Here is a 453,270-nt window from a genome sequence, read left to right on the forward strand (position 1 = left end):
AGCACCCCGCAGATCTTGACGCCGTTCATGCACGACATCAGCCGTGCCTTGCGGAACGTGTCCGCCAGCGGCCCGACGAACGGCGCCAGCAGCACGTAGGCGGCGATGAAGGCCACCTTCAGCAACGGTGCGAGCCAGCCGGGCATCGCCCGCCGCTGCAGGAGATCGATCGTGACGATCAGCAGCGCGTTGTCCGCGAGGGCCGAGGCGAACTGGGCGGCCAGCAACAACAGGAAGGAAGCGGGCATCGCGGGCGGGCACTCGGGCTGGAGACAGCTGGCGAGCATGCGCGATGCGCGTGATGGGGTCGTGACGTCGACATGACAGGCTCGCGACAGGCCTGCGAACGGTCCTTGCCTCGACGCTGTCACGAAGCCCGCCGATAGTCGCGCGTGACTCCACCACGGTCCGTCTTCAACGAATGATCGCCAATCCGTCACATGCCGTCGCGCCGCGCATCAGCTGCATCATCTGCGCCTTCAACGAAGGCCCGCGCATCGGCGCCGTGCTGGAGGTGGCCGCGGGTCACCCGCTGGTCGCGGAAGTGATCGTCGTCGATGACGGTTCGAGCGACGACACCGCCCAGGTCGTGGCGCGCTTCGCCGACGTGCGGCTCATCTCGCACGAGAAGAACCAGGGCAAGAGCAAGGCGGTTGCCACCGGCGTCGCGGCCGCGCGCCACGGCCTGCTGATGCTGCTCGACGCCGACCTGAAGGGCCTGCGTGCCGAGGACCTCGTGTCGCTCGCCACGCCCGTGCTCGAAGGCCGCGCCGCGGTCAGCATGAGCCTGCGCCGCAACAGCCTGGCCATCTTCCGCTGGGCGGGCATCGACTTCGTGTCGGGCGAACGCGTGGTCGACAAGGCCCTGCTCGCCGACGTGCTGGAGGACATCCACGCGCTGCCGCGCTTCGGCATCGAGGTGTTCATGAACAAGCGCATCATCGCCGCGCGGCTGCCGGTGGCGATCGCGAACTGGCGCACGGTGACGCAGGCGCGCAAGGCGGAGAAGCTCGGCTGGTGGCGCGGCGTGCGCGCCGAGTGGCGCATGGTCTTCGACCTGATCGACGCCGTCTATCCGCTCGAGCTGCTGACCCAGACGCTGCACCTGGCGCTGCTGCGCACGCCGGCCGAGCCGCGCCCCGCGCTGCAGGAACCCTGACGCGCGCTACTGCCGGCCGCGGATGATCTTGTCGCCGGCGCGCTGCAGCGCCGAGTTCGCATCGGCGGCACGCAGCAGGCCCTGCGCGACCATCTTCTCCAGCGCCTTGCGCGTGAAGCTGCGCGAGGCCTCGCCGCTTCCGGCGAACAGCAGGAAGTAGCCGTTGTCGCTCGTCCAGAGCAGCTGCAGGTCGGTCCATTCGCCGTGCAGCTGCAGCGAGATCGTGTCGCCGACCTGCAGGTTGGCCAGCGGCGACGATGCATCGGGCGCCGGCTCCGGCGCGGGCGGCGGCGGCGCGGGCGGCAGCTCGTCGTCGAGCTCGAGGTCGACCGTCACCGGGCCGCCGGCGGCTTCCGCGCCTTCCGGCCGACGCATCGCGTGCAGGTGGATCGCGGCGATCTGGTCGAGCCAGGCCTTCCTCATCGCGTCGGACAGCTTGACCGTGGCCATGCCGGCAGTCACGCGCTCGACGAGCTCCGGGATCATCGCGACGAGCGTCGACGCGTCCGCGCGCGAGCGGGCCGCGTCGGTGGACCAGATGATGTCGACGGCGGTGTCCATCGCGGGCGAGTTGCGTCGCGCCTCCACGGGCAGCGTCGTCCACTCCTGCGCGACCACCAGCGACCACAGCGTGAGGATGAAGCGGCGGGTCTTGGACGGCGGCTGCGCCGAGTCGAGCTTGCGTTGAAGACGGGCCCGCGCCTGGCCGACCAGTTCCTCGAGCGACGCATTGCGGCGCAGCAGGTCCAGCGCACCCTCGACCGAGGTCAGCCGCTTCTGCGCCTGCTTGCGCTGCCATTGCGCGAGGCGGTCGACGGCGGCCTGGAAGTGGGCAGTCGACGGCTCGGCCGACACCTGCGCCACCGAATCCGCCAGCCACTGCGTGAACTCCGGCGCCGGCGCGTCCTTGTCGGCGCGCATGTGCGTGACGATGCGGTTGACCAGCGTCCACGCCGGATGCCGGTGCGACTGCAGCAGCGTCGCGTCCTGCGTGGCCAGCCGCACGACGACGGGCTGCAGGCGGGCGATCCACTCGCGCGCGTCGTTGGACAGCGCGGGATCGGCAACGATCTGCACGAACAGGTGGCCGATCAGCGCGACGCCCAGGCGCGCGCTGGTGGCGTCCTGCAGCGCGGCGAGTTCCTCGCGGTGGCTGTGGATCAGGCCGGGCAGGCGCGTGTCGTCGCCGTCGAGCGGCATCGGCAGCGTGTCGGCGACGTGCGCGAACGGCAGCGGCGCGGTCGACGCCTCGAAGACCGGGCGCTGCTCGTCCAGGTCCATCAGCTCGAACAGCGCGCCGGGCCGCGTGACGTCGAAGCCGGTGGGCCGGGCCGCGCTGACGGCCTCGTCGGCGACATCCGCGGCGCGATCGGCAGCTTCCAGGTGCGACGCGTCGGCGAAGCCGGCCTGGCGCACCGCGGCGTAGATCTCGTTCAGGCGCGGCGCCAGCCAGCGCGCCATGCTGCGCACCAGCTCGGCCCGCACCGGCGCGCCCACGCCCAGGCCTTCGGACGCCGTCCACAGCGCGCGCGCCAGGCACGGCGGCCCGATCGGCGAGGCCGCGACGCGCACCCCCTCGTGGCGCCGCAGCGCCGCCTCGAACTTGATCAGCCGGCGCAGTTCGACCGCGCAGTCCTCGTCCAGGATGCGCACGACCTGCGCGACCTCGATCTCGTCCTGGATGCGCGACTCGTCCATGATCTCGAACGAGCCGAGATCCAGCCACTGCCCCGGCGCCTTCGCGGCCGGCGGCTGCGTGAACTCGGTGAACGCCTGCAGCAAGGCATCGGCGAACGCGGCGGAGAACTGCGCGTGCTGCCGCGCGATCGCGGCCGCGACCTCGCCGCGCAACGCGCGGAGCGCCGCGTTGGCGACCGGCGCGCTGGTGATCTCCGCGCCCAGCCCCGACGCGCCGCTGCGCACGCGGCGCGACATCAGCGAATGCGCGCGTTCCAGGTGTCGTTCGTAGGCGGTCTTGGTCACGCGAGAGATCTTAGAACAAGCGCGTTCAGAGCCTGTCCAATTGCGCGACGACCGGGGCGAGCGGACGATCGACGTCCTGCAGCAGCGCCTCGATGCGCGCGTCGTCGTCGCCTCCGATGCAGGCGCGTTCGAGCGCGTCGGCGGCCCGGTGCACGTCCGGGACGGCGAGCGATCCGCTCACGCTCTTCAGGTCGTGCGCCATGCGCATCGCGGTCGCGGCGTCGCCGCGCGAGCGCGCGGCTCGGAAGCGCTCCGCGAAGTTCCGCTCGCGGTCGCGGAACATCCGCAGCAAGTGGACGTACAACGCGCTGTCGCCCATCATGGCGGCAACGCCGGCACGGCTGTCGATGCCAGCCAATTCCGCCAGCGCATGGCCGCGCGAGTCGTCGCCGGCCGGGTCGGGCGCCGGGCGTGCAGCCGCGGCGGGCGGCCGGATCCAGCGCGCCAGCGTGGCGAACATCTCCTCGACGTTGATCGGCTTGGCGATGTGGTCGTTCATCCCGGCGGCCAAGGCCTTGTCCCGATCGCCGACCATCGCGTTCGCCGTCATCGCGATGACCGGCAGGTCGCGCCAGCGCGCCTGCGCACGCAGGGCGCGTGTCGCCGCGTAGCCATCCATGACCGGCATCTGGCAGTCCATCAGGACGCCGTCGAAGCGCTGGCTATCCAGCATCCCCAGCGCCTCCCGGCCGTCGCAGGCCACGTCGACGACGATCCCCGCGCGGCTCAGCACCGTCAGCGAGATCTCGCGGTTGATGGCGTTGTCCTCCACCAGCAGCACGTGCGCGCCGCGAAGGCGCTCCTGGTGATCGAGCATGGCCTCTTCCCGCTTCGCCGAGCGCCGCTGTCGAAGCACCGTCACGCCCAGCGCGGCGGCGCAGGCATCGAACAGCGTCGACGGCGTGACCGGCTTGATGAGCAGCGCGCCGACGCTCAGCTTGCGCTCGGCGAGTTGCCTCTGCACATCGTCGCGATTGAACGCCGTCAGCATCAGCACCGTGGGCGTCGGGTGGCGCGCGCCATCGCGCCGTTGCAGCAGGTACGCACACTCGACGCCGTCGATGCCGGGCATTCTCCAGTCGAGCAGCATCGCCCGGTACGGTTCGTCGCCGGCGTCGGCGATCGCGACCTTGCGCAACGCGTCCTCGCCATCGACGGCGGTGTCGGGTCGCAGGCCGAGCGCGCGGCTCATCGCGGCGAGCACCTCGCGGGCGCCGGCGTTGTCGTCGACGATCAGCAAGCGGCTGCCCTGCAAGTCCGGATGGCCGCACAGCTGCGCCTCGTCGTGCCCGGCCTGCAGGTCGAAGCGCAGGCAGAAGTGGAAGCGGCTGCCCGCGCCGTGCGTGCTCTCCACCGCGATCTCGCCGCCCATCAGGCGCACCAGGTGGCGGCTGATCGCCAGTCCGAGGCCCGTGCCGCCGTAGCGGCGGCTGGTGGAGGCATCGGCCTGCGAGAACGGCTGGAACAGGCGGCCCTGCTGCGCGGGCGTCATGCCGATGCCCGTGTCGCGAACCTCGAAGCGCAGCCAGGCCGACACGTCCGTTCGCTCGACGACCTCGACGCCGACGGTCACCTCGCCACGCTCGGTGAACTTGACGGCGTTGTAGCCGAGGTTGAGCAGCACCTGGCGCAGGCGCGACGGATCGCCCACGAGCGCCATGGGCAGTTGCGGCGGCTGCATGAACAGCAACTCGATGCCCTTCTCCTCCGCGCTCATGCCCACCAGGTTCGCCAGTCCGTCCAGCACGTCGCCGAGATCGAACGGGATGGCCTCGATGTCCAGCTTGCCGGCCTCGATCTTCGAGAAGTCCAGGATGTCGTTGATGATGCCCAGCAGCGACTCGGCCGCGCCGTGCACGCGCTGGACGTAGTGCAGCTGCTGCGAGTCGAGCCCGCTCTGCAGGGCCAGATACGACATCCCCAGGATCGCATTCATCGGCGTGCGGATCTCATGGCTCATGTTGGCCAGGAAGTCGCTCTTGGCCCGGTTGGCGGCGTCGGCCTGCTCCTTGGCCACGACGAGCTCGGCCGTCCGCTCGTGGATCATGTCCTCCAGGTGCTCGCGATGGCGCTGCAGCTCCTCGTCGGCGCGCTTCTGCTCCGTGATGTCGCGCGAGATGCCCAGCAGGAATTGCGGCTCGCCGCGCACGTCGAGGATGGGGATCTTCATCGTGTGCACGACGCGCGTGCCGTGACGCGTGTGGACGGGTTCCTCGGGGATGTCGACCATCTGGCGCGACGCCAGCACCGCGCGATCCTTCAGCGCGAAGAAGTCGGCCTCGTCCTTGGGGAACATGTCGTGCACGTCCTTGCCGATGAACTCCTCGCGGGGATAACCCAGGAGCTGCTCGCCCGCCTTGTTGAAGCGGACGAAGCGCAGCGTGGCCGCGTCCTTGACGAAGACCATGTCGGGCATGTTCTCGACGATGTTGTTGAGGAAATGCTCGCTGGCGCGCGCAGCCTCCTCCGCTTGCTGGCGATCGGCGATCTCGGCGCGTTGGCCGGCGAGCGCCGCGCTGAGTTCGGCCGTGCGTTGCGCGACGCGGGCCTCGAGCTCGAGGTTGAGCTCGTGCAACGCGTCCTCGGCCAGGCCGCGCCGCCGGCGGTCCTCGAGGAACTGCTGGACGGCGCGCGCCATGTCGGCAATCTCGTCGCCGCCCTGGACCGGCAAGCCGGGCTGCACCGGGTCGCCGACGCCGTAGCGCAGCACATGGCTGACCCGGCGGAGCCGCCGCACGACATGCCGGCCGAGGAACACGCGAGCGATCAGCCAGGCCAGCAGCAGGCTGACGGTGACCTCGCCGACGACCCAGCGACGCGTCCGGTCCGATTCCGCGGCCAGTTGCTGCACTGCATCCCGATAGTCCCGCGTCAGCGAATTCGACAGCTGGTAGGCCGCCGTCGCCAACGCCTCGGCCTCGCGCGGCAGGCTGGCGTCCGGGGCGGCCGACCCGGGCGGCAGCGGCGTCGCGGCCGCGGCGCGAAGCGCGTTCTCGCGCGCCTGGGCCTCGATGTTGACGGTATTGCGAAAGCGCTGGCTCGACCGATGCAGGGCGAGCATGTCGGCATCGTCGCTGCCGGCGGCGCCGGCCAGGCGCGCGACCAGCTGGTCGAAGGTCTCGAGGTGCCCGATCACCTGCGCATGCATGTCGCGCACGCCGTCGACGCTCGCGATGGCAGGCAGTTGCAACGCGAGGCGCTCGATCTTCAGCGTGTGCTGCTGCAGGTCCTGCGCATCCTGCAGGCGCGCCAGCCGCTGGTCGGCCAACTGGCGGATCGCAACGGCCGATCCGGACAGCGAATAGATGGTGGTCGCGCCGACGACGGCCACCAGGGCGGCCAGGCACGACACCACCAACGTGAACTGGGCAGCGAGGGATTGGGGGATGGGCAGCTTCACGGACGTTGCCAGATGCGCCGATAGATGTCGCGGTAGCCGTTGGCCGGGTCGTAGACCAGGCGATCGCCGCCGTCCGCATCGATGTTTTCCGCCGTCACGAGGTGCACCGGAAACACGGTGCCCGTCACGTGCTCGCCGGCGAACAGGCGGTTCATCTCGTCCACCAGCTGCCAGCCGTGCAGGTTGAGCGGCTCCGCCACGGTGCCGGTCTGGAACGTGCCCTTGCGGATGCGCAGGAAGGCGGACTCGCTGCCGTCGCCCGCGGAAAGCATGCTCAGGGCGTTGCTGGGCAGCGCCGCCTGCGTGAGTACCGGCGCGGCGTAGTCGAAATAGATGTCGTTGATGGCGAGCGCGTGCGTCCAGCGCTTGCCGTGGCGCGCCAGCAATTCCCGTGTCGTGCCGGGCATCAGCTCGGCGTTGCGCGAGATCGGCACGTCGCGCACTTCGAGCAGGGTGCAGCCGGTGCAGCCGCGCACCACGGCGGCCATCGCGTTCGCCTTGGCCATGGGCAGCTCGTAGTTGGTGTCGGTGAAGACCACCACCCCCGCGTGTCCGCCGGACTGCACGATCGCGGCCAGCGCCGTGACGCGCGCCACCTCGAGCGGATCCGTCGACACGTTCATCGCCACCGGCGTGCCGGGCACCGGGCCGGCCTGGGCCGTCACGTGCCAGCCGACGATGGGGATGCCGCCGTCGGCGAACGGCTTCAACCAGGGCGCGAGCGCGTGCGCGTCGCCGCCGAAGATGATCAGGCCGTCAGGCCGGCTGGCCAGCGCGTCGGCCAGCATCTTCTTGCGCCCTTCGAGCGTCCCGCCGGAGTCGAAGACCTTCACGCTCCAGCCGATGACCTTGGCCGCCTCGAGCACGCCTTCGTCGACCGCAAGGATGCCGCCGTTGCGCAGGTCCTCGTTGACCAGCGCGATGCGCTTGCCGGGCTGGGCGCGCGGGCCGCTGCGCGGGCCCGTCCAGGCGGCGCCGGCCCGTGCGGCGGTGTCCACGACGCGCCTGGCATCCGCCAGGTAGGCCTTGACGGCATCGGACGAGTCGGCCGCGGATACGCCGGAGACCGGGGTCACCGCGACAACCTGCGCCACGGCGACCGATTGCACGCAAGCCAAGGCCCAATGGACGAGCAAGCCCTTCACATTGTTCTCCAACGACCCGGTTCCGGAGTCGAATGCCGGCGTTCATGCCGCCACTGAGTGGCCAGGCAGGGTGGATCCCTCCGTCGAAATGGTAGCCCAATGGCGGTGCGCGTTGGGGATATTGTCGAGCAGCCTCCCCCCTACAACGACAGGGCGGGCGCCCGGCTCGCACCGGGCACCCGCGGGCCAGGCGTCAGAACTTGTACGTCGCGGTCGCGGCGAACACGCGGCCCAGCGCGTTCGTGTAGCGGCTGTCGTAGCCGCGCGCGTTGCCGACCTCGAGCTGGTCGATCAGCGAGAACGGCGGGTTGCGGTTGAACACGTTCTTGATGCCCGCGGTCACCGACAACGCCTTGCTCACGTCGTACTTCTCCTGGAAGTCGAAGGTCGCGTACGAGCTCACGCGCCGATTGCCGCTGTCGGCCGAGCAGGTGCTGCTGTCGCCGTCGAAGCCGGTGGCCGAGTTGAAGCAGTAGTCGGTGTAGTCGTCCTTGTAGCCAGGCTTGAAGTTGAAGGTCACCGTGTGGGTGAACTTGCCCTGCTGCAGCGACGTCGACGCGTTGAGCTGGTAGCGGAACGTCACCTGGCCGTCGGGGCCGACCTTGTTCATGTCGTTGACGTAGCCGGCGTTGCCCGGCTGCTGGTAGTCGGCGCGCAGCATCCACGTCACGTGGCCGCGCGTCGTCAGCTTGCCGACCGGGGTGTCGATGTGGCTTTCGCCGTCGAAGTCGATGCCCTGATAGAACGCGTTGCCGGTGTTGATCGGCTGCGACAGGAAGGTCAGCGTGGGCGCGCCGGTGGCCGGATCGTTGACGACCGAGAACAGGTACGCATAGGCGGCCATGTCCTTGAACGCCGTCGTCTCGGTGATCGTGTTGATCTGGTCGTGGATGCGCACATTCCAGAGGTCGGCGCCGAACGAGAAGGCCGACGACGGTTCGAAGCGCGCGCCCAGCGTCCACTGCTGCGAGCGCTCGGGCTTGAGCGCGCCCGCCCCGGTCGACGGATTGCCGCCGGACTGCTCGTTGTACTCGAACGGCCCGCTGTGGCAATACTGCGCAAGCCCGGCCGGCGCGTTGGCGGAGCAGGTCTCGTCGCCCGTGACGCCGAAGAACTCCAGCGGGTTGCTGACGTTGCCGATGGTCGGCACCTTGAAGCCGGTGCCGAACGAGCCGCGCAGCAGCAGCTGGTCGACGGGGCGATAGGCGCTGCTCAGCTTGAACGTCGTCGCCGAGCTCTTCTTGCCCTGGATCTCCGCGCCGATCGGGTTGCCCGCGGCGTCGAAGCCGTCCTTGTTGTGGACGGCGCTGTACGAGTCGAAGCGGGCCGATGCGTCGAGCTCCAGCTTCTTGGTGATCGGCGCGTCCAGTTCGCCGAACACGCCCCAGGCGTTGCGCGCCGAGTCGAACGGCAGCGTGCCGGAGCTGCCGCCGAACAAGGTGTCGGTGTAGTCGGGCTGCAGCGCGTTCGGGCCCATCAGGATGTCGCTCGGACGGTCGGTGTACTTCTGGCGCGTCAGGTCGAGGCCGGTCGCGAAGGCCAGGTCGCCGCCGCCCAGCTTGGCCAGCGTCGTCGACGTGTGGGCCGAGGCCACGTCCAGCGTCGAGCGGTCCTGGTCGAGGGTCTGGTGCAGCACGGCGGGCGCCAGCACGCTGGCCTGCGCGTCGCCCGAGAACGGATCGTAGGCGCCGCTGTCGATCAGCCCGTTGATCGCGTTCGCCGACGCATAGCCGCCCTCGGCGATGTCGTAGATGTGGCTCTGCGAGTGCGTGAACGAGAACGTCGAATCCCACTTGCCCAGCGTCACGTCGGCGCCGACCACGAAGTGCTGCGTCTTCGTCTCGTAGCCGTCCTTGCGGCCGCCGGTGCCGACCATGCGGACGTAGCCCACCTCGTTCTCGGAGGTCGTGCCCGCGGGCAGCTGCGGCGTGACGTAGGTCGCGATCTGGCTGGCGTTCAGGGCGAACGCCTGCGCCGGCGCGGCGTAGAGGGCGTCGGTGCGGGTCTCGCCGACCAGCGCCTCGGCGAACAGGCTGACCTTGTCGTTGAGGTTGAAGCGCCCGGTGGTCAGGAAGTTCGCGCGGCGCGTCGCCGGGATGTCCTCCGCAGTGGCGGCGTAGTTGAACTTGCAGACGGTGTCGGACTTGACGGTGCCGGCGGCCGTGCACGAGCCGTTGGCGGCCAGCGACGGGTTGTAGTACAGGAAGCCGTCGGGCGACGTGGCGCCGGCACTGGTCGTGTCGGCATACACGTTGGCCGCGGGCGCGTAGGCGCTGGTCAGGTTGACGCTCTCCGCGCCGTGGCTGTCCTTGAAGTTCAGGATGCCGCCGCCGCGCGAGAACGAGCGCTGCGACGCCTGCAGCGCCGACTCGTGGTCGAAGGTGGCGGAGAAGAAGACGTTGTAGCGGTCCTTGTCCAGGTCGCCGAAGCCTTTCGAGATCGATGCCGTGGCGCTCTGCCCGCCGGCCTTGAACGGATGGTCGACGCTCAGGTCGATCGAGCCGTCGGTGGTGTCCTTCTTCGTGATGATGTTGACGACGCCGGCGATGGCGTCGGCGCCGTAGAGCGCGGACGCGCCGTCGGTCAGCACGTCGACGTGGTCGACCGCGCCCAGCGGGATCTGGTTGAGGTTGACCTCCGAGCCGGTGGTGTACGACGCCATCCGGTGGCCGTTCAGCAGCACCAGCGTGTAGGCCTCGCCGATCGCGTGGATCGACGCGGTGGTGTTGCCGCCGCCGCCGCCGTTGACCGACTGCGTCGCGGTCGTGAAGCCCTGCATCGCGGGCAGGTTCTGGACCAGGTCGGTGACCGACGTGACGCCCGACTTCTTGATGTCGGCGTTCGTGATCGTCTGGATCGGCAGCGCGCCTTCCATCGCGATGCGCTTGATGGCGGAACCGGTGATCTCGACGCGCTGGACGGTGGTCGGGGCGTCGGGCGCGGCGGGTGCGGCGTCCTGTGCGATGGCGGCGTTCGTCAGGAACGGGCCGAATGCCAGCGCGAGCGCGCCGCAGATCTTGGTACGGTGAAACATGGAATCAGCTCCGGGGAGAAAGTGAGATTTCGCCGCGCGAACTCGTGATTCGCGTCGACACCCTTTCGGTATTTCATTTTTTCCAGGAAGCCGGCACCGCACTCAACGACAAACCCTGATGTCGCGACCCGCAGACAACCGAAAATGACATTTCGGTCAGCAAGCCGGGAAATTCGGTCGCAAGGTCGACACCAGAATCCGCACCGCGGCGACGCCGATATTCACGACGCTGGTGCGCGCGGCGTTCGCCACGCGGAGGCCGGAGGCAGAATTCCCCTGCGACAGCACCCTGCCCGGCGCGCGCGGCGCGATCTCGAAGCCGCACCGCGCCGGTGCGGGCGCGCGGTTTTCGCAAGCGCCGTCCCAGCAATATGCAGCAAATTCGTTTCGCCGGACTGTGTCAGAAATGACATCAACCCGGATATTCTTAACATCGACGCTCTTGATGAGCGATTCCGATACAGAGGAAATATAATCCGTTGACGCGCGGATGGTCTGGCGAGCAGTCGCCGCGGGGAGTATTCGACCGCCCGGTCGCCGCTCCGCTTCAGCCGCCGGTGATCACCGTGAGCGCGGCTCGGATCGGCGCGAGGTGCGCCTTGAAGAACGCGACGACCTCGGCGTTGAAGCGCGCGTGGAAGGCCACGCGATCGAAGCCCGGCTTGTCGCGACAGAGCCCGGGCAACGCGTCGGCCAGCGACGGCGGGCACGGCGTGAGGAAGGCGAAGTGCGCCGCATCGGTCGCCACGTGCCAGTCCGGCGCGACGGGCAGGTCGCGCCGCAGCGCCGTGACGCTCGCGGGCGTCACGCCGTCGCCGCCGAATTCGGACGCCCACAGCTGCAGCGGCAGCGTCACGCTCCTCAGGCCCTTCGCGTCGAAGGCGCTCAACGGATCGACGATGACCGCGGCCTTCACGCGCGCGTCGCGCACGGGCGCGGGCGGGAGGTCGCCGCGGCGGAATTCCTCGCACATCGGGAACGTCGAGGACGGCGGGCACAGGTCCTTGCGCAGCGCGAACTCCGGCACCGCGCCGGCCGCCACGAGTCCCGTGTAGCCGCCGCGCGAGAAGCCGAAGACACCGACGCGGTCGGCATCGATGCTCGCGTGGCCGGCCCAGCCCGCCAGCATGTAGTCGACCAGCCGCCGCAGGTCGACCGGACGCGTCGCGAAGGCCGACAGGTGCTGCTGGCGGCTCAGGTCCTGGTAGTTGTCGCCCGGGTGGCTGATGGCCGCGACGACGAAGCCGGCGTCCGCGAGGGCCTCGGCGGTGTCGTGGTGGCCGAGGAACGAGCCGCCGGTGCCGTGCGACACCACGACCAGCGGCAGGCGCGCGCCGGCGACGGCGCAGTCGCGGACGCCGGACACCACCATGCCGCCGACGTCGATGGGCTCGGGCGCCGCGGCGCACGGCGTCCAGACGGCGCCGTGCAGCGCGGGGCCGTCGCGGTCGGCGGGCACGTCGATGAGGGCGAAGCCGGCGGCGTGCGCCAGCGACGTGGCCAGGCACAGGGCGGCGAGCGAGAGGAGTCGGGCGACGGTCATGGTCGGGCGGCGGGTCGGATGGGAACGAGGAGCTCGGTGCGCAGATCGGCCGGCGCGGCGTCGCGCGGCGAGTTCAGGTAGCGCTCGAGCGCGAGGCGCTGGTCGGGCTCGTAGCCGCTGCCGGGCATCCAGTGCGAATGGATGGCGTCGAAGGCGGTGTTGATGCGCGTGTAGGGGCCGGCCAGCTCGTACAGGGCCCAGGTGCCGCCCGGCACCTGCAGCATCTCGAGCGTCGCATCCTGGACATCGCCCTCGCGCGGAGCCAGGCCGACGTAGTACGCGAAACCATCGGCCTCGTCCGGCTCGCCGACGGACAAGCCCAGCCAGTCCGCCATCGGCCGCTCGCCGAATCGCTGCTCCATACGTCGCCAGGTATGCGGGATCGTCGCGACGGGGCCGGCATGCCGCATTGCCAGCACCTGCCGCGCAGGCAGCTCGACGACGCGCACGCGCGGCGCGCCCGCGTCGTCCTCGCGGCCCGGCGCCGGCTCGACGCCTTCCTGCAGGCGCTGCTGGAACGCGCGCGGCGACTGGCCGGCGAAGTGGCCGAACGCGCGGCTGAAGGCCTGCGGGCTGTCGTAGCCGACGGCCTGGCCGATCTGCGTGATGCTCTCGCCGCCCTGCGCCAGCAGGCTCGCGGCGCGGGCGAGCCGCACGCGGCGGATCGTCGCGCTGACGCTCTCGCCCACGACACTCGTGTAGACGCGATGGAAGTGGAACGGCGAGAAGTGCGCGAGCGCGGCCAGGTCCTCGAGCCGATGCTCGGCCAACGGGTCGGCGACGATGGCCGCGACGACGCGGGCGACGCGGGCGCGGTAGTCCTGGTCGGTGGAGCGGGAGGGCATGGACGCGAGTGTGCCGCGCGCCGCGCGGAAAGACTTAGCCGACTTTGCGCACCCGCATGCTCACGGCAACGCGTACTCGAAGCGATACGAATGCGCCCCGCCCGGCGCGATGTCGACCACCATGCGGCCGGTCAGCCCGGCCAGCGCGCCGGTGCCCGAGTCCGGCACGACCGTGATCGACTGCGCCGGCTCGCCGCGGGTCATCGTCGAGCTGTGCTGCAGCAGGAAGCTGCCGGCGCGGCCGTCCAGCGTGCCGCGCACCCGTTCCATCGCGACGTAGCCGCCGGAACCCGACGCGTCGCGCCAGCCCAGCATCTCGCCGGCGCTCGAGGCCTCGAGCGTGCCGTGGAACTGCTTGGCGATCGACATGCGGCCGAGGCCGCTGTGCTCGGCGACGTCGCTGAGCGGCTGGGGCGCGAGCTTGACGTCGAACGGGCCGGTGGCGGTGTGGGAAGTCACGGGATGCTCCTCGGCAACGGATGCCGCGTCGGCGCCGAAGGCGCTCGCGACGGCAAACAGGGCAGTGGCGGCGAGTATCTTGAAACGCATCATGGCATCATGAAATTCGGGCCGGCCGGACATCGGCCGTGCAGTCATTGAAGCAGCGAACCCATGGCGCAGATTGGAAAAACGCGACGCCCGTTGAGCCCCGAGCCGCGCGGCGTGCTGCACCGGCTCGCGGTCGGCGAGTTCGCGCATGGACGCTTCGAGGCGCCGGACGATCTCGCCGACCGCATCGAGCATTTCTGGAGCGTGCGCTGGAACCTCGAGGGCCAGCCGCCGCAAGTGCAGGAGACGCTGCCGCATCCGAACGTGCACCTCGTCGTCGAGCCCGGCACGATCGCCGCCTGGGGCGTGCACACGGGACGCTGGACGCGCGTGCTCGAAGGCCGGTCGTCGGCCTTCGGCATCAAGTTCCGGCCCGGCGCGTTCCGCGCGCTGCTGGGCCGCGCGGTCTCGACGATCGCCGACGGCACGATCCGCGCGACCGAACTGTTCGGCGCCGATGCGGCTGCGCTGGACGCCGTCCTGGCCTGCGACGGCGACGCCGCCGCGGCCGCCCTCGCCTCGGACTTCCTGCGCGCGCGCCTGCCGCCCGCCGACGCGACCGCGCTGCTCGCCGGCCGCATCGTCGACAGCGTGGCCGACGACCTCGAGCTGCACTCGGCCGACGCGCTCGCGCGCCGCTTCGACATGAGCCTGCGCGCGCTGCAGCGGCTGTTCAACGAGCATGTGGGCGTCGGCCCGAAGTGGGTCATCAACCGCTACCGCATGCACGAGGCCGTCGCGCGCGTGCAGGCGGGGCAGCCGGTGTCGTGGGCCGCGCTGGCGCAGGATCTGGGCTACTTCGACCAGGCACATTTCATCGCGGACTTCCGCAAGCTCGTCGGCCGCACGCCCGGCGAGTACGCGCAGGCGATGCGGCGCGGCTAGTTCTTCTTCACGCAGCGTTCGAGCAATCCCGCCCGCACGACCGCGATGTGGCTGCGCAGTCCGTACAGCAGGTCGCCATACGCCGGCGGGATCTGCAGCCGGCTCACGGTCGCCTCGACGTGCGCGAGCCGGTGCAGCAGTTCGCCGCAGCGCGCGTCGTCGAGCGGGCCCGTGCCCGAGTCGTGCTCGATGTGCTGCAGCACCGCGTACCAGCGATAGATGCGCGACACCACGCGCCAGCGGAAGATGGCCGGCGCGATCTTGAAGCCGGGCACAAGGATGATGGTGATGGGCACGACGACCGCGATGACGCGTTCGATCAGGCTCGCGATCCAGAACGGGAACGTGCGGTACAGGAAGCTGCGGCCCGAGGCGTAGTAGCGCGTGGCGTCGGCGCTGATGGCGAACTCGTGCTCGAGCGGTGCCGGGAATTGCCCCGCCTTCTTGAACAGCCCGGCCCGGCCGTGCACCTCGCGCGCGGCCTCGAGCAGCAGGTCCGACAACGCGGGATGCAGGCTGTCGCGCGCGACGAGTTCGACCGTCGGCGCGATCAGCGAGACGTCCTCGGCCGGGATGTCCTCGCCGAAGTCGATCGCGCCGCGCGGCAGCGTCAGCCGGCTCAGGTAGGTGATGCGGTGCGTGTAGCCCTCGGCCTGCACGAAGCCGAACAGGTGGATGTTCTCGTCGTGCAGCAGCTCGCGCAGCAGCGCGGTGGGCGTCGCGTCGCTCATCGCGAACACCGCGTCGATCTTGCCGGCCAGGAGCGCCTTGATCGACGCCTGCGGATCGCGGTGGCCGACCTGCGTGCCGTCGCCGGCCTTGATGCCGTTGGCGTCGAGCAGCGTCTGCGCGAGCGCCGAGGCGCCGCTGCCCTCGAGGCCGATGTCGAGACGCTCGCCCTTGAACTCCGACAGCAGCGCCTTGGGCTTGCCGCGATAGAAGATCATCAGCGGCTGGTACGACAGGCTGCCCAGCGACACGAGATGCGACACGCCGCTGGCCGCGCTCTCGCCGCCGACCACGAAGCCGACGTCGACCTTGGACTTCGGATCGGACAAGCGCGCGAGGTTGTCGCGCGAGCCCTGCGACGGCAGCACCTTCAGCGTGACGCCCTCGCGCGCCAGGATCTTGCGGTACTGCTCCGCGCTCAGGCGGAACGCGCTGCCGTCGGGGCCGCTGGCCATCGTCAGCGTGGTCGGCGGCGCCGAATTCAGGAACGCGAAGGCCACCACGCCCACGACCAGGCTGATCGCCAGCAGCAGGCCGATGCTGATCGGCAGGCCCTTGCCCATCACCGCGACGCGGGTGCGCATCGCGTCCTTGAACGAGTCGCGGGCGCCGCTCACGGCGCGGCACCGGGCAGGAGGAGGATCGAACTCGGCGCGGTCATGCGCCGATCTTAAGTCAGCGACTTCGGATCACCGTCGTCGTCTCGCCCTGCCAGCCCCAGTTGTCGGTGTCGATCTCGTCGATGACGATGTGGGTCAGGATCGGATCCTTGCCGAGGATGCGCTGCAGCGTCTCGGTGATCTCGGCGATGACCTGCGCCTTCTGTTCGCGGGTGGTGCCGTCGCGGGTGATCTGGACGTGGACGAATGGCATGGTGGACTTTCAGTGAGGAGGAAGTTGAACGGGTCAGGCCGGCTGGCGGATCAGCCGCGGCGCGACGAGGTCGATGGCCAGCGCGAGCACGACCGCCGCGCCGCCCACCGCGAACAGCGGCGCGTGATGGCCGCCGCTGCGCACCAGCAGATACGACATGCCGTATGCGGCAGCCGCCTGCAGGATCGCGAAGCCGGTCGTCGCGCGGCTCCACGCGAGCTTGTGCGACGCCGGGTGATGCACCAGCAGCTCGTGCAGTCGCCCCAGCACCAGGCCGACGATGCCCGGCGTGAAGGCGCCCATCACGACGCTCGAGATCGCGAGCCAGGCGCCGGTCATGCCGAAGGCCGGCAGCCACGCCGCGATGGCCTGCAGCACGAAGGCCAGCCGCAGCGCGGTGCGGAACCCGGTGCGGTCGGCGACGAGCCCGCCGGCGATCGGGCCCACGACGGCCCCGAGGCCGAACAGCACCCACATGTGCGCGCCGGCCGCGAGGCCCTGCCCGAGCCCCCGCGCGACGAAGTCGACCAGGTAGATCATGTGCGGCACCAGGCCCACCGCGTTCAACGCGTATTCGACGTAGACCGCGCGCAGGGCCGCCGCCGGCAGGCGATGGTCGGCGTGCCCGCGTTTTGCGGGCGCGGGCGCGTCGGGTTCGGGCCAGCCGGACCACGCGAGCACCGTCAACGCCAGCGACATCGCGCCGAGTCCCAGCCACGTGGCGGTCAGTCCGTGGCGCAGCAGCAGCGGCACTAGCGAGCCCGACGCGGCGATGCCCAGCCCGATGCCCATGAAGATCGCGCCGCTGGCGAGGCCACGCCGCGCGGGCGCGACGTGCGGCAGGATCGTCGGCGCGGCCAGCACCATCAGCGTGCCGCCGCCGACACCGGCGAGGAAACGCCATGCGAAGAACCACGCGAAGTCGATCGGCCAGGCGCAGGCGAGCAGCGTCAGCGTCGACAGCAGCATCATGCCGCGCAGCACCGATCGCGCCGAGGCGCGCGCGGACAGCGGCGCGGCGAGCAGCGCGCCGGCCAGGTAGCCGGCGAGATTGGCGGCCGCCAGCCAGGACGCGTCCGCCGCGCCGAACCAGCGCGCCTCGACGATCGCCGGCAGCAGCGGCGTGTAGGCAAAGCGCGCCAGGCCCAGGCCGACCAGGCTCGCGCAGAGCCCGGCGAGCATCGCGCGCCACGGCTCCAGCGCGCGCGCCGGGGCCTTGGAGACGAGTGGCAGGGCATCGGACGACATCGCGCTTCCTTCGAATGACCGCACCAATTCGCGGTCGTTCGATCCTATGGTTTGCCGCCGTGCGAGTGAATGCCTATGCTCCGAAACTCAGTGTTGCGCAGCAAGGAAGAGTGATGGATCGGATCGATGCCATGAAGGTGTTCGTGGCCGCGTTGAACGAGGGCAGCCTGGCCGGCGCGGGCCGCAAGCTGGGCAAGTCGCCCGCGGCGGTCAGCCGCGCGATCGCTTTCCTCGAGGAGCACGTCGGCGCCGCGCTGCTGCATCGCACGACGCGTTCGATCAAGCTCAGCGAGGCCGGCGAGCGCTATGCGATGGCCTGCCGCCGCATCCTGGTCGATCTGGAGGAGGCCGACATGGTCGCGGCCGGCGAGCGCTCGGCGCCGCGCGGCACGCTGACCGTCACCGCGCCGGTGGCCGCGGGCGAGGATCTCGTGCGGCCGATCATCGAGGCGTTCATGGACAAGCATCCCGAGGTCAACGTCCGCCTGCACCTGCTCGATCGCCCCGCCAACCTGATCGACGAGGGCATCGACGTCGCGCTGCGCCTGGCGCACCTGGCCGACTCGACGCTGGTCGCGATCCGCGTCGGCGAGGTGCGGCGCGTGGTCGCGGCCGCGCCGCGATACCTGGCGAAGCATCCGAGGATCGCCACGCCCGCCGATCTCGCCGAACACCGCATCATCGCGATGACGCACTTCGGCCTCGACTCCTGGACCTTCCCGCCGCTCGCAGGCTCGTCGGTGCCGCGCGCCATCGCGCTGACGCCGCGGCTGGTGGTCAACAGCATCCGCGCGGCCGTCGCGTCGGCCGTGGAAGGCCGCGGCGTCACGCGCATGTTCTCGTACCACGTCGCGCGCGAGGTGGCCGCGGGCCAGCTGGAGATCCTGCTCGCCGACGACGAATACCCGGCGCTGCCGGTGCACCTTGTCTCGCCGCACGGGCGCCTGTCGGTGCCCAAGGTGCGCGCCTTCGTCGACTTCGCCGTGCCGCGGCTGCGGCCCGCCTTCGCGCCCGCTTCGGCCTGAATCGTTCGCGAATCGGAAGAGTGTCTGCCGCCGCGCGGCTATTCGCTTATCGCGCGGAACGCCATAGATTGACCTGCATCGGCCACACGTCGCGGCCGACGACTCCGAAAAGCGGAGTCCTCCACACACCTGCAAGGACAATCATCATGGCTGCAAACCAGAAAGTCGTCGTCATCACCGGCGCATCGCAAGGCATCGGCGCGGCGCTCGTCAAGGCGTATCGCGAGCGCGGGTTCTTCGTCGTCGCCAACTCGCGAAACATCGCGCCGTCGACCGACGAAGGCGTGCTCGCCGTCGCGGGCGACATCGGCGAGCGCGAGGTCGCCGAGCGCGTGATCGCGCAAGGCATCGCCCGCTTCGGGCGCATCGACTCGCTCGTCAACAACGCCGGCATCTTCATCGCCAAGCCCTTCACGCAATACACCGCGGAGGACTACCGCGCGGTGCTGAGCACCAACCTGGCCGGCTTCTTCCACGTCACGCAGCTGGCCATCGCCGAGATGGAGAAGCGCAACGCTGGCCACGTCGTCAGCATCACGACGAGCCTGGTCGACAACGCCAACTCCAACGTGCCGTCGGTGCTGGCATCGCTCACCAAGGGCGGCGTCGACTCCGCGACGCGCTCGCTTGCCATCGAGTACGCGAAGCGCGGCATCCGCGTCAACGCCGTCGCGCCCGGCATCATCAAGACGCCGATGCACCCCGAGGCGACGCACGCCACGCTGGCCGGCCTGCATCCGGTGGGCCGCATGGGCGAGATGTCGGACATCGTCGAGGCGGTGCTGTACCTCGAGTCCGCCGGCTTCGTGACGGGCGAGACGCTGCACGTCGACGGCGGCCAGGCGGCCGGTCACTGAGTCAGAGCTTCATCGACACCTCGACATCCTCGGCGAACGGCGTCGACAGCCAGCCGCCGCCCGGCGTGCGCACGCGCGCCAGGTACTCAGGGCTGTCGTCGGCGTTGTCGGCGACGACCAGCGCGCCGGGGCGCAGGCCGCTCTCCAGCAGGTCCAGCACCTGCGGGTAGAGCGCCTTCGCGCCATCGAGCAGCACGAGGTCGATGGCGTCGGGCAGGCCGCTGCGAAGCGTCTGCAGCGCGTCGCCGACGCGGATCTCGACGAGGTCGACGAGCTCGCCGGCGGCGAGGTTCTCGCGCGCGCGTTCGACCTTCGAGGGTTCGAACTCGCAGGTGATGAGGTGGCCGCCGCCGTTGTCGCGCAGCGCCGCGGCCAGGTGCAGCGTCGACAGGCCGAACGACGTGCCGAACTCGACGATCGCGTGCGCGCCGGCGTGGCGCGCGAGCATGTACAGCAGCGTGCCCGTCGCGCGCGAGACCGGCAGCGGCTGGTCCTTCAGGCGCGAATAGAACTCGATGTAGTCGGTCTTGCTGCGCATCAGGCGCGCGAGCTCGCCGGGCGGCAGTTCGGCGGCCATCGCGCGCAGCGCGGGCGAGGCCGCGTCGGCCTCGGCAAACAGGCGCGCCAGCAAGGGAGCGACGGGGGCGGACATCAGGGTGTTGGTCAAGGGACTTTCCTTTCGAAGTGGATGCCGGAATAATATGAAGAATCCTTCAGGTTTCCCATTCGCATTCCGGGACACGACCATGACCGACCGCCAGCACGCGCAGCTCTCCTCGCGCAAGAAGCCGAAGCAGGCCCGCTCGAACGACCTCGTCGCGGCGATCCTCGAGGCCGCCCTTCAGGTTCTGGCCAAGGAAGGCGCGCAGCGCTTCACGACGACGCGCGTCGCCGAGAAGGCCGGCGTCAGCGTCGGCTCGATCTACCAGTACTTCCCGAACAAGGCGTCGATCCTGTTCCGGCTGCAGGCCGACGAGTGGCAGCAGACCACCCGCATGCTGCACGACACGCTGCGGGACGTCGCCCGCCCGCCGCTGGAACGGCTGCGCCGGCTGGTGCACCAGTTCGTCAAGTCCGAGTGCGACGAGGCCGGCATGCGCGTCGCGCTCAACGACGCCGCGCCGCTGTATCGCGACGCGCCCGAGGCACGCGAGGTGCGCGCGGCGAGCGACGGCGTCCTCAAGGCCTTCATGCGCGAAGCCCTGCCCGACGCGACCCCCGCCATGCGCGCGCTCGCCGGCGAGCTGATCAAGACGACCCTCAGCGCGGTCGGCAAGGAATTCTCGGAGGCGCCGCGCACCGCGCGCGAGATCGCCCGGTATTCGGACGCGATGGCCGACATGTTCTGTGCGTATCTCACGAATCTCGGGCAGTCCGCGCGGGCGCCGGCCCGGCCACGCGCGGGGCCGCGCAGATAATCGGCCGATGCCCGAGCCCACGTTCGACCCCGCGCTGCCCGATCCCTCGCCCGCCGGCAACGAGAGCCCGCTGCGGCCACCGCGCTCCGCGTGGGACAGCGGCGGCGATCGCTCCCACGTCAAGACCTTCGTGCTCGCGTCGGTCCTGATGGCCGCGATCGGGCTGGGCGCACTGGCCGTGCATGCGGACGTGCGATCGCTGTGGCGTCAGAAATTCGGGCCGCCGCTGACCACCGACGAATTGCGCGCGCGCGTGGCCACCTGCGAGCGCGACGGCGATCTGGCCTGTGCGCAGGACACGCTGACGACGCTGCTCAAGCGCCATCCCGACGACGGCGTCGCGCGTGCCCAACTGGGCCTGGTGATGCACCACCGCGACGACGACGCCCACGCGGTGATCGAGTTCAAGCGTGCCATCGACGGCGGCGAGGGCACCTACGACCTCTTCGCGTGGTACGCCGACAGCCTCGCGCGCATGGGCCGCGACGCCGAGGCGGTCGACTGGTCGTACAAGTCGCTGGCCATCGTGCCCAAGCTGGTCGACGTGCGCGGCAAGCTCGCCAAGCTGCTCGTCGCCCAGGGCAAGCCGTACGAGGCGCTTTCGCTGCTCGAAAGCTTCGACGCCGACGCCGCCGCCGGCGGGCACCCGGGCTACTTCGAGGGACAGCGCATCGCGATCGAGTCGGTGTTGACGACCGGCGCGGCGGGCGCGTCCGCCGGCTCGGAGGCGAAGTCGCTGCGCCTGCCCGCCTTCGGCAGCCATTTCTACGCGCCGGTCGCGCTCGGCAGCGGGCGCTCGCAGGCGTTCCTGGTCGACACCGGCGCCACGGTGACCACCGTCACGCCCGAACTGCTGGACGAGTCCAAGGCCGAGTACCGCGTGCTGCAGCCGGTGGTGACGATGACGACCGCCGATGGCCGCAAGGTGACGGCGCAAGGGATCCGGATCGCATCGATGACCGTCGGGCCCTACGTGCTGCACGACGTCCCCGCCGTGCGCTGCGTGCACTGCATCGCGCTGCTGGGCCAGTCGTCGCTGTCGCACTTCGACCTGCGCTCGTCGCGCGCGCAGGGCGTGGAGTTCCTCACGATGACGCCGCGCGGCGGCGCCTGAGGCCGGCGCGCGCGGCGCCGGCGGCCGCTCACTGGTCCATCAGCTGCCGCGCGAAGTAGGTGTACTCGATGGCGCTGGTGTGCGCGCGTTCCTTCAGGTTCGCGCCCGCGCCGTGGCCGCCCTCGATGACCTCGTAGTAGTAATACGGGATGCCGTATTCCGACAGCCGCGCCGCGAACTTGCGCGCGTGCTGCGGACCGACGCGGTCGTCCTTGGTCGTCGTCCACACAAGCGCCTTCGGATACTTCACGTCGCGGTGCAGGTTGGCGTACGGCGAGATCTTCGCGAGGAAGGCGCGCTCGTCCGGATTGGCCACCGAGCCGTACTCGCCCACCCACGACGCGCCGGCGGCGATCTGCTCGAAGCGCAGCATGTCCAGCAGCGGCACCTGGATGTCGACCGCGTTCCACAGGTCCGGATGCTCGGTCATCTCGACGCCCATCAGCAGGCCGCCGTTGGAGCCGCCCATGATGCCCAGGTGGCGCGTGCTGGTGATCCTGCGGTCGACCAGGTCGTGCGCCACCGCGGCGAAGTCGTCGTAGATGATCTGGCGCTTCGTCTTGAGGCCCGCCTCGTGCCAGGCCGGCCCGAATTCGCCGCCGCCGCGGATGTTGGCCAGCACGTAGACGCCGCCGTTCTCGAGCCACAGCTTGCCCATCGTGCCGAGGTATTGCGGCGTGCGCGAGACCAGGAAGCCGCCGTATGCGTAGAGGATGGTCGGATGCGAACCGTCGAGCGCCATGCCCTTGGGATGCACGACGAAGTACGGGATCTTCGTGCCGTCCGTCGACGTCGCCTCGAACTGCTCGACCTCGTCGCGCGACGCATCGAACTGCGCCGGCAGCGAGCGCAGCTGCCCCGCCTGCGCCGACGCGTCGACGCGCCACTGGCTCTGCGGCTGCAGGAAGCCGGCCAGCGTGAGGTAGGCCGTGCCCGTGTGCATCGACGTGTCGCTGATGTCGACGGCGGTGTTGTCCGGCAGCGCGATCGGGGTCGGCGTCCAGGCGCCGTCCTTCGAGCGCGTGAAGACGGTGGCGCGGCCGCGCACGTTGTCCAGCGTCGTCACGACCAGCCCCGTCTTCGTGCCCGAGACCTGCTCGACGGCCTGGCGCGCGGTGGGCGCGAACACGACGGTCGCGCGCAGCGCGTCCGGCCTGGCGATGGCCTGCGCCAGGTCGACGGCCACCAGCATGCCCTGGCTGAACTGCGCGCCGCCCGTGGCCCAGTCCTCGTCGAGCTTGACGATCAGCTGGCCGTCGAACAGCTCGACGACGGTGGCCTTGCGAGGCAGCGCGAGCTTCCTGATGCCGGCCGGCGTGACCAGGGACGTCTCCGATTCGAAGAAGGTCACGCCGCGCTGGATCAGCAACGCGTGGTGGCCCTTCGCGTCGTCCAGCGTCGACACGGCGACCTGCACGTCCGACGGCTGGCCGCGGAAGATCTCGGTGGCCGCCGACAGCGGCTGGCCGCGGCGCAGGCGCTTGACGACGTAGGCGTAGCCCGAGGCCGTCAGCTCGCCCGGCTTCCACTCGCGTGCGACCACCAGCGAGTTCGGGTTCTCCCACACCGCGCTCTGCTTGCTCTTGGGCAGCACGAAGCCGCCGCTGGCGAAGCGGCCCTTGCGCAGGTCGAACTCGCGCACGGTGGCCGCGTCCTCGCCGCCGTCCGACAGCGAGACCAGGCACATGTTCTCGTGCTGCGCCTCGCACTGCGCGCCCTGCCAGACCCAGTTGGCGTGCTCCGTCGCGGCCACCTTGTCGAGGTCCAGCACCGTCTTCCAGGCGGGCGCGCCGCCGGCGTCGTAGTCCGCGGGCGGCGTCGCGCGCCAGATGCCGCGCACGTGCTGCGCGTCCTGCCAGAAGTTCCAGAGCTTGCCGTCGATCTGGTGCGCGAACGGGATGCGCTCGTTCGACTGCGCGATGGCCAGGGCCTGCTCGTTGAACTTCGGGAAGCGCGGATCGGCCTCCAGCACCGCCAGCGACTTCTGGTTCTCGGCACGCACCCAGGACATCGCCTCGGGGCTGTCGACCTTCTCGAGCCAGACGTAGGGATCGGCGTCCGCCGCGATGGGCGACGACGCGCCGGCGGACGCCGGGGCGGTCTGCGCCAGCGCGGCGCCGGCGGTGAGCAGGACGACGAAGGCGGCGCGGGCGGGCAAGGTCAGGCGGGGCATGGGCAGTGGCGGCCGGTTGATCGAGGTCGCCGATCATCGCATCGCGACCGGGGGCGAACGCCGTCGTCCGGACCCCGGAATCGGCCGTCCGTCGGATCGCGCCGCCTACGCGATGGACCGCACCACGCCGCCGTCCACGCGCAGCGCCGCGCCGGTCGTGGCCGAGGCCCGCGCGCTGCAGACGTAGGCGATCAACGAGCCGATCTCGTCGGTGGTCGCGAAGCGCTGCAGCACCGAGGACGCGCGGGCGGTCGCGAAGAACTCGCGCTCGACGGTGGCCACGTCGACGCCGCGGTCCTTGGCCAGCTGCGCCACGAAGCCACCCACGCCCTCGGACGCGGTGGGCCCGGGCAGCACGCTGTTGACGGTCACGCCGGTGCCCGCGAGCGTCTCGGCCAGGCCGCGCGCGACGGCCAGCTGCGCCGTCTTGGTGACGCCGTAGTGGATCATCTCGGTCGGGATCTGCAGGCCCGACTCGCTCGACACGAACACGATCCGGCCCCAGTTGCGCGCCCGCATGCCGCCGACGTAGTGCCGCGACAGCCGCACGCCGCTCATGACGTTGGTCTCGAAGAAGCGCATCCAGTCCTCGTCCGGGATGTCCTCGAAGGGCTTGGGCTCGAAGATGCCCATGTTGTTGACCAGCACGTCGACGTCCGGCAGCTGCGCGACGAGCGCCTGGCAGCCGGCGGCGCCGCTCAGGTCGGCGACCAGTCCGTCGACCCGCGCCCCCGCGACCTCGCGGCGCAGCGCGGCGACGGCGCTGTCGACGCGATCCCGGCTGCGGCCGTTGAGGGTGACGACGGCCCCTTCGGCCGCCAGCGCGCGCGCGGCGGCGAGCCCGATGCCGGCGGTCGATCCCGTCACGAGCGCCCGCTTGCCTTTGAGTCCGAGATCCATGCTGTCCTCCGGTGAAGATCGAGTCGTCGAATCTATCGTTCTCCGACGCCCGCGACGGCGCGCAGGCCCATAGTCCACGCGGCCCGCGGGGGCGGCCCGTCGACCCCGTCTCGCGCCCTGCCGTTGCATCCGCGCCAATGTAACGACTCTGTCACGCGGCGCCGGAACAATGCGCCGGCTTTCCGGGTCGCCGCACGCTCGGCCGCCATCGACCAAACCCACCTCGCTTCGAACGCGAACGCCCTGGCGGCGCCCGCGCGAGACTCCCTTTGCCTCGTGAAGGCGGGTTGGCTTCGTGGCACGAATCGTGCAATCCGGATCCCCTTCCACGATCTCCGAGAACTCCAATGCGACTCTTTCCCCTGAACCCGATGGCCCTTGCCGTGGTTGCGATCTGCACCACCGCGCATGCGCAGGACACCACCAGCACGGCCACTCCCGCACCGCAAAACGGTGATGCGCAGCAAGCCAGGACCACGCAGCGCGCCAACACGTCGAGCACGTCCAACACCACCACCGCCAACACGACGCAGCGCGCGCTGGAGCAGGCGAACCAGCAGGTCACCGTGACGGGGCAGAAGTCGATCGCCGGCGGCCTCATGACGGTGCAGGAGGCCCCCAAGGCGGTGTCCACGGTCACCCGCGAGGCGATCCAGAAGGCGGCGCCGGGCGCGAACTATGCGCAGATGATCGGCTCGATCCCGGGCGTCGTCGCGATCACCGACGACCCGTCGGGCCTGTTCGACGCCAACTACTCGATCCGCGGCTTCACCAACGACGAGATCGGCGTCACGGTCAACGGCGCGCCGGTCAACGACAGCGGCAGCTACACGGTGTACGCGACGGAGTACGGCGACACCGAGAACATGAACGACATCACGGTGCTGCAGGGCTATCCCGACGTCGACCAGGCGGTCGCCGGCGCCGCGGGCGGAACGATCGCGTGGTCGACCATCGACCCGTCGCACAAGTCGGGCCTCGACACCGGCCTGTCCTTCGGCAGCCACCAGTACAAGCGCCAGTTCTTCCGCTGGCAGACCGGCGACACCGGCGCGCTGCGCTCGTGGTTCTCGTACTCGAACAACACCACCGACCTGTGGCGCGGCAAGGGCAACGCCAAGGTCGACAAGATGGACGGCAAGTCGGTCTGGACCATCGACGCCCAGAACTCGATCTCGGCCTCGATCCAGTGGAACCGGGAAGTGCGCGTCGGCGGCTACGCGAAGCTGAGCAAGGCACAGATCGCGGCCACCGGCTACGACACGAACTACGACGCCACGCCGACGTCGCTGACCGACACCAACTACTACCGCCTGCACCAGAACCCGTTCCGCGACTACCTGCTCAGCTTCGACGGCGAGTTCACGATCAGCAAGACGATGCACCTGTCGGTGGTGCCCTACTACCAGTACGGCATGGGCGGCGCGAGCACCGGCTTCACCTTCAGCGAGAACACGGCGGCCGGCAACGTCAACCGCTTCGGCTACGTCAACTACGACCTGGACGGCGACGGCGCTGTCACGAACAACAAGAAGGTGATGACCTACGCGTACAACGCGTCCACCACGTGGCGTCCGGGCGTGATCGCCAAGCTGACGCAGGACTTCGGCGAGAACGACACGCTGACCTACGGCTTCTGGGTCGACTCCGCGCGCGAGAAGCAATCGCAGGACTACTCGCGCGTCGACGCGACCCTCAATCCGCTGAGCGTCTGGGGCAACAACGACCTGGTGACCTACACGGCCAACGGCGCGCCGCAGTACAACTACGTCGACTCCACCAGCACGATGCTGACGCGCGGCTTCCTCAGCAACGACTGGACGCCGACCGACCAGCTGACGGTGACCGTCGCCGGCGCCTACACCAACGTCGAACGCAACGGCTACGGCTTCCAGCACTTTGGCGCCACCGGCGGCCCGGCCTACACGCAGCAGTTCGGCGGCTACTCCGCCGACAACTGGCACAAGTTCACCCCGTCGGCGGGCCTGAAGTTCCAGGTCAACAAGGAAAACCAGCTCTATCTCGGCTACGGCAAGAGCTTCCGTGCGCCGGTCAACGGCGTCATCACGCAGAGCAACGCGGTGCTCGAGTTCTACAAGCAGAACCCCAACGAGCTGCCCTTCAGCGGCATCACGGCGGCGCAGCTCGCGGCGATTGCCAACAACAAGCCCGAGACCGCCGACACGCTGGACCTCGGCTGGCGCTACTACGGCAGCGACCTGTCGGCCAGCGCCGACGCCTACGCCTCCAACCTGAAGAACAAGCAGGTCTCCGGCTACGACTCGGCCAGCGCCCAGACGGTGTTCGTGTCGGTGGACAAGCTGCAGCAGCGCGGCTTCAACGCCGAGGCGAGCTACAAGCTCTACAAGGACCTGAGCGTGTACACGTCGTACGCGTACACCAAGTCCACGATCATGGACAACACCGCCACCATCGGCGACGGCACGTACGCGACCGCCGGCAAGTCCTTCGTCGACGTCCCGAAGCACACGCTCTACCTCGGCGGCAGCTTCACCCACGGCCCGTTCTGGGCCAACCTGAACGGCAGCTACCGCAGCAGCTTCTGGGGCGACTGGGTCAACACCGAGAAGGCGGCTGGCTACAAGACGTTCAACTTCGACGCCGGCTGGAACTTCGACGACTTCGCGACCTGGCTGCGCAGCCCGAAGCTGAAGCTCAACGTGACCAACCTGACCGACAAGAAGGCGCTGACCTACGCGAACGCCACCACGTTCCAGGGCAACCATGGGGTGGCCGATCCGACCACCGGCAAGGACCCGAGCTACGTCACCCCGGCGACCTACAACCTGCTGGCACCGCGTTCCTTCATGGTCAGCCTGAGCGCGTCGTTCTTCTGATCGGCCGCGACCAAGCGACACAATGAACAGGCCCGGGGAGACGCGGGCCTTCAACATTCCGGGAACCGAATTGACCCTCCGTCTCATCCGAGCCGCGGCCGCATTCGCGATCGCGCTCCTCACTTCCGCAGCCCACGCCTGGGGCCCCGATGGCCACCACACCGTCGGCGCAATCGCCGACCGCCTCATCGCCGGCACCGATGCCGAAGCCCACGTCCGCCAGCTGCTGGGCGGCCTGACCCTCGAACAGGCCGCCGTCTGGGCCGACTGCGCCAAGGGCGTCGATCCGCGCAAGGACTACGCCTATACGTCCGCGGGCAAGTATCCGGAGTGCGCGATCTTCGAGACCCCCGAAGGCGAGGCCGGGATGATCGACTTCGTGCGCCGCAACGACACCAACTGCCCGCGCGAGCCCGGCGACGAGTCCTGCCACAAGGAATATCACTACACCGACGAGGCGATCCAGCGCGAGCACTACCGCCTCGGCGACGTGGGCACGCGCGAGTTCGACGTCGTCGCGGCGATCACGGCCACGATCCGCGTGCTGAGGGGCCAACCCGCGCCGGCGCCGTTCGACATCAAGGACAAGCGCGAGGCGCTGCTGCTGCTCGATCACTACGTCGGCGACATCCACCAGCCGCTGCACGTCGGTGCGGTGTACCTGGACGCGCAGGGCCACGTCGTCGACCCCTCGCCGGACCGCTTCGACCGCGCGACGTCCACCCAGGGCGGCAACACCATCACGACCAACCATGTCGCGGCCAGCGGGCGCGCCGAGAATCTTCATTCGCGATGGGACGCCGTCCCGGAATCGCTGCGCTCCTCGCACGTCGACGACGCCTGGGTCGCGCAAGCCCGCGCCGTGCCGCCGTCGCGCGGGCCGATCGACGGTTGGTCGACGAGCTGGGCCGACGAGACGCTCGCGCGGGCGCGCGGGGCGCTCCGGGATCTCGCGTTCGGCCCGCAGGCCAACGGCGTCCGCAGCGTCAGCCTGGATGGGCACTACGACGACTGGATGACGGCGGTCAAGAAGCAGCAGCTGACCGAGGCCGGCGCGCGCCTGGCGCAGGCATTGAAGACCGTCTGGCCGTAGGGCGCCGGGCGGGCGCGGCTGCCAAATCCGTCACAATCGGCGGCACGCCACGCGGACGCTCCCTGTCGAGCACGGCCACGCGCCGCCGCGCCCCACTCCCAGGCCCCGGACCGACCGGGGCTGCGACCCGGCTTCTTCACGAAGCACAGCTCAATGACCACCCGTTCCCGCACTGCCCGACTGCTTCCCTCCCTCATCGCCGCGGCGGCCCTCGCCGCCCTGGCCGGCACCGCCTCCGGCGCGCCGCATCCCAAGCCCAAGCCCCACGCCGCCGCCCGCAAGCCGGCCGCGGCCGCCGAGCTCTCGACGACGACCGACGCCAACGGCAACGCCGTGCCCGTGCTCGCCAACAAGGCCTGGGTGCTGATGGACTTCAACACGGGCCAGATCCTCGGCGGCTCCAACGCGGACGAACCGCTGCCGCCGGCGTCGCTGACCAAGATGATGACCAGCTACCTCGTCGAGCAAGGCCTCAAGAGCGGCAAGCTCAAGCCGACGGAGCCGGTCACGATGTCGCAGAGCGCGTGGTGCGAGGGCGGCAAGCACGGCGACAGCTGCATGTTCGTGCCCCTCAACACGCAGGCCTCGCTGATGGACATGCTGCGCGGCGTCGTCGTCGACTCGGGCAACGACTCGGCCAAGGCGCTGGCCGAGCACCTAAGCGGTTCGGAGTCGGCCTTCGCGGCACAGATGAACGCGGAGGCCGCGCACCTGGGCATGACCCATACGCACTTCGAGAACTCGACCGGCCTGCCCGACCCGAGCCACAAGGCCTCCGCGCGCGACCTGGCGGTGCTGGCCGCGGCGATCATCCGCAACAGCGGCGAGTACTACCCGATCTACGCCGAGCGCGAGTTCACCTACAACGGCATCAAGCAGGGCAACCGCAACGAGCTGCTGTACACCGACCCGACCGTCGACGGCCTCAAGACCGGGCACACCGACGAGGCGGGCTATTGCATGACGGTGTCCGCCAAGCGCGGCAACATGCGCCTGATCTCGGTGATCATGAATGCCGACAGCAAGCAGGCGCGGGCCGACCAGACGCGCGTGCTGTTCAACTGGGGCTACGCCAACTTCGAGGAGGCGACCCCGGTGCAGGCGGGCGCGACGCTGTCCACCGCCAAGGTGCACTACGGCGTGCTGCCCACCGTGGCCGCGGGGCCCGCGCAGGCGTTGACGCTGGTGGTGCCCAAGGGCCAGGCCGCGACGATCCAGACGACCGTCACGCTCAACCCGAACCTGGAGGCGCCGATCGCCAAGGGCGCCGTCATCGGCAAGGTCGTGGCCACCGCGGGCGGCAAGCCCGTCGGCGAAGCCCCGGTCGTCGCGCTGGCCGCCGTGGAGCGCGCCGGGTTCTTCCAGCGCATCGGGCAGCGCATCTCGGGCTGGTTCTCGAAGTGACGCGACGCCGCTCGTCCTTCTGAGCGGCTCAACGAGCCTCGGCGTCCTTCAGCACGAGCACACGGAACGATCCGACGATGGCCTCGGGCCGGGGCGGCTTGGCCGCGCTCGATGCGACTGGCGGCTCGAAGTCGGCGGTCGGCGAGAACAGCAGGTGCTCGCCCGGTGCCGCGGCGATCGTGCGCGCGCCGGGCGCCGTCGGCACCGTCGCGATCGTCTCGAAGCGGCCCGGCGCGGTCTCGGCCACCACGCTGATCGTGCCGTCGCGGCCGTTGGCGCTGTAGGCCTTGCCGTCGAGCCAGGCGACGCCGTCGGGCCCGCGGCCGATGGGGGCGCTGCCGATCACGCGGCCCTGCGCGGGGTCGCTCACGACCATCACGCCGTTGCGGCAGACCGAGTACAGCCGTCCCTTGGGATCGATGGCGAGGCCGCTCGGTTCCTCGCACGGCGCGAGCGCGTAGTGGCGTTCGATCTTCAGCGCCTGCGCATCGATCACGGCGAGTTCGCCCTTGTCCTCGATGTTGAAGAAGACACGGCCGCGGCCGTCGACGACGGCGAACTCGGGGTCGCCCGGCGACGGAATCGTGGCGAGCACCTTCAGCGTGCGCGCGTCGATCACCGTGACGTCGGACGAGCCGCCGTTGAACGCGAACACGCGCTGCGTCGACGGCTCGTAGACGATCGCGTCGGGGTTCTTGCCGGCCGGCAGCGCCTGCAGCGGCTTGCCGGTCGTCGCATCGAAGACGCCCACCGTGCCGTCCGCACCGTTGCTCGTGAAGACGCGGTTGAGGCCGGGCGCCGCCGCCGCGCCGTGCACGCCGGGCGTCGGCGCGAGCTGCAGCACGGGCTTGTTGTCGCGGGTGTCGATGACGTCGACGCGCTCGCGATGCGCGACATAGAGCCGATGGGCCGCGGGATCGACGCTGACGTAGTCCCAGCGCACGGGGTCGGGCAACGCGATCGTCGCGGCGACCTGCGGCGCAGCAAGGGCCGGCGCGCCGTGCAGCGCGGCCAGCGCCGCGATGGCGATGCCGGCGACACGGGCCAGCGGATGGGACGGGAAAGAGATGGGCATCAGAGCTCCAGTTGATAGGCCAGGAACATCGAGCACCGATTGGACTCGACGTGCGTCAACCCGCGGCCGGCCGAGACCAGCAGGTTCTGGTTCGCCGCGATCTTGACGATCGCACCGACGTTGAAACCCGCCGCCGACGGCTCGCCGCGCGCGGTCGACGTGCGGTGGAAGACTTCGGCGCCGAGCGTGAGCGCGTCGCCGAACGAACGCTGCGCGAGCAGGCCGGCAAACCAGCTGTCGCGCGCGTCGGGCGCCCGGTTGACGAGCCGCGCGATGCCGGCGTCCCAGCGCCATGGGCCGAATGCGCGCTGCACCCACAACGGTAGCAGCAGCTGTGCGCGTCCGTTGCCGAGGCCGCGATCGGCGTTGCCGGTGGGCAGGTCCAGCGTCGGGTAGGCGGCGGCCGACCAGCCGTCGTCGGGGCGGTCGAGGAAGCGGTATTTCACGCCGAGCTCGACGTCGCCAAGCCCCGCCTGCGACGGCGCGCCGGCCGGCCGGTCGAACGCGACCGGCACGGCGACGTGGCACTGCGTCTCGGCCGCGCAGCCGAGATTGGCCTCGGCCGAGGCGCTGCCCGCGCGGCCGCCGTCGGCGCGGGTCTGCTGCGCGATCACGTTGATCTCGGCATGGTGCAGGTCGACGGGATCGGGATCGTCCGTCAGGAACGGCGGCCCGGCGACCGCCGCGCCGCAGGCGCCCGCGAGCACGGCCATCGCCAGGACGCGCACGCCGCGCTCACGCCGCATCGTCGGCGCGCGCGGCCCGCTGCGGGAACAGCACGACGCACAGCACCACGAAGACGAGCAGCGCGATCGACGCCCACAGGCGGCTGAGTTCGAGGCCGCCCTGCGCGTGCGTCTTGTCGAGGAAGTCGCCAAGCGTCGCGCCCAGCGGCCGCGTGAGCACGAAGGCGGCCCAGAACAACGCCGTCCGCGAGAGGCGCGTCCCGAACCAGAGCGCCGCGATCACGGCCAGCGCGCCGCCGAAGATCAGCGCCGAATGCTCGTAGCCGAGTCCCATGCCGCCGCGGTCGTCGCCGGCGGTCCAGTCGCCGAGCGCGGTGCCCAGCGTCTGCGAGAACAGGATCGTGACCCAGTAGAACCACTCGGCACGCGGCGTGTCGATGCTGCGGATCGACACGGTGCCCTCGACGCGATGCCACGCGAACAGGCTGGCCGCGAGCAACGCCGCGATGATGGCCGTGCCGCCCGGATAGCCGACGCCCACCGAGCGGTCGAAGAAGTCGGCCATCGTCGTGCCGAGCGTGGTCGTCGCGACGATCGTGGCCCAGTACAACGCGGGATGGAAGCGCGCGGCGCGCACCTGCAGCCAGACGAGCGCGACGAAGATCGCGGCGAAGATGCCGGTGCCGACGAGGTAGCCGAGGTTCAGCGACATCGTCACCCAGTCGCCCCCCGTCTCGCCGAGCGTGGTGGCCGCGACCTTCGCGATCCAGAAGCCCAGCGTGACGGCGGCGACCTTGGCGGAGGCTGTGGACGGGGATTGCCGGAGCGTATCGTTCATGAGGGCAGGTCGCGGGAAATCGAAGGGCCCCAGTCTGCAAGCGATGCGTTAGCCGATTGTTAGCCGTTGCCACACTTGCGTGAGCAGGCCCCGCCGGCGCCTGCCCACGTCGACACTCAGCCGCGCTGGCGTCGGGCGCAGAAGCCGAGCAGGCCCAGCCCGGCGAACAGCAGCGCGACGTTGGCGGGCTCGGGCACCGGGGCCAGCGCGACGCCGCCGAGGCGTTCGCCGTAGCCCGCGGTCTCCAGCACGGTGAACGACGTGTCGTCCGGCGTCGAGCCGGCCCCGATCGTGATCGAGACCAGCTCGTTGGGATCCGCGCCCTGGTCGTGCGTGGCCTCGTTGCTGACCGTGGAGGTCGTCGCGAACAGCGTGAACGAGCCGTCGGCGTTGACCTCGCCCGTCAGGTTGCGCAGGCCGTCGGTGTTGACCGTCCACGGCAGGCCCTCGCTGTAGCCGGCCTGGTCGAGCAGGCCCTTCTGGAACACCGCCGTCTCGTTCCACTTGCCGCCGATGAAGCGGTATTCGTCGAGGCCGGCGTTGGACGTGTCCTTGCCCGGCGTGCCCTTGGCCTGGCCGTCGCCCTCGTCGGCGACGAACAGCGTGGTCGCGTCGGCGAACCAGAGGCCGAACGGGTGCGTCGCGGTGCCCGAGGTCGGGAAGCCCGCGAGCGGCGTGATCGTCGTCGACGCCGCGGTCGCCGCCGTGGGCAGCTGGCCCGCGGCGCCGACCTGGTAGACCGTGTTGACGCCGTTGCTGCCGCTGCCCTTGGTCACGTACAGCGTGTTGTTGAACAGCGTCTCGCCGCGGAAGTTGTCGTCCTTGCCGGTCTTGTCGGCGGCCGCGCCGGTGGTGACCGTCGAGAAGCCGTGCTGGTAGCCGGTGGTGCTGCCGAACGTGCCATAGGCCTTGCCGACCACCGTCGTGTTGCCGGAGCTGCCGGCCGCGATCATCTGCAGGCCGGTGTCGTCGCTCAGCTGGCTCAGCACGGTGCCGCTCGGGCCCTTGCCCGAGTTGCCCGCGTTGCCGACGGTGTAGTAGTTGCCGCCGGCGAGGATCGCGTTGCGGCCGTTGTTGCCGCTGTAGGCGTTGATGCCGGTGACGGTCAGCGCCCCGGTGGCGAGGTTGACGGTGCCGATGCCGCGTTGCGTCGATGTCCTCACCGGGTTGGTCGGGTCGACGATCGCGGACGTGTTCGAGTTCGAGACGTCGAGCTGGTTGATGGGCGAGACGTAGCCCATGAAGGTCACCGACTTGCCGTCCTGCGAGATGTTGAGCCCGAGCTCGGACTTCGACGAGAAGCTCGTGCTGAGTTGCGTCGGGTCGATCGCGATCGTGCCGACGCGCGCGCCGCTGGTCGTCAGCTGGTCGAGGAAGATCGGCGCGGTGACGCCGAACGCGGCATCGGGCGTCTCGTTCTTGAACACGTCGGGGAACGAGCCGTCGGCGATGGCCTTGCCGCCGCCGGGCAGCGCCTGGCCGACGGCGACGGTGCCGGCGTTGCCCGCGTAGACGGTGCGCGAGACGACGAGGTTGCCGGGCGCGACGGCCTGCGCATTCGCGACGCCGCTGATGGCCGCGAGTGCGGCGAGGGTCAGGACACTTGCTCGAGTCATGTTGGTTTCCTTCTGGCTGATGGGATCGCAAGCCGGACGGTAGGAATCGCGAGTGACGTCGGCGTGACATCGCGGGCGTCGCGAGTGCACCCTTGCGGCACGCTGTCCGCTGCATGACAGCCGTGTCGCCGACCGCTCGAAAGCGACGGCGGCTAACACTCGGCTAAGAGTCGACGTGCAGGGAGGACGCCGCCGAAACGCGAATGGCTAATCCCGAGCTAAGCCTGGGCCGCTAGAGTGCGCGCATGACACCGACCCTTCACGCGGCCCGGCCGCACGTCGCGCGCTGAGAGCCGGCCATGCGCGTGCTTCTCGTGGAAGACGACCAGATGCTGGGCAGCGCCGTGCTGCAGGCGCTGCACGACGCCGCCTATGCGGTCGACTGGGTGCAGGACGGCGCCACGGCGTCGACGGCGCTCGACGGGCACGACTACGAACTGGTGCTCCTCGACCTGGGCCTGCCGCGGCGCGACGGCATTCAGGTGCTGCGCCGGATGCGATCGCGCGGCGACGCGACGCCCGTGCTCGTGATCACGGCGCGCGACTCCGTCGACGAGCGCATCGAGGGCCTGGACGTCGGCGCCGACGATTACCTCGGCAAGCCCTTCGCGGTGGGCGAACTGCTCGCCCGGCTGCGCGCGCTCGTGCGCCGCACCGGCGGCGCGACGACGTCGACGCTCACCAACGGCATCGTGTCGCTCGAGCTGGCCGAGAAGCGCGCGGTGTCCAACGGCGTCGTCCACAACCTGTCGCACCGCGAGTTCGCGCTGCTGCAGGCGCTGATGCTGCGGCCCGGCGCGGTGCTGTCGCGCACGCAGCTGGAGCAATCGATCTACGGCTGGGGCGAAGAAGTGGAGAGCAACGCGGTGGACGTCATCATCCACGGCCTGCGCCGCAAGCTCGGGGCTGACCGGATCCGCAACGTGCGCGGCCTGGGCTGGCGCGTCGAGCACGCCGGCCCGGCCGGAGGCGGCTCGTGAACCATTCGCTGCGCAAACGGCTGTCGCTGTGGCTGTCCGCGGCCATCGTGCTCATGAGCGCGACGACGGCGGGCGTCACATTCTGGATGAACTACCGGGACGCGAACGACCTGCAGGACACGCAGCTGCAGCAGATCGCCGCCGCGCTCGCGACACAGCCGGTCCGCGCGCCGCGCGAACGCTTCCTTCCGCGCGACGGCGAGGATGCCGAGACGCACCTCGTGATCCGCCCGCTGGGCAGTTCGGACATCGATCCCAACCCGCGCATCGACGTGATGCTGCCGCCGAGCCTGGCGCCGGGCCTGCACGACCTCGAGGCGTCCGAGGTGCACTGGCGCGTCTTCGTCCGCAACGATGTCGACGGCCGCGCGTTCGGCGTCGCGCAGCGGCAGCACCTGCGCGACGAGGTGGCGCGCGACAACGCGGTGGCGGCGCTGGCGCCGATGTTCGTGCTGGTGCCGCTGCTGCTGTTGATCGTCAACCTGCTGTTGCGCCAGGGCTTCGTGCCGCTGGTCGCGTTGTCCGGCGAGGTCGACGAGGGCGACGTGCGTCACTTGAAGCCACTGCGCACCGACCGCATCCCGGGCGAGGTGCTGCCGCTCGTGCACGCTGTCAATCGCCTGCTGACGCGCGTGGGCGGCCTGCTCGAGCAGCAGCGCCGCCTCGTCGCCGATGCCGCGCACGAACTGCGCACGCCGATCGCCGCGGCGCGCGTGCAGGCGGACAACCTCGCGCACGCCGACCTGACGCCCGACGCGCGCGAGCGCCTCGAATCGCTGCAGCGCGGACTCGCGCGCAACTCCGAACTCGTCGACCAGCTGCTGCGCCTCGCGCGCGTGCAGGGCGACGCGCCGCATGCGGACCAGCCCATCGCGCTCGACGCGCTGACCCGCAGCGCGATCGAGGAGACGCTGGCGCTCGCCGAGTCGTACAAGATCGACCTCGGCTGCATCCGGCTGGATCGCGCGCAGGTCCGCGGCGACTCGCTGCACGCGTTCGCGCTGATCCGCAACGCCATCGACAACGCGGTTCGCTACACGCCGCCGGGCGGCTGGGTCGATGTCAGCCTGGTGATCGACGAAGGCGACGCGCTGCTCGCGATCGAGGACACCGGCCCCGGCATCCCGTCCGACCTGCGCGAGCGCGTGTTCGAGCCCTTCTTCCGCGTGCTCGGCACGCAGCAGAGCGGCAACGGCCTCGGACTGGCGATCGTGCGCAGCGCCGCCGATGCACTCGGTGGCCGCGTCGAGCTGACGACCCGGCTCGACGGCCAGCCGGGCCTGCGCTTCGTGTATCGCCAGAAGCTCGCTTGAAGCGACGCGCGAAGAAGCCTTCGCGCGCCGCTGCGCGTCAGAACTTGTAGCGCGCGCCGATGGCGATCTCGGTCTCGTTGCTGTAGGCCTGGCCGGCGCCGAAGTGGTTGCCGTTGCCTTGCGCGTCGCCCAGCACCCAGGCGCCGTCGACCTTGAAGTAGTCGCCCGCCAGGTAGACGTCGAGCTGGCGATCGACGTGGTACATGTACGACGCGAACAGCGCCTTCTTCGAGCCGTTGGCCGCCACCGCGGTGACGCCGGCCGTGTTGCCGAACGGGTTGAGGATGTTGCCGCCGCCGTTGAAGCCGGCATGCTTGCCCTTCGAGTCGTTGAAGCCGAGCGCGAACTCGTTCTCCGGCGTCGGCAGCAGGCTCGCCGAGATCGTCCACGCGTTGTCGGTGCGCGTGCCGGCGCTGTTGTTCGCACCCTGTTCGGCCGTGTAGTGGACGTAGCCGGCGTTGACGCGGAACATGCCGATGCGGAAGTCGCCGCCGACCAGCTCCGACTGGTGGATCAGGTCGTTGACGTTGGCGCGGTCGTACGACAGGTTGGCGCTGAGGAGGCCGCCGCCGATGTCGATGCTGTTCAGCGCGATCGACGCCTCCTGCGTGCTGCCTTTCTTGAAGTCGCCGGGCGTGGAGCCGCCATTGCCGACGTCGCCGCTGCCGCCCGCGCCCTGCGACCCGAAGGCGTACGCGAGGCCGGTGACGACATGCGCGCCGAACTTCTTCTTCCACGCGATCGAGCTGTTCATGCGCGTGCCGTTGGCCGAGCCCGAGTAGAAGATGAACTGCTTGAAGTTGTTGACGTTCGAGTAGCCGCCTTCCTTCAGCGTGACGTCCGCGGTGCCGTAGGCGTCGCCCCAGGTCTGCGTGAAGTCGCGCGTCAGCGTGTTCTGGCGGCCGAACGTGAGCTTGCCGAGGTCGTCGCTGTAGAAGCCCATCCAGGCGTCGCGATTGAAGAAGACGTCGGAGGTGTCCATGTCGCCGGTGGGCAGCTCGAACTCGGTCTCGAGCTTGGAGATGACCTTCAGGCCCGGCAGGCCGATCTGGTCGCCGATGGCCAGCGCGTGGTCGGCGTCGAAGCCCAGGCGGTTGCCGCTGAACCAGGCGACCTGGAAGCCGGTCGTCGAGCCGCCGCCGGTCGTCTGGTGGTTGGCGTGGCTGCCCGTGGCCTCGATCAGGCCGTACATGTGCAGGCTGGTCGTGCCGTTGTTGTAGAGCGAGACGCCGGAGGGCGCGTCGACGAGCTTGACGCCGTTCTGGTCGGTGGTCATCGCCACGGGGATGGGCGCGGCCTTCGCCGGCGCGGGCGCGGCGGCCTGCTGGGCGGTCATCGCGTTCAGGCGTTGCTCCAGCGCGTCGAGGCGCGCCTTCTGCGCGGCCTCGGCGGCCTTCTGCGCGGCGATCTCGGCACGCAGGTCGTCGACCTCGCTCGCGAACACGGGTTGGGCCAACGCGAGGACGGCCAGCGCGCTGGCGCGCATTGCGAAGTTCTTCATGTCATGTCTCCAGTGGTTGTCGCCCCACGCCGGGGGCTCGGTGTTGTCTGGCGTAGGAATCCAGATGCTTCGGGTCACTTCGGCGGCACGAAGCCCGCGGCCTTGTAGACCGCGTCGATCGTGGGTTGGCCGACGCGCGACACCATCTCCTGGTGGACCGGCATCAGCGCCTTCTTCCACTCGTTGATCTCGTCGGCGGTGGGCGTGTAGACCGTGGTCTTGCCGCTCGCGCGGATCTTCTCGAGCGCCATCGCGTTCTCGGTGGCGGCGAGCGCGTTGGCGTAGGTCGTGGCGTCCTTGACGCAGCCGTCGAGGATGGTGCGGATGTCCTCGGGCAGGCCGTCCCAGAACTTCTTGTTGACGATCACCGCGTAGGCCAGGTGGCCGTGGTACGAGAGCGTCATGTGCTTCTGCACCTCGTAGATCTTCTGCGTCCAGAAGTTCGACGGCACGCCCTCGGTGCCGTCGACCACGCCCGACTGCAGGCCCTGGTACAGCTCGCTGAACGCCATCACCTGCGGGATCGCGCCGAGCGCGCGCATCTGGGCGTCGAGCACCTTCGACGACTGGATGCGCATCTTCAGGCCCCGGAAATCGGCGACGTGGTGCAGCGGCCGGTTCGCGCTCATGATGTGAAAGCCGTTGTCCCAGTACGCCATGCCGCGGATGCCCTTGGCCTCCAGCTTGTGGAACAGGTCGGCGCCGACCGGCCCCTCGGTCACGGCGCGGAACGCGGCCTGGTCCTTGAAGATGAAGGGCAGGTCGAAGACCTCGTACTCCTTGACGCCCAGCGGCCCGAACTTCGCCAGCGAGGGCGCGAGCATCTGCACCGAGCCGAGCTGCAGCGCTTCCATCTCCTCCTTGTCCTTGTACAGCTGGCTGTTCGGATAGACATCCACCTTCACGCGGCCCTTGGTGCGCTCCTCGGCGAGCTCCTTGAAGCGCTGCGCGCCGTTGCCCTTGGGCGTGTCGGGCGCGACGACATGGCTGAACTTGATGACGACGGGGCCGCCCTGCGCGCGGGCGGACTTCGTCTCCGATCCGGCCAGTGCGGCGGCTGCCGCGAGCAGTGCCGCGCGGCGCGAAATGACGGTTTTCATGAGGATCTGTCTCCGGTGTTGCGGGTCGGGACGTCATCGCGTCCACCCGTCTGCCGCCGAGGCTACGAGCGGCCACCCTTCCATTAGCTTTCAGCAGAATTAGCTGAGGGAAATCACGTAGTCGACCAAACAACGCCCCGCACGCGACGCGTGCCAAGGGCGAAACGCGCTCGTAGTATTCAAGGCGGAGACAGGCCTCAGAACGATTGGCGGCACGCCATGCAAGACGACGAGACGACCCGGCGATCGACGATCGCGCGCGCGCTGGCAGCGGCCGCGTGCGCGCTCGCGTGCGTGCTGCCCGCGCGTGCGCAGACGATCCAGCTGATGGTGGGCGGCGTCGAGAAGCAGATCTACCTGCCCGTCGCCCTCGCCGACCGCCTCGGGTACTTCAGGGAACAGGGCCTGGACGTCCATGTGCTCAGCGACACCTCCGGCGGCCACGCGGAGGACGGGCTGCTCACCGGCAGCGTCCAGGGCGTCGTCGGCTTCTACGACCACACGATCGACCTGCAGGCCAAGGGCAAGTTCGTCCAGGCCGTGGTGCAGTTCAGCCAGGCGCCGGGCGAGGCGGTGGTCGTCGCCGCGCGCCGCGCGGATGCCATCCGCTCGCCCGCCGATTTCCGCGGACATGCGCTGGGCGTCACGGGTCTCGGTTCGTCGACGCACCTGCTGATGCAGTACCTGGTCGCGCAGGGCGGCATCCGCAAGGGCGAGGTCACGATCGCGGGCGTGGGCGCGGGCGACGCCTTCGCGCAGGCGCTGCGCGAAGGCCGCATCGACGTGGGCATGACGACCGAGCCGACCTTGTCGCGCCTGCTCAAGGCCGGCGATGCGCGGCTGCTCGTCGACCTGCGCACGCCCGAGCAGGCCACGAGCGCGCTGGGCGGCATCTATCCCGCGGCCTGCCTGTACCTGTCGAGCCCGTGGATCAGCACCCATCGCGAAGACGTGCAGCGGCTCGTCAACGCGCTCGTGAAGTCGCTGCGCTTCATCGCGGCGCACAGTGCGCAGGAGATCGCCGCGCAGCTGCCCGCCGAGTACATGGCGGGCGATCGCGCGCTCTACGTGAGCACGCTGCAGCAGAGCAAGTCCATGTTCATCGCCGACGGCGTGATGCCGGCCGACGGTCCGGCCAACGTGCTGCGCGTGATGCGCGTGGCCGAGCGCGCGGTGGTCGGCAAGCCGATCGACCTGTCGCGCACCTACACGACCGAGTTCGCGCAGGCGGCGCGCTGAAATCGCGGGCGGCCAGCGATGCGACTGCTCCTCGTCGAAGACAACCGGGTACTGGCCGACTGGCTGTCGCGCACGCTGCGCAAGCAGCAGTACGCCGTCGACTGGGTCGAGAACGGGGCGGACGCCGACTTCGTCCTGCGCACCGAGACCTACGACCTCGTGCTGCTGGACCTCGCCCTTCCCAAGCTGGGTGGCCACGAGGTGCTGCGACGCCTGCGCGAACGCGGCAACGGCACGCCCGTGATCGTGCTCACGGCCGACAACACGACGCGCAGCCGCGTCACCGAACTCGATCACGGCGCCGACGACTACGTTGCCAAGCCCTTCGAGGTCGAGGAACTGGAGGCGCGTATCCGCGTGCTGCTTCGCCGGTCGGCCCACGTCGCCAACCCGCAGGTCGCCTGCGGCGCCCTCGTCTATCACGGCGGCAGCCGCGAGTTCACGCTGGCGGGCAAGCCGCTGACGCTGACCCCGCGCGAGCGGACCGTGCTGGAAGTGCTGATCCTGAAGGTCGGCGCCACCGTCTCGAAATCGGTGCTGGGACAGAGCCTGCCTTCGCTCGAGGACGGCGTCTCCGCCGACGCCATCGAGATCTACGTGCACCGCCTGCGCAAGAAGCTCGAGGGCAGCGGCGCGACCATCGTCACGTTGCGCGGGCTCGGCTATCTGCTGAGGCAGGTGCACGATGACGCATAGCCTGCGCGGCCGGCTGCTCGCCTGGGTGATGCTGCCCCTGGCCGGCGCCGTCGTGCTCGCGGGCGTCGTCGGCCGGCAGAACGCCGAGTCCACGGCGACCGTGGTGCAGGATCGGCTGCTGCTCGGCTCCGCGCGCATCGTCGCGGAACAGCTGCGCTTCGAGGACGGCAGCATCCAGGATCCCGTGCCGCCCGCGGCGCTCGAGCTGTTCCAGTCCAGCGACATCGACAGCGTCTACTACCGCGTGATCACGAGCGACGGGCGGACGGTGACCGGCTACTCCGAGTTCCCGCTGTCGGACGCCAGGCTGCAGCCCGAGACCTCGCAATTCTTCGACACGGTCGTCCGCGGCCAGGCGGTGCGCGCGGTGGTCTACCTGCAACCCGTGCTCACCGAGACGGGCATCCAGCCGGTGCGCGTGCAGATCGCGCAGACGCTGCACGGGCGCGCGGCGCTGGTCAAGAGCCTGTGGATGCAGGCCATGGTGCAGCAGCTCGCCGCGCTCGCGCTGGTGGCGCTGCTCGTGTGGCTGGGCCTGCGCAATTGCCTGAAGCCGCTGCTGCAGCTGCGCGACGCCGTCCTCGCGCGGCGGCCAGGCTCGCTCCACGCGCTGGAGCTGGCGGCCGTCCCCGTCGAACTGAGCCCGCTGGTCGACGCGATCAACGAATACGCGATCCGCCTCGAGCGCCACACCAGCGTGCAGCGGCTGTTCATCCAGAACGCGGCGCACCAGCTGCGCACGCCGCTGACGCTGCTCACCACCCAGGTCAGCTACGCGATCCGCGCGTCCGAGCCGATGGGCCGTTCCGAGTCGCTGTCGGCGATCCGTCAGACGGTGCAGCAGTCGGTGCGCCTCGTCAACCAGTTGCTGACGCTCTCGAGCGCCGAGGTGCAGGCCGCGGGCGACCTGCAGGGCGAGTCCGGCAGGCTCGACGAGGTGGTTCGACGCGTGCTCGAGGACATGGCCGGACGCGCCCAGAGCAAGGATATCGACCTCGGCTTCGAGGCCTCGGCCGTCGACATCCACGTGCGCGGGCACGCCGTGACGCTGCGCGAGATCGTGACCAACCTGGTCGACAACGCGATCCGCTACACGCAGCCGGGCGGCATCGTCACGACGCGCATCGTGGCCGACGACCGGCGCGTCACCCTGAGCGTCGAGGACAACGGCCCCGGCATTCCGTTGGCCGAACGCGAACGCGTGTTCCAGCGCTTCTACCGCCTCAACGACAGCGACTCCGACGGCTGCGGGCTGGGCCTGGCTATCGTCAAGGAGTTCGCCGAGGCGCTGGGGGCGGACGTCGCCTTGCGGACGCCCGCGAGCGGCGCGGGCGTGACGGTCGAGGTCGGGTTCGTGGCGGCGACGCGTTCGGATCTGCCCTGACCTGATCGGCGAGGCCGCGAACTGTCGATAGTCATTCAACGTGGAAATGAGCACGGCCAACAAATCAGCGGCTTGGCGAAGTTGGCTTGACCGGGTCTGGAACTCGCGTGTCTCTGACGATGGAATTCGCGGCGTAAAAGCCGCTGAACATGGAATTCGCGACTTCGACTTCAGACGGGCGGCAGGGCCACCCAGCGATACCTTCAGGGCTTGCGCCACTCGTCCGGCGAGCCCTCGGGCGCGTGCCTGACGCGCTCGACGTGCACAGCAGCGTTCGGGCTGAGTTCCCGAGCCCGCTCGATCGCCTTCGCCTGCGAGACCTCATGTCAGGCGTGCGACATCGACTCGCGCCGACCCTTGGCGGAGACGTGTTCCGTCGCCTCCGTCGTGCTGGCCCGCAGGCACTCGATGAACGCCGTATGCGCCTGCGTCGGCAACCAGTCGTGCCGCGTCGTAACGCCTTTCAGGAGGACATCGTCGAGCGACGAGCAGCGCAATGCGACCAGCATACCCTGCTCGAGGTCGTTGCGCACTTCGGAGCGCGTCATCAGCGTGACGGCGTCAGAGCCCATCAGCAGCGCGCGACCCATGCCCAGCGAGGACGTCTCCAGGTTGAATCGTGGTTGCGCCGCCATGCCCTCGAAGATGGCCTCGATGCGGTTGCGCCGCGGCGTGCCCGGCGACGGCACCACCCATTGGCAGTCCAGCAGGTCGGGCGGCGCGACCTCAGCCAGCTTCGCCAGCGGATGCCCGGGGCGTGCCACCAGACAGTAGCTGTCGCGAAACAGCAGATCCTCGCGAACGCCGGCGGGCGTGCCGGCGCGACGGAGCATGCCGAAGATCATGTCGATGCGGCTGTTGTGAAGATCGGCCAGCAGCGCGTGGTATTCGCTCGAGACCAGGCGCACCTTGACGCTCGGATGCAGGGCCATGAAACGGCGCGTCGCCTCGGCCAGTTCCTGCGAGCCCGCCATCGGCAGGGCGCCGACCACCAGTTCCAGGTCCTCGGCGCCGGCCTCCAGCAGGATCTCGCCGCGCGCCAGCTCGATCTCGCGGATCGCGCGGCGGAACTCGCGGCCGAGCATTTCGCCGGTCTTGTTGGGAATCGGCCCCTTGGCGGTGCGATCGAACAGCGGCTTGCCGAGCGCGCCCTCGAGCGAGCGCGCGGAGCGCAGCAGCGACGCGGGCGAGAGCTCGAGGCTGCGCGCGATCTCCTCGACGCGCCCGAGCTCGCTCGCGACGATGAAGGATCGCAGTTGGGTGCCCGTCATCAGGCGGTCGACGTGCGTCGCTGCGCGACCGGTGCCGCCCTCCTGGCGGCCGAGCACGTGCGCGACGGCACCGTCGAGGATCTCGAAGAAGCGGTCGATCCGCAGCAGGTAGCGCCGGCCCAGCGGCGTGGGATACGTGCCGGTCGCGCAGCGCTCGAAGATCGGCGTGCCGATCTCCGCCTCGAGGTTGGCGACGGCCTGCGTGACGGTCGGCTGCGAGGCGCACAGCTCGCGTGATGCGCTGCTGACGCCGCCCATCCGCCCGATCACCTGCACCATCCTCAGATGGCGGAGGTTGGGTGTTTCGGCGAACTGGAACATGGCCTCCTGTCGACCTTCTGGTGCAAGCGCGGTCAATATGACAGCTGCATCGAATCTTAGTCCAGGGTCATAGGATTTGGTCCCATTGGTTCTTCTTCCAGGCCATTGGATTTCGGCGCGGCGGAATCGATCAAGGGCGGAATGCCCGCACACTTCCGGCATCAAAAGGCATTACGCCGGGTCGCGCTGGGTCATCGAGAACCTGACACGCCGTCGACCCCGCGACTTCGAACCAGAGGACCCCCGATGCGCCCCAGCCCTTCCTTCGCCCCACACGGCAGGCACTTCGTGGCCGGCGAGCTGAAGTCGACCGACTCGACCTTTGCCTCGGCGCCCGCCTGGGGCCCGTCGCATGACTTCAACGTCGGCACGCCGGCGCTGGTCGACGAGGCCTGCCGACACGCCGAGGAAGCCGCCTGGTCGTTCGGCGACAGCACTCGCGAGGAGCGCGCCGTACTGCTCGAGACGATCGCCGACGAGATCGAGGCGCGCGCCGATGCCATCACCGAGATCGGCTCGCAGGAGACCGGCCTGCCCGCGGCCCGATTGGTCGGCGAGCGCGGGCGCACGGTGGCGCAGCTGCGCCTGTTTGCCACGCACATCCGGCAAGGCGACTACCTCGATCGCCGCCACGACGTCGCGCTGCCCGAGCGCCAGCCACCGCGCCCGGAGCTGCGGCTCGTGCAGCGACCCATCGGTCCCGTCGCGGTCTTCGGTGCGTCGAACTTTCCCCTCGCGTTCTCGGTGGCCGGCGGCGACACGGCGTCGGCGCTGGCCGCGGGCTGTCCGGTGGTGGTCAAGGGGCACTCCGCGCATCCGGGGACGTCCGAGATCGTCGCCGAGGCGGTGCGTGCCGCGGTCGAACGCTGCGGCGTCCACGCGGGCGTGTTCTCGCTGATCCAGGGTGGCAAGCGCGACGTCGGCGAGGCGCTCGTGCAGCATCCGCTGATCCGCGCGGTCGGCTTCACCGGATCGCTGGGCGGCGGGCGGGCGTTGTTCGATCTCTGCGCGTCGCGTCCCGAGCCCATCCCTTTCTTCGGTGAGCTGGGCTCGGTCAATCCGATGTTCGTCCTGCCCGCGGCGCTGGCGACGCGCGGCACCGCGATCGCCGAGGGCTGGGCCGCGTCGCTGACGCTCGGTGCGGGCCAGTTCTGCACCAATCCCGGCATCGCGGTGCTGCCGTCCGGCGCGGCGGCGGACGCGTTCGTGGACGCCGTGGCCTCGGCGCTGGGCCGCGTGCAGCCGCAGGCCATGCTGACCGACGGCATCGCCACCGCCTTCCGCGCCGGGCGCGATCGCATCGCCGACTCGCGCGACGTGCAGGCCGTCTTCAGCGCCGCCTGCGCCCGGCGCGACGCGGCGCCGAGCCTGTTCGCGACCAGCGCGCGCGCCTGGCTGGCTGACCACGCCTTGTCCGAGGAGGTGTTCGGCCCGCTGGGCCTGGTCGTGCGCGCGAGCGATGTGGACGAAATGCGCCAGGTCGCGCGCCTACTGCGCGGCCAGCTGACGGCGACCATCCACCTGGACGCGGCCGACGCCGACGCGGCGCATGCGCTGCTGCCCATCCTCGAGCGCAAGGCCGGCCGCGTCCTCGCCAACGGCTTCCCGACCGGCGTCGAGGTGTGCGACGCGATGGTGCACGGCGGCCCGTACCCGGCGTCGACCAACTTCGGGGCGACCTCGGTCGGCACCCTGTCCATCCGCCGCTGGCTGCGTCCCGTCTGCTACCAGAACTTTCCCGAACAGATGCTTCCGGGCGATCTGCGCTGACAGCGCATCGCCAGACGCGGGGAAGGCCGTGCCGGTTTCTCGTCGATCGCTTCCCGCGCCGCTGCGCGTGCTGCTCGGAACGCAGCTGGGCCCGTTCTATGCGGGCAACGGCCTGTCGCTCGTCGGCACCTGGATGCAGCGCACCGCCTGCGGCTGGCTGGTGTGGGACTGGACGCATTCGGCGTTCTGGCTGGGCATCCTCTCGGCCGGCGACCTGCTGCCCGGCGTCGTCGTCGGCCCCTTCGCCGGCGTGGCGGCCGATCGCTGGGATCGCCTGCGCCAGAACGTGCTGGCCCAGATCGCGTCGGCCGTGCTGGCAGCGCTCACCGCGATCCTGTTGGCGACGAACCACCTGGGCCTGGTGAGCATCGTGCTGCTGGTGACGGCCCAGGGCACGCTCACCGCGGCAATCCAGCCCGCGCGCATGGCGATGGTGCAGCAGATCGTCGCGCGCGAGGACATGGGCACCGCCGTCGCGCTCAACTCGGTCATCGTCAACCTCACGCGCATGATCGGCCCCGCGGTGGCCGGCGCCATGATCCTGCACGCGGACATCGTCTGGATCTTCACCGTCAACGCGGCGGTCACCTTCGGCTTCGTGCTGATCCTGGCCACGCTGCGCATCGCGCCGCACGTGCGGCCGCCGGGTCGCCGCGGATTCCTCGGCGACATGGCCGACGGCTTCACGCACATCCTGCGCGACCAGGCGCTGTGGTTGATCCTGCTGGCGATGCTGTGCGGCGGCTCCATCGTGCGGGCCATGATGGAACTGATCCCGGCCATCGCCGCGGGCACCTTCCGGCAGAACGCGACGGGACTGGCCGTGCTGACCAGCGCCGCAGCGTTCGGCGCGGTGACGTCGGGCCTGGTGATGGGGCGCGTGCGCGCGTCCAACATGCTCTACGGCGTGCTGCTGTGGTGGGGCCTCGGCGCGGTCGCCGCGATGGTGCTGACGCAGGCCCGCGGCCCCGTGCTGGCCGTCGCGGCCGCCGTCGTGCTCGGCGCCGCGATCACGCGCGGCCTTGTGTCCACGCAAACCTTCGTGCAGCTGACGACGCCCGACGCGCTGCGCGGCCGCGTGCTCGGCGTGCACGGCATCATCGCGCGCGGCAGCCCGGCGCTGGGTGCGCTCGTGATCGGACTGGCGGCCGATCGCATCGGCCTCGCGCGCGCGGTCGAGGTGTCGTCCGGCGCGCTGCTGCTGTCGCTCGTCGCGCTCGTGCCGCGAACGCGCAACGCGGCGGCCAAGGTCGACGCGGCGGCGTCGCGGTCGTTCTGACACTTCGGACTCCGGGGCGCAAAAGACTTCGCCCTCGTCGCCACGCCGGACGGCGCGACGACGAGGGCGAGTTCGCGGCGCCGCTTAGCCCAGGCTGCCCGTGACGTCGTCGAAGAACTCGTCGACCGTCAGGCGGCGCGGGATGATCTTCTGGTCGAGCGCCCAGTCGATCGCCAGCTGGATGCCCTTGCGGTTGGCCTCGAGGCCGATGGGCGGGAACACGGCCGGCACCGGCGGATCGGCCAGTTGCCGGCTCTCGACGATCATGCGGTACAGCTCGCGCACGATCTCGGGATGCTTCTTCGACAGCTCCGCATGCACGACGAACATGTGGTTGATCGGCACGACGCCCTCGCGCGCGTACCAGGCCTTGGCGGCGTTCATCGCGTCAGGCACCAGCGTGCGCACGCGCGGATCCTTGGGCATGTCCTCGCCCAGCAGCGCGGCGGCGAGCCCGCCGTTCATCATCATGTCCGGGATCGACGCGCCCTTGGGCAGCCGCGTGCAGTTGGCGGGGTCGCTGTATTCGGCGAGGTGGCCGTCGCCCAGCGTCATCCACCGCACCTTGTCGAGATCCACGCCGTACTCGTGGCGCAGGATGCCACGGATCCACAGCGCGGTGGTCTGCGTGTAGGTGCGCACGCCGACCTGGCGGCCTTCGATGTCCTTCGGGTCGAGATGGCCGAAGTCGATGTTGAAGCCAGCGCAGTGATGCTGGAAGCGGCCGGAGATCGGCGTCGGCAGCAGCACGTAGGGCTTGCCGTAGGCCCTGGCCTGCAGCAGCGTGACGATGGCCAGCTCGCCGGCGTCGAACTGGTTCTCGCGCACCATGGCCTTGAAGCCGTTGTGCGCGGGCGTGGGCCCGCAGAAGTCGAGTGCGACCTTGTCGGAGCTCGCACGGCCGTCGCGCAGGGCCTTGGTGACCGCGTATTCGGCGAGGTTGACGCGCAGCGTCGGGATCGTGGAATTCATGTCGGATGTCTCCTGGATCAGAGGCGAACCACGATCAGCTTCGGACCGCGTTCGCGCGTGGAATCGACCATCGCCTTGTGGAAGTCCTCGGCCGTGTCGACCGCGACGCTGGGCACGCCCATGCTCCTGGCCATGGCCTGCCAGTCGATGCACGGCTGGTCGATGTCGATCATGGAAAGCGCGCGCGCACCCGGCGAGCCCGCGCCCATGTTGGCGTACTCGGCCTTGAGGATCGCGTAGCTGTTGTTGGCGAAGATGATGGTGGTGACGTCCAGCTGCTCGCGGGCCTGCGTCCACAGCGACTGGATCGTGTACATCGCGCTGCCGTCGCCCACCATGCAGAACACGCGGCGATCCGGACATGCCAGCGCCGCGCCGGTGGCCACGGGCGTCGCGTAGCCGATCGAGCCGCCCATGTTGTTGATCAGGTCGTGCGGCAGCGCGCCCATCGTGTGGCCCATGGACTCGCGGCCTGTGGTCAGCGACTCGTCGACGAGGATCGCGTTCTCCGGCAGTGCCGCGGCGAGCGCGTGCGCGATCGAGAGCGGATTGAGCGCCCCGCTGGGGGCGGGCGTCTCGATGCGTTCCTGCCGCCTCGGCGCGGTGCCGGTCGCGCCCAGCGCCTCCAGCAGCATCTCGAAGGCCAGCGCGCTGTCCTCGTCGGCTTCGACCAGCGGATGCACCAGCGTGCCCTCGGCCTTGAGCAGGCTGGGCTTGTCCGGATACGCGAAGAACGCGACGGGTTCGGCGGTTTCCACCGTCACGATGTGCCTGAACGCCTCGAGGAATGCCATCGCCTGCGGTACGGCATACGGTATGCGCTCGATCGGCGTGCGGCCGGCACCGCGCTCGATGCGCGCGGTGAAGAACTGCGAGCCGAGCCGGGCGCCGGTGGCGGCGGCGATCCGGCCCGCGCGCTCCAGCGCGACGCCGCGCGTGGCCTTGTTGGCGAGGATGATCAGCGTCGGCTCGCCGGAGCGCAGCACCCTGGCCACATGTTCCACCCGGGCGAACGAGGGCGTCTTGCGCGCCGCGCGCGCGCGGACGGGCAGGACGGCCGAGCCGGCCTGCTGCCACGACGTGTCGCCGGGCAGGATTAGCGTGGCGATCTTGCCGGGATGCTCCGAGGCATGCGCCACCGCATTGGCCGTGTCCCAGGCGATAGTGTCGGCCGCGTCGGCACGCCGGACCCAGTGGCTCAGCGGCCGCGCCAGCCCCTCGATGTCGGACGTCAGCGGAGGGTCGTACTTCAGGTGCGAGGCTGAATGCTCGCCCACGATGTTGACCATGCCCGACGACGCGCGCTTGGCGTTGTGGATGTTGGCCAGGCCGTTGGCCAGGCCCGGGCCCAGGTGCAGCAGCGTCGAGGCCGGCGTGTCCTTCATGCGGTACCAGCCGTCGGCCGCACCGGTGCACACGCCCTCGAACAGGCACAGCACGCTGCGCATCCTCTCGTTGTTGCCGAGCGCCGCCAGGAAATGCATCTCCGACGTGCCTGGGTTGGCGAAGCAGATGTCGACGCCCTGGCCGACCAGCGTGTTGACGAGGCTCTCCGCGCCGTTCATGGCGTCAGTACCCGGCCAGGTCGCGCGCGAGGCTGACGACGCCGTAGGTGCGCTGCGGCGCCGAAAGCAGGATGCGGTAGCCCTCGTCCATCAAGCGCCGATGGTTCTTTGCCGTGACGTGCGGGTTGCCGACCACCACCTTGTGCTTGTGGCAGGTCTCGACGATGCGGCGCATCGCGTCCTGCACCTCGGGATGCTCGTACTGCCGGGGGTATCCAAGTGCCTGGCTGAGGTCGCCCTCGCCGATGAGGATGAAGCCGATGCCCGGGACGTTCCCGAGGATGTCGTCGAGGTTCTCGATCGCTTCCGGGCTCTCGCACATCAGGCCGACGACGATCTCGCCCTCCGGGGCCAGCGGCCAGACGTCGGCCTTCCTGTAGTAGTCGGCCATGGACAGGCCCCAGTAGCGCGCCGCGTTGGCCGGGCCGTCGCCGCGCACGCCCTTGGGCTCGTACAGCGCCGCGCCCTTCGGACGGGCGTAGCGGCACGAGGCCACCGCGTTGCAGGCCTGTTCGACCGTCGCGATGTGCGGCCAGATCACGCCGTAGCAGCCGCGATCGAGCACCTGCTTGGCGAACGACTGGTTCATCTCGACGCCGTTGGCCGGGATGCGCGCGATCGGCGTCACCTGCGGCGCGATCGCACCCGATTCCGCGATCTGCTTGCGACTGAGCATGTACTGCATCGCGTCGCCCAGCGCCGAGACGTCGTACGGGTTGTGTTCCATCTCGAAGACGATGCCGTCATACGGCGCGTCGCTCATCTCGATGGCGGTTTGCTTGTCGAGCTTGGCGAAGGCCATGTGCGCGGCCTTGCCCGATTCGAGGGCGCGGATGATGCCGTTCAGGCGGGTCGTGGTCATGGGAGTCCTTCGCGCTTCAGGCGAGCGCCGGGTAGAGTCGTTGGGCGGTCTTGCCGAAGAGCCAGATGCGGTCTTCTTCGCTCAGGCTCGCGAGGCCGGCCTGAGCCTCGGCGAGGATCCCGCTCAGCTTGCCGGGCGAAGTCGGGAAGTTCGAACCCCAGGCCATGCGCTGTGCGCCGAAGGCCTGCACCACCTTCGCGAAGAAGCTCTCGGCGCTGGCCTTTTCCTTCTTCACGTCGCCGAAGATGCGCGGCGTGAGCTTCACGAAGATGTTCGGCATGTCGGCGATGTCGAACAGGCTCGCCGCGTTCGCGTACGGCGGCCCGTCGAGGACGTCGGGACGGCCCAGGTGGTCGAGGATGATGTCGACCGTCGGGAACTTGCGCGCCAGCATCGCCACGTACGGCAGTCCGATCGGACCGGTCTGGATGCACATGGGCAGTTCGAGTTCGGCGCACATCTCCCAGGCCTTGAACGACTTCGGGTTGTCGAGCTCGCTCGGATCGAAGTCCTTGGTCGAGCCGCCGGTGAAGATGCGCAGGCCCGCGAGGCCCTTGTCCTTCCAGCCCTTGATCGTGGCGGCGACGTCGTCGGCCAGCATGTCGATGGAGCCGACCGCGACGAGGCGGTCCGCGTAGCGGTTGCAGCCGTCGACGACGTACGAGTTGTCGAAGCCGTAGGTGGTCGACGAGTGCACGACCGCAGCCTTCGAGACGCCGGCCTCGTCCATCGCGGCGATCAGCGATTCGACGGTGCTCGGGCGCTCCTGCGACCAGTCCGAGCGCTTGCCGAACAGCGGCGCCGGCGGATAGCGCTTCTCGTCGTCGGAGATGATGTGCGGGTGGATGTCGATGATGTCCATGTCAGAGCCCCTTGGCCTTGAGCTGCGCGTCCAGGCGCGGATACACGCGACGTGCGTTGCCTTCGTAGATCGCGGCGCGATCCTCCGCGCTCAGCGCGTCGATCGCGTCGACGTAGCGCTTCGTGTCGTCGAAGTAGTGGTTGGTGAACGGATCCTTGCCGCGCACGGCGCCGATCATTTCGGAGCCGAACAGCACGTTCCTCGTCGGGATCACCTTGGTCAGCAGCTCGATGCCGGGCTGGTGGTAGACGCAGGTGTCGAAGAAGATGTTGTCCAGCAGGTCTTCGAGCGGCCGTTCCATCATCTCGAGCGACATGCCGCGGTAGCGGCCCCAGTGGTACGGCACCGCGCCGCCGCCGTGCGGGATCACGAAGCGCAGCGTCGGGAAGTCCTTGAAGACCTCGCCCTGCAGCAGCTGCATGAAGACGGACGTGTCGGCGTTGAGGTAGTGCGCACCGGTGCCGTGGAAGCACGGGTTGCACGAAGCCGCCACGTGGATCATCGCGGGCACGTCGAGCTCGCACAGCGCCTCGTAGATCGGATACCACTCGCGGTCGGTCATCGGCTTGCCCGTCCAGTAGCCGCCGCTCGGATCGGGGTTCAGGTTGACGCCGACGAAGCCCAGCTCGTCGACGATGCGCTTGAGCTCCGGCACCGAATTCCTCGGCGGCGCCAGCGGCGACTGCGGCAGCTGGCCGACCGGCACGAAGTTGTCGGGATAGAGCTCGCACACGCGCTTGACGAGGTCGTTGGACACCTCGGCCCATTCGAGGCTCGTGCGCTCGTTGCCGAGGTGGTGCGACATCAGGCCGGCGATCGGCGAGAACAGCGTGATGTCCGAGCCACGCTCCTTCTGCAGGCGCAGCTGGCCGCCTTCGATGGCTTCGCGGATCTCGTCGTCGCTGACGTGCGCGCCGGCGCGCGCGGGCGCGTTGGCGGGGTCATCGGCGGCGGCGACCTGCGCGGCGCGCCAGTCGCGGAAGGTCCTGGGAACGGTGGTGAAGTGGCCGTGGCAATCGATGATCATGTCGTTGCTCCGGTCAGACGCGCGGGTCGACGAACAGCTCGCTCATCGCCATGCGCCGCGGCGTCAGGCCTTGCTTGAACGCGGTGGCCTCGAGCGCCTCGATGGTCTTGCGGTTCTCTTCGATGCCGTAGGGCAGCGGGTCGTGGCCCACGATCTCGCGCAGCTTGAGGTACTTCTTGTCGCTCTTGTCCGTGGCCTGGCCGGCATCGAGCTTGGCGAGCCATTCCTTTTTCGCCTTGTCGAAGGCGTCGTAGATCGACTTCGCGACCCACGGGTGTTCGGCCAGCACCGAATCCTTGACGACGATCGTGCCGTGCATGGGGTACACGCCGGTCTCGCGATACGACTTCGCCTCGAGCGCCTCCGCATTGGGGAACAGATCCGGGTAGTCGGCCTCGACCTCCTTCCAGCCGCCGGTCGGATCGCCCGTGCGGCCGACGCCGGCGTTGCCGTGAAAGCCGGCGACGAGATCGCCGCGCGCCATCATGTCGGCCAGCGAATCGCCCTTCGCCACATGGATCACGTTGGGTGGCAGCTTCAGCTGCGTCACGTGTTCCTCGTCGTCGACGACCCAGGTGACCTTCGACGAATCGAGGCCGAACTCGTCGATCAGCACCTGGCGCGTCCACACGCCGGTGGTGACAGAGTAGGCGCGCACGCCGACCTTCTTGCCCTCGAGATCCTTGGGCGTCCTGATGCCGGCATCGGGACGCACGAGCAGGCCCGAATGGTGGAAGCGGCGCACGACGAAGATCGGCAGCGCGACGAACGGCGCGCCGTAGGCGCGGGCGATGATGTACGTGGTCGGCGCGATCTCGCAGACATCGAACTCGACGTCGCGCACCATGCGGCGGAATGCGCCGATCTGCGGCTTGACGGTGACGAACTCGGCGTCGACGCCTTCGATGGGGATCGCGCCGCTGCGGATGGCCGAGGTCACCGGGTGTTCGGCGACGGCGATCTTGAGGTGGACTTTCGCGGACATGGGTCTGTCTCCAAATGGGTTGTCTGGGGCGCCGCCTCGCGTGGCGATGAGCGGCCGGGCCGGGTCGTGCAGCGGCAGGTTCGTGCCTCGATGCGGATCCGGGACTGCCCGGATCGAGGCGCGATAGTAGGTTTGACTGGCCCTTCGCGGACGGCCTCGGATCGAATTCCGATGGGGTCCGGACGAGATCCGATGGCGTGCGCCAGAAGGACGAAAAGCGACGGCGGAGGCGCGTGAAAACGCGTCCCATCGGATCTCTTCGAGGCCCATCGAATTTGCGCCGCGAGCCGTTCACGCCGCGATTCGCGAACCTAATATCGCGCCTCGGATCGGCTCGAAGCGTCACTGCGGACGAGCGTTCGATCCGGGCACTGCGACGGCTTCATCGCGAGCGAATCGTCGATCGACCGTTCAGGCAGAGAACCCAGATGCCGGGGCTGAAGAATCCCGGCACACGACTACCTTCCAAACCGGAGACATCATGAAAGAACTCAAGTTGGGCCGCTCGTCGCCACTGGTCGTCGCAGCCTGCATGGCCGCGTGCATGCCGGCCTGGTCGCAGGACAACGGCGCCGCGACCAGCAACCAGGACGTGCTCAAGCGCCTGGAGGAGATGGCGCGCCAGATCGAGCAGCTGAAGGCGCAGGTCAAGGCCGACGAGGAGAAGCTGAACGCGACCGCGCGGAGCGCCGCGCCGCAACCCGTCGCGGCGCCGGTCGGCAAGGCGGCGGTGGAAGGCCTGTCGAAGCAGGGGAACGAGGAAGCCACCGGCGCCGTGGACGTCGACAAGGAGCCCGAAGGCGCCGCGCTCGTGCGATCGGAGAAGGCGAAGATCAACTTCTACGGCATGATCGACGTCGGCGTCGAGGACCTGCGGGGACACCTGGCCAGCGGAAAGGAGAGCGATGCCGTGCGGATCAGCAACGGCATCATCACACCGCACTTCGGCCTGATCGGCAACGGCCAGCTGGTCAGGGGCCTGCAGGGCTCCTTCAACATGGAGGGCAGCTTCGCACCCGACAACGGCAGCTCCGGCATCGGCGGCCGCCTGTTCGGGCGCCAGGCCTGGGTCGGCCTGTCCGGAGGCTTCGGCACCGTGCGCCTGGGTCGCCAGTACACGATGGCGCGCATGGGCTGGGAAGATGCCAACCCGTACGGCACCGGCAACCAGGGCCTGCGCCTGCTCGATCCGCGCATCTCGAACCCGCGCGCCGACAACTCCATCAGCTATTTCGGCAAGTGGGGCCCCGTCACGGCCGGCGTGAACTGGAGCGCCGGTTGGGACGCGATCGACGGCAACGCCGCCAATACCGGCCCGTCGAACAACGCGGGCGCGGACTGCCCCGGCGAAGTCGCATCCAACAATCGCCAGTGCCGCGAGAGTTCCGCGGGCATCAAGTACGACGGCGGCTCCTGGGGGCTGACCAGTTCCTTCGAGCGCCTGTGGGGCGGCACGTCGGCGACGTACGGTGGTCTCACGACGCCGAACACGACGGACACGCGCTTCGTGCTGGGCGGCTACCTGAAGCTGCACGGCGGCGCGAAGCTCACGGCCGGGTGGATCCAGCGCGACAACGAGGGCAGCAAGACGCCCAAGAGCGACATGTACTGGACGCAGGCCATCGTGCCCGTCGGCGACGGCTTCTACTTCGACGGCCTGCTCGGCGAACTGAAGTACGAGGACTCGCCGAACAAGGCCATGCTGATCAATCTTCGCGGACGCTACATCGTTTCCAAGGACACCACCTTGTACGTGACCGGCGCCCTCATGAACAACGACGGCACGCTGGCGCTGCCCGCGTCGGCCAGCACGCCCTCCGCGACCCCGTCCGCGGGCGGCAAGCAGGGAAGCGTCATCACCGGCATCCTGTACCGGTTCTGACGCGACGGCCGCGAGGCTCAGCCGAATCGCCGGGCGGCCTCCGTGGCCGCCCGCATGTCGGCCAGGTCGTCGATGGGCAACCGGTGCTTCAGGCTGCCCAGTGCGACGTCCATGTCCTGCAGGTAGTCGAGATCGGAGGCGGTCATCGACAGGTCCCGGGAGTAAGGCCGCTGCGTCTGGTTGAAGTCCCAGACGGCCTGTGCCGAGGCCGGGTCGAACTTCTTCGAGGCGCGCCGGCGCGCCTCGAAGAACGCGTCGCGCGCGTCGGGCGACATCAGGTACTCGTAGAGCGCGCCGTGGGCCGCCATCGCGGCGACGAGGGACTCGTGCTTCTGCGCGATCGCCACGGTCGAAGCGTAGGCGGTCTGGAAGACGCAGCCCGGCAACTGTTGCCACAGCCTGCCGCCCGCCAGTGGCACGAGTGCCTTCGTGTCGTCGAGGTGCGAGACGCTCGAGCAGCAGGCGTCCGCCTCGCCTTGGACGACCGCGTCGTAGCATTGGTCGTTGCCGCCCTTGTCGACGAACTTCACCGTGGATGCGTCGAGACCTTTCTCCGCGAGAAGCCGCAGCATCAACGTGTGGAGCAGGCCGAGGCGCGGCCCGACCGCGACCGTCCTGCCTTCGAGATCGGCGAGGCCGCGCATCGTCCCGGGCTTCGCGAACACGACCAGCGCCACCTTGCGCATGCCGGCGCCGACGATGCGCAGCGGCGAGCCCTGCGCGATGCGCGGCAGCACGAGGTTGTAGCCGGAGACGAAGCACGCATCCGCATCGCCGGCCGCGATCGCATCGAACGGGCCCGAGACGCCGGGCACCTCGATGTTCTGCACTTCGACGCCGAAGCGGCGGAAGTAGTCCTGCCGCTCCATCAGTGCGTTGAGGGTCGCGTTCTCCAGGCCGGGATTGCTGACGATGCGCAGCGGGGTCGCCGACGCGCGCGCGAAGCCGCTGATCGCGAGTCCGGCGCCGAGCAGGCCACCGTTGTGCAGGAAACGGCGGCGAGTGAAGGGATGCGACATTGACGGCCTCTCTGGTTGGCGCCACAGCGTAGGGCGCGTCGCGAACCGCCACCAATTCAAAACTTCGCGCCGGCCATCGGATTCGAGTCCCGCGGCGACACGCCGGGACGGGCGCGCTCTAACATCGCTTCACGCTCAGGATGCACGGCCCGTCGAAGAGGTCCGAGTCCGCGAGTCGACACCAGGAGACAAGAGTCATGGGCATCACACGCAGAACGGCACTGTCCGGCCTCGCCCTCGCGGCGACGGGCGTGGCGCCTGCCTTCGGCCAGTCGGTCGGGGAGTTCTATCGCGGCAAGGCGCTCACGCTGCTGGTAGGCGCCGACGCGGGCACGCCCACCGACATCATCGCGCGCCAGTTCGCGCAGACCTTCGTGAGGTACCTGCCGGGCAAGCCCGATCCGGTGGTGATGAACGTCATCGGCGCCGGCGGCATGGTGGCCGCGGCCTCGCTGCAGTCCAGGCAGCCGCGCGACGGCACGGCCATCGGATTCCTGCAGCGCAACAACCTCTACATCCCGCTGCTCGACCCGCGCCAGAACGTCTTCGATCCGCGCAGGGCGCGATGGCTGGGCAGCCTGAGCAAGGTCGAGTACTGCATCGTCGCGATGACGCGCTCCGGCGCGAAGACCGCGGACGACCTGTTCCGCAAGAAGATCTATCTGGGCGCGACCGGCTTCTCGAACGAGAACCGCATGCTGCCGGCGCTGCTCGACAAATACCTCGGCACGCAGCTGGCGATCGTGCCCGGCTACACGGGCCGCGGCGAGGTCTATCTCGCCATGCAGCGCGGCGAAGTCGATGGATGGGCGTCCACCGTCGACGGGCTGAGCGAGGGCGAGCCCGCACGCATGATCGCGCAGGGCAAGCTGAAGGTGCTGCTGCATCTGGGCTGGAGCAGCCCGCCGGAGTTCGCCGACGTGCCCAACCTTGGCAGCTACGTCACGCGGCCCGAGGTGAAGGCGCTGTTCGACTTCTTCCTGCTGCCCTTCCAGGCTGGCCGGCCGCTCGCGGTACCCGATGGGGTACCTGCCGATCGGCTGGCGGCGCTGCGCGCCGCGTTCGCGAAGACCGTCGCGGACACGAAGTTCGTCTCCGCGATGAAGAAGCAGGGCTACCCGATCGACGCGATCGACGGCGCGGCCGTCGAACAGATCGTGAGCCAGTTGTACGCGACACCGACGCCGGCGCTGGACGGCGTGCGCAAGCTCAGAAATCCGGAGTCCTGAAGCACCGCCGCTGGAGGCTCCTCGTCCTCGACACGCTCTTGATGCGGCATCGCCGCGTCGAGTGGCTGAACACGTCCCATGAAAGGGTTTGGAAAATGACGCTCGAGATCATCGACATCCATCCGCACATCATTTCGACCGACACGGCGAAATACCCGATCACGCCGCAGGAGGGGCACCGCTCGAACTGGTCGAGCACCCGACCCATCACGTTCGAGCAGCTCGTGGCCGAGATGGACGAGGCGGGCGTCGCGAAGGCGGCGATCGTGCACTCGTCGACGACCTACGGCCACAACAACGCGTACGTCGCCGATTGCGTCGCGCAGCAGCCGCGGCGCTTCACGGGCGTCTATTCGTTTGACGTCGCCGCGCCCGATGCGCTGCGGATCTTCGACCACTGGCTGGCGCGCGGCATGGGTGGCATCCGCCTGTTCACTGGCGGCGCAACCCACCAAGGCGACAGCAGCTGGTTGCTGGATCCGGCCACGTTCCCGGTCTGGCAGCGCTGTGCCGAGATCGGCATGACGATGGTGGTGCAGACCACGCCCGACGGCCTGTCCATGGTCGCGGCGCTCGCGCAACGCTTCCCGACGGTGCGCATCGCGCTCGACCATTGCGCCCGCCCGAACCTGGAGGCCGGGCCGCCGTACGAGGCCTGCGCCGGCCTGTTCGAGCTCGCGCGCCACGACAACGTCTACCTGAAGATCACGCCGCGCACCTTCGACCTGGCGCAGAAGGCGCCGGGCGGCGCCCAGCCGTTCTTCGCCAAGCTCGTCGAGGTGTTCGGCGCCGATCACCTGGCCTTCGGCTCCAACTACCCGGCTTCGGCCGGCCCGCTGAAGAAGCTGATCGAGCAAGGCCATGCCTGCTTCGCGGCACTGAGCGAGGACGACCGTGCCTGGGTGTGGGGTCGCACGGCCAAGCGGCTCTATCCGACGCTGGCCGATGCAGGCAAGTGAACCCGCCGCCACAATGACACGCAGGGCGCGCTGAGACGCTTCGCACAACGAGACGAGACATGGACTTCCTGGGAACCCTCTCGGCAGCCGGGCACGCGCTGACCATCCTGATGTCGTTCGATCGCCTGGGCTTCCTGGCGCTCGGGGTCGTGGTCGGCCTGGCGCTCGGGCTCATGCCGGGCATCGGCGGCCTGACCGGCTTCGCGCTGCTGGTGCCGTTCACGTACACGATGGATCCGTACGCGGCCTTCGCGATGCTGCTGGGCATGCACTCGGTCATCGCCACGTCGGACGTCATCACCGCCGTGCTGTTCGGCGTGCCGGGCCATGCGGGCTCGCAGGCGACGGTGCTCGACGGCCTGCCGATGACCAAGCGCGGCGAGGCCTCGCGCGCGCTCGCCGCGTGCTACAGCTCGTCGCTGGCGGGCGGGCTGATCGGCGCCGTCGTGCTCGCCTTCATGGTGCCGCTGGTGCGTCCGCTCGTGATGGCGATCGCCACGCCGGAGATGCTCGCGCTGACCATCTTCGGCATCGCGATGGTGGCCTCGCTGTCGGGCAACGCGCCGCTCAAGGGCATCGTCGCGGCCTGCTTCGGCATCCTCGTCGGCATGATCGGCACCAACGCGCAGACCGGCCAGCTGCGCTGGACCGGCGACCTGCTCTACCTCGAGGACGGCATCCCCATCGTGCCCATCATCCTCGGCATCTTCGCGCTGCCCGAGCTGTGCGAGCTGGCCATCCATCGCCAGGCCATTTCGGGCGACGTGCCCCTGCGCTCGCGCGAGGGCATGCGCCTGGGGGTGTTCGACACGATGCGCAACTGGTTTCTGGTCCTGCGCTGCAGCGTGATGGGCTCGTTCCTCGGCATGATCCCCGGCATCACCGGCGCCGTGACCGACTGGATCGCGTACGGGCACGCCCTGCAGACCGAGAAGGGCGCCAAGGAGACGTTCACGAAGGGCGACGTGCGCGGCGTGATCGCGCCCGAGTCGGCCAACAACGCGCGCGAGGGCGGCATGCTCGTGCCGATGCTCGCGTTCGGCGTTCCCGGCGGCGCGGTGCAGGCGATCCTGCTCGGCGCGATGATGGTGCACGGCTTCATCCCGGGGCCGGACGTGCTGACCAAGCACCTGTCGCTGACCTACTCGATGGTGTGGTCCATCGCGCTGGCCAACATCCTCGGTGCCGGCCTGTGCTTCCTGCTCAGCGGGCAGTTCGCGAAGATCGCGACGCTGCGCTACACGCTGATCCTGCCGGTCATCATCCCTATCGTCTTCGTCGGCGCCTTCGAGGGCTCGCGCAGCTGGGGCGACCTGATCGTGCTGCTGATCTTCGGCGCCATCGGCTGGGCCATGAAGCGGCTGAAGTGGGCGCGCCCGCCGCTGATCCTCGGCTTGGTGCTGGGCGTGCTGATCGAGCGCTACATGTCGATCTCCTTCATCCGCTACGGCGCGGACTGGATGGCGCGGCCGGGCGTGATGGTGCTGCTGACGTTGTCCGCACTGGTCTTCTTCACGCCGCTGGTCAAGATGCTGCGCCAGGGCGGCGTGGCGATGCTGCGGCCGAGCGGACGGATCGCGTTCGGCCGCGAGGATTTCAGCCACCTGTTCTTCATCGTGATCGGGTTGTGCGCGCTGGTCGGCGCGCAGGACTGGACCTTCCTGGCCCGGATCGGTCCGACGGTCGTCGCGACGCTGCTGGTGCTCGCGGGGACGGTCAGCCTCGCGTTCAAGATGTTCTTCGGCGGCCAGGCCGCAGCGGCGCGCGGCGTGCACATGGACTCGGGCAGCTACCAGGATCCGGCGATGCCCAGCCGCAAGATCCTGCTGCGCGCCGGACGCTTCCTCGCATGGTTGCTCGCCTTCCTCGCGCTCACCGCGCTGATCGGCATGGTGCCGACGGTGCCCATCATCATGGTCGCCTTCATGCGCCTCGAAGGCCGCGAGTCCTGGCGCCTCAGCCTGATCATGGCGCTATGCGTGACGGTGCTGCTGTACGCCGTGTTCGACCGCGTGCTGCACGTGAGCTGGCCGGCCAGTGTCCTCGACACCTGGCGTGCCGCCCAGGCCGCCTGATCATCCGAATGCAAGGAGATTCCAAGATGGACAACCGACTCGCCCCCATCGACCCGCAGGCCGCGACCGACGAGCAGAAGAAGGTCATCGCTCGCCTGGGCGAGGGCCGGGGCCGCATCCCGACACCGTTCAACATCTGGCTGCACAACCCGCGCCTGGCCGAGGGCATGGAGATCATCGGCACCCACGTCGACCGCTCGCCCGTGTTGAGCGAGGCCGAGACCGAGGTCGCGATCCTGGCGACGGCCGTGTTCTGGAACGCGCCCTACGTGATCGCCAACCATCGCAAGCACGCGCTGAAGGCCGGCGTGCCGGAGGCCGCGGTCGCGGCGATCCTGGACAAGCGCCGACCCGAGAGCGTCGACGGCCGCCTCGGCGCGGTCTGCGACGCGGTGGCCGACCTGCTGGCCGGTGGTGCGATGGACGACGCGCGCTTTGCGCGCTACGACGCCGACCTGGGCCGCGCGGCGATCGCCGAGCTGCTCGTCACGATTGGCTACTTCACGTCGATCTCGCTGGCGATGACGATGCACGCGCTGCAGCCGAAGTCCTGAAGGACGCGCCATGGCGACGACCCGAGCCAGCGACAGGACGGAGAACCCGTGGGGCGTGCTCGTCCTGCTCGCGCTCGGCCTGATGATCTCCTTCGTCGACCGGACGAGCCTGTCGTCCGCGCTGGCCGACAAGGGCTTCATCCAGCACTTCGCGCTGACGAACGTGCAGCGCGGCTGGCTCAACGCAGCCTTCTTCTGGTCGTACGGCGTGCTGCAGATGCCCATGGGCTGGCTGGTCGACCGCTACGGCGTCAAGTGGCCCTACGCGATCTGCTTCCTGCTCTGGTGCCTGCTGGCGGCGGCAACCGCGGCGGTGACGACGGTGTCGGCGCTGATCCTGATGCGCCTGCTGATCGGTGCCGCGGAATCGGTCGTCATCCCGGCCACCTACCGCTACCTCGCCGATCACTTCCCCGAGCACCGCAAGGGCACGGCACTGGGCATCTTCTCGATCGGCGGCAAGATGGGCCCCGCGCTCGGCGCGCCGATCGCGGCCTGGATGATCGTCTCGTCATCGTGGCAGTGGATGTTCCTGGCGACGGGTCTGGTCGGCCTGGTCTGGCTGCTGCCTTGGCTGCTGATGCTGCGCAACGATCATCCGACGAAGCCGCAGCTGGCCGCGCGAGCGCGGGCCGCGTCGTCGGTGCCGCTGTCCAGCCTGCTGGCGAGTCCCGTCGTCTGGGGCGGTCTCATCAACAACTTCTGCTACGCCTATTTCAACTTCTACTGCATGACGTGGATGCCGGCGTATCTCGTCGAACAGCGCGGGCTGTCGCTCCAGAAGTCCGGCCTGTATACGTTCTTCAGCTTCGCGGGCATCGCGGTCGTCGCGGTGCTCGCGGGCTGGGCGGCCGACCGGCTGATCGCACGCGGACGCGACGCGGTGCTCGTGCGCAAGACCTTCATCGTCGCGGGCTTCGCGGGCGCGACGACCGTGCTGCTGGGCGCGCACGCCTCCTCGCTCGGGATGGCGCTGTTCTGGAACGTCGTCTCGCTCACGCTGCTGGGGCTGGTGACCGCGAACAACCTCGCGCTGTGCAAGCTGACGTTGATCCCCAAGCCGGCCGTCGGGCTCAACACCGGCCTGCAGCAGGTCGCGACGAGCCTGGCCGGTGGCGTGTCGGCGAGCCTGTCAGGCTGGCTGCTGCACGTGGGCGGCAGCTACGAGCTGCCGATGTTGGCCATCTTCGTCTTCCTCGTCAGCGGCGCGGTGAGCACCATCGTGCTGATGCGGCGCCGCTGGGCGCCCCGGATCGGCGCCGTGCAGGCGGACGCGGACGGCGCCGCCGCGGCATCGTCCATCGTCTGAATGCCCGCCTCGGGAGAGGCGCAAAAGTGCCAGCGAATCTCCATTTTGTGTAGGGGCAGGCCGAGGCCGCTCGCCTAATCTTCAGTCCATCCCGGGGCCATGCACCCCGTCTGGCGACCGCGCGTCGAGCAGGCGACTGAAAGACAAAGATGGAGACAAGCAACACGGCAACCAGGGCGCCGACGAGCCGCTGGATCGTCCTCGGGCTCCTGGCGCTGGGCGTGATGATCTCGTTCGTCGACCGCACCAGCATCTCATCGGCGCTGGCGGACAAGGACGTGATCCGCAAGTTTTCGCTGACCAGCGTCGACCGCGGCTGGGTCAACGCCGCCTTCTTCTGGTCGTACGGCGTCTTCCAGGTGCCCATGGGCTGGGTGGCCGACCGCTACGGCGTCAAGTGGCCCTACGCGATCTGCTTCGCGCTGTGGTGCCTGGCGACGGCGGCGATGGGCGCGGTGTCGGCGCTCGCCAGCCTGATCGTGCTGCGCCTGCTGATCGGCGTGGCGGAAGCCATCGTGATCCCGGCGAGCTATCGCTGGATCCGCAATCACTTCGAGGAAGGCCAGACCGGCTTCGCCGTCGGCCTGTTCACGATGGGCAACAAGTTCGGCCCGGCGATCGGCGCGCCGATCAGCGCGTGGCTGATCGTCAACTACTCGTGGAAGCTGATGTTCGTGGCCACGGGCGCGATCGGCGTGCTGTGGCTGGTGCCGTGGCTGCTGCTGGTGCACAACGACCTGCCGCCGAAGGCGCAACGCGTGGACGTGCTCAAGGGCCGCTACAGCCAGGTCACGCTGGGCAGCATCCTTGCGAGCCCGGTCGTCTGGGGCGGCATGATCAACAACTTCTGCTATGGCTACTTCACGTTCTACTGCATGACGTGGATGCCGGCCTACCTGGTCGAGCAGCGCGGGCTGTCGCTGCAGCAGTCGGGCCTGTACACCTTCTTCAGCTTCGCCGGCATCGCGATCGTGGCCGCGCTGTCGGGGCGGGCGGCCGACGCGATCATCGACCGCGGACGCGACCCGGTCGCCGTGCGCAAGGCCTTCGTCATCGCTGGCTTCATCGGCGGCTGCACGGTGATGCTCGGCACGTTCGCAACGTCGCTCGAATGGGCGCTGTTCTGGAACGTGTTCTCGCTGTCGTTCCTCGGCCTGGCGACGGCCAACAACCTCGCGTTGTCGCGCCTGACGCTGATCCCGCGCCAGGCGATCGGGCTCGTGACCGGCGTGCAGCAGGTCGCGACCAGCCTGGCCGGCGGCGTCGCGGCAACGCTGTCGGGATGGCTGTTGCACGTCAGCGGCAGCTACGACCTGCCGATGCTGGTGATCTTCGTGTTCCTGCTGATCGGCGCCGCCGCCACGGCGATCCTGCTGCGCCCGCAGTGGTCACCGAAGGTCACCGACGTTGTCCCCGCGACGCCCACCCTGCCTGCCGGCATGCCCGACGCACCGGCCCACCAATGATCCCTTTCTGCTGAAACCGCCCATGGCAAAAATCGTATTTGGAATGGCCGTGCCCCACAGCGGCATGCTGGGCCAGGCGCCGGAGGACTGGCTCAAGAACGGCGAGCGCGACCGCAACAACCCGGAGCTCTGGTTTCGCAACCGCACGTGGACCTACCCGGAGCTCGAGGCCCATCGCAGCGCGGCCTTCGCGCCGTTCCTGACGCTGGAGGAACGCACCGCGCGTGCCGCGCGCTGCCGCGCCGCGCTCGACGAGATGGCGTCGGCCTACCGGCGCGCCAACGTCGACGTCGCCATCATCCTCGGCAAGGACCAGAAGGAGATCTTCACCGACTTCTCGCCGTCGATCGCGATCTACACCGGCGCCGAAGTGCACAACGGGCCGCCGCAGCGCGCGGTCTACGCGCCCGACCACCACGTCACGCACCCCTGCCATCCCGAGCTGGCCACCTACCTGGTCCAGGCCTTCCAGCGAGAGAATTTCGACCTCACCGACCTGTTCGCGTGGCCCGACAACGTGTGGATGAAGCCGCTGCCTGACTACCCCGTCGTGCCGCACGCCTACAGCTTCGTCTACCACCAGATCATGGGCGACGATCCACCGCCGCACGTGCCGGTGATCATGAACTGCTTCTATCCGCCGACGCAGCCGTCGATGGTGCGCTGCATCGAGTTCGGCCGGATCCTCAGCGAGGCGCTGAAGGCCTGGCCGGACGATGTGCGCGTGGGCATCATCGCCTCGGGCGGCCTGTCGCACTTCGTCAACGACGAGGAGTTCGACCGCCGCATCATGGCGATGCTGGCCGCCTACGACTACGAGGGCCTGGCCGCGGTGGACGAACGGTCTTACCAGTCGGGCACGTCGGAGATCAAGCTCTACGTGAGCGTGATGAAGGCGCTGCAGGAGACCGGCGCGCAGATGAGCCTCGTCGACTACGTGCCCTGCTGGCGCACCGCCGCCGGCACGGGCGAGGGCATGGGCTTCATGTACTGGAACGCCGCGGATTGACGCGGCTGCAGGCGTTGGACGATGGTTCCGGGAATGCCCGCGATGGAGCGGAAACATGGCGAGTGCATGATGACCCACCTGCCGGGATGCGGCGGGTTGGCGGATTCCATGACACGCGCGTTGGCGAAGCACCAGACCACCCACCACCACGAAGCGACGCCGTCGAGCGTGCCGAAGGTGCGGCTCTACGTCGAACGTCCCGAGAAGCAGGACAAGTGGTTCGTCAACGTCGGCCGCGTCACCGACCGCGGCCGCTGGCGCACCGAGCCGCACGCGCATCCGGGCTACGGCCAGGTGATCTTCGTGCGAAACGGCCGCGGCGTGATGAACCTCGAGGGCCGCAGCGTGTCCTTCGAGGGCCCGTGCGCGCTGCTGCTGCCCACCGATTGCGTGCACGGCCTGGACTACGACATCGACGTCGACAAGTGGGTCGTCACCGTCGAGGTCAGCTACCTCGCGCAGATCAACGCCAAGCTGCCCGAGTTCAGCCAGCTGTGGACGCTGCCGCGCATCATTCCGCTGACGGGCGACCCCGAGGCCGAAGTGTTCGAGACGATCCGCAAGCTCGACCAGGAGGTCAAGGCGCGCACCGTGGGCCACGTGATCGGCACCGAGGCGCTGCTGACCTCGCTGCTGCTGCTGCTCGTGCGCTGCGCGAACCTCGACGAGCTCGACGCCGAGGGCGCGACGCCCAATGCGACGCGCCTGGCCGACCGCTTCCGCGAGCTGATCGAGCAGCACTACCGCGACAACCTGCGGCTGCAGCATTTCGCGTCGATGCTGGCGGTCTCGCCGACGCAGCTGCGCGCGGCCTGCATCGCGGCCACCGGGCTGAGCCCGACCAAGCTGATCCACGCCCGCATCATCACCGAGGCCAAGCGCGGCCTGATCTTCGGCGACATGTCGATCGAGCAGATCGCCTACTGGCTAGGCTTTCTCGACACGGCGTACTTCACGCGCTTCTTCCGCAAGGAGACGGGCCAGTCGCCGAGCCAGTTCCGGCTGGCGGCGCGCGAGCAGCCCGCGGTGCGGGCGGCCGACTGAGGCCTGCCCGGTGCGGCCCGCGCCGGGGCACGCAAAAAATGCCAATGAATCTCCGTTTTGTGCAGAGCCATCGGCCGGCGGATCCCCTAGTCTTCATCCCATCGAATCGGTGAGTTCGATGTCGCATGGCGAACAAGAACGACGACCGCGCCATTCACGAGACCTGACGAAGACACGGAGACAAGTTCAATGATTCCAAGAGGGTTCCTCGCCTCTGCGGCCGTCGCGGCCATGGGCCTGGCCGGCGCGATCGACGCCGGCGCGGCCACCAAGGGCACGCTGCTGCTCAATCGCGTCGGGCCGGTGACGTCCGAGCTGTACGTGGCCAACGCCGACGGCAGCAACGAGCACAGGCTGCTCGCCACGCCCGGCTTCGACTACCACGCCGCGTTCTCGGCCGACGGCAAGTGGATCGTGTTCACGTCCGAGCGCGACGGCCTGGGCCAGTCGGAGCTCTATCGCGTCAAGGTCGACGGCAGCGCCCTGCAGCGCCTGACGCACCACATCGCGATCGACGACGCCGCGGTGTTCTCGCCGGTCGATGCCGACACCATCGCCTTCGTCTCCTCGCGCCGCGGCGCGAACAGCTGGGGCACGACCAACATCTGGACGCTGAAGATCTCCACCGGCGCGTTGAAGAACGTCACCGGCGACATCCCGTTCGACGCGGACAAGCCGCACGGCTTCTTCCGCCCGGCGATCTCGCCCGACGGCCAGTGGATCGCGTTCTCGTCCGACATCGGCAGCGACTGGCGCGGCCACAACCTGCCGGTGGGCTGGGAGCGCACGCAGGAGGGCAGCATCTACGTGATCCATCCGGACGGCACGGGCTTGCGCAAGATCGCGTCGAACCCGGGCTTCGACGAGGGCTCGCCGGCGTGGTCGCCTGACGGCAGGAGCGTCGTGTTCTACGAGACGCCGGTCGAATCGACCTGGGGCGCGCATCGTCCCGAGCTGATCGACAAGGTGAGCTCGCAGCTGGTGCAGGTGCAGCTGTCCGATCTCTCGAAGAAGACGCTGACGGCCACGCCCGGCATGAAGGTGTTCCCGCAGTTCCTGACCGCCACCGACGTCGCGTACCACGTCAAGGGCGGCGCGACCGAGGGCCTGTACACGACCGGCGGCAAGTTCCGCGCGACGCCCGACTCGGGCCTGCGCTCGCCGCGCTATTCGCCGGACGGCGCGACCATGGTCTACGAGAAGGTCACGTTCCGCCCCGCGACGAAGAACGGCACGCCGCTGTTCAGCTTCGATCCCGACTGGGCCTATCGCTACACCGACGTGTTCCCGCAGCTGTCGGCCGACCGCAAGCAGCTGGTCTACACCGAGAAGGCGGTGGGCTCGTCGATCGCGGTGATGAATCCGGACTTCACGGGCTATCGCCGCATCTACGACCCGATGACGAGCGGCCTGCCCGCGGACATGGTGATGAAGGGCCTGGCCGGCGCGTTCCAGCCGACGTGGTCGCCGAACCGCGAGTGGGTCGCCTTCGGCGTCGGCCAGTGGTTCTTCACGCGCGGCATGGGCAAGGGCACCCTCATGCGCATCAAGGCCGACGGCAGCATGAACGGCAAGCCCGAGCCGCTGACCGACGGCAGCACCAACGCCGGCTTCCCGAGCTATTCGCCGGACGGCAAGAAGCTGGTCTACCGCGTGTGGTCGAACGAGGCCAAGGGCCTGCGCATCCTCGACCTCGGGACGCGCCAGACGACGGTGCTCACGACGGAGCCGGACAACACGCCGGGGTGGTCGCCGGACGGCACGAAGATCGTCTTCACGCGCAAGCTCGTCGACGCGAAGGATCCGAACAAGTTCAATTTCGACGTGTTCACGATCAAGCCGGACGGCAGCGATCTCAGGCGCCTGACCACCGGCCCGTCGAACGACGCGCACGCCACCTGGACCTGGGACGGCCGCATCGCCTACAACTCCGGCAACTACGGCTTCCGCGACGAACTCGCGCTGTACGACAACAGCTTCCAGCCGGACGGCCAGAACTGGGCCATGAACGCCGACGGCAGCGACCCGCATCCGATCACGGACACGCTGTGGGAAGAGGCCATGCCTCTATACGTTCCCAACGACTGATTCCCCCTGACACGCGCGCCCACCGCGGCGCACCCGGCCCGCCCGCGACGCCTCGCGGCGCGGCCTGGGCGGAGCTCATCCCAGATTTTCATGACGAGGACCGGAGACCATGCAATCCACCATCACCCTTCGCGTCGCGCAGGCCGCCGCGCTGACCTGCTGCCTCGTTGGCGGCGCCCAGGCGCAGCACGCCGCCGAGGACAACACGCACCTGCCGCCGGCGCAGGAGACCCACGGCGCGCCGCCCACGAACTGGAACGACACCTTCGTCGGCTATCGCTACTCGAACAACTTCCACTTCCCCGGCAGCTCGGCCAAGGTGGCGCAGAACATCGGCTCGCTGACGACCACCGGCGGCTTCGGCCTGGGCAGCTACTACTTCAACGTCGACTACCTGGTCTCCGATCGCAACAACCCCGAGGCCAGCGCCGACGGCATCAACGGCGTGGGCACGCACGGCGCGCAGGAGACCTACAGCGTCGGCCACGTCGAGTGGAGCGGCAGCAAGATCCTGCACCAGCACCTGGGCGTCGGCTTCATCCGCGACTTCGGCCTGACGACCGGCTACGAATGGGGCACGAAGGACGACCAGTTCGAGCAGCGCGCCAAGATGTGGATGCTGGGCCTGACCGCCGAGTTCGCCGTGCCCGGCTACTGGAACCTCACCGTGGGCGCGCGCAACGAGCAGAACTACAACGGCATCACCGGCGTCGACCTGCACTACAAGACTGCGTGGCACGTCGACAGCGCCTGGATGATCCCGATCAACGGCGCGCCGGTGCCGCTGGTGTTCAAGGGCTTCCTGGCGCTGACGGGGCCCAAGGGCGGCGACGGTTTCGACGTCTCCACCAACGTCCCTGAGAAGACGACGACCGAGACCCTGCTGCGCACCGCGCTGATGGTGGATATCGGCTCGCTGATCGGCCATCCGCGCACGTTGTACATCGGTCCGGGCTACGAGTACTGGAATCACATGTTCGGCGCGCCGTCGCAGACGGGCGCCTTCGATCCGCAGACGTTCCAGACCACGCCCGTGGCCAACGTCGGCATCAAGCGCAGCGCCGCCGTGTTCGTCGCCGAGGCGCACTTCTGATCGCGGGCGGTCTGACCGACACTCGCCGCATGGCTCCGATCTCTCTTCCGAGGCGATGCGCCGCGGGCGTCGCCGTCGCGCTGTCGCTCGCCGGCTGTGCCTCCGTGCCGCCGCCGGACTGCGCGCCGGCGCGCCTCGCTTATGTCGGCACCGATTCGGGCCAGCTGCAGGCCTTGCGCCTGGACGCCTGCAACGGGCGGCTCACGTCGCTGGGAACGGTCGCGCAATTGATCAAGCCGCGCTGGTCGGTCGCCGACCCGGTGCATGGCGTGCTCTACGTCGCCGACGACATCGCAGGCCACGACGGCCGCATCGTCGCCTTCGCGATCGATCGCGACACCGGCGCGCTGGCGAAGATCGGCGACGCCGATGCCGGCGGCATCGGCACCACCCACCTGTGGCTGGACGCGCCGTCCTCGACGCTGATCGCGGCGAACTTCTTCAGCGGTTCGGCCACGACCATGCCGCTCGCCGCCGATGGCAGCGTGGGCGGCGTCGCGAGCACCGTCACCGAGACCGGCTCGGGCCCGACGCGTCGCCAGACCAAGGCCCATGCGCACGGGGTCGCGCTGGACCCCACGGGCCACCACGCCCTGGTGACCGACCTCGGCGCCGACCGCGTGTTCGTCTACGGCTTCGATGGCGGGACGCACGCGCTGCGGCCAGACGACGCGGCGCAGTCGCACGCGTACACCGTCGCGCCGGGCAGCGGCCCGCACCACGCCGTGTTCTCACCGGACGGCCGTTTCGCCTACGTGCTCGACGAGCTCAGCGCCGACGTGCAGGCGCTGCGCTGGGACGCGCGCGAGGCGCGGCTGTCGACGCTGCAGTCGCTCGCGGTCAGCAGCGCCGACTTCAAGGGTGCGAAGAGCGGCGCCGAGATTGCGCTGAGCCCCGACGGGCGCTTCGTCTATGTCGCTGATCGTGGCGAGAACACGGTGGTCGCGTATCGAAGGGACGCTGCGACCGGCGAGCTGGTCTGGCTGCAGCGCATCGCCTCCGGCGGCGACATGCCCTGGGGCTTTGCCATCGATCCGTCAGGTCACTGGATGCTCGTCGCCAACAGCGCCCGCGTGTCGCTGCTTCGGATCGATCCGGCGACCGGCACGATCTCGGACAGCGGAGAGGCCGTCGATTCAGCGGTGCCGCTGAGCGTGTCTTTCCTTCCTTGAGCGCAGCGAGCCTGCGGCTGGCCATTGAGCCCGCAGCGTCTGCGTCGTGACAAGGCGAATGGCCTTGTCCACTATCGAACTGGCAGGCTTCGACCGGGATCACTGAATGTCGATTGGCAAAGTCCCTGGCGAGCTTGTAGCGATGGTCGCTGCGCTGATGTGCACGCCACTTCCGCAAGCACACAACGACGTCGATGTCACAAATCCGCGGGATGTTTCGTCTTGCCGAATGGTGAACAATGCAGGGATGGTGCTGTGCCGATGACAAACGACGTTGACCGATCGGCCGCTGCCCGTGCCTCCCGATACGACCGGGACCACGCGCGTCGGCTCCGCGCGCTGGCGTATCGGATGCTCGGTTCGCGCGCCGAGGCGGAAGATATTGTCCAAGAGGCTTGGCTACGTTGGGCTGAAGTGGACGAATCCACGGTCGAGCTTACTGGTGCGTACCTATCGCGACTGGTGACCAATCTATGCTTGGACAAGCTGCGTTCCGCGGCCGCGCAGCGTGAGCACTACATCGGCGTCTGGCTGCCCGAGCCGTTGCTGGATGACGATGACTTCTTCCGCTGGGAACCCAGCCCTGAGAAACAGGCCGAGTTCGCCCAGGACGTGTCGGTGGCCTTCATGCTGGCGCTCGAGCGGCTCTCGCCCCTGGAGCGCGCGGCATTCCTGTTGCACGACGTGTTCGATCTCGACTTCGCCGAGCTTGCGCGGCACCTCGGGCGCAGTGAGACTGCATGCCGCCAGCTCGCCAGTCGCGCGCGCAGGAACATCAAGGCCGACTATGCGCGGCGCGAGGTTGCGCAGGAGGAGCGTGATCGCCTGATCGAAGCCTTCGTGCACGCTGTGCGCAGCCACGACGTGGGAGCCTTGGCTCAGATGCTGACGGCCGATGCCGTGGCGCTGGCAGACGGCGGAGGTAAAGTCTCCGCAATACCGTTGCCCCTTCGCGGCAATGAGTTGATCGCGCGTACTTTCATCGGCTTTGCGCAGTTGCCGACCAGCCGCGGCTGGCGACTGGTGCCGATCGATGTCAACGGTCTGCCCGGATGTCTGATCGTCGACGACCTTGCCGATGGGAGTCCGGTTCAGACCATCGCGCTCGCCCCTTCGGCTCGCGAATTCGACCGGGTGGGCGCCATATACGTCCAGCGCAACCCGGACAAGCTGCGCGCCATTGCGCGACGATCATGAATGTCACAAGGCGCTCAGCGGCTTCGTCTTGGTGAGGTGACCGAAAGGCTGCCGAGCCTCACCGTGGGTTTGCAACTCGGTCAAGCTGGTGTGTCTTGCCCGCGAACTCGAGTTGCGAGCATCTCCTGCGTGAGGTGCCAGGTATGTCCGTTGTCTGTCGAGCATTCGTTGGACCAACGGAAGTTGTTCGCCGAAATGTCTCGATAGACCCAACGCGTGATCCTGCCGCTTGCATCAACATCCGAAATCTGAACAATCTCGTCCCCCACTTTGCGGCCCAGCTGCCGAACAATCGTACCGGTGGGTGGATTGATCCAAACGATGTGCCAAGCATCGATCATCGGGTCGTAGACGCGAACTGTCGTGCTGTATCGATTGCCGCTGTCGTGCCACGGCACCGTCGTTCCTCGGCGCGGCGGAGTAATCCAGATGTCCTGGATCGCACGGCCTTCAAGCACCCATTCAAAGCGAACATCCCACCTCGTGAGATGCTTCGAACCGTCAGCGCGGAACTCGGTGGTCTCCGTCGTCCAGTCGCCGACGAATTGCCCGTAGAGCATCAGCGGTCCGCGATATTCATTGGCTGGGCCGGGTGCGATGAGACCCTCAGCGAAGGTGGACTGTCTCGACATGGATCTCTCCTTCAATTCAAATTTGACACTCGGCTGCGCGCAGGCACTCAACCGTTGCGGCACTTCTGCGAACACGTTGGCTTCCTTGAGGCCGAAAGAACACCGCGTCGAGCGCTCGACGACAGGATGGGGCGCGTCGACACGTTGGGGTACTGATCAAAGGTGAGCTTGGGGCCAAGCACAGTGCGATGCGTGCGGGTAATCTATCCATGTTCCGACAAAAGATTCTTTCGTTCTTGCTCGAGACATCGGCTGCAAAGTAAGCTTCTTACCTTCGGCGGTCGAAGTCACTTGGGTTGATGAGCAAGCATGGACAAGCGGGATCAGGAAATTCTGCGCGTGTTGCAGGACGACGGGCGGACGTCGAATGCCGCACTCGCCAAGCGCATCCACGTTGCCGAAGCCCCCGCCTGGCGACGCGTCAGGGCGCTGGAGGAGCAGGGCGTCATTGCGGGCTATCGCGCCGTGCTGGATCAACGAAAGCTCGGGTACGAAGTGACTGCGTTCGTCCAAGTCCGCTTCTCCAGCCACGACCCGAAGCTGCAGGCCGCCTTCGAACGCCAAGTAGTGCTTGTGCCGCAGGTTCTCTGGTGCCACAACGTCTCCGGGAGCGTCGACTACCTGCTGTGTGTGGTCGCGCGAAGCCTCGGCGAATATGGCGAGTTCGTGAGCGCCAAGCTTCGCTCGCTGCCGGGTGTCACCTCGATCGAGTCGTCCTTCTCCTTGAAGGCGATCAAGGCCGACGGCAAGCTTCCAATCGACTGACTCCGCGGGAATGCGCAACTTCATCCCCTGGCGAGCGCGATAAAGGCTTGAGCAAGCCCATTGCGACGACCGAACGGGCGCCCTTGGGTGCTGCCATTCAACGCGATCCGTGCAAGCCGCGGGCCATCTTGCGACGCCAGCGCGCCTCGATGTCACGAAACGGATGGCTGCCTCGTCTTGTGGATGTGTCCGTCGTTTACGGCGGGCCGCATCCCCACCACCAGCCCAGGATCACGACCATGAGCACCTCGCATCAACGCCTCGACTACGCTCAGCAGGCCCCCGACCTCTTCAGGAAGTACCTCGACTTCAACATGGCCTTCCGCATGGACGAGTCGCTGGCGCTGTTGGTCGACATCCGCGCCTCGCAGCTCAACGGCTGCACCTTCTGCCTCGACATGCACGTCAAGCAAGCCAGGATTCGCGGCGAGCGCGACCTGCGCCTGCACCATGTGGCCGTCTGGCGCGAGTCGCCGTTGTTCACCCCGAAGGAGCGCACGGCACTGGCGTGGACAGAATCGCTGACGCGACTGGGACCCGAGGGCGTGTCGGACACGACCTACGGCAACGCGCGCGAGCATTTCTCCCCGGAGGAGTTGTCGGCACTGACCTTCCGCATCGTGGCCATCAACGGATGGAACCGCCTGAACGCGGCCTTCCTGCCCACGCCGGGCGCGCAGGACAAGATGCTCGGCCTCGACAAGGCCGGATTGAACTGAAGTTGCTGCCCAGACCTGGGTTCACAGGTCCGAGCCGGGCCGACTGAATCCATGGCCAGCTCGAGGAGATGTTGATGAGGATTTTCGTGGCCGGAGCGACCGGCGCAATCGGAAGGCAGCTGGTACCCCGCCTGGTATCGGCGGGACATGAGGTCCACGCGATGACACGCAGTGACTCCAAGCGGTCGATGCTCCAGGCCTGGGGAGCAGTCCCTGTGGTTGCGGACGCACTCCGTGCCGATCAGGTGGCCGACGTGGTACGGCGGGCGCGGCCGGATGTCATCGTGCACCAGTTGACGTCCATTGCTGCGGTGGACACGCGCCACATGGAGCGCAGCTTCGCAGCAACCAATGTGCTGCGAACCATCGGAACAGACCACCTGCTCGCGGCCGGGCGCGCGGCGGGAGTCAGCCGCTTCGTGGCGCAGAGCCACATCGTTCCGTATGCGCGCACCGGGTCAGCGCTCAAGCGCGAGGACGACGCGTTCGACGCGGCCCCGGTGGCCGGCATGCGCGAGAACCAGGCGGCGATGGTGCATCTCGAAAACGCGGTGCTCGGCGCGTCTTGGACCGCCGGCGTCGTTCTGCGCTACGGCTGGTTCTACGGGCCTGACACCGCGCTGGCGCCGGGCTCGGAGATCTTCGAGTCGATCCGGGCTCGCAAATTCCCGATCGTGGGCGACGGAGCCGGTGTCTGGTCCTTCATCCACGTCGCCGACGCCGCGGAGGCGACCGTGGCGGCCGTCGAGCGCGGTCGCCGTGGCATCTACAACATCGTTGACGACGACCCCGCCCCGGTCAACACGTGGCTGCCTGAACTGGCCCGACAGCTTGGCGCGGGAAAGCCCTGGCACGTTCCGCGCCTGCTCGGGCGCCTGGCCGTCGGCCAAGCTGGCGTCGTGATGATGGACGAGATTCGCGGTGCTTCCAACGCCAAGGTCAGGACCGATCTCGCGTGGCAGCCGGCCCACCCGAGTTGGCGAGATGCGCTTGCAGCGGCATGAGTATCGCGGCCCTGTACCGGGCGCGGGTTCGCGCGCAGGGTGCCGATTGAAGTTGGCGACTGCTGCGGCTCAGCGTGGAAATGCCGCCTCGTCATAGCGCCGCGCGACGTCCCGAAGGAGTCCCTGCAGCTGCATCTGGTCGAACCACCGTCCGCCCGCCATGACGCCTAGCGGACTGCGCAGCGCCGCCAGATCATCCAGAGGGTTGGCCGCGCTCAACACCAGATCGGCGCGGGCGCCCGGAGTCACGGTGCCGAAGGGCACCTTGCCAGGGAACGCTCGCGCCATCATCTCGCCCGGCGCGCGTGCCGCCGCCACGAGCACCTGTTGCCGCGACAGGCCGGCGGCGACCAGCCGGTCCATGTCGTCGTGCAGCGAGAAGCCCGGCGCCATTCCGGGGATCGCCGGCGCGTCGGTGCCGGTGATCAGCGGCACGCCAGCATCGCTCATCGCCTTGACGAAGCGGGAGAGGAACGCAAGGCGATCGTCGAGGCTGCCAGCCCGACTTGAATAGTCTTCCAGCTTCCAGGAAATTCGGTCCTGCGGCGAAACGTAACGGGACTCGGGCGCGCGCAGGAAGGTATCCACCACCGCAGGCTTGCCCCATTGGCGGGCGATCGCCGCATAGGTGGCGAGGTCGGCGGTGACGAAGGCGCGACTGCGCTTGACGAGATCGACGACTGCGGGGATCTGCGCGTCGTCCGGCGCGGCGTTCGCGTCCTTGGAGGTATCGGTGTCGAAGACGGTGTAGAGGAACTCCTCGGCGTGCGCGACCATCAGCTGCCCCGCGGCGAGCTGGCGCCGCAGGCCGACGCGCGTGATGCCGTGCCCAACGATGGGCAGACCCTGGAGGCGCGTCTCATCGACGAGGGCATCGAACGCGTCGGGTGAGAGATCGTTGTAGACCTTCATGAAGTCGTGGCCGTTCGTCTTGGCCAGGCGTACCGCCCAGCGCGCCTCGTCGGGCGTGGTAACGACGAAGCTGCCATAGCGCGCCGAGCCGTCGATGCGGAAGGCGGTATAGATGTGCGGCGACGCGATCTCGGTGCGGTTTGCCGCGGGCTTGGTGCGACCGACGAAGGCGTTCGACGCTTCGCCCATGTTGAGCACCGAGGTCACGCCGTTCGTCAGGTACACGGCCATGTCGGCGCGGGTGTCCGAGTGCGTATGCATGTCCGCGAGACCGGGGCACAGGTAGGCAGTACCCTGACCGTCGATGACTGTGGCGCCGGCGGGGATGGTGACGGCCTTCCCGACGGCCTGGATCCGTCCTGCATCAACGAGGACGGTCTGATCGAGCAGGACGCCGTCGACCGCGAGAGGAACCACGTTCACGTGGACGAACGCGATTGGCGGGGCGGCCTGGGCGGTGCCGCAGAGCGCGGCAAGGCTGAGCGCAAGGGTGGCGATGGCGAAACGCATGATCGAGGAGGCGTGGGTGGCGGGGCATGCCTTGAAGGCGCGAGCACGATGTTCGCCACGAGGAGCCGCGGATGCAACAACGCGGCGACGACGTGCGGGATCCAGGACTTGAAGTGCGGCCGCGAGGCCCGGTATTGCCCGAAGCTCCAGGCCACCTTTTTGCCAGCAAATCAAGATTTCACAGCCTGGCCCGGCGACGCGGCCGATCCGGCGAGCAGGTCACCCCGAGGCCGCGTCCCTCGTCATGTTCTCGGCCGCCTGCATGATCACTGCATCGGCGTCTGGGAGCCGGACCGCGCGGCACGCCGCATGGCCGCCGCCAGGTCGTGACCGCCATTGCTCTCCAGGCCGTTCAGTATCTCTTCGTAGACGTCGGGCCGTTCATTCTGGCCAAGCTTGAACTTCGCGTGAGTCGCGATGATCTTGGCGCGGAAGGCGATCACCGCACCCGCCAGACGTTCGTATCGCGGCCCCATGTCTTCGATGCGCCAGGCGTTCGGCCGCGCGCCTTCGACATGCGCAACGAGGCGTTCGAGCGCATGTCGAGTCGCCAGCGGCCTCGAATCGAATTGGACGTCCACCTCGAAGTGAACAGTTTCGTAGTTCCAGGTCGGTGCCTGGGTGCGGTCAGTCATCCACGACGGCGACACGTAGCCGTTGACCCCCATGAAAGCGACAAGTGCTCGTGGAGATGCGCGCAGCAGATCGACTTGTGGGTTCACCTTCGCAAAGTGCCCGACAAGGCAAGCGCCACCGTCGTCCGACTGCTCCAGCAACAAAGGCAATGGAGTTGCCATGGGCAGGCCGGCTCCCGAGCTGACGACAAGCCCAAAGGGATGTTCCCCGACCAATCGCTCGATCTCCGTTGCGTCCTTTGGCTGGTAGGTGCGAGTGACGATCATGCCAATTCGCCCGACGAGCGCGGGTCGATGGAATAGGGGTAGATCTCTGCCACGAAGCCGGGCGTTCGTTCGACTCGCTGGACCCATCTTTCAAAGTGCTTGAATGGAGCCAGTGAGATTCCTGCCTCATCTGCCCTGCTGGCATAGGCGTACAGGGAAATGTCCGCGACCGTGTAATGTTGCCCGCAGATGAATGGCTTCGATGAGAATTCTTCGTCGAGGATTTGCAGGGCCTTGATGGCGGTGGCCATCTTCGATCTCACAAGATCGGCGGGGCGGCTATCCAGCTTCGACGTCATCGTCCAGTAGCGCAGCGAACCGATCGTGTTTTGCACGTAGTCCTGCTCGAAGGACAACCATTGGTTGACCTTCGCCCTCTCGAAGGGATCACTCGGCATGAAATCGGTCCCCTCTGCCAGGAAGGTCAGGATCGCGTTGGATTCAGCGAGCACGCGACCGTCCTCCAATCGAATGGCAGGGACTGCGCCCGTGGGATTGATTCGCCGGTATTCGGGTGACTGGCCCTCACCCGAGAAGATGCTCACGTATTTGGTGTCATGTGGAATGCGCAGCTGGCTCTGAAGAAGACGCACCTTGAATGCATTTTGAGATGGCAGATAGTCGTAGAACGTCAGCATCTTCGTATTCGGAGTTGGGAAAGCGGCATGCTGCCGCGGCGAGCGCACTGGCGCTCGCTGTATCCGGACATGGAATTCTTCGCGTGACGATCCCATGGATTCGCCAGCGTCCGATTGGGCGTGGCCCTCACACGCACAAGGTCAGCGGCAAACTGCCTGCCGGCCTCGTCAGGAAGTCGGCTCCCCGCTGGCACGCGAAGGTTGCGCATTGCCTGTCAGCATCACGGCTAGGGTGAACGACGCGGCGATCGCCGCAAGGCTGCCAGGCAGCGCCGCGGCCCATCCGCCCGCGCCGTGCATCACGATGCCGACGACCGCGACACCGAGCAGCCCTCCGACCTGGCGATTTGCGTTTAGAACGGCCGCCGCCGCGTTCGTGTGGCGGGCGTCGGAGACCGTCATCACGCGTGTCGTCATCGCCGGGATCGCAACGGCGGCGCCCAGGTTGGCGAGCGCGACGAACACATCGGTACGCCATGCCGGCACCCCGTGCTGCGCCCACGCCGACAGCGCGGCCGCGAATGCCGAGATCGCCGCCAGGGCCAGGCCCGCGCGCAGGGGCAACGCCGTCCCATGGCGCGGGAGCAGACGCGCGGCCAGCAGGTTGCCCAGCGTGAACATGAGCATCAGCGGCACGAGACTCAGGCCCGTGCGCAGCGGCGACGCATGCCGCGCCTGCGCGTTGTAGAGACTCATCAGGAACAGCGCGCCGTACACGGCGAAGTTGATCAGCAACCCGATTGCGTTGATGCGACGAAAGGCCGCGTCGGCCAGCAACGGCCGCGGCAGCACGGGGTGCTCAGCGCTGCGCTGGATGCGAGCAAAGCCGATGATGGCCAGCACGCCGAGTGCGCTCGCGATCAGCACCGGCCCGTTCCACGCCGTGCCCGGCCCTTCGATCAGCAAGAACGCCAGCGCGCCGAGCGTGAGCACGCCGAAGGCATGTCCGCCCACGTGCAGGGGCTGCGGCACGCGCGGCGTGTCGACGAGGTGGCGCGGAGCGAGCCACAGGCCAACCAGGCCGATCGGGACGTTGAGCCAGAAAATTGAGCGCCAGCCGAAGGCGCCGATAAGGAGGCCGCCGACCAGCGGGCCGGAGGCGGCCGAAAACGACACGATCGCCGACCACAGCCCCATCATGCGGGACCGATGGCGATCCTCCGGATACGCCGCAGCGATCAGCGCCAGCGAGCTCGGGACGAACAACGCCGCGCTGGCGCCCTGCAGGGCCCGGGCGGCGATCAGCGTGGGCCCGTCGGGCGCGACGCCGCACGCGAGAGAGGTCGCCGCGAACAACATCAATCCGACCGAGTAGGCCCGGCGCGCGCCATAGCGGGTGGCGAGCGCCCCCCCGGCCAGCAGCAAGGCGGCGAAGCTCAGGGTGTAGCCGTCCACGATCCAGACCTGACCGGCAAGCGTGAGGCCCAGGTCGTGGCGGATGTCGTCCAGCCCGACGTTGACCACGGTGACGTCGAGCATCGCCATCACGAAGCCGAAGGCGACGGTCACGAGCGGCCACGCGTCGGAACGCGCCGGCACGGTCGAGGGGCTGGAAGCAGTTGCGCAAGAGGCTGTCATGCAGGCCATGCTATGGATCGCATGGCGCAGCGCCTAGTCGTGCGGATGCATCGCAGGGATGCAGGCTTGCATCGCAGCGACCCGACGCACGCTGCGGTCACCCGCAAGCGCAGGGCATGCCGCATCGACGCATCTGATAGCGTCGCCGCACGAACCAGCCACACTGCCGAGACGATCACCATGGATTGGGACAACGCGCGCGTCTTTCTCGCCATCTACCGACGCGGCACGCTGCGCGGCGCCGCTGCCGAGTTGCAGATCGACCAGGCGACGGCCGGCCGACGGCTGGCGGCGCTGGAGTCGGCGCTGGAGGCGCGGCTGTTCCTGCGCACTCCCAAGCGCTACCTGCCGACGCCGGCCGGTGAACTGGCGCTGCACGCGGCCGAGCAGATGGAGGCGGGTGCGCTCGCGCTGCAGCGGCAGATGCAGGGCGTGGACGAGCGGCCGGAAGGCCTGGTATCGCTCGCCTGCACCGACACCATCGCGACCGTGTTCCTGATGCCCGCGCTCGCGGCGCTGCGGCGGCGCCACCCCGGCGTCGTCGTGCGTCTGATCGCTTCCACGCAGCTCAGCAACCTGACTCGCCGGGAGGCCGATCTCGCCGTGCGCTCGGTGCGGCCCGAGGCGCCGGACCTGATCGCGCGCCATCTTGGCCAGCGTGCCGTCGGGCTGTACGCCTCGGCCGACTACCTGGCGCGACGCAGCCTGCCCGAGCCCGGTAACGGCCTGGCCGGGCACGACATCGTGGTCTACGACCGCGGGATCCGCGGCGCCTCGCGCGAGCAGCTATGCCAGGAACCCACGCATGCGGCGAGCGCGGTGCTCGAGGTCAACAGCGGCATGATGCTGGGCCACGCCGTCGCCGCGGGCCTGGGCATCGGCGAGTTGCCGACCCACCTCGCGGCACTGTTTCCGTCGCTGAGACGCATCTGGCCGGATCGCGCCGAGCCTTACGACATGTGGCTCGTGCTGCACGGCGACCTCCATCGCACGGCGCGGGTTCGTGCGGTCGCCGACGCGGTGGTGGAGGCTTTTGCGATGCCCACAGGTTGAGCCGCCCGCATGCGTCATCTGCGCGAGCGCGCGGAGATCGGCCATCCGGGCGACGTGCGACGCGATGCATCGCGCCGTCTGCGAACCGCGAAGATCACGCGCTCGCTGGCATCGCATCGCTTTGCGGCTGGGCAAGCATCGCCGGAATCTCCGATACCAGCGCGTCGATGGCCAGGCGCGTCTTCGACGCCAGACGAATGGTTTGCGGCCACACCGCATGGATTTCGGTGGCCACGACGCGCTCGCTGTCCATGACCAGCATGAGCTCGCCCGCAGCGACATGCTTCGCGATCAACCAGCATGGCAGCCAGGCGAGTCCCGCGCCGGCAACGGCGGCATCGGCTATCGCCTGCATGTCGTCGAAGCGCAGTTGGCCCGCCATGTGCGATTCGTGAACGCTGCCGTCGTGCTCCCTGACGCGCCACGGCGGAGCCGACCCGCCTCGTCCGTAGACGACGCTGGTGTGGCTGGCCAGCTCCGCGGTGCTGGTCGGCTGTCCGTTCCTTTCAAGGTATGCGGGTGACGCGCAGATCGCCATCCGCTGGATTCCAAGGCGCCGGGCCACCAGGTTCAGGCTGTCAGGCAGCACGCCGACTCGCACAGCCATGTCGAAACTTTCCCCGATCAGGTCCGCCACGCGATCCGTGAAGGAAATCTCGATCTCCAAACGCGGATGCTCGCGAGCCAGGCCTCGCAGGATGGGCGCCACGCAATACCGGCCGAACAGGACCGGCACGCTGACCCGCAATCGTCCGGTGGGTTCGCGGCGCCCGTTGTCGATCGCGTCCTCTGCGGCGTCCAGTTCCGCGAGCGCCCGCACGCACCGCTCGTAGTAAAGCTGCCCGTCGTCGGTCAAACTCTGTCGACGCGTGGTGCGATGGAACAGGCGAACGCCCAGGCGCTGCTCCAGCCGCGCAATGGTCTTGCCCACCGCGGACCGGGTCACGCACAGGCGAACCGCCGCATCCGCGAAGCTGCCGGCCTCGACGACTTCGACAAAGGCCGAGACGCCGTTGAGTCGTTCGCTGATCACGAATTGGTTCCCGAAACGCGACAACGCTGCGAAGAAGAATCGCCACTGCGGATGGGTCGGCGCCTATATCTTAGGTGCCATGGCCAACCCATGCTGCATGCCGTGCATGACCTGGCTTGGGAGCCAAAGATCGACTCACCCCTGGAACCTCCATGCAAGCCTATCGACTTCTCTGCGGCGCCGGCATTGCCGGTCTCGAACGCTTCGACGCCCCGACGCCCCAGCCGGGCCCTCACGACGTGTTGGTGCGCATCCGCGCCGTCTCGCTGAATTACCGCGACCTGATGTTCGCTCATGGCAACTACGCTGTCGTGTCCGATCGCCCGGTGATCCCGCTGACCGATGGCGCTGGCGAAGTGATCGCGGTCGGCGACCGCGTGACCCGATTCAAGCCCGGCGACCGCGTCGTGAACACCTATTTCCCCCACTGGATCGACGGCGACCCGACCCCCGAGAAGATCGCGGTGACCCTCGGCGCGCACACCGATGGCGTCCTCGCCGAGTTCTTCCTCACGGACGAGCGGGTGCTCGCGACGATCCCGGCTCACCTCGACTACACGGAGGCAGCCACGCTGGCCTGCGCCGGCATCACCGCCTGGAACGCGCTGTTCGCCGACGGCGGCCTGCAACCCGGCGCCAGCGTGCTGCTCCTGGGCACCGGCGGCGTGTCGATCTGGGCGTTGCAGATCGCCAAAGCTGCAGGGCTGCGTGCGATCGTCACATCGTCGAGCGATGCGAAGCTCGAGCGCGCCCGGGCGCTGGGCGCCGACGCGACGATCAACTACCGCACGAACCCGGAGTGGCAGGACGAGGTGCGGCGACTGACGGCTGGCCGTGGCGTCGACCTGGTCGTCGAGGTCGGCGGCGAAGGCACCTTGCCCCGCTCGCTGGCTGCGGTACGCATGGGAGGCACCGTGTCGGTCATTGGCGGCGTCAGCGGCTTCGGCGATGTCGAGATCGGTCCGATCGGGCTGATCACCGGGGTGCAGCACCTGAGCGGCATCCACGTCGGTAGCCGCACGATGCTTCAAGACCTGAACTGCCTGGTCGAGGCCGCCCACATCCACCCGGTCATCGACCGGGTATTCGATTTCGAGCAGGCGGCGCAGGCCTACGCACACTTGGAAGCAGGTCAGCATTTCGGCAAGGTCGTCATCCACGTCTCGTAGTCCGGACCCGGGCAAGGATGCCGGCCCGCAGGCAGGATCTGTCACATCGGCTGTCGTTCGTTCGTCAAGGTCATGACGCAACACGAAAGCGCGATGTGACATGACCATGGACAACTTCCTGCTCGAGCAGTTCGAGGCGAATCGAGCTCGCCTGACCTCGGTGGCCCGCAGGATCCTCGGATCGCGCGGCGAAGCGGAGGATGCGGTACAGGACCTCTGGCTTCGATTGAACCGGGTCGACAACGCTCGTATCGAGAACATCGGCGGCTGGCTGACCACCGTGGTTGGACGCCTCTGCCTCGACGCCTTGCGGGCCCGCAGGGCGCGCCAGGAAGATTCGATCGAGCGCCTCGAGGCCGAGTCCGGCGGGGCAGGCCCCGTGTTCGCCGCAACGGGCGCCGACCCCGCCGACGAGATTGCGATGGCCGACTCGGTTGGCCTGGCGATGCAGGCGGTGCTGGAGAGACTGGTGCCGGCCGAGCGGGTCGCGTTCGTGCTGCACGACCTGTTCGCCGTGCCTTTCGAGGACATCGCGCGGATCATCGGCCGTTCGCAGGAGGCGACCCGCCAGCTGGCCAGCCGCGCGCGCCGCCGCGTGCAAGGTGCTCGAGCCGACGGCGGAGTCGATCGCGCACGCCGGCGCGAGATCGTCGATGCCTTCCTCGCCGCTTCGCGCGGCGGCGATTTCGCGGCACTGCTGACGCTGCTCGACCCTGAAGTCGTGCTGACGGCAGACCCGGAGGCTGTCCGGCTCGGCGGCCAAGCGCGGGCGCGCGGCGCGCCACGCGTCGCCCAGTTGTTCAGCGGCAAGGCACAGGCCGCCAGACCGGCCATGGTGGACGGTGCGGTCGATATCGCCGTGGCTCCTGGCGGCAGGCTGCTCCTCGTGCTTCGGCTGGAGATGGCAGACGGCCGGATTGCCGCCATTCATGCGGTGGCCGAGCCCGCCGCCTTGCTGGCCTGCGACGTGGTGCTCCTCGATGACCAGCCAGGCGCGAGGTGATCCGGCGTGGAGCTCCTGTGCGGGTGCCAGCACGGACGAGGCCGTGCTGGCGGTGGATGGCCCGGATGTCGCCAGGTCAGGCGGCCTGGACCCATTCCGGCTGGGTTTGCCGGGTGCACACGTTGACACGAGTGAACATGTTCATCGCAGCGACGAACAGCACCAATCCGGCGAGGGGCTTCTCGTCGTAATGGCGCTTGAGCTCACGCCACAACGCGTCCGGAACCGAGTCGTATCGGTTGGCCAACGTCGTTGCTGCCTCGCACAGTTCGAGGGCAGCACGTTCGGACTCGCTGAAGCATGACGCCGCGCGCCAAGTGGCCACTGAATCGAGGCGCGCGCGAGCCGCCTCGCCGGGCTCCGCGCTGCCCAGCGACTGCCCGATGCACAACTCGCAGTTGTTCATCTGGCCCGTGCGCAAGCCGACCAGGTCCAAGGTCGACTTTGGGACTCCGCTGCTGAAGACGGTCGAAATCAGCGATCTGATGGCCGCATTCGCGCCTTCGAGCACCAATGCGGGATTCTTCATTCTTGGTTCCATGTGTGTTTTCCAAAAGTTCATGACATCGGCGAAGGTCGGCAGTCTCCCGGAGATCTTCGCCTGCGATGAACGTCTCTCGCCACCCGGCGGGCCGGGTGGCGAGGGACGTCCTGGGCATGACGCGCGGGCAGGCACAAAGGTGACCGATGACGGAAAGATTCCCGCGAGCGCGCGGGGCCTCGCCCACCCGCGTGGTCGAACGCGCACATGAGTCAAGAATCGAGTGACATGAGGAACCTGCCCATGAAGACGAGTGCAATCATCCTGGCTGCGGCCCTTGGCATCACGGGAGCGGATTGCCGGGCCTCGGATATCGCCATCGTCCATGCCAGGATCTATCCGGCGCCGGGCGTTGCCACGCTCGTCGACGGCATGGTGCTGATCCACGACGGCCGGATCGCCGCGGTCTCGGATCGCGTCGCGCTGCCGCCGGGCACCACAGTACTGGCTTGCGATGGCTGCGTCATCCTTGCGGGCTTCTGGAACGCCCACGTCCACTTCGTCGGGCCCCAGTGGCTTGGCGTTGCGCATCTGCCGCCCCGGACGCTGGAGCGGCAACTCCAGCAAATGCTCACGCATTCCGGATTCACGTCGGTCGTCGACACGGGATCGGATCCAGCCGTCACGAACGAGTTGAGGCGACGCATCGAGCGCGGGGAAGTCGCGGGACCGCACATCCGGACGGCCGGCCTGCCGGTGTTTCCCGCCAAGGCCCTGCCCTTCTATCTGGCCGACCTGCCCTCTGGTTTCACCACGAAAGTGGGCCAGCCCGCATCGCCCGATGAAGCCCGGGACTTTGTTGCGAGAAATCTTGCCGCCGGCGCAGACATCACCAAACTGTTCACAGGTTCGATCGTTGCTCCCGAACAGGTGCAGCCGATGCGCCGTGACATCGCCGCCGCCGCAGCGTCCGAATCGCATCGCCTGGGTGCGATCGTCTTTGCGCATCCGACGAACCTTGAAGGGGTTCGCATCGCCACGGCCAGCGGCGTCGACGTACTTGCGCACGCGCTGGAAGACGTTCATGGTTTCGACCAGACCGAGATCCGGGACCTCGCCCGAAGACGCGTCACGATCGTCCCCACGCTGAAGCTGTTCGCCCAGGACAGGAACATCCAGGAAATTCGACGCCTCGTGCTCAGGGCCCATCGCGCCGGCGTCCCCCTGGTGTTCGGAACCGACACGGGGTTTCTCGCCGACTACGACGTCTCCGAGGAATACAGGCAGCTGTCCCTGGCTGGCCTGAAGATCGACGACATCCTGGCCATGTTGACGACCGCGCCCGCAGCGTTGTTCAAGACCACGAGCCACCAAGGGCGTGTTGCTCCGGGCATGGACGGCGACCTGACCGTGCTCGGGTCGGACCCGAAGTCGGAAGGTGTTCGCGCGTTCTCCGATGTCCGCTACACGATCCGCGCGGGCAAGGTGCTGTTCGATCGCGCCCATCCGGAAGCGGATCAGAGCGATTGAGGGCCCTGCATCAGTGCCTTCAACCAACGCACGAACTCGACGATGGTCTCGCGTTCGGGATGGTCGGGCGTTGCCACGGCAGAAAAGCGCAGGCCGGGCAGGCTCAGAGGGTGCACCTGCACCAAACGGCCTTGTACCAGTTCACCGCGCACCAGGACGCTGCTCAGCAGTGCCACGCCCACACCATCGAGAGCTGCCTGCGCGACGAGGGCCTCGTCGCTGAAATTCACGCAGTCCGACTCATTGAAACCAGGCGAGCCGGCAGCAGTCATCCAGCGCCCCCATGTGGGGCCGCCGAGTTGTTCGTTCTTCCAGCGGAAGTGCAGCAGGCGTTGCCGTTTCAGCGCCGCCGCCGTCAGGCCTCCGCGGGCCAGGCCCGGCACCGCCACTGGGATGTACTCGTCGTCGGCGAGGGGCCAGGCGTCCAGTGACCCGTGATCGCCACGACCGTAGCGCACCGCCACGTCCGCTTCACCGCGACGCAGGTCCACCAGCCGCTCGGTCGCGTCGATCGCAAGTGTCGTCTCCGCATGCGCGGAGTAGAACTGCGGCAACGCTGGCACGATGACGCGTGACGCGAAGGCCGGCGTGACACTGATGCGAATGTGGCGGCTCGAAGCCGACAGTTCGTTGACCCCGGCGGCCATGCGGTCGAAGCTGTCACGCAACACCGGGTACAGCCGCAGCGCCGCGGGCGTGAGCGCGATCGAGCGCGGCAGGCGCTCGAACAGTCGTGTACCGACCAGGCTCTCGAGGTGGCGAACCTGATGGCTCACTGCCGTAGCGGTGACGCATAACTCGTCGGCCGCGTTCTTGAGGCTGAGGTGGCGTGCCGCAGCCTCGAATGCTCGCAATGCGTTCAACGGGGGCAGTTTTCGGCGCAGGGGCGTCATGGCAAGTCGGGGGCGGTCCAATGCGCTCCGGCGTTCATGCTAGCCGCAATGGATAGGCCTCACATGCCGCAAGGCGGGACGATTCGGCGCGGGGCGCGGTAGTTCCGACCCGTCCGCGAACCAAGGTGCGAATGCTTGCAGCCCGCTGAAGAATCGAGACCGGTGGCTGCGACCTCGGCCCCCGAATGCGATGAAATTTACTCAGCCCCAGTCGAAGAATTACTCGGTTGATGACGAAGCGCGCGGCGCCGACAGTGCTGTCTCGATCGGTTCGATCCCGTTCCCCGGATGTCGAGGAGCGTGAGGCTCGAACCACGCACAAGTCCAACCTCGAGGCCAACTGGATTGCCCATGATTAACGTGCTCGCCATCGATTCAAGTGCTCGCAACGAAGGCTCGCTCTCGCGCGAGATGTCGAAGCTCTTCCTGAAACACTGGCAGGTGCATCGCCCTCGGGATACATTGATCCGCCGCGACGTGGGAACCAGCCCGCCACCGATGCTGACCGAGGCCTGGATAGCGGCCTGCTTCACGCCGGATGAGCAGCAGACCGAACAACAGAAAGAAGTCCTGCGCTATTCAGACGAGGCCATCGACGAGTTGAAGCGAGCGGAGGTGATCGTGGTGTCGGCGCCCCGCTACAACTACGGGATGCCGGCCGCATTGAAGGCCTGGTTCGACCAGGTCATCCGCATTCGCCGCACGTTCAGCTTCGACCGGACCGAGACGACATGGCCGCTGTCGCCGCTGCTGAGCGGCAAGAAGCTGGTACTGCTGACGGCTTCGGGGGAATTCGGCTTTGGCGTCGGCGGCATTCGAGAGGACCGGGAACACCTCGAGTCCCATGTTCGGACTTGTGCCCACTACATTGGCGTCGCCCGGACGGACCTTCATTGCGTTGCGATCGAGTTCCAGGAGTTCGGCGATCAGCGCCATCGGCATTCGATCTCCGATGCGCACGCGAAGATCGAGCGGCTGGCTCGTCATCTTGCCGTAGTGCAGTAAGTGCCACCGCATCCGCCGCGCGGGGCACTGCGCCGTAAGCGATTCGGCACGGCATCTTGATTCGAGAGACCTCGCCCGCGGCCGTTGTCCGACGCAATGCTGACCTCCGAGGCCGGGGCCTGGAGGCACATCCCGATCCAGATCGCCGGCGCGGCGCCGGTGCTGTTCGCCGCCGCGGGAACCACCCTGGACTGGTCTCTTCCGACGCGCCGCGCCCAGCGTGTCGCTGCAGTGGTCGCTCCCGCGCCGCCAGCCGCCGGTTTCAGCGGGCTACGCGTCGCTGATCCGGTCGCTCCGGGACATCCTGGCGTCGGAGCCCGCGCTGCGCGAACGGGCCGCCTGGCAAGGACTGTGCATGGCGGCGTTCGGCCTCTTCTGGACATCAATCGCGCTGCGGCTGTTTCAGCCGCCGTTCGGCCTGGGCCAACGGGGCATCGCAGTGTTCTCGCTGGCCGGGGCAACCGGCGTCGTGGTCGCGCCGGTCGCGGGCTGGGCGGGCGACAAGGACTGGAGCCGGGCGACGACGCGACTCGAGCATGCCGCGGTACCGCTCGCGCTCGCACTCGCGTGGGTGGCCGGCAGTCCGGACGCCTTCTTTCCCTGGGCGCTTCCACAATCGATGCGCCTGCCGCTCATGGGCCTGTCGGCGGTGCTGCTGGATCTCGGCGTCATCGCGGACGTGAGATGCCGGCGGTTCCTGGACGAAAGAGTCTGAGACGTGACCGGCTGGTGGCCGACTCAGAATCGACATCGACCGCGCCAGATCGGGTGCCCGGGACTCGACGTTCGGACCGCCGAGCAGTGGACGTCAAGTCTCGCCACCCAAAGCCGAATTTCAAACTCGTGCTCACAGCGGGGTCCGAGCGCCGCCGTCGATGTCCAGCACCATGCCGGTCGCGAAGGTATTGCCAACCAGCATTTCCACGCACTGGGCGATGTCGTCCGGCACGCCGGTACGGCCCACGGGCAGGCTCCTGGCCGCGCCGGCGAACATGCCGGCCTTGGCTTCGGCGGGCATACCGTCATAGGCCGGGGTGTCCACAAGGCCCGGCGAAACCACGTTCACGCGCAGAGGCGCCAGTTCCTTGGCCAGGGTTTGCGCCATCTGGGTGATGCCGCCGTTCACGGCTGCCAGGCCGGCGGTGCCGTTCATCGCGACCCGCGAGGCCGCGCCGGTCATGAAGACCACCGAGCCATCCCTGCGCAGGATGGGCAAGGCCGCTTGCAGGCTTTGCCAGTAGCCGACCAGCTTGGTGTGCAGCGCGATGCGCACGGCTTCCACGGGCAGTTGGGCGAAGGGGCCCCAGGCAGCAGGGCCGGCGGCAGCCAGCACCAGGTGGTCCAGGCGGCCGATGCGTCGCATCAGCGCCTTGAGCGAGGCCGGATCGGTGAAGTCGGCTTCGATGCTCATGGCTTTGCCGTCGAGGGAGGAGACGGCGGCGTCGAGCTTGGCCGCATCACGCCCCGTGATGAAGACTTCAGCCCCAGCTTGTACGAGGCGGCTGGCGCTGGCCAGGCCCATGCCACTGCTGCCGCCGATGATCAGGATGCGTTGGTTGGCGATCGACATTTTCATTGCTCCGAGGGGTTCACGACGATGAACGAACTCTAGGGAGCGGTTGTCAATCCGTAAAATGGATTGTCGTTATGTGAATCATCCAAACTGGTTATGACGAACCTGCTGCCCCGCATGGACCTGAACCTGCTCGTCTCACTGGACGTGCTGCTCGCCGAGTGCCATGTCACCCGCGCCGCGTCGCGGCTTGGTCTGTCGCAGCCGGCCCTGTCGGCGCAACTGCGCCAGTTGCGCGATGCCTTTGGCGACCCGCTTCTGGTGCCCGGTCCCAGGGGCATGACACCCACCTCGCGCGCGCTGGCGCTGAAGGCTCCCTTGCGCGAACTGCTGGCCGGTTTTCATGGCTTGATCAGTGCGGGGCTGGCCTTCGATCCGCTGACGGCGCAGCAAGTGTTCCGCATCGCGGCCACCGACTCCATCCACAGCAGCGTCACCACGCCACTGGCGGCGCGGCTGGCCATGCTCGCGCCGCAGTGCCAGCTGGCCATGCAGCGCGTCGACCTGCAGACCCTGCCCGAACAAATGGCCAGCGGCGAGATCGACCTGGCGTTGCTCACCGCACAACCCATGCCCGCCGCGCTGCACGCGCGCAAGCTCTACGACGAAGGCTTTCTGTGTGTGATGCGGCTAGGCCATCCCGCCGCTGCCAAGTCGATGGATCTGGATACGTTCTGCAGTCTTGCCCACATGCTGGTGTCGACCAGCGGCGGCGGATTCGTGGGCGCCGTGGACGGCGCACTTCAGGCGCTGAATCGCAGCCGGCGGGTGCAGATCTCGGTCAACAGCTTTCTGTTGGTACCCCGGCTGATCGAGGGGACCGACTTGATCGCCACCGTGCCTGCGCGGCTGGCGCGCCACTGGGCCGGGCAGCTGGCGGTGGTTTCCGTGCCGCTGGAGGTGCCGGGATTCTCAGTCTCCATGGCGTGGCACGCGCGCGCGCACGCCGATCCGGCCCAGGTCTGGCTGCGCGATACGATGCGGAAAGCGGTGTGTCCTTAACACGGGCTTCGTGAGGACGATTGGCGCCAACGCGAGCGCCGCGCGGAAGGTTCGCAGCGTGATGCGCGGGCCTCGTTGCGATGCGACCCGTTGGCGCCACCCGCTTTGGGCCGCAGCATCTGCGCTTGGAGGGCATCGTCGTACACCGTGAACATCACGACGGCGCCGACCGATCGACCGTCGCCCTCAGCCGAGAAAGGACGATCCCGACGGAGCCCGTGAAGTCGGCAGCGGCCTTTGCCGACGGCGCTCGGGCATCGCGAGCGATCTTCATGACTGACCTTGCGTGGACGCGACGCAGGATGCTGAAGAAGGCGCGTCGTCGCGTCCGGGGTTCTGCGCCCGCTCACTGAACCGGAGCGGCGTGGCAGCGGGATCTCGGGACGTGCACGCGTGATTCTTCGCGCAAGCCTGGCAGCCTCCTCGATCAATGGCGCAATTTCCTGATCCGGCCCCGAATCCTCTCGTCGCCTCCTGCCTCGACCTGCACATATGGGCCGCCGTCGAAAGGGTCCGATCCGCGCCCGGTGAACCGCGGATGAACGGGCGGCACCGATGCTCAGAAGCGGAACAACCCACCCACCTGGACGCCGTTGATGCGCTGACCCGTCAGGTTGGTCCCGGAGAAGTTCTTGGTCAGCGCGGCCGAACCGGCCAGGCTGAACGCGGCGGTCGAGTTGTTGTCGATCGAATCGATCAGCGAATAAAGCGTCAGGTTGGAGAAGACCTGCCAGTAGGCGCCTACCGACCAGCCGGAGGCGTCGCCGCTCGACGCCTGGTTGTCCTTGATCTTGCCGTACAGGCCGCCCAGGCGGAGCGTCGGCGTGAGTCGGTAGTCCGCCGAGACCTGGTAGACGTCATAGGCGGTGCTGACCGTCGCGTTGGTGCCGCTCACGACCGTGGGCAGGTTGCCGACTTCGTTGCCGCCCGTGTTGTTCAGCGCGCCGCCGCCGTTGTTCGATCGGACGTAGGTCGCGTAGATCGTGCCTTGGCCGTAGTCGTAGTTCACGTAGGCGTTGTGATAGAAGACGTCGTTGCCGTGCGCGGAGCCGCTGGGCGCGTGGGCCACCAGTCCCTGGTAGCCGACGTGGGCCGGGCCGCCGATGTAGTCCACGCGCAGCTGGTACACGCCCTGGTTGTACGCGCTCTTGCCCTGGTTGCCGCCGCCTCCCAGCGCGTAGTGCGCCGCCATCTGCACGCCGCCGATGCGCGGCGAGATGTAGGCGATGTCCCCGTCGTACCGGGACGGCACGCCGAACGAGTTCACCACCGAGCCCAGCGTGCGCTCGGTGTAGTCGACGTAGTTGCCGCCGAGGAAGGGCTCGCTGTTCTGGCGGCCGACGCGCACCTCGCCATAGGGCGTCGTCACGCCGGCCCAGGCCTGGCGGTCGAACAGGCGGCCGCTGGTGGTCAGGCCCGTCGTGGCGGCGTTCGGCTGATCGGCTTGCGTGCCATTGGTGGCGTTCAGGCCCGTCTCCAGCGTGAAGCCGCCGCCGTAGCCGGATCCGAAGTCCTTCGAGCCCGTGAAGCCGAGCCGGCTGCGCATGATGGCGCCGTCCTGCAGCGAGTTGATCTTGACGCCCCCGCTGCTGCTCATGTGGTTGAGGTATTCGTCGATCGAGCCATAGACCATGAAGCTGCCGCCGTTGGTCCTGAGCTGCAGAAGGCGCGGCACGGGCACGAGCTGCGAGGCCGTGCCGATATCGGTCACCGCAGGAATGGCGGGCGGTGGGTTGACGACCAGCGCAGGAGCCGCAGCGGCCGGCGCGGCTGCCGCCTTCTGCGCGTCCGCGGCGCGTTGCGCCTGCAGGTCGGCGACCTGGGCTTGCAGCTTCTGCAGCGCGGCCTGCAGATCGCTCAGCTGGTCGGCGCGCGCGGCGCCCGATGCAAGGATCAATGCGCTCGACGCGAGCGCGGCTGCGACGGCGTTCATGCGAAACAGGGATGGGCGGTTCATCTGAGGTCTCCTCGGTGTGGTCTGGTGGTGTTGATCCGGATGCAGCCAAAGTCGCGGGGCGCACGACGTGATCAGTCATCGGCGCGGCTGATTGAAAAAATGGACGCGAGTGTTCTCCCGGGGCACCGAGGTGCTCCGTTTCTTCGGTCGGGGGTGGTCGACGTCAGCAGCGCAGGGCTGCTTCAGGCATCAACGGTGTGGCGGTTTCCGGGCCGAGGGGTCGCTTCCGGACACCGAATACACGGCAGTCGGCGCGTTCCGTGTCTGCAGGAACTCTTGCATGCTCTGGCCCCTCATCGCGGCGTACACGTGGAGATTCGACAAGCCGCTCACCGCCGCGAGCTTCTCGAGCAGGAAGAAGATGACGCCGTAGTGCATCAGCGCTTGCCAATCGCGGCGTGCCAGGAGGTCGCGCTCGACGTCGCTGAGGCCCGCGGTGCGCATCGCCCCGGCCTCGTCCGCCCGGAACGCCTCGCGCGCTTGCGGGTCGATCAGCGAGTGGAGGAACTTGTTGATGCGGTAAGCCTTGACGCTGCGTTCCAGCGTGAACGGATAGGTGCCCTCGAGCGCGTCCAGGCCCAGCGTTTCGCGCGCCATGTGCTCGCGGTGCCGGCGCACCTCGGACTCGTGCGCCGGCGTCGCGTGGTTCTCGAAGACGAGCGTGGCGATTCCGGTCATCGACGGCAGGTAATACGCCTGGTGCCGCGGCGTCACGTTGGCCGACAGCGCGCCGCGCATGACCAGCCACATGATGACCTCGGCGCTCTCGTAGCCGCCCAGCGTCGCGAGCTCGGCCACCGTCATCTCCGTCAGGCGCACCGGATCGTTGACGATCAGGTCGAGGAACTTCGCATCCCACCCGGTGTTGTTGAAGCCCGAGCGTTCGCCGTGCACCTGGTGCGACAGGCCGCCGGTGGCGATGATGGCCACGCGCAGGTCCTGCGGAAAGCTCTCGATCGCGCGCCGCAGGGCCTGGCCAAGCTTCCAGCAGCGGCGCGCGTTGGGACCCGGCGACTGCAGCACGCCCACCTGCAGCGGCACGATGGGGAACGGCCAGCCGCCGGCGTGGTCGCACAGCACCGACAGCGGCGAGAAGCAGCCGTGGTCGAGCGGGCGATCCTGGAAGAACGAGAGATCGAACTCGTCGGCGGTGAGGGACGCGCCGATGTGCGCCGCGAAGGCCGGATGGCCCTGGATGCCCGGCAGGTCGCGCGGTCCGCCGCCCTCGTCGGCCACCTCGAAGCGCTCGCCCACGCCGAGTGCGAACGCAGCGTAGTGGTCGAAGAAGAACGAGGTGACGTGGTCGTTGTAGACGACGATCGCGACGTCCGGCCTCTGCTCTTTCAGCCAGGCCTTGACCGGCGCGAAGGCCGCGACGATCGGGCCCCAGACGGGGTCGTCGCCGGCCGCCTTGTCGTGGGCGAATCCGATGGTGGGCGTATGCGAGCAGGCGACGCCGCCGATGATGCGAGCCATGGTGTGTCTCCGTTCAGATGCGGGCGAGGCGAGACTCGCCGCGGGCGCCGGTTGCGTCGGACACGTCGTCGGCCACCCGGGCCTTGAGCACGGACAGGCCGGCCAGCAGCGCCGGGATCGCCAGCATCGCGATGATGGCGCCGAATCCCCAGCCCGCGGCCAGGAACACGCCGCCGATGCTGGAGCCCAGGATGCTGCCGAAGCGACCCATGCCCAGCATCCAGCTGACGCCCGTCGCGCGCGCGAGGGTCGGATAGCAGTTCGGCGCGAACGCGTTCAGGCCGGTCTGCGCGCCGCTCATGAAGAAGCCCGCGGCCGCGACGAGCAGGCCGAGCGAGCTCGACAGCGGGCCCGCGCTGGACAGCGCCAGGATGCAGGCGGCACCCACGGCGTAGGACACGCCGATGACGCGGGTCGGCGACACATGATCCATCGCCCAGCCGACCAGGATCGCCCCCAGCGTCCCGCCGATCTGGAACATCGCCGTGATGCTGGCGGCCTTTGCGATGGGCAGGCCCGCGTCCTTGATCAGCGTCGGCAGCCAGCCGGTGAGCAGGTAGATCACCAGCAGGCCCATGAAGTAGGTCGTCCACAGCGCGACGGTCATGCCGCCGTAGCCGCGCGAGAACAGCACGCGCGTCGGCGCCTTGGCCTGCAGGGCCGGCTCCGGCGCCACGAACTCGGTGCCCGGCTCGAAGTGGGTGCGGCAGACGCGTCCCAGCACGGCGCCGATGCGCTCCGCCGCGTGGCGACGCACGACCATGAAGCGCGCCGACTCGGGCAGCAGCACCACCAGCAGCGGCACCAGCAGCAGCGGCAGCGCGCCGCCGGCCTGCAGCACCGCACGCCAGCCGAACTGCGGGATCAGCCACGCCGCGGCGAATCCGACGACGCCCGAACCGAGGTTGAAGCCGGTGAACATGATCGCGATCAGCAGCGAGCGCGAGCGCTGCGGCACGTACTCCGACAGCAGCGTCGTCGAGTTGGGCATGGCCGCGCCCAGCCCGAGTCCCGTGAGAAGGCGCAGGCTGGCCATCCCGGTGAGGTCGGCGGTCAACGAGGTCAGCGCCGTGAAGATGCCGAACAGCAGCACGGAGATGGTAAGCACCGTCTTGCGGCCGATGCGATCGGAGGCCGGGCCGGCGATCAGCGCGCCCAGCACCAGGCCGACCGGCGCGGCGCTCATCACCAGGCCGAATGCGGCGCGCGAGGCATGCCACTCCTGCAGGATGGAGGGCGCCAGGAAGCCCATGATGGCGACGTCCATGCCGTCGGCCGCCACCACCAGGAAACACAGGGCCAGCAACAGCCACTGCATCGCGCCCATCGGGCGATCGTCGATGAACGTCTTCACGTCCACGCGTGCGGAATGTCTCATGAGTCTTGTCTCCAGTTCGTCGTGTCGCGGAGGCCGCCGTCGATCTCAGTCGACGTAGCGCAGCCCCGCCGCGGCCAGCTTGCCGCGCATGTCGTAGATGTCCAGTCCCAGCTCGCCGGCGGCGAGGCGGGCGCGCCTGTTCTTTTCGTTCGCTTCGCGGGCCGCCGCGAGGTCGGCTACTTCGGCGGCGGATGCGGCCGGCACGATGACCACGCCGTCGTCGTCGGCCACCACGACGTCGCCCGGGTGCACCAGCGCGCCCGCGCACACGACGGGCACGTTGACCGAGCCCAGCGTGGCCTTGACCGTGCCGCGCGCGTTCCGGGCGCGCGCGAAGACGGGGAAGCGCATCTCGCGCAGTTCCTGCACGTCGCGCACGCCGCCGTCGATCACCAGGCCCGCGCAGCCGCGCGCGCGGAACGACGTCGCCAGCAGGTCGCCGAAGAAGCCGTCGACATTGGCCGTGGTGCACGCGGCGATCACCACGTCGCCCGGCTGGAGCAGTTCGGCGGCCACGTGCATCATCCAGTTGTCGCCGGGCTGCAGCAGCACCGTGACCGCCGGACCGCAGGCGCGCGCGCCTTCGTAGATCGGCGCGAGCACCGGCTGCGCAAGGCCCGCGCGGCCCATGGCCTCGTGCACGGTGGCGACGCCGAATGCACGCAGGCGCGCAACGGCCTCGGCGGGCGCGCGCTCGATGTTTCTCTTGACGATGCCCAGCGTGTTCATCGCGCGGCTCCCTGTTGGCGAGCGTCGAGGGCCGCGGCCAGGCGCGGATAGACGCGACGCGCGTTGAGTTCGAAGATCTGCCGGCGCTCGGTGTCGCTCAGCGTCGGCGCCGCCTCGATGAAGCGGCGCGTGTCGTCGTAGGCGTGACCCGTCTGCGGGTCGATGCCGCGCACGGCGCCGATCATCTCGGAGGCGAACAGCACGTTCTTCGCGGGGATGACCTTGGTGAGCAGGTCGATGCCGGGCTGGTGGTAGACGCAGGTGTCGAAGAAGATGTTCTCCAGCAGGTGCTCCTCGAGCAGCGGCTTCTTCATCTCCTGCGCGAGGCCGCGGAAGCGTCCCCAGTGGTAAGGCACCGCGCCGCCGCCGTGCGGGATCACGAAGCGCAGCGTGGGGAAGTCCTTGAACAGGTCGGAGGTCAGGCACTGCATGAAGGCGGTGGTGTCCGCGTTCAGGTAATGCGCGCCGGTCGTGTGGAAGCACGCATTGCAGCTGGTGCTCACGTGGATCATCGCGGGGATGTCCAGCTCGGCCATGCGTTCGTAGATCGGGTACCAGTGGCGGTCGGACAGCGGCGGCGACGTCCAGTGCCCGCCTGACGGATCGGGGTTGAGGTTGAGCGCCACGAAGCCCAGTTCGTTCACGCAGCGGTCGAGTTCGGGCAGGCAGGTGCGCGGGTCGGCGCCGGGCGACTGCGGCAGCATCGCGGCGCCGATGAAGTTGTCCGGGTAGAGGCCGGCGACGCGAGCGCACAGGTCGTTGCACAGGCGCGCCCAGGTGACGCTCGTCTCGACGTTGCCGATGTGGTGCGCCATGAAGCTGGCGCGCGGCGAGAACACCGTCAGGTCGATGCCGCGCTCGCGCATCTTCGCGAGTTGGTTCGCCTCGATCGATTCGCGCAGTTCTTCGTCGCTGATCTTCAGCGCGTCGGGCGAGGGGGTCAGCGCGGCGTCGGCGAGGCCGGCGACCTGCTGGTTGCGCCACGCCTCCAGCGCCCTGGGCGCCGTGGTGTAGTGGCCGTGGATGTCGATGATCATGAATCGTTTCCTGGAATGACGACCTGCCCGCGGAACAGCGCACGGGCGGTGCGCAGCAGGGCGACCGACTCGAACTCCGCGGGGCGCGCGCCGAGCACGAGGCGCACGGTGAATTCGCCGGAAGGGTGTTCGATGGACAGGTACTGCTCGCGCGCGTCCGCGCGCGGCACGAATTCGGCGGCAACCGAGTCGTCCATCAGGCACGCCGTGGCGACCGAGACGGCCCCCAGCACGCCGATCGCGTCGTGGCAGCGCTTGGGAATGAAGGTGCGCGTGTGGATGGCGCCGCCGTCGATCGCTGGCGCAACCAGCGTCATCTTCGGCACCACCTTGTCGGCGACGTCGCCGAGGCCCATCAGCGGGCCGGCCAGCAGGCGGATGCGCTCGACGCGTGCCTTGAGCGCGACGTCGGCGTCGAGCGACTGCGGCGTTTCGTAGCCGCTCGCGCCGACAGCGGACGCGCGCAGGACGACGACGGGCATGCCGTGGTCGATGCAGGTGACGGCCACGCCGTCGACGACGTCGCGGACGCGGCCGGTCGGCAACAGCGCGCCGCAGGACGAGCCCGCGATGCCGGCGAACTTCAGCAGCACCGGCGCAGCCGTGCCGGGCACGCCGCTGATGGCGGTGTCGCCCGCGTACTGCACGCGGCCATCCGGCGTGCGAATGACGGCCGTGCACAGCGAGTCGGTGTTGACCATCCGGATACGCACGGCCGTATCGCCGTCCCGCGCAGGCACGAGGCCCTGCTCGATCGCGAAAGGACCGACGCCGGCGAGGATGTTGCCGCAGGTGGGCGCGTAGTCGATGCGCGATTCGTGGGCCACGACCTGGCCGAACAGGTAGTCGATGTCGGCGTGCTCGTGTGTCGACCGCGACACGATCGCGACCTTGGTCGTGAGTGGCGTGCCGCCGCCGATGCCGTCGATCTGCCGCGGTTCCCCATGGCCCATTGCGCCCAGGATCAGCGTGTCGCGCGCGGCCGCGTCGGCCGGCAGGTCGGTGGCGAGGAAGTAGGCGCCCTTCGAGGTTCCGCCGCGCATCAGCGTGCACGGCACTTCGTCGCCGGGTCTCGGCGATGCGGGCGTGGCGAGGTTCGTCGTCATGCACCCAGTGTCTTTCAGCCGGTCGACGCGTGAGCTGACTTCGACTTTCCGAGCGTTCTGAGTTTCTTATACAAAAGGGTTAACCCTTGATGCCGTACGAAGGGATCTCAGCGCAACATGGCACTCATGAACCGTCAGGAACCCCATCGAAAACTTATCGATGACCGCCATGGTGATGCGCTGGCGATCAACCTGAGGCACCTGCGTGCTGCCATCTCGGTGGCGGCCCACGGCAGCATCGCGCGCGCCGCCGAGGATCTGTTCCGCGTCTCCTCGGCGGTGACGCGCTCCATCTCGGAGCTCGAACAGGCGCTGGGCCTGCCGTTGTTCGAACGACGCGCGCGCGGCGTCGTCCCCAACGCGTACGGCGAGAGCGTGCTGCTGCGGGCGCGCCGCATCGAGCAGGCGTTCGACCAGGCCAGCGAGCAGCTGATGGCCCGCGGCGGCGTGAAGGGCTCGCACGACCTGCACTCGACGTTCGCATCGATCCTGAACGGGCGCCGCCTCGCCATCCTGGCGAGTCTCGCCGAGAAGCGCAGCATCACCGCGGTCGCCCGCGAGTTCGGCGTCACGCAGCCCGGCATCAGCGCGGCGCTCAAGGACCTCGAGACGGCCTGCGGCGTGCCGATCTTCGAGCGTTCGGCGCGCGGCATGGTGCCTACGCAGGCCGGAGAGATCCTGATCTTCCACTGTCGCCGCGTCCTGTCCGAACTGCGGCACATCATCCCGGACCTGGCCGCGATCGAGGGCCGCCTGCAGGGCAGCATCACGGTGGGCGCGCTGCCGCTGGGGCGCACGCACATCCTGCCGCGGGCGATCGCGCTGCTGCTGCGCGAGCATCCGCAGTTGCACGTGGCGACCGTGGAGAGCCCGTACGAAGTCCTGGCCGCATCGCTGCGCAGCGGCGACATCGACTTCATCCTCGGGGCATTGCGCAACCTGCCGCCAGACTCGGAAATCCGCGAGGAGCCCTTGATGCTCGACCGCATCTCGGTCATCGCGCGCGCCGGGCATCCGCTGGCGGGGCGGCGGGCGAACTTCAAGGACATGCGCGAGGCGACCTGGGTGCTGTCGCGACGGGGCGCCCCGTCGCGCGAGTTGTTCGACCGCTTCTTCTCCGACGCCCGCCAAGGGCCGCCGCACCCGTCCGTGGAGACAGGGGACCTCGCGGTGCTGCGCGGCCTGTTGCTCGAGAGCGACATGCTGACCGCGATCTCCGCCCACCAGCTGCGCTACGAGATCCAGGCCGGCAGCCTCGTCGTGATCGACTTCCCGCTCGACCGCACGATGCGCCAGATCGGCATCTCGCTGCGCCAGGGCGCGCTACCTTCGCCCGGAGCGCGCGCGCTGATGGACAAGGTGCGCGACGTCGTCCAGGACAGCTCCGACTTCCGCGCCTGAGCCCGTGCCTTGCGTTTGTTGATGCAGGATCGATAAGTTTCCTGCGTGAAAACAGGTCGGGATGGTGTGGTCTTACCCCGCGAAATCGGGCTGAAGGATCCTCGGGCTTACCCTAGAAATAACAATCTCTGATGGCGCGGAAGCGCGAAGTCACGCCGCGCCCGGCGTCCGGTGCCCACACTGTCGATGCACACGACACCGTCGCCAACGACAACATCGTCCACGCCCAGGAGACTCAGACATGACCCGTGACATCGACGCCAGCCGGCGCGCCACCCTGAAGCTGGCGGCCACGTTCGCCGCCGCGACCTTGCTGTTCGGCGCGGCGCGCGCCGACGAGCCGATCAGGATCGGCCTGGTCATTCCGATGACCGGACCGTTCGCGTCGACAGGCCGCCAGGTGGATGCCGCGGTCAAGCTGTTCATGGCGCAAAGCGGTGGCACGGTGGCGGGCCGCAAAGTGGAGGTGATCCTCAAGGATGACGCGGGCGTGGCCGACACCACGCGCCGCGAGGCGCAGGAACTCGTCGTCAACGACAAGGTCACCGTGCTCGCCGGCTTCGGGCTGACGCCGCTGGCCTTCGCCACCGCGCCCATCGCCACCCAGAGCAAGACGCCGATGGTCGTGATGTGCGCCGCGACGTCCGTCATCACGGAGCGCTCGCCGTACATCGTTCGCTCGGGCTTCACGGTGCCGCAGATCACGCTGGGCATCGCCGACTGGTCGACGAAGAACAAGATCCGCAAGGTCGTCACGCTGGTGTCCGACTATGGCCCTGGCATCGATGCCGAAAGGACCTTCACCGAGCGCTTCACCGCGGGCGGCGGCACGGTCACGAGCGCGCTGCGGGTGCCGATGGCCAACCCGGACTTCGCGCCGTTCCTGCAGCGCGTGCGCGACGCGCAGCCCGACGCGGTGTTCGTGTTCGTGCCGTCCGGCCTCGGCGGCTCGTTCATGAAGCAGTTCTCCGAGCGAGGCCTCGGCAAGGCCGGCATCCGTCTGCTGGCCACGGGCGACGTCGTCGACGACGACCTTCTCAACGACATGGGCGACGCGGCGCTGGGCGTGGTGTCGTCGCACCATTACTCGGCAGCGCACGCGTCCGCGGTCAACAAGAAGTTCGTCGAGGACTTCGAGAAGGCCAACAACGGCATGCGCCCCAACTTCCATGCCGTGGGCGCCTACGACGGCATGCGGGTGATCTTAGAGGCGCTCAAGGCGACCAAGGGAGCGGGCGGCGACGCACTGCTCGCGGCCATGAAGGGACAGTCGTTCGAGAGCCCGCGTGGGCCGGTGACGATCGATCCGCAAACGCGCGAGGTGGTCCAGAACGTCTACACGCGCCGGGTCGAGCGCGTGCCCGCGATGGGCAACCAGCTGTTCAACGTGGAGATCGACACGATGGCCGCGGTCAAGGATCCGGGCAAGGCCAAGTAGGCGCACCCGATGCTGACCCTCCTGTTCGACGGCGTCGCCTACGGCATGCTGCTGTTCCTCCTGGCGGTGGGGCTGGCGGTGACGCTGGGGCTGATGAACTTCATCAACCTGGCGCACGGCGCGTTCGCGATGCTGGGCGGCTACGCCATGGTGATGATGATGGAGCGGTTGCACCTGCCGTTCCTCGCCGCGCTGCCCCTGACGTTCCTGGCCACGGCGGCGCTCGGCGCCGTGTGCGAGCGGACCTTGTATCGGCCGATGTATGCGAAGCCGCATCTCGACCAGGTCCTGTTCAGCATCGGCCTGGTGCTGATGGCGGTCACCGCCGTCGACTACTTCGCGGGCTCGCAGCAGCAGCCGGTCGACATCCCCGACTGGCTGCGCGGCCGATTCGACTTCGCGGCCGTCGGCGTCGGGAAGTACCGGCTCTTCATCATTGTGGTGTGTGGCCTGCTGGCCGTCGGACTGCAGGCGGCGCTGACGCGCACGCGCTTCGGCAGCCGGCTGCGGGCGTCGGTCGACGATGCGCGCGTGGCGCAAGGCCTGGGCATCGACGTCAACCGCGTGTTCCTGCTCACCTTCGCCGTCGGCTCCGGCCTGGCGGGGCTCGGCGGTGCCCTCGGGGCCGAAGTGCTCGGACTCGATCCGTCGTTCCCCCTCAAGTTCATGATCTATTTCCTCGTGGTCGTCGCCGTCGGCGGCACCAGCACGATCACCGGCCCACTGTTCGCGGCGCTGCTGCTGGGCATCGCTGACGTCGCAGGCAAGTACTACGTGCCCAAGCTGGGCTCGTTCATCGTCTACACGCTGATGGTGGCGATCCTGCTGCTGCGGCCGCACGGGCTGTTCGTGCGCAAGGGAGTCGGCCGATGAGCGCGTCACTGGAAGGACTGCGCGCGCATGCACGCTGGCGCTGGTGGGAATTCGCGGTGCTGGCGGCGCTGGTGGCGTCGTGGTTCGCGTTGCCGGGTCGCGCGCTGCTGCTCAACGAGATCGCCACGCTCGCGCTGTTCGCTGTCTCGTTGGACCTCATCCTGGGCTATGCCGGCATCGTGTCGCTGGGGCATGCCGCGTTCTTCGGCTTCGGCGCCTACGCCGCCGCCTTGTTCGCCAAGCTCGTGATGCCCGATCCGTGGGTGGGCCTGGGCGTGGCCGTCGTCGGCTCGGCCGTCCTGGGCGCGGTCAGCAGCGTGCTGATCCTTCGCGGCTCGGACCTCACGCGCCTGATGGTGACGCTCGGCGAGGCCGCGATCCTGTACGAGCTCGCCAACAAGTTCGACGGCCTGACCGGCGGCGCCGACGGCCTGCAAGGTGTCGCCATGGGGCCGGTCGTCACGCCCTTCGGGCGCTTCGACTTCGACATCGGCGGTCGCGTGGCCTTCGCCTACTCGCTGTTCGTGCTGGTCACGGCGCTGCTGGTCGCGCGGCGTGTCGTGCATTCGCCGCTGGGCGTTTCCCTGCAGGCCTTGCGCGACAACCGGCTGCGCGTGGCAAGTATCGGGCTGTCCGTCAATGCGCGGCTCGTGGTCGTCTACATCCTGGCCGCCGCGCTCGCGGGCGCGGCGGGCGCGCTTGTCGCGCAGACCAGCGGCTTCGCATCGCTGGACCTGTTCGACTTCCATCGCAGCGCCGACGTCATGCTCGTCCTGGTGATCGGCGGCACGGGCTACTTGTACGGCGGCGTGTTCGGCGCGATCGTCTTCAAGCTGCTGCACGACATCATCTCCGCGTGGACGCCGCAATACTGGAACTTCTGGCTGGGCCTGTTCCTCGTCGTGCTGATGCTGGTGGGCCGCGAGCGGCTCCTGTCACCGCGCCAGTGGTGGGCGAGGAGCACGCCATGAGCATCGTCCTCGAGACGCGCGGCCTTCTCAAGCGCTTCGGCGGCATCACGCCCACCAACGACGTCTCGCTGAAGGTGGAGACCGGCGCGCGCCTCGCACTGATCGGCCCCAACGGCGCAGGCAAGACGACGCTGGTCAACCTGCTCACGGGCGTGCTCGCACCGACGGCGGGGAGCGTCTGGCTGGACGGCCGCGACATCACGGGCCTCGCACCGCACCGGCGCGTCGCGCGCGGCATCGTGCGCACCTTCCAGATCAACCAGTTGTTCAACGACCTGACGCCGCTGCAGTCGCTGGCGCTCGCGGTCTCGTCGCAACAAGGCCTGGCGCGCGGCTTCTGGCGCGTGCTGGGTTCGCAAGCTGCGGTGGGGGACGAGTGCGACGTCCTGCTGCGTCAGTTCCACCTCGACGACGTGATGCACCAGAAGGTGCGGCACCTGGCCTACGGCAAGCGCCGCCTCCTGGAGATCGCGACCGCGCTGGCATGCAAGCCGCGCGTGCTGCTGCTGGACGAACCCGTGGCCGGCGTGCCCGAAGGCGACCGGCATGAGATCTTCGACATCATCAACGCCTTGCCGCCGGAGGTCTCCATCCTGCTGATCGAGCACGACATGGGTCTGGTCTTCAACTTCGCGCGCAGCGTGACCGTGCTGGTCAACGGCAGCGTGTTCGCCGAAGGCGACGTGGCCAGCATCTCCGCCGACCCGCGCGTCAAGGCGGTGTATCTCGGCGAAGGGGAGGACGCACATGCCTGAACTCCTGGCCGTTCGCGGCCTGCGCTCGGGCTATGGCGAGGCCGTCGTGGTGCAGGGCATCGACCTCAGCCTGGCCCAGGGCGAATCACTGGCCTTGCTCGGGCGCAACGGCACGGGCAAGACGACACTGCTCAACACCATCGCCGGCGCCACGCGTCGCCACGCGGGCAGCATCGTGCTGGGCGGCCTCGACATCACGACGCTGGCGTCCCACAAGCGGGCCGCCGCGGGCATCGGTTGGGTGCCGCAGGAGCGCAACATCTTCAAGTCGCTGACCGTGGACGAGAACCTGAGCGCCGTGGCACGTCCCGGCGCGTGGACGATCGCCGGCGCCTACGGGATGTTCCCGCGCCTGGCCGAGCGCAAGGCCAACATGGGCAACGAGTTGTCCGGCGGGGAGCAGCAGATGCTGGCCGTCGCTCGGGCACTCGTGCTCAACCCGAAGCTGCTGCTGCTCGACGAGCCGCTCGAGGGCCTGGCGCCCATCATCGTCGAGGAGTTGCTGCGCTCCATCGCGTGCGTCGTTCGCGACGAGGGCATGAGCGCCATCATCGTCGAACAGAACCCGCGCCACATCCTGCCGATCACGCAGCGCGCCGTGGTGCTGGATCGCGGAGCCATCGTCCACGCGGGCGACAGCGACGAGTTGCTGCGCGACAAGGCGACGCTCGATGCGTGGCTGTCGGTGAACGCCGGGACGCCGCGCGCGTCGGGCTGACAGGGCGCCGAGGCCGCTTGCCCGTTCGTGCCTCGCGACGCTTCCGCCCTCGGGTCGAGCGCGGACGGCGCGCGTGCGCCCATCGCATCGATCAATCGACGCGTGAAGAAAACGCCATAACTTTGTGTCGATACTGAAATCTGAGTTTGAGCGTCATTTTCTCGAAGCTCGTACGGCAGGTCTGCCGTCCGTACAAACACCGCATAAGAAAGTCTCATCAAGACTCGGTCCATTACTCACGCTGTCGGCCTGTCCCGCGCGGGACACTTTTCATCGTCGAGGCCAGGCCGCAAAGCCGATGGACCCGACGCACAAGACGCAGTCGGTGCGAGACGCCTTCCACGAGGGTCGATCGGCAACCGGTGGCCCAACTCAAGACAGAAAGCGAGACAGAGACATGAAGCCTTCACTCAGCGCGATCGCGCTCGGCATCGGATTGATGGTGGCCGGAGCAACGGCCAGCGCGGCCACCTACACGATCAACTTCGACGACCTCGCGGCCGGCACCACGATCTCCAGCCAATACGCGTCGGCCACCGGCGCGACGTTCACCGCGGGCGGCGCCAGGACGTACGACGCCCAGTCCCAGGGCAACGGCGCATGGGCCGACAACACGGACATGACCCTCGTCAGCGCCACCGGCTCCGACACCAACAACCTGGGCACCCCGTCGCTGGTCGGCGGCAACATTCTCGGCAGCTACAGCGGCTGGGAAGCCGAGGACGGCGATCCCGCCTTCACGATCTCGTTCGCGCAGGCCGTCAGCTCGTTGAGCGCGGACTTCGCGTCCGTTTACTACGGCACCGACGTCGCCATCTACGCCTACAGCGGAAACACGCTGGTCGGCACCGTGACGGGCGGCGCATCGGACTACGGACAGTTCGCATTGAGCCTGTCGGCGCCGGACATCACCTCGGTCGTCATCACGCCGGGCTCCTACGGCGACTACGTCGCGGTCGACAACGTCCGCTTCACGACCTCGGTTCCCGAGCCCACCAATCTCGCGCTGCTCGCGCTCGGTCTCGGAATCATCGCGGCGCGTCGCCGCAAGCTGATCCGCGACGACGCGCGCTGAGCACCTCAACCCTGGATGAAGGAGACAACAATGAATACCGATCGTCGACAACCTGATTGCCGCCATGGCCGCCGTTCAGCGGCTGCGTGCCTCGCTGCCGCCCTGTTCAGCGTGACCGTTCCGATGCAGGCGGCCCTCGCCGCCGTCGCGACGGCCCCGGCCGTTCCCCTCAAGCTGCAACTGCCCAAGCTGGCCCCCATCTCCGCGTGCGCATCGCTGGTGAACCTCGACGTCACGCGCTACACCGACGCCAAGGTGACGATGACCGCGGCGGTCGCGACCAGCGCCACCGCCCAGCCGTACTGCAAGGTCACGATGACCGTCGCGCCGGCCAACACGGTGGTGGTCGACCTGCCGATGACGGGCTGGTCGCAGCGCTACGTGCAGTCGGGCTGCGGCGGGGAGTGCGGCATGGTCTCGAATTCGCTGGCGCCGACGGAGTCGTCCGGCTGCGCGGTCGTCAACGACGGCTCGATCCTGACCGCCTCGACCGACATGGGCCACCAGGGCGGCGGCAGCCCCAACGGTGCCTGGGCGGCCAACAACCCACAGGCCATCATCGACTTCGCGTACCGCGGCGAGCATGTCACCGCGCAGGTCGCCAAGGCGCTGGCGCAGAAGTTCTATGGCAAGACGCCCGCGTATTCGTACTTCGACGGCTGCTCGGACGGCGGCCGGGAAGCGATGATGGAGGCGCAGCGCTATCCGACCGATTTCAACGGCATCATCGGCGGTGCGCTGGTGCAGGACGGCGTCACGCAGAACACCTATCACCACGGCTGGAACGCGCTGTCCAACCAGGACGACGCCGGGAACTACATCCTGGTGGCGAGCCGGCTGCCCCTGCTGCATCAACTGGTGCTCAATGACTGCGACGCCATCGACGGCCTGGCCGACGGCCTGATCGACGACCCGCGCCAATGCCACTTCAACCCGGTCGCGCACGTGTGCACGACGGCCGATACCAGCGCCTGCCTGACCGCGGCGGAGGCGGGAGCGGCGCAGCGCCTGCACGACGGCCCGGTGGGCACCGATGGCACGCACTACGACCACAAGATCGCGCACGAGTGGGGCTCGGAACTGGCCTGGTCGCTGTTCGTTCCGAACACGGCAGCGGGCCCGTCAGGCAGCCTCAACTTCGTGACGTCGTGGTACCGCTACATGGGGCAGCCCAACCAGGTGATGCCGACGTGGAACGTCACCAAGGACACGCTGCCGCTGACCCCGGCCGGCTTCTGGAATGCCCAGGCGCTCGCGGTCGCGCTGACGGCCGACAACCCAGACTTGAGCGCGTTCAACAACAACGGCGGCAAGATGATCATCTGGCACGGCTGGTCCGACCAGCACGTCACGCCGCAGGGCTCGCTCGAGTACTTCCACGCGGTGCGCAACCAGATGGGCGCGGGTGTCGAGGACTCGTTCGTGAAGCTCTACCTCTTCCCGGGCGTCTACCACTGTGGCGGCGGCGAGGGCCCGGACACGGCCGACCTGCTCACCAACATGATGAACTGGGTCGAGGCCGGCGCCGTGCCCGGAATGGTCGTCGCGTCGCAGATGTCCGGCTCGAGCGTCACGCGGACGCGTCCCATCTACCCGTTCCCGACGGTGGCTCGCTACAACAACGATGGCTCGGACGTGAACAGCTACACCAGCTTCCATCCGGTCACGATGGCGGACACGACCGACGCCACCGACGACTACAGCTGGATCGGCAGCACGCTCTACACCCCGGGACACCAGTCGGCTTGCGTGGCCAACGGCACGCAGCTGGTGTGCACGCCTGCGGCGCTGCCATCCTCGGTGACGGGCCTCTGATCGAAGGCGGCCGGCTGCCGCCGCCATTCTGACGACCAGGCGAAGACCGCCTCGGCGCTGCCGCTCCGTGCAGTTCAGTCCCTTCGGACGAAGCGCGGGGAGCAGCGCCTTTTCGTTTCCGCGCGGTCTACCAGCATGCCCGGCGCACGAAGGAAGAGCCCATCGACGGCGTCAGCATCGTCGAGGTTTTGATGAAGGCCATGGCGCACACGCGCCAGGCCGTCAAGTAACTGCTGGACGAATGCGCTCGCGCAACGCGCTGAGGGACGCGGAGCATAGTGGCTACATGGTGGCTGACGTCAGCCCACATTCCTCGACATCTTCCAATCGTGGAACCCGCGACGGAAGCCCGCGAAGACCTTCAATCGCGCCACAGGCTCGAGCCCGTGCGCCTCAATCCTCCGAAGATTCCGGCAGTCCCCGGAATCGCGAACGGTACGTTGCCGGCGACACGCCGAGGCGGCGCACGAATGCCAGCCGCATGCGGTCGGCGGATGCAAAGCCGCAGTCGAATGCAACGGTCTTCAGCGGCATCGCGGTGCTCTCGAGGACGTGTCGGGCGGCATCGATGCGGGCGCGCTCGACGAACTCGCGCGGTGTCGTCTGCGCCCAGGCGCCGAACCCGCGAGCGAAGCTGCGGCCGCTCATACCAGCGGCCTCGGCCAACGCCGCGACCGACAGGTCGCCTTGAAGATTCGCCATCACATGCGCCTGCACCTTGGCCATCGGATCGTCCGCATCGCGAACCGCCGCGAGGTACGGGCTGAACTGCGACTGGCCGCCCTGGCGCTGCGCGAACACCACCAGCCGCTTGGCCACCGCACGCGCGACGTCGGCGCCGTGATCCTCGGCGACCAGCGCAAGCGCCAGGTCGATGCCCGCCGTCACGCCGGCCGACGTGATCAGCGGACCGTCACGGCAATGAATGCGGTCGGCCTCGACCCGGGCGTCGGGAAAACGACGCGCCAGCAGGGCGGACCACTGCCAGTGCGTCGTGACCGTGCGGGCCGCCAGCAGGCCCGCGGCACCTAGCGCGAACGCGCCCGTGCAGATCGAACCGTACCGAGGCGCCCGCGCCGCCACGGCTTTCAGCCACGCGATCAGTGCCGGCTGGACAGCCTGTGTCGGCAACGCCGGGCCGCCGGCCACCAACGCGATGTCGAAACGCGCGGTCTCGTCCTCGAACGCGATATCGCTCAGCAGGCGCTGCCCATTCGATGCCCGCACCGGCTCGGCACCCTCGCCTGCGACGCTGGCGACGTATCCGGCGTCGGCGGCAACAAAGGCGTTGGCCTCGCTGAAGACGTCCAGCGGGCCGGAGACATCGAGCGCCTGCACACCCGGAAAGACGGCGACGACCACCTGGCGCACAAGCCCCCCTCGAGCTGGGTTCCGCCACACGCGACGTGCGTCTGGCAGGTTTCGACGTGTCCGGGCCGTCTCGGTGTGCGACGCGAGGCGGAGACTGTCTCCACCCGCTCATTGTCACAAATCGGAGCCTCTCATGAGACAGACCATCGCCGGCATCGCCATCCCCGACAGCAGCCTCGCACGTGCCGCCACGCAATTGGTGCGTGATACCGAGCCCGACCTGCTTTTCCACCATTCGCGCCGAGTCTTCCTGTTCGGCGCCCTGACCGGCCAGCGGCGCGGTCTGCGATTCGACGCCGAGCTGCTCTACGTCGGCGCGCTCTTCCATGACATGGGCCTGGTGCCGGCCCATAGCAGCGCCGATGAGCGCTTCGAGGTCGATGGCGCCAACGCCGCACGCGATTTCCTGCAAGCCAACGGCGTCGGCGAGACGGACATCGAGCAGGTGTGGGACGCGATCGCGTTGCACACCACGCCCGGCATTCCACGTCACAAGAAGCCGGTCGTCGCGTTGGTCACGGCGGGCGTCGAGATGGACGTGCTGGGCCTGGCCTACGACGACTTCTCGGCCGAGGAGCGCGACGCCGTCGTCATCGCGCATCCGCGCGAAGCGAACTTCAAGGAAAGCATCATCGCCGCCTTCGCCGAGGGCACGCGCCACAAGCCGGAGACCACGTTCGGCAACGTGAAGGCGGACGTGCTGGCGCTCAAGGACCCGGGCTATCGCCGCCTGAATTTCTGCAGCCTGATCCTGGGTTCGGCCTGGAACGACGGTCGTGCGGTGCACCGCTGTCCGGATTGCTCGCCTACGCCGGCAGCGGCAGCCTAGTGCGATGAAGCGATCCAGACGACGCGGTGCCCGCAATCCAGGAGAAGCAAGATGAACACATGCATCAAGTTCAAATCGGCAACCGAGAGATCCAACGGAGCGTCCAGATGGGCGATCGCGATCCTGATCGCATCAGGAGTGGTTCTGGGCCCCGTGGGAGCCCATGCCCAATCCGTCGGCCAGCCTCCACAGGGCACCGAAGCGACTCGAGACGATTATTTTCATACGGGCGCGGGAGCGCGATACCTGCGGCGCGCCGATTCCGATCTCGTCGTCGTGCCCCTGCGCGGAAACATCACGGTACTGATGGGTTCGGGGGGCAACATCACCGTTCTCTCTGGCAGCGACGGCAAGTTCCTTGTCGATGCGGGCATCAGCAAATCGCAAGGCAGGCTGAAAGCCGCTCTCGACAACATCAGCCCGACTCCGCTGAAGTACGTGGTCAACACGCATTGGCACTGGGATCACACGGATGGCGATGAATGGATGCATGCTGCCGGCGCCACCATCGTTGCTCACAGGAATACGTTGAAGCACCTGACCGAGACGACGCACGTGAACGCGTGGAACTGGACTTTCGAGCCGGTGCCCGAAGGAGCCCGGCCGACGCTTCTGGTGGATCAGGAGAAGTCGTTCACCTTCGCGGCAACCCACATCGAAGTCGAGAATTTCGGTGGCGGCCACACCGATGGCGACCTGTGGGTCTATTTCAAGGAGGCCGACGTATTGGCGCTGGGCGACACCTTCTGGAACGGCAACTACCCGTACATCGACAACGAGGACGGTGGCAGCATCGAGGGTGCGATCAAGTGGGCCGACGAGGCCGTTGCGAGCACGACCGACCACACCATCGTCATTCCGGGCCATGGCGCCGTGGGCACTCGCGCCCAACTGATCGAATTCCGCGACATGTTGGTCACGGTGCGGAACAACGTGGCCGCCCTGAAACAACAGGGCAAGTCGCTCGACGAGATCGTCGCTGCCAAGCCGACTGCCGCTTTCGACGCCAAGTGGGGCAAGTTCGTGTTCAACGGCGATCAGTTCACCAGGATGGTGTACGCCGGTCTGCGGTCATGAAGCGAAGGCCCGTAGTCGCGCCATCGCCATGAGGGGCGACAGGCTGCTCTGCGAGGCGTACGCATACACGCCGCCGAGGGCCTTGACTCCTGCCGGAGCGATCTGGTTGTCGTCGAGACGTGGGCTCATCGGGCAGCCCTGGAGATCATTCAATGGGCGGGGGTGGTAAGCGCGGTGTCGTCCGCGTCCACCACGAACACCGCCAGAAGCTTCGCTGGTTCGGTCTTGCTCGCGTTGCGGCTGACCGGGTGGCTCGCGGCGGGCGGTTCGCAGAAGCTCTCGCCCGCGTGCAGGACGCGCAAGGGCCCGTCATTGACCTGCGATTCGATGGCACCCGAGACGACATAGCCGTAGATGAACGCCGATCGCGCGTGCACGTGCGACGGCGATGCGCCCCCTGGCGGGTAGTCGACGACGACCGCGACAAGCGACTTTCCGGGAATGTTCGGAATCGCTTGCCGGAATGCAATGGTCGCCTTCTCGGCCGGCTGTGCGGCGATCGGCAGCGATGCGGGGCCAATGGTCGCGCCTGCTGCGATCGCGACGGCTTTCAGCCATGAAGTGCTCACGTGTTTTTTCCTGTCAAGGTGGATATCGCTGCGGCGCGCGCGTCGGATGGCAGTGCGCAATCGCTACGAGGCCGGCCGGTGCGACCGATCGCTGCACTGATGGGAAGCACTGCCTGCCGGGTGATCGCAGCCGGTTCGGGTGTTCCAGCGCGAGGCGAGGATGACGGCACAGATGTCTACCCGCCGAAAGTTCGAGTCCTTGAATGCGAGGGCGTCATCGTTGAACGTTCCGAAGGTGCTGTCGGGGCGGTGCTTCATGCCCTGATAGAAGGCGTCGATGATTTCATGCTGGAAGTCAGACTCTCGCGGGAACGCGGCAACGACGGCCTCGCGCTGCGCCTTGGTGAATTGCTCGTAGCCGCGGCCAGCCACGTCCATGCCGGCTCCCGCCTGCACCAGCGCGATCTCCGGCTGCATGAACTGCGGTATGCCGGGCGTCGTGTGGAGTGCGACGGCGTTCCAGACGGTCTCGATGTCCCTCTCGGAGATCCCGTGCCCGCGAAGAAAGTCGCGCGCCGCGTTCGCGCCGTCCACTTCGAAGCGAAGCTGGCTGTCTTCATAACGCGCGGTGAGGCCGATGTCGTGAAACATCGAGGCCGCGTAAAGCAGTTCCGGGTCGAACTTCAATCCCATGCGGTTTCCCGCGATGGCACCCCAGCAATAGACGCGGATCGAGTGGTGGAACAGCAAGTCGCTCTCGGTGTCACGAACGAACTGCGTCAATTCGCGTGCGAGTTGGCTGTCCGGAACAGGAACACCTGGAACCTTGTTGAGCATCATGAATTTCTCCAACTGGTGGCCTCTTGCGTGATCGATTGCAGACGATGATCCACGAGATGCTCGATGAACAGAACTGATGTCCATTCATGTTCGCAATGCATTCGGCTCATCAGAAGGAAGCACGAGGCATCTGCCGCGGAGGCCTGGAGACGCTTGCCGGCCCTGGTCAGCCGGATTCTGCGACCAATGGAAGAGCCGGCCTCTGCGTCGCTTCGACTTCATGCTGGTCAGCGAGACCTTCATGCCAGTCGAGGACGCGGCGCGCACCTTCGCCATGATCCGGCGCCTCGACGATCGCGCGTTGACGGATCGACGCCGATCCGGCAGATCAATGCGCTGGCGCCGCGCGGCACCGGCTAGCGTCCCCGCGCGCGGATGCCCGTCAGGCCGGGAATCCCTGGAACTGCGCGAAGTCGGCAACGAGCGCCCGCGGCATCCGCGTCCGGTTCACCCGGGCCTCGGGATCGCCGTAGCCCATGGACATGCCGAAGGCCGTCATCTCCTCCGGGGGCATGTGCAGGCGCGCGGCGAGCACGTCGTGGAACGGCGCGAAGGAGACCTGCGGGCAGGTGTCGACGCCCCGCGCCTTCGCGGCGATCATCACGCATTGCGCGAACAGCCCGAGGTCGATCCAGCTGTGCGGCTTCAATCGGCGGTCGATGGTGAAGATGAGGCCCACTGGCGCGCCGAAGAACGAGAAGTTGCGCTCCGTCTGGCGCGCGCGTGCGGTCGCGTCGTCGCGGGCTATGCCGAGCGACGCGTAGTAGCGCGTCCCGAAGTCGATCATCCGGGCGCGGTACACGTCCGGCAGCGGTTCGGGGAAGTGCGCCGGCGGCGGCGCGCGTCCGGCGCGCGAGGCCGCGACGAGGGCGTCCGCCAATTCGTCCTTGGCGGCGCCGCTGACCACGTACACCCGCCAGGGCTGGATGTTGGCGCCGCTCGGTGCGCTCGCCGCGTCGTCCAGGATCTCCTCGACGAGCTGGCGTCGCAGCGGCGGCGGCCTGAAGGCACGGACCGACCGCCGCGAGCGCACGACGGCAGAGACGCATTCGGCGATGGCGGCCTGGGGCCACTCAGTCGTTGCCTGGGGCATGGCGTCACTCCTGCGGGGCGGCGTGATACGAGATCCTGCCGGAGGGCAGGAAGAACAGCGCGATGACCGCGCCGCCGCGCGCTTCCGGATAGTGCTGGCTGCCCGGCGCCGGCGCCGTCCAGCCGCCCGGGCACCAGCCGTTGGGCCCGTTCAGGGCGGCGCCGGGCGTCAGCGGGACGACCATGTTGAACTCGCCGTAGGGGTGGCCGTGATACTGGCCGCGAAAGCGCTGGTCGGGATGGCCCTGGCGGTTGCCGGTGCTGTCCATGACCACTGCCGTGATGCTGAAGTGGAGCGTGCGCTCGGACGGCTCGGCGATGCGGCTGCGGCGATAGGACGCGCCGCCGATCTCGACGTTCGCCGCCCAGCCGTCCTCCACGCCCTGGGTCACCAGACGGGCCAGCGTCTCGTAGAGCTCGCTGCCCGGGCCGTACTTCTGGTTCAGCCAGCGTTCGACCGCGGTGCCGGTCGTCATGTCCTTCACCTCCTCGAGGAAGGGAATGCAGCGTTCGATCAGCGCCCCGCGCGCGTCGATGAGGGTCTCGGTCGTCATGGTGCGGTCTCCTGGTTGACTGACGCCATCATGGGTAAACCGTGAAGTGAATGGAACTGATGTCCTTGCAATCGCACAATGCATGGGATTCAAGTACCGGAACGTCGACATGAGCATCGGTCGAATGGACCTGAACCTGTTGAAGGTGTTCGAGGCCGTCTACGAGGAGCGCAACCTGGTGCTGGCGGGCAAGCGCCTGCACCTCACGCAATCGGCGGTCAGCCATGCGCTTCGCAGGTTGCGCGGGCTCGTCGGCGACGAGCTCTTCATGCGCACGCCCAAGGGCATGGTGCCGACGGGCCGGGCGGCGGCGATGGCGCCGACGTTGCGCGAGGCCTTGCGTCGGATCGAGGGCGCGCTGGGTGTGGAGCCCTTTTCTCCCGACCGGTCCACGCGCCGCTTCGTCATCGCCGCCAACGATCACGTCACCTCGGTGATCGTCGCGCCCCTGTCGCGCGAGCTTCAGGCGCTCGCTCCGGGCGTCGACCTCGTCATCCGGCCGTCGACGCGGCTCGACCTCGCCGAACAGATCGATCTCGGCCGCATCGACCTGGCGATCGGCATCTTCGCGCAGGTGCCGTCGCGCCTGAACTCGAGGACGCTCATGTCCCAGGGCGAGGCCATCCTGATGCGCAAGGGACACCCGGCCGCCCGCCGCAAGCTCAAGCTCGACGACCTGGCGAGGTACCCGCTGGTCACTCTGTCGGTCGGCGGCCAGGAGGAAGGCGCGGTCGGGGGTTTCATCCTCGAGCGCGGCCTCGCGCGGCAGTCGGAGATGTTCGACCGGCATGCGCTGGAGGAGGCGCTCGCCGAATCGGCGCAGCCGCCGCGCATGCGCATCACCGTGCCGCACGCGCTCGCGATCCCGGCGCTGCTGCGCGAGACGCGCATGTTGGCCATCGTCCCCGAATCGCTGGCGATGGCGCTTGCGAGGGGCGGCGACCTCGTCTGCCGGCAGCCGCCCTACCGGGCCGGAACGTCGACGCTGCGCGGCGTCTGGCATGCGCGCGACGAGCACGATGCCGGGCACGCCTGGCTGCGCGAGCGGGTCGCGGCGATAGCCCGCAGCGCCGAGGAAGCGCTCGAATCGCAGATAGCATCGGCTCCCGCAAAAAGAGGTCAGTAGAGCGTCCGACGCCGACTTGCGGTACTTGCGCCGCCGTCCTTGCCGATGAGTTCCAAACTCAGCGAACAAAATTCCAAGTTCAAAGAGCAATGGCTGTCGGTTCCGGCCTTCGCTGTTCTTCGCCCTCCATGCCTTCAGAGCCAGCGCCAGAAATTGCTGCTCCGCCGGACTCAGCCCTTCCGCTTGACGCTCTTCATCGAGCCATCCCGCCGGCTTGTGGGCATGTTGCTCGATCTGGCGAGCCAGCCTGTCGCCGATGGCACGAGACGATTTGATCTGGCTCCGCATGCTCGGTGAGATCTCGAGACGCGCTGCAAAGGTCTGTTCCAGCCCCTTGGGAGGCGCCCGTTTTGCGATGGCGTCCTCCGCATGCTTGGAACAACGCAAGGACGCTGCGTCGGAGATCGACGGTGATGTTGATCACGTGTTGTGTTCTGACTGCAACTTTCGAAGATCGATCGTCGCAGGGGCTTGACCGAGCAGTAAAGACTATTTACTATTCGCCCTGTCGCTCGAAAGAGCTGCATCTCTGACATCCCGCAAGACCTCAAGGACGCATCGTGAACAGCCGGCAAGCCACCTACAACGCACTACCCGCTTCGGGTCTGTGTTCGTTCGTGCGCGTTGCCGCGATGTCCCTGGTCGGGGTCGATCGCCGTGATCCGCATGCCCAGCATCTGCTTGCCTCGAAGCGACCCCAGGGGGATGGCCATGAGGCGGACCAGATGCATCCGGGAGAGGGAAGCGCGTAAGCGCGCACCCTCCAAGCTCTGATTTCAGGGGCCCGGATTCCGCAAGGATCCGGGCCCTTTCGCTTTTTCCATCAACCTTTCTGGCTCACGGCCGTTGGCCGTAATGAGGCTCGCCCTGGCGTGCCCCGCCTGCCACGGCGGCCATCGCTCTTTCAAAACTAGCTGCAAGGCGCACTCCGGCGCTGGCCGGAACGTCTCGCCTTGCCTCTCCACTTCGGGTGTGCCCATGCACTCCGTCGCCGCAAACCTGAAGGTGTGCGCGGTGTCGGGATGTGCGCGCGCCGGACCCGGCTCACGTGCAGCGAGACACCGCATCCGACGGGATGACTCGCGCGTGGACACAGCCGAAGTGGAGATCTCAGCAACAACGTCGTGTTCGTCTAGCAGGCCAAGGACGCCGGGCTTTCATCTCGGCAACGCGGGTTCGAATCCCGCACACGGCGCCATCAACAGAAGCCCTCGCGCGCTGACGCAGCGCGAGGACTGCAAACCGGCCGCAACGATTGGGCGGCGCCGGAACCCGTCACCGGAATCTTCATGCGTCTTTCCATTTGCCTCGTTAACTCAGTGGTCAGAGTGCCGGCCTGTCTAGTCGGAAATCGCAGGTTCGAATCCCGCACGGGGCGCCAGACAAGAGTCTCGTTAGCTCAGTTGGATCAGAGCGCCGGCCTACGAAGCCGGAGGTCGCACGTTCGAGTCGTGCACGAGACGCCAATTTCATCTCGACGTAGCCAAGCGGCCGAAGGCGTCTGGTTGCAACCCAGAGGGCGCAAGCCCGCGTCAGTTCGCTCGGTGCTGCGCACCGGACGCAGCCTGCTGCGGGCCGCCAGGCCGAGGCGAAGCCGAGCGTCGGGGAGTCAGTGTTCATCTCGGTGTGGCGCAGTTGGCAGCGCGGATGCTTCGGGAGCATCAGGTCGCAGGTTCGAGACCTGCCGCCGAGACCAGCAAGACATGCGTGCGCTTGGGTGTGGCCGTAGCTCAATGGCAGAGCTGCGGAATGTGACTCCGCAGGTGCCGGTTCGACTCCGGCCGGTCACCCCCAAGCGCATCCATCCAGATCACCCCCTCGTGGCGGAATAGGCAGACGCACCGGTCTCAGAAGCCGGAGCCTCACGGCGTGTCCGTTCGACTCGGACCGAGGGGACCAGTTCATCACCATCGTTCACTCAGGAGAACCATCATGAAATCGAAACAGCAGGACGAATTCAGCTTTCACGAAGACCGGTAAACGGCGCAACGGCTTCCCGTCCGAGTCTGGCGTCAAGCGGGGGCACCGTGTCGTCCACGGCGACAAGGAACTGCGCGAGAAGCTCGGTCGCAACGACCCTTGCGTCTGCGGATCGACGAAGCCCTTTCAAGGCATGCTGCATGACAACGGGCTGCTTTTGACGGCAGCAATCGTGACGACTACTGGCGTGACTGAAGGTGCGCGGTAGCCAGCCGGCTTTGACCCGGCGTACGCAGGTTCGAATCCTGCCGCCCCTGCCATTGATCCAGTTTCCGCGTCCGTAGCTCAGTGGCAAGAGCACGACTCTCCGAAGGTCGGGGTCGGTGGTTCGAGTCCACCCGGACGCGCCACAAACCGTGCAACTCACAGGCCCGCGAAAGGAGGGCACCATGCAGGCAGAACATCACCATCATGTCCTCCAGCTCGATATCCAGGGCACGCCCCAAGCGTGGATCTCTATCGAGCAGGCGGCCTCTCACTACGCTACCGGCTCGGTGGCGTGGGAAGAAGGCGAGGGTCCGCTGCGCACCTTGCGCGGCGGCTGGAACGCCGTCGTCGGTCGCCAATCGGTGATGGACATCCACCCGATCATCGCGTTGAGCGGTGCATCGCGCGTGAACCTGTTCGACGTCACGCCTGCGGTCAACAAGACCAAGCTGCTGCGTCGCGACCGGATGACCTGCGCCTATTGCGGCCAGAGCTTTCGCGAGCGCGACCTGCAGTGCGAACACATCCTGCCGGAGAGCCGTGGCGGCGCCTGGAGCTGGATGAACCTGGTCACCGCATGCGCCTGGTGCAACGGCCGCAAGGCCGATCGCACGCCCGAGGAGGCCCGCATGCCGCTGATGTACCTGCCCTACGTGCCGAGCCGGTTCGAGGACTTCCTGCTTGCCGGCCGCAACATCCGCGCGGACGTGCATGACTGGCTCGCGGCGCGGCTGCCGAAGGCGTCGCGGCTGAATTAGTGGTTGACTCCCCTCGATGGGCGGCCTGCGGGTCGCCCATTTTTATGCGCGAGGGCAATCTCCGAACGGGCTCAGCGCGTCAGCCCCGCAGGGACTCCCAGCTCAATCCGAACTTGATCAAGTACTTGCGCAGGCGATCCGCGTCGTTCACCACTGTCCTTTGCTCGCGCGAGCGGTCGAACAAGCGTCGCCCAGCGTCCGACAGCGTGCGCGACTCCCGGCAGATGCGAACCACCGACTCGAGTTGTAGACGATCGAACAGATCGATCTCCTCGAGCGCCTCCACTCCCAGCAGTGCCGCCAGGTCCACGGCTTCGCCATCTTCCGCGGAGGGCCGACGCTGCCAGAGCCATTTCAAGCGCTGGATCTCGTCGTCGACAAGCGACGTCGAGATGCGACCACCGTCAGCCAGAGTGGCGAGCCGGGTCACGCTCGCCGACAGGTCGCGGAAGTTGCCGCTCCAGAGCGCCTCACCCGATTGTGCGAACTTCAGGTACCGCGTCTTCGCCTCGACGTTGAAACGTACTGCCCTCCCCGATTCGGCAACTGCGCGAGCCAAGAGGTATTCGACGTTGGGCTCCAGGTCTTCGGGTCGTTGCGCCAGGCCAGGCAGCGTGTACGACCAGAGATTGATCCGCGCGAACAGGTCGTCCCGAAACCTGCCCTCGGCGACATCGATCCGCAAATCGCGATTCGTCCCCGCGATCAACTGAAAATCGCTGCTGGCCTCGCGATCGCTGCCGACCGGAAGAAAGCGCTTCTCTTCGACCGCCTTGAGCAGCATGGCCTGCTCGTCGAGACCGAGTTCGCCGATCTCGTCCAGGAACAGCACGCCTTCGTGCGCGGTGCGCAGCAGCCCGGCCCGATCCGTCACCGCACCGGTGAACGCGCCCTTCTTGTGGCCGAACAGTGTCGAAGCCGCGCCGTCGCCGTGCAGCGTGGCGCAGTTCACCTCGACGAAGTCACCCTTGACCTGGTGCCGCGACTTCTTCAGCTCGAACATGCGACGCGCCAGATGCGACTTGCCTGCGCCGGTCGGGCCGGTCAGCAGGATCGGGGCACGCGAGCGCACGGCCACCCGTTCGATCTCCTCGATCAGGGCGTTGAACTGCTTGTTGCGGGTGGCGATCCCGCTCTTGAGGAAATCGAGGGCTTCGGTCTGGGCCTGTTCGAAGCGCTGCGCCAGCACGTCATAGCGCGACAGGTCCAGGTCGATGAGCGTGAACTTGCCCGCATCGCCCCGTGTCTGCTTCTTCGGTGGCGCCGTCTGCAGCAGCACGCCGGGAATGAAGCGCGACTCCACCATCAGGAACATGCAGATCTGCGCCACGTGCGTGCCGGTGGTGATGTGTGCCCAGTACCGCTCGTGCGCCGGGTCGAAGCGGTAGCTGCGCGCCCAATCGTAGAGCGCGGCGTACATCTCGCCGAAGTCCCACGGATCCGCGATGTCCATCGCCACGAGGTTGACGACGGTCTCGGGCGACGCGGTCGCGATGTCCTTCTGCAGTTGCAGCGCCAGGCCCACATGCCGCAGCGTGTAGATCAGCTCCAGCCGGTCGATCACCGTGTCTTCGTGCTGAACCAGCGACAGCGTCGGGCGCCACTTCTCCCAGCGTCCTGCGCCTTGGCCCGAATCCAGCTGCGTTCCGAGGAAGCCGACGACGACGGTTCTCTTGGTCATAGCCTTACATATATCTAACTAGCTTTGATTCTAGCTTTCCTGGGCCTTGACGGCCCTTGTCAGAACTCGCTTCGGCGTCCGCTCTCTGGTTTCTTCATATGGGTCAATGGCTTACGTCATCACAAGCCATCTGAGACGGACTCCGGCACAGCCGTTGCAATAGAGAAGACCAGAACAAGTTGAATGCAACGAGGAGAACGCTCATGGTCAACACCCAACTCTTTCAAACGCTCAAGGGCGCGCTGCTGCCCAACGCGAACGCGGTCAACGCCGAACAGGCGCCGGCTTACGCGTTCACGCCGCGCCACCGGCTCGCGCAACTGGCCGCGACGGGTTGCCTGGGCCAGACTTTCTATGCGAATGCCGAGGCGCAACTCGACGCCGTGTTGACGCTGGCCAAGGAGCTCGACGCGGCCTTCGTCGCCAAGACTGCGCTGTACGCCCGCGAAGCGGGCTTCATGAAGGACATGCCCGCCCTGCTCGCGGCAACGCTGGCAGCGCGCGACGTGACCTTGCTGACCCAGGTGTTCGGCCGCGTGATCGACAACGGCAAGATGCTCCGCAACTTCGTGCAGATCGTGCGCAGCGGTGCTGTGGGCCGCAAGTCCCTCGGCTCGCGTCCCAAGAAGCTGGTGCAGCAATGGCTGCTGACCGCGAGCGAGAAGCAACTGCTGAACGCCTCGGTGGGCAACACGCCGTCGCTGGCCGACGTGGTCAAGATGGTTCACCCGAAGCCCGACGAGGCTTGGCGCGCCGCGTGGTTCGCGTGGTTGATCGGCAAGCCGGTCGATGAAGCGGCGCTGCCGCCCATCACCCAGGCCTTCGAACGCTTCAAGCGCGAGAGCGCCCAGGGCGCGGCGACCGAGGTGCCCGACGTTCCGTTCCAGATGCTGACCGCACTCGAACTGACGGCGACCCAGTGGGCCCAGATCGCTCGGACGGGCTCGTGGCAGATGGTGCGCCAGAACCTGAACACGTTCGCGCGCCATGGCGTCTTCGAGCTGCCGGGCATGACCGAGGCGATCGCGGCGAAGCTGCGTGACCCGCTGTCCGTGGCGAAGGCTAGTGTGATGCCGTACCAACTGATGTCGGCCTTCAAGGCGACGGGCGACGCCGTCCCGTCAACCGTTCGCGATGCCTTGCAGGACGCCATGGAACTGGCGATCGGCAATGTGCCGCGCTTCGAGGGTCGCGTCGTGGTGTGCCCCGATGTGTCGGGCTCGATGAGCTCGGCCGTGACGGGTCATCGCGGCTCGGCGACGTCGAGCGTGCGTTGCATCGATGTGGCAGCCCTGGTCGCCGCTTCGATCCTGCGCAAGAACCCGGCGGCGCGCGTGTTGCCGTTCGAGCAGGCCGTGGTGCAGCTGTCGCTGAACGCTCGGGACTCCGTGATGACGAACGCGCAGGCACTGGCCAAGATCGGAGGTGGTGGCACGAACTGCAGCGCGCCGCTGGCGTTGCTGAACAAGGAACGTGCGTCCGTGGATCTGGTGATCCTCGTCTCGGACAACGAGTCGTGGGTCGATGCGAACCGGCGCGGTGCGACGCAGACGGTGCGTGAGTGGGAGCTGCTGAAGGCACGCAACCCGCAAGCGCGGCTGGTCTGCATCGACATCCAGCCGGGCGCGACGACGCAGGCGGCAGAGCGTTCTGACATCCTGAATGTCGGCGGCTTCTCCGACGCGGTGTTCACGATGGTGGCCAGCTTTGCCGAGGGCAAGGCTGGCGCCGATCACTGGGTCGGCGAGATCGACAAGATCTCGCTGACCTCGCAGTAGAAGGAGAGATGAAGGCGCCGCATGCGAATGCGCGCAGGAGTACAGCGCACCTGGCCGTGCGGGCCCGCAAGCCCGCAGCCGCGCAAGCGGCAGGCCGCTCTTGCGAATCTGGTCGTGTGCGGCGCCCCTTTGAAGGAAGGCTGTCGCGTGGCGAATGCTGGTGGGATTACATCGACCTGTATCCATCTCACCGATCGTTTGTCGCCACGCGGGGGCTGTCGAGGAATTGAAGGTTTCAGCGCGAATGCTGGCAGGACTACATCGGTTGCCTGGGGTTCGAATCCCCGGCCGGGAAACCGGTAATGGCTACGTCTTGCCGTGCCTTGTCGCGCCCGTTGCTTGATGTCTTGTTGCGAATGCTGGTGGAACTACAGACTCTTAATCTCGTGGTCGCAGGTTCGAACCCTGCCGGGTCCGTCCTTCGGGAGGAACCGTAGCTCAGTGGTAGAGCACGATGTTTCGCCAAAACCTTGTCGCAACGAGGCATCTCCTTTTTGGCGGTGAATGCAGGTGGAGTTACTGGTAGCGCGCACGGCTTTGGCCGTGAGGCCCGGGTTCGAATCCCGGCCCGGAAACGGGTGGCGCAGAAAAACACTTCACCGATCCTGGTCACCGCATCTTTGTTGAAGAGAATGAACCATGGAACAGAACTACAACATTGAAGACGTCGCCGGCGGCGTGTCGATCAAGATGTGGACGCGCGGCGTCCCCGTCGAGGACGAGGCACGCAAGCAGCTCGCGAACGCTGCGCGCCTGCCCATCGTGTTCAAGCACATCGCTGCGATGCCCGACGTCCACTTGGGAATCGGTGCGACCGTCGGCTCGGTGATCCCGACGCTGAAGGCGATCATTCCGGCCGCGGTCGGTGTCGACATCGGCTGCGGGATGATGGCCGCCAAGACGACGCTGCGCGCGGAGGACCTGCCGGACAACCTGGGGCCGCTGCGTTCGGCCATCGAGCGCGCCGTGCCGCACGGCTCGGTGCCGCGCAATCGCGGCCGTGACACCGGCAGCTGGGAGAACCCGCCGGAGACCGTGGACCAGATCTGGGCCACGCTGGCCGACGAGTTCGACGCGCTGTGCGAGCTGCATCCGCGCCTGAAGAACACGAACAACCGCAAGCACCTGGGGACGCTGGGTACGGGCAACCACTTCATCGAGGTCTGCCTCGACGAGGAAGGGGCCGTGTGGTTCATGCTGCACTCGGGTTCGCGCGGGGTCGGCAACGCCATCGGGACGCACTTCATCGAACTCGCGAAGAAGGACGCCGAACGTCACGAACGCAACCTGCCCGACCAGGACCTGGCGTACTTCGAGGAGGGTGCCCAGTACTTCGGCGACTACGTGCGCGCGGTGAGCTGGGCGCAGAAGTTCGCGCAACGCAACCGCGAAGTGATGATGACCAACCTGATCGCGACCGTTCGCAAGGTGATCACCAAGCCGTTCGAGTCGCACGTCGAGGCCGTCAACTGCCACCACAACTACGTGCAGCAGGAACGCCACTTCGGCGCGGACGTGTTCGTCACCCGCAAGGGCGCGGTGAGCGCGGCCAAGGGGCAGATGGGCATCATCCCGGGCAGCATGGGCGCGCGCAGCTACATCGTGCGTGGCCTCGGCAACCCGGAGAGCTTCGACAGCTGCAGCCACGGCGCGGGTCGCGTGATGAGTCGCACCAAGGCGAAGAAGCTGTTCACGGTGGATGACCAGATCAAGGCGACGGAGGGCGTCGAATGCCGCAAGGACAAGGACGTGATCGACGAGATCCCGATGGCCTACAAGGACATCGACGCCGTGATGGCGGCACAGCGTGACCTGGTCGAAGTGGTCCACACGCTGAAGCAGGTGGTTTGCGTCAAGGGTTGAGGGCCGTTGCCCTCTTCCCTCCAGAATGAAGAAAAGGAGAGAGGGCATGAACGACAACAAGACTGTGCGCAGCGCGCACCCCGTCTCGGACGAGATGCGCACGAGCGTTCTCGAGAGCCTGGCCGAGCTGGAGCGGCGCCACGAGGTGAGCGTGCTGTTCGCCTGCGAGTCGGGCAGCCGCGGCTGGGGCTTCGCCTCGCCGGACAGCGACTACGACGTGCGCTTCGTCTACGTCCACAAGCTGCCGTGGTACCTGACGGTGGAGCCCGGCCGCGACGTAATCGAGCAGCCGATCAGCGGCGAGCTTGACGTGAGCGGCTGGGATCTGCGCAAGGCGCTGCAACTGCTGCGCGACTCGAATCCGACGCTGCTCGAGTGGCTGCGCTCGCCCATCGTCTATCGCCAGGACGCGACGTGGACGGCGCGGCTGCGCGAGCTCGCCGAGCAAGGCTTCTCGGCGGTGCGGGGCTACCACCACTACGTCTCGATGGCGAAGAAGAACCTGCGCGAGCATCTGTACGGCGAGGTCGTGCGCTACAAGAAGTACCTTTACGTACTGCGGCCGCTGCTGGCCGCGCGCTGGATCCGCGAGGGCCGCGGCGTGCCGCCGATGCGCTTCGCCGACCTGGTGGGGGCGACCACGCTGGACGCCGCGCTGGTCGACGAGATCGACGCGCTGCTCGAGGTCAAGATGCGCGCCGGCGAATCCGCGACCAGTCCACGCTGGATGGGGATCCACGACTTCATCGAGCGCGAGCTGGCCGTCGCGCAGGCACATTCGTTCGCGAAGCAACCCAAGGCGGACACGGCGTCGCTCGACGCCTGCCTGCATGATGCCGTGCTGCACTTCGATGCACGGCAGGACAACTAGAACAACGAGGAATTCCATGATCGAGATCGACGGTTCCGTCGGCGAGGGCGGCGGCCAGATCCTGCGCACGTCGCTGGCGCTGTCCATGTGCACGGGCCAGGCGTTCACGCTCGCGCGCATCCGCGCAAGGCGCGCGAAGCCGGGCCTGATGCGGCAACACCTGAGCTGTGTCCAGGCCGCGGCTGCAATCTGCGGCGCGGCGGTGGAAGGCGCCGAGCTGGGCTCGGGCACGCTCGTGTTCGAGCCGGGCCCGGTGAAGGCCGGCGACTACGCGTTCAGCGTCGGCACGGCGGGCAGCTGCACGCTGGTGCTGCAGACGATCTGGCCCGCGCTGATGCTGGCGGACGCGCCGTCGCGCCTGCGGCTCTCGGGCGGAACTCACAACCCCATGGCGCCGCCGTTCCACTTCCTGGAGCGCTCCTACGCGCCGCTGCTGCGTCGCCTGGGCGCGACGTCCGAGCTGTCGCTGCGCCGCTTGGGTTTCTATCCGGCCGGGGGTGGTGAGATCCACGTGACGCTGCACCCCGCTGGCGACGCGCTACAAGCCTTCGACCTGCTCGAACGCGGTGAGCCGGTCGAGACTTACGCGGAGTGCCTGGCGCCCGCGCTTCCCAGCGCCGTGGCGCGTCGCGAGCTCGATGCGCTGGCGCGCGCGCTCGCCTTGTCGCCGGAGCAGCTGCGCATCCCCGTCGTTCGCCAGAACGAAGGTCCCGGCAACGCGCTGATGGCCACGCTGGCGCATGCGCAGGTGTGCGAGCTGTTCACGCGGTTCGGCGAGAAGGGCGTCAGTTCCGAACAGGTCGCGCAGTCGCTGGTCGCCGACGTACGGGCCTATGCGGCTTCCACCGCCGCCCTGGGTCCGCATCTGGCTGACCAGTGGGCGCTGCCGCTTGCGCTGGCCGTGTGGCGGCGCGGCAGCTCGGCGGCGTACACCTGCACGGAGCTGACCGACCATGCGACGACGAACTTCGATGTGATCCGGCGTTTTCTGCCGGTATCGTTCGAGACACAGGCAATCGACAAGGGCTGGAGGGTGTCGGTGGACGCACGCTGAGTAGTGCGTGTCCACGGTCACGGAACATGACCGATGCAAACAATGGCGGTGCCGAGCATCTGACCTCGGAGGACGTGGCGGGCCGAGGCGAAGCCCAGCTGCTGGCTCGAACCGACGTCCGACGCGCGCTGGCAGTCGCCCGCGCCATCCGACACCCGTGGTATCGCTGCCAGGCGCTCGCGAGCGTGGCCGATGCGATGTCCGCGCCCGCTTCTCGCGACGCTGCGCTGACCGAAGCGGTCGAGGCTGCATTCCAGCAGCTTGAGCCGAATCGGGTGGCATGCGCCGCGAGCTGGCCGCTGCGCGTGATGGTTCGACAGCCGCGATGACCTCGCCGTCAACCACCCCACTCTTGAATCGTCATCTCCGGTCCCTATAATGCTTGCTAGCACTCAACAGCCGCGAGTGCTAGCGATGGTGGCGTGGGCCGCCGGAGCACTTGCCCGAACTATGCGAGCTGGCACTCACTCTTGAGTAGACCCGCCGCAAGTCTTACTGCGAATGCATTGAAGGAGATGAAATGAAGCTTCGTCCGTTGCACGACCGTGTTGTCGTCAAGCGCCTGGAACAAGAAACCAAGACCGCCTCTGGCATCGTCATCCCCGACGCGGCCGCCGAGAAGCCGGATCAGGGCGAAGTCCTGGCCGTGGGCCCGGGCAAGCGCAATGACAAGGGCGACTTCGTCGTCCTGAACGTCAAGGTCGGCGATCGCGTGCTGTTCGGCAAGTACAGCGGCCAGACCGTCAAGGTCGACGGCGACGAACTGCTCGTGATGCGCGAAGAAGACCTCTTCGCGGTCGTCGAGAAGTAAGCACACCGCGCGAGGCGTTGCGCTTCGCGCTCCAGGCTGGCCGGCCCGAGCCGGCCAGGCGGCAGATGCCCCCGGCTGCGCTGATGCAGCCGTCCTGAACACCCCCAACACTGAATTCCGGAGAAACATCTCATGGCAGCTAAAGACGTCATTTTTGGCGCGGACGCCCGCGCTCGCATGGTCGAAGGCGTGAACATCCTGGCCAACGCGGTCAAGGTCACGCTGGGCCCCAAGGGTCGCAACGTCGTTCTCGAGCGCTCGTTCGGCGCCCCGACGGTCACCAAGGACGGCGTGTCCGTGGCCAAGGAAATCGAGCTGAAGGACAAGCTCCAGAACATGGGCGCGCAGATGGTCAAGGAAGTCGCTTCCAAGACCAGCGACAACGCCGGTGACGGCACCACCACCGCCACCGTGCTGGCGCAGGCCGTCGTGCGCGAAGGCATGAAGTACGTGGCCGCCGGCATGAACCCGATGGACCTGAAGCGCGGCATCGATAAGGCGGTCACCGCCCTGGTCGCCGAGCTGAAGAAGGCCTCGAAGCCGACGACGACGTCCAAGGAAATCGCCCAGGTCGGCACGATCTCGGCCAACTCCGACGACTCGATCGGCCAGATCATCGCCGAGGCGATGGACAAGGTCGGCAAGGAAGGCGTCATCACCGTCGAAGACGGCAAGTCGCTGGCCAACGAGCTCGACGTCGTCGAAGGCATGCAGTTCGACCGCGGCTACCTGTCGCCGTACTTCATCAACAACCCCGAGAAGCAAGTCGCGCTGCTGGACAACCCGTTCGTCCTGCTGTTCGACAAGAAGATCTCGAACATCCGCGACCTGCTGCCGACGCTGGAACAAGTCGCCAAGGCCGGCCGTCCGCTGCTGATCATCGCTGAAGAAGTCGACGGCGAAGCGCTGGCCACCCTCGTGGTCAACACGATCCGCGGCATCCTGAAGGTCGTCGCCGTCAAGGCCCCGGGCTTCGGCGACCGCCGCAAGGCCATGCTGGAAGACATCGCCATCCTGACGGGCGGCAAGGTCATCGCCGAGGAAGTCGGCCTGACGCTGGACAAGGTCACGCTGGCCGACCTGGGCCAGGCCAAGCGCGTCGAAGTGGGCAAGGAAAACACGACGATCATCGATGGCAACGGCGCTGCCGGCGACATCGAGGCGCGCGTCAAGCAGATCCGCATCCAGATCGAGGAAGCCACCAGCGACTACGACCGCGAAAAGCTGCAGGAACGCGTGGCCAAGCTGGCCGGCGGCGTTGCGCTGATCAAGGTCGGTGCCGCGACCGAAGTCGAGATGAAGGAAAAGAAGGCTCGCGTCGAAGACGCGCTGCACGCCACGCGCGCCGCCGTCGAAGAAGGCATCGTGGCCGGTGGCGGCGTCGCGCTGCTGCGCGCTCGCCAGGGCATCGGCGAGCTGAAGGGCGACAACGCCGACCAGGACGCGGGCATCAAGCTGATCCTGAAGGCCATCGAAGCGCCGCTGCGCGAGATCGTCTACAACGCCGGCGACGAAGCCAGCGTGGTCGTCAACGCCGTCCTGAACGGCAAGGGCAACTACGGCTACAACGCGGCCAACGGCACCTACGGCGACATGATCGAGATGGGCATCCTGGACCCGACCAAGGTCACCCGCACCGCGCTGCAGAACGCCGCGTCCGTCGCATCGCTGATGCTGACGACCGAGTGCATGGTCTCCGAGACCCCGAAGGACGACGCGCCTTCGATGGGCGGCGGCGGCATGGGTGGCATGGGCGGCATGGGCGGCATGGACATGTGATGTCCGCGCCCGGGGCGCCGCGAGGCGGCCCGGGGCCGTGTCCTCGCGACATGCAAGAAGGGACTGCCTCGGCAGTCCTTTTTTTCATGGCACTGACCCGTCCTGCCCAGCGTTGACACCTTTTCTTGCGAGGAAAGGAAAACGTGATGGATACAGGGTCCAAGCGAACACGGCGCGACTACGCGCTCGCCTTCAGGTTGGCAGTGGTCGAGCAGGTCGAAAAAGGCGAGCTGACCTACAAGCAAGCGCGGATGCGCTACGGGATACAGGGAAGCTCGACGGTTTTGAGCATCACCTACGCACCGCGCGCCGAGCTGGGCGTGGCGTTGTTCATCGGACGGCCGTAGCGGCCGTCACGCGCCCGTGTAGGGGCCCTTGACCTCGCCCCAGCCCCACCTGGGCATGGGCGCGTGTTCGTCGACGCTCGCGCCAGGCTGCGAGTTGATGACGGCGAGCCGCGAGCCCCATTCGAGATAGCCCACCAGCGCGGAGCGGAACTCCGGGTCGTCCGGCATCGCGAGTTCGTCGGCCGTCGCGAGCAGCAGCTCGACCCAGCGCCGGCGCTTGTCCTGCGTCAGGTGGCGCTCCAGGTGCTGGCGGATCATGTGCGGATGGCCGCCGTGCTCCGCCGAATACGTGGCCGGGCCGCCCAGCACTTCGCCCAGGAAAGCCGCGACGTGCGCCGGATGGTCGGCCCCCATGTGCGCGAACACCGGCGCGAGCAGCGCGTCCTGCGCGACGTGCTCGTAGAAGCGCGTGGTGAGGCGCTTCAACGCCTCGATGCCGCCGAGCCAGGCGTAGAGCGTGGGAACCGGCGGCGGCGTCATGCTCAGGCCTCGTCGTCTTCTTCGAAGTCTTCGTCGGCGGCCTCGCCGCCCTCGCCTTGCGGCATCGGCGGCAGCTCGAAGTGCACGCGCTCGGGCATCGCCGCCTTCCACGCGAGCATCTGCTCGGCGACGTCCTCGACGCCGACGCGGCGCAGCGACGAGAACAGCGTCACGCCGATGTCGGAGTCGTCGGTGGTGTAGTCGGCCAGCACGGCGGACGCGCCGGCTATCGCCTGCTTCGCCTCAGCCTTGCTGAGCTTGTCGGCCTTGGTCAGCAGCACGAGCAGCTTGATCTCGCCGGTCTTGACGCGTTGGGCGATGAAGTCCATCAGTTGCAGGTCCAGCGGCGTGAAGCCGTGGCGGCTGTCGACCATCAGCACGACGCCCATCAGCGCGCGCCGCACCTCGAGGTAGTCGGCCATCACCTTCTGCCACACCAGCTTCTTGCCGCGCGCGACGGCGGCGTAGCCGTAGCCGGGCAGGTCGGCGAAGAAGGCGTCGGGCGCCTCGCGCGCGCCCAGCGTGAACAGGTTGATCAGCTGCGTGCGGCCCGGCGTCTTCGACGCGAACGCGAGCTGGCGTTGCTGGGCCAGCGTGTTGATCGCCGACGACTTGCCCGCGTTGCTGCGGCCGACGAACGCGATCTCGGGCATGTCGCCCTGGGGCAGCTGCGAGATCTTGCTGGCCGAGGTCAGGAACTTGGCCGTGTGCAGCCAGCCGAGGCCCTCCTTGGCCTCGTCGGACACCACCACCGGCTTCTGATGGACAGGGGCCGCCGCGGTTCGCGGGGATGAGGGTTTGCGCGGGGGCCTGGGATGGGTCATGGTGCATTGTAAAATCGATGGGTTTGCTCCTTCCAAAAAGCCTCTGCTGAAGGGTTCGTCGATGAAGTCCTTGTGCGTTGTTGCCCTGGCGGCCCTGTTCGCCACTTCCGTGATGGCCGATGAAGCGAAGGAGCCGGCCAAGCCGGACCTCGCCAAGGGCGGAACCATCTCGGCCACCGTCTGCGCCGCCTGCCACACGGCGGACGGCTCGCGCGGCATCCCCACGAATCCGATCCTGCAGGGCCAGCACGCCGACTACATCGTCAAGCAGCTCGCCGAGTTCAAGTCCGGCAAGCGCGACAACGCCATCATGAAGCCGATGGCGTCCACGCTGTCGGACGACGACATGCGCAACGTCGCCGCGTTCTACGCGTCGAAGACGGCCAAGCCGGGCAAGTCCAAGACGCCGGCCACGGTGGCGCTGGGCGAGAAGATCTGGCGCGGCGGCATCGCCGAGAAGTCGGTGCCCGCCTGCGCCGGCTGCCACGGCCCCGTCGGCGCCGGCATCCCGTCGCAGTACGCGCGCCTGGGCGGCCAGCACGCCGAGTACGTCAGTGCCGAACTCGGCCTGTTCCGCGCCGGCAAGCGCAGCAACAGCCCGCAGATGACGGCGATCGCCGCGCGCATGAGCGACGCGGAGATCGCGGCGGTGTCCGACTACGTCGAAGGTCTCAACAGCGGCAAGTGAGCGTGAGCCGCAGGATCATCGCCCTTCCACCGGGGAGGCCGAAGGTCTCAACAGCGGCAAGTGAGGCCGGCGGCGCGCAGGCCGCTATCATGGGCCGATGCCGTTCATCCGCCGCAACGCCTCGGGCGTCATCGACAGCCTCCATCGCCGCGATGAGGGCGGTACCGAGTTCCTGCCCGACGACCATCCCGACGTGCGCGCCTTCCTCGGCGCCGGCCCGGTCGTGCACGACGAGGGCTTTGCGTCGCTCGACGCCGACTTCATCCGCGTGATCGAGGACGTGATCGACACGCTGATCTCGAAGAACGTCATCAACATCACCGACCTGCCCGTCGAGGCGCAGACCAAGCTGTTCGGCCGCAAGGGCTACCGCGAGCGCGCGTCCAAGGATGCGCTCAAGCTGTTCGGCGACGACGGGCCCGCGATCTAGCCTGAAGGCCGCCGTTCGGCGCTCCTTTTCCGTCGCTGGTCCCCACCGCATTGCCCGCGGCCCGCAGGCGCCGCACACTCGGACGCGGGACTGATGCCCAAGGAGCCGGACGTGACATCGACCTCGCCTCGCCTGCACCGATCCGTCGCGCTGTTCGCCTGCCTGGCGGCCGGCGGCCTGGCCGCCACGCGCGCCGCGGCCCAGCCGCCCACCCTCTTCGGCCAGGCGCGGCAGGTGACGGCGTCGATCACGGCCGATCCGTCCCTCTCGCCGGATGGCAGGCGCATGGTCTTCCTGACCGTCGTGGCCGGCATGCAGCAGCTGTTCACGTCCGACGTCGATGGCCGCAACGTGCGACAGATCACGCAGGAACCGTTCGACCACGAGGACCCGGCGTGGTCGCACGATGGCCGCAAGATCGCCTTCGTCTCGGACGCCAACGGCGGCCAGGTGATCGCCATGATGAATCCGGATGGCACCGGCGTCGAGGCGCTGTCTCCGGCGACGGTGCACGCCATCCATCCCAGCTGGACGCCCGACAGCGCGTCCGTCCTCTACTGCACGACCGACGACCTCGATCCGCCGCGCAAGAACGAATCGGACATCTATCGCGTGGACGTGGCCACCCGCGCCGTGACCCGCCTGATCACCGGCGGCATCAACACCTACCCGGCGATGTCGCCGGACGGGCGTCGCATCGCCTTCCGCAAGATCATCGACGGCGGCAACTCGGAGGTCTTCGTCGCCGACGCCGACGGCTCGAACCCGCACAACCTGACGCACGACCCGGCCTTCGACGGCTGGCCCGCCTGGTCGCCCGATGGCAGCCGGATCGCCTTCGCGTCCAATCGCGGCGGCAACCAGCAGATCTACGTGATGGACGCCGACGGCAGCCACGTGACGCGCGTCGTGCACAAGGAAGGCCGCGCGACCGCGCCGACGTGGTCGCCCGACGGCAAGGCCTTGTACTTCCCGATCTGCGCGAAGGCGGACGGCGTCGTCGGCTGCGAGATCTTCTCCGCGCAGCTCGAGGCCAAGCGGTAACGAGGCGCCTCAGCCGGCGGTGTCGGGCCAGTCCTCGAGATCGACGCCCAGCGCCTTCGCCAGCCGCACCACCTGCGCGCGCAGCCGCTCCAGCTCGCCCTTCATGCGCAGCTGCTCGGCGCGCATCGCCGCGACCTCGGACAAGCCCAGCGCCGCGTCGGCCAGCGGCGTGCCGGGGCCGGACTGAGGCGCCGCGGGCGCGGCCTCGGCCACCGGCCCCGAGACCAGGTGCGCCCAGCGCGACTCGCGCGCGCCCGGCGCGCGCGCGAGCTTGACGACGAAGGGCGGCTCGTGCGTGGCCATCTCGTCCAGGAAGCCCTCCACCGACGAGATATCGGCGAAGCGGTGCAGGCGCTCGGTGTTCAGCCGCAGCTCGGCGGCGGTCTGCGGGCCGCGCAGCATCAGCATCGCCAGCAGCGCGACGCTCTGGCCCGGCAGCTTGAGCACGCGAGCGACGTTGTGCTCGAAGCGCGGCACGCGGCTGCCGGACCCCTCGAGGACGAGGTGCAACGATTTCAGCGTGTCGAGCGCGGCCAGCACGTCGCCCTCGCTCGCGTTGATCACCGGGTCGCGCGCCGTCTTCTGGTTGCAGCCGAGCGTGAGCGCGTTGAGGCTCAGCGGGTAGCTGTCGGGCACGGTGTGCTGCTTCTCGACCAGCACGCCCAGGATGCGGGTCTCGAGGAGCGAAAGCGTGGGCAGGGTCATGGCCGCAGTATCGCTCGCGCCGGAACCGGCGACCCGCGCACGTCGACATGGGCATGCGCTCGCCGCGGGCGATTCATGACGCCTTCATGACAGCCGCCATCGCGTACCGAAGTCGAGGGATACGTCCGATGACATTTTTGTTTCACGAACGCTCGTTAGCGTAGGCGCCTGGTCGGGATATGCGGCCCCGCCAACAAACCCCTGAGGAGATCAACTTGAACAGCAACATCGCGCAGCGCCGGGTCCTGCACATCCTGACGCCCGTCAGCCTGGCTTGCGCTCTCGTAGCGTGCGGCGGCGACAGCAACAGCGGCAGCACCCCCCCGCCCGTCCAGAACACCACGTACACCGGCAAGGTCGTCGCGACCTCGGCCACGGCCGACGTCTCGGGCAACCCGAAGCTCGCCTCGGGCTACTACAAGGGCGCGACCGTCTTCATCGACACGAACGGCAACGGCGTCCTCGACGCCGGCGAACCTTCGGCCACGACCGATGCCACCGGCAGTTTCTCGCTGACGGCGCCGACGACCACCGCCGGCCAGTTCGTCGCCGACATCCCGACGACGGCCACCAACACGGCCACTTCCGCCGCCGTGCCGGCGCACCTGATCCTGCGCGCCTCCGCCGCCCAGGTCACCGCCCAGGGCGCGACCAAGATCGTCATCAGCCCGCTGTCGACTGAAGTGCAGCGTCTGGTCGAAGCCAACGGCACCGCCTACGCGACCGAGGTGGACGCCGTCGCCAAGCGCCTGACCGGCCCGGCCTTCAACAAGGGCAGCGCCACCGTCTCCGATGCCGACGTCGTCGCCGACCCGTCCTCCATCACCAATGCCCCCGAGCAGTACGCGCTGCAGTACGAGTCGAACTCGCTGGCCAACCGCTACACCTACGCGACGGCCAAGCTCGATCGCAAGGACAAGTACCCCGACACGCTGGCCATGCCCAGCGGCGCCAGCGCCCCCGCCGACACGCGCACCGCGATCACCTATGCGCAGTCGCAGCAAGCCGCCTTCAACATCGAAGGCGTGCCGGCGTACGACAACATCTTCGTCATCATGGAGGAGAACAAGTCGACGGACGCCATCCTGGGCAACGCGCGCGCGCCGTACATCAACAAGCTGCTGAGCACCTACAACCAGCTGACGACGTACTACTCCACCGGCAACCCGTCCGAGCCGAACTACACGGCGCTCGGCGGCGCGGACGACTGGGGCATCACCGACGACAACTGGTTCGGCTGCGGCGCCGTCGGCGCCAACGCCCCGAGCGACGTCGCCTTCCCGGGCGGCACGGCGTCGGACGGCCAACTGCTGCCGGCGACGAGCCGGATCCCGGCGGTGGCGTTCTACCCGCAACTGGCGACCGCCGGCTACACCTACGGCCTGACCCCGGTCGGCGGCACTGCCACGACCAAGACGGTGACCTACACCGACGCCAGCATGAACGCCGGCTTCAGCACCACCGCGGGCAACACCTGCAGCACGGCGCCCAACCCAGCCAGCCCCGGCACGAATCACAACGCGCAGGGCGACAACCTCTTCACGCTGCTGTCCAAGGCCGGCCTGACGGCGCGCACCTACAGCGAGTCGATGAACCCGGGCCTGGATCCGCGCGCCGACAGCCAGGCCCAGCACGTCGCCAAGGCCTACACGGGCACCGACGTCGTCGGCACCAACGGCACCATCGCCGACAGCCAGCCCTACCAGTTGAACCAGGGCCTGTACAAGGTCAAGCACGGCCCGTCGATCGCCTACCAGACGGCGCGCAACCTGCCGGAGTTCTACGCCGACAACCGCACCGTCTTCGGCTCGCAGTTCACGGCATCGGACTGGACCTCGACGTCGCCGTTCTCCACCGCCAACGGCGGCACGTACGACACGACGAAGTGGATCTACGACCAGTTCGGCGCCGACCTGGCGGCCGGCGACGTCGGTACCATCAACTTCGTCGTGCCCGACCAGTGCGACGACATGCACGGCGTGGGCGACGGCACCGAGACCTGCAACGGCGGCGCCAACAGCAACAACGGCCAGAACCCCAGCATCACGCGCGCCGACATCTACCTGCAGCAGGTGATCTCGAAGATCCAGGCCTCGCCGCTGTGGCAGAACAAGAACAAGCGCGTTGCCATCGTCGTCATGTTCGACGAAGGCGAAGGCACCGCGCACGGTTCTTCCTGCTGCGGCTGGAACGCGGGCGGCGTGAACTCGGGCGCGGCGCCGGTGGCGGTCTCCGCCAGCGGCGTGGCCTCGGCGACGTCGGCCCCGGTGGGCTACGCCAGCGGCAACAACGGCCACGGCAACTCGATCTACGCCGTGATCAGCAACCAGCAGGACGTCGGCACCGCGCCGAAGGGCATCAAGGACAGCGATTCCTACAGCCACTTCGCGTTCGTTCGCACGTTGCAGGACATGTTCCAGCTGGCCGACCCGACCAAGGATGCGACGTACCTGAACCGCGCGAAGTACACGGAAGCGTTCATCGCCGCCAACATCGCGGCCCTGCCGGAATTCGCGGGCAGCGCGGACACCCACTTCGATGCGGTGCGTCCGATCAACCACGCGTACAAGATCCCGGCGACGTACACGCAGAAGCTGGACCCGCTGGGCATCGTCCCCGTCGGTGCCGCCTCGGGCGTGACGCCGCAGGTCGGCGCGGACGCCAACCAGACCAACGTCTGGTCGCTGAAGTAAGTCGAGCACGCGATCGCGGGACGGCCTGCCGTTCCGCGATCGCGCAGACGACCTTTCCGACGGGCCGGCCTTGCGCCGGCTCGCCTCTTCGATCGAATCCCATCGAAGCCGTCTCATTCGCACGCCGTCTTCCCGTCGAGACGTCATGCGAATACGACGGCGAAGTCCTTTCCAGAGCATGAAGATCCGCAACCTATCGCTCGTCGCCGCCGGTGCCGCGCTGCTGGCGCTCGTCGCCTGCGGCGGCAGTGGCGACGGCGGCAGCACGCCGGCCGCGAGCACCCCCGGCACGCCCGCCGCGCCGGCGCTGAGCCTGGCGGCCCAGATCGGCCAGAAGGCATTCGTCGACCAGACCTTGTCGGGCGGCAAGAACATGTCGTGCGCCAGCTGCCATTCGCCGCAATACGCCTACGGGCCGCCGAACAGCCTGTCCGTGCAACTGGGCTCCGATCCGACCCGGGCCGGCACGCGCGCCGTGCCGTCGCTGCGCTACAAGGACGCGACCCCGCCCTACGCCGACAACGCCGCCAACCCCGACGGCGTGACCGGCGCCGCCGCCGGCGGCGGCTTCATGTGGGACGGCCGCGCCGCCACGCTGGCCTCGCAGGCGCTGCTGCCGCTGCTCAACCCGCTCGAGATGAACGCGGCCTCGAAGGCGGACGTGGTGGCCGCGGTGCAGGCCGGCAGCTATGCCGACCTGTTCAGGCAGGTCTACGGCGCCGACGCGTTCGGCAACGTCGACACCGCCTTCGCCAACCTCGGCGCGGCGATCCAGGCCTTCGAGACGGAAGACCGCAGCTTCCATCCTTACTCCAGCAAGTACGACCTCGCCGTGCACAACAAGATCGGCGGCGACCTGACGGCCGCCGAGAAGCGCGGCTCGCAGGTGTTCGACGGCGCGGCCAACTGCTCGGCGTGCCACTTCGCGGGCCCCAACTTCAACGGCAACGTCGGCCTGATGACCGACTTCACGTACCAGGCCATCGGCGCGCCGCGCAACGACAGCTCCATCCCCGGCAACCCCGACCCGATCCCGGCCAACGACGCCGACTCGGGCTACTTCGACATGGGCCTGTGCGGCCCGCTGCGCACCGACCACGCGCCGGCGCAGCTCGGCACGCCCGACCCCTACTGCGGCAAGTTCAAGGTGCCGACGCTGCGCAACGCGGCCACGCGCAGCGTGTTCTTCCACAACGGCGTGTTCCACTCGCTCAACCAGGTCGTCCACTTCTACAACACGCGCGACACCCATCCGGAGTTCTGGTATCCGTCCAGCGGCGGCTCGGGCACGCCGGTGTCGACGCCCGGCTGGGCCCTGCAGCTGAGCGTGCTGCCGGGCGCGACGGTCAACAAGTTCAACGACATCCCGCCGGGCCAGCAAGGCAACGTCGACGAGGAAGTGCCCCTCGGCACCGGCACGACGCCGCCGAACAACACGCTCGCCACGACGCTGGGCGACGGCGTGCTGCCGCGCGCGCCCGGCTCGGCGCCCGCGTTGACGGAGCAGCAGATCTCCGACCTGATCTGCTTCCTCGGCACGCTCAGCGACGGCTACCAGCCGCCGGCGACGACGCCGACCAGCGGCCCCTGCGTGAACTGAGCCGGCCATGAATCGATGCATGCGGACCACGCTGGCCCTCACGGCTCTCACGCTGCTCGCGGCCTGCCACGACCAGCAGGCGCAGCTGCCCACGCGCGACAATTTCACCGCCGCGCTCAACGACTACCTCGCGCAGCGCGGCAACCTGTGCCTGGCCAAGTACGACTGGCCCATCGCCGTGACCGAGGCCGATCGCCAGGCGCGCAGCCCCGACGCGGAGCAGATGCCGGTGCTGGAGACGCTGGGCCTGGTCAGCGGCCGCGACACGAGCGTGGCGCGCCAGGGCGCGACGCTGCCCGCGCGCGAGTACGCGTTGACGCCGGCGGGGCAGAAATACTGGCTGCACGTGCCGGTGGTCGTCGCCACGCCGACGGAACGCGCGGTCCATCCGGCCGACTTCTGCGTCGCCAAGCTGCAGCTGGATCGCCTGTTCGGCTGGGAGAAGCCGCAGCCGGTCAACGGCCGCACCGCGACCTCGCTGCTGTTCTCGTACCGCATCGTCGACCCGGCGCCGTGGATGGCCAGGCCCGAGGCGCGGCGCGCGTTCCCGATGGCGATCCGCTCGATCGACAACGCCGGCGTGCTGCAGCTGCGCCTCGGCGTCCACCTGACCCCGGACGGCTGGGTGGCCGACGAGCTGTCGGACTGACCCCGCATCCGCGACTCCTTTTTTCCTGAGACATGAACCTCGACATGAAGACACATCACATCAAGATCGCAGCGATGGCCGCACTCGCCCTGTCGGCCCTGGCCGCATGCAGCGGCCCGTCCGACCCCAAGGCGCCGTCGCGCGAGAACTTCGAGGCCGGCCTGCGCAGCTTCCTGGCCGACGGCAACGGCGAGGTCTGCCTGGCGATGTACGACTGGCCGATCGATCTCACCGAGGCCGAGGCCGGCGCCAACGCGCGCCATGCCGTGCAGCTGCCGGTGTTCGAGAAGCTGGGCCTGGTCAAGAGCACGATCGTGCCCGTGCCCAGGAGCGACGAGAACCCGGACGGCGCAATCAAGCGCTACGCGCTGACCGACGAAGGCCGCAAGTACTACAAGGCGCACGCGCACAAGGGCCGCGACGGCAGCACGCACGCCAACGACCTCTGCGTCGCTCAGATCAGCGTCGACCGCGTCGACAGCTGGGACCTGGACAAGCAGCAGTCCTCCGCGGCGGTCAGCTACACGTACCACATCGCCGCCGCGCCGTGGATGCAGGACCCCGACGCGAGCCGCGTGCTGCCGATGGTGGCCCGCGTCATCAAGGGCGCCGACGGCAGCCTCAAGATGCGCCAGGGCTTCGCGCTGACCGACAAGGGCTGGGTCGCCGTGCCGGGCGCCGTCTGAGGCGATGGCGCGCCTGATCCGCTTCGCGCCGCAGCTGGGCCACTGGCTGACGGCCAACCTCGATCGCGGCCAGGCGCCGGCGGCGCTGGTCGGGACGATGCGCCAGCAGGGCATGGACGCGCGCGCCGCCGAGGCCGTCGTCGCCGCGTACGCGGACGCGCGCCGCCGCGGCATCGCACCGCCGGTCGACAGCATCGAGTTGGCGGACGAGGCGGCCGCCGCGCCCGTCGCGCGTCTCGCACCCGGCACGCGCATCGATGGCGGCGACCGCGAGATCGCCGTGCACATGCGCATCGACGATCCGGTCTGCGCCTCGCTCGGCAACGTGCTCGACGCCGACGAGTGCCGCACGCTCATCGAGCTGGCGCGGCCGCGGCTCAAGCCGTCGACGCTGGTCGACCCCGCGACGGGCCAGGACATCGTCAGCGACAAGCGCAGCAGCTGGGGCATGTTCTTCCGCCTCGCGGAGAACGAGTTCATCGCGCGCCTCGACCGCCGGCTCTCGCGCGTGATGAATTTGCCGCTGGACAACGGCGAAGGCCTGCAGGTGCTGCACTATCCGACCGGCGCCGGCAGCGAGCCGCACCACGACTACCTGCAGCCGGGCAACGCGGCCAACCGCGAGTCCATCGCCCGCAGCGGCCAGCGTGTGAGCACGCTGGTGACCTACCTCAACGACGTGCCGGCCGGCGGCCAGACGCTGTTTCCCGCGCTGGGCATCGCGACGTCCCCGCTGCGCGGCAACGCGATCTACTTCGAGTACGGCGACGACCACGGCGCGGTCGACGCGCGCTCGCTGCACGCCAGCGCGGCCGTCACGCAGGGCGAGAAGTGGGTCGTGACGAAGTGGATGCGCAACCGGCGCTTCGTGTCGGCCTGATTCAGTCGCCCAGCAGCCAGCGCTCGCGCACCGGCACGTGCGGCTCGACGTGGCTGGTCAGCAGGATCACCTGGCCGCCCCGCTGCGCGCGGGCGGTCAGCGTGTCGGCGAGATGGCGGGCGGACGCCGTGTCCAACGCATTGAACGGTTCGTCCAGCAACAGCAGCTTCACCGGCAGGGCCAGCGCGAGCGCCAGCAGCGTCTTGCGTTGCTGGCCCAGCGACGCGTCGCGCAGCGGCGTCGACAGCGCCTTCGTCAGGCCCAGCGCCTCGACTTGCTCGCGCACGCGCTGCGCGTCGACATCGGGGTAGGTGCCGCTGACGAAACCCAGGCATTCGGCGATGGTCAGCCACGGCGTCGGCGGCGGGTCGCTGAGGCACCAGAACGTCTGCTGGCGCCAAGCGAGCGGGGCTGACGAGTCGCCCGCGGCGTAGCGGCAGCCGGCCAGTTCGAACGACCCGTGACGCGGCGCCAGCGCGCCGGCCAGCAGGCGCAGCAGCGTCGACTTGCCGCTGCCGTTGGCGCCCTGCACCCACGTCACGCCGGCACCGGCACGCGCGCTCCAGCCCTCGAACAGCCAGCGCTGGCCGTAGGCGAAGACGAGTCGGTCGATGTTCAATTCCAAAGTTCGCTCCCGAAGGCCGTCAACAGGCCCGTGCAGACAGCCCACAGCGCGACGTGGGCCTCGCGATGGGCCGACGGCACCGACGTCATCGCCGCGGGCGCCGCGACCAGCCCGAGCGCGAACGCCATCAGAGGCCCCGCGCGCCACGGGCGCGACGCGACGACCAGCAACACCGCGGCCGCGCCCGCGACCAGCATCGGCGCGCAGATCGCCACGCGCGCGCGCCAGCGCCATCCGCCCGATGCCGGCAGCGACGCGAGCCAGGGCGCGAGCGCGGCCAGGTGCGACTCCATCGTGCGCTGCAGCCGCTCGGTCAGTGCGATCGCCAGCATGCTGAACATGAGAGCCCACGCCGCGCCCGGCACGATCGGCCACCAGCCCTGCGTCCAGGCCGCCGCCAACGCGATCGCCGCCACGACGCCCGCGATGAGGCCACGCGCGCCCGGCGTCAATGCGTCGCGCCACGCCGGCCACCACAGCAACGCCGCGAACGCACCCGGCCGCGCCGCGAGCAGCACCTCGGGCGATTGCGCCCGCATCGTGCGCTGCGCCCGCACGCCCACGCTGCGCCGCTGCCACGCGAGCGCGCCGGCCCCGATCAGGCACGACGCGATCCACGACCCCGCCAGCGACGCCAGCGCCCACGGCATCGCCTGCAGCCACCACGGCGGACGATGCAGCGCGAACACGGCAACCGACAGCGCGTAGAGCCCGGCCAGCGGCGCCAGCACCACGGCGCTGACGGCGACGTCCGACCCCCACAGCGCGCGGGTCGTGAAGGGCAGGCAGCGCAGCTGGACGCACCACGCCTCGGGCAGCAGCCGACGTCGCAAGGCCCACAGGGGCCAGGCGGCCAGCATCGCCTGCACCAGCCACAGCGACGCGCCGCTGCGCCAGGGCAGCGTCACCGCCTTCATCGGCGCCACGCCCGCCCAGGCCAGCAGCGCGAAGCTGGCGATGACGATCGGGCCCGCCACGCCCGCGACGATGGGCAGCGCCCGCGTCAACGAGCGCAGCAGCTCGCGCAGCACTTCGCGCGTGCGTTCGAGGCGGACGGGGATCAGCGTGGTCTTCAGGATGCTTGGCCTGTTCGTCGGGTCGGGTTGGGAGCCCGGGCGCGAACGAGAAGTTCCGTGGCGCGCCGAATTCGCGGAAGCGCGCTGCTTGGCGCAGGGCGGATTTTCGTGGCGTTCCTAGCATGGTGGCAACGGTGCAGGAGCGCACCGTCCGACCTCAGAAGGAGCTCATTCATGCCCGACGTCTATCCGAAGGTGGACGCCCTCGACGGCCACGATCTCGTCGGCACTCGCCACCTCGTCGCGCCGCTCGAAAGCGCAGCGCTCTACAACGGACCGCCGTCCGAAGGTGCCGAGCTCAAGCCGACATCGGCGAACGGCACGCGCGTGAGCTGGGAATTCGACGAACCGATGCGAGGTGGCGTGTGGGTGCAATGCGCGTACGGACACAACGCCTTGAGGCTGTCGAGGCCCTTGCCGATGGCACCGACGATCTGCGTCGCGAAATACGGCAAGGAGCTGGCCCCCCAACCGCGGCACATCGACTTCAGCTGTCGCTGATCGCCCGAAAGCGCACGACCAGGCGATCGCAACGAGCGCGGCGCGTGTCCGCGCGCGTCGCCGCCCTACTTCCTCGCCAACACCGGCCCCAACGCAATCCCCGTATGCGTCCGCTTCGCCACCAGATGCTCCGGCGGCCCCTCGGCCACCAGTCGGCCGCCGGCCGAGCCGCCTTCCGGGCCCATGTCGATGACCCAGTCGGCCTCGGCGATGACGTCGAGGTCGTGCTCGATCACGACCACGCTGTGGCCGCCGTCGGTCAGGCGGTGCAGCACCTTGATCAGCTTGGCGACGTCGGCCATGTGCAGGCCCACCGTCGGCTCGTCGAGCACGTAGAGCGTGTGCGGCGCCTTCTGGCCGCGCCGCCCCACCTCGTCGCGCACCTTGCTCAGCTCGGTCACCAGCTTGATGCGCTGCGCCTCGCCGCCCGACAGCGTCGGCGACGGCTGGCCCAGCGTCAGGTACCCCAGGCCGACGTCCTGCAGCAGTTGCAGCGGATGCGCGATCGCCGGCATGCTGGCGAAGAACTCCACCGCCTCGTCGACTTCCATCTGCAGCACGTCGCCGATCGACTTGCCGCGCCAGGTGACGGCCAGCGTCGCCGGGTTGAAGCGCGCGCCGTGGCACCGGTCGCAGGGCACCTTCACGTCAGGCAGGAAGCTCATCTCGATCGTGCGCACGCCCTGGCCTTCGCAGCCCGGGCAGCGGCCGCCGTTGGCGCCGCCAGTGTTGAAGCTGAAGCGACCCGCCGCGTAGCCGCGCGCCTTGGCCTCCAGCGTCTCGGCGAACAGCTTGCGGATCGCGTCCCAGAAGCCGATGTAGGTGGCCGGGCACGAGCGCGGCGTCTTGCCGATCGGGGTCTGGTCGACCTCCAGCACGCGGTCGACCGAGTGCCAGCCCTCCACCGACTCGCAACCGGTGGGCGCCGTCTTGCCGCGGCTGCTCACCAGGTCGGCGACGCTGGCCAGCAGCACGTCGCGCGCGATCGTGCTCTTGCCCGAGCCGCTGACGCCGGTGATGGCCACCAGTCGCTGCAGCGGCACGCGCACCGGCATGCCCTGCAGGTTGTGCAGCTTGGCGCCGAAGATCGTGATGTGCGTGCTGGCACCGGCGTCGTCGGCCGCGAAGGCGACCTCGCGCCGCGGCTGCATCGGGTGCGTCTGCGGATGCGCGAGCGCGCGGCCGGTCACGGAGTCGGGATTGGCCGACAGGTCCGCCGCCGTACCTTCGGCCACCAGCCGGCCGCCGCGCTTGCCGGCGCCGGGGCCGATGTCGATCAGGTGGTCGGCGCGGCGGATGGTGTCCTCGTCGTGCTCCACCACCACCAGCGTGTTGCCCTGCGAGCCCAGGCGCGCGAGCGCGTCCAGCAGGATCTTGTTGTCGCGCGGATGCAGGCCGATGGTCGGCTCGTCCAGCACGTAGCAGACGCCCTGCAGGTTGGAGCCCAGCTGCGCCGCGAGGCGGATGCGCTGCGCCTCGCCGCCCGACAACGTCGGCGCGGCGCGATCCAGCGTCAGGTAGTTCAGGCCGACGTCCTCCAGGAACACGAGCCGGCTGCGGATCTCGCTGATGACGTCGCGCGCGATGTCCGCGTCGCGGCCGGACAGCCGCAGCGACTCGACCCACTTGCGCACGTCCGTCACGGCCCATTGCGCCACGTCGGTGATCGCCTGGTCCTCGAACTTGATCGCGCGCGGCGCGGGCGCCAGGCGCGCGCCGTGGCAGTCGGGGCAGGCGGCGTCGTGCAGTTCGGTCTCGTCGGGCTCCTTCGTGACGAAGGCCTGCTCGCGGCCGCGCTCGTTCTCGTCCAGCACCGAGTCATCGAAGGCCGCGCGCTGCTCGCGCGTCAGCGCCAGGCCGGTGCCGACGCAGCCCGGGCACCAGCCGTGCTTGCTGTTGTACGAGAACATGCGCGGATCGGGCTCGCCGTAGCTGGTGCCGCAGGTCGGGCACGCGCGCTTGGTCGAGAACACCTTGACCGTGCCGATGCCCAGCGTCGAATGGCCCAGCTCCATGGCCTCGGTGAGGCCGTCCAGCGGGGTCAACAGGTGCATCACGCCCTTGCCGGAATCGAGCGCCTTGGCCAGCAGCGCGCGCAGCTCGGCCTCGTTCTCCGGCGTGACGACGAGATCGCCCACCGGCAGCTCCAGCGCGTGCTCCTTGAAGCGATCCAGGCGCGGCCACGGATCGACCTTCATGAACTCGCCGTCGACGCGCAGGTGCGTGTGGCCGCGCGCCTTCGCCCACTTGGCGAGGTCGGTGTAGACGCCCTTGCGCGCCACCACCAGCGGCGCGAGCAGGCCCACGTGCTGGCCACGGTAGTCGCGCAGCAGCTGCGCGGCGATGCTCTCCACGCTCTGCGGCCGCACCGGGCTGCCGTCGTGGATGCAATGCTGCACGCCCAGCTTGACCCACAGCAGCCGCAGGAAGTGCCAAACCTCGGTCGTGGTCGCGACCGTGCTCTTGCGGCCGCCGCGCGACAGCCGCTGCTCGATGGCCACCGTCGGCGGGATGCCGTACACCGCGTCCACCTCGGGCCGTCCGGCCGGCTGCACGATGCTGCGCGCATAGGCGTTGAGCGATTCGAGATAGCGCCGCTGGCCCTCGTTGAACAGGATGTCGAACGCCAGCGTGCTCTTGCCGGAGCCGGACACTCCGGTGACGACCGTGAACTTGCCGCGCGGGATCGCGACGTCCATGCCCTTCAGGTTGTGCTCGCGCGCGTTGACGATGCGGATCGAGTTGTCCTCGGCGCTGCCTTCGACGGCGCGGCGCCGCTTGCTGACCAGCGATTGCAGGCTCGGCCCGTCCTTGCTGTCGTCGCGCTTGCCCTCGGCCTTGTAGCGCGCGTCCTCGACCGCCGCGTAGCGCGCGTGCTTTTCCTTCGCGACGTCGGACGCGGCGTAGCGCTCCAGGCCCAGCGTCTCTTCGTAGTCGCGCAGCGCGCGGCCCGTGTGCGAGCGCGTGTTGGCCTTGAGGTCCTCGGGCGTGCCGACGCCCACCAGCTCGCCGCCGCCCTCGCCGCCTTCCGGCCCGAGATCGACCAGCCAGTCGGCCGAGCGGATCACGTCCAGGTTGTGCTCGATGACGATGAGCGAGTGGCCGGCGTCCAGCAGCCGGCGCAGCGAGCGCATCAGCTTGGCGATGTCGTCGAAGTGCAGGCCCGTGGTCGGCTCGTCGAACAGGAACAGCGTGCCCTTCTTCGCGACGGCCTGCTGCGGCCCTTGCGCGGCCTCGGCGAGGAAGCCGGCCAGCTTCAGGCGCTGCGCCTCGCCGCCCGACAGCGTGGGCACCGGCTGTCCGAGCTTCACGTAGTCGAGGCCGACGTCGACGATGGGCTGCAGCCGGCGGATCACCTCGCGATCATCGGCAAACAGTTGGACGGCCTCACTGACGGTCAGCTCCAGCACGTCGGCGATCGAGAGCTGGCGGTCGCGCCGCACCAGGTGCGCGTCCAGCATCTCGGCGCGGAAGCGCTTGCCGTCGCAATCGGGGCAGCGCAGGTAGACGTCGGACAGGAACTGCATCTCGACGTGCTCGAAGCCGGAGCCACCGCAGGTCGGGCAGCGGCCGTCGCCCGCGTTGAACGAGAACATGCCCGCGCCGTAGTTGCGCTCGATGGCCACCGGCGTCGTGGCGAACAGCTTGCGGATCTCGTCGAACGCGCCGACGTAGCTCGCCGGATTCGAGCGCGCGGTCTTGCCGATCGGGCTCTGGTCGACGAACACGGCTTCCGAGAGCCAGTCCGCACCCAGCAGCGCCTCGTGCTTGCCGGGCGTCTCGGTCGGCTTGCCGAAGTGGCGTTCGAGCGCCGGGTACAGCACGTCCTGCATCAGCGTGCTCTTGCCCGACCCGCTGACGCCGGTCACGACCACCAGCCGCTGGAGCGGGAATTCCACCGTCACGTTGCGCAGGTTGTGCTCGGTGGCGCCCTGCACGATCAGCCGCGGCGTCGACTCGACGACCGCGCGGCGGATGCCCATGCCGACCTGCTTGCGCGCGCCGAGGTACGCGCCGGTGAGCGTGTCGGCCAGCTTCGCGCCTTCGGGCTCGCCGTCGAACACGATCTGGCCGCCGCGCTCGCCCGGGCCCGGGCCCATGTCGATCAGGCGGTCGGCCGCCAGCATCACGGCCGGGTCGTGCTCCACCACCACCAGCGTGTTGCCGGCGTCGCGCAGGCGCTGCATCGCCTCGACGATGCGGTGCATGTCGCGCGGGTGCAGGCCGATGGACGGCTCGTCCAGCACGAACAGCGTGTTGACCAGCGAGGTGCCGAGCGCCGTCGTCAGGTTGATGCGCTGCACCTCGCCGCCCGACAGCGTGCGGCTCTGGCGATCGAGCGTGAGGTAGCCGATGCCGACGTCGTTGAGGTATTTCAGCCGAGTGCAGATCTCGTCGAGCAGCAGCTTCAACGCCTCGTCGGGCAGGTGATCCGGCGTGTGTTGCTGGTCGAAGAATCGTCGAAGACGGGCGATCGACAGCAGCATCATGTCGTGCAGGCCCAGGCCCGGCAACGCTTCGAGCTGTTCGCGCGTCCAGTCGACGCCGTGCGGCATGTGGCGCAGTTCGGGCGGCAGCACCGAATCGGCCTGCTCCTTGGTGCCGACGCGCCAGAGCTGCGCCTCCAGCTTCAGGCGCGCACCGTCGCACGCGGGGCACTTCGTGTAGCTGCGGTACTTCGACAGCAGCACGCGGATGTGCATCTTGTAGGCCTTCGACTCGAGGTACTCGAAGAAGCGCTTGATGCCGTACCACTGCTTGTGCCAGTTGCCGTTCCAGTTCGGCGAACCCTCGATGACCCACTTGCGCTGCGCGTCGGTGAGCATGTTCCACGCGGTGTCGCGCGGGATGCCGGCGTCGCCGGCGTACTTCATCAGGTCGTCCTGCTGTTCCTTCCAGGCCGGCGTCTGGATCGTCTTGACCGCGCCGTTGCGCAGCGTCTTCTTCTCGTCCGGCACGACCAGGCCCCAGTCGACGCCGATCACGCGCCCGAAGCCGCGGCAGGTCTCGCAGGCGCCGAACGCCGAGTTGAACGAGAACAGCGCCGGCTGCGGATCGCCGTAGCGCAGGTCGCTCTCCGGGCAGTGCAGGCCGGTCGACCAGCGCCAGCGGATGCCCGGGTCCTCGGCCTCGGCGCTCTCGGGCAGCACGTCGACGTTGAGCCGGCCCTGGCCGCGCTTCAACGCGAGTTCGATGGCCTCGACCACGCGCACCTTCTCGACGTTGCCGACGCGGAAGCGATCGGCCACGACGTCGAGCAGCTTGCGCTCGCCCTTGTCGTCCTTGATCGTGCGCTCGCCATGCACGCGCGTGAAGCCGCTGGTGGACAGCCACTGCGTCACCTCCTCGGCCGTCGTGTTGGCCGGCAGCTCCACGGGGAACGTGACCGCCACGCGCGGGTCGCCCTGCGCGGCCGCGCGCTGCACCAGGTCGGCGTAGATCGTGTCGGCGTTGTCGTGGCGCACCGGCAGCGCGGTGACCTTGTCGAACAGCGCGGCCGCGCGGCCGAACAGCAGTTTCAGGTGGTCGTTGAGCTCGGTCATCGTGCCGACCGTCGAGCGCGAGCTGCGTACCGGGTTGGTCTGGTCGATGGCGATCGCGGGCGGCACGCCCTCCACGTGGTCGACGGCGGGACGGTCCATGCGATCCAGGAACTGCCGCGCATAGGCCGAGAAGGTCTCGACGTAGCGCCGCTGGCCTTCCGCGTACAGCGTGTCGAACACCAGGCTCGACTTGCCCGACCCGCTCGGACCCGTCACCACGGTCAGCTCGCCGGTGCGGATGTCGAGGTCGAGGTTCTTCAGGTTGTGCTGCCGCGCGCCGCGAATGCGGATGAGCCCGCTCATGAGAGTCCTTTGGAGGGTAGGCGGAAGATTCTAGGGGCGGGGCCTGCCAGCGCCTGTCATCTTTTTTTCGGCCTTGCGCGGCGTCGGATGTTGTTGAAATCCAGGGCACCGGCCCCATCTCTCGAACCAGTCGCAGGACAAGGCGACCGCCTTCGACCAGGGCTTGCTCGACGGCTGAGACTCACCTCACCAGCGGGCACCGACCGCGTGCGCAACCTGGGCGCCGGCCTCGTAGAACGCCTCGCGCAGCGGCTTCAGGCCGAAGGCCACCAGCGCGGCGTCGGGCAGCGACAGTCCTTCGACATCCCCCTCGCCCAGCACCAGCCGCGCCAGCTCGCGCCCGAACACCGTGCCCGGCGCGATGCCGCGGCCGTTGTAGCCGCTGAAGCTGACGACGTTGCGCGCCAGTTGGTGAAAGCGCGGCAGCGCGTCCGGCGTCGTGCCGATCCAGCCGTACCACTCGTGCTCGAAGCCGACGTCGCGCAGTTGTGGAAAGAGTTTCGCCAGCGCGCGCCGGCCCCAGCCGCGATGGATCGCGTGGCCCGGCCCGCGCAGCGCGCCGATGCTGCCGAACACCAGGCGCCCCGCCTCGTCGCGGCGAAACGAACTCAGGATGGCGCGCGTGTCCCAGGCGCCTTCGCGATGCGGCAGGATGGTCGCCGCGAGGCGATCCGGCAGCGGCGCCGTCGCCAGGTTGAAGTAGGGCATGCGCACGAGTTCGGTGGCGAGCGCCGGCCAGGGCCCATCCGGGCTGGTGCAGGCGTTCGTCGCGACGATGACCCAGCCGGCATCGACCTCGCCGCCGCCGCGAACCTTCAGGCGCCACCGCGATCCGAGATCCTCGACGCCGACGACCGGGCTGTCGCCATGCAGGCTCGCGCCCGCGCGCGCGGCCGCCCATGCGAGCCCGCGCACGTACGCGAGCGGCTGGATCGTGCCGGCGCGCAGGTCGAGCAAGGCGCCGGCGTAGGCCGACGTTCCGGTGCGGGCCGCGGTCTCCGCTGCGTCCAGCAGGCGCACCGGCGCACCCAGGCGATGCCATTGCGCCGCCCGTTCCCGCAATCCGGCCAAGCCGCGCGCGCCCACGGCGCAATGCAGCGTGCCATGCCGCACCGCCTCGCACGCGATGCGGTGCCGCGCGACGAGATCGAACACCACCGATGGCGCCTCGCCCAACGCCTGCAGCAAGCGTGCGCCGTGCGTCGCACCCAGCCGCTGCGACAACTGGTCGGGCATCACCCACAGCCCCGCGTTGACGAGCCCGACGTTGCGGCCCGACGCGCCGAAGCCGATGTCCGCCGCCTCCAGCACGGCGACCGAGCGCCCGGCTTCGGCGACGTGCAGCGCGGCCGACAGGCCGGTGAAGCCCGCGCCAACGACGGCGACGTCGACCGCGATCTGCCCGCGCAGCGGCGGCGTTTCCGGCGCCGGCGGCGCCGACATCTCCCACAGGCCGTGAGTCAAAGGATCGCCTTGCATTGGCGCATTCTGGCTGCGGTTCGCGATGCCCGCGGCGTTGTTTCGCTCGCCGCTTCGCGTCGAGCGTTCCTGCCCGCCCTGCCGCCCGCGACCACGCCCCCAGGAACGCCAGCCGCGCAAGCGGCTGGCAACAAGCGCCGCAGGCAAAGCCAGCAACAAGCTCAGACCCCGAAAAGCCCCCGCAGGTAAGGCGTCAAGAACCGCCCCGCCGGATCCATCGTCTCGCGCAGAGCGAGGAAATCGTCCCACCGCGGATAGAGCCGCGCCAGCTGCGAAGAACGAAGCGAATGCACCTTCCCCCAATGCGGCCGCCCGCCGTGATTCAGGCAGATCGCCTGCACCGCCTCGAAGTAGCCCTCGAACGGCATGCCCCGGTACTGGTGCACCGAGATGTGCACGCTGTCACGCCCATGATTCGGACTCAGCCAGATGTCGTCTCCCTTCACCCAGCGGTACTCCAGCGGAAACATCAGCGGGAATTCACGCCGGGCGATCAACGCCTTGATCTCGCGCAACGCATCGGCCCCGCGCGACGCGGGCACCGCCCACTCCATCTCGTTGAAGCGCACCGAGCGCACCGTCGACAGCATCGACCAGCTCGCGTCCACCTGCTCGCTGTGCGACAGCATCGAGGCGCAGAGACGGCTCAGCGGCGGACACCACGACGGCACCGCCTTGCCGATGTCGCAAAGCAGCCCGAACGCCGCGTTCTCCAGCAGCACGTCGCTGACCCAGCGGCCGAAGCCCATCTGGTCGACGGGCGCCTCGGTGGCGTTCCACTTCTTGGTCAGCACCGACTCGGTGTGCGGCAGCCAGTAGAACTCGAACGAGCGGTTGGCGGCGACAAGGGCGTCGGCCTGCGCGAGGCAGTCCTCGAGATCCATCCTGCCGCGCTCCAGCCGCAGCCGGAACGCGGGCACGAGGCGCAGGCTCACCTCGGTCAGCACGCCCAGGCTGCCGAGCCCGATGCGGCCGCCGTCGAACAGCTGCGGGTTCTCGGCGGGCGACGCGACGACCTCGCGGCCGTCGGCGGTGACGAACTTCAGCGCGGCGATCTGCGTGGCGAGGTTGCCGAATGCGGCGCCCGTGCCGTGCGTGCCGGTGCTGGTGGCGCCGGCGATCGACTGCACGTTGATGTCGCCGAGGTTCTCCATCGCCAGCCCGTGCTGGGCGAGCGCGGCGCCGAGCGCGTACAGGCGGGTGCCGGCCTGCACGCGCGCGATGTTGGTCGTCGCATCGACAACGATGACGCCCTGCAGCTTGTCCAGCGACACGATGACGCCGTCGCTCGCCACCAGCGGGCTGAACGAGTGGCCCGCGCCGACCATGCGCACGGGCGTGCCGTCACGCGCGGCGTCGGCCAGCAGCTGCGCCAGCTGCGCGGCGCTGTCCGGCGTGACGACCGGCGTGCGCGGACACTCGACATACCCCGACCAGTTCTTCCACATTCGCGGCTATCCCGTTCAGAAGAAACACTTGCCGTCGCCGCGATAGGTGGCGACCTTGTCGACCACCGCCCCGCCCTCGATCAGCAGCAACTCGTTGAAGCGTTCGCACAGCTCGCCGGCCTTCGCGTGCCGGAACAGCAGCGGATCACCCGGCTCCAGCGCGACGCCCGCGGGCACGCGCACCGGCGTCTGCACCTCGCCCGCGCCTTCGGTCGCGACCAGCGCGCAGCCTGCCGGCAGCCAGGGCCGCGGCATGCGGTCGGCGCCGCCCGGGCCCGACGCCGGATAGCCGCCGCCCGCGCAGGTGACGATGCCCGGCGCGGGCGAGCGCGTCACGGCCACCGCGAAGCCGGCGGCAGGCCGGCCGCGGAACGCGCGGTAGTGGTCGAACAGCGTGGGCACGTAGAGGCCCGATCCGGCGGCAAGCTCGGTGACGCTCGAATCCTCGCGCGTGCTCTCGAAGCTGCCGGTGCCGCCGCCGTTGACGAAGCGCAGCGCGTGGCCGGCCGCGGCCAGCGCGGCGACCGTCGCGCGGCGGCGTTCGTTGATCTCGGGAATCGAGCGTCGCTTGAGCAGCCGGATCACCGCGTTCTTCGCGCCCTGGCCGGGCACCTCGTCCATCAGGCCGGCGATCTGGCTCTCGTAGCCCATCAGGCCGTCGAGCCGCAGCGACGGATGGCGCGCGATCTCGGCGGCCAGCGCGACGGCCGCGTCGGGCCCGTCGACCGGCGAGCGCAAGACGCCGAAGTGCAGGCCCGGGAAGTCGGACGACATGTCGAGGTCGATCGCCAGCGGCTGCACGACACCGCGCTCGCTCGCGACAGCCGCGATGCGCCGCACCTGCGCCGCGCTGTCCACCATCAGCGTGATGCGCCAGCCCGCGCGCACCTGCGCGGCGACGGCGCGCAGGTCCTCGGGCTCGACCGACGGATAGGCCACCAGCAGGTCGTCGAAGCCCAGCGACGCGAGCCACGCGGCCTCGGCCGGCGAATAGCACATCAGGCCGCGGAACGGCGCGCCGCTGGCGAGCACGCGGCGCAGGATCGCGACGCATCGGACCGACTTCGTGACGAGACGGATCGGCAAGTGCGCCGCCCGCGCGCGCAGGTCGGCCAGGTTCGCGTCCAGCGCGTCGAGGTCGACGAAGGCGGCCGGCAGGCGCTGCCCGGCGAGCGCGTGCTTGTAGAAATCGTAGTCGGCGACGGTCATGTTCGGTGGGCCTCGAGCGTGGCCACCAGCATGGCCTTGTGGCGCGCGATCAGCTGCTCGCGCAGCGGCGACTCGAGCGCCAGCGCGAGGCGCGCGGCCGCGCCGGTGACCTCGGAGACGAGCAGCGCGAGCGGATAGACGGTCTCGCGATCGTCGCGCCCGAGGATGCGTTGCAGCGGCATCACGAGGAATTCGGCGGTGCTGCGCGTGTCCTCCAGGTCCAGCTCGCGCAGGCCGTGGTCGCTCTGCGCGCCGGCCCACACGGCGAGCGCGTCGGGCTGGTCGCGGTAGTGCGCGAAGTAGGCGTCGACCAGGCGCTCGACGGACTCGGCCACCGGCGGCGCGTCGTCGAACTCGGCGAGCAGGCGCCGCACCTCGTCCTGCAGCAGCAGCCGCACGCGCGCCAGGTTGCGCTTGGCGAGCTCGCGGATGATGTGCGCCTTGGACGGAAAGTACTGGTAGATCGAGCTGATCTGCACGTCCGCGCGGCGCGCGACCTCGCGCATCGCCAGCGCCTCCGCGCCCTGCTCCACGACGAGCGCCAGCGCCACGTCGAGGATGGTCTCGACGCGGTGCCGGCTGCGCTCCTGGCGCGGCTGGCGGCCGGCTTCTCCGGCAGTGCTTCGCGCCGGCGAGGACAGGGATTCGGGCGGGTTCGTCATCATTGACAAATGAGCATTGATCACATCATATTGTGATCAATGCTCACTTTCAACCCCCTGCCATGACGGACGCCGCCAGCAACCGCCCCGACCTGCCGCTGGCCGCGCTGCTGCGGCTCGCCTGCGCCTACGCGGTGGCGACGAACGGCACGATCCTGATGCCGCTGATCGTGGGCGCGCTGATGCGCCGCTTCGGCGCCGGCGAAGACGCGGCCACCGGTTTCGCGGCCCTCGAGATCGCCGGCATCGCCATCAGCTGCGCCGTCTTTCCGCGCTGGATCGCGCGCGTGCCGCGCCGGCTCGCCTGGATCGCGATGATCGGCACGCTGCTCGCGCAGGCCGCGGGCGCGTGGATGCCGACACTCGCGGCGGTGGGCGGCGCGCGGCTCGTCACGGGCCTGTTCGAGGGCGTGCTGTTCGTCGTGGTCGCGGCCAGCCTGTCCAACCGCGCCGCGGCCGAGCGCGCGTGGGGCGTGATCATCCTGGTCTCGGGCGTGATCGACTGCGCGCTGCTGGTCGCGGCCTACGCGATGCCGCCCGGCTTCGTGAGCCAGTGGCTGTTCGTCGTCTTCGCCGCGGCGTTCGCGCTGATCGCCTGGCCGTCGGCGGCCGCCGGGGCCGATGCGGTCCAGCCCGCGGCCGCGAGCGCCGGCAGCCCGGCCAGGCCCCGGATCCGCTGGGGCGTGCTGCTGCCGATCTGGGGCGTGATGATCCTCGTCTACAGCGTGCTGTCCGCGCAATGGGCGCTGGCCGACGTCGTCGGCCACCGGATCGGCCTGCCGCCCGAGCGCATCGGGCCGCTGCTGGCGCTGGTGTCGCTGCTGGGCACCGTCGGCGCGCTCGCGGCGTCGCACCGGCGCAGCCACGAGCTGCGGCTGCCCATCCTGTGGGCCGCGCAGCTGCTGATGGGCGGCGCCGCGCTGTGGTTCTTCCTCGTGCACGGCGCGGCCGACTTCTTCGCCGCGCAGCTGTTCGTTTCGTTCGCGTACTACGCCGTCACGCCCTTCCTGACGTCGCGCATCTCCAGCCTCGACGCGGACGGCTCGCTGCTGTCACGCAGCATCGTCGTCACGTTCGTCGCCGCCTTCATCGGCACGGCACTGGCGGGCACGATGCTGACGCAGCTGGGCGGCCTCGGCTGCGGACTGGCGCTGGGCGCGTGCGCGGTGCTGGCGATGCCGTTCACGTGGAAGGCGTTCGGGGGTGGGCGCGCGGTCACCTAGCGTCCATCGCGCCAAGCGGGCACGTCGCGAGGCTGCCCAGGGCGCCTCGTCAACAGCCATCCGGCGCGGGACTATGATCCTTCGTACCCGGCGCCGCGAGAGAACGACAGATGCCACACGTTCCGCACATCGACCTGGCGTGCCAGATGATCGCCGCGGCGTTTTCGCTGGTCAGCTTCACGCGGCGCGGGATGTTGCCCTTGCGGGCCTTCGCCATCGGCAGCAACGTCTTCTTCGTGGCCTACGCCGTGATGGATGCGGTGTGGCCGGTCGCGATCCTCCACGGCTGCCTGCTGCCGCTGAACATCGTCCGCCTGGTCGACATCCGCCGGCTCACGGCGGAGATCAGGAAGGCGCAGTCGGTGTCGGAGATCGCGCCGCGGCTCCTGCCGCACATGACGCGCGTCCGGCACGCGGCCGGCGAGTTGCTGTTCCGCAAAGGCGACGCGGCGGACTCGATGATCTACGTCGCGAGCGGTCGCCTGCGGATCGACGGCCTGCCGATCGAGCTCGGTCCGGGGGATCTCATCGGAGAGATCGGCCTCTTCACCCCGGAGCGCAAGCGCACGCAGACGCTCGTCTGCGAGACCGATTGCGAGCTCTATCGCATGACCGACGAGATGCTGTTCCAGCTTTTCCATCAGGACCCCAGCCTCGGCTTCTACTTCATGCGCCTCGTCGTTGGCCGACTGCAGCGCGACATAGAGAACGCGACGGTGCAACGCGCCACCGATGCACGCGCCGCCTGAGGCTGGCGCGCAAGGCGAGCGGCCCCTGGCTCCAGGAACCTACTTCTTGGCTGCCGCGGAGGCCGCCGGTGCTGGCGCCGCTGCCGACGCGTCGTCCCTGGCCCAGGTTCCCTTGTCGGCCAGGCAGGCCTTCTTGGTCTTGCCCATGTCCATGCTGCCGTCGGCCTGCTTGCAGTGATGCGTCTGGCGCGCGCCGGTGCCCTTGGCGGGCGCGGAGGCCGACGATGCGGCAAAGGCCTGGGTGCCGCAGCCCAGGGAGGCGGCAACGAGAGCGATGCGGAGCAGCTTGCTGGAAGTCATCTTGGATCCTTTGGCGGGTGACGGGATTTGATCGGATGCGTGGACAGCGGACGATGGGCCGCCGGCGGCGAGTATGGCAGGCGCACCTTGCGATCGCCTTGATGCGGCGCCGTTGCCGCGCGATGTCCGCTTCGGGCGCGACACGGCGTCCTGGAAGGTGAGGACGCACGGCATCCCGCCGACGCGAATCCTCCCGACACGCTTCCAGGAGATTCGCCATGAACACCGTCCGCATCGCCGATTTCGCCGCTCCCGCCGCTGCCCCGGCGATCGTCCCCGCGCCGGCCGCCGTCGTCGCCACCCCGCGCCATCGCCCGTCGGCGGACAACGACAGCCGCTTCGACCGGCGTGGCCTCGAGCCGTGGCTCGAGACCCCGTCCGTGGCCCGCCGCGCGCTGTCCGCACTGCTGGCCGCGACCGCCTGCGGCGCCGTGTTCGCCGGCGTGCTCGCGCTGTTCGTGCACGCCGGCGCGTGACGGCTGCTCAGCCCGCGGCGGGCGCCGCGCGCGACATGATGGCCAGCGGCCGTCCCTCGTTGTCCTCGATGAAGGCCATCCACTCCTCGGTGCCGTCGGCGTGTCGATGGATCATGTGCGGCGCGTGCGTGAACTCGATGCCGCGCGCCGCGAGCGACGCCTGCGCCGTGCGCACGTCGTCGACCAGGAAATAGAGGATGGACTGCGACGCCGCGGCCTCGCCCTCGGACAGGAACAGGCGCACGCCGCCGCAGTCGAAGAACGCGAGATTGCCGAACGAGTAGAGATGCGCCAGGCCCAGCACGTCGCCGTACCAGGCGCGCGCCGCGGCGATGTCGCGCACCGTGCGCGCGATCTGGCCGAGGGCTCCGAGCTTGACTTCCTGTGCCATCGAATGCTCCTTGTTGAACAAGTGGCTGTCGCGACGAACGCCGTTCCAGCGGCGCAGCTCGTGACGGCCGGACAGGCCCAGCTTGGCCAGCGCGTTGGCGACGTGGAACTTCACGGCATCCAGGCTGACGCCCTGGCGCCGCGCGATCTCGCGATTGCGCAGGCCGTGCCGCACCGCCTCGACGACGCGCCATTCGGCCGGCGTCAGGACATCCGGATGCGCGGGACGACCGCGCTCGCGTGCGTGAGGCATGGCGCCAGCTTAGCGCGACCGGGCGCGATTTTCCCTACCCGAGAGCGCGCCGACTCAGGACGGCTGCAGCATCACGAACAGCCGCTCGAACAGCGCGTCGATGCGCGCATCGTCGACCGCCAGCAGGCGATCGCCGACATAGATCTCCGTGACGCTGCGGCCCGGCACGTCGACGTTGCGCACGTTGTCGAACAGCCAGGCGGCCGCGTCCTCGGCCAGCGCGTCGCGCGCCTGCATCACGGCGTCGGCCGGCGCGTCGAAGTGCAGGTGCAGCAGGTTGGCCTGCGGCACCTCCGGGTTGACGCGCAGGCGCGGATGGCGGCGCAGCGCCGACGCGAACGACAGCGCACGCCGGTACAGCGCCGGCATCAGCGCGATGCGCTCGTCGAAGCGCATCGCCGCGGCGGCCACCATCGGGCTCATGTGATACAGCGTGCCGCCCATGCGGCTGCGCCACAGCCGCGCGTTGGCGACGAAGGCCTCGTCGCCGGCCAGCATCGCGCCGGCGAAGGCGCCGATGCCCTTGTACAGCGACACGTAGACCGAGGCGAAGCCCGCGGCGATCTCGGCGTAGCTCTTGTCGTAGAACGCCGCGCTCTCCCACAGCCGCGCGCCGTCCATGTGCAGCACGACGCCGCGCGCGCGGGCCGCGGCCTTCAGCGCCTCGAGCTCGTCCCAGCTCGGCAACTGGCCACCGGCCTCGCGGATCGGCAGTTCGACGATCGCGCACGCGAGCGGCTGCGCGACGGCCTCGAGATCGGCCGCGGTCATCGGCCGCAGCCGATCGCCGACGGGCACGCCGTGCAGCCGCATCAGCGCGGCGAAGGCCTGCTCCTCGTGGTGCGCGAGGTGCGAGGTCGGATGCATGCCGAAGCGCGGCAGGCGCGCCGACTCCGTCCAGATCCGGATCGCGGCAAGCTGCGCCATCACGCCGCTGGGCATGAAGGTGGCGGCCGGCTTGCCGAGCAAGTCGGCGATCCTGCGCTCGAAGCCCTCGACCAGCTCGCCCTTGCCGTAGGTGTCGTGCGCGACGTCGTTGGCCGCGCACCAGTCGGCGAGCTGGCGGAACTCGCCGGCGGCGTCGGGGATGTCGAAGCCGGGGACGATCAGCGGGCAGCGCTTGCGCAGCGCCTGGCGTTGTTCGGGCGTGAGCGCCATGTCAGTGTCCTGCGAGGAAATCGTCGACCCAGGCGAAGTGCTCGGGCGTGTTGAGCGCGGGGGCGTGGCCGCAGCCGGGCACGGTGACCAGCGTCGCGCGCGGGCCGCGCTCGGTCATCTGCCGCGCGACGTCGGGCTCGAGCAGGTCGGAGTCGACGCCGCGCAGCACCAGCACGGGAATCGCGAGGCGATCCCACGCGTCCCACTGGTCGTAGTCGCGCGGATGGTGGACGAACTGCTGCACCATCGCCGGATCGTAGTGCGGCGTCACCCGGCCGTCGGGCAGGCGGCGCGTGGATGACTCGACGAGGCGCCGCCACTGCACGTCGGTGATCGCGCCGTACGGCTTGTAGACGGTGCGGAAGTAGGCCTCGAGCTCGCCGACGGTATCGAAGGCCGGCGGGCTGCCCGCGTAGTTGCGGATGCGCTCGACGGCCGACGCCGCGACCTCCGGGCCGATGTCGTTGAGCACCAGCTTGCCGATGCGGCCCAGCAGCGATGCCGCGGCCGCGCGCAGGCCGAGGGCGCCGCCCATCGACGTGCCGAGCCAGTGCACGCGCTGCAGGCCGAGGTGGTCGAGCAGCGCCGTCGCAAGTCGTTCGTAGTGTGCGAAGCAGTACTCGCGCTCCGGCGCGCGGCTCCATTGCGAGAGGCCGCGGCCGATGGTGTCGGGGCAGATCACGCGATACCGCTGCGCGAGGTGGGCGGCGATGTCGTCCATGTCGCGGCCGGTGCGCGCGAGGCCGTGCCAGGCGACCACCGTGTCGGCGTGGCCGGCGCCCCATTCCATGTAGTGCAACTCGGTGCCGAGCACGGTGGCGTAGTTCGAGGTCGGGATCATCGCTTGCTCTCGGAGTCGGCCGTCGAGGCCATGGCGGCGACGATATCGCAATCGCCACCGGTTTCACGCAGGTACGCCGTTACGATCGGCGTCGTCGTCCTTCTCGCGCCAGGTGATCCATGTCCACGTTCGATTTCTCGCCGCTGCCCGTGCCCGCCTCCATCGGCGGCGAGTCGCCGTTCTGGCATCCGGGCGAGCAGGCGCTCTACTGGGTCGACATCCCCGGCCACAAGCTCAACCGCTTCGCGACCACCACGCAAAGGCATGACCAGTGGTCGTTTCCCGCCGAGGTCGCGAGCATCGCGCCGCGGCCCGACGGCGGCGTGCTGATGGCGCGGCGCGACGGCCTGTTCCACTTCGAACCGGCCAGCGGCGAGAGCCATCGCATCCTGCCTGCGCCCTACGACACGAAGAAGCTGCGCTTCAACGACGGCAAGGCCGACCCGCAGGGCCGCTTCTGGGTCGGCACCATCCACGACGAGCGCCTGCCCAAGGGCTCGCTCTATTGCCTGACGCCGCACAGCCTCGACCGCATCGTCGACGAGGTCGCCAACAGCAATGGCCTGGGCTGGAGCCCGGACGGCCACACGATGTACTGGACGGACACCAAGCTCAGCACCATCTTCGCGTTCGACTTCGACCCGCAGGGCGGCAACCTGTCGCGCCGGCGCGTGTTCGCGAGCTTCCCGCCCAAGCAGGACGGCCAGGCGCTCGAGACCTACGGCGGCCGGCCCGACGGCGGCGCCGTCGACATCGAAGGCTGCTACTGGGCGGCGTGCTTCGAGGGCCAGCGCCTCGCGCGCTTCGCGCCCGACGGCACGCTGCTGCAGTCGGTGCCGCTGCCGGTGCGCTGCCCCACCATGCCCTGCTTCGGCGGCGACGACCTGCGCACGCTGTACGTGACGACGTCGCGCGAGAAGCGGCCCGATGCCGAGCTGGCCGCGCAGCCGTGGGCCGGCCAGGTGCTGCATTGCCGTGTCGACGTGCCGGGGCTGCCGGTCAACTTCGCGGACGTCTGACGCGTCAGCGCTTCTTCGCCGCGTCCAGCCAGGGCGCGAGCGAGACGCGCCAGAGGTTCTGGTTGCCGTTGTCCCACGCGGCGATGCGCGCGAGGTCGGCCTCGGCCTGCGTCGCGCTTCGCGGGTAGTGGACGGGCGTCTGCCGATCGCTCGTGAAGTAGAGCGTGCGGCCGTCGGGCGCGAGGCGTGACTCGTTGCTGTCGTTGCCCTCGAGGTTGACCGGCGCGCCCAGATCGATCGCCTGGCCCCAGCCCGCCCCGTCGCGGAACGCGATGTAGAGGCGCTCGTGCTCGTCGGTGTCCGGATGCTTCGCGCTGAAGACGATGAAGGACTCATCGGGCGCGACGGCCGGGTCGACCTGCTGCATCGCCGGGTCGCCCAGCACTTGCAGCACGGGCGCCTGCCACGTGCCGTCGCGGCATTGCGCGCGCCACAGCTTGAACGGCCCCTTGCCGCCGACGCGGTCCATGAAGTACAGGCTGCCGTCGCCCGCCACGCTCGGGCCCCAGATGCTCGCGCCGCGATTGACGACCGCGGGCAGGTGCACCGGCTCGCCCCAGGCGTCGCCACGGCGCTCGACGCGCCACAGGTTGCCGCCCGGATGCTTCGCGTCGCCGTCGGCCAGCGGGCGGTTGGAGACGAAGACCAGCGCCGAACCGTCGGGCGCGAAGGTGGGCTGCGCGTCCATCCAGCGGCCGGAGAACGGCGCGATGCGCGGTGTCGACCAGCCGGTCGCCGTCCTGCCCGAGATCATGATCGCGCCGTCGCGCGAGAACACCAGCGTGGCGCCGTCGGGCGTGAACGCGGCGTCGGCGTCGCTCGACGGCCCGGAGACCACGCCCGGCGCGAAGATCTCGGGCGTCTCGGCGGCGGTGGCGGCGACGGCCCACGCGCACAGCGCGCAGGCGACGAATCGTTGGGCGGATGTCATCAGGGCCTCCTCGTGAGACGCGCATCCTCGGGCCGCGGGCCCGCACGCCGCAGCACGATTGCGACGAAGCGCGGGAAGCCGGCCGCGAACGACGCTGTCGAGCACGCGAGCGGACGTCGCGCCGGCCGCACTACACTGCGGCATCGACCGGCGCGCTGCGCCGTTGCCTGTCCGTGCCGTCACGATCGAGCAACAAACCCGCAGGGTCGCGCGCGCAGACTGCCGCGTCGCGACGCCACCGGCCGCACAACGACATTCACGGAGTAGACATGCGCTTGAAGACCTGGGCCGCCTCCCTCGCGGTGGCACTGACCTTGCCGTTCCTGCACGGCTGCGGCAACGATGACGCGCAGAAGGGCGACGTGCGCATCATCAACGCGACGAGCGAATACGCCTCGCTGGATCTGTACAAGCAGAACAGCGACGGCAGCGACGAGCTGGTGGTCGGCGGCACTGCCTCGAACACGGCCAGCGCCTACACGGCCATCGATCGCGGCAGCTACACCTTCGACATCAAGGGCTCGACCAGCGCCGGTGCCGCCATCCCCGTGCCGGGGACCATCGCCAAGACGGATCACTACTCGATCGTCACCTACCTGACCGGCACGACGACGAAGGCGCAGTTCCTCACCGACGAGGACACCGACCCCGCGTCCGGCAACGCCAAGCTGCGCGTCTTCAACGCCGCCACCAGCGAGGCGGCGAGCGTCGACGTCTACCTGATCAGCGGCGACTGCACCTCGCTGGCCGTCACCGACACCGCGTTCGCATCCGCCGTCACCGGGCTGCAGACGACCTACACGCAGGTCACCGCACCGTCGTCGACCGGCTCGACCTGGAACGTGTGCGTCTTCGCGGCGGGCGACACGTCCACGCTGCTGCTGGAGATCACCGGCCTCAAGCTGAAGGACCAGGAGATCGCGACGCTGATCCTGACCCACACCGCGGGCGGCGTGCTCCTCAACGGTTCCGTGCTCGACCAGCAGGGGGCCTACACGGCCTATGCCAGCGCGATCGCGCGGGTGCGCGTGGTGGCCGACGGCGACTCGCCGGTGACGGTGACGCTCGGGTCGACCGACCTCGCCACGGCCGCGCCCTCGCCGTCCGTCGGCGATTACGTGACGGTGCCCATCGGCGCCTTCAGCCCCACCATCACGGTCGGAAGCGGCACCGTGTCGGGCGTGACGCTGCCCGCCATCGCCGCCGGCAGCGACTACACGCTGCTCGTCACGGGCACCTCGTCGAATCCGACCGCGGCGTTGATCTCCGACAACAACACGCCGTCGACGAATGCCACGAACACGGTGAAGGTGCGCGTGGTCAACGGGCTGAACACCACCAACCCGAGCTCGGTCTCGGCGACCGTGGACGGCAAGTCGGTCGGCACGGCGGCGTTCCAGGCCGCGTCGACCTACACCAACATCCCGCCTTCCAGCGGAACATCGGACGTCCATGCCATCATCACGGGCGCCACGCCCGCCGACCTGATCGACAAGACGTTCTCCGCGGGCGGCGTGTACACGATCTTCATCTACGGCACGCTGGCGGCGCCGGTGATCGCCCAGGTCCAGGATCGCTGACACGCACGCTCCCACCGCAGCGAGGTAAGCCATGTCCGACGCCCACATCCGACTCGAACCCACCGATGCCGCCGGCGTCGCCACGCTGCGCATCTCCAACCCGGGCAAGATGAACGCGCTGAGCCTCGCGATGTGGCGCGAGCTGCGCGCGGTGTTCGACGCGCTGCAGCACGACGAGACGCCGCCGCGCGTGATCGTCGTGCGCGGCGCCGACCGCGAATTCGTCGCCGGCGCGGACATCGAGGAGTTCCCGCAGTTCCGCTTCGAGCCCGAGTCGCTCGCCGCGTACCACGAGGACATCGTCGCCCCTGCGTTGCGCGCGATGCTCGATTGCGACGTGCCGCTGGTCGCGCACATCGAGGGCGCGTGCATCGGCGGCGGCCTCGAGATCGCCGCCTGTTGCGACCTGCGGCTGTGCGAGCCGACGAGTCGCTTCGGCGTGCCGATCGCGCGGCTCGGCTTTCCGATGGCGCCGGCCGAGGTCGAGATCGTCTCGCACATCGTCGGCCAGACGCTGCTGCGCGAGCTGCTGATCGAGTCGCGGCTGATGGGCGCGGCCGAGGCGCACGAACGCGGCGTCGTCACGCGGGTGGTCGACGTCGACAAGCTCGAGGCCGAGGTGCAGCGCGTCGCGGCGCACATCGCCGGCCTGTCGCCGCAGGCCATGCGGCTGAACAAGCGCGTGCTGCGGGCGTTCGCGCGGCCCACGTTCAGCGAGCCCGAGGATCGCGCGGCGCACTACGCGTACGCCGACTCCGACGAGCACCGCGAAGGCCTGGCCGCATTCATCGAAAAGCGCCCGGCGAAGTTCTGAGCGGCACAATCGCGTCTGTCGGCCCCCGGGCCGCAACAAGAACGACGAGACATGCCCGACAACGCGAACCTCTACGCCCAGCTGCGCGCGCACTTCCCCGAACGCCTGGACGACACCGCGATCGAGACCGCCGACGCGCCGGCCCACGACGGCCATCCGTTCGCGCCGCTGCACTACACGTGGCGCGACCTCGAGCGCGGCAGCGCGCGCATCGCCAACCTGTTCGCCGACCTCGCGCTGCCCGCCGGCGCGCACGTGCTGGTGCATGCCGACAAGTCGGTCGAGGCGGTGATGCTGTACCTGGCCACGCTGCGGGCGGGTCTGGTCTACGTGCCGCTCAACGGCGCCTACCAGGCGAGCGAGGTCGAGTACTTCGTCGAGAACGCGCAGCCCGCGCTGGTGGTGTGCGCGCCGCGCAACTTCGCCTGGATCAGCCGCATCGCGTTCGCGCGCGGCACGCGCACGGTGCTGACGCTGGGCGACGATCGCTCGGGCAGCCTGCTCGAGCGCGCCGCGCAGATGGGCGACGAATTCGACACCGTGCCGCGCGCGGCAGGCGACGTCGCCGCCATCATCTACACCAGCGGCACCACCGGCCGCAGCAAGGGCGCGCAGCTGACGCACGGCAACCTGTTCGCGAACGCCGACACGCTGCACCGGTTCTGGCAATGGCGCGAAGGATCCGACAGGGACGTCCTCATCCACGCGCTGCCGATCTTCCACATCCACGGCCTGTTCGTGGCGCTGCACGGCGCGCTGCGCGCCGGTGCGCGCCTGATCTGGTTCCACCACTTCAACCCGCTCGCCACGATCGCGCGCCTGCCCGACGCGACGATGTTCATGGGCGTGCCCACGCTGTATGTGCGCATGCTCGCGCAGCCCGCGTTGAACGCCGAGGCGTGCCGGACGATGCGGCTGTTCGTCAGCGGCTCGGCGCCGCTGCTGGCCGACACCTTCGCCGCCTGGCGCGAGCGCACCGGCCACACGATCCTCGAGCGCTACGGCATGAGCGAGACGGCGATGATCACCTCCAACCCGTATCGCCCGGAGAGCGCGCGCCTGCCCGGCACCGTCGGCCCCGCGCTGCCCGGCGTGCGCATCCGCGTGCACGGCGACCAGGGCCGCGCCTGCGCCACCGGCGAGATCGGCGGCATCGAGGTGCAGGGGCCCAGCGTGTTCGCCGGCTACTGGCAGATGCCCGAGAAGACGCGCGAGGAATTTACCGCCGACGGCTGGTTCCGCACCGGCGACGTCGGGCATGTCGACGCGAACGGCGTCCTGACGCTGATCGGGCGCAGCAAGGACCTGATCATCAGCGGCGGCTTCAACGTCTACCCGGCCGAGATCGAGGGCCGCATCAACGACCTGCCCGGCATCGCCGAATCGGCCGTCGTCGGCGTGCCGCATCCGGACTTCGGCGAGGCCGTCGTCGCCGTGGTCGTGGCGCGCTCGGGGGCGACGCCGGTGCCGGCGGACGTCATCGCGGAACTGCGCTCGACGATCGCCCATTTCAAGGTGCCCAAGCACGTGCGCGTCGTCGATGCGCTGCCGCGCAACGCGATGGGCAAGGTGCAGAAGAAGCTGCTGCGCGAAGAGCTCGCGGCGTTGTTCGAATGAGCGACACGCTGGCCGCCGGCCATCGCGCGACGACCTGCCCGCGCTGCGGTGGCCCGTTCGCATGCGGCGTCGGCGCCGATCGTGCGACGCCGTGCTTCTGCGTGGCGTACAAGCTGGGCGCCGAGCGGCTCGCGGAGCTGCGCGCGACGTGGTCGGACTGCCTGTGCGCCGGCTGCCTCGCCGCGCTCGCCGACCATCCGGAGACGCCCGCATGACGTCGACGTTGCAGCCGGTCACGGCCCTCACGCTGGACCTCGACGACACGCTATGGCCCGTGCGCCCGACGCTCATCGCCGCCGAGAAGGTGCTGGCCGAGTGGCTGCGCGCGAACGCGCCTTCGACCGCGCAGAACACGCCGCCCGCGGCGATGCTCGCGCTGCGCGCCGAGGTCGCGGCCGAACATCCGCACTGGGCGCACGACCTGAGCGCGATCCGCCTCGAGACGATCCGCCGCGCGCTGCGCAAGCACGGCGACGACCCGGCGCTGGCCGAGCTCGCGTTCGACGTGTTCTTCGAGGCGCGCCATGCCGTTACGCTCTACGACGACGTGCTGCCGGGCCTCGAGCGCCTGGCCTCGCGCTATCCGCTGATCGCGGTCAGCAACGGCAACGCCGAGCTGCATCGCGTCGGCCTCGAGCGTTTCTTCGCGGGATCGGTGTCGGCGCGGCTGCACGGCGTGGCCAAGCCGGATCCGTCGATCTTCCAGGCCGCCTGCGCGGCCGCGAAGGCGCCGCCGCACCGGGTGCTGCACCTGGGCGACGACCTCGACACCGACGTCGCCGGCGCGCTCGCCGCCGGCCTGCACGCGGGCTGGATCTGCCGGCCCGACGGCGCGCACGCGGACGCGGCGCCGCGCGCGGGCGCGCATCGCTTCGCGACGCTGCTCGACGTCGCCGACGCACTGGGCGTCTAGAAACGAAACAGCCGGCGCGAAGCCGGCTGGTGCGGGGTGTGCGAGCGCCTTATTGCTGCTGGGGCACGGCGCCGTTGTCGTTCTGCGTCTGGTCGGGCGGCGCGGCGATGCGCGGCTGGCCGCCACCCTGGATGGCGCCCGGCGTCGGGTTGAACGCGGCGCGGCCCATGGGCGGCTGCGGCACGCCCATGCGGCCCTGGAAGCCGCCGCGTCCGCCCATCGCCGGCGGCTGGCCGACGTGCTGCGCGTTCTCGACCTGCGTCGGCGCGCCCTGCACCTGCACGTTCTGCAATTGCGCGGGATCGGGCTGCGACGTGGCGGGCGCGAGCGTGCCCGTCTCGGCCGCTGCGGGCTCGGGCAGTTGCAGCGTGAAGGCGGTCGGGCCGCCCGCCGGGCCGAACTCCGCGCCGCGCTTGCTGACCGCGAGCAGGGACGTGTTGCCGTCGACCGTGGCGCCGACGCGCCAGGTACGCGCGGGCTGGCCGTCGAGCGAGATCAGCGCGAAGCCGCCCTGCGTGACGCCCGGCGGCGCGATCACGCCCACCAGCTGGAAGCGTTCGCTCTCCGGATGCTGCACGGGCTGCGCGGCGATGGGCACCACGACGGCGCCGAACAGCCGCTCCATCGGCCCATTGGCCGTCACCGCCTGCGGCGCCTGCGCCCCAACGGGCACGGGCCGCGTGGCGGCGAAGATCTTGATACCCCAGAAGGCGGTGCTAGCCGCCACCAGGGCCCAGATGAAAAAGCCAGTCCAGCGGGAACTCATGCGCGGATTATGATTCAAGACTTGCTGGAATCGGCCCACCGGAATCTTTCATGAATCAAGCCCTCATCGCACGGCGCTCTTCGCGCGGCTTCACGCTGCTCGAACTGATGGTCGTGATCGTCATCATCGGCGTGCTGGCCGCGCTGATCGCGCCGAAGATCCTGAACCGGGTCGGCGAGGCCAAGCAGACGGCGGCCAAGGCGGACATCTCCAACCTGATGAACGCGCTGAAGATGTACAAGCTCGACAACGGGCGCTACCCGAGCCAGGACCAGGGCCTCGCGGCGCTGGCGGCCAAGCCCACCAGCGGCACGATCCCGAACAACTGGAAGAGCTATCTCGACAAGCTGCCCGACGATCCGTGGCACAACCCCTACCAGTACGCCAACCCGGGCGTGCACGGAGAAATCGATGTATTCAGCTTCGGCGCCGACGGGCAGCTCGGTGGTGAAGGCGACGACGCGGACATCGGCTCCTGGCAGTAGGCCGCGCCGCGCCGCGGCCGGCTTCACGCTGCTCGAGCTGATGGTGGTCGTGCTGATCGTGGCCGTGTCCACCGGCCTGGTCTCGCTGTCGCTGCGCGACCGCTCGCAGAGCAGGCTCGAGGAGGAAGGCGCGCGCCTGTCCGCGCTGCTCGAGAGCGCCCGCACGCAGTCGCGCATCGTCGGCACCGACGTGCGCTGGGCGCCTCTGACCACCGGCGGCTTCGAGTTCATCGGCCTGCCCGCGATCGCGACGAAGGAACTGCCGTCGCGCTGGCTCGACTCGGGCACCACCGCCACGGTCGTCGGCGGCCCGCAGCTGCGCCTCGGCCCCGAGCCGCTGCTACCGGCGCAGCGCGTCGTGCTGCACCTGGGCGAGCGCGAGATCGCCGTCGGCACCGACGGGCTGTCGCCGTTCCAGATCGTCGACGCCAGCGCCACGGTGGCCGCGCAATGAATCGCCGCGGCGGTTTCACGCTGATCGAGGTGATGGTGGCGCTGGCCATCGTCGCCATCGCGCTGGCCGCGGGCTCGCGCGCGGCGAGCTCCGTCGTCGGCACGTCGCAGCGGCTCAACGACGTCGTGCTCGCCCAGTGGTGCGCGGACAACCAGCTGACCGAGCTGCGCATGCAGGGCCAGCTGCCCGCGGTGGGCAAGACGACGTTCAACTGCATGCAGCTCGGTCGCACGTTCCAGGGCACGCTGAAGGTGCAGCCCACGCCCAACCCGAGCTTTCGCCGTGTCGACGCGATCGTCGCCAACGACGAAGGCCGCGAGATGGTGACCATCTCGACGGTGATGTCGCACTGATGGCCGCGCCCGCGCATTCCCGCCGCTCGTCGGGCTTCACGCTCGTCGAGGTGATGGTCGCCCTGCTGATCATGGCGATCCTGGCCGCGCTCGCCTTCCGCGGCATCGATGCGCTGGTGCGCGCCAAGGACTCGGCGCTGGCGGCCACCGACAGCACGCTGCGCCTGAACACCGGCCTGTCGCAGTTCGACTACGACATCGCGCAGGTGGTCGACAGCAAGGTGCTGCCGCAGGCGCTGATGTGGGACGGCGCGACGCTGCGCTTCGCGCGACGCACGCCCGACGGCGTCCAGCTGGTCGTGTGGACGGTGCAGGACCGGCGCTGGCAGCGCTGGGCCAGCGGCCCGACCACGCACATGTCCGACCTCACCGACGCCTGGATGCGCAGCCAGCAGTGGGGCGCGATCAGCGGCAACGCGGTGACGGTGCTGAAGGACGTCGACTCGTTCAACTTCATCGTCTGCAACCCGAACACCATCGCGACCGCCGGCTGCAGCTGGAACAATGCCGGCTCGACGCAGGGCATCGTGACCAGCGGCGCCGCCTTCGTGCCGCCGAGCGGCGTGCGCATCACGCTGAAGCTGCCCGATGGCGACCTGGTGCGCGAACGGGAGCTGCCGCGATGGGCCACATGAGGACGCGCGGCCGGCAGTCGGGCGCGGCCTTGCTGCTCGCGCTGCTGATCATGACGCTAGTGGCCACGCTCGCGGCGGGCATGGTGTGGCTGCAATGGCGCGGCATCGAGGTCGAGGCCGCCGAGCGCGCGCGCACGCAGGCCGAGTGGCTGCTCAACGCGTCGCTGGACTGGGGCAACCTGATCCTGAAGTCGTCGATCCGCAACAGCTATACCGACGACGACCTCGGCCAGCCGTGGGCCACGCCGCTGGCCGAGACCAAGCTGTCGAGCTTCCTGTCGGCCGACGGCAACCATCAGGACGACTCCGGCCCCGAGGCCTACCTGTCGGGCCAGATCACCGACGCGCAATCGAAGTACAACCTGTTCAACCTCGTCAACAGCGACGCCGCCGGCAAGAACACCGAGATCCAGCGACTGCAGATCCTGTTCTCGGCGATCGGCGTGTCGCCGGACGTCGCCGCCACGATCGCCGCCGGGCTGCGCGCCAGCTATTCGGCGCAGCAGCTGCAGAAGGACCAGTCGGGCCAGGCCGACGCCACCAACGCCGTCGTGATGCCCATCGAAGTGGCCGACCTGGCCTGGTACGGCGTCGATCCGAAGGTGGTCAAGACCATCGAGCCGTTCGTCCAGATCCTGCCGTTCACGGGCACGGCGCCGGTGCCGATCAACGCCAACACCGCGCCGGCGGAGGTGCTCATGGCCGGCTGTCCCGGCATGACCCGGGCGCAGGCCGAGCAGGTGATCCTGCAGCGGCGGCAGAAGCCCTTCGACGATCCGGCCAAGGTCACCGCCAACATCGGCATGCCGGTCGCGACGGCGTGCGGCGGCGGTGCCGACAACCCCGGGCCCAAGGTCCTCTACTCGGTCAAGTCGCAATACTTCGAGATCTTCGGCCAGCTGCGCTACGAGCAGCACGTGATCCGCGAGCGCTCGGTCGTGTACCGCAAGGATCAATTCTCGGTCCAGGTGCTGCGTCGCGAGCGGGTGCCACCCGACCCCGTCGCCGCCGCTGCCCCCGCATGATCCGGGTCGACCCGATACCGCGAAAAAGGGATTGCCGCCCCCGGCCCGTGCCGCGCCTTGGCGTTTTCCCGCAGCACCGTGTGACACAAAGTCGCCGGAACCGTCACCGTCACAGGCCACAATACGCGGCTTTGCCCTGGCATGGCCTGGTCTCGCCCGGGCAGCGCCCTGCTTCACACGCAGGCTGTAAATTCGTCCTTCTCCATCCATGTCCACGCTGATCATCCTGCTCGCAGCCCAGCCCCGGCTCGCTGCCCCGACGACCGCCGGCCATGTCGCGCCCGCCGAGTTCGACTACGTGCTGAGCGCGGACGGCACGCGCGTGACGGATCACGGCAGGGCCACGCCCGCGGCGCTGCCGCGCGCGTCGCTGGTGGTGGCGGTGCTGCGCCCGGGCGACGTCGCGTTCCAGCGCGTGGCGATCCCCAAGGCGCCCGCCGCCCGCATGCGCGCCGCGCTCACCGGCGTGATGGAGGAAGGCCTGCTCGAGGACGAGGACGAGATCCACCTGGCGCTGGCGCCAGATGCCAAGCCGGGCGGCGAGCACTGGGTCGCCGTCGTCAACAAGCCGTGGCTGCGTGCGCAGCTGGCCGCGCTGGAGGCCGGCAACGTCGCGCTCGATCGCGCGGTGCCGTCGTGGTGGCCCGACCAGGGCGTGGCCGGCCACACCTTCCGCGAGGGCGGCCCGGACGAGCCCGCGCAGCTCGCGTGGCGCGACGATGCCGGCGTGCTGTGCGTGCCACTGGCCAGCCCGGTCGCGCGCGCGCTGCTCACCGCGCTGCCCGAGGACACCGTGGTGCGCTGGACGGCCACGCCCGAGACCGCGCTCGACGCGAGCGAGTTCGTCGGCATGCCGGTGGCCTCGGTCACCGACGAGGAACAAGGCCTGCGCGCCGCGCGCGCCGGCTGGACGCTGCTGCAGTTCGAGCTCGCGCCGCAGCGCCGCGGCGTCAAGCTGGTGCGCGACCTGGCGGCCCGCTTCGCGTTCGACCCGGCCTGGCGCGTCACGCGCATGGGCCTGATCGCGCTGGTGGCCGTCACGCTGCTGGGCCTGAACATCCGCGCGTTCCAGGAGAACCACCGCATCGCCCAGAAGAAGGCCGCGCTCGCCACCGCGGTGGCCGAGGCGTTCCCGAACCTGAAGACGATCTACGACCCGGCCGCACAGGCGCAGCGCGAGCTCGACACGCTGCGCGCCGCCGCCGGCCGCCCCGGCGACGGCGACATCGAGACGCTGATGCAGGCCGCCGAGTCGGCTTGGCCCCAGAGCCATTCGCCGATCTCCAACCTGAAGTTCGAGCCGGGCCGCCTGACGCTGCCGGCCGACGGCTGGACGCCGCAGGAGATCGAACGCTTCACCACGCAACTGCGCGCCGCCAACGTCGACGTGCAGTCGGGCACCGGCAAGCTGGTGCTGAGCCATCGCCAGCCTTCGGTCCGGAGCAAGAAATGAGCGCCATCACGGACACCCGCGACCAGATGCGCGCGCGCTACGCCAAGCTCGACGCGCGCGAGCGCCAGATGGTCGTGGTCATCGGCGGCGCGCTGGCCTTCCTCGTCGTGTGGCTGCTGCTGGTGCGGCCGGCGTGGACGACGCTGGACGACGCGCCGGTGCTGCGCGCGCAGGCCGATGCCCAGCTGCTGCAGATGCAGGCCATCTCCAACGAGGCCCGGCAGCTGCGCGCGCTGCCGCCGGTGCCGCAGTCGGTGGCCGAGCAGGTGCTGAAGTCCGCCACCGACGACCTCGGCGGCAAGGCCAAGTTCGCGATGCAGGGCGACCACGGCACGCTGAGCGTCACCGGCATCAACGGCGAAGACCTGCGGACCTGGCTGCTCAAGGCCCGCGGCGGCGCGCGCGCGCGCCCGACCGGGGCGTCGCTGACGCGGGCCGGCGAAGGCTACAACGGCACGCTGGTCGTGGCGATCGGCTCGCAACAGTGATGCGCACTTTCGTGTCCTCCGCCGTCGGCCGCTGCGCCACGCGGGCCGTGCGCCGGGCCGCCCCAAGGAGGCCCGCGGTCCCCTCGGGGGATGCAGCGCCGCACCCGGCGCGGGAGGGGCGGTCATGAGCGTGATCCGCCTGCGCCCGGCCAAGGGCAGTCGTCCCGCCTTCTCGCCGCCTCCGGTGGAAGGCCAGGTGCGGCTGCTGCAGCGCCATCGCCGGCTGGCCATCGTGGGCGCGGCGATCGGGCTCGTCGTCGGCCTCGTCGCCACGCTGCCGGCCAGCCTGCTCGCCAACGCCGTGGCCAGCGCCACGAACGACACGTTCCTGCTGGCCGAGGCCGAGGGCACGATCTGGAGCGGCAGCGCGATCACCGTGCTGACCGGCGGCGTCGGCAGCCACGACGCCTCGGTGCTGCCGACGCGCCTCGAATGGACGCTGCGCCCGCGCTGGAACGGCGTCTCGCTGCACCTGACGCAGGACTGCTGCCTCGCCCACGGCATGGACCTGAGCCTGCGCCGCACGCTCGATGCGTGGCGGGTCGACGTCATCGGGCCGGACGAGCGCGGCAAGGAGATCGCCGCCGCCGCCAAGGTCACGCCGGGCATGAGCGGCGCGGACTCCGCGGCCCTGGCCGCCGCCACCCCGCTGGGCCAGTGGCCGATGGGCTGGCTCGAGGGCCGGGGCTTTCCGTGGAACACGATCCATCCGGGCGGCGTCTTGACATTGAGCACGCACAATCTGTCGTTCGCGCTGAAGAACGGGCACTGGAGCACGCTCGGCAGCGCGCAGGTCGAGATCCGCCAGGCCTCGTCGCGCCTGACCACGCTCGACTCGCTCGGCACCTATCGCGTGCTGATCCAGCCGGATCCCAGCACGCAGGTCAATCCCGGCGACGGCGCCTCGCGCGACCTCGTGTGGATCTCGACCATCGACGGCGCGCTTCTCATCGACGGCCGCGGCCTCATCGGCGCCACGGGCGTGCGCATCCGCGCCGAGGCGCACGCCGCCGCGGGCTCCGAGGCCGCGTTGAACAACTTGCTGAACCTCATCGGACGCCGCAACGGTGCGATGTCCGACATCTCGATCGGGTGATCATGGAACGACTGTCTGCTTCTCTCCGCCGTCTGAACGCGACCACGATCGCGATCGCCCTGCTCGCGAATTCGATCGCCCCCATCGCCCAGGCCGCGCCGCGCAAGGACGCGACCGCCAGCGCCGAGGACGCGGTGCCGACCTCGCGCGCACGTGGCACGCCCGTGACGCTGAACTTCGTCAACGCCGACATCGAGGCCGTCTCGCGCGCCATCGGCGCCATGCTCAATCGGGACATCCTGGTCGACCCGCGCGTCAAGGGCAACATCACCGTCTACAACGACAAGCCGCAGCCGCTCTCCGAGGCCTATCGCAACTACCTGTCGGCGCTGCGCGGACTCGGCTTCACGGTGGTGGAGTCGGGCGGCTTCCTGAAGGTGGTGCCCGAGGCCGATGCCAAGCTGCAGACCAGCACTGTGTCGGTCGGCGCGCCGTCGCAGCGCGGCGACGTCGTGCTGACGCAGATCTTCAAGCTCAACTACGAGAACCCGAACAACCTCGTGGCGGTGCTGCGCCCGCTGATCACCGCCAACAACACGATCAACGCGAGCCCCGGCAACAACTCGCTGGTCATCACCGACTACGCCGACAACCTGCAGCGCCTGGGCAAGATCATCGCCGCGCTCGACCAGCCCGCCGGCGGCGAGCTGCAGGTCGTGCCGCTGAAGAACGCGGTCGCGACCGACGTCGTGCAGACCGTGCAGAAGCTGATCGACGGCTCCAGCACCGCGGTGCAGGGCGTGCCGGGCCAGGGCGGCGGCGGCACGTCGGTGATCGTCGAGGGCCGCACCAACTCGCTGATCGTGCGCGCGTCCAACCAGTCGCGCATGGCCTACGCGCTGTCCATCATCGACAAGCTCGACCAGCCCACGCCCGGCGGCGGGCCGGCCGGCAACATCTGGGTCGTCTACCTGAAGAACTCCGACGCCGTGAAGATGGCCGAACTGCTGCGCGCCGCGATCTCGGCCGGCAGCGCGGGCAACGGCGGCGGCGGCCCGTCCGGCGGCACCGGCGGCGCGCCGACGGCCGACGGCCGCACCACGGCGATCCAGAACCCGAACGCGCCCACGGGCACGTCGGGCACCGCGGGCGGCGCGTCGGCGCAGTCGACGACGCCGGTCGCGGCCTCGGCGCGCCCGTCCACCGGCGGCCAGGTGCAGGCCGACCCGGCCACCAACGCGCTGATCATCACGGCCTCCGAGCCGGTGTATCGCCAGATGCGCCAGGTGATCGACCAGCTCGACGTGCGCCGCGCGCAGGTCTACGTCGAGGCGCTGATGATCCAGGTCGACGCGCAGAAGGCCGCCGACATCGGCTTCCAGTGGCAGGGCCTGCTGGGCGCCGGTGCGTCCTACCTCGGCGGCGGCACCAACTTCTCGGCGCAGACGTCCAACAGCGGCGGCAACATCATCGACCTCGCGGTGGCCGCGGGCACCGCCGCGGCCACGGGCGGCACCACGTCGACCACGACGACGACCAGCGGCACCACGGTGTCCAGCCAGCTGGGCCCGGGCCTGAACCTCGGCTGGGTGCCCAAGATCAACGGCATCTACACGCTCGCGGCGCTGGCCCACTTCCTGGAGACCAACGCCGGCGGCAACGTGCTGTCCACGCCGAACCTGATCGCGATGGACAACGAGGAGGCCAAGATCGTCGTCGGCCAGAACATCCCGCTGATCACCGGCAGCTTCACCAACACCGGCGGCGCCACCAGCAGCGTCAACCCGTTCCAGACGGTGGAGCGCCAGGACGTCGGCATCACGCTGCGCATCAAGAGCCAGGTCGGCGAGAACGGCACCGTGCGCATGACGATCTACGAGGAGAACTCGTCGGTCTCCGGCACCAGCAGCCAGGTCACCAACAAGACCTCGGTCGAGACCTACGTCACCGTCGACGACGGCGCGATGATCGCGCTCGGCGGCCTGATCAAGGACGAGTTCAACGACTCGACCACCGGCGTGCCGCTGCTGCAGAGCATCCCTATCCTGGGCAACCTGTTCAAGAGCTCGGACCGCACGCGCCACAAGAGCAACCTGATGCTGTTCCTGCGGCCGATCGTGATCCGCAACCAGGCCGACGCCGACAAGCTCACCATCAACCGCTACGACGCGATCCGCACGCAGCAGCAGAGCCTGCAGCCCGACCACAGCCTGCTGATGCGCATCAACGACGCCCCGGTGGTGCCGGTGGTCAAGCCCAACGGACGCATCGACAACAGCGTGCCGGCCGATCCGCAGACGAAGTCGATCGACATGCCCAGCGTCTCGCCGATCCCCGACCTGCGCGACCCGCCGCCGCCGGCGCCGACCAAGTAAGACGAGCGAGGCCACCATGGGCGCACGCCATCCCCTGCCCTACGCCTGGGCCAAGACGTATTCGGTGCTGATCGAGGACGACGGCCGCGAGCGCGTGCTGCACGTCAGCGACGGCACCTCGCGCACGGCGCTGGCCGAGGTGCTGCGGCTGCACTCGGTCGACCGCATCGAGCGCGAGACGCCCGCCGCGCTGCAGACGCGCATCGCGCAGGCCTACTCGGGCGGCCAGGGCAGCGCGGCGTCGGTCGTCGGCGAGGTCGAGAGCGCGGTCGACCTCTCGCGAATGATGCAGGAGCTGCCGGCGGTCGAGGACCTGCTGGAAGCGAGCAACGACGCGCCCATCATCCGCATGCTCAACGCGCTGCTGACGCAGGCCGCGAAGGACGGCGCGAGCGACATCCACATCGAGCCCTACGAACGCAGCTCCAGCGTGCGCTTCCGCGTCGACGGCACGCTGCGCGAGGTGGTGCAGCCGAACAAGGCGCTGCACGCGGCGTTGATCTCGCGCCTGAAGATCATGGCCGAGCTCGACATCTCCGAGAAGCGCCTGCCGCAGGACGGCCGCATCTCGCTGCGCATCGGCGGCCGCGCGATCGACGTGCGCGTGTCGACGCTGCCGTCGGCGCACGGCGAGCGCGCGGTGCTGCGTCTGCTGGACAAGGGCGAACAGAAGTTCAGCCTCGAGTCGCTCGGCATGGATGGCGACGTGCTTCAGCAGTTCCACCGCCTGGTGCAGCAGCCGCACGGCATCGTGCTGGTGACCGGCCCGACCGGCTCGGGCAAGACGACCACGCTGTACGCATCGCTGACGCGCCTGGACACGCGCACCTCCAACGTGCTGACGGTGGAAGACCCGGTCGAATACGAGCTGCCCGGCATCGGCCAGACGCAGGTCAACCCGAAGATCGACCTCACCTTCGCGAAGGCGCTGCGCGCGATCCTGCGGCAGGATCCGGACGTCGTGATGATCGGCGAGATCCGCGACTTCGAGACCGCGCAGATCGCCATCCAGGCCTCGCTGACGGGCCACCTGGTGCTGGCCACCGTCCACACCAACGACGCGCCCTCCACCATCAATCGGCTGATCGACATGGGCGTCGAGCCCTTCCTGCTCAGCTCGTCGTTGTTGGGCGTGCTGGCGCAGCGCCTGGTGCGCAAGCTGTGCGAATACTGCAAGCGCGAGGACGATCAGCATCGCTGGCACCCTGTGGGCTGCGAGCACTGCGTCAACTCCGGCTACAAGGGGCGCACGGGCGTCTACGAGCTGCTGGTGGTCGACGAGTCCATCCAGAGCCTGATCCACGCGCGCGCGCCGGAGCACGACGTGATCAAGGCGGCCATCGCCAACGGCATGCACTCGATGCGCGAGGACGGCGAGCGGCTGGTGGCCGAGGGCGTCACGTCGCTGGAAGAAGTCGTGCGCGTGACGCGCGACTAGGTTCGAAGCATCCATGCCCGCGTACAAATACGAGGCGCTCGACGCCAACGGCAAGTCGTCCAACGGCATCGTCGAGGCCGAGTCGATGAAGGCCGCGCGCTCGCACCTGCGCGGGCTGCAGCTGGTGCCGCTGGGGCTGACGCCGGTCGCGGTGGTGGAGTCCGCGGGCGGCCAGGGACGATTCACGCGCAAGGCGTTCTCGTCGTCGGGGCTGGCCGTGTGGACGCGCCAGCTGGCCGGCCTGGTCGCCGCGGGGCTGCCGCTGGAACGCGCGCTCACCGCACTGGCCGACGAGGCCGAGGAGCAACGCCAGCGCGACCTGATCGCGCACCTGCGCAGCGAGGTCAACGGCGGCGCCACCTTCGCGCGCGCGCTCGGCAGCGTGCCGCGCGAGTTCGACGAGGTCTACCGCGCGGTGGTCGCCGCCGGCGAGCAGAGCGGCGCGCTGGGCCGCGTTCTGGAGCGCCTGGCCGACGACCTCGAGGAGCGCCAGTCGCTCAAGGGCAAGCTGATCGGCGCGGCGCTGTATCCGGCCATCGTCTCGCTGATCGCGGTCATCATCGTCACGTTCCTGGTCACCTACGTGGTGCCGCAGGTGGCGTCGGTGTTCGCGACCAGCAAGCACGCGCTGCCCTTCCTCACCGAGATGATGCTGTCCATCAGCGCCTTCGTGCGCCAGTGGGGCCTGCTGGCCGCGGCGCTGCTGATCCTGGGCGGCATCGTCTTCAGCGCCTCGCTGCGCCAGCCCGCGTTCCGGCTGCGCTTCGACGCCGCGTTTCTCAACCTGCCGCTCGCCGGACGCCTGGCGCGCGGCTACAACGCGGCGCGCTTCGCCGGCACGCTGGCGATGCTCGCGGGCGCCGGCGTGCCCATCCTGAAGGCGCTGCAGGCGGCCGCCGAGACGCTCGGCAACCACGCGCTCCGCGCCGACGCCATGGAGGCGCTGGTGCAGGTGCGCGAAGGCGCGCCGCTCGCCTCGGCGCTCGCGGCCCACAAGCGTTTCCCGGGCCTGCTGGCGATGTTCGCGCGCCTGGGCGAACAGACCGGGCAGCTGCCCACCATGCTCGATCGCGCCGCGCGCCAGCTCAGCAACGAAGTCCAGCGCCGCGCGTTCGCGCTGGCCACGCTGCTGGAGCCGCTGCTGATCGTGGCGATGGGCGGCGTCGTGCTCGTCATCGTGCTGTCGGTGCTGCTGCCGATCATCCAGCTGAACGATTTCGTGAAATAGCCGGAGGCCGCTCGCTGCTGGCAGGCCGGACGCGTCTCGGACGCTTCCGGCCTTTTTCATGCCCGCACCGATACCCTGTTTCCGGTATTGACCGATATTTAATACAAGCGGCTCGATACTCATCGATATAACCAGTCTGCCGACTGGACAGCACCAGCACCATGAGATCGGACATGCGCGCGCAGCGCCGTCGAGCTGCCGTGGAATCGTCCGTTTCTCGCCGACGTGCGCGTGCAAACGGACGAATCGTCGGCGCGTCGCGCCATTGTTCAGCGCCATCCGAATTCAGTTCACCGAAAGTATGCACATACTAATTATTTATTTTACTCGCATACTGGTCTTGTAGTGGTTATCCATCATGTCCGATTTATGACGCGGCACTACGCTGAACCCGATTCGAAAGTTTCAGGCGACGCCGCTCCCGAGTCGCAGACCGTGGCGCCGCCGTCTTCCGAATCGAATCCGGCGTCCCCTCCCCAGAGACGCTTCCTTGCCCGGAACTCACGGAGAACAAGCATGTCCACGAACGACACAGCCCGCCAGCGCAAGCTGCAGATGCTCGCCGCCCTGTCGGCGGCCGTCGCATCGACCGTCCCCATGGCCGCCATGGCCGCCAATCCGCCCAACTGCTCCGCCTGGAACGCGTCCATCGCCTACACGGCCGGCGCGGTCGTGGTCGACCAGGGCAAGACCTACACCGCCAACTGGTGGACGCAGGGCAACGAGCCCGTCACCAACAACGGCGGTGCCGGCTCCGGCCAGCCGTGGACGCTGTCCAGCGGGTGTTCCACCACGCCGCCGCCCCCGACCCCCACGCCGCCGCCGCCCACCCCGACGCCTCCCCCGCCGACGCCCACGCCCCCGGCACCCGCGCCGTCCGGCTCGACGTTCTACGGCCCGTACAAGGACATCACGGTCAGCATGAACTGGAACACCAACGTCATCTCGACGGCGGTGACGGGCACGCTGTCGCCGGTGCTCAGCGTCAAGCCGGCGAAGTTGAAGGAGATCACCTGGGCCTTCGCGACCGGCGCGTGCGGCAGCGAGAACTGGGGCGGCCTGCAGGCCGCCGCGGTGGCCTCGGCCAACGTGAACGCATTCGTCAGCGCCGGCGTGAAGTACGTCATCTCCACCGGCGGCGCGGCGGGCTCGTTCACCTGCGCCAACGACACCGACTTCGAGACCTTCGTCAACCGCTACGCGTCGTCCAGCCTCGCGGGCATCGACTTCGACATCGAGGCCGGGCAGACGTCGGCCGACATCGACAACCTCGTCGCGCGCGTCAAGGCCTCGCAGTCCAAGCATCCGGGCCTGCGCTGGAGCTTCACGCTGGCCACGCTCGGCGGCAACTCGCCGCAGAGCCTGGGCTCGATGGGGGTGACGGTGATGGCGTCGATCAAGTCGCACGGCCTGACCAACTACATCATCAACCTGATGGCGATGGACTACGGCAGCGCGATCGCGTCGAACTGCACGCTCAACTCGAGCGGCAAGTGCGACATGGGCAAGTCGGCGATCCAGTCGGCGGTCAACCTGCACAACTACTACGGGGTGCCGTATTCGGCCATCGAGATCACGCCGATGATCGGCGGCAACGACGCCACCGACGAGACGTTCTCGATCGCGGACGCGTCCACGCTGAGCAGCTGGGTCAAGGCCAACGGCGGCGCGGGCATCCACTTCTGGTCGCTCGATCGCGATCACGACTGCGCGCCCGGCTACGCCTCGGCCACCTGCAACAGCTACGGCAGCGCCGGCAACTGGGGCTTCACCAACGCGTTCATCAGCGACCTGGGTCTCTGATCGATTGACGCGCCCGACGGCCGGCTCGCTGCCAAGCGATCCGGCCGTCGGCCTTCCGACACCGACATCCACAAGGAGAAGGACCATGTCCGATCCCACACCCCGCAACCCGCAGAGACAGCGCAAGATCGAGCTGCTGATCGCCCTCAGCGCCGCCGTCGCCGGCACCGCGGCCCTCGCGCCGACGCAGGCCGCGGCCGCCACCGTCGAATGCCAGGCCTGGGTCTCGACGATCGCCTACGTCGCCGGCGACACCGCGATCCGCAACGGCGTCAGCTACAAGGCCAACTGGTGGACGCAGAACAACGACCCGGCCACCAACAACGGCGGCCCGGGCACCGGCCAGCCGTGGACGGTGATCGCGAGCTGCTCCGGCACGCCGGCCCCGCCGCCGCCCACGCCAGCGCCTCCGCCGCCCACTCCCGCACCGCCGCCGCCGACCCCGGCGCCGCCGCCTCCCACGCCCGCCCCGCCGCCACCCGCGCCGACGCCGCCGTCGCCGTCCCCCGCGCCGGCCTCGGGCCACTGGCTGGTCGGCTACTGGCACGACTTCACCAATCCGTCGGGCAACACCTACCCGATCTCGCAGGTCACCAACGACTGGGACGTGATCATCGTGGCCTTCGCCGACAACGCGGGCAACGGCGCCATCAGCTTCACCGTCGACCCCAACGCGGGCACCGACGCGCAGTTCATCGCCGACGTCGCCGCCAAGCGCAAGGCCGGCAAGAAGGTGGTGCTGTCGGTGGGCGGCCAGAACGGCTCGGTGTCGCTGGACAACGCCACCGAGGTGACGAACTTCGTCAACAGCGCCTACGCGATCATCCAGAAGTACGGCTTCGACGGCATCGATCTCGACCTCGAGACCGGCGTGTCGATGGGCGCCGCGATCCAGACCAACATCGTGACCGCGATGCAGCAGCTCAAGGCCAAGGTGGGGCCGACGTTCTACCTGTCGATGGCGCCGGAGCATCCGTACGTGCAGGGCGGCTACGTCGCCTACGGCTCGATCTGGGGCGCCTACCTGCCCATCATCGATGCGCTGCGCAACGACCTCACCGAGATCCACGTCCAGTACTACAACAACGGCGCGTTCACGTACGACAACGCCAGCATGCAGCAGGTGCAGCAAGGCACCGTGGACGGCCTCGTCGCGGGCAGCCTGATGCTGATCGAGGGCTTCACGACGGCCTACGGGACCGGCTGGCACTTCAACGGACTGCGGCCCGACCAGGTCGCGTTCGGCGTGCCGTCCGGCCCGAGCTCGGCGAACTCCGGGTTCGTCACGCCGACGGTCGTCAGCCAGACGCTCACCTGCCTGACCAGGCTCGTCAACTGCGGCACCATCAAGCCCGCCAAGGCCTACCCGACCTTCCGCGGCGCGATGACGTGGTCGATCAACTGGGACAAGCACGACGGCTACAACTTCTCGGTACCGACACGCGCGGCACTGAACGCGCTGCCATGATTCGAGATTGACGTCGTTGGAGAAAAAGCGAAAGGGCGCCTGCGGGCGCCCTTTCTCCTGCACGCTCGCATGCGCGCAGTCCCTCCACACCGATCCGGATGCCGTGGGCTTCCGGATTCCCTCAGAGCGTCTTCAGGAAGGCGACGAGGTCGTCCTTCTCCTGCTGCGTGAAGCCGATGCCGAAGCGGTCGTTGTAGAAGTCGACCACGTCCGGCAGGCCCTTGGCGAACGCGTTGTGGAAATACGGCGCGCGCGCCGCCAGCGCCCGCAGCGTCGGGCCCTTGAACTTGCCGATGTCCTGCCACTTGCCGGTGACCAGCGCGCGGCCCGGATCCGTCGTCTGCACGGTCTCGCCGCTGGTCTTGTTGCGCAGCGTGTAGAGCGGCTGGTCGGGGCTGCGGCGGCTGGCGTCGGCCAGGCCGAGGTCCAGCGGCAGCGGCACCGAGTGGTTGCCGGCATTGGGCGCGTTGTGGCAGGTCGTGCAGGTGCCGGCGATGACGGGCAGGTGCAGGTCGTCGTTGAGCCCCTTGACGCCGGTGATGCTGATCGGCTTGCTGTTGAACAGCGCCTCGCCGCGCGCCACGGCGCGCCGCGCCACCGCGACCTCGCGGCTGCGGCCCTCCTGGTCCGGCCGGCGCGCGTCGAAGATGTAGGACTGCCAGCCGGTGTAGAGCGACATCACGTCGGGCGTGAAGTTGGCGTGCGTGCGGTAGTCGCCGGCCAGCGTGTCGTTGATGCCGAAGTAGTTGACCTGTCCCTGCAGGAACGACGGACCGCCGTGCGCGCCGTGGACGGTGAGGTTGCCGGCGTCGTCGTCGCGTACCTGCGCCGTGGTCAGGCTCGACTCGAAGGCGATGATCGCCTCGGCCTGCGCGGTGGTCAGCGGCTGCATCCCCTGCGCATGCTTGGTCACCGCGGAGTTGGCCTGGTCGGCCAGGTCGAAGTGCAGCGTGGCGAAGCAGGTCGTGGTGCCGCTGATGCAATCGGTGCTGGCCGGATCCTTGAAGGTCTCGCGACCGTCCCACATGACGGTGCTCAGGAAACGGATGTTGGTTGCGGCCAGCGGCCGGCGGAACAGGGACAGTTCGGCCGCCGACGCGTAGCCGTAAGGATCCTCGACCTTCACGAGCTCGAATTCGGAGTTGGCAGGGATCGGCAGGCCGATGCGGATGACGCCGTGCCTGAGCAGCATGCTGTAGGCCTTCTCGCGAGCCTCGCGCGTCGACACATCGGCCTTGGGCGAATTGGCGCCGTCGACGAGGCGGAACACCGGATCCCTGCCGCCGCTGGCCTCGAAGCGATCGCGCAGGCCGCGCGGCGTGATCGTCCAGCCCTCCGCCGCCTGATGGCAGGACTCGCAGGACCGCCCGTTGGTGCCGAGGCTGGCAAAGAACGGGTTCCTGCGGTCGATGCGCCCGGTCGAGCTCAGCGTCAGCGCGGCGCCCGACGGATTGCGGTGCAGTTCCGCGCCATCGTCATGTCGCTCGTCGGGGCCGGCCGCGACGATCGAGCTGAAGGCGAGCGAGAAGAAGCCGGCGAACGCGGCGGCAGTCGTGGAACGCATGGCGTGTCTCCCTGATGTCGTGGATGGTGTCGGTCGCGTCGTGCCGCGACCGGCCTGTTGGGAGAAGCGGATTCGGGCGCCGAAACCCGCCACGCGGGCGACACCTAGAACGTGGTGGCCCTACGCGATCGCGGCGAGCCGGGACGCGGCACGCGTCGCCGGATGGCCGTCGCCCAGCGTCGGCGCCAGCTGGCGCGCCGCCTCGGCGGCGTCGCGGCGCATGTCGTCGACGCGGCCGGCGCGCTCGAGGATCCTCGCCCGGACCAGCAGGGCCTGGCCGACGAGGCTGGAGCGCTGCGGATCCAGCGACGTGGCCCGCGCCGCGCCCAAGGCCTGCTCCGCGACCGGCAGCGCGGCCGCGGCCGGCTCGCCCGCGGCCAGCATCGCCTCGGCCCGCGCCAGGGCGACGTCAAAGGCCATCGGGTTCGCCACGCCACCGTCCGCCTCGACGCGCTTTTGGGCCGCCTCCAGCGGCGCCAGCACGGCGCGCGCGTCGCCGCGTGTCGCCGCCAGGCGCGACTCGAGCAGCAGCAGGTCGATCGCCGAGGGCCGCCCCTCGGCGACGGCCTTCGCGCGCAGCGGCGCCAGCTCGGACCAGGTGCTCGCGGCGCCACGAACGTCGCCCGCCTCGAGCCGTGCATCGATCTCGGCGATGCCGGCGGCCAGCGTGAACGCGATCCGGCCGCTGCGCCGCGACTCCGCCGTCGCGCGTGCCAGCATCGGAGCCGCCTCGGCGCCGCGACCCAGTGCGAGCAGGATGCGTCCGTGCTCGAGCGCGAGCGCGGCATCCTCGTGTCCCGGCCCGAAGACACGCGCCGCGTCGTCGCGGTCGGCATTCGACAGCGCCAGCGCGGCGAGCGGATCGCCACCGAGCCGCGTCAGTCCGGTGACGACGCTGGAGCGGCGAAGCACCGCGATCGACGTGCGGCCCTGCGCCGCCGTGCTCTCCGCCAGCAGCGGCCGCGCGATCGCCATCGCCTCGGCAGGCCGGCCGGCCTCCATCAACGCCTGCGACAGCACGCTGCGCATCAGCCGATGCTGTTCGCCGCTGGCGATGCCGGCCTTTTCCAGCTGCTGCAGCGCGTCGCGCGCGGTGGCGACGGCGCGATCGCGCTGCCCCAGCGCGCTCTGGGCGTAGACGCGCGACTGCATGCAGGCGACGCGGCTCGGCACGCCGACGTCGGCGCCGGCGGCGATCAGCCGGTCGGCGCGATCGAGCTCGGCGATTGCGGCCAGCTGTTCGTCCATCTCGTGCAGGTAGCGCGCGTGCGAGCAGGCCAGGTTGACCGGCACGCCGCTGGTCGGCAGGGCCAGCTCGGTGCCGGCGGTCGCGTCGATCGCGCTCTCGAGTAGCCGGCGCGCGGCCGCGATGTCGCCCAGTTCGGCATAGCGGCCGGCGGTCTGGCGTAGCAAGGCGACCTTGACGATGGGCTGCTCGAACTTCGTCCTGGCGATCAGCTCGGTGGCGCGATCGAGCTGCCGGCGCACCGCGCCCGGATCGTTGCCGGCGGAATCGCGCAGCACGAGCTGCAGGAACTCGTTGGTGCCGCGCTGGAGCTGGCCGTCGACGACGGCGCGATCGCGTTCGAGCTTGGCCTGCGCGGCCTCGCGGGTCGCGCGCTCGCTCTGCTGCTCGGCGCGCCGGGCCTGGCTGATCGTGCCGGCCACGCCGGCGAGGATGGCCAGCAGCGCGATCGCCGACGCCGCCACGCCGCCGCGATGGCGGCCGACGAAGCGCGACGCGCGATAGGCCAGCGAATCGGGCCGCGCCATCACCGGCTCGCCGGCCTTCCAGCGCCGCAGGTCCTCGGCCAGCGCGTCGACCGTCGGATAGCGCGCGGCCGGTTCCTTGCGCAGCGTCTTGCCGACGATGTTCTCGAGATCGCCGGCAAGTTGGCGCCGGAGTCGCACCGGCGAGGTGCCGCGGGCCTGCGCGATGCGCTCGAGCATCTCGGCCGAGCCCAGGCCGGTGACGGTGACGGCCGTGCCGAGCCGGTCGGGATCGACCTCGAGCGTCGCGCGCAGCGCATCGACCGGCGACGCCTGCCGCGGCACCGTCGGATGGCGCCCCGCCAGCAACTCGTAGAGCAGCACGCCCAGCGCATAGACATCGGTGGCCGTGCTGACGAGTTCGCCGCGCAGTTGCTCCGGCGCGGCGTAGTCGGGCGTGAGGACGCGTGCGCCCTCGACGGTGAGCTCGCCCGCGTCGCCGCCCTCGCCGGCCTGCAGCAGCTTGGCGATGCCGAAGTCCAGCAGCTTCACGTTGCCCTGCCGGTCGACCAGGATGTTGCCGGGCTTGATGTCCCGGTGGATGACCAGGTGCCGGTGCGCGTGGGCGACGGCGTCGAGCACGACCCGAAACAGCGCCACGCGTTCGGCGATGCCCAGCTGCGCCTCGTCGCAATGGCGGTCGATGCGATCGCCGTCCACCAGTTCGAGCACCAGGTAGGGCTGGCCGGCGAGCGTGACGCCGGCATCGAGCAGGCGCGCGATGTTCGGATGCACCAGCCGCGCGAGCACCTTGCCTTCGCGCTCGAAACGCAGCGCGCCGATGTGCCCGATCAGCGACGGATGCAACAGCTTGAACGCCACGGCGCGCTCGAACAGGCCGTCGGCCCGGCGCGCGCGCCAGACGGTGCCGGTGCCGCCCTGCCCGATCGGCGCCTCCAGCACGTAGGCGCCGATGCGCTGGTCCGCGAGCGTCGCCGCCGGCGGGGCCGCCGTGCCGTCGAGGAAATGCGCCTGCTCGGCGCGCTCCGCGTCGGCGAGCAGCGACGCGAGCTCGTCGGCCAACGCCGCATCCTCGGCCCGAAGGGTGTCGAGCAGGGCCTGGCGCTGTCCGGGCTCGAGATCGAGCAGCTCGTCGAACAGGAGGCTGAGCCGCCTCCAGCGCTCGGCATCCGGAACGATCATGGGCTCCCGCCGATGGCGCGAAACAGGAGTGCCCGCGCCTTTTCCCAGCGCCGCTGCACGGTGCGTTCGGAGACGCCTTGCAGCGCGGCGATCTCGGCCACGCCGAAGCCGCAGAAGAACTTCAGGTCGACGACGTTGGCGAGTTCGGGCTCCAGCTCGGCGAGTTCGTCGAGCGCGCCGCCGATGTCGGCCAGTTGCCGGGGCGCGGCCACCTGCTCGGCGATGTGGGTGTCGAGCGAGGTCAGGTGCAGGTCGCCGCCGCGCTTATGGGCGCCGCGCGCCCGCAGCTGGTCGATGACGCGCGCCCGCATGGCGCGACCCGCGTAGGCCAGGAAGCGCGGACGATCGGGGAACACCAGCGGGCTGCGGCCGGCCATGTCGAGATAGGCCTCGTGCAGCAGCGTGGTCGGGCTGGCCATCACGTCGGGGCCGGAGCGCGCCAGCTCGCGTCGCGCGATGCGATGGAGCTCGTCGTAGAGCTTCGCGAACAGCGCATCGTTGCCGTCGATCGGCGCACGCGTCGCCGATGCCTCGTCGGCAACGGGCTCGGAACAGGCGAGATCGCGGCTCATGCGGTCATGGATGCACGTTGCGGTTGCCGCGCCCTGCTGCACGAAGCACGGCGCGGATCCGCCAAGTGGGCATCAGATCGGTCGCCGTGAACAGCCCCCGAAAGTGGGGACCGCGCGACGGCCGATCCGGTTCACAAGGTCAGGTCACCCACGAACAGCACCGGCCCGGTCGGCGCGCCGGTCGGCGAGCCGCCCAGCGGTTCGAGCGAGACGGCCAGGCCCTTGGTGTCCTTGGGCAGCGCGTGCTTGTTGACGGCGGTGAGCTTGTCGGCCGCGATCACGCCCAGCGAGGCGGGCGGGCCGTCCTTCTTCAGCGCCCACAGCTCGAGCGACTGATCCGGCGTCAGCGCGACCTTCTGCAGCGGCTGGATGGCGATCTGCTGGCGATCCGGGCTCAGGCCGGCGACGATGGTCTCGCTGCCCTTGGTGGCGTGCAGCACGACGATCATCGGCGCCTCGGTGGGGCCATGGTGCGTGGACGTGGCGAGCACGACGGCGACCACGCTGGCCGCGGCCGCGAAGGACTGCCAGAAGCGCACGCGCAGCGAGGACGCCCTGGCCGGCGGCGTCCAGCCGAGCTTGTCCTCGATGGACGTCCATACGCGCGGCGCCGGTGGCACGGCTTCCGCCTTCAACGCCATCGGCAGCAGGCGCTTCTCCCAACCGGCCACGGCCTGGCGCAGCGCCGGATGCGCGGGCAGCAGCGCGTCGAAGCGGCGCCGCGCGCCGCCGGTCAGCGTGCCCAGCACGTATTCGGCGGCGAGGCGGTCGGGCAGTTCTCCGAGGATGATGTTCACGACGCCACCCCCGACCAGCCGCAGCGTTCGAGGCAGGCCTTCAGCGCGATCAGCCCGCGCCGCACCCAGGTCTTGACGGAGCCGAGCGGCGCACCGAGGTGCGCGGCGATCTCGCCGTGCGACAGGCCCTGGTAGTACGCCAGCGAGATCGACTGCTGCTGCGAGCCCTGCAGCGTGCCCAGGCAGCCCTGCACGGCCTCGGCCTCGGAGCGCGCCTCGAAACGCTTCGCGGGGCCCGGGCCCGGATCGGGCATGCGGTGCGTCGGGTCGTCGTCGCCGTCTTCCGAGCCGGCGTGCGACGGCAGGTCGGCGATGGCGACCTCGGGACGCGCGCCGCGCGAGCGCAGGTGGTCGATGGCGCGATAGCGCGCGGTCGCGGCCATCCAGGCCATCGGCGAGCCGGCGCCGGCGCGGTACTGGCCGGCGGCCTTCCAGATGCGCACGTAGACGTCCTGCAGCAGGTCTTCCGCGAGCGCGCCGCGGCCCACCAGCTGTGCGACCACGCCCAGCAGCCGCGGCGACGTCGCCTCGTACAGCAGGCGAAAGGCCTGGCGGTCGCCGAGGGCGCAGCGCGCCAGCCAGTCCGTCAAGCGGGTCTCGAGTTCGTCGGCGCCTTTCAGGGCGGCGGCGGTCATGACGGGATCACTTTCACGAAGGGATGTCCTGGTTGGTTCGGCATGGCAATGCAACGCGGGTGAGTGTGCCGCGTTGGCGAGCGTTTCCGCAAGCCGCACGCCATCCGGGTCCGCGAACGGCACGAACGGTCTTTTCACGCGAGGTGTGCGATGCAGTTCCATGAGAGCACGGTTCGGAGCACCGAATGGGCGCGCCGACATGGGGAATACGCGGAGAGTGCTCAACTGGATTCGTCCCGGTGAATCGCCGCTCGCACGCCGTGACGCAGATCACGCCGACCAGCTCGACAGGACGGCACATCGATTGCTCAACGGCGAACAAGGGGCGGCAAAACCCGTTGTTCCGCGCGTCAGGCGCGCAATGCTTTGCTTCAATGGGTTGGACCGCTCTCGTCATCACGTCGGAGGTCATCTTGGCTGCAGGCAACGACACGTCCACCGAGGCCCGCGCCCCGCGGATCCCGATCGCGCGCATGCGATCGCTGTACCGGCTCGACGCCGTCAGCCAGCGCCTGGCCAAGCTGCAGCAGCAACAGGAACACGAGACGTTGCGCAGCACCTACGAGCGCATGCTCGAAAAGGGGGCCGACCGCTTCCAGGTCAAGCCGGCGGGGCTGCCGGCGATGGATCACCTGTATGACGAGCTGCCCAACTTCCACGAGGCCCTCGACGACGTCAAGCGCCAGATCGCGCTGTGCCAGGACAGCCGCGACGCCCTCGAGATCATGCCCATCCTGCTGCTCGGCCCGCCGGGCGTCGGCAAGACGCACTTCGCGCGCGAGATCGCCGAGCTGCTGGGCACCGGCATGGGCTTCATCTCGATGAGCTCGCTGACCGCCGGCTGGGTGCTGAGCGGCGCGTCCAGCCAGTGGAAGGGCGCGCGGCCCGGCAAGGTCTTCGAGACGCTGGTGGACGGCGAGTACGCCAACCCGGTGATGGTCGTCGACGAGATCGACAAGGCGCGCGGCGAGCACGCGTACGACCCGCTGGGCGCGCTGTACTCGCTGATGGAGCACGACACCGCCGAGGCCTTCACCGACGAATTCGCCGAGGTGCCGATCGACGCCAGCCAGGTGATCTGGGTGGCGACGGCCAACGACGAACGCGCGATCCCCGAGCCCATCCTGAACCGCATGAACGTCTACCAGGTGCAGGCGCCCGACCATGCCGCCGCGCGCGCGATCGCGCAGCGCCTGTACGCGGAGATCCGCGCCGACCACGACTGGGGCCAGCGCTTCGACCCGGTGCCGCGCGCCGACGTGCTCGATCGCCTGGCCGAACTCGCGCCGCGCGAGATGCGGCGCGCGCTGATGACCGGCTTCGGCAACGCGCGGCTCGCGGGCTCCGACGCGATCCGGCTCGACGACCTGCCGGCGGGCAACGCGCGGCGCGCGAAGCTGGGCTTCACGCACTGAACCTGGCGCTACTTCGCTTCGATCCGGGGCTCGAACTCGGCCAGTTGCTTCGAGACGACGGGGTCGTCGCGATAGCGCGTCTTCAGCGCGGCGAGCTGGGCGTCGGTGCCCGCGCAGGTCTGCGCCGTCTGCTGCTCGATCTCGCGCATGCGCGCCGGGTCGGGCGGATCGGGGATCTCGCCGCGCAGGTGGTCGCAGGTCGCACGGCGTTCGAGGAAGGCGGCGAGATCGGGCGTCGCATCGGTGGCGCAGGCCCCGAGCGACACCAGCACCGCGAACAGCGCGGCGCGCATGCGGGCGTCAATGGCCATCGGCAGACCAGTGCGGCATGTCGCTCGCGCCGCCCACGAACTTGATGACGCCGTAGCTGGCGCCGACCGTCTTCAGGTCGGGGTTCATGCCGCTGCGCGGCAGGCTGGCGATCTGCACCGGGGTGCCGTCGCGCCTGTTGATCGTCAGGCTGCCGTTCCAGCTGATCGCCATGTCCACCGCGGTGCCCGAGATATGGTTGGACTGCAGCGCCGGGGCCACGTTCAGGCCCTGCATGCCGTAGGCCTCGACCATGTCCTCGGCCGCCGCGACCGACGCGATCGGGTCGAAGTTGCCCTGGGCGTCGACATGCGCCCACGCGATGGGCACGCCGTCCAGCGGCGCGATCGAGCGTGGATCGGTCTTCTGCTTGACGATGGACCAGCACCAGTGCATCAGGTAGGCCCGCTGCCGCGGCCGCAGCGTGGCGGCGATGTTGACGCTCGCCCCGGCCGCGCCGAGCGCGGCGAGGAAGGCGCCGAGGTTGTCGCGGAACGGCTGCGCGCAGTCGGCCACCGAGGCGCTGGTCGGGAAGCGCGCCACCCAGGCGCGTCCGCTGGGCTCGCGTGCCGGAGTCGGATTCAGTTGTGCGGACATGGCACTCTCCCTGGCGTTGAGTGCGGGCCAGCATACGCCCGGGGCGGTGCGATCGGCAGCTTCAAAGAAGGGATGCGCGAACCGGCCTGAAATCGGGCCATCGGCTCGCCGGGTGAGCCAGCGCCCCGCCTATGATGACCGCATGCCCACCACTCTCGACGGGCGACTCGTCGTCGCCATCTCCTCGCGCGCTCTGTTCGATTTCGAAGAGGAGAACCGCGTCTTCGAAGGCAACGACGACCGCGCCTACATGCAGGTCCAGCTCGAGCGGCTGGACGTGCCGGCCCGCCCCGGCGTCGCCTTCTCGCTCGTGAAGAAGCTGCTGCAGTTCCGCGATCCGGCGCCACGCGTCGAGGTCGTGATCCTGTCGCGCAACGACCCCGTCTCGGGCATGCGCGCGTTCCGCTCGGCCAAGCACTACGGCCTGCCCATCGAGCGCGGCACGTTCACGCGCGGCCGCAGCCCGTGGCGCTACCTGAAGCCGCTCGGCGCGCACCTGTTCCTGTCCACCAACGACGAGGACGTGCGCTCGGCACTCGAAGCCGGCGTGCCGGCCGCGCGCGTGTTCCCGCACTCGGCGCGCGCGTCGGACGCGCATCCGAACGAGGTGCGCATCGCCTTCGACGGCGATGCCGTGCTGTTCTCCGACGAGGCCGAGCGCGTCTTCCAGGCCGAGGGGCTGGACGCGTTCCAGGCCCACGAGTCCTCGCACTCGACGACGCCGCTGGCGCCCGGCCCGTTCAAGCCGCTGCTGCAGGCGCTGCAACTGCTGCAGCGCTCGTCCACCGACGCGATGCAGGTGCGCACCGCGCTCGTGACCGCGCGCAGCGCGCCCGCGCACGAACGCGCGATCCGCACGCTGATGGAGTGGCAGATCGAGGTCGACGAGGCGATGTTCCTGGGCGGCCTGCCCAAGGGCGAGTTCCTGCGCGAGTTCGAGCCCGACTTCTTCTTCGACGACCAGACGCGCCATGTCGAGAACGCGGCGAGCCATGTGCCGTCGGGGCACGTGGCGGCGGGGATCTCGAACCTCTGATCGCTTGCTGCCATCGACATGAGCCACTTCCGCCTGCCCCACATCCTGTTGCGCCTGCTCGCCGCGACGCTGGCCTTGTTCGCGCTGGCCGACGTGCGCGCGCAAGGATGCACCGCTGCGGTCTACGAGGTCATCGGCGAACATCTGCACGTGGCGGGCCTGGCAAGCGGCGAGCTGGTCGACGACGCCGCTTGCAAGCGCGATCCGGTGCAGCCGCACGTCACGCTCGTCGCGCTGGCGTGGAACGACGGCCGCGAAAGCGAGTACCTCAAGGGCTACGTCGTGGCAGAGGTCGACGAGGACGCCGGCAAGGTGCTGGCGCTGATGACCGGCACCGCCGTCGCGGATGCTTCCACCCCGCTCGTCGGCGGCGACCTGGCCATCGACACCGCACCCTACGTGCTGGCGCCCGGCGTGCGCGCGTTCGGCGTCGACATGAGCGAGCGGGTCTCGCACGCCGCCGATGGCGGAACCGATCTCAGGCGCACGCTCTACGTCCGCGAAGGACGACGCCTGCGCCCCGTGCTCAAGGGTCAATCGATGTCGGGGCACTGGATCATCGACCTGGGCCAAGGCCTGGAGACAAGGGTCCATGAATCATTCCAGGTCAGCCTTGCGATCGGCCCGCACGTCAGCCACGGTCGCCACGACCTGCTGATGACGACGCGCTTCGAACGCAGCGACGGCAAGCCGTCGACGCGCGAGACCGAGCACATCACCGACGTCTACGACGGCAAGTCCTATCGGGCGATCGAGACCGCCGCTCCTTGGGAGCTGGAGGACAGGAAGAACGCGGGCCGCTAAGCCAGCGCCGCCGGAGGCATCGCCGACTCCGCGCCCGGCACAGGCGCCTCGATCACGGTTGCGGCGGACGACGCAGCCGGCCGCAGAGGCAGGCTCGCCCGCAGCGCGTCCGCCGTCAGCGGCTCCGGCACGTGATAGTGGAAGCCCTGCGCCCAGTCGACGCCCAGCTCGCGCAACAGCCCGGCCACCGTCTCGGTCTCGACGAACTCGGCCACCACCGGCTTGTTCAGCAGGCGCGCCATCTCGGTCATCGAGCGCACCATGCCGCCGTGCACGAGGTCGGTGTCCATGTCGCGCACGAACATGCCGTCGATCTTGATCGTGTCGAAGGGCAGCTGGCGCATGTAGGTGAAGGACGCGAAGCCGGAGCCGAAGTCGTCGAGCGCGAAGCGGCAGCCCAGGCGGTGCAGCGTGTGCATGAACTCGCCGGCGCTCTGCAGGTTGACGATGGCCTCGGTCTCGGTGATCTCGAAGCACATCATGCGGCCCGGCACGCCGAATTCGCGCAGCGTCTCGGCCACGTACTGTGCCAGGCCCGGCTCGCGGATCGATACGGCCGACAGGTTGATCGCCACCTGGTCGATGCGGTCGTGGGCGTCGGGCATGCTGCCCAGCAGCCGCACGACCTCGCGGATCATCCAGCGATCGAGCTCGCCGATCAAGTGGTAGCGCTCGGCCGGCGCGATGAACATGCCGGGCAGCACCAGCTTCTGGCGGCGCGGGTCCCACAGGCGGATCAGCGTCTCGATGTGCAGGCCGTGCGGCCGGCCGTCGGCGGCCGCGGCGAGCGGCGTCAGGCGCTGGAACCAGGCGCGGAACTCGTTGCGCTTCAACGCGTCGACCAGCACCAGCGCCCAGTTGACGGACTCGCGATGGCCTTCGCCTTCCAGCAGCGACGAGTCGTGCACGCGGATCGTGCCGCGGCCTTCGCGCTTGGCGAGGTAGGCGGCCTCGTCGGCGATGAGCATCAGTTGGTCGAACGAGACGATGTCGCGCGCGATGCGCACCACCGCCACCGACGCCGCCATCTTGAAGCTGCGCTCCTCCCAGTGGAACTCGAAGTCGGCGAGCTGGTCGAGGACGCGCCGCGCCAGTGCCGGGCCGCCGTCGGGGCCGGCGTCCTCGACGACGACGCCGAACTTGTCGCCGCCCAGGCGCGCGAAGAAGTCGGTGCGCTCCAGCAGGCCGGCCACGACGTCGGCGAACTGGCGCAGCAGCTCGTCGCCGGCGATGCAGCCGCAGGTCTCGTTGACGAGGCGGAACTGGTCGATGTCGATCAGCAGGAAGACAGCGTCGCACTCGGCGCGCTGGACGCGCGCCAACAGCTCGGACACGTGCGCATCGAGCGCGCCGCGGTTGTACAGGCGCGTGACGAAGTCATGCGTCGCGAGGTAGTTCAGGCGATCCTGCATGTAGCGCCGCTCGTTGATCTCCTGGCGCAGGTGGCGGTTGGCGATCGTGAGCTCGGCGGTGCGCTCGCGCACTTTCTCCTCGAGGCTGTGATTGAGCTCGCGCAGCTGTTCGAGCAGGTTGCGGCGCTCAAGCTGGTAGCGAACGCGCGCGCGCACCTCGTCGGCATTGATCGGCTTGGAGATGTAGTCGCTGCCGCCGACCGCGAAGCCCTGGCTGACATCGTCGGTGCGCGCGGTGACGAAGACGACGGGGATGTCGGCGGTGGCCGGGTCGGCCTTCAGCCGGCGGCACACCTCGAAGCCGTCCATGCCCGGCATCATGACGTCCAGCAGCACCAGGTCGGGGCGGCCGCGGGTGGCCAGTTCGAGCGCGCGCGTGCCGGAGGTGGCGGCCATCAACTCGCACTGCTCGTCGTTCAGCGTGGCGCTCAGCACGTCGATGTTGTGCGGCGTATCGTCGACGATCAGGATCTTCGAGACTCTTGCGGTCACCACCCATACCCCCGCGTTGTCCGGGACGGGCCCGGGACTGCACCTTGCGTTGTCCCCAGTGTAATCACATGCAAGTGGACCGTTCCGGTCGATTTGTACGCAGATTCGTGCAATGGCGCACGCCTGGCGCGCTCCCGCGCGAACGTGTATCGACGGCGCCTCAACCTGGTGCAGCCGGCGCCGCGGCGGGCGTCGCATCGAGCTGCGCGATCACCGCGGCGACGCGTTCCTCGAGCAACTGGAAGTCGTACGCCTGGGCCGCCTCGTCGAACGCGCGCCAGCGCTCGCTGCCGATGTCCTCGGGCGCAAGCGCTTCCATCAGACGCGCCACCGCGCCGAGCTGCCCGCTGGCCGCCGCCGTCGCGAGTGCGCGCAATTGCTCGCGCACGCGCCGCGCCGCGCCGGCCGCGAGCGGCGTCAGTGGCTGGCCGGCCTCCGTCGCTTCAGTCGGCACCTCGACCAAGCGCAGCCGCACGCCGGCGTAGTCGACAAGCGCTCGGTAGACCTGCTGGAACGGGTACGGCTTGCCGATGAAGTCCTGGAAGCCCTTGCCGATGTAGAAGCGGCGCTCGTGCTCCAGGCTGGACGCCGAGACCGCCACCACCGGCAGCGCCGCGGTGAACGGATCGGCGCGCAGCCGCTCGATCAGCTCGACGCCGTCCATGTGGGGCATGCGGATGTCGCTGAACACGATGTCGAAGCGCTCGGAGCGGCAGCGCGCCAGGCCCTCGATGCCGTCGAACGCCTGCATCACCGTGCAGCCCACCTCGCGCAGCAGGTTGACCAGCACGTCGCGGCTGTCGGGGTCGTCCTCGATGACCAGCACCGTGCACGGCGTCGCCGGATCGAGCACCTGCGCGCCCGCGCCCACCGGCGCGCCGGACGCCGACAGGCGGCTGGTCGGCAGCGGCAGCCAGAAGCGCACCTGCGTGCCGTGGCCGGGCGTGCTGGAGACCGTCAGCTCGCCGCCCATCGCGCGCGCCAGGTCGCGCGACAGCCCCAGCCCGAGCCCGGTGCCGCCTTTTTCCTGGCCTGCCGCGCCCTGGCGGAACGGCACGAACAGGTCGGCCAGGTCAGCGTCGGCGATACCCGGGCCGGTGTCGTGCACCTCGAACCAGACGCGATCCGCATGTTCGCTGTCGCGCCACACGTGCAGGCCGATGTGGCCGCGCTCGGTGAACTTCAGCGCGTTGCCCAGCAGGTTGCTGACGATCTGCCCCAGCTTGTTGCGATCGCCCTCGACCACCGTGGGCACCGACAGCGACAGCTCGCTCTGCAGCGTGAGTCCCTTGGCGCGGGCATGGGTGCCGTACAGCGCGTCGACGTCGCGCAGCTCCTGCATCAGGTCGAACGGCGCGGAGAGCACCTGCAGGCTGCCCGACTCGATCTTGGCCAGGTCCAGCACGTCGTTGATCAGCCCCAGCAGCCGATTGCCGGCGCCGTGGATGACGCGCAGGCGCGATTGCGTCTCGTCCGGCAGCTTGCGATCGGCCATCAGCAGCTGCGTGAAGCCCAGCACCGCGTTGAGCGGCGTGCGGATCTCGTGGCTCATGTTGGCGAGGAACACGCTCTTGCTGCGGTTGGCGCGCTCGGCGTCCTCCTTCGCGGCCTCGAGCGCCGCGATCATGCGCCGGCGCTCGCTGACGTCGCGCAGCACCGCCTGCAGCAGCTTGTGGCCGTTGTGCTGGAACAGGCTGATGGTGATCTCGGCGTCGAACTCGCTGCCGTCGAGGCGGCGGCAGCGCCACTCGAACGTCTTCATGCCGCCGCGCTTGATGTCGGCCAGGTGCACGCCCGCCATGCGCGTGGACGACTCGCCGTCCGGCTGCGTCCCGGGCGCGAACAGCGCCATCGAGCGCCCCAGCAACCCGCCGCGGCCCTCGGCGCCGAGCAGCTCGGCGGCGCGTCGATTGCAGTCGATGACCACCGCGTGGCGGATGATCAGGATGGCGTCGCCGGCGGTCTCGAACGTCGCCCGGAAACGCGCCTCGCTGCTCTTGAGCGCGAGGTTGGCGGCCTGGATCTCCGTCATGTCACGCGCGATGCCGACGACGCCGATGACCTCGCCGCGATCGTCGCGCACGGCCGTCTTCGTGACTTCGAGCTGGCGCGTGCCGCCGCCCTCGGCCGAGTGCTCGGTCTCGTGGAACACCAGGGGTTCGGCAGCCGCCAGCGTGGCCTGGTCCTGCTCGGCGTAGTACGCGGCCCGCTTCCAGCCCATGTCGTGGTCGGACTTGCCCAGGACGTCCGCCTCGCGCGTGCCCTGGAAGCGCTCGAACTCCACGTTGACGGCCAGGTACGCGCCGGCGCGATCCTTCATCCACACCTGCTCGGGCAGGCTGCGCAGCAGCGCGCGCAGGCGCGCCTCGTGCACGACGAGGTATTCGCGCGATTCGCGCAGCAGCACCTCGGTGCGCTGGCGCTCGGCGACCTCCACCGAGAGCTTTCGATTGGCGTGACCGAGGCGCTCGATGGCGACGAGCACGCTGCGCCGCGAGCGCCAGCCGCCCAGCCCCGCGGCCACGAGCGCGATCGCACCCGCGCCGGCGACCGCCAGCATCGCGAAGTTGAAGTCGCGCTCGCGCAGCAGCACCTCCACCTCGGGCACGCGCTGCGCCACGTAGACGTCGAGCTTCTCGAGATCCATGTGGCGCTTGACCAGCACCTGCGGTACCGCGTCCTCGTCGATGCGCTGCAGCTGCGGCGCGTCCACCGGATCCCAGGGATGGATGTGCAGCCTCGGCAGGATGTCCGAGCGATAGCGCGCCGCGCGCTCCTGCGGCGTCAGCTGGAACACCTTCGCGCCGTCGAGCGCCTCGAGCAGCAGGCCCGGGTTCTGCGACATGATCACCACGCCCAGCGAGTCGACGACGAAGGCGCCCTGGTGGCCGACCATCGAGGCCAGCGACAGCGTGTCGCGCTTGACGACCACCGCGCCGAGGAAGCGGTTGCCGTCGAAGATCGGGGCCGAGAAGTACATGCCCGGGATGCCCGTGGCCTTGCCGACCGCGAACAGCCGCGCACCGTGCTCGAGCTGTGTCTGGCGGAAGAAGGACGGATCGGTCAGGTGCTGGCCGATCACGCTGTCCGCGCTGCCGGCATCGCTGGACGCGACGCAGTTGCCGGCGTCGTCGAGCAGGTAGATCAGGTCGGCGCCGAGATCCTGGTAGGACGCGGCGAGGAAGTCGTTGACGGCGGCGAGTTCGGGCTGTGCCCTGAGCGTGCCGCGCAGCGCGGGCACGGGGTCGTCGACCAGCGACGCGCCCGGTCCGGCCGCGACGACCCCGCGGCGGACGGCGGGCAGCCGCGCGAGCACGTGGGCGACGCCGTCCAGTTGCGCGAGCCCCTGGCGCAGGCCGTCCTCGACGAGCACCTCGCTCGCGAGCGCCTGCGTGCTGGCGGACTGGACGATGCCGTCGAGCCGCTGCCGATAGTGACGAGCGTTCAGCTCCCACGCCGCGGCCGTCCACGCGAGCATCAGCAGCATCACGATCAGCGCCCAGCGGCGCGCCCACGGCGTGCGCAGCACGGCGCGCACGTCGCCGGCGGCCTCGGCAGGCACGAACGGCGGGATCGACGAATCGGGCGTCGCGGCGGACGTCTGCTCCGTCATGGGGTCACACCCTTGAACGCATGCCCGTCATCGTCGTCGGACGCGGCGTCGGCGGCAAGCGCGTCGCGCACGCGAGCCTCCAGGGTCGTGAAATCGTACTGGCGCAGGTCGGCTTCGAGCTGCGCCAGCAGGCCCTCGGGCAGCGATGGCGGCGGTGCGGCGGCCAGCGTCGCGAGCCGCTCGCGCACCTGCCTCATCGAACCGGTGGCGGCGCCGTCGGCCAGGCTCGCGAGCTGGGCACGCAGCACGCTGCGGCGCACCGCGCCCGCCGCCGCCAACGCGTCGCGCTGCAGGCGGTCGCAGGCCTCGACCGCGGCGGCCGGATCGACGTCGACCCCGTGGGCATCGTCCGGCGCGGCCACCAGCCGCGCGCCGGCATGCAGCACCAGCATCTCGTGGATCGCGGCGAATTCGTAGGGCTTGCCGACGAAGTCCTGGAAGCCGCGCTCGACGTAGTAGCGCCGCTCGTGCTCGAGGCTGGATGCGGACACCGCGACCAGCGCCAGCCCGCGCGTGCGCGGATCCGCGCGCAGCGCCTGCAGCATCTGCAGGCCGTCCAGGCGCGGCATGCGGATGTCGCTGAAGACGATGTCGAACGGCGCATCGTCGGGCCGCGCCCGGCACGCGGCCAGGCCGGCCTCGCCGTCGACGGCCGCCTCGACCTCGCAGCCCGTCTGGCGCAGCAGCGTCACGAGGACGTCGCGGCTGTGCGGATCGTCCTCGACCACCAGCACGCGCAGCGAGCTGCCCGGCGCGAGGCGCTGGCCGCCGACCAAGGCGGGCGCCGCCACGCCCGCGCGATCGACCTGCGCCATCGGCAGCCGCAGCCGCACCGTCGTGCCGCGGCCCTTCTCGCTGGCGACCGTCAGTTCGCCGCCGAGCGCCTGCGCGATGTGGCGCGACAGGTTCAGCCCGAGCCCCGTGCCGCCCTTGTCGAGGCCGGCCGCGCCCTGGCGGAACGCCGTGAAGATGCCGGCCATCTCGTCGGCGTCCATGCCGGGGCCGCTGTCCTCGACCTCGACGAGCGTGTCGCCGCCGGCGCGCCAGGCGCGCAGCGCGATGTGGCCCGTGTCGGTGAACTTCAGCGCGTTGCCCAGCAGGTTCAGCACCACCTGGCCGAACTTCGCGCGGTCGGTGACCAGGCCGCACTCGTCGTCGAGATCGATGTCCAGCCGCAGCGCGAGGCCCTTGGCCTGGGCGCGCGGCTCGAACATCGAGAAGACCTCGCCCAGCTCGCGCCGCAGGTCGATCGGCGCCAGGTGCACCTGCAGCGCGCCGGCCTCGATCTTGGCCAGGTCCAGCACGTCGTTGATCAGGCCCAGCAGCCGCTGGCCGGCGGCGTAGATCACGCGCAGCCGGTCGCGCGCGTCGGGGACCTGGCGGCGGTCCTTGATCAGCAGCTGCGTGTAGCCCAGCACGGCGTTGAGCGGCGTGCGGATCTCGTGGCTCATGTTGGCGAGGAACTGCGACTTCGCGCGGCTGGCGGCCTCGGCGCTCTGGCGCGCGTCCTGCAGCAGTGCCTCGGTGCGGCGATGGCCTTCGATCTCGTCGCGCAGGCGCGCGTTGGTCTCGCCCAGGTCGTGCGTGCGTGCCTCGACCTGGACCTCGAGCTGCTCGCGCGCGTCCTGCAACAGCTCGTCGCGGCGGCGCCGCGCCGCGAGCAGCGCGGTCAGCAGCGCCGTGAAGGCGAGCCCGCTGGCCAGCACTGACGCCTGCAGCCAGCCCGGCCGCGGCATCGCGTCGGCCCACGCCGGGCGCGCCAGCATCGTCCAGCGGCGATCGGCCACGCGGATCTCGTGGCGCACCGACACGCCGGCGTCGATGCGGTCGGTCAGGTCGTCGCGCTGCGCGGGCTCGATGATGCGCAGTGGCCGGCCGGCGCTCCAGAGCAGCGCGGCGCTGCGCGGCGCGTCGGGATCGAACAGCAGCAAGGTCTCGTCGTGCGTGCCCATCTGCGCCACCGAGGCCTCGAGCAGCGCGGCGAGATCGAGCGTGGCCGCGACCATCCCGCGCACATGGCCGGGGTCGCTCGGCCACAGCCTGGAGACCGCCTCGTTGTCGACCGGGGCGTAGAGCGTCTGCACCAGCTTGCCCTCGGGGCTGTTGGCGACGGTCGACAACGGCGGCGTCGACGACATCGCATGCCCGGCGACGGCGCGCGCCAACGCGGTGCCGCGCTGCGCGTCGTGCGAATCGTCGAGGCCGATCAAGGCCTCGCGGCCGGCCGCGGGATCGGTCCAGGCGACCGGAAAGTAATCGCTGCGCAAGCCGGCGCGCACCACGCTGCCCTGCGGATCGATCTCGCGGATCGACGTGCCGTCCAGTCCGCTGGGCGAACTCTCGAAGGCCTCGCGCAGCGCGATCGTCACGCGCGGCAGCCACGCGAACGTCGACTGCCACGGACTGCGCGCCAGCAGCGGCGTGGAGACGCTTCGGAACTCGTCGGGGCCCACGTCGATCTTGTAGAAGTAGTGCTGCAGCGTCTCGAGGTCGCGCGCCGTCAGCTCGACGTGCGTCTGCAACGTCATCGCGAGCCGGCCCGCGTCGGCCTTGAAGCGCTCGGTCTGCGCGTCGCGCACGCTCAAGCCCACCGCGAAGGTGCAGAACGCCGTCAGGCCCAGGCCCAGGCAGATCAGCGGGAACGGCTGCACGGTCAGGCGGTCGGTGCGCAGGCGCGGGTGGAACAGCAGCAGCAGGACGGGCGTGACCACCAGCATGCCGGCGACGTCGCCCAGCCAGCCGGCGACCCAGCCGAACAGCGGCTCCGCGTGCGGCGCGACGGCCAGGCCCAGCCACGCGAACGACCCGACGCTGGCCGCGACGAGACCGCACAGCGCGACGGTCAACGCGTAGCGCAGCGTCTGCCGAACAGGGTTGCGCGGCAGCTCGCGCGGCAGCGACCGCAACGCCCACGCCGCGAGCAGGGCTTGCGCCAGCTCGCCCAGCGTGACCAGGATCGCGACACGCGCCGCCGCCGCATCGAAGGCGCCGAACGAGCCCACGCCCTGCAGCCAGTTGGCGGCGAGCAGGCCGATCGCCAGGCCCGCGAGCGCGCGCCGGCCGAACACCATCAGCGCGGCCAGCGCCAGGCCGGCGGCCAGCCAGTTCGCGGCCAGCCAGTTCGCGGCCACCGGGCCGGGCACGATGGACAGCCACAGCCCCAGTCGCGCGACCGCGCCGATCGCCCAGGCGAGACTGATCGTGAGCAACAGGTGACGTCGAACCGGCAACCGCAGCACCGCGTGTCTCCTCCCGGGGAACGAGGCAGGAATGCCTTCGCGGCGGATGATAGCGTCCGGCTGCGTTGCGGATGAGTCGCGAAATGCCGTGGCGCGCGGACTTGCGGTTTATCGCCACTTCGGCGCCTCACGCGCCGCGAGATGGCGTGCCGCGAATCTGCTACCTTGCCGCCATCGCCTCACGAGAGCCGCCATGTCCGACGATCCCTCCGACTTCTTCGCCCCGCCGCCCTTCGACCCGTCCACCGCCCGCGCCACGCTCGCGCGCGCGCTGCGCGACCTCAAGCTCGCCGAGCTCAACGGCGCCTTCGAGCTGAACGGCCAGCCGGTGGTCAAGGCCCGCGTGGAGGGCGCACTGCTGAAGCTGGACGTCGCGAAGAAGCCCTCGCGCTCGCCCGACTGGGAGCACACGGATGCCAACGATCACGCCCGGCTGAGGCGCTTCATCGACGACGTGAAACGGCGCGTGTCGCGCTGGAACGAAGGCCGCGACGCCGACTAGTTCGCCGCCGGCCCGACGACGATCACGAAGTGCTTGCGCAGCGTCTCCAGCACTTCGAACGACCCCGCGAAGCCGGCCGGGATCACCAGCGCCTCGCCCGCGCCCGCCTCGGTGAACGTGCCGTCGGTCGCGTGCAGGCGGCAACGGCCGGCCAGCACCACCATGTATTCGTGCTCGGTCGGATCCATCTGGATGCGCCAGCGGCCGACCTCGCACTCCCAGATGCCGGCGACGAGCCCGGCCGGCGCGCTCTCGTACAGCACCCAGGTGCGGCGCTCGGGCGCGCCGATCTCGCGGCGCTCCTCGCGCGGGAAATCGATCTCGGGCGGCGTGGCGGGTGGGTCGAACTTGACGATGGAAGCCATGGAAAGTCTCAGCGGATGGTCATGGGAATGGTGACGGGGCCGTCGTTGACGAGGTGCACCTGCATGTCGGCGCCGAAGCGGCCGCTGGCCACGCGCGGATGGCGCTCCGCGGCCAGGCGCAGCACGGTCTCGTAGAGGCGACGGCCCTGCTCCGGCGGCGCCGCGCCGGTGAAGCTCGGCCGGTTGCCGCCGCTCGTGTCGGCGGCGAGCGTGAACTGGCTGACGATCAGCAGCCCCGCGCCGGGCACGTCCTGCACGCTGCGGTTCATCTTGCCGGCATCGTCGGAAAAGATGCGCAGCTTGAGCAGCTTGGCGACGAGCTTGTCGGCCTGTGCGTCGGTGTCGGCCGGCTCGGCGCAGACCAGCACCAGCAACCCGGACTCGATCGCGCCGACGGTCTCGCCGGCGATGTCGACGCGCGCCTCGCGCACGCGCTGGATGACGGACAGCATCGTGAGTCGCTCGCTCAGGAAGACGCCGCCGCGCCGCCCGCGGCGGGCTCGTCGACGTAGGCCTCGACGTCGTTGGGCAGCAGCTGGATCGTCGTGCGCAGGCCGGCGACGTCGCGCATCAGCGCGCGCTCGACGTCCGCGCGCAGCGCCGCGGCGCGGCCCAGCGTCCAGGCGGACGGCACGTGCATGTGCAGGTCGACGAAGCGGCGCTGGCCGGCGCGCCGCGTGACGACATGGTCGAAACGGATCGGCTGCGTCTTGAACACGTCCAGCGTGCGGTCGATCTGCGCGCGCACCTCGGGCTCGACGGCCATGTCCATCAGCCCGTCGGCCGAGCGCCAGACCAGCGACACGCCCTCGCGCACGATGTTGCCCGCCACGCACACGGCCACCACCGGGTCGAGCCACAGCCAGCCGGTGAAGTGCACGCCGACCAGGCCGACGACGACGCCGACGGACGTCCACACGTCGGTGATCAGGTGCTTGGCGTCGGCCTCCAGCGCGATCGAGCGCTCCTGCGCGGCCTTGCGCAGCATCGCGAACGCGAGCCCGCCGTTGAGCGCGGTCGACGCCAGCGACAGCGCGATGCCCAGGCCGATCGCCTGCACCTGCGCCGGATGGAACAGCCGCTCGCCGGCCGCGCCGACGATGGCGATGGCCGCCGCGACGATCAGCACGCCCTCGAAGCCGCTCGAAAAGTACTCGGCCTTGTGATGCCCGTACGGATGGCCTTCGTCGGGCGGCTGCGCGGCCCACGACACCATCATCAGCGCGAACACCGCGCCGGCCAGGTTCACGAGCCCTTCGATCGCGTCGGACAACAGGCTCACCGAGCCACTGACGTACCAGGCGCCCGCCTTCAACGCGATCGTCGCCACCGCGACGACCGCCGAGACCTTGAGGTACGAGCTGACTTGCATGGACGCATTGTCGCCGGTCGCCCGCGACCGCCGCCGCCCCGCGCGCTACGGCGCCTGCATCCCGTGCTCGGCCGCGAAGCGGCGCGCGGGCGCGCCCTGCAACTGCTCGATCAGCGCCCGCGCCGCGGCCTTGTCGGTGCTCGCTTGCCCGACGGCCGCGACGTAGGTCGTGAAGTGCTGGAACTCGGGCGGGAGCGTGCCCAGCACGACGACGCCCGGCACGCCCACCAGCTCGCTCATCTGCTGCAGGGCGAGGTCGGCCCGGCCGTCGACGAGCCTGTCGGCCACCAGCCCGCCGTCGACGAGCACGGCCTTGGGCCGGATCCGGTCGGCGATGCCCATGCGTTCGAACAGCTGCGACAGGTAGATGCCGCTGGAGCCGCCAGCCGCCGGATCGATGTAGGCGATCGCGCGGGCGTCCAGCAACGCCTGCCGGAACTCGTCGGCGGTGGCGATCTTCGGCGTCGGCGCCCCCTGCCGAACCGCGGCGCCGATGCCCACGCGCGCCAGCGGCTGAACCGAGCGCGGATCCACCTTGCCTTGCCTGGCCAGCGCGTCCACGCCGTCCTGGGTGACGATGACGACGTCGAAGGCCTCGCCGGCCAGGGCTAGGCGCGTCACCGCGCCGGCGGTGCCGCCCTCCACCACGAGACGGTGGCCGGTGCGCCGCTCGAACTCGGCCGCCGAGGCGTCGACCAGCGCCTTGGTCGCGCCGGACGCGAGCACCCTGAGGTCGGCGGCGAGCGTGGATGTCGCCAGCGACACGCCGGCCAGGGCGAGAAGGACGCGATGAGGGAAGGCCATGCCCCGCATCGTAGCGAAGTGGCTTGCGTCGCGGACGCGCAGCGGCCGCGTGCCGGCGAGTGAGCGTCGAATCCGCAGCGTTCGGACGGCGCCGGGGCTGCCGAGGCCCTCGATGGGCCGAGGCACGCTGACTCTTCCAAAAGCAGATGCGCCGACCGGCAGGGTGGCCGGGGACTTGGATCGCAGGCGCGACCGGCGCGACCAGGGCCATGGGTGGCGTGTGCGCCAGGGCCCCGGGCGCGGCCCGCGGGCGTTGCGCGGTCTGAAGTTGACGGGAGGCCCTGGGATTCAAGGCCGTTCAGGCCGCCGAATCCGACGCTCGGCAAGCCGGAGCGCCAAGTCTCCGGCCGCCCTGCCGCAGCGGCCATGCCGCCCAGGAACGCCCGACGCGCAGCGGCGGGCAAGACAGCGCCGCAGGCAGGCAACGAACGCCCACCAGAGCTGCCAATAAAATCTTGGAAGAACGTCCAGGGAGGGACCCAGTGATCTTCGGCATCGATCTCGGCACCACCAACAGCCTCATCGCCTGGCTGAAGGACGGCGTGCCCACGCCCATCGCCAACGTCCACGGCAGCGTGCTGACGCCGTCGGCCGTCTCGGTCGATGCCGACGGCAGCCTGCTGGTGGGCGCCACCGCGCGCGAGCGCCTGGTCACGCACCCGAAGCGCAGCGCCGCCTCGTTCAAGCGCCTGATGGGCACCGGGCAGAAGCTGACGCTGGCCGGCGTGCAGTACCGGCCCGAGGACCTGTCCGCCCTGGTGCTGCGCGCGCTGAAGGCCGACGCGGAACACGCCACCGGCGAGAAGGTCGAGGAGGTCATCATCTCGGTGCCCGCCTACTTCAACGACCAGCAGCGCAAGGCGACGCGCCTGGCCGGCGAGCTGGCCGGCCTGAAGGTGCTGCGCCTGGTCAACGAGCCGACCGCCGCCGCGCTGTTCCACGGCATCCACGAGCGCGACGCCGACGCCACCTTCCTGATCATCGATCTCGGCGGCGGCACCTTCGACGTCTCCATCCTCGAGCGCTTCTCCGGCGTGATGGAGGTGCGCGCCACCGGCGGTGACACCTTCCTCGGCGGCGACGACTTCACCGAGGCGATGGTGCAGCTGTTGGCGCGCAAGGCGTCGCTCGACGACAAGGCGCTGGCCGAGCCGGCGAAGAACGGCGCGCTGCGCTTCGCGGCCGAATCGGCCAAGCGCGCGCTGGCGTCCGCCGCCGCCTGCGAAGTCGACCTGCAAGGCCTCGGCCTGGGCAGGCTCGCCGTCACGCAGGCCGAGTTCGAGAAGGCCTGCGAGCCGCTGCTGGAGCGCCTGCGCGCGCCCATCGAGCGCGCACTGCGCGACGCGCGTCTGCGCGTGGCCGACCTTGACGAGATCGCGCTGGTCGGCGGCGCGAGCCGCATGCCCATGGTGCGGCGCCTCGTCTCGCAGCTGTTCGGCCGCCTGCCCGCGCGCCACCTCGATCCCGACCAGACGATCGCGCTCGGCGTGGCCGTGTGCGCCGGCCTGACCAGCCGCGACGAGGCCTTCGAGGAGATGGTGTTGACCGACGTCTGCCCGCACACGCTGGGCATCCGCATCAGCGAGTCCGACGGCCACGGCGGCCACATCGGCGACGTCTTCCTGCCGGTGATCGAGCGCAACACCGTGGTGCCAGCCAGCCGCGTCAAGACCGTGCAGACCGTGGCCGACAACCAGGCCAAGCTGTCGGTCGACATCTTCCAGGGCGAGTCGCGCCACTGCAGCCAGAACATCGAGCTGGGCAGCGTGGCGCTGAAGATCCCGCCGCTGAAGGCCGGCGAGGTCAAGGTGGACGTGCGCTACACCTACGACGTCAACGGCATCCTCGACGTCGACATCGCCGTGGCCGATCACGGCATCGAGCGCAACCTCGTGATCCGCAAGCTCGCGGGCGACATCAGCGACGAGGAGATTGCGCGCCGGCGCGTCGAGCTCGCCGCGCTGAAGGTGCACCCGCGCGACCAGGACCAGAACCGCCTCGTGCTCGAACGCGCGAACCGCCTCTACGAGCAACTGCTGGGCGACGAGCGCGAGCAGGTGGGCCGCTGGCTGGGGCAGTTCGAGGCGGTGCTGTCGCGCCAGGACGGCAAGGAGATCGCCGAGGCCCGCAAGCAGTTCGCCGTCGCGCTCGACACGCTCGAGCGCGGTCCCGTCTGGTAGCCGCATGACGCCCTGGCAAACGCTTGGCGTCGCCACCGACGTCGCCGTGCCCGAGCTGCGCCGGCGCTATGCCGCGCTGATCAAGGAGTTCCGGCCCGAGACGCATCCGCAGGACTTCGCGCGCATCCGCGAGGCCTACGAGGTCGTGCTGCCGCACGCGCGCCGGCGCGAGGCCTTGGCCGCGGAGCGTGCCGAGGAGGCCGAAGTCGCGACGGCGCAGGTCGAGGCCGTCGCGCAAGCCGGGATCGACGCGGTCCCGCTCGCCACCGGGGCCGCCGCCCCGGTCGAGGTGATCGCGCCGCCCCCCGTCGAGGAGACGCCTGCCGAGCAGGACGCCGAGCCCGCGCTGGCCGCGCACTTCCGCCGCTTCCACGGCCAGGCCGCGGCCGCGACGGGCAGCGACGACGAGGCCCACCTGCCCGCGCTGCGCGAGCTGCTGGCGGCGCGCACGCAGGCGACGCTGGACGACAGCCAGGCGCTCGAGTTCGCGCTGATGCGCTGGTTCATCGAGGCCGACGCGCCGCCGCTGACGCTGCTGTTCGAGACCGGCCGCGCGTTCGACTGGCATCGCCACCCGGCCCGCTTGTCGAGCTGGCTGTCGCCGTGGGCGCTGCGGCAGATGGAGGCGCGGCTGGCGCTGTCGCGCGACCTGGTCCATGCGCGGCATTTCAGCGGCAACGCGTGGCTGCGGCGGCTTCATTCGACGCGGCCGGGCAGGCTCATGCTGGTCTGGCGGCCGGCGGCGGTCGAGGCCGGGTTCTGGGCCGAGCGCTGGCGCAACGCCAGCGAGGACGCCGACGCCCGGCCGCTCGCGGCCTGCCTGAACCCCGTCGCCCTCCAGCGGATGCGCGGGCCGGCGAGCACCGACCTGCTGGTCGGCCTCGCCGTGGCAGCCTTCGCGCCGGATCTGGGGAACGCGGCCGTGTGGGCGCTGGTCGCCACCGCGATCGTGTTCGGACTGCGTCGGTTGCTGCAGGTGATCGCCAAGCTGCCCGAGACGCACCGGGCGCGCGTCGTCGCACGCGCGATCCTCGGCAACAAGATCATCGTGGGCATCGTCGCCGTCGTCGGCGCATGGCTGGCCGCCATCGTGTCCGTGACGCCGGAGCCAGGATCGAGGGCGCTCGCGGTTGCAGCGCTGTTGGGCACACCGCTGGCGCTGCTCGTGGCGTCACTCGCCTGGCGCGTCGCGGCCTGGATCGAACTCGCGCTGGCCATGCCGTTCCAGTGGCGCGAGGCGGTCGATCGCCTCGAATTCGACGGGCTCGTGCGCAGCAACGCGACGCCGCCGGGTCGGCCGTTCGGCCGCCGGCTCGGCTTCCTGAAGCGCCTCGCATCGATGCGCGCGGCGCTGCGCCTGCAGCCGCTCGAGATCGCGACACGCGAGCGGCCGCCGCGCGCCCGGCCGTTCACGCTCGTGAAGCTGGGGCAACCGGGCGGCGGTCAGAACCGCTGGCGCATGCTGTGGTTCGGCGCCTGGGTGCTGTTCGCGCTCCTGCGCCTGGTGCACGCCTTCGGCGGCGGCAACTGAGCCGGATCAGGGCTTGTCGAGCAGCGGCAGCACCGCCGAGATCAGCGCCACCGTCACCGTCACGCCGATGAACAGCGGCAGCAGGCTGCGGAATTCGCCGGGCAGCAGGCGCCCGAGCGCCGCGCGCAGGCGGGCCAGGCCGGTCCTGGGCGCGGCGGGCATCGCGGCGTGGTGCTGCGCGGCCTCCGCCTGCTCGTCGGCGCGGCGCTGCGCCGCGATCACGGCGCGGGCCTGGTTCGCGGCCTCGTGCGCCTTGGCCTCCTGCGCCGCCACCCATTGCGAGGTCACCCACGATTGCGGAATCGACGCGTCCTCCGTGGCCGTCGCCTGCGCCGCCGCCGGCGCGGACATGCTGGCCGCGCGCTCGAGCGCCGTGTGCGACGTCGACGCCGCGGCCCGCGCCGCATGCGGATTCGCCTGCACGGGCATCGGGGCGGCGTCGTCCTCCTCCTCGAACATCTGGGTGGGCGCGAAGCCGCTGTAGTCGTCGTCGCCATCGGCGTGGACGAACATCGTGTCGGCGAAACCGCCGTTCGAACGATGCGAATTCTTGTTGGAGCGGGAGAGTGGCTTGAACATGTCTTTCCTCCGGGGCCGGTTCGTTGTCGGAAGACTGTCTTGCCGCCTTCCCATCACCGAACTCCAGCGCGGCCCGTGCTCCGTCAGGGAGACTGGGTCGGGACGACTCGTCGGGACGGCCGCCCATTTCCTTGCAGATTTTCGGCTCTTCGCGCCCGAATCGACAGCAGGCGACTACTTAACTCAGGGAGCAGATCTGCTTCGTGCGCGCCGGATCAGCGCGTCGCCAGGCAGGCAAGGACGTGTCGAAACCCGCCGAACTGCTGCCGGACCGCATGCTAGGGATAGCGCAACGGCCCGATGAAAGAAGTTTCGCCGAACTGGGCAGCGCCCGCTTCCCCAAAAGGGGGGTTTGGGCACCCCCCGTTGGCGGGGCCCACAGTTTGGCCGCCGCGGTCAGTGCGGCGGCTCACACGGCCAGCCGCGGCACGGATGCGGCCGCGACATCGACGCGATGCGCAATCCGCATTACCTCTTAGCCGCACCCCGGCTACAGTCGATTTCCCGCGACAACCCCACGCACTGGAACCCGCATGAAGCTGCTGATCGGCAACAAGAACTACTCGTCCTGGTCGATGCGGCCGTGGGTGATGCTCACCCAGTTCGACATCCCGTTCGAGGAAGTGATGGTGCGCTTCGACAGCTTCGCGCCCGATTCGAAGTTCAAGGCGGCGATCGGCCCGTTGTCGCCGGTCGGCAAGGTGCCGCTGCTCGTGGAGGACGACGGCTTCGTGATCTGGGACACGCTGGCCATCGCCGAATACGTGGCCGAGAAGTTCCCGGACAAGGGCCTGTGGCCGCGCGACGCCCGCCGGCGCGCGCGGGCACGCAGCGTCTGCGCCGAGATGCACAGCGGCTTCTCGGCGTTGCGCGGCGCGTTCGGCATGAACATCGAGGCCTCGCTGCCCGAGGTCGGCAAGCGCGTGCTGGCCGGGAACGCGGCGGCCCGGGCCGACCTGGCGCGCGTGATCCAGCTCTGGCAGGAGGCGCTCGCCGAGTCCGGCGGCCCGTTCCTGTTCGGCGACTACTCCATCGCCGACGCCTATTTCACGCCGGTCGTGACGCGCCTGCGCACCTACGCGCTGCCGGTGCCGGACGACGTCGCCGCCTACATGGCGCGCGTCTTCGCCGCCAAGGGCACGGCGGCGTGGATCCGGGACGCGCTGGAGGAAAAGGAATTCCTGCAGTTCGAGGAGGACTACCGCACGTCGCGCGACTGACGCGAAGGCGCGACGCGGCCACGCCGGCGCGCGCGGGTCGCGCGGGGTTCCTTCGGTATATTGGACGCACATGTCCGATGCCCCGTTCTCCGCGTTCGCGCCCCTCGTGCTTGCCACGCTCGCGCTGCTGTCCGGCAGCCCCGCCTTCTCCCAGCCGATCGCCGAGGCCAGCCCCGCGCCGGTGACGCTGCGCATGGACGCCGACACGCCGCCCGTCGCGGCCGCGCAGGCCGTCGCGCCGGCGGCGGCCTCCGCGCCCGAGGCCGCCGCGCTGCCGCCGGCCACGACGGCCAATTCCCCCACCGGCAACGCGACCAACGCCAGCGACGACGTCATCCGCGACGCGCACGACGCCTTTCTGCGCCGCGACCGCGCCCGGCTCGCGCTGCTGCGCGCGACCGCGTTCACCAACCACCTGCCGCTGACGCCCTGGGTCGACTACTGGGAGCTGACGAACCGCCTGTCGGAAGTGAGCTCCGACGAGGTCGAGCAGTTCTATGCGCGCTGGCCCGGCAGCTACGTCGAGGATCGGCTGCGCAACGACTGGCTGCTCGAGGTGGGCCATCGCCGCGACTGGGACGCGTTCAAGCGCGACTACCCGCGCTTTCGCATGAACGACGACCGCAGCGTCACGTGCTACGCGACGCTGGTCGACCACCTCGCCGGCAAGGAGGTGCACGACGCCGCGCTGGCGCAGTGGCTGGCGATCAAGGACATCGACGGCGGCTGCCAGCTGATGGCGCAGACACTCTATGACGACAAGGTCTTCACCGACGCCGACGTCTGGCGCCGCATGCGGCAGGCGTCCGAGCTGCCCGCCAAGAGCGCCGAGCGCGCGCTGCGCGGCGCGGCGCAGATCCTCGGCAAGCCGGCGTCGAAGGAGATGGGCACGCTGCTGGACAACCCGGCGCGCTTCATCACCCGCAAGGCCGACGTCGCCACCACGCGCCGCAACGACATGGTCACGATCGCGCTGGCCCGCATGGGCGCGAGCGATCCGGCCGCCGCGGCGCTGCAGCTGCAGGAGCGCTGGCAGTCGGCCATCGGCGCCGACAACGCCGCCTGGGCCTGGGCCGTCATCGCCCGGCACGGCGCGCAGTCGCTGCTGCCCGACGCCGTCGACTGGGCCGACCGCGCGTGGGCCGCGCGCAAGCCGCACAAGGGCGAGAAGCCCGGGCCGCCGGACTGGAGCGACGAGACGCTCGGCTGGCACGCGCGCGCGGCGCTGCGCGCGGGCAGCGGCACGCAGCGCTGGAAGGACGTGGCGCGCGCGATCGACGCGATGAGCGCCACCGAGCGCGCGCAGGACAACTGGACGTACTGGCGCGCGCAGGCCGCGCTGTCGCTGGGCCTGGCCGCGCCCGGCGCCGACAGCGAGGCCGCGATCGCCGAGGCGCGGCGCCAGCTGAAGACGCTGTCGGCCAACGTCAGCTTCTACGGCCTGCTCAGCGCCGAGGACCTCGGCGGGCAGTTCGTCCTGCCGCCCAGGCCGGTGCCGCTCACGCCGCTGGAACGCGGCCTGGCGCACGCGAACCCGGGGCTGCTGCGCGGGCTCGCGCTCACCGCGCTCGACATGCGCGACGAAGGCCGCCGCGAGTGGAACTTCACGCTGCGCGGCATGGGCGACCGCGACCTGCTCGCCGCCGCGCAATGGGCCTGCGACCAGTCCGATTGGCAGCTGTGCATCAACACCAGCGAGCGCACCAAGGCCGAGATCGACATCGCGCAGCGATACCCGCTGCCGTTCCGGCGCGACATCGTCGAGGCCGCCACCAAGGCCGGGCTCGACCCGGCCTTCGTGTTCGGCCTGATCCGCCAGGAGACGCGCTTCATGGGCAACATGCGCTCGGCCGTCGGCGCCAACGGCCTGATGCAGCTGATGCCGGCCACCGCCAAGTGGGCGGCGAAGAAGGCCGGCATCGCGTACCGGCCCGAGCTGATCACCGATTCGTCGACCAACCTGCGCATCGGCAGCTTCTACCTGAAGATGGTCCTCGAGAGCTTCGGCGGCTCCGATCCGATGGCCGCGGCCGCCTACAACGCCGGCCCGGCGCGGCCGCGGCGCTGGCGCGGCGGGCTGATGCTGGCGCCGGAAGTGTGGACGGAGAACGTGCCGTTCTACGAGACGCGCGACTACGTCAAGAAGGTGATGACCAACGCCGCGATCTACGCCGCGCTGCTGGGCGACAAGGGCCCGCAGCTGCGCCCTCGCCTGGGCCCGCAGATCGGCCCGCGCGACGCCGAACAACCGCCTGCAGCGGACATGCCATGAAGACCTACGTCGTCGGCGGCGCGGTGCGCGACGGCCTGCTCGGCGAGCCGGTGAACGACCGCGACTGGGTCGTCACCGGCGCGAGCCCGCAGGACATGCTGGACGCCGGCTACCTGCCCGTCGGCAAGGATTTCCCGGTCTTCCTGCATCCGCGGACGCACGAGGAATACGCGCTCGCCCGCACCGAGCGCAAGACCGGACCGGGCTATCGCGGCTTCGAGGTGTACGCCGCGCCCGACGTCACGCTCGAGGAGGACCTGGTCCGGCGCGACCTCACGATCAACGCGATCGCGCAGCAGGAGGACGGCACGCTGGTCGACCCGTACGGCGGCCAGCGCGACCTGGCCGCCAAGGTGCTGCGCCACGTCTCCGAGGCCTTCGCCGAGGACCCGGTGCGCATCCTGCGCCTGGCCCGCTTCGCGGCGCGCTGGCCCGACTTCACCGTCGCGCCGGAGACGATCGCGCTGATGCGCCAGATGGTCGACGCCGGCGAGGTCGACGCGCTGGTCGCCGAGCGGGTGTGGCAGGAGCTGTCGCGCGGGCTGATGGAACGCGCGCCGGCGCGCATGTTCGAGGTGCTGCGCAGCGTCGGCGCGCTCGCGAAGCTGCTGCCCGAGGTCGACGCGCTGTTCGGTCTCCCCTGACGCGTCGCCTCGGACGTTCAGAGCTTGCTCCGGCTCAAGTTAGACTGAATGAATGGACGGGCCCGGGTGGTCCAGGAGGTCCTCGCGATCTTTCGGAAGGGTTCGAATCCCTCCCGTCCGCCCTCAACCCTTTCGCGCCATGTCCCACTCGATCCGATTGATGTGGAAGATCTTCGCCCCGATGCAGGACGGCGTCGCGACGTATGCTCCCGGCCTTTCGTCGTTGTTCGACGTTCGCCGTTCCGGAACGTTCCTATCGGACATCGGTGGGACGATCCAGACGGACTTCTGCCCCTTCACCCTGGATCCCACGAAGCTCTTCCTGAGCAACACCCAGACGAGGCTGAAGGCGTTCGGTATCGCGCGCGGCCGGGCGCCCTATCTCGCGCCGCTCGGTGACGCGGCCGGCGCGGCGTCCATCGACGTCAACGCCGGGCTGCACGTCTACGGGCGCGACGTCTGCCTGAGCCTGGAGTGCGAGCCGTTCGAAGTCGAGAACCTGGATCGAATTCAGGCGTTGCGGGAGCTCTCGAATCACGCGGCCTTGATGGGCCTGGCGCGCACATGGATGGCTGTCGCCACCTCGAACGATCGCCGCGCCTTGCCGCAACCGCGCCACTACAGAGTATTTCCCTGCATCAGCATCCGCGATCTCGGGGAGACACCGCCCCCTGACGACCGCCTGCTGGCATCCCTGTTGACGAAGCACCCACAGATCAGCAAGGCGGTGGAGACCCAGGTCCTCGAGAAGAACCGGACGCAGCAGATCGACGAAACCTCGATCCTGCTGGATCGTCAGGGCATCGTCGGCCATGCTCCGGCGCTGGTGCCGGGCGAGCAGTGGCGAGGTCACGCCCGCCGACTGCGCAGTTGCATGTCGATGCTGGAGATGGTCGCCGCCATGCAGCGTCTCTTCATGTCGCCCGCACCCGACCAAACCTTGCTTCAGCAAGCGAGGCAAGCCGTGCACCGAGAGGCCAAGGCGCTGCTGCCCAACAGCACTTCCGCGCAACACGCCTGGAGACTGCTGAACTCTGAGTTCGAACTCGTCGGTCTTTCCGCCGAAGTCAGGGTTCACAACGAGGAGGGCACTTCACTGAACCAGACAAACAACACTGCAGCCAACGCGCCACGCCGATCCGTGCTGTGCGTCGCCGCGGCCACCGTCGAGATGGCTGCCGTCAAGAGAGCACTGACGGTCGAATTCGGGCAGGGCAAGCTCAAGCCGTTCGCCGACGATTTCGGCGTGCTGTTCCACGACGGCGCCACCGATGTGGACTGGATGCTGGTGGCTTCATCCTTCCAGGCCCAGGTCGAGACCGCGAGCTACGTTCCCAGCCTGATCGCCGACTTGCGTCCCACGATCGTTCTGATGGTGGGCATGTGCATGGGCATGCCCGAGGCCGCGCTGCCGCCTGGCACGGTCGTCGTTCCGAACGAAGTCTTCAATCTCGACCATCGACGCGAAGTCGAAGCGGGCACCGAATACCGTCCGCACGGGGAGCGCGTGGCCAAGCAGCTCTACAAGCTCGCGGACATCCTGGGGCCGGATGTCACCGACTACAAGGTCGAGACACGAAAGGGTTTGGCGAGCAGCAGCGCCAAGATCGAGAATCCTTCTGCCGATGTGATAGCGCTGATCGCCCATGCATTTCCCGACGTCGCCGCCGTCGACATGGAAGGCTTCGCGTTCTACCGCGCGACCGAGCGACTACCCGCGCTCTGGATCAAGGCCGTCGCCGATCGCGGCGAGGCGCCCGCCCCAAGTGCAGGCGGGCAGGAGGCGAAACGGTCGACCCAGGCCGCGGTAGTCGAGAACGCCATTGATTTCGCGATACGTGTTGCCCGTGCGTTCTTCGACGCCGCGGCGCATTGACGCGCGCGCAGGCCACACATGCGCACCATCTCACTGGGCGGTCAACGGATGCTCGTGCTGACGGCCTGTGCCGACGCACTCGCGCCGCTGCCCATCCGGTATGCGTGTCTCGTCACGGCCGGGATTGCGGACTCGACCCCTGATGCGCGCGCTATCAGCGAGCGCCTGCGGGTGCCGGCGGACTGCGCCGAACTCGCATTGCTCACCGCGCGCGAGCACGAGAACGTCCACGCGAGCGCGCAGCTCGACGAGGCGGGGCTCCTGAGCTTGCTCGAACGCAGCGACGCTTTCCGACGTCCTGAACGCTTCCTGCAGATGCTGGTCGCTTGCGAGTGCGACGCCATCGGCCGGCTGGGCCTCGAGGTGCGGCCGTACCCCCAGCGAGCGCGCCTGGCCGCGGCCCTGAAGATCGCGCAGGAAGTCGACACGCGCAGCGTCTCGACGCGGGCGATCGAACAAGGCCTCAAGGGCCCGGCCATCGCCGACGCGATCCGGCTTGCGCGCATCAAGGCCCTGGCAGCCAACCTCGCGAGCAATTGATCCGCCCTGGCGCAGGAGTCTGCTTCTCGCGCTGCCGTTTACACCGCGCGCCGATCCATCGATGATGGGCACGTCCGCAGACCCACCCCCGCCATGAAGATCCCCGCCAAAGAGACCGCCCTCGTCGTCATCGACATGCAGACCATCCTGTTCGACCCCGAGCCGCCCGAGGCCGAGGCGGTCGTCGCGCGCATCAATGGCCTCGCGTCACGCGCGCGCGAGGCTGGCGTGCCGGTCGTGTGGGTGCAGCACGAGACCGCCTCGGGCGACCTCGTGGCCGAGACGCCGGGCTGGCAGTTGCATCCGGGCCTGATGGCGACGCCGTCGGATCTTTTCGTGCGCAAGAAGATGTCCGACGCCTTCCTGCGCACCGAGCTGCACGCGCTGCTGGCCGAGCGCGGCGTGCGCCACGTGACCGTGTGCGGCTACTCGAGCGAGTTCTGCGTCGACTCCAGCGTGCGCGGCGCGGCGTCGCGCGGCTACGCCGTCACGCTGGCCGCCGACGCCCACACCTCGCACGACAAGCCGCACGCCACCGGGCTGCAGATCCGGCTGCACGAGAACGAGACGCTGCGCAACATCAGCAGCTTCCACGTCGCCATCGATGCGGTGCCGGCCGCCGAGATCGCGTTCGGCTGAACGTTCCGCCACGAGGGCACGGCGCCGCATCGCCGTCGGCCGGGCCGCAAGCTCAGGCGGCCTGTGCGGCGGCCGAATACGCATCGACCGCGTCCAGCGTCCGCGCCGAATAGACCATCGCGGCACCCGCATTGAGCGCCACCGCGACACCCAGCGCCTCGGCGATCTCGTCGCGCGTCGCGCCGAGCTTGACCGCTTCGGCCGTGTGCACCGTGATACAGCCGTCGCAACGCGTCGTGACCGACACGGCCAGCGCGATCAGCTCGCGCGTCTTGGCGTCCAGATGCCCCGTCGACGCGCCGGCCCTGGACAGCGTCTGATAGCCCTGGACCGTGCCGGGCGAGAGCTTCGCGAATTGGCCGATGCGGCCAGCGAGTTGCTTGCGGTAGTCGAGCCAGTTCAGCATGATCGTCTCCTGCGTTGATCGCGCCGGAGATGTCCGGCGCCGATGCAGGCAGTGTGAGCCGATTGGACGAGACTTTCCATGCCGGGAAGTCCACCCGGATTGCTTCAGCGTCTCGCTACTTGATCCACGCGATCGCGCTGGCGATCAGCATCAGCACCACGCTGCTGCCCAGCGGCAGGAAGAACGTGCGGCTGCCGATGCGAAAGCGCAGGTCGCCGGGCAGCTTGCCGAAGCCGTGGCGGCTCATCCAGTCGCCGAAGCGGTTGAAGATGAGCAGGCACAGCAGCAGGACGAGCAGCAGGCGCATGGCGCGTCCCGCTACAGCATGTGCGAGCGATCGCCCGCGCGAAAGCCGACCGGGTCGAGCTCGCAGCCGCGCGCCAGCGCGATCACCTTGAACAGCTCGCCCATCTCGTGCTCGTTGACGAGCTTCTGCGCGTTCGCGCGCTCGCCCACGCTGGCGGCGGCCAGCAGGTCGACCAGGCCGCAGTTGATCAGGAAGCGCGCCTGCGAGGTGTAGCCCAGCACCGTCAGGCCGGCCTCCTGGGCCGCCAGCGCGATGCCCGAGAAGTTGACGTGGGCGGTGATGTCCTTGTCGCCGATGTCGACCAGCGGATCGCCGTCGGCGCGGTGCGCCTGGTGGCACATCAGCGTGCCGCCGATGCGTTGCGGGTGGTAGTACTCGTGCTCGGGAAAGCCGTAGTCGACCAGGATCGCGACGCCGCGCTGCAGCCGGTCGGCCAGGCTCGCGATGAAGCTCTCGGCGATGGTGTGGATCTCGGTGACGCTGCCGTCGATGAAGAAGCCGTCCTTCAGCGCGTCCGCGGCCTGGGTCTCGCCTTCGAGCGAGAACGGGGCGTCGAGGTCGGCGAACGCGAAACGATGCGAGCCGTCGTTGGCCGGATCGACGGCACGTGCCGCAGACGCCGGATCCTGCAAGTCGACGACCCCGCGCTCGTGCCAGCGCCCGCCCGAGCGCTGCAGCAGCTTGACGGGCATCGCGTCGAGCACTTCGTTGCCGACGACCACGCCTTCGATCGTCTCGGGCCAGGCATCGAGCCACTGCACGCGCGGCGCGAAGCGCGCGAGGCGCTGCTGCTGGCGTTCCCGGAGGTGACCCGAGAGCTCGACGATGGTGTAGTCCACGGGCTGGCGCAGCATGCCGTCGTCGTCGGCGTCGTCGGCGTCCAGCGCCTCCAGGATCTGCTCGGCCAGCGCGCCCGTGCCGGCGCCGAATTCGTAGACGCGACCGGTGGCGGACGCGGCCAGTGCCTCGCGCACCTGCACGGCCAGCGCGCGGCCGAAAAACGGCGACAATTCGGGGGCGGTGACGAAATCGCTGCCGCCCTCGGGCCCGAGGCCGAAGATGCGGCGTCCGCCGCTGTAGTAGCCGAGGCCCGGCGCGTAGAGCGCCTCCGCCATGAAGTCGTCGAAGGGCATCCAGCCGCCGGCTTCGGCAATGCGGGACGCGATCCTGGCGACCAGCGCGTCGTCGGGGCGCGAGGCGGTCGAGGAATCTGTCGTGGCGCCCGGTTCTCCGGGCCTGGAATTGCGCTGCATCGAGTCAAATTGTAGGGATCATGGCCACCGCCCACCACCCTGACGCCGAAAAGACGTCCCGCCCCGTCGCCCTGGTGACCGGCGCGGCGCGCCGCATCGGGCGCGTCATCGCGCTGGAGCTGGCGCGCGCGGGCTTCGACATCGCGCTGCACCATCGCGGCGCCAGCCCGCGATCGTTCGCGGAGGCGATGGCGACGGCGGACGAACTGCGCGCCGCCGGCGCCCGCGCGGAGCCGTTCGCGGCCGACTTCGCCGACCCGTCCGCCACCGCCGCGCTGCTGCCCGCGGTCGCCGAGGCCTTCGGCCGCGTCGACGCCGTCGTCAACAGCGCGTCGCGCTTCGAGTACGACAGCCCGGCCGCCTTCGACCCCGCGCTGCTCGAATCGCTGACGCGCAGCAACGTGGCCGCGCCGGTCGCGCTCGCGCAGGCGCTCGCCGCGCAGGCGCGCGAGCAGGCGCCTCACGCGCGCGCGACGCCGTGCGTCGTCAACATCCTCGACCAGAAGCTGCACAACCCGAACCCCGACTATTTCTCGTACACGCTGACCAAGGCCGCGCTCGCGCAGGCCACGGTGCTGCTCGCGCAGGCGCTCGCGCCCGCGGTGCGCGTGTGCGGCGTGTCGCCGGGCATCACGCTCGTGTCCGGCCCGATGGACGAGGACGAGTTCGCCAAGGCCCACAAGCTCACCGCGCTGGGCCGCTCGTCCACGCCCGAGGACATCGCGCGCGCCGTGCGCTTCCTCATCGAGTCGCCCGCGATCACCGGCGTCGACCTCGCCGTCGACGGCGGCCAGCACCTGATCGGGCAAGCGCGCGACGTCCTGTTTCTCGCCCGCGACGATCAAAACGCATCCAAGAAGACCTCCGCATGAACAGCCTTCTCCACCACCCCACCCTGATGGACTGCCGCCGGCTGTTCCTGCGCAACTACGAGGTGATGATCAACATCGGCGTGCACGACTTCGAGAAGAAGGGCGAGCAGCGCGTGCTGATCAACGTCGACCTCTACGTGCCGCTCGCGCTGTCCACGCCCAAGGCCGACCAGCTCGACGAGGTGCTGGACTACGACTTCATCCGCTCGACGATCGCCGTGCGCATGTCCAAGGGCCACGTGCACCTGCAGGAGACGCTGTGCGACGACGTGCTGGCGCTGATGCTGGCGCATCCGAACGTGCGCGCGGCGCGGGTGTCGACCGAGAAGCCCGACGTCTATCCGGACTGCGAGGCCGTCGGCGTCGAGGTGTTCGGCCTGAAGGAAGCAGCATGAGCCTCGAACGACAAGACGACCTGATCGCCGAAGCGGCGCCGGCCCAGTTCGACGAGCAGGCCACGGCCGCGAAGCGCAAGGCGGCCTACGAGATCAACAAGCTGTCGAAGCGCCTGCACCGCCAGGTCGGCGCGGCCATCATCGACTACAACATGATCGAGGAAGGCGACAAGGTGATGGTGTGCCTGTCCGGCGGCAAGGACAGCTACGCCATGCTCGACATCCTGCTGTCGCTGCGCGAGCGCTCTCCCGTCAAGTTCGAGATGGTCGCGGTCAACCTCGACCAGAAGCAGCCCGGCTTCCCGGAGCACGTGCTGCCGGACTACCTGCGTGCGCGCGGCGTGCCGTTCCACATCGAGGAGCAGGACACCTACTCCATCGTCACGCAGCACATCGAGCCCGGCAAGACGATGTGCTCGCTGTGCTCGCGCCTGCGCCGCGGCATCCTCTACCGCGTGGCCGGCGAGCTCGGCTGCACCAAGATCGCGCTGGGCCATCATCGCGACGACATCGTCGTGACGATGTTCATGAACATGTTCTTCGGCAGCCGCCTGAAGGGCATGCCGGCCAAGCTGGTGAGCGACGACGGCCGGAACGTCGTCATCCGGCCGCTCGCCTACGTCGACGAGACCGACCTCGTGCGCTGGGCGAACCACAAGCAGTTCCCGATCATCCCGTGCACGCTGTGCGGCAGCCAGGACAACCTGCAGCGCGTGCAGGTCAAGCAGATGATCCGCGAGTGGGAGAAGCAGTATCCCGGCCGCATCGAGAACATCTTCAGCGCGATGGCCAACATCACGCCGTCGCACATGATGGATCGCCAGCTGTTCCCGTTCACGACCATCCAGGCCAGCGGCCGGCCGGAGCCCGGCGGCGACATCGCGTTCGACGAGGACGAGACCTGCGCGACGCCGAAGCCGGGCGTGATCCGGATCGTCTGACCGCGTGAACCGCGGCGCGGCCAGGCGGGATCCACGGACAGCGGCCCGCCGCTCGCGCGCAAGGCCAGCGTCAGCCTCTGGAAAGCGACCCCGCGGGCGCGCCGCGTGCCGGTACATACTCGAGTTACACGCGGGCGCGATGCTCGCCATCGGGGTGCCGTCGTCGGCATCCGGGAGCCTGACATGACCCTCATCCACACCACTAGACACCTCGCTGCGCTCGCCACGGTCGCGGGCGCGGCGCTGCTCTCCGGCTGCGCCGCCATGAACTCGGTCGACACCTCCGTCGCCACCTTCGGCGAATGGCCCGCGGGCGTCGCGCCGGGCACCTACGCGTTCGACCGCCTGCCGTCGCAGCAGAAGAATCCGCAGCGCCAGCAGTCGCTGGAGAACGCCGCCGCGCAGGCCCTGGCCGGCGCCGGATTCCATCCCGCCGCCGACGGCACCAAGCCCGCGGTGATGGTGCAGATCGGCGCGCGCACCGAGCGCTTCGAGCAGGCGCCCTGGGACGATCCGTTCTGGTGGGGCGGCCCACGCCGCTTCGGCTACGGCGGCTGGGTCGGGCCGGGCCCGTGGGGTCCGTGGGGCCCGTACGGCTACCGGCGCGGCCTCTGGGCCCCGTTCCCGCCCGAGCCGGACATCTACCTTCATGAAGTCGCGCTGCTGATCCGCGACGCCGATACCGGCAAGGCGCTCTACGAGACGCGCGCCAGCTCCGACGGCTACAGCTCGGGCGGCGACCGCCTGCTCGCCGCGATGTTCGACGCCTCGATGAAGGACTTCCCGCGCGCCGACGACCACGCGCACAACGTACGCGTGGAGCTGCCGATGGTGCCGTCGGCGGCGCCTCCGGCACCGGCCGCGAGCATGCCCAGCGCCTGAGTCACGGGTTCCCAACTGCCCGCAGGGCCGTCCAAGCTCTCGGGAAGCGAGGATCGCCATCCGAGCCGAACCGAGCGCCCCCTCGGGGGGCAGCGACGGAGGAGCGTGGGGGCCCGATATCATTCCGGTTCCTCACACGAACCGGAATTTCTTTATGGCACTCAGCGTCGTGATCATGGCGGCGGGCAAGGGCACGCGGATGCGCTCGGCGCGGCCGAAGGTGCTGCACGGACTGGGCGGCAAGCCGCTGCTCGGTCACGTGGTGGCCACGGCCGAGGCCCTCGCGCCCGAGCGCTGCATCGTCGTCACCGGCCACGGCGCCGAGGCCGTCGAGGCCGCCTTCGCCGGCGAACACCGCGTGTTCGTCCGGCAGATGCCGCAGCTGGGCACCGGCCACGCCGTGCAGCAGGCCGTGCCCGCGCTGCCCGACGACGGCATCACGCTGGTCCTCAACGGCGACGTGCCGCTGATCCGCGAGGCGACGCTGCGCGCGCTGGTCGACGCCTGCGGCGGCACGAAGCTCGCGCTGCTGACGGTGGATCTCGCGAACCCGTTCGGCTATGGCCGCATCGTGCGCACCGCCGAAGCCGGCGACGCCGACGGCATCGGCGCGGTGCAGGCGATCGTCGAGGAGAAGGACGCGACGCCGCTGCAGCGCCAGATCTCCGAGGTCTACACCGGCATCCTGGCCGCACCGACCGCGTTGCTCAAGCAATGGCTCGCCCGCCTGACCAACCAGAACGCGCAGGGCGAGTACTACCTGACGGACGTCGTCGCGCACGCGGTGGCCGACGGCGTCGAGGTCTGCACGGCGTCGGCCGCGGACGAGACCGAGGTGCTGGGCGTCAACAGCCCGCTGCAGCTGGCCGACCTGGAGCGCCGCCTGCAGCGGCGTCACGCCGACGCTCTGATGGAGGCCGGCGTGCGCCTGGCCGACCCGTCGCGCTTCGACCTGCGAGGCACGCTCGCGTGCGGCATGGATGTCGAGATCGACGTCGGCTGCGTCTTCGAGGGCACGGTGACGATCGCCGACGGCGCGCGCGTCGGGCCGCATTGCGTGATCCGCGACGCGCAGATCGCGGCAGGGGCGGTGATCCATCCGTTCACGCACATCGAGGGCGCGAGCGTGGGGGCCGGGGCGCTGATCGGGCCGTTCGCGCGGCTGCGGCCGGGCGCCAGGCTCGGCAGCGAGGTGCACATCGGCAACTTCGTCGAGGTCAAGAATTCGACGCTGGCGGATGGGGCGAAGGCGAACCACCTGGCCTATCTCGGCGATGCGACCGTCGGCGAGCGCGTCAACTATGGCGCGGGCAGCATCACGGCGAACTACGACGGGGCGAACAAGCATCGCACCGTGATCGGGGCTGATGTGCACGTCGGATCGAACTGCGTGCTCGTGGCGCCGGTGACGATTGGCGATGGGGCGACGATTGGTGGCGGGTCGACGATCACCAAGGAAGTGGCGGCGGGGTCGCTGGCCATCGGGCGGGCGCGGCAGGTGGCGTTTGCCGGCTGGTCGCGGCCGCAGAAGAAGGCCAGGTAGTTCGCGGGTTGCTGATCGCCTGCGGCGCTTGTTGCCGGCCGCGCAGCGGACGGCAACAAGCGCCGCAGGCAAGCGGTCAAGGCGCGTCAGCAGTCGCCTTCGCCAGACACAGGTCCTCCCAGGCCTTCGCCTTGTCCGGCATGTTCCGCAACAGATACGCCGGGTGGTACGTCACGATCACGGGGATGCCTTCATAGCGATGCACCCGCCCCCGCAGCTTGCCGATTGCCTCATCCGACTTGAGCAGCTGCTTCACCGCGAAGCGCCCCATCACCAGGATCAGCTTGGGCTGCACCAGCGCGAGTTGCCGCTTGAGGAACGGCTCGCAGCGCGCCAGTTCGTCCGGCTCCGGATTGCGGTTGCGCGGCGGCCGGCACTTGAGCGTGTTGGCGATGAAGACGCGGCGCGCCGGATCGCCGGCCTGGTCGTCCTCGCGGCCCTCGCCGGCGTCGGTGCGGCGCGACTGGCCGACGGCGCGCAGCATCTGGTCGAGCAGTTGGCCGGCCGGCCCGACGAAGGGTTCGCCCTGCAGGTCTTCCTGCTCGCCCGGCGCCTCGCCGACGATCATCCAGTCGGCCTGCGCGTGGCCGACGCCGAACACCGTCTGGCGCCGGCTCTCGCACAGGCCGCAGGCCGTGCACGCGGCGACGGCGTCCTGCAGCGGGCCCCAGGCCAGCGTGGCGATGTGGGCGGCGCGTTCGGCGAGCGCGGTGTCGGCGATCGTCTCCTGCACGGACGCGGCCGCCGCGGCGATGGTCGTCGCGCGCGCGGGCGCCGGCGCGGGGGCGCGGACGGGCGGCGCCGCGGGGGCGGTCGCGCGCGGCGGCTGCTGCGCCACCGGGGGCGTCGCGGGAGCTTCGACCACACGCTCGGCGACGGTCGCCTCGGCGGCAGCTTCCGCGACCGCGGCCGCGGCGACAGCCGGCGGCGCCGAGGCCGCGGGCGACCAAAGCCGCACGCCCATCGCGGCCAGCATGCGCCGTTGACGCTCGCTCCAGCTCATCGCGGCTCCTCGCGCACGAGCAGCCGCGTCATCAGGATCGCGTCCTCGCGCTGGCCGGCCGGCGCCGGATAGTAGTCGCGCCGGCGGCCGGCCTCGGTGAAGCCATCGCGCAGGTACAGAGCGCGCGCGCGCGCATTGCTTTCGCGCACCTCGAGCCAGACGGCCGTGGCCGCGAAGCTCGCGCTCAGCGCATAGAGCTCGGCCAGCAGGCGGCGCGCATGGCCCTGGCCTTCGTGGCGCGACGACACCGTCACGTTGAGCAGGTGCATCTCCTCGAAGCCCGGCATGGCGACGAAGTAGCCGATCAGCTCGCCGTCGTTGCCGACCAGCACGCGGGCCAGGTAGCCGGCCGCGATCGAGTCGATGAAGTTGCCGCGCGTCCAGGGAAAGGCGTAGGCCTGCACCTCGATGGCCAGCACCGCGTCGAGCTGTCCGACCGTCATGACGCGCAGCGACGGCTCGCGCGCCGCGGGTTCCGAACGGACGGCGCTCATCGCGCGGCCCCCGTTGCACCGCGCAAGGCCTTCGCGGCCTCGCGTTCGGCCGTGGTCTGGGCGACCTTGTCGCGCAGGTAGACCGGCAGCGCCTGGTCGGCCGGCACCGCGTCGCCGCGCGCGAATCCGGCGGCGGACAGCCAGCCGAGGGCGGCGGCGCGGCCCTGTTCGTCGGGCACGCGTTGCGCGGCGCCGGTCTGCAGCCGGTCGCCGAAGGCCGGCAGCGCGGAGCCCGCGACGAACGCGGGCGGCGCGTCGCGCCACAGCGCATGCAAGGCCTCGGGCGTGGTCAACGACGGTTCGACCACAGCCGACCAGCCGGCATCGCCGTCGTCGCGATAGCAGCCGGCGTAGACCTCGTCCATGCGCGCGTCCATCGCCACCCAGACGATCGCGCCCGCCGCGAGCCCGGCGCGGCGCGCGGCGTCCTCGGCGACGATGGCCAGGCTGTCGACGGGCACCACCGGCAGCCCTTGCCCGAACGCCAGGCCCTGCGCGACGGCGCACGCCGTGCGCAGGCCCGTGAAGCCGCCCGGGCCGCGGCCGAAGGCGATGGCGTCGAGATCGGCGAACGTCCAGCCCAGGCGCTGCAGCAGGGCCATCGCCATCGGCAACGCCTGCGCCGAGGCGGCGGCGCCGCCGTCGAGGTCGAGCGGCTCGATGCGGCAGGCGGCGCGCGACAGCGCCGCGCCCGGCACGCGGCCGTCGTCGATCGCGGCGAGCGCCAGCCGTTCGGTGGCGCTGTCGATGGCCAGCAGCCTCACGCGCGTGTCCCTTCCCGGACGGGCGCGAGCGAAATACAGGGAACGAAGGCGATGGAAACGAGCCGGAGCATGGCAAGAAGTGTAGCCGTGCGATCATCGACCTGCCCCGGACGCGCCGGTCTCCGCGGCTTTCCAACGACGCATTCGACTGCCCATGCCTTCCCCGCTCCGGCTCGCCGCCCTCGCCCTGCTGGGCACCGCCCTCGCCGTCCACGCGGCGCCGACCGCCCCGTGGACGTTGCCGCCGACCATCGCCGACGCGCTGGCCAGGGCGAACGTGCCGCAGAGCGCGCTCGCGCTGTGGGTGCAACCGGTGGATGCGGCGTCGCCGACCTGGGGCTGGAATCCCGACTTCGGCGTCAACCCAGCCTCGGTCTTCAAGCTGGCCACCACCAGCGCGGCGCTCGAGACGCTCGGGCCGGCCTGGACGTGGAAGACGGGCGTCTACGTCACCGGCCCGATCCGCAGCGGCGTGCTGGACGGCTCCGTCGCCATCGTCGGCAGCGGCGACCCCAGCCTCGTGATGGAGCGCGTGTGGCTGCTGCTGCGCCAGCTGCGCGACGCCGGCGTGCGCGACATCCGCGGCGACATCGTGCTGGATCACACCGGCTTCGCGCCCAGCGCGCGCTCGGCGGCCGATTTCGACAACGCGCCGTCCGAGCCGTACAACGTGCTGCCCGACGCGCTGCTGATGAACTTCCGCTCGGTCACGCTGAGCTTCCAGCCCGACCCCGCGGCGCGCGTGGCCCGCGTGACGTCCGAGCCGCGGCTGGCGGGGCTGGCGATCGATGCGACGGTGCCACTGACCAAGGGCGGTTGCGGCGACTGGCGCGGCGCGCTCCGGCTCGCCGCGAGCGACGCGAACCGCTGGCGCTTCGCCGGCGCCTATCCGGCCAGCTGCGGCGCGCGCAACTGGCCGCTGGCCTATCCCGAACCCGCGAGCTACGAGTCGCGCCTGGTGACCGCGTTGTGGCGCGAGGCCGGCGGCAAGATCAGCGGGAAGGTTCACGACGGCACGCTGCCCGACGGCGCCACGCCCGTCTTCACCTTCGAGTCGCCACAGCTCGCGCAGGTCGTGCGCGACATCAACAAGTTCAGCAACAACACGATGGCCGAGCAGCTGTTCCTGACGCTCGCGCGGAACGCGCCGCCGGCGCCCCCGGCCACGGCCACCGACGCCAACGAGGCGCAGGCGCGCGCCGTCCTCGTGCAGTGGCTGCACGAGCGCCTGGGCGCCGCGGCCGACGGCATCGTCGTCGTCAACGGCTCCGGCCTCGCGCGCGAGACGCGCATCAGCGCGCGCACGCTGGGGCAGTTGCTGCAGTCCGACTGGAACAGCCCGATCATGCCGGAGCTGGCGAGCTCGCTGCCCGTCAACGGCGTCGACGGCACGCTGCGCAGGAGCACCGCGATCGCCGGCCGCGCACACCTGAAGACGGGCTCGATGCGCGACGTCGTCGCGGTGGCCGGCTTCGTGCAGGCCGACAGCGGGCGGCGCTACATCCTCGTGGCGGTGATCAACGATCCGAACGCGGCGTCGGCGCGGCCGGCGCTCGACGCAGCGATCGACTGGGTCGAGCGCGATCCCGCGAAGGCGCCATGAAAAATCCCGCGGGCATCGCTGCGCGCGGGATGTCGCGGGCAGGCCGCAGGGCCTCGCCCGGGTCGATCAGAACGTGTAGCCGATCGACGCGTTGATCGCGATCGGGTTCAGGCGGGCCCGGGTCTCCTGGCCCGTCGACAGCTGCGCCTTCGTGCTGATGAAGGTCTTCAGGATCTCGGCATCGAGGAACCAGTGCTTGTCGATCTTGTAGTTCGCGCCGGCCTGCAGCGTGCCGCCCCATTCGGTGTCGCCACCGATCTTGGTCGGCGGGCCGCCCGGGTTCGTGAACGCCGTCAGCGCGGCCGAACCGCTGCTGCCGTAGAACTTCGCGAACGTCGGGCCCGCGCCGACGTACGGACGGAACGGGCCGAGGGACTCCAGGAAGCGGTACTGCAGCAGCACCGTCGGCGAGATCTGGTGGATGCTGCCGATCTTGCCGACACCCGACACCGCGCCCGCGCCGACGATGTCGTGCTTGTACGGCAGGCCGCCCAACGCCTCGACTGAAATGTCGTCGGTGACCATGTACGTGAGCGTGGCGAACACCGCGCTCGCCGACTTGATGTTGATCTGCGAACCCGGCAGCGACGGCGCCGACAGGTCGCTGCTCCTGACCTTGGGCATGATCTTGTTCCAGCCCAGCTGGACCATCACGTTGCCGGCGGCCTGGGCGTGCGCTGCGCCCGCGCCGCAGACGGCGACGGCGGCGACGAGAGCGGATGCAATGGATTGCTTCTTCATGAATGTGTCCTTGCGTGGATCTCGACCGCCGGCTTACAGCCAGCCCTTGATGGCCAGCTGTTCGCTGACGAGCTCGGAGAGCAGCCGATAGCCGTAGGGCGTCGGATGGACGCCGTCGGCGTACTCGAACGTGTTGGCTGCCGTGGCGGGCGCGGCGGACGCGGCCGGCGCCACCGAGGGAATCAGCGTGTTCTTCGTGCACACCAGCGAGCTCGAGGACGTGCAGACCGACGTCGCGACATCGGTCAGGCCGTACTGCGCCTTGTTGGTTGCCTGGTCTTCGCTGGCGGTGAAGGCGTCGACCAGCAGCAGCGACGAGCCGGCCTGCAGCTTGGTGGCGAGTTCGCCGTTGAACGTCTGGACCAGCAGCTTGGTCAACGCGACGCCCGATGCGCCCGACTGGGTGGCCGACGGCGTCAGGCTGGCGTCGGGGATGTTGACAACGACGACGTGCGTGGCGCCCTTGGCGAGGATCATCGTGTTGACGTCGCTGGCCAGGTCGTCGGCCGCCTGCTTCATCGCGGCGACCGCGCCGCCGACCGCCTGGTCCTGGGGCAGGCCAGCGGTGATCTCGGCCGTGACGGTGGCCGTCTGGACGAACACGTCGTTGGCGCCCGCCAGCACCGTGACCAGGGCGTTCGGCGAGAACGCCTGGCTGTTGTGGTTCAGGTAGTTCACGATCTGGTCGTGCACGGGAATCGTCAGCGCGCCGAGCGCGTCGCCCGAGGTGCTCGGATCCGTCGCGTTGAACAGCGCCCGGTTGCCCGGCCCCGGCTGCAGCGTGACGCGCGAGCCGCCCTGCGCGTAGTTCAGGCAGGTGCCGCCGTTGCTGGCGTCGTGGAAGGTCGCCGTCTCGTCGCCGATGATGGGCACGGCGCCGACGACGGGGTCCAGGCCGGTCTCGGCGGCGCAGGGCTGCGGCAGGTGCAGCGTGGCAGCCAGGAACTCCGTCCAGTTGATGTAGAGCAGGCCGGTGGCGCCCACGCCGTTGATGGAGAAGTGGCCGCCGCCCTGGAGCTTGACGACGCCGACGTCGTAGGTACCGACGTCGCTCAGGCTGTCCCCGAAGTTGACCATCTGCGTGAAAGCGACGCGCGGCGACTGGTCGCCGGCGCTGTCGCCTCCGCAACCAGCCAGGAAGGCCGCGGCCGCCAGGGCCGTGGTCAAGACGTGGAATTTCTTCATGTGCACCTCGCCAAACGAAGAGTCAAAGACATTAATCGAACGGTCGTTCGATTTCATTAAAAACTATACGCATGCGGGCTGGTGCGGCCCCTGGGTGCTAACCCTGTCGGCACCGCCCAAACAACACAGGGATTGCACGCGTCGCCGACGTTATTTCGCAGGCGCGCCCCTGAAAAGGCAAAAGGCCCGCGCGCGACCTGGGCGTCGTGCGAGGGCCACATGCTGCAGCGCAGCAGCCGCACCGGATTTGCGTCCGGCGCGAAACTGGGCTTGGGCGATCAGAACGGGTTGGAGCGTGCGCGGCCGTAGGCCTGGCTGCCGATCTGCCCCTGAAGCGCCGAACCGAGGTGCGTGGCGTCCGCCCACATGAAGTTCTGGATCGCCGGCTGGCCCGTCGACGGGTCGTTGCGCAGCGTCTCGTTCGTGCAGGTGGGCAGCGGCGCGGAGTCGAGGCAGCCGTAGGTCTGGTTGTCGTTCGCGATCAGGCCGAACGAGCCGGGGCTGCGCACCGCATTGCGCACGAGGTCGTCGACCAGCACGAGCGCGATCTTGCTGCCGTCGTTCAGGATGTTGCTGCGCATGCCCACGTTGAAGGCCGTGCTCATGTCCGACAGCAGCTTGGCGCGGTCGAAGTCGCCGCGCTGCGCTTCGGCGAAGGCGTACGGCGAGTAGCTCATGTCGGGCACGGTGAGGATGACCACCTTGGCACCGGCGTTGGCGATCGAGTTGACGACGTTGGCGAGCTGCGTGCCCTGGTCCTTCATGTCCTGCACCAGCACCGTCTCGTCGGGGCTGGCGTTGGCCTTGTACTCGTTCAGGATGTCGTTCATGCCCACCCAGATCAGCACCAGGTCGTTGCCGTTGAACGTGTCGCCGCCCTGGAACGCGGCCACCTTCTGCACGACGTCGGCCACGGTGCCGTTGACGGTCGTGTTGTCGATCGCGTTGTTCTCGAATGCGCCGTTCGGATTGCAGTTGGCGAAGGTCAGGCCGTAGCCGTTGGCGACCGTTTGCGTCCAGATCGGATTGAGCGTGCAGTCGGTCTCGCCCGTGATGTTCGAGACCTCGTTGATGCTGTACTTGAGGCCCTGCGAACCCTGGAGACGGCTGCTCTCGTCGCCGAAGACGAGCAGGCGAGCCGGCACGAAAGCCTGTTGCTGGTAGGTGCCGCCGCCGCAGGACGCGAGCACGGCGAGCGCGCCGGCTGCGGCCATTCCCGTGACCACTCGCATCGCGATGCGGCCCAGGCGTTCATTGAAAAGCATTCGTTCTCCTGTAGGATTTCAGCTGGACTCCGGTGCCCGCCCTCGCAAGCCCGGAATCCTCAAGATGTCTATGCAGCGGCCGCGCGCTGCAAGCGGTCGCGGACGCCCTCCCACGCCGGGGCGTCGGGAGGCGTCTCGACCCAGATCAGACTGGCACCGGTGGCGTCGAGTTCACGCAGCGCTGCGAAAAGTTCGTGCGCCGCGGCGACCGGATTGTCCGGCATCACGCGGTACGCGCGCACCGAGCGGTCCGGCGTGACGGTGCGGAAATATACCGCCACCGGGTTAACGCTCGATTTCGCGAGCACGCCGAGCGCGGCGCGCAGCTGGTCGGCGGGCATCATGCGCAGCTTGGCGCGCGGCGCGTAGTGCGCCTCGAGCGTGCCCGAGGCGCGCGGCGCGTCGAACCCGGCCTCGCGCAGCGGATGTCCCAGCACGGCCTCGATCTGCGCGCGCGTCAGCACGCCCGGGCGCAGCAGCGCGGGCGCGCCGAGGCTGCAGTCGACGATGGCCGACTCGATGCCCGCGTCGCACTCGCCGCCGTCGACGATGGTGAAGTCGTCGCCGAAGTCCTCGTGCACGTGCGCCGCCGTCGTCGGGCTGATGCGCCCGAAGCGGTTGGCGCTCGGGCCGGAGACGCCGGCCACGCCGAGTGCCGCGGCGGCGTCGAGCAGGGCGCGCGCGACCGGATGCGCCGGGCAGCGCAGGCCGATGCTGGTCTGCCCGGCGGCCGACGCCGTGCCCATGCCGGAGCGGCGCGGCACGATCACCGTCAACGGGCCCGGCCAGAACGCGTCGACCAGCTTCTGCGCGGCGGCCGGCCAGTCGCTGGAGAACGCGCGGGCGGCGTCGACATCCTTGACGTGCACGATCAGCGGATGGTCCGCCGGCCGGCCCTTGGCGGCGAAGATCTTCGCGACGGCCACGTCGTCGTCGGCGCGCGCGCCCAGCCCGTAGACGGTCTCGCTCGGGAACGCCACCAGCTCGCCCGCGGCCAGTTCGGCCGCGGCGCGCTGCAGCGCCGCCGTGTCGTTGCCGTCGACGATGGCCATCAGAAGCCTTGCAGCCCCAGCACCGCCGCGGCCGCGTTCGCGCGCTCGCGCGCCAGCGCGGGCGTGGCGGCGGTGACCGTCAGGTGGCCCATCTTGCGCCCCGGCCGCGCCTGCTTCTTGCCGTACAGGTGCAGGTGCATGCCCGGCAGCGCCAGCAGCGCGCCCCAGTCGGGCTCGCGCTCGCGGCCGCCGTCGAACCACAGGTCGCCCAGCAGGTTGACCATCTCGCACGGCGAGTGCTGGCGCGGCGTGACCAGCGGCAGGCGCGCCAGCGTGCGCACCTGCAGCTCGAACTGCGACAAGTCGCAGGCGTCGATCGAGTAGTGGCCGGAGTTGTGCGGGCGCGGCGCCATCTCGTTGGCGACGAGCGCGCCGTCCTCCAGCACGAAGAACTCGACGCACAGCACGCCGACGTAGTCCATCGACTCGGCGATGGCCGTCGCGCGCGCGATCGCCTGGTCGGACTGCGACTGCGTGACGTCGGGCGCCGGCACGGTGGTGAGCGCGAGGATGCCCGAGCGGTGCAGGTTCTGCTGGACCGGCAGGTTGACGACCTGCCCGTCGGCACCGCGCGCCACGATGATGCTCAGCTCGTACTTCAGCGGCAGGCGCTTCTCGAGCACGCAGAGGACGTTGCGCAGCTGCGTCCACGCGGCCTCGAGCGCCACGCGGTCGGCGACGACGACCTGGCCCTTGCCGTCGTAGCCCAGGCGCGCGGTCTTCAGGATGCCCGGCAGCAGGTCGTCGGCGATGGCCGCGAGCTGCTCCCTGGTCTCGATGACGGCGTACGGCGCGCACGGCACGCCGGCGCGCTCGAAGTGCGCCTTCTCTGCGGCGCGATCCTGGCAGATGGCCACGGCGGCGGCGGCGGGCGCGACGGGGATGTCCTGCGCCAGCGAGGCCAGCGACGGGGCGGGCACGTTCTCGAATTCGGTGGTGACGGCGTCGCAGCGGCCGGCCATCTCGGCCAGCGCGCGCTCGTCGTCGTAGGGCGCGCACAGCTGGGCGTGGGCGGCGGCGCCCGCCGGGCTGTGGGCGTCGGGATCGAGCACCAGCGTGTCGAAGCCCAGCGTCTGCGCGGCGTGCACGAACATGCGGCCGAGCTGGCCGCCGCCGAGCACGCCCAGCGTGGCGCCGGGCGGGAGAGCGCGCCGCGACGTCATTGAGCCTCCGTGCTGCGCACTGCGGTCCGAGCGCCTGCGGGCGGCCGGGCGGCGCTCACTTCAGCTCCTGCGTCATCGCGCGGGCGACTTCGGTCTGCTTCGCACGGAAGGCCTCTAGCCTGCCGCGCAGCGCCTCGTCGCGGCTGGCCAGCATCGCCACCGCGAACAGCGCCGCGTTGGCCGCGCCGGCCGCGCCGATCGCGAAGGTCGCCACGGGAATGCCCTTGGGCATCTGCACGATGGAGTGCAGCGAATCGACGCCGCTCAGGTGCCGGCTCGCGACGGGCACGCCCAGCACTGGCACGACCGTCTTGGCCGCCAGCATGCCCGGCAGGTGCGCGGCGCCGCCCGCGCCGGCGATGATGGCCTGCAGGCCGCGCGCGACCGCGCCTTCCGCGTACGCGAACATGTCGTCGGGCATGCGGTGTGCAGAGACGACGCGCGCCTCGAAGGGAATGGCGAACTCGGCGAGAATGTCGGCAGCCGCCTTCATCGTCTCCCAGTCGCTGGCCGACCCCATGACGACGCCGACTGCAGGCGAGGCACTATTCAAGATCACTCCCGGTAAAACGACGATTTTAGCCGGGGGCACAGGCGAAGCCCCACATGATAGACATCACCCTCCAGAATTTCGAGAACGACCTGCTGCACGATTCGATGCAGCAACCCATTCTTCTGGACATCTGGGCGCCCTGGTGCGGCCCGTGCAAGGCCCTCGGTCCGATGCTCGAAAAGCTCGAGACGGCCTACGAAGGCCGCTTCAAGCTCGCCAAGCTCAACAGCGACGAGCAGCCCGAGATCGCCGGCCAGCTGAGCCAGGCCTTCGGTGTGCGCTCGATCCCGTTCTGCGTGATGTTCCACCAGGGCCAGCCGGTCGACGGCTTCGTCGGGGCGATTCCCGAGAGCGAGATCCGCGCGTTCCTCGACAAGCACGTGCCGGGCGCCGACGAGCTCGCCGCCGGTCAGGATGCCGAGGCCGCCGAGGCCCTGCTGGCCGAGGGCGACACCGACTCCGCGCTGGCCAAGCTGCAGGAGGCCGTCGCCATCGACCCGGCCAACGAGTCGGCCCGTTTCGACTACCTGCGCCTGCTGATCGAGACCAGCCGCAGCAACCCCGAGCTGCTCGCGCAGGCGCGCCAGGCCTACCAGCCGGTGGCGCAGCGCGTGCTGCCCAACGCGCGCTTCGACGCCATCGGCCACTGGCTCGATGCCAGCGAGAAGGCCGTCACGGCGCGCTCGCACGACGAGCTGGCCGCCGCGATCGCCACCAACAAGCGCGACTTCGACGCCCGCTTCGAACTCGCCCAGTCGTTCTTCGCGGCCGGCGCGTTCACGCAGGCGCTCGACGAGCTGCTGGAGATCCTGATGCGCGACAAGTCGTGGAACGGCGAGCTGGCGCGCAAGGTCTACGTGGGCATCCTCGAGCTGATGACCAAGCCCGCGCCGAAGGCGGCGCCGGAGAAGTCCGCGGCCGACAAGCCCAAGCTGGAGCTGACCGGCCACTCGGCGGCCGTCGGCGCGGATCCGGTCGTCGACCAGTACCGTCGGCGGCTGAGCATGACCGTGCTGAGCTGAGCCGACCCGCGGGCGGCCAACCCGCCCTCGTCCTCAGCTGAAGTTGACGACCGCCAGGGCCTCGGCCCAGCGCTTCTGCTCGGCGCGGTGCAGCGCCAGCGCGGCCTCGGCCTGCGCCGCGTGCGCGTCCGCCTGCTCGGTGCGCCCGAGCGCGCGCGTGGCCGCGGCCAGGCGCGCGTGCGTGGCGGCGATGTCGTCGTGCTCGGTCATCAGCGGCAGCACCGCGACGATCGCGCGGAGGCGCTTGACCGCCTCGTCGTTGCGGCCGAGCCTGACCTCGGCGAACACCGCGTCGGCCAGGAAACGCGCCTCGCGGTGCACCTGGCCCTCGGCGCGGGCGCGCGACAGCTGCGAATCGAACAGCGCGATGGCCGCGTCGTACTGGCCCAGCACCGTCATCAGCTGAGCGCGCAGCAGCGGCACCTCGGCCATCAGCTGGCCGTTGCCGACGCCCGCGTCGTAGTTGCCGGTGGACTCAGCCTCCAGCAGCACGCGCTGCGCGTCGGCCAGGTCGGCGCGGTCGAACGCGCCCTCGAGGCTGATGCGGCCGGCCTGGAACGCAGCCATGTTGTGCAGCAGCACGCTCACCAGCGAGACGTCGCCTTCGGTGGCCGCGTGCTGGCGCGCGACCTTGTACCAGGGGATCGCGCGGTCGTCGTCGCCGGCCACGCGCCAGGCGCTGGCCACGACCAGCGCGGCGCGCGCACGCGCGGCGTGGCTGTCGGCCGGCGCGATGCGCAGCGCTTCCTGCACGTGCGAGACGGTGGCCTCGACGTCGCTGGCGTTGAAGTCGGCCATCGCGAGCCAGGCCGCGCTGAGCGAGTGCAGGTCGGCGTCGCCGGCGGTGGACGCGAGGTCGTAGGCGCGCTGGAACTTCGCCCGCGCAGTCGGCGAGAGCGACTCGCAATGCTCGATCAGCCCGTCGACGAAGGCGACCCAGGCCGACAGCACCGGGTTGCGCAGACGCTGGCTCTGCGAGCGCAGTCCCGCCAGCGCGAAGCGCGCCTCGGCGAACTGGCCGTGGCGCGCCAGCACCGCGGCCCGGCGCGACTTGAGGCACTCGCGCTCGAAGACTTCTTCAGCCTGGGCGATTTGTGCGTCGAGTCGGTCGATCAGGCGGGACATGTGGTGGAGCAAGCTCTTTAACCGGCGAGGCGTTCGAAGGCTTCGCGGTACTTCGCCGCCGTGCGCTCGCCCACTTCCGCGGGCATCGCCGGCGCGGGCGCCTTCTTGTTCCACGGCTGGCCGTCGATGCGCACCGATTCGAGCCAGTCGCGCACGAACTGCTTGTCGTAGCTGGGCGGGTTCTGGCCTTCGGCGTAGCCGTCGACCGGCCAGTAGCGCGAGGAGTCGGGCGTCAGCACCTCGTCCATCAGCGTCAGCGTGCCGTCGGCGTCAAGGCCGAATTCGAACTTCGTGTCGGCGATGATGATGCCCTTGGTCAGCGCGTATTCGGCGGCGCGCTTGTACAGCGCGATCGAGACGTCGCGCACGCGGTTGGCGAGCTCGTTGCCGACCATGGCCGACGCGACCTTGAACGAGATGTTCTCGTCGTGCTCGCCGGCCTCGGCCTTGGTGGCCGGCGTGAAGATGGGCTCGGGCAGCTTCGACGCGTTCTTCAGGCCGGCGGGCAGCTCGACGCCGCACACCGACTGGCTTTCCTGATATTCCTTCCAGCCCGAGCCGGCCAGGTAGCCGCGCACCACCGCCTCGATGGGCAGCGGCTTCAGGCGCTTGACCAGCATCGCGCGCTGGCTGACCTGCGCGATCTCGTCAGGCTGCACCACCGATTCGGGCGCGTCGCCGGTCAGGTGGTTGGGGACGATGCCTTCGAGCTTGTCGAACCAGAACAGCGCCATCTGCGTCAGCAGCGCGCCTTTGCCGGGGATCGGCTCGCCGAGGATGACGTCGAACGCCGACAGCCGGTCGGTGGCCACCATCAGGATGCGGTCGTCGCCGACGGCGTAGTTGTCGCGCACCTTGCCGCGCGCGAGCAGCGGCAGGGAGTGGATGGACGTGGTGAGCAGCGCGGCGGTCATGGCGTGAGCAGGCGTAAGGAACGGTAAACCCGTATTGTGCCTGCCGCAACCCTTCCCTGCGCTGTGTCCGAACGACCGGTCGTGATCAGTTGACGGTCTGCGCGAGTTCGCCGCTGGCGTACTTGGCCGCGACGACCTGCAGCGTGTCCGTCTTGATCTTCGCCGCCTGGCCCTCGCAGCCGAACTCCATGTAGCGCTGGCGGCAGATCTGCTTGGCGGCCTCGCGCGCCGGCTTCAGGTAGTCGCGCGGGTCGAACTTGTCCGGGTTCTCGAACAGGTACTTGCGGATCGCGCCGGTCATCGCGAGGCGGATGTCGGTGTCGATGTTGATCTTGCGCACGCCGTGCTTGATGGCTTCCTGGATCTCCTCGACCGGCACGCCGTAGGTCTCCTTCATGTCGCCGCCGAACTGGCGGATGATGGCCAGCAGCTCCTGCGGCACCGACGACGACCCGTGCATCACCAGGTGGGTGTTGGGGATGCGGCGATGGATCTCCTTGATGCGGCCGATGGCGAGGATGTCGCCCGTGGGCTTGCGCGTGAACTTGTAGGCGCCGTGGCTGGTGCCGATGGCGATGGCCAGCGCGTCGAGCTGCGTGCGCTTGACGAAGTCGGCGGCCTGCTCGGGGTCGGTCAGCAGCTGGTCCATCGTCATCGTGGCGTCGGTGCCGTGGCCGTCTTCCTTGTCGCCCTTCATCGTCTCGAGCGAGCCGAGGCAGCCGAGCTCGCCTTCGACCGTGATGCCGCGCGCATGCGCCATGTCGACGACGGTGCGGGTGACGTCGACGTTGTAGTCGTAGCTGGCGATCGTCTTGCCGTCGGCCTGCAGCGAGCCGTCCATCATCACCGAGCTGAAGCCGAGATCCATCGCGCCGCGGCAGATGTCGGGGTTCTGGCCGTGATCCTGGTGCATCACCAGCGGGATCTGCGGCCAGCTCTCGGTGGCGGCCTGGATCAGGTGCTTGATGAAGGGCTCGCCCGCGTACTTGCGCGCACCGGCCGAGGCCTGCAGGATCACCGGGGCGCCGACCTCGGCGGCGGCCGTCATCACGGCCTGCACCTGCTCGAGGTTGTTGACGTTGAACGCGGGGATACCGTAACCGTTTTCGGCGGCGTGGTCCAGCAGCTGGCGCATGGAAACGACGGGCATGGGAAGTCCTCAGGGGAAGTTGCGAATGGCGTCTCGGCACGCGAACGGTGCCACGAAATGGGGTGGCGCGGTGCCGTAACCGCGTCGTAACTTGCCCATTTTAAAGGGTCGGATACCGGACCGCATAATCGCGGCTGGTTCGCACATCGCAACGACGGAACTCCGATGGTCTTTTCCTGGTTCAACACAAGCAAGGTCGACGCCTTCATCGACGGCGAGGTCGCCGCGCTGGTCAAGCGCATTCCGCCGGCCAAGCTCGAGGGCAGCGGCGCCGCGGTGAAGAAGGCCGGAGAGCAGCTCGCCAAGTCGCACAACGACCTGCTGCGCCGCGCCCAGCAGTTCGTGCAGCGCGAGAAGCCCAACCTGTACCAGAAGGCCCGCATCGCCAACCGCATGAAGTGGGCGCTGCTCGAGGCGAAGTACCCGAAGCCGTTCGTGGACGAGCTCGCCTACGCGCTCGCCACCGTGGTGGCCGGCGCCAATTCGCAGCGCGAGGTCTGATGCCCGCGCCGCCGCGCCCGAACCAGAAGGGCCCGACCTCCGCCGGCGCCGCACAGCTGAACCAGGCCGTCGCCCTGCACCAGGCCGGCCGCCTGGACGAGGCCGAGGCGCTGTATCGCCAGGTCGTCGCGCAGGCGCCGGGCCACTTCGACGCCACGCACCTGCTGGGCGTGATCGCGCTGCAGCGCGGCGACCTCGCCGCGGCCGAGACGCTGATCTCGCAGGCCCTCGCGTCCAGGCCCAAGGACGCGACCGCCCTCAACAACCTCGGCACGACGCTCCTGCGCGCGCGCCGGCTCGACGAGGCGCGCGAGCAGTTCGAGCGCGCCGCCAAGGCGCAGCCGGCGCATGTCGACGCGCAGTCCAACCTCGGCAACGTGTTGCGGCAGCTGGGACGCATCGCCGAATCGGTCGTGCCCTTGAAGCGCGCCTTCGCCGGCAGCCCGAAGTCCGCCGAGATCGCCGACCTGCTCGGTGCCTCGCTGCTGGACACCGGCGACGGCCGCGGCGCGGTCGCGGTGTTCGAGTCCAGCGTCAAGGCCCGCCCGCGCGAAGCCCGCGGCTGGCTGCACCTGGCGATCGCCAGCCAGATGGCCGGCAATCCGAAGCGCGCGCTGGAGGCCGCCGATGCGGCGCTGGCGATCACGCCCGGCGACTCGCGCGCGCTCGGCGCGCGCGGGCAGGCGCTGGCCGGCCTCGGCGACGCCGGCCTGGCGCGCGACGCCTTCGCGCATGCGGTGCTCGGCGCGCCCGACGACGCGGTCGCGCGGCACAACTTCGGCGTCTTTCTGCGCGATCTCGGCGACCACGACGCCGCCATCGAGCAGCTGCGCAAGGCGGTCCAGCTCGACCCCGCGCTCGCCGCCGCGCACGAGGCGCTGGTCGGCGCGCTTGTGGACGGCGGCCGCGGCGACGAGGCGATGCGCCACGGCCAGGCCTTCGCGAGCGCGCACCCGGACAGCGGCGCGGCGCTGGCGATGCAGGCCGCGGCGCACTTCGCGCAAGGGCGCATCGAGGAGGCCGTCGACCTGTACCGGCGCGCCGCCGCCATCGCGGATGCGGATGCGGCGACCTTCCTCGGCTACGGCAACGCGCTGCTGGGCGCCGGCCACGCCGCCGAGGCGACGAAGCAGTTCGCGCGCGCCGTGGAGCGCGATCCGCAGGACAGCCGCGCCCGCTTCGCGCTCGCGATGTCGCACCTGCGCCCGGTCTACGACGACGCCGCGCAGATGGAGGCCTCGCGCCGCGCCTTCTCGCGCGCGTTGTCCGAGCTCGACGCCTGGTTCACGCCCGCCCGCGCCGTCTCCGGCGCAAGGGGCGTGGGCAGCGCGCAACCGTTCTACCTGGCCTACCACCCGGTCGACGTGCGGCCGCTGCTCATGCCTTACGGCAAGACCGTCGCACGGCTGATGGCCAGCGTCGCCGCGCCACCGCTGGACCCGCGCCCGACCGCCGCGCGCAAGCTGCGCGTGGGCATCGCCGCTGCGCAGGTGCGCGACCACTCGGTGTGGAACGCGATCACGCAGGGCTGGGTGCGCCACTTCGATCGCGAGCGCATCGAGTTGACGCTGTTCAAGCTCGAACCCGCCAGCGACGACGAGACCGCCCGGGCGCGCCGCGACGCGACAGCGTTCGTCGACAAACCGGTGACGCTGGACGACTGGGCGCAGGCGATCGTCGACGCGCGGCTGGACGTGCTGATCTACCCCGAGATCGGCATGCATCCGCTCACCACCAGGCTCGCCGCGATGCGGCTCGCGCCCGTGCAGGCCGCGGCCTGGGGCCAGCCGTTGACCACCGGGCTGCCGACGATCGACCTGTTCATCTCCGCGCAGGCGCTGGAGCCCGCCAACGGCGCGTCGCATTACTCGGAACGCCTCGTCGCGCTGCCGCACCTGGGCGTGTGCCTGCAGCCGCTGCAGCCGGCGGTGGTCGCGCCCGACTTCGCGACGCTGGGCCTGAACCCGGCCGAACCGCTGCTGCTGTGCCCCGGCACGCCGTTCAAGTACACGCCGCAGGGCGACGCGGCGCTGGTGGCGATCGCGGCGCGGCTGCAGGCGCGCGGCGCCGGCCGGCTGGTGTTCTTCGGCAGCCATCGACCGGCGATGTCGGCGCAGGTCGAACAGCGCATGCGCAAGGCCTTCGCGAACGCCGGGGTCGACTACGACCGCACCGTCGCCTGGATCCCGACGCTCAACCGCGGCCGCTTCTTCGGGCTGATGCAACGCTCGACGGCGCTGCTCGACACGCTGGGCTTCTCCGGCTTCAACACGGCCGTGCAAGGCCTCGAGTGCGACCTGCCCGTCGTGGCGTTCGAGGACAAGTTCATGCGCGGCCGGCTGGCCAGCGGCCCGCTGCGCTTCCTCGGCCTCGACGAACTGGTCGCCACCACGCCGGCCGAGTTCGCCGACATCGCGCTGCGCCTGGTCGAGGACGAGGCCTGGCGCGCGCACGTCGAGCGCGAGATCGCGCAGCGCCGCCATGCGCTGTTCTTCGACCAGGCGCCGGTGCGCGCCCTCGAGGACGCGCTGTTCGAAGCGGCCGGCGTCGCCAAGCCCGCCTGATCGCCCGGTCGCTCGGAACTCGACCGGTTTTCCGGTCTTGTTCGGCGCGTTCGCGCGCTGCAGGTCCGGGAAACTGTGCCGAGTTGAGCCGCCGTCCCGAGGCGGCCCGGAGCACCTTGATGGCACGCATTGAACTCTCGACCCTGACCCGCACGATCACTGCCGACGTGCTGGCGCATCCGACCGATCTCGGCCCCGTGCTGGCCAAGCGCCACTCGGTGTCGCGCGGCACGATGACCAAGCAGCTCAAGCGCCTGGTCGAGAACGGCTGGATCGAGCGCAACGGCAACACGCGCCCGCATTTCAAGCCCGGCGTGCAGCGCGAGGTCACCACCGAGTACGCGGTCGCCGGCCTGGACGAGCACACGCCCTGGCTGCGCGACGTGCACCCGGTGCTGCAGCTGAGCCCCGCCGTCGCGCGCATCGCCCAGCACGTGTTCGGCGAGCTCCTCAACAACGCGATCGACCACGCGCAGGCCACGCGCGTGACGGTCTCGGTGCGCCAGACGCCCACCCACCTGCACATCCTGATCGGCGACGACGGCCTCGGCGTGTTCAAGCAGCTCGCGGCCAAGGCCGACCTGCCGGACGCCCAGCGCGCGGCGCTCGAGATCTCGAAGGGCCGCCTGACGACGCAGCCCGAATGCCACGGCGGCCGCGGCCTGTTCTTCGTCGCGCGCATGGTCGACGCGATGAACCTGCAGTCCAACGGGCAGGTGCTGCAATGGCGCCACCGCGGCGAGTCGGTGCAGTTCCGCAGCCATCCGCTCAATCGCACGGGCACCACCGTGTTCGTCAGCCTGGCGCTCGATTCCACCGTGCGCCCGACCGACACCTACAGCGCCTTCGGCTCCGAGGAAGCGCCGCTGGACTTCAGCCGCACCCAGGTGCCGCTGCGCCTGCTGACCGACAACGGCCTGACGCTGGACTCGCGCGCCCAGGCGCGCTGGGTCGTCTCGCGCCTGGAGCTGTTCGCGACGGCGGAGCTTGACTTCGACGGCGTCGACGACGTCGGTCCCAGCTTCATCGACGAGGTGTTCCGCGTCTACGCCAAGGCCCACCCGGAAGTGGCGCTGCAGCCGACCAAGGCCAGCGGGCGCGTCGAGAAGCTGCTCAAGGGCACGATCCACTGAGCGAATCGCTGCGCGCGATCCACATCTCGCGGTAGGCGGCCTCGAGGTCGCGCACGAAGCGCGGCATGTCGGTCAGCGGCGACGCGCGCAGGCGCTCCCGCAGCGCCTGCCGCAGCGACGCGAGCGCGCGCAGGTCGGACGCGCGCGCGACCGCCAGCTCCACGAAGTCTTCAATGGTCGGCGCGATCCAGTCCGCCAGGCCCAGCTCCTCGAGGAGGCTGGCTGCGCTGCGCGAGACCGAGCGCTCCCCCACCGTGGCGACGACGGGCACGCCCATCCACAGCGAATCGAAGGTGGTCGTGCCGCCGCCGTACGGGAAGGCGTCCAGCGAGATGTCGACCGCGTTGTACGAGGCGAGGTACTTGTTCAGCGGCACCCGGGCCAGGAACTCGACACGGTCGACCGCCACCCCCTGGCTCGCGATGTCCTCCCGGATGGCCGCCCGCTTGCGCTCGGAATTGACGTTGGCCACGACCAGTCGCGACCCGGGCACCCGCGCCAGCAGCTCGCCCCAGCGGCGGCTCATCGCCGGCGAGACCTTCAACGCCGCGTTGAACGAGCCGAACGTGACGTGGCCGTTGCGCTCGAACGGCGCGTCGGGGCCCAGCGGCTCGTCCAACAGCGGCCGGTAGCACCATTGGCTGACGGGCATGTGCACCAGGCGCTCGGTGTGCACGGGCTGCGCGATCGCGATCGGGTCGGTGCGGCGATCGCCGAGGCGGAAGTCCATCGTCGTGAGGCCCGTCGTGTTGAGGTAGCCGATCCACGACACCTGCGCCGGCGCGGGCCGCTGCGCGAACACGCCCAGGCGCGGCTGCGCGGTGTGGCCGACGAGGTCGACCAGCACGTCGATGCCGTCCGCGTGGATCGCGTCGGCCAGCTGCGCGTCCGTCATGTCGTGCGCCGGGCGCCAGTGGTCGCTGAGCGTGCGCATGCGCTCGGTGATGAAATCCTCGGTCTCGCCGTACGAATAGCAGAACACCTCGACCTGCGAGCGGTCGTGCTGCTCGAGGACGGGGATCAGGAAGAACGACACCGGGTGCAGGTACAGGTCGCTCGAGAGATAGCCGATGCGCAGCCGGCGCGCGCGATCGGCCGAGTCGCGCCAGGCGTCGAAGCGGACGGGCACGGCGCGTTCGAGGTCGGCCCCGAATTCGACATGGCGGCGGAAGATGTCGTCGCCCGCGATGCCGTCGGCGAAGATCATCAGCAGCAGCTCGAACGAGCGGTTGCCCCAGGCGCCGGGCGCCTTCTCGATGGCACGCCGCACGGCCGCCAGGGCCTCGGCCGCGAAGCCCTGGTCGCGCAGCAGGCGGCTCAGCAGCGTCAGCGCTTCCAGGTTGTCGGGCATGCCCTCCAGCGCGCGCTTCAACGCAACGACGGCATCGTCGGTGCGCGACTGCCCGGCCAGCATCACCGCCAGGTTCAGCCACGCACCCGCGTCGCCGGGCTGCAGGCGCAGGGCGGCCTCCATCGCCGCGATCGCCGGCGCCGTCTTGCCGAGCGCATCCAGCACGTTGGACTGCACGACCAGCGCCTGCGGGAAGTCCGGCTTGGCGCGGACGGCGGCCGCGACCAAGGGCTCGGCCCGCGCGAAGTCGTCGCGCAGGACCAGCAGGCGGGCGTAGTTGTAGTTGCCGAACGGATGGTCCGGCGCGATGGCCAGGCAGGCCTGGTAGGCCCGTTCGGCCCCGGCGCCGTCGCCCTTGGCCGCGAGCAGGATGCCCAGGTTCAGGTGCGTGCGCGGATGGCCCGGCGCGATGGCGATGGCCTGGCGGTACAAGCCCTCGGCCTGCGCCAGGTCGCCGGCATCCTCGCGCTCGTTGCCTTGGACGACCAGCGCGTCGGCGCCGGCGATGTCGTCGGGCACCGCGACGGGCGCGGCCGGCGCCGCCGGCGCGGACTTGATCTTGTTGAACAGGTTCTTGAACATGGAGCGTCCTCACGGGTCGCCCATTGTCGACCCAAGCAGCGAGGCCCGGTCGCCGCCGACGCTGTCGCTCAAACGGCGCGAGAGAAGTCCGAGGGAGCCGCGGATCCGGCTCCGCGGGGCAGCGAGCGCCGGCGAGCGTGGGGGCTCAATTGACGCGGCAGATCTTCAACATGTTGGTGCCGCCCGGGTAGCCCATCGGCTCGCCGCAGGTGATCGCGTAGGTGTCGCCCGGGCGGAACACGCCGCGCGCGACCAGCAGGCGCTCGGCCTCGGCGAGCGCGGTGTCGCGGTCGTCGTAGGTCGGCATCATCAGCGGCGTGACGTTGCGATACAGCGCCATGCGGCGCAGCGACGTCGGCTGCGAGGTCAGCGCGAAGATGGGCACCTGCGAGCGCTGGCGGCTGATCCACAGCGCCGTCGAGCCCGACTCCGTCAGCGCGACGATCGCCTTGCAGCCCAGGTGCTGCGCGGTGAACAGCGCGCCCATCGCGATCGACTGGTCGATGCGGCCGAACTTCTTGTTGATGAAGGTCGTCTCGATCAGCTGCACGTCGTCGGCCCGTTCGGCCTCGAGCGCGATCGCGGCCATGGTCTCGACGGTCTCGATCGGGTAGCGGCCGGCCGCGGTCTCGGCGCTGAGCATCACGGCGTCGGTGCCGTCCAGCACGGCGTTGGCGACGTCGCTGACCTCGGCGCGCGTGGGCACCGGCGCGAGGATCATGCTCTCCATCATCTGCGTGGCGGTGATGACGACCTTGTCCATCTCGCGCGCCATGCGGATCATGCGCTTCTGCAGCGCTGGCACCGAGGCGTTGCCGACCTCGACGGCCAGGTCGCCGCGCGCCACCATGATGCCGTCGCTCGCCTTCAGGATCGACTCGAGATTCGGGATCGCCTCGGTGCGCTCGATCTTCGCGATCATCGCCGGCTTGTGGCGCTGCGATTCGCCCGCCACGTTGGCAAGCTGGCGCGCCATCTCCATGTCGGTCGCGTTCTTCGGGAAGCTCACCGCGAGGTAGTCGCAGCGGAAGCTTGCGGCGGTGCGGATGTCGTCCATGTCCTTGGCCGTCAACGCCGGCGCCGTGAGGCCGCCGCCCTGCTTGTTGATGCCCTTGTTGTTGGACAGCTCGCCCTCGACCTTGACGATCGTGTGCACCTTGTCGCCCTTGACCTCCTCGACCGTCAGCACGATCAGGCCGTCGTTGAGCAGCAGCGTGTCGCCGGGCTTCACGTCGCGCGGCAGTTCCTTGTAGTCGAGGCCGACGCCGTTGATGTCGCCCGGCTCGGTGCGCGACGCGTCGAGCACGAAGCGCTCGCCCTTGACGAGCATCACCTTGCCGTCGACGAACTTGCCGACGCGGATCTTCGGGCCTTGCAGGTCGGCCATCAGCGCGACGGTGCGGCCGACGCGCTCGGCGATCTCGCGCACGAGGTTCGCGCGGTCGATGTGGTCCTGCGCCTTGCCGTGGCTGAAGTTCAGGCGCACCACGTCGACGCCGGCGCGGATCAGCCGCTCGAGCACCTCCGGATCGCTGGTGGCGGGGCCGAGGGTCGCGACGATCTTGGTACCACGGGTCATGACGGGATGTCTCCTGGGCGCCTGCGCGCCTCTGTAGCAAGGTAACTGGATAACGCGATTATGGGCGCGCCCCACCGGCTGGGGTTACATCCTGATTACAGCATCGCCGCGGCCCCGGGCGCGGTCAAGAACGCCCCCTCGGACGACGCGGCGGACTCGGCGCCGCCACGCCGCCGCCTTGCCTTCGTGCTACGGACTTCAGGCGGCGCGCTTTTCCAGGATCTCGAACGCCGGCAGCTTCTTGCCTTCGAGGATCTCGAGGAACGCGCCGCCGCCGGTGGAGATGTAGCCGACGTCCTTCTCGATGCCGTACTTGGCGATGGCGGCCAGCGTGTCGCCGCCGCCGGCGATGCTGAACGCCGGGCTCGCGGCGATGGCGCGCGCCAGCGTCTCGGTGCCGTGCGCGAAGGCGTCGAACTCGAACACGCCGACCGGGCCGTTCCAGACGATGGTGCCGGCGGCCTTGAGCTGCTCGGCGAGCTTCGCGGCCGTCTGCGGGCCGATGTCCAGGATCAGGTCGTCGTCGGCGACGTCCGTCGCGGCCTTCACGGTGGCCTCGGCATCGGCGGCGAACTTCTTGGCGACGACGACGTCGGTCGGGATCGGCACCGCGGCGCCGCGCGCCTTCATCGACTCGATGACGGCCTTGGCGTCGGCGACGAGGTCGGGCTCGGCCAGGCTCTTGCCGATCTTCAGGCCCGAGGCCAGCATGAAGGTGTTGGCGATGCCGCCGCCCACGATCAGGCCGTCGACCTTGGCCGAGAGCGCCTGCAGGATCGTCAGCTTGGTCGAGACCTTGCTGCCCGCGACGATGGCCACCAGCGGCCGCTTCGGATTGGCCAGCGCCTGGGTGATGGCGTCGATCTCGGCGGCCAGCAGCGGGCCGGCGCAGGCGACGGGCGCGTATTCGGCGATGCCGTAGGTCGAGGCCTCGGCGCGATGCGCGGTGCCGAACGCGTCGTTGACGAAGATGTCGCACAGCGCGGCCATCTTCTTCGCGAGCTCGGGGTTGTTCTTCTTCTCGCCCTTGTTGACGCGCACGTTCTCCAGCAGCACGACGCTGCCCGGCTCGACGTCGACGCCGTCGACCCAGTTGGCCACCAGCGGCACGTCGCGGCCCAGCAGCTCCGACAGACGCTTCGCGACAGGCGCCAACGAATCCTCGGGCTTGAACTCGCCTTCGGTGGGACGGCCCAGGTGGCTGGTCACCATCACCGCGGCACCGGCGTCCAGCGCCATCCTGATGCAGGGCACCGAGGCGCGCACGCGCGTGTCCTCGGTGATGTTGCCGGCGTCGTCCTGCGGCACGTTGAGGTCGGCGCGGATGAACACGCGCTTGCCCTTGGCTTGGCCCGAGGCGGCGAGGTCGGAGAAACGGATCACTTTCATGGCATTCACACAGTCAGATTGGAATGGGAGGAGCTCACCAGCCGAGGGTCAGCCGCAGGGCCAGCAGGGTCGCGGTACCCGCGAGTATCGTCCCGAGCAGGCTGCGGGTGGTGCAGAACACGAGGATGCCCGTCGCCGTCGCGTAGATCCGGGCGTCCTTCCAGGTCGAGATGAGGTGGTCGCCGGTCATCGCGATCTCGGGCAGCAGCACGGCCACCAGCGCGGCCAGCGGCGCGTAGCGCAGCGCCTCGCGCAGCCACGCCGGGATCGGCACCTCGCGGTTCGGGATCATGAAGAAGCCGCGCGTCACGACGCTGACGACGGTGAGGCCGGCGATCGCGGCGAGGGTCATCCACGTCGTCATGCGGCGTCCTTCGTGGCATCGGCCGCGGGCCGCGCGGCCGAGACGTGGTCGATCAGCACCCCGACGGCCATCGCCGCGGCGATCGCGACCACGATGTTCAGGTGGAACGGCAGCGCGAACGCCGCCAGTGCGGCGCAGGCGGCCACGGCGGCGGCCAGCCAGGTCGTGCGGTCGACCAGCAGCGACGCCGTGATGCCCAGCAGCGCCAGCGAGCCCGCGAAGCCGAGGCCCCAGCGCTCGGGGATCACGTCGGCCAGCACGACGCCCAGCACCGTCATCGACTGCCAGGCGACCCAGCTCACCGTGGCGTTGCCTGCGACGTAGGCCTGGTGCGCGCGCACGTCCACCGGCTTGGGGAAGCGCCGCATGAACGCGATGTAGGTGAAGTCGACGGTGAAGTACGCGATGAACAGGCGCTTCGCGCGCGGCAGCGACTCGAAGTACGGCCGCCAGCCCGCGCTGAAGATGATGAAGCGCAGGTTCACGCAGAAGGCCGTGGCCCAGATCACCCACAGCGGCGCGCCCTGCACCATCAGCGGCAGCGCGGCCAGCTGCGCGCTGCCGGCGAACACGCACAGCGACATCAGGACGGCGAACGCCGAGCCCAGCCCCGCCTTGGACATCGCGATGCCCGCGACGAGGCCCCACGCGCCGATGCCCAGCGAGACGTCGCGCGTCTCGCGCGCACCGACGGCGAATTCGGGATGGCGCCAGAGCGGCGTCGAGGTGGTCATCGCGCCATTGTCTCAAGGCGGCGACGGGGTGGCTTCGCAAGTCGCGAAGCGGACGCTGGCGGCTACTTCTCGACCGGCTTCTCGGCGGCCGACTTGTCGATCCTGGCGATCTTCTCGACCTTGGGCGACGGCGCCTTGGCAGTCTTGTCGGCGGGCTTGTCCGCACCGGCGTCGGCCTTGGCGGTGTCGGCCGCAGCGTCGTCGGCTTCAGCCGTCTTCTTCGAGCCCGGGCCGAGCGTCGGGACGACGGCCTCGAGCTTGTTCTCGCGCATGTAGTCGTCCATCTCGCGCCAGCCGGCGTAGATGGCGGCCTTGTCGACGCGCTTGTTGAGCGTGAAGCAGTCCTCGATCGCGCGGCCGCCGTGGCGGCAGGCGGCGCCTACGGCCTTGCCGTCGGCCTCGACGCGCGCGGCCGTCACCGACGCCGCTTCCAGCCCGAGCTGGTCGCAACCGGCGAGCGTGGACAGGATGGCGAGGAGGATGAGAGGACGGCGCATGGCTGGGACGGGTCTATGCGTCCGTTATCGGCCGCCGCGCGCCGGGCTTGAGCCGTCGATCGCCGGAACTGGACGGCGAGCGCCGCCCAGTTCCGCCTCGCGTTCAGCCCAGGACGTCCCCGCGCGCCAGCGGCTGGCCCTGCAGCCATTGCGCGACCGCGACGCGCTTGCCGCCCGGGCGCTGCACGTCCAGCAAGGCCAGCGCGCCGTCGCCGCAGGCCACGACCAGTTGCTGGGCGTCGACCGCGATCACCGTGCCGGGCGCGGCGGCGATGCCGAGCCGTTCGACCTGCGCGCGCCACAGCTTGACCGTCTCGCCGTGCGCCTGGAAGGTGGCGCCGGGAAACGGATCGAAGGCGCGTACGCGGCGCTCGATGACGTCGGCCGGCAGCGTCCAGTCGATCGCAGCCTCGGTCTTGGCGATCTTGTGGGCGTAGTTGACGCCCACCTCGGGCTGCCGGACCGGCTTCAGCACCCCGGCCTCGGCGTCGGCCAGCGCCTGCACGATCATGCGGGCGCCGAGCGCGGCGAGACGGTCGTGCAACAGGCCGGTGGTGTCGTCGAAGGCGACGGGCTCGCGCTCGATCAGCAGCATGTCGCCGGTGTCCAGGCCGGCGTCCATCTGCATGATGGTGATGCCGGTCTCGGCGTCGCCGGCCTCGATCGCGCGGTGGATCGGCGCGGCGCCGCGCCAGCGCGGCAGCAGCGAGCCGTGGATGTTGAGGCAGCCCAGGCGCGGCAGGGCCAGCACCCACTGCGGCAGGATCAGGCCGTAGGCCGCCACGACGAGCACGTCCGGGCGCGCGGCCTCGAGCGCGGCGCGGCCGGCTTCGGCCTCGTCCGGGAACTTGCCGTCCAGCCGCAGGCTGCGAGGCTGCGCCACCGGCACGCCCAGGTCCAGCGCCAGCTGCTTGACCGGCGACGGTGTCAGCTTCATGCCGCGCCCGGCCGGACGGTCCGGCTGGGTCAGCACCAGCGGCACCGTGTGGCCGGCGGCGTGGATCGCGGCGAGCGCCGTCGAGGCGAACTCGGGCGTTCCCGCGAATGCGGCGCGCAAGGTCATCAGCGCTTCTGCTCGTCGCGCGTCTTCTTCAGCATCTTGGTCTTGATGCGGTCGCGCTTGAGCGGGCTCAGGTAGTCGACGAACACCTTGCCCATCAGGTGATCCATCTCGTGCTGGACGCAGACCGCCGTCAGGCCCTCGGCGTCGAACTCGTACGGCTGGCCATCGCGGTCGAGCGCGCGCACGCGCACGCGGGCGTGACGCTCCACCTTCTCGTAGACCTGCGGCACCGACAGGCAGCCTTCCTCGCCGAGGATCCAGTCGTCGGAGCCGGCCACCAGCTCGGGGTTGATCAGCACGCGCGGCTGGTCGTGCGTCTCGGAGGTGTCCATCACGATCAGGCGGATGTGGTGGTCGACCTGGGTCGCTGCGAGGCCGACGCCGTCGGATGCGTACATCACCTTGATCATCTCGTCGGCGAGCGCGCGGATCTCGTCGGTGACTTCGGCGACGGGCTTGGCGACCGTGTACAGGCGCGGATCAGGGTAGCGGAGAATCTGGAGTTGGGACATGGAAAGATCGTTCCTGGAAATCTGCCACGAAATTCACGATTAATCCGGCGAGACCTCTTGCGACCGCGGTGCAGAATGTGTTGAGACGCAACGTTCGGACTGAGGGTGAACGCCTATCTCCGTCGTAACGGAGTGTCCGATTCATTGCGACAACAGGGGTTTGCGGGCAGAATCTGCGGCAAATTTGCTAGTTTCTAGGCTGGCCGGATACTCCGGCCAAATCGGAATTGTCGCAGCTTCGTGCGGGTTCCGTGCCACTTGCGTCCCAAATGCCTTCGATGGCCCGGGAGTTTTCTGGACATGACCTTTCGATTCCGACGTACCGCCATTGCGCAGCCCGCTGCGGCCCTGAACTTCGCCGCGCTCGCACTGGCCGTGCTGGCCGCCGCGCCGTCCGTGACGCAGGCCTTCCCCATCACGCCGGAGCAACGCAGCACCGCGCAGCAGGTCGCCTCCAAGGGCGTGCCGCTGTCCGAGCTCGCCGAAAACGCGCCCGACACGTATACGGTCAAGCGTGGCGATACGCTTTGGCACATTTCCGGCATGTTCCTCAAAAGCCCGTGGCGCTGGCCCGAGCTGTGGGGAATGAATCTCGAACAGATTCACAACCCCCACCTGATCTATCCGGGGCAGTTGCTGGTGCTCGAGAAAATCGACGGCATGGCCCGATTGAAACTCGGAACCACCGTGGGCGGCGTCGGCGACACCATCAAACTGTCGCCGTCGATTCGCAGCGAATCGTCCGAATCGGCCGCGATCGCGTCGATCCCGATGAATCTGATCTCGCCGTTCCTCACGGACGCGATGATCTTCGACTCCAACCAGATGGCCACCGCCCCGCGCATCGTGGCCGTGCAGGAAAACCGGATGCTGCTGCAGCGGGGCGACACCGCCTACGTCGCAGGCGACCTCGGCAACATCCGCAGCTGGCAGATCTTCCGCGAGCCCAAGGCGCTGGTCGATCCGGACACCAAGCAGATCCTCGGCTACGAGGCGCGCTACGTCGGCTCCGCAGATCGCAAGCAGGACGGCGAATCGCGCCCGGGCGCGGAGACCAACGGCCTGAGCGTCCCATCGTCCTTCACGATCACGAGCAACAAGGAAGACGTGGCCATCGGGGATCGTCTCGCGCCCGCCACGGTGCGCGACTTCGCGCCGTTCGTGCCGCATCCGCCGGCCAATCCGGTCAACGGCAAGGTCGTCTCGCTGTACGGCGACGCCATGTCGGCCGGCTCCAACCAGATCGTGTCGCTCAACCGCGGCGCGCGCGACGGCCTCGAGCGCGGCACCGTGCTCGCGCTGTGGCACGAAGGCGCCGTGATGAACGACAAGTCGGTCGAGCACGGCAAGCTGATCAAGCTGCCCGACGAGCGCATCGGCGTGGTGTTCGTGTTCCGCGTGTTCGACCGCATGGCCTACGGCCTCGTGCTCGAGACGACGATCCCGACGCTGCCGGGCGATCGCATCACGCAGCCCTGAGCCACCGCGGCGACCGGTTCCGTCCTTCCCGACCGGTCGTCGTCGTCCTCGCTCGCCCTGGCCGCACCCGTCCGCTGATCCTTCGCCACCGGTGCGTCCATGCTGTCCCAAGACGAACTGGCCGCCTGGCTGCGGCTGGCCTGCACGCCCGGGATCGGTCGCGCCACCGCGCGCAAGCTGCTCGCGGCGCTCGGCTCGGCCGAGCGGGTGCTGGCCGCCGACGACCCCACGCTGCTGTCGCTGACCGGTCGCGACGTCGTCCGTGTCCTGAGGCGGCGCGAGGCGCGCGATGACGCCCTGGTCGCAGCCACCCGGCGTTGGCTGGACGCCTCGGCCGACGACGAGCCGCGCGACATCGTCACCCTCGGCGACCCGCGCTATCCGACGCTGCTGCTGGAGACGGCCGATCCGCCGCTGCTGCTGTTCACGCTGGGCCGCGTCGAGCTGCTCTCTGCCCAGAGCGTCGCCATCGTCGGCAGTCGCAACGCCACGCCCCAGGGCGTCGACAATGCCCGCGCCTTCGCCCGAGCGTTGAGTGAACGCGGACTCGCGATCGTGTCGGGCCTCGCCATGGGCGTCGACGGCGCGGCGCACGAAGGCGGCCTGGACGGACCGGGCAGCACCGTCGCGTTCGTGGGCACCGGCCTGGATCGCTGCTATCCGTCCAGCCACCGCGCCCTGATGCGACGCATCGCCCGCAACGGCCTCGTGGCCAGCGAATATCCGCTGGGGGCGATCCCCCTGCCCGACAACTTCCCACGCCGCAACCGGCTGATCGCGGGCCTGTCGCGCGGCACGCTGGTGGTGGAAGCGGCCCTCGAGTCCGGCTCGCTGATCACGGCGCGCATGGCGGTCGAGAGCGGGCGGGACGTCTTCGCGATCCCCGGCTCCATCCATTCGCAGCAGTCGCAGGGCTGTCACCGGCTGATCCAGGAAGGCGCGAAGCTGGTGGAGAACGCCGACGACGTGCTGCGCGAGCTGCGCTTCGGGCCGCTCGGCGAGACACGGCGGGCGACGCTGTCGCCGGCGCGGCCCTCGTTGTTCGCGACGGCCACGGATGACGGCATCGCCGCCGGCCCGGACGGCGCGCTGCGGGCGGCGCTGGGCCACGATCCGGTCACGTTCGACGCGCTGGCGGCCCGCACCGGGATGCCGTCCGACCAATTGGCCGCGCGCCTGCTCGACCTCGAGCTCGCGGGGGTCGTCGAGCGGCTGCCCGGCGGCCTGCTGCAGCGGCGCGCGTTGGCCTGAGATCGGCGCGGGTTCGCGCGGAATCAGCCCAGTCGAGCCACTGATCGTCGCACGCAATGCGCCGCCGCAGGCGACTTCGAGATGTAAATCCGGCCCCCGCGGCGACGATTTCACAAAGGTCCAACAGCGCCTTTGTCCCATGCCAACTCCCGCTTGCCGCCGCGGGCCGCTGCGGTATAGTCAGTTCATGTTTGACGTCCTTGTCTACCTGTACGAGAACTACTGGCGACCGGACGCCTGTCCGGATCACGACCAGTTGTCGCGCAAGCTGACCGCCGTCGGCTTCGAGACGGACGAAATCCAGGAAGCGCTGCACTGGCTGGACGGCTTGGCCGACACGTCGCAGGGCTACACCGGCGTGCAATCGGACGATGCCATCCGCTTGTATTCGGATCGCGAGATCGAATCGCTGGGCGAGACCTCCGTCGGCTTCGTCACCTTCCTCGAATCGGCCGGCGTGCTGCCGCCGCCGATGCGCGAGATGGTGATCGACCGCGCGATGGCCGCCGGCGGCAATCCGCTCGACCTCGACGACATGAAGATCATCATCCTGATGGTGTTCTGGAGCCTGGGCGAGGAGCCTGACGCGCTGATCCTCGACGAGCTGTTCGTCGCGCCCGAAGAGCGCCTGATCCACTGACCCTGGCGCGCAGCGCGTCATGAAGCACGGCTCCCGCGGGAGCCGTTTTCGTTGGGGTGCCTACTTCAGGCGATCCGGATCCGCGTTGATCTTCTCGATCGCACTGCGCGTGGCCGCGATGGTCAGCGATTCGTCCTGCGCGGCGACCAGCAACTGCGCCTGCAAGAACGCGGCGAGGCGGCGGCGCTGGAACAGCACGCAGCGGCCGCTGGACGAGACGAACAGCGACAGCTGCTTGCGCATGCCCTGCCAGGCCAGCTGGACGGCTTCCTGGCGATCGCGGTAGTCCAGCATGTACCAGGCGCCGACCATCATCTCGTCGGCGGCGGCGAGCGCGCCGGCCGAAGGCGTCGACCCGCCCTCGGCGACGATCTCGAGCTCGTCCGACTCGTGGCCGGACAGGTCCAGCGCGAACGAATCGTCGATCTCGAAGTCGGCGTCCGGCAGGATCTCGTCCAGCGCCTCGAGGCGCTGCTTGAGGCGTCCGAACTGGTCGGGGTCGATGGTGGACGTGCGCGCCGCGAAGGCGGCGGTCAGCGCGACGTTGAGCGAGCGCAGCGAGGTCTCCTGGCGCTCCGGCGGCAGGCCACCGGCGAGCATGCCCTGGCGCAGCGCCGCCAGCAGCGGGCCGAGGCGGCGGATGACGTCGGCGCGCTCCTCGCGCGTGGTCTTGGCGCTGGCGATCCACACCAGTTCCAGCGCGGCCTCGCGCACGACGCGCGTCTCGTCGCTCTGCAGGCCGTGGCGCATGGCGGTGGTGGCGAGGATGTCGGCCCAGACCTGGAACAGGAACTCGCGCACGCCGTCCTGCACCGGCACGCCGTCGAGCAGCTTGCGCAGCTCGATCGTGTACTGGATGGCCAGCGTCTCGCGCTGCTCCACCTGGCTGGCGAGCGACACGCCCTTCTTCGTGACCTCGTTCTGGTCGCGGAAGAACTTCTCCAGGAAACGCTCGAACTCGACCAGCACCGTCTGGAACACCTTGCGGCCGGTCTCGGGGAAGGCCTCGACGACCTGCACCACGCGCGCCACTTCAGCCTCGAGCTCGGGGCCGGCGCTTTGCGGCGCGGCGTCGAAGCCCATCACGGAGGCGCCCATGCGGTCGATCAGGCGGCGCGCCGGATGCTGCGCCGACGAGAAGAAGTCGGGCTCGGCCATCGCCACGCGCAGCGTCGGCATCTGCAGGCGCGCGAACCAGACGCGCACTGCGCTCGGGATGCGATCCTCGGTCAGGATGCTCGCGAAAAGCAGCGCGACGACCTCGATCGTGGCGCGCTCCTCCTGCGTGTTGGCCGTGCTCTTGATTTCCTGCTTCTGCTGGCGCAGCACCTCGATCATCTCGGTGGGCGCGAGGACGCTGCCTTCGTTGCGCCGCGCCTCGACCTGCTGGACGAACACCTGCTGCGCCTGCGCGATCGCGCCCGTGATCTCGGCCGACGGCATCGAGAAGCGCTGCGTGTTCATGAAGCCCTGGACGTGGCGCTCCATCGTCCGGCCGAAGCGCCTCAGCGTCGCGTCGACCTGCACCTGCTGCGGCGACACGAACGGGCCGCCACCGCCGCCGGCGGGCGCCTTGACGTTGCCGGTGACGCTCACGCCCACATTCGGCGCGCCAGGCCCGCCCGCGCCGCCCGGGGCCGCGCCCGCCGCGCCGCCCATCGGCTGCAACGTGGCGTTGCGCATGAAATCGGCCGTGCCGCCGCCGCCGGGTGCGCCCTGGCCGCCGCCAGCGGCGCCGCCATTGCCGCCCTGGCCATTGCCACCGGAATACCCAACCGCGCCGCCGGCGCCGCCACCGTTGCCGCCGGCCTGGCCGGGCGCACCGTAGCCGCCGCCGTTGCCTTGGCCGGGGGCGCTACCGCCACCGCCACCGCCACCGCCCTGGCCGCCGCCGGGGCCGACGTAGCCGCTGCCCTGGCCGCCATGACCCCCTGGGCCGCCGTAGCCGCCCTGGCCGCCGCCTTGGCCGCCGTAGCCGCCTTGCCCGCCGCCGCCGTGCCCGCCGTAGCCGGCCTGCCCGCCACCTTGCCCGCCGCCTTGACCACCTTGGCCGCCGTAGCCGCCGCCTTGTCCACCGCCGTAGCCGCCTTGTCCGCCGCCATGACCGCCCTGACTGCCGCCGTAGCCCGCGCCCTGGCCACCGTAGGCCCCCGGGCCGCCGTAGCTCGTCGGGGCGAACTGCGTGCCGCCGCCGCCCGTGGTGATGCCGCCGCCGCTGCTGGTGTTGCGGAAGTCCTCCATCGGCATCTGGCGCGAGGCGACAACCGGCGCGCGGTCGACGCTGCGGCGAATCAGCGTGCGCAGGTTGACGTCGGGCAGCACGCCCTTCTCGATCAGGAAGCGGTTCGCCTCGTGGTACGCCTCGGTCGCGAGGGCCGAGATCTCCAGCTTCATCGTGTTCTCGACGTCCGCCCAGGCGCCGGGCCCGAAATCGCTGTCGATGAACGAGCGCACGATGACCTTGGCAAGCTGCTGCGGCCGGAACAGGTCGTGGTCGGAGAGCTCATCCAGGCTCTCGAGCGCGGCGACGCGCGTCTTCAGGTCGTTCAGCTCCCAGACGGCCACGTCGACGATCGCCTGCGACAGGCGGGAGATGAAGATCTCCTTCTGCACCGTCTCGTCGTCGACCAGCATCAGCTTCTGCGTCTGGCCCGTCATCGACGCAACGAGCGAGCCCGTCGTGGTGTTGGGGATGTCGCCCGCGGCGGCGTCGCGCAGCATCTCGTTCTGGCGCTCGATCCACTCCTCGCCGTGCGTCATCAGCGACTGCAGCGTGTCGCGACGCTGCTGGGCCACGGAGCGCTCGGCGGGCTTGTCGAGCGCCACGCGGGCGGCCTCCAGCACGGCGGCCAGCAGGCGCGCGCCGGCCTCGGCGAGCTGCTCGGCGAACATGGTCCGAGCCCTGCGTGCGATATCTGGCGACGATTTGGCCTCGACCATCCGGTGGCTTCGCTTCCCTGGGGCTGTCTATTGACGCAATCTACACCACGGCGCCCGCGTTCGGGTCGTTCGGGTCGATCTCGCTCTTTCCGGACGTGTGCACGAGGTCCTCGCGCTTGACGCCCAGCCACATCGCGATCGCCGCCGCGACGAACACCGACGAGTAGATGCCGAAGCAGATGCCGATGGTCAGCGCCATCGCGAAATAGTGCAGCGTCGGGCCGCCGAAGATCAGCATCGACAGCACCATCATCTGCGTGCAGAAGTGGGTGATGATCGTGCGGCTGATGGTGCTCGTGATCGCGTGGTCGATCACCTGCATCGTCGTCAGCTTGCGGAAGCGCCGGAACGTCTCGCGGATCCGGTCGAAGATGACGACCGACTCGTTGACGGAGTAGCCCAGCACCGCGAGCACGCCGGCCAGCACCGACAGTCCGAACTCCCACTGGAAGAACGCGAAGAAGCCCAGGATGATGACGACGTCGTGCAGGTTGGCGACGATGGCCGCGATCGAGAACTTCCACTCGAAGCGGAACGCCAAGTACAGCATGATGCCGACGACCACGCTGATCATCGCGTAGGCGCCGTCGCGCTTGAGCTCGTCGCCCACCGACGGGCCCACCAGCTCGCTGCGCTTGAGCAGCACCGGCTCGGCCTTGGCGTCGTTGACGCAGGACGGCCGCGTCACGACCTCGCCCTTGGACGTGGTCTCGGTCTTGGTGCCGACCGTGCCCGACTCCGCCTTGCACAGCGCCTCGAACACGTGGCTGGGCACCTGCTTCTGGTCGATGCCGGCCTTGGTCGGCACGCGGATGATCACGTCGTGCGAGGTGCCGTAGTTCTGCACCTGCACGTCGCCGTAGCCCAGATGGCTGACGACACCGCGCAGGCGTTCGAGGTCGGCCGTCTGCACGTAGGTGGCCTCGACGGCGGTGCCGCCGGTGAACTCGATCGAGAAGTTCAGGCCGCGCGTGACGAGGAAGAACACGGCCGCCACGAAGGTCAGCGCCGAGATGATGTTGAACACCAGCGCGTGCCGCATGAACGGGATGTCGCGCCGGATACGGAAGAATTCCATGTCAGTTTCCTTGAGGTTCCGGGCGGATCAGCGGGCCGCGCCGCGCTGCTTCGTCGTGGCGGCCGGGGCCGTGCCACCGTCCTCGACGACCAGGTCGTCCGGCTGCGGCACCTGGTCGCCCGGCACCTTCGCGCCGCCCTTCCAGACCTGGCCGATCAGCACCGACTTCAGCTTCTTCTGGCGGCCGTACCAGAGGTTGACCAGGCCGCGCGAGAAGAACACCGCCGAGAACATCGACGTCAGGATGCCCAGGCAGTGCACGATCGCGAAGCTGCGCACCGCGCCCGAGCCGAAGCCGAACAGCGACAGGCCGGCGATCAGCGTCGTGATGTTGGAGTCGAGGATGGTGGCCCACGCGCGCTCGTAGCCGGCGGAGATCGCCGTCTGCGGCGCGCTGCCTGCGCGCAGTTCCTCGCGGATGCGCTCGTTGACCAGCACGTTGGCGTCGATGGCCATGCCCAGCGTCAGCGCGATGGCGGCGATGCCCGGCAGGGTCAGCGTGGTCTGGATCAGCGACAGCACCGCCACCAGCATCAGCAGGTTCACGCCCAGCGACAGCGTGGAGATCACCCCGAACAGCAGGTAGTACGCGCACATGAACACGAGGATGGCGGCGAAGCCCCACATCACGCTGTCCAGGCCCTTGGCGATGTTGTCGGCGCCCAGGCTCGGGCCGATGGCCGTCTCCTCGATGAACTCCATCGGCGCGGCCAGCGCGCCCGAGCGCAGCAGCAGCGCGAGGTCGTTGGCCTCGGAGATGCTGTGCATGCCGGTGATCTCGAAGCGCTTGTCGAGCTGGCTCTGGATCGTCGGCGCCGTGATGACCTGGCCCTTGCCCTTCTCGAACAGCACGATCGCCATGCGCTTGCCGATGTTGTCGCCCGAGACGGTGTGGATGATGCTCGCGCCCTTGGAGTTCATCGTCAGCGTCACGACCGCGCCGGCGCGGTTCTGGTCCTGGCCGGGCTGGGCGTCGGACAGGTCGTCGCCGCTGACGACCACGTCGCTCTTGACGATGATGTCGCCGCCGTCGCGGTACGGATATTTCGAGTCGCCGAACGGCACCGGGCCGGTGCCGGCCGTCGCGGCGCTCGCCTCGGCGCTCTCGTCGAGCATGTGCACTTCCAGCGTCGCCGTGCGGCCGATCAGGTCGCGCGCCTTGGCGGTGTCCTGGATGCCGGGCAGCTCGACGACGATGCGGTCGGCGCCCTGCTTCTGGATCACCGGCTCGGAGGTGCCGAGGCCCGCGACGCGGTTGGCCAGCGTCGTCATGTTCTGCTGGATCGCCTCGTCCTGCGCCTTCAGCAGGGCCGCGGGCTTGAGCGAGCCCGTGATCTTGACGTCCTCGCCTTCGGGCACCGAGTTCCACTGCACGTCGGGGAATGTGTCGGTCAGCAGGTTGAGGCCTTGCGCGGCCGCGGCCTGGTCGTGGAACGTGGCCGTGACCGTGTTGCCGTCGCGCGTGACGGCCGGGTGCAGCGACTTCTCGCGCATCAGCGTGCGCGTGTCGGAGTACAGCGTCGCGATCTTCTTGTCGAGGGCCGCCTTCAGGTCGACCTGCAGCAGGAAGTGCACGCCGCCGCGCAGGTCCAGGCCCAGGTACATCGGCTTGGCGTTGAGCGACGTCAGCCAGCGCGGCGCGCGCGCCACCAGGTTCAGCGAGACCGCGTACGGCGCCGCGTCGGGATCGGCGTTGGCGCCGTTGAGGCCGACGGCCAGCACGTCGCGGGCGTGGATCTGGGTGTCGGTGTCGGCGAAGCGCGCGTGCACCGACGTGCCTTCGTAGGCCACGTAATCCGCCTTGATCTTCGCGGCGGTCAGCAACTGCTCGACCTGCGTGACGGTGTCGGGACCGATCTTCGTCGTCAGCTTGGCCGCGGAGATCTGCACCGCCGGCGCCTCGCCGTACAGGTTGGGCACCGTGTACAGCAGGCCCGCCAGCACGGCGACGACCATCAGTACGAATTTCCAGACAGGATAGCGATTCATGGGTGATTCCTCGAAGGCGTCGCCGGCCCGGTGCGGGCACGCGGGCGACGGCGTCGGCGGCTGCGCCAGGCGCGCGCTCGGCCGACGGCGCTGCTTACTTCATCGTGCCCTTGGGCAGGATCTGGACGATGGCGCTGCGCTGGACCTGCAGCTCGACGTTGCCGCCGGTCTCGATGTGCACGTACGACTCGCCGAGCTTGGAGATGCGGCCGATGACGCCGCCGGTGGTCACCACTTCGTCGCCCTTGGCGATGCTGGCGATCAGCTCCTTCTGCTCCTTGGCGCGCTTCATCTGCGGGCGGATCGCCACGAACCAGAAGATCGCGATCATCGGGATGAAGAAGAGGAACTGGCCGATGCCGCCGTCGGCGGAAGCGGGCGCCGCGGACTGGGCGTAGGCGGAAGAGATCAGGAACACGGCGGAAATCCTCAGGGAAAACGTGGAGAGCGGGCGTCGGCGCCCGGCTAAGAGGCGCCGCACCCCCAGCGAAACGTGCGGTCGAGGTGGAGCCGCTGCCGGGCGATTCAAGCCCGTCGCGGTTCGACCAACCCATCATTTTAACGGGCGGCGCGTGTCGGCAGTCCGGCAGGTGGGCGCTGGCTTACCCGCAGACGTTCCTAGGCTCTCGAACGGACCTGGTTGCGGCCGCCGCGCTTGCACTCCTGAAGCGCGGCGCCGGCGCGGGCCAGCGCGTCGTCCAGCGACTCGCCGGGCGCACGGGCGGCCACGCCGATGCTGGCCGTCACGCGCAGGGCGTCGCCCAGGCCGGCCCAGGCGTGGGCCTCGATCGCGGCGCGCAGGCGCTCGGCCACCAGCAGCGCCCGCGTCGTCGAGACGGGCCCGCCGAGCGCCACGACGAACAGGTCGCCGCCCGCGCGCGCGAGCACGTCCTGCGGGCGCGATTGCGCGCGCAGCACGCCGGCGACTGCGCGCAGCACGGCGTCGCCGGTCGCGCGCGACCAGGTGTCGTTGACGTGGTGCAGGTGGTCGACGTCGACGGCGATCACCATCAGCGGGCTGTCGGGGAACTGAAGCGCCAGCGCGGTGCTGGCGGCGTCCAGCCGGGCGCGGTCGGCCAGGCCGGTCAGCGCGTCGCCGTCGGACGTCGACGCCTCGGCGCCGGCCGCCTCCAGGCGAGCCAGCGCCAGGTCGATGGCCCGCAGTTCGGCAGGCAGCTGCAGCAGCGCCTGGCGTTGCGCGGCGCGATCCGGCAGCGACGGCAGCGCGGCCAGCCGCGCCGACAACGCCGCGCCGGCGGCGAGCGCCTTGTCGAGCGCGTCGGCCTCGTCGTCGGACGGAGTGGGCACGGGTGGTTCCAAGATGTTCCGATCGTACGGCCGGCCGCTTGAATCGCGCGGTCGAGCAGCCATATGGGGTGGATCGCCCTGTGGCGTCCCGGAAAGCAACGCCATGCCGCTCGCCATCGTCCTCGTCGCCGCCCTGCTGCTGGTGGCCGCCATCGCGGGCGGGCCGCGCTGGCGCGCATGGCGCCGCCAGGCCTGGGCAAGCCGGCCGTTCCCGGCGGCCTGGCGCCACATCCTGCGGCGCCGGGTCCCGTTGTATCGGCTGCTGCCGGCCGATCTGCAGCAGCAGTTGCGCCGGCGCATCCTCGTCTTCCTGGCCGAGAAGCCCTTCCTGGGCTGCGCCGGGCTGGAAGTCACCGACGAGATGCGCGTGACGATTGCCGCCCACGCCTGCCTGCTGCGCCTGAACCGCGGCGGCGCGTTGTTTCCCGAGCTCAAGCAGATCCTCGTCTACCCGGGCGCCTTCCTCGTCGACCGCGTCCACGCATCGCCCGGTGGCGTGCTGCGCGAGGAGCGGCGCGCGCTGGCCGGCGAATCGTGGCAGCAGGGCCAGGTGATCCTTTCATGGCAGGACGTGCTGGACGGCGCCCGCTTGCCCGACGACGGCCACAACGTCGTGCTGCACGAGTTCGCGCACCAGCTCGACCAGGAATCGGGCGCCGCCAACGGCGCGCCGCGCCTGGCCTCGCGCGCCGCGCACGCGCGCTGGGCCGACGTCATGAGCCGCGAATTCGCGTCGCTGCAGGCGCGCATCCGCGCGCGTGACGCGGCGCGCGCGCGGGCGCAGGCCGAGTGGTCGTGGCTCGGCCCGTCGCCTGAGGCCCCGCCGCCGCCCGAGCCCGTCGACCTGATCAGCGACTACGGCGCCACCAACGAGGCGGAGTTCTTCGCCGTCGTGACCGAGGTCTTCTTCGAGCAGGCCGGCGCGCTCGCGCTGCGCCACCCGGCGCTGTTCGCGCTGCTGGCCGACTACTACGCGGTCGACCCGCGCACGTGGCACGCGCCGCTGCATTGAGCCGTCAAGCCCCGCGGCGTTGGATGCTGCGTTCGAATCGTTTGGATCATCGACGCCCCGTGCGAGACCACACTTCCTCTCACGCCATCAGCGGCATCGCTGACACAACGACTGGAGAGAAATTCATGCTCACGCTTCGCAAGGCTCAAGACCGCGGCCACGCCGACCACGGCTGGCTCAACAGCCACCACAGCTTCTCGTTCGCCGACTACCACGACCCCGCGCACATGGGCTTCGGCAACCTGCGCGTGCTCAACGACGACACCGTCGCCCCGGGCACCGGCTTCGGCACGCACGGCCATCGCGACATGGAGATCATCAGCTACGTGCTCGATGGCGCGCTCGCGCACCAGGACTCGATGGGCAACGGCACCGCCGGCGGCGCCCACGCCGGCGTGATCGTGCCGGGCGACGTGCAGCGCATGACCGCCGGCACCGGCGTTCGCCACAGCGAGTTCAACCATTCGAAGGACTCGGCGACGCACTTCCTGCAGATCTGGATCCTGCCGGAACGCGGCGGCATCACCCCGGGCTACGAGCAGGTCAACGTGCCCGAGGCCAGCAAGCGCGGCAGGCTGGCGCTGGTCGGCTCGCCCGACGTCGTGCCCGGCGCCGTCAAGCTCAACGCCGACGCGCGCATCTTCGCGGGCCTGTTCGACGGCGCCGAGCGCCAGGAGCTGCCGCTGCCGGCGGGCCGCCTGACCTACGTGCACGTCGCCCGCGGCAGCCTGCGCGTCAACGGCCAGCAGCTCGGCGCCGGCGACGCGCTGAAGATCCGCGACGAGGCGACGCTCGTCCTCGAAGGCGGCGACAAGGCCGAGGTTCTCGTGTTCGACCTCAAGCCTTGATCGGACAAGAAGACGCGGACGCCGCGTCTGCATGAGAATGGGACTCGAACCACCGAGTCCCCCTTCCCATGACCACGCCTGCGAAGCGCGCCTACAGCGCCAACACCCGCCTGCTGCACGCCGACCGCCTCGGCGGCGTCGAGCACGGCGCGATCCACAAGCCGCTGCACGTGTCCGCGGCCTTCAACTATCCGACGGCGCGCGACCTGGTCGAGGTCTTCCAGGGCAACCAGGCTGGCCACGTCTATGCGCGCCAGGGCAATCCGACCGTCAACGCGCTCGAGGCCAAGGTCACGCTGCTGGAGGACGCCAAGGGCACCGCGACCTTCGCCACCGGCATGGCCGCGATCACCGCGGTGTTCCTCGCCTTGCTGCGCGCGGGCGACCACCTGGTCTGCACGCGCTTCCTCTTCGGCAACACCAACAGCCTGATGCAGACGCTGCAGGCGCTGGGCGTGGCCGTGACCTTCGTCGACGCGACCGAAGCCGCCAACGTGCGCGCCGCGATCACACCCGCCACGCGCATGGTGTTCGTCGAGACCATCGCGAACCCGGTGACGCAGGTCGCCGACCTCGACGGCATCGGCCGCGTCTGCAAGGACGCCGGCCTCCTCTACGTCGTCGACGGCACGCTCACGACGCCGCTGCTGGTCAAGGGCCGCGACGTCGGTGCCGGCCTCGTCGTGCACTCGCTGAGCAAGAGCATCGGCGGCCACGGCAACGCGCTGGGCGGGGCGGTCGTCGACACCGGGCTGTTCGACTGGACGACCTACGCCAACATCCTGCCGCCGTACAAGAAGGGCCCGGCCGACAAGTGGGGGCTGCTGCAGGTCAGGAAGAAGGGCCTGCGCGACATGGGCGGCACGCTGCGCGCCGAGGACGCGCATCGCTTGGCCGTCGGTGCCGAGACGCTGGCGCTGCGCCTGGGCCGCGTCTGCGACAACGCGCTGGCCCTGGCGCAGTGGCTGGAACAGCAGCCGCAGGTCGCGCGCGTCCACTACCCCGGCCTCGCGAGCCACGCGCAGCACGAGCGCGCGGCGCGGCTGTTCGACGGCGGCTTCGGCCTGCTCATGAGCTTCGAGCTGCGCGAGGGCATCGACACCCTGGCCTTCCTCGACGCGCTGCAGCTGGTCATCGTCTCCAGCCACCTGGCCGACAACCGCACGCTGGCCATTCCCGTCGCCCAGACGATCTACTACGAGATGGGCCCGGAACGCCGCGCCGAGATGGGCATCGCCGACGAGCTGATCCGCCTGTCGGTGGGCATCGAGGACGTCGCCGACCTGATCGACGATTTCAGCCAGGCGCTGGCCAACATCACCTAGGCCGCGGCGCGCTCCAGCGGCGTCACCTGCCGCAGCCGCGCGACGTCGCGCCCCGGCGGTGCGCCGAACATGCGGCTGTATTCGCGGCTGAACTGCGACGCGCTGTCGTAGCCGACGGCGAAGCCCACCGCGGCGACGTCGCCGGCATCAGCCAGCAGGCGCGAGCGCGCCTCCTGCAGGCGAATCTGCTTCTGGAACTGGATCGGCGTCATCGCCGTCACGGCGCGGAAATGGCGGTGGAACGACGACACGCTCATCGTCGCCAGGCCCGCGAGCCCGTCGACGCTCAGGCTTTCGGCGAAGTGCTGGCGGATGTGGCGGATCGCGTGGCTGACCTGCGCGAGGCGGCTGTCGGCCAGGCCGATCTGTCGCACGCGGCCGCCCTGCGGGCCACAGAGCAGGCGCCAGAGGATCTCGCGCTCGATCAGCGGGCGCAGCACCGGCGCGTCGCGCGGGGAGTCGAGCAGCCGCAGCAGCCGCACGGCCGCCTCCAGCAGGTCGGCCGACGCCTTGTGCACGCCCATGCCGCAGGGCACGGAGACGAGTTCGTCAACGCCGGGCGCCTCCAGCAGCAGCGACGCGATGGCGGCCGGATTGAGCGCCATGCGGCAGGCCAGGTAGGGCAGCGCTGCGGTCGCGTGCGTCACGCGGCTGGAGATCGGCAGGTCGACCGAACTGATGACGAAGTCGCCCTCGCCGTACTCGAACACCCGGTCGCCGACGACGGTCTGCTTGGCGCCCTGGGCGACGATGCCGACGCCCGGCTCGCTGACGCCGTGCGCCGTCTTCGTGGGCATCCCGGAGACCAGCACGCGCACGCCGGCCAGCGCCGTCTCGGGCGCGCCCGGCCGCGCGTGACGCGCGATCAGCGACTGCAGTTCGGACAAGGGGAAAGCCATGCCCGCATTGAAGCGCGACGCCTTCACGGGCGCAAGGCCCGGCTGTACGAAAGCCGCTCGATTGGCAGGATCGTGCAATCAAACGGCAGCCTGGTTCTACCCGGTTCCGATGCCTGCGGCGCACCATGGACGCCTGTCAACGAAAGGATCCATCATGAGCAAGACCTGGTTCATCACCGGCGCGAGCCGGGGCCTCGGCGCCGACATTGCCACCGCCGCGCTGAAGGCCGGCGACAACGTCGTCGCGACGGGACGCCAGCGTTCCGGCGTCAGCGACAGGCTGGGCCCGGACAACGCCCGCCTGCTGTCGCTCTCGCTCGACGTGAGCGACGCCGCGCATGCCCGCGCCGCGGTCGCGGCCGCGCTCGAGCGCTTCGGCGCCATCGACGTGCTGGTCAACAACGCGGGCTATGGCCACCTCGGCTACTTCGAGGAGACCACCGACGCCGACATCCAGGCGCAATACGCCACCAACGTGTTCGGCCTGTTCAACGTCACGCGCGCGGCGCTGCCCGCGATGCGCGCGGCGCGCAAGGGACACGTGTTCAACCTGTCGTCGGTGGCCGGCTACCGCGGCATCGAGACGGGCTCGCTCTATTGCTCCAGCAAGTTCGCGGTCGAGGGCTTCTCGGAATCGCTCGCGGGCGAGCTGGCGCCGTTCGGCATCCACGTGACCATCGTCGAGCCGGGGCCGTTCCGCACCGACTTCCTCACGCCCGAATCGCTGCAATTCGTGGCCAACGAAGTGGCTGACTACGCCGATCGCCGCGACGCCATGCGTGCGAGTTTCGAGCAACGCAACGGCAAGCAACCGGGCGATCCGGTGCTGCTCGCACAGGCGCTGGTCACGCTCGCCAACGCAAGCAAGCCGCCGCTGCGCTTCACCGCCGGCGCGATGGCCGTCAACGGACTCGACACCAAGCTCGCCGCAATGAAGGCCGAGCTCGAGGCCTGGCGCGAGCTGGGCCTGGCGACGGATTTCCCCGAAGGACAGTGAGCAACGAAAAGGCCGCCCGCGGGCGGCCTTCCTCACTGCGGCACGAGGCGATCAGTCGGCCAGCAACTGGCGCAGCACGTACGGCAGGATGCCGCCGTGCGCGTAGTAGTCGACCTCGATCGGCGTGTCGATGCGCAGGACCAGCGGCACGCGCTGGCTCTTGCCGTCGGCGCGATTGATCACCAGCGTGGCCTCGGACTGCGGCGTGATCGGCGCGGGCCACTCGATGTCGATCGTCTCGTTGCCGGTCAGCCCCAGGCTGGCCCAGGTCACGCCCGCCTTGAACTGCAGCGGCAGCACACCCATGCCCACCAGGTTGTTGCGGTGGATGCGCTCGAAGCTGCGCGCGACGACGGCCTTGATGCCCAGCAGCTGCGTGCCCTTGGCCGCCCAGTCGCGGCTGGAGCCGGTGCCGTATTCCTCGCCGGCGAACACGACCGTGGGCGTGCCGGCGGCCTGGTAGGCCATCGCGGCGTCGTAGATCGGCACCGCCTCGGAGCTGTCGGCCGACAGCTCGCCATGCGCAGGCCCCTGGTAGATCGTGTAGCCGCCTTCCACGCGGCCGCCGTCGGCGCGCGCCGGCAACATCAGGTTCTTGATGCGCACGTTGGCGAAGGTGCCGCGCATCATCACCTCGTGGTTGCCGCGGCGTGAGCCGTAGGAGTTGAAGTCCGCCGGCAGCACGCCGTTGGCCTGCAGGTACTTGCCCGCGGGCGAGTCGGTCTTGATCGAGCCGGCCGGCGAGATGTGGTCGGTGGTGATCGAGTCGCCGAACAGCGCCATGATGCGCGCGCCCTTGATCGACGTCGGCGCCGCCTTCGGCTGCTGCGTGAAGCCGTCGAAGAACGGCGGACGCGCGATGTAGGTGCTCTTGGGCCAGTCGTACACCTGCCCCGTGACGCCGGTGATGTCGTTCCACAGCTTGCCGGGGTTGCTCTTGACCTGCGAGTAGTTGGCGCGGAACGCGTCGGCGTCCATCGCGAACTTCATCAGCGCGTAGACCTCGTCGCTGGTGGGCCAGATGTCGCCCAGCCAGACATCCTTGCCGCCCGTTCCCTTGCCCACGGGCTGCGTCATCAGGTCGACCTTGACGTTGCCCGCGATGGCGTACGCCAGCACCAGCGGCGGGCTGGCAAGGAAGTTGGCCTTCAGGTTCGGGTGGATGCGCGCCTCGAAGTTGCGGTTGCCGGACAGCACCGCCGCGGCGACGAGGTCGTTCTCGACGATGGTCTGGTTCAGCTCGGGCGTCAGGTCGCCGGCGTTGCCGATGCAGGTGGTGCAACCGTAGGCGGCGACGTTGAAGCCGAGCTGCTCCAGCGCCGGCATCAGGCCGGCCTTGGTCAGGTACTCGGTGACGATGCGCGAGCCGGGCGCCAGCGAGGTCTTGACGTGCGGCTTGACGCTCAGCCCCGCCGCGACCGCCTTCTTGGCCAGCAGGCCGGCCGCCAGCATCACGCTCGGGTTGCTGGTGTTGGTGCAGCTGGTGATGGCCGCGATCAACACGTCGCCGTGGCCGATCTCGATGCCGCTGGCGGTGACCGCGCGGCGCGCGACCTGGTCGGCCGGCAGGTTGTAGCCGTTGGCGGCCGCCGGCGTGACGAGCAGTTCGTCGAACTTCCTGGACAGCTTGCCGATCTCGATGCGATCCTGCGGCCGCTTCGGGCCCGCGAGGCTGGGCGCGACGGTGGACAGGTCGAGCGTGAGCGACTCGCTGAAGTCGATCGAGCCGCTGGCCGGCGTGCCGAACAGGCCCTGGGCGCGGAAGTAGGCCTCGAAGGCCTCGATCTCCTCGTTCGTGCGGCCGGTGCCGCGCATGTACTCGACCGTCTTGTCGTCGACCGAGAAGAAGCCCATCGTCGCGCCGTACTCGGGCGCCATGTTGGCGAGCGTCGCGCGGTCCGGCACCGACAGCGAGGCCACGCCCGCGCCGTAGAACTCGACGAACTTGCCGACGACCTTGGCCTTGCGCAGTTGCTCGGTGACGGTCAGCACCAGGTCGGTGGCGGTGACGCCCTCGCGCAGCTGGCCGGTGAACTCGAAGCCGACGACGTCCGGCGTCAGCAGGTAGACCGGCTGGCCCAGCATCGCGGCCTCGGCCTCGATGCCGCCCACGCCCCAGCCGACCACGCCCAGGCCGTTGATCATCGTGGTGTGGCTGTCGGTGCCCACCAGCGTGTCGGGGTAGTAGACCGGCGGCTTGCCGTCGGTGGCGGCCTGCTTGTGGACGCCGCGCGCCAGGTACTCGAGGTTGACCTGGTGGACGATGCCGAAGCCCGGGGGCACGACGCCGAAGGTGTCGAACGCCTGCATGCCCCACTTCATGAACTTGTAGCGCTCGTTGTTGCGCTGGAACTCGATCTTCATGTTGATGTCGAGCGAATTCTTGTGCGCGTAGTCGTCGATCATCACGCTGTGGTCGACGACCAGGTCGACCGGCACCAGCGGCTCGATCGTCTTCGGGTTCTTGTTCTGGTGCGCCGCCTCGGTGCGCATCGCGGCCAGGTCGCACAGCAGCGGCACGCCGGTGAAATCCTGCAGCACGACGCGAGCGACGACGAACGGGATCTCTTCGTTGCGTGCGGCCACAGGTTTCCAGTTGGCGAGCTCGCGCACGTGCTCGGGCGTGATCCGGCGGCCGTCGCAATGGCGCAGCACCGCCTCCAGCACGATGCGTATCGACACCGGCAGCCGGGCGATCTGCGGGAACTCCTTGGTGAGCGCCGGCAGCGAATGGAAGCGGCCGGTCGCGCCCGAGGGCGTCTTGAACGTCTGCAAGGCGTGCGCGAACGGCACGGTGGAGGCCAAGGGCATGTGTTCTCCTCGCGGTGGTGGAACCGCTGATGACGACGGAATCCTGAACCGGGGATGTTGCCTCATCCACCGGCTTGCGTTCATGACCCCGCGCGAGTGTCAGCCGTTTTTACTCGGATTCGGCCGCTGTCGAGCAATGACCTCGCCAGCCGTCCGGAAAACGGGTCCAATGCGCGGATGCTGTCCCGAGCCCGCCCATGCCGCTGACGATCCCGCCCGAGGAGGTCGAGATCACCGCCATCCGCGCCCAGGGCGCCGGTGGCCAGAACGTCAACAAGGTGTCCTCGGCGGTGCACCTGCGCTTCGATGTGCGCGCGTCCTCCCTGCCCGAGCCGGTCAAGGAGCGCCTGCTCGCGCTGCGCGACAGCCGCATCACCGACGAGGGCGTGCTCGTCATCAAGGCGCAGCAGTACCGCAGCCAGGACCAGAACCGCGGCGACGCCTGGCTGCGGCTGCAGGAGCTGGTCGACTCCGTCGAGAAGCCGCCCCGCGTGCGCCGCGCCACCAAGCCCACCTACGGCTCCAAGCAGCGGCGGCTGGAGGGCAAGAGCGTGCGGTCGGCGATCAAGGCCGGGCGTGGCAAGGTGAGGGAATGACGACGCCCGCCGCCGAACCCGCCATTGCGTTGGACAGCCTGCTGCTCGTCCTGCGCGAGCGCCCCGGCGCCGACAAGGCCGACGACGCGCCGGTGCGGGTCGAACCGTTCGCGGTGCCCATGCCCGGCGGCGCGTCGGCGACGATGGCGCCGGCCTGGTTCGACCTGGTCGGCGACCTGCAACTGCGCCTGGTGCGCAGCACGCCGGACTACGTCCTCACGCTGCACGCGAGCGAGCTCGACGCGTTGAAGCTGGGCGTCGAGGACGCCCTCGCCGTGGCGCTGGCGAACCTGCATCGCCTGCACGGCGCGCCCGTCGCCCGCCCGTGGCACGACCTGCGGCGCGTGGGCGGCCACGACGAGGACGCCGACAGCGCCTACTTCATGGATCGCGCGTTCTGGCGCGCCCGCCTCGCCGAGCATCCCGAGGGGCTCGTCGCCGCCGTGCCGCGCACCGACCTGCTGCTGTTCGCGCCGCTGGCCGACACCGGCGCCGTCAACAGCATGCGCCACGGCGTGCCCGGGCTGCATGCGGGCGGCGGCGACTATCGGCTGTCGTCGGCGCTGTTCCTGTTCGAGGACGACCGCTGGCGCGTGTTCCAGCCCGCCGTCGCGGCCGCGGCCTGATTCAGCCGGCCGGACGCGCCGCCGCGCGCTCGCCGCGACGCGGCATGCGCACCACCGCGCCTCCGTCGACCGAGCGCGCGCGCAACTGCCCGCAGCCGCCCTCGACATCCTGCCCCGCCGACTGCCGCAGCTTGGTCAGCACGCCGCGCGATTGCAGCGTGCGCGCGATCGCGGCGGCCTTCTCGGGCGCCGGACGCGCGAAGCCCAGGCCCTCGTTGGTGTTGTACGGGATCATGTTCATCAGCGCGTACTTGCCCTTGAGCAGGCGCACGATGCCGTCGATCTCGTCGTCGCCGTCGTTGATGCCGTCCAGCAGTGTCCACTGGTACTGGATCGGGTAGCCGGTGGCGCGCGCGTAGCGCTCGCCGAGCTCGACCAGTTCGTCGGGCGCGATGCGCGGCGCGCGCGGCAGCAGCTCGCGGCGCAGCGCGTCCTTGGTGGAATGCAGCGACAGCGCCAGCGCGGGCCTGACCGGCCCCTGCGGCAGGCGCTCGAACACGCGGTGGTCGCCGACGGTGGAGAACACGAGGTTCTTGTGGCCGATGCCGCCCGCGGTGCCGAGCAGGTCGATCGCCTCCATCACGTTGTCGAGGTTGTGCGCGGGCTCGCCCATGCCCATGAACACCACTTTCTTGACGAAGCGCTTCGAGCGCGCCAGCGCCACCTGCGCGACGATCTCCGCGCTGCCCACCTGGCGCAGCAGGCCGTCGCGGCCGGTCATGCAGAACACGCAGCCGACCGCACAGCCGACCTGGGTCGACACGCACAGCCCGTCGCGCGGCAGCAGCACGCTCTCCACCGTCTGGCCGTCGTTGAGCGCCACCAGCAGGCGCGCGGAGCCGTCCTCGCCGGGATGTTCGGACTGCAGCGTCGCCAGTCCGGCAAGATCGGCCGTGACCTGCGGCAGCGCGTTGCGCAGCGCGAGCGGCAGGAAGTCCGAGAGGCGCCGCTTGCCGGCGTCCTGCGGCTGCGCGTTGACCCACTGGCGCAGCACGCGCGCCTCGTGGTCGGGCGAGGCGCCCAATGCACGCAGGCGAAGGCGAAGGTCGAGAATGCGCATGGCGGAGGACGGGAAACGAGGCGGGAAGCGTCGATTTTCGCCTGTCCGCGGCCGGGCCGCCGGTTTCCGGCCCCGCGCCGAAGGCCGCGGCCTAGAACTTCGGCTCCGGCACCGTGCTGTTGTCCTTGGGATCGCAGTGCATCGCGAACTGCCCCAGCTGGGCGCCGGCGCCGTCGCGCATCTCGCCTTCCAGGGCAGCAGTCTGCCGATTGACCGACAGCCGTATCAGCTGGAGCTTGAGCAGGTCGGGGTCCCATACGAACATCGTGCCGCGGATCCAGTCGTACCAGATCCTGCTGCTCCGAACGGGGGCCGAGTACACCATCGAATAGAACGCCGGAGTGATCTCCAGCTTCATCCGCTCGCCGACCGGCATCACGTCGGAGCTCTCGATCAGCGCCAACTGGCTGTTGCGGCGCAGGGCGAGATCGAGATGGGCCGGCATCGCGCGGCCTCCGGCACGCACCTCGCCGGAACAGGCCAGATAGACGCCGAATTCCTGGGCGTCGGCGGGCACCGGGACCATCGATCCAGCCAACAGAGCAAGGGCCGAGGCGCCGAGAAGCGTCCCGGGTCTCACTGGCCAACCTTCTTCGAGGCATCCGTTTCGCCGCCCTGCACGCCCAGCGCGCCGCCGTTGCCCAGGCCGCCTTCGACCTTCTGGGCCTTGTAGTTCTTGACTGCGACGACGAGCTTGTTGTAAGAGTCGACGAACGCAGCCGTCACCATCTTGCCTTCGTCGGTGTTCGAGTAGGCACTGCCGGCGCCTAGCCCGTAACGCCCGAAACCCAGGCCGGAGAAGTTCCAGTTCTTGCTCTCCGAATGCCCCTGCGCCGCGACCAGGCGCACGGTGCTGCGGATATCGACCAGCGTCATGACGGTCGACGCCTCGTTCGAGCTGATCCCGACTCGCCCCGCGCCGACGATATTGCCGAGTCCCGAGGGCAGCAACCGGCCGATGCCGCCGAAGCTGCTGCCGCTGTCCCCCTTCTTGTTCATCACGATCTCGGGCTTCAGCAGGTAGTCGGCGACGACCTGCTGGCCTTTGCCGCGCGTGCTGCTTTCGCGCGCCTCATCGCCGCGGGAACGAGCCGTCTCGGCGTTGATGCCGCGCTCGCCGGTGCCCCGCTCGACGACCACGAAGCAGTTCGATTCCATCACCATCGCGCTGATCACGGGCGCCGTCGACCCGAGACGGCCGACGTAGTAGCGATACCAATCCGCGCCGGTGTCCTCCTCGATGCGCACGACGCCGAGCGTCTTGGCGCATTTTTCCATCGCGGGAGGCGCGTCGTCGGCGGCCGCCCGCGTCGAGGCGCAGAGACTCGAAACCAGCGCCATCAGCGCGAAACCAGCGCGGTACCCTCGTTCGTTTGTCATCGGATGTTGCTCCTGAGAAAATCGGAAATATCGCGGCGAGGATTAGGCGCTGTAACGTCGCTAGCGGAAACCCCTAAAGCCGCGCAGGCCGTCTCGAACGCCAGGCCGCCAGCGCGCGGCCCCCGCCAGTCGGGCGATTCCTTCTCGGTGCTTACCCGATCCGGCGCCCTCGTTCAGCCCTGGCGATCTCCGGACGCCGCGCCATCCAGTACGCTTGCAGCCTCGCGCCTCCTTCGGACAGGCCCGCCCGACCACCATGCGTCCACTTCCCCTCGACCCCGACCGCCTGCGGCGATGGGCCACCGCCGTGGCATTCGCCGCGTTTGCCGTGGCCGTGCAATGGTCGGTTCGGCCGTGGGTGGGCACGAAGATCCCGTTCCTGTTCTTCCTGCCGGTCATCGTGGCCGCGTCCGCCCGGGCCGGCCGCGGGGCGGGCCTGTTCGTGACGGGCGCCGGCTTCGTCAGCGCCTGGCTGTGGCTGCTGCCGCCGCGCCACTGGTGGGTGGCCGGGCCCGTCGACAACCTGTCGATGCTGATCTACACGATCCTGGGCGTGCTGCTGGCCACGGTCGGCGCGCGCCTGCGCGTGACGAGCGCGCGCGCGTCGGCCGCCGAGCAGCGCCTGGTGCTGGCCGGCGAGGACACCGGCATCGGCATCTTCGACCTCGACCTGGTCACGCGCACGGTCTACCTGTCCCCGGCGCTGGCGCTGCTGTGCCGCGTCGACGCGCGCGACGGCGCCGTGCCGGTCGACGAGGTGATGGCCAACATGCCAGTCGACGCCGCGATCGAGGCGCGCGCGGTGCTGGCCCGCAAGCTGCGCGAGCGCGCCAGCGGCTACGAGCGCGAGGTGCGCCTGAGCGTGCCCGACGGCCGCGACCGCTGGCTGATGCTGCGCGTCCACATCGTCTGGTCCGGCGCGCGCGCGGTACGCATGCGCGGCGCCTGCATCGACATCACCGAGCGCCGCGCCGTCGACGACCTGCTTGGCCGCACGCAGGCCGAGCTCGGGCAGCAGGTGGCCGACCTGCACCGGCTGCACGAACTCAGCAGCCGGCTGCTCGACACGCGCACCCTCGTCGAGCAGCTGCAGATGATCCTGGTCGCGCTGGCCGACTTCCACGGCGCCCGGCGCGGCCTGCTGACGCTGTTCGACACCGGCTCGGGCACGCTGGGCATCGCCACCAGCACCGGCTTCACGCCCGACGCCGTCGCGCGCCTGATGCAGACCAGCGGCATCGACGGCGCGTGCGCGATCGCCTGCGCGAACCGTGAGCGCACCGTCATCGAGGACATCGAGGTCGGCGAGGTCGATCCCGGCCTGCGCGCGCTCGCGAGCGAGGAGGGCTTCCGCGCGGTGCACGCGACGCCGCTGGTCGGCCAGGGCGGCGAGGTGATCGGCGCGATCTCGATCCACCTGGATCGCCCGCACGCGCCCACCGAGCGCGAGCGCACGCTGGCCGACATCTGCGCCCGCAAGGCCGCCACCTTCATCGAGCGCGCCCGCGCGCAGGCCGCCTACCAGGAGTCGCAGGGCCGCTTCCAGGCGGTGCTGGACGCGTCGGCGGTGCCGTTCGTCGTGCTGTCGCCGATCCGCGAGGACGCCAGCGGCGCCATCGTCGACTTCGAATGGAGCTACGTCAACAACGCCGCCGCCAAGGCCCTGCGTCGCCCGGCCGAGGCGTTCGAGGGCAGGCGCGTGCAGGACGTGCTGCCGGCGCGCTGGGCCAGCAGCGACTCGTTCGCCCAGTACGTGGCGGTGGTGGAGACGGAGGCGACGCGCGAGTTCGAGGTGCTGGTGCACCACGAGGGCATCGAGCAGTGGTTCCGCTGCGTCGCGTCGCCGCTGCGCGGCAGCGTCGCGGTCTGGTTCAACGACGTCACGATGCGCAAGAACGCCGAGCAGTCGCTGCACGAGGCCGACCGCCGCAAGGACGAGTTCCTCGCGACGCTGGCGCACGAGCTGCGCAATCCGCTGGCGCCGATCCGCCAGGCCAGCGCGATCTCGCGCCTGCCGCAGGCCACCGAAGCGCAGAAGCGCTGGAGCCACGAGGTGATCGAGCGCCAGGTGCGCCACATGGCGCTGCTGCTGGACGACCTGCTGGACGTCTCGCGCATCACGCGCGGCCGCCTGGCGCTGCGCCGCGGCACCAACACGCTGCACGAGATGATCGAGGCGGCCGTCGAGACCGCGCGTCCGCTGATCGATTCGCGCCAGCACGAGCTCGAGATCGTGCTGCCGCAGGCGGCGATCCTGATGCAGGCCGATCCGCTGCGGGTCTCGCAGATCGTGGCCAACCTGCTCACCAACGCCGCCAAGTACACCGACTCTCGCGGCCGCATCCGGCTGCTGGCGGCGCTCGACGCCGACGACGTCGTCATCGAGGTCAGCGACAACGGCATCGGCATCGCGCCCGATTCGCTGCCGGCGGTGTTCGACATGTTCACGCAGCTGCGCGGCAGCGACGACCGCGCGGGCGGCCTGGGCATCGGCCTCGCGCTGACCAAGGGCCTGGTGGAGCTGCACGGCGGCTCGATCATCGTGCGCAGCGAGGGCCCCGGGCGGGGCAGCGTGTTCACCGTGCGGCTGCCGCGCGGCGACACGCCCGACCGCGTGGCCGCGCCCGGCGACGGCGTGGAGCCGCGCGCGGCGTCGGCGCGGCGCATCCTCGTCGCCGACGACAACCGCGACGCCGCCGAGAGCCTGGCCGCGCTGCTCGAACTCGAGGGCCACGAGGTCACGCTGGCCTACGACGGCGCCGAGGCGCTGGACGCCTACGCGCGGGTGCATCCGCAGATCTGCCTGCTCGACATCGGCATGCCGCATCGCACCGGCAACGAGGTGGCCAGCGAGATCCGGGCGCGCGAGGACGGCCACGCGCCGACGCTGGTCGCGATCACCGGCTGGGGCCAGGACGCGGACCGCAGCCAGGCGCTCGCCGCCGGCTTCGACCACCACCTGACCAAGCCGGTCGACCCGACGCAGCTGCTTCGGCTCATCGGCGAGGCGCGCGTTTCAGGGGAACTCGCGCGCGCGTGACGCGCGACGTTGTGCAACGTCAACGGCGCATGTCCGCTCCGACATCAATCGTCTAACTCCACGACACGTCCGGTTCGTCCAATGGCCCCACGCAAGCTCGTTGCGGCCAGCACAAGGACAGACCATGGACGATCACGACAAGGGCCTCGCCCACGACCTCGACACCCTCGGACGCCGCCGCGTCCTGCTTGGCGCCGCCGGCCTGGCCGCGACCACGCTGCTGACCGTGTGGGGCTGCGGCGGGGGCGGCGATTCGACCGGACAGGCCGGCAGTGCGTCGAGCTCCGGCAGCTCGTCGGGGTCGTCGGGCGGCAGCGGCTCGACCTCCACCGGCACCTGCGCCGTCAGCGCCGAGGAGACGCAGGGCCCGTTCCCCGCCGACGGCTCCAACACGATCAACGGCACGGTGTCGAACGCGCTGGCGCTGACCGGCATCGTGCGCAGCGACATCCGCTCGAGCTTCGGCAGCTTGAGCGGCACCGCGGCCGGCGTGCCGACCACGCTGACGCTCACGCTGGTCAACGTCAACGACAGTTGCGCGGTGCTGTCCGGCTACGCGATCTACGTCTGGCACTGCGACCGCGACGGCGAGTACTCGCTGTACGGCGTCACCGACCAGAACTACCTGCGCGGCGTGCAGGAGACCGACGCCAGCGGCACGGTCACGTTCACGACGATCTTCCCGGCCTGCTATTCGGGCCGCATGCCGCACATCCACATCGAGGTGTACCGCAGCGAGACCACGGCCACGTCGTACACCAACAAGCTGAAGACGACGCAGCTCGCGTTCCCGGTCGACGTCTGCGAGACGATCTATTCGACGGCCGCCGGCTACAGCCAGAGCGTGACCAACCTGGCGCAGATCAGCTTCGCGACGGACATGGTGTTCTCCGACGGCACGGCGACGGAGATGTCGACCGTCACCGGCAGCGTCGCCGACGGCTACACCGTGTCGCTGCAGGTGGGGATCTCGGTCTGAGCGCCACCCACGCCGGCTGCCGCAGAATGCGTGGATGACGATGGGCGCGCGCATGAAGGCACTGCTGGCGGACACGCTGTTCAAGCGGCTGTTCGCGCTGATGTGGCTGGCGCTGGTCGTCAGCCACGCGGTGGCGTTCCTCGTCGTCACGCGAAATGGCGGCGGCGGTGGGCGGCTGCCGACGTTTCCGTCGCTGCCGCCGTTCTCGTTCTCGCAACCCGCCGCATCGCCCGCGAGCGCGACGCGCATGCCGCCCGCGCCGCCGGACTGGCGCAACGGCCCCAACGGCCCCAACGGCCCCGGCGGCATGGACGGCCCGCATGGACCCGCCGGGCCGCCGCCGTTTCCCGGCCAGCGCGGCTTCGGCGCGCCGCCGATCCCGCAAGGCGGCGGACTGCCCGGGTCCGCCGCGCTGCTCGACTACGGCATCCGCCTGCTGATCATCGGCCTGGCGGCGTGGTTCGGCGCGCGCTGGCTTTCGGCGCCGATGCGCCGGCTGCAGGCGGCGTCGCGCACGCTGGGCCAGTCGCTGGCGCGCAACGAGGCGCCGCCACAGGTCGACGAGCGCGCCGGCACGGTGGAGGTGCGCGAGGCGGCGCACGTGTTCAACGAGATGTCGCGCCAGCTCAGCGACCAGGTGCACTCGCGCGCGCTGCTGGTCGCGGCAATCTCGCACGACCTGCGCACGCCGCTGACGCGCATCCGCATGCGGCTGGAGTCGAGCGAGACCGATCCGCTCACCGCGCGCTCGATCGCCGACATCCACGAGATGGACGACCTGATCGAATCCGCGCTGGAGGTGTTCCGCGGCACCGGCGGCCACGAGGAGGCGAGCCAGGTGACCGACGTCAACGCGCTGGTGCAGGCCATCGTCGACGACCTCGCCGACCTCGGCCAGCCGGTGAGCGTGCAGGGCGAGCCGGCGCCGGCGCCGGTGCAGTCGGCCGGGCTGCGGCGGGTCGTCTCCAACCTGATCAACAACGCGCTGCGCTACGGCCAGCGTGCCGACATCAGCGTGCGGGTGCACGGCGACGCGGTGCACATCGTGATCGACGACCAGGGTCCCGGCATTCCGGAGGCGCAGCTCGACGCGGTGATGCAGCCGTTCTACCGCCTCGAAAGCTCACGCAGCCGGCTTACCGGCGGCAGCGGCCTCGGCTTGTACATCGCGCGCGACCTGATCGCGCGGCAGGGTGGCGTGCTGACGCTGGAAAACCACGCCGAGGGCGGACTGCGCGCGACGATCGCATTGAAGCGGGCGTAGCGCCCTACTTCACTTCCGCATCGAAGATGTAGCCCTCGCCGCGGATCGTGCAGATCAGCTGCTCGCCGTCCTGCGCCGCCGACAGCTTCTGGCGCAGGCGCGACACCGCGAGGTCGATCGCCCGGTCGGCCACGACGACGCCCTGGCCGCGCGTCGCATCGAGGAGCTGGTCGCGCGTGAGCACGCGGCGCGGGCGTTCGACGAAGGCGCTGAGCAGGCGGTACTCGGCGCTCGAGAGCGGCACGACGACCTGCTGCGGCGACACCAGTTGCCGCTTGAGGCGATCGAAGCGCCAGCCCGCGAATTCGACCGTGCCGTCGCCGCCGCGATCGCCCGCCGGCGCGGATCGTCGACGCAGCACCGCCTTGATGCGCGCCACGAGCTCGCGCGGCTCGAAGGGCTTGGCGACGTAGTCGTCGGCGCCCAGCTCCAGCCCCAGCACGCGGCTGTGCGGATCGCCCTGGGCCGTCAGCATGATCACCGGCAGGTCGGCCGTCTCGGGGCGCTGGCGCAGCGCGGCGCAGATCGCGAGGCCGTCGCCATCGGGCAGCATCACGTCGAGGATCAGCATGTCGACGCCGCCCTGCGACAGCGCCGCACGCATCTGCGCGGCGCTCGCCGCGGCCACCGTGTCGAAGCCGAAACGGCGCAGGTAGTCGCACACGGATTGCAGCAGTTCGGGGTCGTCGTCGACGACGAGGCAGCGCGTGATGGCCATCGTGTGCGCAAAGGTACCACGCCGCATCGCAGGGCGGACGTGACGGCGCCTCCTGCCGCATCGCTGCCGCAGGAGGCGCCGGGGAAACGAACGATCAGGCGGCTAGATGCGACCGGTCAGCAGCAGGATCAGCAGGATGACGACCAGCAGGCCGAACACGCCGGTGGGCGCGTAGCCCCAGCTGCGGCTGTAGTTCCAGGTCGGCAGGGCGCCGAGCAGCATCAGGACGAGAACGACAAGAAGAATGGTGCCAAGCATGGAATGCTCCTCAGGGATGGTGTGGGCCGGTCGGACGTGCGCCGGGGGTACGGAGCAGACTCAGCAATCCACGGACCAGGGTCGTCCACCCTGTGCTGCGGCGCGGGCCGCGCGTACGCAGTTTCCCTCACGCCAAGGCCGAGCAAAAGCGTGGCGATGGGTACAGAATGCCGTGGGACAAGAACAAGGAGACACACGAATGGATGCAGTCGCGAGCGGAACCATCGGCCACTACACCTTCGCGGAGAAACGCAAGCGCATCTTCGCGATCATGGCGGCCTCGTCGGGCAACCTGGTCGAGTGGTTCGACTTCTATGTCTACGCGTTCACGGCGATCTACTTCGCGCCGTCGTTCTTCCCGAAGTCGGACGAGACGGTGCAGTTGCTGCAGGCCGCCGCCGTCTTCGCCATCGGCTTCCTGATGCGCCCGATCGGCGGCTGGATGTTCGGCAAGATCGCCGACCGCCGCGGCCGCAAGACTTCGCTGGTGATCTCCGTCGTGATGATGTGCGGCGGCTCGCTGCTGATCGCGATCCTGCCCACGTACTCGCAGATCGGCCTGGTCGCGCCGCTGCTGTTGCTGCTCGCGCGCATGGTGCAGGGCCTGTCGGTGGGCGGCGAGTACGGCGCCACGGCCACCTACCTCAGCGAGGTCGCGCTGCGCGGCCAGCGCGGCTTCTTCTCGTCGTTCCAGTACGTCACGCTGATCGGCGGACAGCTGCTCGCGGTGCTGGTCATCTTCCTGATGCAGCAGTTCCTCGACGAGCCGGCGCTGAAGGCGTACGGCTGGCGCATCCCGTTCGTGATCGGCGCGGTCACCGCCGTCATCGCGATGCTGCTGCGCCGCACGCTGCACGAGACGGCGTCCGAGACGGACCTGCAAAGCAAGGAGGCCGGCAGCTTCTCGGTGATCTGGCGCGACCACCGCGCCGCCTTCCTCACGGTGCTGGGCTACACCGCCGGCGGCTCGCTGATCTTCTACACGTACACCACGTACATGCAGAAGTACCTGATCACCACGGCGCACATGCCCAAGACGACGGCCACCAACATCTCGCTGGTCACGCTGTTCGTCTACATGTGCATGCAGCCGCTGTTCGGCGCGCTGTCCGACCGCATCGGCCGGCGCGCGTCGATGATGTGGTTCGGCGGGCTGGGGACGCTGCTGACGGTGCCGCTGATGACGGCCATCGGCTCGGCCGGCAGCCCGGTGACGGCGGGCGTGCTGATCTGCATCGCGCTGGCCATCGTGAGCCTGTACACGTCGGTGTCGGCCATCGTGAAGGCCGAGATGTTCCCGGCCCAGGTGCGCGCGCTGGGCGTGGGCGTCGGCTACGCGATCTCGAACGCCCTGTTCGGCGGCTCGGCCGAGTTCGTGGCGTTGCAGTTGAAGGACTGGAAGGTCGAGTCGGCCTTCTTCTGGTACGTCACCTTCATGATGGCCATCGTGTTCCTGGTCAGCATGCGCCTGCCCAGGCACGCGAGCTACCTGCACACCGATCACTGAGCGTTCCCGCGTGCGTCACGCGCGCGAGGCATCCCGGTGTCAGGTCCGCGCGACGAATGCGGTGCACCACGCCTTGGCCAGCACGGCCTTGCCGGGATAGAGCGGGCACGGGCCCTGCGCATCGCCGACCTTGCCCTGGAACAGCGCGCAGCCGCTGCAGGCCTGGCCCGCGACGTACTTGGGCGCCTTGGCCTTGTCCACCTTGCTCGCATCGGCGACGTAGCCCAGCTGCTGGGCCTGCGGGCTCTTCGGATCGACCAGCGGCGCCGGCGCGTCGGCGCGGGCCAGCGCGGTCGCGCCGAACAGGGGGACGAGGGCGATGAAGCGGCGGCGCGTGGTCATGATGTTGCCTTCCGGCTGAAGCAGGTGGGTGCCGCGATTGTGTGCCCTGCGCGGGCGCCGCGGCGAGCGGCCACAGGGAAATCACTGGGGATGGCGGGCGCGCCGCGTCGTGAGCCATGATTGAATAGCGCATAGGCGGTGGGGCATCGAAAGAGTCGCCACGGCCCGCCAGGATCAACCTCCGATCGAAGAGACGCTGCCATGACATCGACGAAACGATTCCTCGGCCATCCGCTGGTCCTCGCCACCGTGCCGCTCGCGCTGCTGTTGCAGGGCTGCGCCACCGATCCGCACACCGGCGCGCAGTCGATCGCCGGCATCAAGGTGAGCGACGACCCGTGCGCCAAGACGGCCACGGTGGTCGGCGGCGTGCTGGGCGCGGTCGCCGGCGGCGTCGTGACCTCGCAGTTCACCAAGAACACCGACGCCCGCGTGCTGGGCACCGTGGCCGGCGGCGGCATCGGCGCGGCCATCGGCTACAACATGGACAAGCGCCGCTGCGCGCTGTTCGCCATCGCCAAGCAGCACAACGCCGAGGTGACGGTCGCGTCGGTCGTCGTGCCCAAGGGCGACCTGCCGCCCGCGGCCACCGTCGCGGCCGCCGATGCGCAGCCCGCCTCGGCCACGCCGTTCGCCGCCGGCAGCGACAACGCCGCGGCGGGCCTGGCGGTCAGCGTGCGCGACACCGGCAAGCAGTTCGCGACGGGCTCCGCCACGCTCACGCCGGAGGCCGAGGCGCTGTTCCGGGAGGTGGCCGACCAGTACTCGTACTCGAAGCAGCAGGCCAGGCTGACTTCCTCCTCCAGCGACGACGACAAGGCCGCGGTCGAGGTGCTCAAGACCAAGCGCATCCTGCTGGTGGGCCACACCGACGACACCGGCAACACCACCGAGAACGCCAACCTGTCCGAGCGCCGCGCCGCCGCGGTGGCGCGCGTGTTCCAGGGCCAGGGCGTGGCCGCGTCCAGCCTCTACTACCAGGGCGCCGGCGAGACGCTGCCCATCGCCGACAACCACACCGAGGCCGGCCGCGCCGCCAACCGGCGTGTCGAGATCGTCGACGTCACCGACGACGCCGCCTTCCACAAGTTCCTCGCCTCGCGCCGCCAGGTGCTGGCCTACTACCGCGCGAGCGACACGCCGGCCGCCGACACCAAGGTCAAGAAGCCGGTCAAGGGCGGCGGCTTCGTCGACTTCGGCGGCGTGCCCGCCGCCACGCTCACCAGCGCGCCCGACTTCGCAGCCGGCACCGCCAGCGGCGGCGACAAGAAGGCGCCGCGACCCATCGTGCCCACCTGCAGCGCCGACCGGCCGCGCGCGGCCAACGGCGTCAAGTCGCTCGCCACGCAGAAGGACCTGCCGATGAGCGACTACGTGCCGGGTCTGTACAACACGTCGTGGTCGGACAACGTCAACGGCAACCTGGTCGGCCTGACCGGCGTCGACGTGCCGCGCGACGGCGGTGCGATGTCGGGCAAGCCCACGCTGCTCATCTGGAAGAACTACAACCCGAAGAAGAAGATGCCGCCGGCGGACTTCCAGACCACGCCCGACGTCAACATCTACCGCGGCAGCCAGTCCATCCTGTACCGCGTGTTCGTCGGCGGGCCGATGAAGTGCATGGACGTCTGGTTCCCGTACACCGACACCGGCGAGTCGCGCAACTCCAACCTGTTCTACGACCGCCAGCAGTCGCTGTACGTGAGCTCGTTCGAGCTGAAGTCGCTGAGCAGCGGCGCGCAGTAGGCGACCCGCCTCCTGCTTCGACGGGACGCCCGCGCCCCCCGGTGGGTGATTTGCCTGCTGGGCGCCGTTCTTGCCCTGCGGTCGGGCTAGACTCAACACAACAATGGTCGACCCCGAACCCGTCTCCGACGCCGCGCCCCCCGCCTGCTCCGCGCTCGCGGCCGGACTCTGGCGTTGCCGCGGCTGCAACGCGGTCTGCATGCCGCCGCCGCAGGCGATCGAGCAGCGCCGCGCGCGCTGCCCGCGCTGCGATGCGATCGTCCATCCCCGCCTGCCTGATTCGATCGCCCGCAGCTGGGCCTTCCTGCTCGCCGGCACCGCGCTGTATCTACCGGCGAACCTGCTGCCGGTCACCAGCACCGCGTCCATCGGCGGGCGCCAGAACGACACCATCTTCAGCGGCATCGTCTACTTCTGGAAGGACGGCTCGTACGGCCTGGCGGTGCTCGTGTTCGTCGCCAGCATCCTGGTGCCGATGACCAAGCTGCTGCTGCTGTCGCTGCTGCTGATCTCGCTGCAGCGCCACGACCGGCGCTGGGCCGTGCGCCGGCTCAAGGCCTGGCGCGCGCTGGAGCTGATCGGCCGCTGGTCGATGCTGGACATCTTCGCCATCACGATCCTGGCCGCGCTGGTGCAGGTGGAAAGCCTCGCCGAACTCACGCCCGGGCCCGGCGCGATGGCCTTCGGCGCGGTGGTCGTGCTGACGATGCTCTCCACCCACTGCTTCGATCCCCGCCTGCTGTTCGACAAGCCGGAAGGCGAAGTCGCGCCGATGCCGCAACAACTGACCGACCCTGCCGGAGACGCGCCTTGAGTGCACCAGAAGAACCGCGCGACGACGCCCCCGCGCCCGTGCCTGCCGCGCCCGCCGCTAAGACGCCGCCGCCCGACCTGCCGCGCCCGGTCATCGCGCGCCGCGCGCACTACTCGCTGTGGCTGGTCTGGCTGGTGCCGCTGATCGCCGTGATCATCGGGGTGTATCTCGGTGCGCGCTCGATCATCAACCGCGGCCCGACCATCACGATCTACTTCCACAACGCCGAGGGCATCGAGGCGAACAAGACGCACATCAAGTACAAGGACGTCGACGTCGGCATCGTGCGGCGCGTCAAGCTGACGAAGGACCACCGCGAGGTCGAGGTCACCGCGGAGATGCGCGGCAACTCGGGCATCGAGAACCTGCTGGTCACGGACACCCGCTTCTGGGTCGTGCGCCCGCGCGTCGGCGCGGCGGGCGTCAGCGGGCTGGGCACGCTGCTGTCGGGCGCCTACATCGGCATGGACGCCGGCCGCAACGCCACCGAGAAGCGCGAGTTCGAGGGCCTGGACGTGCAGCCCGCGATCACCGCCGACGTCCCCGGCCGCTCGTTCACGCTGATCTCCGACGACCTCGGCTCGCTGGACATCGGCTCGCCGATCTACCTGCGCCGCGTGCCGGTCGGCCAGGTGCTCGCCTACGCGATGCAGCCGGACGGGCGCCACATCAAGTTCACGATCTTCATCACGGCACCCTACGACCGCTTCGTCAGTGCCCACAGCCGGTTCTGGCATGCGAGCGGCATCGACGTCGACTTCGGCGCGCAGGGCCTGCACGTGCAGACGCAGTCGGTGGTGAGCGTGCTGGCCGGCGGCGTCGCGTTCCAGGACCTGCCCGACCCCGACGGCGCCGCGCTGGCCACGCCGCCCGAGGCGCCCGAGAACACGCAGTTCACGCTCTACGCGCAGATGTCCGACGCGCTGAAGCTGCCCGACTCGCAGGGCTTCGACTACCGGCTGCTGTTCGCGAGCTCGGTGCGCGGCCTGGCGGTGGGCGCGCCGGTCGAATACCGCGGCCTGCCGATCGGCGAGGTCACGCGCATCTCCGTCGACGGCACGCCCGAGGAGTCCAACCCCGAGCCCAAGATCGCCGTCGACGTGCGCGTCTACCCGCGCCGGCTGCCGACGATCAACAAGTCGGGCCCCGACGACATGACGCTGGACGACCAGCGAAAGCGCATCGACCCGATGGTCAAGCGCGGCTTCCGCGCGCAGTTGAAGAGCGGCAGCCTGCTCACCGGCCAGCTGTACGTGTCGCTCGACTTCGTCAAGGACGCCCCCGCCGCGCGCATCGACTGGACGACCACGCCGCCCACGCTGCCCACCGCGCCGGGCGGCTTCGACGACCTGCAGGCGACGCTGTCGTCGATCGCCAGGAAGCTCGACGCGATCCCGTACGACCAGCTCGCCGGCGACCTGCACAAGGACCTGGCCGACATCGACGTGAGCCTGAAGAAGGTCGACTCGCTCGTCGACCACCTCGACACCGGCGTCGTGCCCGAGGCGCAGAAGACGCTCGCCGACGCGCGCAAGGCGGTCGACGACCTGCGCAAGACGCTGGCCACCGTCGACCAGACCGTCGGGCCGCAGACCACCGGCGCGCTCAGCGAAGTGTCGAAGGCCGCGGCCTCGTTGAACAACCTGGCCGAGTTCCTCAAACGCCATCCGGAGTCGCTGCTCAAGGGCACGCCGGACGATCCGAAATGACCATGACACGCCTGTTCCTGCTCTCGGCGCTGGCGCTCGTCGCCGGCTGCTCCACGCCGCCCGACTACTACCACACGCTGCGGCCCTCCGGCGCGGCCGCGCCCTCGGGCGGGAGTGCGCGCGACGCGCAGCGGCTGCTGGCGATCGGGCCGGTGACGGTGCCCGACGCGCTCAAGCGCGACGAGTGGGTCATCCGCACCGGCGAGACCGGCGCGATGGTCTACGACCACCAGCTGTGGACGCAGGGGCTGTCCGCCGACGTCGCACAGTCGCTGGTGGACTACCTCAATCGCGGCTCGCTGCCCGACGGCCTGTGGGCCGACGCCGGCCCCACGGGCTCGGGCAGCGGCGCCGACCTCGAGCGCCCGGCGCCGCTGCGCGTGCGCGTGCAGGTGCTGCGCTTCGACTCCGTCCTCGTGCCGGCGCCGGCCGTCAGCGACGAGATCCGCTGGACCATCGAATGCCTGCCGTCGGACGCCTCGCTCGGCCCGGTCGATGCCGGCCGCTACCGCAGCGTGCGCACCGCGGTGCGCGACGCCGCCGAGCCCGCGCCCGGTGCCGGCGCGAACGTCGACGCATCGCAGCAGCGCTTCGACCGCGTCGCGCGTGCGCATTCGGAGACGGTGCGGTTGGTCGCGGAAGATGTCGCCGCTGCGTTGCGGGCGACCGCGGCGGAACGCGCGCAGGCCTGCATCACCGGACACTGAGATGTTCGAACGCTTCCGACGCGCCAAGGCCGGCAACGGTTCGCCGCGTCATCTCGCGCAGTCGGCGCTGGACGACGGCGTCGACGCGCTCGCCCCGCGCATCCCGCTGGCCACGCTGCGCGACGACCTGATCGCCTGCGAGGAGTGCGACGCGCTGCACCGGCGCTCCAGCGTCGACGGCATCGGCGAGGAGACGGCCGACATCGTTCCATCAGGCCGCCACTACGAATGCCGGCGCTGCGGCGCGACGCTGGGCCTGGCGCGCCACGCCACCTTCGACCTGCCGCTGTCGCTCGCGCTCGCGGGCCTGGTGGCGCTGGTCATCGCGCACACCAACAACATCCTGGCCATCGACATCCAGGGCCAGGTGCGCGCCGCCACGCTGTGGGCCGCGGCGTGGACGCTCTACGACGACGGCGCGTGGTTCATGAGCGGGCTGGTGCTGTTCACGACGCTGCTGAACCCGCTGGTCGAGATGGGCGCGGTCGCCTACGTGCTGCTGGCGCTGCGCTCGGGCCAGCAGGCGCCCGGCTTCGACATCGTGCTGCGCGCGATGCAGGCCGTGCGGCCGTGGGTGATGGTGGAGGTGTTCATGCTGGGCGTGCTGGTCGCGTTCGTGAAGCTGAACGGCCTGGCGAGCGTGATCCCGGGCCCGGGGCTCTGGGCCTTCGGCGCGGTGATGATCCTGGCCGCGGCGATGGCCTCGGCGTTCGACCACGAGCATGTGTGGGCGTCGACGGCGCGGCTGCGCGCACGACTTCGCCCCGTGCATTGACAGGGAAGACCGCGGGTCGCCGGCCATGCCGCGCCTGCCGATTCCGTGCGACACCTCCTGAAAGCCCGGCAAATCCCCAGGGCTCGACGGGTTGATAGTGAAAGTATTACTTTTACTCGACGGTTCGACCGATATGCCGGAATGCAGCGGACAAGCTGCCCCATCGGAACCGAACCCCATGACTTCTGTCTCATCCCGCGGCCCGTCGCTCGGACGCCGCCTGACCGCCGCCTTCGGCGCCACCCTCTGCCTCGCGCTGCTGGGCTCCGGCTACGGCGCCTACGCGCTCAACGAGTCTGCGGCGCAGACCCGGAGCATCGTCGAACAGGACGTGGTCACCGAACGCCTCGTCGCGGAGTGGTATCGCAACGTCGCGATGTCGGTGCGCCGCACGACGGCGATCGCCGTCAGCGCCGATCCGTCGCTCGCGGATTTCTTCGCGGCGGACGCCGTGGCCACGACGAAATCTTCCAACGAGCTGCAGGACAAGATCGGCAAGCTGCTCGACGCCGACGACGAGAAGGCTGTCTTCGCCGAGATCGTGGGCCTGCGCAAGGACTACGTCGCCACCCGCGATGCCGTCTCCGCCGCCAAGAAGGCCGGCGACGCGGAAGGGGCGCGCAAGCTGCTCGACGAGAGATACCTGCCCGCATCCGTCCACTACCAGGCGTCGCTGCAGAAGCTCTCGTCCATCCAGGCCGCGGCCATCGACCGCGCGGGCGCCAGCATCCAGGCCGAGAACCGCGACGCGCGGATCGCCCTGCTGGTGTTCGGTGCGGCCTCGCTGATCCTCGGCGGGCTGCTCTCGGCATGGCTGGTGCGCAGCATCACGCGGCCGATCCAGCGCGCCGTCGACGCGGCCGACCGCATCGCCGCACTCGACCTGACCGACACCATCGTCTCGCAGAGCGAGGATGAGACCGGCCGCCTGCTGAAGGCGCTCGCGTCGATGCAGGGCTCGCTGCGCGCGCTGGTGACGCAGGTGCGCACGTCCACCGACAGCATCGGCATCGCCTCGACCGAGATCGCCGACGGCAACATGGACCTGTCGTCGCGCACGGAGGAGGCGGCGTCCAGCCTGCAGCAGACCGCGGCGTCCATCGAGCAGATGAACGGCACGGTGCAGCACTCGGCGCAGAGCGCGCGCACCGCCAACGAGCTCGCGGCGTCGGCCGCGGATGTCGCCGAACGGGGCGGCGAGGTCGTGGCGCAGGTGGTCGCGACGATGGAGCAGATCAACGGTTCGTCGCGCCAGATCGCCGACATCATCGGCGTGATCGACGGCATCGCGTTCCAGACCAACATCCTCGCGTTGAACGCCGCGGTGGAAGCAGCGCGCGCCGGCGAGCAGGGGCGCGGCTTCGCCGTCGTCGCCACCGAGGTGCGCTCGCTGGCGCAGCGCAGCGCGGCGGCCGCCAAGGAGATCAAGAGCCTGATCGGCGCGTCCGTCGATCGCGTCGAGGCGGGTACCCGGCTGGTGGCCGACGCCGGCTCGACGATGGGCGAGGTGGTCGACTCGGCACGGCGCGTGTCGGCCATCATCTCCGAGATCATGCATTCGACGACCGAGCAGAGCCAGGGCATCGGCCAGGTCAACACGGCCGTCGGCCAGCTCGATCAGGTGACGCAGCAGAACGCGGCGCTGGTGGAGGAATCGGCGGCCGCCGCCGAGAGCCTCAGGCTGCAGGCGCGACAGTTGTCCGAGACCGTGCAGCGCTTCCGCATCGAGGCCTGATCAGGCCACGCGATACGCGTCCAGCCCCGCGTGGCGCGTGAGCCAGCGGTAGGTCGTCGTGAAGCCGGGCCAGTTGACGGTGTGGCGACCGTGCGCGTCGACGTACCAGTTCGTGCAGCCCGCGAACACGGTCTGCTGCGCGCGCCGCTGCATGCGGGCGGCGTAGCGCTCGAAGGGCGCCGGGCCGACCTCGATCGTCGTGCCGCGCGCGTCGCGCAGCTTGCGCAGGCAGCGCATCACGTGCGAGACCTGGCTTTCCAGCATGAAGACGATCGAGTTGTGGCCGAGATTGGTGTTGGGTCCGTACAGCATGAAGAAGTTCGGGAAGCCCGGCACCGTGATGCCCAGCCAGGCCCGCGCGCCGTCGGCCCAGGCCTCGTTGAGGGAGCGTCCGCCGCGGCCGCGGATGGCCATCGGCGCGAGGAACTCGCTGGCGCTGAAGCCGGTGCCCAGCACGATCGCGTCCACCGCGATCTCGCGCCCGTCCGCGACACGCACGCCCGCGGGCGTGACGCGCTCGATGGCCTCGGTCACGAGTTCGACGTTGGGCCGCGACAGCGCCGGCAGCCAGTCGCTGGAGATCAGGATGCGCTTGCAGCCGACCGGATAGCGCGGCGTCAGGCGCTCGCGCAGGGCGACGTCCGGCACCTGTTGCTTCAGCAGCTTGCGCGACGCCCTGCCGGCGACCAGGTCGAGCGCCCAGGGCAGCCGGGTGAAGCCGACGGCGCGCGAATCATGCTCGAGGTAGATCAGCGCGCGGTGCACGGCCATCAGCCAGGGCCAGCGTGCGAAGCGGCGGCGTTCGCGCTCGCTGTAGGCGCGGTCGGCACGCGGCAGGATGTGGGCCGGCGTGCGCTGGAACACGGTCAGCCGCGCGGCTTCGCGCGCGAGTTCGGGCACGAACTGGATCGCCGACGCGCCAGTGCCGATCACGGCAATGCGCTTGTCCTTCAAGTCGACGTCGTGGCGCCATTGCGCCGAGTGGAAGACCGGGCCGCGGAACGTGTCGAGCCCGGCCACCGCGGGCGTCGCCGGTCGGCTCAGCAGCCCCACCGCGCTCACGAGCACGCGCGCGTGACCCGCGTGCGCGCGGCCCTGTGCGTCACGCCAGTCGACGCGCCACAGCGCGGTCGTCTCGTCGAAGGCCGCCGACGTCACCTCGCAGCCGAAGCGGATCTTGTCGCTCACGCCGTACTTGTCGGCGCAGCGGCGCAGATAGGCCAGGATCTCGGCCTGCGGCGAGAAGGTGCGCGACCAGTCCGGGTTCGGCTCGAACGAGAACGAGTACAGGTGCGACGGCACGTCGCAGGCCGCGCCCGGGTAGGTGTTCTCGCGCCAGACGCCGCCGACGTCCGCGCCCTTCTCGAGCAGCAACACGTCGTGCTCGCCCGCGCGGCCCAGCTCGATGGCCATGCCCAGTCCGCCGAAGCCGGCGCCGATGATCAGCACGGCCCAGGGGTTCGTTTCGCTGCCTTGCCCGGATTCGCTCATGCGCGCATTTTGGTGGCGCGTCGCCGTCCGCGACGGCGTGGAAACCCTCTCAGCGCGACGCCAGGCCCGCGATCTCGGCCAGCAGGCTGTAGGACTTTCGGCGCGCGGCCGCGTCGAAGATCGCCGACACCACCATCAGCTCGTCGGCGCCGGTGTATTCCGCGAAGCGCTCGAGGCCGTGGCGCACGGTGTCGGGCGAGCCGACGATGGAGCAGGCGAGCATGCTCTCGGCCATCTGCTTCTCGGCCGGCGACCAGTAGGTGTCGATGTCGTCTATCGGCGGCTGCTGCGGGCCTGGCCGCCCGCGGCGAAGGTTCGCGAACGACTGCTGGTGCGAGGTGAACAGGCGCTTCGCTTCGGCGTCGGTGTCGGCCACGACCACGTTGACGCCGGCCATCGCGTACGGCGTCTTCAACTGCTCCGACGGCTTGAACAGCTCGCGATACAGCTCCATCGCCTGCGTCAGTGCGTCGGGCGCGAAGTGCGACGCGAAGGCGTAGGGCAGGCCCAGCGCGGCGGCGAGCTGCGCGCCGTACGTGCTCGAGCCGAGGATCCACAGCGGCACCTCGAGGCCCGCGCCCGGCACGGCCTGCACCGTCTGGCCCGGACGCACCGGCTGGAACAGCGCCTGCAGTTCCTGCACGTCCTCGGGGAAGTTCTCGGCGTTGCGCGGATCGCGCCGCAGCGCCCGCACCGTCACCTGGTCGGTGCCCGGCGCACGGCCGAGGCCGCAGTCGATGCGGCCCGGGTACAGCGACGCCAGCGTGCCGAACTGCTCGGCGATCACCAGCGGCGAGTGGTTGGGCAGCATGATGCCGCCCGAGCCGACGCGGATCTGCGACGTGCCCTGCGCGAGATAGCCGATGACCACCGCCGTCGCCGCGCTCGCGATCCCCGTCATGTTGTGATGCTCGGCCACCCAGTAGCGCGTGTAGCCGAGCTTCTCGGCGTGCTGCGCCAGCACCAGGCTCGCCCGCAGCGCGTCACCGGGGGTGGCGCCTTGCTGCACGGGGACGAGGTCGAGGACGGAGAGCTTGGGGAACTTCGGGGACGAGATCGATGGCATCACAAACGCAGGACGAGACGGGATGACCGCACGATACGACGCAATGCGAAACCGAGGCGCCGGCAGGGCCGCCCCGATTTGTCGACGACGTCAGGCCTTCTTCGCCGGGCTCGCCACCGCGGCGGTCGGCACCGCGTCCGGCCCCCAGCCGCCGCCGAGCGCCTTGATCAGGCCCACCGTCGCCTGGTACTGCGCCGCGCGCACCTGCACCGCGACGCGTCTGTTGGCGAGCTCGCTGCGGCGCGCGTCGAGCAGCTCCAGTTGGCTGACGAGCCCGTTGCGATAGCGCGCGTCGGACAGCACCGTGGCGCGCGTCGACGCATCGACCGCCACCTTCTGCGCGCCGGCCTGGTCGGACAGCAGGCGCAGCGAGGCAAGCTGGTCCTCGACGTCGCGGAAGGCGCCAAGCACCTGTTCGCGGTAGGCCGCGGCGGCGATGTCCCATTGCGCGTTGGCGGTCTGCACGCCGGCCTCGCGGCGGCCGCCGTCGAACACGGGCAGCGACAACAGCGCGCCGATGCCCCACGAGCGGGCCGACCACTTGAAGAGGTCGCCGATGTCCGTCGACGCATAGCCGCCGTTGGCGGTCAGCGCGACGTCCGGGAACCACGCGAGGCGCGCGACGCCGGCGCGCGCTTCGGCGGCCTGCATCGCGAGCTGCGCGGAGGCGACGTCGGGACGGCGCGCCAATACGGTGCTGGGTACGCCCGCCGGCACGCCGGGCAGCGCGCCGGCCCAGTCGGCCTCCTTCAGCGAGAAGCTGGTCGGCAGCTCGCCCAGCAGCACCGCCAGCGCGTGCTCGTGCAACGCGCGGTCGCGATCGAGCGCAAGCGCCTGCGAGTTGGTCGACGCGACCTCGGCCTGCACGCGCGCGAGGTCGAGCTCGGCGACATCGCCGGCCTGGTAGCGGCGCTCGGTCAGGCGCAGCGTGTCGGCGTAGGCCGCCACCGTCTGGCGCACGATGTCGCGTTCGGCGTCGAGCGCGCGCAGCTCGAAGTAGGCCTGGGCCACGTCGGACTGCACGACGAGCCGAGTGCTTTGCAACGCGGCCTCGCGCGATTGCTCGTCGAGCTTGGCGGCGTTGCGGGTCTTGGTGAGCTTGCCGAAGAAGTCGGGCTCCCATGACGCGGTGAGGCCCGTCTGGCCCAGGTTCGCGGCGGCGCCCGGCGCCGCGCCGAAGCCGGGCTGGATGGTGGCGCGCGAGACGCCCAGTTGCGCGCCGACTTGCGGCAGCAGGTCGGCCTGGGCGTCGCGCAGCAGCGCACGCGCCGCCTGCACGCGCGCGGCGGCCTGCTGGATGTCGGTGTTGTTGGCGGCGGCGCGCAGGACGAGGTCGTCCAGCACCGGGTCGGAGAACACCGTCCACCACATGCCGCGCGGCTGCGCCTCGGCCGGGCCCACGTTGGCGAAGCGGGCGCCGCCGTCTTCCTTGAACGCGACGGGGGCCGCGGGCGCGGCGGCCGGCGTGAAGGTCGACGTGCTGGCGCAGCCCGCGAGCACGAGCGCGGCGACCAGCGGGATCAGCGATGTCTTGAGAATCGAGGTCATGATTTTTCCTTTGCGACGACGCGCGCGACCGCGGCCGCGCACGTCAGTTCTTCATTCGTCCTGATGGCGCGGCGCCGCGACCACCGGCTGCACGCCGAAGCCACCGCCACCGCCGTGGCCACCGTGATGCGGCACGACGTCGACGCCCGGCGCCTCCACGTCATGCGGGATCTCGCCATGCTGCTTGAGCGGACGGTTGCCCGTCAGCGCGCGCAGCAGCACGTAGAACACCGGCGTCAGGAACAGGCCGAATGCGGTCACGCCGATCATCCCGAAGAACACCGCGACGCCCATCGCGTGGCGCATCTCGGAGCCCGCGCCCTTGGACAGCACCAGCGGCAGCACGCCCATCACGAACGCCATCGACGTCATCAGGATCGGACGCAGGCGCAGGCGGCTGGCCTCGATGGCGGCGCGCAACGGCGTTCGCCCGGCGAATTCCAGCTCGCGCGCGAACTCCACGATCAGGATCGCGTTTTTCGCACTCAAGCCGACGAGCACCATCAGGCCGATCTGCGTGAAGACGTTGTCGTCGCCATGCGTGAGCCACACGCCGGTCATCGCGGCGAGCAGGCCCATGGGCACGATCATCAGGATCGCGAGCGGCAGCGTCAGGCTCTCGTACTGCGCGGCCAGCACCAGGAACACCAGCAGGATCGAGATCGGGAAGATCAGCACCGCGGAGTTGCCGGCCAGGATCTCCTGGTACGTCAGGTCGGTCCACTCATAGGTGACGCCCGGGGGCAGCGTCTCCTTGGCGATGCGCGCGATGGCGTCCTTGGCCTGGCCCGACGAATAGCCGGGGGCCGGGCCGCCGTTGATGTCGGCGGCGAGGAAGCCGTTGTAGCGCATCGCGCGTTCCGGGCCGAAGGTCGGCGCGACCTTCATCAGCGCGGATAGCGGCACCATCTCGCCCGTGTTCGAGCGCACCTTCAGCAGGCCGATGTCCTCGGCGCGCGCGCGGAACGCGGCGTCCGCCTGCACGCGAACCGAGTACGTGCGGCCGAACTTGTTGAAGTCGTTCACGTACAGGCTGCCGAGGTAGATCTGCATCGTGTCGAACACGTCCGTCACCGAGACGCCCAGCTGCTGCGCCTTGGTGCGGTCGATGTCGGCGTACAGCTGCGGCACGTTGACCTGGAAGCTCGAGTACATGCCCGCGAGTTCCGGCGCCTGGTAGGCCTTGGCCATGAAGGCCTTCAGCGCGGCGTCCATGCCGGCGATGCCCACCGAGCCGCGGTCCTCCAGCTCCAGCTTGAAGCCGCCCGTCGTGCCGATGCCCTGCACCGGCGGCGGCGGGAACATCACGACGAAGGCTTCCTGGATGCCGGCGAATTGCTGGTTCAGCTGCTGCGCGATCGCGCCGGCGCTCAGGTTGGCGCTCTTGCGCTTGTCGAAGTCGTCCAGCGCGACGAACACGATGCCCGAGTTCGAGCTGTTGGTGAAGCCGTTGATCGACAGGCCCGGGAACTGCACGGCGTGCAGCGCGCCCGGCTGCTTGGCGACGATGTCGCCCATCTTGCGGATCACGGCCTCGGTGCGATCGAGGGTGGCGCCGTCGGGCAGCTGCGCGAAGCCGATCAGGTACTGCTTGTCTTGCGGCGGCACGAAGCCCCCAGGCACCAGCTTGAACAGGCCCAGCGTCGACGCGGCGAGCAGCGCGTAGATGACGATCATCACCGTCTTCTTCGAGATTGCCTTCGTCACGCCGCCGCTGTAGGCCTCGGCACCGCGATGGAACACGCGGTTGAAGCCGGCGAAGAAGCGACCGAGCACCTTGTCCATGCCGCGCGTCAGGGCGTCCTTGGGCGCGTCGTGGCCCTTGAGCAGCAGCGCGGCGAGCGCGGGCGACAGCGTCAGCGAGTTGATCGCCGAGATCACCGTCGAGATCGCGATGGTCAGCGCGAACTGCTTGTAGAACTGGCCGGTCAGGCCCGTGATGAACGCGAGCGGCACGAAGACGGCGACGAGCACCAGCGCGATCGCGATGATCGGGCCGGAGACCTCGCGCATCGCGCGGTACGTCGCCTCGCGTGGCGTCAGCCCGTTCGAGATGTTGCGCTCCACGTTCTCGACGACCACGATGGCGTCGTCGACCACGATGCCGATCGCCAGCACCAGGCCGAACAGGCTCAGCGCGTTGATCGAGAAGCCGAACACGCTCATCACGCCGAAGGTGCCCACCACCGCGACCGGCACGGCCAGCAGCGGGATGATGGACGCGCGCCAGGTCTGCAGGAACAGGATCACGACCAGCACGACCAGCGCGATGGCCTCGAGCAGCGTGTGCACCACCGATTCGATGGACGCGCGCACGAACTGCGTCGGGTCGTAGACGATCTCGTACTTCACGCCGTCGGGCATGGACTTCTGCAGGTCGGCCATCTCGGCGCGCACGCCGTCCGAGATCGCGATCGCATTGGAGCCAGGGGCCGCGAAGATCGGGATCGCGACGGCTTCCTTGTTGTCCAGCAGCGAACGCAGCGAGTAGTCGGCCGCGCCAAGCTCGACGCGCGCCACGTCCCTCAGGCGCGTGACGGCGCCGTCGGCGCTGGTCTTGACGATGATGTCCCCGAACTCGTCCTCGGTCGTGAGACGGCCCTGCGCGTTGACCGACAGCTGCACGTCGATGCCGTGCAGGTTGGGCGAGGCGCCGACGATGCCGGCCGCGGCCTGCACGTTCTGGTTGCGGATCGCTGCGACGACGTCGCTCGGCGACAGGCCGCGGTTGGCCACCTTCTGCGGGTCGAGCCAGACGCGCATCGAGTAGTCACCCGAGCCGAACAGCTGCACGTCGCCCACGCCCTGCACGCGTGCGAGGCGGTCCTTGACGTTGAGCACCGCGTAATTGCGCAGGTACGTCATGTCGTATCGGCCGTTGGGCGACAACAGGTGGACGACCATGGTCAGGTCGGTCGACGCCTTGATCGTGGTGATGCCCAGCGTGCGCACCTCCTCGGGCAGGCGCGGCTCGGCCTGCGCGACGCGGTTCTGCACGAGCTGCTGCGCCTTGTCCGGGTCGGTGCCCAGCTTGAAGGTGACGGTCAGCGTCATCAGGCCGTCGGTCGTCGCCTGGCTGCTCATGTAGAGCATGCCCTCGACGCCGTTGATCTGCTCCTCGATCGGCGTGGCCACGGTCTCGGCGATCACCTGCGGGTTGGCGCCGGGATAGTTCGCGCGCACGACGATGGACGGCGGCACGACGTTCGGGTATTCGGAGATCGGCAGGCCGCGCACGGCGATGAGGCCGCCGAGGAAGATCAGCAGCGACAGCACGCCGGCGAAGATCGGCCGGTCGATGAAGAATTTGGAGAGGTTCACGAGGTGCTCCCGGGAGTGTGGGAAGGCGCGGCCCGGCGCCGTGGCGCGGGCCGATGTGCGTTCTTCTTGGAGATCAGTTCTTGAGGTCGTCGGCGGACTTCATCGCGACCATCTGGGGCGCGATGAGCGAACCCGGCCGCACGCGCTGCAGGCCGTTGACGACCACGCGCTCGTTCGGCTTCAGGCCCGAGGTGACGATGCGCAGTCCGTCGACGTTGGCGCCGAGGGTGACCTCGCGGTAGTTCGCCTTGTCGTCGGCGCCCACCACCATCACGAACTTCTTGCTCTGGTCGGTGCCGACCGCGCGTTCGTTGATCATCAGCGCCGGCTCGGCCTTGACCGTGCCCATGCGCAGGTGCGCGAACTGGCCGGGGATCAGCGTGCCGTCGGCGTTGTCGAACACGGCGCGCACGCGCACGGTGCCGCTCTTGGCGTCGACCTGGTTGTCCACCAGCTGCAGGTGGCCGGCGATCGGCGTGGCGGTGTCGTCCACCGTGCCCATCTGCACCGGGATCTTCTCGATCTGCGCGCGCGCGCTCGCGCCCGCGGGCAGCTCGCGCAGCGCGTGGGTCACGACCTGCTCGTCGGCGTCGAAGCTGGCGTAGATCGGGCTGACCGACACCAGCGTCGTCAGCACCGGCGCGCCCGGGCCGGCGGCCACGAGGTTGCCGGTGGTGATCTCGAGCTTGCCGACGCGGCCGGCGACCGGTGCGCGCACCTGCGTGTAGCCCAGGCTCAGCTGCGCGGTCTGCAGCTGCGCCTTGGCGGCGCGCAGGTTGGCATCCGCCTCGCTCTGCGCGTTGAGGCTGTCGTCGTACTCGCGCTGCGAGATCGCGTGGTCCTGCAGCAGCTGCTTGGAGCGTTCGTAGTTGCTCCTGGCGTTCGCCAGGCGCGATTGCGCGGCGAAGACCTGCGCGTCGGCGCGGTCGACGTCGGCCTGGTACGGCGCCGGGTCGATCGTCAGCAGCAGGTCGCCGGCCTTGACCAGCGCGCCTTCGCGGAAGTGAACTGCTTCGACGGTGCCGGCGACGCGCGAGCGGATGTCGACGCGCTCGACGGCCTCCAGCCGGCCGGAGAACTCGTTCCAGGTCGCGACGTCGCCCTGCACGACGGTGGCGACGGACACGGGCGTCGCCTGCACGGCGGGCGACGGCGTGGCCGTGGCCGGGCCGGACTGGAACATGAACACGGCGGCGAGGGAGGCGGCGACGGCCGTCAGCGTGGTGCCGGCCACCCAGAGGCGGCGGCGGGCTTTGAGCGGAACCTGGTTCATGTGAACTCCTGAAGGGATGCGAGATCGAAGAAAAGTGAGTGCTCGGGAACTTTTGGACAAAGCAGCGGCTGAACCAGGCATTGCCTGGCTTTTCGCTGACCGACCGGGAAAGTTTTATCGTAGCGATCGCTACGACATATGGCACAATGTAGCCAAGCCACAAGGGCAAGTCAACACATTTCGTATCGATCGCTATGAAAAAGACGAATGAGACAACTGAGGGCGTTAGCGCCTTCCCCGACGGCGGCGCCCTCGCGCTCGCCGAGGCACCCGACGCCAAGCCAGCCGCCAAGGCGGCGCGCAAGCCGCGCGGCCGTCCGCTGTCGTTCGATCGCGATGCCGCGCTCGAGACCGCGATGCACGTCTTCTGGGAGCGCGGCTACGAGGCCGCCTCGATCGCCGACCTGACGTCCGCGATGGGCATCACGCCGCCCAGCCTCTACACCGCGTTCGGCGACAAGGAGCAGCTGTTCCTGGAAGCCATCGAGCGCTACGCGCTGGGCTACGGCAGCGCCGGGGCGCGCGCGCTGGAGGAAGAGCCGAACGCACGCAGCGCGATCGAGCGCTGGCTGACGGAAGCCGCCAACGAACTCACGCAACCCTGCCATCCCAAGGGCTGCATGGTGGTGATGGCCGCCACCAACTGCTCGGCCGCCGCCGAACGCGTGCAGGACGCGCTGCTGCTGCGCCGCACCGAGGCCATCGCCAACGTCGGCCGCCGCATCCAGGGCGGCATCGACAACGGCGAGCTGCCGCCCGACACGGACGCCAAGGATCTCGCCAACTTCTACGCCACCATCTACCAGGGCATGTCGATGCAGGCCAAGGATGGCGCGACGCACGAAAGCCTGATGGCAACGGTGCGCACGGCGATGCGGTCGTGGCCGCGGATGTGAACCGCCTGATCCGCTGACACGGGCGCGCCCAAAGGAAAAGCCCTCGCAAGGAGGGCTTTTGACTTCCGGACAACGTGACGGATCACGAAGACGGTGTGCAGATACTGGGTGACGGGTTCCCGCTGTTCCGCCCAATGTGCGGCCGGTTCTGTACCTGCGATGGACTCATTATGGGCCCGGATCGTGACAGTTCCGTGTAGGCCGGCGCCTCGTCCTTGGCCCGTATCAACCCTGATGGATCACGCGGGACGCGCGTGCGCGCGCAACCTGGCGATGGCGCGCGCGTAGTCGTCCGAGCCGAACACCGCCGAGCCCGCGACCAGCGCGTCGGCCCCGGCGTCGACCGCCTGCCACGCGTTGTCGCCGTTCTGGCCGCCGTCGACCTCGATGTACGGGTTCAGGCCGCGCGTGTCGCACAGCCGGCGCAGCGCGGTGATCTTGGGCAGCACCTCGGGCAGGAACCTCTGGCCGCCGAAGCCGGGGTTGACCGTCATCACCAGCACGACGTCGCACAGGTGCAGCACGTGCTCGACGAAGGCGATCGGGCTGCCCGGATCGATGACGACCCCCGCCTTCTTGCCGAGCTCGCGGATGCGCGACAGCACGCGGTGCAGGTGGATCGTCGACGCCGGCTCGCACTGCACCAGCAGGTGGTCGGCGCCGGCCCTGACGAAGTCCTCCAGCATGCGCTCGGGCTCGACCATCATCAGGTGCACGTTGAGCGGCCTGGTCGTCGCCTTGCGGATCGCCGCGATCACCACCGGCCCGAAGCTGATGTTGGGCACGAAGCGCCCGTCCATCACGTCGACGTGGATCCAGTCGGCGCCGGCCGCGTCGATGGCCCGCACCTCCTCGGCGAGGCGGCCGAAGTCGGCGGACAGGATCGACGGCGCGATGACGAGCGGGTTGGCCATCAGCTCGGAGAGGTCGCGGTGAGCCTGGTGACCTTTTCCTCGAGCCCGCCGATCAGCGAACTCCACGACTTCTTGAACGAGTCGCCGCCCTCCTGCTGCAGCTTGAGCGCGAGCGCGTCGATGTCGACGCCCTGGCGGCGGATCTCGTCCAGCGTCTGCTCGGCATGGCCGCCGTCGACGGGCATGGGCGTGCCAACCTTGCCGTCCTTCGCGAACGCCCTGAGCGTCTTCTCGGGCATCGTGTCGACGGTGTCGGGCGCAGCGAGCGCCTCGACATACAGCGTCTCCGGCGCCTTCGGATCCTTGGTGCCGGTGCTGGCCCATAGCAGGCGCTGCGGATGCGCGCCCGCCGCCGCGAGCTTCTTCCAGCGCTCGGACGCCAGCAGGTCGCGGTAGGCCTTGTAGGTGCGCATCGCGATCGCGATGCCCAGCTTGTTCTGGTACTCGGCCGACACCGCATCCTTCACGCCGGTGTCCCAGCGGCTGACGAACAGCGACGCGACCGACTCCACCACCGGCGACTTGCCGTCGTTGAGCCGGCGCTCGATGCCCTTCATGTAGGCCTCGGCCGCGGCGAGGTATTGCTCGCGCGAGAACAGCAGCGTCACGTTGATCGGGATGCCGGCGTGGATCGAATCCTCGATGGCCGGGATACCCTCTGGCGTACCCGGGATCTTGATGAACAGGTTCTTGCGCGCCGCCTGCGTGTGCAGGCTCGCGGCGGCCTGGACCGTGCCGCGGGTGTCGTTGACCAGCAGCGGCGAAACCTCCAGCGAGACCCAGCCGTCGACGCCGCCGCTGGCCTCGTGGGCGGGCAGGAACAGGTCGGCCGCGTGCTGGAGGTCGTCGACGGCCAGCGCGAAGAACAGATCCTCGGTCGAGCGGCCCTCGCGCGCGATCTGAGCGATGGCGTCGTCGTAGGCGTCGCCTCCGCCCATCGCCTTCTCGAAGATCGACGGGTTCGAGGTCAGCCCGGTGACCGAATAGTCGGAGATCAGCTTGGCGAGCGACCCGTCACGCAAGGTCTCGCGGCTGATGTTGTCGATCCACAGGCTCTGGCCGAGCTCATGGAGTTGCTGCGTGGTCTTGCTCATGGTTCGCTCCTGGTAGAGGGAACCAACCGGCAATATTCGTGCGTGCAAGATCGCCGATGTGGTCGACGACGATATCCGGGGTCGGATACTTCGCCGCCTCGATCGTGTCCAGCGCGTAATGGCCCTGGCGCGGAAAGACCGTGGTGACGCCGTCGCCCCACGCCGCCTTCAGCGCGCCCAGGATGCGCGGCTTGTCGTCGACGATCGCGTAGTGGCGCGCCGGAAAGGTGCGCCTGACCTCGTCGAGCATCAGTTCCTTGTGCACGTAGATCAGCACGCGCCCCTCGACGGCGCGCCACAGGCCGGAGCGCTGGATCTTGCGCGGCTGGAACACGACGTCGCCGTCGGACAGGATCACCGTCGGCCCCAGCTTGTTCATGCGCGCGATCGCGTCGAGCGCGCCCGGGTAGACGCGATCCTGGAACGGGTAGTCGACGAGGAAGCTCGACATCTGCAGCAAGGCCTGCGCGTGGAGCCCCAAGCCCTCGACCTCCTTGCGATAGAGCTGCAGCGCGCCGAGGTAGTCGGCGTAGCCGAGCTCGTCGCGCAGCTTCTCGAACAGCGTCCAGTAGCGGCCGGAGCAGGCGACGCCGAACTCCTGGATCAGGTGGTCGCGCAGGTCGGCAATGATGCGGTCGTTGTCGAGCAGGGTGTTGTCGACGTCGATCAGGAACACGACGTCGTGGAGGATGGCAGCCATCGGCGGGCGGGTCTTTCGTGGGAATGGAACGACTCGAAGGAACAAGTCTGTTCCGTGACTCATGAACGGGACATGAACAGGGACTTAAGCGGGCAAGCGGTTTGCTGTTCGAGCCCTCCGGTGCGACGCCAAGGCCGAGCAAGCTCCATACCCGCTTTTCCAAAGCTGGCACGCGCGCCCGGCGCATCATCGCGAACCTGTCCCTCCATCGCCTCGCTGAAAGACCGTCCCATGTCCGACTCGCTCGACCAGCAATGCATCGACACGCTGCGCTTTCTTTCCGTGGACATGGTGCAGAACGCCGACAGCGGCCACCCCGGCCTGCCGCTCGACGCCGCGCCGATGGCCTACGTGCTGTGGACGCGCCACCTGAAGCACCACCCCGCCAATCCGCTGTGGGCCGACCGTGACCGCTTCGTGCTGTCCGCCGGCCATGGTTCGGCGCTGCTCTACAGCCTGTTGAACGTGACGGGGTATGGCCTGACCATCGACGACCTCAGGCAGTTCCGCCAGTGGGGCAGCCGGACGCCGGGCCATCCGGAGCGCGGACACACCGCGGGCGTCGAAGTCACCACCGGCCCGCTGGGCCAGGGCCTGGCCAACGCGGTGGGCCTGGCGATCGCCGAGGCGCAGCTCGCCGGCGCGTACAACCGCGACGGCCACGTCGTGGTCGACCACCGCACCTGGTGCATCGCCAGCGACGGCGACCTGATGGAGGGCGTCGCGTCCGAGGCCGCGTCGCTCGCCGGCCACCTCAAGCTCGGCAAGCTCGTCTGCCTGTACGACGACAACGAGGTCTCGCTGTCGGCCGGCACGGCCATCACGTTCACCGAGGACCGCGCCAAGCGCTTCGAGGCCTACGGCTGGCAGACGATCCACGTCGCGGACGGCAACGACGTCGCCGCCATCGACCAGGCGCTCAAGGACGCGGTGGCCGACACCACGCGCCCCACGCTGATCCTCGTGCGCACGCACCTGGGCTACGGCTCGCCCAAGCAGGACAGCTTCAAGGCCCACGGTTCGCCGCTGGGCGAGAAGGACGTGGCGGCGACCAAGGCCAAGCTCGGCTGGCCGGCCGAGCCCGCGTTCTACGTGCCGGACGCCGCCAGCAGGAAGTTCCTCGAGGCGCAGACGGCCGGCGAGAAGGCCGAGGGCGAGTGGAACCAGCGCATGCAGGCCTATGCCGCGGCCTTCCCGGAGCAGGCCAAGGAGCTCGAGTCGCGGCTGCGCGGCGAACTGCCTGAAGGCTGGGACGCCGACATGCCGGCGTTCCCGGCCGACGCCAAGGGCCTGTCGACGCGCGTCGCCGGCAAGCAGATCCTCGCGGCGATCGGCAAGAAGCTGCCGTCGCTGATGGGCGGCTCGGCCGACCTCGATCCGTCGACGTTCACCAATCTCGTCGGCCTCGGCGACTTCAACCCGGCGCCCGCCGCCGACGCGAAGCCGATCGAGGGAGCCGACACCGGCGGCGCCAGCTGGGCCGGCCGCAACCTGCACTTCGGCGTGCGCGAGCACGCAATGGGCGCGATCGTCAACGGCATGGCGGCGCATGGCGGCTTCATCCCGTACGGCTCCACCTTCCTGATCTTCTCGGACTACATGCGCCCGGCGATCCGCCTGGCCGCGCTGCAGAAGCTGCACGCGCTGCACGTGTTCACGCACGACTCGATCGCGCTCGGCGAGGACGGCCCGACGCACCAGCCGATCGAGCAGCTCGTGAGCCTGCGCGCGATCCCGGGCCTCACGGTGATCCGTCCGGCCGACGCCAACGAGACCGCGGTCGCGTGGCGCGTGGCCGTGACGATGAAGGAGCGCCCGGTGCTGCTCGTGCTGACGCGCCAGGACGTGCCCACGCTCGATCGCAGCAAGCACCCGAGCGCGAACGGCCTGGCCAACGGCGCGTACATCATCGGCGGCGCCGAGTACGACAAGCCCGACATCATCCTGATCGCGAGCGGCTCGGAGGTCAGCCTGATCACCGCGGCGGCCGAGACGCTGGGCCAGGACGGCCTGAAGGTGCGCTGCGTGTCGATGCCCAGCTGGGACCTGTTCGACGCGCAGCCGCCGGCCTACCGCGACACGGTGCTGCCGCCGGCGGTGACCAGGCGCCTGGCCGTCGAGGCCGGCGCGACGCTGGGCTGGCAACGCTATGTCGGCGACGCCGGCGACGTCGTCGGCATCGACCACTTCGGCGCCTCCGCGCCGGCCAAGACGCTGCTCAAGGAGTTCGGCTTCAGCGTCGACAACGTCGTGGCGCGGGCGCGCAAGCTGCTGGGCACGTGACATGGCCGAGGCCGATCCGGACGGCGGCGACGAGGGCTCGAAGTCCGCCGTCTGGGCCGCGCTGATCGGCAACGTGCTGGTGGCCACGACCAAGGCCGGCGCGGCCGCGTTCACGGGCAGCTCGGCGATGCTCAGCGAGGCGGTGCACTCGTTCGTCGACACCGGCAACGAGGTGCTGCTGCTGTACGGCATGCGCGTGGCCAGGAAGAAGGCCGACCGCGACCATCCGGCAGGCTACGGCCGCGAGCTGTACTTCTGGAGCTTCATCGTGGCGCTGCTCGTGTTCGCGCTCGGCGCGGGCGTGTCGATCGTGCAGGGCGTGCATCGCGTGTTGAACCCGCAGCCGATCGAGAACGCGATCGTCAGCGAGATCGTGCTCGCCGCGTCGTTCCTGTTCGAGGGCTGGTCGTGGGTCGTCTCAGTGCGCCAGTTCCGCAAGGCCAAGGGCGACCTGGGCTGGTGGCGCGCCTTCGTCAAGAGCAAGGATCCGCCGCTGTTCATGGTCGTGTTCGAGGACAGCGCCGCGCTGATCGGCATCGCGATCGCGGCCATCGGCGTCGTGCTCGCCGCGCACTTCGACATGCCGCTGGCCGACGGCATCTCGTCGATCCTGATCGGCCTCGTGCTCGCCTGCACGTCCACGCTGCTGCTGCGCGAGAGCAAGAGCCTGCTGATCGGCGAGCGCGCGGACGGCGAGCTGATCCGCTCGCTGCTGGACATCGCCAACGGCGCCTGCGGCTCCTCGCATGCCAACGGCGTGCTGACGGTCCATCTCGCGCCCGACCAGATCATGGCCGCGATGAGCTTCGAGTTCGACGACGCGCTGACCGCGCCGCAGATCGAGCAGATGATCGGCGACATCGAGCGCCGCATCCAGGAGGCCCATCCCGAAGTGACCTCGCTGTTCATCAAGCCGCAGAACCCGCTGCAGTACACACGCACCGTGCGCGAGAGGTATGGCGACAACGTGGCCGACGCGACGCGGGACCAGACGCCGGTGGCGGGCTGACATGCCGCGCGCGCGGCCGGGCGCATGTGCTGCAGGACGATGTCCGGGCCGGATCGCGACGCGCCAGGAGGCCCTGGCGGGGCAGGCGCAACGGAAGAAAGCCTCACGCCGTCGTGAGCGAAGTCGCCGCCTGCGGGCGCGCGCCGATGGCTATCGTCCTCGTCCACGGGCGCCCGATCCGACAGCGGCGCCGGCCACCCTGGACAGGACTTTCCCGTGATTGCAAAGACGCAACTTCCCCTCGAATTCGCGACGGATTCCGGCACCACGCTGCCGCCCGTCGTCGGCCTCTTCTTCGGCGGCCGCTCCGCCGAGCACGTGGTGTCGATCCGCTCCGCCGCGACCCTCCACGCGGCCCTGCGCGCGGCCGGCTACCGCGTCGTGCCGATCGGCATCGAGCGCGGCGGCGTCTGGCGCTACATGCCGCTCGCGAGCGACGCGTTTCACGCCGCGGTCGATCCGCGCGCCTGCGCCGTGACGCTCGCGCCAGGCCGCGCGGGGCAGTTGCTGCCATGCGATGGCTCGGGCGAGGCGTACGACCTGCCGCGCATCGACGTCGCGTTCCCCGCGTTGCACGGGCCCTTCGGCGAGGACGGCTGCCTGCAGGGCCTGTTCGAGACCTGCGGCCTGCCCTACGTCGGTGTCGGCGTGCTGGCCGGCGCCGTGACGATGGACAAGGAGGTGACGAAGCGCCTGCTGATGCAGGCCGGCCTGCCGGTCGTGCCCTACCGCCTGCACCGCCGCGGCGCGCCACTGCCGACTTGGCAGGCGCTCAGCGACAGCCTCGGGCCGCGGCTGTACGTCAAGCCCGCGTCGCTCGGCTCGTCGATCGGCACCGCGCCGGCGGACGACGAGGCCGCGTTCGAACGCGCGCTCGCGGGCGCGCTCGAGCACGGCGACAAGGTGCTGATCGAGCGCCGCGTCATCGGCCGCGAGCTGGAATGCGGCGTGATGGACACCGAGGACGGCCCGGTCGCCTCCGTCGTCGGCGAGATCCGCACCGGCACCGAGCGCGCGTTCTACGACTACGACGCCAAGTACGCGGACGACAGCACCGCGATCGTCGACGTGCCCGCGCGGCTGGATGCCGCGACGGGGCAGCGCCTGCGCACGATGGCCGTCGAGGCGTTCAGGGCGACGGGCTGCCGCGATCTGGCACGCGTCGACTTCTTCCTCGGCGAGCACGGCGAGCTGTTCATCAACGAGCTCAACACGCTGCCCGGGTTCACGTCGATCAGCCTCTATCCGCGCATGTTGGAGGCCTCGGGCGTGCCGATCAAGGACCAGGTGACGCGCCTGGTCGAGCTTGCGCTGGCGCGCGCCTGAGCGCCGCTCAGCGCGCCTCTGCCGCCCAGGCCACCGCGTCGGCGCCGGCCGGAATGCGCATGGGCGTCGAAGGGTCGGTCGCCGCGCGCCACACGGCCTCGGCGACGTCCTGTGCGTGCGTCAGCGGCGTCGACGTGTCCTGCATCCCGGCGACGACCCGCTTGACGAGCGCCGCGTAGGCCTCGTGCTCGAAGCCGTGCATGTGCGTGCGCGCGGTGTCGCCGAAGCGCGTCTCCGGCGAGCGGCCGGGCAGCACGAGGCGCGTGCGGATGCCCAGCGGCTCGAGCTCGAGGGCCATCGACTCGGTGAACGCGTTGACGGCCACCTTGCTCGCGCGGTAGGCGGCCAGCAGCGGCAAGGTCTTCAGGGTCACGCTGGACGTGACGTTGACGATCACGCCGGTGCCGCGTCGGCGGAATTGCGGCAGCAGGGCCTGCGTGAGCGCGATCGTGCCGAAGGTGTTGGTCTCGAACAGCTGGCGGATCGTGTCCATCGGCGTGAGCTCGGCCGGCGCCGCCGCGCCGAAGCCCGCGTTGTTGACCAGCACGTCGACCGGGCCCGCGGCCTCGACGACGCGGCCGATGCTGTCCGCGTCGGTGACATCGAGCGCGAGCACGCGCAGGCGTTCCGACGGCGGCAGCGCGCTGTCGGCAGGGTTGCGCATCGTCGCGACGACCTGCCAGTCGCGGGCGAGGAAGGTGCGCGCGGTCTCGAGGCCGAAGCCGGACGAGCAACCGGTGATGAGGATGGTCTGCATGGAAACTCCTTGTTTGATTCGTCGGGGTGAGTCGCCACGATAGGCCGCCGAGGCCGTACTCGCTACAATCGACAGTCCAGAACTCGTTTGCAGGAGTCCGGCAATGGTCGATCCGCTGGCCGAAGTCGTCGCGCTGCTGCAGCCCGCCGCACGCTTCTCGAAGCTGGTACACGGCGCGAGCCCGTGGCGCATCCGCCGCTCCGACGCGGGCCAGCCGTTCTACGGCGTGATCCTCGACGGCGGTTGCCGCATCGCGATCGACGGGCACGAGCCGATCGAGCTGCGGTCGGGCGACTTCGTGCTGATTCCGGCGGCCTTCGGCGTGACGATGTCCAGCCTCGAGGAGCCGGCGCCGGGCGTGGTGACGGCGGCGCCGACCGCGCTGGGTCACGGCGAATTCCGCATCGGCAAGCCCGGCGGCGCGGTCGACCTGCGCATGATGGCGGGCCACTGCAGCTTCGGCTCGCCCGACGCCTCCCTGCTCGTCTCGCTGCTGCCGCAGTTCGTGCACGTGCGCGGCGAGCAGCGCCTGGCCACGCTGGTCGACCTGGTGCGCGAGGAGTCGCGCGAGCAGCGGCCCGCGCGCGAGGTCGTGCTGTCGCGCCTGCTGGAGGTGCTGCTGATCGAGGCGCTGCGCTCGGTCGGCACCAACGCGTCGCCGGGTCTCGTGCGCGGCCTGGCCGACGGCCGGCTCGCCGCCGCGATCCGCGGCATGCACGAGCGGCCGACGCACGCGTGGACGGTGGCCGAGCTCGCCAGGCAGGCCGCGCTGTCGCGATCGACCTTCTTCGAACGCTTCAGCCGCGAGGTCGGCGTCGCGCCGATGGCGTACCTGCTCGCCTGGCGCATGGCGCTCGCCAAGGACCTGTTGCGCCGCGACGGCGCGCGCATGGCCGAAATCGCGGAGCGCGTGGGCTACAGTTCCGCGAGCACGTTCAGCGTCGCCTTCACGCGCCATGTCGGCCGGCCGCCGACGCACTATGCGCGCGAGCACGCCGCTGAAGCCGCGGCATGACGCTCAGCGCGCCGGCACGCAATGCTCGGGCACGGCCGGCTTGGCGGTCTTCATCGGAACGAGCCTGGCGCCGCCCGCGGCGAGCTGATCGAACGCGACCTGCTCGAGCGCGCCGACCTGCGGCCGCGACAGGCCCAGCTCGTAGCCCGAGCACTCGTTGTCGCCCAGCGAGCGTGGATCGAGGCCGGTGACGCTGCCGAAGACGACCAGCGTCTCGAGGTAGTAGCCGTAGACGCTGGCGTGGTAGTGGTCGTAGGTCCAGAGGTCGACCTTGCCGGCTTCGATGCCGTCGTAGGGATTGGCGTCGGCCACGCCGGCCTGCATGGCGCGGATCCACGCATCGCCCACGGGGATGACGGGCTTCAGTCCGGGCGTGGCGGCGGCGGCCTTGTCGTAACCGGCGCGCAGGTCACGGGCCATGGCTTCGATGGTCTTGCCGTACCAGGCACCGCGCGAGTCGTAGGTCTGGTCGGCGCGCGGCCACGTGGACATCAGGCGGATCTCGACGGCCGGGTTGCGCGCGCGCAGCAGCGCCGACATACGGCGTACCGTATCGACCAGCAAGGCCGGGTCGCCCGGCTTGGCCGCGTCGAGCGTGCTGTAGCCGTGCATCACGACGCTGTCCCACGGCCGCTGGCCGATCACGTCGCTCTTGTGGGCCAGGTGCCAGTCGATGCCGACGCCGCCCTGCGTCTCGAGGTAGACGTCGACGTCGAGCCCGGCCTCCGTCGCGAACGACTTGAACAGCGCCGGCATGCCGCCGATGCCCTGGCCGTTCAGGTCGGTGACCGTGCTCGCGCGGTAGTAGTGCACCGCCGAGCCCTGGGCGTAGGTGAAGCTGTTGCCGATGAACAGGATGCTGCCGGCGGTCGCGTCGGCGGCCAGCGCGAACAGGCCGGCGAACGTCGCGGCGGCGCGCAGCGGCGAAAAGGCGTGGGGCAAGGTCGTCTCCAGGTTTCTCGCCGATCATATCGACGGCGCGATCGTCCGTCGGCCGTCGCTCGTCGCATGCCGGCGCGCGCCTATACTTTTTGCGATGTCTCTCATCACCCGCCTCGCGACCACCCTCTTCGCCGCCGGCCTGTGCGTCGGAGCGCGTGCCGACGACCGCCTCGCCTGCGCGCCCGACACCTATCTCGAGCTGAAATCGTTGGCCTCGCTGCCGGTGGAAGTTCGCTTCGCACTGGAGCACGCGCCCCGCGAAGGCGGCGAGATCTCCGACCGCGGCGGCCCGTTCAACATGGGCGATGTCGGCGGCGGCCCGTTCCGCCGCTTCGTGCTGGCGGCCATGGGAACGAGCCAGCTGATCGTCTCGCTCGAGCATGGCGGATATGGCTACCAGGTCGAGGCCTGGACGTTCACGTATGGCCCGACGGGCTGGGTCGGATTGAAGACCCAGCCGTTCATCGCCATGCCGAAGTCGGCCAGGGAACTCGTCGGTCTGGTCTGCAAGTAGCGCCGCGCGTCAGGCCGCCTCGCGCAACGCCGGCGCGGCCGCCAGCAACGCGCGCGCCAGCTCGCCGATGCGCATCAGCGCGTGCCGCTGCGTGTCGTCCCAGCGGCCGCCGACGCCCAGCCGGACGCAGTGCCTGTAGCGGTCGGTCGCGCTGAACAAGGTGCCCGGCGCGATCGCGATGCGTTCGGCGAGACAGGCGGTGAACAGCGCCTGCGAATCGACGCCGCGCGGCATCTCCACCCACAGCACGTAGCCGCCGGCCGGGTCGGTGACGCGCGTGCCCTTCGGGAAGCTGCCGGCGATCAGGCGCCGCGCCTCGTCGACGCGCGCCGCGATGGTGTGGCGCATCTGGCGGAACGCGGCCTCGTTGCCGGTGTGGTTCAGCAGCTCGGCCATCGCGAGTTCGACGAAGGTGGTCTGCGCGCCGCTGGTGGCCATCTTCATGCGCCGCACCGGCTCGGTCCAGCGCCCGGCCTCGAGCCAGCCCACGCGCAGTCCCGGCGCGAGCGTCTTCGAGAACGACCCGCACAGCATGACGTGCCCGCTGGTGTCGAACGAGCGCACGGCGCGGCGCCGGTCCTCCTGCTCGGCGAGGTCGTTGTGCAGCACGTCCTCGATCAGCGCGATGCCGCGCGTGCGCACCAGGCGCGCGAGGCGCCTGCGTTCGGCGGTGGGCAGGCTGCCGCCCAGCGGGTTGGACAGCGTGGGCGAGACCAGCAGCGCCTTGACCGGCTGCGTGTCGAGCGCGAGCTCCAGCGCGTCCAGCGACAGGCCGTCGCGCGGATGCGTCGGGATCTCGAGCGCGCGCAGGTGCAGGCTCTGCAGGATCTCGAGGAAGCCGAAGTAGGTCGGCGACTCCAGCGCGACGACATCGCCCGGCCGCGTCACCGCGCGCAGGCACAGCGTGATCGACTCGAGGCAGCTGTTGGTGGCGACGATGTCGCGCGGCTGCAGCTGGCAGCCCAGGCGCAGCGCGTAGCGCGCGATCGCGCGGCGCAGCGTCTCGTGGCCCGAGCCCAGCGCGTACTCGCACAGCGCGTCGCGATGGCGCAGCGCCGCGCGCGTGACGGTGCGGCGGATGCGTTCGACGTTGAACAGCTCGGCGCTCGGGCTGGCCGCGCCGAACGAGATGTAGCCCTCCGCATTCGCGAGCCGTAGCGTGTAGGCGGCGAGCTTGTCGATGTCGACCTCGCGCGAGTCAGCCGGCGGCTGCGTCGCCTCGGGCACCGGCGGAAGCGGCGGCCGGGCGGCGACGAAGAAGCCGGAACGCGGGCGCGTCTCGACCAGCCGCATGTCCTCCAGCGCGCGGTAGGCCTGCACGGCCGTCGACAGCGACACGCCATGCTGCGCCGCCAGATCGCGCAGCGACGGCAGGCGCTCGCCGCGCGCGAGCACGCCGGCGCGGATCGACGCGGCCAGCGTCTGGGCGATCTGCAGGTAGAGCGTGTCGGGCGAGTCCATGCCCCATTCTGTCTTGCGGACTGCGATGCAGACCAGTACAGATGACGGGAAATCCGACCGTGACAGTGCGGGCGCGGCGCGATCTGTATCGCTGCAATCGGCAGGTCGTTGTGGCTGTTTCGCGCGGGCGCTCGCTTCCAGAATCGACGCCATGGACCACACGCTCGCCCTCCGCCCCACCCTCGCCCGCCGACGCGCCGAGGCCTCCGACGCCGTCGTGCGCCTCGCCGCGCATGCCACGGCCACGCACGAGCTGCGCGCCGGCGCGTGCATCGCGGTGCAGTCCGGGCGGGTCTGGCTGACGCAGACCGGCGACGCCAACGACTACATCGTTGACGCCGGCCAGCGCCACGTCGTCGCGTGCGACGGCCGCGTGGTGATCGAGAGCTTCACGCCGCAGGCGACGCTGCGCGTGCTGCGGCGCGCGCCGGCCGCGCGGCCGGGCTTTCCGTGACGCTCAGCGCGGCGTCTCCATCGCCACGGTGTACTTGCCCTCGCGCGCCAGCCGGTTCAGGTGCGCGCGCTCGACCAGGGCCTTCTGCGCCGCCGCGACGTTCTCCTTCTTGCCGGCCCAGGCCTTCATCGCCGGATCCTGGATCGCGCGGGCGAACGAGAACGCCAGCGGCCACGGCAGCGCGTCGCCGTGGCGTACGTGCATCGCGTTGAGCCGCGCCGAGGCGTCCGGCGCCGACTGGCCGCCCGACAGGAACGCGATGCCGCCGACCGCGGCCGGCACGCTGCGCCGGAAGACGCGCACGGTGGCGTCGGCGACGTCGTCGACGCTGTCCTGCGTCGGGCACTTCAGTCCGGGCACGACCATGTTGGGCTTGAGGATCATCCCCTCCAGCAGCACGCGCTGCGTGCGCAGGGCGTCGAACACGAAGTGCAGCGCGCGCTCGGTGGCCTCGGCGCAGCGCGCCAGCGTGTGCGCCCCGTCCATCAGCACCTCGGGCTCGACGATGGGCACGATGCCGGCCTCCTGGCAAAGCGCCGCGTAGCGCGCGAGCGCCTGCGCATTGGCCTCGTAGCAGCCGCGTGACGGCGCGTTCTTCGCGTCGTCAATCGTGATGACCGCGCGCCACTTCGCGAAGCGCGCCCCCATCTTCGAATACTCGGCGAGGCGCTCGCGCAGGCCGTCCAGGCCCTCGGTCACGAGCTCGCCGTCGTGCAGCGCCAACGGCCTGGCGCCGGCATCGACCTTGATGCCCGGGATGATGCCGACCTTCCCGAGCGCCTCGGCGAAGGGCACGTCGGCGAAGGTCTTCGTGCGGATCGTCTCGTCGTAGAGGATCGCGCCGCCGATGGACTCGGACAGCCCCGGTGCGGTGACGATCATGTCGCGGTAGGCGCGCCGCATCTCGGGCGTCTGCGGGATGCCCAGCGCGGCGAAGCGCTTGTCGGCGGTGGGGTTGCTCTCGTCCATCGCGAGCAGGCCCTTGCCGTTGGCGGTGAGGGCGGCGGCCGTGGCCTTCAAGGTCTGTTCGTTCATCGTCGATCTCTCCTGGTTCGGGCCAGTGTCCGCCGTGCAGAGAAACCATGCACGCGCAGGCGGCGCCCAGCTCGGCCTTGCGGCAATTCGTGCACCCGTGCGGCGCGGCCTTCGGCACCCTCGCAAGCTCGGCCGTTGGGCATGGCGCTTGCCGCCCCGACGGATGGCCACTCGCTCGCCATCAACTCAACCGTGCGCGATGATCGTGCCACTCAACTTCGAAAGACTGCAGTGCAACTCGGAATGATCGGTCTGGGGCGGATGGGCGCGAACATGGCCCGCCGCGTGATGAGCAAGGGCCACCAGTGCGTGGTGCAGGACCCGAACGCCGACGCCGTCGCCAGGATGGTCGCCGCCGGCGCCGTCGGTGCCGCGTCGCTCCAGGAGATGGCCAGCAAGATGGACAAGCCGCGCGCCGTCTGGATGATGGTGCCGGCCGGCATCGTCGACAAGGTGCTCGACGACCTGATCGCGCACCTCGACCCGGGCGACATCATCATCGACGGCGGCAATTCGTACTACCGCGACGACATCGACCGCGCGAAGAAGCTGAAGGACGCCGGCTTCCATTACGTGGACTGCGGCACCAGCGGCGGCATCGCCGGCCAGGATCGCGGCTACTGCCTGATGGTGGGCGCCGAGCAGGAGGTCTTCGACCACCTCACGCCGATCTTCCAGGCGCTCGCGCCCGGCGTCGAGGCCGCCGCGCGCACGCCCGGCGTGATGGGCAATCCCTCGAACGCCGAGAACGGTTTCCTGCATTGCGGTCCGAACGGCGCCGGCCACTTCGTGAAGATGGTCCACAACGGCATCGAGTACGGAATGATGGCCGCGCTGGCCGAGGGCTTCAACATCCTCAAGCACGCCAACATCGGCAAGCAGCAGCACGTCACCGACGCCGAGACCGCGCCGATGCGCGAGCCGCAGTACTACCAGTTCGACATCGACGTGCCGCAGGTGGCCGAGCTCTGGCGCCGCGGCAGCGTGGTCGGCTCGTGGCTGCTCGACCTCACGGCCAAGGCGATGGCCCAGGATCCCGAGCTCGCGGCGTTCGGCGGTCGCGTGTCGGACTCCGGCGAAGGCCGCTGGACGATCCAGGCCGCCATCGACGAGGGCGTGCCCACGCAGGTGCTCAGCGCCGCGCTCTACGACCGCTTCTCCTCGCAGGGACAAGCGAAATTCGCCAACCAGATCCTGTCCGCGATGCGTGCCGAATTCGGCGGGCATGCGGAAAAGAAGGCATAGCGTTTCCCCATGACCGACGACACGACGACCACCCGCAACGCTCCGCATTCCGACGCCCTGGTGCTGTTCGGATTCACCGGCGACCTCGCCAACAAGAAGATCTTCCCCGCGCTGTACGCGATGGCGAAGCGCGGCGAGCTGGTGCCTCGTGTGGTCGGCGTCGCCGGCCGCGCGCAGACCGACGAGGAGGTGCACCGGCGCGTGCGCGACTCGATCGAGAAGGAAGGCGGCGGCATCACCGACGGCCCCGCGTTCGACAAGCTGCAGCAGGCCATCCGCTACGTCGGCGGCGACTACAACAAGCCCGAGACCTTCGAGGCCCTGAAGACGGCGCTGGACGGCGCGAAGCGCCCGGCCCACTACCTCGCGGTGCCGCCGACGCTGTTCGAGACCGTGATCCAGAACCTCGGCAAGGCCGGCCTCGCGAAGGACGCGCGCCTGATCGTCGAGAAGCCCTTCGGCCGCGACCTGGCCTCGGCCAAGGAGCTCGATGCGGTGGCGCGCTCGGTGTTTCCGGAAGACGCCATCTTCCGCATCGACCACTATCTCGGCAAGGAGGCGATCATGAACCTCCTGTACTTCCGCTTCGCCAACTCGTTCCTCGAGCCGTTGTGGTGCCGCGATCACGTCGCCAGCGTGCAGATGACGATGTCCGAGGACTTCGGCGTCGGCGACCGCGGCGCGTTCTACGAGACCGCCGGCACGCTGCGCGACGTCGTCGAGAACCACCTGTTCCAGATCGTCGCGCTGCTCGCGATGGAGCCGCCGAAGTCGCGCGGCTTCGCCGACCTGCAGGCCGCCAAGGCCGATGTCTTCAAGGCCATGCGTCCGCTGAAGGCCGACGACATGGTGCGCGGCCAGTACGACGGCTATCGCCAGGAGAAGGACGTCGCGCCCGACTCCGACGTCGAGACCTACGTCGCGCTGCGCCTGTTCGTCGACACGCCGCGCTGGAAGGACGTGCCGTTCTACCTGCGCGCCGGCAAGAAGCTGCCCAACACCGCGGTGGAGGTGCAGATCCAGTTCAAGCCGCCGCGGCAGGCGCTGTTCGAGGACGCCGGCGGCCGCCCCAACTACCTGCGCTTCCGGCTGCAGCCGACGTCGTCGATCGCGCTCGCCGCGCGCGTGAAGGATGTCGGCAAGAGGTTCGTCGGCGAGCAGCGCGAGCTTTACGCCTGCGAGGACCTGGCCGGCGAAGAGGCGCCCTACGACCGCCTGCTCGGCGACGCGATGGCCGGCGACAGCTCGCTGTTCACCGGCCTCGAGGCCGTCGAGGCCGCGTGGACGGCCGTCGACGACATCCTCGTCGACCATCCGAAGGTCGTTGCCTACAAGCCCGGCACCTGGGGCCCGGCCGAGGCCGACGCGCTGATCGCGAACGACGGCGGCTGGCAGGCCCCGAATCCCGAAGAGGCCTGCGGCGGCAATCGCAGGAAGGACGCGTGATGAGCAAGACATTGACGGATCGCGCGGCCTGGAAGGCGCTGGTCGACCACCACGAGGGCATCGCGAAGCATCACCTGCGCGACCTGTTCGCCGAGGACGCGACGCGCGGCACCCGCATGACGCTGGACGCGGTGGGCATCTATCTGGACTACTCGAAGAACCGCGTCACCGACAAGACGCTGAAGCTGCTCGTCGCGCTGGCCGAGGAATGCGGGCTGGCGGACAGGATCGCCGCGATGTTCCGCGGCGATCGCATCAACACCACCGAGAACCGCGCCGTGCTGCACGTGGCGTTGCGCGCGCCGCGCGGCGAGAAGATCCTGCTCGATGGCCAGGACGTCGTGCCGGCCGTGCACGCGGTGCTCGATCGCATGGCGAAGTTCGCCGACCAGGTGCGCAGCGGCAAGTGGCTGGGCCATACGGGCAAGCGTATCCGCCACGTCATCAACATCGGCATCGGCGGCTCCGACCTCGGCCCGGTGATGGCCTACGAGGCGCTGCGCCACTACGCCACGCACGAGCTCGACTGCCGCTTCGTCTCCAACGTCGACTCCACCGACCTCACCGAGGCCACGCGCGGGCTCGATCCGGCGGAGACGCTGTTCATCGTGTCGTCGAAGACGTTCACGACGCTGGAGACGATGACCAACGCCAAGGCCGCGCGCGACTCGGTCGTCGCGCAGCTGGGCAGCGAGGACGCGGTGGCGCGCCACTTCGTCGCCGTGTCGACCAACGCCGAGGGCGTGAGGAAGTTCGGCATCGATGCCTCCAACATGTTCGGCTTCGAGGACTGGGTCGGCGGCCGCTACTCGATGGACTCGTCGATCGGCCTGTCGACGATGATCGCGGTCGGCCCCGACAACTTCCGCAAGATGCTGGCCGGCTTCCACGCGATGGACGAGCACTTCCGCACGGCGCCCCTGGCCGGGAACCTGCCGGTGCTGCTGGGCCTGCTCTCGCTGTGGAACAACGACTTCCTCGGCTTCTCGACGCTGGCCGTGCTGCCGTACGAGCAGTACCTGAAGCGCTTTCCCGCCTACCTGCAGCAGCTCACGATGGAGAGCAACGGCAAGCACGTGACGCTGGACGGCGAGCAGGTGCATGCCGACACCTCGCCCATCGTCTGGGGCGAGCCCGGCACCAACGGCCAGCACTCGTTCTACCAGCTGATCCACCAGGGCACGCGCGTCGTGCCGTGCGACTTCATCGGCTTCCTTACCGCGCTGGCGCCGATCGGCGGCCAACACGACTTGCTGGTGGCCAACCTGATCGCGCAGGCCGAGGCGCTGGCATTCGGCAAGACGGCGCAGCAGGTCGAGGCCGAAGGCATCGCGCCCGAGCTGGTGCCGCACCGCGTGTTCGAGGGCAACCGCCCGAGCAACACGATCCTCGTCGACACCCTGACCCCCGAGTCGCTCGGCAAGCTGATCGCGCTGTACGAGCACAGCGTGTTCACGCAGGGCGCGATCTGGAACATCGACTCGTTCGACCAGTGGGGCGTGGAGCTCGGCAAGCAGCTGGCGTCGAAGGTGATCCCGGAGCTGCAGGCCGCGCAGGAACCCGAACTCGCGCACGACAGCTCCACCAACGCGCTGATCCGGCGCTACCGCGCGCGCCGCGGCACCTGAGAGAACCCATGGCCCAGATCATCTCGCCGCTCGCCGGCAAGCCCGCGCCGCGCTCGTCGCTGGTCGACATCCCGAAGCTCGTCAGCGCGTACTACACGAACATCCCCGACCCGGCCGAGGCCTCGCAGCGCGTCGCCTTCGGCACCTCGGGCCATCGCGGCAACGCGTTCGACAGCTCGTTCAACGAGCGCCACGTGCTCGCGATCACGCAGGCGATCTGCGACTACCGTGCCTCGAAGGGGATCGACGGCCCGCTGTTCATCGGCATCGACACGCACGCGCTGTCCGAGCCCGCGCTACGCAGCGCACTCGAGGTGCTGGCCGCCAACGGCGTCGACACGATGCTGGCGATGAACGACGAGTACACGCCGACGCCGGCGGTGTCGCACGCCATCATCACGCACAACCGCGAGCGCACGTCGCGGCTCGCCGACGGCATCGTCGTCACGCCGTCGCACAACCCGCCCGACAACGGCGGCTTCAAGTACAACCCGACCAACGGCGGCCCGGCCGCCGAGGACATCACCAAGGGCGTGCAGGACGCGGCCAACGCGTACCTCGAGAAGGACCTCGCAGGCGTCAGGCGCATGACGTATGCGAAGGCCCTCGCCGCGCCGACCACGCACCGGCGCGACTACCTCGGGTGGTATGTCGCCGACCTCGGCAACGTGGTCGACATGGCCGCGATCCGCGACTCGAAGATCCACCTCGGCGTCGATCCGCTGGGCGGCGCCGGCGTGCACTACTGGGGCCGCATCGCCGAGCAGTACGGGCTGGACCTCACCGTCGTCAGCGATGTCGTCGACCCCACCTTCGGCTTCATGACGATGGACTGGGACGGCAGGATCCGCATGGATCCGTCGTCGCCGTACGCGATGGCGCGGCTGGTGGAGCTGCGCGACAAGTTCGACGTCGCCTTCGCCTGCGACACCGACCACGACCGCCACGGCATCGTCACGCGCAGCGCCGGCCTGATGCAGCCGAACGCCTACCTGGCGGTTTGCATCGACTACCTGTTCCGCAACCGGCCGCAGTGGAGCGAGAAGGCGGCGATCGGCAAGACGGTGGTGTCCTCGCGCATGATCGACCTGGTCAGCCAGCGGCTGCAGCGCCAGATGATCGAGGTGCCCGTCGGCTTCAAGTGGTTCGCCGCGGGACTGGCCGACGGCAGCCTCGGCTTCGGCGGCGAGGAGAGCGCGGGCGCCGCGTTCCTGCGCCGCGACGGCACGTCGTGGACGACCGACAAGGACGGCCTGACGCTGGCGCTGCTGGCCGCCGAGATCACCGCGAAGACGGGCAACGACCCGGGCGCGCTGTACGAGAAGATGACCAGGGACCTCGGCACGCCGGTGTCCGACCGCGTCGAGGCGCCCGCCGACGCGCAGCAGAAGAAGCGTCTCGCCGCGTTGAGCCCCGAGGCGATCAAGACCAGGGAGATCGCGGGCGAGCCGATCACCGAGGTCATCTCGAAGGCCCCCGGCAACGGCGCGCCGATCGGCGGCATCCGGGTCAGCTCGAAGAGCGGCTGGTTCGCGGCGCGGCCGTCGGGCACGGAGGAGATCTACAAGATCTACGCCGAGAGCTTCGACGGCGACGCGCACCTGAAGCGGCTGCTCGACGAAGCGCAGGCGCTGGTGGACAAGGCGATCGCCGGCTGAAACCGGCAGGCGGTCACGTGCGGCGGCGATTTCGACGGGCCGCCGTGGCGACGGCGTCCGGATGCGCGCAAAATCCGGTCGTCGCATTTCGTCACCCGTTCGCCATGAAGCACGCCATCGCTCTCGCCTTCGCCGCCTGCGCCGCGCTGGCCGGCACCGCGCGCGCCGTCGATGTCTTCAAGTGGACGGACAGCAAGGGCGTGGTGCACTACGGTGATCGGCCGGCCTCGGGCGTGGCCGCGTCCACAGTGAGCGTGCCGGGCGGCGGCGCGAGCGACGAGGAGATCGCGGCGGCCCAGGCGAGCCTGGATGCCGATCGAGCCAGGCTCGAGCAGCCCAGCTACGAGCCGTATTACCGCTACCGCGTGCGCCGTCAGCCGGTGCAGCCAACAGCGACGTCCGCGTGCGAGAGCCAGTGGCGCGCCTACGAGGCCTCGCAGGCCTGCTTCAACGCGCACCGCGAGTATCTCGGACGCGGCGTCAACGATCGCGGCGTGGCCGTGTGCCACGAGATGGCCCAGCCGAGCTGCAGCCGCTGAAGCCGCGCACGCAGCCGCCAGAATGCGGCCCATGAACGCCCCCCTCACCGTCCGTCCCATCGCGCCCGCCGACCGCGCGGCCTGGGAACCGCTCTGGGCCGGCTACAACGCCTTCTACGAGCGCTCCGGCCCCACGGCGCTCGCGCCGGAGATCACGCAGGCCTTGTGGGATCGCCTGTTCGACCCGGCCGAACCCGTCCACGCGCTGGTCGCGGAGCAGGCGGGCGAGGTCGTGGGCCTGGTGCACTTCCTGTTCCATCGCAGCACGAGCCGCATCGAGCCCGTGTGCTACCTGCAGGATCTGTTCACCGCGCCCGAAGTGCGCGGGCGCGGCGTCGGGCGGGCGTTGATCGAGGGCGTCTACGCGCGGGCGCGCGACGCGGGCGCGTCACGCGTGTACTGGCAGACGCGCGAAAGCAATGCGGCGGGACGGGCGCTCTACGACAAGGTCGCCGAGCACCGCGGGTTCATCGTGTATTCGCACGACGTCTGACGCCCGGCCACTCCGTCATCGGGCCCAGCTGGGCACGCGACGCCCTCACGGCCTCGACCTCGGCCGGCGGCAGGACGTCCGACAGCGGCACGTGCTGCGACTCCTCGCCGTCGGCGCTGCGCAGGCGCGGCGGATAGAGGCAGTCGAGGCCCGACAGGTCGGCGGGCCCCTCTTCCTCCTTGACGATCCAGTGGATCACCGTGGTGCTGCGCGCGCGGTCGCCGGCCAGCGTCTTGACGATGTGGCTCAGCGCCACCGGTCGCTGCGCGTCGGTTCCCTCGAGATCGATCGCGAGGCCGCCCGACGAGCGGCGGAACACGCCGGACGTGGTCTCGTCGGGATGCGCCCAGCAGAAATGGCTGGGGATCATCTCGCCGGACGTGGCCACGCGGTCGGGGAACATGCCCACTTCGAGCATCAGCTTGTCGAGGATCGTCCGCGTCTTGTAGAACTGCGGCTCGCGCATGCACTGGAAGTAGAAGTGGATCTCGACGCCGGGCGGGACGGGCCAGAGGGCGGCATCGAACTTCATGCCGCATCCGGAAACAACATAGGTCTTGGTCATGGTTCCGCTGCGGGTCCTGCCCGCGATGCCGGGTCTGATACCCGATGCCGCATTTTAGGGGGCCCCCCGCGGCCGCATTGGGTTGAAAGCGACAAACCGAGGACATGTCTCACGACCCACGCGCACTTTTTTCAGCGTGAAAACCCGCACGAACGTCGCCGAACCACGCGATTGGGCGCAGCGACGCGGCGCGTCGGCTCGACAGCCGGCATCGGCCGGGTCCGACCCGGCGCCCACCGCGTTCGAGGGATTTGCCGGGGCTCGGGTTCCGTGCTTGGCGTGCGGCCCGCGCCCGCCGTCGCGCGAACTGCCGGGAAAAGCAGGGCCTCATGCGGCGTTCGGTCGGCGCCGTTGCGCTGGACTATCTGGTCATCATGCGACCCTTCTCCACAGCCCCTCGCGCCTTCGCCACGGCCCTGCTGGTGGCCGTCGCGCCCGCCGAAGCAGCCGGCGAGCCGGGGCCGGGACGCATCGACTTCCTCGATTCGCCCGCCGTCATCGGCGGGGGCCGGTGGCAGTTCGATCCCGTGTTTCCGCAGTTGCCGGGGCCGCACGACGGCACGGCCCCGCACTTCGCCCAGCTGGCGCTGCCGGTCAACGCCAGCCAGACCATGGAGCTGCGCGCGGCGACGGCGAACCCGGCCGTCGAGCTGCCGCTCGAGTCGGCGAACGACCGCCTGCGCCGCCTGCACGGCTTCAGCGACGTGTCGCTCGGCGCACAGTGGCGCGTGCGCGGCGGCGACGCCGGCTGGCTGCCGCACGTCGCGTGGCTGGCCGATGTCGAGACGACGATGGGCTCGCCGGCGTTCCGCGACGGCAACGTGCGGCCCTCGCTGCGCGCCACCGCGCAGTGGGCGCTTCCGAAGGACATGACGCTGGGCGTGATGCCGGGCCTGTACCGAGATCGCGGCGACGACGGCCGGCACTACGCGGCCGGCGTGCTGGCGGTCACGCTGGGCAAGTCGTGGACGCCGCGGCTGCAGAGCTTCGTCGAGCTCGCCGGGCAGACGCTGTCGCGCTCGCAGTCCGACGCCTCGCTGCTCAACGTCGACACCGGCGTCGCCTTCGCGGCCTCGAAGGCGCTGCAGGTCGACATGGTGGTCTCGCGCAGCCTGTCCGGCGGCGCGTCGCAGCAGGTGCGCGGCGGACTGAGCGTGTCGTCGCGCTTCTGAGCGCAAGGCAACAAAGTGCAGCGCGCGGCGGGACGGCGCCGGCCGTCCGCGACCGAGGCCAGCCGAGCCGGCGCGCGCCGCAGTCTGTGAACTATTGCGCAGGAAGAGGCCGATCACGCGCTTCAACAATGGTCGAGCTGGGCCGACGCGCGCAACATCCGCCGCTCGCCTTCCGCAGCGAGGCCAAGTGGGCCGGACGGGCGCGATACGCCGCGTAACGTAACAAGACGAACAGCGCCGGTTTCCGCCGGCTCATGCGTTGACGCGTTTCGCGGTGGTCCAGCAAGATCGCTGCAATCCTTCAGGACGCTTGCGACCGGCGCCTTCGCCGACCGCCCAGCGTCCTGAGTCGTCTTCGCTTCGCCGCCCATGCGTTCTTCCCGACTCCTCGCCACGCTCCGCACGACGATACCCGCCGCCGCATGCGCCTCGGCCGCCCTGGCCGCAGGCTCGCCCGCCTTCGCCGCGGCAGACGACCAGATGGCGCCGGAGTCCCCGGTGGCCGCGCCGGCCGGCTTCGCCGCCGTCGCGCGCAGGCTGATCGACTCCACGGTGCAGACCGAGCGCGAGGTCGTCGAATCGCTGCGCCAGAACGTCTCGCGCGTCATGACCTCCACGTGGCGCCTGAGCCTGGGCACGCCCTACGTGCCGGGCAGCGGCACCCTCGTGTCGCGCGGCGCCGCGGCCAACGACGCGACGCCGTCCGACGAGTCGCTGGACCTTTCGCTCGGCGCGCGTTGGCGCGTGCTGCACGGCGACGTCGCCTCGCACGTGCCCTCGGCCGCGTGGATGCCCGACCTGCAGACCGCCGACGCCCACACCGCGGCGCTGCGCCCCACCATGAGCCTCAGCGGCGAATGGGCGCTGCCCAACGACTTCTCGCTGGGCGTGATGCCCGGCATGGCCGTCGACTATTCGTCGCAGGGCCGGCGCCAGGCCACCGGCACGTTCGCGGTGACGCTGGGCAAGACGTGGTCGCCGCAGTGGCGCACCTTCGTCGACATGGCGCGCGACCGCGCGACCCCGCTGCAGATCGCGGGCGTGTCCACCAGCGTCGACGCGGGCATCACCTTCGTGGCCACGCCCAGCATGCAGATCGACTTCGCGGTGACGCGCGGCCTGAGCGACACGGCGCCGCCGTTCCAGGCCGGGCTCGGATTGTCATCGAGCTTCTGAACGTTCAGCGCGTCCAGTCGACCTGATCGAGCAGCCGCCGCAGGCGCTGCGCCTTGGCCGGGTTCAACTGCTGCGCCCACGCGACGCGTCCGCGCAGGTGCTGCTCCCAGTGCGGCAGGCCGTCGCGGTTCTGCGTCGACGGACCCAGCGTCGCGCAGCGATGCAGCTGCGCCTTCAGGCGATCGAACTCGTCGCGCGGCAGGTTGGGCCGCTCGTTGACGACGATGTTGCACACCTGCTGCCGGCGCGCGCGCGTGACGCGGCGCGTCTTGCGATGGTTCAGCGCGAAGCCCTCGTCGAGCGCGAAGCCGCCGATGTGCGCCTCGATGCGGTCGGCCTGGCGAAGCAGCGAGGCATCGCCGGAAAGCACGATGTCGTCCGCGTAGCGCGTGTAGCGGGCCCCGAGCGCGCGCGCGAGGCCGGCGATGCGGACGTCCAGCCGGAACGCGCACAGGTTGGCCAGCGCCGCCGAGGTCGGCGCGCCCTGCGGCAGGTGGGCGTCGCGCAGCCGCATCGCCTGCGTCCAGCCCAGGCCGCCCTCGCTGCGCAGGCGCGCCAGCACCGGCTCGGGCGTGGCCGTCGTGCACAAGGCCATCAGCTCGCGCGCAACCGCATCCGGGTAGCCGAGCTCGGCGAAGGTCGCGTGCACGCGCGACGCGCGCACGGTCGCGAAGAAATCCTGCAGGTCGAACTTCAGCAGCACCGCCTGGCCGGCATGGGCGCGCGCATGGTCGGCCACCGAGCGGCCGCGCACGTAGGCGCACGCGGCCTCGTGCGGCGGCACCTGCGCGAGCAGCTGGTCGAGCACGCGCCGCTGCAGCGCGCGCAGGTACGGCTCGGGCACCTCCAGCAGGCGCCAGCCGCCGCTGCGCTTGGGCAGCAGCTCGTAGCGGTAGTGCTGCTGCGACAGCGGCGCGGCGCGTTGCCACGAGGCGCTGCGCGTGAGCCGCCAGAGGCCGGCGGTCGACACGCCCAGGCCTTCGGCCAGGCTGCCGACGCCGGGCCACATCGGACGCTCGATGGCGCGCAGCGCGGCCGGCGGATCGGCCAGCGTCCGGGCTTGCGTCATGAACCAGCCATGGACGACCGGCCTGCGTCCGCTCGGCTCCTCGAACGCGGCCACGAAGATCGGATCGCGCTCGAGCGTGTGCGCCAGCCGCGGCACGCTCCAGTCGCTCGCCAGGCCCGAGCGCAGGAGACTGTCGACCAAATCCTCGTTCCAGGCCGGCGAGGAACGCACGCATTGCGGCAGCCGCTCCAGCATGCCGAAGCGATCCACCGGCGTCTGCAGCAAGGCGCGGGCAATCGCCAGCGCGGTCGTTCTTCTGCTCATGCGTCCCTGTGAAGCAAAGGTGCGGTCGCCGCCCAACCTGCTGGTGAAGCGAATGGAGCGGATTGCGCGAAGCGCTTATCGGTGCCATCGCCCTGGAAGAGCCTGACAAGAGCACTGCCGACGGGGGAACCCCGCGGATCGAATTGGTCCGAAGACCTTTCCGAGGAACACTTGGGCAGCGACCGCGTGGCGATTATGAAACGCGACCGTGTCGCCGAACCTGTCGTCGGGAACTTCGCGCCGCGCCCAGGATCGATTTGCACGCAGCAAGCCCGCCTGTTGCGGCGATCCCGACGCCCTTCCTCTCGTGACAATTCAAGAGTTGTCCGCTCGCCGCGTCCTGTTCTATGCTGCATTGCGTCACCATGAAGCTGCCACCGTCCCTCGCTCCCGCCATCGCCGCCGCGCTGCTGTGCCTCGCCGGCGCGAGCGCGTGCGCACAGGACGACCCCGTGGCGCCGGAGGTCGAGGTCGAGCTCGACACCATCAGCACCGAGTCGCTCGACCAGCTCGCCTACGCGACGCTGCTGCCCAACCCCGACGTGGCCGACCCCACGCTCATGAAGTCGGCCATCACGGCCGTGCTGCACGCACCGCCCGCCAAGCCCAAGACCATCGTGCCGACCGGCGCCCCGACCAAGCCGGCCATCAAGGCGGTGGTGATCGACCCGAACGCCGTGGCCATCCCGCCCACGCGGCTGGTGTTCGACCAGAACCAGTCCGTGCAGATCCACGCCGACGGCGCGCCGCCGCCCAACGCGCCCGATCCGAGTCCGTTCGTGCGCGTGATGCCGCGCCAGGCCGACCCCGCCGCCGTCACGCTCGGTGCCCGCTGGAGCGCGCAGGATCGCATCCAGGCGCCGCTGCTGTCCGCGCTCGCCTGGGAGGCGCATGCCGACGTCGTCTCCGGCGCGCCGGCCGCGCGCGCGGGCAACGTGCGGCGCTCGCTGCGCATCACCGCGATGTGGGACACGCCGGAAGACCTGTCCATCGGCTTCACGCCGGGCTTCACCCGCGGCGGCGGCCGCGAGTTCGAGCACTACGAGACGGGCCTGGCCGTGACCACCGTCGACAAGACCCGCTGCGCGCGCTGGCGCAGCTTCGTCGAGGTGTCCGGCGAGAAGCTCGCGTTCAACAACGTCATCGACAACAGCACCGCGCACGTCGCGGCCGGCGCGTCGTATTCGGCGTCGGCGAACACGCAGCTGGACATCGGCGTCTCGCGCGGCACCACCTGGTACTCGAACGACCTGACGTCCAACGTCGGCTTCTCCGTCAAGTTCTGACCGCAGCGCGGCGCCGGATCTCCGGCATTGCCGGACAATCCCGCAACCCCATGACGCCCGCCCTCGCCGAGTGACCGTCTCGGCCACCTTCCCGCTCGTCAAGCGTTCCGCGCCGCTGTGGCTGCTGGTGCTCGTCACCTTCAGCGGCACGCTCGCGATGCACATGTTCGTGCCGGCGCTGACCGTCGCGAGCGCCGCGCTGCACGTGGACGCGGCGACGATCCGCATGACGATCAGCGTCTACATCTTCGGCCTGGCGGTCGGGCAACTGGTCTACGGGCCGTTGTCGGACGTGTTCGGCCGCCGGCCGACGCTGCTCGCGGGCCTGGCGCTCTATACGGCCGGGGGTTTCGTGGCGACGCTGGCGCCCAACGTCGGCGTGCTGGTGGCCGCGCGCCTCGTGCAAGCCGCCGGCGGCTGCGCGGGGCTGCTGCTCGGGCGCGCCATCGTGCGCGACACCGCGGAGTCCAACGACGCCGTGCGCCGCCTCGCGCTGATGAGCCTGATGACCATGGTCGGCCCGGGCCTGGCGCCGCTGGTCGGCGGCCTGCTCGCCGACTGGTTCGGCTGGCGCGCGATCTTCGTCGTGCTGACCGCGCTCGGCGTGGTCAACTTCACGGTGTCGTGGCGACTCCTGCCCGAGACGGGCACGCCCAGCGGACGCATCAGCGCGGGCAGCGTCGCGCGCGACTACCGCGCCCTGCTGGGCTCGCCGCGCTTCCTCGGCTTCGCGATCGGCGGCGGCTGCGCGACGACGTCGTTCTACGGCTTCATCGCGGCGGCGCCGTTCATCTTCATCAACGAATTGCATCGCCCGATCCGCGAGGTCGGCGTGTACCTCGGGCTGCTGATCGTGGGCGTGTCGATCGGCAACATCCTCGCGAGCCGGCTGATCGGCCGCTTCACGATCGAGCGGCTGCTGATCGCGGGCAACGTGCTCAGCCTCGTCGCGGCGGCGGTCGTCCTCGCGGCCTTCCTCGCGCTGCGGCCCGGCGTGTTGGCGATCGAGGCGCTGATGATCGTCTACTGCATCGGCGCGGGCCTGTGCAGCCCGGCCGTCTCGACGCTGTCGATCAGCGTCGACCCGCGCCTGATCGGCTCGGCCGCCGGGCTCTACGGCTTCCTGCAGATGACCATCGGCGCCGCGTGCACGACGCTCGCGGGCCTGGGCCACGACCCGGCGGTTGCGGCCTGCACGGTGCTGGCGGGCGCGTCGCTGATGGCGCAGGCGTCGTTCCGGATCGCGCTGCGCACGCCGGCCAACGACGTCGTCGAACGCGAGGACGCCAGCGCCTGAATCAGCCGGCGCCGAGCGCGCCTCAACGCCCGGGATGCCCCTCGGACAAGCGGAACGTCCCGACCACGCCGCTCAGGCGCTCGGCCTGCTCGCGCAGGCTCTCGGCCGCGGCGGCCGATTCCTCCACCAGCGCCGCGTTCTGCTGCGTCATCTGGTCGAGCTGCGTCACCGCGACGTTGACCTGGCCGATGCCCGCGCTCTGCTCGGTGGCGGCGGCGCTGATCTCGGCGATCATGTCGCCTACGCGCTGGACGCTGGCGACGATCTCGCCCATCGTCGTGCCGGCCTCCTCGACGAGGCGCGCGCCGGCCTCCACCTTGTCGACGCTGACGCCGATCAGCGCCTTGATCTCGCGCGCCGATTCCGCGCTGCGCTGGGCGAGGTTGCGCACCTCGGTCGCGACCACGGCGAAGCCACGGCCCTGCTCGCCGGCGCGCGCCGCCTCGACGGCCGCATTGAGCGCGAGGATGTTGGTCTGGAAGGCGATGCCGTCGATCACGCCGGTGATGTCGGCGATGCGCCGCGAGCTCGCGTTGATCTCGTCCATCGTCGCCACCACCTGCGCGACGACCTCGCCGCCGCGGCGCGCGACCTCGCCCGCCGACGCCGCCAGCTGGTTGGCCTGCTGCGCCGTGTCGGCGCTGTGGCGCACGGTCGCGGTCAGTTCCTCCATCGACGCGGCGGTCTCCTCGAGGTTGCCCGCGGTGTGCTCGGTGCGCGCGCTGAGATCCTGGTTGCCGGTGGCGATCTGCGCACTGGCCGTGGAGATGCCGTCGACGACCACGCGCACCTGCAGCAGCGTGTTGGTCAGCGCGTCGCGCATGCCGTCGATCGAGCGCAGCAGGCGGCCGGTCTCGTCGTTGGCGTAGCTGGTGGATGCGCGGTCGGTCAGGTCCATCCGGGCGATGGTGCCCGCCATCGCCTCGGCGCGCGACAGCGGGCCGGTGATGCTGCGCGACAGCAGCCAGGCGAGCAGGGCGCCGATGGCCAGCGAGGCCGCGCCGCTGCCAGCCAGCAGGACGGACGTGCGGGCGCGCTCGCGGTCGATGCGCTGGGCGATGACATCGACCTCGTGGCGCTGCTGGTCGGCGACGGCCTCGATGCCGGCGATGTAGTCGTGCGAAATCTTCTCGAAGCGATCCTGGAACTCACGCGTGGCACCGGCGGCGTCGCCGATCGAGCGCAGGCGCTTGATCTCGTCGCGCGAGGCGAGGAAGGTCTTGCGGGCCTGCGTCACGCGGTCGAACAGCGCGCGTTCCTCGGGCGTGTCGGAACCCTGCTCGACGATCTTCTGGCGCGCGGTGGCCAGCACGGTCAGCTGCGCGGTCGAATCGGCGAAGTAGTCGCCCAGACTGGGGTCGCTGCTGCGCGCGATGGCGGCGGAGCGGTCGCTGCCTTCCGACGCGTAGCGCACCCAGTCGGCCGCCGCGCGTTCGACCTTGAGGTTGTCGGCGACCAGCGAGCTCACCTCGGCGCCGAGGCTGCGCAGCGTCAGGAACGCGAACAGGCTGGTGAGCAGCGAGAGCGCGAGCATCGTGGCGAGCACCAGCGCGAGGCGACGGGCGATCGAGAGATTGTTGAGGATCATCGGGACTTTCCGGTTCGTTCGGTGGGGGTGCTGCCACGGGAGGGCGGGCAGGCGTGGCTGGACGCAAGTCTTCCGGGATCGCGCCGCGCCCGGAAGACGCAGTTGGTGCGTTTGGCGAGTGCAGCAGAGCTGCGGCATGCCGCCGGGGCGCGGCAGCTCGGGGTTCGCCCGCGCCCGCCCGGCCGCCGCGCGCCGTAGGATCGGCCACGGGCAAGGAGCCCGCCGAGATTCCGGGAGAGAGTCATGACCATCTACACCGACCTGGCCGACGACATCGAGCGCCAGATCCGCCGCGGCGTGCTCCGCCCCGGCGAGCGCTTGCCATCGGTGCGCGCGCTGTGCACCGCGCGCGGCATCAGCCAGGGCACGGTGATGCAGGCCTACTACCTGCTGGAGGATCGCGGGCTGGTGTCCACGCGCCCGCGCTCGGGCTACTTCGTCAACGCCACCGCGCGGACGACGCTGCCCCGCCCGACGATGCCCACGCTCGAGCCCGAGCCGCCGGTACACGTGGTGCCTGCCAATCTGCTCTACTCGGTCCTCAACGGCATGAAGCAGCGCGAGAACGTGCCGCTCGGAAGCGCGTTTGCCAGCCCGCTGCTGTTCCCGCTGCCCAAGCTGGCGCAGCTGCTGGGCAACGCGGCGCGCCGGCTCGATCCGTGGCGCATCGTCGACGACCTGCCGCCCGGCAACGCCGACCTGCGGCGCCACATCGCGCGGCGCTACCTCGAGATGGGCGCCGACGTCGACGTCGCCGACATCGTCATCACCAGCGGGGCCTCCGAGGCGCTGATGCTGTCGCTCATCTCGGCGACGCAGCCGGGCGACGTCGTCGCCATCGAGTCTCCCGGGCACTACGGCGTGCTGCACACCGTCGAGGCCACCGGCCGCCGTGCCGTCTGCATTCCCACTTGCGCGCAGGACGGCATCAACCTGCCGGCGCTCGAGAACGCGCTGGCGGCCCAGCGCATCAGCGCCGTGTGGGCGATGACGACCTTCCAGAACCCGACCGGCGCGACGATGTCCGTCCGCAACAAGGAGGCGCTGGTCGCGCTGCTCGCGCGCCACGGCATCCCGCTGATCGAGAACGATGTCTACGGCGAGCTCTATTTCGACGCCGAACGCCCCGCGCCGGCCAAGACCTTCGACAAGCAGGGCGGCGTGCTGCACTGCGGCTCGTTTTCCAAGTCGCTCGCGCCCGGCTACCGCCTGGGCTGGGTCGCCGGCGGACGCTTCCACGAGACGGTGCGGCAGAACAAGTTCCTGCTCTCGACCAATGCCAACGTGCCGGCACAGGCGGCGATCGCCGACTTCCTCAAGCACGGCGGCTACGAGCTGCACCTGCGGCGCCTGCGCGCCACGCTGCGCAGCCAGCGCGACCAGCTGCTGCGCGCGGTGGCGCGCCACTTCCCGGCGGGCACGGCGGCGTCGCGGCCGCACGGCGGCTACGTGATGTGGGTGCAGTTGCCGGAAGGCAGCGTCGACACGCTGGAGCTGATGCGGCACGCCCTCGACGAGGGCGTCAGCCTCGCGCCCGGCGCGCTGTTCTCGCCCAACGGCCGCCATGCGAACGACCTGCGGCTCAACTTCGGACATCCGTGGACCGCCGCGATGGAGCGCGGCGTGGCCACCATCGGCCGGCTCGCCGCGAGCCTGTCGCCCGCGCAGCCGCCCTTGCTGGGGTCCGCGCCCGGCGACGAGCGCCCCCTGGCCAAGCTGCGCTCGCCGCCGGGCGTCCAATGCGTCGACGAATGACCCTGCCGATGTGACGGTCGTCTGCTGCGGCCGGCGACCTGCAGATCTGCTTCTGGCTGCTTGGCCAGCGCTTGCCTAGAGTGACGTCATCCGCGATCCGTTCGCGCCACGCACTCCAACAAGCCATGTCGATCCGCCTGCCCCAGTCCGTCCACCTCGCCCACGCCTGCACGGCACGATGCCGCGCCACGGAGCGTGGACGATGAATTGCGCCCGCCGCGTGGACGACGCGTCGTCCCCCCGCACGGGCCGCGAGGCCTGCCTCGACCTGCTCGCCACCGTGCTGGGTCATCCGCCCGGCAACGTGCGCGGCACGGCGCTGTTCCTCCTCGACTGCTGCGGCCCGCGGCTGGACGACGACGCCCTTGCGGAGGTCGAACGCCGCCTGGGCGCCGCGGCGCCGGCGTGGCACCGCCTGATGCGCGGCGACGCCGGCGAGTTCGTCGTGATCGCCCAGGGCCTGGTCGACGGCGGCGCCGTGCTCACCGCGGCGGCCCGGCTGGTGCACGCGTTCGACGACGCGCTGCAGACGTCCGACCTGCCGCTGTGCCCCGACGTGGCCATCGGCATCTCCTTCGCATCGCAGCAGTCGGCGCGCGCCGAGGCCATGCTCAAGGCCGCGGAGTCCGGGCTGCGCGAGTCGCGCGCGGCGAACCGGCTCGGTCGCCGCGGCATGCCGCCGTCGAATCCGCCGCGCGAATGAGGCGCTCAGCGACCGACAGCGTCGAGCAGCGCGGCGGCCCGCGTCATCGCGTCGTCCTTGGCCGCGCGGTTGCCGGCGACGGCCTGGCGGGCCTTGCCGGGGTCGTCGAAGTCGTGCGTCGCGCCGGCGTAGGTCGTGACCGCGACCGGGCCGCCGCTCGCCTTCGCGAGGACCTTGGCGCAGGTTTCGGGCGACACCTCCTCGTCGTCCGACCCGAGGAAGGCCCACAGCGGCGCGTCGAAGCCCGGACGTTGCGAGAGCAGCGCCTTCGGCCCGCAGCCGGGGTAGAAGACGAGCGCGGCGCGGAACCGCAGCGCCTTGGTCGCACTCGCGCCCGCGGCCTGGCGTTGCATCGTGTTGAGCGCGGTGCTGGCGCCGTTGGACCAGCCCTGCAGCATCACGCGCGCGGGCGTGACGTCCGCGCGCGCGCCCAGCCACGCGAGCGCGCCCTCGGCGTCGAGCGGGCGCACGGTGAGTTCGTTGACGGCGTCCCGATCCGGGTCGTCGTGCGTGAAGCGGCCATAGCCGTGCGCGCGGCCGCGCGGGCCGAAGCTGTCGACCAGCAGCGCCACGTAGCCGTGCGCGGCCCAGTACTCGCCCCACATCTCGTGGCGCCTGGACAGCGTCGCGGCGTTGCAGGGCGACGCCTGCCCCGGCGCGACAAGCGTGCAGCCGGCGCTCGCGTTGGACGAGTACGGACCGGCGCGCCCGTGCAGCATCACGATCGCCGGATGCGGGCCGGCGCCGGCCGGCTCGAACAGGTAGCCGACAAGCTCGGTCGTGCCGTCGGCGCTGGGGAAGTGCGTGGCCCGCGGCGCGGCGGCCGCGGACCACACTGTGAACCCGAGCAGCAGCGCCGGAATGAAGGATCGGATCGATCGGGGCATCGCGGTCTCCTCAACGCCATGGCGCAGTGTGGCGCGAAGTCCCGCACCTCCGCACAGGGACTTCAGGTTGAGAACAGAATCGCCGCCGACGCATAACATCAACGAAGGAGATCGTCATGTGGCTGCTGCTGTTGCTGCCGTTCATCGGGCTGTTGTGGGTGCCCTTCTACAACACCGACGCCCTGCCGGCGCTGTTCGGCTTTCCGTTCTTCTACTGGTACCAGCTGCTGTGGGTGCCGATCACGGCCTTCCTGATCTGGCTCGTCTATCGTGACGGCCTGCGCAAGGGAGTGAAGTGATGGGCGACAACATCAACTGGACGGCCCTCTGGGTCTTCGTCTTCTTCTTCGCGCTGGTCACGGTGATGGGCTTCTGGGCCTCGCGCTGGAACCGCAGCGACAAGCAAGGCGCGCATCTCGACGAATGGGGCCTGGGCGGACGCAGCTTCGGCACCTGGATCACCTGGTTCCTCGTCGGCGGCGACTTCTACACGGCCTACACGGTGATCGCCGTGCCGGCGCTGGTCTACGCGGTCGGCGCCTACGGCTTCTTCGCGTTGCCGTACACGATCCTCGTCTACCCGATCGTGTTCGTGATCATGCCCAAGCTGTGGCACGCGGCGCAGAAGGCCGGGCACGTGACGGCGGCCGACGTCGTCTATGGCCGCTACGGCTCGCGCCCGCTGGAGCTCGCGGTGGCGGTGACGGCCGTCGTCGCGACGATGCCCTACATCGCGCTGCAGCTGGTGGGCATGGGCGTGGTGATCAACGCGCTGGGCTTCACCGGCGAGCTGCCGCTGGCGGTCGCGTTCGTCATCCTCGCGCTGTACACGTACTCGGCGGGCCTGCGCGCGCCGGCGCTGATCGCGTTCGTCAAGGACCTGATGATCTACATCGTCGTGCTGGTGGCCGTGATCCTCGTGCCGATGAAGCTCGGCGGCTACGCGCACGTGTTCGACGTGGCCAGCAGCGCTTTCGCGGCGAAGAAGGCCGGCGGCCTGCTGCTCAAGCCCGCGCAGTACCTGCCGTATGCGACGCTGGCCATCGGCTCGGCGATGGCGGCGTTCATGTACCCGCATACGCTCACGGGTATCTTTGCCGCCAGGAGCGCCGACACCATCCGCAAGAACGCCGTCTTCCTGCCCGCGTACACGGTGCTGCTGGGCCTGATCGCGCTGCTGGGCTACATGGCATATGCGGCCGGCGTCGACGTCCACGGCAACAACAACGCCGTCGTGCCGGCGCTGTTCAGCGCGCTGTTCCCGGCGTGGTTCGTCGGCTTCGCGTTCGCCGCGATCGCGATCGGCGCGCTGGTGCCGGCGGCGGTGATGTCCATCGGCGCGGCCAACCTGTTCACGCGCAACTTCTGGAAGGCCTACGTGCAGCCCGGCGTCACGCCCGAGGGCGAGGCCAAGGTCGCCAAGCTGGTGTCGCTGGTCGTCAAGGTGGGCGCGCTGGTGATCATCCTGGTGCTGCCGACCAAGTTCGCGCTGGACCTGCAGCTGCTGGGCGGCGTCTGGATCCTGCAGACCTTCCCGGCCGTCGTGTTCGGCCTGTTCTTCGCGTGGTTCCGCGCGCCGGCGCTGCTGACGGGATGGGCCGTCGGCCTGGCCACCGGCACGTGGCTGGTGTTCGCGGATGGCGTCAAGCCGGTGCACACCTTCGACCTCGGCGGCGACAAGATCACGCTGTACACCGGCCTGTTCGCGCTGGCGGTCAACATCGTCGTCGCGGCGATCGCGCAGCTGGCGCTGGGCCAGCGCGGCCGCGCGCCGCTGGCGCCGCAGGCCTGACGCTTCGCGTCTGCCGCAACGAAAGAAGCCCGCGGCGTGCGGGCTTCTTCCTTTCCGGCGGGCGTTCGATCAGGCGAGCGCGTGGATTGCCTGGTATCCGACGTAGAGCCCGACCAGCAGGATCAGTCCGCCCGAGAAGTAAGGTGCCTTCGCGGCGAACTCGCTGAAGCGTCCGCTGCTCACGTGCTTCGACAGGTGCTTGATGCTGAGCGCCGCGACGACACCCGAGGCGACCATCGTCAACGCGAGGCCGATGCTGAAGCCCAGCACCAGCGTCGCGCCCAGGGCGATCTTCTTCAGCTGGAGGCACAGCAGCAGCACCGTGATCGACGCGGGGCACGGGATCAGGCCGCCCGTCAGTCCGAACAGGATGATCTGGCCGGTGGTGACCTCGCGGCCGGCGAAGCGGCGCTGGATCTGCTCGGCGTGCTCGCGAGCGTGGGCGTCGGCGACAGGCGCGGCGACCAGCGTGGCCGTGGCGGCGCCGTCGGCCTGTGCGTGCGCGTGGACGTGGTCGTGGTCGTGGCCGTGGCTGCATGCGGCGCCGTGGGCGTGATCGTGGTGCGCGTGGCCATGATCATGCGCGTGGTGGTCATGGTGATCGTGCGCGTGCCCATGATCGTGCCCATCGCTGCCGTGGTCGTGGAAGCACGCCGCCTTGTCCTGCGACGTCCGCCACAGCATCCACAGCGCAACGCCGACGATCAGCACTGCCGAGATCAGCTGCATCCACGGCTCGCTCGCCTCCGCGCTCCACTGCCGGCCGAAGTACATGCCGCCGAGCGCGATCAGCCAGACGATGGCCGTGTGCGACACCGTCGCCGCCAGCCCCAGCAGCACGGCCTGCGCCAGCGTGCCGCGCACCGCGACGATGAACGCGGCCATCATCGTCTTCGAGTGGCCGGGCTCCAGGCCGTGCAACGCACCCAGCAGGATCGCGCTGGGAATGAACAGCCAGGCGTTGCCGCCGGCCAGCAGGGTATGGAAATCGGTCATAGGTACTTGGTGATGGCCTTGAACTGGCTGATGGCGTCGCGCGCGCCCACGCCCTCGACGGCGTGCTCCAGGCAGTGGTCGATGTGGTCGTGCACCAGCGTCTTCTTGGCGTTGGCCACGGCGCTCTCGACCGCCTGCATCTGCTGGGCGATCTCGAGGCAGTCGCGGCCTTCCTCGAGCATCGCGACGATGCTGCGCAGGTGGCCTTCGGCGCGCTTCAGGCGCTTGATGATGTCGGGATGGGACGGGTGGACGGACATGGGTTGCATCCTGTGGGGGAGGATAGGATAACCGACCCGGCCGTCGTGGAGCTGAAGCGGGGCCAGGCGGACGCGCGAGCGAACAACGAGAATCGGCCCATGCGCCCCATCATCCACAGCCTGCTGGACACCGACCTCTACAAGTTCACGATGTGGCAGACGATGCTGCATCGCCATCCGCAGGCGCAGGCCGAGTACCGCTTCCTCTGCCGCAACACCCCGGCTTTCCCGCTGGCCGAGCTGCTGCCCGAGGTCGACGAGCAGCTCGACCACCTGTGCTCGCTGTCGTTCGCCGAGGACGAGCTCGGCTGGCTCGGCGCGTTGCGCTACATGAAGAACGACTTCGTCGACTTCCTGCGCATCTTCAAGTTCCAGCGCCGCTTCGTGCGGGCCACGATCGCGGCCGACGGGCAGACGCTGGAGATCGTCGCCGACGGCCCGCAGGTCCACGTGATGGCCTTCGAGATCTACGTGCTCGCGATCGTCAACGAGCTGTATTTCCGCCGCAGCGACCAGGCCGCCGCGCTCGTCGAGGGTCGGGCGCGCCTGCAGGCCAAGATCGCGGCGCTGCGCGCGTTCGGCGTGAACGAGCCCGCGCGCGCGCATCCGTTCGAGTTCTTCGACTTCGGCGTGCGCCGCCGCTTCTCGGGCACGTGGCAGGAGGAGGTGGTGCGCACCTTGAAGGACGAGGTGCCCGAGTTCTTCAAGGGCACGTCCAACGTGATGCTCGCCAGGAAGTTCGGGCTGGTGGCGATCGGCACGATGGCGCACGAATACCTGCAGTCGTACCAGGCCTTCGACGTGCGGCTGCGCGATTTCCAGAAGATGGCGCTCGAGAACTGGGTGCAGGAATACCGCGGCGACCTCGGCGTGGCGCTGACCGACGTCGTCGGCATGGACGCCTTCCTGGCCGACTTCGACCTCTACTTCGCCAAGCTGTTCGACGGCCTGCGCCACGATTCGGGCGACCCGATCGCGTGGGGCGAGAAGGCGCTCGCGCACTACTGCCGGCTGCGCATCGATGCCCACACCAAGCGCCTGACGTTCTCGGACGGCCTGGACCTCGAGACGTCGTTCCGCATCCATCTCCACTTCGCCGACCGCACGCAGCTGGGCTTCGGCATCGGCACCAACCTGACCAACGACGTCGGCCTGGTGCCGCTCAACATCGTGATGAAGCTGACGCAGTGCAACGGCCAGCCGGTGGCCAAGCTGTCGGACTCGCCGGGCAAGACGCTGTGCCACGACGAGACCTTCCTCGCCTACCTGCGGCAGGTGTTCCACCACGCCGAGCCCGTGGCGCCATGAATGCGCCGTCGTGAGCGCCTTTGGTGCATGGTCGCCGTCACGCGCGCCGCGGCGAACCACATCGGTGCGAACGGTCGCGCAGACGCCGAACTGGACCGTGAACGGGCTTGAATTCGCCCGATGAACAGCGTCGGACGGGGCGCTAACATGGCCCTCGGTCAACGCTGTCATCCTCGGCGCGCACCCGGCCTCCCGCACCGCATCCCCCATCCATGGCGACGTACAAAGGCATCACCTTCCCCGACCACGTGGCGCCGCTCGCGCGCCACATGCATTCCGTCAACGACCATCGCGAGGCGCTCGCCGCCCTGAGCGGCACCTGGGACACGCTGGCATTGCTGGCGCACCTGTCCAACCTCAAGGCCGACATGAGCGAGGTGCGTGCGAGCTTCGGCGAGCTCACGGGCGAGCTGCTCGTCTGCCTGGCCGAGGAGATGCTCGCGCTGGCCGACGACACGCTGGGCCACCAGGCGCAGATCGCGGTGGAGGTGCTCACGCGCAACCTGTTCGAGCGCACCGCCGACATCGGCTTCCTCGCGACGGACTCGGCCATCGTCGACGCCTGCATCGCCAACGACGCCGCCGCCTTCGCCACGCTGCGCGAGCGCCTGCACGCCTACGCCGCGCGCTACACGGTCTATCGCGACATCGTGCTGCTCGCGCCCGACGGCCAGGTGTTGACGCGCCTGGCCGATGGCTTCGCCGGCCGTTCGTCGTCGCCCATCGTCGGGCGCGCGCTGGGCGGCCAGGGCGGCTACGTCGAGAGCTGCGAATCCACCGACTTCTGCGACGGCGAGCGGGCGTTGACGTACGCCTGGCGTGTCGAGCAAGGCGGGCGCGCGGTCGGCGTGCTGGCGCTGGTGTTCGACCTCGAGCGCGAGGCGCAGATGATCTTCGAGCGGCTCGCGACGAACGACGAGGTGCTCGCGTTCGTCGACGGCAGCGGCCGCGTGATCGTCTCCAACGACGCCGCGCGCCTGCCGCCCGGCCATCGCCTCGGCCTGCGCGACGGCGCCGCCGCGCTGCGGCTGGGCGGCGTCACGCATCTCGCGGCGCAGCGCCACGGGCAGGCCTACCAGGGCTATCCGGGGCCGGGCTGGTCGACGGTGGCGCTCGCGCCGGTGGAGCTCGCGTTCGGCGACGACGCCGAGGCCGCGGTGGCCGTCGACTTCTCCGGCGAGAACGTCTTCTCGCAAAGGCTGCTCGACGTGCCCGTGCGTGCCCGCGAGATCCAGCGCCGCCTCGACCGCATGGTGTGGAACGGCCGCATCCACCAGGCCGCCGAGTCCAACGCCTTCTCCCGTTCGCTGCTGGAGGAGATCGCCTCGACCGGCCGCAAGACCAAGGACGTGTTCGAGCGCGCGTCGTCGGAGCTGCTGACCACCGTGGCGTCCGGCCTGCTGGGCGAGGCCCGCTTCCTGGCCGGCCTGTCGGTGGACGTGCTCGATCGCAACCTCTACGAGCGCGCCAACGACTGCCGCTGGTGGGCGACCTCTCCCGTGCTCGCGACGATGGACGCCGCCGCCGCGCGCAAGACGCTCGCGCACATCAACGGCCTCTACACCGTCTATTCGAACGTGCTGCTGTTCGACACGCAGAGCGTGGTCGTCGCCGCGAGCCGCGACACCAGCGTCGAGGGTCGCCAGCTGACCGGCGCGTGGGTCGCCGACTGCCTCAAGCTGCGCGACCCGATGCGCTATGCCGTCTCGCCGTTCGAGCCCAGCGATCTGTACGGCGGCGAGGGCACGTACGTCTACGCCGCGCCCGTCCTCGTCGACGGCAGCGCCGTCGGCGGTGTCGCGCTCGTGTTCGACAGCACCCCGCAGTTCGCCGCGATGCTGCGCGCCGCGCTGCCGTCGACGGCCGGCTCGATGGCCGCGTTCTGCCGCCGCGACGGCACCATGATCAGCCGCACCGGCGAGTTGCCGGTGACGCTGCCGACGAACGTGCTCTCGCTCGCGCCGGGGCAGCAGTGGTCGGGCGTGCTGGCCGAGGGCGGGCACAGCTTCGTCGTCGGCGCGACCGCGGGCAGCGGCTACCGCGAGTTCAAGACCAGCGACGGCTACGACGAGACCGTCGTCGGCGTCGTCGTGATCCCGTGCGGCCAGGTGGTCGAGCGCCACGTCGCGGCCGCGCCGCAGGTCGCCAACGTGGCGGGCGGCGCCGAGATCGCCACCTTCCTCATCGGCGAGCACCTGCTGGGCGTGCCGGCCAGCGACGTCGTCGAGTGCATCGAGGTGACCGCCGCCGTGCGCGTGTGGCGCGGCGGCTTCGCCCAGCGGCATGTCGGCTTCGTCACCTGGAACGACATGGCGCTGCCGCTGGTGGACATCGCCGCCGACGTCAACGCGGCCGGCGCCCCGCAGCGGCACGCGCTGGTGCTCAAGGCCGGCGCGCAATGGTTCGGCCTGCTCGTGTCCGAGCTGGGGCCGGTGGCCGACATGAAGCTCACCGAGGAGCGCGGCCTCACCGGCAAGGGCGACATCACCAAGCTGATCGCGCAGCTCGCGCGCTCGGGCTCGGTGTTCATCCCGGTGCTGTCGCCGGACGCGATCTTCGGCGGCCCGGCGGGCTGACGCGCGAGCGCGCGCAGGTCAAGCGCGCTGCGAGCCCGCCTTGTCCAACTGGTCGAACTCCGCCTGCGTCAGCTCGATCTCGCCCGCCTTCATGTTCTCCTCCAGGTGCGCCACCCTGGACGTCCCCGGAATCGGGATGATCACCGGGCTGCGCTGCAGCAGCCACGCGACGGCGATCTGGCTGGGCGTCGCGCCGTGGGCCTTGGCGATGGCGTCGAGCGCGGAGCCCTCGCGCGCGTGCTCGCCGGCGGCCAGCGGGAACCACGGGATGAAGCCGATGCCGTGGGCCTCGCAATACTTCAGCACGTCCTCGCTGCCGCGGTCGGCGAAGTTGTAGCGGTTCTGCACGGTCGCGACGGGGAACACCTTGGCGGCCTCCACGATGTCCTCGACCGACACCTCGCTCAGGCCCGCGTGCGCGATCACGCCGTCGTCGAGCAGCAGCTTGACGGCCTCGAACTGCTCGTCGCGCGGCACCTTGGAATCGATCCGGTGCAGCTGCCACAGCGCGATCTGCTCGACGCCCAGGCGCTCGCGGCTCGCGTGGGCCTCGCTGACCAGGTGGCTGGGGTTGCCGTTCTGCGTCCAGATGTCCGGGCCGCTGCGCTCCAGGCCTCCCTTGGTCGCCACCGTCACGTGGCTGTACGGATAGAGCGCTTCGCGGATCAGCTCCTCGGAGACTTCCGGGCCGTACGAGTTGGCGGTGTCGATGAAGTCGACGCCCAGCTCGGGCAGGCGGCGCAGCGTGGCGAGCGCGCCCTCGCGATCGGCCGGCGGCCCCAGATGCCCGGGCCGGTGATGCGCATCGCGCCGAAGCCGAGGCGGTGGATCTCGAGTTCGCCGCCGATGCGGAAGGTCTTGGGGTGCGTGGCCATGGGTCGTCCTGTGCGTTGCGTGAGGAGGGGTCGCTCGGCCCAGTATGGTCAGGACGCGTGACGTTTTCACGCATGGGGTCTTGGCGGAATCTCGCGTTTCCGCGTCAGGCCGCGACCTTGGTGTCGAGCGAGGCCAGGTGCTGGTGGATCAACGCGACCGCCGCCGCGCCGTCGCCGATCGCGCCGCCGACGCGCTTGACCGAGCCCGCCCGCACGTCGCCCACCGCGAAGGCGCCGCGCACGCTGGTCTCGAACGGGTTGGGCACGCGGCCGGCAACCACCTTGCCGTCGGGGCCCGTCACGGCGTCGGTGCCGGTCAGCACGAAGCCGTGCTTGTCCACGGCCACGCCGCAGCCCTCGAGCCAGCGCGTCTCCGGATCGGCGCCGACGAACAGGAACACGTTGCGCAGCTCGCGCTCGTGCACCTCGCCGTCGCGGCCGCCCTGGCGCCACTTCACGCGGCTCAGGCCGGACGGCAGCTGGCCCTCGAGTTCGACCAGCTCGGTGTGGGTCCACAGCTGGATGTTGGGCGCGGCCTCGATGCGGTCGATCAGGTAGCGCGACATGCTCGCCGCCAGGCCGGGCCCGCGGATCATCATGTGCACCTTGGCCGCGTGCGCCGACAGGAACACCGCCGCCTGGCCGGCCGAGTTGCCGCCGCCCACCAGCACCACCTCGCAGCCCGCGCACATCTTGGCCTCCAGGCCCGAGGCCCAGTACCAGACGCCGTGGCCCTCGAACTCCTCGATGCGCCCCAGCGCCGGCCGCCGGTAGCGCGCGCCGCTCGCGCAGACGAGGCTGCGGCTGCGCAGGCGGCGGCCGTCGGCGAGATGGATCGCGAAGAGGCCTTCGCTCTCGGCCTTCGAGCAGTCGAGCCGCACGACTTCCGCCGGGATGATCACCTTGGCGCCGAACTTCTGCGCCTGGATGAACGCGCGGCCCGCCAGCGCCTGGCCGGAGATGCCGGTCGGAAAGCCGAGGTAGTTCTCGATGCGCGCGCTCGCGCCGGCCTGGCCGCCGAACGCGCGGCAGTCCAGCACCGCGACGTGCAGGCCCTCGGACGCCGCATAGACCGCCGTCGACAGCCCCGCCGGCCCGGCGCCCACGATCAGCACGTCGAAGATGCCGTCGCAGACGCGGTCGTCGATCATGCCCAGCGCGGTGGCCAGCTGCGTCTCGCTCGGGTCGAGCAGCACGGTGCCGTTGGGCGTGACGGCCACCGCCTCGGCCGCGGCGGCGCCATACTGCACCAGCAGCTGCGCGGCCACCGGATCCTCCGACGCGGTGACCACGTGATGCGGCTGCCCGTTGCGCTGCAGGAAGTTCTGCAGCCGCAGCACCGAGGCCGAGCCGGCGGCGCCGATGATCGTCGCGCCGCTCGCGCCGGCCTGGATCAGCGAGACGCGGCGCAGGATCAGCGCGCGCATGATGCGCTCGCCGAGATCGGCCTCCGCGATGATCAGCGCGCGCAGCTGGTCGGGCACCACGAGGATGCCCTCGACCGGGCCGACGCACTGCGCGTCCACCAGCGCCGAGCCGCCGAACAGCGTGCCGGCCTCGGCCAGGAACTCGCCCGGGTCGTACTCGTGGTACGGCACGCTGCGGCCGAGGCCGTCGCGCTGCGTCACGCTCACGTGGCCCTTCGTCAGCAGGAACAGGCCGCGCGACTTCATGCCCGCGCGGATCAGGAAGCTGCCGTCCTCGCCGCGATGCGGTTCGCCGAAGCGGCGCACGCGCTCGACGTCCGCGCCGCTGAGGACGGGGAACATCTGGTAGGCGCGGTTCGGGTCGGGCTGCTGGCCCGGCGCGGGTGCGGTGGTGGTCGGCGGGTTGTCCACGGGACGGCTCCAGGCATCTCGGCGCGCGTCCGTCGCGCGCCAGCATCGACTGTCGCACGACTGCGAATGTCTTGCATCTCCCTGAACGATGCCGGGGCACACGCCTTGCCGCTCGACCGTGACGCCGACTCAACGAGATTCCCCGCCATGGCCCAGGACGAAGACATCCGCATCGAACCGTTCACGCACGCCGCGGGCGGCTGGACGTCCATCAAGGAAGTGGCGCACGCGCTGGGCGAGGCGCACATCCGGCTCGACGGCACGCGCATCCTGCTCAAGCAGAACAAGCCGGACGGCTTCCAGTGCGTCAGCTGCTCGTGGGCCAAGCCGGCCGAGCCGCACGCCGCGGAGTTCTGCGAGCACGGCGCCAAGGCGACGGCCTGGGAGTTGACGACGGACCGCTGCACGCCCGAGTTCTTCGCGCAGCACACGCTGACCGAGCTCGAAGGCTGGACGGACCTCGCGCTCGAATCCACCGGCCGCCTCACCGCGCCGATGCGCTGGGACGCGGCCACCGACAAGTACGTCGAGGTCTCGTGGCAGGAGGCCTTCGCGGACATCGGCCAGCGGCTGAAGGCGCTCGAGCCGAAGGAGGCGGTGTTTTACGCCTCGGGGCGCGCGTCGCTGGAGACCTCGTACATGTATGCACTGATGGCACGCCTGTACGGCAACAACAACCTGCCCGACAGCTCCAACATGTGCCACGAGAGCACTTCGACCGGCCTGCCGCAAAGCATCGGCGTGCCGGTGGGCACGGTGCAGCTGGAGGACTTCCCGCTGTGCGACTGCATCTTCATCATGGGCCACAACATCGGCACCAACGCGCCGCGCATGCTGCACGACCTGCAGCAGGCGCGCGAGCGCGGCGTGCCCATCATCGTCTTCAATCCGCTGAAGGAGCCGGGGCTGGTGCGCTTCGCCAACCCGCAGTCGCCGGTGCAGATGCTCACGCCGGCCGACACGCGGATGAACACGCAATACCACCAGCTCAAGGCCGGCGGCGACCTCGGCGCGCTGACCGGGCTGTGCAAGGCGTTGGTGGCGATGGACGACGCGGCGCGCGAGAGCGGCGACGACGCCATCATCGACCACGACTTCATCGCGCAGCACACGCACGGCTTCGAGGCCTTCTGCCTGCACCTGCGCCAGGTCGAGTGGCCGGCAATCGAGGAGGCCAGCGGTCTCGCGCGCGCCGCGATCGAATCGGCGGCCGAGGTGATCGGCCGCGCCAGGCGCGTGATCGGCATCTACGGCATGGGCCTGACGCAGCACAAGACCGGCGTCGCCAACGTGCAGATGGTGGCCAACGTGCTGCTGCTGGGCGGCCACATCGGCGTGCCGGGCGCGGGCATCCTGCCGGTGCGCGGGCACTCCAACGTGCAGGGCCAGCGCACGGTGGGCATCACCGAGAAGCCGGAGATGGTGCCGGCCGACAAGCTCAAGGCGCAGTTCGGCTTCGACATCCCGAAGGACAAGGGCCTGACGACCGTCGAGACCTGCCGGGGCCTCGCGGCCGGCACGGTCAAGGCCATCGTCAGCCTGGGCGGCAACCTGCTGCGCGCGGTGCCGGACGGCCCGCGTGTCGAGGACGGCTGGCGCAAGGCGAAGCTGTCGGTGCAGGTCGCGACGAAGCTCAATCGCAGCCACGTCGTCCACGCCGAGGCGGCCTACCTGCTGCCGTGCCTGGGCCGCATCGAGATCGACCGCCAGGGCGGCATCGAACAGGCCGTCTCGATGGAGGATTCGACCGGCTGCATGCACGGCTCGCGCGGCGCCGCGGAGCCGGCGAGCGACAAGCTGCTGTCGGAGCCCGCGATCGTCGCGGGCATCGCCAAGGCCACGCTGGCCGCGAACAAGGTGCCGTGGGACGAATGGGTGGCGGACTATGCCAAGGTGCGCCAGGCCATCGAGCAGACCTATCCCGAGATCTTCCACGACTTCGAGCAGCGCATGTGGCAACCCGGCGGCTTCCATCGGCCGCTGCCCGCGTGCCATCGCGAATGGAAGACGCCCAGCGGCAAGGCCAACTTCATCTGCCCGCCGTCGCTGGACGAGGACGACGACATGACGGCCCGCGGCCCCGACGTCATCCGCCTGACGACGCTGCGCAGCTTCGACCAGTTCAACACCACCGTCTACGGCAATCACGACCGCTTCCGCGGCATCCACGGCACGCGCCACGTGCTGATGATGAACGACGAGGACATCACGCGCCTCGGCTTCGCCGATGGCCAGATCGTGCGCGCGACGACCGCGTCGACCGACGGCGTGCCGCGCGAGGTCGGCGGCCTGCGGATCGTGCGCTACGACATCCCGCGCGGCTGCGCGGCCGGCTACTTCCCCGAGCTCAATCCGCTGGTGCCGCTGTGGCACCACGCGGTCGGCAGCCAGGTGCCGGCGTACAAGTCGATCCCGATCCGGCTGAGCCGGATGTGAGGGTTATCGCTGACGCGCGCAACAGCGCACGTTCAGCTTGGGTGCGCGGCGACTCGACTTTGCCTTCCAGCAACGGTTTCGGTGTCAACAACGACATGCGGCTGCCGTTGAATAGGCAAGCCCATTCCTGCCTGCCTCGCGATGACCTTGCCGACCGTCCCTCCAATCACGCGCCGCGGCGCGCTCGCCGCCGCCGTCGCCGCGCTGGCCTGGCGTCCCGCGTTCGCGGTGGCGGACGCCGACACCAGCCAGGCCGACGCGCTGCACGTGCTCAATCGCCTCGCCTTCGGTCCGGCGCCGGGCGACCTCGAGCGCGTCGCGCGCACGGGCGTGCCCGCGTGGATTGCCGAGCAGTTGCAACCGGAGCGTCTCGCCCTGCCCGCGTTCCTCGCCGACCAGCTCGCGGGGCTGCGCACGCCCGGCAAGACGCAGCGCGAGCTGGTCGCACAGTACCGCGAGATGGCCAAGGAGGCGAAGCAGGCCAGGCAGGCCGAGACCGCATCGCCGGACGGCAAGAAACCGCCCACCGAGGAAGGCGCCGAGCGCCGCCGCCAGGTCGCGGCCATCTATGTCGAGGCCGGCGACGAGCGGCTGCTGCAGGCCTTGAACAGCCCGCGCCAGCTGCAGGAGGTGCTGGTCGACTTCTGGTTCAACCACTTCAACGTGTTCCAGGGCAAGGGCCTGGATCGCGTGCTGGTCGAGAGCTACGAGCGCGAGGCGATCCGCCCCAACGTGCTCGGGCGCTTCCGCACGATGGTGGGCGCGACGGCCAAGCATCCGGCGATGCTGTTCTATCTGGACAACTGGCTGTCGGTCGCGCCCGGCTTCCAGGCGCGCCGCGGCGGCAACAAGCAGGCGAGCGGCCTCAACGAGAACTACGCCCGCGAGCTGATGGAGCTGCACACGCTGGGCGTGGACGGCGGCTACACGCAGCAGGACGTCACCGAGCTCGCGCGCATCCTCACCGGCTGGACGATGGCGCCGGAGAAGCCGCGCCGCGGGCGCTTCGTGATGGACGGCGGCCCCGTCCATGCGCGCGGCCACCAGGGCGACTCGCTCTTCGCGTTCGATCCCGCGCGCCACGACAACGGCAGCAAGACCTGGCTGGGCCACGCCATCGCGCCCGGCGGCCAGATGGAAGGCGAGTTCGCGCTCGACGTGCTGGCACGCCATCCGTCCACCGCGAAGCACGTCGCGTTCAAGCTCGCGCGGCGCTTCGTCGCGGACGAGCCGTCGCCCGCGCTCGTCGATCGGCTCTCGCGACGTTTCCTCGACACCGACGGCGACCTGCGCGCCGTGATGCAGGCGCTCGTCGACAGTCCCGAGTTCCGCGATCCGCGGCCGGTCAAGTTCAAGTCGCCGTACCAGTACGTGATGTCCTCGGTGCGCGCCACCGGCATCGCCACGACCAACGTGAAGCCGCTGATGGCGGTGCTCGCGCAGCTGGGCCAGCCGCTGTATGGCTGCCAGACGCCGGACGGCTTCCACGACACCGAGGCCGACTGGCTCAACCCGAACGCGATCACGCAGCGCGTGAACTTCGCCACCGCGCTGGCCTCGGGCAAGCTGCCGCTGCAACGCGTCGACGACCCGAACGCCCCCGCGCAACCCCTGAAGGCGATGGAACGCCAGACCGACAAGGCGATGGCGCGCGACGAGGCGGCCGAAGGCTCGACGCCGCCGGTCGACGCGACCACGCTGCTCGCGACGCTGGGCCCGGCCATCTCGGACAAGACCCGCGCCGCCGTTGCCGGTTCGCCGCCCGCGCTGCGCGCCGCGCTGGTTCTCGGCAGCCCCGATTTCATGCGCCGCTGAAGGAGACTCGCCATGCAACGCCGACAACTTCTCCAGGCCGCCTCGGCCGCCGGTCTCGCGTGGACGGCGGTCGGCCGCACCGCGTTCGCCGCCCCGGCCACGCAGGCCGGCCAGCAACTCCCGGGCAACAAGCGGCTGATCGTCGTGTTCCTGCGCGGCGCGGTCGACGGCCTCAGCGTGGTGGTGCCGTACGGCGAGGGCGCGTACTACGACGCACGCTCGTCGATCGCGCTGGCGCATCCGGGCCAGGATGGCGGCGTGCTCGACCTCGACGGCCACTTCGGCCTCAATCCGAATCTCGCGCCGCTGATGCCGCTGTGGCAGTCGGGCAAGCTCGCGTTCGTGCAGGCCTCGGGCTCGCCGGATCCGACGCGCTCGCACTTCGACGCGCAGGACTACATGGAATCCGGCACGCCGGGCCGCAAGGGCACGCCCGACGGCTGGCTCAACCGGCTGCTCGGTGCCGAGCCGCCCGTCGTCGTCGCGCCCGGCGCGCGCGCGGGCGTCACGCGCGGGATCAGCGTCGGCGCCACGATGCCGCGCATCTGGGCCGGGCCGAATCCGGTGGCCAACATCGCCAACGGGTCGCGCGCCACCAAGCCGACGCAGCTCGATCGGCCGCAGGTCAGCAAGGCCTTCGATTCGTTGTACTCGGGCGACGACGCGATGTCGAAGGCGTATCGCGAATCGCAGCAGTCGCGCGCCGAGGTCAACGAGGCGATGCTGCCCGCCGAGATGGATCGCGAGCAGATGGTGGCCAACGGCGGCGCGCCGCTGCCCAACGGCTTCCCCGACGACGCGTCCCGGCTCGCCCAGCTGATGCGGCGCGACCCCAACGTGCAGATCGCCTTCCTCGCGCTCGGCGGCTGGGACACCCACGTCAACCAGGGCGGCGCCAAGGGCCAGCTCGCCAACCGGCTGCAGCCGCTGGGCCAGGGCCTGGCCGAACTCGCGACGCGCCTGGGCCCGACCTTCGACGACACGACGATCCTCGTCATCTCGGAATTCGGCCGCACCGTGCGCCAGAACGGCACCGGCGGCACCGACCACGGCCACGGCAACGTGATATGGGCGCTCGGCGGCAACGTCGCGGGCGGCAAGGTGCACGGCCGCTGGCCGGGCATAGACGCGTCGTCGCTCCACGAGGGCCGCGACCTCGCGGTCACCACCGATTTCCGCCAGGTGCTCGCGGGCGTCTGCGCGCACAACCTCGGGCTGCCGGACAACAAGCTGGCCGCGGTGTTCCCGGGCTTCGACGGCGCGCCGCTGAACCTCTCGCGGGCCTGAAGCGCACGTCGCGGCGCCAGCGTGAAATGCACCGCGAAGAGGCGTTTCTTCGCGGCACCGGCATCGGCCGTTCGCGTCGATCATGCGATCAGCACGCAGGCGAGCACGCCGCGGGCGACGTCCGCCCTGCGCGGACTCGACGGCCGCCCCCGCAAGCGCGGGTGCCCGGGCCGTCGCATGCCGACCACGGAGCTCCCTGATGAAACTGCGCCACCGCATCCTCGCCATCGTCGCCTCCGCCCTCGCGGGCGTCGTCCTGATCAGCCTCGTCGGGCTGCAGGCCTTGCGCCAGAACATGCGCGAGGGCCGCGAGGAACAGATCATCAAGATCGCGCAGTTGTGCCTCGGCGTGATGGAGCACTACCACCAGCTCGAGGCCAGCGGCGCGCTGACCCGCGAGCAGGCCCAGGCCAAGGCCATCGAGGCCATCTCGGGGCTGCGCCACGGCGACGACTACGTGTTCGTGCGCACCACGGACAACCGCATGCTGGTGCACGCCGATCCCAAGCGCGTCGGCCAGATCGACAAGGGCTCGCCGACCGCGGACGGCCGCCTGACCTCCGAGGTCTACGTGCAGGAACTGGCCAAGTCAGACCGCGTCTTCATCGATTCCTTCGTTGCGCGCCCCGGCGATCCCTCGCACGTGCCGGTGGCCAAGCTGCTGGGCGCGATGCGATTCGCGCCGTGGGACTGGGTGGTGGGCAGCGGCGTGTTCATCGACGACCTCGACGCGGCCTTCCGCAGCTACGCGCTGCGCTTCCTGGCGATCGGCGGCGTCGTGTTCGCCGTCCTTGCCATGCTGGGCACGCTGCTGGCGCGCTCGATCCAGCGCCAGCTGGGCGGCGATCCGCAATACGCGGCCGAGGTGGTCAACCGCATCGCAGCCGGCGACCTGGGCCAGACGGTGCAGGTCGACGGCCCGGACGCAAGCCTGCTCGCCTCGATGCAGCGCATGCAGGAGGGCCTGCGCGGCATCGTCCGCCGCGTGCGCGAGGGTTCGGAATCCATCCAGCAGGCGACCGCCGAAGTGGCCAACGGCAACCTCGACCTGTCCAACCGCACCGAGCAGGCCGCCGCCAGCCTCGAGCAGACCTCCGCCTCGATGCAGCAGTTGGCCGAGACGGTGCGCCACAGCGCCGGCGCCGCGCAGCAGGCCAAGCAGATGGCGCTGAGCGCCTCCGAGGTCGCCCGCGAGGGGGGCAGTGTCGTCACGCAGGTGGTGGCGACGATGGAGGAGATCAGCCAGTCCTCGCGCAGGATCAACGAGATCATCGGCGTCATCGATGGCATCGCCTTCCAGACCAACATACTCGCGCTCAACGCCGCCGTCGAGGCGGCGCGCGCCGGCGAGCACGGGCGCGGCTTCGCGGTCGTTGCGGGCGAGGTGCGCACGCTGGCCCAGCGCAGCGCGACGGCCGCGCGCGAGATCGCCGGGCTGATCGGCAACTCCACCGCCAGCGTGGACGGCGGCTCGGTGCTGGTGCAGCGCGCGGGCGCGACGATGCACGAGATCGTGTCGGCCGTGCAGGGCGTCTCCGACATCATCGCGGAGATCTCCGCAGCGACGACGCAGCAGAACGCCAGCATCGCCGAGGTCGGCACCGCAATCGTCCACATGGACCAGATGACGCAGCAGAATGCCGCGCTGGTCGAGGAAGGCGCGGCCGCCGCGGCCAGCCTGAAGGACCAGGCCCTCAGCCTCAACAACGCGATCGGCGAATTCCGGCTGGCGTGAACGCGAGGCCGCGCCGCGCCTGGGGACATGGCGGCGGCCCGACAATCGCGGCTCCCTTCCAACATCGCGAGCCGTCCCCATGATCCTCGAACACGCCGACATCACGATCGCCCCAGGCAGGAACGCCGAGTTCGAGGAGGCGATCCGGCGCGGCATCGCCACCGTCATCGCCAAGGCCGAGGGCTTTCGCGACGCCCAGGTGCATCGCGGCATCGAGTCGCCCGAGCGCTACCTGCTGACCATCCATTGGGACACGCTGGAGAACCACACCGTCGACTTCCGCGGTGGCCCGCTGTTCCCGCAATGGCGCGAGATCGTCGGGCCGTTCTTCGCGAAGCCGCCGGTGGTGGAACATTTCGAGTTGGCCACGCAACATCCTTGAATCCGTCGCCTCCTGCGCATCCAGCCCGCGCGGCCGGGCCGCTGGCCGGCCTCGCGATGGGCCTCATCGTGCTCGTCATCATCGGCGTGACCGTGATGCTGTGCTGGAGGCCGGCGCACGACATCCAGGACGAGATCCTCGGGCAGGACTGGATCGTCGTCCCGGCGCGCATCGCCGAGGCCCGTGTCGACTTCACGCACACGCCGGCCATCGGCAAGCGTTCGGCCTGGAACGGCTGGTGCGCGAGCTGGAAGTACGCCTACGAGTGGCATGGCGCGCACCACTGGGCGGTCGTCGGCGACGACACGCCGAGCACGCTGGCGCCGGGTTGCTTCACGTACCAGGCGGGCGCGCAACAGGCCTTGGCGCGCCACCCGCCCGGCACGACGCTGGCGGTGCGCGTGGACCCATCGGCGCCCTGGCATTCGACGACGCAGCCCGCGGGCGTGCGCGGCGGCGACATCGCGGCCCTGGTCTTCGGGCTGATCCCGGCGCTCATCTTTGTCGGGGGCTGCGTCGCCGGCCTGCGCGCGCGCCAGGGCGCCCCATCCCGGCGTCGCTGAAGCCAAGCTGTCGAACCGGCCAGGCGTCAGAAATTCACCGTTTGGTGTCGCGTGGGGGCGGACCCGCGGCGAACGACGGCTGCAGCATGCTCAAATCGCGCCGTCCCCGCGCCGGCTCCATCGAATGTCCGACCTGCCCATCTTCCTCGCGCGCTGCCGCGTCGTCGCGCCCGTCCTGCTGCTTGCCGCCTGCGCCCAGCATCCGGCGCGGGCGCCCGCGCCGACGCCCGTGCAGGTGCCGGCGTACGCCGCCCCCGGGCCCGCGGTCGCCGCCGCATTCCTGGTGATGAGCCACGACCTGCAGCCGGACGACTGGTACCACGTCGACCTCTTCGCCAACGCCGAGCGCTGCGCCGGCCGCTCGCGCGTGGGCAGCGGCGGCCACGCGGTCGACCCGGTGCCGACCCGGCTCGCGGCCGGCCGCTGGCAGACCTTCGAGACCTGGGTGCACGAGCCCCGCGGCTACTGCGCGGTGCGACTCTCGTTCGCCCCCGCGGCCGGGCGCACGTATGCCGTGACGACGAAGAGCAACCCCGACGGCTCCTGCACGGCGATGCTGCGCGACGTGACCGACCCCGACGCCGTGCGCATCGAGCCCTCGCTGAGGCAGCGCGAGGCCGGCAACCAGGCCTGCAAGACGCTGGCGACGAGCGCGCCTCTGATGGTCCGCGCCGGGCAGCGCCAGCCCGAGCAGGCGATCGACCTGCCGATCGAGACGGTCGAACGCGAGCCCGGCATGGCCCGGCCCCAGCTCCTGCCGGAGCCGGCACCCACGGTCACGGCCGACGACCTCAAGGGATTGACCGCACGATGAGCCTCCGGCCGCCACGCCGCGCGATGCGCACAACGACACCCCGCCTCGCGCACGCCGCCGTGCTGCTCGCCTGCGCCGGCCTCGCGACGGGCGCGCGCGCGCTGACGCCGGCCGAATTCTTCGCCAGGGTCTCGCCCAGCGTCTGGCTGGTGCAGACCTACGAGAAGAGCGGCGCCTACATCGCGCAGGGCAGCGCGGTCGTCATCGCGCCCGACACGCTGATCACCAACTGCCACGTGCTGAGCAAGGCCAAGAGCTTCGACGTGATCCACGACAACCTGGCCTACGTCGGCCATCTCGACAAGTGGGATCCGGCGCGCGACATCTGCCAGATCACGACCGCGGCGCACCTGAACGCGCCCGCCGTGCCGCTGGCCGACACCTCGCAGCTGGTGGTCGGCCAGCCGGTCTATGCGCTGGGCAATCCGAAGGGGCTCGACCTCACGCTCAGCAACGGCCTGCTGTCCGCGCTGCGGCGCGACGAGATGCGCCGCCTGACGTCGATCCAGACCAACGCGCCGATCTCGCACGGCAGCAGCGGCGGCGGGCTGTTCGATGCCGATGGCCGCCTGATAGGCATCACCACCTTCAACGTGGACGACGGCCAGAACCTGAACTTCGCGCTGCCGGTCGACTTCATCCGCGAGCTTCCGGCACGCCACCTGGCCTTGCTGCAGGGACGGCCCATGCCGGTGTCGCCCGTGCCGCCGCCGTCCCGATCCACGCCGACCGGGGTGCCGACGAGGCCGACCCCGGTGCCGGTCGATCCCGTGCCGGCCGACACCTTGCCGATCCCGTCAGCGGGCGCGGCGCCGCCCGTGGCGACCCCGCCGCGTCCGCTGGTGCCGCCGCCGATCCCCACGCCCGAACCGCCGCCGCCCGCACCCGCGCGCGTGGCCCCGCGAACGGTGCCTGCACCGGCGCCGGCGATCGTCGCGACCGCCCTGCCGCCCGGCACGCCGCGCATCCCCTTCCTCAACGACGCGCGGCAGGCCGAGTTCCGCAGGTACGTCGGCACCGAGCCTTCTCCGAAGGTGTGCGTGATCTCGGACAACGGGCATTGGGCCTGCGCGCACGGCAACACCGCGCCGAACCGCTTCTCGTCGTCGGACCCGAAGGTGCGCGCGTTGAAGCGCTGCGCCGAACTGGCCGGCAAGGCCTGCTTCGTCTACCAGGTCGACGACCGCATCGTCTACCAGCCGCCGCCGTCGCAGGACGCCGAGCCCTGAGCGGCGCGGGCGCTACTGCATGCCGCGCGCGCTGTTCTCGTCGAGCACCACGCTGGACGCCACGACCTCGCCGTCGTCCGCCGCGGCCACGTCGCCCGGCACGACGTTGGGCATCAGCGCGCGCGCCTCGCGCGAAGTGGCCAGCGTCTCCACGCGGCCATCCGCGTGGCGCGCGAAGCGCACGCGCTCGGGGCCGTGCACCGGCGCGTGGTCGGGCCAGGGCCAGCCGCCGAACTCGGTGCGGCGATAGTCGTCGAAGGCCTGGCGCAGCTCGGCCTCGGTGTTCATCACGAACGGCCCGTACTGCGCCACCGGCTCGCCGATCGGGCGGCCCTGCAGCAGCAGGCACTCGGCGACGTCCACGCCGGTGTTGACCAGTTCGACGGCGCTGGCCGCGCGCAGTTCGATCGCCGCGTGCTCGGCGATCGCCTGCCCCGCGACGCTCACGCTCGCGCCGGCGAAGAAGTAGAGCCTGCGACGTGCCGCGGCGTTGACAGCCGCCGGCAGCGTCCAGCGCGCACCGGGGTCCATGCGCAGCGTCCAGATCGCGAGGTCGGCCTCGGGCTGCGAGGCCCACGAATCGGGCGGCGGCGGCAGGGGCTCGGCGATCTCGGCGGCCTGCGCGAGACGGCCGGCGATGACCGCGACCTCGGTGACCGCGCCGTCGCCGCTGTCGAACAAGCGGTGTGGGATGTCCTCGGCCCACAGCATCGTGAAGTGCGGCTCGCACATCTTGTTGCGCGCCGGCAGGTTGAGCCAGATCTGGAACAGCTCGAGCGGGTTGGGCTTGTCGGCGTCGAGCAGCGGGAACATCTCCGAGTGCACGATGCCCTTGCCGGCCGTCAGCCACTGCACGTCGCCGCCGCCGAAGCGCGCCGCGGCACCGAGCGAATCGGAATGGTCGGTGAGGCCCTGGCGCACGATGGTCACCGTCTCGAAGCCGCGATGCGGATGCGACGGAAAGCCCGGCACGGTCTCGCCGTGGTACATGCTCCAGCCGTCCTTGCGGCCGAAGTCCTGCCCGATGTTGCGACCCGCGAGCGAAGCCGCGGGGCCGAACGCGCCATTGCCCTTCGGGTAGGCGTCGTCGTGATGGACGCAGAACAGGAACGGATCGGCCGTCTCCCACGGGAAGCCGAGGGACTGGATCTGCAGGATGGCGTTGTCGGGCATGGCGGTCTCGCGAGGTGGCCGGGCCAGTCTAGCGATTCGGCGAAACCGGCTGCGCCGTCGGGGCATGCGCCGCGCCCACGCGTCAGTGCGGATGCGGGAACGGCAGCCTGGCGATGAAGGCATCGACGGCCGGTGCCCACAACGAGGCGTCGTGGCGCGAGAGCCCGTGGCCGTCGCCGTCCGGCACCGCCGGCGCGTGCACGAAGGTCGTGCGGCTGCCACCCCGCGCGAACGCCGCGTGCGAGGCGACCGGAACGTCCGGGCCCCAGTACTGGTCGTTCATCGCGTAGATCCACAGGCTGGGCGCGGTGGTCGTCTTCGCGTACGCCGCAACCATCGCCTCGATCTGGCCGGGGTCGCACGAGACGCCGGGGCTGAGCTCGGGATTGCCTCCCGATCCACCCGCGAAGTTGACATAGCCGACGACACCCGGCAGCGGTTGCGCCGCCGCGGCGACCGTGGCCAGGCCGCCCACCGACTGGCCCACCAGCAGCACGTCCTTCGCATCCGCCCAGGGCTGCTGGCCGATCCACTGCAGCGCGGCCTGGATGCTCAGCACCGCGGCGTCGGCCGTCCTGCGGTAGTCGGGCGTGCCGGTGCAGCGTCCGTGGGCGTCGTGGTGCACGCCGCTCAGCTCGACGTCGCCGCCAGTGCTGTCGCCATAGCCCGGGCGCACCGGCGACACCACCGCCACGCCCTTGCCCAGCCAGTACTTCAGCTGCGAACGGCTGATGCCCAGCGCCAGCTTCTTGCGCCCGCTTTCGCCGGACGGCCGGCCGTGCGAGAACAGCACCACCGGGAATGGCCCCTTGCCGGGCGGCACGAACCAGGTCGTGCCCATCTGCGCGACCTCGCCCGACGCCTCGCGCACGGCGATCGTCACCTCGTGGCCGCCGGCCTCGCGCGCCGTGCGCGACACGGCACCGGCCGCGAACGGGAGCGCCGCCAGCGCCGCAAGGACGATCAACGAGGCGCGGCGCATGGCGCGCTCCCGATGGACAGGCAAGCGTCGCCGGCGTCGAGCTGGAGCACGGGCCGAGGCAGCGTCGCCGCGTTCCACGGGCCGCCCAGGCGCGCGAGGAATTCGTCCACCGCCGGCGCCCACAACGCGGGCGCGTGGCGGGACAGGCCGTGCCCGTCGCCGTCGGGCAGCGCCGGCGTCTGCACGAAAGCGGCCGGACTGCCGCCGCGCGCGAAGGCCGCGTGCCAGGCGCGCGGCACGGACGCGCCCCAGAACTGGTCGTTGAGCGCATAGACCCACAGGCTGGGCACGGTCGTCGAGCGGCCGTAGTCCGCGAAGAGGCTCTCCAGTTGCTCGGGTGCGCAACTCGCTCCGGGCGCGCGCTCGGAGTTGCCGCCCGCGCCACCGGCGAAGTTGACGACGCCGACGACGCCGGGCGGCGAGTACGCGCCGGCCGCCACCGAGACCAGGCCGCCCACCGACTGGCCGACCAGCACCACCTGGCCGGCGTCGGCCCAGGGCTGGCCCTGCAGCCAGCGCAGCGTCGCGTCGACGGCGCGCAACGCGGCCACGGTCGACCGGCCGAAGTCCGCCTGGCCGACGCAGCGTCCCGCGTCGTCGACACGCACGCCCGTGCCCTCGAGATCGCCGCCCGAGCTGGCGCCGTAGCCCGGGCGCACCGGCGCCACCACGGCCACGCCGCGCGCCAGCCAGAACACGAGCTGCGCACGGCTGACACCCACGGCCAGGCTCGCGCGGTTGGCGGCCGACAGGTCGCGGCCGTGCGAGAACAGCACCACCGGAAACGGCCCCGGCCCGGGCGGCAGGAACCACGTGACCTGCATGCGCTCGACTTCGCCCGAGGCCTCGCGCACCGGAATCACCGCGCTGCGGCCGGCGTCCGCCCATGCGGGCAGCGCGTGCGCACGCGCGCCGCCCGCCACGCAGGCGAGCGCGAGCAGCAGGCAGGCAGCGACACGCATGGCGGGACGTCGCGCGTCAGAACGGCGCCGACGCGTCCTCGGTGTTGGCCGGCGCGTACGGCGACGCCGTCGTGCCCATCGCGGCCGTCTGGCCGGTGAGCGCGGCGATCACCTTGTCGGTGGTGGAGGTGCCGGCCTCGCCCAGCTTGAGCGGGCCGCCGAGCGCCTCGACGAGGTCGGGGATCAGCTTGCCCAGCTCGCCGGTGGTGATCGCGACGTCGGCGTCGAAGCCGTTGTCGCCCTTGCCCGAGGCCTCCTTGCCTTCGAGCACGACGTCGAGCAGCTTGATCTTCTTGATCGCGAAGTTCTCGGTGAGCACGAAGGACACGCGGCTGTCCCACGTCAGCGCGAGCTGCGTCGGCAGCTTGCCCTGCCTGATGTGCTCGCCGACCTCGTCGATGTCGAGCGTGTGGCGTGCGTAGCGCACCAGCGACTTCTCCGAGTCGGGCTGCTTCAGCTCGCACTCGCGGTCGATCGTGAAGCCGGCCGGCGCCTCCTTGGCCGACAGCCACTCGGCCATCGCCGCCGCGGCGGACATCTGCGTCTGCACCAGGTCGAGCCGGATGCCGCCGGACAGCAGCTCGGTCAGCAGCGTGACGATCTTGTCGGCCTTCTTGGCGCTGCCCGCGCCGATCATCACGAGCTTCGCCTCGAGGTCGATCCAGACCGGCGTCGTGCCGCGTTTGGGGAAGGCGCGCGGCAGCAGCTCGTGCACGATCTCTTCCTTCAGCTCCTTGGCGTGCTTGCCCTTGGGACGGCGGCCGGTCTCCTGCTCGATCTTGTCCAGGCGCGCCTCCAGCTGCGTCTTGACGGCGCCGCCGGGCACGGCCTTGGTCTCGGTGCACAGCTTGAGGATCCACTGGCCAGCGACGTTCTCGACCAGCGGCCCGTGCTTCTCGCCGCGCGGCTCGACCCAGCCCGAGGACTCCTGCTGCGCCGCGCCGCACTCGACGAAGCGCGCCGCGTCCAGGCGCGCCTCCAGTTCGGCCATGGCCGGCTGTTCCCATTGATCGATGCGGTAGACGATGGCGTTCTTGAACATGTGCGCGGCCGGGAAAAGAGAGAGGCGAAGGGGCGCGATTCTAGGCGAGCTGTATTTCTGTCCAGCCATGGTCGCGTTGCCGCCGCGCCGAATGCGGCAAAACCGCACGCGCGGCGGCCGGCGGCCGGCGGCCGGCGGCGAGAATGACGCCCATGCTCCGCTTCGCCGCCAATGTCTCGATGCTGTTCGCCGAGGCGCCCTTCCTCGATCGCTTCGCGCTCGCGGCGCGCGCGGGCTTCGCCGCCGTCGAATGCCAGTTCCCGTACGAGGTGCCGGCCGCGGAGATCCGCGCGAGGCTCGACGACCACGGGCTCGCGATGGTGCTGCACAACCTGCCCGCGGGCGACTGGACCGCCGGCGAGCGCGGGCTGGCCTGCCTGCCGGATCGCGTCGCCGAGTTCCGCGCGGGCGTCTCGCGCGCGATCGCCCATGCGCACGCGCTGGGCGTCGGGCAGGTGAACTGCCTCGCGGGCATCGCGCCGCCCGGCGCCGACGTCGACGCGCTGCGCCGCACGCTGGTCGACAACCTGCGCTTCACGGCACGCGCGTTCGCGGCCGAAGGCCTGAAGCTGCTGGTCGAGCCGATCAACACCTTCGACATCCCCGGCTTCTTCGTGAACCGAACCGCGCAATGCGTCGCCTTGCTGGACGATGTCGGCGAGCCGAACGTGTTCGTGCAGTACGACGCGTACCACATGCAGCGCATGGAGGGCGAGCTCGCGGGCACGCTCGCGCGACACCTGCCGCGCATCGCGCACGTGCAGGTCGCGGACAACCCCGGCCGCCACGAACCGGGCACCGGCGAGATCCGCTTCGAGTTCCTGTTCGCCGAACTGGAGCGCCTGGGCTACGACGGCTGGATCGGCTGCGAGTACAGGCCGGCGGGGCGCACCGACGCCGGCCTCGGCTGGCTGCCGGCGGGGGCGCTGCGCCCCCGCTGGCGTCAAGCCGCGAAGCCGCCGTCGATCAGCAGGTCGGCGCCCGTGACGAAGGCCGCTTCCGGGCCGGCCAGGTAGGCCACCATGCCGGCGATCTCGTCGGCCTTGGCGTGGCGCTTGATGGCCATCAGGTCGTGCAGCGCGGCGCCGAAGTCGCCGGCTTCCGGGTTCATGTCCGTGTCGACCGGGCCCGGCGCCACGTTGTTGACCGTGATGCCGCGCGGGCCGAGATCGCGCGCCAGGCCCTTGACCAGGCCGACCAGCGCCGACTTGCTCATCGCGTAGACCCCGCCGCCCGCGAACGGCATGCGCTGCGCATTGGTGCTGCCGATGTTGATGATGCGGCCGCCCTCCTTCATGTGGCGCGCGGCGGCCTGCGTGGCGACGAAGACGGAGCGGATGTTGACCGCGACGGTCTGGTCGAAGTCCTTCAACGTGAACTGGTCGAGCGGCGCGACGGCGAGCACGCCGGCGCTGTTGACGAGGATGTCGAGCCGCCCGAAGCGCTCGGCGACGCCGTCGATCGCGTTGGTCAGCGCGGTCGCGTCGGTGGCGTCGGCCTTGACGGCGACCGCTTGGCCGCCGCTGGCCTTGATCTCCTCGACCAGCGCCTCGGCCGCGATGGCCGAGGACGCGTAGCCGATGGCGACCGTCGCGCCGTCGCGCGCCAGCCGGCGTGCCGTGGCGGCGCCGATGCCGCGCGATCCGCCGTGGATGAAGGCGACCTTGCCGGCGAGGAGGGAAGTGGTGCTCATGATGTGCTCCTGGTTGGGTGGTTGATGGACTCAAGTGTGGTCATCGGTGCCCGTCTGCGGTAGTCACAAATCTTCGCCTTCACTTTCAACCATTTGTATAAGATCGCGCCATGCTGACCGAACTGCGTGGCTATCTCGATGCGTTCATCGCCGCGGCCGACGAGGGCAGCTTCTCGGCGGCGGCGCGTCATCTGGGCCTGACGCCCGCGGCGGTCAGCAAGAGCGTGGCCCAGTTCGAGGCGCGGCTGGGCGTGCGCCTGTTCCAGCGCAGCACCCGCAAGGTGGCGCTGACCACCGACGGCGAACGCCTCTACGGCCAGGTGCGGCTGCCCTGGAGCGAGATCGGCGACGCGCTGACCGACCTGCGGCAAGGCGCCGGCAAGCCGGCCGGCACGCTGAAGGTCGCACTCGCGCACACGGTTGGCCGCGAATACTTCGTGCCGATGATGGAGGGCTTCGTGCGCCGCTATCCGGACGTGGTGCCCGACCTGCACTTCGACAACCGCCAGGTCGACCTGATCGCCGAGGGCTTCGACGTCGCCATCGGCGGCGGCATCGAGCTGACCGACGCGCTGATCGCGCGCGAGCTGGCGCGCCTGCGCATCGTGCTGGTGGCGTCGCCGGCCTACCTGAAGACGCAGCCGGTGCTGGGCCATCCCGATGAACTGGCGCGGCATCGCGGCCTGCTGCGCCGCTCGCTCGTCTCCGGGCGCCTCACGCCCTGGACCTTGAAGAACAACGCCGGCCAGGAGGTGGTGGCCAGCGTGCGTCCGGTGATGGTTCTGGACGACCCGGAGGCCATGGCCCGCGCAGCCGCCAACCACATGGGCATCGCCATGCTGCCGCTGCCGCACGTCCTGCCGCTGCTGGAGAGCGGCGAGCTGGTGCGCGTGCTGCCCCAGTGGTACGCCGAGGCGCTGCCGCTGTCGATCTACTACACCAGCCGCAAGCTCGTGCCGGCGAAGGTGAGGCTGTTCGTCGAGCACGTCGTCCGGGAGTTCCGCGCCAGCGGCCACGCCGCCCGCTTCCGTCTGGGTTAGGCGAGGCCGGCCCACTTCGAGTCGACGGCGAACGCGCCCGAACAGGGGGATCCTGCGACGCCAGCGACCTGGACGGCGGCCTCAGCTGGACGCGGCGTGCGCGGCTTCCGGACGAGCCTGGCCGGGCTTCCAGAATTGCCACCAGCGCTTGACCGGCGTCGTCGAGCCGGCGCACACCGCGTCGCGGCGCAGGACGGGATCGCTGTCGCACAGGCGGCGCACGCAGGCCTCCGCGTCGGACGCCTCGTTCGCGCGGCACGCCTCGAGCTGGCTGGCATGGCGGCTGGACGCTCGCACGACGACGCCGCGGCGCGCGCTCGATGCGGAGCCGATTGCGCCATGGACTGCGACCCGATCGCGCTCGCCCCGCGCGAGAGCGTCCGGCGCCTTCGCTCGCGACGCCGCTGCCGGTGGCGCCGGCGTGTCCGCCGATGTGCCGACGCGTGCTGCCGGCAGCGCGGCCGACGCCGGCACGGCGATCGGCGCGCTGGCCGTGGCCGCCGCGGCGGACGCGGGCGCGGCCGCCACCGCCGCCTGCATCACCGGATCGGCGCCCAGCGCAAGCCGATCCCGCGCATGCCAGGGCCCGATCCAGGCCACCGCGGCCGCCACGCCGGCGAGGCCCAGCAGCCACGCCGCCGGCCGCAGTCCGGGCAGCCCCGACGGCATCTGCGCAGCTTCGTCTCGATGCGGCGGACGCACCGCGCCGGCGATCGTCGAGCGCAGCCGGGCAACGCCGGAAGAATGCGCGCCCACCCACTTCACCGTCGTCGGCTGGGCGGACTGGATCGTCCGCTCGAACGCGCCCGCGGCGTCGGCGCGCGCCTCGCGCAGGGCCGGCCGGGGCGCCCCGCGCACCGGCACCTTCAGGTGTCCGTGCAGCGCGTCCCAGAACGTCGCGACGGATTGCGGCCGATCCTCCGGCCGCACGCTCATCGCCCAGTCCAGCGTCGCGAGCACCTGCGTCGAGAAGCCCGGAGGCGCCAGTTGCGCCAGCGGCATCAGTTCGTCGCTGAGGACGCGCGCGGTCGCCGGCACGGGGGGCCGGCCGGTCAGCATGAAGTAGCAGGTGCTCGCGAGCGCGAAGACGTCCGTCCACGGCCCCTGCCGCATCGACTTGGCCTCCGCGTACTGCTCGATGGGCGCGAACTGCGGCTTGAGGATGGCCGTGAGCGACTGCGTGCGATCGGCCAGCGCGTGGCGAGCCGCGCCGAAGTCCAGCAGCACGGGGCGGTTGTCGTCGCACCAGAGGATGTTGTCGGGCGCGATGTCGCGGTGGTAGACGTCGACGCGGTGCATCTCCGCCAACGCGCCCAGCAACGGCTCGATCATCGACATCAGCCAGTCCTGGGTCGGTGCCTGCAGGCCCATGTCCTGGCGCCGTTGACGCAGGGTCCGCGCGTTGTAGAAAGGCATCGCCATGTAGGCGGTGCCGTTCATCTCCCAGAACCGGTGCACCTTCACCAGCGCCGGATGATCGAACCGCGCCAGGAGGCGGGCCTCGTTGACGAAGGACTTCAGGCCGAGGGCGAAGTCCTGCTCGTAGGTGCGCGAGCGCAGGGCGACGTGGCCGTCGGGCCCGCGCGACACGAGTCCCACGGGCATGTATTCCTTCAGCGCGACCTCGCGCTCGAGCGCCGGCTCCCAGGCACGGTAGACGACGCCGAAGCCGCCGACGCCCACCACGCCGCGAACCTCGAATTCGCCCAGCGGCGTGCCGATGGGCAGCGCGTCGCTTGCCTCGGGCAGGGGCATCAGCGCAGCGTGCGTGGGCAGGAAGGAAGACGAATCGGACATGGGTGCCAGCGGTCTCGCAGCGGGGCTCGGGACCCAGATGGGCACCGCGGCGACCGACCGAGGCGACTGTAACTGGCTGTTGTGCGTCGTGAACTCGACCGTGGACCTCACCCCCTTGAAAGAGCGACGATGCTGCAACATCGCACGCTTTTCAACCGTCTAAACGACCGTTCAGTGCGCGCTAGCCTCGCCCGACGAACGGCATCTTCGTCGCCATGATGGTCATGAACTGCACGTTGGCCTCCAGCGGCAGGCCGGCCATGTGGACGACCGCGTCGGCCACGCGCGCGACGTCCAGCATCGCCTCGGGCGCGATGCGGCCGTCGGCCTGCTTGACGCCGGTGGCCATGCGCGCGGCCATGTCGGTGACGGCGTTGCCGATGTCGATCTGGCCGCAGGCGATGTCGTACGCGCGGCCGTCGAGCGAGATCGACTTGGTCAGGCCCGTCACCGCGTGCTTGGTGGCCGTGTACGGCGCGGAGTCGGGGCGCGGCGCGTGCGCCGAGATCGAGCCGTTGTTGATGATGCGGCCGCCGCGCGGCGACTGCCCCTTCATCGCGCGGTACGCGCCCTGCGCGCACAGGAACATGCCGTTGAGATTGGTGTCGACCACCGCGCGCCACTTCTCGAACGACAGGTCCTCGAACGCGATGCCGTTGGCGCTGATGCCGGCGTTGTTGAACAGCACGTCGACGCGGCCGAAGCGTTGCAGCGTGGCCGCGAACAGCGCGTCGACGTCGGCGGGCTGCGTGACGTCGGTCGGCACGCAAAGCAGCGTGACGCCGCCGCCGGCCTGCGCGGCGACCTGCTGCAGCGCGTCCGCGCGCCGGCCGGCCAGCACGACGCGGTAGCCCGCGCGCGCCAGCGCCAGCACGCAGGCCTTGCCGATGCCGCTGCCGGCTCCGGTGACGACGGCGACGGGGTTGGTTGAGCTCATGAGGTGTCTTCCTGCTGTGGAGTTGAGGGTCAGCGGGCCTTCAGATTCGCCCTCGCGTCACCCCCTGCCTGAGGGATGCGGCGCGACGCACAAAGGATCAATATCGTTTCCTGCAGCGGGCCGCCAGATGTCCGCATCAGGGGATTCGAAATGCAGAAGACCTGTCATGTCCGAAGCGGACCACGCGGTGGCGGCTACGTCACCGTCGGCACGCTGATTCTCGCCGCGGTGTCGGCCGTCATGCTCGTCATGATGTCGGGCTGCCACTCCACGCCGGCCTCCAACGCCTTCGCCGCGACGCCGGCCGACAAGGCCGTCGAGGCTCGATTGAAGCAGCCGGACCCGTTCCCGCCGCTGCAGCCGTTCGACGAGCACTTCGTCGAGGTCTCCGACGACGGCAACTGAGCCTAGAGTCCGGTCGAGATCACGGCCGACAGGTCCAGCTGCGTGGCGTCGAGCTGCTGCACCGTGGCCCGATGCGCGGCGGCGGGGTCGCGCGCCTGCAGCGCGTCGAGGATGGCCTTGTGCCGCGGCAACGACAGCGCGTGCGTGTCGGGCAGCCGGCTGCTCAGCTTGATCGACTCGCGCAACGCCAGCGACAGCATCGTGCCGATGTAGGCCATCAGGTCGTTGCCGGTGGCCTCGGCGATGCGGCGATGGAACGCGAGGTCGGGCTCCAGCATCGCGTCGGCGTCGGCCGCGGCGGCCATGCCCTCGTAGGCCTGCGCGATGCCCGCCAGTTGCTCGTCCGTCGCGGCCTGCGCCGCGAGCGCCGCGGCACCGGGCTCGAAGACGCGCCGCATGCCCATCAGCGTCTGCACGAACTCGGGGGCCGGGCGCGTCTGGATCATCCAGTACAGCACGTCGGGGTCGAGCAGGTGCCACTCGTTGCGCGGCCGCACGATCGCGCCCGAACGCTGGCGCGACAGCACCAGGCCCTTGGCGACGAGCACGCGCACCGCCTCGCGCAGCACGGGACGGCTGACGGCGTACTTCTCGATCAGCTGGCTTTCGGCCGGCAGCCGCTCGCCCGGCGCCAGCTCGCCCGCGAGGATGCGCAGCCCCAGCTCGCGCACGATGCGGCCGTGCCGGCTCTTGCCCTCGGGCTTCGTGCGATAAGGCGACTGCTCGGCGTGGCTCGACATGTCGTCAGCGGAGTGGACGTGGGCGCGAAGCTTACCCTCAACGACCCCAGCGCAACACCAGGGGATCCAGCCGTCTCGCGGCGTCGAGCAGCCCGGCGCGCACGTGCGGGCTCATCGCCGGATAGGGGCTGCGCGGCGCGTCGCAGGCGATGATGCCGCCCTCCTTCATCAAGGCCTTGGCCGCGAGGAAGCCGCCCTGGCGGTTCTCGTGGTTGATCAGCGGCAGCCAGCGGCCGTAGGCCTCGACGGCCTCGTCGCGCCGGCCCGCGGCGAAGGCGTCGACGATGGTGCGGATGCCGTCCGGATACGCGCCGCCGGTCATCGCGCCGGTGGCGCCGGCGTCGAGGTCGGCCAGCAGCGTGATCGCCTCCTCGCCGTCCCACGGGCCCTCGATGGCGTCGCCGCCCAGCTCGATCAGCTCGCGCAGCTTGCTCGCGGCGCCGGCCGTCTCGATCTTGAAGTAGCGCACGCGCTCGAAGTCGTGCGCCATCTTCGCGAGGAACGTGGCCGACAGCGGCGTGCCGGCCATCGGCGCGTCCTGGATCATGATGGGGATGTCCAGGCCGTCGCTGAGGCGGCCGAAGAAGTGGTGGATCTGCTTCTCGCCGAGACGCAGCGTGGCGCCGTGGTACGGCGGCATCACCATCACCATCGCCGCGCCCTGGGCCTGCGCGCGCTGGCCGCGCGCAAGACAGATGTCCGTCGAGAAATGCGTCGTCGTGACGATCACCGGCACGCGGCCGGCCACGTGCTCGAGGATCGCGCGCGTGAGCGTCTCGCGCTCGTCGTCGGCCAGCACGAACTGCTCGGAGAAGTTGGCGAGGATGCACAGGCCGTTCGAGCCGGCGTCGATCATGAAGTCGACGCAGCGCTTCTGGCCGGCGAGGTCCAGCGTGCCCTCCTCGTCGAAGATGGTGGGCACCACCGGGAACACGCCCTGGTAGCGCGCGGGTCGTCGGGTCGCGGTCATGTCTCGCCTCGCTTTTTCATCAACTCGAATAAAGTATGACTATATAAGAGGACCACCCGGCCTGGCCAGTGGCCACCGTTGGTAATCGACCGTAACCGTTCGCCGCTAAGCTGACGACATGACCACCGTCTCCCAGTTGCCCGGCGACCGCGCCCCCGGCGCGCCCGAGCCCGGGCTGCTGAAGCTCGCGTGGCCGATCTTCGCCGAGCAGTCGCTGCACATGCTGACCGGCGTGGTCTCGACGCTGATGGCCAGCCGCATCGGCGACAACGCCGTGGCCGGCCTCGGCAGCGCCGGGCAGGTGCTGGTGATCTTCCTGATGGGCTTCAACGTGCTCGCGGTGGGCGCGTCGATCGCGACCACGCACCATCTGGGCCTGGGCGACCGCGACGGCGCGCGCCGGCTCGCGCGCGGCGCCGTGTCGACCAACCTGTGGCTGGGCGCGCTGTTCAGCCTCGTGCTCGCGTTCACCGCGCCGACGCTGCTGCGCTGGGCGCAGCTGACGCCGCCGCTGATGGTCTTCGCGCTGCCTTTCCTGCAGTGGATGGGCGGCACGCTGTTCCTGGAGTCGATGAACTACGCGCTGTGCGCGGTGCTGCGCGCGCACGGCCACACGCGCGAGGTGATGTTCGTGATCCTCGCGCAGAACGCGGTCAACGCGGGGCTGAGCTTCCTGCTGATCTTCGGCATCGCGGGGCTGCCCGCGCTGGGCGTCATCGGCATCGTGATCGCCGCCGCCACGAGCCGCCTGCTCGCGTGCGTCGCCCTGTGGATCCTCGTGAACCTGCGCATCGGACTGCGGCTGCGCGCGCGCGACCTGGTCTCGATCCGCCTGCGCGACCTGCGCCGGCTGCTGGCGCTCGGCTTCCCCGCGGTGCTGGAGAACATCAGCTGGTTCGGTGCGTTCATGATCATCACCGCGCTCACCGCGCGCATGGGCGAGCGCACGCTGGCCACGCAGGCCTACACGATGCAGATCGCGTCGATCGAGATGCTCGCGTGCCTGTCGATCGGCATCGGCAACGAGATCATCGTCGGCCGGCTGGTGGGCGCCGGCCGCTTCGAGGAGGCGCGCGTGCAATGCCTGGCCAACATGCGGCTCGGGCTGGTCGTGACGATGGGCGTGGCGTGCGTGTTCGCGCTGATCGCGCCCTGGGTCCTGCGCATGTTCACCGCCGATGGGCAGATCGTCTCGCTGGGCCGCACGCTGATCGTGATGGGCCTGCTGCTGGAGCCGGGGCGCAGCTTCAACCTGATCCTGATCAACGCCCTGCGCGCGAGCGGCGACAGCCGCTTCCCGCTCGCCGCGGGGCTGATCTCGCAGTGGGGAATCATGCTGTTCGGCGCCTGGCTGCTGGGCACGCACTTCGGACTCGGGCTGGTGGGCGTGTGGATCGCGCTGATCGCCGACGAGTGGCTGCGCGGCCTCTACATGCTGCAGCGCTGGCGCCGCGGGCGCTGGCTCAAGCACGCGAAGCGCATGCAGGCGCTGGCCGCCGCCCGGGACTCCCTGTTCGACGCGCATTCCCAACGACTCCAGAGCCGGAGCTTCACATGAGCCAACATCCCGCCGTCCGCCTGCATCAGCGCGAATACGGCCACCTGGGCGACGGCCGCGTCGTCCACGAGATCACGCTGTCGCACGGCGGCCTCACGCTGAGCCTGATCACGCTGGGCGGCATCGTGACGATGCTGTGGGTGCCCGACCGCGACGGCGTCGCCGCCAACGTCGTGCGCGGCTTCGACAACCTCGACGACTACGTCCATCGCAATCCGTTCTTCGGCGTGATCGTCGGCCGCTATGCGAACCGCATCGCGCTCGGCGAGCTCGTGATCGACGGCGAGACGCACGCGCTCTCGCGCAACAACGGCACGAACTGCCTGCATGGCGGGACCGAGGGCTTCGGCACGCGGCTGTGGGAGATCGAATCGACACGCGAGCACGACGCGGCGCTCGGCGGGCCGGCGGTCACGCTGCGCCACGTGAGCCCGGATGGCGAGCAAGGCTTCCCGGGCCGCGTCGAGACGCTCGTCACCTATTCGCTGGGCGCCAATCGCAGCTGGCGCGTCGACTACGGGGCCACCACCGACCGCGCCACCGTCGTCAACCTGAGCCACCACGACTACTTCAACCTCGCCGGCCGCGGCAGCGCGCTCGATCACGTGTTGACGCTGCCCGCGAGCCGCTACAACCCGGTCGACGCGAGCCTGATCCCCACCGGCATCGCCGAGGTCGACGCCACGCCGTTCGACTTCCGTGCGCCCACCCGCATCCGCGCGCGCCTGGGCGACGCGCACGCGCAGCTCGCGATCGCGGGCGGCTACGACCACAACTGGATCCTGGACGACGCGCGCATCGACACGCTGCGCCTGGCCGCGCGGCTGGAGGACCCGGCCTCGGGCCGCGCGATGGAACTGCACACGACCGAGCCGGCGCTGCAGTTCTACTCGGGCAACTTCCTCGACGGCACGCTCGTCGGCCACGACAGCGAGGCCTACCAGCGCGGCGACGCGATCTGCCTGGAGCCGCAGCACAGTCCCGACTCGCCGCACCATGCGGAGTGGCCGACGACCGTGCTGCGGCCCGGGCAGGTCTATCGCAGCACGTCGGTCTACACGTTCACAGCTGGAACAGCGTGAAGCCCAGGCCGATGCTGGTCTGGCGGTGGTTGTAGTCCAGCATCGTCTCGCCGTAGCCGGAGAACAGCTGCACGTACCAGCGCAGGCCGTCGGGCTTGGCCGACCATACCGGTCGCGTCCACTCGAACTTCAGCGAGCCGCGATTCCAGTCCTTGAACGAGGTGCGCGCGGTCAGCTGCATCGTCGTCTCGCCCGGCAGCCAGGCGACGCCGAGTTCGGTGCTGCCGATGTAGTCGGCGATGTGCGGGTTGTCGTCGACGCCCTGCTCGCCCAGGCGCTGGTTGAAGCGCGCGCGCAGCGCGAAATCGTCGCGGGTGAAGTTGGTGCCCAGGTAGGCGTAGTTCCAGCTGCGTGACAGCGGCAGCCCGTAGCCGTTGGACTCGTGCGCGACGCCCAGCTGCACCATGCGCCAGCGCCAGCCGCCGCCGAGGTCGCCCATCTTGTCGGGGATCGGCACGACGTAGAAGCCCTCGGGCTGGTAGTCGCTGCTGCGGAACGGCGCCGAGTCCTGGCCGTTCCACATCTGCCAGATCGACTGCTGCGTGTACGCCAGCCACACGTCCGCGTTGGAGAACCCGACGTTCTCGAGCGCCTTGGCCCGCAGCGACAGCTGCAGCTCCGCCTCGGTCTGGCGGTATTGCGGGAAGCTGCCGCCGTCGGGATGCGTGGGGCTGGATGGCGCGCGGTTGATGCTGGTCGAGTAGTGCGCCGGCAGCAGGAAGTTCGGCTGGTAGGTCCGCACGACGAAGGTGCCGCGCTTGTCCTCCGGAGCCAGCTCCCAGAACTTGGCGAGGTAGTCGCCGGCCTCGAGTCCCCTGCCGCTCGGCGCGGTGGCGACCTGTTCCCGCGCGCTCGGCTCGTCGCGCGCGACGGGCGGGACGATCGGCTGGACGGCGGACGGCACGGGCCGGTAGATCGCGTCGTAGCAGGCGAGCCGCTTCGCGTCGTCGAGGCCGACGCACGACGCCGGATCCTGGGCTGCCGACGCGACGGCGGGGAACGCGACGGCGAGCGCCCTGATCAGGCGGCTGGCGGTGGGCTTCATGAAGCGGACATCCTGGAAAAGTTGTGCGGGCGATCGGCAACGAAGGCCATCGACTCGCGCCTCGCGGCGGCAAGACGGGGCTGCTCGACGGCAACAGGCGGCGTCGAGGCAATGGATATGCCCGCGGCTCGGTAGTCGCCCGATGCGGGTTTCCTCTCCCGCGGTTGAGCCCCCTTGTTCTGCAATTCGTCGCGCCGCCGCCCGCGCGCGGCCTGGACCCGGCGTATCGTCCCGCGTTGACGTTTTCCGCCACTTCTCGAGCACCATGAAACTCTCTGCCATCGCCCTCGCCGCCGCGCTCGCCACCCTGGCCGCGCCGCTGACCCATGCCGCCGACACCGCAGCCAGCCCGCCCGCGCTGTGGAACCTCACGTCGCTGTACGCCGACGACGCCGCCTGGCAGGCGTCGCGCGAGAAGGTGATCGCGCGGCTGCCGGAACTGAAGGCACTGCAGGGCACGATGGGCGCCAGCGCCGCGGGTCTGCTGCACGCGATGCAGACGATCTCGGACGTCAACCGCGAGGTCAACCGCCTCGACGCCTACGCCAGCCTGAAGGCCGACGCCGACACGCAGGTCACCGCCAACGAGGCGCTGCGCCAGCAGTCGAACGCGCTGCAGGCGCAGGTCGCGCAGGCCACCGCGTGGGAAGCGCCGGAGGTCGCGGCGATCGGCCAGGCCAAGGTCGACGGCTACATCGCCGCCGAGCCCAAGCTCGCGCCGCACGCCTATGCGCTGCACACGATGCTGCGCCTGGCCGCGCACACGCTGTCGGCCAGCGAGGAGGCCCTGATGGCCGGCGCGGCGGACCCGCTGTCGCAGCCGCAGCAGATCTACAGCCTGCTGTCCAACGCCGACCTGCCGTGGCCGACGATCACGGTGCGCGGCAAGAAGGTGACGCTGGACCAGGAGACCTACGTCAAGCTGCGCGAGGACGGCGACCCGAAGGTGCGCGAGCTCGTCTTCCATTCGTTCTACCCCGTCTACAAGTCGTTCCAGCGCACGATCGGCGCGATCTACGTGGCGCACCTGCGCGGCGTGGTGTTCGATGCGCATGCGCACAAGTTCGACACCTCGCTGCAGTCGAAGCTGAGCCAGGACAACACGCCGGATACCGTCTACCGTACCCTGGTCGCCGAGGCCAACGCCGGCCTGCCGACGCTGCAGCGCTACCTGAAGCTGCGCGGCCGCCTGCTGGGCCTGAAGGAACAGAAGTACTCCGACATCTACGCCGAGCTCGTGAAGGCGCCGCGCACCTACACGCTGGGCGAGGCCGAGGCGCTGACCCTGAAGGGCGTGGCGCCGCTGGGCGAGGACTACGTCAAGGCGCTGGGCCAGCACTTCCAGGAAGGCTGGATGGACGCCGTGCCGCGCAAGGGCAAGCGCTCCGGCGCCTACATGAACCCGGGCGCCTACGACGTGCATCCGTTCGTGCTCATGAGCTTCAACAACAACTACGAGAGCGTCACGACCGTGGCGCACGAGTGGGGCCACGCGATGCACACGGTGCTCGACGACGCCAAGCAGCCGTACGAGATGTCCAACTATGGCATCTTCGTCGCCGAGATCCCGTCGACCACCAACGAGATGCTGCTGGGCGACTACGTCGCGAAGAACGCGAAGACCAGGCAGGAGAAGATCTACGCGCTCGCGATGCAGCTCGAAAGCCTGCGCACCGTGTTCTTCCGCCAGGCACTGTTCGCCGAGTTCGAGCTGAAGTCGCACGAGGCCATCGAGAAGGACCAGCCGCTGACCGGCGAGGACCTGAGCAAGATCTACCTCGACCTGCTGCGCCGCTACCACGGCGACGCGCAAGGCGTCATGAAGATCGAGGACCTGTACGGCACCGAGTGGGAATACATCCCGCACTTCTACACCGACTACTACGTGTTCCAGTACGCCACGTCGATCAGCGCGGCGGCCTACTTCGCCGAAGGCATCGAGAAGGGCGACGACGCCCTGCGCACCCGCTACCTCGACATGCTGCGCGCCGGCGGCTCCGACGACGCGTACCAGGTCGTGAAGAAGGCCGGCCTCGACATGGCCACGCCCGCTCCCTACCGCGCGCTCGTGGCGCGCATGGCGCGACTGACCGACGAGCTCGACGCCCTGACGAAATAGAGCCCCCACGCTCTCTGGCGCTCGCTGCCCCCCGAGGGGGCTGTCCGCGACTGGCCCGGCAGAGCCGGTTCCAGCGCTCCCTTGAACTTCGAGGTGAGGTTCGAGCGCCAACGGCGGGAGGCGTCGGGTTACTTCGCTCCGGGGACTTGACCCTCGACGCCCTTGACGAAGAACTTGATGCCGCCCAGGAACGCGTCGTCGGCGGTCGTGCCGGCCTTGACCTGCTCCTTGCCGTCGTTGGACACGATCGGGCCCTTCCAGATCGCGAACGAGCCGTCCTTCAGGCCGGCCTTGACCGTGTCGACCTTGGCCTTCAGGTCGGCCGGCACCTTGTCGGAGATCGACACCAGGTCGATCGCGCCTTCCTTGACGCCCCACCACGTGCGGCCCGGCTTCCACGTTCCCGCGATGACGTCCCTGGCGGTCTTGATGTAGTACGGGCCCCAGTTGTTGACGGCCGAGGCCAGGTGCGCCTTCGGGCCGTAGCTCGTCATGTCGGAGTCCCAGCCAAACGCGTACTTGCCGTTCTTCTCGGCGGTCTGCAGCACGGCGCTGGAGTCGGTGTTCTGCAGCAGCACGTCGGCGCCGCCGTCGATCAGCGACTGCGCGCCCTCGGTTTCCTTGGGCGGGTTGAACCACTCGTTGACCCACACGACCTTGACCTTGACCTTCGGGTTCACGCTCTGCGCGCCCAGCGTGTAGCTGTCGATGTTGCGGATGACCTCGGGGATCGGGATCGAGCCGACGACGCCGATGGTGTTCGTCCTGGTCATGCCGCCCGCGATCACGCCGGCCATGTACGCGCCCTCGTAGGTGCGGTTGTCGTACGTGCTCATGTTGTCGGCCGTCTTGTAGCCGGTGGCGTGCTCGAACTTCACGCCCTTGTTGTCGGCGGCCACCTTCAGCATCGGCTCCATGTAGCCGAAGCTGGTGCCGAAGACCAGCGTGTTGCCCTGGGCGACCATGTCGCGGAACACGCGCTCCGCGTCGGCGGACTCGGGCACGCTCTCGACGGTCTTGACCTCGACCCGGCTGCCGAGCTCCTTCTGCATGGCCTTGACGCCGTTGTCGTGCGCGAAGGTCCAGCCGCCGTCGCCCACGGTGCCCAGGTAGGCGAAGGCGACCTTCAGCGGCGCCGACGCGGCCGACGCCGGCGCGGCGGCCGTGCTGGCGGCCGGGGCCGAGGCGGCGGCCGGCGCCGCGTCGTCCTTCTTGTTGCAGCCCGCGAGCGCGGCGGCGACCGCCAGGCTGCTCCAGGCGGTGGTGCGGAGCACGGAGCGCCGGGTGGATGTCGTCATGGGATATCTCCTCTTGGTTTGAGCTAGCGACCGGGAAAGAAAGGCTTGCCGAGCGACGCCGGCATGTTGGTGCGGATCCAGACCGGATTGCGCGAGATCAGCACCAGCACCACGATCGTGGCGAGGTAGGGCAGCATCGTCAGCAACTGGCTGGAGATGGCCACGCCCTCGCCCTGCAGGTGGAACTGCAGCATCGTGACGCCGCCGAACAGGTAGGCGCCCAGCAGCACCCGCGACGGCCGCCATGTGGCGAAGGTGGTGAGCGCGAGCGCGATCCAGCCCTTGCCGGCGACCATGCCCTCGACCCACAACGGCGTGTAGACCACCGAGATGTAGGCGCCCGCGACGCCGCACAGCGCGCCGCCGCAGGTCACCGCGAGCAGCCGGATGCGCCGCACCGGATACCCGAGCGCGTGCGCAGACTCCGGCGACTCGCCGACCGCGCGCAGCACGAGCCCGGCGCGCGAGCGATAGAGGAACCACGCGAGGCCCAGCGTGAACAGGATCGTCAGGTAGACCATCGGATGCTGGCGGAACAGCGCGGGCCCGAAGAACGGGATGTCGCTCAGGCCGGGGATCGCGAAGTGCGGTCGCGTGCCGAGCCGCTCCTGCGTGTAGCGGATGCCGACGAAGGCCGAGAAGCCGCTGCCGAACAGGCTCAGCGCGAGGCCGGTCGCATATTGGTTGGTGTTGAGCCAGATCACCAGCACGCCGAAGGCCGCGGCCATCGTCGCGCCGGCGAGCGCGCCGGCGCCGAACGCGAGCCAGTCGCTGCCGGTGTGCACGCCGGTCGCGAAGCCGGCGATCGCGGCGACGAGCATCATGCCCTCGGCGCCGAGGTTGACGATGCCCGCGCGCTCGTTGACCAGCAGGCCCAGGCCCGCGATCGCGAGCACGGTGCCGGCGTTGAGCGTGGCCGCCAGGAGGAGTGCGTAGGTGTCCATCAGGCGCTCGTGCCCTTGGCCGGATGCGCCGGATGCGCGGCATGCCAGCGCACGCGGTAGTTGATCAGCGTGTCGCTGCCCAGCAGCGCGAACAGCAGCATGCCCTGGAACACGCCGGTGATCGACTTGGGCAGCCCCAGCCGCGACTGCGCGAGCTCGCCGCCGATGTAGAACAGGCTCATCAGCAGCGACGAGAACAGGATGCCGACCGGATTCAGGCGCCCGACGAAGGCGACGATGATCGCGGCGAAGCCGTAGCCCGCCGGCACGTAGGGCGTCAGCTGGCCGACCGGGCCGGCGACCTCGAACGCGCCCGCGAGGCCGGCCATGCCGCCCGAGATCAGCAGCGCCCCCCACAGCGCGCGCCGCGACGAGAAGCCCGCATAGCGCGCCGCCGCCGCCGCCAGGCCGCCGACCTGCATCTGGAAGCCGCCGTACACGCGGAACAGGAACAGCCAGAACGTGCCCACCGACAGCAGCGCCGCGACGAAGCCGATGTTGACCCGCAGGCCCGTGAACAGGCGCGGGATCTTGGTGGCGTCGAGGAAGGTGATCGTCTGCGGGAAGTTGTAGCCGGCCGGATCCTTCCAGTCGCCGTAGACGAGATAGTTCAGCAGCTGGTTGGCGACATAGACCAGCATCAGGCTGACGAGGATCTCGCTCGCATTGGCCTTGTCGCGGAGAAACGCCACGATCGCAGCCCACGCCATGCCGCCCAGGATGCCGGCCAGCAGGATGGGCACGACGATCCAGTGGCTGGAGTCCGGCGTCGCATGCATCGCCACCCACGAACCCGCGATCGCGCCCAGCACGAACTGGCCCTCGGCGCCGATGTTCCACACGTTGGCGCGGTAGCAGACGGCCAGCCCCAGTCCGATCAGCATCAGCGGCGTCGCCTTCACGCACAGCTCGGAGATGGCATACGCGCCGCGGAACGGCTCGACGAAGAACATCGCCAGCCCGCTCGCCGGATCCTTGCCCAGCAGCGCGAACAGCGCGCTGCCGGCCACGACCGTGATCGCCAGCGCGATCAGCGGCGACAGCAGCGCCATCGCCTTGCTCGGCGCGGGCCGCGTCTCAAGCCGCAGCATGCAGCGCCTCCTCTTGCGCGGCGTCGTGCCACAGGCCGCTCATCCAGCGGCCGACCTGTTCGCGCGTGGCCTGCGCCGCGGGCACCGACGGCGACACGCGGCCGCGCGCGATCACGACCAGGCGGTCGGAGATCTCGAACAGCTCGTCGAGGTCCTCGCTCACCACCAGCACCGCGCAACCTGCGTCGCGCAGCGCGAGCAGCGCGCCGCGGATCTGCGCCGCGGCGCCGACGTCGACGCCCCAGGTGGGCTGCGACACGATCAGCAGCTTCGGCGCCGCGTCGATCTCGCGGCCGACGATGAACTTCTGCAGGTTGCCGCCGGACAGGCTCCTGGCCGTCGCGTCCGGCCCGCCCGCCTTGACGTTGTAGCGCTCGATCAGCTGCTGTGCGAGCGCCACCGTGCGCTTGACGGACACCCAGCCGAACGGCGACACCGCCTCGGTGCGCGTGAGCAAGGTGTTCTGCGCCAGCGATAGCGACGGCACCGCGCCGCGGCCCAGCCGCTCCTCGGGCACGAAGTGCAGGCCCTCGTGGCGCCGGCGGCGCGGCGAGTGGCCGCCGATGGGCTGGCCGAACAGGCGGATCGCGTCGGGCGGCGAACGCGTGTCCTCGCCGGACAGCGCCGCCATCAGCTCCTGCTGCCCGTTGCCGGACACGCCCGCGATGCCGAGGATCTCGCCGCGCCGCACGTCGAACGAGACGTCCGCCAGGTCCGCGCCGAACGCGCCGGTGCGCGCCAGCGACAGCGCGCGCACGTCCAGCACCTGCTCGCCCGGCGTGGCCGTCTTGTGATCGAGCTGCGGCGGCTCGGCGCCGATCATCAGGCGCGACAGGCTGGCGTTGGTCTCCTGGCGCGGGTCGACTTCGCCCGTCACCTTGCCGCCGCGCATCACCGTGCACTTGTGGCACAGCGCGCGGATCTCGTCGAGCTTGTGGCTGATGTAGAGAATGCTGCAGCCCTCGTCGGCGAGCTTGCGCAGCGTGACGAACAGCGCCTGCACGGCCTGCGGCGTCAGCACGGACGTGGGCTCGTCGAGGATCAGCAGCCGGGGCTTGGTCAGCAGCGCGCGCACGATCTCGACACGCTGGCGCTCGCCCACCGACAGCGTGTGCACCGGTCGCAACGGGTCGACGTCGAGGCCGTATTCGTGCGCCACCTCGCTGATGCGCTGCGTGACGTCGGCCAGCGACCACGACTTGTCCAGCCCCAGCCAGACGTTCTCGGCCGCGGTGAGCGTGTCGAACAGGCTGAAGTGCTGGAACACCATCGCGATGCCCAGCGCGCGCGCCTCGCGCGGATCGCGGATCTCGACCTGCTTGCCGTCCCACACCATCTCGCCCTCGTCGGGCTCGACCGCGCCGTAGATGATCTTCATCAGCGTGGACTTGCCCGCGCCGTTCTCGCCCAGCACGGCGTGGATCTCGCCCGGCTCGACGCGCAGGCGGATGCGGTCGTTGGCCTTGACGGCGGGGTACTGCTTGCTGATGTCGATGAGTTCGAGGCGAAGCATCGGGCGGGCTGCGAAATCGGCGGAACGGGATGCGAAGTATCGGGCAGGTTGTCAGGCGCGCCGGATGCCGGCGACCCAGGCGTCGACGAGATTGCGGTCGTCGGCCAGGGTCATCCAGGCGAAGAGTCTCGCATGCAAGCCGCGTGCCAAATTGTCTCGCTGGACGGCCACGCTGCCCACCGCCACGGCCCACACGCAGACGTCGGCGACGGCGCCCGCCTCGAGGCTGCCGATCTCGCCGGCCAGGCGCAGCGCGTGCGCGGCGCCGCGCGTGGCCGCGTGCAGCGCGACCCACGCGGTCAGTCGTTCGCCGCGCAGCGCCTGCACCTTGTAGGCGTCGGCCATCGTGCGCAGCATCGACAGGCTGGTGCCGCCGCCGACGTCCGAGCCCAGGCTGACGGCAACGCCGGCGTCGATGTTGGCGCGCCAGTCGAACAGGCCACTGCCCAGGAACAGGTTGGACGACGGGCTGTGCGCGATCTGCGCGCCCGCGCCGGCCAGCGCGGCGCGGTCGTCGGCGTCCAGCCAGATGCCGTGCGCGAACACGCTGCGGTCGTTCAGCAACTGGTTCCGGGCGTAGACGTCCAGGTAGCTGCGTGCTTCCGGAAACAGCTCGCGCACCCAGTCGACCTCGGCGCGGTTCTCGGCCAGGTGCGTCTGCATGTAGACGCCCGGGTGGCGCGTGCAGAGCCGCCCGGCCATCGCCAGCTGCCCGGGCGTGCTGGTAGGGGCGAAGCGCACGGTCACCGCGTAGGCGAGGCGATCGACGCCGTGCCAGCGGCCTATCAGCTCGGTGCATTCGCGCTCGGCCTCGGCCACGTCGTCGACCAGCTCCGGCGGCGCGTTGCGATCCATCAGGATCTTGCCGGCGATGAGTCGCATGCCGCGCGCCTGCGCCGCCTCGAACAGCGTGTCGACGCTGACCTTGTGCACCGTCGGGAACACCGCGGCGCTGGTCGTGCCGTGCGCCAGCAACGCGTCGAGGAAGCGCGCCGCGCCCTCGCGCGCGACGAGCTCCTCGGCGTAGCGCGCCTCGGCCGGGAAGGTGTGCGTGTCCAGCCAGTCGAGCAGCGCGCTGCCGTAACTGGCGATGACGTCCAGCTGCGGGCTGTGGACGTGCGTGTCGATGAAGCCCGGCAGGATCAGGCGGCCGGGGTATTCGTGCTTGAGCCAGTCGTCGCCGGGCGGCTGGTCGCCGGGCACCGCGCCCGCGATGCGGCCAGACTCGATCAGCAGCCAGTGATCCGCGCGAAAGCGCACGCCGGCGGGATCGACGTCGCCCCAGGCCGGGGCGGCGGTGAAATCGAGCAGGTCGCCGCGAAGCGCGACGCGAGCGGGCGGGGCGGCCGTCATCTCAGGCCACCTCGCCCGGTCTCGGGCTGGCCACGTTGCGCGCCACGTCGCGCACGCACTCGCGCAGCCAGCGCACCGACGCGGATTCGTGGGTCAGGTCGTGCCACAGCTGGTAGTAGGCCAGCGGCGGGAAGTTGACCGGGCAACGCACGATGCGCACCGGCAGCACGCCGACGTAGCGCTGGCAGAACAGGCGGCCCGTGGTCAGCACCAGCAGGCTGCCGGCGACCATCGCCGGGATCAGCGCGAAGTGCGCGCTGCGCACGGCGATGTCGCGCGGCAGGCCCTGCTTGGCGAGGTGGTCGTCGATCACGCCGCGCGCGCCTTCGTAGTTGGGCATGGGTGCCACGTGCTCGCATGACAGGTAGCGCTCCACCGTCCAGCCGCGGCCGACGCCCGCGCGCACGATCGGGTGATCCTCGGCCACCAGGCACACCACCTCGTCGCTGACCAGCCGGCCCAGGTGCAGTTCGTCGGGCGGCGTCAGCCAGTTGCCGATCACCAGGTCGACCTCGCCCTGCGCGAGGCTGCGGCGGTAGTCGAAGTGGCGCGACAGCGTCAGCAGCTCGATCCTGACCTGGGGCGCGCGCTGCTTCAAGGTCAGCACGAGCTGCGGCAGGAAGCCGGGGTCGATGAAGTCGCTGGCCGCGATGCGGAACGTGGTGGTGCTGGTCTGCGGGTCGAAGCCGGTGCGGCGCGTGCGCTGGCTGAACAGGCGGTCGGCCTCGCCGAGCAGGTTGGTGGCCGGCGCCAGCATCTGCTGCGCGAAGGCGGTGGGCGTCATGCCGTTGCCGGCGCGCACCAGCAGCGGGTCGCCGGTGAGCTCGCGCAGGCGCTTCAACTGGGCGCTGACCGCCGGCTGGGAGCTTTGCAGGCGCAGGGCGGCGCGCGACACGCTGCGTTCGGTGATCAAGGTGTGCAGGACGCGGATGAGGTGAAGCTCGATCTTGTCGAACTCCGTGCGCAGCGTCATAAGGACTGCCGGATAGTCGATATCAGGACGAGTATATTCAGAACGCTCCCCGCAGAGGTAAGTTTCATCATCATGAGCGCGCCCCCGTCCGACGGCCTGTCCCGCGAGATCCGTTTCTTCCATCGCGGCGAGATCGTGCGCCTGCCGGACGTGCCCGCCACGCGCAGCGTGCTCGACTGGCTGCGCGAGGACCACCGCCGCACCGGCACCAAGGAAGGGTGCAACGAGGGGGACTGCGGCGCCTGCACGGTGGTGGTCGGCGAGCTGCCCGAGCACACCGACTCGCCCGGCCAGGCCGTGCGCGGGCTGCGGCTGCGCCCGGTCAACGCCTGCATCCGGTTCATGCCCTCGCTGCACGGCAAGGCCTTGTTCACGGTCGAGGACCTGCGCGGCCCGCGCGGCCTGCATCCGGCGCAGCAGGCGCTGGTCGACTGCCACGGCTCGCAGTGCGGCTTCTGCACGCCCGGCTTCGCGATGACGATGTGGGCGAGCTACGAGAACCACGGCGCCGCCGGCACGCGCCCCGACCGCGCGCAACTGGCCGACGAGCTCGCCGGCAACCTGTGTCGTTGCACCGGCTACCGGCCGATCCTGGACGCCGGCCAGCAGATGTTCGACCACGCGCCTGTCGCCCTCGACACGGCGCCCGTGATCGCGGCACTGCGCGCGATAGCCGACGCTTCCGGCGCGCCGCGAACGCTGGCCGAGCTGGCGCGACGTTATGCCGCATCGCCACAGGCGCGTCTCGTGGCCGGCGGCACCGACGTCGGCCTGTGGGTGACCAAGCAGTTGCGCGACCTGGGCGAGGTGATCTCCGTCACCGAGGTCGACGAGCTGAAGACGATCGCGCACGACGCCGGCGAGCTGCGCATCGGCGCCGGCGCCTCGCTGGAGGCTGCCTGGGCCGCGCTGGCGCAGCGCGCGCCGTCGCTCACCGAGGCCTGGCGCCGCTTCGCGTCGCCGCCGATCCGCCACGCCGGCACGATGGGCGGCAACGTCGCCAACGGCTCGCCGATCGGCGACTCGGCGCCGGTGCTGATGGCGCTCGATGCGCAACTCGAGCTGCGCCAGGGCGAGCGCATGCGGCGCGTGCCGCTGGACGACTTCTACACCGGCTACCAGGCCAACCGCCTCGAGGCCGGCGAGTTCGTGCAGGCCATCGTCGTGCCGGACACCGCGTGGGCCCGCACGATCCGCGCGTACAAGATCAGCAAGCGCTTCGACTCCGACATCTCGGCGGTCTTCGCGGCGTTGGCGATCTCGCTGGACGGTGAACGCGTGGCCGACGTGCGCCTCGTCTTCGGCGGCATGGCCGCGGTCGTCAGGCGCGCGGCGACGGCCGAGGCCGTGCTGCGCGGCCAGCCGTGGAGCGCCGCGACGCTGGCCGCCGCCCAGGCCGCGCTCGCGCGCGACTTCACGCCGCTGGACGACATGCGTGCCAGCGCCGCGTACCGGCTGCGCGTCGCGCAGAACCTGCTGCAGCGCTTCTGGCTGGAGACGCAGGGCGGCACGGCGGCATCGGAAGCGACATCGATCTGGAGCGTGGCGTGACCGCAACCGCCCCGCGCCACCTCGAACCGCCGCACGCCAGCGCCGGCGTCGGCACGCCGCGGCCGCACGAGTCGGCGCACCTGCACGTCGCCGGCACGGCCACCTACATCGACGACATCCCCGAGCTGGCCGGCACGCTGCACGCCGCGCTGGGGCTGTCGCCCGTCGCGCACGGCCGGCTGCGTTCGATGGATCTCGCGAAGATCCGCGCGCTGCCGGGCGTCGTCGACGTGTTCTGCGCCGCCGACATCCCCGGCCACAACGACTGCGGGCCGATCCTGCACGACGATCCGATCCTGGCCGACGGCGAGCTGCGCCACGTCGGCCAGCCGGTGTTCGCGGTCGTCGCGCGCACGCGCGGGGACGCGAGACGCGCGGCGGCGCGGGCGCGCGAGGTGCTGGACATCGAGCCGCTCGAGCCCGTGCTGACGCAGCGCGAGGCGCATGCGCGCGGCCAGTACGTGATCCCCGCGATCCACCTGGCGCGCGACACGGTCGAAGGCGGCGCGCGCGCCGCGATCGCCGCGGCGCCGCATCGGCTCGCCGGCGCGCTGGAGGTCGGCGGCCAGGAGCAGTTCTACCTCGAAGGCCAGATCAGCTACGCCGTGCCGGCCGAGGACGACGGCATGAAGCTGCATTGCTCGACGCAGCATCCGTCCGAGATGCAGCACCTGGTCGCGCACGCGCTGGGCCTGAAGTCGCACCACGTGCACGTCGAGTGCCGGCGCATGGGCGGCGGCTTCGGCGGCAAGGAATCGCAGTCGGGACTGTTCGCCTGCGTCGCGGCGATCGCGGCGCGGCGCACGGGCCGGCCGGTGAAGCTGCGGCTGGATCGCGACGACGACTTCCTGATCACCGGCCGCCGCCACTGCTTCTCGTACGACTACGAGGTCGGCTTCGACGACGCGGGCCGCGTGCTGGGCCTGGCGATGACGCTGATCTCGCGCGCCGGGCACTCGGCGGATTTGTCCGGCCCGGTGATGACGCGCGCGCTGTGCCACGTCGACAACGCGTACTGGCTGCCCGACGTCGAGCTGCACGGCTTCTCGGCGAAGACCAACACGCAGAGCAACACCGCGTTCCGCGGCTTCGGCGGGCCGCAGGGGGCGATCGTCACCGAGGTGATCCTCGACTCGATCGCGCGCCGGCTGCAGCTCGACGCGCTGGACGTGCGGCGCGCCAACTACTACGGCATCGGCGAGCGCGACACGACGCCCTACGGACAGCCGGTCAGGGACAACATCCTCGACCCGCTGACCGACGCGCTCGTGGCGAGCAGCGGCTATCGCGCGCGGCGCGAGGCCGCCGCCGCGTTCAACGCGCGCAGCCCGTGGATCAAGCGCGGGCTCGCGTTCACGCCGGTGAAATTCGGCATCTCGTTCAACGTGCGCCACCTGAACCAGGCCGGTGCGCTGGTGCACGTCTATGTCGACGGCTCGATCCTCGTGAACCACGGCGGCACCGAGATGGGCCAGGGCATCAACACCAAGGTGGCGCAGGTCGTCGCGCACGAGCTGGGCGTCGCCTACGGCCGCGTGCGCGCGACGGCCACCGACACGCAGAAGATCGCCAACACCTCGGCCACCGCGGCGTCGACCGGCGCCGACCTGAACGGCAAGGCCGCGCAGGCCGCGGCGCTGACGATCCGCAAGCGCCTGGCCGACTTCGCCGCGCGCACCTTCGGCGGCGTCGCGGCCGATGTCGTCTTCGAAAACGACACCGTGCGGGTGCAGGACACGGTGCTGCCGTTCCCCGATCTGGTGCGACGAGCCTACGAGGACCGCGTGCAGCTGTGGTCGGACGGCTTCTACGCGACACCCGGCCTGCGCTGGGATCCGAAGGCGACGAAGGGCCGGCCGTTCTACTACTTCAGCTACGGCGCGGCGGTGTCCGAGGTCGCCGTGGACACGCTCACCGGCGAGTGGCGCCTGCTGCGCGCGGACGTGCTGCACGACGTCGGCCGCTCGCTCAACCCGGCGATCGACGTCGGCCAGATCGAGGGCGCGTTCATCCAGGGCATGGGCTGGCTGACGACCGAGGAGCTCGTGTGGCACCCGAAGACGGGCCTGCTGACGACTCACGCGCCGAGCACGTACAAGATCCCGACCGCCAACGACTGCCCGCCCGTCTTCAACGTGGCGCTGTTCGACAACGAGAACGTCGAGGACAGCATCCATCGCAGCAAGGCGGTCGGCGAGCCGCCGCTGCTGCTGGCGTTCTCCGTATTCCTGGCGATACGGGATGCCGTATCCGCGGCCGCTGGCCACCGCATCGATCCGCCGCTGCGCGCGCCCGCGACGCCGGAGGCGATCCTCGCCGCCATCGACGCGGTTCGCGCGAGGGACTGACGCCATGGACCGCGACACCCGCCTCGCCGCGATGCACTGGCTGGAGCAGCGAACGCCGGCGGTGGTCGTCGAGATCGTCGAGGCGCGCGGCTCCGCGCCGCGGGGCGCGGGCACGCGCATGCTGGTCTCGGCCGTGCAGGCGATCGGCACGATCGGCGGCGGGCACCTCGAATTCAAGGCGCTGGCGGCGGCGCGGGCAATGCTCGCCGCGCGCGAGACGCAGGCGCGCCGCGAGCGCTACCCGCTCGGGCCCGCGCTGGGCCAGTGTTGCGGCGGCGTGGTCGAGGTCGAGTACGCGCTGCTGGACGACAGCGCGATCGCCCGCTGGCCGGCGAGCCCGCCGCTGATGCACCTGCAGATGCACGGCGGCGGCCACGTCGGCCGCGCGATCGCGACGCTGCTGGCGACGCTGGACGTGCACTGCGACTGGATCGACGAGCGCGACGACGCCTTCGAGCCGACGACGACGCTGGGCACGCCGTGGCCCGACAACGTGCGGCGCCGCGTCGCCGACGGCGCCGAAGCCGAGGTCGCCGCGGCGCCGGCCGGCGCGTTCTTCCTGGTGCTGACGCATGACCACGCGCTGGACCTGCGCATCGTCGAAGCCGCGCTGCGGCGCGACGACGCGGGCTTCGTCGGCGTGATCGGCTCGAAGTCCAAGCGCGAGCGCTTCCGCCATCGGCTCGAGCAGCGCGGGATGAGCGACGAGCGCATCGCGCGGATGCAGTGCCCGGTGGGGATCGCGGGGATCACGGGCAAGCAGCCCGAGATCATCGCGCTGGCGGTCGTCGCGCAGTTGATGCAGCACGCCACGGAACACGCCGAGACGCTCAGTCCGGCTTCGCCCCGGCCTCGTACCATCGCTTGAGCATCCCGCGCTCGGCGTCGGTGATCTGCGTGGCGTTGTTCAGCGGCATCGCCTTGAGCACGACGGCCTGCTGGACTATCTGCGGCGCGTGCGCGAGGATCTGGTCCGGCGCGTCCAGGCGCACGCCCTTGTTGGCAACCTGCGCGTTGTGGCACAGGCTGCAGCGCTCCTTGACGACGGCCTGCACCTGAGCGAACGTGGGCGCAGGCGCGCGTGCGGACGCCACCGGCGCGGCGATCGGCGCCGGCTTCAGCCAGACGCCGAGGCCCACCAGCAGCGCGCAGCCGAGGATCGCGTACTCCCACGGCACGCGCCTGCCCAGCACCAGCGCGCGATGGCGCGCGACGAACGACGTCCGGATCAATGCGCCGGCGGCCATCATCACGACCAGCACGATCCAGTTGCCGGCGGCGCCGTGCAGGAACGCGTAGTGGTTGCTGAGCATCGCGGCCAGCACCGGCAGCGTGAAGTAGGTGTTGTGCACGCTGCGCTGCTTGGCGCGCCGGCCGTGCGCCGGGTCGACCGGCTCGCCCGCCTTCATCTGCGCGATGACCTTGCGCTGCCCCGGGATGATCCAGAAGAACACGTTGGCGCTCATGCTCGCGGCCAGCATGCCGCCGACCAGCACGAACGCGGCGCGTCCGGCGAACAGGTCGCAGGCGAGCCAGGACGCGAAGGCGACGAGCAGCGCGACGAGCGCCCCGGCGACGCGCTGGTCGCCCTGGTCGAACAGGCGGCAGATCGCGTCGTAGCCCAGCCAGAACACGACGATAAAGGCCAGCGCGCACGGGATCGCGGCCGCGGGCGTCCACGCGTGCACGCGCGGGTCGATGAGGAAGGTGTCGGCCTGGAACAGGTAGATCGCGGTGAACAGCGCGAAGCCGGTCAGGAAGGTCGAATAGCTTTCCCAGTAGAACCAGTGCAGGTGCTCGGGCAACTGCCTGGGCGCGCCCAGGTACTTCTGCGGGTTGTAGAAGCCGCCGCCGTGCACGGCCCACAGTTCGCCGCCGACGCCCTTCTCGCGCAGTTCCGCGTCGGTCGGCTCGACGAGGCTGGAATCGAGGAACACGAAGTAGAACGAGGAGCCGATCCACGCGATCGCGACGATCACGTGCGCCCAGCGCAGCAGGAAGTTGATCCAGTCGAGGAGGTAGGGATCCATGCGTGCAGGCGATGCAAGAGCCGCGCCAGGGGCGGCGTCAGCTGCCGCGGTAGGTCGAGTACGACCACGGGCTCGCGAGCAGCGGCACGTGGTAGTGCGAGGACGCGTCGGCGATGCCGAAGTCGAGCGGCACGCGATCGAGGAACGCGGGCTCGGGCAGCGCGATGCCGCGCGCGCGGAAATATGCGCCGACCTCGAACGCGAGCCGGTAGCGACCCGCGTGGAACGCGCCGCCTTCGAGCAGCGGGCCGCCGGCGCGGCCGTCGGCGTCGAGCGCCACCTCGCGCAGCAGCGTGGGCAGGTCGCCATCGATGCGATACAGCGCGACGCGCATGCCGGCCGCGGGGCAGCCGTTCATCGTGTCGAGGACGTGCGTGGTCAGGAAACCCATGGGAGCCGGCGGCGAGGACGAAGCAGTCGACATCGTGTCAGATTTCGCCGCGACGGTCATGCGCCATCGCGGATAGCGAACATGCCCCGTGTCTCAGGCCAGGTCGGCCCGCGCCGCGCCGCCGGTTCGCGGGCGCAAGGCCGCCACCATCGGCGGCAGCCGCGAGACCTGCTTGACGATGTCGACGATGCTGGCGCAGCCGGTCTTGGCCTTGAGGTTGTTGACGTGGGTGCGCACCGTGGCCTCGCCGATCTCCAGGCGCGCGGCGATCTCCTTGGCACGCAGGCCCTCGCACAGCGCGGCCAGCACCTGCTGCTCGCGCGTCGTCAGGCCATGCTCGCGGGCGTGGGCGTCGATCGACAGGGTCTCGGCGATGCGGCTGCGCTCGAACGAGATCAGCACCGCGTGGCCGGCGTGCGCCTGCGTGAGGGCCACCGGCAGCGGCACGATCGACAGGCCGACGCGGCCGTGGCCGCCGGCGGCGATCGTCAGCAGCGTGCGCAGGCCCTGGTCGCGCGCCGCGGCCAGCGCGGCATCGAGCTGGCGCTGCTCCGACGCCGTGCGGCTCACGAGACGCTGGCGCGCCAGCCGCAGCGACGTCGTCGACGCCAGCTCGTTCCGCGCCGCCTGGTTGGCATGCACCACGAAGCCGTCAGCCGACAGCATCAGCAGCCCGTAGTCGACCTCGTCGAGGACGCAGGCCAGCAACTGCGCCAGGCTCGCCGCGGGCCCGGTGCGGCGCTCGGGGCCGCAGTAGGCGAGCTGGTCGTCGAGCGCCGCCAGCTCGATGTTGGCAGGCAGCGGAGGCGCGGCGCGCCCCGCCACCGCCTCGACACCCGCACTGCGCTCGCCCTCGCTCGCGCCCGGCATCCTGGCTGGACGCCCCGTTTTTGTCGTGCCCATGAACCCTCGCCTCTCGTTGTGGACCCATCCTGCTCGCGCATTGTTTGCCGGCGATTGCTGATGATCTCAACTTTTTGTGGATGTGCGGCCGCAGCATTTGAATTGAAATGACTCGACTGTCAACGGCTGTAATGGCCACCACGGAGGGTTTCCCATGATCAAGACAATGACGGCCGTCGCCGCGAGCCTGCTGCTGGCCGGCGCCGCCAACGCCGGCACCGTGTTCAACGTCGATGCCCTGGCCGACTCCTGGAACTCCGGCGCCGGCGCCGGCCTGGACACCGGCATCGCGCTGACCGCGGGCCAGGCCTTCACCGTCACCGCGGGCGCGGGCGACCTCTGGAGCGCAGGCGCGCTGCCGCGCTGGTCCAACGCCAACGGCCTGACCGGCAACCTGTTCGCCACCGGCACCGACGAATCGGGCGAGGCCGCCGGTACCCTGATCGGCCAGGACTTCGGCATCTTCGACGGCTTCGCGTTCGGCGAGCTCGTCGGCCAGATCGGCAACGGCGCCTACTTCGCCGTCGGCACCAGCTTCGCCGGCGCGGCCAACGCCACCGGCGACCTCAAGCTGTTCTACTGGGACAGCAACTTCGCCGACAACAGCGGCTCCGTGGCCGTCGACGTGTCGGTCGTGCCGGAACCCGGCTCGGTCGCGCTGATGCTGGCCGGGCTGGGCATCGTCGGCGGCCTGGCCCGCCGTCGCTCGAAGCAAGTGGGCTGAGCGCCCGCCGCTCCCGCACGAAAGGCGCCCCGGCGCCTTTTTTGCTGCCCGGACGGCGAAGCCGTCAGCCGACCGCGACGGTGCTGCGCGCGATGGCCTGGGCCAGCCGATCGACGTCGATCGGCTTGGCCACGTAGTCGTCCATGCCCGCGGCCAGGCAGCGCTGGCGGTCTTCCTCGAAGGCGTTGGCCGTCATCGCGATGATGGGCAGCGTGGCGCGCGCGTCGCCGAGCGCGCGGATCGCCTGCGTGGCCTCCATGCCGTCCATGCCGGGCATCTGCAGGTCCATCAGCACGAGGTCGTAGTCGCCGCGGCGCACGGCCTCGACGGCCAGCTGGCCGTTGGCCACCAGGTGCACGCGGTGGCCCATGCGCGTGAGGACGGCGTTGATCAGGATCTGGTTGACGTCGTTGTCCTCGGCCACGAGGATGCGCAGCGGCGGCCGCGCCGGCTCGGACTGCTGCGTCTCGGCGGCCGCGGGCGCCAGCTCGCCGCGATCGACGAAGTGGCTGGGGATCGAGATCGTGAAACGGCTGCCCAGCCCCGGCGTGCTCGTCGTGTCGATCTCGCCGTCCATCATCTGCACGATCTCGCGCGTGATCGCCAGGCCCAGCCCGCTGCCGCCGTAGCGCCGCATCGTCGTGGAGTCGGCCTGGGTGAAGCGGTCGAACAGCGTGGGCATCGCGCTCGCGGCGATGCCGATGCCGGTGTCGCTGACCACCAGCCGCAGCGTCAGCGCGCGGTTGGCGCCGGGCTCGACGACCACGCCCACCTGCACCGCGCCTTCGTCGGTGAACTTGATCGCGTTGCCGATCAGGTTGAACAGGATCTGCTGGATGCGGATCACGTCGCCCTGGATCAGCGCGTCCTCGTTGGGCGTGAACTCGAGCCGCAGCGCCAGGCCCTTGGACACCGCGCGTTCGCGCATCAGCGCCACCACGCCCTCGACCGCCGGGCGCAGGCTGAACGGCGCCGACGTGAGCTGCAGGTGGCCGGCCTCGATGCGCGAGACGTCCAGGATGTCGTTGATCAGCGCCAGCAGCAACCGGCCCGAGCTGCCGATCAGCTCGGCGTGGCGGCGCTGCTGCGAGTCGAGGTTGGAGTGCAGCATCAGCTCGTTGAGCCCGAGCACGGCGTTCAGCGGCGTGCGGATCTCGTGGCTCATCGTCGCGAGGAACTGCGACTTGGCCTGGTTCGCGGCCTCCGCGTTCATCTTGGCCTGCGCGAGCCGGCGCTCCGCGGCGGTGACGTCGTGGAACAGGCTGACGACGCCGCCGTCGCGCGTGCGGCGGTCGATGACATGGACGACGAGGCCGTTGCCGAGGTCCCGCTCCCAGTCGCCTTCCCCGGCACGATGCAGCGCCAGGCGCTCCTCCAGCCACAGCCGGCGTTGTTCGGCGGAGGCCTCGAGCATCGGCGTCTCGACGAGCCGCCGCGCCAGGTCGGCGAACGGCACGCCCACGCGGATGATGTCGCGCACCCACGGCACCATCTCGAGATAGCGCTCGTTCCAGCGCACGACGCGATCGTCCCGGTCGCACAGCAGGAAGCCGTCGGGCATCACGGCCAGCGCCTCGTCCAGCGTCGCCACCGAGCGCGCCAGCGCGGCGCGCGCGTCGGCCAGGCGATTGAACTGCCACTGCGACAGCGCGCCGCCCACGAGCGTTAGCGCGATCAGCGCCAGCGAGGCCGTCACGATGATGTTGCGGTTCTGCTGCCAGGCGGCGAGCGCGTCGGCCAGCGGCAGGCTCACGGTGACGCGCAGCGAGCGATAGAGCGTCGGGCGCACGGCCACGACCGCCGGCACGCCGGTGAGGCGCGACGGCGCGAGCACCGGGCCGCCGCGCAGGGCCTCGTCCGGCAGCGGCGCCGCCAGCTCGTGCGCGCGCAGGTACGACCCCGACGGCACGGTGGCCAGCACCTGGCCGTCCTCGCGTTCCAGCGTGACGCCCAGGCCCGGGCTGCCGCCGGCCTGCGCGATGATGGCGGCCAGCGCGGTCATCGGCACCTCGACGACGGCCAGCGCGGGCCGGCCGTCGGGCAGCGCCACGAGGCGCGCCAGGTAGACCGAAGGCTCGGTGGTGGACGGGCTGATCGCCGGGTCACTGATGGTCAGCTGCGGCACGCCCTGCGCGAACACGCGCGCGGCGAAGCCGTCGGGCAGGCGCATGCCGTTGCGATCGCTCGAGGGCAGGCTGGCGGCCAGCGTGTGGCCGCTTTCGTCGACCAGCGCGGCGTCGTTGAACAGCAGTTGCCGGTCCTTGAACGCGGCGATCGCGCGATGTGCCGCGTCGGCGTCGAGCTGGCCCGATGCGCGCCAGGCGGGTGCGATCACGTCGGCCAGGCTGGTGAGCTGCAGGTCCAGCGCCAGCAGCGCGCGATTGAGTTCGGACTCCGAAGCAGCAACGGTCTGCGCGACGACCTGCTGCGCGCGCGCGACCGCGTCGCGCCGTTCGGACGCCACCAGCCACGAGGCCGTGACGACCAGCGCCAGCAGCAGCACGCCGGTCGCCGCCCACACGATCGCGCTCGAACGTCTCAGCGACGCCGTCATCGAGCCCGGATCCCTGCGCTGGCGGCCATCGTCTTGTTCCAGACCGCCGCGCATTGCGGCCCGCAGCGCTGCAGCCAGCGCGGCAGCACCGTGGCGGCGAAGATCTCGCGCCGCAGGCGTTCGTCGGCGGGCGAGGTCGGCACTTCCTTCATGTGGCCCGGCTTGCCGGCCTTGCAGGTCGGCGCGCCGATGTTGCAGGCGATGCCGTCGGCGGTGTCGCGCTCGGACTCGTCCCACACCTCGCGCTCGACGCGCGGCAGCTCACGCTTGAGCAGCGTGCGCAGGTCGGCGGGCAACGCGTTCCACGCCGCGCCGTTGGCCGCGAACATCGACAGGCCCCAGCTGATGGCCATCGGGTGGATGTGCGTGGTGATGTCGGGCAGGCCGACGATGTTGCCCGACATGGTGCCGGTGACGGCGCAGTCGATCTCGTCGCGCTTGAGGTAGGGCACGATGTCGTTGAAGCCGGTGGTGACCGCCTTGCCGCCGAGCGCCTCGATGAGGTCGGCCTGCGCCGGGCCGGAGGTGCGCACGCGCAGGCCCTTGACGTCCTTCAGGCCGGCGAGCGGCTTGTTGCAGAAGAGAACCTGGGCCGGATAGACATACACCGCCAGCACCTCGATGCCGTAGCGCTGGCGCATCGTCTCCTCGAGCCAGGGCCGGAAGGCGGCGAGCGAGCGGCGCATCGAGGCCATGTCGGGGTTCAGGCCGGAGAGGTCGGGCGCGGACAGCTCCGGATCCTTGATGCCGCCCGAGACCTGGATGGTGGCGAACGGCACCGCGCCGAGCTGCACCAGCGTCAACGCCTCCTGCGCGCGGATGCCGGCACGATCGAACGGGACGATCTCCGCGGTGTAGCGGCCGCCGCTCAGGCGCGGCAGCTCCGTCTCCCAGAACGGCTTCTCATGCTGGGTGAACGGCTTCAGGCTCGCCAGGCCGCCGACGATGTGCAGGCGCAGCGCCGGCGCGTCCGCGGCCCGCACCGGGACGGCCATGGCGGCCACCGTGCCCAGCAACGCCAGCCACGCACGACCGCGAAAGCCCAAACCGCTCATGTCGAACCCGATCTTGTTGGCCATCGTCCCGGGACGCCGAAGGGCCTGCCCCGGGCCCTCGTCACGCGCAAGCGCGACAGTCCATAGCGTACTCCCGTCTCGCGCCCGGGCTCTACCGCGATCAGGCGAGCCGCAACAAGAGCAGCGTTGCCGTGGCGGATGCCACGCCCACGAGGCCGGCGGCCCACGGCGGCAGGCGGCGGTCGAGCACCGCGCCGATCGCCCACAACCCGGCCACCAGCGCCGCCGCGACGCCGGCGAGCGCCGCGCGCCCGAGGTCGTCGGCGCGCCACAGCAGCCCGCCCGTGCAGGCCGTCGACACCAGGAACAGCGCGACGGCCGCGGCCGCCTGCGCGCGCGCGACGCGCGCGTCGACGGGAACCTCCTTCGGCGTGGCCGCCGGCGCGCCGGCCGGCGCCCACGACGGCGAGCGGAACAACACGCCCAGCCGGTCGCGCCAGCCGCGCGCGCGGCCCACCTTGCGCCACAGGTCGACGTAGTTCACGCTCACCGCATGCAACGGATCCCAGCCGGCCAGCGGCACGACGGTGCCGTAGACGCACGGCTCGGACTCCGGCTCGAAGGTGCCGAACAGCCGATCCCAGACGACCAGGATCGCGCCATAGTTGCGATCGAGGTAGCGCGCGTTGGTCGCATGGTGGACGCGATGGTTGGACGGCGTCGACAGCCAGCGATCGAGCGGCCCCAGCGAGCCGATGTGCTCGGTGTGGATCCAGAACTGGTAGAACAGGACGACGATCCCCGCGAGCGCGAACTGCGCCGGCGGCACGCCCGCGACGGCCATCGGCAGGAAGAACGGCCAGCCCGACAACGCATACGCGCTCTCCTGGCGCAGCGCCGTCGACAGGTTGAAGCGCCGGCTCTGGTGATGCACGACGTGCGCGGCCCAGAACAGCGCGCTCTCGTGCGAGACGCGATGCAGCCAGTAGTCGCAGAAGTCGTACAGCAGCACCGCCAGCACGACGCCTTCCCAGTGCTGCCACAGCGCGGCGTGCGGCGTCAGCGTCAGGAACGGGAAGGCCAGCGCGTACAGGCCGATCTGGATCAGCTGCGTGCAGGCCGCCACGACCTGGCTCAGCAGGCCCTGGCTGAGGCTGGCCAGCGTGTCGGCCAGGCCGTAGTTGTTGCGGCCGCGCGCGAGGCCCCAGCCGAACTCGATCGCCATCAGCAGGCCGAAGACCGGCAGCGCGTAGAGGACGATGTCGTCGGTCACGAGCGGTCGCTCACTTGAAGCGCCACGCGAGCGCGAGCAGCGCCGACGTGTGCGCGCGCGCGTCCACGCGCGGGCTGGCGCGCACCGCGTCGTCGAACGGCTCCCATTGCACGTGGGCCAGCAGCACCCAGGTGTCGGCGAACGGCAGCTCGCCGGAGAGCTGCAGCACCGGTGTCGTCGAGGCGGCGTGGACGTCGTACAGATGCGCGTCGTAGCGCGCGCTGCGGCGCGTCACGCCGGCCTGCGGATAGAGCGTCAGCGGCCCGACGGGGAGTTCGGCCGCGTACGAGGCCTCCAGCAGCGTGCCGCACGAGACGGTGTCGACGAACGCGTCGACGAAGACGCCGCCCCAGGGCGTCTCCTGGAACGTGCCCAGGCCGACGGGCCGCGGGTTCGTGCGATGCGCCAGGCCCGGGCCGTCGGCATCCGTGCCCTCGGTGCTGACGCGGCCGACGAGCTCCAGCGCGCCCCAGCCGACGGGCAGCGTCTTGACGCCGAAGGTGTCCTCGCGCACGAACAGGCGGCCGTAGTCGCCGTACGCGTACGGCAGCGCCCAGGTGCGCGCCGATGCGCCGGGTGCGCTGGCCTGCGTGCGTTCGACGCCCAGCCCCAGGTCGCCGACGTAGTGCGGCGCGTCGCCGGCCCGCGCGGCCGCGGCCGTCAACAGGGTCGCCAGGACGAGGCCGCATGCGCGCATCACCGCATCACGCGCGGCTGAACACCAGCGCCACGTTGGTGCCGCCGAACGCGAACGAGTTGCTGATGGCGTGCGCCAGGCCCGGCGCGCGCTGGCCTTCTCCGAGCACGTGGGCCAGGCCGGCGCAGCGCGCGTCGATGCTGGTGACGCCCAGCGTCGCCGGCACGACGCGCGACTGCAGCGCCATCACCGTCAACGCGGCCTCCAGCGCGCCGCCGGCGCCCAGCAGGTGGCCGTGGGCGGCCTTGGTGGAGCTGACGCGCAGCGCCGGCGCGTGCTCGCCCCAGACCTCGCGCAAGGCCTCGCATTCGACCGGATCGCCGGCGGCGGTCGCCGTGCCGTGCGCATTGCAGTAGCCGACGTCGGCCGGCGCGAGGCCGCTCGCCGCCAGCGCCGCGCGCAGCGTCGCCACCTGGCCGCGCTTTTGCGGATTGGTCAGGTGCAGCGCGTCGCAGCGAACGGCCGATCCGGCCAGCCAGGCGCGCGGCGGCGTCGCGAGATCGTCCTCGCGCCGCAGCACGAAGAACGCGGCGCCCTCGCCCAGCACGAGGCCGCTGCGATCCGCCGAGAACGGGCGGCAGCTGCGCGTGGGGTCGTCGGCGTCGGGCGGCGCCAGCGTGCGCAGCGCCTGCCACGCGGCGACCGTGCCGCGCGCCAGCGGCGCCTCGACGCCGCCGCAGATCGCGATGTCGATCTCGCCGCGCCGCAACGCATGCGCCGCCTCGGCGATCGCGACCGAGCTGGATGCGCAGGCCACCGCGTAGGTCAGCACGGGGCCGCGGATGTCCGCGTGGATCGCCACGACCGCGGCCGCGCCGTTGACCATGCCCGCCGGCACCGTCAGCGGCGGGATGCGGCCGCCGCCGTACAACGCGGCGAAGCCGGCGTCCAGCGTGGCCGCGCCGCCCATGCCGGTGCCCAGGTAGAGGCCGACGCGTTCGGGGTCGGACCAGGCATCGATGCCGGCCTCGGCCAGCGCCTTGCGCACCGCGCCCAGCGCCATCTGGCTGACGCGCTCGGTGCCCACCTGCTGCAGGCGCGACAGCACCGTCGACACGTCGGACGTGACCTGCGCCGCCGCGATGTCGGGCAGGCCGTCGAACGACATCCGGCCGACCGCGCCCTGGCCCGCGAGCAGGCGTTGCCAGGCGTCCTGCAGCGAGTCGCCGAGCGGGCACGTGACGCCGATGCCGGCGATGCCAATGCGCGTCGCGGCCATGTTCAGGCCTTGAAGTCGGACGGCGGCAGGCCGTCGATCAGCGTGGCGAGCTGGCGCAGCGTCGTCACCGTGTGGACGGCCTCGTCCGGCACGGTGACGTGCAGCGCGTCGTCGATCTCGAACATCAGCTCGGCGACCGTCAGCGAGTCGAGGTTGTAGCTCGCGAACGGCGCGTCGGGGTCGATGGCGGCGATCTCCACGCCGAACTTGTCGTGGATCAGGTGCGTGAGGCGATCGAGCGTGGTCATGGTGATGTCTTCGTCCTGCGGACTTCGATGCGAGCGCCTTCGGGCGGCCGGGCGGCGCTCATGGTGATGTCTTCGTCCTGCGGACTTCGATGCGAGCGCCTGCTGGCGGCCGGGCGGCGCTCATGGTGATGTCTTCGTCCTGCGGACTTCGATGCGAGCGCCTGCTGGCGGCCGGGCGGCGCTCATGGTGCGGTCGCCGCTTCCACGACGTCGAAAGTGGAGGAGAGGTCGTCGATGAACGGCACGCTGTCGGCCGGCGCGGCGTCCAGGCCCTGCAGGAAGGCGCTGAGCCGATCGGCCACCAGGTGGCGGTCGTTGTCGGCGGTGATCATGTGGTAGCTGTTCTCCAGCACGTGCAGGCTCAGCAGGCCGGTGGGCACCCGCGCGATCGCCTGGCGCACGCTGGCGAGGCGGCAGATCTCGTCCTCGCGCGCATGCTGGACCTGCACCGGATGCGCGAGCTCGGGCAGCAGCGTGCGCACGCGCGCCGACAGCCGCTCGCTCTCGCGCACCGCGCGCAGCGGCACCGCGCCGGGGCCGACCAGCGAGGTCTCGCCGGCCGCGAGCTGCGCGCGAATGAGCTGGCGCATGCGCTCGTTGCGCAGGCCGTAGGGCTCGCGCTCGCGCATCGAGAAGAAGCCCGTGATGCCGGTGGCATACGCGAGCGAACGCAGCGCATACCACCAGGGCAGCGCCCAGCCGTCGTACGCGAACAGCGGCGACAGCAGCGCGAAGCCCCGCAGCCCGGCGCGCGGTCGTTCGGCGGCGACGGCCAGCGCGAGCATCGCGCCGGTGCACAGGCCGCCCAGCACGTAGGGCTCGGGCGACTCGGCCTCGAGCTGGTCCAGGCAGCGGCCGGCGGCGGCGACCCAGTCCTGCCAGCGCGCCGCGTCGGCCAGCAGGCCGGCGCTGTAGCCGGGCAGCTCGGGCGCGTGCAGGCGCACGCCGTGGCGCCGCAGCGGGTGGGTCAGGAAGCCGAATTCCTTCGGGCTGCTGGCCAGGCCATGGAACAGGACGAGGCGGGTCGGGCGGCCTTGCCAGGCGGGTTCGGGAGACTTCATGTCGACATCGAAAACGGAGTTCTTGCCACGCGATCGACGACAGACTCGCCTCCAATGTGACAGTTCAATTGTCGGTGTTCACCCTGATCAACGCGTTCAGCGCCCGGCAAGATCGGCGCAAGGAAGCTGTCGATTTGCTGTCGATCCCGCGGGGCGGAAGGAATTCACTGTCGGCGGGGCGCGCGATGCCGCGGCACTAAAGACAAACGCGGGTCGCGCCGATAAGAAGAGGAACGGCAAGCGTCCGGTCGCGTGAAAACGCGGCGCCCGCGCCTGCTTTTCCAACGCTTGCGGAAGGCTCCGATGAGTCAGGCCAGACCACGTCAGTACCTGGGCGCGCTCCGCGCTGCCATCACCGCCGCCAAGGCGGCCAACGCCTCGCGCACCGCGGCCTATCACCTGCTTCCTAACGGCATCAGCTGCAAGATGGATTGGGCCGGCTGGAGCGACCCGTTCTACAACGCCACGGCGCGCCAGCAAGCGCTGCTCGACGTCCTGCAGGACCTGCTGGACGGCGGCGAGACCCACGTCCCGACGATCGCGCTGAAGACGGCGCTGCGCCTCGAGATCCCCGAGTCCGAGATCCTGCGCAGCCGCGACAACCTCTGCGCGGACGGCGAGACCGGCTACTTCTTCGACGACGTGATGCACGCGCTGTACCTGCTCGACGCGCAGGACACCGAACAGGTCTTCTACGGCCTGATCGACCGGCTGATGCAGCCGCAATGCGTCCGCGCGGGGCTCGCCACGCGCTGACCGCCTGTCGGCCGGCGCGTCAATACCGGCGACAAGTCACACCGCACTGTCGCGCGAGGTCGCCATAATCGGCGACATGCCGTCGAACCGCCTCCGCCATTTCCTGGCCGCCCTGCTGGCCGGCTGCGCCCTCGCAGCCGCGGCCGCCCCGCGCGCGCCGCTGGTCACGATGCTCGATGGCGACGCCACGCTGCTGCGCGACGGCGCCCGCTTCGCGCTGGCCGAGGGCGTGCGCCTGCAGGCCGGCGACCTCCTCGCCACCGGCCCGAACACCCGCCTGCTGCGCATCGAGTTCGCCGGCGGCCTGGGCCTGGCCTTCGGGCCCGGCAGCCGCGCGATGATCACGCCCGACCTCGGCAACGACATGCGTGGCGGCGTCTACCTGCTGTCCGGCTGGGTCAAGCTGGCCGCGCCGGCCGGCGTCTCAGGCGCCGTGCGCAGCCGCGTGGCGGACACCGACACCACCGCCGGCACGCTGATCCTGTCCGTCCAGCCCGACGCCGCCGAGGCCTTCGCCGAGACCGGCCCCTCGCGCGTGCAGCCGCGCGCGCCCGACGCTCCCGCGCAGGCGCTGAAGTCGGGCGAGATGCTGACGCTGCCCACCGGCGGCAAGCCGGTGCTGGCCAAGGGCGCCTCGCCGGCGTTCGTCCAGGCCATGCCGCGCACCTTCATGGACTCGCTGCCGTCGCGGCTGGACAAGTTCTCCGCCGACGTGCCGCCGCGCAAGCTGGGCGACATGAGCTACGCCGACGCCCAGCCCTGGATCGACGCCGAGCCCCCGCTGCGCCGCGTGTTCGCCGAGCGCTGGCGCCGCCTGGCCGCCGTGCCGCAGTTCCGCAGCGGCCTCGTCGAGGGACTGAAGTCGCATCCCGAATGGACGCCCATCCTTTATCCGCCCCCGCCCCCGCGCGCGCCTTCGGCCGCGGCCGCCCACTGACCTGCCAGCCCCAAGCCAAGCCATGAAACTCCTCGTCAAGTTCAACCTGGTGTTCCTGCTCGTGTTCCTGATCGGACTCGGCGGATCGAGCCTGATCGCGCGCCAGCTGCTGCAGCGGGCCGCCAAGGACAGCGTCGTCGACACCGCCCGCCTGCTGATGACCAACGCCCAGGGCGTCAGCACGTACACGGCCACGCAGATCAAGCCGCTGCTCGAGACGCAGATGAAGTACACCTTCCTGCCGCAGTCGATTCCCGCGTACTCGGCGGCCGAGGTGCTGGCGCACATGCAGAAGACGTATCCGGACTACGCGTTCAAGTCCGCGATGCTCAACCCCACCAACCCGCGCGACCGCGCGGTGGCCTGGGAAGAGGACATCGTGCAGACGTTCAAGAAGCAGGCCGACCTGAAGGAGTTCATCGGCGAGCGCGAGACGCCCACCGGCACCTCGCTCTACATCGCGCGGCCGATCGTGCTGACCAATCCGGCCTGCCTGGCCTGCCACAGCACGCCCGACGCCGCGCCCAAGACGCTCACCGACAAGTACGGCCCGGGCAACGGCTTCGGCTGGACGCTCAACGAGCCGCTCGGCGCGCAGGTGGTCTCGGTGCCGATGACCGTGCCGTTGCACCAGGCCGACCGCGAGCTGATGGTCGTGATGGGCGTGCTCACGGGGGTGTTCGTGCTGATCGGCGCGGCGCTCAACCTGATGCTCTACATGCTGGTCGTGCGGCCGGTGAGCACGCTGTCGGGCATCGCCGACCGCGTGTCGCTGGGCGAGTTCGAGGCGCCCGCGTTCACCGTGCAGTCCAACGACGAGATCGGCGTGCTGTCCGAATCGTTCAACCGCATGCGCACGAGCCTCACGCACGCGATGAAGATGCTCGATAGCTGATCCCCTTCGCAGACCCATGGCCACGACCGCTCCCATCCCAGAACGCATCGGCAAGTACACGATCTCCGAGGTCCTCGGCCGCGGCTCGATGGGCACGGTCTACAAGGCGTTCGACCCGCACATCCACCGGCCGGTGGCGATCAAGACGATCCACCGCGAGCTGCTCGGCGACTCCACCGCCGCCGACTCGATCGCCGCGCGCTTCCGCAACGAGGCCAAGGCCGTCGGGCGCATCGCGCATCCGGGCGTGGTCGCGATCTACGACTTCGGCGAGGACGGCGACGTCACCTTCATCGCGATGGAGTATGTCGACGGCCGCACGCTCGACGAGATCCTCGCGGTGCCGCAGATGCTGTCGGAGGCCAACGTGCTGGCGGTGATGGACCAGCTGCTCGACGCGCTGTCCGTCGCGCACGCGCAGGGCGTCTGGCACCGCGACATCAAGCCGGCCAACCTGATCGTCACCAAGGCGGGCCAGGTCAAGCTGACCGACTTCGGCATCGCGCGCCTGGAGGACGCCAATCTCACCCAGGTGTCGTCGATGATCGGCACGCCGGCCTACATGGCGCCCGAGCAGTTCACCGGCCAGGGCATCGACCACCGCGCCGACCTGTTCGCCTGCGGCGTGCTGCTGTACCGCATGCTCACCGGCCGACGCGCGTTCACCGGCGCCACCGAGCAGGTGATGTACAAGATCCTCAACGAGGATCCGCCGCCGCCCAGCGTGGTCACCAACGGCGCGCGGCCGGCGGCGTTCGACGCGATCGTCGCGCGCGCCATTGCCAAGAAGCCGGCCGACCGCTACCCCGACGCGCAGGCGATGCGCGCCGCGCTGCAGTCGATCTCGCGCGGGGCCGCGGCAACGTCGCCGCAGGCCACGGTGATCGTGCCGATCCCGCGCGACGGCGAGCAGCGCACGACGACGAGCTCGGTGTCGCCCAGCGTCGCCTCGCCGAGCCAGCCGACGCCGCCGGCAGCGCGCGATGCGGCGCTGACCTCGGGCACCGGCGTCACCAGCGGCGCCACCAGCCTCGGCACGCACTGGGATCCGGCCGAGCTGCAGCGCCTGGAGCGCGCGCTCGCCACGCACGTGGGCCCGATGGCGCGCGTGATGATCCGCGACGCCGCGCGCACCCACGCCGACGCCACCAGCCTGGCCACCGCGGTGGGCCGGCACATCCCCGACGAGCACAAGCGCCAGCAGTTCATCGACCTGGCCCGCGGCAGCAGCCAGGTGACGCCGGTGGGTTCGCCGCTGGCCAGCGGCGCGCGGCCTCTCGCCAGCGGCGCACGGCCCCTGGGCAGCGGGGCGACGCCGATCCCGCCGGCGGACCCGGCGGGAGACCCGCTGACCGAGGACTTCAAGGCCCACGTGCTGCAGGTCATCACCCGCAGGATGGGCCCGATCGCCCGCGTGATGGTCAAGCGCGCGGCCGAGGCGGCCGGCGGCAACCGCGAGCAGTTCGTCGACGCGCTGCTGCACGCGATCCCCGAGGCGGATCGCTGGACGGTGCAGGGCGAGATCAACAAGCTGGGCTGACGCGCCGCCAGTGGCGCATCGACCCTCCCGTTGACGGCGATCAAGCCGCGGTAACCCGCTTGATAGCCCGACCGGCCCCGCGGGGGCGCGGTTGGGTGGAAAATGCCCGCCGGGAACCCCGATGCCGCCCGCCCATGAGGCCGGTCGCCGGCTCGCGGTTCCGCCACCAACCCTGGAACTTCGCCGATGACCACCCAACAGCCGACCATCATCTACACCCTGACGGACGAAGCGCCCCTGCTGGCGACGCACGCCTTCCTGCCCGTCGTGCGCGCCTTCACGGCGCCGGCGGGCATCGCCGTCACCGCCAGCGACATCTCCGTCGCGGCCCGCATCCTGGGCGAGTTCCCCGACTACCTCACCGACGAGCAGAAGGTGCCCGACAACCTGGCCGAGCTTGGCCGGCTGACGCTGCTGCCCGACACCAACATCATCAAGCTCCCCAACATCAGCGCCTCGGTGCAGCAGCTCGTCGCCGCGATCAAGGAGCTGCAGGGCAAGGGCTTCAAGGTTCCCGACTATCCCGAGCAGCCGGCCAACGACGACGAGAAGAAGATCCGCGCCCGCTACGCCAAGTGCCTGGGCAGCGCGGTCAACCCGGTCCTGCGCGAAGGCAACTCCGACCGCCGCGCGCCGCTGGCCGTCAAGAACTACGCGCGCAAGCATCCCCACTCGATGGGCGCGTGGAGCCAGGCCTCGCAGACCCACGTGGCCACGATGAAGGGCGGCGACTTCTACCACGGCGAGAAGTCGATGACGCTGGACAAGGCGCGCGACGTGCGCATGGAGCTCGTCACCAAGACCGGCAAGACGACGGTGCTCAAGCCGAAGGTGTCGCTGCAGGCCGGCGAGATCATCGACTCGATGTTCATGAGCAAGAAGGCGCTGCTCGAGTTCTACGAGCGCGAGATGGAAGACGCGCGCAAGACGGGCGTGATGTTCTCGCTGCACGTCAAGGCCACGATGATGAAGGTCTCGCACCCGATCGTGTTCGGCCACGCCGTGCGCATCTTCTATCGCGAGGCCTTCGAGAAGCACGGCAAGCTGTTCGACGAGCTGGGCATCAACGTCAACAACGGCATGGCCACGCTGTACGAGAAGATCGAGTCGCTGCCGACGTCCAAGCGCGACGAGATCATCCGCGACCTGCACGCCTGCCACGAGCACCGCCCGGAGCTCGCGATGGTCGACTCGGCCAAGGGCATCACCAACCTGCACGCGCCCAACGACGTCATCGTCGACGCGTCGATGCCGGCCATGATCCGCATCGGCGGCAAGATGTGGGGCGCCGACGGCCGTCCGAAGGACACGAAGGCCGTGATCCCGGAGAGCACGTTCGCCCGCATCTACCAGGAGGTCATCAACTTCTGCAAGACCAACGGCAACTTCGATCCGGTGACGATGGGCACGGTGCCCAACGTCGGCCTGATGGCGCAGCAGGCCGAGGAATACGGCTCGCACGACAAGACCTTCGAGGTGCCGGAAGCCGGCGAAGGCCGCATCGTCGACATCGCCACCGGTGAAGTGCTGCTGACCCAGCACGTGGAAGCCGGCGACATCTGGCGCATGTGCCAGGTCAAGGACGCGCCGATCCGCGACTGGGTCAAGCTGGCCGTCACGCGGGCCCGCAACTCCGGCATGCCGGCGATCTTCTGGCTGGACTCGTACCGCCCGCACGAGGCCGAGCTGCGCAAGAAGGTCGTGGCCTACCTGAAGGATCACGACACGTCCGGCCTGGACATCCAGATCATGTCGCAGGTGCGCGCGATGCGCTACACGCTGGAGCGCGTGATCCGCGGCAAGGACACCATCTCCGTCACCGGCAACATCCTGCGCGACTACCTGACCGACCTGTTCCCGATCATGGAGCTGGGCACCAGCGCCAAGATGCTGTCCATCGTGCCGCTGATGGCCGGCGGCGGCATGTACGAGACGGGCGCCGGCGGCTCGGCCCCGAAGCATGTCAAGCAGCTGGTCGAAGAGAACCACCTGCGCTGGGATTCGCTGGGCGAGTTCCTGGCGCTGGCCGTGTCGCTGGAAGACATGGGCATCAAGCTGGGCAACGCCAAGGCCAAGCTGCTGGCCAGGACGCTGGACGCAGCCACCGGCAAGCTGCTGGACAACAACAAGTCGCCGTCGCCCAAGACCGGCGAGCTCGACAACCGCGGCAGCCAGTTCTACCTCGCGCTCTACTGGGCGCAGGAGCTGGCCGCGCAGACGGAAGACCTCGAGCTGCAGGCCCATTTCAAGCCGCTGGCCGCGACGCTGACGTCCAAGGAGAAGACCATCGTCGGCGAGCTGTCCGACGTGCAGGGCAAGCCGGTGGACATCGGCGGCTACTACAAGCCCGACACCGACAAGACGAACGCCGCGATGCGCCCGAGCGCGACGTTCAACGCGGTGCTGGAAGGCGCCCAGGGCTGACCTGGGCGTCGTTCGTCGAAGGCGGCCGGCCCCGCGAAGGGCGCGGCCGCTTTTTCATTGCGGCGCGTCGTCGGTCGCGTGGGGCACTTCGGCAGGCTCGTGCGCTTCCGGCGCTGCCGGCGGCTCGCCCTCGGCAGCCGCCGCGGCCCGCGCCTCGATCTCCTCGAAGCCTTCCTCGAACATGCCGAACTGCTGGTTCGCCAGCGCAATCGCCGGACGGCCGTCGCCCCACGGGTCGGCACCCAGCCGGCGCGCGAGGCGCCAGCAGAAGCGGTCGCGCTCGGACTCGGGCACGCTGGCCGCGGCGGCGTGGACCCAGGCGTGCGCGTCGTCGACCTTGACCGACGCGGGCAGCAGCGGACTCGCGCGATCGGCGCGGTCGGTGTGGCGTTGCAGGATGAGTCCGTACTGGCGCGCGGCGTCGAGCGCCGGCCCCAGCGCGACACGGTCGGCGTAGCGCATCGCGGCGACGTCGAAGGCCTCGCGTCCGAGCAGGTCCAGCGCGAACAGCAGCGCGCCGAGCGCGGCGTCGCTCGCGACGGGCTCGTAGTGCACGTCGTCGTGCGTGAGTCGGATCGCGTCGGAGCGCAGCGAGGTCAGGGTGGCGGTCATGCGGGTCGGCTTCGAAGGGTGGCCGGAAAGCGAAACGCCAACCCGTCGAGGTTGGCGTTCGCAGCAGGCCCTCGCGATGATACGGCAGCCATTGGCAGCGCCCGCGCGACAGCCTGATGCAAGGCGGATCATCGCCTTCCCCAAAAGTGGTCAACACGACTTCGCGCATGTGGAAACCCGATATTCCGGCACGCGCCGCATCGTCCGACACTGCGTCCCGATCGCTCGCCGCAAGCCGGCCCGCGATCGACGAAGACCGCAGTCATCGAGCCGAGCAGCGCGTCGCGGGCCTGTCCCTTTGCAGGCCGACGGGCCGTCTCCGGAATCGTCGAAACGAAGGAGACAACACCATGCATCGTCCCATCCTGCGCGCAGGCGGCCTGGCCGCCCTGGCCTTCTGCGCCGCGGCGTCCGCCGCACCCGCGAGCGATCCGATCAAGATCCTGTTCGTCGGCGACAGCTACACGTTCGGCCGCGTCGACCCCGTGCTGAGCTACAACGCCGCCAACGTGCACGACCTGACCGCGGCGTTCAACGCGGTCAGCTCGGCCGGCAGCAACGCGTTCGAGCCGCATCCCTGGGGCGGCGTGCCCGGCATCTTCAAGGAATTCACCGACGAAGCCGGCCTGAACTACGACGTGTCGATCTCCGCGCGCAACGCCGCCTCGCTGCGAGGCCAGTTCCTCGACACGGCCAACGCCGCGTGGGACCTGCGCGGCAACGTCGCGTCGCAGAAGTGGGGCGTGGTCGTGCTGCAGGATCTCAGCGATGTGTCGCTGCCGGCCGGCAAGGGCAAGAATGCCAACAACGCGCAGTTCGAGGCCTATACCAACCAGTTCGTCAAGTTCATCCACGACGGCGCGGCGCAGACCTACACCGAGACGCAGCTGTACGGCTCGCTCGCCAACTGCGAAGCCACCGGGCTGTCGAAGACGTCCTGCAACACCTCGCGCGTGATCCCGGCCAACACCAACGCGAGCGCCGATACCAAGGTCTATCTCACCGAGACCTGGGCCCGCCCCGACATGGTCTTCGCGCACAAGATCACCACGCCCGACCCGAGCTCGCCGAGTGGCGAGCCCATCGTCGACACCAGCAGCGCCGGCGGCAACGCGACGCTCTACTACACGAGCCTGGGCGCGATGTCGGCCGACCTGCACGCGGCCTTCGCGGCCGAGGGCGCGGCCAACCCGGGGCTTGCAGGCATCATCCCGGTGGGCGATGCCTTCCAGCTGGGCGTCGACTCGGGCAAGGTGCAGTCCAGCGGCTTCTTCGATGCCAACGGGGTCTTCATCCCGCCCAAGGCCGGCGAGCCGCTGGACCTGTGGTGGGACGACGACCTGCACGCCAGCAAGTACGGCTCGTACCTGGACGCGCTGGTGCAGTTCGGCACGATCACCGGGCTCGATCCGACGTCGCTTGGCACCGACGAATCGGCCGCGCAGACCTTCGGCATCTCGGCGACGGACGTGCTGTTCCTCGAGAACCTGGCCGCCGAGGACCTGGGCATGCCGCTGGCGGTGCCCGAGCCCGGCAACCTCGCGCTGATGGCCGCGGGCCTCGCGCTCGTCGGCGGGATGGCGCGCCGGCGCGCCGCTCGCGGCGGCTAGCGCGCCGCCTTGCCGCCGGCTTCGGTCGAGAAGCCGTCGTCGAGCGTCTTGAGGAACGCGGCCAGGTCGGCGATCTCGGCGTCGGTGAAGACCGGCTTGTCGCCGGGCTTGCGCGTGAACGGCTCGTCGACGCGGTCGACGTTGCCGCGATGGCGCGGCGGCAGGTCATCGAACACGACGAGCTTGCCGCCGACGCGGGGGTACCACTTGCCGGGGTTGGTGTCGCGCTCGGAATAGAAGCGCAGCACGTCGTCCAGCGTGTGGAAGCGGCCGTTGTGGAAGAACACCTGGCGGCTCGCCGAATTGCGCAGCGTGGGCGTCTTGAACATGCCGCAGAACGCGGTCTCGCGGGCGAGGTCCTTGCGCACCGGGCCGCACAGCCCGAGGTCGACGAAGCGCGGGTCGCGGTTGGCCGGGATCTCCGCGTTGCGCGGCACGCCCACCGCGACGTGGCCGTAGTCGGTGAACTGCGCGGGCCGCCCGCCCGGGCCGGGCACGTCGACGTGGCACTTCGCGCAGTTGCCCTTCTTCGGATCGTTGAACAGCGTGTAGCCGCGCAGCTCCTGCGGCGAGAAGCGCGCGTTGCCCGACATCGCCGCATCGAACTTGCTGGTGTAGGGCCGGAAGCTCGGATCCTGCGTCTCGAAGGCTTCCAGCGCCTCCGTCGCGCGGGCCACGGCGGCGGCGGGGTGGTCGAAGATGTCGTCGCCGAAGGTCTTGCGGAACGGCGCGGCGTAGGTCGCGCGACGCAGCCGCGCGGCGACGGCATCGATGTCGGCGTTGGCCATCTCCACCGGATTGAGCAGCGGCAGCAGCGCCTGCTCGTGCAGCGTCTGGGCCGCGCCGTCGCGCGTGAAGCCGCCGGCCGGCCCCTCGTCCTCGACGCCGTCCGGATCCGGTTGCGCGAGATGCCGCGAAAAGCGCGGCGTGAACTGCAGGTAGCGCAGCGACGGCACCGCGCGCGTGCCGAAGCGGTCCATGTCCGGGCCGCCCGGCTGCACGGCGCGGCCGTCGGCGGGTGCATAGGCATGCGCCGGGTCGTGGCAGCTCGCGCAGGACTGCTTGCCCGATGCCGACAGCGACGCGTCGAAGAAGATCGCGCGGCCCAGCGTGGCCGCCGGATCGAGCGCGACGGGCGCAGCCGGATAGCGCACCCACATCGCCACCGAGTCGTGCGCGTCACGCGCGGGCGCGGGCGCGCCGCTGCCCGCGCCCGGCAGCGCGAAGGCGAGCCCTGTCGCCAGGGCCGCCAGCCGGACGCCGGCCAGGCCCGTCATCGCCTCAGAACGCGAACAGCGTCGTCAGGTCGCCCACCGCCGGCGTCTTGTTGGTCGGCTGATAGGGGTTGGACGCGGTGGCGATCGGGTTGGGCAGGTTGTCGCGGCTGCGCTTGGACAGCGGCGCCAGGCGCCAGTTGCGCTCGATGAACTTCAGCACCGACGCGTGGTCGTGGTACGTGTGGTCGATGTAGTTGGTGCGCGCGTACGGCGACACCACGATCATCGGGATGCGCGGGCCGTCGCCGAAGAAGTCCACCGACTGGATGTAGCCGGTGTCGAAGTGGCCGCCGCCTTCGTCGGTGGTGATGATGATGGCGGTGTGCGCCCACAGCGTCGGGTTGGCCTTGACCTTGGCGATCAGGTCCTGCAGGAACAGCTCGTACTTGGCGGGCACCGAGTAGCCCGGGTGGCCGCTGTCGAGGTTCTTCGGCACGACGAACGAGACCGCCGGCAGCGTGTTGCCCGCGATGTCGGCGTACAGCGATGTCAGGCCGGCGAGACCGGCCTTCAGCGTCGTGCTCCCCTGGATGTTGCTGGAGGCCACCAGCGGGTCGCCGATGGTGTTGTATTGCGCGCCCTGGGCCACGGCCACCGGCACGCCGAAGGTGGCGGCATCGGCGGTGACGTCGGCGGCCTCGCGTCCGCCGGTGTACCACTTCCAGCTCACGCCCTTGGTCGCGAGCGCCTCGGCGATCGTCGGCACGGTCTGCGGCGGCAGCGTGTAGTTGTTCGGGCCGATCGGCTGCGCGTTGCCGGCCATGTCGTAGCCGAGGCCGTAGTTGTTGACGAGGTAGTACTTGCCGGCGTCGCAGTTGCTCTTGACGTTGATCGTGCCCAGGAAGCTCAGGATCGGGCCGACGCCCGGCTGCGTCGAGTCCGAGCAGTTCACGTACGAGCCGCCGCTGTAGCCGTCCTGCGAATAGAAGTTCGGCGTCTGCGCCATCGGGTTCGGGTTCTCGATCTGGTTGGCCGGCGGCGTCGCCGCGGCACCGGCGACGTTGAACCAGGCCGTGTCGGCCGTCGCGATCGCGAAGAAGTTCGCGCCCGTGCCGCCCTGGATCGACTGGTGGTAGTTGTCGCTGATCGCGTACTGCGCGGCCAGGCTCTTGAAGAACGGGGCGTCGCCGGTTGACATGTTGGCGAAGCCCATCAGCTCGCCGCCCTGCGACGGGTTGGCCGGCGTGACGCCGGAGGTGTCGCCGCCCTGGCCGGTGGTCGTGGCGACCCACGTGTACATGTCGAGCCTGGAGTTGTCGCCGCCGTTCTGCTGCCACATCTGGAAGAAGCGGTGCACCGGGTCGCCGGTCAGGTTGCCGAGCGGGTTGGTCGGGCTCAGCGCGTATGGCGCGTACCTGGTGTTCTGGAACGGGCCGTTGGGCAGGTTGGCCGGCGTGCGCGGGTCGGGCACACCGCCTTGCGCCTGCAGCTGCGCGTTGAGCACGCCGATCAGTTCGGGCTGCGGCAGCGTGGCGTAGGCCGCGGCGCGCGTCGGATTGATCGAGTATGTCGTCTGCGTCGTGCCCTGGCTCTGCGCGGCGAGCGAGAAGTGGGGGCCCGGCGAACCGTCGGCGTTGATGATGCCTTGCGACAGCAGGTTCTTCACCGTCTGGTTGGCCGGCGCCGGATACGTCGCGAAGACGGCGTCGAAGGTCTGGTTCTCGCCCACCACCACGATGACATTCCTGATCGCCGTCGTCGTCGGGCCGGCGTTCAGCGCGGCCAGCGACGTGGCGGCCGCCGCGGGCACGGCGCCGGAGATCGCGCCCGTCGCCGGGATCGTGACCACCGCGCGATTCGCGTCGGTGCCGACGGCCACCGTGCCGGCGTGCACGTTGAAGCTCGCCAGCGTGAACAGGTTGTCGACCGGGTCGGTGCCGGTCGCGTGGTAGGCCGCGCCGATCGGGTCGGCGACCGAGGCCGCGGGAACGCCCAGCGCCGTGTACGCGGGCTGCAGCGCGGTGGTCACGGCCTGCTCGCTCGAGGCGATGGACGCGGACGTGATGGACGCCGACGTGATCTGCGCCGCCGTCGGCGCGGTGGTCGGGACGACGCCGAGGACGCGCTGCGTCACCAGCGAGGTCAGCGGATTCAGGTTGGCGACCACGTTGACCGCCGCGCCGCCGCCGGCGGGCGCGACCACCGACGACAGCAGGGCCGGCGCGCCGTCGACATCGTTGAAGGCGGCCGTCAGCACGAACGGCGCGGGGCCCTTCGTGACGATCGAGTAGCTGCCGTCGGCGCCGGTCAGCGCCGACTGCGTCGTGCCGCCCTTGCTGTCGGTCAGCGTGACGGTGGCGCCCACCAGCGGCGCGCCGGTCGCGGCCACGCCGCTGACCGTGTAGATGGGCGGCGTCGTGCTGCCGGAACTGTCGAAACAGGCGGTCACGATGGCTCCGCCGGCGACGGCCAGGGTGCCACAGGCCATGGCGATGATGCGACGCTGCATTGAGGATCCTTTGAGATTGGGAAACGACAGGGCACCGGCGCGTTGGACGCCGGTGCCCGATTCCCGACAGCGTCGCAGACGCATGTGTCAGCGTCGTGGCGCCCCGCTGAAGCCGAGGCTCAAGATCGGCCGCAAGGTGCCGATGACGCACAGAAACGAGACGCGCGTCCGAATGGCGCTGGCTAACCAACCGTTACGCCCCTGCGTTTTCACTGACAGCAAAAAGGGGGTTGACAGGCACACAATGCGCGTGCACGCGGTCTCCCGCAATGTCGCGGACCCCCTTGATTGGCGCTGGTCGCCACCATCCCCATGCCCGTTGTAGCAGTCATCAATCGCAAAGGCGGAAGCGGCAAGAGCACGCTGGCCACGCAGCTGGCGGGCTGCCTGGCCAATCGCGGCTCGCAGGTGATGCTGGGCGATGTCGACCGCCAGCAGTCCTCGCTCGCCTGGCTGCGCCGCCGCGCGGCCCAGCCGCTCGTCAAGTCCGCCGCAATCGTCGGTTCGGCGTTCGGCAGCCAGGGCGTGATGCGCCCGCCGGCCGGCATCGACCACGTTGTGCTGGACACCCCCGGCGGCCTGCAGGGCTACGATCTCGCCCGCCTCGCGATGACGGCCGACGCGATCCTGATGCCGGTCGGAGACTCCGTTTTCGACCGCGAATCCGCCCTCCAATGCCACGCCGAGCTGATGACGCTGCCACGCGTGGTCAGCGGGCGTTGCAAGGTGGCCGTCGTCGGCATGCGGCTCGACGGCCGCGGCCGCAGCACCTCGCACATGCAGCAGTGGGCCGAACAGAACGGCATGCGCTACGCGGGCTCGCTGCGCGCGTCGCGGATCTACACCCGCTGCGCCGAGCAGGGGCTGTCGCTGTTCGACGTGCCTGCGGTCAAGGTCGAGAGCCACTTGGCGCAATGGCGTCCCATCGTCGAATGGATCGACCGGACCTGGGCCGCGGCCGGCAAGATGGAGGCCAGCTCCCGGACGGCGGTGCCCGTCTCCGCGCCGTCCATCTCGCCGCACGCACGCCGCCGCACGCTCGTGCGCGCGCCGTTGCCGGTGGCGATGTCCAAGAGCGGCCCGGCGTCCGAGTTCCGCGCCAGTCGCGAGACGGCGCGTGCCCCGCGCGCCCAGCGCTTCGGCTGGCTGTTCACAGTCTTCCGCGCCTGGGCCTGACGCGCCCCGCGTCCTGAGCCGCCGCGCGCCGGATCTTCAGGCCTCGTGGGCGTCGGTTCGACCGCCGCCAAGATCGTCTCGCGCACTCACGCGGATGCCGGATGAGCGCGTCGTCGAGATTTCGCAGACCGCAGTTCGACTTCGTCGATATCCACGCAACGATGCTCCGTCGATTTCATGTGCTGCACCGTGTGGCAGCCGCCGCGACGCGCTCCACCGAAGCCCGCGCCAGGTACTGCCACAAAGCAAAACGCCCACTCGGGAGTGGGCGTTGCTTTCGAGGTTTTCACCTCGGTAATGCGGTGGTTGCGGGGGCTTTGGGTTATGAGCCCTCCGACGATCCGTCCTACCCCGAGGGTTCGCAGGATTTCAGAAGGTCCGAAAAGTCGTCAATCGGAAAACTTGTTCAATGCTGACAAGCACTTAGCTCCTTTCGGTCGTGTGACAGTCGAGACCCTTTCGCTCCTTGCAACGCCGATTTCATGTCACACGCTCAGCGATTTTTCGTCGATGCCGCATTCGAGCTGCAGCGACCGTTAGGCGCGTTTCGTCACGCAGAATTCGCCCTTGCATTCATCGTACAAGCTTGCGTTGCAACGCGCCAGCTTGACAGCGACTCGAGATCTTGATGCAATAAATCCAAGCGCTCAACGGCGCTTGCCTCGCCACGGCTTGCCGCACGCGAGGCGCCTGGTCAGTCCCAGGCCACTACAACTGGCGTTTGATCGCAGATCAGCCGCACAGCTTGCAGGCTCTGTTCGGAGCCAGCCAAGTCGACGCCTTCGGCGTGGACTTGATCCGAACATCGAGCCGACGATCGGCTCGCCGATCGATTCGATTGAAGCTGGTCACTGACCTCGTTGTCACGCTGATCAGCCCCGGCGGAGCCCTGCGCTTCCCGCAACTTCGGCGACCGCCCCCCCCTGAGACCGCTCGTCCGCACTCGCAGACGCGTCTCTGCTTCCATCCCCGATCCGCATTCCAGGGAACGCGTCAGCGTGCCCATTTCTGGACGCCCACATGACTCATGACATTGGCAGCGTGCAATCGCCCGTGGAGTCCGTCGAAGCACTCCCTTCCACCGTCGAAGAAAGCCTCGGCTCCATCCCATCATCGGGAGGCGCAGCCGTGCCCAAAGGGAATCCTCCCATCGTCATCGATGCAGTGGCTGGCTCGCTATTCTCCGAACTCAGCCCAACGGCGGCAGACGCGCAATATCTGACCGCGCTTGGCGTCGATGCCAATTGCCGCGCGCTTCGCACGGTCACGACGTTTTTCGGAACCGTCGCAAAGGACCACGCCACTAGCCTAGCCGTCGGGCACACACCCGCATGGCTGGACGTGGCAACAGGCCGCCAATCGGCCGTGAAGTCGATCTTCGCGGACGACTCGCGCGCCGAGGCGTGCGCCCTGCTCGGCGCAGCCCTCAGCCACGATGCCTTCGAAGCACCGTTCAGCAATCTATTGTTCGCCGCCCGTTTCCAGAGCAATTCTGTACATCGGGCCATGCTCGACCGAATGAGCCTGGTGCTGGTGTTGAAGGCGGCGCAGTGTAGGACGGTGATCCCCAAGACCGTAGCGAATGGTATTCAGCAGTGCTACCGATCACTGGCATCCGCAAAGACCACCGCTTGGAGCGCCATCGCGACATGCGCTCCCATCGACATCGCGCAGATCGACAGTCTCCTGACCGACGTCAAGCAGAACTCGGTGCGTGAGTTCCTGGTCGACTGCCGAGCCCTTCTTGCGGTCGAGTTCAGCGCGCCGGATACCGAATCGCGATCACGCCAAGAGCACAGCTCTTCGCAACCGCCGCAGCACGAGAGAGCGTCCATCGCAGACAACGACGCACCTGACCGAGCCGCCGCGGAACCGAAGGCGCCCGAATCGTCCAGCGACGACGACGAATCGGAAGCCTGTGCCAGCGCGCCAAGCGTTGTGGCTTTTGCGCGGGAGGCCCAGTTCGCGCCGCTGTCCACCAAGGCCGGGGTCGCCCTGCAATGGAATTGCTTGGCGACTCCTGAACTGAAGAGGCTGATCGAGGAGGTGACGCCTTACCTGTACAGCTCCAACCTGCGTCAGGTCAGCTGCGCTGTCCTGTTCTATATCAGCCTGCTGACCAAAGCGAACGGCAAAAGTGCTCGGCGCACGGCGACGAAGTTGGATCCCAAGGCGCCAGACTTGGCCATCTCGATCGGTCAAGGAGGACTGCTCACCTCACACGATGCCAAGGTCCAAGCTCGTCGGCCCGATCACGTCGTCTCCCAGCACAGGATCAATGTCGTCTACTGGCCTCAACGGATCGTCGACATCCTCCAGGACTGGGAGTCGACCTGGGGTGAGAAGTCCGAGATCGGTGAATACATCGACCTGAACGCGGGTGGCGCGGGGCTCTCCAACGCGGAGTACAACAAGTTCCTGCGCAGGTGCGGTGACAAGGCGCACATCGCTGAGCCGACCCGGGCGGCAAACGGACTGGGGCTTGCAGTGCTCGATGTCACCGGAAGCGACATGTACGCGTCCCTGGGCGCGTTGCACGTGGAAATGGCCGCTCCTTCGGCAGACTTTTACTTCAGCCCGTTAGCCTCCGAAGTTCACCGGCAGATGGACCGGGTCTACCAGGAAATCGGACTCGGGCCCGCGATTCCTTTTCCCGAAGAAGCGCGCGGAACCAGGCTGGGGCCTCAGAAGTGGGTGCCTCCCGAGACCACGCGCGATGGGTGGTCGCGGTTGGAAGCCGACATCAGACGCTTGTACAAGCGTGTTTGCCGATGGAAGAACACGCTCGATGGCGGGTCGGCCCTGGACGCCTTGTCACGATCGTGTTGCGCAGCCCTCGTGGTTCGGGATGCAGGTCGCGGCACCAACCCTCAGCGACTGAGCGTCGCATCGCTCGCCAGCAATCCGTCCTGGTACGTGCTCGACGACAAGTTCCTGGAAGGTGTCAAGCGTGCGCGACTGCTTCCGCATACGGACGTCTCGGCAGCCCTTGTCCGCATCTTTCTTCACGCCAAGAGCATTGCCTACAAGCGCATGGGCTGGAAGGAAGACGCTACCCTCGATCCGCTGTTCGGTATGACCGCAGCCGGGCGGAACTTCGGCCTTCGTTCGGATTGGATTCCGATCGACGCTGATGCGATCCAAGGGATCACTACGGAGTACTTCGCAGCAGACCGGAATTTCGCGAGAAATCAGCTCGTCACGAGCATGGGCGAGAACTTGGTCGATCGATGGCTCGTCCGTGCCCTCACTGGCCACGGCACATGGCTACTGACCTCCTTCTCCTGGACGATGAGTGTCGCGCCCGACGAGGCCATGGGCCATCTCCAGCGGATTCTGACGGAGCATGCGGACCGAATGTTCGGCGATGCAACGGCGCTTGTCGCGTTGTCGAAATCGATCCCGCCATACAAGCTTCCGGACTTCCCGCTCGATATCCGCAACGACCCGGAAGGCGAAGGCGCCGGCGACCCGCTGCCCTCCATCGGCAGGCAATGCCTGGTCGATCACTCGCTTGTTGCGAGCGTTCGACGCCAGGTCACGCAGGGACGCGGACCCGCCTGTCGTTATGCAACAACCCTGCTGGCCAGGTTGGCAGTGGATGGACTGCCGACTCTCGACGCGGCCATCGACGCCACGCTTGACCAGGACGCCCTTCGCACAGTTGGGGCGACGGAGGGCGCCGCCTGGACGCGCCGTCACTATGTCCACGCATTCTGGCTGCCGACCCAGGCGCAGACGCAAGCGATCGCGACACTCGCCACACAGGCTTCGGCGCCAACTCGTCGAAGACTTCTGCGCGAAGCGGCAGACTTCTTGAGAGGAATCTCGGGCTATTCAGGTTGGCCCGCCGATGATCTATCGGTGCTGGTCCGCTTCGCGACAGCATGTGAGCGTTGGCGCCGCCTCGAACTGCCGCCGTCCATCTGCGCGATGTCATCGCCAGAGCTCGAGTCGGCTTGCCTTTCTCCCACCTCGCTCGAGAGGACTGCGACTAACGGCGTCTTCCCGCCCAAACGCAAATTCAAATCGGTACGTGGTCCTGTCGCGGCAACCAGAGTGCCCGCTCAGATCGCCTCTCACAATCTGGACGAGATCACGTCGCTTCTGGGCGAGTGGTGCACCACCGACGACTCGCTCGGTGGACAAGAGCGGCGCGCGCGAAGAATCAAACTGGGGCTGGCAGACCTCGCGTCGCCGGATCGAACCGCGATCTTTCTGTTCTGCTCCGACATGCTGAACCTGCAGGCAGACGAAGTCATTGCGAACCCGCGGAACGCCCATGTCTCGACAGTGAAGACTCGGTGGAGCACCGTGCATCCAACGTTCGGTTCGTTGCCGTTGTCCGCAGATCCGGCTGACTTCGAGGACGACGAGTGGGTTGGCGTCGTTGATGCAGTGAACAAGTACTGTCTGGACGCAGCCCGAAAGGCCGGCACTACCGATGACTCATATTTGATCGGTGAGGGCAAGATTCGATCGAGCCGCGCTCGCGACGCACTCCAGAGAATGTTCAGGATTCTGGAGGGCGACGCTTGGGAGATTCCGCAGGCGGCGTGGGACGAGATGGGCGGGGCGACGTTGTTCCAACCGCGCCTGTCGGCGTCTTCGTCGATCTATCTCACCGAGTACGCACAGCCGATCAAAGAGGAGATCTACGCCACCTTTTCGCATGCGCTCGCTGCCGAGCGACAGGATGTGAAGGTACAGGTCATGAGCGAGGCGCCGTGTCGAATTGGGGAAGTCTCCTGCGCCGCCAGCAGATGCGTCACGCGTTCAGGCGCGATGACATTCCTCAACACGCCCTATGTCGTTCACAAAAGCAAGCATGCGCCGCGCCAGGCACCACTGACCCCAGCCACAGCCAGCGCCGTTAAGGCCCTCGAGGAACGCACTGTCTCGATCTGCCCCGACGCCCAGCGACTGTTTCGCTTCGACGCCGTGGCTCAAATGCAGGATGTGACGGCGAATGCCTTGCTTCCAGACGTTCTGCGCAATGCCATCGGCGATCCCGAGTTCCGACCTCAATCGCTGCGAGGAACTGCCTATATGGAGTCGCTATGGCCTGGATTTCGACCGGTCATGCAGCGCCTGCTGAATGGCACCCTCACCCCGCAAGAATGCATCCCATGGCTACACGGAGAGCCCATGCAAGACCGGTGGATTCGAGCCATCAGCGCAGCGACGGCCGCGGGTCACGGCGCTGTTGATCCGGGGTACAAGTTCTATGCGTCGGCTTGGCCACTGCTGCTGGCTATCTGGATGAAGGCCAAGTCGCTGGATCTGAAACCTGCCGATGCGACGTTCAAAGCTTTTGGTCGCACAGCAGCCAACTTCAGGCAAATCAAGTGTCGATCTGAAGACAAGGAAGTCGACGCTTGGCAATGGCTGCCGTCCGCGATGGTTCGCAGTCAGTCTCGACCCCTGCTGGAAAGTGTCCTTCCTTCACAGGAGCTCCCGCGACCGCCCACGACTCGGCCGGCCGACTCAACACCGAGCCAGACGATTGGCTACATCGTGCTGCGCTGTCTCGAACTCATGCCAGACGCAGCCTTACACGAAACTGGCTTGACGACGGCACAGCAAAAGGTCGCGGAAGAGAACATTCCCCGCTCGCGCGACATTGAATGGGCGCGAAAGAGGAAGAAGGGACCGATCACCGGTGCAGCGCTCGACGGCGACCGTTCGCTGGCATTGGATCCGTCCGGAATCGGAATCACCGAGTGGCTCAGCGGGCTGTCTACCAAGGACTTGCACGACCTCTTCGCGATTCTGCGAAGAAATCAGAAGGATCTGAGCCTGTCGCCCGAGGAGATCCAGGAGTGCGAATTCTGGCGCCGGGTGTCTCTTCACATCCCTTCGAAATTCTGTCTGACGCTCCGATTTGGTCAAGGCCATCACCTCTCGCCGGCCTCGGAGCTCCGCCTGCGGGAACTCCGGCCTCGCGTCATGGTGCAGGACGAGCGCGACCCCAACCTCGGACCTCTGCCGGACGTCATGCTGCGCCATCTTCCTGAGAACGACCGACTCGACTGTCGCAGCACGGCGATCTTCAAGCTCGCATGTCTGGTGCTGTCCAGGGCGAGCACCTCGCTGCTGTCAGAGAGTGCGGCAAACGCAAAGCGCCCTGCCGGAGAGTCGGACACGAGCGCTACCAGCACGGAATTCAAGGAGATCAAAGATGCGTGATTTCGCCTATGAAGAAGTAGTTCAAGGCAATGGCACCGAGACCATGGCAACACCGCTGACCTTCAGCCCCGGCACCTGCGTCGAGGGCAAACCCATTCACAACACGCGAGTACTCATGAACTTCAACGACGATTTCAAGGGCGAATTCGTTCCTGCCTCCGCACTCGCGCCAGCAATTGCGGCCGCCAAGAAGCTGCTCACTCAGTTGTCTCCTCATAGTCACGAGGACTGGATCGACTGCTTCTCTCTCGAACATCTGAAACAGATTCCGCTATGCAAGGTGCAAGTGGAGAGCGCCCAGAAGAAGACTCCTCATGCCAAGCCCGAAGATTCAGCTGCGGAAGACGTGGAGCGCACCAAGAAGACTGCGAATCACCTGCGCGGCCTGTTCGAAAAGGCACAACGCGGCATGAGCGGCGAGGATTTCGTGAAAGAGCTGCACGAAAGTCCGGACATCGACCTGGCCCGACAGATGCTCAGACGCGCGAATGCCGGCGGCGCCGACGTGACGACGCCGGGCGGTGCCATTCTGTCGCCCAACACCGGCAAGCCGGTCCAGGAACTGGCGTGCGCCGAATCCCAAACTGTCAAGATCAAGGTCGGCGTTGAGCCCCCGCGAGGCGGACTCATCAGCGCAACCGTGGTCGACCCGCTGGAGCATGCAGAGTTCTGGAAGCACTTCCCCGACAAGCTCGTCGCGCTCGAAGTGGTCGATGCCGATGATCAGGAATGTCTTCTGCTCTCGCAGGTTCTCAAGGAACCGTTGATCGTGCAGATCAACGTGACAGTGGTCTCACCTCACGGGCGCATGACACGCGAGGGAGTCCAGGCCTCACTTTCGAGGTCTCTCGACCATCGAGGTTTGGCGCAACGAGTTGTCAAACGACTGAGCAGTCAGTTCGACCTCAAGTTTTAAGCGAAGCTCCGTGATGGCGGAGTGCCGCGACGGCCCTCGGATCGCGCAAGTTACGCGGCTCTGGCGTTAAGAATAGTTATCACTATAGTGCCTTTTCTCGTGTCCCCTACCTTCCAGATCTGTGCGCGCCAGAGGGCTCCCTAAAAGCGCGCTGACAGAGGACTCCGAAATCACGCTCACCGCGGCGAGGCGCGTGCCGAGGCGCACGCTACGTGCGGGCACGGTCGCCCCCGGGGGCAGGCTCGCAGAGCATTAAGGGGAGGATGCCTCGCAGTTGCCCGCTCAGGCGAGAAATCCGCCGTCCACAGCCAGGTGCGCGCCCGTAATGTAGGAGGCTTCCTCGGAAAGCAGGAAACAGACTGCGGTTGCGATTTCCTCGCAGCGGCCAACGCGATGCATGGGAATACCGCGATCGACAACCGCCTGCGTGCCTTCCGGGTGCGCTTGCGTCATCTCGGTGTCGATCACGCCAGGTTGCAATTCGTTGATGCGGATGCCGCTAGCGGCGTACTCCTTGGCGGCCGCGCGCGTCAGGCCCCGAATGCCATGCTTTGCCGTCGAATAGGCGACCGTCGGACCACCTCGATCGGCAAAGACGCTGGACACATTCACGATCGCGCCGCCGCCGGCCTGCTTGATCGCCGGGATCTGATACTTGAGTCCGTAGAATATGCCGTCCAGGTTGATCCCGATGACACGCTCCCACGCCTCCAGTGGCACGTCCGCGGTCTGATCGAACTCGCCTGAGACACCTGCGTTGTTCACGGCATAGTGCAGCGCGCCGAACTCGGCCACGGTACGTGCGACGGCGTTCTCGATGTCCTCGGGCTTGCTCACATCACCGGTCACGGCAAGCGCCTTTCCACCTGCGGCGCGAATGGCCTCGACGGCTTCGTTGAGCTTGTCCAGCCGACGACCGACCACCGTCACCGCAGCGCCGCGCTGCGCCAGAAGGACGGCGATGGCGCGCCCCATGCCGCTACCGCCTCCGGTGACGATGGCTACCTTGTTCTCAAATTGCCTGGTCATGTTCATGCCTCACTGATCGTCCAGCACCCCGACGACTCGGACTCCGTACTGACCGGTTTCGATTCGGTGGCAGCCGCTGTCAAGCACGGCCGGCGGGGAGATCGACGGGATACGGCTGATCGAAATTCGCCGAACTGCTGACCTGCTCCCACGCGGCAGCTTCGGCGATCTGCTGCTGAGAGTATTGCTGGGCCATCTTGACGGCGCCAGCGCCCAACAGCAGATGCGTCGGCATAGCGGGATGCTTGACGACCCGGACGAGAATTTCGCCAGCGCGCTTCGGATCGCCCGCCGACGCACGACCAGAGGCCAGGATGCGGGCGAACTCGCCCACGGTCTGGTCATATTCAGGTGCGATGTCGGGGATCGTCATGGACGCACCCGCCCAGTCCGTAGCGAAGCCGCCCGGTTCGACGACCAGGTACTTGATGCCGAACGGAGCAGTTTCCGTCTGGAGCACGCGCGTCAGGCCATCCACCGCGAACTTTGCGGCTTGATAGGAACCGAGGCCGGCCGTACCACCCACCCGTCCACCAACCGACGAGAACTGCATGACGATGCCGTGCCCCTGCTTTCGCAAGACCGGGAGAGCAGCCTTCGACACGTTGTAGACGCCCCAAAAATTCGTCTCGAACTGCTTCCGAAAATCTTCTTCGCTCGTCGTTTCGATAGGAGACACGTTGGCGTAGCCGGCATTGTTGACGACCACGTCTAGACGACCGAAACGCTTGACTGCGGCCTCAACGGCGGCGGTGGCTGCTGCGGGCTCGGTCACGTCGAGGGCAACTGGAAGCACTCTGCCGCCATATTGCTTGACCAGCTCATGGAGCTGCTCGGGCCGGCGAGCGGTTGCGACCACGGAATCGCCCGCTTCCAGGGCGGCCGTCGCCAGTTCACGCCCGAAGCCGCGCGAAGAACCTGTGATAAACCAGACTTGGGTGCTCATAGACAGAACCTTTCAGAATTGAGACTTCGTGCGCAGGTATGCGCGAAAGCAGTAGCAGCAAGGCCACGAGGTGGCTCCTCAAGAGTCTGCGAGCCACCCTGGCCGTCAGGTGGGAGCGCCATGGCACTCCTGCGACCGCCTCTTCATGGAACAGCCATTTGCCTTTCGGGATTGCAACGGCGAGCCGTACTTGCAAGTCAACCCAAACTCAGACTCCACTCTGCGGAGATGCACGAGATTGAGCCCGATTCAGGACTCAAGAATACTACAAACTGACACACCGTCAGTTATACATGCGTTCTGATGAGGGAATTCATTCGCGAGGGTGTCAGAGAAGCTGACAGCACCCTCTGCGGCTGCCGCCTCCGATGCGGGGGGCTTGCGTCTACCATGCCTTGCACGGCGTTCGCACGAGCTGATCTTGCTACTTCGCGTCCGGCGACCAGACGACCTCCCACGGATTGCCGTCCGGGTCGGTGAAGTAGAAGGTATACAGGCCGCCGTCGCGAATGCGTGGCGCGCTCGTCACCGAACCGCCCGCCTTCATGACGTCGACGGCCGCCTGGTCAACCTGTTCGATGCTGTCCACGAACGTGACCAGCGTCATTCCTGACGCTGCAACCGTTGATCCGGGCAGCCCACACTCCTTGCTCAGGTACTCACGGTCGATCATCGCGACCAGTATTCCGCTCGCGGCGTACTTGACCGAGTGGCCAGTCTGCGCGCCGCTGCGCGGCGTCCACCCAAGTCCTTGCTCGTAGAACCTCACGGCGTGAGCCCGGTCTCGCACCGGAAGCATGACCATGTCCAGGCGTTGCTGCATGACATTCCCTCCTTCGTGGTGATCCGACGAAGCCCGCGGGCAACTGCAGGCTCGGTGCCGAATATTTGACTGCCGCGCAACGTCCAGCACGGCAATCGCACTGCGGCACGGGTCGTCGACCGCCCTACGCTGCCTTCCGCCTCGCCACGGACGACGAAGCGTCGGCCGTCGAGGCGCTCGATGCTGGGCGCAGCATCAGGCGCTCGAGCTCATCGATTTCAGGAGCGACCTTTGCCAACGGGAAGGTCTTCACCGTCATGCCAACGAAGGTTCGAGTTTGCATCTCGCGCTCGCGTGCGCGCAGCGTTTCCAAGCAATGGCGAAGCAAGGCCATGATTTGTCTCCTCAGGAGGTCGCCAGTTTCCGATGGAGCCGCGCGGAAAGTTTGCGCCGCTGCGTCCGCATCGTCTTCACTGGGCGGCGACCGGCCCCAGAAAGCGTCTGCGACGAGGCGCACTTGTCGATCGTCCGAATCCTTTTGACATGGAGCGCTCGACGAAACATGTGCCCGATCGGTGAGCCGAGTATGCCACAAACTGACGCGTCGTCAGTTTTATGATGACGAGAGGGTCTTAGGTCGCCGCTCTAGCCGCCTTCTTGCCACGTTGTCATAGTCGAGGCGATCGCCGCCACTCAGGACCGGTGCGCGGCAGGCCGTCCAATGCGCGTCAGCAGCGATTTGTCACTGGAATGGAGGCGCCGGTAATTGCTGCGGCCTGCTCGGAACACAAGAAGGTGACCAACTCGGCGATGGCGCCCGGTGACACCCAGCGTCCGAAATCCGCGTCGGGCATGTCTGCGCGATTTCGGGGCGTGTCGAGGATGGAAGGAAGGACGGCATTGACGGTGATCAACCGATCCTTGACCTCCTCGGCAAGGCTCTCGGTCAGCCGAGCCACCCCCGCCTTCGACGCAGCGTAGGGGCCCATGCCGCCTGCAGCCTTTGCCGCAGCGGCTGCCCCGATGTTGACGATGCGGCCATACCCGCTCTTCAGAAGGTGCGGGAGCACACATTTCGATGCGACCACTGCGGTTCGCAGATTGGTCGCGTACATCCTGTCCCAGGTGTCCAGGCTGCCTTCCTGCAGCTTCTCCCATTCGAAGCCGCCGGCAGCGTTGATCAAGCCATCGAGATGGCCGAAGTGCCTGACGCCTCTCGCAATGGCAGCGCCGGTGCCCTCCAGATCTCCAAGGTCGACGCTGTCGAGGACGAGTTCGCTCGCGAACTCCGAACGCAACGCCTCTCCCGCCACCACCCGGTCGATCAAAATCACATGATCGCCCGCATCCATGAACCGTCGTGTCAAGGCTCTGCCAAGCACACCAAACGCACCGGTCACCGCAAAGACTCGCTCCATGCTGACTCCTCAGATCTTCTCGACGAGTTCAGGTACTGCGACGAACAGGTCGGCCTCCAGGCCGTAGTCCGCGACGCCGAAGATCGGCGCCTCCGGGTCCTTGTTGATGGCGACGATGATCTTGCTGTCCTTCATGCCGGCCAGGTGCTGGATGGCACCGCTGATGCCGCAAGCGACGTAGAGCTGCGGCGCAACGATCTTGCCTGTCTGTCCGACCTGCCAATCGTTCGGCGCGTAGCCGGCATCGACCGCGGCACGGCTGGCCCCGAGCGCCGCGCCGAGCTTGTCGGCCAGCGGAGCAAGCACCGCGGCAAATTTCTCGCTGCTGCCCATGGCGCGCCCACCGCTGACGATGACTCTTGCTGCGGTGAGCTCGGGGCGCTCAAGCGCAGCGATCTCGGCACTGACGAAGGCAGACAGGCCAGTTTCCTGCACCGCAGCGACGGCCTCTACCGGAGCAGCACTCAGGCCAGCGCCCGCAGACTCGAATGCGGTCGTGCGAACGGTAAGTACTTTGACCCGATCGGTGCTCTGCACCGTGGCTACCGCATTGCCTGCGTAGATCGGTCTCTCGAAAGTGTCTGGTGCGAGTATCCGGGTGACCTCGCTGACCTGGGCGACGTCGAGCAGGGCCGCGACGCGAGGAGCGATGTTCTTGCCGTGTGATGTGGCGGGAAAGAGCACGTGGGTGTAACCGGGCGCCATTGCCGCGACTTGGGCAGCGACATCCTCCGCGAGTTGGTGCTCCAAGCCCGCGCCCTTGGCGTGGATCACCTTGGCCACCCCGGCGATCCGCGAGGCGGCACTGACCGCATCGAGCGCATCTCCGGCGGCAACCAGTACGTGAACGTCACTGCCGCACAGCGACGCCGCCGTGACTGCATTCAGAGTGGCACCCTTGAGCGCGCCAAGTTCATGTTCCGCGACGACGAGTACAGACATCAGATCACCTTGACTTCGTTCTTGAGCATCTCGACAAGCGCGTCGACGCTTGCCACCTTCACGCCGGCGACGCGCCGCGGCGGCTCGCTGATGCGGATCGTCCTGAGCCGCGGTGCGACGTCGACCCCGAGCGCGTCGGTCGACATCGATTCGAGCGGCTTCTTTTTTGCCTTCATCAAGTTCGGTAGCGTCACGTAGCGCGGTTCGTTCAACCTCAGGTCGGTTGTGACGACAGCAGGCAAGGACAGGCTGAGCGTCTCCAGGCCGCCATCGATCTCGCGAACGACGAGCAGACGGCCATCGGCCACGGCGATCTTCGAGGCGAACGTGCCCTGCGACCATCGCGCCAGCGCTGCGACCATCTGGCCCACCTGGTTGCAATCGTCATCGATCGCCTGCTTGCCGAGGATAAGCAGTTGCGGCCGCTCGTGGTCGATCAATGCCTTGAGCAGCTTCGCGACCGCTAGCGGCTGGAGCTCCACGTCCGTCTCGACCAGGACGGCTCGGTCCGCACCGATCGCCAGCGCCGTGCGCAAGGTCTCCGCGCACGCAGCAGGGCCGCAGCTCACGGCGACGACTTCGGTTGCCGCGCCTTTCTCCTTCAACCGGACGGCCTCCTCGACGCCGATCTCGTCGAAAGGATTCATGCTCATCTTCAAACCGGCGACATCGACGCCGGAGCCGTCCGCCTTGACGCGCACCTTGACGTTGGCGTCCACGACCCTCTTCACTGCAACCAGTACCTTCATGCGTTTCCTCGTTCCTTCTGAGCAAGCAGATTCCTTGCTCTGACAACAATCGCCCGATCAACCATCTGGCCATCGATCCGCGTCGCGGCCCCGTTCGATGCTGCATCGGCAGCGACAACCCGGGTCGCCCAATTCAATTCGGTCATCGTCGGCCCGAAGGCCTCGTTGACGATGGCAACCTGCCGCGGATGAATGCACAGCTTCCCGCCGAAGCCCATGCCACGTGCCCAGGTCGCGGCGCTCCTCAATCCGTTGTCGTTCTCGATCGCAACCGTCACGCCGTCGATCGGCGGCGACAGACCGGCCAGGCGCGAAGCCAAGACCAATTGGGCACGATACGGATCGAGCTCCGGGCCGTCGCCGCGAATCCCCAGGTCCGCCTGGAAGTCCATGGACCCGAAGATCAGCGCCTCGACGCCCTTCACTGCACCGATTTCACGCGCTCGATGAAGCCCCAACGCCGACTCGATGAGCGGGTAGACAGGCCGGCCAGAGATCGCGTCGGCAACCACCGCGATCTCTTCCGGTGACTCCGCCTTCGCCACAACGACCCCGTCGACGCCCGGAAGACTCGCGACCAGCATGTCCTTGCGAAAATCCGCGGTGTTGACGGCGTTGACGCGAACCAGGACGCCCGAGCGACTGGCGAGCCACCCGGCCAGCAATCCGCGAGCATGAAGCTTGGCTTCGGGTGCGACCGCATCCTCCAGGTCGACTATCACAGCCTCGGCGCCGCTGGCACGCGCGCGTTCGAAGCGCTCCGGACGATCGCCCGGTACGAACAGCATCGACCGCATGATCAGAACGAGCGAGGCATGCCAAGCACATGCTCGGCGATGTAGCTCAGGATCAGGTTGGTCGAGATCGGTGCGACCTGGTAGAGCCGGGTCTCGCGGAACTTGCGTTCGACGTCGTATTCATTCGCGAAGCCGAACCCGCCATGGAACTGGATGCACGCATTGGCGGCCTCCCAGCTCGCCTTGGCAGCGAGGTACTTGGCCATGTTGGCTTGCGCACCGCAGGGCTGGTGCGCATCGAACAAGGAACAGGCCTGCCAGCGCATGAGATTGGCCGCCTCGACCTCGATGTAGCTCTCCGCGATCGGGAACTGCACGCCCTGGTTCTGACCGATGGGGCGCCCGAAGACGACGCGCTCGCCGACGTATTTCGATACGCGGTCGATGAACCAGTAGCCGTCGCCGATGCACTCGGCCGCGATCAGTGTTCGCTCGGCGTTCAGTCCGTCCAGGATGTACTTGAAGCCCAGTCCCTCCTGGCCGATCAGGTTCTCCTCAGGGATCTCCAGGTTCTCGAAGAACAGCTCGTTGGTCTCATGGTTGACCATGTTCGGGATCGGGCGCACGGTCATGCCGCTCTTCTCCGCCTGCCGAAGATCGACCATGAAGATCGACATGCCTTCCGACTTCCTCGTCACTTCGGCGAGCGGCGTCGTTCGTGCCAGCAGGATCATCCAGTCCGAGTGCTGGACTCGCGAGATCCACACCTTCTGCCCGTTGACGACGTACCTGTCACCACGCTTGACGGCGGTCGTCTTGATCTTGGTCGTGTCGGTTCCCGTGCTCGGTTCCGTGACCCCCATCGACTGCAGGCGCCATTCTCCGTTGGCGATCTTTGGCAGGTAGAGGCGCTTCTGCGCCTCGGAGCCATGCCGCAGCAGCGTCCCCATGTTGTACATCTGCCCGTGGCACGCTCCTGAATTGCCGCCGCTGCGGTTGATCTCCTCCATCACTACCGTGGCCTCGGCGAGGCCGAGGCCCGAACCGCCGTATTCGGTCGGGATCATTGCGGCCAGCCAGCCGGCCTTGGTCAGGGCATCGACGAAGGCTTCGGGATACCCACGTGCCTCGTCGATCCTGCGGTGGTAGTCATCGGGAAATTCCGCGCACAGCGCGCGGATCGCCTCGCGGATGTCCTGGTATGAACAGTGAGCGCTCTCGGCAATCATGATTCGTTCTCTCGTGTCGGAAGCCATTGGATTCAGCCCAGCGAAGTCCGCGCCTCCATGCAGAGGTTGCCCGCGGCATCCGCCACCCACAGTGCGACGCCGCCGTCACCAGACGGGCGCCCGCACAGATGAAGGGGACCACCATCGAAGCAAGGACGAACCGCTCTGAATTCGAAGCCCGCAATTCGGGCAGCGGGCGCATTTCGCGCGACCAGATCAACGAGCAAGGTGGCGAGCAGCGGACCGTGCACGACCAGACCAGAGTAGCCCTCGACATCACAGGCATAGGGGCGGTCGTAGTGGATCCTGTGCCCGTTGAAGGTCAGCGCCGAGTAGCGGAACAGAAGCACCGGATCGGGCTGGATCGTGCGATGCCAAGTCGCGCCGGCCGGGGCAGGCACCGGTACCGCGACGTCGACGCCGGGACGAGGAGGCTCGCGATAGACGATGTCCTGCTCCTCGTTGATGGCGATCTGGCCGTCTTCGCCTTCGATGCGATGAGCGACCTTCACGAACACGAGCATGCCGGATGTCCCCTGCTTGACCTTCACGCCGATGATCTCGGAGCGGCGAGTGGCCACCTCCCCGATACTGAGCGCCCGGCCGAACTTCAGTCGTCCTCCCGCCCACATGCGTCGCGGCAGTGAAACGGGAGGCAGGAAGCCGCCACGATGTGGATGCCCATCGACGCCCAACTGGGCCTGCGGGACAGGCTGCTGGAAATGCAGCCAGTGGGCCAGCGGCGGCAATGGGTCGCCCTCGACCAGCGCCTGCGCCGCACTATCCAGCAGCGCGGCGAGCGCTCGCCCCGGTGCCGGATGGATTCGGTCGACGGCCGCCTCGCTGCGACCGATCCAGGCTTGCAGCAACGCCGGCTGGGCCAACTCCTCAGTCATCTATGTCCACTCCTCGGTTCGATTCGTCTGTGCGACTGCCCCGGTCGCCTCGGCTGTCATCCAGCGTTTCAGCAAGGAAGGGCTCAATTGCTGCGACGAACGCGTCGTTGCGATCTCCGGCCACCATGTGCGAAGCCCCTTCGACGTCGATCCATCGTGCGTGCGGAATCAGGCGAAGCAGGTCACGCGCACCTTCGCGGCCGACCACTTCGCTGGAGCGTCCACTCACGAGCAAGGTCGGAGTCGTGAGCTGCGCGGCGCAGGCCGCCATGCGTTCGAACATTCCCCCTTTGCTTCGCTGGTCGGAGCCGGAGTGGAAGGCGGGGTCCCAATGCCAATACCAGCGGCCGTCGGCTCCTCTCCGCAGGCTGCGCTCGATTCCGCGCGTGCTCGTGGGGCGACGTCGATGGGGGAGATAGGTCGCCACCGCGTCGGATGCCTCCTGCACGCTCGCGAATCCGTTCGCATGACCCGTCATGAAGGCCCGGATGCGGGCTAATCCTTCCGGTTCCATTCTCGGCACAACGTCCACCAGCACCAGGCCCGCGATTCGCTCGGGATGTGCGGCGGCCAGGATCAACGCAGCGATGCCGCCTAGAGACGCCCCCACCAGTACGACCGGCCGCGCCAAGCCCGCCGTCACGAGGTCCAGGTCGGCGACGAACGCATTGATCGTGTAGTTTCCGTCTGGCGCCCAGTCGCTTTCGCCATGTCCCCGCAGATCGATCGACAGGACACGGTAGCCTTGCTCAACAAGCGCCCTTGCTGCGGAACGCCATGCGCGCCGGGTCTGACCAGCGCCAGGCAGGAGCACCACGACCGGAGCCCCGGGATCGCCACCCACATCGGCTCCGAGCGACAGGCCGAATCCCTCCAGCCTGCATGCTTGCAGCGACTCGGCCGCCGCCGGCTCATGGTGCTGGCTGTCAGCCACGAGCGCCCTTACCAGACGAGCGGAAGCGCTTCGAGGCCGAAGACGCCGCCACCATGCGCCTCCAGGGCCTGACCGTCCTTCAGACGGAACGGTGGGATGCGCTTCAGCCATTCCTCCAAGCCGATGACCAGTTCGCGCCGGGCCAGATGAGAACCGATGCAGCGATGCGGCCCATACGAGAACGCGTTGTGCAGGTTGGGGCTTCGATCCAACAACACCTCGTCAGATCGCTCGAACTCGCGCGGGTCACGCGAGGCAAGGATCGTCGAACAGGTGACGTTGTCACCCTTCTTGATCGTTACACCGGCGAGTTCCACGTCGCGCGTCGCATAGCGGGTGGTGTTGACCACGGCATAGGCGCGAAGAAGCTCCTCCACCGCCGCGGGAATCAAGCTCGGATCATCGCGCAGCCTCTGCTGCTCATTCGGGTGCTCCGCGAGATAGCGAAGTTGGAAGCCGAGCGCGCTCGTCACCGTATCAAGGCCAGCCATGAAGAGCAGCACGCAGATGCCCAGCACCTGCGCATCGCTCAGCGGCTTGCCATCGATTTCGCTCTTGACCGCAAACGTGATGAGATCGTCAGTGGGATGGACGCGCCGATCCGCGATCAGGCCACTCAGGTAGTCGCCAACCTCCTTCATCGTCCGTGCCCGCGCACCCATGTCGTGGATGATCAGCTTCTCCCATGCCAGGAAGCGTTCCAGATCTTCGGGCGGCAGGCCCATGAGGTCGACGAAGATGCCGATGGGCAGCGGACGAGCGAAGTCATCGATGTATTCGCTTTCGCCCTTTGCGGCGCAGTTCTCGACGAGCGCACGCGCCCGGTCGCGAATCTTCGCCTCGAGGACCTTGATCCGGTTTGGAGAGAACAGAGGATTCATGATCGCGCGAAACGCACCGTGCTCGGGCGGGTCGAGCTCGAGCGGGATCAGCGTGAGCGCCGAGCTCGATCGCACGACCCGGCTCGAGAAGGCTTCGGCGTCCTGAAGTACTGCGCGAATGTCCTCCGCGCGAGTCGGAATCCAGCTGCCCACACCAGCCACGTGGTGATGGTTGGTCGTCGAATAGACGATGCGCGGACCGCCGTGAAGCGCCCCGACCACCTCATGGGGTCGATCACCCAGACCGGTGCGGAAGTCGAATTCGCGGACGAGCTCCGGCGGGACGTGACCTGGCACCCCCGTGGTCCTCGATTCCGATTCGGGCAAAGCCTCGCTCCGATCTTGCATGTCGACTGTCTCCTGGCCGTTGAGTGCCACGCCGGTTGTCCGGTCGTTCCGATGCGGTGCGCCGGAAGCACACTCGCCATTTTTGGATGATAACCAAGAACTGACTATCATTCAACTATTAGATGACACATCTTCATCTTCGACCACTGAAAAGAGACCTTGCAGACTGACTTTTACTGAGTAGAAAGACTAGCAAGGCGTCCCTACCTAGTACAAACACCATCTACTACAGCTGACTATTCCTCAGTTATTGTGAGGCCAGACTTGACGACCAAGCCCGGCTTTGACAACGACAGCAGGAGACATCAGATGAAGAGGATCGCGACACAATTCGGATGCCCGCCACCGCTGAGACGCAGCGTGGTGGCCGCCGCGATGGCCGGGGCGACGTCCCTCGGCGCGCATGCCATCGAGATCGATACGGGGTCACCCGACTGGACTGTCCGCTGGGACAATTCGATCGCGTACACCCTGGGCATCCGCACCCAAAAGATCAACGACAACATCGGGAACAACCCGGTCTTCGCCGAGTCGGACTACAGCGTCAAGCAGGGCGGGGTCGTCACGAACCGCTTGTCCGACCTGATGGAGCTCGACGCCGAAAGCAAAGGCGGCTTCGGCGCACGCATGAGCGCGTCGCTGTTCAACGATTTCGCGTTTCGCGACCACGTACGCACCAATCCAGGCGATCTCGCGCCCGGCACGCCCTACTCGTCGCTCGGGGCGTACACGAACAATGAGTTCTCCAGTTACACGAAGAGGTACTACAAGGACGGCGCAGGCCTGCTGGATGCCTTCGCGTTCGCCAACTTCAAGGTCGGCGACCACGATGCATCCGTCGACGTCGGACGCCTGACGAAGTACTGGGGCAACGCCACCTTCTTCGGCACGCTCGGCATCAACTACTCGCAGAACGCGGCCGACAACATCAAGGGCGCCTCCGCACCGGGCTCGCAGGCCAAGGAACTCGCCATCCCGCGCGAGCAGCTCTATCTGTCGACACAGATCACGCAGGATCTGGTGGTCGAAGGACAGTACTTCCTGAAGTTCAAGGGGAACCTCCTTCCAGAGGGTGGCACCTACCTGAGCTTCGCCGACTTCCTGACTCGTGGCCCGCGAGGCGCGGCCCTGACTTCCGCCTTCGGACTGGGCCAGCACGCTCCCGACATCGCGCCGAAGAACGTCGACTCGAACTACGGCCTGAAGCTGGCTTGGGCGCCTTCGGCACTGCGCGGTGCCGTTTCGGCCTACTACCGGCAACTCGATGAGACGCAGCCGTGGATGCCATTGGTTCAGTACGATCCACAGACAGGGGAAGCCGAGAACTATCACCTGGCCTACGCCAGGCACGTCAAGCTCTACGGCCTGAGTCTCGAGAAGCAGATCGACGCGTACAGCCTGGGAGCCGAGATCTCCTATCGCCGAGGCACGGCGCTCAACAGCTCGGCGGCCAATCCGAACGATGCGCTGGGTACCGAGGGTGCTCGCGGCAATGTCACGAACGTCATCGTCAACACCGTCGGTGGGCTGACGCCGACTCCCGTGTGGGACACCGGCATCTTCCTCGCTGAAGTCGGCTACTCCCACCTCAATTCGGTGACCAGCAACGCGGCTATGTTCAACGGAACCAGCAACGCCGCGGCCTGCCCTTCGGGTTCCGTTGCCAACGGCTGCTCCACGCGCAACGCCGTGCTGTTCGCCGGACTCTTCAAGCCTCAATGGCTCGGCGTATTTCCGAGCGTCGACCTCGGTCTGCCGCTGTTCGCAATGTACGGCGTCAAGGGGAACACCGCGAGCATGGGAGCGCCGGTCAACGAGCATGGCGTCCTGTTCACCGCCGGCATCGAGGCGCTGGTGCAACAGAAGTGGGACATCACGCTTCAATACAACGGGTACCACTCCAAGTCCAACGGCATCACCAATGGAGGCGCCGCAGCGGGCGTCGCCAATGGCACCCCGGGATTCCCGACGTTCTATGCCGGCGGGAACGGAACCTTTATGTACAACGACAAGGGCTGGGTTTCGCTCACGGTGCAAGCCTCGTTCTGACAGATCCGGAGACAGACATGAATTCACTCAAGAACGTCATCGCCATTGCCCTGGGCGCCTTCGCACTTGCGTCCGGCGCCGATGCCGCGGTCACTGCGGACGAGGCCAGGCAACTGGGCGTCAGCCTGACGCCCTTCGGCGCCGAGAAGGCGGCCAATGCCGACGGCTCCATCCCGGCCTACAACCCCGCACCCATCGCTCCGCCTGCCGGCTACAAGGCGGGAAGCGGGCACTATCCGGACCCGTACGCGAACGAGAAGATCGAGGTGACGATCGATGCGAAGAACCTCGCCCAGTACAAGGACCAGGTGACTGCCGGCGTTGCGGCGACGCTCCAGCAATACCCCTCGTTCCACCTCAACGTCTACCCGACGCATCGGAACGCACCCTATCCGCAATGGGTGCTCGACAACAGCATCAAGAACGCAACCCGGGCCGAGTTGACCGGCCAGGTGACGGGCGATGCGGTGAAGGGCGCCTACGGCGGTGTTCCTTTCCCGATCCCGAAGAACGGCTACGAGGTGATGTGGAACTTCCTGCTCCGCTACATTCCGGCGGACGTCGACAACCGCCAGGCCAGCTTCCTGTCGGACGCCTCGGGCCACCAGGTCTTCCTTGGCGACTTCGACTGCCTGTTCGCCAACACGTATTACGACCCGAAGGCCAGCAGCCTGCCCGACCCGTACTACTTCAAGCAGCTGTGCTTCGGCAAGGCGCCCGTCTCGGCCGTCGGCTACAACATCTTGCTGACGTACTCGGCCGACTACGCCAATGCCGACCAACTGGTGTGGGTCTACACGCCAGGCCAGCGACGTGTACGCACTGCCCCGGAGTTTTCCTACGACACGCCGTCGGCGAATTTCGGCGGGGCGCTCACCTATGACGAGGTCAACATCTACTCGGGCCGCATGGATCGCTTCGACATGAAGCTCGTCGGGAAGAAGGAGATCTTCATCCCGTACAACAACTTCGCCATGTTCACCGCAGCCTTTTCGACGGACAAGTTCATGACGCCCAAGCATCCGAACCCCGACATGATTCGTTGGGAGAAGCATCGGGTCTGGGTGGTGGAGGCGACCTTGAAGCCGGGCAAGCGTCACGCGCTGTCGAGACGCACCTTCTACGTCGACGAGGATTCGTGGCAGATCGTGGCCACGGACGGATACGACCAAGGCGGCAAGCTGTACCGTGTCGGCCTGGACTTCCCGTCGGTGATCTACGGGCCGGACCAGGCGTCGTACACGATCGGCCAACGCTACGGTTTCGTGGACCTGGCCAAGGGCGAGTACTACATGTCTGCCGCCAATGAGCACTCCGTGTCGACGGCCAACGTCAAGCTGCCGGACATGGGTACGTTCACTTCGTCGCGCCTGGCCGCCACCGGCATCCGCTGATGTCGATCATCTGCTGACGGGGGGCGCGACGAAAGCGCGCGCTCCCCAACGCACGCACGGGTCCAGACATGACATCCCCTCAACGCCCATCCATCGCCGGCGTTCCTGCTCTCCTGGGCTCGCGACGCAAGCGTCGCGTACCTGCTAACACCTTCACGGCAACCGCGCTCGCGCTGTTCTGCGGCCTGTGCATCGGGCTGCCGTCGAACATCGGCAAGACGGGCTACATCGATCCACTGCTCGAGGCGGCGACGCCACTCAGCGGCGCGCTGCGGCCAGATCGCGAGCCGCTGGTGGCCATAACGACGGTGGCCAACCGGACACTGGCAGTTGGACTCCGAGGCCTCGCAATTCGCTCCAACGACAACGGCCGGAGCTGGCAGCAATCCGTCGTACCGGTCCAGACGGACCTGGTCTCCGTACAACTCTTGAACGAGCATGACGCCTGGGCGACCGGCCATGACGGAGTGATTCTTCACAGCACCGATGGCGGATCTTCATGGCAGAAGCAGTTTGACCACGTCGCCGCCCGCGACTCGCTACAAAAGTTCTACCTCGACAGGGTCCGCAGCGGCGAGAGCGGCATGCAGCGCTACGCCGACGAGCTGAAGCTCAACACCGAAGGCGACGTCTCGCTGCCGTTTCTTGGCGTGTGGTTCACCGACGAAATGAACGGATTCGCCGTCGGCTCGTTCGGAATGATCGTTGCGACCCACGATGGCGGGAAGTCGTGGTTGCCCTGGCTGCACCAGATCGACAATCCCGACTTCCTGAACCTCAACGCCGTCCGTGGCATCGGAGGCGAGGTCTACATCACAGGCGAAAAGGGGTTCGTCTACAAGCTCGATCGCGAGACCGGGCGATTCGTCTCGTCCAGCACCGGATGCCGGGGAACGCTGTTCGACATCGTGGGAACGGCGCAGTTCCTCGTCGCCTTCGGCCTGCGCGGCGCGGCCTACCGGAGCGTCGATGGCGGCGCGTCATGGACCCAGATCTCGACCGGCACCGAGGCCAGCATCACGGCCGGTGCCGTGCTGGATGACGGAAAGAGCGTCGTGCTCGTGAGCGATACAGGCCTGGCACTGCGCAGCGAGGACGAGGGATTGTCGTTCCACCGCGTCGAACTGAGCCATCGAATTCCGGTGTACGGCGCGACTGAAACCGCCAAGGGAACACTGGCGTTGGTCGGCTACCTGGGCGTCGACACTGCCGGGCTGCGACCCGCTCAAGCGACAAATCAATAGGACTCCGCCAGATGGTACACAGCACGCATGGTCGCGATGCGATGGAAGTCGTCTCCGATTCGGCCACGTTCAATCATCGCTCCGGCAACGGCCTGGAGCGCCTGATCTTCAATCATCGCGCGACCATCGTCGTCCTCTGCGCGCTGATCACGGCCATTCTTGGCTGGGAGATGTCGCGACTGACGGTCAACGCCAATTTCGAAGACACGCTTCCCCGCTCACACCCGTTCGTCCAGAACTACCTGGCCAACAAGGCGGCCCTCGGCGGATTCGGAAGCTCCGTGAGAGTCGCCGTCGAGAACACGCAAGGGGATATCTACGATCCGCGCTATCTCAAGGCACTGCAGGAGATCAACGACACGGTCTTCCTGATCCCGGGAGTCGATCGCACTTTCATGCGATCCCTGTGGACGCCGTCCGTGCGATGGACGCAGATCACCGAAGAGGGTTACCGAGGCGGCCCCGTAATGCCCCCGAACTACGACGGATCGCCCGCGACGGTGGAACGCTTGAAACGCAACGTCGAGACCGCCGGCATCGTCGGCAGCCTCGTGGCCAACGATCAACGCTCCAGCCTGGTCTTCGTTCCACTGGTGGACACCGATCCGGCAACCGGCAAGCCCCTCGACTACGCCGCGTTCTCACATGCCTTGGAAGAGAAGATCCGCTCGCACCAGTCCGGCAACGTGAGGATTCATATCATCGGCTTCGCCAAGCTGGTCGGCGATCTCATCGACAGCGTCATCCAGGTGATGGCGTACTTCGCGATCGCGGGCTGCGTCGCTGCGCTCGCGATCTACGCGTACACGCGCTGCCTTCGAAGCGCGACGCTGGTGCTGACCTGTTCCGTCATCGCGGCAATCTGGCAACTGGGGATCGTCCATCTGCTGGGCTCCGTGCTCAACCCCTATTCGATCCTGGTGCCGTTCCTGGTTTTCGCGATCGGAGTCTCGCACGGCGCGCAGAAGATGAACGGCATCCTGCAGGACGTCGGCCGTGGCACGCATCGCTACGTCGCCGCACGCTATACGTTCCGCCGACTCTTCCTCGCCGGCCTCACGGCCCTCCTGGCCGATGCCGTGGGATTCGGCGTGCTGATGACGATCGACATCCCAGCCATTCGCGAGTTGGCGATGACCGCCAGCATCGGCGTGGCCGTGCTCATCTTCACAAACCTCGTGCTGCTGCCAGTGCTGTTGTCGTATCTTGGCGTGAACCAGAAGGCCGCGCTGCGTAGTCTGCAATCCGAGCGGTCCGATACGACGCGAACTTCGGTGCTCTCGCACATGTGGAACACGCTCGATCGCTTCACGGAGCGCCGCTGGGCCCTCGTCACGATCCTGGCCTTCCTGCTGCTGGCCACCGGCGCGTTCGAGGTGAGTCGAGGACTGCAGACCGGCGACCTTGATGCCGGCGCCCCCGAGCTACGCGCGAATTCGCGCTACAACCGGGACAACGCCTTCATCACGAGCCACTATGGATTGTCGAGCGACGTCTTTGCCATGATCATCAAGACGCCCGTCGACGGCATCAGCAGCTTCGAGACGCTCACCGAACTCGATCGGCTGGAGCAGCGCCTACGCAGCCTGAGTGAAGTGCAAGCGACTTCTTCTGCGGCCCGCCTGGCGCGCTTCGCGACCGCTGGCAACAACGAGGGCAATCCGAAGTGGCTCACGCTCAATCGCGATCCATCCGTGACCGCGCAGGCAACCTTCGACCTGAAGACCAATGATCCGGAGTACATGAATGGTGACGGCACGACGGGCGCCGTCGTGGCCTACCTGACGGACCACAAGGCGACGACATTGGCGGACGTGGTCGATGTAGCCAGTCAATTCGCACAGGTGCACTCCACGAAGGACAGGCAGATCATGCTGGCAGCGGGGTCCGCGGGCATGGAGGCCGCGACGAACAGCTCGGTGGCCGCTTCGAACAACCGCATGCTGTTGATGGTCTATTCCGCGGTCATCGTGCTCTGCCTCGTGACGTTCCGTTCGTGGCGTGCCGTGGTGGTCGCCGTCGTTCCGTTGGCGATCACCTCGATCTGCTGCGAGGCGTTGATGGTCATGCTGGGGATCGGGGTCAAGGTTGCGACGCTGCCGGTCGTCGCGCTCGGTGTGGGAATCGGCGTGGACTATGCGCTGTATCTCCTCAGCGTCCAGTTGAGCCTGCAGCGCTCGGGCCTGCCGTTGCGCCAAGCGTATCGGCGCGCCATCGCGTTCACCGGCAAGGTCGTCGGGCTGGTTGGCATCACACTGGCCGCGGGCGTCATCACCTGGGCGTTCTCACCCATCAAGTTCCAGGCTGACATGGGCATCCTGCTGACCTTCATGTTCCTCTGGAACATGTTGGGCGCGCTCGTGTTGATCCCCGCCCTGTCCCACTTCCTTCTGCAGACCGAGTCGTTGATCGGACGAGCCGTTCCAGCATCGCCGGAGCCTGCCCATGCCTGAGCTCTCGACAACGCTGAATACCGGAGACCCGTCGTGACCGGCCGCCTGCAAGGCAAGGTGGTCGTTGTGACCGGCGCTTCGCGCGGGCTCGGCTACCGCGTGTGCGAGTCCTTCCGGGACGAAGGAGCGCAGGTAGGGCTTCTGGCACGGGAGAGCAACGAGCTCACTGCCGCGGTGGCGGCACTCGGACCGTCGGCGTTCGCGCTACCAGCAGACGTTTCGGATCCCTCGGCCGTCCGGCGTGCGTTTGCCGCGGTCGAGTCGCGCGGCAAAGGGCTGCACGTGCTCGTCAACAATGCAGCCGTGGGCTGCCCACAGCCGATTGCCGAGGCCGACGACGCGCTGCTTCAACGCGAAATCGGCGTGAACCTGCTGGGGCCGATCTACTGCATGCGCGAAGCGGCGCGCCTCATGCGGCATACCGGCGGCGACATCGTCAACGTCAGTTCGGAGTCGGTGCGCGCGCCCTACCCGTTCTTGGCCGTCTACGCAGCGACGAAGAGTGCGCTGGAGACGCTGTCGGAAGGGCTCCGGGCCGAACTGAGGTCGGTTGGAATCCGCGTGAGCGTCCTGCGCTCGGGTCGTCTCGCGGAGAGCGGATTCAACCGCGATTGGTCGCCCCAAGTGCGGCAACGACACCGTGAACAGGCCCAGATCCAGGGATTTTACGCAGCATCAGGCGAACCGATATCGCCTCGCGTCGCCGCGGACATGATCGTCGAGCTGGTGTGTATGCCCCGCGCTGCACACGGCAGCCTGATCGAACTGCGGCCAGCGTAGAGACAACAGGTTTCAGAGTCACCCAATTTGCATTGACTGGAGATCGATCCCATGCGTTTCCCGAACAAAGTCGCCATCGTCACTGGAGCAGGTCAAGGGATCGGAGAGGCCTATGCCAAGGCGCTCGCCACGGAAGGCGCAGCCGTGTGCGTCGCGGACATCAATGTCGGCGCGGGCAGCCGCGTCGCTGCGGACATCAACGCCTCCGGCGGCAAGGCACGGTTCATCAAGGTCGACGTCGCCTCGCCGGAATCCGCCGAGAGTCTTGCACGCGAGGTCGTGGACACGTTCGGCGGAATCGACTTCTTGCTGAACAACGCCGCGATCTTCGCCGGCATGCGCCGCGAGAGCCTGCTCAACGTCGAGTACGCCTATTACCAGCGCTTCATGGAAGTCAACATGAATGGCGCGCTGATCGTGACACGGGCGGTCTACAAGAGCATGGTGGCGCGCGGCGGCGGTGCGATCGTGAACCAGTCATCGACGGCTGCGTACCAGGCGGGCAACTACTACAGCATCGCCAAGACTGGCCTCAACGCGCTGACGATCGGCCTTGCCAAGGAGCTGGGACCCATGAACATTCGCGTCAACGGCATCGCACCCGGGCCCACTGACACCATGGCCACGCAGACCAGCGTCCCGGCCGAGCGCCTCCAGGGGCTGCTCGCCGCCTTGCCGTTGAAGCGCATCGGGCAACCGCAGGACATCGTCAACACGTGCTTGTTCCTGCTGTCCGACGAGGCGAGCTGGGTCACCGGTCAGACCTGGTGCGTCGACGGCGGACAAGTCCTCAAGATCTGACGCCGTGGATCTGCACCTGCGCGATCGCGTCATGCTCGTCATCGGGGCGAGCGATGGGATCGGCGCAGCCACCGCGAAATTGCTGGCGAGGGAAGGGGCGCGCGTAGCGCTCGCGGCGCGTCGCGGCGATGCGCTCGATCGGGTAGTGGACGAGATGCGGCTTCAAAATGCGCCTGATCCGCTGCCGTTGATCCTGGACGCCGCATCGGAGGGGGCAGCTGACCTGGCCGTCGACAGGACGGTCGAGCGGTTTGGCGCCTTGCACGGTCTCGTGGTGATCGCGAGCCCGATGGGGCCGCGCATGCCTCTGCACGAATCAAGCAACGCGGACTGGCGGCACTATATCGACAACGGCCTGATGATCGCCGTCCAGGCTTGCCGAGCGGCACTCGCGCCCATGCGCAGGCAGCGCGACGGCGCGATCGTCACGACAGCGGCATATTCGATGCGCGCACAGAAGGGCTCGTTGGCAGCCTACACCGCAGCCAAGGCGGCCGTCGCCAGCCTGACCAAGAACATTGCAAAGACCTATGGCGCCGATGGCATCCGTGCCAATTGCATTGCCCCGGGCGTCGTTGAAAAGGATGCCGCTTCGAGCGTGGAGCTTGCCGCGCGCTACGGCGTTCCGCCCGAGCGCGCGCGGTACGAATTCGTCCACCGGGAGTTCGGCATGAACGTGGCGTTGGAGCGTGCCGGAAGGCACGAGGAGTTCGCCGACATGATCGTCTTCCTCCTGTCACGGAGGGCGTCCTACGTGACCGGCTCGACGATCAACATCGACGGCGGTACCGACTTCTGAGTATTGAGGAGCATCACATGCAGCAGGAGAGATGTCCTTTCGATTTCAACTTCGATCCGCTGACGTTCAAGGTCGGCGACACCGTGAGCTATCGGGTGCCCGAGGAGTTCGGCGACATGCCCTTCGTGGGTACCCTTCTCGCGGTGGAGCCAGACTCGGTACTCATCACGAACAACGATCCCAGCGATCCCGGCCGCAGGATGCGTGGCACGCGGGAGAGCCGGCCGGTCGTCTCGTCGCGCGAAGCCCTGGGCTGACGGACCATCGACCGCGCTGCACGTCGTCGATGCGTGCGTGACGCGCAAGCTATCGACGCGGAACGCCGCGACGGATCAGCGCTTCCTGTGCGGCCGAGGCGACCAGGCGGCCGTTGCGGTCGTAGAACCGGCCCTGGAGCAAGGCGTGTCCATCGCCCGCCCATGGGCTCTCGGATTCGAACAGCAACCATTCCCGTGGATCGCAAGGCCGGTGGAACCAGATCGCATGGTTGAGGCTGGCCACGAACATCCGTTCCGCCGGGAGTTCCTGGACGTGCGGTATCAGCGCGGCGTTGACGAACAGGTAGTCCGACAGGAACGCCAGTGCGGCGGCATTCGTCGCGGCGTCGGCAGCTGACTCCAGCACGCCGCGTATCCAGAATTGCGCTCGCGCCGGACCCGGCGCCATGAGCAGATGCGTCTCTGGATCGACGGGGCGCAATTCGACTTGTGCATAGGACGCAAGCCTGCCTCGTCCATGCGCACCCACCTCGCTGCCGTAGCGAACATCCAGTTCCGTCAACGATTGCAGCGACTCCGGCGGGGGCGGCATCGCGCTCCACGGTCGTTCATGAACCAACCCCTCGGCTGCCCCGCGAAAGGACGCGACAGCGAAGACGAGCGCCGTTCCAGATTGCGATCCCGAGACGCGGCGCGTCGAGAGGCTGCCTCCGTCGCGCGAGCGCTCGACCTGGTAGCTGACGCTCATGTCAGGCGCACCGGGCCCCTGGAAATTTACGTTCAGCGAGTGCACGAATCGCGCGTCGATTGTCCGCTGGGCCGCCACCAATGCTTGTGCGATGAGCTGTCCGCCAAACAGGCTGCCGTTGCGATTGCGCTGGTTCACTGTTGATTCAAAGCGGTCTTCGTCGCTGCGAACCACGGTCAACAGGCGCGCGAGCGGGGCCGAGTCGTCCTGGATCCTGGTGGATCCGCTGACCTCCATCGCTTCGTCGCTCCTCGTTCCTTCGCGTGTCAATTGAGAAGCCCTCTCTTGCCGCCAGAGTTCCAGGCGCCAACTATAACTGATAGAGTGTCAGTTAAACGTTTATCGATGCACGGCTCGCATCACTCACCGAGGAATTCCATGTCGCTACTCCAGCTCGAACGTCACGGCTCCATCGCCCTCCTCACGCTCAATCGACCGCAGGCGATGAACGCGCTCGGCGCGCCAGGAGACGGCGAAGCCATTCGGAGCGTGTGCGAGGAGGTAGGCCGCGACGCCAGTCTTCGCTGCGCCGTGCTGACGGGATCAGGCCGTGCGTTCTCCGCCGGTGGTGATATCAAGGCGATGCAGGCCCGCGAGGGCGTCTTCGGAGGGGCGGGCACGGTGATCCGCGAAAACTACCGACGCGAGATCCACATGCTGAGCCGTGCGCTCTATGAACTCGAGATTCCGCTGATCGCCGCCGTCAACGGGCCCGCGATCGGGCTGGGTTGCGATGTGGCATGCCTCGCCGACATGCGAATTGCCTCGACCGAGGCTCGCTTCGGAGTGACCTTCCTGAAGGTCGGACTGATCCCGGGCGATGGCGGCGCCTGGCTGCTGCAGAAGGTGATCGGCTTCAGTCGCACCGCGGAATTGCTGTACACCGGGGACGTCATCGATGCGCAGACCGCGGCGGACTGGGGCCTGGTCAGCCGCGTCGTCCCGGCCGACGAATTGCTCGCCGAAGCCATGAAACTCGCCGGCCGCGTCGCAGCGCAACCGCCTCACGCGCTGAGGCTGACGAAGAGCGTCATGCGACAAGGTCGCACTGCTGCGTACGACGGTGTGATGGAACTCTCGGCAGCGGCACAGGGGCTGTGCCACCTCACTGCGGATCACATCGAGGGCGTGACGGCCGTGCTCGAGAAGCGTGCGCCGGCCTTCCGAGGATGCTAGTGCATCCCCGAGGTCGCGGCGCCCCTGCGATCACAGGAAGATCGACTTGTGTTCCAGGTACACGGACAGGCCTTCAGCGCCGAACTCGCGGCCGATGCCGCTCTGCTTGTAGCCCCCGAACGGTGCCCGGAAGTCGGGCCACTGTCCGTTCACCGCGATGCCGCCAGTCTTGAGCTGCCGCGCAACCTGGATGGCCGCCGTCGGATCGCTACTCCACACTCCACCGGCCAGCCCGTACGGCGAGTCGTTGGCAATCGCGATCGCTTGCTCGACCGTGTCGTAGGGAATGACGCAGACGACCGGACCGAAGATTTCTTCCTGGGCGATGCGCATCCTGTTGTCGACGTTCGAGAACAGGGTGGGTCGCACGAAAGAGCCCTGGTTCATGCCCGCCGGCATGCCCAGTCCGCCGGCGGCCAACGTCGCGCCGGCGGAGATGCCGCTGTCGATGTAACCCCAGACACGCTCCTGCTGCCGCTTGGCCACCAGCGGGCCCTGGAAGGTCGCCGGATCGCTCGGGTCGCCGACCTTGATCGCGTTGACCACCTCGGCGAGCGCCGCCACGAAGCGATCGTGCTGGCCAGACTGCACCAGCACGCGGGTGTGGGCGATGCAGGCCTGCCCGTTGTTGAAGTACGAGGTGAACTGGGTTCCGGCGGCTGCCGCCGCGAGATCGGCGTCCGGCATGATGATCGAGGCTGACTTGCCGCCGAGCTCCAGGCTCACTCGCTTCAGGCTCTCCCCCGCCAGACTCGCGATACGCTTGCCGGCTGCGGTGGAACCGGTGAAGGCGATCTTGTCGACGCCCGGATGCTTGACGAGGTATTCGCTGGTCTCGCGCTCCGCGGTCACGATGCTCAGCACTCCTTCCGGGAGTCCCGCCTCGTTGAACATCTCTCCGAGCAGGTGGCCGTCGAGACCAGTTTCGGGTGCGAGCTTGAGGATGACCGTGCATCCAGCCAGCAAGGCCGGAAAGAGCTTCACGAGCGCCGACTGGTGCGGTGCGTTCCAGGGAATGATCGCGGCGACCACGCCGAGCGGCTCACGGCGCCACACGGTCTCGCCCTTGTAGAACGCCGGCCGGCGCTCTTCCCAGGCGAACGTCGCGGCGGCTTCCAGGTAGGCCTGGTTCTGCGGGGCGACGCCCTGCTGAAGGCCGATGGCCTGGCTGATAGGTGTGCCATTCTCGCGGCTGACAAGCGCTGCGATCTCGTTCGCGCGCGCTGCATGCAGCTCCGCGAACTTCTTGAGGATCAGTTGCCGCTCCTGAGGCGCCATGTGGGGCCAAGGCCCGTTGTCAAACGCCTTGCGGGCGGCGGCGACGGCCAGATCGATATCGGCCGGCACCGCGGCGGGCACGGTACCAACCAGGGCACCGTCGAATGGTGAACGCACTTCGAAGCGTTCGGCGCCCAGCGGCGCGACACGGCGACCGCCGATGAAATGATGGGTGACATTGCTCATGATGATCTCCTTTAGCAACCAACCGGTTGGTTTACTAATTGTGATTCCCTGAGGTACACTTGTCAACCAACCAGTTGGTTTTATTTTTCGAGTTCAAAGATGAGAGACGCAGAAGCTACCCGTCGTCGACTGCTCGAGGCAGGCGCTGCCGAGTTCGCCCAGTACGGGATCGCAGGAGCGCGGGTCGACCGCATTGCAGACGCAGCTGGCTGCAACAAGCAGTCGATCTATGCACACTTCGGCAGCAAGGACGGGCTGTTCGACGCCGTGTTCGATGCGATGGTGACGCAGGTCGTCTCGAACGTCCCCTTCGATCCCAGCGATCTGCCGACGTACGCGTCTCAGACCTTTGACTGGTCGCAGGCCCATCCCGAAATGCTTCGACTGACAACATGGCAGCAACTCGAGCGAGGCGGCATCAGCGAGATGGTGGGTTTCGCGGCGGAAGTCAACACAGAGAAGACAGAAAGGCTTCGTCGCGCTCAGGAGGCCGGCAAAGTCACGCGGGCGATACCGGCCAAGCACCTCCTCACACTCATCTACCAGCTCGCCACCGTTCAGCTCGATCGCACGCGGATGAACCCTGGTGAAGCCGCATCGATCAGGAGCGCACTGGTCGAGGCGGTTCGTCGGCTGGTGGCGCCCTGAAGGCCGGCGGTATTCGCTCCTGTTTTGTCTCGGTACTACGCCTCAGCCAAAGGTCGCAGGACAACTTCCGCGATCGGCCCAGGCAAGCGGCAGCGTCGACAACACGAGCGCCTCAGAGTTGACGGCGCGAATCTCACTGCCCGCGGGAATCCAGAATTCAGGCAGCCGCTTGAGCCACTCCTCCAGCGTGACGCGCATCTGCAGACGTGCGATGTTCGAGCCGATGCAGCGGTGCGGCCCGGCACCGAAGGCCACGTGGAGGTTGGGGTTGCGGGTGATGTCGACCTCCAGAGGCCGGTCTACGGATTGCGGGTCGAGGTTGGCCAGCACCAGGGAACAAAATACATGATCGCCCGCTTTCAGGGCAACGCCGCCGATCTCCACGTCCTTCTTCACGAAGCGGTTGGTAGTGATCTGCGAATGGCGGCGCAGGCTATCCTCGATTGCATCGGGGATGAGTGTGGGGTCCGAAGCCAGCTTTCGGCGAACCTCCGAGTGTTCCGCCAGATACCGGAACATGAAGCCGGTGGCACCCGCGATCGTGTCCAGCCCGGCCAGCAGGAAGAAGAAGAACATCCCCAACATCTCCTTCTCTGTGAGTGGGCGGCCGTCGATCGTAGCGTCCAGCGCGATGCTGACCAGGTCGTGCCCTCGCTGCCTGCGCCGCTTCTCGACGAGGTCCTTCTCGATTGCCATGATCCCGCGGACACCGGCGCGTCGTTTCTCCACATCGTAGCCACTGTGCAAGACCAGCTTGACCTGGTCGATGACCCCCAGCGTTTCGTCGACGGTCAACCCGAGAAGCTGACTGAAGATGCCCGCAGGCAGCTTGCGAGCGAGCAGGACGAAGTCCACCGAGCCCGCCCCGGCCGAAGACTCGATCACCTCGATAACGTGGGCGCGGATGTTGGCTTCATACGCCTTGATCCGCGCGGGCGAGAACAAAGGATTCAGCAGCGCCCGGTACTTGCCGTGGTCCGGCGGATCGGCTTCCGCCGGAAGCGCAAGCCAGGTGTCTCCGGTACCGGAGAGTTGGTCGAATCCGGCGACCCCATGATTCGAGAAGTGCTCGGTATCCTGCATGATGGCCCGGATATCGTGCCCCCGTTTGAACACCCAGCTTCCCCAATCGGGAAAGCGTAAGCTGCGCGGCATGTAGAAGATCGGCGGCGCAGCCGATAGATCGCGAATGATTGCGGCCTGCGGATCGTCGCCCACGTCGATGGCAAAGATGTCGAGGTCGCGCACCAGGTCAGGCGGCACATGCGGGGGGATCGCCGGCCGTGCGTGGGCGGGAGTCGCAGAAGAAGTCATCGCGTCAGTCTCCGGATGAAATAGTTCGAAGCAACAAACGACTCCACGGCACGGGCTGGGCTCAGACGCATCGAGGTCGCCCGGCCCGAACTACCGGAGGGCGCTCAGTTCGCCACTTCCACAGTCTCTCTGGGCACCATCGCCACGACGAGCCTCTTCAGCCCCATGAAGATCGGCGCCTGGATGTACTCGATGTCGCGCTCCGCGTCCACGATGGACATCTTGTCGACCAGCGTGGCGAACATCCTGAAGGAGGTCGACAGCTCTATGCGCGCCAGCGTCGCTCCCTGGCACTTGTGGGGTCCATGGCCGAACGTGAGGTGCTGGTGCGAGTTGGGCCGCGACAGGTCGAGTTCCTCGGCATTGACGAACAGGTCGTCGTCAGTGTTCCCCGCGCCCCAGCGCAGCATGACCCGGGACCCTTTGGGAATCGGCGTCCCGCCAAGTTCCGTGTCCCGGGTGGCCGTGCGGAAGAGCCCTTGCGCCGGCGCGAACAGGCGCAGGACTTCCTCCGCAAAAGCCTCGGAGGCGTCGCGATCCGCACGGAGGCGCGTCATCAGGTCGCTTCGGCGAGCCAGCGTCAGCAGGCCCATGGTCAGCGTGTTCGTCGTGGTCTCCGCGCCCGCGACGATGAACTGCTCGATCATCGCGAGGACCTCGACCATCGGCAACAACGAGCCGTCGTCCTTGCGGGCCAGCGCGATGCAGGTCACCAGGTCGTCGTGAGGATTCGATTGCGCCCGGCAGTTCTCGACCCGCTCTGCGAAATAGCGGTGGTACTCGACGTACATGTTCGCGCACTCGACCTGCCGATCCTCGGAACCGCGCCCGATGAGCTGATCCTGGTACGCCCCGGCCCACTTTCGCACCTTCGGGGCCATGTCGCCAGGCAGCCCCATCATCTCCGTGATCAGAGCGAACGGAAGCGCCACCGCAAACTCCTCCACGAGGTCGCCCCCCTTCTTCGTCAGCAACCTGTCGAGAAACTCGGTCACCAGTCGTTCGATCGCGGGCCGCGCGGCGCGCATGCGCGGAATCGACAGCGCGCTGTTCATGATCTTGCGGTACTGCGTGTGCACCGGCGGATCGAGGATGATGGTCAGCGGCTCGGTCGCGTAAGTCGTATCACGAACGGCCGCCGCTGCCGGACAGAGAGGACGCTCGCGTGGGAAGTCCAGGCTTCCGACACTCGAGAAGCGTTCGGTATCCTCCGCCGCCTCACGGATCAGGGCCGCTTTCGAGACGATGAACATCTGCATCGTGTCGTCCCAGTGCACCGGATCTGTGGTCCTCAACCAACGATAGAACTCGTTGGGTTCGCGCTGCACGGCCGGATCGAACAGGCTCGATACGCTGCCCGCGAACGGACACTTCCCTCCGGCTGCGCCCTGCGCTTGGGTGTTGGCTTCCATGGCATGTCTCCTTGTGGCGGCTCAATGCCGCATGACGAACGGCTGATTGGTATCCGGCTTTCCGCAGAGCCAGACCGTCTTGGTCTGTACCCATTCCTTGATGGCTTCGACGCCGCCCTCCCGACCCAGGCCGCTGTGCTTGTAGCCTCCGAACGGCGTCGAACAGCCGCCCGTGCGGTAGGTGTTGATCCAGACCGTCCCGGCTTGCAGGCGCTCGGAAGCGCGCAGCGCGCGGGCCATGTCGGACGTCCACACGCCGGCGGCCAATCCGAAAGGCGTGTCGTTGGCGATCTGGAAGGCTTCTTCTTCGCTGTCGAACGGGATGATGGCCAGCACCGGCCCGAAGACCTCTTCGCGCGCGATCCTCATCCGGTTGTCGACGCCGGTGAAGATCGTCGGCAAGACAAAGCGTCCGCCGCTGGTTCCGGAGCCGGCATACGGTCCTCCGCCGAGCACACACCGCGCACCCTCCTCCTTCGCAATGGCGATGTATTCCAGTACCTTCGCATACTGGGGCGGCGTCGCGATCGGGCCGACGTGGGTTTCCGGCAGCATCGGGTCGCCGATGCGCGCCTGGCCGGCCAAGTCCACCAGTTGCCCGACGAAGCCATCATGGATCGAGCGCTGGAGCAAAAGCCTGGAACCCGCGATGCAGGTCTGTCCGCTCGCAGCGAAGATGCCGGCGATCGCGCCGACGACGGCCGCGTCGATCTGGGCATCCTCGAACACGATGTTGGGGGACTTTCCTCCGAGCTCCAGCGCGACATGCTTGAAGTCGGCCGCCGCGCCCTGGTTGATGCGGCGTCCGCCCTCTTCCGAACCGGTGAAGGCGACCTTGGCGACGTCGGGATGCGCGACCAGTGCCGCGCCGGCTTCGCTTCCGAATCCGGTCACGACGTTCACCACTCCGTGCGGGAAGCCCGCCTGCGCGAACAACTCGGCAAACTCCAGGGTCGAGGCCGATGTGAACTCCGACGGCTTGATGACCACTGTATTGCCGGCCGCCAGCGCCGTCGGCAGCTTGTGGGCGAGCAGGAGCAGCGGTGAATTCCAGGGCGTGATCAACGCCACGACGCCCAAGGGCTCGAGCCGGGTGAACGTCAGCATGTCAGGGCGACCAGTCGGAATGACGGCCCCTTCCAGCTTGTCGGCGAGGCCCGCGTAATAGCGGAACCAGTCGGCGGCCGACCGCATCTGCGGCAGCATCTCCGCATAGAGCTTGCCGTTGTCGCGAACTTCGGAAGCCGCCAGCGCCGGTGCGTGCGTGTCGATGAGCTCCGCCATCTTCAGCATTAGCTTGCCGCGTTCGCTCGGCTTCAGGCCATTCCAGGTTGACAGGGCCTCGCGAGCCGCCGCCACGGCCTCGTCGACGTCGGCGGCCGTACCGCGCGCCACGCGCGCCCAGACCTCACCGGTGCAAGGGTTGTCGCAGTCGAAGTACTGACCTCCATTGGCCGGCCGACGGCGCCCGGCGATGTAGAGGTCGTAGGTCTTGCGTCCGGCATCCGCCACGAGGGTCGTCTCCTTGTTCAACGCGGCGACGTATGCAGACGGTACCTGCATGGACATGCCGAAAGGGCCGTTTCGAACGTGGAGCGACTCGAGCAGCAACACGTCAATCGAGCATCGCCGTTGCCGCGCTCCTGGCTTGATCTCAATATAACTCACTAGCTGTCAGTTTTTCAAGCAGCTCCAAAACCCTAGGCTTCATCAGTGATTCTCATAGCTGCAAAGACTCCTGAAAAACCCTTATCCAACGAAAATCTTCTTATATTTCTAACTGATCCTCTTTCAGTTTTTATGGCTTTGATGTAGCCTGACGACAAGCACTACCCAGACGCGACCACCCAATGAATTGCCATCTCTCGACCAGGAACCAGGCGTCGCGCGAAGCATCGCGGGCTCGGTCCAGCGACGGTCCCGATGCAAGGAGTGCGCCGTGAAGTCGCAAGGAGCCGCCTCACCTTGCTCGAGCGCGGACGCGTTCCCGCGCAACCACCTTCCAGCACTGACGCCTGAGAACACCTTCTTCTGGCAAAGCGGCAAGGAAGGCCGTCTTGCATTCATGCGCTGTCCCGCATGCAGCTTCTATGTACACCCACCCCTGCCGATCTGCCCTCGGTGCCAGTCACGCGACGTGACACCACAGATCGTCAGCGGAGATGCCACGGTCGTCAGCGTCACGATCAACCGACAAGCCTGGGAAAAGGGTCTCGAGCGCCCCTACGTGATCGCCATCGTCGAACTCGCGGAGCAATCCGGCCTGCGGCTCACGACCAACGTGATCAATTGCCCGATCGAGGCGGTGCACATTGGAATGAAGGTGCGCGTTCTCTTCGACCAGCGCGAGGACGTCTGGCTCCCCTTGTTCGAGCCCGCGCCACCTCGCTTCGGTACCTCCGCATGATTGCCGAGATCGCCAGTGTGGGAGTCAACGACAACTCGATGAGGCTTGCGTGCGGACAATCGTCGTCGCGCATTTCTCGCGACAGCGCTGAGGTGAAGCCAGCATGACATCCCCAGACCAGCAGCAGCTCATCCTGATCGTGGGGGCCGGCCAGGCCGGCGCAGAGCTCGCGTTCGCCTTGAGACAAACCGGATCGACCGCGCGGATCGTGATCGTCGGCGACGAGCCGTTCGCACCGTACCAGCGGCCACCCTTGTCCAAGTCGTACCTGGCAGGCAAGGTCGACCTCGCCGCGTTGTACGTCAAGCCGAAGGAGGCCTACGACACTGCCAACATCGAGCTTCGTACCGCAGTCAGGGCCGAACACGTGGATCGCAGTGCCAAGGTCGTCAGGCTCTCGGACGGTTCGACAATGCTCTACGACAAGCTGGTGTTCGCCACGGGAGGCCGCCCGAGGCCGCTGCAGGCGAAGGGTGTCCAGGACGCCCCAAGGCTAGGCAACCTGCACTATCTGCGCACGGTCGGCGATGTCGATAGGATCCACAGGCAGTTCCAGCCCGGCTTCCGCATGGTGCTGATCGGCGGAGGCTACGTGGGCCTGGAAGTCGCTGCGGCTGCGCGTGAGCACGGCATGCATGTCACGGTGCTCGAGGCCATGCCGCGCGTGTTGGCGCGCGTGACTGTCCCGGAGATCTCGGCCTTTTACGAGCGCGTGCACCGCGAGGCCGGCGTCGAAATCCGCACGAGCGCTGTCGTGTCGTCCATCGTGACCGACGAATCGGGCGATGCGGTGACCGCAATTGTTTGCAGCGATGGTTCGACGACGCCGGCTGACGTGGTAGTCGTGGGCATCGGCCTGCTGCCCAACACCGAGTTGGCCGAACGATCGGGACTCGAAGTCAAGGACGGCATCGTCGTCGACGAGTTGACACGCACCGCCGATCCGGATGTCCTGGCGATCGGCGATTGCACGCGACACCCGAACGTCATGTACGGGCGCCACGTGCGGCTGGAGTCGGTGCCCAACGCACTCGAGCAGGCGCGCACCGCTGCAGCTACCCTGTGCGGGCAGCACCGCCCGCACCATGCGGTGCCCTGGTTCTGGTCGGATCAATTCGATCTCAAGCTTCAGATGGTGGGCCTCGCCGACGGCCACGACCGCCTTGTCCTTCGGGGCTCGACGTCGACCCGATCGTTCTCGGCCTTCTACATGAAGGAAGGTCGCGTGATCGCCGCGGATGCAGTCAATCGCCCTCAGGACTTCATGATCGCCAAGCGCCTGGTTGCCCAGCAGTCCATGGTGGATCCTTCGCGACTAGCCGATGAATCCCAGCCGCTGAAGACGCTTGCGAGCGCGCCGCCGGTCTGACACCGCACTTCTTTGCCCCCTCTTCCCATGCCAAAAATCACCTTCATCGAACACAACGGCAAGCAGCACGACGTCCACGAACAGGTCGGGCGCAGTCTCATGCAGGCCGCGGTCGACCATCTCGTTCCGGGGATCGTGGCGGACTGTGGCGGCAGCTGCAGCTGTGCCACGTGCCACGGGTACGTCGACACCGCCTGGGTCGATCGTGTCCCACCCGCAGACCTGGGCGAACAGTCGATGCTCGAATGCGTCATCGATGGCGCCGTCAACAGTCGCCTGACCTGCCAGATCAAGATCACGCCGGCGATGGATGGACTGATTGTTCGGCTTCCCAAGACGCAATTCTGAGGAGCACACATCCATGAAAGTCCTTGCCGACAAGGGAAAGTGCTGCGGTCATGCGCGCTGCAACGCGGTCGCGCCCGACATCTTCACGCTGGACGACAACGGCTACATCGCCGTCGCTGAGATCATCGTTCCGGCCGAGATGGAGGGGCAGGCTCGCCGCGGGGTGCGCGCGTGCCCAGAGCGAGTACTCGCGCTTGACGACGATGGCATGGCGGCCACTCACGGGCAAGCCTCTGCGCCGTCGCCCGGGAATCGATGAACACAGGCGCAGTCCAGCGAGCCCCTTGTTGTTCCTACCCATCCCATGAAGCATCAAGATCCATCGCCCGCCCGCCCGCGTGAGAACCTGTATGGCCAGAAGATGGGCCGCAAAGGCGCCGAGACCCGCGCACGACTGATGAAGGCTACGACGAACCTTCTCGAGAAGCGGTCTATCCGGGACCTCAGCGTCTCGGAGATCGCAGCCGTGGCCGGGACATCGTCCTCCGCGTTCTATGTCTACTTCGACGACGTCAACGAGATCGCCCTGGCCATCGCGGAGTCCGTCCAGCAGATCACGCCCGAGATCGAGGCCTTGCTCACCCAGCACTGGTCGCACTCCGACGCGAAGGCCAAGGCAACTGCGCTGATCAAGGCCTACGCGGCGTTCTGGCATGAGCATCACGCCATCCTGCGCGTGCGCAACCTGGCAGCGGACGAGGGCGAGAAGCGATTCGAGGATGTTCGACACGCTTCCGTTTCGCGCATTCACGAACTGCTGTGCAAGCGCATCGCCGCCGCCGACAACGGCCTCGACCCCGCCTCTGGCGCTTCGGCGGTGCTCGTCGTCGTGGAACGTGTGGCGACGATCGCGCGCCTGCCTCTACGCACCCGCCGATCGTCGCGCGCTCAGTTGATCCAGTCGGCCGCGTTCATGGTGGCCCATTCACTGACGCCGCCCGAGGGCGCGCCAGTCGCCGTCGAGGTGCCCCCGCCAGCCCAGCCGAGGCGCATCAAGAGCGACGGGGCGGCCAGCGCATCGTCGACGTCATGAGGGCGAGCCCGGATTCACCCCTGTGTCGAAACGGCGGCTTCGAGAACCAAGCCATAGACAAGCAGACCCCAGCCATTCAAGGCCAAGTGCATGCAGATTCTTGAAAGACAGGCAGCGATCACCGGCATCGGCATGTCCGGCCCATCGCGACGAGCGGATCGCTCGCCCTTGCAGCTGACGCTCGATGCCACCCTGGAGGCCCTGGCCGACGCCGGCTTGAAGCGCGAGGACATCGACGGCCTGAGCTCGTGGCCCGGCATGTCGACGACACCCGGCATGGCCCCGGTGCCGCTGCGGGAGATCAAGGAATCGCTCGGGCTCAAGCTGAACTGGTCGGCTGCCGCAGCGGAGGCGCCCGGGCAACTCGGCGCCATCCTGAACGCCGCAATGGCTGTGGCATCGGGACAGGCACGTCATGTTCTGTGCTTTCGCAGCCTCAGCCAGTACACCGAGCAGGTCAAGAGCCGGGGCAAGGCACCGTCCGACGGAGCTCTCGGCAAGGCAGCGCGCGTCGACGGCCTGATGAGCTGGATTCGTCCCTTCAATGGCCTGTCCGCAGCGCACCCCATCGCCCTGGTTGCCGCACGCCACATGCACGAGTACGGCACGACGCGCGAGCAAATGGGTGCCATCGCGCTCAACGGCCGCCGTAACGCAATGCTCAACCCGCGGGCGCTCTACCGTGAGCCGCTCACGATGGCCGACTACCTGTCGGCGCGCATGGTAAGCGACCCGCTTTGCCTGTACGACTGCGACGCTCCCATCGACGGCGCAACCGCGATCATCGTGTCTCACATCGACGCCGCCAGGGACCTGCGCAAGCCTCCGCTCCGCATCGAGGCCATGAGCGGCGCACTGCACGGCCGCAGCAGTTGGGATCAATTCGACGACCTGACAAGCATGGCCGCCCGGGACGCGGGTCGACATCTCTGGGAACGCACGGACCTGAAACCCACTGACGTCGACGTGGCGAACCTGTATGACGGCTTCAGCGTGCTGACGATGATCTGGCTGGAGGCACTCGGCTTCTGCAAGAAGGGCGAGAGCGGCGCGTTCGTCGAAGGCGGCCGCAGGATTGCGCTGGAGGGCGAACTACCGCTCAACACCGGTGGTGGCCAGCTCTCGGCGGGTCGGCTGCATGGGTTTGGCCTGCTCTGGGAGTCGTGCACTCAGCTCTGGGGCGAAGGTGGCGACCGGCAAGTTGCCGGCGCGCCGCGTGTCGCGCTGACCGCCGCGGGCGGCGGCCCACTTGCGGGCTGCCTGCTTCTCACGCGCGACACCTGAAGCGCCGGCGATCGACGCCGATCGCTGGCGGCGCCCTGCACCGCCAGCGTGTCGTTGTTCAGCGCCCAGCGCGCGCGCGGGCCAGGTCCGCCGCGGCCTGCATCATGCGGGCACCGCGCCGCGCATCCGCCTGCGGCGCCTGCGGCAGGACAACGGGGCCGTGCTCGCGGCTGGGCAGCATGACGACGGCTGTGCCAGGCACCGTGATGTCGCCGCGCTGGTTGGTGCCAGCCAGGCGCAGCTCCACGACCGGCCGGCCTTCCTCGAGACGCTTGTCGACCACCTCGCCTGAACAGATCGTCGCATCGCCCATGAAGTTGAAGGCACGGGACTGGCAGCCGAGCCTCCACAACCAAGCGTCGTCACCCATCCAGTTCGTCACGAGGTGCACCAGCCAGCTGGTGCGCATCTGCCCGTAGTCGTAGGAGGTCGGCAGGCCGAGTTCCTGGGCTCGATCGTGATCCCAGTGCACGCGCTGGACGACGTCCGGCACGCCGAAGCGGTCGGGCGTGAAGAACGCGGGCATGCGCTGGCGCTGGCGCCAGTTGTAGCGCAAGGGCCCGATGCCGCTGCTCGACAGCCCTAACCCCATGTGCATGGAGATGACGTCGACCATTGTCAGCGGACCCTTCGCGACAGGCGTGAGGAGGTCGCCGATCGAAACGTCCTCCCACCAGCGCGGTTCGGACGCGCGGCGCTGCTCTGCGGCGTACACCTCGTCGATGCGAGCGATGTCATCGGGCGTGTAGGTCTGCCGCCGGATGTCCGCGTAGCGTCCAGTCTTCTTGCTGCCTTCGCGCTCGGCACTCAAGTACGCCTCCTCGCGGCGTCCCACCGGAAGGCCCGCCCGGTCGACCCACAGGTCACTGTAGATCTCGGTCACCGAAACGCCGCCGCTGAACGAGGATTTCTCGTTGACCTTCACTTCGGAGGTGAAGCGCTCGACGAACAGCTCCAGATCCGGATAGATGGGCTGCCACCACGTCCATTCGACACCCGTGTAGTACTTGCCCACGCCGCGGAACAGGCCCTTGAACAGCGCCTTGCTGTCGGCGTCGGGCTTGGGCGTGAGATTGGTCCCCGTCGCATGCAGGAACTGCGGAAAGGCGATCTGGTCGCGCCAGCGCGTCTTCGCGCCATAAGCGCGGTCGTGCCAGAGCGGATTGTCGTCGCCGCACGCCCACGCGAAATGAGCCAGCGCGTCCGTTCCGGTGCGAGCGTTGTAGGGCTTGTTGTACGCGAACTTGGGCACGCCAATTTGCTGGCGGGCCCGCGCGATGTCCTCCGGCGTGATGCGGCCTTCGGTGCTTTCTGCTTCGATACTCGTCTCTTCCGCTGTCATGTCGTCTCCAGTCCTTGTCTTCATGAACCCGTGAAGTTCGGCGGCCGCTTCTCCCGGAACGCGAGGGCCGCCTCCTTGATGTCCTGCGTCCTGCCACAGCGCGCCATGCCGAACGCCTCCGCGCCGATGACCGTGTCCAGCGATTCGTCGCTCGCCAAGTTCACGTGGCGCTTCATGTATCGCAACGCGACCGCTGGGCCTCGCGCCAGTCGATGCGCCAGTTCCATCGTCACGGACTGCAGCGCCTCCGGCGACTCGAGACGATTCAGCAGACCCAGTTGCAGCGCCTGCCCAGGCTGGATCCTGTCGCCGAAGAACAGCAACTCCTTCGCGCGGGACGGACCGACCAGCCGGGTGAGGAACCAGCTGATGCCGAGGTCGCCCGACAGCGCGACGCTCGAGTACGCGGTCTTCAAGACGGCCTCCGTCGACCCGATGCGGATGTCGCAGGCCAGCGCGAGCGCCATCCCGGCGCCCGCCGCCGGACCGTTGACCATCGCGATGGTCGGCTTGGGCATGCCGTGCAGCAGCTTGACGGTCTCCCCGTGGTGCATGAGCTCGTCGGCACGCTGTTCGAGCGTCGGACGCGGCTCGTCAGCGCTGCGCCGGCCACTGTTCATGTCACCGCCGGCGCAGAAGCCGCGTCCGGCGCCTGTGAGCACGACCGCGCCGACGCCCGGATCGTGTGCGGCCTGTTCGATGACCGCCCGCAGTTGCTCATGCAGTTCGGTCGTCAAGGCGTTGAGTCGTTCGGGCCGCGCCATCGTCACGAGCGCGACGCGTTCATTGACGCTGTAGCCCACCAGGGGAGTCGTGGTCTCTTCGGGTGTCATCGAATCTCTTTCATGGATGCAGTCAGGCAGTGCCACGCATGTGCTCGCCAACTTGCGGATGCAGTCGGGCATACGCTGGGATCGTCAACAGCGCGCCCGCGGCCAGCGCGAGGAATGCCGGCGCGAAGCTCGATGTCGTGAGTACGCCATCCGCCGGCCGGGCCCAGGCCAGGGCGAGCCCGGCGATGCTGATGCCCATGCTCAAGCCCAGTTGCTGGATGACGGTGGAGAGCGTCGACGCGCGGCTCACTTCCTCGGGCGCCACTTCCGCGAAGGTCATGGGAGAGGCGGCAACGAAGTGGGCTGCGCGCGCGAAGCCGAGGACGGCCAGCGCAATGACGATCCAGACCGTCGCGGTGTCGGCTCGGAAGAACACCGGCGTCACGCTCAGGGCCGACGCGCCGATTCCGGTGGCGATCAAGGTCGGCCTGAACCCGAACTGGCGCACGAACCGGGTGGCCGCGAAGCGGGCGACGATCGAGCCGGCCATCATGGCCACCAGCATCGAGCCGGACCGCAAGGCCGACCAGCCGAACGCGATCTGCATCAGCATCGGCATCAGCAAGGGCGTGGCGCCGAAGCCAAGCCGCAAGGCCGTCGTGCCGACCATGCAGGCCAGATACGTTGGCTTGGCGAACAGCCGAAGTTCAAGCATCGGTCGCTGGGTGCGTCGGGCGTGACGGACGAACAGCGCCGCGCTGACGGCTGCGATGATGGCCACTGCGATCGACACCTTCCAGGACACGGACTGCGAGGTGACCAGTTCCGCCAAGCTGACGAAGGACGTGATCGCTACCGCGGCGATCGCGAAGCCGGACACGTCGAAGGGCCCGGGGTGAGGATGCCGCAGCCGTGGCACGAGTCGCATCACGGCCCACATGCCGATCAGGCCCACCGGCAGGTTGATGAAGAAGATCCAGCGCCAGCTCGCGACGGACAGCAGCAGGCCGGCGAGCGGCGGCCCCATCAACGGGCCGATGATGGCCGGAATCGTGAATCCGTTCAGTGCCTGGATGAGTCGCTCACGCGGCGTCGTGGCAACGACGATCAGCCGGGCGACCGGTGTCATCATCGCGCCGCCCATCCCCTGGATCACGCGCCCGACGACGATCATCGTCACGGACTGGGAGAGTCCGCAGATGATCGAACCCAGCAGGTAGACGCGGACCGCATTCATGAACACGCGGCGCGGTCCCCAGCGATCCGCGAGCCAGCCGCTCGTCGGGACGAGCACTGCCATCGTCAGCATATAGGCGGTCAGCGCGAACTTCAGATTGAGCGGATCCGTGCCGAACTCACGCGCCAGCGTCGGCAGTGCGGTGCCGAGCGCGGAGGTATCGAGCAGGTCCATGAACAGCGCGCTCGCCAGCGCGACGGGCAACCAGCGCGAGACGTCTGCCCTGGCCCCTTCCACATGGGTGGAACTGGCGGTCTTCTCCAACTGCATTTCCGCGGCGCCGGGCAGATTGGAGTCGCCGCCAACGAGCGACCGGTCTGCGGGAGACGCCTCCCGGGCGGGACGATGACGACGTGGATTCACGATGAGCTCGCCGTTGGCTTCAGCGGAGCACCCACTCGCCGCCCTTGACCGTCGCAGGCTTGACGTCCGTGGCGATCGGCTTGCCGATCTGGATGTACTTCAGCGCGTTGCTGACAGCTTGCGCGTGCGGCAAGCTCTGAGCCTCCCAGATCGCGCGGATCGATCCCTGCACGGCGACGGGGTGGCGCGCTGCGACCATTGCAGCGAGTTCCGCCGCCCGCGCCCACAGGCGCTCCAGCGTCGTCACCTCGGTCACCAGGCTGATGCGCAACGCCGTCTGCGCGCCGATGCGCTCGCTGTCGGCCAGCAACACCATGCGCGTGATTTCCTGCATCGGAATGCGTCCCATCGCGCCGATGGGCTCCACCGCGGAGATCTTGCCGAACTTCAGGTGCGGGTCGAAAAAGGTCGCGTCCTCCGAGCAGAGGACGATGTCCGCCTCGTTGAGCCAATAGAAGGCCCCGCCCGCCGCCATGCCGTGCACTGCGACGATCAACGGCTTCCAGACCTTGTTGCTCTTGGGCCCGAGCCACTCACCGGGGTCGTCCTGGTCGAACGGCCGCTGCTCCTCGCCTTCGGCGCGCCAGCCTTCCTTGACGTCGACGCCCGAGCAGAAGGCTCGCCCCGGCGCCGCGCGCAGCACGCAGACCCGGACACGGTCATCCGAGCGCAACTCGTTCCAGAGTCGGCGGAACTCGATCACCATCGTCCGATTGAAGCAGTTCAGGCGCTCGGGCCGATTGAGCGTGATGGTCGCGACGCCATCGGCGATCTCGACGAGCAGAGTTTCGTAAGCCAAGATCGTCATCTCCTCTCGGATGTGCGGTTCAGACACCGAGCAACGCCTTCAGGTCGGGGCGGCTGACCTTCATCGAGGCCGTCCTGGGCAACGCAGGGAGCATGACGAAGCGCGTCGGGATCATGTAAGCCGCCAGGTGCTTGCGCATGAAGACCTCGAGCGCGGCGGCATCCGGCGCCTGCACGTCGGACTTCATCTCGATCGCCGCCACCGGTACCTGTCCGAGCCGCGCATCGGGTGCCCCCACGACGGCTGCATCGGCGACGCCCGGATAGCGTCGCAACACGGCCGCGACTTCGTCGGGCAGGATCTTGAAGCCGCCGCGGTTGATCGCGTCATCCGCCCGGCCATGCAGGAACAGGAAGCCGTCGGCATCGATCAGCGCCAGGTCGTTGGTGCGAATCCAATCGGGGCCGAACCGGTCGCACTTGATGTGGAGGATCCCGATCTGTCCCGATTCGAGCGGCTCGCCGGACTCCTGCGACACGACGCGCAAGAAGACGTCGGCACGCGGCCGCCCTACGCTCTGGCGCTTCGTCTTCGAGAACGCCTGGTGATCAGCGAGTGTCCAGCCGGCGATGCCGCCGATGAACTCCGCCGCGCCGTAGTCGACCAGGATCGGCACGCCGTAGCGCTCCTCGAACTCGACCTGCATCTGCGGGTCGAGGGGCGCCGTGCCCGAGCGGATTGCTCGCAGCGATTTCAGCCATTCGGGCTCGACATTCGCATCCATGATCATGCGGATCATCGCGGGCACCAGGCTCGCCGACTTGGGACGGTAGCGCCGCACCGCGTCGGCCCAGTCCTCCGCCACGAACTTCTCGAACAAGACGATCGGCCGCGCCTGGTACAGCGCGAGCATCAAGCCGAAAAGTCCGCCCGCATGGCTGAAGGGCTTGAATAGCAGGGCCGGCGACGTCTTGAGCGCGAGCGCATCTTCGACGTCACGCTCGCCCTTGCGCTGCTCGCCCGAACGAAGTGAAGGCACCAGCACGTTCTCGAGCACCGGGATGCGCTTCGGCGCGCCGGTGGTGCCGCTCGTGAGGCGCTCCAGCACGTAGCCCGGCATCGGTGCACGGTGCGGGGGCGACCCGACCTTGTCGAGTCCTTCGACCGGCGCGACGGTCAGCGAAGTCTCGCCGGTCACGACGAAGCCGGCGCTGCCGGCTTCGCGGGCCGCCGCCACCGCGCCCGGCACTCGCCAATCGTCCGCATCCGCGATCACGGCCTGCAGCCGCTGAGCGCGCAGTTCATCGCAGAACGTCTCCGGAGCCAGGTTCGGCCTGAGCGGGACGACCATGCGACCGTGCCGCACCAGCGAAGAGAAAGCCGCAACCGAGGCGACCCGATTGCGCGCGACCCATCCGATCGGGGCATCACCCTCAACGCCCGCAGCGACGAGTGCACGATCGATCTCGTCACCGGCCGAGGCGAGCTGGCCCCAACTGGCGCGACCGGTGCGCGATTCGACCGCCAGCGCTTCCGGCATCAACGCGAATACGGCGTCGAGTCGATCGCGAAGACTGCTGGAACTCTCTGGCATGGACTTGGCCGACACACGAACCTCGAAGCAGTGGTTGACGCCAAATCATAACTTACACATCATCAGTTTTCAACCGATCAACCATGCGGGCACAGGTGCGAGCTCCATCAATTCTTTTGCTAGTAGAAACCCGCTGAAATGATCATTGGATGTCAACTAAGCTACCATATAAACTGACATGTTTTCAGTTTTCTGAGACTTTAGAAAGTTGACGGCGATGGATCTGACATTCACGAATGACGATGCGAACTTTCGCGAGGACGCGCGGACATGGCTCCGGCAAAACTTGCCGACGGAGCGACGGCCGCATTCGGGGCAGGCCTTGCGGGACTTCGACACCGACTGGCAGCGCCGGCAGTTCGAGGGCGGCTGGGCCGGCGTGTCCTGGCCCAAGGAATACGGCGGCCTGGGCCTTCCGCTCGTTCGTCAGCTCATCTGGTACGAGGAATACGCCCGCTCCGGCGCACCCGACAACCATCTCTGTTTCGTGGCCCTGAACCACGGCGGTCCTACGCTGATCGCCCGCGGTAACGACGACCAGAAGCGCTACCACCTTCCGAAGATCCTCAGCGGCGAGGTGATCTGGTGCCAGGGCTTCTCGGAGCCCAACGCCGGGTCCGACCTGGCAAGCCTGAAGACACGCGCACGGATCGATGGCGATCACCTCGTGGTGAACGGCTCGAAGATCTGGACCAGTCACGGCCACCTCTCCGACTGGCAGGAACTGCTCGTCCGCACCGACCCCGATGCGCCCAAGCACAAGGGCATCAGCTGGGTGATCTGCGACATGAAGACGCCGGGCATCACCCTGCGTCCCATCGAGATCATGACGTCGCCGAACCAGGTGCACTTCGTGCAGTGCTTCTACGACGACGTGCGCATCCCGCTGGCGAATGTCGTCGGGGAGCTGAACGACGGGTGGAACGTCGCGATGTCGACGCTCGGATTCGAACGCGGCACCGCGCAGATCAAGGACCAGATCCGCTATGCGTTCCTGGTCGAACACATGATCCAGGAAGCGCGCAAGCGCCTCGGCTCGGACTGCCCGCTCTCGCGCGACGAGATCGGTGCCCGCCTTGCTCAGCTGCGCGCCGACATGGCCGCCGCTCGCGCCATGACGTACATGGTCGTATCGCGCGCCGAGGCCGGACTGCAGGGTTCGGAATCGTCGCTGATGCGGGCCATGGTTGGCGAAGTGCAGCAGCGCGCCCGCCGCCTGGCCCTCGACGTCCTCGGCCCCGACATGCTTGAGAACCCCGAAGACAACGACTGGGTCTACTACTACCTGCGCTCGTTCTCCATCACGATCGCCGCGGGTACGGCGCAGATCCAGCGCAACATCATAGGCGAACGCGTGCTCGGCCTGCCGCGCTGACGAACGACAAGAATCACCAGGAGCGTGACTTGAACCTTCTTCCTTCGGCCGAGCAGGCCCAGATCATCGACAGCCTGCGGAGCTTCCTCGTCGAGCAGGTCCCCGTATCGCGATTCCGGCCCCCTGCGGCCCAGATCGGAAATTCCGATGCGGCCCTTTGGTCGCAGATCGGCGAACTCGGATTCCTCGGCGTGTCGGTGGCCGAATCTCAGGGTGGCATCGGACTGGGCGCCAAGGAAGACCTGCTCGTGCATCGAGAATTCGGGCGTCACCTGCTGTCTCCGTCGATCCTCGCGATATCGCTCGCAGCGCGCCTCGCTGCGGCTTGCGACGCAACGACGTTGCTGGCGGGCCTCCTTGCTGGCAGCACCCACGTCGCGCTGGCCAACCCGCGCGGTCTGGTGAAGTTCGGCGCTGCGTGCAGCGGCGACTTCCACCTCTTCGACTCCCACGACGCGCCGTTCGTGCTGTCCTGCTCGGACCAGGGTCTCGCGCTCTTCGAGCGCGGCCAGTTCAAGGGCATCGCCAATGTGCTGGGAACCGACAACGTGGTCGCCCTGGAGCGGGCGACGCTCGAGTCCGCGAAGCCGCTCATCTGGCGCCCCGCGAGCGAGGGCAGGCTTTATGACCACGCGCTGCTGCTCGCGGCCGCTTACGCCGTCGGCATTGCGGAAGCGACGCGCGACATGGCCGTCGACTATGCCAAGGTCCGCGAGCAATTCGGCAAGCCGATCGGCTCATTCCAGGCGGTGAAGCACCTCTGTGCGGACATGGCGATCCGCGCGGAAGCCGCGATGTGCCAGGCGGCGTTCGCGGCGTCCACCCTCGCGGAGGACAAGGTCGGTGCCGAATTCCAGGCGACGTCCGCCAAGATCGTCGCGACCAAGGCTGCTCTGGAGAACGCCGCACAGAACATCCAGGTCCACGGCGCCATCGGCTTCACCTCCGAGGCCGATGCACACCTGTACCTGAAGCGTGCGCACGTCGTCGATCAGCTCTTCGGCGACCAGCGCACGCAACGCGTGCGCTTGATCGACCTGCCGTTTCCCGAAGCTGCATGAGGTCGGCCATGGATCGCCACGCAACCCTCTTCCGGATCGAAGACGGCATCGCCCGCCTGACGCTGGCGCGGCCGGAACAGCTGAACTCGTTCACCGTGCAGATGCATGCCGAGGTCGCGTCGGCGCTCGAAGCCGTCGCCGAGGATGCATCGGTACGCGTGCTGCTCATCACGGGCGCGGGACGCGGCTTCTGCGCCGGCCAGGACCTGGGCGAACGCAAGGTCGACGCGGGCCCGCTGGACCTGGGGGTGAACATCGAGAAGTACTACAACCCGCTGATCCGGCGTCTTGTGGCCGTCCGCGTTCCGGTGGTGTGTGCGGTCAATGGCGTTGCCGCGGGCGCGGGCGTCAACATCGCGCTGGCCTGCGACATCGTCATCGCGCGGCGATCGGCGAAGTTCGTCCAGGCGTTCTCGTCCATCGGGCTCGTGCCCGACGCCGGCGGCACCTGGAACCTGCCGCGCGCCATCGGACAGGCGCGGGCGCTCGGTTTCACCCTCACCGGCGAACCAGTGAGCGCCGAACGCGCCGAGTCCTGGGGCCTGATCTGGAAGGCCGTCGACGACGACCGCTTCGACGACGAAGTGGAAAACCTGGTGCGCCGTCTGGCGAGCGCGCCCACGCGCGGCCTCGAGCTGGCGAAGCGCGCCATCCGCGGCGCTCAGCTCAGGACGCTCGATGCGCAGCTCGACGTCGAACGCGACTCGCAACGCGAGTGCGGGTTGACCGACGACTACCGCGAAGGGGTCACGGCATTCAAGGAGAAGCGTCCGGCACGCTTCACGGGGAGCTGAGCGATGAGCGCCAACATGAAGACCCGAGTGACGGACCTGTTGGATATCCGCGTCCCGATCGTCCAGGGCGGCATGCAATGGGTGGGCCGCGCGGAACTCGCGTCGGCCGTCTCGAACGCCGGCGGCCTCGGCATCCTCACCGCGCTGACGCAACCGACACCCGAACATCTGCGAGCCGAGATCCGGCGCTGCCGCGAGATGACGCGGCAACCGTTCGGCGTGAATCTGACGATTCTGCCGACGGTATCGCCGCCCCCGTACGGAGAATTCATCGACGTGATCGTCAGCGAGGGCATCAAGGTCGTTGAGACCGCGGGCAACAGCCCGAAGGACTTCATCGCGCGCTTTCACGACGCCGGGATCGTGTCGATTCACAAGTGCACCAGCGTGCGCCACGCGCTCTCTGCACAGAGGAACGGCGTCGACATCGTCTCCATCGATGGCTTCGAATGCGCCGGACATCCCGGAGAGGACGACATTCCTGGCCTGGTGCTCATTCCGATCGCGGCAAAGGCGCTGTCGATCCCCATCATCGCGTCCGGCGGCATCGCGGACGGTCGCGGCATGGCGGCCGCCCTCGCACTCGGTGCGGAAGGCATCAACATGGGTACGCGCTTCGTATGCACGCAGGAAGCGCCAGTGCACGAGCGGATCAAGCGGGACCTCATCGGCCGCACCGAACGGGATACGAACCTCATCTTCCGCACGCTCGGGAACACGGCTCGCGTGCTGAAGAACGCTCCCTCGAACGAGGTCGTGGCGACCGAGAACCGGCCCGCTGGATGCACCTTCGACGACATCAGGCCGCTCGTCGTCGGCAGTCGCGGCAAGGCCGCCTGGGAGGCGGGCGACGTCGACGGCGGCGTACTGACGGCAGGCATGGTGCTGGGGCTGATCGACGACCTCCCCACCTGCGCCGAACTCATCGACCGCATGGTGTCCGAGTGTCGTGCACATCTGTCACGCGCGCTCTCGTACACCGCCGAAGCGCTCCTACCGGATGTCGTCACATGAACGCAAGCCGCGTGCGCCGGCCGCTCACCCGCTCCGCGCCGATCGGTCAACGTCGACCTCCAAGCGCGCCGACGCCACTCCGTCTTCCTTCACCGCACAAAACCTCACATTTGATGGCATGACCAAGATGAACCACTCGATTCAAGAGCCTCCGGTGTGGCAACCGGGCACCCAGGACACGGTCACCGCGGCGCTGGCCCGTTCCGCCGCGAGCTTCTCCGATCGCGTCTTTCTGGACTTCAGCGGCACCACTTACACCTATGCCGACATCGATCGCGAGTCCACCAGGCTGGCCCATGGCCTGGCGGAGCGCGGAGTCGCGAAGGGCGATCGGGTCGGCACGGTGCTCGACAACAACGTCGATGCCATCCTCGCCTGGTTCGCGATCAACAAGCTGGGCGCGATCAGCGTACCGGTCAACACGGCGTACAAGGGCGAGTTCCTGCGCCACCAACTCGACGACTGTGGGGCCCAGGTCCTGATTGCGGAGGCCGACTACGCGCAACGCATCGTCGAGATCGAAGCCGGCCTGCCGCATGCCCGCCGGCTCCTGCAGCGCGGCGACGCCACGGTACGGAGCTCCCGCCTGCAGGTCGAACGCATGGCGGACGCCTTCGGCTCGACCGAACCAATTCCTGATACGAACCAGCCGTCGGACCTGGCGATGTTCATCTACACGGCGGGGACGACAGGCCCCTCCAAGGGCTGCATGATCAGCCACAACTACGTCTGCAACCTTGGTCGCCAGGTCGTCCAGATGGAACACCGGGTGAAGGAGGACTGCAACTGGACGGCGCTACCCCTGTTCCACATGAATGCGACTGGCGGCAGCGTCCTCTCGTGCATGTTCGTCGGCGCGCGAGTCGCCATCTATCCGCGCTTTTCGGTGTCGCGCTTCTGGCCGGAGATCGAGCGCAGCGGAGCGACAGTCGCGAGCCTGCTGGGTTCGATGATCGCCTTCGTCGCCGAGGCCGATGAATCCGAAGTCTCGAAACGCTGCTTCGGCCAATTGCACACCGTCCGAGGATCGCCGTTCCCGGCCTCCCTGCAGGAAAAGTGGCAGCAGCGCTTCGGCGTCAGGACCGCCGGTTCGAATTCCTACGGCCTGACAGAGGCCGCGCGCGTGACCACGCTGCCCTCGGGCGAGGTCGCGCCGCCGGGGTCGTCGGGGCGTCGCAACGAAGACTTCGACGTCCGCATCGTCGATGACAACGACGTCGAGGTTCCTCCCGGAACCGCCGGCGAGATCGTCGTGCGGCCGCGGCGCCCGCACGTGATGTTCGAGGGGTACTGGAACCGACCGGCCGATACCCTGAGGATCATGCGGAACATGTGGCTGCACTCCGGCGACATCGGCAAGTTCGACGAGCAAGGCTTCTTCTACTTCGTCGACCGCAAGAAGGACTACCTGCGGCGTCGCGGCGAGAACATCTCGAGCTACGAGGTGGAGACCGGCCTGCGCGGACACCCTGCCGTCCACGATGTTGCCGTGCACGCGGTCTTCTCCGAATCGGGCGAAGACGACGTCAAGGCGACCCTCGTGCTCAAGCCGGGCCAGAACCTCAGCGAAGAGGAACTGTGTCGCTGGGCCGCCGACCGGCTCCCGTACTTCACCGTGCCGCGCTACTTCGAATTCCGCCCCGATCTGCCGCGCAACCCCGTCGGCCGGGTGCTGAAGTACCAGCTCCGCGAAGAGGGTTGCACACCGACGACCTGGGATCGTGACCGCGCCGGGTTCCAACTGGCCAAGCGATAGCGGGCGCGCGGCGGGCTGCGGCATTCACCGCAACCCGAGCCTGGAAGCCTTCCTGCCGCCACTCGCCGCGGGAGATCAGCGGTGCAACGGGGACGCTGCGCTCAGATCGGATCCCAGGGCGTCACGGCCATGGACGGCACGTTGGCGAAGAAGCTGGGCTCCATCGCCGGGATGGCGTGCTCTTCGATCGTCTGCGGCGTCCAGCCTTCGCCTCGATGCAGGGATCGCAGGATCCGCGGCTGGCTGAACAGGTAGATCTCGTTGGCACGAACGCCGAAGATCTGTCCCGACACCTTCGAGCCCGCATCGCTCGCCAGGTAGACCGCCAGCGGGGCGATCTTGTGGCTCTCCATCTTCTTCAGCTTCTCGATACGGGCGATGGCCTCGGGGGAATCCGCCGGGATGTTGGCGGTCATCGCCGTCCACGCCCAGGGGGCGATGCAGTTCGAGCGCACGTTGAACTTGGCCATGTCCATCGCGATGGATTTCGACAGACCCACGACGCCCATCTTGGCGGCTGCGTAGTTGCCCTGACCGAGGTTGCCGATCAAGCCGCTCGTCGACGTCATATGGATGTAGCTGCCACCGGCCTGCGACTTGAAGTGCGGCGCCGCGGCGCGCGCGACGTAGAACGAGCCATTGAGATGGACGTCGACGACCGTCTTCCATTCGTCGATGCTCATGTTGAAGAAGAAGCGGTCGCGCGTGACGCCGGCGTTGTTGACCACGCAATCGACGCGCCCGAAGCTGTCCAGCGCCGCCTGCACGATGCGCTGGGCGCTGTCCCATTCCGCGACGCTCTCTACCGCGGCCACGGCCTCACCGCCCTCGTCACGGATCTGTTCGACGACCGCATCGGCCGCGAGGCGCCCTTCGGCATTTTTCGCGAGATCGTTGACCACCACCTTCGCCCCGTGCGCCGCAAAGGCGCGCGCGAAATCGCGCCCGATGCCGGCGCCAGCGCCAGTGACAATCACGACCTTGCCTTCCATTCGTCGATCCATGTTCGAGCTCCTCGATAGTTAGAAACAGTCAATCCGTGCGTGGATCGATCTCGACGACACCGTTGTCGATTGCCACCACATCACGTTCGCGGACGCGACCGCGAAGGCGAACCAGAGCCGCGGACTCGCGCCACAATTCGAATTGCAGCGTCTCGCCGGGATAGACAGGCGCAGTGAATCGAAGCCCCAGCGACCGCAGCCGGATCGAGTCGTAGCCCAGCGCGTCGCGCAGCACGGCGTGCGCGGCCATCCCATAGGCCACCAGGCCATGCAGGATGGGTCTCGCGAATCCCGCCTTGTCCGCCACCGCCGGATCTGCATGC

389 protein-coding genes, 8 tRNA genes and 4 pseudogenes (2 of these 401 only partly in view) are annotated in these 453,270 nt (G+C 69.2%); 211 read left to right on the plus strand and 190 right to left on the minus strand.

Going from position 1 to position 453,270, the window contains the following annotated elements; genetic code table 11:
* A protein-coding gene (gene lplT / locus LPC04_RS06165) for a lysophospholipid transporter LplT (RefSeq protein ID WP_275681306.1) crosses the window boundary here: on the minus strand, positions 1–248 show its beginning. 964 nt of this gene lie to the left of the window's left edge; 248 of the gene's 1,212 nt are visible here — the first part of the coding sequence; it begins with the start codon at positions 246–248; its stop codon lies off the left edge, out of view.
* A 173-nt stretch (positions 249–421) separates the two neighbouring features.
* On the opposite strand from lplT, the gene LPC04_RS06170 reads away from it, so the two are divergent.
* The gene (locus tag LPC04_RS06170) at positions 422–1,159 is read left to right on the plus strand and encodes a glycosyltransferase family 2 protein (protein ID WP_275681307.1); all 738 of its coding nucleotides are present in this window, start codon (positions 422–424) and stop codon (positions 1,157–1,159) included.
* 6 nt (positions 1,160–1,165) lie between these two features.
* Here LPC04_RS06170 and LPC04_RS06175 read toward each other — a convergent pair whose 3' ends face one another.
* The 7 genes from LPC04_RS06175 to LPC04_RS06205 form a co-directional block, all read right to left on the minus strand.
* Positions 1,166–3,142: a DUF1631 family protein gene (locus tag LPC04_RS06175; protein WP_275681308.1), complete on the minus strand. Its 1,977-nt coding sequence runs from the start codon at positions 3,140–3,142 to the stop codon at positions 1,166–1,168.
* A gap of 25 nt (positions 3,143–3,167) precedes the next feature.
* Complete coding sequence (locus LPC04_RS06180; RefSeq protein WP_275681309.1) at positions 3,168–6,542, minus strand: hybrid sensor histidine kinase/response regulator; 3,375 nt, start codon at positions 6,540–6,542, stop codon at positions 3,168–3,170.
* Positions 6,539–7,618: a substrate-binding domain-containing protein gene (locus LPC04_RS06185; RefSeq protein ID WP_420854699.1), complete on the minus strand. Its 1,080-nt coding sequence runs from the start codon at positions 7,616–7,618 to the stop codon at positions 6,539–6,541. Before LPC04_RS06185 ends, LPC04_RS06180 begins: the two co-directional genes overlap by 4 nt.
* 262 nt (positions 7,619–7,880) lie before the next feature.
* Positions 7,881–10,721, minus strand: a complete 2,841-nt coding sequence (locus tag LPC04_RS06190) for a TonB-dependent receptor domain-containing protein (protein WP_275681311.1) — start codon at positions 10,719–10,721, stop codon at positions 7,881–7,883.
* A 547-nt stretch (positions 10,722–11,268) separates the two neighbouring features.
* The gene (locus LPC04_RS06195; protein ID WP_275681312.1) at positions 11,269–12,264 is read right to left on the minus strand and encodes an alpha/beta hydrolase family protein; all 996 of its coding nucleotides are present in this window, start codon (positions 12,262–12,264) and stop codon (positions 11,269–11,271) included.
* On the minus strand, positions 12,261–13,109 hold the full coding sequence (locus tag LPC04_RS06200) for an AraC family transcriptional regulator (protein ID WP_275681313.1): 849 nt from the start codon (positions 13,107–13,109) through the stop codon (positions 12,261–12,263). Before LPC04_RS06200 ends, LPC04_RS06195 begins: the two co-directional genes overlap by 4 nt.
* Before the next feature lie 60 nt (positions 13,110–13,169).
* Positions 13,170–13,568: a DUF3224 domain-containing protein gene (locus LPC04_RS06205; protein ID WP_275681314.1), complete on the minus strand. Its 399-nt coding sequence runs from the start codon at positions 13,566–13,568 to the stop codon at positions 13,170–13,172.
* Positions 13,569–13,751: 183 nt separating this feature from the next.
* On the opposite strand from LPC04_RS06205, the gene LPC04_RS06210 reads away from it, so the two are divergent.
* On the plus strand, positions 13,752–14,543 hold the full coding sequence (locus tag LPC04_RS06210) for a helix-turn-helix domain-containing protein (RefSeq protein WP_275681315.1): 792 nt from the start codon (positions 13,752–13,754) through the stop codon (positions 14,541–14,543).
* Here the strand turns inward: LPC04_RS06210 and LPC04_RS06215 are convergent.
* From LPC04_RS06215 to LPC04_RS06225, 3 genes are read right to left on the minus strand one after another with little or no spacing between them, the layout of a single operon-like run.
* Positions 14,540–15,889 carry a TAXI family TRAP transporter solute-binding subunit gene (locus LPC04_RS06215; RefSeq protein ID WP_275681316.1) on the minus strand — a complete coding sequence of 450 codons (1,350 nt, stop codon included), beginning with the start codon at positions 15,887–15,889 and terminating at the stop codon, positions 14,540–14,542. The two genes, LPC04_RS06210 and LPC04_RS06215, sit on opposite strands and share 4 nt — an antisense overlap.
* 58 nt (positions 15,890–15,947) lie before the next feature.
* Complete coding sequence (locus LPC04_RS06220; RefSeq protein ID WP_275681317.1) at positions 15,948–16,145, minus strand: tautomerase family protein; 198 nt, start codon at positions 16,143–16,145, stop codon at positions 15,948–15,950.
* 33 nt (positions 16,146–16,178) lie between these two features.
* The gene (locus LPC04_RS06225; RefSeq protein WP_275681318.1) at positions 16,179–17,393 is read right to left on the minus strand and encodes a YbfB/YjiJ family MFS transporter; all 1,215 of its coding nucleotides are present in this window, start codon (positions 17,391–17,393) and stop codon (positions 16,179–16,181) included.
* Between the two features lie 113 nt (positions 17,394–17,506).
* Between LPC04_RS06225 and LPC04_RS06230 the strand changes: the two genes are divergently transcribed.
* Positions 17,507–18,418 (plus strand): LysR family transcriptional regulator, encoded by a 912-nt coding sequence (locus LPC04_RS06230; RefSeq protein ID WP_275681319.1) that lies wholly within the window; start codon positions 17,507–17,509, stop codon positions 18,416–18,418.
* Positions 18,419–18,564: 146 nt separating this feature from the next.
* Positions 18,565–19,275 carry an SDR family NAD(P)-dependent oxidoreductase gene (locus tag LPC04_RS06235; RefSeq protein ID WP_275681320.1) on the plus strand — a complete coding sequence of 237 codons (711 nt, stop codon included), beginning with the start codon at positions 18,565–18,567 and terminating at the stop codon, positions 19,273–19,275.
* Position 19,276: 1 nt separating this feature from the next.
* On the opposite strand, the gene LPC04_RS06240 is transcribed toward LPC04_RS06235, so the two are convergent.
* Positions 19,277–19,927, minus strand: coding sequence for an O-methyltransferase (locus tag LPC04_RS06240; RefSeq protein ID WP_275681929.1), 651 nt, complete (start codon positions 19,925–19,927; stop codon positions 19,277–19,279).
* A 94-nt stretch (positions 19,928–20,021) separates the two neighbouring features.
* On the opposite strand from LPC04_RS06240, the gene LPC04_RS06245 reads away from it, so the two are divergent.
* Both LPC04_RS06245 and LPC04_RS06250 read left to right on the plus strand, forming a co-directional pair.
* On the plus strand, positions 20,022–20,693 hold the full coding sequence (locus LPC04_RS06245; protein ID WP_275681321.1) for a TetR/AcrR family transcriptional regulator: 672 nt from the start codon (positions 20,022–20,024) through the stop codon (positions 20,691–20,693).
* A gap of 7 nt (positions 20,694–20,700) precedes the next feature.
* Positions 20,701–21,807, plus strand: a complete 1,107-nt coding sequence (locus LPC04_RS06250; protein WP_275681322.1) for a retroviral-like aspartic protease family protein — start codon at positions 20,701–20,703, stop codon at positions 21,805–21,807.
* A gap of 28 nt (positions 21,808–21,835) precedes the next feature.
* On the opposite strand, the gene LPC04_RS06255 is transcribed toward LPC04_RS06250, so the two are convergent.
* Both LPC04_RS06255 and LPC04_RS06260 read right to left on the minus strand, forming a co-directional pair.
* Positions 21,836–23,980, minus strand: coding sequence for a prolyl oligopeptidase family serine peptidase (locus LPC04_RS06255; RefSeq protein WP_275681323.1), 2,145 nt, complete (start codon positions 23,978–23,980; stop codon positions 21,836–21,838).
* A gap of 105 nt (positions 23,981–24,085) precedes the next feature.
* On the minus strand, positions 24,086–24,880 hold the full coding sequence (locus tag LPC04_RS06260) for an SDR family NAD(P)-dependent oxidoreductase (protein ID WP_275681324.1): 795 nt from the start codon (positions 24,878–24,880) through the stop codon (positions 24,086–24,088).
* 347 nt (positions 24,881–25,227) lie between these two features.
* On the opposite strand from LPC04_RS06260, the gene LPC04_RS06265 reads away from it, so the two are divergent.
* The 3 genes from LPC04_RS06265 to LPC04_RS06275 all read left to right on the plus strand — a co-directional run bounded on the left by LPC04_RS06265 (position 25,228) and on the right by LPC04_RS06275 (position 30,235).
* Positions 25,228–27,738, plus strand: a complete 2,511-nt coding sequence (locus LPC04_RS06265; protein ID WP_275681325.1) for a TonB-dependent receptor — start codon at positions 25,228–25,230, stop codon at positions 27,736–27,738.
* A 70-nt stretch (positions 27,739–27,808) separates the two neighbouring features.
* On the plus strand, positions 27,809–28,831 hold the full coding sequence (locus tag LPC04_RS06270; protein ID WP_275681326.1) for a S1/P1 nuclease: 1,023 nt from the start codon (positions 27,809–27,811) through the stop codon (positions 28,829–28,831).
* Positions 28,832–28,984: 153 nt separating this feature from the next.
* Entirely contained in the window at positions 28,985–30,235 is a 1,251-nt protein-coding gene (locus LPC04_RS06275) for a D-alanyl-D-alanine carboxypeptidase family protein (protein WP_275681327.1), read from the plus strand.
* Between the two features lie 28 nt (positions 30,236–30,263).
* Here the strand turns inward: LPC04_RS06275 and LPC04_RS06280 are convergent, their stop codons facing one another.
* The 4 genes from LPC04_RS06280 to LPC04_RS06295 all read right to left on the minus strand — a co-directional run bounded on the left by LPC04_RS06280 (position 30,264) and on the right by LPC04_RS06295 (position 34,450).
* Positions 30,264–31,310, minus strand: coding sequence for a YncE family protein (locus LPC04_RS06280; RefSeq protein ID WP_275681328.1), 1,047 nt, complete (start codon positions 31,308–31,310; stop codon positions 30,264–30,266).
* Positions 31,310–32,056 (minus strand): transporter, encoded by a 747-nt coding sequence (locus tag LPC04_RS06285; protein ID WP_275681329.1) that lies wholly within the window; start codon positions 32,054–32,056, stop codon positions 31,310–31,312. Before LPC04_RS06285 ends, LPC04_RS06280 begins: the two co-directional genes overlap by 1 nt.
* Positions 32,046–32,834 carry a COG4705 family protein gene (locus LPC04_RS06290; RefSeq protein ID WP_275681330.1) on the minus strand — a complete coding sequence of 263 codons (789 nt, stop codon included), beginning with the start codon at positions 32,832–32,834 and terminating at the stop codon, positions 32,046–32,048. The genes LPC04_RS06285 and LPC04_RS06290 overlap by 11 nt, the downstream gene beginning before the upstream one ends.
* Positions 32,835–32,950: 116 nt before the next feature.
* Entirely contained in the window at positions 32,951–34,450 is a 1,500-nt protein-coding gene (locus LPC04_RS06295) for a PEP-CTERM sorting domain-containing protein (RefSeq protein ID WP_275681331.1), read from the minus strand.
* 299 nt (positions 34,451–34,749) lie between these two features.
* On the opposite strand from LPC04_RS06295, the gene LPC04_RS06300 reads away from it, so the two are divergent.
* Together LPC04_RS06300 and LPC04_RS06305 are read left to right on the plus strand one after the other, a co-directional pair.
* Positions 34,750–35,430 (plus strand): response regulator, encoded by a 681-nt coding sequence (locus tag LPC04_RS06300; protein WP_275681332.1) that lies wholly within the window; start codon positions 34,750–34,752, stop codon positions 35,428–35,430.
* Positions 35,427–36,743, plus strand: a complete 1,317-nt coding sequence (locus LPC04_RS06305; RefSeq protein ID WP_275681333.1) for a sensor histidine kinase — start codon at positions 35,427–35,429, stop codon at positions 36,741–36,743. The genes LPC04_RS06300 and LPC04_RS06305 overlap by 4 nt, the downstream gene beginning before the upstream one ends.
* Positions 36,744–36,780: 37 nt before the next feature.
* On the opposite strand, the gene LPC04_RS06310 is transcribed toward LPC04_RS06305, so the two are convergent.
* On the minus strand, positions 36,781–38,244 hold the full coding sequence (locus LPC04_RS06310) for a porin (protein ID WP_275681334.1): 1,464 nt from the start codon (positions 38,242–38,244) through the stop codon (positions 36,781–36,783).
* Positions 38,245–38,318: 74 nt separating this feature from the next.
* The gene (locus LPC04_RS06315; protein ID WP_275681335.1) at positions 38,319–39,344 is read right to left on the minus strand and encodes a TRAP transporter substrate-binding protein; all 1,026 of its coding nucleotides are present in this window, start codon (positions 39,342–39,344) and stop codon (positions 38,319–38,321) included.
* A gap of 219 nt (positions 39,345–39,563) precedes the next feature.
* On the opposite strand from LPC04_RS06315, the gene LPC04_RS06320 reads away from it, so the two are divergent.
* The 3 genes from LPC04_RS06320 to LPC04_RS06330 are packed head-to-tail and all read left to right on the plus strand — an operon-like array spanning position 39,564 to position 42,663.
* Complete coding sequence (locus LPC04_RS06320) at positions 39,564–40,583, plus strand: ABC transporter substrate-binding protein (protein WP_275681336.1); 1,020 nt, start codon at positions 39,564–39,566, stop codon at positions 40,581–40,583.
* A gap of 18 nt (positions 40,584–40,601) precedes the next feature.
* Positions 40,602–41,279, plus strand: coding sequence for a response regulator (locus tag LPC04_RS06325; RefSeq protein ID WP_275681337.1), 678 nt, complete (start codon positions 40,602–40,604; stop codon positions 41,277–41,279).
* Positions 41,269–42,663 carry a sensor histidine kinase gene (locus LPC04_RS06330; RefSeq protein WP_275681338.1) on the plus strand — a complete coding sequence of 465 codons (1,395 nt, stop codon included), beginning with the start codon at positions 41,269–41,271 and terminating at the stop codon, positions 42,661–42,663. The genes LPC04_RS06325 and LPC04_RS06330 overlap by 11 nt, the downstream gene beginning before the upstream one ends.
* A 326-nt stretch (positions 42,664–42,989) precedes the next feature.
* On the opposite strand, the gene LPC04_RS06335 is transcribed toward LPC04_RS06330, so the two are convergent.
* Complete coding sequence (locus LPC04_RS06335; RefSeq protein WP_275681930.1) at positions 42,990–44,417, minus strand: LysR family transcriptional regulator; 1,428 nt, start codon at positions 44,415–44,417, stop codon at positions 42,990–42,992.
* A gap of 84 nt (positions 44,418–44,501) precedes the next feature.
* On the opposite strand from LPC04_RS06335, the gene LPC04_RS06340 reads away from it, so the two are divergent.
* Both LPC04_RS06340 and LPC04_RS06345 read left to right on the plus strand, forming a co-directional pair.
* Positions 44,502–46,025, plus strand: a complete 1,524-nt coding sequence (locus LPC04_RS06340; protein WP_275681339.1) for an aldehyde dehydrogenase (NADP(+)) — start codon at positions 44,502–44,504, stop codon at positions 46,023–46,025.
* 28 nt (positions 46,026–46,053) lie between these two features.
* Positions 46,054–47,304: an MFS transporter gene (locus tag LPC04_RS06345; RefSeq protein WP_275681340.1), complete on the plus strand. Its 1,251-nt coding sequence runs from the start codon at positions 46,054–46,056 to the stop codon at positions 47,302–47,304.
* A gap of 84 nt (positions 47,305–47,388) precedes the next feature.
* On the opposite strand, the gene LPC04_RS06350 is transcribed toward LPC04_RS06345, so the two are convergent.
* From LPC04_RS06350 to LPC04_RS06375, 6 genes are read right to left on the minus strand one after another with little or no spacing between them, the layout of a single operon-like run.
* The gene (locus tag LPC04_RS06350; RefSeq protein ID WP_275681341.1) at positions 47,389–48,276 is read right to left on the minus strand and encodes a substrate-binding domain-containing protein; all 888 of its coding nucleotides are present in this window, start codon (positions 48,274–48,276) and stop codon (positions 47,389–47,391) included.
* A gap of 17 nt (positions 48,277–48,293) precedes the next feature.
* The gene (locus LPC04_RS06355; RefSeq protein WP_275681342.1) at positions 48,294–49,841 is read right to left on the minus strand and encodes an acetolactate synthase large subunit; all 1,548 of its coding nucleotides are present in this window, start codon (positions 49,839–49,841) and stop codon (positions 48,294–48,296) included.
* A gap of 4 nt (positions 49,842–49,845) precedes the next feature.
* On the minus strand, positions 49,846–50,703 hold the full coding sequence (locus LPC04_RS06360) for an HpcH/HpaI aldolase family protein (RefSeq protein WP_275681343.1): 858 nt from the start codon (positions 50,701–50,703) through the stop codon (positions 49,846–49,848).
* Positions 50,704–50,719: 16 nt separating this feature from the next.
* The gene (locus LPC04_RS06365) at positions 50,720–51,565 is read right to left on the minus strand and encodes an amidohydrolase family protein (protein WP_275681344.1); all 846 of its coding nucleotides are present in this window, start codon (positions 51,563–51,565) and stop codon (positions 50,720–50,722) included.
* A gap of 1 nt (position 51,566) precedes the next feature.
* Positions 51,567–52,592 (minus strand): amidohydrolase family protein, encoded by a 1,026-nt coding sequence (locus LPC04_RS06370; RefSeq protein WP_275681345.1) that lies wholly within the window; start codon positions 52,590–52,592, stop codon positions 51,567–51,569.
* A gap of 13 nt (positions 52,593–52,605) precedes the next feature.
* Entirely contained in the window at positions 52,606–53,577 is a 972-nt protein-coding gene (locus tag LPC04_RS06375) for an ABC transporter substrate-binding protein (RefSeq protein WP_275681346.1), read from the minus strand.
* Positions 53,578–54,058: 481 nt separating this feature from the next.
* Between LPC04_RS06375 and LPC04_RS06380 the strand changes: the two genes are divergently transcribed.
* Positions 54,059–55,459 (plus strand): porin, encoded by a 1,401-nt coding sequence (locus tag LPC04_RS06380; RefSeq protein WP_275681347.1) that lies wholly within the window; start codon positions 54,059–54,061, stop codon positions 55,457–55,459.
* 17 nt (positions 55,460–55,476) lie between these two features.
* Here the strand turns inward: LPC04_RS06380 and LPC04_RS06385 are convergent, their stop codons facing one another.
* Entirely contained in the window at positions 55,477–56,478 is a 1,002-nt protein-coding gene (locus tag LPC04_RS06385; RefSeq protein ID WP_275681348.1) for an ABC transporter substrate-binding protein, read from the minus strand.
* A 197-nt stretch (positions 56,479–56,675) separates the two neighbouring features.
* Here LPC04_RS06385 and LPC04_RS06390 point away from each other — a divergent pair, with 197 nt between their 5' ends.
* From LPC04_RS06390 to sigJ, 12 genes are all read left to right on the plus strand, one after another.
* On the plus strand, positions 56,676–57,707 hold the full coding sequence (locus LPC04_RS06390; protein WP_275681349.1) for a Bug family tripartite tricarboxylate transporter substrate binding protein: 1,032 nt from the start codon (positions 56,676–56,678) through the stop codon (positions 57,705–57,707).
* 95 nt (positions 57,708–57,802) lie between these two features.
* Positions 57,803–58,666 (plus strand): amidohydrolase family protein, encoded by an 864-nt coding sequence (locus LPC04_RS06395; protein ID WP_275681350.1) that lies wholly within the window; start codon positions 57,803–57,805, stop codon positions 58,664–58,666.
* 59 nt (positions 58,667–58,725) lie between these two features.
* Positions 58,726–60,741 (plus strand): tripartite tricarboxylate transporter permease, encoded by a 2,016-nt coding sequence (locus LPC04_RS06400; RefSeq protein ID WP_275681351.1) that lies wholly within the window; start codon positions 58,726–58,728, stop codon positions 60,739–60,741.
* A gap of 26 nt (positions 60,742–60,767) precedes the next feature.
* Positions 60,768–61,295 carry a carboxymuconolactone decarboxylase family protein gene (locus LPC04_RS06405; RefSeq protein ID WP_275681352.1) on the plus strand — a complete coding sequence of 176 codons (528 nt, stop codon included), beginning with the start codon at positions 60,768–60,770 and terminating at the stop codon, positions 61,293–61,295.
* A gap of 10 nt (positions 61,296–61,305) precedes the next feature.
* The gene (locus tag LPC04_RS06410; RefSeq protein ID WP_275681353.1) at positions 61,306–62,604 is read left to right on the plus strand and encodes an MFS transporter; all 1,299 of its coding nucleotides are present in this window, start codon (positions 61,306–61,308) and stop codon (positions 62,602–62,604) included.
* A gap of 149 nt (positions 62,605–62,753) precedes the next feature.
* Complete coding sequence (locus LPC04_RS06415) at positions 62,754–64,070, plus strand: MFS transporter (protein ID WP_275681354.1); 1,317 nt, start codon at positions 62,754–62,756, stop codon at positions 64,068–64,070.
* Between the two features lie 43 nt (positions 64,071–64,113).
* Positions 64,114–65,079, plus strand: a complete 966-nt coding sequence (locus LPC04_RS06420) for a DODA-type extradiol aromatic ring-opening family dioxygenase (RefSeq protein WP_275681355.1) — start codon at positions 64,114–64,116, stop codon at positions 65,077–65,079.
* A gap of 108 nt (positions 65,080–65,187) precedes the next feature.
* Entirely contained in the window at positions 65,188–66,123 is a 936-nt protein-coding gene (locus LPC04_RS06425) for a helix-turn-helix domain-containing protein (RefSeq protein WP_275681356.1), read from the plus strand.
* Positions 66,124–66,312: 189 nt separating this feature from the next.
* Positions 66,313–68,211 (plus strand): TolB-like translocation protein, encoded by a 1,899-nt coding sequence (locus tag LPC04_RS06430; protein ID WP_275681357.1) that lies wholly within the window; start codon positions 66,313–66,315, stop codon positions 68,209–68,211.
* A gap of 109 nt (positions 68,212–68,320) precedes the next feature.
* Entirely contained in the window at positions 68,321–69,304 is a 984-nt protein-coding gene (locus tag LPC04_RS06435; RefSeq protein WP_275681358.1) for a hypothetical protein, read from the plus strand.
* Between the two features lie 29 nt (positions 69,305–69,333).
* Positions 69,334–70,476, plus strand: coding sequence for a lactonase family protein (locus LPC04_RS06440; protein WP_275681359.1), 1,143 nt, complete (start codon positions 69,334–69,336; stop codon positions 70,474–70,476).
* A gap of 261 nt (positions 70,477–70,737) precedes the next feature.
* Positions 70,738–71,673: an RNA polymerase sigma factor SigJ gene (gene sigJ, locus LPC04_RS06445; protein ID WP_275681360.1), complete on the plus strand. Its 936-nt coding sequence runs from the start codon at positions 70,738–70,740 to the stop codon at positions 71,671–71,673.
* An 80-nt stretch (positions 71,674–71,753) separates the two neighbouring features.
* Here the strand turns inward: sigJ and LPC04_RS06450 are convergent, their stop codons facing one another.
* Positions 71,754–72,380, minus strand: coding sequence for a hypothetical protein (locus LPC04_RS06450; protein WP_275681361.1), 627 nt, complete (start codon positions 72,378–72,380; stop codon positions 71,754–71,756).
* A gap of 234 nt (positions 72,381–72,614) precedes the next feature.
* On the opposite strand from LPC04_RS06450, the gene LPC04_RS06455 reads away from it, so the two are divergent.
* From LPC04_RS06455 to LPC04_RS06465, 3 genes are all read left to right on the plus strand, one after another.
* The gene (locus tag LPC04_RS06455) at positions 72,615–73,070 is read left to right on the plus strand and encodes an Lrp/AsnC family transcriptional regulator (RefSeq protein WP_275681362.1); all 456 of its coding nucleotides are present in this window, start codon (positions 72,615–72,617) and stop codon (positions 73,068–73,070) included.
* A 239-nt stretch (positions 73,071–73,309) separates the two neighbouring features.
* On the plus strand, positions 73,310–73,789 hold the full coding sequence (locus LPC04_RS06460) for a carboxymuconolactone decarboxylase family protein (protein WP_275681363.1): 480 nt from the start codon (positions 73,310–73,312) through the stop codon (positions 73,787–73,789).
* Positions 73,790–73,863: 74 nt separating this feature from the next.
* Positions 73,864–74,793: an NAD-dependent epimerase/dehydratase family protein gene (locus LPC04_RS06465; protein WP_275681364.1), complete on the plus strand. Its 930-nt coding sequence runs from the start codon at positions 73,864–73,866 to the stop codon at positions 74,791–74,793.
* A 69-nt stretch (positions 74,794–74,862) separates the two neighbouring features.
* Here the strand turns inward: LPC04_RS06465 and LPC04_RS06470 are convergent, their stop codons facing one another.
* The 4 genes from LPC04_RS06470 to LPC04_RS06485 all read right to left on the minus strand — a co-directional run bounded on the left by LPC04_RS06470 (position 74,863) and on the right by LPC04_RS06485 (position 79,264).
* A complete protein-coding gene (locus LPC04_RS06470; RefSeq protein ID WP_275681365.1) occupies positions 74,863–76,215 on the minus strand; it encodes an amidohydrolase family protein in 1,353 nt (450 codons plus the stop codon).
* Positions 76,216–76,481: 266 nt separating this feature from the next.
* The gene (locus tag LPC04_RS06475; protein WP_275681366.1) at positions 76,482–77,117 is read right to left on the minus strand and encodes an FMN-binding negative transcriptional regulator; all 636 of its coding nucleotides are present in this window, start codon (positions 77,115–77,117) and stop codon (positions 76,482–76,484) included.
* Positions 77,114–77,755 (minus strand): glutathione S-transferase family protein, encoded by a 642-nt coding sequence (locus LPC04_RS06480; RefSeq protein ID WP_275681367.1) that lies wholly within the window; start codon positions 77,753–77,755, stop codon positions 77,114–77,116. Before LPC04_RS06480 ends, LPC04_RS06475 begins: the two co-directional genes overlap by 4 nt.
* A gap of 168 nt (positions 77,756–77,923) precedes the next feature.
* Positions 77,924–79,264: an MFS transporter gene (locus LPC04_RS06485; RefSeq protein ID WP_275681368.1), complete on the minus strand. Its 1,341-nt coding sequence runs from the start codon at positions 79,262–79,264 to the stop codon at positions 77,924–77,926.
* 249 nt (positions 79,265–79,513) lie between these two features.
* On the opposite strand from LPC04_RS06485, the gene LPC04_RS06490 reads away from it, so the two are divergent.
* Positions 79,514–80,386 carry a LysR family transcriptional regulator gene (locus LPC04_RS06490; RefSeq protein WP_275681931.1) on the plus strand — a complete coding sequence of 291 codons (873 nt, stop codon included), beginning with the start codon at positions 79,514–79,516 and terminating at the stop codon, positions 80,384–80,386.
* 94 nt (positions 80,387–80,480) lie between these two features.
* Here LPC04_RS06490 and LPC04_RS06495 read toward each other — a convergent pair whose 3' ends face one another.
* A complete protein-coding gene (locus tag LPC04_RS06495) occupies positions 80,481–81,416 on the minus strand; it encodes a LysR family transcriptional regulator (protein ID WP_275681932.1) in 936 nt (311 codons plus the stop codon).
* Positions 81,417–81,571: 155 nt separating this feature from the next.
* Here LPC04_RS06495 and LPC04_RS06500 point away from each other — a divergent pair, with 155 nt between their 5' ends.
* Both LPC04_RS06500 and LPC04_RS06505 read left to right on the plus strand, forming a co-directional pair.
* Positions 81,572–82,588, plus strand: coding sequence for a zinc-dependent alcohol dehydrogenase family protein (locus LPC04_RS06500; RefSeq protein WP_275681369.1), 1,017 nt, complete (start codon positions 81,572–81,574; stop codon positions 82,586–82,588).
* A 100-nt stretch (positions 82,589–82,688) separates the two neighbouring features.
* The gene (locus LPC04_RS06505) at positions 82,689–83,591 is read left to right on the plus strand and encodes a sigma-70 family RNA polymerase sigma factor (protein WP_275681370.1); all 903 of its coding nucleotides are present in this window, start codon (positions 82,689–82,691) and stop codon (positions 83,589–83,591) included.
* 76 nt (positions 83,592–83,667) lie between these two features.
* Here the strand turns inward: LPC04_RS06505 and LPC04_RS06510 are convergent, their stop codons facing one another.
* A complete protein-coding gene (locus tag LPC04_RS06510; RefSeq protein ID WP_275681371.1) occupies positions 83,668–84,120 on the minus strand; it encodes a carboxymuconolactone decarboxylase family protein in 453 nt (150 codons plus the stop codon).
* A 255-nt stretch (positions 84,121–84,375) separates the two neighbouring features.
* On the opposite strand from LPC04_RS06510, the gene LPC04_RS06515 reads away from it, so the two are divergent.
* Positions 84,376–85,602 (plus strand): amidohydrolase family protein, encoded by a 1,227-nt coding sequence (locus LPC04_RS06515; RefSeq protein WP_275681372.1) that lies wholly within the window; start codon positions 84,376–84,378, stop codon positions 85,600–85,602.
* Here the strand turns inward: LPC04_RS06515 and LPC04_RS06520 are convergent.
* On the minus strand, positions 85,590–86,495 hold the full coding sequence (locus LPC04_RS06520) for a LysR substrate-binding domain-containing protein (protein ID WP_275681373.1): 906 nt from the start codon (positions 86,493–86,495) through the stop codon (positions 85,590–85,592). The two genes, LPC04_RS06515 and LPC04_RS06520, sit on opposite strands and share 13 nt — an antisense overlap.
* Before the next feature lie 351 nt (positions 86,496–86,846).
* On the opposite strand from LPC04_RS06520, the gene LPC04_RS06525 reads away from it, so the two are divergent.
* Positions 86,847–87,500 carry an FMN-dependent NADH-azoreductase gene (locus LPC04_RS06525; protein WP_275681374.1) on the plus strand — a complete coding sequence of 218 codons (654 nt, stop codon included), beginning with the start codon at positions 86,847–86,849 and terminating at the stop codon, positions 87,498–87,500.
* Between the two features lie 220 nt (positions 87,501–87,720).
* A complete protein-coding gene (locus tag LPC04_RS06530; RefSeq protein WP_275681375.1) occupies positions 87,721–88,215 on the plus strand; it encodes an MFS transporter in 495 nt (164 codons plus the stop codon).
* A 132-nt stretch (positions 88,216–88,347) separates the two neighbouring features.
* On the opposite strand, the gene LPC04_RS06535 is transcribed toward LPC04_RS06530, so the two are convergent.
* The gene (locus LPC04_RS06535) at positions 88,348–89,070 is read right to left on the minus strand and encodes an SDR family oxidoreductase (protein ID WP_275681376.1); all 723 of its coding nucleotides are present in this window, start codon (positions 89,068–89,070) and stop codon (positions 88,348–88,350) included.
* A gap of 99 nt (positions 89,071–89,169) precedes the next feature.
* On the opposite strand from LPC04_RS06535, the gene LPC04_RS06540 reads away from it, so the two are divergent.
* Complete coding sequence (locus tag LPC04_RS06540) at positions 89,170–90,075, plus strand: LysR family transcriptional regulator (protein WP_275681377.1); 906 nt, start codon at positions 89,170–89,172, stop codon at positions 90,073–90,075.
* Between the two features lie 559 nt (positions 90,076–90,634).
* Here the strand turns inward: LPC04_RS06540 and LPC04_RS06545 are convergent.
* From LPC04_RS06545 to LPC04_RS06570, 6 genes are all read right to left on the minus strand, one after another.
* Positions 90,635–92,032, minus strand: coding sequence for a porin (locus tag LPC04_RS06545; RefSeq protein ID WP_275681378.1), 1,398 nt, complete (start codon positions 92,030–92,032; stop codon positions 90,635–90,637).
* A 189-nt stretch (positions 92,033–92,221) separates the two neighbouring features.
* Positions 92,222–93,508 carry a gallate dioxygenase gene (locus LPC04_RS06550; protein WP_275681379.1) on the minus strand — a complete coding sequence of 429 codons (1,287 nt, stop codon included), beginning with the start codon at positions 93,506–93,508 and terminating at the stop codon, positions 92,222–92,224.
* A gap of 13 nt (positions 93,509–93,521) precedes the next feature.
* Complete coding sequence (locus LPC04_RS06555) at positions 93,522–94,886, minus strand: MFS transporter (protein WP_275681380.1); 1,365 nt, start codon at positions 94,884–94,886, stop codon at positions 93,522–93,524.
* Between the two features lie 45 nt (positions 94,887–94,931).
* Positions 94,932–95,615: a 4-carboxy-4-hydroxy-2-oxoadipate aldolase/oxaloacetate decarboxylase gene (locus tag LPC04_RS06560; protein ID WP_275681381.1), complete on the minus strand. Its 684-nt coding sequence runs from the start codon at positions 95,613–95,615 to the stop codon at positions 94,932–94,934.
* Positions 95,612–96,652 carry an amidohydrolase family protein gene (locus LPC04_RS06565; RefSeq protein WP_275681382.1) on the minus strand — a complete coding sequence of 347 codons (1,041 nt, stop codon included), beginning with the start codon at positions 96,650–96,652 and terminating at the stop codon, positions 95,612–95,614. The genes LPC04_RS06560 and LPC04_RS06565 overlap by 4 nt, the downstream gene beginning before the upstream one ends.
* Complete coding sequence (locus LPC04_RS06570; protein ID WP_275681383.1) at positions 96,649–97,758, minus strand: 4-oxalomesaconate tautomerase; 1,110 nt, start codon at positions 97,756–97,758, stop codon at positions 96,649–96,651. Before LPC04_RS06570 ends, LPC04_RS06565 begins: the two co-directional genes overlap by 4 nt.
* Positions 97,759–97,884: 126 nt before the next feature.
* Here LPC04_RS06570 and LPC04_RS06575 point away from each other — a divergent pair, with 126 nt between their 5' ends.
* The 8 genes from LPC04_RS06575 to LPC04_RS06610 all read left to right on the plus strand — a co-directional run bounded on the left by LPC04_RS06575 (position 97,885) and on the right by LPC04_RS06610 (position 106,804).
* The gene (locus tag LPC04_RS06575; RefSeq protein ID WP_275681384.1) at positions 97,885–99,159 is read left to right on the plus strand and encodes a LysR family transcriptional regulator; all 1,275 of its coding nucleotides are present in this window, start codon (positions 97,885–97,887) and stop codon (positions 99,157–99,159) included.
* Positions 99,160–99,400: 241 nt separating this feature from the next.
* Positions 99,401–100,597 (plus strand): ABC transporter substrate-binding protein, encoded by a 1,197-nt coding sequence (locus LPC04_RS06580; RefSeq protein WP_275681385.1) that lies wholly within the window; start codon positions 99,401–99,403, stop codon positions 100,595–100,597.
* Between the two features lie 9 nt (positions 100,598–100,606).
* A complete protein-coding gene (locus LPC04_RS06585) occupies positions 100,607–101,470 on the plus strand; it encodes a branched-chain amino acid ABC transporter permease (protein ID WP_275681386.1) in 864 nt (287 codons plus the stop codon).
* The gene (locus LPC04_RS06590; RefSeq protein WP_275681387.1) at positions 101,467–102,441 is read left to right on the plus strand and encodes a branched-chain amino acid ABC transporter permease; all 975 of its coding nucleotides are present in this window, start codon (positions 101,467–101,469) and stop codon (positions 102,439–102,441) included. Before LPC04_RS06585 ends, LPC04_RS06590 begins: the two co-directional genes overlap by 4 nt.
* Positions 102,438–103,196 carry an ABC transporter ATP-binding protein gene (locus LPC04_RS06595; protein ID WP_275681388.1) on the plus strand — a complete coding sequence of 253 codons (759 nt, stop codon included), beginning with the start codon at positions 102,438–102,440 and terminating at the stop codon, positions 103,194–103,196. The genes LPC04_RS06590 and LPC04_RS06595 overlap by 4 nt, the downstream gene beginning before the upstream one ends.
* A complete protein-coding gene (locus tag LPC04_RS06600; protein WP_275681389.1) occupies positions 103,189–103,914 on the plus strand; it encodes an ABC transporter ATP-binding protein in 726 nt (241 codons plus the stop codon). The genes LPC04_RS06595 and LPC04_RS06600 overlap by 8 nt, the downstream gene beginning before the upstream one ends.
* A gap of 397 nt (positions 103,915–104,311) precedes the next feature.
* A complete protein-coding gene (locus LPC04_RS06605) occupies positions 104,312–104,989 on the plus strand; it encodes a PEP-CTERM sorting domain-containing protein (protein WP_275681390.1) in 678 nt (225 codons plus the stop codon).
* A 111-nt stretch (positions 104,990–105,100) separates the two neighbouring features.
* The gene (locus LPC04_RS06610) at positions 105,101–106,804 is read left to right on the plus strand and encodes a tannase/feruloyl esterase family alpha/beta hydrolase (RefSeq protein ID WP_275681391.1); all 1,704 of its coding nucleotides are present in this window, start codon (positions 105,101–105,103) and stop codon (positions 106,802–106,804) included.
* A gap of 393 nt (positions 106,805–107,197) precedes the next feature.
* Here LPC04_RS06610 and LPC04_RS06615 read toward each other — a convergent pair whose 3' ends face one another.
* Positions 107,198–108,175: a GlxA family transcriptional regulator gene (locus LPC04_RS06615; RefSeq protein ID WP_275681392.1), complete on the minus strand. Its 978-nt coding sequence runs from the start codon at positions 108,173–108,175 to the stop codon at positions 107,198–107,200.
* A gap of 133 nt (positions 108,176–108,308) precedes the next feature.
* On the opposite strand from LPC04_RS06615, the gene LPC04_RS06620 reads away from it, so the two are divergent.
* Positions 108,309–109,004 carry an HD domain-containing protein gene (locus LPC04_RS06620; RefSeq protein ID WP_275681393.1) on the plus strand — a complete coding sequence of 232 codons (696 nt, stop codon included), beginning with the start codon at positions 108,309–108,311 and terminating at the stop codon, positions 109,002–109,004.
* Between the two features lie 51 nt (positions 109,005–109,055).
* The gene (locus LPC04_RS06625) at positions 109,056–110,081 is read left to right on the plus strand and encodes an MBL fold metallo-hydrolase (protein ID WP_275681394.1); all 1,026 of its coding nucleotides are present in this window, start codon (positions 109,056–109,058) and stop codon (positions 110,079–110,081) included.
* Positions 110,082–110,108: 27 nt separating this feature from the next.
* Here the strand turns inward: LPC04_RS06625 and LPC04_RS06630 are convergent.
* The 5 genes and pseudogenes from LPC04_RS06630 to LPC04_RS06650 all read right to left on the minus strand — a co-directional run.
* Positions 110,109–110,210, minus strand: a pseudogene (locus LPC04_RS06630) (carboxymuconolactone decarboxylase family protein); the annotation flags it as partial.
* 20 nt (positions 110,211–110,230) lie between these two features.
* Positions 110,231–110,602, minus strand: a complete 372-nt coding sequence (locus LPC04_RS06635; protein ID WP_420854708.1) for a cupin domain-containing protein — start codon at positions 110,600–110,602, stop codon at positions 110,231–110,233.
* 111 nt (positions 110,603–110,713) lie between these two features.
* Complete coding sequence (locus LPC04_RS06640; protein WP_420854709.1) at positions 110,714–111,427, minus strand: HD domain-containing protein; 714 nt, start codon at positions 111,425–111,427, stop codon at positions 110,714–110,716.
* A 385-nt stretch (positions 111,428–111,812) separates the two neighbouring features.
* Positions 111,813–112,523, minus strand: coding sequence for a nitroreductase (locus LPC04_RS06645; protein WP_275681396.1), 711 nt, complete (start codon positions 112,521–112,523; stop codon positions 111,813–111,815).
* A 4-nt stretch (positions 112,524–112,527) separates the two neighbouring features.
* The gene (locus tag LPC04_RS06650) at positions 112,528–113,076 is read right to left on the minus strand and encodes a 4-hydroxylaminobenzoate lyase (protein ID WP_275681397.1); all 549 of its coding nucleotides are present in this window, start codon (positions 113,074–113,076) and stop codon (positions 112,528–112,530) included.
* Between the two features lie 109 nt (positions 113,077–113,185).
* Between LPC04_RS06650 and LPC04_RS06655 the strand changes: the two genes are divergently transcribed.
* From LPC04_RS06655 to LPC04_RS06705, 11 genes are all read left to right on the plus strand, one after another.
* A complete protein-coding gene (locus LPC04_RS06655) occupies positions 113,186–114,202 on the plus strand; it encodes a LysR family transcriptional regulator (RefSeq protein ID WP_275681398.1) in 1,017 nt (338 codons plus the stop codon).
* A 45-nt stretch (positions 114,203–114,247) separates the two neighbouring features.
* Positions 114,248–114,499 carry a hypothetical protein gene (locus LPC04_RS06660; protein WP_275681399.1) on the plus strand — a complete coding sequence of 84 codons (252 nt, stop codon included), beginning with the start codon at positions 114,248–114,250 and terminating at the stop codon, positions 114,497–114,499.
* 824 nt (positions 114,500–115,323) lie between these two features.
* A tRNA-Glu gene (locus LPC04_RS06665) sits at positions 115,324–115,400 on the plus strand.
* A gap of 107 nt (positions 115,401–115,507) precedes the next feature.
* Positions 115,508–115,583 (plus strand) — tRNA-Asp (locus tag LPC04_RS06670).
* Positions 115,584–115,590: 7 nt separating this feature from the next.
* Positions 115,591–115,668: transfer RNA gene (locus LPC04_RS06675), tRNA-Arg, on the plus strand.
* A gap of 12 nt (positions 115,669–115,680) precedes the next feature.
* A tRNA-Cys gene (locus LPC04_RS06680) sits at positions 115,681–115,783 on the plus strand.
* A gap of 39 nt (positions 115,784–115,822) precedes the next feature.
* Positions 115,823–115,898: transfer RNA gene (locus LPC04_RS06685), tRNA-Pro, on the plus strand.
* Positions 115,899–115,921: 23 nt separating this feature from the next.
* Positions 115,922–115,992, plus strand: a tRNA-His gene (locus LPC04_RS06690).
* A 24-nt stretch (positions 115,993–116,016) separates the two neighbouring features.
* Positions 116,017–116,101 (plus strand) — tRNA-Leu (locus LPC04_RS06695).
* Positions 116,102–116,456: 355 nt separating this feature from the next.
* Positions 116,457–116,532: transfer RNA gene (locus LPC04_RS06700), tRNA-Arg, on the plus strand.
* A 39-nt stretch (positions 116,533–116,571) separates the two neighbouring features.
* The gene (locus tag LPC04_RS06705) at positions 116,572–117,147 is read left to right on the plus strand and encodes an HNH endonuclease (protein WP_275681400.1); all 576 of its coding nucleotides are present in this window, start codon (positions 116,572–116,574) and stop codon (positions 117,145–117,147) included.
* A gap of 79 nt (positions 117,148–117,226) precedes the next feature.
* Here LPC04_RS06705 and rtcR read toward each other — a convergent pair whose 3' ends face one another.
* On the minus strand, positions 117,227–118,828 hold the full coding sequence (gene rtcR / locus LPC04_RS06710) for an RNA repair transcriptional activator RtcR (RefSeq protein WP_275681401.1): 1,602 nt from the start codon (positions 118,826–118,828) through the stop codon (positions 117,227–117,229).
* Between the two features lie 203 nt (positions 118,829–119,031).
* Between rtcR and LPC04_RS06715 the strand changes: the two genes are divergently transcribed.
* The 8 genes and pseudogenes from LPC04_RS06715 to LPC04_RS06750 all read left to right on the plus strand — a co-directional run.
* On the plus strand, positions 119,032–120,606 hold the full coding sequence (locus tag LPC04_RS06715) for a vWA domain-containing protein (protein ID WP_275681402.1): 1,575 nt from the start codon (positions 119,032–119,034) through the stop codon (positions 120,604–120,606).
* Between the two features lie 639 nt (positions 120,607–121,245).
* Positions 121,246–122,469: an RtcB family protein gene (locus LPC04_RS06720; RefSeq protein ID WP_275681403.1), complete on the plus strand. Its 1,224-nt coding sequence runs from the start codon at positions 121,246–121,248 to the stop codon at positions 122,467–122,469.
* 46 nt (positions 122,470–122,515) lie between these two features.
* A complete protein-coding gene (locus tag LPC04_RS06725) occupies positions 122,516–123,340 on the plus strand; it encodes a nucleotidyltransferase domain-containing protein (RefSeq protein ID WP_275681404.1) in 825 nt (274 codons plus the stop codon).
* Between the two features lie 16 nt (positions 123,341–123,356).
* Complete coding sequence (gene rtcA, locus LPC04_RS06730; RefSeq protein WP_275681405.1) at positions 123,357–124,394, plus strand: RNA 3'-terminal phosphate cyclase; 1,038 nt, start codon at positions 123,357–123,359, stop codon at positions 124,392–124,394.
* A gap of 26 nt (positions 124,395–124,420) precedes the next feature.
* Positions 124,421–124,723, plus strand: coding sequence for a hypothetical protein (locus LPC04_RS06735; protein WP_275681406.1), 303 nt, complete (start codon positions 124,421–124,423; stop codon positions 124,721–124,723).
* 191 nt (positions 124,724–124,914) lie between these two features.
* A complete protein-coding gene (gene groES, locus LPC04_RS06740) occupies positions 124,915–125,205 on the plus strand; it encodes a co-chaperone GroES (protein ID WP_275681407.1) in 291 nt (96 codons plus the stop codon).
* A gap of 132 nt (positions 125,206–125,337) precedes the next feature.
* Positions 125,338–126,984 carry a chaperonin GroEL gene (groL, locus tag LPC04_RS06745; RefSeq protein ID WP_275681408.1) on the plus strand — a complete coding sequence of 549 codons (1,647 nt, stop codon included), beginning with the start codon at positions 125,338–125,340 and terminating at the stop codon, positions 126,982–126,984.
* A 146-nt stretch (positions 126,985–127,130) separates the two neighbouring features.
* Positions 127,131–127,271: pseudogene (locus LPC04_RS06750) on the plus strand (IS3 family transposase); the annotation flags it as partial.
* Positions 127,272–127,337: 66 nt separating this feature from the next.
* Here the strand turns inward: LPC04_RS06750 and LPC04_RS06755 are convergent.
* Both LPC04_RS06755 and yihA read right to left on the minus strand, forming a co-directional pair.
* Positions 127,338–127,811: a group II truncated hemoglobin gene (locus tag LPC04_RS06755; RefSeq protein ID WP_275681409.1), complete on the minus strand. Its 474-nt coding sequence runs from the start codon at positions 127,809–127,811 to the stop codon at positions 127,338–127,340.
* Between the two features lie 2 nt (positions 127,812–127,813).
* Positions 127,814–128,557, minus strand: coding sequence for a ribosome biogenesis GTP-binding protein YihA/YsxC (yihA, locus tag LPC04_RS06760; protein WP_275681410.1), 744 nt, complete (start codon positions 128,555–128,557; stop codon positions 127,814–127,816).
* A gap of 139 nt (positions 128,558–128,696) precedes the next feature.
* Between yihA and LPC04_RS06765 the strand changes: the two genes are divergently transcribed.
* From LPC04_RS06765 to LPC04_RS06775, 3 genes are all read left to right on the plus strand, one after another.
* Positions 128,697–129,323 carry a c-type cytochrome gene (locus LPC04_RS06765; RefSeq protein ID WP_275681411.1) on the plus strand — a complete coding sequence of 209 codons (627 nt, stop codon included), beginning with the start codon at positions 128,697–128,699 and terminating at the stop codon, positions 129,321–129,323.
* Positions 129,324–129,420: 97 nt separating this feature from the next.
* Positions 129,421–129,753, plus strand: coding sequence for a hypothetical protein (locus LPC04_RS06770; RefSeq protein ID WP_275681412.1), 333 nt, complete (start codon positions 129,421–129,423; stop codon positions 129,751–129,753).
* A 111-nt stretch (positions 129,754–129,864) separates the two neighbouring features.
* Entirely contained in the window at positions 129,865–130,797 is a 933-nt protein-coding gene (locus LPC04_RS06775) for an LpqB family beta-propeller domain-containing protein (protein WP_275681413.1), read from the plus strand.
* 9 nt (positions 130,798–130,806) lie between these two features.
* On the opposite strand, the gene LPC04_RS06780 is transcribed toward LPC04_RS06775, so the two are convergent.
* The gene (locus LPC04_RS06780) at positions 130,807–131,502 is read right to left on the minus strand and encodes a YceH family protein (RefSeq protein WP_275681414.1); all 696 of its coding nucleotides are present in this window, start codon (positions 131,500–131,502) and stop codon (positions 130,807–130,809) included.
* A gap of 215 nt (positions 131,503–131,717) precedes the next feature.
* Between LPC04_RS06780 and LPC04_RS06785 the strand changes: the two genes are divergently transcribed.
* The 5 genes from LPC04_RS06785 to LPC04_RS06805 all read left to right on the plus strand — a co-directional run bounded on the left by LPC04_RS06785 (position 131,718) and on the right by LPC04_RS06805 (position 138,010).
* Positions 131,718–134,195, plus strand: coding sequence for an alkaline phosphatase family protein (locus LPC04_RS06785; RefSeq protein ID WP_338055427.1), 2,478 nt, complete (start codon positions 131,718–131,720; stop codon positions 134,193–134,195).
* A 178-nt stretch (positions 134,196–134,373) separates the two neighbouring features.
* Positions 134,374–135,795, plus strand: coding sequence for a cytochrome-c peroxidase (locus tag LPC04_RS06790; RefSeq protein WP_275681416.1), 1,422 nt, complete (start codon positions 134,374–134,376; stop codon positions 135,793–135,795).
* A 19-nt stretch (positions 135,796–135,814) separates the two neighbouring features.
* The gene (locus LPC04_RS06795; RefSeq protein ID WP_275681417.1) at positions 135,815–136,444 is read left to right on the plus strand and encodes a hypothetical protein; all 630 of its coding nucleotides are present in this window, start codon (positions 135,815–135,817) and stop codon (positions 136,442–136,444) included.
* Positions 136,445–136,488: 44 nt separating this feature from the next.
* Positions 136,489–137,130: a hypothetical protein gene (locus LPC04_RS06800; protein WP_275681418.1), complete on the plus strand. Its 642-nt coding sequence runs from the start codon at positions 136,489–136,491 to the stop codon at positions 137,128–137,130.
* 4 nt (positions 137,131–137,134) lie between these two features.
* Entirely contained in the window at positions 137,135–138,010 is an 876-nt protein-coding gene (locus LPC04_RS06805) for a 2OG-Fe(II) oxygenase (protein WP_275681419.1), read from the plus strand.
* A gap of 1 nt (position 138,011) precedes the next feature.
* Here LPC04_RS06805 and LPC04_RS06810 read toward each other — a convergent pair whose 3' ends face one another.
* Both LPC04_RS06810 and LPC04_RS06815 read right to left on the minus strand, forming a co-directional pair.
* Positions 138,012–138,629 (minus strand): ABC transporter ATP-binding protein, encoded by a 618-nt coding sequence (locus LPC04_RS06810; protein ID WP_275681420.1) that lies wholly within the window; start codon positions 138,627–138,629, stop codon positions 138,012–138,014.
* Positions 138,626–139,666, minus strand: a complete 1,041-nt coding sequence (locus LPC04_RS06815; protein ID WP_275681421.1) for a hypothetical protein — start codon at positions 139,664–139,666, stop codon at positions 138,626–138,628. The genes LPC04_RS06810 and LPC04_RS06815 overlap by 4 nt, the downstream gene beginning before the upstream one ends.
* Before the next feature lie 219 nt (positions 139,667–139,885).
* On the opposite strand from LPC04_RS06815, the gene LPC04_RS06820 reads away from it, so the two are divergent.
* On the plus strand, positions 139,886–140,212 hold the full coding sequence (locus LPC04_RS06820; protein ID WP_275681422.1) for an STY0301 family protein: 327 nt from the start codon (positions 139,886–139,888) through the stop codon (positions 140,210–140,212).
* 65 nt (positions 140,213–140,277) lie between these two features.
* Here LPC04_RS06820 and uvrA read toward each other — a convergent pair whose 3' ends face one another.
* The 5 genes from uvrA to LPC04_RS06845 form a co-directional block, all read right to left on the minus strand.
* The gene (gene uvrA, locus LPC04_RS06825) at positions 140,278–146,058 is read right to left on the minus strand and encodes an excinuclease ABC subunit UvrA (RefSeq protein WP_275681423.1); all 5,781 of its coding nucleotides are present in this window, start codon (positions 146,056–146,058) and stop codon (positions 140,278–140,280) included.
* Positions 146,059–146,244: 186 nt separating this feature from the next.
* Positions 146,245–147,537 (minus strand): NAD(P)/FAD-dependent oxidoreductase, encoded by a 1,293-nt coding sequence (locus LPC04_RS06830; RefSeq protein ID WP_275681424.1) that lies wholly within the window; start codon positions 147,535–147,537, stop codon positions 146,245–146,247.
* A 161-nt stretch (positions 147,538–147,698) separates the two neighbouring features.
* On the minus strand, positions 147,699–148,985 hold the full coding sequence (locus LPC04_RS06835) for a D-arabinono-1,4-lactone oxidase (protein ID WP_275681425.1): 1,287 nt from the start codon (positions 148,983–148,985) through the stop codon (positions 147,699–147,701).
* 15 nt (positions 148,986–149,000) lie between these two features.
* Positions 149,001–150,194, minus strand: coding sequence for an amino acid deaminase/aldolase (locus tag LPC04_RS06840; protein WP_275681426.1), 1,194 nt, complete (start codon positions 150,192–150,194; stop codon positions 149,001–149,003).
* Entirely contained in the window at positions 150,191–150,856 is a 666-nt protein-coding gene (locus LPC04_RS06845; protein WP_275681427.1) for a TetR/AcrR family transcriptional regulator, read from the minus strand. Before LPC04_RS06845 ends, LPC04_RS06840 begins: the two co-directional genes overlap by 4 nt.
* Before the next feature lie 62 nt (positions 150,857–150,918).
* On the opposite strand from LPC04_RS06845, the gene LPC04_RS06850 reads away from it, so the two are divergent.
* Both LPC04_RS06850 and LPC04_RS06855 read left to right on the plus strand, forming a co-directional pair.
* Positions 150,919–152,079: an MFS transporter gene (locus LPC04_RS06850; RefSeq protein ID WP_275681428.1), complete on the plus strand. Its 1,161-nt coding sequence runs from the start codon at positions 150,919–150,921 to the stop codon at positions 152,077–152,079.
* Positions 152,080–152,225: 146 nt separating this feature from the next.
* A complete protein-coding gene (locus tag LPC04_RS06855) occupies positions 152,226–152,828 on the plus strand; it encodes a Crp/Fnr family transcriptional regulator (RefSeq protein WP_275681429.1) in 603 nt (200 codons plus the stop codon).
* Between the two features lie 39 nt (positions 152,829–152,867).
* Here LPC04_RS06855 and LPC04_RS06860 read toward each other — a convergent pair whose 3' ends face one another.
* Positions 152,868–153,128, minus strand: coding sequence for a hypothetical protein (locus tag LPC04_RS06860; protein ID WP_275681430.1), 261 nt, complete (start codon positions 153,126–153,128; stop codon positions 152,868–152,870).
* Between the two features lie 218 nt (positions 153,129–153,346).
* Here LPC04_RS06860 and LPC04_RS06865 point away from each other — a divergent pair, with 218 nt between their 5' ends.
* Positions 153,347–153,604, plus strand: coding sequence for a hypothetical protein (locus LPC04_RS06865; RefSeq protein WP_275681431.1), 258 nt, complete (start codon positions 153,347–153,349; stop codon positions 153,602–153,604).
* 7 nt (positions 153,605–153,611) lie between these two features.
* Here the strand turns inward: LPC04_RS06865 and LPC04_RS06870 are convergent, their stop codons facing one another.
* Genes LPC04_RS06870 through LPC04_RS06880 form a run of 3 tightly spaced genes read right to left on the minus strand, consistent with a single transcriptional unit; the run spans position 153,612 to position 156,246 of the window.
* Positions 153,612–154,247 carry a LuxR C-terminal-related transcriptional regulator gene (locus tag LPC04_RS06870; RefSeq protein ID WP_275681432.1) on the minus strand — a complete coding sequence of 212 codons (636 nt, stop codon included), beginning with the start codon at positions 154,245–154,247 and terminating at the stop codon, positions 153,612–153,614.
* A 54-nt stretch (positions 154,248–154,301) separates the two neighbouring features.
* Positions 154,302–155,405, minus strand: a complete 1,104-nt coding sequence (locus tag LPC04_RS06875) for a threonine aldolase family protein (RefSeq protein WP_275681433.1) — start codon at positions 155,403–155,405, stop codon at positions 154,302–154,304.
* Between the two features lies 1 nt (position 155,406).
* Positions 155,407–156,246 carry an alpha/beta fold hydrolase gene (locus LPC04_RS06880; RefSeq protein WP_275681434.1) on the minus strand — a complete coding sequence of 280 codons (840 nt, stop codon included), beginning with the start codon at positions 156,244–156,246 and terminating at the stop codon, positions 155,407–155,409.
* A 119-nt stretch (positions 156,247–156,365) separates the two neighbouring features.
* Between LPC04_RS06880 and LPC04_RS06885 the strand changes: the two genes are divergently transcribed.
* Positions 156,366–157,265 carry an SMP-30/gluconolactonase/LRE family protein gene (locus LPC04_RS06885; protein ID WP_275681435.1) on the plus strand — a complete coding sequence of 300 codons (900 nt, stop codon included), beginning with the start codon at positions 156,366–156,368 and terminating at the stop codon, positions 157,263–157,265.
* A 4-nt stretch (positions 157,266–157,269) separates the two neighbouring features.
* Here the strand turns inward: LPC04_RS06885 and LPC04_RS06890 are convergent, their stop codons facing one another.
* Positions 157,270–158,196, minus strand: a complete 927-nt coding sequence (locus LPC04_RS06890; protein ID WP_275681436.1) for a TolB family protein — start codon at positions 158,194–158,196, stop codon at positions 157,270–157,272.
* A gap of 269 nt (positions 158,197–158,465) precedes the next feature.
* Here LPC04_RS06890 and LPC04_RS06895 point away from each other — a divergent pair, with 269 nt between their 5' ends.
* The 5 genes from LPC04_RS06895 to LPC04_RS06915 are packed head-to-tail and all read left to right on the plus strand — an operon-like array spanning position 158,466 to position 163,120.
* On the plus strand, positions 158,466–159,776 hold the full coding sequence (locus LPC04_RS06895; protein WP_275681437.1) for a DUF4397 domain-containing protein: 1,311 nt from the start codon (positions 158,466–158,468) through the stop codon (positions 159,774–159,776).
* A gap of 31 nt (positions 159,777–159,807) precedes the next feature.
* Complete coding sequence (locus LPC04_RS06900) at positions 159,808–160,590, plus strand: enoyl-CoA hydratase/isomerase family protein (RefSeq protein WP_275681438.1); 783 nt, start codon at positions 159,808–159,810, stop codon at positions 160,588–160,590.
* 51 nt (positions 160,591–160,641) lie between these two features.
* Positions 160,642–162,207 carry a malonate--CoA ligase gene (locus LPC04_RS06905; RefSeq protein ID WP_275681439.1) on the plus strand — a complete coding sequence of 522 codons (1,566 nt, stop codon included), beginning with the start codon at positions 160,642–160,644 and terminating at the stop codon, positions 162,205–162,207.
* The gene (locus LPC04_RS06910; protein ID WP_275681440.1) at positions 162,204–162,422 is read left to right on the plus strand and encodes a cysteine-rich CWC family protein; all 219 of its coding nucleotides are present in this window, start codon (positions 162,204–162,206) and stop codon (positions 162,420–162,422) included. The genes LPC04_RS06905 and LPC04_RS06910 overlap by 4 nt, the downstream gene beginning before the upstream one ends.
* A complete protein-coding gene (locus LPC04_RS06915; RefSeq protein WP_275681441.1) occupies positions 162,419–163,120 on the plus strand; it encodes an HAD-IA family hydrolase in 702 nt (233 codons plus the stop codon). The genes LPC04_RS06910 and LPC04_RS06915 overlap by 4 nt, the downstream gene beginning before the upstream one ends.
* Positions 163,121–163,169: 49 nt before the next feature.
* On the opposite strand, the gene LPC04_RS06920 is transcribed toward LPC04_RS06915, so the two are convergent.
* Complete coding sequence (locus tag LPC04_RS06920; protein WP_275681442.1) at positions 163,170–163,886, minus strand: hypothetical protein; 717 nt, start codon at positions 163,884–163,886, stop codon at positions 163,170–163,172.
* Positions 163,887–163,936: 50 nt separating this feature from the next.
* Here LPC04_RS06920 and gspG point away from each other — a divergent pair, with 50 nt between their 5' ends.
* The 13 genes from gspG to LPC04_RS06985 all read left to right on the plus strand — a co-directional run bounded on the left by gspG (position 163,937) and on the right by LPC04_RS06985 (position 178,127).
* Positions 163,937–164,371 (plus strand): type II secretion system major pseudopilin GspG, encoded by a 435-nt coding sequence (gene gspG, locus LPC04_RS06925; RefSeq protein ID WP_275681443.1) that lies wholly within the window; start codon positions 163,937–163,939, stop codon positions 164,369–164,371.
* Positions 164,298–164,825 carry a pilus assembly FimT family protein gene (locus LPC04_RS06930; RefSeq protein ID WP_275681444.1) on the plus strand — a complete coding sequence of 176 codons (528 nt, stop codon included), beginning with the start codon at positions 164,298–164,300 and terminating at the stop codon, positions 164,823–164,825. The genes gspG and LPC04_RS06930 overlap by 74 nt, the downstream gene beginning before the upstream one ends.
* Positions 164,822–165,178, plus strand: a complete 357-nt coding sequence (gspI, locus tag LPC04_RS06935) for a type II secretion system minor pseudopilin GspI (RefSeq protein WP_275681445.1) — start codon at positions 164,822–164,824, stop codon at positions 165,176–165,178. The genes LPC04_RS06930 and gspI overlap by 4 nt, the downstream gene beginning before the upstream one ends.
* The gene (locus LPC04_RS06940; RefSeq protein WP_275681446.1) at positions 165,178–165,813 is read left to right on the plus strand and encodes a PulJ/GspJ family protein; all 636 of its coding nucleotides are present in this window, start codon (positions 165,178–165,180) and stop codon (positions 165,811–165,813) included. Before gspI ends, LPC04_RS06940 begins: the two co-directional genes overlap by 1 nt.
* Complete coding sequence (gene gspK, locus LPC04_RS06945) at positions 165,801–166,838, plus strand: type II secretion system minor pseudopilin GspK (RefSeq protein WP_275681447.1); 1,038 nt, start codon at positions 165,801–165,803, stop codon at positions 166,836–166,838. The genes LPC04_RS06940 and gspK overlap by 13 nt, the downstream gene beginning before the upstream one ends.
* A 208-nt stretch (positions 166,839–167,046) precedes the next feature.
* A complete protein-coding gene (gene gspL / locus LPC04_RS06950) occupies positions 167,047–168,291 on the plus strand; it encodes a type II secretion system protein GspL (protein WP_275681448.1) in 1,245 nt (414 codons plus the stop codon).
* Positions 168,288–168,779 carry a type II secretion system protein GspM gene (gene gspM / locus LPC04_RS06955; RefSeq protein ID WP_275681449.1) on the plus strand — a complete coding sequence of 164 codons (492 nt, stop codon included), beginning with the start codon at positions 168,288–168,290 and terminating at the stop codon, positions 168,777–168,779. The genes gspL and gspM overlap by 4 nt, the downstream gene beginning before the upstream one ends.
* 124 nt (positions 168,780–168,903) lie before the next feature.
* The gene (gene gspN / locus LPC04_RS06960; protein ID WP_275681450.1) at positions 168,904–169,875 is read left to right on the plus strand and encodes a type II secretion system protein N; all 972 of its coding nucleotides are present in this window, start codon (positions 168,904–168,906) and stop codon (positions 169,873–169,875) included.
* A 2-nt stretch (positions 169,876–169,877) separates the two neighbouring features.
* Positions 169,878–172,190, plus strand: coding sequence for a type II secretion system secretin GspD (gspD, locus tag LPC04_RS06965; RefSeq protein ID WP_275681451.1), 2,313 nt, complete (start codon positions 169,878–169,880; stop codon positions 172,188–172,190).
* Positions 172,191–172,206: 16 nt separating this feature from the next.
* A complete protein-coding gene (gene gspE / locus LPC04_RS06970) occupies positions 172,207–173,628 on the plus strand; it encodes a type II secretion system ATPase GspE (protein WP_275681452.1) in 1,422 nt (473 codons plus the stop codon).
* A gap of 13 nt (positions 173,629–173,641) precedes the next feature.
* On the plus strand, positions 173,642–174,856 hold the full coding sequence (gene gspF / locus LPC04_RS06975) for a type II secretion system inner membrane protein GspF (RefSeq protein WP_275681453.1): 1,215 nt from the start codon (positions 173,642–173,644) through the stop codon (positions 174,854–174,856).
* A 516-nt stretch (positions 174,857–175,372) separates the two neighbouring features.
* Positions 175,373–176,659, plus strand: a complete 1,287-nt coding sequence (locus tag LPC04_RS06980; protein ID WP_275681454.1) for a carbohydrate-binding protein — start codon at positions 175,373–175,375, stop codon at positions 176,657–176,659.
* 85 nt (positions 176,660–176,744) lie between these two features.
* Entirely contained in the window at positions 176,745–178,127 is a 1,383-nt protein-coding gene (locus LPC04_RS06985; protein ID WP_275681455.1) for a chitinase, read from the plus strand.
* A gap of 121 nt (positions 178,128–178,248) precedes the next feature.
* On the opposite strand, the gene LPC04_RS06990 is transcribed toward LPC04_RS06985, so the two are convergent.
* The 5 genes from LPC04_RS06990 to LPC04_RS07010 all read right to left on the minus strand — a co-directional run bounded on the left by LPC04_RS06990 (position 178,249) and on the right by LPC04_RS07010 (position 184,608).
* Complete coding sequence (locus tag LPC04_RS06990; RefSeq protein WP_275681456.1) at positions 178,249–179,691, minus strand: cytochrome C; 1,443 nt, start codon at positions 179,689–179,691, stop codon at positions 178,249–178,251.
* 120 nt (positions 179,692–179,811) lie between these two features.
* Entirely contained in the window at positions 179,812–182,604 is a 2,793-nt protein-coding gene (locus LPC04_RS06995) for a serine/threonine-protein kinase (RefSeq protein WP_275681457.1), read from the minus strand.
* Positions 182,601–183,176: an ECF-type sigma factor gene (locus tag LPC04_RS07000; protein ID WP_275681458.1), complete on the minus strand. Its 576-nt coding sequence runs from the start codon at positions 183,174–183,176 to the stop codon at positions 182,601–182,603. The genes LPC04_RS06995 and LPC04_RS07000 overlap by 4 nt, the downstream gene beginning before the upstream one ends.
* Before the next feature lie 131 nt (positions 183,177–183,307).
* Positions 183,308–183,973, minus strand: a complete 666-nt coding sequence (locus LPC04_RS07005) for an anti-sigma factor (RefSeq protein ID WP_275681459.1) — start codon at positions 183,971–183,973, stop codon at positions 183,308–183,310.
* The gene (locus LPC04_RS07010; protein WP_275681460.1) at positions 183,970–184,608 is read right to left on the minus strand and encodes a sigma-70 family RNA polymerase sigma factor; all 639 of its coding nucleotides are present in this window, start codon (positions 184,606–184,608) and stop codon (positions 183,970–183,972) included. Before LPC04_RS07010 ends, LPC04_RS07005 begins: the two co-directional genes overlap by 4 nt.
* Before the next feature lie 473 nt (positions 184,609–185,081).
* On the opposite strand from LPC04_RS07010, the gene LPC04_RS07015 reads away from it, so the two are divergent.
* Positions 185,082–186,023 carry an AAA family ATPase gene (locus LPC04_RS07015; RefSeq protein WP_275681934.1) on the plus strand — a complete coding sequence of 314 codons (942 nt, stop codon included), beginning with the start codon at positions 185,082–185,084 and terminating at the stop codon, positions 186,021–186,023.
* A gap of 8 nt (positions 186,024–186,031) precedes the next feature.
* Here LPC04_RS07015 and LPC04_RS07020 read toward each other — a convergent pair whose 3' ends face one another.
* Both LPC04_RS07020 and LPC04_RS07025 read right to left on the minus strand, forming a co-directional pair.
* Positions 186,032–186,334 (minus strand): hypothetical protein, encoded by a 303-nt coding sequence (locus LPC04_RS07020; protein ID WP_275681461.1) that lies wholly within the window; start codon positions 186,332–186,334, stop codon positions 186,032–186,034.
* The gene (locus LPC04_RS07025) at positions 186,324–186,929 is read right to left on the minus strand and encodes a hypothetical protein (RefSeq protein ID WP_275681462.1); all 606 of its coding nucleotides are present in this window, start codon (positions 186,927–186,929) and stop codon (positions 186,324–186,326) included. The genes LPC04_RS07020 and LPC04_RS07025 overlap by 11 nt, the downstream gene beginning before the upstream one ends.
* Positions 186,930–187,071: 142 nt before the next feature.
* Here LPC04_RS07025 and LPC04_RS07030 point away from each other — a divergent pair, with 142 nt between their 5' ends.
* Together LPC04_RS07030 and LPC04_RS07035 are read left to right on the plus strand one after the other, a co-directional pair.
* Positions 187,072–187,965 (plus strand): 5'-nucleotidase, encoded by an 894-nt coding sequence (locus LPC04_RS07030; protein WP_275681463.1) that lies wholly within the window; start codon positions 187,072–187,074, stop codon positions 187,963–187,965.
* Positions 187,966–187,983: 18 nt separating this feature from the next.
* Positions 187,984–188,769, plus strand: a complete 786-nt coding sequence (locus tag LPC04_RS07035; protein ID WP_275681464.1) for a PA3715 family protein — start codon at positions 187,984–187,986, stop codon at positions 188,767–188,769.
* Here the strand turns inward: LPC04_RS07035 and LPC04_RS07040 are convergent.
* The 3 genes from LPC04_RS07040 to LPC04_RS07050 all read right to left on the minus strand — a co-directional run bounded on the left by LPC04_RS07040 (position 188,766) and on the right by LPC04_RS07050 (position 197,495).
* A complete protein-coding gene (locus LPC04_RS07040; RefSeq protein ID WP_275681465.1) occupies positions 188,766–190,673 on the minus strand; it encodes an EAL domain-containing response regulator in 1,908 nt (635 codons plus the stop codon). The two genes, LPC04_RS07035 and LPC04_RS07040, sit on opposite strands and share 4 nt — an antisense overlap.
* Positions 190,674–190,833: 160 nt before the next feature.
* Positions 190,834–194,286, minus strand: coding sequence for an ATP-binding protein (locus tag LPC04_RS07045; RefSeq protein ID WP_275681466.1), 3,453 nt, complete (start codon positions 194,284–194,286; stop codon positions 190,834–190,836).
* Complete coding sequence (locus LPC04_RS07050) at positions 194,283–197,495, minus strand: ATP-binding protein (protein WP_275681467.1); 3,213 nt, start codon at positions 197,493–197,495, stop codon at positions 194,283–194,285. Before LPC04_RS07050 ends, LPC04_RS07045 begins: the two co-directional genes overlap by 4 nt.
* A gap of 223 nt (positions 197,496–197,718) precedes the next feature.
* Here LPC04_RS07050 and LPC04_RS07055 point away from each other — a divergent pair, with 223 nt between their 5' ends.
* Positions 197,719–198,027 carry a hypothetical protein gene (locus LPC04_RS07055; RefSeq protein ID WP_275681468.1) on the plus strand — a complete coding sequence of 103 codons (309 nt, stop codon included), beginning with the start codon at positions 197,719–197,721 and terminating at the stop codon, positions 198,025–198,027.
* On the opposite strand, the gene LPC04_RS07060 is transcribed toward LPC04_RS07055, so the two are convergent.
* The 4 genes from LPC04_RS07060 to LPC04_RS07075 are packed head-to-tail and all read right to left on the minus strand — an operon-like array spanning position 198,024 to position 200,568.
* A complete protein-coding gene (locus tag LPC04_RS07060) occupies positions 198,024–198,392 on the minus strand; it encodes a cupin domain-containing protein (protein WP_275681469.1) in 369 nt (122 codons plus the stop codon). The genes LPC04_RS07055 and LPC04_RS07060 overlap by 4 nt on opposite strands.
* 8 nt (positions 198,393–198,400) lie before the next feature.
* Positions 198,401–198,844 carry a D-aminoacyl-tRNA deacylase gene (gene dtd, locus LPC04_RS07065; RefSeq protein WP_275681470.1) on the minus strand — a complete coding sequence of 148 codons (444 nt, stop codon included), beginning with the start codon at positions 198,842–198,844 and terminating at the stop codon, positions 198,401–198,403.
* 14 nt (positions 198,845–198,858) lie between these two features.
* Positions 198,859–199,764: a cation diffusion facilitator family transporter gene (locus LPC04_RS07070; RefSeq protein ID WP_275681471.1), complete on the minus strand. Its 906-nt coding sequence runs from the start codon at positions 199,762–199,764 to the stop codon at positions 198,859–198,861.
* Positions 199,765–199,809: 45 nt separating this feature from the next.
* Positions 199,810–200,568: a molybdate ABC transporter substrate-binding protein gene (locus LPC04_RS07075; protein ID WP_275681472.1), complete on the minus strand. Its 759-nt coding sequence runs from the start codon at positions 200,566–200,568 to the stop codon at positions 199,810–199,812.
* Positions 200,569–201,050: 482 nt separating this feature from the next.
* On the opposite strand from LPC04_RS07075, the gene LPC04_RS07080 reads away from it, so the two are divergent.
* Positions 201,051–202,748, plus strand: a complete 1,698-nt coding sequence (locus LPC04_RS07080; RefSeq protein ID WP_275681473.1) for an Hsp70 family protein — start codon at positions 201,051–201,053, stop codon at positions 202,746–202,748.
* 4 nt (positions 202,749–202,752) lie between these two features.
* Positions 202,753–204,279: a hypothetical protein gene (locus LPC04_RS07085; protein WP_275681474.1), complete on the plus strand. Its 1,527-nt coding sequence runs from the start codon at positions 202,753–202,755 to the stop codon at positions 204,277–204,279.
* Between the two features lie 6 nt (positions 204,280–204,285).
* On the opposite strand, the gene LPC04_RS07090 is transcribed toward LPC04_RS07085, so the two are convergent.
* The gene (locus LPC04_RS07090) at positions 204,286–204,858 is read right to left on the minus strand and encodes a hypothetical protein (RefSeq protein ID WP_275681475.1); all 573 of its coding nucleotides are present in this window, start codon (positions 204,856–204,858) and stop codon (positions 204,286–204,288) included.
* A gap of 533 nt (positions 204,859–205,391) precedes the next feature.
* Between LPC04_RS07090 and LPC04_RS07095 the strand changes: the two genes are divergently transcribed.
* The 6 genes and pseudogenes from LPC04_RS07095 to LPC04_RS07120 all read left to right on the plus strand — a co-directional run bounded on the left by LPC04_RS07095 (position 205,392) and on the right by LPC04_RS07120 (position 212,049).
* A complete protein-coding gene (locus LPC04_RS07095; protein WP_275681476.1) occupies positions 205,392–206,078 on the plus strand; it encodes a glutathione S-transferase family protein in 687 nt (228 codons plus the stop codon).
* Between the two features lie 70 nt (positions 206,079–206,148).
* Positions 206,149–208,350 carry a lytic transglycosylase domain-containing protein gene (locus LPC04_RS07100; RefSeq protein WP_275681477.1) on the plus strand — a complete coding sequence of 734 codons (2,202 nt, stop codon included), beginning with the start codon at positions 206,149–206,151 and terminating at the stop codon, positions 208,348–208,350.
* Positions 208,347–208,991: pseudogene (locus LPC04_RS07105) on the plus strand (tRNA nucleotidyltransferase/poly(A) polymerase-related protein); the annotation flags it as partial. The gene LPC04_RS07100 and the pseudogene LPC04_RS07105, both read left to right, overlap by 4 nt.
* A 142-nt stretch (positions 208,992–209,133) precedes the next feature.
* Positions 209,134–210,870, plus strand: a complete 1,737-nt coding sequence (locus LPC04_RS07110; protein WP_275681478.1) for a phosphorylase family protein — start codon at positions 209,134–209,136, stop codon at positions 210,868–210,870.
* Positions 210,871–210,888: 18 nt separating this feature from the next.
* On the plus strand, positions 210,889–211,410 hold the full coding sequence (locus LPC04_RS07115; RefSeq protein ID WP_275681479.1) for a hypothetical protein: 522 nt from the start codon (positions 210,889–210,891) through the stop codon (positions 211,408–211,410).
* 93 nt (positions 211,411–211,503) lie between these two features.
* A complete protein-coding gene (locus LPC04_RS07120; RefSeq protein WP_275681480.1) occupies positions 211,504–212,049 on the plus strand; it encodes a cysteine hydrolase family protein in 546 nt (181 codons plus the stop codon).
* A 52-nt stretch (positions 212,050–212,101) separates the two neighbouring features.
* On the opposite strand, the gene LPC04_RS07125 is transcribed toward LPC04_RS07120, so the two are convergent.
* From LPC04_RS07125 to LPC04_RS07135, 3 genes are all read right to left on the minus strand, one after another.
* Complete coding sequence (locus LPC04_RS07125; RefSeq protein WP_275681481.1) at positions 212,102–212,455, minus strand: carboxymuconolactone decarboxylase family protein; 354 nt, start codon at positions 212,453–212,455, stop codon at positions 212,102–212,104.
* A gap of 115 nt (positions 212,456–212,570) precedes the next feature.
* The gene (locus LPC04_RS07130) at positions 212,571–212,762 is read right to left on the minus strand and encodes a DUF2905 domain-containing protein (RefSeq protein ID WP_275681482.1); all 192 of its coding nucleotides are present in this window, start codon (positions 212,760–212,762) and stop codon (positions 212,571–212,573) included.
* An 11-nt stretch (positions 212,763–212,773) separates the two neighbouring features.
* Positions 212,774–214,015, minus strand: coding sequence for a class I SAM-dependent methyltransferase (locus LPC04_RS07135; protein ID WP_420854700.1), 1,242 nt, complete (start codon positions 214,013–214,015; stop codon positions 212,774–212,776).
* 20 nt (positions 214,016–214,035) lie between these two features.
* Here LPC04_RS07135 and LPC04_RS07140 point away from each other — a divergent pair, with 20 nt between their 5' ends.
* The 5 genes from LPC04_RS07140 to glmU all read left to right on the plus strand — a co-directional run bounded on the left by LPC04_RS07140 (position 214,036) and on the right by glmU (position 218,648).
* Complete coding sequence (locus tag LPC04_RS07140; protein ID WP_275681483.1) at positions 214,036–214,887, plus strand: SDR family oxidoreductase; 852 nt, start codon at positions 214,036–214,038, stop codon at positions 214,885–214,887.
* Positions 214,884–215,282 (plus strand): dihydroneopterin aldolase, encoded by a 399-nt coding sequence (locus LPC04_RS07145; RefSeq protein WP_275681484.1) that lies wholly within the window; start codon positions 214,884–214,886, stop codon positions 215,280–215,282. Before LPC04_RS07140 ends, LPC04_RS07145 begins: the two co-directional genes overlap by 4 nt.
* Entirely contained in the window at positions 215,279–216,223 is a 945-nt protein-coding gene (ttcA, locus tag LPC04_RS07150) for a tRNA 2-thiocytidine(32) synthetase TtcA (RefSeq protein WP_275681485.1), read from the plus strand. The genes LPC04_RS07145 and ttcA overlap by 4 nt, the downstream gene beginning before the upstream one ends.
* A 183-nt stretch (positions 216,224–216,406) precedes the next feature.
* Positions 216,407–217,105 (plus strand): DUF4136 domain-containing protein, encoded by a 699-nt coding sequence (locus LPC04_RS07155; protein ID WP_275681486.1) that lies wholly within the window; start codon positions 216,407–216,409, stop codon positions 217,103–217,105.
* A gap of 154 nt (positions 217,106–217,259) precedes the next feature.
* Positions 217,260–218,648 (plus strand): bifunctional UDP-N-acetylglucosamine diphosphorylase/glucosamine-1-phosphate N-acetyltransferase GlmU, encoded by a 1,389-nt coding sequence (gene glmU / locus LPC04_RS07160; RefSeq protein ID WP_275681487.1) that lies wholly within the window; start codon positions 217,260–217,262, stop codon positions 218,646–218,648.
* Positions 218,649–218,724: 76 nt separating this feature from the next.
* Here the strand turns inward: glmU and LPC04_RS07165 are convergent, their stop codons facing one another.
* From LPC04_RS07165 to tsaB, 3 genes are read right to left on the minus strand one after another with little or no spacing between them, the layout of a single operon-like run.
* Positions 218,725–219,651: a uracil-DNA glycosylase gene (locus tag LPC04_RS07165; protein ID WP_275681488.1), complete on the minus strand. Its 927-nt coding sequence runs from the start codon at positions 219,649–219,651 to the stop codon at positions 218,725–218,727.
* A complete protein-coding gene (gene rimI, locus LPC04_RS07170) occupies positions 219,648–220,145 on the minus strand; it encodes a ribosomal protein S18-alanine N-acetyltransferase (protein ID WP_275681489.1) in 498 nt (165 codons plus the stop codon). The genes LPC04_RS07165 and rimI overlap by 4 nt, the downstream gene beginning before the upstream one ends.
* Positions 220,142–220,909: a tRNA (adenosine(37)-N6)-threonylcarbamoyltransferase complex dimerization subunit type 1 TsaB gene (gene tsaB, locus LPC04_RS07175; RefSeq protein WP_275681490.1), complete on the minus strand. Its 768-nt coding sequence runs from the start codon at positions 220,907–220,909 to the stop codon at positions 220,142–220,144. The genes rimI and tsaB overlap by 4 nt, the downstream gene beginning before the upstream one ends.
* 154 nt (positions 220,910–221,063) lie before the next feature.
* Here tsaB and dacB point away from each other — a divergent pair, with 154 nt between their 5' ends.
* Positions 221,064–222,512, plus strand: a complete 1,449-nt coding sequence (dacB, locus tag LPC04_RS07180; protein WP_275681491.1) for a D-alanyl-D-alanine carboxypeptidase/D-alanyl-D-alanine endopeptidase — start codon at positions 221,064–221,066, stop codon at positions 222,510–222,512.
* Between the two features lie 66 nt (positions 222,513–222,578).
* Here the strand turns inward: dacB and LPC04_RS07185 are convergent, their stop codons facing one another.
* The 6 genes from LPC04_RS07185 to purE all read right to left on the minus strand — a co-directional run bounded on the left by LPC04_RS07185 (position 222,579) and on the right by purE (position 228,438).
* Complete coding sequence (locus LPC04_RS07185; protein ID WP_275681492.1) at positions 222,579–223,253, minus strand: OmpW/AlkL family protein; 675 nt, start codon at positions 223,251–223,253, stop codon at positions 222,579–222,581.
* 33 nt (positions 223,254–223,286) lie between these two features.
* A complete protein-coding gene (locus LPC04_RS07190) occupies positions 223,287–224,438 on the minus strand; it encodes an SGNH/GDSL hydrolase family protein (protein ID WP_275681493.1) in 1,152 nt (383 codons plus the stop codon).
* A gap of 278 nt (positions 224,439–224,716) precedes the next feature.
* Positions 224,717–225,703 carry an SGNH/GDSL hydrolase family protein gene (locus LPC04_RS07195; RefSeq protein ID WP_275681494.1) on the minus strand — a complete coding sequence of 329 codons (987 nt, stop codon included), beginning with the start codon at positions 225,701–225,703 and terminating at the stop codon, positions 224,717–224,719.
* A gap of 68 nt (positions 225,704–225,771) precedes the next feature.
* Positions 225,772–226,755: an L-threonylcarbamoyladenylate synthase gene (locus LPC04_RS07200; RefSeq protein WP_275681495.1), complete on the minus strand. Its 984-nt coding sequence runs from the start codon at positions 226,753–226,755 to the stop codon at positions 225,772–225,774.
* On the minus strand, positions 226,755–227,918 hold the full coding sequence (locus tag LPC04_RS07205; protein WP_275681496.1) for a 5-(carboxyamino)imidazole ribonucleotide synthase: 1,164 nt from the start codon (positions 227,916–227,918) through the stop codon (positions 226,755–226,757). Before LPC04_RS07205 ends, LPC04_RS07200 begins: the two co-directional genes overlap by 1 nt.
* 55 nt (positions 227,919–227,973) lie before the next feature.
* A complete protein-coding gene (gene purE, locus LPC04_RS07210) occupies positions 227,974–228,438 on the minus strand; it encodes a 5-(carboxyamino)imidazole ribonucleotide mutase (RefSeq protein WP_275681936.1) in 465 nt (154 codons plus the stop codon).
* A gap of 86 nt (positions 228,439–228,524) precedes the next feature.
* Between purE and LPC04_RS07215 the strand changes: the two genes are divergently transcribed.
* Positions 228,525–229,493 carry a tetratricopeptide repeat protein gene (locus LPC04_RS07215; RefSeq protein ID WP_275681497.1) on the plus strand — a complete coding sequence of 323 codons (969 nt, stop codon included), beginning with the start codon at positions 228,525–228,527 and terminating at the stop codon, positions 229,491–229,493.
* 33 nt (positions 229,494–229,526) lie between these two features.
* On the opposite strand, the gene LPC04_RS07220 is transcribed toward LPC04_RS07215, so the two are convergent.
* From LPC04_RS07220 to fba, 3 genes are all read right to left on the minus strand, one after another.
* Positions 229,527–230,618, minus strand: a complete 1,092-nt coding sequence (locus LPC04_RS07220; protein WP_275681498.1) for a hypothetical protein — start codon at positions 230,616–230,618, stop codon at positions 229,527–229,529.
* A gap of 17 nt (positions 230,619–230,635) precedes the next feature.
* Complete coding sequence (locus LPC04_RS07225; protein WP_275681499.1) at positions 230,636–231,532, minus strand: phosphoribosylaminoimidazolesuccinocarboxamide synthase; 897 nt, start codon at positions 231,530–231,532, stop codon at positions 230,636–230,638.
* Positions 231,533–231,617: 85 nt separating this feature from the next.
* Positions 231,618–232,682, minus strand: a complete 1,065-nt coding sequence (gene fba, locus LPC04_RS07230) for a class II fructose-bisphosphate aldolase (RefSeq protein WP_275681500.1) — start codon at positions 232,680–232,682, stop codon at positions 231,618–231,620.
* A 165-nt stretch (positions 232,683–232,847) separates the two neighbouring features.
* On the opposite strand from fba, the gene LPC04_RS07235 reads away from it, so the two are divergent.
* From LPC04_RS07235 to LPC04_RS07245, 3 genes are all read left to right on the plus strand, one after another.
* Positions 232,848–233,183, plus strand: coding sequence for a hypothetical protein (locus tag LPC04_RS07235; RefSeq protein WP_275681501.1), 336 nt, complete (start codon positions 232,848–232,850; stop codon positions 233,181–233,183).
* On the plus strand, positions 233,183–235,747 hold the full coding sequence (locus tag LPC04_RS07240; RefSeq protein ID WP_275681502.1) for a tetratricopeptide repeat protein: 2,565 nt from the start codon (positions 233,183–233,185) through the stop codon (positions 235,745–235,747). The genes LPC04_RS07235 and LPC04_RS07240 overlap by 1 nt, the downstream gene beginning before the upstream one ends.
* A gap of 119 nt (positions 235,748–235,866) precedes the next feature.
* Positions 235,867–236,880, plus strand: coding sequence for an ATP-binding protein (locus LPC04_RS07245; protein ID WP_275681503.1), 1,014 nt, complete (start codon positions 235,867–235,869; stop codon positions 236,878–236,880).
* Here LPC04_RS07245 and LPC04_RS07250 read toward each other — a convergent pair.
* The 8 genes from LPC04_RS07250 to def all read right to left on the minus strand — a co-directional run bounded on the left by LPC04_RS07250 (position 236,861) and on the right by def (position 244,951).
* The gene (locus LPC04_RS07250) at positions 236,861–238,813 is read right to left on the minus strand and encodes an O-linked N-acetylglucosamine transferase, SPINDLY family protein (protein WP_275681504.1); all 1,953 of its coding nucleotides are present in this window, start codon (positions 238,811–238,813) and stop codon (positions 236,861–236,863) included. The genes LPC04_RS07245 and LPC04_RS07250 overlap by 20 nt on opposite strands.
* 145 nt (positions 238,814–238,958) lie before the next feature.
* Positions 238,959–240,392 carry a pyruvate kinase gene (gene pyk / locus LPC04_RS07255; RefSeq protein WP_275681505.1) on the minus strand — a complete coding sequence of 478 codons (1,434 nt, stop codon included), beginning with the start codon at positions 240,390–240,392 and terminating at the stop codon, positions 238,959–238,961.
* 198 nt (positions 240,393–240,590) lie between these two features.
* Positions 240,591–241,781: a phosphoglycerate kinase gene (locus tag LPC04_RS07260; RefSeq protein ID WP_275681506.1), complete on the minus strand. Its 1,191-nt coding sequence runs from the start codon at positions 241,779–241,781 to the stop codon at positions 240,591–240,593.
* A 34-nt stretch (positions 241,782–241,815) separates the two neighbouring features.
* On the minus strand, positions 241,816–242,145 hold the full coding sequence (locus tag LPC04_RS07265; protein WP_275681507.1) for an AzlD domain-containing protein: 330 nt from the start codon (positions 242,143–242,145) through the stop codon (positions 241,816–241,818).
* Positions 242,142–242,879, minus strand: a complete 738-nt coding sequence (locus LPC04_RS07270; RefSeq protein WP_275681508.1) for an AzlC family ABC transporter permease — start codon at positions 242,877–242,879, stop codon at positions 242,142–242,144. The genes LPC04_RS07265 and LPC04_RS07270 overlap by 4 nt, the downstream gene beginning before the upstream one ends.
* A 62-nt stretch (positions 242,880–242,941) precedes the next feature.
* Positions 242,942–243,376 carry a hypothetical protein gene (locus LPC04_RS07275; RefSeq protein WP_275681509.1) on the minus strand — a complete coding sequence of 145 codons (435 nt, stop codon included), beginning with the start codon at positions 243,374–243,376 and terminating at the stop codon, positions 242,942–242,944.
* Between the two features lie 103 nt (positions 243,377–243,479).
* On the minus strand, positions 243,480–244,433 hold the full coding sequence (fmt, locus tag LPC04_RS07280; RefSeq protein ID WP_275681937.1) for a methionyl-tRNA formyltransferase: 954 nt from the start codon (positions 244,431–244,433) through the stop codon (positions 243,480–243,482).
* Between the two features lie 5 nt (positions 244,434–244,438).
* Positions 244,439–244,951 carry a peptide deformylase gene (gene def, locus LPC04_RS07285; protein ID WP_275681510.1) on the minus strand — a complete coding sequence of 171 codons (513 nt, stop codon included), beginning with the start codon at positions 244,949–244,951 and terminating at the stop codon, positions 244,439–244,441.
* 300 nt (positions 244,952–245,251) lie between these two features.
* Between def and LPC04_RS07290 the strand changes: the two genes are divergently transcribed.
* The 3 genes from LPC04_RS07290 (at position 245,252) to LPC04_RS07300 (ending at position 248,321) form a co-directional block, all read left to right on the plus strand.
* Positions 245,252–246,430, plus strand: a complete 1,179-nt coding sequence (locus LPC04_RS07290) for a LysM peptidoglycan-binding domain-containing protein (RefSeq protein WP_275681511.1) — start codon at positions 245,252–245,254, stop codon at positions 246,428–246,430.
* 99 nt (positions 246,431–246,529) lie between these two features.
* A complete protein-coding gene (gene dprA, locus LPC04_RS07295) occupies positions 246,530–247,681 on the plus strand; it encodes a DNA-processing protein DprA (protein WP_275681512.1) in 1,152 nt (383 codons plus the stop codon).
* 187 nt (positions 247,682–247,868) lie between these two features.
* Positions 247,869–248,321 (plus strand): Smg family protein, encoded by a 453-nt coding sequence (locus LPC04_RS07300; protein WP_275681513.1) that lies wholly within the window; start codon positions 247,869–247,871, stop codon positions 248,319–248,321.
* 60 nt (positions 248,322–248,381) lie between these two features.
* Here the strand turns inward: LPC04_RS07300 and LPC04_RS07305 are convergent, their stop codons facing one another.
* From LPC04_RS07305 to LPC04_RS07325, 5 genes are all read right to left on the minus strand, one after another.
* Positions 248,382–251,261: a DUF1631 family protein gene (locus LPC04_RS07305; RefSeq protein WP_275681514.1), complete on the minus strand. Its 2,880-nt coding sequence runs from the start codon at positions 251,259–251,261 to the stop codon at positions 248,382–248,384.
* 40 nt (positions 251,262–251,301) lie between these two features.
* Positions 251,302–252,339 (minus strand): protein translocase subunit SecF, encoded by a 1,038-nt coding sequence (gene secF / locus LPC04_RS07310; protein ID WP_275681515.1) that lies wholly within the window; start codon positions 252,337–252,339, stop codon positions 251,302–251,304.
* 27 nt (positions 252,340–252,366) lie between these two features.
* Positions 252,367–254,328 carry a protein translocase subunit SecD gene (secD, locus tag LPC04_RS07315; RefSeq protein WP_275681516.1) on the minus strand — a complete coding sequence of 654 codons (1,962 nt, stop codon included), beginning with the start codon at positions 254,326–254,328 and terminating at the stop codon, positions 252,367–252,369.
* Positions 254,329–254,422: 94 nt separating this feature from the next.
* A complete protein-coding gene (yajC, locus tag LPC04_RS07320) occupies positions 254,423–254,746 on the minus strand; it encodes a preprotein translocase subunit YajC (RefSeq protein WP_275681517.1) in 324 nt (107 codons plus the stop codon).
* 200 nt (positions 254,747–254,946) lie between these two features.
* On the minus strand, positions 254,947–255,636 hold the full coding sequence (locus LPC04_RS07325) for a GGDEF domain-containing protein (RefSeq protein ID WP_275681518.1): 690 nt from the start codon (positions 255,634–255,636) through the stop codon (positions 254,947–254,949).
* A 103-nt stretch (positions 255,637–255,739) separates the two neighbouring features.
* Here LPC04_RS07325 and LPC04_RS07330 point away from each other — a divergent pair, with 103 nt between their 5' ends.
* The 3 genes from LPC04_RS07330 (at position 255,740) to LPC04_RS07340 (ending at position 258,821) form a co-directional block, all read left to right on the plus strand.
* Positions 255,740–256,648 carry a M90 family metallopeptidase gene (locus tag LPC04_RS07330; RefSeq protein WP_275681519.1) on the plus strand — a complete coding sequence of 303 codons (909 nt, stop codon included), beginning with the start codon at positions 255,740–255,742 and terminating at the stop codon, positions 256,646–256,648.
* Between the two features lie 125 nt (positions 256,649–256,773).
* Positions 256,774–257,496 carry a pirin family protein gene (locus LPC04_RS07335; protein ID WP_275681520.1) on the plus strand — a complete coding sequence of 241 codons (723 nt, stop codon included), beginning with the start codon at positions 256,774–256,776 and terminating at the stop codon, positions 257,494–257,496.
* Positions 257,497–257,564: 68 nt separating this feature from the next.
* Positions 257,565–258,821, plus strand: coding sequence for a cystathionine gamma-synthase family protein (locus LPC04_RS07340; protein ID WP_275681521.1), 1,257 nt, complete (start codon positions 257,565–257,567; stop codon positions 258,819–258,821).
* Here LPC04_RS07340 and LPC04_RS07345 read toward each other — a convergent pair.
* Positions 258,818–259,720 (minus strand): AraC family transcriptional regulator, encoded by a 903-nt coding sequence (locus LPC04_RS07345; protein WP_275681522.1) that lies wholly within the window; start codon positions 259,718–259,720, stop codon positions 258,818–258,820. The two genes, LPC04_RS07340 and LPC04_RS07345, sit on opposite strands and share 4 nt — an antisense overlap.
* A 154-nt stretch (positions 259,721–259,874) precedes the next feature.
* Here LPC04_RS07345 and LPC04_RS07350 point away from each other — a divergent pair, with 154 nt between their 5' ends.
* Entirely contained in the window at positions 259,875–260,717 is an 843-nt protein-coding gene (locus LPC04_RS07350) for an oxidoreductase (RefSeq protein ID WP_275681523.1), read from the plus strand.
* Between the two features lie 51 nt (positions 260,718–260,768).
* On the opposite strand, the gene acnA is transcribed toward LPC04_RS07350, so the two are convergent.
* On the minus strand, positions 260,769–263,528 hold the full coding sequence (acnA, locus tag LPC04_RS07355; RefSeq protein WP_275681524.1) for an aconitate hydratase AcnA: 2,760 nt from the start codon (positions 263,526–263,528) through the stop codon (positions 260,769–260,771).
* A gap of 197 nt (positions 263,529–263,725) precedes the next feature.
* Between acnA and arfB the strand changes: the two genes are divergently transcribed.
* A complete protein-coding gene (gene arfB, locus LPC04_RS07360; protein WP_275681525.1) occupies positions 263,726–264,124 on the plus strand; it encodes an alternative ribosome rescue aminoacyl-tRNA hydrolase ArfB in 399 nt (132 codons plus the stop codon).
* On the plus strand, positions 264,121–264,750 hold the full coding sequence (locus tag LPC04_RS07365) for a hypothetical protein (protein ID WP_275681526.1): 630 nt from the start codon (positions 264,121–264,123) through the stop codon (positions 264,748–264,750). Before arfB ends, LPC04_RS07365 begins: the two co-directional genes overlap by 4 nt.
* 1 nt (position 264,751) lies before the next feature.
* Here the strand turns inward: LPC04_RS07365 and LPC04_RS07370 are convergent, their stop codons facing one another.
* The 3 genes from LPC04_RS07370 to LPC04_RS07380 all read right to left on the minus strand — a co-directional run bounded on the left by LPC04_RS07370 (position 264,752) and on the right by LPC04_RS07380 (position 267,190).
* On the minus strand, positions 264,752–265,810 hold the full coding sequence (locus LPC04_RS07370) for an RNA methyltransferase (protein ID WP_275681527.1): 1,059 nt from the start codon (positions 265,808–265,810) through the stop codon (positions 264,752–264,754).
* A gap of 91 nt (positions 265,811–265,901) precedes the next feature.
* Entirely contained in the window at positions 265,902–266,327 is a 426-nt protein-coding gene (locus tag LPC04_RS07375) for a hypothetical protein (RefSeq protein WP_275681528.1), read from the minus strand.
* A gap of 59 nt (positions 266,328–266,386) precedes the next feature.
* Positions 266,387–267,190: a peptidoglycan-binding protein gene (locus tag LPC04_RS07380; protein WP_275681529.1), complete on the minus strand. Its 804-nt coding sequence runs from the start codon at positions 267,188–267,190 to the stop codon at positions 266,387–266,389.
* 256 nt (positions 267,191–267,446) lie between these two features.
* Here LPC04_RS07380 and LPC04_RS07385 point away from each other — a divergent pair, with 256 nt between their 5' ends.
* The 3 genes from LPC04_RS07385 to LPC04_RS07395 all read left to right on the plus strand — a co-directional run bounded on the left by LPC04_RS07385 (position 267,447) and on the right by LPC04_RS07395 (position 272,473).
* Complete coding sequence (locus LPC04_RS07385; RefSeq protein ID WP_275681530.1) at positions 267,447–270,230, plus strand: hybrid sensor histidine kinase/response regulator; 2,784 nt, start codon at positions 267,447–267,449, stop codon at positions 270,228–270,230.
* Between the two features lie 124 nt (positions 270,231–270,354).
* Positions 270,355–271,209 (plus strand): peptidase associated/transthyretin-like domain-containing protein, encoded by an 855-nt coding sequence (locus LPC04_RS07390; RefSeq protein ID WP_275681531.1) that lies wholly within the window; start codon positions 270,355–270,357, stop codon positions 271,207–271,209.
* Positions 271,210–271,243: 34 nt separating this feature from the next.
* On the plus strand, positions 271,244–272,473 hold the full coding sequence (locus LPC04_RS07395) for an ATP-binding protein (RefSeq protein WP_275681532.1): 1,230 nt from the start codon (positions 271,244–271,246) through the stop codon (positions 272,471–272,473).
* A 4-nt stretch (positions 272,474–272,477) separates the two neighbouring features.
* Here LPC04_RS07395 and LPC04_RS07400 read toward each other — a convergent pair whose 3' ends face one another.
* Positions 272,478–273,218 carry a response regulator gene (locus LPC04_RS07400; RefSeq protein WP_275681533.1) on the minus strand — a complete coding sequence of 247 codons (741 nt, stop codon included), beginning with the start codon at positions 273,216–273,218 and terminating at the stop codon, positions 272,478–272,480.
* Positions 273,219–273,293: 75 nt separating this feature from the next.
* Positions 273,294–273,449, minus strand: a complete 156-nt coding sequence (locus tag LPC04_RS07405; RefSeq protein WP_275681534.1) for a DUF3309 family protein — start codon at positions 273,447–273,449, stop codon at positions 273,294–273,296.
* A 199-nt stretch (positions 273,450–273,648) separates the two neighbouring features.
* Here LPC04_RS07405 and LPC04_RS07410 point away from each other — a divergent pair, with 199 nt between their 5' ends.
* A complete protein-coding gene (locus tag LPC04_RS07410; protein WP_275681535.1) occupies positions 273,649–274,956 on the plus strand; it encodes an MFS family transporter in 1,308 nt (435 codons plus the stop codon).
* 39 nt (positions 274,957–274,995) lie between these two features.
* Here LPC04_RS07410 and LPC04_RS07415 read toward each other — a convergent pair whose 3' ends face one another.
* Complete coding sequence (locus tag LPC04_RS07415) at positions 274,996–275,298, minus strand: high-potential iron-sulfur protein (RefSeq protein WP_420854701.1); 303 nt, start codon at positions 275,296–275,298, stop codon at positions 274,996–274,998.
* A gap of 201 nt (positions 275,299–275,499) precedes the next feature.
* Between LPC04_RS07415 and LPC04_RS07420 the strand changes: the two genes are divergently transcribed.
* The 6 genes from LPC04_RS07420 to LPC04_RS07445 all read left to right on the plus strand — a co-directional run bounded on the left by LPC04_RS07420 (position 275,500) and on the right by LPC04_RS07445 (position 282,784).
* The gene (locus LPC04_RS07420) at positions 275,500–277,044 is read left to right on the plus strand and encodes an OmpA family protein (protein ID WP_275681536.1); all 1,545 of its coding nucleotides are present in this window, start codon (positions 275,500–275,502) and stop codon (positions 277,042–277,044) included.
* Positions 277,045–277,147: 103 nt separating this feature from the next.
* Positions 277,148–277,858 (plus strand): paraquat-inducible protein A, encoded by a 711-nt coding sequence (locus LPC04_RS07425; RefSeq protein ID WP_275681537.1) that lies wholly within the window; start codon positions 277,148–277,150, stop codon positions 277,856–277,858.
* Positions 277,855–279,567, plus strand: a complete 1,713-nt coding sequence (locus LPC04_RS07430; RefSeq protein WP_275681538.1) for a PqiB family protein — start codon at positions 277,855–277,857, stop codon at positions 279,565–279,567. Before LPC04_RS07425 ends, LPC04_RS07430 begins: the two co-directional genes overlap by 4 nt.
* The gene (locus LPC04_RS07435; protein ID WP_275681539.1) at positions 279,564–280,274 is read left to right on the plus strand and encodes a PqiC family protein; all 711 of its coding nucleotides are present in this window, start codon (positions 279,564–279,566) and stop codon (positions 280,272–280,274) included. The genes LPC04_RS07430 and LPC04_RS07435 overlap by 4 nt, the downstream gene beginning before the upstream one ends.
* Before the next feature lies 1 nt (position 280,275).
* Positions 280,276–281,049 carry a paraquat-inducible protein A gene (locus LPC04_RS07440; protein ID WP_275681540.1) on the plus strand — a complete coding sequence of 258 codons (774 nt, stop codon included), beginning with the start codon at positions 280,276–280,278 and terminating at the stop codon, positions 281,047–281,049.
* Positions 281,050–281,227: 178 nt separating this feature from the next.
* Positions 281,228–282,784 carry a methyl-accepting chemotaxis protein gene (locus LPC04_RS07445; protein ID WP_275681541.1) on the plus strand — a complete coding sequence of 519 codons (1,557 nt, stop codon included), beginning with the start codon at positions 281,228–281,230 and terminating at the stop codon, positions 282,782–282,784.
* A gap of 9 nt (positions 282,785–282,793) precedes the next feature.
* Here the strand turns inward: LPC04_RS07445 and LPC04_RS07450 are convergent.
* From LPC04_RS07450 to LPC04_RS07470, 5 genes and pseudogenes are all read right to left on the minus strand, one after another.
* A pseudogene (locus tag LPC04_RS07450) lies at positions 282,794–284,275 on the minus strand (flavin-containing monooxygenase); the annotation flags it as partial.
* A gap of 49 nt (positions 284,276–284,324) precedes the next feature.
* Complete coding sequence (locus LPC04_RS07455) at positions 284,325–285,341, minus strand: LLM class flavin-dependent oxidoreductase (RefSeq protein ID WP_275681542.1); 1,017 nt, start codon at positions 285,339–285,341, stop codon at positions 284,325–284,327.
* 90 nt (positions 285,342–285,431) lie between these two features.
* Positions 285,432–286,889 carry an efflux transporter outer membrane subunit gene (locus tag LPC04_RS07460; protein WP_275681543.1) on the minus strand — a complete coding sequence of 486 codons (1,458 nt, stop codon included), beginning with the start codon at positions 286,887–286,889 and terminating at the stop codon, positions 285,432–285,434.
* 51 nt (positions 286,890–286,940) lie between these two features.
* A complete protein-coding gene (locus LPC04_RS07465; RefSeq protein ID WP_275681544.1) occupies positions 286,941–290,210 on the minus strand; it encodes an efflux RND transporter permease subunit in 3,270 nt (1,089 codons plus the stop codon).
* A 73-nt stretch (positions 290,211–290,283) separates the two neighbouring features.
* Entirely contained in the window at positions 290,284–291,483 is a 1,200-nt protein-coding gene (locus LPC04_RS07470) for an efflux RND transporter periplasmic adaptor subunit (RefSeq protein ID WP_275681545.1), read from the minus strand.
* 194 nt (positions 291,484–291,677) lie between these two features.
* Between LPC04_RS07470 and LPC04_RS07475 the strand changes: the two genes are divergently transcribed.
* Positions 291,678–292,379: a TetR/AcrR family transcriptional regulator gene (locus tag LPC04_RS07475; RefSeq protein WP_275681546.1), complete on the plus strand. Its 702-nt coding sequence runs from the start codon at positions 291,678–291,680 to the stop codon at positions 292,377–292,379.
* 239 nt (positions 292,380–292,618) lie between these two features.
* On the opposite strand, the gene rpe is transcribed toward LPC04_RS07475, so the two are convergent.
* From rpe to LPC04_RS07490, 3 genes are read right to left on the minus strand one after another with little or no spacing between them, the layout of a single operon-like run.
* Positions 292,619–293,293 carry a ribulose-phosphate 3-epimerase gene (gene rpe, locus LPC04_RS07480; RefSeq protein ID WP_275681547.1) on the minus strand — a complete coding sequence of 225 codons (675 nt, stop codon included), beginning with the start codon at positions 293,291–293,293 and terminating at the stop codon, positions 292,619–292,621.
* Positions 293,293–294,387 (minus strand): transaldolase, encoded by a 1,095-nt coding sequence (tal, locus tag LPC04_RS07485; RefSeq protein ID WP_275681548.1) that lies wholly within the window; start codon positions 294,385–294,387, stop codon positions 293,293–293,295. Before tal ends, rpe begins: the two co-directional genes overlap by 1 nt.
* Entirely contained in the window at positions 294,359–295,087 is a 729-nt protein-coding gene (locus tag LPC04_RS07490; protein WP_275681549.1) for an HAD family hydrolase, read from the minus strand. The genes tal and LPC04_RS07490 overlap by 29 nt, the downstream gene beginning before the upstream one ends.
* A gap of 231 nt (positions 295,088–295,318) precedes the next feature.
* On the opposite strand from LPC04_RS07490, the gene tkt reads away from it, so the two are divergent.
* From tkt to LPC04_RS07505, 3 genes are all read left to right on the plus strand, one after another.
* Positions 295,319–297,370: a transketolase gene (gene tkt, locus LPC04_RS07495; protein ID WP_275681550.1), complete on the plus strand. Its 2,052-nt coding sequence runs from the start codon at positions 295,319–295,321 to the stop codon at positions 297,368–297,370.
* A gap of 1 nt (position 297,371) precedes the next feature.
* Positions 297,372–298,379, plus strand: a complete 1,008-nt coding sequence (locus tag LPC04_RS07500; RefSeq protein ID WP_275681551.1) for a cation diffusion facilitator family transporter — start codon at positions 297,372–297,374, stop codon at positions 298,377–298,379.
* Positions 298,380–298,595: 216 nt separating this feature from the next.
* The gene (locus LPC04_RS07505; protein WP_275681552.1) at positions 298,596–299,705 is read left to right on the plus strand and encodes a D-alanine--D-alanine ligase family protein; all 1,110 of its coding nucleotides are present in this window, start codon (positions 298,596–298,598) and stop codon (positions 299,703–299,705) included.
* Between the two features lie 7 nt (positions 299,706–299,712).
* On the opposite strand, the gene LPC04_RS07510 is transcribed toward LPC04_RS07505, so the two are convergent.
* Positions 299,713–300,462 (minus strand): SDR family oxidoreductase, encoded by a 750-nt coding sequence (locus tag LPC04_RS07510; RefSeq protein WP_275681553.1) that lies wholly within the window; start codon positions 300,460–300,462, stop codon positions 299,713–299,715.
* A 103-nt stretch (positions 300,463–300,565) separates the two neighbouring features.
* Here LPC04_RS07510 and LPC04_RS07515 point away from each other — a divergent pair, with 103 nt between their 5' ends.
* On the plus strand, positions 300,566–301,477 hold the full coding sequence (locus tag LPC04_RS07515) for an AraC family transcriptional regulator (RefSeq protein ID WP_275681554.1): 912 nt from the start codon (positions 300,566–300,568) through the stop codon (positions 301,475–301,477).
* 3 nt (positions 301,478–301,480) lie between these two features.
* On the opposite strand, the gene LPC04_RS07520 is transcribed toward LPC04_RS07515, so the two are convergent.
* The gene (locus tag LPC04_RS07520; RefSeq protein ID WP_275681555.1) at positions 301,481–302,419 is read right to left on the minus strand and encodes an SGNH/GDSL hydrolase family protein; all 939 of its coding nucleotides are present in this window, start codon (positions 302,417–302,419) and stop codon (positions 301,481–301,483) included.
* 94 nt (positions 302,420–302,513) lie between these two features.
* Here LPC04_RS07520 and LPC04_RS07525 point away from each other — a divergent pair, with 94 nt between their 5' ends.
* Entirely contained in the window at positions 302,514–302,933 is a 420-nt protein-coding gene (locus LPC04_RS07525) for a hypothetical protein (RefSeq protein ID WP_275681556.1), read from the plus strand.
* A 9-nt stretch (positions 302,934–302,942) separates the two neighbouring features.
* Here the strand turns inward: LPC04_RS07525 and LPC04_RS07530 are convergent, their stop codons facing one another.
* Entirely contained in the window at positions 302,943–304,394 is a 1,452-nt protein-coding gene (locus tag LPC04_RS07530) for an aminotransferase-like domain-containing protein (protein ID WP_275681557.1), read from the minus strand.
* Between the two features lie 151 nt (positions 304,395–304,545).
* Here LPC04_RS07530 and LPC04_RS07535 point away from each other — a divergent pair, with 151 nt between their 5' ends.
* Positions 304,546–304,848: a DUF2917 domain-containing protein gene (locus LPC04_RS07535; protein ID WP_275681558.1), complete on the plus strand. Its 303-nt coding sequence runs from the start codon at positions 304,546–304,548 to the stop codon at positions 304,846–304,848.
* Between the two features lie 3 nt (positions 304,849–304,851).
* Here the strand turns inward: LPC04_RS07535 and LPC04_RS07540 are convergent, their stop codons facing one another.
* Complete coding sequence (locus LPC04_RS07540) at positions 304,852–305,883, minus strand: class I fructose-bisphosphate aldolase (protein ID WP_275681559.1); 1,032 nt, start codon at positions 305,881–305,883, stop codon at positions 304,852–304,854.
* Between the two features lie 231 nt (positions 305,884–306,114).
* Here LPC04_RS07540 and gnd point away from each other — a divergent pair, with 231 nt between their 5' ends.
* The 6 genes from gnd (at position 306,115) to LPC04_RS07570 (ending at position 312,892) form a co-directional block, all read left to right on the plus strand.
* Entirely contained in the window at positions 306,115–307,128 is a 1,014-nt protein-coding gene (gene gnd / locus LPC04_RS07545; RefSeq protein WP_275681560.1) for a phosphogluconate dehydrogenase (NAD(+)-dependent, decarboxylating), read from the plus strand.
* Positions 307,129–307,137: 9 nt separating this feature from the next.
* Entirely contained in the window at positions 307,138–308,574 is a 1,437-nt protein-coding gene (gene zwf, locus LPC04_RS07550; RefSeq protein WP_275681561.1) for a glucose-6-phosphate dehydrogenase, read from the plus strand.
* Positions 308,574–310,202, plus strand: coding sequence for a glucose-6-phosphate isomerase (gene pgi / locus LPC04_RS07555; protein ID WP_275681562.1), 1,629 nt, complete (start codon positions 308,574–308,576; stop codon positions 310,200–310,202). Before zwf ends, pgi begins: the two co-directional genes overlap by 1 nt.
* A gap of 8 nt (positions 310,203–310,210) precedes the next feature.
* A complete protein-coding gene (pgm, locus tag LPC04_RS07560; RefSeq protein ID WP_275681563.1) occupies positions 310,211–311,860 on the plus strand; it encodes a phosphoglucomutase (alpha-D-glucose-1,6-bisphosphate-dependent) in 1,650 nt (549 codons plus the stop codon).
* A gap of 104 nt (positions 311,861–311,964) precedes the next feature.
* On the plus strand, positions 311,965–312,399 hold the full coding sequence (locus LPC04_RS07565; RefSeq protein WP_275681564.1) for a DUF4124 domain-containing protein: 435 nt from the start codon (positions 311,965–311,967) through the stop codon (positions 312,397–312,399).
* A gap of 31 nt (positions 312,400–312,430) precedes the next feature.
* Positions 312,431–312,892: a GNAT family N-acetyltransferase gene (locus tag LPC04_RS07570; protein ID WP_275681565.1), complete on the plus strand. Its 462-nt coding sequence runs from the start codon at positions 312,431–312,433 to the stop codon at positions 312,890–312,892.
* Here LPC04_RS07570 and LPC04_RS07575 read toward each other — a convergent pair.
* Positions 312,867–313,457, minus strand: a complete 591-nt coding sequence (locus tag LPC04_RS07575) for a hypothetical protein (RefSeq protein WP_275681566.1) — start codon at positions 313,455–313,457, stop codon at positions 312,867–312,869. The two genes, LPC04_RS07570 and LPC04_RS07575, sit on opposite strands and share 26 nt — an antisense overlap.
* A 374-nt stretch (positions 313,458–313,831) precedes the next feature.
* Here LPC04_RS07575 and LPC04_RS07580 point away from each other — a divergent pair, with 374 nt between their 5' ends.
* Together LPC04_RS07580 and LPC04_RS07585 are read left to right on the plus strand one after the other, a co-directional pair.
* Positions 313,832–314,629 carry a transporter gene (locus tag LPC04_RS07580; RefSeq protein WP_275681567.1) on the plus strand — a complete coding sequence of 266 codons (798 nt, stop codon included), beginning with the start codon at positions 313,832–313,834 and terminating at the stop codon, positions 314,627–314,629.
* A gap of 369 nt (positions 314,630–314,998) precedes the next feature.
* Complete coding sequence (locus LPC04_RS07585; RefSeq protein WP_275681568.1) at positions 314,999–315,805, plus strand: transporter; 807 nt, start codon at positions 314,999–315,001, stop codon at positions 315,803–315,805.
* A 4-nt stretch (positions 315,806–315,809) separates the two neighbouring features.
* Here LPC04_RS07585 and LPC04_RS07590 read toward each other — a convergent pair whose 3' ends face one another.
* On the minus strand, positions 315,810–317,138 hold the full coding sequence (locus LPC04_RS07590) for a reverse transcriptase family protein (protein WP_275681569.1): 1,329 nt from the start codon (positions 317,136–317,138) through the stop codon (positions 315,810–315,812).
* Positions 317,139–317,503: 365 nt separating this feature from the next.
* On the opposite strand from LPC04_RS07590, the gene LPC04_RS07595 reads away from it, so the two are divergent.
* Positions 317,504–318,424, plus strand: a complete 921-nt coding sequence (locus LPC04_RS07595) for a hypothetical protein (protein ID WP_275681570.1) — start codon at positions 317,504–317,506, stop codon at positions 318,422–318,424.
* A gap of 70 nt (positions 318,425–318,494) precedes the next feature.
* Complete coding sequence (locus LPC04_RS07600) at positions 318,495–319,721, plus strand: multidrug effflux MFS transporter (protein WP_275681571.1); 1,227 nt, start codon at positions 318,495–318,497, stop codon at positions 319,719–319,721.
* 22 nt (positions 319,722–319,743) lie between these two features.
* Here the strand turns inward: LPC04_RS07600 and LPC04_RS07605 are convergent, their stop codons facing one another.
* Positions 319,744–321,309, minus strand: coding sequence for a methyl-accepting chemotaxis protein (locus tag LPC04_RS07605; RefSeq protein ID WP_275681572.1), 1,566 nt, complete (start codon positions 321,307–321,309; stop codon positions 319,744–319,746).
* A 243-nt stretch (positions 321,310–321,552) separates the two neighbouring features.
* Here LPC04_RS07605 and LPC04_RS07610 point away from each other — a divergent pair, with 243 nt between their 5' ends.
* The gene (locus LPC04_RS07610) at positions 321,553–323,064 is read left to right on the plus strand and encodes an aminotransferase-like domain-containing protein (protein WP_275681573.1); all 1,512 of its coding nucleotides are present in this window, start codon (positions 321,553–321,555) and stop codon (positions 323,062–323,064) included.
* Between the two features lie 202 nt (positions 323,065–323,266).
* Positions 323,267–323,767, plus strand: coding sequence for a diguanylate cyclase domain-containing protein (locus LPC04_RS07615; RefSeq protein ID WP_275681574.1), 501 nt, complete (start codon positions 323,267–323,269; stop codon positions 323,765–323,767).
* 5 nt (positions 323,768–323,772) lie between these two features.
* On the opposite strand, the gene LPC04_RS07620 is transcribed toward LPC04_RS07615, so the two are convergent.
* Positions 323,773–324,654, minus strand: coding sequence for a dienelactone hydrolase family protein (locus LPC04_RS07620; protein ID WP_275681575.1), 882 nt, complete (start codon positions 324,652–324,654; stop codon positions 323,773–323,775).
* Between the two features lie 116 nt (positions 324,655–324,770).
* Here LPC04_RS07620 and LPC04_RS07625 point away from each other — a divergent pair, with 116 nt between their 5' ends.
* Together LPC04_RS07625 and mctP are read left to right on the plus strand one after the other, a co-directional pair.
* Positions 324,771–324,953 (plus strand): DUF3311 domain-containing protein, encoded by a 183-nt coding sequence (locus LPC04_RS07625; RefSeq protein ID WP_275681576.1) that lies wholly within the window; start codon positions 324,771–324,773, stop codon positions 324,951–324,953.
* The gene (mctP, locus tag LPC04_RS07630) at positions 324,953–326,446 is read left to right on the plus strand and encodes a monocarboxylate uptake permease MctP (protein WP_275681577.1); all 1,494 of its coding nucleotides are present in this window, start codon (positions 324,953–324,955) and stop codon (positions 326,444–326,446) included. The genes LPC04_RS07625 and mctP overlap by 1 nt, the downstream gene beginning before the upstream one ends.
* A gap of 69 nt (positions 326,447–326,515) precedes the next feature.
* On the opposite strand, the gene LPC04_RS07635 is transcribed toward mctP, so the two are convergent.
* Both LPC04_RS07635 and LPC04_RS07640 read right to left on the minus strand, forming a co-directional pair.
* The gene (locus tag LPC04_RS07635) at positions 326,516–327,442 is read right to left on the minus strand and encodes a nickel/cobalt efflux transporter (protein WP_275681578.1); all 927 of its coding nucleotides are present in this window, start codon (positions 327,440–327,442) and stop codon (positions 326,516–326,518) included.
* Positions 327,439–327,702: a metal-sensing transcriptional repressor gene (locus LPC04_RS07640; protein ID WP_275681579.1), complete on the minus strand. Its 264-nt coding sequence runs from the start codon at positions 327,700–327,702 to the stop codon at positions 327,439–327,441. The genes LPC04_RS07635 and LPC04_RS07640 overlap by 4 nt, the downstream gene beginning before the upstream one ends.
* A 99-nt stretch (positions 327,703–327,801) precedes the next feature.
* On the opposite strand from LPC04_RS07640, the gene pncB reads away from it, so the two are divergent.
* Both pncB and LPC04_RS07650 read left to right on the plus strand, forming a co-directional pair.
* Positions 327,802–329,010 carry a nicotinate phosphoribosyltransferase gene (gene pncB, locus LPC04_RS07645; protein ID WP_275681580.1) on the plus strand — a complete coding sequence of 403 codons (1,209 nt, stop codon included), beginning with the start codon at positions 327,802–327,804 and terminating at the stop codon, positions 329,008–329,010.
* Between the two features lie 212 nt (positions 329,011–329,222).
* Positions 329,223–331,586, plus strand: a complete 2,364-nt coding sequence (locus LPC04_RS07650) for a cache domain-containing protein (protein ID WP_275681581.1) — start codon at positions 329,223–329,225, stop codon at positions 331,584–331,586.
* Between the two features lie 18 nt (positions 331,587–331,604).
* Here the strand turns inward: LPC04_RS07650 and LPC04_RS07655 are convergent, their stop codons facing one another.
* Complete coding sequence (locus LPC04_RS07655; protein ID WP_275681582.1) at positions 331,605–332,531, minus strand: aldo/keto reductase; 927 nt, start codon at positions 332,529–332,531, stop codon at positions 331,605–331,607.
* Positions 332,532–332,565: 34 nt separating this feature from the next.
* Positions 332,566–334,230, minus strand: coding sequence for an FAD-dependent oxidoreductase (locus tag LPC04_RS07660; protein ID WP_275681939.1), 1,665 nt, complete (start codon positions 334,228–334,230; stop codon positions 332,566–332,568).
* Between the two features lie 216 nt (positions 334,231–334,446).
* On the opposite strand from LPC04_RS07660, the gene LPC04_RS07665 reads away from it, so the two are divergent.
* The 8 genes from LPC04_RS07665 (at position 334,447) to LPC04_RS07700 (ending at position 344,560) form a co-directional block, all read left to right on the plus strand.
* Positions 334,447–336,735 (plus strand): FdhF/YdeP family oxidoreductase, encoded by a 2,289-nt coding sequence (locus tag LPC04_RS07665; protein WP_275681583.1) that lies wholly within the window; start codon positions 334,447–334,449, stop codon positions 336,733–336,735.
* Positions 336,736–336,876: 141 nt separating this feature from the next.
* Positions 336,877–338,550, plus strand: coding sequence for a DUF1800 domain-containing protein (locus LPC04_RS07670; protein ID WP_275681584.1), 1,674 nt, complete (start codon positions 336,877–336,879; stop codon positions 338,548–338,550).
* A 12-nt stretch (positions 338,551–338,562) separates the two neighbouring features.
* Positions 338,563–339,837, plus strand: a complete 1,275-nt coding sequence (locus LPC04_RS07675; RefSeq protein WP_275681585.1) for a DUF1501 domain-containing protein — start codon at positions 338,563–338,565, stop codon at positions 339,835–339,837.
* Positions 339,838–340,036: 199 nt separating this feature from the next.
* Positions 340,037–341,572, plus strand: coding sequence for a methyl-accepting chemotaxis protein (locus tag LPC04_RS07680; RefSeq protein WP_275681586.1), 1,536 nt, complete (start codon positions 340,037–340,039; stop codon positions 341,570–341,572).
* Positions 341,573–341,651: 79 nt separating this feature from the next.
* Complete coding sequence (locus LPC04_RS07685) at positions 341,652–341,954, plus strand: antibiotic biosynthesis monooxygenase family protein (RefSeq protein WP_275681587.1); 303 nt, start codon at positions 341,652–341,654, stop codon at positions 341,952–341,954.
* Complete coding sequence (locus LPC04_RS07690) at positions 341,951–342,517, plus strand: DUF3592 domain-containing protein (protein ID WP_275681588.1); 567 nt, start codon at positions 341,951–341,953, stop codon at positions 342,515–342,517. Before LPC04_RS07685 ends, LPC04_RS07690 begins: the two co-directional genes overlap by 4 nt.
* Positions 342,518–342,641: 124 nt before the next feature.
* Positions 342,642–343,331 carry a hypothetical protein gene (locus LPC04_RS07695; protein WP_275681589.1) on the plus strand — a complete coding sequence of 230 codons (690 nt, stop codon included), beginning with the start codon at positions 342,642–342,644 and terminating at the stop codon, positions 343,329–343,331.
* 23 nt (positions 343,332–343,354) lie between these two features.
* On the plus strand, positions 343,355–344,560 hold the full coding sequence (locus LPC04_RS07700; RefSeq protein WP_275681590.1) for a S1C family serine protease: 1,206 nt from the start codon (positions 343,355–343,357) through the stop codon (positions 344,558–344,560).
* Between the two features lie 12 nt (positions 344,561–344,572).
* On the opposite strand, the gene LPC04_RS07705 is transcribed toward LPC04_RS07700, so the two are convergent.
* The 4 genes from LPC04_RS07705 to LPC04_RS07720 all read right to left on the minus strand — a co-directional run bounded on the left by LPC04_RS07705 (position 344,573) and on the right by LPC04_RS07720 (position 348,719).
* Positions 344,573–345,733: a pirin family protein gene (locus LPC04_RS07705; protein WP_275681591.1), complete on the minus strand. Its 1,161-nt coding sequence runs from the start codon at positions 345,731–345,733 to the stop codon at positions 344,573–344,575.
* An 82-nt stretch (positions 345,734–345,815) separates the two neighbouring features.
* Positions 345,816–346,715: an alpha/beta hydrolase family protein gene (locus tag LPC04_RS07710; RefSeq protein WP_275681592.1), complete on the minus strand. Its 900-nt coding sequence runs from the start codon at positions 346,713–346,715 to the stop codon at positions 345,816–345,818.
* Positions 346,697–347,677 carry a dienelactone hydrolase family protein gene (locus tag LPC04_RS07715; RefSeq protein ID WP_275681593.1) on the minus strand — a complete coding sequence of 327 codons (981 nt, stop codon included), beginning with the start codon at positions 347,675–347,677 and terminating at the stop codon, positions 346,697–346,699. The genes LPC04_RS07710 and LPC04_RS07715 overlap by 19 nt, the downstream gene beginning before the upstream one ends.
* A 16-nt stretch (positions 347,678–347,693) precedes the next feature.
* A complete protein-coding gene (locus LPC04_RS07720; protein ID WP_275681594.1) occupies positions 347,694–348,719 on the minus strand; it encodes a recombination-associated protein RdgC in 1,026 nt (341 codons plus the stop codon).
* A 152-nt stretch (positions 348,720–348,871) separates the two neighbouring features.
* Here LPC04_RS07720 and hyi point away from each other — a divergent pair, with 152 nt between their 5' ends.
* Positions 348,872–349,735: a hydroxypyruvate isomerase gene (gene hyi / locus LPC04_RS07725; RefSeq protein ID WP_275681595.1), complete on the plus strand. Its 864-nt coding sequence runs from the start codon at positions 348,872–348,874 to the stop codon at positions 349,733–349,735.
* On the opposite strand, the gene LPC04_RS07730 is transcribed toward hyi, so the two are convergent.
* The gene (locus LPC04_RS07730; RefSeq protein WP_275681596.1) at positions 349,663–350,412 is read right to left on the minus strand and encodes an SDR family oxidoreductase; all 750 of its coding nucleotides are present in this window, start codon (positions 350,410–350,412) and stop codon (positions 349,663–349,665) included. The genes hyi and LPC04_RS07730 overlap by 73 nt on opposite strands.
* Positions 350,413–350,522: 110 nt before the next feature.
* Between LPC04_RS07730 and LPC04_RS07735 the strand changes: the two genes are divergently transcribed.
* Complete coding sequence (locus tag LPC04_RS07735) at positions 350,523–351,452, plus strand: LysR family transcriptional regulator (protein WP_275681597.1); 930 nt, start codon at positions 350,523–350,525, stop codon at positions 351,450–351,452.
* 81 nt (positions 351,453–351,533) lie between these two features.
* Here LPC04_RS07735 and LPC04_RS07740 read toward each other — a convergent pair whose 3' ends face one another.
* Both LPC04_RS07740 and LPC04_RS07745 read right to left on the minus strand, forming a co-directional pair.
* Positions 351,534–353,249, minus strand: coding sequence for a serine/threonine protein kinase (locus LPC04_RS07740; protein WP_275681598.1), 1,716 nt, complete (start codon positions 353,247–353,249; stop codon positions 351,534–351,536).
* 181 nt (positions 353,250–353,430) lie between these two features.
* Entirely contained in the window at positions 353,431–354,186 is a 756-nt protein-coding gene (locus tag LPC04_RS07745) for an SDR family oxidoreductase (protein ID WP_275681599.1), read from the minus strand.
* Between the two features lie 150 nt (positions 354,187–354,336).
* Here LPC04_RS07745 and LPC04_RS07750 point away from each other — a divergent pair, with 150 nt between their 5' ends.
* Positions 354,337–354,591 (plus strand): hypothetical protein, encoded by a 255-nt coding sequence (locus LPC04_RS07750; protein ID WP_275681600.1) that lies wholly within the window; start codon positions 354,337–354,339, stop codon positions 354,589–354,591.
* 2 nt (positions 354,592–354,593) lie between these two features.
* Here the strand turns inward: LPC04_RS07750 and LPC04_RS07755 are convergent, their stop codons facing one another.
* Both LPC04_RS07755 and LPC04_RS07760 read right to left on the minus strand, forming a co-directional pair.
* A complete protein-coding gene (locus tag LPC04_RS07755; protein WP_275681601.1) occupies positions 354,594–355,331 on the minus strand; it encodes a FadR/GntR family transcriptional regulator in 738 nt (245 codons plus the stop codon).
* A 37-nt stretch (positions 355,332–355,368) separates the two neighbouring features.
* The gene (locus LPC04_RS07760; RefSeq protein ID WP_275681602.1) at positions 355,369–356,301 is read right to left on the minus strand and encodes a dihydrodipicolinate synthase family protein; all 933 of its coding nucleotides are present in this window, start codon (positions 356,299–356,301) and stop codon (positions 355,369–355,371) included.
* Between the two features lie 118 nt (positions 356,302–356,419).
* Between LPC04_RS07760 and LPC04_RS07765 the strand changes: the two genes are divergently transcribed.
* Positions 356,420–357,859 (plus strand): MATE family efflux transporter, encoded by a 1,440-nt coding sequence (locus tag LPC04_RS07765; RefSeq protein ID WP_275681603.1) that lies wholly within the window; start codon positions 356,420–356,422, stop codon positions 357,857–357,859.
* Positions 357,856–358,941: an aldose epimerase family protein gene (locus LPC04_RS07770; protein ID WP_275681604.1), complete on the plus strand. Its 1,086-nt coding sequence runs from the start codon at positions 357,856–357,858 to the stop codon at positions 358,939–358,941. The genes LPC04_RS07765 and LPC04_RS07770 overlap by 4 nt, the downstream gene beginning before the upstream one ends.
* Here the strand turns inward: LPC04_RS07770 and LPC04_RS07775 are convergent.
* A complete protein-coding gene (locus LPC04_RS07775) occupies positions 358,922–359,986 on the minus strand; it encodes a phospholipase A (RefSeq protein ID WP_275681605.1) in 1,065 nt (354 codons plus the stop codon). The genes LPC04_RS07770 and LPC04_RS07775 overlap by 20 nt on opposite strands.
* A 265-nt stretch (positions 359,987–360,251) precedes the next feature.
* Here LPC04_RS07775 and pepF point away from each other — a divergent pair, with 265 nt between their 5' ends.
* Positions 360,252–362,105 carry an oligoendopeptidase F gene (gene pepF / locus LPC04_RS07780; protein WP_275681606.1) on the plus strand — a complete coding sequence of 618 codons (1,854 nt, stop codon included), beginning with the start codon at positions 360,252–360,254 and terminating at the stop codon, positions 362,103–362,105.
* A gap of 128 nt (positions 362,106–362,233) precedes the next feature.
* Here pepF and LPC04_RS07785 read toward each other — a convergent pair whose 3' ends face one another.
* Genes LPC04_RS07785 through LPC04_RS07810 form a run of 6 tightly spaced genes read right to left on the minus strand, consistent with a single transcriptional unit; the run spans position 362,234 to position 369,277 of the window.
* Entirely contained in the window at positions 362,234–363,403 is a 1,170-nt protein-coding gene (locus LPC04_RS07785) for a BMP family ABC transporter substrate-binding protein (protein ID WP_275681607.1), read from the minus strand.
* 23 nt (positions 363,404–363,426) lie between these two features.
* Positions 363,427–364,347, minus strand: coding sequence for an ABC transporter permease (locus LPC04_RS07790; protein ID WP_275681608.1), 921 nt, complete (start codon positions 364,345–364,347; stop codon positions 363,427–363,429).
* A complete protein-coding gene (locus tag LPC04_RS07795; protein WP_275681609.1) occupies positions 364,347–365,438 on the minus strand; it encodes an ABC transporter permease in 1,092 nt (363 codons plus the stop codon). The genes LPC04_RS07790 and LPC04_RS07795 overlap by 1 nt, the downstream gene beginning before the upstream one ends.
* Positions 365,425–366,951: an ABC transporter ATP-binding protein gene (locus tag LPC04_RS07800; protein WP_275681610.1), complete on the minus strand. Its 1,527-nt coding sequence runs from the start codon at positions 366,949–366,951 to the stop codon at positions 365,425–365,427. Before LPC04_RS07800 ends, LPC04_RS07795 begins: the two co-directional genes overlap by 14 nt.
* A gap of 51 nt (positions 366,952–367,002) precedes the next feature.
* Positions 367,003–368,304, minus strand: a complete 1,302-nt coding sequence (gene guaD, locus LPC04_RS07805; RefSeq protein WP_275681611.1) for a guanine deaminase — start codon at positions 368,302–368,304, stop codon at positions 367,003–367,005.
* 1 nt (position 368,305) lies between these two features.
* Positions 368,306–369,277: a LysR family transcriptional regulator gene (locus tag LPC04_RS07810; RefSeq protein ID WP_275681612.1), complete on the minus strand. Its 972-nt coding sequence runs from the start codon at positions 369,275–369,277 to the stop codon at positions 368,306–368,308.
* 72 nt (positions 369,278–369,349) lie between these two features.
* On the opposite strand from LPC04_RS07810, the gene xdhA reads away from it, so the two are divergent.
* The 3 genes from xdhA to xdhC are packed head-to-tail and all read left to right on the plus strand — an operon-like array spanning position 369,350 to position 374,044.
* Positions 369,350–370,828, plus strand: coding sequence for a xanthine dehydrogenase small subunit (xdhA, locus tag LPC04_RS07815; protein ID WP_275681613.1), 1,479 nt, complete (start codon positions 369,350–369,352; stop codon positions 370,826–370,828).
* The gene (gene xdhB / locus LPC04_RS07820) at positions 370,825–373,176 is read left to right on the plus strand and encodes a xanthine dehydrogenase molybdopterin binding subunit (protein WP_275681614.1); all 2,352 of its coding nucleotides are present in this window, start codon (positions 370,825–370,827) and stop codon (positions 373,174–373,176) included. The genes xdhA and xdhB overlap by 4 nt, the downstream gene beginning before the upstream one ends.
* Positions 373,177–373,180: 4 nt before the next feature.
* Complete coding sequence (xdhC, locus tag LPC04_RS07825; protein ID WP_275681615.1) at positions 373,181–374,044, plus strand: xanthine dehydrogenase accessory protein XdhC; 864 nt, start codon at positions 373,181–373,183, stop codon at positions 374,042–374,044.
* On the opposite strand, the gene LPC04_RS07830 is transcribed toward xdhC, so the two are convergent.
* The 3 genes from LPC04_RS07830 to LPC04_RS07840 form a co-directional block, all read right to left on the minus strand.
* Positions 374,007–375,206 (minus strand): urate hydroxylase PuuD, encoded by a 1,200-nt coding sequence (locus LPC04_RS07830; protein ID WP_275681616.1) that lies wholly within the window; start codon positions 375,204–375,206, stop codon positions 374,007–374,009. The genes xdhC and LPC04_RS07830 overlap by 38 nt on opposite strands.
* Positions 375,207–375,243: 37 nt before the next feature.
* On the minus strand, positions 375,244–375,597 hold the full coding sequence (uraH, locus tag LPC04_RS07835) for a hydroxyisourate hydrolase (RefSeq protein ID WP_275681617.1): 354 nt from the start codon (positions 375,595–375,597) through the stop codon (positions 375,244–375,246).
* Positions 375,598–375,690: 93 nt separating this feature from the next.
* Positions 375,691–376,500, minus strand: coding sequence for a helix-turn-helix transcriptional regulator (locus tag LPC04_RS07840; protein WP_275681618.1), 810 nt, complete (start codon positions 376,498–376,500; stop codon positions 375,691–375,693).
* 154 nt (positions 376,501–376,654) lie between these two features.
* Here LPC04_RS07840 and LPC04_RS07845 point away from each other — a divergent pair, with 154 nt between their 5' ends.
* Positions 376,655–377,224: a PEP-CTERM sorting domain-containing protein gene (locus LPC04_RS07845; protein ID WP_275681619.1), complete on the plus strand. Its 570-nt coding sequence runs from the start codon at positions 376,655–376,657 to the stop codon at positions 377,222–377,224.
* Between the two features lie 64 nt (positions 377,225–377,288).
* Here the strand turns inward: LPC04_RS07845 and LPC04_RS07850 are convergent, their stop codons facing one another.
* The 7 genes from LPC04_RS07850 to LPC04_RS07880 form a co-directional block, all read right to left on the minus strand.
* Positions 377,289–379,778, minus strand: coding sequence for a response regulator (locus LPC04_RS07850; RefSeq protein WP_275681620.1), 2,490 nt, complete (start codon positions 379,776–379,778; stop codon positions 377,289–377,291).
* Positions 379,775–380,857, minus strand: coding sequence for a TRAP transporter substrate-binding protein (locus LPC04_RS07855; RefSeq protein WP_275681621.1), 1,083 nt, complete (start codon positions 380,855–380,857; stop codon positions 379,775–379,777). Before LPC04_RS07855 ends, LPC04_RS07850 begins: the two co-directional genes overlap by 4 nt.
* 97 nt (positions 380,858–380,954) lie before the next feature.
* Positions 380,955–382,067, minus strand: coding sequence for a sterol desaturase family protein (locus tag LPC04_RS07860; protein WP_275681622.1), 1,113 nt, complete (start codon positions 382,065–382,067; stop codon positions 380,955–380,957).
* A 10-nt stretch (positions 382,068–382,077) separates the two neighbouring features.
* Positions 382,078–382,764: a MipA/OmpV family protein gene (locus LPC04_RS07865; RefSeq protein ID WP_275681623.1), complete on the minus strand. Its 687-nt coding sequence runs from the start codon at positions 382,762–382,764 to the stop codon at positions 382,078–382,080.
* Between the two features lie 7 nt (positions 382,765–382,771).
* On the minus strand, positions 382,772–383,983 hold the full coding sequence (locus LPC04_RS07870; protein WP_275681624.1) for a beta-ketoacyl-[acyl-carrier-protein] synthase family protein: 1,212 nt from the start codon (positions 383,981–383,983) through the stop codon (positions 382,772–382,774).
* A gap of 2 nt (positions 383,984–383,985) precedes the next feature.
* Entirely contained in the window at positions 383,986–384,231 is a 246-nt protein-coding gene (locus LPC04_RS07875) for an acyl carrier protein (protein WP_275681625.1), read from the minus strand.
* A 182-nt stretch (positions 384,232–384,413) separates the two neighbouring features.
* Positions 384,414–385,292 carry an alpha/beta hydrolase gene (locus LPC04_RS07880; protein ID WP_275681626.1) on the minus strand — a complete coding sequence of 293 codons (879 nt, stop codon included), beginning with the start codon at positions 385,290–385,292 and terminating at the stop codon, positions 384,414–384,416.
* A gap of 303 nt (positions 385,293–385,595) precedes the next feature.
* On the opposite strand from LPC04_RS07880, the gene LPC04_RS07885 reads away from it, so the two are divergent.
* The 5 genes from LPC04_RS07885 (at position 385,596) to LPC04_RS07905 (ending at position 391,844) form a co-directional block, all read left to right on the plus strand.
* On the plus strand, positions 385,596–386,048 hold the full coding sequence (locus tag LPC04_RS07885) for a hypothetical protein (RefSeq protein ID WP_275681627.1): 453 nt from the start codon (positions 385,596–385,598) through the stop codon (positions 386,046–386,048).
* Between the two features lie 76 nt (positions 386,049–386,124).
* On the plus strand, positions 386,125–386,985 hold the full coding sequence (locus tag LPC04_RS07890) for a FecR family protein (RefSeq protein WP_275681628.1): 861 nt from the start codon (positions 386,125–386,127) through the stop codon (positions 386,983–386,985).
* A 22-nt stretch (positions 386,986–387,007) separates the two neighbouring features.
* Positions 387,008–387,880: a c-type heme family protein gene (locus LPC04_RS07895; RefSeq protein ID WP_275681629.1), complete on the plus strand. Its 873-nt coding sequence runs from the start codon at positions 387,008–387,010 to the stop codon at positions 387,878–387,880.
* A gap of 16 nt (positions 387,881–387,896) precedes the next feature.
* Complete coding sequence (locus tag LPC04_RS07900) at positions 387,897–389,420, plus strand: serine/threonine-protein kinase (protein WP_275681630.1); 1,524 nt, start codon at positions 387,897–387,899, stop codon at positions 389,418–389,420.
* Positions 389,421–389,606: 186 nt separating this feature from the next.
* The gene (locus tag LPC04_RS07905) at positions 389,607–391,844 is read left to right on the plus strand and encodes an NADP-dependent isocitrate dehydrogenase (protein WP_275681631.1); all 2,238 of its coding nucleotides are present in this window, start codon (positions 389,607–389,609) and stop codon (positions 391,842–391,844) included.
* Positions 391,845–391,898: 54 nt separating this feature from the next.
* Here LPC04_RS07905 and LPC04_RS07910 read toward each other — a convergent pair whose 3' ends face one another.
* Positions 391,899–392,456, minus strand: a complete 558-nt coding sequence (locus LPC04_RS07910) for a hypothetical protein (protein WP_275681632.1) — start codon at positions 392,454–392,456, stop codon at positions 391,899–391,901.
* A gap of 350 nt (positions 392,457–392,806) precedes the next feature.
* Here LPC04_RS07910 and LPC04_RS07915 point away from each other — a divergent pair, with 350 nt between their 5' ends.
* The gene (locus LPC04_RS07915; RefSeq protein ID WP_275681633.1) at positions 392,807–394,066 is read left to right on the plus strand and encodes a PEP-CTERM sorting domain-containing protein; all 1,260 of its coding nucleotides are present in this window, start codon (positions 392,807–392,809) and stop codon (positions 394,064–394,066) included.
* Here the strand turns inward: LPC04_RS07915 and LPC04_RS07920 are convergent.
* Both LPC04_RS07920 and LPC04_RS07925 read right to left on the minus strand, forming a co-directional pair.
* Positions 394,063–395,343 (minus strand): cytochrome-c peroxidase, encoded by a 1,281-nt coding sequence (locus LPC04_RS07920; protein ID WP_275681634.1) that lies wholly within the window; start codon positions 395,341–395,343, stop codon positions 394,063–394,065. The two genes, LPC04_RS07915 and LPC04_RS07920, sit on opposite strands and share 4 nt — an antisense overlap.
* 4 nt (positions 395,344–395,347) lie before the next feature.
* Entirely contained in the window at positions 395,348–397,792 is a 2,445-nt protein-coding gene (locus LPC04_RS07925; protein WP_275681635.1) for an alkaline phosphatase family protein, read from the minus strand.
* A gap of 312 nt (positions 397,793–398,104) precedes the next feature.
* On the opposite strand from LPC04_RS07925, the gene LPC04_RS07930 reads away from it, so the two are divergent.
* The 3 genes from LPC04_RS07930 (at position 398,105) to LPC04_RS07940 (ending at position 406,073) form a co-directional block, all read left to right on the plus strand.
* Positions 398,105–398,968 carry a ParA family protein gene (locus LPC04_RS07930; RefSeq protein ID WP_275681636.1) on the plus strand — a complete coding sequence of 288 codons (864 nt, stop codon included), beginning with the start codon at positions 398,105–398,107 and terminating at the stop codon, positions 398,966–398,968.
* A 1,020-nt stretch (positions 398,969–399,988) separates the two neighbouring features.
* On the plus strand, positions 399,989–405,157 hold the full coding sequence (locus tag LPC04_RS07935; RefSeq protein ID WP_275681637.1) for a hypothetical protein: 5,169 nt from the start codon (positions 399,989–399,991) through the stop codon (positions 405,155–405,157).
* Positions 405,150–406,073, plus strand: coding sequence for a hypothetical protein (locus LPC04_RS07940; protein ID WP_275681638.1), 924 nt, complete (start codon positions 405,150–405,152; stop codon positions 406,071–406,073). The genes LPC04_RS07935 and LPC04_RS07940 overlap by 8 nt, the downstream gene beginning before the upstream one ends.
* Positions 406,074–406,355: 282 nt before the next feature.
* Here LPC04_RS07940 and LPC04_RS07945 read toward each other — a convergent pair whose 3' ends face one another.
* From LPC04_RS07945 to LPC04_RS08000, 12 genes are all read right to left on the minus strand, one after another.
* Positions 406,356–407,108: an SDR family NAD(P)-dependent oxidoreductase gene (locus tag LPC04_RS07945; RefSeq protein WP_275681639.1), complete on the minus strand. Its 753-nt coding sequence runs from the start codon at positions 407,106–407,108 to the stop codon at positions 406,356–406,358.
* 73 nt (positions 407,109–407,181) lie between these two features.
* The gene (locus tag LPC04_RS07950; protein ID WP_275681640.1) at positions 407,182–408,048 is read right to left on the minus strand and encodes an SDR family NAD(P)-dependent oxidoreductase; all 867 of its coding nucleotides are present in this window, start codon (positions 408,046–408,048) and stop codon (positions 407,182–407,184) included.
* 424 nt (positions 408,049–408,472) lie between these two features.
* On the minus strand, positions 408,473–408,871 hold the full coding sequence (locus LPC04_RS07955; RefSeq protein WP_275681641.1) for a VOC family protein: 399 nt from the start codon (positions 408,869–408,871) through the stop codon (positions 408,473–408,475).
* A 124-nt stretch (positions 408,872–408,995) separates the two neighbouring features.
* Positions 408,996–409,205, minus strand: coding sequence for a hypothetical protein (locus tag LPC04_RS07960; protein ID WP_275681642.1), 210 nt, complete (start codon positions 409,203–409,205; stop codon positions 408,996–408,998).
* 334 nt (positions 409,206–409,539) lie between these two features.
* Complete coding sequence (locus tag LPC04_RS07965) at positions 409,540–410,229, minus strand: SDR family NAD(P)-dependent oxidoreductase (protein WP_275681643.1); 690 nt, start codon at positions 410,227–410,229, stop codon at positions 409,540–409,542.
* A 9-nt stretch (positions 410,230–410,238) separates the two neighbouring features.
* Positions 410,239–411,171: an electron transfer flavoprotein subunit alpha/FixB family protein gene (locus tag LPC04_RS07970; RefSeq protein WP_275681644.1), complete on the minus strand. Its 933-nt coding sequence runs from the start codon at positions 411,169–411,171 to the stop codon at positions 410,239–410,241.
* Positions 411,171–411,920 (minus strand): electron transfer flavoprotein subunit beta/FixA family protein, encoded by a 750-nt coding sequence (locus LPC04_RS07975; RefSeq protein ID WP_275681645.1) that lies wholly within the window; start codon positions 411,918–411,920, stop codon positions 411,171–411,173. Before LPC04_RS07975 ends, LPC04_RS07970 begins: the two co-directional genes overlap by 1 nt.
* Positions 411,917–412,717, minus strand: a complete 801-nt coding sequence (locus LPC04_RS07980) for an HpcH/HpaI aldolase/citrate lyase family protein (protein WP_275681646.1) — start codon at positions 412,715–412,717, stop codon at positions 411,917–411,919. The genes LPC04_RS07975 and LPC04_RS07980 overlap by 4 nt, the downstream gene beginning before the upstream one ends.
* A 2-nt stretch (positions 412,718–412,719) precedes the next feature.
* Positions 412,720–413,886: an acyl-CoA dehydrogenase family protein gene (locus LPC04_RS07985; protein WP_275681940.1), complete on the minus strand. Its 1,167-nt coding sequence runs from the start codon at positions 413,884–413,886 to the stop codon at positions 412,720–412,722.
* Positions 413,887–413,918: 32 nt separating this feature from the next.
* The gene (locus tag LPC04_RS07990; protein WP_275681647.1) at positions 413,919–414,782 is read right to left on the minus strand and encodes an HTD2 family dehydratase; all 864 of its coding nucleotides are present in this window, start codon (positions 414,780–414,782) and stop codon (positions 413,919–413,921) included.
* The gene (locus LPC04_RS07995) at positions 414,775–415,716 is read right to left on the minus strand and encodes an alpha/beta fold hydrolase (protein ID WP_275681648.1); all 942 of its coding nucleotides are present in this window, start codon (positions 415,714–415,716) and stop codon (positions 414,775–414,777) included. The genes LPC04_RS07990 and LPC04_RS07995 overlap by 8 nt, the downstream gene beginning before the upstream one ends.
* Before the next feature lie 8 nt (positions 415,717–415,724).
* Complete coding sequence (locus LPC04_RS08000; protein ID WP_275681649.1) at positions 415,725–416,945, minus strand: cytochrome P450; 1,221 nt, start codon at positions 416,943–416,945, stop codon at positions 415,725–415,727.
* 309 nt (positions 416,946–417,254) lie between these two features.
* Here LPC04_RS08000 and LPC04_RS08005 point away from each other — a divergent pair, with 309 nt between their 5' ends.
* From LPC04_RS08005 to LPC04_RS08040, 8 genes are all read left to right on the plus strand, one after another.
* Positions 417,255–418,994, plus strand: a complete 1,740-nt coding sequence (locus tag LPC04_RS08005; RefSeq protein ID WP_275681650.1) for a DUF1302 domain-containing protein — start codon at positions 417,255–417,257, stop codon at positions 418,992–418,994.
* A gap of 17 nt (positions 418,995–419,011) precedes the next feature.
* Complete coding sequence (locus LPC04_RS08010) at positions 419,012–420,388, plus strand: DUF1329 domain-containing protein (protein ID WP_275681651.1); 1,377 nt, start codon at positions 419,012–419,014, stop codon at positions 420,386–420,388.
* 68 nt (positions 420,389–420,456) lie between these two features.
* On the plus strand, positions 420,457–421,632 hold the full coding sequence (locus LPC04_RS08015) for a WD40/YVTN/BNR-like repeat-containing protein (protein ID WP_275681652.1): 1,176 nt from the start codon (positions 420,457–420,459) through the stop codon (positions 421,630–421,632).
* A 41-nt stretch (positions 421,633–421,673) separates the two neighbouring features.
* Positions 421,674–424,085, plus strand: a complete 2,412-nt coding sequence (locus tag LPC04_RS08020) for an efflux RND transporter permease subunit (RefSeq protein ID WP_275681653.1) — start codon at positions 421,674–421,676, stop codon at positions 424,083–424,085.
* Positions 424,086–424,118: 33 nt separating this feature from the next.
* Positions 424,119–424,865 carry an SDR family oxidoreductase gene (locus LPC04_RS08025; RefSeq protein ID WP_275681654.1) on the plus strand — a complete coding sequence of 249 codons (747 nt, stop codon included), beginning with the start codon at positions 424,119–424,121 and terminating at the stop codon, positions 424,863–424,865.
* 51 nt (positions 424,866–424,916) lie between these two features.
* Positions 424,917–425,666, plus strand: a complete 750-nt coding sequence (locus tag LPC04_RS08030; RefSeq protein ID WP_275681655.1) for an SDR family oxidoreductase — start codon at positions 424,917–424,919, stop codon at positions 425,664–425,666.
* Positions 425,667–425,670: 4 nt separating this feature from the next.
* A complete protein-coding gene (locus LPC04_RS08035) occupies positions 425,671–426,465 on the plus strand; it encodes an SDR family NAD(P)-dependent oxidoreductase (RefSeq protein ID WP_275681656.1) in 795 nt (264 codons plus the stop codon).
* 17 nt (positions 426,466–426,482) lie between these two features.
* Entirely contained in the window at positions 426,483–426,722 is a 240-nt protein-coding gene (locus tag LPC04_RS08040; protein WP_275681657.1) for a hypothetical protein, read from the plus strand.
* Between the two features lie 49 nt (positions 426,723–426,771).
* Here the strand turns inward: LPC04_RS08040 and LPC04_RS08045 are convergent, their stop codons facing one another.
* Positions 426,772–427,668 (minus strand): acyl-CoA thioesterase, encoded by an 897-nt coding sequence (locus tag LPC04_RS08045; RefSeq protein WP_275681658.1) that lies wholly within the window; start codon positions 427,666–427,668, stop codon positions 426,772–426,774.
* Positions 427,669–427,809: 141 nt separating this feature from the next.
* Between LPC04_RS08045 and LPC04_RS08050 the strand changes: the two genes are divergently transcribed.
* Positions 427,810–428,607, plus strand: coding sequence for a crotonase/enoyl-CoA hydratase family protein (locus tag LPC04_RS08050; protein ID WP_275681659.1), 798 nt, complete (start codon positions 427,810–427,812; stop codon positions 428,605–428,607).
* 30 nt (positions 428,608–428,637) lie between these two features.
* On the opposite strand, the gene LPC04_RS08055 is transcribed toward LPC04_RS08050, so the two are convergent.
* Complete coding sequence (locus LPC04_RS08055) at positions 428,638–430,071, minus strand: aldehyde dehydrogenase (RefSeq protein WP_275681660.1); 1,434 nt, start codon at positions 430,069–430,071, stop codon at positions 428,638–428,640.
* Between the two features lie 99 nt (positions 430,072–430,170).
* On the opposite strand from LPC04_RS08055, the gene LPC04_RS08060 reads away from it, so the two are divergent.
* The gene (locus tag LPC04_RS08060; RefSeq protein ID WP_275681661.1) at positions 430,171–430,719 is read left to right on the plus strand and encodes a TetR family transcriptional regulator; all 549 of its coding nucleotides are present in this window, start codon (positions 430,171–430,173) and stop codon (positions 430,717–430,719) included.
* A gap of 42 nt (positions 430,720–430,761) precedes the next feature.
* On the opposite strand, the gene LPC04_RS08065 is transcribed toward LPC04_RS08060, so the two are convergent.
* The 3 genes from LPC04_RS08065 to LPC04_RS08075 all read right to left on the minus strand — a co-directional run bounded on the left by LPC04_RS08065 (position 430,762) and on the right by LPC04_RS08075 (position 434,978).
* Positions 430,762–432,033: a cytochrome P450 gene (locus tag LPC04_RS08065; RefSeq protein ID WP_275681662.1), complete on the minus strand. Its 1,272-nt coding sequence runs from the start codon at positions 432,031–432,033 to the stop codon at positions 430,762–430,764.
* A 104-nt stretch (positions 432,034–432,137) separates the two neighbouring features.
* Entirely contained in the window at positions 432,138–433,445 is a 1,308-nt protein-coding gene (locus LPC04_RS08070; protein ID WP_275681663.1) for a cytochrome P450, read from the minus strand.
* A 21-nt stretch (positions 433,446–433,466) separates the two neighbouring features.
* Positions 433,467–434,978, minus strand: coding sequence for an aldehyde dehydrogenase (locus LPC04_RS08075; RefSeq protein WP_420854702.1), 1,512 nt, complete (start codon positions 434,976–434,978; stop codon positions 433,467–433,469).
* A 406-nt stretch (positions 434,979–435,384) separates the two neighbouring features.
* Between LPC04_RS08075 and LPC04_RS08080 the strand changes: the two genes are divergently transcribed.
* The 6 genes from LPC04_RS08080 to LPC04_RS08105 all read left to right on the plus strand — a co-directional run bounded on the left by LPC04_RS08080 (position 435,385) and on the right by LPC04_RS08105 (position 439,886).
* Positions 435,385–435,852: a Zn-ribbon domain-containing OB-fold protein gene (locus LPC04_RS08080; RefSeq protein ID WP_275681664.1), complete on the plus strand. Its 468-nt coding sequence runs from the start codon at positions 435,385–435,387 to the stop codon at positions 435,850–435,852.
* Between the two features lie 103 nt (positions 435,853–435,955).
* The gene (locus LPC04_RS08085) at positions 435,956–437,221 is read left to right on the plus strand and encodes an NAD(P)/FAD-dependent oxidoreductase (protein WP_275681665.1); all 1,266 of its coding nucleotides are present in this window, start codon (positions 435,956–435,958) and stop codon (positions 437,219–437,221) included.
* A 27-nt stretch (positions 437,222–437,248) separates the two neighbouring features.
* Positions 437,249–437,569 (plus strand): 2Fe-2S iron-sulfur cluster-binding protein, encoded by a 321-nt coding sequence (locus LPC04_RS08090; RefSeq protein WP_275681666.1) that lies wholly within the window; start codon positions 437,249–437,251, stop codon positions 437,567–437,569.
* A gap of 13 nt (positions 437,570–437,582) precedes the next feature.
* The gene (locus LPC04_RS08095; protein WP_275681667.1) at positions 437,583–437,828 is read left to right on the plus strand and encodes a ferredoxin; all 246 of its coding nucleotides are present in this window, start codon (positions 437,583–437,585) and stop codon (positions 437,826–437,828) included.
* Positions 437,829–437,873: 45 nt separating this feature from the next.
* Positions 437,874–438,602, plus strand: coding sequence for a TetR/AcrR family transcriptional regulator (locus tag LPC04_RS08100; RefSeq protein WP_275681668.1), 729 nt, complete (start codon positions 437,874–437,876; stop codon positions 438,600–438,602).
* 90 nt (positions 438,603–438,692) lie between these two features.
* Positions 438,693–439,886 (plus strand): thiolase family protein, encoded by a 1,194-nt coding sequence (locus LPC04_RS08105; RefSeq protein ID WP_275681669.1) that lies wholly within the window; start codon positions 438,693–438,695, stop codon positions 439,884–439,886.
* Between the two features lie 58 nt (positions 439,887–439,944).
* Here the strand turns inward: LPC04_RS08105 and LPC04_RS08110 are convergent, their stop codons facing one another.
* Genes LPC04_RS08110 through LPC04_RS08130 form a run of 5 tightly spaced genes read right to left on the minus strand, consistent with a single transcriptional unit; the run spans position 439,945 to position 445,943 of the window.
* Positions 439,945–441,228 (minus strand): hotdog family protein, encoded by a 1,284-nt coding sequence (locus LPC04_RS08110; protein WP_275681670.1) that lies wholly within the window; start codon positions 441,226–441,228, stop codon positions 439,945–439,947.
* Between the two features lie 20 nt (positions 441,229–441,248).
* Entirely contained in the window at positions 441,249–442,133 is an 885-nt protein-coding gene (locus tag LPC04_RS08115) for an enoyl-CoA hydratase-related protein (RefSeq protein ID WP_275681671.1), read from the minus strand.
* On the minus strand, positions 442,084–443,601 hold the full coding sequence (locus tag LPC04_RS08120; RefSeq protein ID WP_275681672.1) for an MFS transporter: 1,518 nt from the start codon (positions 443,599–443,601) through the stop codon (positions 442,084–442,086). Before LPC04_RS08120 ends, LPC04_RS08115 begins: the two co-directional genes overlap by 50 nt.
* A gap of 19 nt (positions 443,602–443,620) precedes the next feature.
* Positions 443,621–444,400 (minus strand): enoyl-CoA hydratase/isomerase family protein, encoded by a 780-nt coding sequence (locus LPC04_RS08125; protein WP_275681673.1) that lies wholly within the window; start codon positions 444,398–444,400, stop codon positions 443,621–443,623.
* Positions 444,401–444,428: 28 nt separating this feature from the next.
* Complete coding sequence (locus LPC04_RS08130; protein WP_275681674.1) at positions 444,429–445,943, minus strand: class I adenylate-forming enzyme family protein; 1,515 nt, start codon at positions 445,941–445,943, stop codon at positions 444,429–444,431.
* Between the two features lie 217 nt (positions 445,944–446,160).
* Between LPC04_RS08130 and LPC04_RS08135 the strand changes: the two genes are divergently transcribed.
* From LPC04_RS08135 to LPC04_RS08155, 5 genes are all read left to right on the plus strand, one after another.
* Positions 446,161–447,318, plus strand: a complete 1,158-nt coding sequence (locus LPC04_RS08135; RefSeq protein ID WP_275681675.1) for an acyl-CoA dehydrogenase family protein — start codon at positions 446,161–446,163, stop codon at positions 447,316–447,318.
* Positions 447,319–447,347: 29 nt separating this feature from the next.
* Positions 447,348–448,379 carry an acyl-CoA dehydrogenase family protein gene (locus LPC04_RS08140; protein ID WP_275681676.1) on the plus strand — a complete coding sequence of 344 codons (1,032 nt, stop codon included), beginning with the start codon at positions 447,348–447,350 and terminating at the stop codon, positions 448,377–448,379.
* A gap of 8 nt (positions 448,380–448,387) precedes the next feature.
* The gene (gene paaG, locus LPC04_RS08145; protein WP_275681677.1) at positions 448,388–449,173 is read left to right on the plus strand and encodes a 2-(1,2-epoxy-1,2-dihydrophenyl)acetyl-CoA isomerase PaaG; all 786 of its coding nucleotides are present in this window, start codon (positions 448,388–448,390) and stop codon (positions 449,171–449,173) included.
* A 15-nt stretch (positions 449,174–449,188) separates the two neighbouring features.
* Complete coding sequence (locus LPC04_RS08150) at positions 449,189–450,187, plus strand: NAD(P)H-dependent flavin oxidoreductase (protein ID WP_275681942.1); 999 nt, start codon at positions 449,189–449,191, stop codon at positions 450,185–450,187.
* Between the two features lie 118 nt (positions 450,188–450,305).
* Positions 450,306–451,943, plus strand: a complete 1,638-nt coding sequence (locus tag LPC04_RS08155; protein ID WP_275681678.1) for an AMP-binding protein — start codon at positions 450,306–450,308, stop codon at positions 451,941–451,943.
* Between the two features lie 101 nt (positions 451,944–452,044).
* Here the strand turns inward: LPC04_RS08155 and LPC04_RS08160 are convergent, their stop codons facing one another.
* On the minus strand, positions 452,045–452,947 hold the full coding sequence (locus LPC04_RS08160) for an SDR family NAD(P)-dependent oxidoreductase (protein WP_275681679.1): 903 nt from the start codon (positions 452,945–452,947) through the stop codon (positions 452,045–452,047).
* Between the two features lie 28 nt (positions 452,948–452,975).
* Positions 452,976–453,270, minus strand: the end of a protein-coding gene (locus tag LPC04_RS08165) for a MaoC/PaaZ C-terminal domain-containing protein (protein WP_275681680.1). It continues 590 nt past the right edge of the window; the window shows 295 of its 885 coding nt (coding positions 591–885); its start codon lies beyond the right edge, outside the window — the gene reads right to left on this strand; its stop codon occupies positions 452,976–452,978.

Source organism: Scleromatobacter humisilvae, from assembly GCF_023231945.1.
In the GTDB taxonomy this organism is placed as follows: Bacteria; Pseudomonadota; Gammaproteobacteria; order Burkholderiales; family Burkholderiaceae_C; genus Scleromatobacter; species Scleromatobacter humisilvae.

What these genes read in the sequence shown, in the direction of transcription:
- LPC04_RS06885 (WP_275681435.1), top strand. Translation starts at nt 156,366, where the DNA reads ATGTCCACGTTCGATTTCTCGCCGCTGCCCGTGCCCGCCTCCATCGGC.
- LPC04_RS06280 (WP_275681328.1), bottom strand. Translation starts at nt 31,310, where the DNA reads ATGCCCATCTCTTTCCCGTCCCATCCGCTGGCCCGTGTCGCCGGCATC.
- LPC04_RS06890 (WP_275681436.1), bottom strand. Translation starts at nt 158,196, where the DNA reads ATGACATCCGCCCAACGATTCGTCGCCTGCGCGCTGTGCGCGTGGGCC.
- LPC04_RS06230 (WP_275681319.1), top strand. Translation starts at nt 17,507, where the DNA reads ATGGATCGGATCGATGCCATGAAGGTGTTCGTGGCCGCGTTGAACGAG.
- LPC04_RS06595 (WP_275681388.1), top strand. Translation starts at nt 102,438, where the DNA reads ATGAGCATCGTCCTCGAGACGCGCGGCCTTCTCAAGCGCTTCGGCGGC.
- LPC04_RS07140 (WP_275681483.1), top strand. Translation starts at nt 214,036, where the DNA reads ATGGCCACCGCCCACCACCCTGACGCCGAAAAGACGTCCCGCCCCGTC.
- LPC04_RS06510 (WP_275681371.1), bottom strand. Translation starts at nt 84,120, where the DNA reads ATGAAGAATCCCGCATTGGTGCTCGAAGGCGCGAATGCGGCCATCAGA.
- LPC04_RS07850 (WP_275681620.1), bottom strand. Translation starts at nt 379,778, where the DNA reads ATGACGGCGTCGCTGAGACGTTCGAGCGCGATCGTGTGGGCGGCGACC.
- LPC04_RS07700 (WP_275681590.1), top strand. Translation starts at nt 343,355, where the DNA reads ATGCGCACAACGACACCCCGCCTCGCGCACGCCGCCGTGCTGCTCGCC.
- LPC04_RS07125 (WP_275681481.1), bottom strand. Translation starts at nt 212,455, where the DNA reads ATGCTGAACTGGCTCGACTACCGCAAGCAACTCGCTGGCCGCATCGGC.
- LPC04_RS06820 (WP_275681422.1), top strand. Translation starts at nt 139,886, where the DNA reads ATGCCCGACGTCTATCCGAAGGTGGACGCCCTCGACGGCCACGATCTC.
- LPC04_RS06980 (WP_275681454.1), top strand. Translation starts at nt 175,373, where the DNA reads ATGTCCACGAACGACACAGCCCGCCAGCGCAAGCTGCAGATGCTCGCC.
- tal (WP_275681548.1), bottom strand. Translation starts at nt 294,387, where the DNA reads ATGAGCAAGACCACGCAGCAACTCCATGAGCTCGGCCAGAGCCTGTGG.
- pncB (WP_275681580.1), top strand. Translation starts at nt 327,802, where the DNA reads ATGCGCCCCATCATCCACAGCCTGCTGGACACCGACCTCTACAAGTTC.
- LPC04_RS07250 (WP_275681504.1), bottom strand. Translation starts at nt 238,813, where the DNA reads ATGTTCAAGAACCTGTTCAACAAGATCAAGTCCGCGCCGGCGGCGCCG.
- LPC04_RS07915 (WP_275681633.1), top strand. Translation starts at nt 392,807, where the DNA reads ATGCATCGTCCCATCCTGCGCGCAGGCGGCCTGGCCGCCCTGGCCTTC.
- LPC04_RS06755 (WP_275681409.1), bottom strand. Translation starts at nt 127,811, where the DNA reads ATGACGCCGCCGCCGGTTCCCACGCTCTACGCCTGGCTCGGCGGCATC.
- LPC04_RS06535 (WP_275681376.1), bottom strand. Translation starts at nt 89,070, where the DNA reads ATGTCGATCGCCAACCAACGCATCCTGATCATCGGCGGCAGCAGTGGC.
- LPC04_RS07695 (WP_275681589.1), top strand. Translation starts at nt 342,642, where the DNA reads ATGTCCGACCTGCCCATCTTCCTCGCGCGCTGCCGCGTCGTCGCGCCC.
- LPC04_RS08110 (WP_275681670.1), bottom strand. Translation starts at nt 441,228, where the DNA reads ATGACAGCGGAAGAGACGAGTATCGAAGCAGAAAGCACCGAAGGCCGC.
- LPC04_RS07225 (WP_275681499.1), bottom strand. Translation starts at nt 231,532, where the DNA reads ATGACCGCCGCGCTGCTCACCACGTCCATCCACTCCCTGCCGCTGCTC.
- gspD (WP_275681451.1), top strand. Translation starts at nt 169,878, where the DNA reads ATGGAACGACTGTCTGCTTCTCTCCGCCGTCTGAACGCGACCACGATC.
- LPC04_RS07610 (WP_275681573.1), top strand. Translation starts at nt 321,553, where the DNA reads ATGACCATCTACACCGACCTGGCCGACGACATCGAGCGCCAGATCCGC.
- LPC04_RS06990 (WP_275681456.1), bottom strand. Translation starts at nt 179,691, where the DNA reads ATGCGTTCCACGACTGCCGCCGCGTTCGCCGGCTTCTTCTCGCTCGCC.
- guaD (WP_275681611.1), bottom strand. Translation starts at nt 368,304, where the DNA reads ATGACGGCCGCCCCGCCCGCTCGCGTCGCGCTTCGCGGCGACCTGCTC.
- LPC04_RS06915 (WP_275681441.1), top strand. Translation starts at nt 162,419, where the DNA reads ATGACGTCGACGTTGCAGCCGGTCACGGCCCTCACGCTGGACCTCGAC.
- LPC04_RS07585 (WP_275681568.1), top strand. Translation starts at nt 314,999, where the DNA reads ATGCGTTCTTCCCGACTCCTCGCCACGCTCCGCACGACGATACCCGCC.
- LPC04_RS07235 (WP_275681501.1), top strand. Translation starts at nt 232,848, where the DNA reads ATGGTCTTTTCCTGGTTCAACACAAGCAAGGTCGACGCCTTCATCGAC.
- LPC04_RS06350 (WP_275681341.1), bottom strand. Translation starts at nt 48,276, where the DNA reads ATGAATTCCACGATCCCGACGCTGCGCGTCAACCTCGCCGAATACGCG.
- LPC04_RS06500 (WP_275681369.1), top strand. Translation starts at nt 81,572, where the DNA reads ATGCAAGCCTATCGACTTCTCTGCGGCGCCGGCATTGCCGGTCTCGAA.
- LPC04_RS07855 (WP_275681621.1), bottom strand. Translation starts at nt 380,857, where the DNA reads ATGGCCAACAAGATCGGGTTCGACATGAGCGGTTTGGGCTTTCGCGGT.
- LPC04_RS07045 (WP_275681466.1), bottom strand. Translation starts at nt 194,286, where the DNA reads ATGACGGAGCAGACGTCCGCCGCGACGCCCGATTCGTCGATCCCGCCG.
- LPC04_RS06920 (WP_275681442.1), bottom strand. Translation starts at nt 163,886, where the DNA reads ATGAGTTCCCGCTGGACTGGCTTTTTCATCTGGGCCCTGGTGGCGGCT.
- LPC04_RS07865 (WP_275681623.1), bottom strand. Translation starts at nt 382,764, where the DNA reads ATGCGCGCATGCGGCCTCGTCCTGGCGACCCTGTTGACGGCCGCGGCC.
- rtcR (WP_275681401.1), bottom strand. Translation starts at nt 118,828, where the DNA reads ATGACCAAGAGAACCGTCGTCGTCGGCTTCCTCGGAACGCAGCTGGAT.
- LPC04_RS06480 (WP_275681367.1), bottom strand. Translation starts at nt 77,755, where the DNA reads ATGCTGACGTTCTACGACTATCTGCCATCTCAAAATGCATTCAAGGTG.
- LPC04_RS07950 (WP_275681640.1), bottom strand. Translation starts at nt 408,048, where the DNA reads ATGAGCACCCAAGTCTGGTTTATCACAGGTTCTTCGCGCGGCTTCGGG.
- gspN (WP_275681450.1), top strand. Translation starts at nt 168,904, where the DNA reads ATGAGCGTGATCCGCCTGCGCCCGGCCAAGGGCAGTCGTCCCGCCTTC.
- LPC04_RS07460 (WP_275681543.1), bottom strand. Translation starts at nt 286,889, where the DNA reads ATGACCTCGATTCTCAAGACATCGCTGATCCCGCTGGTCGCCGCGCTC.
- LPC04_RS08010 (WP_275681651.1), top strand. Translation starts at nt 419,012, where the DNA reads ATGAATTCACTCAAGAACGTCATCGCCATTGCCCTGGGCGCCTTCGCA.
- LPC04_RS07070 (WP_275681471.1), bottom strand. Translation starts at nt 199,764, where the DNA reads ATGCAAGTCAGCTCGTACCTCAAGGTCTCGGCGGTCGTCGCGGTGGCG.
- LPC04_RS08155 (WP_275681678.1), top strand. Translation starts at nt 450,306, where the DNA reads ATGACCAAGATGAACCACTCGATTCAAGAGCCTCCGGTGTGGCAACCG.
- LPC04_RS06255 (WP_275681323.1), bottom strand. Translation starts at nt 23,980, where the DNA reads ATGCCCCGCCTGACCTTGCCCGCCCGCGCCGCCTTCGTCGTCCTGCTC.
- LPC04_RS06590 (WP_275681387.1), top strand. Translation starts at nt 101,467, where the DNA reads ATGAGCGCGTCACTGGAAGGACTGCGCGCGCATGCACGCTGGCGCTGG.
- LPC04_RS07985 (WP_275681940.1), bottom strand. Translation starts at nt 413,886, where the DNA reads ATGATTGCCGAGAGCGCTCACTGTTCATACCAGGACATCCGCGAGGCG.
- LPC04_RS06405 (WP_275681352.1), top strand. Translation starts at nt 60,768, where the DNA reads ATGGACAACCGACTCGCCCCCATCGACCCGCAGGCCGCGACCGACGAG.
- LPC04_RS07200 (WP_275681495.1), bottom strand. Translation starts at nt 226,755, where the DNA reads ATGGCCATCGTCGACGGCAACGACACGGCGGCGCTGCAGCGCGCCGCG.
- LPC04_RS06505 (WP_275681370.1), top strand. Translation starts at nt 82,689, where the DNA reads ATGACCATGGACAACTTCCTGCTCGAGCAGTTCGAGGCGAATCGAGCT.
- gspG (WP_275681443.1), top strand. Translation starts at nt 163,937, where the DNA reads ATGAATCAAGCCCTCATCGCACGGCGCTCTTCGCGCGGCTTCACGCTG.
- LPC04_RS07265 (WP_275681507.1), bottom strand. Translation starts at nt 242,145, where the DNA reads ATGACGACGTGGATGACCCTCGCCGCGATCGCCGGCCTCACCGTCGTC.
- LPC04_RS07735 (WP_275681597.1), top strand. Translation starts at nt 350,523, where the DNA reads ATGCTGACCGAACTGCGTGGCTATCTCGATGCGTTCATCGCCGCGGCC.
- LPC04_RS06545 (WP_275681378.1), bottom strand. Translation starts at nt 92,032, where the DNA reads ATGAACCGCCCATCCCTGTTTCGCATGAACGCCGTCGCAGCCGCGCTC.
- LPC04_RS07270 (WP_275681508.1), bottom strand. Translation starts at nt 242,879, where the DNA reads ATGACCACCTCGACGCCGCTCTGGCGCCATCCCGAATTCGCCGTCGGT.
- LPC04_RS07015 (WP_275681934.1), top strand. Translation starts at nt 185,082, where the DNA reads ATGCGATCGCTGTACCGGCTCGACGCCGTCAGCCAGCGCCTGGCCAAG.
- LPC04_RS08000 (WP_275681649.1), bottom strand. Translation starts at nt 416,945, where the DNA reads ATGCAAGATCGGAGCGAGGCTTTGCCCGAATCGGAATCGAGGACCACG.
- LPC04_RS07795 (WP_275681609.1), bottom strand. Translation starts at nt 365,438, where the DNA reads ATGCTGCGGCTTGAGACGCGGCCCGCGCCGAGCAAGGCGATGGCGCTG.
- LPC04_RS07370 (WP_275681527.1), bottom strand. Translation starts at nt 265,810, where the DNA reads ATGCGCATTCTCGACCTTCGCCTTCGCCTGCGTGCATTGGGCGCCTCG.
- LPC04_RS06555 (WP_275681380.1), bottom strand. Translation starts at nt 94,886, where the DNA reads ATGAGACATTCCGCACGCGTGGACGTGAAGACGTTCATCGACGATCGC.
- LPC04_RS06490 (WP_275681931.1), top strand. Translation starts at nt 79,514, where the DNA reads ATGGATTGGGACAACGCGCGCGTCTTTCTCGCCATCTACCGACGCGGC.
- LPC04_RS07340 (WP_275681521.1), top strand. Translation starts at nt 257,565, where the DNA reads ATGACCACGCCTGCGAAGCGCGCCTACAGCGCCAACACCCGCCTGCTG.
- LPC04_RS08055 (WP_275681660.1), bottom strand. Translation starts at nt 430,071, where the DNA reads ATGAGCAATGTCACCCATCATTTCATCGGCGGTCGCCGTGTCGCGCCG.
- LPC04_RS06250 (WP_275681322.1), top strand. Translation starts at nt 20,701, where the DNA reads ATGCCCGAGCCCACGTTCGACCCCGCGCTGCCCGATCCCTCGCCCGCC.
- LPC04_RS08045 (WP_275681658.1), bottom strand. Translation starts at nt 427,668, where the DNA reads ATGGAGGTCAGCGGATCCACCAGGATCCAGGACGACTCGGCCCCGCTC.
- ttcA (WP_275681485.1), top strand. Translation starts at nt 215,279, where the DNA reads ATGAGCCTCGAACGACAAGACGACCTGATCGCCGAAGCGGCGCCGGCC.
- LPC04_RS07870 (WP_275681624.1), bottom strand. Translation starts at nt 383,983, where the DNA reads ATGGCCGCGACGCGCATTGGCATCGCCGGCATCGGCGTCACGTGCCCG.
- LPC04_RS06715 (WP_275681402.1), top strand. Translation starts at nt 119,032, where the DNA reads ATGGTCAACACCCAACTCTTTCAAACGCTCAAGGGCGCGCTGCTGCCC.
- LPC04_RS07705 (WP_275681591.1), bottom strand. Translation starts at nt 345,733, where the DNA reads ATGCCCGACAACGCCATCCTGCAGATCCAGTCCCTCGGCTTCCCGTGG.
- LPC04_RS06320 (WP_275681336.1), top strand. Translation starts at nt 39,564, where the DNA reads ATGCAAGACGACGAGACGACCCGGCGATCGACGATCGCGCGCGCGCTG.
- LPC04_RS06560 (WP_275681381.1), bottom strand. Translation starts at nt 95,615, where the DNA reads ATGAACACGCTGGGCATCGTCAAGAGAAACATCGAGCGCGCGCCCGCC.
- LPC04_RS07900 (WP_275681630.1), top strand. Translation starts at nt 387,897, where the DNA reads ATGGCCACGACCGCTCCCATCCCAGAACGCATCGGCAAGTACACGATC.
- LPC04_RS06705 (WP_275681400.1), top strand. Translation starts at nt 116,572, where the DNA reads ATGCAGGCAGAACATCACCATCATGTCCTCCAGCTCGATATCCAGGGC.
- LPC04_RS07365 (WP_275681526.1), top strand. Translation starts at nt 264,121, where the DNA reads ATGACGACGCCCGCCGCCGAACCCGCCATTGCGTTGGACAGCCTGCTG.
- LPC04_RS07115 (WP_275681479.1), top strand. Translation starts at nt 210,889, where the DNA reads ATGCGCACCATCTCACTGGGCGGTCAACGGATGCTCGTGCTGACGGCC.
- LPC04_RS06420 (WP_275681355.1), top strand. Translation starts at nt 64,114, where the DNA reads ATGGCCGTGCCCCACAGCGGCATGCTGGGCCAGGCGCCGGAGGACTGG.
- hyi (WP_275681595.1), top strand. Translation starts at nt 348,872, where the DNA reads ATGCTCCGCTTCGCCGCCAATGTCTCGATGCTGTTCGCCGAGGCGCCC.
- LPC04_RS08105 (WP_275681669.1), top strand. Translation starts at nt 438,693, where the DNA reads ATGCAGATTCTTGAAAGACAGGCAGCGATCACCGGCATCGGCATGTCC.
- LPC04_RS07830 (WP_275681616.1), bottom strand. Translation starts at nt 375,206, where the DNA reads ATGGATCCCTACCTCCTCGACTGGATCAACTTCCTGCTGCGCTGGGCG.
- LPC04_RS06410 (WP_275681353.1), top strand. Translation starts at nt 61,306, where the DNA reads ATGGCGACGACCCGAGCCAGCGACAGGACGGAGAACCCGTGGGGCGTG.
- LPC04_RS07675 (WP_275681585.1), top strand. Translation starts at nt 338,563, where the DNA reads ATGCAACGCCGACAACTTCTCCAGGCCGCCTCGGCCGCCGGTCTCGCG.
- LPC04_RS07380 (WP_275681529.1), bottom strand. Translation starts at nt 267,190, where the DNA reads ATGACAAACGAACGAGGGTACCGCGCTGGTTTCGCGCTGATGGCGCTG.
- LPC04_RS06640 (WP_420854709.1), bottom strand. Translation starts at nt 111,427, where the DNA reads ATGCTCAACAAGGTTCCAGGTGTTCCTGTTCCGGACAGCCAACTCGCA.
- LPC04_RS07575 (WP_275681566.1), bottom strand. Translation starts at nt 313,457, where the DNA reads ATGACCAAGACCTATGTTGTTTCCGGATGCGGCATGAAGTTCGATGCC.
- groES (WP_275681407.1), top strand. Translation starts at nt 124,915, where the DNA reads ATGAAGCTTCGTCCGTTGCACGACCGTGTTGTCGTCAAGCGCCTGGAA.
- LPC04_RS07135 (WP_420854700.1), bottom strand. Translation starts at nt 214,015, where the DNA reads ATGCAGCGCAATTCCAGGCCCGGAGAACCGGGCGCCACGACAGATTCC.
- LPC04_RS07145 (WP_275681484.1), top strand. Translation starts at nt 214,884, where the DNA reads ATGAACAGCCTTCTCCACCACCCCACCCTGATGGACTGCCGCCGGCTG.
- LPC04_RS07720 (WP_275681594.1), bottom strand. Translation starts at nt 348,719, where the DNA reads ATGTTCAAGAACGCCATCGTCTACCGCATCGATCAATGGGAACAGCCG.
- LPC04_RS06850 (WP_275681428.1), top strand. Translation starts at nt 150,919, where the DNA reads ATGACGGACGCCGCCAGCAACCGCCCCGACCTGCCGCTGGCCGCGCTG.
- acnA (WP_275681524.1), bottom strand. Translation starts at nt 263,528, where the DNA reads ATGCCCTTGGCCTCCACCGTGCCGTTCGCGCACGCCTTGCAGACGTTC.
- LPC04_RS07785 (WP_275681607.1), bottom strand. Translation starts at nt 363,403, where the DNA reads ATGACGACATCCACCCGGCGCTCCGTGCTCCGCACCACCGCCTGGAGC.
- pgi (WP_275681562.1), top strand. Translation starts at nt 308,574, where the DNA reads ATGAGCAAGACATTGACGGATCGCGCGGCCTGGAAGGCGCTGGTCGAC.
- LPC04_RS07845 (WP_275681619.1), top strand. Translation starts at nt 376,655, where the DNA reads ATGATCAAGACAATGACGGCCGTCGCCGCGAGCCTGCTGCTGGCCGGC.
- LPC04_RS06575 (WP_275681384.1), top strand. Translation starts at nt 97,885, where the DNA reads ATGAACCGTCAGGAACCCCATCGAAAACTTATCGATGACCGCCATGGT.
- LPC04_RS06435 (WP_275681358.1), top strand. Translation starts at nt 68,321, where the DNA reads ATGCAATCCACCATCACCCTTCGCGTCGCGCAGGCCGCCGCGCTGACC.
- LPC04_RS07440 (WP_275681540.1), top strand. Translation starts at nt 280,276, where the DNA reads ATGTTCGAACGCTTCCGACGCGCCAAGGCCGGCAACGGTTCGCCGCGT.
- LPC04_RS06790 (WP_275681416.1), top strand. Translation starts at nt 134,374, where the DNA reads ATGAAGATCCGCAACCTATCGCTCGTCGCCGCCGGTGCCGCGCTGCTG.
- LPC04_RS06375 (WP_275681346.1), bottom strand. Translation starts at nt 53,577, where the DNA reads ATGTCCGCGAAAGTCCACCTCAAGATCGCCGTCGCCGAACACCCGGTG.
- LPC04_RS06430 (WP_275681357.1), top strand. Translation starts at nt 66,313, where the DNA reads ATGATTCCAAGAGGGTTCCTCGCCTCTGCGGCCGTCGCGGCCATGGGC.
- LPC04_RS06580 (WP_275681385.1), top strand. Translation starts at nt 99,401, where the DNA reads ATGACCCGTGACATCGACGCCAGCCGGCGCGCCACCCTGAAGCTGGCG.
- LPC04_RS07035 (WP_275681464.1), top strand. Translation starts at nt 187,984, where the DNA reads ATGAGCCACTTCCGCCTGCCCCACATCCTGTTGCGCCTGCTCGCCGCG.
- LPC04_RS07895 (WP_275681629.1), top strand. Translation starts at nt 387,008, where the DNA reads ATGAAACTCCTCGTCAAGTTCAACCTGGTGTTCCTGCTCGTGTTCCTG.
- LPC04_RS06400 (WP_275681351.1), top strand. Translation starts at nt 58,726, where the DNA reads ATGGACTTCCTGGGAACCCTCTCGGCAGCCGGGCACGCGCTGACCATC.
- pyk (WP_275681505.1), bottom strand. Translation starts at nt 240,392, where the DNA reads ATGACCCGTGGTACCAAGATCGTCGCGACCCTCGGCCCCGCCACCAGC.
- LPC04_RS07390 (WP_275681531.1), top strand. Translation starts at nt 270,355, where the DNA reads ATGGACGATCACGACAAGGGCCTCGCCCACGACCTCGACACCCTCGGA.
- LPC04_RS07185 (WP_275681492.1), bottom strand. Translation starts at nt 223,253, where the DNA reads ATGAAGAAGCAATCCATTGCATCCGCTCTCGTCGCCGCCGTCGCCGTC.
- LPC04_RS06725 (WP_275681404.1), top strand. Translation starts at nt 122,516, where the DNA reads ATGAACGACAACAAGACTGTGCGCAGCGCGCACCCCGTCTCGGACGAG.
- LPC04_RS06220 (WP_275681317.1), bottom strand. Translation starts at nt 16,145, where the DNA reads ATGCCATTCGTCCACGTCCAGATCACCCGCGACGGCACCACCCGCGAA.
- LPC04_RS06830 (WP_275681424.1), bottom strand. Translation starts at nt 147,537, where the DNA reads ATGCAAGGCGATCCTTTGACTCACGGCCTGTGGGAGATGTCGGCGCCG.
- LPC04_RS06930 (WP_275681444.1), top strand. Translation starts at nt 164,298, where the DNA reads ATGTATTCAGCTTCGGCGCCGACGGGCAGCTCGGTGGTGAAGGCGACG.
- LPC04_RS06475 (WP_275681366.1), bottom strand. Translation starts at nt 77,117, where the DNA reads ATGATCGTCACTCGCACCTACCAGCCAAAGGACGCAACGGAGATCGAG.
- LPC04_RS06330 (WP_275681338.1), top strand. Translation starts at nt 41,269, where the DNA reads ATGACGCATAGCCTGCGCGGCCGGCTGCTCGCCTGGGTGATGCTGCCC.
- LPC04_RS07345 (WP_275681522.1), bottom strand. Translation starts at nt 259,720, where the DNA reads ATGGCTTTCCCCTTGTCCGAACTGCAGTCGCTGATCGCGCGTCACGCG.
- LPC04_RS07060 (WP_275681469.1), bottom strand. Translation starts at nt 198,392, where the DNA reads ATGGCTTCCATCGTCAAGTTCGACCCACCCGCCACGCCGCCCGAGATC.
- LPC04_RS06655 (WP_275681398.1), top strand. Translation starts at nt 113,186, where the DNA reads ATGAGCATCGGTCGAATGGACCTGAACCTGTTGAAGGTGTTCGAGGCC.
- LPC04_RS07930 (WP_275681636.1), top strand. Translation starts at nt 398,105, where the DNA reads ATGCCCGTTGTAGCAGTCATCAATCGCAAAGGCGGAAGCGGCAAGAGC.
- groL (WP_275681408.1), top strand. Translation starts at nt 125,338, where the DNA reads ATGGCAGCTAAAGACGTCATTTTTGGCGCGGACGCCCGCGCTCGCATG.
- LPC04_RS08070 (WP_275681663.1), bottom strand. Translation starts at nt 433,445, where the DNA reads ATGGAAGCCAACACCCAAGCGCAGGGCGCAGCCGGAGGGAAGTGTCCG.
- secD (WP_275681516.1), bottom strand. Translation starts at nt 254,328, where the DNA reads ATGAATCGCTATCCTGTCTGGAAATTCGTACTGATGGTCGTCGCCGTG.
- gspE (WP_275681452.1), top strand. Translation starts at nt 172,207, where the DNA reads ATGGGCGCACGCCATCCCCTGCCCTACGCCTGGGCCAAGACGTATTCG.
- LPC04_RS06455 (WP_275681362.1), top strand. Translation starts at nt 72,615, where the DNA reads ATGGACAAGCGGGATCAGGAAATTCTGCGCGTGTTGCAGGACGACGGG.
- gspI (WP_275681445.1), top strand. Translation starts at nt 164,822, where the DNA reads ATGAATCGCCGCGGCGGTTTCACGCTGATCGAGGTGATGGTGGCGCTG.
- LPC04_RS07605 (WP_275681572.1), bottom strand. Translation starts at nt 321,309, where the DNA reads ATGATCCTCAACAATCTCTCGATCGCCCGTCGCCTCGCGCTGGTGCTC.
- LPC04_RS07350 (WP_275681523.1), top strand. Translation starts at nt 259,875, where the DNA reads ATGAGCAAGACCTGGTTCATCACCGGCGCGAGCCGGGGCCTCGGCGCC.
- LPC04_RS06525 (WP_275681374.1), top strand. Translation starts at nt 86,847, where the DNA reads ATGATTAACGTGCTCGCCATCGATTCAAGTGCTCGCAACGAAGGCTCG.
- LPC04_RS07165 (WP_275681488.1), bottom strand. Translation starts at nt 219,651, where the DNA reads ATGAGCTGGAGCGAGCGTCAACGGCGCATGCTGGCCGCGATGGGCGTG.
- LPC04_RS06380 (WP_275681347.1), top strand. Translation starts at nt 54,059, where the DNA reads ATGAAAGAACTCAAGTTGGGCCGCTCGTCGCCACTGGTCGTCGCAGCC.
- LPC04_RS06515 (WP_275681372.1), top strand. Translation starts at nt 84,376, where the DNA reads ATGAAGACGAGTGCAATCATCCTGGCTGCGGCCCTTGGCATCACGGGA.
- LPC04_RS06440 (WP_275681359.1), top strand. Translation starts at nt 69,334, where the DNA reads ATGGCTCCGATCTCTCTTCCGAGGCGATGCGCCGCGGGCGTCGCCGTC.
- LPC04_RS08160 (WP_275681679.1), bottom strand. Translation starts at nt 452,947, where the DNA reads ATGGATCGACGAATGGAAGGCAAGGTCGTGATTGTCACTGGCGCTGGC.
- LPC04_RS06200 (WP_275681313.1), bottom strand. Translation starts at nt 13,109, where the DNA reads ATGCCCTCCCGCTCCACCGACCAGGACTACCGCGCCCGCGTCGCCCGC.
- LPC04_RS07975 (WP_275681645.1), bottom strand. Translation starts at nt 411,920, where the DNA reads ATGAAGGTACTGGTTGCAGTGAAGAGGGTCGTGGACGCCAACGTCAAG.
- LPC04_RS06940 (WP_275681446.1), top strand. Translation starts at nt 165,178, where the DNA reads ATGGCCGCGCCCGCGCATTCCCGCCGCTCGTCGGGCTTCACGCTCGTC.
- dacB (WP_275681491.1), top strand. Translation starts at nt 221,064, where the DNA reads ATGCCTTCCCCGCTCCGGCTCGCCGCCCTCGCCCTGCTGGGCACCGCC.
- secF (WP_275681515.1), bottom strand. Translation starts at nt 252,339, where the DNA reads ATGGAATTCTTCCGTATCCGGCGCGACATCCCGTTCATGCGGCACGCG.
- LPC04_RS07880 (WP_275681626.1), bottom strand. Translation starts at nt 385,292, where the DNA reads ATGAAGTCTCCCGAACCCGCCTGGCAAGGCCGCCCGACCCGCCTCGTC.
- LPC04_RS06235 (WP_275681320.1), top strand. Translation starts at nt 18,565, where the DNA reads ATGGCTGCAAACCAGAAAGTCGTCGTCATCACCGGCGCATCGCAAGGC.
- LPC04_RS06385 (WP_275681348.1), bottom strand. Translation starts at nt 56,478, where the DNA reads ATGTCGCATCCCTTCACTCGCCGCCGTTTCCTGCACAACGGTGGCCTG.
- LPC04_RS08015 (WP_275681652.1), top strand. Translation starts at nt 420,457, where the DNA reads ATGACATCCCCTCAACGCCCATCCATCGCCGGCGTTCCTGCTCTCCTG.
- LPC04_RS07475 (WP_275681546.1), top strand. Translation starts at nt 291,678, where the DNA reads ATGAAAAAGACGAATGAGACAACTGAGGGCGTTAGCGCCTTCCCCGAC.
- LPC04_RS07435 (WP_275681539.1), top strand. Translation starts at nt 279,564, where the DNA reads ATGACCATGACACGCCTGTTCCTGCTCTCGGCGCTGGCGCTCGTCGCC.
- LPC04_RS06770 (WP_275681412.1), top strand. Translation starts at nt 129,421, where the DNA reads ATGCCGTTCATCCGCCGCAACGCCTCGGGCGTCATCGACAGCCTCCAT.
- LPC04_RS07095 (WP_275681476.1), top strand. Translation starts at nt 205,392, where the DNA reads ATGAAGCTGCTGATCGGCAACAAGAACTACTCGTCCTGGTCGATGCGG.
- LPC04_RS06605 (WP_275681390.1), top strand. Translation starts at nt 104,312, where the DNA reads ATGAAGCCTTCACTCAGCGCGATCGCGCTCGGCATCGGATTGATGGTG.
- LPC04_RS06395 (WP_275681350.1), top strand. Translation starts at nt 57,803, where the DNA reads ATGACGCTCGAGATCATCGACATCCATCCGCACATCATTTCGACCGAC.
- LPC04_RS06170 (WP_275681307.1), top strand. Translation starts at nt 422, where the DNA reads ATGATCGCCAATCCGTCACATGCCGTCGCGCCGCGCATCAGCTGCATC.
- LPC04_RS06910 (WP_275681440.1), top strand. Translation starts at nt 162,204, where the DNA reads ATGAGCGACACGCTGGCCGCCGGCCATCGCGCGACGACCTGCCCGCGC.
- LPC04_RS07800 (WP_275681610.1), bottom strand. Translation starts at nt 366,951, where the DNA reads ATGCTTCGCCTCGAACTCATCGACATCAGCAAGCAGTACCCCGCCGTC.
- LPC04_RS06265 (WP_275681325.1), top strand. Translation starts at nt 25,228, where the DNA reads ATGCGACTCTTTCCCCTGAACCCGATGGCCCTTGCCGTGGTTGCGATC.
- rtcA (WP_275681405.1), top strand. Translation starts at nt 123,357, where the DNA reads ATGATCGAGATCGACGGTTCCGTCGGCGAGGGCGGCGGCCAGATCCTG.
- LPC04_RS06895 (WP_275681437.1), top strand. Translation starts at nt 158,466, where the DNA reads ATGCGCTTGAAGACCTGGGCCGCCTCCCTCGCGGTGGCACTGACCTTG.
- LPC04_RS07155 (WP_275681486.1), top strand. Translation starts at nt 216,407, where the DNA reads ATGACCCTCATCCACACCACTAGACACCTCGCTGCGCTCGCCACGGTC.
- LPC04_RS07000 (WP_275681458.1), bottom strand. Translation starts at nt 183,176, where the DNA reads ATGAGCCGCGATCTCGCCTGTTCCGAGCCCGTTGCCGACGAGGCATCG.
- LPC04_RS07110 (WP_275681478.1), top strand. Translation starts at nt 209,134, where the DNA reads ATGTCCCACTCGATCCGATTGATGTGGAAGATCTTCGCCCCGATGCAG.
- LPC04_RS07890 (WP_275681628.1), top strand. Translation starts at nt 386,125, where the DNA reads ATGCCGTCGAACCGCCTCCGCCATTTCCTGGCCGCCCTGCTGGCCGGC.
- LPC04_RS08065 (WP_275681662.1), bottom strand. Translation starts at nt 432,033, where the DNA reads ATGACTTCTTCTGCGACTCCCGCCCACGCACGGCCGGCGATCCCCCCG.
- LPC04_RS06800 (WP_275681418.1), top strand. Translation starts at nt 136,489, where the DNA reads ATGAAGACACATCACATCAAGATCGCAGCGATGGCCGCACTCGCCCTG.
- LPC04_RS06470 (WP_275681365.1), bottom strand. Translation starts at nt 76,215, where the DNA reads ATGCGTTTCGCCATCGCCACCCTTGCGCTCAGCCTTGCCGCGCTCTGC.
- LPC04_RS07215 (WP_275681497.1), top strand. Translation starts at nt 228,525, where the DNA reads ATGATAGACATCACCCTCCAGAATTTCGAGAACGACCTGCTGCACGAT.
- LPC04_RS06390 (WP_275681349.1), top strand. Translation starts at nt 56,676, where the DNA reads ATGGGCATCACACGCAGAACGGCACTGTCCGGCCTCGCCCTCGCGGCG.
- LPC04_RS08060 (WP_275681661.1), top strand. Translation starts at nt 430,171, where the DNA reads ATGAGAGACGCAGAAGCTACCCGTCGTCGACTGCTCGAGGCAGGCGCT.
- LPC04_RS07490 (WP_275681549.1), bottom strand. Translation starts at nt 295,087, where the DNA reads ATGGCTGCCATCCTCCACGACGTCGTGTTCCTGATCGACGTCGACAAC.
- LPC04_RS08090 (WP_275681666.1), top strand. Translation starts at nt 437,249, where the DNA reads ATGCCAAAAATCACCTTCATCGAACACAACGGCAAGCAGCACGACGTC.
- LPC04_RS06240 (WP_275681929.1), bottom strand. Translation starts at nt 19,927, where the DNA reads ATGTCCGCCCCCGTCGCTCCCTTGCTGGCGCGCCTGTTTGCCGAGGCC.
- LPC04_RS06765 (WP_275681411.1), top strand. Translation starts at nt 128,697, where the DNA reads ATGAAGTCCTTGTGCGTTGTTGCCCTGGCGGCCCTGTTCGCCACTTCC.
- LPC04_RS07130 (WP_275681482.1), bottom strand. Translation starts at nt 212,762, where the DNA reads ATGCGCCTGCTGCTCGTCCTGCTGCTGTGCCTGCTCATCTTCAACCGC.
- LPC04_RS07790 (WP_275681608.1), bottom strand. Translation starts at nt 364,347, where the DNA reads ATGGACACCTACGCACTCCTCCTGGCGGCCACGCTCAACGCCGGCACC.
- LPC04_RS07405 (WP_275681534.1), bottom strand. Translation starts at nt 273,449, where the DNA reads ATGCTTGGCACCATTCTTCTTGTCGTTCTCGTCCTGATGCTGCTCGGC.
- xdhA (WP_275681613.1), top strand. Translation starts at nt 369,350, where the DNA reads ATGAGCGCGCCCCCGTCCGACGGCCTGTCCCGCGAGATCCGTTTCTTC.
- pgm (WP_275681563.1), top strand. Translation starts at nt 310,211, where the DNA reads ATGGCCCAGATCATCTCGCCGCTCGCCGGCAAGCCCGCGCCGCGCTCG.
- LPC04_RS07515 (WP_275681554.1), top strand. Translation starts at nt 300,566, where the DNA reads ATGGTCGATCCGCTGGCCGAAGTCGTCGCGCTGCTGCAGCCCGCCGCA.
- LPC04_RS07395 (WP_275681532.1), top strand. Translation starts at nt 271,244, where the DNA reads ATGACGATGGGCGCGCGCATGAAGGCACTGCTGGCGGACACGCTGTTC.
- LPC04_RS06995 (WP_275681457.1), bottom strand. Translation starts at nt 182,604, where the DNA reads ATGATCGTTCCGGATGCCGAGCGCTGGAGGCGGCTCAGCCTCCTGTTC.
- LPC04_RS07075 (WP_275681472.1), bottom strand. Translation starts at nt 200,568, where the DNA reads ATGGCCTTCCCTCATCGCGTCCTTCTCGCCCTGGCCGGCGTGTCGCTG.
- LPC04_RS07760 (WP_275681602.1), bottom strand. Translation starts at nt 356,301, where the DNA reads ATGACCGCGACCCGACGACCCGCGCGCTACCAGGGCGTGTTCCCGGTG.
- LPC04_RS06550 (WP_275681379.1), bottom strand. Translation starts at nt 93,508, where the DNA reads ATGGCTCGCATCATCGGCGGCGTCGCCTGCTCGCATACGCCCACCATC.
- LPC04_RS06460 (WP_275681363.1), top strand. Translation starts at nt 73,310, where the DNA reads ATGAGCACCTCGCATCAACGCCTCGACTACGCTCAGCAGGCCCCCGAC.
- LPC04_RS06365 (WP_275681344.1), bottom strand. Translation starts at nt 51,565, where the DNA reads ATGGACATCATCGACATCCACCCGCACATCATCTCCGACGACGAGAAG.
- LPC04_RS06315 (WP_275681335.1), bottom strand. Translation starts at nt 39,344, where the DNA reads ATGAAAACCGTCATTTCGCGCCGCGCGGCACTGCTCGCGGCAGCCGCC.
- LPC04_RS07455 (WP_275681542.1), bottom strand. Translation starts at nt 285,341, where the DNA reads ATGCCATCGATCTCGTCCCCGAAGTTCCCCAAGCTCTCCGTCCTCGAC.
- fba (WP_275681500.1), bottom strand. Translation starts at nt 232,682, where the DNA reads ATGCCCGTCGTTTCCATGCGCCAGCTGCTGGACCACGCCGCCGAAAAC.
- LPC04_RS07420 (WP_275681536.1), top strand. Translation starts at nt 275,500, where the DNA reads ATGACATCGACGAAACGATTCCTCGGCCATCCGCTGGTCCTCGCCACC.
- arfB (WP_275681525.1), top strand. Translation starts at nt 263,726, where the DNA reads ATGCCGCTGACGATCCCGCCCGAGGAGGTCGAGATCACCGCCATCCGC.
- LPC04_RS07330 (WP_275681519.1), top strand. Translation starts at nt 255,740, where the DNA reads ATGCCGCTCGCCATCGTCCTCGTCGCCGCCCTGCTGCTGGTGGCCGCC.
- LPC04_RS06195 (WP_275681312.1), bottom strand. Translation starts at nt 12,264, where the DNA reads ATGACCGTCGCCCGACTCCTCTCGCTCGCCGCCCTGTGCCTGGCCACG.
- LPC04_RS08020 (WP_275681653.1), top strand. Translation starts at nt 421,674, where the DNA reads ATGGAAGTCGTCTCCGATTCGGCCACGTTCAATCATCGCTCCGGCAAC.
- LPC04_RS06880 (WP_275681434.1), bottom strand. Translation starts at nt 156,246, where the DNA reads ATGATCCCGACCTCGAACTACGCCACCGTGCTCGGCACCGAGTTGCAC.
- LPC04_RS07775 (WP_275681605.1), bottom strand. Translation starts at nt 359,986, where the DNA reads ATGAAGCCCACCGCCAGCCGCCTGATCAGGGCGCTCGCCGTCGCGTTC.
- gspF (WP_275681453.1), top strand. Translation starts at nt 173,642, where the DNA reads ATGCCCGCGTACAAATACGAGGCGCTCGACGCCAACGGCAAGTCGTCC.
- LPC04_RS06875 (WP_275681433.1), bottom strand. Translation starts at nt 155,405, where the DNA reads ATGGCGCTCACGCCCGAACAACGCCAGGCGCTGCGCAAGCGCTGCCCG.
- LPC04_RS06780 (WP_275681414.1), bottom strand. Translation starts at nt 131,502, where the DNA reads ATGACCCTGCCCACGCTTTCGCTCCTCGAGACCCGCATCCTGGGCGTG.
- rimI (WP_275681489.1), bottom strand. Translation starts at nt 220,145, where the DNA reads ATGAGCGCCGTCCGTTCGGAACCCGCGGCGCGCGAGCCGTCGCTGCGC.
- LPC04_RS07055 (WP_275681468.1), top strand. Translation starts at nt 197,719, where the DNA reads ATGTCCGACGATCCCTCCGACTTCTTCGCCCCGCCGCCCTTCGACCCG.
- LPC04_RS07220 (WP_275681498.1), bottom strand. Translation starts at nt 230,618, where the DNA reads ATGTCCCGCCTGATCGACCGACTCGACGCACAAATCGCCCAGGCTGAA.
- LPC04_RS08030 (WP_275681655.1), top strand. Translation starts at nt 424,917, where the DNA reads ATGCGTTTCCCGAACAAAGTCGCCATCGTCACTGGAGCAGGTCAAGGG.
- LPC04_RS07970 (WP_275681644.1), bottom strand. Translation starts at nt 411,171, where the DNA reads ATGTCTGTACTCGTCGTCGCGGAACATGAACTTGGCGCGCTCAAGGGT.
- mctP (WP_275681577.1), top strand. Translation starts at nt 324,953, where the DNA reads ATGGGCGACAACATCAACTGGACGGCCCTCTGGGTCTTCGTCTTCTTC.
- LPC04_RS07615 (WP_275681574.1), top strand. Translation starts at nt 323,267, where the DNA reads ATGAATTGCGCCCGCCGCGTGGACGACGCGTCGTCCCCCCGCACGGGC.
- rpe (WP_275681547.1), bottom strand. Translation starts at nt 293,293, where the DNA reads ATGGCCAACCCGCTCGTCATCGCGCCGTCGATCCTGTCCGCCGACTTC.
- LPC04_RS07525 (WP_275681556.1), top strand. Translation starts at nt 302,514, where the DNA reads ATGTCTCTCATCACCCGCCTCGCGACCACCCTCTTCGCCGCCGGCCTG.
- LPC04_RS06360 (WP_275681343.1), bottom strand. Translation starts at nt 50,703, where the DNA reads ATGACCACGACCCGCCTGAACGGCATCATCCGCGCCCTCGAATCGGGC.
- LPC04_RS07385 (WP_275681530.1), top strand. Translation starts at nt 267,447, where the DNA reads ATGCGTCCACTTCCCCTCGACCCCGACCGCCTGCGGCGATGGGCCACC.
- LPC04_RS06870 (WP_275681432.1), bottom strand. Translation starts at nt 154,247, where the DNA reads ATGCCTCACGCACGCGAGCGCGGTCGTCCCGCGCATCCGGATGTCCTG.
- gspL (WP_275681448.1), top strand. Translation starts at nt 167,047, where the DNA reads ATGTCCACGCTGATCATCCTGCTCGCAGCCCAGCCCCGGCTCGCTGCC.
- LPC04_RS07980 (WP_275681646.1), bottom strand. Translation starts at nt 412,717, where the DNA reads ATGCGGTCGATGCTGTTCGTACCGGGCGATCGTCCGGAGCGCTTCGAA.
- LPC04_RS06370 (WP_275681345.1), bottom strand. Translation starts at nt 52,592, where the DNA reads ATGATCATCGATTGCCACGGCCACTTCACCACCGTTCCCAGGACCTTC.
- LPC04_RS07910 (WP_275681632.1), bottom strand. Translation starts at nt 392,456, where the DNA reads ATGACCGCCACCCTGACCTCGCTGCGCTCCGACGCGATCCGACTCACG.
- LPC04_RS07840 (WP_275681618.1), bottom strand. Translation starts at nt 376,500, where the DNA reads ATGGGCACGACAAAAACGGGGCGTCCAGCCAGGATGCCGGGCGCGAGC.
- LPC04_RS07635 (WP_275681578.1), bottom strand. Translation starts at nt 327,442, where the DNA reads ATGACCGATTTCCATACCCTGCTGGCCGGCGGCAACGCCTGGCTGTTC.
- gspK (WP_275681447.1), top strand. Translation starts at nt 165,801, where the DNA reads ATGGGCCACATGAGGACGCGCGGCCGGCAGTCGGGCGCGGCCTTGCTG.
- LPC04_RS07445 (WP_275681541.1), top strand. Translation starts at nt 281,228, where the DNA reads ATGACTTCTGTCTCATCCCGCGGCCCGTCGCTCGGACGCCGCCTGACC.
- LPC04_RS06570 (WP_275681383.1), bottom strand. Translation starts at nt 97,758, where the DNA reads ATGACGACGAACCTCGCCACGCCCGCATCGCCGAGACCCGGCGACGAA.
- LPC04_RS07290 (WP_275681511.1), top strand. Translation starts at nt 245,252, where the DNA reads ATGACCTTTCGATTCCGACGTACCGCCATTGCGCAGCCCGCTGCGGCC.
- LPC04_RS06520 (WP_275681373.1), bottom strand. Translation starts at nt 86,495, where the DNA reads ATGACGCCCCTGCGCCGAAAACTGCCCCCGTTGAACGCATTGCGAGCA.
- LPC04_RS07245 (WP_275681503.1), top strand. Translation starts at nt 235,867, where the DNA reads ATGGCACGCATTGAACTCTCGACCCTGACCCGCACGATCACTGCCGAC.
- LPC04_RS07470 (WP_275681545.1), bottom strand. Translation starts at nt 291,483, where the DNA reads ATGAACCAGGTTCCGCTCAAAGCCCGCCGCCGCCTCTGGGTGGCCGGC.
- LPC04_RS07960 (WP_275681642.1), bottom strand. Translation starts at nt 409,205, where the DNA reads ATGGCCTTGCTTCGCCATTGCTTGGAAACGCTGCGCGCACGCGAGCGC.
- LPC04_RS07685 (WP_275681587.1), top strand. Translation starts at nt 341,652, where the DNA reads ATGATCCTCGAACACGCCGACATCACGATCGCCCCAGGCAGGAACGCC.
- LPC04_RS07530 (WP_275681557.1), bottom strand. Translation starts at nt 304,394, where the DNA reads ATGGACTCGCCCGACACGCTCTACCTGCAGATCGCCCAGACGCTGGCC.
- LPC04_RS07240 (WP_275681502.1), top strand. Translation starts at nt 233,183, where the DNA reads ATGCCCGCGCCGCCGCGCCCGAACCAGAAGGGCCCGACCTCCGCCGGC.
- LPC04_RS06295 (WP_275681331.1), bottom strand. Translation starts at nt 34,450, where the DNA reads ATGACTCGAGCAAGTGTCCTGACCCTCGCCGCACTCGCGGCCATCAGC.
- LPC04_RS08040 (WP_275681657.1), top strand. Translation starts at nt 426,483, where the DNA reads ATGCAGCAGGAGAGATGTCCTTTCGATTTCAACTTCGATCCGCTGACG.
- LPC04_RS06840 (WP_275681426.1), bottom strand. Translation starts at nt 150,194, where the DNA reads ATGACCGTCGCCGACTACGATTTCTACAAGCACGCGCTCGCCGGGCAG.
- LPC04_RS07590 (WP_275681569.1), bottom strand. Translation starts at nt 317,138, where the DNA reads ATGAGCAGAAGAACGACCGCGCTGGCGATTGCCCGCGCCTTGCTGCAG.
- LPC04_RS06290 (WP_275681330.1), bottom strand. Translation starts at nt 32,834, where the DNA reads ATGAACGATACGCTCCGGCAATCCCCGTCCACAGCCTCCGCCAAGGTC.
- LPC04_RS06300 (WP_275681332.1), top strand. Translation starts at nt 34,750, where the DNA reads ATGCGCGTGCTTCTCGTGGAAGACGACCAGATGCTGGGCAGCGCCGTG.
- LPC04_RS07740 (WP_275681598.1), bottom strand. Translation starts at nt 353,249, where the DNA reads ATGTCCGATTCGTCTTCCTTCCTGCCCACGCACGCTGCGCTGATGCCC.
- LPC04_RS08130 (WP_275681674.1), bottom strand. Translation starts at nt 445,943, where the DNA reads ATGCCAGAGAGTTCCAGCAGTCTTCGCGATCGACTCGACGCCGTATTC.
- LPC04_RS07640 (WP_275681579.1), bottom strand. Translation starts at nt 327,702, where the DNA reads ATGTCCGTCCACCCGTCCCATCCCGACATCATCAAGCGCCTGAAGCGC.
- LPC04_RS06415 (WP_275681354.1), top strand. Translation starts at nt 62,754, where the DNA reads ATGGAGACAAGCAACACGGCAACCAGGGCGCCGACGAGCCGCTGGATC.
- LPC04_RS06190 (WP_275681311.1), bottom strand. Translation starts at nt 10,721, where the DNA reads ATGTTTCACCGTACCAAGATCTGCGGCGCGCTCGCGCTGGCATTCGGC.
- LPC04_RS07580 (WP_275681567.1), top strand. Translation starts at nt 313,832, where the DNA reads ATGCGACCCTTCTCCACAGCCCCTCGCGCCTTCGCCACGGCCCTGCTG.
- LPC04_RS07540 (WP_275681559.1), bottom strand. Translation starts at nt 305,883, where the DNA reads ATGAACGAACAGACCTTGAAGGCCACGGCCGCCGCCCTCACCGCCAAC.
- glmU (WP_275681487.1), top strand. Translation starts at nt 217,260, where the DNA reads ATGGCACTCAGCGTCGTGATCATGGCGGCGGGCAAGGGCACGCGGATG.
- LPC04_RS06735 (WP_275681406.1), top strand. Translation starts at nt 124,421, where the DNA reads ATGACCGATGCAAACAATGGCGGTGCCGAGCATCTGACCTCGGAGGAC.
- LPC04_RS07090 (WP_275681475.1), bottom strand. Translation starts at nt 204,858, where the DNA reads ATGTTCAAGCCACTCTCCCGCTCCAACAAGAATTCGCATCGTTCGAAC.
- dprA (WP_275681512.1), top strand. Translation starts at nt 246,530, where the DNA reads ATGCTGTCCCAAGACGAACTGGCCGCCTGGCTGCGGCTGGCCTGCACG.
- LPC04_RS08005 (WP_275681650.1), top strand. Translation starts at nt 417,255, where the DNA reads ATGAAGAGGATCGCGACACAATTCGGATGCCCGCCACCGCTGAGACGC.
- LPC04_RS07335 (WP_275681520.1), top strand. Translation starts at nt 256,774, where the DNA reads ATGCTCACGCTTCGCAAGGCTCAAGACCGCGGCCACGCCGACCACGGC.
- LPC04_RS06900 (WP_275681438.1), top strand. Translation starts at nt 159,808, where the DNA reads ATGTCCGACGCCCACATCCGACTCGAACCCACCGATGCCGCCGGCGTC.
- LPC04_RS06355 (WP_275681342.1), bottom strand. Translation starts at nt 49,841, where the DNA reads ATGAACGGCGCGGAGAGCCTCGTCAACACGCTGGTCGGCCAGGGCGTC.
- LPC04_RS06650 (WP_275681397.1), bottom strand. Translation starts at nt 113,076, where the DNA reads ATGACGACCGAGACCCTCATCGACGCGCGCGGGGCGCTGATCGAACGC.
- zwf (WP_275681561.1), top strand. Translation starts at nt 307,138, where the DNA reads ATGACCGACGACACGACGACCACCCGCAACGCTCCGCATTCCGACGCC.
- LPC04_RS07875 (WP_275681625.1), bottom strand. Translation starts at nt 384,231, where the DNA reads ATGACCACGCTCGATCGCCTCACGCACCTGATCCACGACAAGTTCGGC.
- LPC04_RS06540 (WP_275681377.1), top strand. Translation starts at nt 89,170, where the DNA reads ATGACGAACCTGCTGCCCCGCATGGACCTGAACCTGCTCGTCTCACTG.
- LPC04_RS07765 (WP_275681603.1), top strand. Translation starts at nt 356,420, where the DNA reads ATGACCACCGTCTCCCAGTTGCCCGGCGACCGCGCCCCCGGCGCGCCC.
- LPC04_RS06275 (WP_275681327.1), top strand. Translation starts at nt 28,985, where the DNA reads ATGACCACCCGTTCCCGCACTGCCCGACTGCTTCCCTCCCTCATCGCC.
- LPC04_RS06985 (WP_275681455.1), top strand. Translation starts at nt 176,745, where the DNA reads ATGTCCGATCCCACACCCCGCAACCCGCAGAGACAGCGCAAGATCGAG.
- LPC04_RS07500 (WP_275681551.1), top strand. Translation starts at nt 297,372, where the DNA reads ATGGCCGAGGCCGATCCGGACGGCGGCGACGAGGGCTCGAAGTCCGCC.
- LPC04_RS08115 (WP_275681671.1), bottom strand. Translation starts at nt 442,133, where the DNA reads ATGCCCGACTGCATCCGCAAGTTGGCGAGCACATGCGTGGCACTGCCT.
- uvrA (WP_275681423.1), bottom strand. Translation starts at nt 146,058, where the DNA reads ATGAGCGGGCTCATCCGCATTCGCGGCGCGCGGCAGCACAACCTGAAG.
- LPC04_RS06795 (WP_275681417.1), top strand. Translation starts at nt 135,815, where the DNA reads ATGCGGACCACGCTGGCCCTCACGGCTCTCACGCTGCTCGCGGCCTGC.
- LPC04_RS06620 (WP_275681393.1), top strand. Translation starts at nt 108,309, where the DNA reads ATGAGACAGACCATCGCCGGCATCGCCATCCCCGACAGCAGCCTCGCA.
- purE (WP_275681936.1), bottom strand. Translation starts at nt 228,438, where the DNA reads ATGGGGTCGGCCAGCGACTGGGAGACGATGAAGGCGGCTGCCGACATT.
- LPC04_RS06720 (WP_275681403.1), top strand. Translation starts at nt 121,246, where the DNA reads ATGGAACAGAACTACAACATTGAAGACGTCGCCGGCGGCGTGTCGATC.
- LPC04_RS07730 (WP_275681596.1), bottom strand. Translation starts at nt 350,412, where the DNA reads ATGAGCACCACTTCCCTCCTCGCCGGCAAGGTCGCCTTCATCCACGGC.
- LPC04_RS07085 (WP_275681474.1), top strand. Translation starts at nt 202,753, where the DNA reads ATGACGCCCTGGCAAACGCTTGGCGTCGCCACCGACGTCGCCGTGCCC.
- LPC04_RS07535 (WP_275681558.1), top strand. Translation starts at nt 304,546, where the DNA reads ATGGACCACACGCTCGCCCTCCGCCCCACCCTCGCCCGCCGACGCGCC.
- LPC04_RS07715 (WP_275681593.1), bottom strand. Translation starts at nt 347,677, where the DNA reads ATGCGTGTCGCTGCCTGCCTGCTGCTCGCGCTCGCCTGCGTGGCGGGC.
- LPC04_RS07300 (WP_275681513.1), top strand. Translation starts at nt 247,869, where the DNA reads ATGTTTGACGTCCTTGTCTACCTGTACGAGAACTACTGGCGACCGGAC.
- LPC04_RS07940 (WP_275681638.1), top strand. Translation starts at nt 405,150, where the DNA reads ATGCGTGATTTCGCCTATGAAGAAGTAGTTCAAGGCAATGGCACCGAG.
- LPC04_RS06805 (WP_275681419.1), top strand. Translation starts at nt 137,135, where the DNA reads ATGGCGCGCCTGATCCGCTTCGCGCCGCAGCTGGGCCACTGGCTGACG.
- LPC04_RS06565 (WP_275681382.1), bottom strand. Translation starts at nt 96,652, where the DNA reads ATGATCATCGACATCCACGGCCACTACACCACGGCGCCCAGGGCGCTG.
- sigJ (WP_275681360.1), top strand. Translation starts at nt 70,738, where the DNA reads ATGACAAACGACGTTGACCGATCGGCCGCTGCCCGTGCCTCCCGATAC.
- LPC04_RS07025 (WP_275681462.1), bottom strand. Translation starts at nt 186,929, where the DNA reads ATGTCCGCACAACTGAATCCGACTCCGGCACGCGAGCCCAGCGGACGC.
- LPC04_RS07400 (WP_275681533.1), bottom strand. Translation starts at nt 273,218, where the DNA reads ATGCGGCGTGGTACCTTTGCGCACACGATGGCCATCACGCGCTGCCTC.
- dtd (WP_275681470.1), bottom strand. Translation starts at nt 198,844, where the DNA reads ATGCTGTCCGTCATCCAGCGCGTGCGCGAGGCGCGCGTCGACATCGCC.
- uraH (WP_275681617.1), bottom strand. Translation starts at nt 375,597, where the DNA reads ATGGGTTTCCTGACCACGCACGTCCTCGACACGATGAACGGCTGCCCC.
- LPC04_RS07275 (WP_275681509.1), bottom strand. Translation starts at nt 243,376, where the DNA reads ATGCGCCGTCCTCTCATCCTCCTCGCCATCCTGTCCACGCTCGCCGGT.
- LPC04_RS07935 (WP_275681637.1), top strand. Translation starts at nt 399,989, where the DNA reads ATGACTCATGACATTGGCAGCGTGCAATCGCCCGTGGAGTCCGTCGAA.
- LPC04_RS06245 (WP_275681321.1), top strand. Translation starts at nt 20,022, where the DNA reads ATGACCGACCGCCAGCACGCGCAGCTCTCCTCGCGCAAGAAGCCGAAG.
- LPC04_RS07745 (WP_275681599.1), bottom strand. Translation starts at nt 354,186, where the DNA reads ATGAGCTCAACCAACCCCGTCGCCGTCGTCACCGGAGCCGGCAGCGGC.
- LPC04_RS07120 (WP_275681480.1), top strand. Translation starts at nt 211,504, where the DNA reads ATGAAGATCCCCGCCAAAGAGACCGCCCTCGTCGTCATCGACATGCAG.
- LPC04_RS06465 (WP_275681364.1), top strand. Translation starts at nt 73,864, where the DNA reads ATGAGGATTTTCGTGGCCGGAGCGACCGGCGCAATCGGAAGGCAGCTG.
- LPC04_RS06860 (WP_275681430.1), bottom strand. Translation starts at nt 153,128, where the DNA reads ATGACTTCCAGCAAGCTGCTCCGCATCGCTCTCGTTGCCGCCTCCCTG.
- LPC04_RS07955 (WP_275681641.1), bottom strand. Translation starts at nt 408,871, where the DNA reads ATGCAGCAACGCCTGGACATGGTCATGCTTCCGGTGCGAGACCGGGCT.
- LPC04_RS06425 (WP_275681356.1), top strand. Translation starts at nt 65,188, where the DNA reads ATGACACGCGCGTTGGCGAAGCACCAGACCACCCACCACCACGAAGCG.
- LPC04_RS08135 (WP_275681675.1), top strand. Translation starts at nt 446,161, where the DNA reads ATGGATCTGACATTCACGAATGACGATGCGAACTTTCGCGAGGACGCG.
- LPC04_RS07625 (WP_275681576.1), top strand. Translation starts at nt 324,771, where the DNA reads ATGTGGCTGCTGCTGTTGCTGCCGTTCATCGGGCTGTTGTGGGTGCCC.
- LPC04_RS07565 (WP_275681564.1), top strand. Translation starts at nt 311,965, where the DNA reads ATGAAGCACGCCATCGCTCTCGCCTTCGCCGCCTGCGCCGCGCTGGCC.
- LPC04_RS06325 (WP_275681337.1), top strand. Translation starts at nt 40,602, where the DNA reads ATGCGACTGCTCCTCGTCGAAGACAACCGGGTACTGGCCGACTGGCTG.
- LPC04_RS07710 (WP_275681592.1), bottom strand. Translation starts at nt 346,715, where the DNA reads ATGCGCCGCGCCTCGTTGATCGTCCTTGCGGCGCTGGCGGCGCTCCCG.
- LPC04_RS06865 (WP_275681431.1), top strand. Translation starts at nt 153,347, where the DNA reads ATGAACACCGTCCGCATCGCCGATTTCGCCGCTCCCGCCGCTGCCCCG.
- LPC04_RS07620 (WP_275681575.1), bottom strand. Translation starts at nt 324,654, where the DNA reads ATGCCCCGATCGATCCGATCCTTCATTCCGGCGCTGCTGCTCGGGTTC.
- LPC04_RS07755 (WP_275681601.1), bottom strand. Translation starts at nt 355,331, where the DNA reads ATGTCGAGCCACGCCGAGCAGTCGCCTTATCGCACGAAGCCCGAGGGC.
- LPC04_RS06645 (WP_275681396.1), bottom strand. Translation starts at nt 112,523, where the DNA reads ATGCCCCAGGCAACGACTGAGTGGCCCCAGGCCGCCATCGCCGAATGC.
- LPC04_RS07415 (WP_420854701.1), bottom strand. Translation starts at nt 275,298, where the DNA reads ATGACCACGCGCCGCCGCTTCATCGCCCTCGTCCCCCTGTTCGGCGCG.
- gspM (WP_275681449.1), top strand. Translation starts at nt 168,288, where the DNA reads ATGAGCGCCATCACGGACACCCGCGACCAGATGCGCGCGCGCTACGCC.
- pepF (WP_275681606.1), top strand. Translation starts at nt 360,252, where the DNA reads ATGAAACTCTCTGCCATCGCCCTCGCCGCCGCGCTCGCCACCCTGGCC.
- LPC04_RS07010 (WP_275681460.1), bottom strand. Translation starts at nt 184,608, where the DNA reads ATGACCGCCGCCGCCCTGAAAGGCGCCGACGAACTCGAGACCCGCTTG.
- LPC04_RS06225 (WP_275681318.1), bottom strand. Translation starts at nt 17,393, where the DNA reads ATGTCGTCCGATGCCCTGCCACTCGTCTCCAAGGCCCCGGCGCGCGCG.
- LPC04_RS07810 (WP_275681612.1), bottom strand. Translation starts at nt 369,277, where the DNA reads ATGACGCTGCGCACGGAGTTCGACAAGATCGAGCTTCACCTCATCCGC.
- LPC04_RS06625 (WP_275681394.1), top strand. Translation starts at nt 109,056, where the DNA reads ATGAACACATGCATCAAGTTCAAATCGGCAACCGAGAGATCCAACGGA.
- LPC04_RS07965 (WP_275681643.1), bottom strand. Translation starts at nt 410,229, where the DNA reads ATGGAGCGAGTCTTTGCGGTGACCGGTGCGTTTGGTGTGCTTGGCAGA.
- tkt (WP_275681550.1), top strand. Translation starts at nt 295,319, where the DNA reads ATGTCCGACTCGCTCGACCAGCAATGCATCGACACGCTGCGCTTTCTT.
- LPC04_RS08085 (WP_275681665.1), top strand. Translation starts at nt 435,956, where the DNA reads ATGACATCCCCAGACCAGCAGCAGCTCATCCTGATCGTGGGGGCCGGC.
- LPC04_RS07190 (WP_275681493.1), bottom strand. Translation starts at nt 224,438, where the DNA reads ATGAAGAAATTCCACGTCTTGACCACGGCCCTGGCGGCCGCGGCCTTC.
- LPC04_RS07510 (WP_275681553.1), bottom strand. Translation starts at nt 300,462, where the DNA reads ATGCAGACCATCCTCATCACCGGTTGCTCGTCCGGCTTCGGCCTCGAG.
- LPC04_RS08095 (WP_275681667.1), top strand. Translation starts at nt 437,583, where the DNA reads ATGAAAGTCCTTGCCGACAAGGGAAAGTGCTGCGGTCATGCGCGCTGC.
- LPC04_RS06905 (WP_275681439.1), top strand. Translation starts at nt 160,642, where the DNA reads ATGCCCGACAACGCGAACCTCTACGCCCAGCTGCGCGCGCACTTCCCC.
- LPC04_RS06855 (WP_275681429.1), top strand. Translation starts at nt 152,226, where the DNA reads ATGATCGCCGCGGCGTTTTCGCTGGTCAGCTTCACGCGGCGCGGGATG.
- LPC04_RS07305 (WP_275681514.1), bottom strand. Translation starts at nt 251,261, where the DNA reads ATGGTCGAGGCCAAATCGTCGCCAGATATCGCACGCAGGGCTCGGACC.
- LPC04_RS07205 (WP_275681496.1), bottom strand. Translation starts at nt 227,918, where the DNA reads ATGACGTCGCGGCGCGCTCTCCCGCCCGGCGCCACGCTGGGCGTGCTC.
- LPC04_RS07195 (WP_275681494.1), bottom strand. Translation starts at nt 225,703, where the DNA reads ATGCTTTTCAATGAACGCCTGGGCCGCATCGCGATGCGAGTGGTCACG.
- LPC04_RS07570 (WP_275681565.1), top strand. Translation starts at nt 312,431, where the DNA reads ATGAACGCCCCCCTCACCGTCCGTCCCATCGCGCCCGCCGACCGCGCG.
- LPC04_RS07945 (WP_275681639.1), bottom strand. Translation starts at nt 407,108, where the DNA reads ATGAACATGACCAGGCAATTTGAGAACAAGGTAGCCATCGTCACCGGA.
- LPC04_RS06585 (WP_275681386.1), top strand. Translation starts at nt 100,607, where the DNA reads ATGCTGACCCTCCTGTTCGACGGCGTCGCCTACGGCATGCTGCTGTTC.
- LPC04_RS08100 (WP_275681668.1), top strand. Translation starts at nt 437,874, where the DNA reads ATGAAGCATCAAGATCCATCGCCCGCCCGCCCGCGTGAGAACCTGTAT.
- LPC04_RS07680 (WP_275681586.1), top strand. Translation starts at nt 340,037, where the DNA reads ATGAAACTGCGCCACCGCATCCTCGCCATCGTCGCCTCCGCCCTCGCG.
- LPC04_RS07260 (WP_275681506.1), bottom strand. Translation starts at nt 241,781, where the DNA reads ATGAAAGTGATCCGTTTCTCCGACCTCGCCGCCTCGGGCCAAGCCAAG.
- LPC04_RS07100 (WP_275681477.1), top strand. Translation starts at nt 206,149, where the DNA reads ATGTCCGATGCCCCGTTCTCCGCGTTCGCGCCCCTCGTGCTTGCCACG.
- LPC04_RS07920 (WP_275681634.1), bottom strand. Translation starts at nt 395,343, where the DNA reads ATGACGGGCCTGGCCGGCGTCCGGCTGGCGGCCCTGGCGACAGGGCTC.
- LPC04_RS06335 (WP_275681930.1), bottom strand. Translation starts at nt 44,417, where the DNA reads ATGCCGGAAGTGTGCGGGCATTCCGCCCTTGATCGATTCCGCCGCGCC.
- LPC04_RS07665 (WP_275681583.1), top strand. Translation starts at nt 334,447, where the DNA reads ATGGCCCAGGACGAAGACATCCGCATCGAACCGTTCACGCACGCCGCG.
- def (WP_275681510.1), bottom strand. Translation starts at nt 244,951, where the DNA reads ATGTCCCAACTCCAGATTCTCCGCTACCCTGATCCGCGCCTGTACACG.
- LPC04_RS06285 (WP_275681329.1), bottom strand. Translation starts at nt 32,056, where the DNA reads ATGCGGCGTGAGCGCGGCGTGCGCGTCCTGGCGATGGCCGTGCTCGCG.
- LPC04_RS06660 (WP_275681399.1), top strand. Translation starts at nt 114,248, where the DNA reads ATGAGTTCCAAACTCAGCGAACAAAATTCCAAGTTCAAAGAGCAATGG.
- LPC04_RS07990 (WP_275681647.1), bottom strand. Translation starts at nt 414,782, where the DNA reads ATGACTGAGGAGTTGGCCCAGCCGGCGTTGCTGCAAGCCTGGATCGGT.
- LPC04_RS06600 (WP_275681389.1), top strand. Translation starts at nt 103,189, where the DNA reads ATGCCTGAACTCCTGGCCGTTCGCGGCCTGCGCTCGGGCTATGGCGAG.
- LPC04_RS07660 (WP_275681939.1), bottom strand. Translation starts at nt 334,230, where the DNA reads ATGTTCCCCGTCCTCAGCGGCGCGGACGTCGAGCGCGTGCGCCGCTTC.
- xdhC (WP_275681615.1), top strand. Translation starts at nt 373,181, where the DNA reads ATGGACCGCGACACCCGCCTCGCCGCGATGCACTGGCTGGAGCAGCGA.
- LPC04_RS07770 (WP_275681604.1), top strand. Translation starts at nt 357,856, where the DNA reads ATGAGCCAACATCCCGCCGTCCGCCTGCATCAGCGCGAATACGGCCAC.
- paaG (WP_275681677.1), top strand. Translation starts at nt 448,388, where the DNA reads ATGGATCGCCACGCAACCCTCTTCCGGATCGAAGACGGCATCGCCCGC.
- LPC04_RS07670 (WP_275681584.1), top strand. Translation starts at nt 336,877, where the DNA reads ATGACCTTGCCGACCGTCCCTCCAATCACGCGCCGCGGCGCGCTCGCC.
- LPC04_RS06340 (WP_275681339.1), top strand. Translation starts at nt 44,502, where the DNA reads ATGCGCCCCAGCCCTTCCTTCGCCCCACACGGCAGGCACTTCGTGGCC.
- LPC04_RS06835 (WP_275681425.1), bottom strand. Translation starts at nt 148,985, where the DNA reads ATGTGGAAGAACTGGTCGGGGTATGTCGAGTGTCCGCGCACGCCGGTC.
- LPC04_RS07020 (WP_275681461.1), bottom strand. Translation starts at nt 186,334, where the DNA reads ATGGCCATTGACGCCCGCATGCGCGCCGCGCTGTTCGCGGTGCTGGTG.
- LPC04_RS07030 (WP_275681463.1), top strand. Translation starts at nt 187,072, where the DNA reads ATGCCCACCACTCTCGACGGGCGACTCGTCGTCGCCATCTCCTCGCGC.
- LPC04_RS07595 (WP_275681570.1), top strand. Translation starts at nt 317,504, where the DNA reads ATGAAGCTGCCACCGTCCCTCGCTCCCGCCATCGCCGCCGCGCTGCTG.
- LPC04_RS07885 (WP_275681627.1), top strand. Translation starts at nt 385,596, where the DNA reads ATGAGTCAGGCCAGACCACGTCAGTACCTGGGCGCGCTCCGCGCTGCC.
- LPC04_RS06845 (WP_275681427.1), bottom strand. Translation starts at nt 150,856, where the DNA reads ATGACGAACCCGCCCGAATCCCTGTCCTCGCCGGCGCGAAGCACTGCC.
- LPC04_RS07750 (WP_275681600.1), top strand. Translation starts at nt 354,337, where the DNA reads ATGCAGAAGACCTGTCATGTCCGAAGCGGACCACGCGGTGGCGGCTAC.
- LPC04_RS07410 (WP_275681535.1), top strand. Translation starts at nt 273,649, where the DNA reads ATGGATGCAGTCGCGAGCGGAACCATCGGCCACTACACCTTCGCGGAG.
- LPC04_RS08050 (WP_275681659.1), top strand. Translation starts at nt 427,810, where the DNA reads ATGTCGCTACTCCAGCTCGAACGTCACGGCTCCATCGCCCTCCTCACG.
- LPC04_RS07925 (WP_275681635.1), bottom strand. Translation starts at nt 397,792, where the DNA reads ATGCAGCGTCGCATCATCGCCATGGCCTGTGGCACCCTGGCCGTCGCC.
- LPC04_RS07905 (WP_275681631.1), top strand. Translation starts at nt 389,607, where the DNA reads ATGACCACCCAACAGCCGACCATCATCTACACCCTGACGGACGAAGCG.
- LPC04_RS07650 (WP_275681581.1), top strand. Translation starts at nt 329,223, where the DNA reads ATGGCGACGTACAAAGGCATCACCTTCCCCGACCACGTGGCGCCGCTC.
- LPC04_RS06260 (WP_275681324.1), bottom strand. Translation starts at nt 24,880, where the DNA reads ATGGATCTCGGACTCAAAGGCAAGCGGGCGCTCGTGACGGGATCGACC.
- LPC04_RS06310 (WP_275681334.1), bottom strand. Translation starts at nt 38,244, where the DNA reads ATGAAGAACTTCGCAATGCGCGCCAGCGCGCTGGCCGTCCTCGCGTTG.
- LPC04_RS08150 (WP_275681942.1), top strand. Translation starts at nt 449,189, where the DNA reads ATGAAGACCCGAGTGACGGACCTGTTGGATATCCGCGTCCCGATCGTC.
- LPC04_RS07425 (WP_275681537.1), top strand. Translation starts at nt 277,148, where the DNA reads ATGGTCGACCCCGAACCCGTCTCCGACGCCGCGCCCCCCGCCTGCTCC.